The organism is Pseudomonas sp. FP2294, from assembly GCF_030687625.1.
Classification (GTDB): Bacteria; Pseudomonadota; Gammaproteobacteria; order Pseudomonadales; family Pseudomonadaceae; genus Aquipseudomonas; species Aquipseudomonas shahriarae.
The window spans coordinates 3891448-4347331 of record NZ_CP117441.1 but is presented as its reverse complement, the minus strand read 5'-3'; the positions used below and the strand labels follow the sequence as shown (position 1 = coordinate 4347331).

Genomic DNA, 455884 nt, shown 5'->3' with positions numbered 1-455884 from the left:
TTTTATCGTTCTTGGAGGTCATCAGGCGGCTTGCCAAACAAAAATCGAGGCACTAAGGTAGCGCTGTCTCCAAAAGCCTGCAAATACTTGCGCAAAGGGTTGCCTGATCCTGGTGCAAGCGGTGGCAGAGGATGCACGCGTCACTCCATAAAAATGACAATTAGGCGCGGGAAAAGCCTGTTTTTGCACTAGCCTTAGGGCGTGCAAAGGTAGCGCTATCTGCGTCCTGAGGTGTTTCATGAGTCAACCTGTTACTGCCCTGGTCATCATGGGTGTTTCCGGATGTGGCAAGTCCAGTGTCAGCGAGGCCCTGTGCCTGTTGAACGGCGCCACCGCCATTGAAGGCGACAGCTTTCACCCGGCTGCCAATATCGAAAAGATGAGCGCAGGCCATCCCCTGAACGACGACGACCGCGCCGGCTGGCTCGACATCCTCTGCGATGAGTTGCGTCGTGCGCTCAAGGCCGGCGAGCATCCGGTGCTCACCTGTTCGGCCTTGAAGAAAAAATACCGCGATCACCTGCGCGAAGCCGCGCCGGGCCTGGGGTTTGTCTTCCTCGAACTGACCCGCGAAGTGGCCGCCGACCGCGTATCCCATCGCCCCGGCCATTTCATGCCGGCCAGCCTGATCGACAGCCAGTTCGCCACCCTCGAATCGCCCATTGGCGAGCCGCTGACCCTGGCCCTCAACGCCAGTAAAGACAGCATCGAGGCGTTGGCCGCGCAGACCCACGCGTGGTGGCTGACCCACGGTTTTGAACCTTCCCGATGATTTTTTGCCCGAAAGATAGCGCTATCCGACGGCACGAAATTCAACACCCGCTTTAATAACAACAACAAACAGGAGACGACCCCCATGTTTGGCATGTCCCACGAGTCTTACCTGCTGCTTGATGCAGTGGTCACTATCATCGGGCTGATCGTGTTGATCACCCGGTTCAAGGTCCACCCCTTTATTGCGCTGATTATCGCCGCAGGCTTTCTCGGCCTGACCTCGGGCATGCCCGTGGACAAGATCATCAAGGCCTTTCAGGACGGTTTTGGCGGGGTGCTCGGGTTTGTCGGGATTATCCTGGCGCTGGGTACGATGCTCGGCAAGATGATGGCCGAATCCGGCGGTGCCGATCAGATCGCCCAGACCCTGATCCGCGCCTTCGGCAAGGAAAAGGTGCAGTGGGCGATGATGTTCGCGGCCTTCCTGGTGGGCATCCCACTGTTCTTCGAGATCGGTTTTGTATTGCTGATCCCGCTGGTGTTTATCGTTGCGCGGCGCACCGGTGTGTCGCTGATCAAGATCGGCATCCCGTTGCTCGCCGGCCTGTCGGCGGTGCACGGCCTGGTGCCGCCGCACCCGGGGCCGTTGCTGGCCATCGGCGTGTTTGGCGCGGATATCGGCAAGACCATTCTTTACGGCCTGATCGTCGCCTTGCCGACCGCCATCATTGCCGGGCCGATCTTCGGGACGTTCATTGCCAAGTACATCCCCGGCAACCCGTCCCAGGAACTGGTGGACCAACTGGCCCGCGAGTCCGACGCAAAAAACCTGCCGAGCTTCAGCATCACCCTGATCACCGTGCTGCTGCCGGTGTTCCTGATGCTGCTGAAAACCTTCGCTGACATTGCCCTGCCAGACGGGCACATCGTGCGTAACTGGATGGACATGATCGGCCACCCGATCAGTGCCTTGCTCCTGGCGTTGTTGCTGTCGCTGTACACCTTTGGCCATCGCCAGGGCATCCATTCCAAACAGATCCTCAAGCTGCTGGATGCGAGCCTTGCGCCGACCGCCGCGATCATCCTGATCATCGGTGCCGGTGGTGGCTTCAAGCAGATGCTGGTGACCAGCGGTGTGGGTGACGTGATCGGCCATATGGCGGTGACGGCGCAGATCAACCCGATCCTGCTGGCCTGGCTGGTAGCCGCGGTGATTCGGATTGCCACGGGTTCGGCGACCGTGGCCACCATTACGGGCGCAGGCATTGTGGTGCCGGTGGTGGGCATGGTGCCGGGGGTCAACCTGGAGTTGCTGGTGCTGGCGACGGGGGCGGGGTCGTTGATTCTGTCGCACGTCAACGATGCAGGGTTCTGGCTGGTCAAGCAGTACTTCAACATGACCGTGGCCGAGACGTTCAAGACGTGGACGGCGATGGAGACCATCCTGTCCATCGTGGCACTGGGCTTTATCATGTTGCTGTCGTTGGTGGTGTAACCCAACCAGGGGTGACTGATCGTTCCCACGCTCCGCGTGGGAATGCCCCTTGTGACGCTCTGCGTCACGCTTTGGGACGCAAAGCGTCCCGGACTACATTCCCACGCAGAGCGTGGGAACGATCACTCGGTCAGGCTTTGGTGACCAGGCCATCGGCCCGGAACATTGCCCGTATCCCGCGTACCGCCTGGCGAATGCGGTCCTGGTTCTCGATCAGCGCAAAGCGCACATGGTCATCGCCATACTCGCCAAAGCCGATCCCCGGCGAGACACACACCTTGGCTTCGAGCAGCAGCTTCTTGGCAAATTCCAGCGAGCCCATGGCGGCATACGCCTCGGGAATTTTTGCCCAGACATACATCGACGCCTTCGGATTCTCTACCATCCAGCCCAGTTCATGCAGGCCCTTGACCAGCACATTGCGGCGCTGGCGGTACTGCTCGGCAATGTCTTTCACACATTGCTGGTCGCCTTCCAGCGCGGCAATCGCCGCCACTTGCAGTGGGGTGAAGGTGCCGTAGTCGTGGTAGCTCTTGATGCGCGCCAGGGCGTTGACCAGTTCCGCGTTACCCACCATAAAACCGATGCGCCAGCCGGCCATGTTGTAGCTCTTGGACAGGGTGAAAAACTCCACCGCAATGTCCTTGGCTCCCGGTACCTGCATGATCGACGGGGCTTTCCAGCCGTCGTAGACGATATCGGCGTAGGCCAGGTCGTGGATCACCAGCACGTCGTACTGCTTGGCCAGGGCGATCACCCGTTCGAAGAAGTCCAGCTCCACGCACTGCGCGGTCGGGTTGGACGGGAAGCCGAGGATCATCATCTTCGGCTTGGGGATCGAACCGCGGATCGCCCGCTCCAGCTCGGCAAAGAAGTCCACGCCGGGAATCAGCGGCACCGAGCGCACCTGGGCGCCGGCAATCACCGCACCGTAGATGTGAATCGGGTAGCTGGGGTTGGGTACCAGAACGGTATCGCCCTGGTCCAGGGTGGCCAGCATCAGGTGCGCCAGGCCTTCCTTGGAGCCGATGGTCACGATGGCCTCGGTTTCCGGGTCGATATCCACCTCATAGCGGTCCTTGTACCAGCGCGAAATGGCGCGGCGCAGGCGCGGGATGCCTTTGGAGGTGGAGTAGCCGTGGGTGTCTTCGCGCTGGGCGACGGTCACCAGTTTCTCCACGATATGCGGTGGAGTCGGGCCGTCGGGGTTACCCATGCTCAAGTCGATGATGTCTTCGCCGCGCCGACGCGCAGCCATCTTCAGCTCGGCAGTGATATTGAAAACATAAGGGGGGAGTCGATCTATGCGCGCAAAGCGGCGCGGCGAACCTTGGTCTGCCATTGTTGCCTCGGAATACGTAAGCGCCCGGAACCGTCCGAGCGACGTCGGCCACTGCGGTGGCCTGCGGGGCAGACAATACGGGCGATGAGGGTAGGTTGTCCAGATGGCGCCGGAAAATTTTCGGCCTGGAGTGTTGGATGACTATGCCCCTATACTCAGTATGGTTTTGGTCATTTATCAATGGAGATTGTGCAGATGAACCAACAGGTAACGTTACCCCTGGAACCCCGCATGGAAGAGGGCAGGGCGATGGTCATTGCCGGGGTCGGCGGTCATTACGGCAAGGCCACGCTGGGGGACATTCCGAAGCTATGGGAGTTGTTCGACAGCTGCATCAAGGACATCACAAAGCGCATGGGCGGCGTGACCTACGGCGTTTGCTACAACGCCACCCAGGAAGAGTTTGATTACATCGCCGGGGTCGAAGTGCCAGCCAAAAGTGATGTGCCGGGCAACTTTCAATCCATTGAAGTGCCGGCCAATCATTATGCGGTCTTCGCGCACTACGGGCCGGTGTATGCGCTGTCGCAGACCTATGAACGGATTATGTACGAGTGGTTGCCGACCTCGGGGTACAAGGTCGCCGGGCCGGATTTCGAGCGCTACAGCGCCGACTTCGACGTGGATAAGGGCACCGGTACCGTGGAAATCTGGCTGCCTGTCGAAAAGTCCGCATAACCTGTACATCGCCTGATCCACCGCCATCGCAGGCAAGCCAGCTCCCACATTTGTATCGGGGGTTTACTCAAAGCCAGGTACGGCGCAATTACCTGTGGGAGCGGGCTTGCCCGCGATGGCGATCTCAAGGGCGCCCGAGCCGCCCAGGGCCTCAATACAACGTGGCCTTGACCCGCTCCGGCATTTCCCGGTCGTAGGCCTCGGCATCAAACTGCCCATCATTCAAACGCTTGTGAAAAGCCCCTGCTGACGGCAGCGTCGAACGCTCCACATGCTTGTCCGGGTTCCAGCAATCGGAGCGCACAAAAGCTTTCGAACAGTGGAAATACGCCGCCTCTACCTGCACCACAATCACCGACCGCGCCGGCTTGCCGTTGACCGCAAAGCTCTGCAGCAACTCAGGTTCGATGGAAATCTGCGCCCGCCCGTTGACCCGCAACGTTTCCCCGATCCCCGGAATAATGAACAGCAAGGCAATCCGTGGATCCACCAACAGGTTACGCAAGGTATCGAGGCGGTTATTGCCCGGCCGATCGGGGATCGCCAGCGTGCGCTCATCAATGATCCGCACAAACCCCGGCACATCGCCCCGAGGCGAGCCGTCGAGGCCATCGGCGCCTGAAGAACTGACAATCACCAGCGGCGAGGCTTTGACCATCGCCTGGTAATCCTCATTGAGAAACGCGATTTCCTTGCGTAGGGCACGCTCCTGGGGCAGGCCGTAGAGGGTTTCGAGTTGGTCCAGGGTGGTTAGCATGGGGGTCTCCTTGCCCAGGGAGCGCTGGCGATTATCCGCCAAAGCTGCGTTGGTAGCCCTGCGCTGATTGCCGGATGGCCTGAGCAACGTGGGGTGCTTGCCGACAATAATCGTCTTCACGTGCGAGTACCACTTCAAGGGTCTGCAGCAGAGCCCGGATGCGCTCCTCGGCGTTTTCTATGCTGCAGGTCTTGGCAAACTCAAGGATTCCCAAGCGTGACGCAAAGAATGAGCGGTTGCCGTCCAGGTCCAGAGCCAGGGCGTCTTCGGGAATATAGGCGGTGGTATTGGCGATGTCATAAGCGGGTGCAAGACGGGCGTCACGTTTGAGTGGATCGCTGTAGAGCAAGCCAAAATTTTTCAGATGGGCATCACCATTGCCGACGATACAGCTCAGCGCAACGCTATCGAACAACTGCTCCAGGGAGCTGCGTTCATGTTCGATTGCACAAAAGAGGCGAACAGCCTTGGCAATCATGTTGTAGCTCTTGCTGTATTTCTGCTCGGCGGAAAGGCCCATCAATGTGGTCATGTCTTCAAAGCCCAGGGGGTTGAGTTTTTCGTCCCGATCAAAGCGGCGCATGATGAAAAGCTTGTGGTTCTGTGACAAGTAGAAGGGTGGCACGGGGATACCTGCCTCCCTTGCAATCGACATACACAGGTATTCGTTGATCGCCAGGCCTGGAAACTCGTCACGCCCGCTCTTGATGATCAGATCGTTGGTTTTCGATGTGAATTTCTGTTCCGGTACCAGCGGGATTTCGGGTACCAATACCTTAGGCTGTACCCCGGAAATGCCGGCGCGAAGGATGTAGCGATCGACCAGATGGGTAAACAAATCCTCGGCACCATCCCAGGCGAGGATTTCATCCAGACGCTCACCGTACGACACGGGGCTGTTGCGCTCAATCAGTTGGTTGACTTGCGCGGACGAGGTGAAGACGCGGCCGATAGGTGCGCTGCTGCCTGACAGGGCCAACAACAGCATTGGATCTACCTTGACGGTCTTCGCCAGACGGTTTTTCAGTTGCTCCAGTACATAACCTTCGGGCAGGTTCATTTGAAAGATCGGGTGCAGTTCATGCCGTCGATACTCCTCGGCCCGCACTGGCATCAGCAGGCTGATTGCACTCTGCTCCAGGGCATCATCAGCGTAGCGAAAGTGGTAGTGCTCAGTGCCGACGAACACGCTGCCACTTGCGCCTTCGGGCGTACGGACCTGCAGTTTGTAGCTACTCATTGAACAAATCCTCCACTTCCTCCAGCGTTGGCATGGAAACGGGGACCAGTTTGACCTCACTGCCCAAGGCTGCAAAAACCCGTGCGTAGGCATTCATCGCCACCGACAAGCTGCCGTGCTCAATCTCGATCAGTTTTTGCCGCGTCGTACCGGCCAGCTGTGCCAGCTGTGCTTGTGTATGGCCACGGCTGAGGCGCATCGAGCGAACCTGGTTGCCGATTCTCTGGCTCAGAAGTGCAGGATCCATGTCGCGTTACCGTTACTTTGGTATTTTAAAGTTATATATACGTTACATTTTGGGGTTGTCAACGCTGATATCAACCGAGTGTCAGTGCCAACCGCCGTTCATAACCCACCCGCCCCTTATACGCCTCGCCCCGGTCTACCCAGCCCTGCTGCAAATACAAGCCCATTGCCGCCACATTGTCGCTGTCCACCGACAACTCCAACGCCGTGATCTGTGGCCAGGCCAGGCGGGCGGCAGCGGGCAGGGCTTGCAGGCAGGCTTTGCCCAAGCCGCGGCCCTGTTGGTGGCGATCGACTTGCAGGGCATGCAGTGTGGCGCTGTGTTCGTCGGCCCAATGGGGTAGGCAGGGCGGGCGCTTGAGCAGCAGGAAGGCCACGGGGATTTCGTCGGCCAGCAAGGCAAAGCCCTTGATGCCGGGGTTGGGGTTGACCAGCAGGCTGTTCAGCGCGCAGTCGATATCGCCGCTATAGGCCAGTTGCTCGGGGTGGACTTCGAGGCTGGCGAGTTGCTGTTGCTGTGCAGCGGTCAGCGTCTCATAGGGCGCGAGGCGGGTTTCCATCGAGCAGATATCCGAAGTCCTACAGGGAAGTCGCAAATTCTAGCGGCTTTGCCCTTGGCGAAATTATTTTTTGTAGGCTTGTCGATTGGCAGGCGGCCCATTCGACCAAGGGTGTCTTCTGTGATTTTCCACCCCGAGGAGTATCGCCATGAGCAACGCAATCAACACCCTGATCGAGCAATGGAAGCAAGCGGTGGTCGCCAAGGATGTCGAGCAGATTGTCAGCTTTTACGCCGAAGATATCGTCGCGTTCGACGCCGTCAATGCCCTGCAGTTCAAAGGCAAGGCGGCCTACCGTGCCCATTGGCAGGCCTGCATGGAGTTTTGCCCGGGCCCCGGTGTTTTCGACTTTCATGAACTGCATATCGTCGCCGCCGATGACAGCGCCTTTGCCCACTGGCTCGCCCACTGCGGCGGCACCGGGCCCGATGGCGTGCTGAAAACCTGCTGGATGCGGGTCAGCGCCGGCTACCAGCGAATCAACGGCCAGTGGAAGGTGGTGCACGAGCATTGGTCCGCACCGTTCGATATGGAAACCGGCGCCGGTCTGTTCGACCTGGAACCGTGAGTACCGCGAACTATAGTCATTAGTCCGAAAAACGGAGAACGCCATGAAATACCTGTGCCTGGTCTACAGCGCCGAAGCTTTGCTGCACAGCCTGCCCGACAGCCCCAAGGACCCGGAATGCCACGCCTACGCCGAGGCGGTCCACGGCAGTGGCCGCATGCTTGCGGCCGAGGCCCTGCAGCCGGTGAGCACGGCCACCACCGTGCGCATGCGTAACGGCAAGTTGTCGATCACCGATGGGCCGTTTGCCGAAACCAAGGAGCAGCTTGCCGGCTTCTACCTGATCGAAGCCAAGGACTTGAATGAGGCGCTGCAGGTGGCCGGCGGCATTCCGGCGGCGCGGGTCGGCAGCGTGGAAGTGCGCCCCGTGCGTGATTTGAATCTCTGACTCAACACTTATAAAACTCAGGAGGTTTAACCATGAACACTCAACCTGCTGCATTTGAACTGTCCATCAGCCGGGTGATCGACGCCCCGCCCAGCCGGGTGTTCCGCGCCTGGACCGAGCCTGCGCTCTTGCAACAATGGTGGGGCCCCCACGGCATGACCACGCCCGAGTGCGAAATGAACCTGTGGGTCGGTGGCCTGTTTCGCACCCTGATGCGCGCGCCGGACGGCAGTGAATATCCGACCCAGGGCGTGTTCCTGGAGATCGACGCGCCGCGCCGCCTGGTGTTTACCGATGCGTTCCTGCCGGGTTGGATCCCCTCGGGCAAGCCGTTTATGAGCGCCGAAGTGACCTTCGAGGAGGTGGCTGGCAAGACCCGCTACACCGCCCGCGCCATGCATTGGAGCGAAGCCGACAAACAAGCCCACGAAGCCATGGGTTTTCATCAGGGCTGGGGCGAGAGCCTGGACCGGCTGGTGACCCTGGTGACCACGGGCATGCCCGATTGACCGTCAAGGCCCAAGTCGAGGCGGTCTACCGCAGTGAGTCGCGGCGCATCCTGGCGACGTTGATTCGCCTGCTGGGGGATTTCGACCTCGCCGAAGAAGCCCTGCACGAGGCGTTCTTCGTCGCGGTCGAACGCTGGCAGCAGGACGGTGTGCCCGACAATCCCCGAGCGTGGCTGGTGTCTGCCGGGCGCTTCAAGGCCATCGACCGCTTGCGTCGCCAGGCCCGTTTCACCCCGTTGTTGCAGGAGCAGGCCGATGCGCTGGAAGCGGCTGACTGGAGTGCCGAAGACGTGGAAGACGACCGCCTGCGCCTGATCTTTACCTGCTGCCATCCGGCGCTGGCGGCGGATGCGCAAGTGCCGCTTACCCTGCGTGAGATTTGTGACCTCACCACCGAGGAAATTGCCCGGGCCTTCCTGGTCACGCCGGCCACCATCGCCCAGCGCATCGTGCGGGCCAAGGGCAAGATCCGCGAGGCCAGGATTCCCTACCAGGTGCCGTCCCTGGCGGAGTTGCCCGAGCGCCTGGACAGCGTATTGCGGGTGATTTACCTGGTGTTCAACGAGGGCTACTCGGCGTCCATGGGCGCTGACCTGACCCGTGACGACTTGACCCGCGAGGCCATCCGCCTGGGCCGCCTGCTCCTGGAGTTGCTGCCGGAGCCGGAAGTCATGGGCCTGCTGGCGTTGATGCTGCTCCATGAATCCCGGCGCCCGGCCCGGCTTTCTGCCGCCGCTGAGCTGGTGCTGCTGGATGAGCAGGACCGCACGCTGTGGGATGCAGCGCTGATTGCCCAGGGCTGTGGGTTGGTAGAACAGGCCCTGGCCACCCGGCGTTTCGGGCCTTACTGCCTGCAAGCGGCGATTGCCGCGGTACACGCCGAGGCCCCGAGTGCGGCGCAGACCGACTGGCCACAGATTGTCGGCCTGTATGACGTGCTGCTGCGGATGCTGCCGTCGCCCGTGATCGAGCTCAACCGCGCCGTTGCCCTGGCCATGCGCGATGGGCCGTTGGCGGGGTTGCAGCAAGTCGAGGGGATCCTGGTGCGTGGCGAGTTACGGGATTACCACCTGGCGCATTCGGCACGGGGGGAGTTCTGTCGGCAACTGGGGCGGATGAAAGAGGCGCGCCAGGCGTATGAAACAGCCCTGGGCCTGACCCAGCAGGCCCCGGAAAAACGCTTTATCGAACGACGCCTGGCAACCTGCACCGATAGCCCTTTGTAGGCGCCGGCTGAGGTTACTCAAGCATCTTTTGCAGCAACCAACTGCCGGCCGGGCCCGGCGGCTGTTGTCGTGACCACAAGGCATCCACCGCCACCGAACGTGGCCAGCCGCGCGCCTTGAGCTCCACCAGCTGGCCATTGGCAAAACGCTCCACCAGCCAGCGCGGCAAGGGGGCCCAGCCAAAACCGAGGATGGCCATTTCCATCAGCATCAAAAAGCTGGGGGCGGACCATACACGGCCGCTCGGCCGGTTTTCATTGGGGTTGATGATGCTTGCCAGGCGCAGCTCCCGGTGTTGTTCCAGGGTTTGCTGGTTGATGCCCTCAAGGCCGGCCAGTGCATGCAGCGGCGATACAAACAGCGCAAGTTGCGCGCGCTCTTCGACGGTGGCATGGGTCAGGTCTGGCGGGTAGACCTCCTGCGCCTCGATAAACGCGAGCTGCGCCCGCCCGCTTTGGACCAGGGCGATAAGGTCTTCACATTCGGCAATCAGCCACTCCAGCTCCAGGTCCGGATAACGCTGCTCAAGGGCGCTGAGCAGCGTTTCAAAACGTCCCGACTGATAGGTGTCGGACATGGCAATACTGAGCTTGGGTTCCAGCCCCTGGGACAACTGGCTGGCGGCAAGCTCCAGGCGGCTGCTGGCTTCCAGCACCTGCTCGGCGCGCTGCAACAGGACATGCCCGGCCGGGGTCAGGGTGGGTTTGCGGCTGCTGCGGTCGAACAGCACCACGTCCAGATCAATCTCCAGGCTGGCCACTGCGGCGCTGACGGTCGATTGGCTCTTGCCCAGCTTGCGTGCCGCTGCCGAAAACGAGCCTTGGGTCGCCGCTTGCACAAACGCTTGCAACACTTCATGAGAGGCCATCATCTATCGCCTTGGTCGATGGTTATTGATTATGAAGTATCGAGTGCGGGAGTGATGATGGCAACCCTCGACATTCACAGAGCAAGGCTTATGAACACCACCAAGTCCATCACTGAACGCGCTTTGCAGGCCCTGGGTTTCGAAGGCCTGGCCTTGTTGATCTGTACGCCGCTGCTGGTGTGGATCACTGGCCGGCCGGCCCTGGAAATGGGTGCTGTGACCCTGGCTATCAGCTTGTTGGCGCTGACCTGGAACATGATTTTCAACAGCCTTTTCGACCGCCTCAAAGTGCGCCTGCAGCTGGCCAATAGCGTCAAGACCCGGATCATGCACGCGCTGCTGTTCGAGGGCGGGCTGATTCTGTTCGCCGTGCCGCTGATTGCCGCGTGGCTGAACATCAGCCTGATGCAGGCGTTTATTCTGGATATCGGCGTGCTGCTGTTCTTCCTGCCGTACACCTATGTGTACCACTGGGGCTACGACGTGCTGCGGGGAAAATTCTTCAACAGCGAGCTTGCTCGCGAAGGACGTTAACGATGACGCGGGCATCCTGAATGTATGCGGCACTCTCGGGTTATTCACGAGCTACCGGCGTGACCTTGTCGGTCACGCCCGGGTGCCGGTGTTTCAGAAGATTTGAGTAAACAACCAGTACAAACTGCCCGACAGTACAATCGCCGCCGGCAACGTCAGCACCCAGGCCAACAGCAGATTGCGGATGGTCTTCATCTGCAAGCCGCCACCATTGGCCACCATGGTCCCGGCCACGCCCGACGACAGCACGTGGGTGGTCGATACCGGCAACCCGAACATGTCGGCGGCGCCAATGGTCAGCATGGCCACGGTTTCCGCCGAGGCGCCCTGGGCGTAGGTCAGGTGGGTCTTGCCGATTTTCTCGCCGACGGTCACCACAATGCGCTTCCAGCCGACCATGGTGCCCAGGCCCAGGGCGATGGCCACGGCGATCTTCACCCATAGCGGGATAAAGCGCGTGGCATTGTCGATCTGTTGCTTGAACAGTTGCAGCTTGCCCTCGGTGTCGGCGTCGAAATTTCCGACTTTGCCCTTGTCCATCAGGCGAATGGTTTCGCTGGTCAGGTACATGTCGTTACGCACGTTGCCCATGGCCTCGGCGGGCACCTTGGCCAGGGAGCCGTAGCCTTTGACTTGCTCGCCGATATGCCCGGTCAGGGCGGCGAGGGCGGGGATCAGCTCGGGCGTGACGTCCTTGGTGCGCACATAGGTCGACAGCGTCGGTCGTGGGTCCACCGGCGCCGGTTGCGGGGCGATTTTGACCAGGGCTTGCTGGGTGACTTCAGCCACGGCGGCAAATTGCAGGGATTGATCGGCCGGCATGGTGCGGTTCAACGCGTAGGCCATGGGCAAAGTGCCCACCAGGATCAACATGATCAGGCCCATGCCTTTCTGGCCATCGTTGGAGCCGTGGGCAAAAGATACGCCGGTGCAGGTCACGATCAGCAGGCTGCGAATCCACCACGGCGGCGGGGTGTTGCCCTTGGGCGCCTTGTACAGCGCGCGGTTTTTCACAAAGGCCCGCAGCGCCAGCAACAGCAGGGCGGCAAAGCCGAAACCGATCAGTGGTGACAGCAGCAGCGCATAGCCGATCTTGATCGCCTGTGCCCAGTCCACGCCACTGGTGCCATCCCGGCCATGCATCAGGGCATTGGCCACGCCCACCCCGATGATCGACCCGATCAGCGTATGGGAGGACGACGCTGGCAAACCCAGCCACCAGGTGCCCAGGTTCCACAGGATCGCCGCGATCAGCAGGGCGAAGATCATCGCAAAACCGGCGGAAGAGCCAACCTGCAAAATCAACTCCACCGGCAGCAAGGCAATGATGGCAAAGGCCACCGCGCCACTGGACAGCAGCACGCCGAGGAAATTGAAGAACCCCGACCAGACCACCGCGAATTGCGGCGGCAGCGAGTTGGTGTAGATCACTGTCGCCACGGCGTTGGCGGTGTCATGGAAACCGTTGACGAACTCGAACCCCAGGGCAATCAGCAGCGCCACGCCCAGCAGCAGGAATGGGGTCCAGGTGGTGACCACCGTGCCCAGTTCGTGCATGTCGCGCATCAGGCTGTAGGCGGTGAACAACAGGCCCATGGCGAGCACGGAAAAGAACACGATCACCGTGAGCAGGCTGGGTTTGGTGTCCAGTTGCGGTTTTGCGTCAGGGGCGGCTGCCTGGTGGGAGGCGGTCAGGGAAGGGGTGGCCATGCCGGAGCATCCAGAGTGGGGAGGATGTTTCCCATGGTCATTGCAGAATGTTACAGAGGTGCTGCCTCAAGTCAGTGTTTGGTGTCGTCAGCCGGCCGCTGGTCTAAAACTCGCCGCCGCTCCCATAGGTTGTTTGCATTTGAGCCTTAGTCATCCTGGCGCTTGCGAAACGCCCATCTGCCGGCAATCAAGGTGAACGTCGCCACCAATGCCACCCACGTTCATGCCAAAGAAGCCCGCGATGATATTGATCGGCAGCGCCAGTACCGTGACCACCGTCAGGGTAAACAGCGTGCGGTTGCTTTGTTCGTTGAGGTTGGCGGCGATTTCTTCCTGCAACAACTCGATCCGTTCGCCTATTTTTTGTCAGTCACAGGCCGCCGCTGCCCGGCCACTCATCCACTGGGCTCAAGAAGTGTCTAGTCCGGCCGATTCATGGTGCAAGCATGCCATTGGATTGGCCATGTGTTGGCTGACAGGGATGTTGCGGTGCAGGTCCCCATTTCCCTGTTTCGAGGCTTTTCCCCGATGAGTTTTTTGCGAAAGTCCTTGAGAGCACAGATCCTGTCGTTGCTCGGTGGCAGCCTGTTGGCAATGCTGTTGATTGCCCTGGCGTGTTTTCATTTTCTCTCCAACGGTGTGCAGAGTTACCGCAGTTTGCTGGAGGGGCCGTTGCAAACCTCACAGCTGATTGATGAAGCCAACCTGCAATTCAAGGTCCAGGTCCAGGAATGGAAAAACGTCCTGCTGCGTGGCAAGCAGCCCCAGGACATGAACAAGTACTGGGGGCAGTTCCAGGATCGGCAGCAAGACGTGCAGGGCATCCTGGCGCGCCTGGTGAGCAACACCCAGGGCGACCCAGCCTTGAGCCGTCGCCTGGAAACCTTGCGTCAAGAGCACCAGATGCTGGGTGTCGCCTACCAGAAGGGGCGAGATGCTTACTTGGCCGCCGGGGCTGATGCAGCGGCTGGGGATAACGCAGTCAAGGGCGTGGACCGCACGGTGAGCGAGCAGATGAGCGCGCTGGTCACCCTGCTGCGTGAGCAGGGCAAGCAGCAATCCCTGGCAATCAGCGCCTATGCCGAACGTACCGTGATGCTGGGTCTGGCGGTGATGGTGCTGTCTGGAGGGCTGATCGGTCTGTTCAGCCTGTGGTTGATCAACCGCAACCTGATTTTGCCGATCCGTGGCCTGATCGACTATGTGGCCCAATTGAGCCATGGCCGGTTTGCCGAGCGCGTTGCCAGCCAGCGCCAGGATGAACTGGGGCACTTGGCCCAAGCCGCCAATACGTTGCGCGACTTCCTCGCTGAAACCTTTGGCCGCCTACAGCGCAGTGCCAAGGACCTGGTGAGCGCCAGTGGCGAGTTGAACTCGATTGCCGGGCAGATGGCGACGGGCACCCAGGATCAGTTCAGCCGTACCGATCAAGTGGCGACGGCGATGACCGAAATGTCCGCCACCGCCCAGGAAGTCGCGCGCCACGCCGCCAGCGCTTCGCGGGCAGCAGACGAGGCCGATCATTCGGCCCGTGAGGGCGGCGAGGTGATGCAAGTGACCATTGCCACCATCGGCCAGATGCGCAACGAGATCCTCAACACCGGTGGCATCATCCGCCGCCTGGAAGCAGACAGCGTGCGCATCGGCACGGTGCTGGAAGTAATTCGCGGCATCGCCGAACAGACCAACCTGCTGGCCCTCAATGCGGCGATCGAGGCCGCGCGAGCAGGCGAAGCCGGACGTGGGTTTGCGGTGGTGGCCGATGAGGTGCGCAGCCTGGCGCAACGCACAGCGGCGTCGATCATCGAGATCAACCAGATTATCCAGGCAGTGCAGACCGGCGCCGTGGATGCCGCCGAGGCGATTGTCAGCGGCCAGTCATGCAGTGATGAGAGCGTCGAAAAGGTCACCCAGGCCGGGGCGATGCTCAGTCATATCACCCAGGCTGTAGAGGCGATCCGCGATATGAACCGGCAGATTGCCACAGCGGCCGAAGAGCAAACCTCGGTGGCCGAGGATATCTCGCGCAACATCACGCAAATCACCACGGTGGCCACTGCCAACCTGGACAACGTGCAGCGCACCGAAGCGGCCAGTCATAACCTGCGTGGGCTGTCTGCTGAGCTGAATGAGGTGACGGCGCGCCTTAGCGCCTGACCAGACACAACTGCGCCGCCCGAAGGCGGCGCGTTGTGTTGCCGGGGCAACTTAAGTGTCTTGCTTGTTTTCCAGCACTTCGCCGGTCTTGGCGTCGAGCTTCACATCCCACTTCTTGCCAGTGGTGTCGGTCAGGTCAACTTCGTAGACCAGGCGCCCGGCTTCGTTATCCAGCTCAGTGTCGTTGATGGTGGCGCCGGCATGTTTGGCCAGGGCGGCGGCATTCAGCTGTTCAAATGGCTTCACGGCGCCCGATTGCAGCAGGCTTGGAATCTGGTCCGGGCGAACATCGGCCTGGGCCAGGCCGGCAGTCAGAGTCAGGGCAGCAGCAGCGAACAGAGCGGTCAGGTTTTTCATGATGTGGTCCTTTGGGGTGAGCTGTTTAAGTGGGATCAGATTACCCCGCGCAACTTAATTCACCCTTAATTGTGTAGGACGTTTGCGTTGTTTGTTCAATCGCCCCGCGCCGGGGGATTTCATGCTGGTGTCTCACCCACGGGAGACACTTATGAAACAGATATTGGCTTGGCTGTACGCGCCCTTGTTCTGGGCAGGCTTTATTGGCGCGGGGCTCTGGTTGGTCATGTTAGGGGCATCGCAGTGGCTGCTGGCGGTGTTTGCGCTGGCCATCGGCGTGTCGTTTATCGCCGAGCTGTACTTGCCCTACGAGCCCCAGTGGAACCGCCCTCTGGGCGACCGACGCCGGGATGTCCTCCACGCGCTGGTCAATGAAAGCCTGAATGCCCTGGGGTTGCTGGCATTGCCGCTGCTCACGGCATGGCTGGCGATCGAGGGCGCCTGGCCGCGCGCCTGGCCGCTGTGGGCGCAATTGCTGTTGGCGATCATCATTGCTGATGCGGGCATCACCCTGATGCATTACGCCAGCCACCGCATCGCCGCACTCTGGCGTTTGCATGCGGTGCATCACAGCGTGCAGCGGCTCTATGGGTTCAATGGCTTGATGAAGCATCCCTTGCACCAGATGCTGGAGGCCACAGCCGGCTTGCTGCCGTTGATCCTGCTGGGCATTCCGCTGGAGGTGGCGATGCTGCTGGCGTTGGCCATTGCCATCCAACTGTTGCTGCAGCACTCCAATGTCGATATGCGCCTGGGGCCGTTGCGCTGGGTATTTGCCTGGGCGCCCGTGCATCGCTTCCACCATATGAAGTACGGGCGCGCAGGGGATGTGAATTTCGGTTTGTTTTTCAACCTGTGGGACTGGCTGTTGGGGACTGCGTTTTACACCGAGGACTATCGAATGGGCGAGGGCGACCTTGGGATTGGCAGCCGGCCGGATTTTCCGGTGGATTACGTCGAGCAGTTGCGTGATCCCTTCAGTGCGGCGCAACTGAGCAAGGAACCTGCGGTGCCAAGCGCACTACTGTAGGAGATGTACTTGAAGATGGCGCAAGGAGGCCCCGGCGGTCACGCCAAACAGTTGCTTCATGGTCCGCGAGAAGTGCGCCGAGTCGGCAAACCCCGCGCCATGGGCCGCTTGGGTCAGGGTGTGACCGTTCAGGGCCAGATCCAGGGCCCGGCGCAGGCGGCGCCACATCACCAGGCGCCGCACCGGCACGCCGAGCTGGCTGACAAACAGGCGCTCCAACTGGCTCAACGACAGGTGCGCCGCCTGCGCCAATGACTGCGCCGAGACCTTGCCGCTCAACTGTTGATCGAGGGTGTGCAGGGCGCGTTGCACGCGCTCATCGTCCGCCTGGCGACGTGGTAGCTGGCGCAATGTCTGCTCCAGGCGCTCATGGGAAAAGTCGGCGGTCTCCAGGGCGTGTTGCAACGACTCGCTTTCAAATGCACCGGGTTCCACATAAGCCATCAACACCGTACCGGGGGCATGCACGATGGCATGGGGCTGGCGAGAGGGGATGAACAGGCGGTAAGCCGTTTGCAGGTGCCCATCAAGGCTGACCGTGATGGGGCTCTCCGCGGACAGGATAAATTGATGGGCGTAATGCGCGTGGGGCGCCGTACGCCCCGTCTCACCGAGGATCAGGCCGTAATCAGGCCCCAGCCACAGTTGGCCTGACCACTCGCTCACTCAGTAACCGCTGTCCTGCAGCAGATCCTGCACGCTGGAAGACGGCCAGCGCTTGTAGAACTTCAGCAGTTCGGCGGCGCGGTTGGTGAAGATGCCATCGACCCCGGCGCTCATGACCTTCTCGAAATCCACCGGCTCGTCGACGGTATAGACGTGCACCAGCAGGCCCTTGTCGTGGGTCAGTTGGTTCATCTCGGGCTTGACCAGGTCCGAATAGCTCTGGTCGCCCAGGTTCGTCAGTTGTGCCGATGGGCCAGTGCCAATCGCCCCGAGGCTCTTGGCTTCATCGACCCACTTCTCGAATTCGGCCGCGTCCTTGGGTTCCTGCTTGGCATAGTAGGCCGCCTTGGTCGGTTCGCCGGATTCGGCGAAAGTCACCTTGGACTTGGGCTCGATGCCGCCTTCACCTACCCACAGCAGCAGGATCTTCGGGGTGTTGGGCATCTCTTTCTGCAGTTCCTTGAGGCTGGCCGTCTCGAACGTCTGCAACACCACGCGGCCCTTGCCCTGGCCGACCCCGGTGTTGCTCTTGCCCAGCTTGGAACCCACGGAACTCAGCCAACCCTTGTCCAACAGCTTGTCCTTCAGATCGGCTTCGATCCCCGGGAACTGCTTGGGCTCTTTGGTTTCGATGTACAGGCCGGGTTTATGCTGGGGGTTGCCTTCGGCGATCTTGATGATTTCGTCCAGGCTGAGGATTTTCAACCCGACGAAGCCCGGGCGCGCACGCTCTGGGTAGGCGGTGTTGAACCAACTGCCGGCATCCAGGGTTTGCAGCTCTTTCCAGGTGAACTCGTTGGCCGGGCTGTCCTTGCGCTCGGGGAACTTGGTGGCCACGTCGGTGGTGCGTTGCAGGTTATCGTCGTGCAGGGCGAACAATACGCCGTCCTTGCTGCGTTGCAGGTCCAGTTCCAGGTAGTCGGCACCCAGGTCGCGGGCGACCTTGTAGGCGGCGGCGGTGGACTCCGGTGCATCGTAGGACGCACCCCGGTGGGCGATCACGGCAGGGTGCGGAATGCCGTCCTTGGTCGCCAGTTCTACCGGGCTGATGGGGCTTGCAGCCTGTGCGTGGCCAAGGCCCATCATCAGTGCGAGCAGCAGGGCACTCTTGGTAAACGTAGCAGGCATGTGCGAGGTCCTTTCGTGGGGGGAGCTTCAAGAAGGCTTCCTTTTTAACAATTGCATGCAAATCGCGCTATCACCAAACCGACATTAACGTGCGCATGCGCTATTTTTCTGCGCTTTTGTGCCGTGCTATGCAGTATTCTTGGCCCGAGTTTCCCCGCCAGAGGGAAACCTGCATTGCCTTCTTTCGCCGCCTCGCGTGTAAACCATCGTTCACTTCCCCTGTGGGATTTTTCAGTGAGGTTTAGCATGCGCATCACTTCAGAACTCATCTGCCAGGCCGCCGACCAACTCAACGGCTTTGTCGGCCTGAACCGCAAGACCGGCCATTACATCGTGCGTTTCAGCGAAGACTCGTTCGGCATGGACGTCGCCGACGACGGCATCATCCCCACCAGCGAGTTTGTCTGGCAGCCGGCGGCCGACCAGGCCATGACCCTGTCCCGCGAGCACATCCAACTGCTGCTGGACCAGAACATCGACGACCGCATCAACATCACCGAGCCGCTGCGGGTGTATATGCGCCGGGTGGAGATCCCGCAGATCAGCGCGGTGCGCAGCCTGGTGGGTTGATCGCCATCACGCCAATCCCGTAGGCGCGGGGGTGGTGCCGTTTGCGGTGAAGGCATAAGCCCGTTCTACCTTGCATACCCGTGTCTGAAACGCGCCGTACCAGATGGCCCTGCCCTGTTCGCGGGTGTTGCGGTGCTCGGCGTGTTGTTTCCAGGCCAGGATGGCGGCCTCGTTGGTCCAGTAGGACACGGTAATCCCCAGGCCATCATCGCCGCGGGCTGATTCGACACCGAGAAACCCCGGTTGCTGGCGGGCCAGTTCGAGCATGCGGTCGGCGGCCTGTGCGTAGCCTTGGTCGGTCTCGGTGCGCAGGGAAGTGAAGATCACTGCGTAGTAGGGCGGGGAGGGTGTCTGGGCGATCATGCCGAGCGCTCCAGGCAGGCCTGGAGCCATGCGCTGACCAGCGGCACGCTGGCACCGGTAAGTGCCGCGCGTTCTGGCTGGAACAGAGTGGCGACAAAAAACGGATGGTCCAGCAGTTCTATCGCCCGCACCTCGCCCGCCGAATCATGGGCGCTGCCAATCAGATTGTCCTCCAGCAGTGCCTGTTTGAAGTCGGCATTGAGGCCATAGCGGCAACGATAACCCTCCTGGATTTCAAGGGTGCCGTAAGCCTCGGCGATACGGGTGAAGGCCATCAAGTGGATGGGCGCGATGGTTTCGATCAGAGCACACGACAAGGGGGCGATCACCGCCCGTGGCGCATCAGGTGCCAGCTCGCCATGTTCGGCATCGGCCCACCTCAGCACATTGCGTGCATATTCCAACACGGCATGTTGAAAACCGCCGCAGGTGCCGAGGAAAGGACGCCGCTGTTCGCGGGCAAAGCGGATCGCCCGCAACGCCCCGTCGGCATCGCGATAGGGGCTTGCAGGTACGCACCAGAACCCGTCGAAAGGCTGCAAGGTGTGGTTGTCCTTAAGGGTGTCGGTGGCCAGCCATTCAATCTGAAGTGTCAGCCCCAGGTGTGTACTCGCCTGTTGCAGGGCAAGGGGAATGGCTTGGTGGGCGGTGACTTGAGGATCGTAATCGCCGATCAGGGCGAGGTGCAGAGCAGTGAGGGTCATGGCGTGCGTCCAATGGCTTGTCGAGTCCTGAAGGGCACTATAGATTGGCGTTCGCGCAATCAATATTGGCGTTACCCCACATGTTCAATGCGGCCACGCACTATCAAATCGACTATTCCGACCTGGCGCTGATCCTTGCCCTGGTGCGTGGCGGCACTTTGGCGCGGGCTGCGGCCTTGCTGCGGGTGGATGTGTCTACGGTGTTTCGGGCCGTGCGGCGTCTTGAGTCGTCTTTGGGGCAGGCACTGTTCGAAAAAAGCCGCGCCGGTTACCTGCCGACCAGCTTGGCCACCACCTTGGCCCAGCAGGCCGAGCGTGCCGAACAGGCGCTGCAGGCAGCCCGCGTGGGGGTCGAGCAGGGCGGTGAAGTGATCAGCGGCACGGTGCGCCTGACCTGCACCGACTCAGTGTTGCAGGGCCTGTTATTGCCGGCCTTGGCGCAGTTCATGCCCGCTTACCCGGCACTGACCCTGGAATTGAGTACGTCCAATGATTTCGCCAACCTCAGCCGCCGCGACGCGGATATTGCCTTGCGCCTGACCAGGACGCCGCCGGAGCACCTGGTGGGACGGCGTTTGGGGACGGTGTCCTATCGGGTCTGCGCCAGTGCCGGTTACATAGAGCAACACGCTACTCAAGATTTGGCGGCCCTGGCGTGGATCGCCCCGGATGATTTCTTGCCCGACCATCCCACCGTGGCTTGGCGTCGCCAGCATTTACCCGGCGTAAGGCCCAGTTATCGGTGCAACAGCATGTTGTCTGTAACCCAATTGGTACGTGCCGGTCTGGGCGTGGCGGCGCTGCCGGATTTTCTGTTGGCGGATGGCCAGGGATTGCAGCCGTTGGGGCCGGCGCTTACGGGTTACGACACGGCCTTGTGGTTACTGACGCGCCCGGACAGTCGGGCGCTGCGTTCAGTGGTGACGTTGTTCGATGAGCTGGGCCGGCACCTGCGTCGCCCTTTATAGACATCGGCCAGCCGGCGCCTACAAGCCCAGCCGAGCATTGGCAAACATGCTCACCGCCCGCACGGCGTCGCTGGCTTCTACAGGGTGGACGAACATGCGGTCTGAATAATTAGCCCCTTCAGGCGGAGCGTGCGACCAGTGAATCGGCGACGGTCACCCGATTGCGCCCGGTGCCCTTGGCGGCGTACAGGGCTTGGTCCGCCGCGTTGAGCCACATATGCGCCTGGGTGAATTGCACCTGGTAGGCCGCCAGGCCAATGCTCAGGCTGACCCGTAGTTCTGGAACCTGCGGGTCGCGGTAGCGGCTGAACATTTCCCGCAGGCGTTCCATCACATAACTGGCTTGCTCCAGCGACACGTCCGGCAGGATCACGCAGAACTCGTCGCCACCGTAGCGGCCCGTCAGGTCATTTTCCCGCACATTGCGCTGCAATTCCTTACTCAGTTGCCGCAAGACCCGGTCGCCGACGATATGGCCATAGGCATCGTTGATCTGCTTGAAGTGGTCGACATCAATCAGTGCGATGGTGGCCTGGGATTGTTGCTGCTGGCACTTGTGAAACTTCAGTTGCAGCAAGTCCTTCCACGACCCGTGATTGAGCAGGCCGGTCAGGCTGTCGGTGCGGCTCAAGGCACTCAGGGCGCGCTTGTGTTCCGAGAGCTTGATGGCCAGGCGATAGCTGGCCATGCCGATGGCGACGGGGTAGAGAATCAGCATCGGCAGGCAGGCATACACCTGGATCAGGCCGACATTGGGGTTGAACGAAGGACCGAACACCAGCCAGGCCACTGCCACGCCCACCAGTTGCGCGAGCATGCCCTGGATCATCAGCTTTTTGCCGCCCGCCGCGACGTTATGCATGGTCATCATCGCGAGGATGGTCACTGCAGTCAGGGGCGTGAATTGTGTGGCTGCGGCCCAGAACCCGCCGGACACTGAGTCATACAGCAGATTGCGTCGCTCGGCCTGGTACGGAAACGCTGAATGGCTTGATAGCTGGTATGCCAGGTGCGGCCAGATAAACCCATTGAACAGCCACAGTGCCCAGACCCATCCGGGCATGGCCAGCGGGTATAGGGCGGCCAGCACGCAAAGGCTGCCGATGCCCAGCCCGAGAATGCGCGGCCGATAAATGCGCCGGGCAAACGACAGCCCTTTGCCTCGAAGGTTTTCCATAGATTCCTGCGTCAGGTTGTTCTTTTTTTAAGTTGCGAAGGCGTGCCTTGTCAAAAGGCCATTTACGCCAGATGACAGGTGATTATTGTCAGTGATTTACGCAGGAATAATCAGTGTCCTTCCAGGCCATTTGCGCGGGGATCCGCAGGATTCAGGCAAAAACGACCCGCCAGTGTCGTATTGACGACAGAGGGATTTATTGGGGGCGGGTGGCAATCTCGTAGCCGGCCAGAAACAGGTCCATCGCTGACTCGATCACGTTGGCCTGGGTAGCCGCATCCAGGGTGGGTTGGCCCAGGGTGATTTGCGGCCAGAAGGCGAAGGCCTTGAGCAGGCTTTGCACCTGATGGGCGGCAAAGCACGGGTCCACGGCCTTGAGGCGACCGTCTTCCTGCGCTGCGCGCACCCATAATGTGAACCCTTCTTCACGTTCGCTCAGACGATTGACGATGCCCTGGGCCCGCTCCGGGGAATGGATGGTCGCGGCAATTGCCACGCGGGCCAGGTCGAGGAAGTTGGCGTCTGACATCATCTTCATCTTCGCGTGCAGCAACACCCGCAATTGGTCGCGCAGGGGCTGGGCGCTGCTGTAGCTGACATCCAGTTGTGCAACGCTGCTGGCCCATAACTTATTCAGGATCTCGGTGAACAACTCCTCCTTGCTGGGGAAGTGGTTGTACACCGTGCGCTTGGATACGCCAGCGGTGGCGGCGATCTTGTCCATGCTGGTGACCTCGAAACCGTTATCGCGAAACTCGGCAATGGCCGCTGCCACAATGGCTTCGCGTTTACGGTCGGTGAGGCGTTGAGGTGCAGTCATGGGGCTTTCGGCTCTGGGAAGAAAATTACACTCGGTAGTTTACTTGGTCCGGGTTTTGTTGCAATCTTGAAACTACACTGTGCAGTGTAGTTGTTGACCTGCATCAGCAGAACGTACCGGAGTCACTCTGTAATGGCCACGATCTCTACCCGTGTCGATACCTCTTCCCCAGCGCTCAAATCGTCCGAGCAGCAGCAAGGTCAGTTCAATAATCATGCGCCGGTCAGCCGTGCAGGCTTTGGCAAAACGCTACAGATTTTCTGGAAGATGCTCTTTCATAAGCCCCGCAGCACGCGGCCGGTAGGTGAAATCCCGGTACAGCGCCTGACGCGTGAGCAGTTATTGAGCGCCCCGAATCACAGTGTCTACCGCCTGGGGCATTCCACCGTCCTGCTGAAAATGCGCGGCAAGTTCTGGCTGACCGATCCGGTGTTCGCCGAGCGGGCTTCGCCTTTCAATTGGGCCGGCCCCAAGCGCTTTCATCAGCCGCCTATCAGCCTTGAAGAACTGCCGCCGATTGAGGCGGTGATCTTGTCGCATGACCATTACGACCACCTGGACCGCCAAGCCGTTGTGCAATTGGCCGCCAAGACGCGCTATTTTCTCGCGCCATTGGGCGTGGGTGACACCTTGATCAAATGGGGTGTGGCGCCAGGCAAGGTGCGGCAGTTGGATTGGTGGCAGGGCACTGAAGTGGAGGGCATCCACTTTGTCGCCACCCCCGCCCAGCACTTTTCCGGCCGTGGCCTGTTTGATGGCAACCAGACGCTGTGGGCGTCCTGGGTGATGGTCGATGATGCCCGGCGTATCTTTTTCAGTGGCGACACCGGCTATTTCGAAGGTTTCAAGCGTATTGGCGAGCAATATGGGCCATTTGACCTGACGCTGATGGAAACCGGTGCTTACAACGTCGACTGGCCCGATATCCACATGCAGCCCGAACAAACTTTGCAGGCCCATATCGACCTGAAGGGGCGCTGGTTGCTGCCGATCCACAATGGCACCTTTGACCTGGCATTTCATGCCTGGCATGAGCCGTTTGACCGCATCATGGCCCTGGCCTGGGAGCGCAATGTGTCAATTGCCACACCCGCCATGGGCCAGGCTTTTATGCTGGCTGCCCCTGAACGTGGGCATGCCTGGTGGCTGGATGTCGAGGCCCAGGCGGCAGAACAGTTAGTGAGTTGAAAGGGGTTGCTAAAGCCACACGGTAAAAGGGCTTTCAAGGTATTTCTGCCCGGAGAATCGACTGGAAAAGGGTGCGATGATCTCGGAAAGCCATTTTCTGGGAGTGGGGCCTGATGGAGGACAAATGTAGGAAAACCTTGTCGCCCGGTGCACCCTGTTCCGTGGGGTTGCCTTTGGTGCTCAACGCCTTTAACGCAATGCCTTGTGGGCCTGCCGCTCCTTCCGGGTCGACAGACAATGTGTCAACGTCTCGCGGTGGCATTGAGTTTCAGCCTGCTGCTGCGCCTGTCGTCCAGGGCCCCAGGTTTGATATCCCTGGCCCGATGATGAAGACCGTACGTGATCCGTCGCTATCGCTTATTGCCTTGAGCGGCCTGGACCCTGTAGGCCAGGTCATGGTGGAAGTTCCGCCCATCATGGAAAACAACGCCGCCAAATCCGCTCCCGCCCTGGCCGATTGGCGTATCGGTTTTGCCGACGGATATTTGCGCAACGGTGTACGTGAAACGGTGGAGCATTCCAGCGGATTTCTCCAGGCTTTGGAGGTGTTAAAGGCTGCCGGCGCCCAAGTGGTGCCAGTGGAGGCACAGTTACCGGATGCCGCGTACTTCACCCTGGAGTCCAGCAACGAGATCGACAAGCGAACGAACGAGCATCGCCTCGACGCGTTGGTGTCAGACGGCCAAAGCCCAGCCTTCCACCTCTTCTGCAAAACCGGATACCCAGACGTATGCCAGATATTCAGCGACGGTCTCCAAGGCACGAGGGTCGTACTCTGGTTCTACGGTGCCCGTTGGGCACGGGACTCGCTGTCGGTCTTGGTGCGGGTCTATCAACAGGCGATGCAGGCTCACGCCGACATGCCCGTGAGGTGACCCTTTGCGCGGTCATCGGGCCTAAGCGCCGTTGGGTTGAGGCGTGTTCGAGGATGGCGAGCCCAGCAGCCGGGCGATAAGGCTCCGACGAGCCGGTTCGGCATCCGCCTGTGGCGCAGGGGAGCGCCGCCCGCTCATGCCCCATCCCGGCGCAAACCCTGGGAAAAACACCAGGCCTTCGTGCTCCAGACGAAATGCCAGGGCGATGCGGATGGCGTCATCCACCTCCTGATGGCTTTCAAAACGCTGGATAGCGTCCACCCCAACCCCGGCTTGTCGGGCCAGGTCTTCCCGGCTCCAGCCCAGCAGCGCGCGGGCCTGTACACTGTGCCGTGGGGTGAATTGATGAAGGACGATTTGCTGATCTACGGTGGTGCTCACTGCCAGAGAGGACATGGGGTTCTCCAGGAATCCAACGGGGGAGGGCAAACTATACTGTGTTTTTGTACAGTTGTTTTGACCGTTCATCAACTGGATTCTTTCTCGGCTGATCGGCCCGCGATTGGCGGGCGCTTCCGGTCACTTCTCCTCCAGCCCCGGCGCCTCGCGGATCAGCAGGTGGTCCAGGTTCTGGATATCGGCACTGAACACCCCGAACGTCTGCTCGGGGTTTTTCTTGCTTGGTACCTGTTTCAACTCCGGCGTCACACCATAAAAGAAGCAATACAGCGGGCGATCGCTGTTTACGGCGGCCCTGATCTGCTCCAGGAACGCCTTGCGCTTGCGGTAGTTCTCGATCAGCTTCTTGTTCAGGTAGACGTTGACGGAGTATGGCTTCTTGTCGAGCCACACTTTCTTTTCAAAGTCGATGCGAACGCTGCTGGTGTAGTCCTTGATCGCTTTGATCCGACCCCAGTAGATCAAGCCCTTGTTGTCTTGCAGGTATTCGATCTTCTTGAAAAACGCCCAATACGTCGCGGTGTGCTCGCCGATCTTCAACGGCATGCCCTTGAGCTTGTCCTTGTCGTCGATATTGGACACGTAGCATTCCACCGGGTGGGCGAAGACGCTGGTCTTGTCCGGCGTGGTTTCGCTGGCGCTGCGGGAAGTATTGGAGATTTTCGAAGGTGCTTTCGCCGGATCTTGTGGGATAGCGTCTGCGGAACCTTGGATGACTGTCTTGCGTTCGTACTGACGCCGAGTCAGCACAAACTCCGACGGGAAGTTCTCCTCGCGCTCGTCCGCAGCGTCTCCCGCAGCGGCCTTGTGGCTGGCATAGCGGCAGCCATCGATATGCCGGGTGCTGGGCAGGTTCTTGAAATGGGGGGTGCGCAGGTAGTTGACGTTCTTGCCATTGAACGTACCCAGCACATTGCCCGCCGCAAACGCTGCGCGGCAATCATCGTTGGGGCAGAGGAAGCTGTCCTTGTCGGAGTCGAAGGCGGCGGTTTCGTCGAAATTCAGGTCGCGCACGTCATAGATCGACAGCTTTTCGTCCAGGCTCAGGCAATAGGCTGTGTCGAATTTCATCGGGGCGGGTCCGTGGCAAGATTCGCTATTAATAGCGGGGTTGCGCAGGTAGCACAAATGTCCGCTATCGGGGCGCAGCCCTTTCAACGCGTCTGAAAGGGCTGGTTCCAAGCGGCTTACGGCTTCGGTTTGCCTCGGCGCTTGGCCGAATGAAAATGCCGCCAATGCGCATCTTGCGCCGCCGCCAGCAACTCGCGATCCCCGCGCGTGTCGCCCCAGGCCCTGAGCCGATACTCACCCAGGTCGCCATACACCGCCTCAAGCCGCAACACCTTGTTCTCGCAACGGCAGTTGTTGCCCGTAAGGCGCCCACTCAACACCCCATCGACCACCTCAAGCTCGGTCCCGATCAGTTTGATTCCCAGGCGATCGGCAAAAGGTTGCAACACGATTGCCGGCGAAGCCGAACACAACGTCACTTCGGCACCGGAGCCAATTTCATCGGCCACCGACTGCAAACCGGCAGGGCGCATCAGCTTGTTCCAATAAGCCTGGCAGTATTCTTCGGCTTTGCGCTGCACCCAGGCCTTTTCTACGCCGGTCATAAAGGTGCGAATCAACTGCGCCTTGAGCTCATCACGGCTCATCCGGCGCACCAGAAAACGCAAGCCCGGCAGCGCCAGTTTGAGCATCCGGCGATTGAATTCCTGCTTGCCGAAAGCAAACTTGAGAAACGGTACAAAACTGTCGTGGCGGGTCAGGGTGCCGTCGAAGTCGAACACTGAAAGTACCTTGGCGCCCACGGGGCCGGCTTCTAGCATGTCTGGGTTCACGGGGTGGCCTCGGTCCTATCTACTATTTTTTTGGAATGCATAAGCTGTGACCGCAGGAGTCTACTCCGGTATCAATCTGCTGATTCTCGAGTAAAACCCCGCAGTGAAATCATCCCGGTCGCTCGACCAGTGACAACGCTGATGGCAATTGGGGCACAAGGCTACAGCATTGGAGATGCGATCCGAACCCTTACGGGCCAGGTGCTTGAGGTGATGTACTTCAAGAAATGGCAAACCGGCGGCCATAAAAAAGCCCCGGGTGCGACCCCAGGGCTTTTTCACGCCGCGACTATGAGCTGATCAATCCCAGCTCAACGCCCCACCGGTCTGATACTCGATCACGCGGGTCTCAAAGAAGTTCTTCTCTTTCTTCAAGTCCATGATCTCGCTCATCCACGGGAACGGGTTAGTGGTCCCTGGGTATTCTTCCTTCAAGCCGATTTGCGACAGGCGACGGTTGGCGATGAACTTGAGGTAGTCCTCCATCATCGCCGCGTTCATGCCCAACACGCCGCGTGGCATGGTGTCGCGTGCGTATTCGATCTCCAGCTGGGTCCCTTGCAGGATCATCTGGGTCGCTTCTTCCTTCATGTCGGCATCCCACAGGTGTGGGTTTTCGATTTTGATCTGGTTGATCACGTCGATGCCGAAGTTCAGGTGCATCGACTCATCGCGCAGGATGTACTGGAACTGCTCGGCCACGCCGGTCATTTTGTTGCGGCGGCCCATGGACAGGATCTGGGTGAAACCGCAGTAGAAGAAGATGCCTTCCAGCACGCAGTAGTAAGCGACCAGGTTGCGCAGCAGTTCTTTGTCGGTGTCGACGGTGCCGGTTTCGAACTTCGGATCGGAGATCGAACGGGTGTATTTCAGGCCCCAGGCTGCCTTTTTGGCGACCGATGGAATCTCGTGGTACATGTTGAAGATCTCGCCTTCATCCATGGCCAGCGATTCGATGCAGTACTGGTAGGCGTGGGTGTGGATCGCCTCTTCGAAGGCCTGGCGCAGGATGTACTGGCGGCACTCCGGGTTGGTGATCAGGCGGTACACGGCCAGCACCAGGTTGTTCGCGACCAACGAGTCCGCAGTGGAGAAGAAACCCAGGTTGCGCATGACGATGCGACGTTCGTCGTCGGTCAGGCCTTCGGGGTTTTTCCACAGGGCGATGTCGGCGGTCATGTTGACCTCTTGCGGCATCCAGTGGTTGGCGCAGCCGTCGAGGTACTTCTGCCAGGCCCAGTCGTACTTGAAGGGTACGAGTTGGTTGAGGTCGGCGCGGCAGTTGATCATGCGCTTTTCGTCAACGGCGACACGGGCGGAAGCGCCTTCGAGTTCGGCGAGGCCTTCGGCGACGTCGAGTTTGTCCAGGGCAGCCTTGGCGCGCACGATGGCGGCGGAGTCGTTGGCGGTGACGGCGCGGGCTTCGATGGCGGCGGCAGCGCCGGCACCGTCGAGGCGGTCCATGTTGGCTTCGGTGGCGTGGCCGGCGTTGGCGCCTTTAGCGGCTACTTCGCCTTCTTCTTCTTTGTCGAATTCGTCCCAGCTCAGCATGACGTGTCGTCTCCTGCGTGTGGGCCAATGGTGCCCGTGTGAAACCGGATGGTTGGGTGTTCACACGGCCCAAGGGCCGCGGTGGATCTTTAAGGAATCGTTTGTTGCAACAGCTCGCGCAGGCACTAAACGGAATAGGGCTACGGGTGTTCTGCTTGAGGCCTGAGGGGCGGAGCGACAGTGTCGTACTCCTGCGGGGCCTCAGGTCTGGCTCGTTACCCCATGTAAAGGGATATTGCAGGCCCGATTTACCCGCGCATTATAGGGAAAAATTTGCCTTTGTGTTGCGGCGGATAGCCTCAGTCGAGGGGCAAAATGAGGGTATTTCCGGCCGGGGCACGGGTTTACAAGGGTTTGCCGGGGTAGGATTTTTTTGACGGGCGGTGAGGGATTTTTGAAGCAGGGGGCAAGGCGAGGATTTTGCGGGTGATTCTTTGCCGCAAGGACAATTCCTTGCGGCGAACATTGTCAGGTTAAGTTCTAACTAACTAAGTTATTAACCGTTAGAGCAACCATTGCCCATGACTTTGTAATTAAGAATATGACGCTGGCCCTGGTGGTCTTCATATTCCATGCGTGCTGGAACAACTTCGCAGACATTTGGGATGGCGCTCATGGACACCACTTTGGCGATATCCAGATCGGTGGAGTAGGTGTATTCCTCAACAATGGCGGTGTGCTGGCTGGCTACGTCAGTCGGGATCTCGTCGGCCAGGGCGGCGGTGGCGCACAAGCTGGCAAGGGCCATAACTAATAAAGCTTTCATTTCCAATTTACCTTTTTACAGTCGAAGGGGGTCACGGGGCCTTTGTGAGGCCACGTGTGTAACTTGAGTAGTGAGTTCGGATTAACGTGCCTTCGTGGGGGCTGCAACTTGGTTAATCACGGTGCCTTGTTGGCGAGGCTGATTTTAGGCGCCTGGGTTGCATTCATATACCCGTACTTTTGATAAACACTTTTGGCGGTTTTCGTAACAATCCACCACAGAGGTTTTTTTAGAGGCTGAGAAAAGCGCCACAAGCCCCGAACCAGAGCATTGCAAGGAGATATCAGGGTAATTTGTAGGGGCTTGTTACTACCATCGTCGAATGGTTCTATAGGCCTACCCCGGCTAAAACAGGGGCATACAACAACAACTATTGTCACCGAGGTAAGAAAGATGAGTGCGGCTTCCCTGTACCCCGTTCGCCCCGAAGTAGCAGCCAACACGCTGACCGACGAGGCGACCTACAAGGCCATGTACCAGCAGTCGGTGGTCAACCCCGACGGCTTCTGGCGCGAGCAAGCCAAGCGTCTTGACTGGATCAAGCCTTTCACCACGGTCAAGCAGACCTCGTTCGACGACCACCATGTCGATATCAAATGGTTCGCAGACGGCACCCTCAACGTTTCCTATAACTGCCTGGACCGTCACCTCGCCGAGCGTGGCGACCAGGCGGCAATCATCTGGGAGGGCGACGACCCTTCCGAGAGCCGTACCATCACCTATCGCGAATTGCATGAACAAGTCTGCAAGTTCGCCAACGCCCTGCGTGGCCAGGATGTGCACCGCGGCGACGTGGTGACCATCTATATGCCGATGATTCCCGAAGCCGTGGTCGCCATGCTGGCCTGTACCCGCATCGGTGCGATCCACTCGGTGGTGTTTGGCGGTTTCTCGCCTGAGGCCCTGGCCGGTCGCATCATCGACTGCAAATCCAAAGTGGTGATCACCGCTGACGAAGGCATCCGTGCCGGCAAGAAGGTGCCGCTCAAGGCCAACGTCGACGACGCGCTGACCAACCCGGAAACCAGCAGCATCCAGAAAGTCATCGTGTGCAAGCGCACCAATGGCCAGATCAAGTGGAACCAGCATCGCGACATCTGGTATGAAGACCTGATGAAAGTGGCGGGCACTGTCTGTGCGCCAAAAGAGATGGGTGCCGAAGAAGCGCTGTTCATCCTTTACACCTCCGGCTCCACTGGCAAGCCCAAGGGCGTGCAGCACACCACCGGCGGCTACCTGTTGTACGCGGCCCTGACCCACGAGCGTGTGTTCGACTACCGCCCGGGCGAAGTCTACTGGTGCACCGCCGACGTCGGTTGGGTCACTGGCCACACTTATATTGTCTACGGCCCGCTGGCCAATGGCGCGACCACGCTGCTGTTCGAAGGCGTGCCGAACTACCCGGATATCACCCGGGTCGGGAAAATCGTCGACAAGCACAAGGTCAATATCCTCTACACCGCGCCGACGGCGATCCGCGCAATGATGGCTTCCGGCACCGCCGCCTGCGAAGGCACTGACGGCAGCAGCCTGCGCCTGTTGGGTTCGGTGGGTGAGCCGATCAACCCGGAAGCGTGGGACTGGTACTACAAGAACGTCGGCCAATCCCGTTGCCCGATTGTCGATACCTGGTGGCAGACCGAAACCGGCGCGACCCTGATGAGCCCATTGCCGGGCGCTCACGCGCTCAAGCCGGGTTCGGCGGCACGCCCATTCTTTGGTGTGGTACCGGCGTTGGTGGACAACCTGGGTAACATCATCGAGGGCGCCGCCGAAGGCAACCTGGTGATCCTCGATTCGTGGCCAGGCCAGGCGCGTACCCTGTACGGCGACCATGACCGTTTCGTCGACACTTACTTCAAGACCTTCCGTGGCATGTACTTCACCGGCGACGGCGCGCGTCGCGATGAAGACGGCTACTGGTGGATCACCGGCCGTGTGGATGACGTGCTCAACGTTTCCGGGCACCGCATGGGTACCGCCGAGATCGAAAGCGCCATGGTTGCCCACCCGAAAGTCACGGAAGCAGCAGTGGTCGGTGTACCTCACGACATCAAGGGGCAGGGCATCTATGTGTATGTCACCCTGAAAAACGGCGAGGAGCCGACTGAAGCATTGCGCCTGGAGCTGAAGAACTGGGTACGCAAGGAAATTGGCCCGATTGCTTCGCCGGACGTGATCCAGTGGGCACCGGGTCTGCCGAAGACCCGTTCGGGGAAAATCATGCGTCGTATCCTGCGCAAGATTGCCACGGCCGAGTATGACGGGCTGGGCGATATCTCCACCCTGGCCGATCCAAGCGTGGTGCAGCATTTGATTGATACTCACAAGACCATGAACGTCGCGTAAGCGGGTTTATGGGACCAAGCCCCATTCGGTGTAGGCCGGGTGGGGCTTTTTTGTGGGAATTCACTTTGAAGCGCCATCAATGTGGGTGCTGGCGGCTGACAGACCGCTCTCAGTAGCAAGTCAATAAATATCGGTTTATCTCGTAGGGCGTTTCTGAATGTTACCCAGCGGTGCAAATGTGTAACCCTGCGCCCAAACATGAGGCAAAGTGCTACATCAGTGCCCCGAAAATGCCCGTTTTAGACACCCGGCAAAATAAGATCAAACGCTACACTTGCCGGGATAGAAGGGTTTGCGAATAATAGGCCCGCAATTTGCAGCGTTAATAGGTTTAATATCTTTTGCCTCTGCATAGATTTCAGGGGTTGTCAATGTATTGGAGTCGCTTTCTCGGTGCTTCTGTAAATTGTTGTCGCATTGAGGAAATATCGGCTTCCGGCCTGTCGTTAGAATGCCGATCACTCGCTCGTCGTCGCCGTGTTGAACTGGTGTAGGACGCAGCACCGCTATTCGGTTTCACTCAGTCGCATCGTGGGCCATGGCTCATACTGCTGTTTTTGTCCTATACCGATGGAGTCCCAAGATGAAGAAACTCGTGCTGTTGGGCGCCCTGGCGCTGTCCGTGCTGTCCATGCAAGCCTTCGCTGAAGAGAAGCCGCTGAAAATTGGTATCGAAGCAGCCTACCCTCCGTTTGCCTCGAAGGCGCCGGACGGCAACATCGTCGGTTTCGACTACGACATCGGCAACGCCCTGTGCGAAGAGATGAAGGTCAAGTGCACTTGGGTCGAGCAGGAATTCGACGGCCTGATTCCGGCGCTCAAAGTCCGCAAGATCGACGCGATTCTGTCGTCCATGTCCATCACTGACGACCGCAAGAAGTCCGTGGACTTCACCAACCGCTACTACCTGACCCCGGCGCGCCTGGTGATGAAGGACGGCGTTGCCGTCAGCGACAGCCTGGTTGAGCTCAAGGACAAGAAGATCGGCGTACAGCGCGGTTCGATCCACGACCGTTTCGCCAAGGAAGTCCTGGCGCCTAAAGGTGCGACCATCGTTCCTTACAGCACCCAGAACGAAATCTACCTGGACGTGGCTGCCGGTCGCCTTGATGGCACCGTGGCTGACGCGACCCTGCTCGAAGACGGTTTCCTGAAGACCGACGCGGGCAAAGGCTACGCGTTCGTAGGTCCTGCGTTCACCGACGCCAAGTACTTCGGCGACGGCATCGGTATTGCAGTGCGTAAAGGCGACAAGGCCAACCTGGAGCGCATCAATGCAGCCATCGCTGCGATCCGCGCCAATGGCAAGTACAAAGAAATCGAGAAAAAGTATTTCAACTTCGATATTTACGGCGCTGACGCCAAGTAAACCTTCGCAGTTGTCTGTCCAGAATGGCGCAAGCACCAGGGTCTCTGAAGTTTGCGCCATTTTTTCATCCGCCTTTTCGAGGACCTGAATCATGTTGAAAGGCTACGGGGCCGTTATCCTCGATGGCGCATGGTTGACGCTTCAGCTCGCCTTGTCGTCCATGGCCTTGGCCATTGTTCTGGGTCTGATCGGGGTTGCATTGCGCCTGTCGCCGGTCCGCTGGCTGGCGTGGCTGGGCGACCTGTATTCCACGGTGATCCGCGGGATCCCCGACCTGGTGCTGATCCTGCTGATTTTCTACGGTGGTCAGGACCTGCTCAACCGCGTCGCGCCGCTACTGGGCTACGACGACTATATTGACTTGAACCCCTTGGCCGCCGGTATCGGCACCCTGGGTTTCATCTTTGGCGCCTACCTCTCGGAAACCTTCCGTGGTGCCTTCATGGCCATCCCCAAGGGGCAGGCCGAGGCGGGCATGGCCTATGGCATGAGCCCGTTCCAGGTGTTTTTCCGGGTGATGGTGCCGCAGATGATCCGGCTGGCAATCCCCGGCTTTACCAACAACTGGCTGGTATTGACCAAGGCCACTGCGCTGATTTCGGTGGTGGGCCTGCAAGACATGATGTTCAAGGCCAAGCAGGCGGCGGATGCCACCCGCGAACCTTTTACCTTCTTCCTCGCGGTGGCGGCGATGTACCTGGTGATCACCAGCGTCTCGTTGCTGGCCCTGCGTTACCTTGAGAAGCGCTACTCGGTAGGCGTAAAGGCGGCTGATCTATGATCTTCGACTACAACGTCATCTGGGAGGCCATGCCGCTGTACCTTGGCGGCTTGCTGACCACCCTCAAACTGCTGCTGATCTCGCTGTTCTTCGGCCTGCTCGCCGCCGTGCCCCTGGGCCTGATGCGGGTGTCCAAGCAGCCGCTGGTCAATGGCGCGGCCTGGCTCTACACCTATGTGATCCGCGGCACGCCGATGCTGGTGCAGCTGTTCCTGATCTACTACGGCCTGGCCCAGTTCGAAGCGGTACGCGAGAGCTTCCTCTGGCCGTGGCTGTCCAGCGCAACCTTCTGCGCCTGCCTGGCCTTTGCCATCAACACCAGTGCCTACACCGCAGAAATCATCGCCGGCAGCCTCAAGGCCACGCCCCATGGCGAGATCGAAGCCGCCAAGGCCATGGGCATGTCGCGCTACAAGCTGTACCGCCGCATCCTGCTGCCCTCGGCCCTGCGCCGGGCACTGCCGCAGTACAGCAATGAAGTGATCATGATGTTGCAGACCACCAGCCTGGCCTCCATCGTTACCCTGATCGACATCACCGGTGCCGCGCGCACGGTGAACGCCCAGTACTACCTGCCGTTCGAAGCCTATATCACCGCGGGCCTGTTCTACCTGAGCCTGACGTTCATCCTGGTGCGCCTGTTCAAGCTGGCCGAGCGTCGCTGGTTGAGCTACCTGGCTCCGCGGAAGCACTGATATGGAACGCATCGACCACGTATTGCCCTGGGGGCACCTGGGCTGCGAGCGCCAACTGACGGTGTTCCGCTTCGGCCACGGCGAGCGCAAGGCGTACCTGCAGGCCAGCCTGCACGCCGATGAGTTGCCGGGGATGCGCGCGGCCTGGGAGCTGAAAAAGCGCCTGCTTGAGCTGGAGCAGCAGGGTGCGCTCAATGGGGTGATCGAACTGGTGCCGGTGGCCAACCCGATGGGCCTCGGGCAGTTGCTGCAAGGCAGCCACCAGGGGCGTTTCGAGATTGGCAGCGGCAAGAACTTCAACCGTGATTTCGTCGAGTTGAGCGCGCCGGTGGCGGCCCTGCTGGAAGGCCGGCTGGGCGACGATCCCCACGCCAACGTGCGCATGATCCGCCAGGCGATGAGCGATGCGCTCAATGCATTGCCCGAGCCGAGCAGCCAGTTGCAAGGCATGCAGCGGGTCTTGCTGAGCCATGCCTGCACCGCCGATGTGGTCCTCGACCTGCACTGCGACGCTGAAGCTGCGCTGCACATGTACGCGCTGCCCCAGCACTGGCCGCAGTGGCGTTCGTTGTCGGCGCATTTGAATGTGAAGGTCGGCCTGTTGGCGGAAGACTCCGGCGGCAGCTCGTTTGATGAAGCCTGCTCGTTGCCGTGGCTGCGTTTGTCGCGGATGTTTCCCGAGGCGCAGATCCCTCTGGCCTGCCTGGCAACCACCCTGGAGCTGGGCGGTCAGGCCGACACCGGTCGTGATGAGGCGATTTTTCACGCCGAAGGCATTCTCGCGTTCCTCGCCGAGCAGGGCCTGATCAAGGGTGAGTGGCCGGCGCCGCAACATGAGCCGTGTGAAGGGGTGCCCTTTGAAGGCACCGAATTGCTGTTCGCACCCCACGCCGGGGTGATCAGTTACCTGCGTAAAGCCGGTGACTGGGTGGAAACCGGCGAACCGATTTTTGAAGTGATTGATCCTTTGGCCGACCGCGTCAGCATTGTCTGTGCCGGTACGTCGGGGGTGTTGTTTGCCGTTGAACGGCTACGTTATGCCCAAGCGGGTTTCTGGCTGGCCAAGGTGGCGGGGCGCGAAGCGCTGCGTCACGGGCGCTTGCTCAACGACTGACCAACTGTTTTTGTGAGAACCGACCGCATGTACAAACTTGAAGTCCAAGACCTGCATAAACGCTATGGCAGTCATGAAGTGCTCAAAGGCGTGTCCCTGGCCGCCGCGGCCGGTGATGTGATCAGCATCATCGGGTCCAGTGGCTCGGGCAAAAGTACCTTTTTGCGCTGCATCAACCTGCTGGAGCAGCCTCACGCCGGCAAGATCCTGCTCAATAACGAAGAGCTGAAGCTGGTGGCCAACAAGGACGGCGCGATGAAGGCCGCCGACCCCAAGCAGTTGCAGCGCATGCGTTCGCGCCTGTCCATGGTGTTCCAGCATTTCAACCTGTGGTCGCACATGACCGCCCTGGAAAACGTCATGGAAGCCCCGGTACACGTGCTGGGCATGTCGAAAAAAGACGCCCGCGAAAAGGCCGAGCACTACCTGGCCAAAGTGGGTGTGGCCCACCGCAAGGACGCCTTCCCCGGCCATATGTCCGGTGGCGAGCAGCAGCGCGTGGCAATTGCCCGGGCGCTGGCGATGGAGCCTGAGGTGATGCTGTTTGACGAGCCGACGTCGGCCCTCGACCCGGAGCTGGTCGGCGAAGTCTTGAAAGTCATGCAGGACCTGGCCCTGGAAGGCCGGACCATGGTGGTGGTGACTCACGAAATGGGCTTTGCCCGTGAAGTGTCGAACCAGTTGGTGTTCCTGCACAAAGGCATTGTCGAAGAGCGCGGCAACCCGCGTGAAGTGCTGGTCAACCCGCAGTCCGAGCGGTTGCAGCAGTTCTTGTCCGGCAGCTTGAAGTAAACAGGGCTGCGTTTATGCACTGAAATAGTGCATGCTTCGCAGCCTTGAGGTTGGCCTCGATTCCCTGTGGGGGCGGGCTTGCCTGCGATGGCGAGGTGACTGGCCCGCCGCTGTCGCAGGCAAGCCAGCCCCTACATCAGATCTCTGTTTGTGTTGAGTTTTGTGTTTACTTACGGGCTAGCATTGGCCCATGCCTCTACTCCCGTTTTTCGTTTCGGATAGCATTCCATGACAGCCCATCGCATCGGTTTCCTGATTTGGCCCAGCACTAAAGCCCTGACGCTTGCGCTGGCTGAGGAGGCCTTGCGCGTTGCCCAGCGGGTGCATCCGGATGTGGTCTACGAGGTGTCATTCCTGCAGGCCGAGCCGCCGGTCGAGGGTGAGTGGAAATTGCCCGGCGAACCCTGGGCCGGCAAGCTGGAAGGTTTCCAGAAGCTGTTCCTGCTGGCCGATGAGCCGCCGACGGTGATCGCCTCGCAACTGGGCTCTGCGCTCAAGCAGCTGGTACGCGCCGGCTGCGTGATCGGTGGCTTGTCGGCAGGGGTGTATCCCCTGGCGCAACTGGGGTTGCTCGATGGCTATCGTGCTGCCGTGCACTGGCGCTGGCAGGACGACTTTGCCGAGCGTTTTCCCAAGGTCATTGCCACCAGCCATTTGTTCGATTGGGACCGCGATCGCCTGAGTGCCTGTGGCGGCATGTCGGTCCTCGACCTGATGCTGGCAGTGCTGGCCCGTGACCACGGCGCCGAACTGGCGGGCGCGGTCTCCGAAGAACTGGTGGTGGAGCGCATCCGTGAAGGCGGCGAGCGCCAGCGCATCCCTCTGCAAAACCGCCTGGGCTCCAGCCATCCGAAGCTGACCCAGGCGGTGTTGCTGATGGAGGCCAATATCGAAGAACCGCTGACCACCGACGAAATCGCCCAGCATGTGTGCGTGTCGCGACGACAACTGGAACGGATCTTCAAGCAATACCTCAACCGCGTTCCCAGCCAGTACTACCTGGAACTGCGCCTGAACAAGGCGCGCCAGATGTTGATGCAAACCAGCAAGTCGATCATCCAGATCGGCCTGTCCTGCGGCTTCTCCTCGGGGCCGCACTTCTCCAGCGCCTACCGCAACTTCTTCGGCGCCACCCCGCGTGAAGACCGCAACCAGCGTCGCAGCAGCAGCCCGTTCGAGTTGTCGTCGGTGCCGTCCGAGCGCGGCTGAGCAGCGTCTTGTCCGGCGCATGCAACTGAGCAAAATTCCCACGGCACTGCCGCAACCGCCTGTCTTCTGTTTAAACTGCGCCATTGCGAAGCTATTTGTCGCATTGGCGTAAACCCGCGTAAAACGGGGGTTGGCGCTATAAGAAGTTGTCGCTTGGCGGCAAGGCCGCGCTGAAAACTGTCCTTACAATCCCTGCATCGCCCGCCAGTTTCAGGCAGGCGTTCCTCTTCAGGAGACTCCGATGTCCGTTGAGCAAGCCCCGGTGCAACGTGCCGATTTCGACCAGGTCATGGTGCCCAACTATGCCCCTGCCGCCTTTATCCCTGTGCGTGGCGAAGGTTCCCGTGTGTGGGACCAGTCGGGTCGCGAGCTGATCGACTTTGCCGGCGGCATCGCAGTGAACGTGCTGGGCCATGCCCACCCGGCGCTGGTCGGTGCACTGACTGAACAGGCCAACAAGCTGTGGCACGTCTCCAACGTGTTCACCAATGAGCCGGCCCTGCGCCTGGCCCATAAGCTGATCGACGCCACCTTTGCCGAGCGTGTGTTCTTCTGCAACTCCGGCGCCGAAGCCAACGAGGCCGCCTTCAAGCTGGCCCGTCGCGTGGCGTTCGACCGTTTCGGCAGCGAGAAATACGAGATCATCGCCGCACTGAACAGCTTCCACGGCCGCACCCTGTTTACCGTCAACGTCGGTGGCCAGTCGAAGTACTCCGATGGTTTCGGTCCTAAAATCACCGGCATCACCCACGTTCCTTATAACGACCTGGACGCGCTGAAAGCTGCGGTGTCGGACAAGACCTGCGCCGTGGTGCTGGAGCCGATCCAGGGTGAAGGCGGCGTGCTGCCGGCCGAGCTGGCCTACCTGCAAGGTGCCCGCGACCTGTGTGACGCCAACAATGCACTGCTGGTGTTCGACGAAGTGCAGACCGGTATGGGCCGCAGCGGCCATCTGTTTGCCTACCAGCACTACGGCGTGGTGCCTGACATCCTTACCAGCGCCAAGAGCCTGGGCGGCGGTTTCCCGATTGCCGCGATGCTGACCCGTGAAGACCTGGCCAAGCACCTGGTGGTCGGCACCCACGGCACCACCTACGGCGGCAACCCGCTGGCATGCGCGGTGGCGGAAGCGGTGATCGACGTGATCAACACCCCTGAGGTGCTGGCCGGCGTGAATGCCAAGCACGACCTGTTCAAGGCCCGCCTGGAGCAGATCGGCCAGAAATACGGGATCTTTACCCAGGTGCGTGGCATGGGCCTGCTGCTCGGTTGCGTATTGAGCGACGCCTTCAAAGGCAAGGCCAAGGACGTGTTCAACGCGGCCGAGAAAGAGAACCTGATGATCCTGCAAGCCGGCCCGGACGTGGTGCGCTTTGCGCCGAGCCTGGTGGTGGAAGATGCGGATATCACCGAAGGGCTGGATCGTTTTGAGCGTGCTGTAAAAACACTGACGCAAGCCTGATAGATACACATTTATCTAACGAACCGGATCAAATGTGGGAGCGGGCTTGCCCGCGATAGCGATCTGTCAGTCGACGTTGTTGTGACTGGCCCACCGCAATCGCGGGCAAGCCCGCTGCCACATTGGAACCTGGGTGATTCCAGGTTCGGTGTCCGGCATTTTTTTATGAAGTTTTCGAGTTAAGGAGTGACACCATGCTGGTGATGCGCCCCGCGCAAATGGCTGATCTGGGCGAGGTACAGCGTCTGGCTGCGGACAGCCCGATTGGTGTCACCTCCCTGCCGGATGACGTTGAACGCCTGAGCGACAAAATCGCCGCCAGCGAAGCGTCCTTCGCCGCCGAAGTGAGTTTCAACGGCGAAGAAAGCTATTTCTTTGTTCTCGAAGACACCGTTGCCGGCAAGCTGGTGGGCTGTTCGGCCATCGTCGCCTCGGCCGGTTATTCCGAGCCGTTCTACAGCTTTCGCAACGAGACCTTCGTCCACGCCTCCCGTGAACTGAAGATCCACAACAAGATTCACGTCCTGTCCCAGTGCCACGACCTGACCGGCAACAGCTTGCTGACCAGCTTCTATGTGGTGCCGGAGCTGGTGGGGTCGGCCTGGTCGGAGCTCAACTCCCGTGGCCGCCTGTTGTTTGTCGCCAGCCATCCGGAGCGGTTTGCCGATTCTGTGGTGACCGAGATTGTCGGCTACAGCGATGAGAACGGTGACTCGCCGTTCTGGGACGCCATCGGCCGCAACTTCTTCGACCTCAACTATGCTGCCGCCGAGCGCCTGTGCGGGTTGAAGAGCCGCACCTTCCTCGCCGAACTGATGCCGCACTACCCAATCTACGTGCCGCTGTTGCCGGATGAAGCCCAGGAAGCCATGGGCCAGGTACACCCGCGTGCGCAGATCACCTTCGACATCCTGATGCGCGAAGGCTTTGAAACCGACCATTACATCGACATCTTCGACGGTGGCCCGACCCTGCATGCGCGGGTCTCGGGCATTCGTTCGATCGCCCAGAGCCGCGTGGTGCCGGTGAAGATCGGCGAGATGGTCAAGGGCGTCGGCCGCCAGTACCTGGTGAGCAACGCGCAGTTGCAGGATTACCGCGCGGTCATGCTCGAACTGGACTACGCGCCGGGCAAGCCCGTGACCCTGGACCTGGAAGCAGCCGAAGCCCTGGGCGTCGGCGAAGGCGCCAGCGTGCGTCTGGTCGCGGTTTAAAAGCAGAGTTTCGCGGGTGGCTGCAGCCAGCGGCCCGTTTGAGGAGATAGCATGATCGTTCGTCCCGTACGCAGCAGCGATTTACCGGCCCTGATTGAATTGGCGCGCAGCACTGGCACCGGTCTCACCACCTTGCCGGCCAACGAAGAGCGCCTGACCCACCGGGTGGGCTGGGCTGAAAAAACCTTTCGCGGCGAAGCCGGGCGCGGGGATGCCGACTACCTGTTTGTGCTGGAGAACGACGAAGGCCGCGTGGTGGGGATTTCCGCGATTGCCGGCGCCGTCGGCCTGCGCGAGCCGTGGTACAACTTCCGGGTCGGCCTGACGGTCAGCGCCTCCCAGGAGCTGAACATCTACCGCGAGATTCCTACGCTGTTCCTGGCCAACGACCTGACGGGCAACTCCGAGCTGTGCTCGCTGTTCCTGCATGCCGATTACCGCAACGGCCTCAACGGTCGCATGCTGGCCAAGGCGCGGATGCTGTTTATCGCCGAGTTCCCGCAGCTGTTTGGCAACAAGATCATCGCCGAGATGCGCGGGGTGTCCAATGACGCCGGGCGTTCGCCGTTCTGGGAAAGCCTGGGCCGGCACTTCTTCAAGATGGAGTTCAGCCAGGCCGACTACCTCACCGGCGTGGGCAACAAGGCGTTTATCGCCGAACTGATGCCCAAGTTCCCGCTGTACACCTGCTTTTTGTCCGAGGACGCCCGCAACGTGATCGGCAAGGTTCATCCCGACACCGAGCCGGCCTTGAGCATGCTCAAGAGCGAAGGCTTCAGCTACCAGGGTTACGTCGATATCTTCGACGCAGGTCCGGCGGTGGAGTGTGAGACCAGCAAGATCCGCGCGGTGCGCGACAGCCAGGCGCTGGTACTGGCCATCGGCACGCCGGGGGACGATGCCACGCCGTTCCTGATGCATAACCGTAAACGTGAAGAGTGCCGCATCACCGCCGCACCGGCGCGCCTGGCTGCCGGCACGCTGGTGGTCGATCCGCTGACCGCCAAGCGCCTGCAACTGGTGGCCGGTGATCAAGTGCGTGCGGTACCGTTGTCTGCTGCCCGGGAGTCGAAATAATGAATGCGTTGTATATCGCAGGGAGCTGGCTGGCTGGCCAGGGTGAACGCTTTGAGTCGCTGAACCCGGTGACCCAGCAAGTGGTCTGGGCCGGCAATGGCGCCAGCGTCGAGCAGGTCGAATCCGCGGTGCAGGCCGCACGCCAAGCGTTCCCGGCCTGGGCCAAGCGCCCGCTGCAAGAGCGCATCAGTGTGCTGGAAACCTTTGCCGCCACCCTGAAAAGCCGTGCCGATGAAATCGCCCGCTGCATTGGCGAGGAAACCGGCAAGCCTCTGTGGGAATCGGCCACCGAAGTCACCAGCATGGCCAATAAAATCGCGATCTCGGTGCAAAGCTACCGCGAGCGTACCGGCGAGAAGAGCGGCCCCCTGGGCGACGCCACCGCTGTATTGCGCCACAAGCCTCACGGTGTGGTCGCAGTATTCGGCCCTTACAACTTCCCTGGCCACTTGCCCAATGGGCATATCGTCCCGGCCTTGCTCGCGGGTAATACCGTATTGTTCAAACCGAGCGAGCTGACCCCTAAAGTGGCCGAGCTGACGGTGCAGTGCTGGGTCGAAGCCGGCCTGCCAGCGGGCGTGTTGAACCTGCTGCAAGGCGCGCGCGAGACCGGGATTGCCCTGGCCTCAAATCCAGGTATCGACGGGCTGTTCTTCACTGGCTCCAGCCGCACCGGCAACCACCTGCACCAGCAATTCGCCGGGCGCCCGGACAAGATCCTCGCGCTGGAAATGGGCGGCAACAACCCGCTGGTGGTGGACCAGGTGGCCGATGTGGACGCTGCGGTCTATACCATCATCCAGTCGGCCTTTATTTCCGCCGGCCAGCGCTGCACCTGCGCCCGGCGCCTGCTGGTACCGGAAGGCGCCTGGGGCGATGCACTGCTGGCGCGCCTGGTGGCGGTCAGCGCGACCATTGCCGTCGGTGCCTACGACCAGCAACCGCCGCCGTTCATGGGCTCGGTGATCTCCCTGGCGGCGGCCAAGGCCTTGATGGAGGCCCAGGAACTGATGCTGGCCAACGGCGCCGTGGCGCTGCTGGAAATGACTCAGCCCCAGGCGCAGGCAGCCTTGCTGACGCCAGGCATCATCGACGTCACGGCCGTGATCGAGCGCGAGGACGAAGAGCTGTTCGGCCCGTTGCTGCAAGTCATTCGCTATACGGATTTTGAAGCGGCGATCAGTGAAGCCAACAACACCCAGTACGGCCTGGCCGCCGGTCTGTTGTCGGACTCCGAGGCGCGTTACCAGCAGTTCTGGCTGGAGAGCCGGGCCGGTATCGTCAACTGGAACAAGCAACTGACCGGCGCCGCCAGCACCGCGCCCTTTGGCGGGGTAGGGGCATCGGGCAATCATCGCGCCAGTGCGTATTACGCGGCGGATTATTGCGCGTACCCGGTGGCGTCCCTGGAAACCCCGAGCCTGGTCTTGCCGGCCGCGCTGACTCCGGGTGTGACGCTGATCTAAATGTGGCAGCTGGCTTGTGTGGGAGCTGGCTTGCCTGCGATGCGGACACTTCGATCTTTCAGTCAGATTGAGGGGATGCCATCGCAGGCAAGCCAGCTCCTACACTCGCCGGCGCCTACAGTTGATCGGGTTTGCAGAGACAGATTTGTGGTGTGTTGAAGACCTTTGATGCCTATAAAAACAGATGTTCGTGGAGCCTCGCCGATGAAATCCTGTGAAGTCAATTTTGACGGTCTCGTGGGGCCGACCCATAACTACGGCGGTTTGTCCTACGGCAACGTCGCGTCCCAGAGCAACAGCCAGCAATCTTCCAACCCCAAGGAAGCGGCGTTGCAGGGCCTGGCGAAAATGAAAGCCCTGATGGACATGGGCTTTGTGCAAGGCGTGCTCGCCCCCCAGGAACGCCCGGATGTGGGCGCATTGCGCCGCCTTGGCTTTGCCGGTAGCGACGCCCAGGTGATCCAGCAGGCGGCCAAGCAGGCCATGCCGTTACTGGTGGCCAGTTGTTCCGCATCGAGCATGTGGGTGGCCAACGCCGCCACGGTCAGCCCGAGCGCCGACACGGCCGACGGCCGCGTGCATTTCACCGCCGCCAACCTCAACTGCAAATACCACCGCAGCATCGAACACCCGACCACCAGCCGCGTGCTGGGGGCCATGTTTGCTGACCATAAGCACTTCGCCCACCACGCCGCGTTGCCGGCCGTGGCGCAGTTCGGTGACGAAGGCGCGGCTAACCACACGCGTTTCTGCCGCGAATATGGTGAGGCGGGCGTGGAGTTTTTCGTGTTTGGGCGCAGTGCGTTCGACACCCGTTACCCGGCGCCGCAAAAGTACCCGGCACGCCAGACCCTCGAAGCGTCCCAGGCGGTTGCCCGTTTGCATGGCCTGCAGGATGACGGTGTGGTCTACGGCCAGCAGAACCCGGCCGTGATTGATGCCGGTGTGTTCCACAACGATGTGATCGCGGTGGGCAACGGCGAAGTGCTGTTCTATCACGAGGATGCGTTCCTCAATACCGAGCAAATGCTGGCTGAGCTGCAGGCCAAGCTGGGCAAGGTTGGCGGCAACTTCCAGGCGATCTGCGTGCCCCGCGCCCTGGTCAGCGTCGAAGACGCCGTGCGCTCTTACCTGTTCAACAGCCAGTTGCTGAGCCGCGCCGACGGTTCGATGCTGTTGATCGTGCCCGAAGAGTGCCACAACAACGAGCGCGTCTGGCACTACCTGCAAAGCCTGACCCGTTCCGGTGGGCCGATCGGCGAAGTGAAAGTCTTCGACCTCAAGCAGAGCATGCAGAACGGCGGCGGCCCGGCCTGCCTGCGTTTGCGCGTGGCGCTGAAGGAGGCTGAACTGGCGGCGGTCAACCCAGGGGTTATCATGACGGCACCGCTGTATGAAACGTTGACCCAATGGGTCGGCAAGCACTACCGCGACAGCCTGCGCGAAACCGACCTGGCTGACCCGCAGTTGCTGCTCGAATGTCGCACGGCATTGGATGAACTGACGCAAATCCTTAAACTGGGCTCGGTTTATCCTTTCCAGATCAATTAAAGCCCCACGGCTGAGACTTATTTATGACCACCGATACCCTGAAGCTGATCCTTGAAGACACCGACGGCACCCAGCTGGAAACCTCCTGCACCCGCCTCGCCGTGGTGTGGCAGGGCAAGGAAATCTGGATCCAGCACGACGGCCGTGGCCAACTGCTGATCGGCGTGGACGTGGAAGAGGGTGATGCCGAATACGCCAACCTGCTGATGCGCCCCCTGGCGACCAACCTGATGAGCCTGCAACTGGAAATGGAACCGGCCGACGTTGAAGGTGATGACGACGATCACGTCCACGGCCCAGGCTGCAACCACTAAGGAAGCTGCTCTATGCTCGCCCTCGGCAAACTGCTTGAACTGACCCTCGCCGGTCGTGAACCGGCGCAAAAAATTCAACTGACTGTCGACGGCGTGCAGATGCGCTGGCTCAGTGAGGGCGCCCTTGAAGTGCGGCCTCCCGAAGCCCGGGACAACGGCGCCGATGTGCTGCTGTCGTCCGGTATCCATGGCAACGAAACCGCGCCGATCGAATTGGCCGACCGCTTGTTGCATGGCATTGCCCGTGGGGAGATCAAGCCTCGCACCCGTATTCTGTTCCTGTTCGGCAACCCCGAGGCCATACGCCGCGGCGAGCGTTATCTCGAGCAGGACGTCAACCGGCTGTTCAACGGCCGTCACGAACAAAGCATAGGCCCTGAAGCCATGCGTGCCGCCGAGCTCGAGCAGTTGGCCCGCACCTTCTTCAGCGTGCCCGGCCGTAGCCGCTTGCACTACGACCTGCACACGGCCATCCGTGGCTCGAAGATCGAACAGTTCGCCCTGTACCCCTTCAAAGAAGGCCGTCAGCACTCACGCGCCGAACTGGCCCGTTTACGTGCGGCTGGCATGGAGGCGGTGCTGTTGCAGAACAAGACCTCCATCACCTTCACCGCGTTTACCTACGAGCAACTGGGCGCCGAGTCGTTCACCCTGGAGCTGGGCAAGGCCCGGCCATTTGGGCAGAACCAGGGGGTGGATGTGTCGCGCCTGGAAACCCGTCTCAAGCAGATCATCGAAGGTAACGAGCCGGCCACCGAGGGCCTGGACGGCCTGAAGTTGTTCAGCGTGGCGCGGGAAATCATCAAGCACAGTGACGCCTTCACTCTGCATTTGCCGGCGGACGTGGAGAACTTTTCAGAGCTGGAGAAGGGCTATCTGCTGGCCGAAGACATCGCCAAGACCCGCTGGGTGATCGAGGAGGAGGGCGCGCGCATCATCTTCCCCAACCCGAAGGTCAAGAATGGCTTGCGGGCGGGCATCCTGATTGTGCCGACCACAGATGTTGGCCTGGCCTGAACCCCGAGACTGACTCGGTCGAATGTGGGAGCGGGCTTGCTCGCGAAGGCGGAGTGTCAGTCAATACCTGTGTGACTGATCCAGCGCTTTCGCGAGCAAGCCCGCTCCCACATTTGCTTTGCAGTGTCGCTTAAACCGCTACAGCACGCGGCTCATTGCGACGGATCGCGCGGATCTTGTGCAGGGTGTCGGCGCAGGTCTGCGCGGCTTCCTTGCCCTTGTGCACAAAGTGCTCAAAGAAGAAGTTGTGGTGCTCGCTGCCCGCGTGGAAATGATGCGGCGTGAGGGACACCGAGAACACCGGCACTTCGGTTTCCAACTGCACCTGCATCAGGCCGCTGACCACCGATTGCGCGACGAACTCATGGCGATAGATCCCGCCGTCCACCACCAGGGCGGCAGCGACGATGCCGGCGTAACGGCCGGACTTGGCCAGCAGCTTGGCGTGCAGGGGCATTTCAAAGGCGCCGCCGACTTCAAAGAAGTCGATATCCGACTCCTGGTAGCCCTGGACGAGCATTTCGGCGAGGAAGCCTTTACGGCTTTGATCAACAATATCTTTGTGCCAGCAAGCCTGGATAAACGCGACGCGCTCACCGTGGTGGTTCTTGCTCTTGCTGTCGATTGCGGTGGGTTGCATGTTCTGACTCCTGTTTATGAAAAAAACAGGGCGTTATGAATCGAATGGGATTTAAGGGTGCGAGCGGCTGGGGCATGCAGGCATGCCATCAGCGTTCGGCCCTTAGGCGCCAATCCCGTTCTCTCTTCATCCGGACTATGACCGTCGGCCCCGGGATCACACCGGGTCTGCTGACCTTGCCGCCGTCCCGCGTGAGCAGTTCGAGGCGCCAAGCGCTCGCGGGCTATGCGCATTGCGCGCAATTACCGCCGGTGGGGAATTGCACCCCGCCCTGAGAACGTTGCCGCCAGAACCCTGGCGGCGGAGAGTTTTTACCATACATTTCGAAAAACTGCATAGGGTGCTTGTTAATATCGACTATCGACAGGTTTGCTGGCAGCTCCATCCAGGAGCCGGCTTGATATTTGCCGGTGATGCCCGCAGTAATCGGTTACAACAGGGGATTCCCCACTCGCAGAGGCAGATTTGATGTCGGTTATTGATCTTCGTAGTGACACCGTGACCCAACCCACCCCTGGCATGCGAGCTGCCATGGCCGACGCCCCCAGCGGCGATGATGTCTACGGTGAAGACCCCAGCGTCAACCTGCTGGAGGCCGAACTGGCCAAGCGCCTGGGCTTCGCTGCGGCGCTGTTCGTGCCTACCGGTACCATGAGCAACCTGTTGGCGCTGATGGCCCACTGCGAGCGGGGCGAGGAATACATCGTCGGCCAGCAGGCCCACACCTACAAATACGAAGGCGGCGGCGCGGCGGTGCTGGGTTCGATCCAGCCGCAGCCCCTGGAAGTCCAGGCCGACGGTTCGCTGGATCTGGCCCAGGTCGCAGAGGCGATCAAACCGGACGACTTCCACTTCGCCCGCACCCGGCTGTTGGCCCTGGAAAACACCATGCAGGGCAAAGTCTTGCCCATCAGCTACCTGGCCGCTGCCCGCGCATTTACCCGTGAGCACGGCCTGGCCCTGCACCTGGACGGCGCGCGCCTGTACAACGCGGCCGTCAAGCTGGGCGTGGATGCCCGGGAGATTACCCAGCACTTCGATTCGGTTTCGGTGTGCCTGTCCAAGGGCCTTGGCGCGCCGGTTGGCTCGGTGCTGTGTGGCTCCAGTGCGTTGATCGCCAAGGCCCGTCGTTTGCGCAAGATGGTCGGCGGCGGCATGCGCCAGGCCGGCTCGCTGGCGGCGGCCGGGCTGTATGCCCTGGACCATCAGGTGGCGCGCCTGGCCGACGACCATGCCAATGCCCACTGGCTGGGCGACGAGCTGCGCAAGGCCGGCTACAGCGTGGAGCCGGTGCAGACCAATATGGTCTACGTGCAGATCGGCGAGCAGGCCCAGGCCCTGAAGGCGTTTGCCGAGGCCCGTGGGATCAAGTTGAGCGCCGCGCCGCGCCTGCGCATGGTCACGCACCTGGACGTCAGCCGGGCGCAGATCGAGCAAGTGCTGGCGACATTTGTCGAGTTTTCCCGGAAATGACCGTGCAGACCGTCTAATTGACTGTTTCTATCGTATAAACACGCTGTACCACGGGCAAAGGGCCGATATAATGCGGCCCTTTGCCGTCGCTCCGTCTGATGACGTTTAGCACTGGCCTTTGGCCGCAGCCTCCGTGGAAGAACCTAATGAAAAGCGCAGAAATCCGTGAAGCCTTCCTTCGCTTCTTCGAAGAGCAAGGTCACACCCGTGTCGCCTCCAGCTCCTTGATCCCAGGCAATGACCCTACCCTGCTGTTCACTAACGCGGGGATGAACCAGTTCAAGGACTGCTTCCTGGGCCAGGAAAAGCGCGCCTACACCCGCGCCACCAGCAGCCAGAAGTGCGTGCGCGCCGGCGGCAAGAACAGCGACCTGGAGAATGTTGGCTACACCGCCCGTCACCACACCTTTTTCGAAATGCTCGGCAACTTCAGCTTTGGCGATTATTTCAAGCAAGACGCGATCAACTTCGCCTGGACCTTCCTCACTGGCGTGCTGAAGCTGCCGAAGGAAAAACTCTGGGTCACCGTCTACGCCACCGATGACGAAGCCTACGACATCTGGACCCAGCAGATCGGTGTGCCGGTCGAACGCATGATTCGCATCGGCGACAACAAGGGCGCGCCTTACGCCTCCGACAACTTCTGGACCATGGGCGATACCGGCCCGTGCGGCCCGTGCACCGAGATTTTCTACGATCATGGCGCCGACATCTGGGGTGGCCCGCCGGGCTCGCCGGAAGAAGACGGTGACCGTTACATCGAGATCTGGAACAACGTGTTCATGCAGTTCAACCGCACCGCCGATGGCGTGTTGCATCCGCTGCCTGCGCCGTCGGTCGATACCGGTATGGGCCTGGAGCGGATCAGCGCGGTGATGCAGCACGTTCACTCCAACTACGAAATCGACCTGTTCAAGAACCTGCTGAGCGCGTCGGCCGCGGCCATTGGCTGCGCCAACGACAACCAGTCTTCGCTCAAAGTGGTGTCGGACCATATCCGTTCTTGCGGTTTCCTGATTGCCGACGGCGTGCTGCCTTCCAACGAAGGCCGTGGCTATGTGCTGCGCCGCATCATCCGTCGTGCCTGCCGCCACGGTAACAAGTTGGGCGCCACGGGTAGCTTCTTCTACAAAATCGTTGCCGCGCTGGTGGCCGAGATGGGCGAAGCCTTCCCGGAACTCAAGCAGCAGCAAGCCAACATCGAGCGCGTGCTCAAGGCTGAAGAAGAGCAGTTCTCCAAGACTCTGGAGCACGGCCTGAAGATCCTGGAACAGGACCTGGCTGAGCTCAAAGGTACCGTGGTGCCGGGTGATGTGGTGTTCAAGCTGTATGACACCTATGGCTTCCCGATGGACCTGACGGCCGACATCGCCCGCGAGCGTGAACTGACGGTCGATGAGGTTGGTTTCGAGCGTGAGATGGAAGCCCAGCGTGTACGCGCTCGTTCCGCGAGCTCTTTTGGCCTGGACTACAACACCCTGGTCAAGGTTGACGTGGCGACCGAGTTCACCGGCTATCACGCTACCGTCGGCTCGGCCAAGATCGTGGCTATCTATAAAGATGGCAAGTCGGTCGATGTCTTGAGCGAAGGCGAAGAGGCGGTCGTGGTGCTCGATCAGACGCCGTTCTACGCCGAATCCGGCGGCCAGGTCGGTGACTGTGGTTTCTTGCGTTCGACATCCGGTCGTTTCGACGTGCGCGACACCACCAAGACCGGCGGTGCTTTCCTGCATCACGGTGTGTTGGTGCTGGGTAACCTGACGGTCGGCGCTCCGGTAGAAACTCAGGTTGATGCTGAGGTGCGGCATGCAACCGCCTTGAACCATTCGGCCACCCACTTGCTGCACGCCGCGCTGCGCCAGGTATTGGGCGAGCACGTCCAGCAGAAGGGTTCGTTGGTCGACAGCCAGCGCCTGCGCTTCGACTTCAGCCATTTTGAAGCGATCAAGCCTGAGCAATTGAAGGCACTGGAAGATATCGTCAACGCCGAGATTCGCAAGAACACCCCGGTAGAAACTGAAGAAACCGATATTGAAACCGCCAAGAAAAAAGGCGCCATGGCGCTGTTTGGCGAGAAGTACGGCGACGAAGTGCGCGTGCTGAGCATGGGCGGCAGCTTCTCCGTGGAGCTGTGTGGCGGTATCCACGCCGCGCGCACCGGCGACATCGGCCTGCTGAAAATCACCAGCGAAGGCGGTGTGGCTTCCGGTGTACGGCGTATCGAGGCAGTGACCGGCGCTGCGGCCCTGGCCTACCTGAATGCGGCCGAAGAACAACTCAAGGAAGCGGCGACCCTGGTCAAGGGCAGCCGTGACAACCTGATCGACAAGCTCTCTGCCGTACTGGAGCGCAACCGCCAGCTGGAAAAACAGCTGGAGCAGTTGCAGGCCAAGGCGGCCAGCGCCGCGGGCGACGATTTGTCGGCCTCGGCCCTGGACATCAAGGGCGTGAAGGTTCTGACTGCACGTCTGGACGGTCAAGATGGCAAGGCGCTGTTGGCCTTGGTCGATCAGTTGAAGAACAAGCTCGGTCGCGCAGTGATCCTGCTCGGCAGTGTCCATGAGGAAAAGGTCGTACTGGTTGCCGGTGTAACCAAAGACCTGACTGGCCAACTCAAAGCCGGTGATTTGATGAAGCAAGCCGCCGCGGCAGTGGGCGGGAAGGGCGGTGGTCGTCCGGACATGGCACAAGGCGGTGGTGTAGACGCCGGAGCCCTGGACGCGGCCCTGGCCCTGACCGTGCCGTTTGTCGAGGCCGGTATTTAAGGCGCTGTTAATGAGCCCATGGTCTAGTCATGGGCTCGCTTAGCTGCTGGAAGATTTGTTTATTGGGCGCTCCTTTACGGGCTGAGGCGGCTTAGAAATGGCTTTGATCGTACAGAAATTTGGAGGCACCTCGGTCGGCTCTGTCGAAAGAATCGAGCAGGTCGCCGACAAGGTTAAGAAATTCCGCGATGCCGGCGACGACCTGGTGGTGGTGCTGTCGGCCATGAGCGGCGAGACCAATCGCCTGATCGACCTGGCCAAGCAAATCAGTGGCGATCAGGCGCCGCTGGCGCGTGAGCTGGATGTGATCGTGTCCACCGGTGAGCAGGTGACCATTGCCCTGCTGGCCATGGCGCTGAACAAGCGTGGCGTGCCGGCGGTGTCCTACACGGGCACCCAGGTACGGATCCTGACGGACAGCGCGCATACCAAGGCGCGCATCCTGCAGATCGACGACCAGAAGATTCGTGGTGACCTGAAGGCTGGTCGCGTGGTGGTTGTCGCCGGTTTCCAGGGCGTCGACGAGCACGGCAATATCACGACCCTGGGCCGTGGCGGTTCCGACACCACCGGTGTGGCGCTGGCGGCAGCCTTGAAGGCTGACGAATGCCAGATCTATACCGATGTGGACGGCGTCTACACCACCGACCCGCGCGTCGTGTCCGTGGCCCAGCGCCTGGACAAGATCACCTTCGAAGAGATGCTGGAAATGGCCAGCCTCGGGTCCAAGGTGCTGCAGATCCGTGCGGTGGAGTTCGCTGGCAAGTACAACGTACCGCTGCGCGTATTGCACAGCTTTAAAGAGGGTCCGGGCACCCTCATTACTATTGATGAAGAGGAATCCATGGAACAGCCGATCATTTCCGGCATCGCTTTTAATCGCGATGAAGCCAAGCTGACCATCCGTGGCGTGCCAGACACCCCGGGCGTGGCGTTCAAGATTCTCGGGCCTATCAGCGGCGCGAACATTGAAGTCGACATGATCGTGCAGAACGTTGCGCACGATAACACCACCGACTTCACCTTCACTGTGCACCGCAACGAGTACGATGCGGCCGAACGTATCCTGCAGAACACTGCCAAGGAAATCGGTGCTCGTGAAGTGGTCGGCGACACCAAGATCGCCAAGGTCTCGATCGTCGGTGTGGGCATGCGCTCCCATGCGGGTGTTGCCAGCCGCATGTTCGAATCCCTGGCCAAGGAAACCATCAATATCCAGATGATCTCCACGTCGGAGATCAAGGTATCGGTGGTGATCGAAGAGAAGTACCTGGAACTGGCTGTGCGTGCACTGCACACCGCTTTCGAACTAGACGCGCCGGCCCGACAGGGCGAGTAACGCGTTGCCAGGAAGGCGCGGTTGATCCGCGCCTTTCTTTTTTGTCGGGTGAGGGCGCAAGCCTGTTCTTTTGCCCGTGCTCGACAATACTAAGGCGTGCAGGTCCATGGCCGTTTGGTCATAGGCCCAGGGCCTTTTTTTGCAGACTGTTGTTCCCGAAATGAAATGCGTGAGGAGAAAGGTATGCTGATTCTGACTCGTCGATGCGCAGAAAGCCTGATTATTGGTGATGGCGAAATCACCGTGACCGTGCTCGGCGTCAAAGGCAATCAAGTGCGGATTGGGGTCAATGCCCCCAAAGAGGTGGCCGTCCACCGTGAGGAAATCTACCTGCGGATCAAGAAAGAGAAGGACGACGAACCAAGCCATTAATTTTTATCGTTTTTTATGTTTGCAAACGGGGATGAAGCTGGTTAATATACGCCCCGTGTTGCGGAGAGCTGGCCGAGTGGCCGAAGGCGCTCCCCTGCTAAGGGAGTACACCTCAAAAGGGTGTCGGGGGTTCGAATCCCCCGTTCTCCGCCATTATTTGCTTAGTACGTTGCAATCTGGTTTTTTCGCTAAGTGCTTGAAACTAAACGAAAAAATAGCTTTACATAGAGATTGAACGGCCTATAATGCGCGGCAACAAATGCACTCGTAGCTCAGCTGGATAGAGTACTCGGCTACGAACCGAGCGGTCACAGGTTCGAATCCTGTCGAGTGCACCATTTAAGAGTTAGTTGCAGCAATGCAGATAACTTGGCTTCAACCAGTTGTGATCTGGTATAAAACCACAATCTGCACTCGTAGCTCAGCTGGATAGAGTACTCGGCTACGAACCGAGCGGTCACAGGTTCGAATCCTGTCGAGTGCACCATACAAACAAAAAGCCCGCCTAGTGCGGGCTTTTTGCCGTCTGGGGTTTTTATTTTCCCGTGGGGGTGTGCTTGTGTAGGAATCGTCTGCGGCCTGCATGTTTTTCTCTCGGCCATGTGTTTTCTTTTCTGTCAGCGTCGTCGCAGTTTCATACGTGTGGCCAACACTCAGCTTTGTTGCGCAAGCGCTTGTTCTTTCCAGTTTTTTAACGTTTAAAACGGCCGGGCGGTGTATCATTGCGCCCGTCAGCCCCGCCGGGGCTTGTGGAATACCTCCATGGACTTACCCAGTAGTTACTCAGTACCCCGTTTTACCAATCATGAATTGACTGATTGATCCTTCCGGCGTGCCCCGCTGCTGGGAGTGGAGTTCGCCTATGACCGAAGTAGAAGTAAAGAAAACACAAGAAAGCCTGCAGGATCGCCTGGCTCAAGTCGTTGAGCTGCTGCAGCGCCAGCGTGTGGTCGAAGATCTGACCCATCGCCAGGAAGGCCCTCATCAAGACCGGGTCGAGAACCTGGTCCATCGGCAGAATCTCGTCGAGTTGCAGCGCAAGCTCGATGACCTGCACTCTGCCGACGTTGCCTACATCCTTGAAGCCCTGCCGCTGGACGACCGTCTGACGCTTTGGCAGTTGGTCAAGGCGGATCGTGATGGCGACATCCTTCTCGAGGTATCCGATTCGGTTCGTGAAACCCTGATCGCCGACATGGACGATCACGAGCTCCTGGCCGCCGCCAAGGAGATGGACGCTGACGAACTGGCCGACCTGGCCCCTGAACTGCCCCGTGATGTTGTCCATGAGCTGATGGAGACCCTCGATGGTCAACAGCGTGAGCGTGTGCGCTCCGCGTTGTCCTATGACGAGGAACAGGTCGGCGCATTGATGGACTTCGAAATGGTCACCATCCGAGAGGATGTCAGCCTGGAAGTGGTCTTGCGTTACCTGCGGCGTCTCAAGGAGCTGCCAGGGCATACCGACAAGCTGTTTGTGGTGGACTACGACGGCATCCTCAAGGGCGTGCTGCCGATCAAGCGCCTGCTGGTCAACGACCCGGACAAACAAGTGGCTGAGGTCATGGCCAGCGACCCGGTGAGCTTTCATCCTGATGAAGACGCCTACGATGCCGCCCAGGCATTCGAGCGTTATGACTTGATTTCGGCCCCGGTGGTCGACAAGAACGGCAAGCTGATTGGCCGTTTGACCATCGACGAGATGGTCGACCTGATCCGTGAGGAAAGCGAAAACGAAGTCCTCAACATGGCGGGTCTGCGTGAAGAGGAAGATATTTTTGCGTCAGTCTGGCGCTCCCTGAGCAACCGTTGGGCGTGGCTGGCGGTCAACCTGGTCACTGCGTTCATTGCCTCGCGGGTGATTGGTCTGTTCGAGGGCTCTATCGAGAAGCTGGTGGCGTTGGCGGCACTGATGCCGATTGTCGCCGGTATTGGGGGTAACTCGGGTAACCAGACCATCACCATGATCGTGCGGGCGATGGCCCTGGATCAGGTAAGCACCGGCAACACCTCGCGCCTGATGCGCAAGGAGCTGGCTGTGGGCCTGATCAATGGTCTGGTATGGGGTGGCGTGATCGGCGTGGTGGCCTACCTGCTGTATGGCAGTTGGTCCCTGGGCGTGGTCATGACCGCGGCCATGACCCTTAACCTATTGCTGGCGGCACTGATGGGGGTATTGATCCCCATGACCCTGGCGCGCCTCGGGCGCGATCCTGCGATGGGGGCCAGTGTGATGATCACGGCCATGACCGACAGTGGCGGCTTCTTCATCTTCCTGGGGCTGGCGACGATCTTCCTGCTTTGAACCTATTGGGAGCCGGCACGCCGGCTCCTGCACAAAAGTAAAAATCCCGGGCAAAAAAAAGCCAGCGCAAGGCTGGCTTCAGCTTTCAGTTGCCGATTATTCGGCTTCTGCGGCTGCCTCAACGTCATGAGCAATCAGCGACACAAGCGCATTTTGCTGGCGGTGGGACAGTTGGCGAAACCGCTGTAGCAGCTCGCGTTCGTGCAGTGACAGCTCCGGGCTGTCCATACGCATGCTCGGCTCATCACCCAACGCGCCTTCCTGAATAAGGCTTTGCTCCATGCGCGCGATAATTTCAGAGTTCATGCTGCGATGATGATTGCGAGCCACCTCGGCAATGCGTTCCCGCATTCCGTCTGGCAGACGTACGACGAACTTGTCAGCCGTACGGCTGGAATAAATTGCCTGTTTCAATGGGCGCATATATTTAACCGGTTAGTTCAGGGGAGCGGTTTTTGGAATTGGCCGCAACATGTGTGTTAGGACAAGGCTTGCGGACAAATGTTCAACCCGAATTGCAAAGAGGCCGCATCATGCCTCAGTTTTGCCGGTTCCTTGGCGTCAATTCTGTGACAAATATTGAGCTTACTACAGGCTTTGTGCCAGTACTCATTTTCAAATTTGCGGACTGGTTGGAAAACTTTTCTGCGCAAGAACCGGGCCGCAGGCTCTCGCTCCGATGGGGTTTTCGGGCGCATATCCTATAGCAATGTGGCCTTTTGCCCTTAATTTTAAGACTAGTGGCAAATGGCCGATTTGCGAGCCGGGGCGACATAAGGTAGGGCGGTCAGGCGAGCAGGATTGAGACGGTATCAATCTCTCGTCACAGGCAGGGTCAGCGCAGGATCGGGTCGAACTTGAAGCGACGCCCGACGACCATGGCGATCACCAGCGCGACTGTGAATAGGGCACAGGCGCCCAGGCAAAGGGCTTGCCAGTCATTCGACGGAAGGTTGAGTCCCAGAATACCGGTGGCAAGGGCCAGGATCAGAAATAGCCAGACTGTCTTGGTCATGATGGGCTCGCTTAGAAAATCAGGTGTTCAGAAGAGCTGGCGGCCTGTGCACCCTGTGCCAGGTGCACCGATGATTGTCCATCGCCTGTCATCAGGGCCAGTTGAGGCCGTTGTTGAGCGTGGTGGCTGCCCGTTTGGCTGATCTGCGCTGAATCGCTGTCGTTGCCGGCCTGGAAGTGGAATGTCACCAGTACGGCCAAGGCCACGGCGTTCAGAAGCAGAAGGGTGCTGTTCATGGGTCTTTCCCCGTGTTCACGTGCAGGACAGTTTTATAAGTACATAGAGTGCAGTCATCATGCCAGCTATTATTTTGATTTAAATCCTTTTAAAACAATAACTTAAGTTGATCTCAAAAGTATGGCTCATTGCAATATGCAATGATGGCATTTCGCGCCAATGCATTTTGCACGATGGGCTCGGCAGGCCCGTGGGCAACGGCTTATCGCCGATTGGGTGGGATAAAGGCTTACGCCTAAAAAGCTGACGGACGACATGACAAAACCCACCCTGACCGTTAACATGCACGCCGTCCGTCGCAACGCCGTCTGGCCCAGCGCCTGTCATTAGTCCCAGTAGCTCAATTGGATAGAGCATCCCCCTCCTAAGGGGAAGGTTGGCCGTTCGAACCGGCCCTGGGACACCATATTTAGCCGGGTTTGAGCTTTTCTCGCACTTCACCCTCGGTTTGGGCTATAGCCGGGCCAGTGAAAGACATGCGCAAGGCATTTCAAAGCACATCCTCCCCGGCTCAGGATTCGTTCTGCGCTTTGTCACCTCGATTGGGTTAACTGGCTGGTGCAGCCTGCCTCGACTGTCGGGCTGATTGAAAACTGACCCTTCGTCGGAACTTTGTTGGAATGTTGGAGCATCATTTCCAAGTGATGACTTCAAGGCTACAGACGTTGAGTAGCATGGCGATTGCCTGACGCCATTAAGATTAGGGGCTTATCTCCACTTCCCGAACGTCCAGGCCGAGCGCTAGGGCGGGGCCCCCATTTTTCTCTCCCGCCCAGCCCCGCCAGCCCCACATCCCACCCTGCCTTCAAAGCAACTCCTGCGGAGAAATCACCCAAGCGCTGCAGGGCATCTTGTACAGCAGGTGTTCCACAGTGCTGCCGATTAATCGGTCCATGGCCCGATGGCCTATTCGGCCCATCACAATCACATCGGTCTCATAGGCACTCGCGTAGCTGGCAAGCACCTTGGCGGGGTTGCCCATGATCATGTGCTGGCGCTCCGGTGGAATACCGTTGCGCTCCGCCAGTTCGTGGAAGGCATCGGCCTGGGCATCAAACAGTGTCCGGGCTTTGCTGGAGGAGAAGAAGCTTGCGCCATTTTCGAAACCGAATTCATCGGCACTGATAGCTGAAAGGTCGTGGGCATAAATGACGTCTAGTTCTGCGTGACAGATGCTCGCTAGTTTCGCGGCCTCTTGCACAATGGTGTCGTTGAAATCTTTGTATTGCCCGTCGCGATGAAAAGGGTCTACTGCAGCGATGATCTTGCGGGGCAGGGCGTGGTGCATATGGCTGACGAAATGCAAGGGTACCGGGCATTCGCGCAACAGGTGGACATCCAGTGGCGTAAACATCAGGCGTGAAAGCAGCGATTCATGCTCCAGCGCCTTGATCAACACCGCCATGGGTTGTTCTTTGAGGTGGATGAGGATTTCCTGCAAGGGGTCGTTCACCCAGACCACTTCAGTGGTGACATGCACCCCGATTCTGCGCAACGGGCGGGCCTGGTCTTCCAACCATTGGCGATGGCGTTCGACATAGCCGATGCGCATTTGCTCCAGCGCTTGCTCGTTGACCAGCCCGGCCGTTGCCAGCCCCTCGAGATAGTCAAATGCCACGATGTGCAATGCCGCATCCGCAGCCTTGGCCAGGGCGGCGGCTCGATCAAAAGCGGGGCTGTTCTCCATCAAGGGTGGGACGACCAACATGAAGCGTGATTGATCAGACATGACATCTCTCCCGTAGGTAAATGCGCAGGTGCCCGCCCCAATCGCCGCGCAGCCATTGGAACCTGAAACCTCGCAATTAGAGTGTGGCGGACTGCGGGAGGTCGGGTTGATCTTTGTCAAACCCAGGGGGCAATCGGGTGGCAACCCGACGTGCGGTCGGTCAGCGACGAAATTGTTGACCATTATCAATCTTTCCAGTGTTTCCTCGGCGCAGTCTTATAGGCGTGCCGAACCTGGCGCACCCACAGTGGCGGAGGATCACCATGGCGACCATGAAAGCGGCTGTTTTCGTTGAAAAGAACCGGATCGTCCTGGAAGACAAACCCATCCCCACTGTGGGGCCTCTGGATGCTTTGATCCGGATTACCACGACGACCCTCTGCGGTACCGACGTGCACATCTTGCGCGGTGAGTATCCGGTGGCCAAAGGGCTGACGGTGGGGCATGAGCCCGTAGGGGTCATTGAGCAGTTGGGCTCGCAGGTGCGCGGCTTTGTCGAAGGGCAGCGGGTCATTGCCGGTGCCATCACTCCCAGCGGGCAAAGTTACGCTTGCCTCTGTGGCTGTGCTTCGCAGGATGGCCCGGACACCCGCCACGGTTTTCGCGCCACGGGTGGCTGGAAGTTCGGCAATAGTATTGACGGTTGCCAGGCGGAGTACGTGCTGGTGCCAGACGCCACCGCCAATTTATGCCCGATTCCGGACGGCCTCAGCGATGAGCAGGTGTTGATGTGCCCGGACATTATGTCCACCGGTTTTTCCGGGGCAGAGCGCGCCGAGGTCAGCATCGGCGATACCGTTGCGGTGTTCGCCCTCGGGCCAATCGGCCTCTGTGCAGTGGCCGGCGCGCGTCTCAAGGGCGCGACTACCATCATTGGCGTCGATGCCGTGCCTGCGCGGATGAGTGTTGCGCGGCGCCTGGGGGCCACCCATGTGGTCAACTTCAAGGACGGTAATGTCGTCGAGCAAATCATGGCCTTGACCGATGGGCGTGGGGTGGATGTGTCCATCGAGGCATTGGGCACGCAAGGCACGTTCGAGTCCGCTTTGCGGGTCTTGCGCCCCGGTGGTCGGTTATCCAGTCTCGGCGTTTATTCCAGTGACTTGCGCATACCCCTGGATGCCTTCGCCGCCGGGCTCGGGGACTACAGTATTGTCACGACCCTGTGCCCCGGCGGCAAAGAGCGTATGCGCCGGCTGATGGCGGTGGTTAACAGCGGCGGTGTGGACCTGTCACCCCTGGTAACCCATCGTTTCAAGCTCGACGACATTGAAGCGGCCTATGAGCTGTTTGCTCACCAGCAGGATGGTGTGATGAAGGTCGCGATTACGCCGTGAAGATGGGGTTAGAGGGGGTCTGGAGGTCGTCAATGCTAATTGATATCACGCAGGAGCAGGCAACCGCATGCTGGGTTGTGCACATGGAAGGTGTCGCAGTGGAGTTCAAAACCCTGGAAGGTGCGCAGGCATTCGTCAGGCGACTCCGGACGCGTATAGACGCGCCGCATGCCTGGCCGATCAATGTCGATCCGCCCCCTGTCCGGCGAGCGGCCCACGCAGCTCGATAGCCCAGCGACATGGTTGCAACGGTTCGGCCGACCTCGTGGAGTCACGAGTGGGTCGCAAGACAAGGCCAGCATCGATGACAAAACCATGAATGAAACCCTCGGCATGGCAGGCGCGGCAACCGCACTGGGGATCGGTATGCTCATTGGGCTGGAGCGCGAGCGGCACAAAGGGCAGGGACAAGGCCGCGCCTGTGCAGGACTGCGCACGTTTGCGATCACCGCGCTGTTGGGTTATGTGGCGATGCAGGTCGGCGCCGGTCTGCTGGTCGGGATCGTGGCGATAACCCTTGGGTTGCTGGTCACCGTGGCGTACTGGCGCAGCCTGAGCGATGACCCGGGCGTCACCAGTGAAGTGGCATTGATCACGGTTTTGCTGCTGGGGGCGATGTGCAGTACATCGCCCGAACTGGCCATCGCCATCGCCGTGGTGATGGCGGGCCTGCTGACCTATCGACAGAAGCTGCACTACTTTGCCCGTAACCAACTGACTGATGTGGAAGTGCGCGACGGCCTGGTACTGGCGACTGCCGCGCTGGTGGTGCTGCCGCTGGTCCCTGACCGCTTTATCGGCGCCTACGCCGCGATCAACCTGCGCACCATTTGCACGCTCACGGTATTGCTCATGGTAGTGGGGGCGGTGGGGCATATTGCTGTGCGCACCCTGGGCACCCGGTATGGGTATGCAATCAGTGCCATTGCTTCGGGATTTGCCTCCAGCACCGTGACCATTGCCACCATGGGGAATATCGCCGCCAGGGAGCCGGAGAACATCAAGGTCTTGAGTGCCGCCGCGATCTTCTCCAACCTGGCGACTGTCACCCAAGTCGGGCTGATCATGGGGGCGGTCGACAGCAGTCTGTTACGTCATATCTGGGGACCGCTGTTGTGCGGCGCCGCTGCTACAGCGCTGTATGGACTGTGCTTGATGTTTCCCCGGCCTGCGAATGACGTGGGGCAACCGATCAAGGTCGGCGGCGCGTTCAATCTCAAGCTGGCGCTGGTGGTCTCATTGACCATGACCGGCATCACTTTCCTGTCGTCGGTGATGCTCAATCACTTCGGTGAAATCGGAGTCATGCTCACGGCGACCCTGTCCGGCCTCGCCGATGCCCATTCCTCGACAGCATCAATTTCGACATTGGCCAAGTCCGGTCAGTTGCCACTTAGCGCCACCACTATTCCTATACTGATTGCAGTCAGCAGTAACACGCTGAGCAAATGCCTGGTGGCGTGGATCAGCGGCGGGCGACGGTTCGCCGCTTACGTTATCCCGGGCCAGGTCTTGCTGACGCTGGCCATGTGGGCCGGGATCTTGCTTCTTTGAAACACATTCAACCTGGTACCTGATGAAGATCAAGTTGGCTGAGTCGGGTGCGTTCACTCTATAGGTGTCAGCAACCAAAAGGCCACGTGCCGAGGTGTCCCATGTCGCAGGCTCAGCGTTTACTGTTAATTGCCCCCTCAACCCTGACCCGTACACCCGCGTTCGAGCGGGCCGGCGCGTTGGCCAAGGCGATGCAAATGCCTTTGCACATTGTCGCATTTGACTACTTGCAGGCCTTGGCGGTGGCCGGCCTGTTCGCCCCTGAACAAATGAACCGGGCCCGTGACGGTTATTTGCAAAACCACAGGCAGTGGCTCACGGAGCAGGCGGGGTTGATCAGCCAGCACGGGGTGCAGGTCACCAGCGAAGTGGTGTGGGTGCAACACCCTTACGAAGAAATCCTGCACTTTGTCAGTGAGATGCCACTGGCGTTGATCATCAAGGATGCGCAGGAAGAATCAGCCTTGCAGCGGATCTTTTTCGCACCCCTGGACTGGCAGTTACTGCGCGATTGTCCGGTACCTGTGCATTTGGTGACCAACGCGCTCAACCCTCGGCCGCGCAATATCCTGGCCATCGTCGATGTGCTGCGCAATGAGGAGCAGGACAATGTGTTCAACGACCAGATCATCAACGCAGCGGTAAAGCTGGCCAACGAGTGCGATGCCCACCTTGAGTTGATGCATGTGTATGACTGGGCGGCGATCTACGTCCAGGACATGGGCTTTGGTGCCTTGCCCCTGGCCACTGGGATTTATGAGGCGCTGGGCACGACTCAGCGGGAAGTGTTTGCCGCCATGGCTGAACGCCATGGTGTACCGCCAGAGTATCGCCACTTCATCGAGGGCAACCCGGTGTTGAGTATTTGTGAGTTCGCTGCCGAGCATCGCACGGACATCATTGTGATGGGCACGATTCAGCACAAGGGGTTGAACAAGTTGCTCGGGACCACCGCTGAACAACTCCTGCAGCGAGCGCCATGCAGTGTGCTGGCAATCAAGCCCGGGCGGGTATTGCAATCCTGAGCAGGCCACGGCCCCGCGCTGGAGCGTTGAGCGCAGCAGCGCGGGGCCGTAGCTCTACAGGTGACGGCTATGGATCACTTGGTGGGGGTCACGGGGATCAATGCATGACTCGAAGCCCAGGGCTCTGACCAGGTTACGCATGGGGATATTGCTCGCGGCATCCACCGAATACATCCGGCGGTAGCCATTCTTGCTGGCGGCGTTGATCAAATGTTTCATCAGTAGAGTGCCCAGGCCCAGGTGCGCCCATTCATCGGCTACTGTTACTGCGCACTCACAGTCATCCTTGCCGGTAGCGGCGTAACGGCTGATGCCGATCTCGATCAGATGACCGTTTTCGTGCGCCAGCGCGATATAGGCCACTCGATGTTGCTTATCGGTGTCCATCAACGTATTGAGCAGGCTGTCACTGGGCTCGTTGATCTGCGCCAGGAAGCGCATATGTCTCGATTCGGGGGACAAGCGTTTGATAAACGCATACTCACGCTCGCGATCCTTGTCCTCGAGCGGCCGTATCAGTACGTGGCGACCGTCCCTGAGCGCTTCGATCCAGTGTTCTGCGGTGACGGTGGCATAAACTGCCGCCGCCCGATCATTGTGGTCTTTGAAGGTGAGCATGGGTGAGCCTCCATCTGATGTAAAAGGCCGGCGCGCGCAGATAAATCTCGCGGTGCTTCCTTTCTACGTCGTTGAGGGCTTTGGGCGCTGATCTGGATCAGCTACTTGTGTTGGCATCCTTGATTTTCGGATGACTGAGGTGGATTACGCGGCGGCCCTGGGCGGATCAGCCATTTACGGAATTGGCGGCCCGTCACCCAGGCAGTTGATTGAAATCAACTGCACCTGCGTCATTAAGAGCGATCAATGGCACTTCCCTTGAGTATTCATGGAGACGGCTATGCATATGACATTTCTCGGTGCTGCGGGCACGGTCACCGGCAGTAAGTACCTGCTGCAGCACCACGACCATCATGTCCTGATCGACTGCGGCCTTTTCCAGGGCTATAAACAGCTGCGGCTGCACAATTGGGATGCGCTGCCGTTTCCGATCGGTGAACTCGATGCGATTGTGCTTACCCATGCCCACCTGGATCACAGTGGCTATCTACCGGTCCTGGTGCGCAATGGCTATCGCGGGCCGGTCTATGCCACGCCTGCGACCTGTGACCTGCTGAAGATCCTGCTGCTAGACAGTGGTCGCCTCCAGGAAGAAGAGGCTGAGTTTGCCAATCGGCATGGCTTTTCCAAGCACAGCCCGGCGGCGCCGCTGTATACCGAACAGGACGCCGAGCGAGCGCTGAAGCTGTTACGGCCGATCGAACTGCATAACAGGATTGAGATCGTCACCGGCATGACCCTCCAGCTGCGCGGCGCCGGGCATATATTGGGCGCGGCCACGGTCGAGGTGGTCGCCGATGGCGTTACGCTTGTGTGCTCGGGAGACTTGGGGCGACCCGACGACCCCTTGATGTTCGCTCCGGAGACCATCGAGCAGGCGGACTACCTGTTGGTGGAGTCGACCTACGGTGACCGCAAGCACCCGGCCGAGCTGCCAGAGGAGCAATTGGCCGACGTCATCACCCGCACCGCGCTGCGCCATGGCATTACCCTGGTACCTTCCTTCGCCGTCGGTCGGGCGCAGTTGCTGATGTACCACTTGTATCGGCTCAAGCAGCAACACTTGATTCCCGATGTGCCGATCTATCTCAATAGCCCCATGGCCACCGACGTCACCACGTTGTACCAGCGTTTTCGCAGCGAACACCGTTTGACCGCGCCGGAGTGCGAAGGCATGTGCCACGTCGCGAAGTTTGTGCGCACCACCGAAGATTCGATCCGCCTGGACCAGCAGCGCACGCCGGCGGTGATTATCGCTGCCAGCGGCATGGCTACCGGGGGGCGGGTGATCCACCACCTCAAGGCGTTGGCCCCCAACCCGATCAATACGCTGCTGGTTCCCGGCTTCCAGGCGGGCGGTACCCGCGGCGCGCAAATTGTCGCGGGGGCTCCTTCCGTGCGTATTCATGGCAAGGAGGTGCCCATCAGGGCCGAGGTGGTGCCGATGCAGTCCCTGTCGGCACATGCGGATGCCGATGAAATCATGCAATGGCTTCGCGGGTTCAAGCAGCCACCGAAACACACCTATGTGGTGCACGGCGAACCCAATGCCTCGGATGTGCTGCGCCGACGTATCAGCCTGGAGCTGGGCTGGTCGGTCTCGGTGCCGGAGTATCGCGATAGCGTCGAACTCAGCGCCACCGATCACCCTTCGAACATATCCGGCTGATAGCAAACAGTCCTTGCCGCTTTACGGCAGGCTCAAGACTGGCCAAGGGGTTGATGCAGCCAGCCGCTGACGCTCGGGTTTTTTCCAGAAGCAGGGCCTCGTTAGCCGTTTGGCCAGTGCCGTCTGGCTGGCGGGCGCGATATATTGTGCAGACCTTGTACCTTGCCCCCGGTCTGAGTGCGTCTGACACGTAACTCACAGAAGAAGGAACTGTTGGGTGTCGAGTTCATCGAAGGCTTCATGCTTCGATAAACCCGAAGTTGTCCCGCTTGTCGGATCAAAATATTCCCGGGTGCCTTAGGTGCCTGGGCTTAACGAGGCTTCGTCTTCAGGCTATCGTGTAAATAGCCTGACACCCACTGCAAGGAGCCGCTCGGAACGCCGATGCGCCAAATCTGGAAATCTTTTCGAGCCCTTTATTTCGCCTCCTTGATGATGCTGATCGGCTCCGGCCTGCTCAGTACTTACCTAGCCTTGCGCCTGGCGGCGGATAACGTCGACAGCCTGTGGGTCGGTGCGCTGATGGCGGCCAACTATTTTGGCCTGGTGCTGGGGGGCAAGATCGGGCATCGCCTGATCGCCCGGGTCGGGCATATCCGGGCCTATGCCACGTGTGCCGGGATCGTCGGTGCGGCGGTGTTGGGCCATGGCCTGGTGGATTGGCTGCCGGCCTGGATCGTGCTGCGGATAATCGTCGGCCTCGGCATGATGTGCCAGTACATGGTCATCGAGAGCTGGCTCAACGAGCAGGCCGACGCCAAGCAGCGGGGCGTGGTGTTCAGCGGTTATATGATCGCCTCCTACCTGGGCCTGGTGCTGGGCCAGCTGATTCTGGTCATGCACCCCCAATTGGGGCTTGAGCTGCTGATGTTGGTGGCGCTGTGTTTCGCCCTGTGCCTGGTGCCGGTGGCCATGACTCGGCGTATTCACCCGGCGCCCTTGCATCCGGCGCCCATGGAGCCACGCTTCTTTATCAAGCGCGTGCCGCAGTCCCTGAGTACGGTGTTGGGTGCCGGCCTGATCGTCGGCTCTTTCTACGGTCTGGCGCCGCTGTATGCGGCCCAGCAGGGGTTGAGCACCGAGCAGGTCGGTCTGTTCATGGGTAGCTGCATTTTTGCCGGCCTGCTGGTGCAGTGGCCGTTGGGCTGGCTGTCGGATCGTTATGACCGTGCGCTGCTGATCCGCTGCTTCGCCCTGTGCCTGGCGGTGGCGGCATTGCCGCTGGCGATCATGACTCAGGTGCCGTTGGAAGTGCTGTTTATAGCCGGCTTCCTGTGCTCGCTGGTGCAGTTCTGCCTGTATCCGCTGGCCGTGGCATTTTCCAATGACCATGTCGAAGGTGATCGCCGGGTCTCGCTCACGGCGATGTTGCTGGTGACCTACGGGGTGGGCGCCAGTGTCGGGCCGTTGCTGGCAGGCGTGGTCATGAAGCTGTTCGGCAACCAGATGCTGTATGCGTTCTTCAGCTTGTGCGCCTTGATCCTGGTCTGGCGCATCCGCCCCAAGGCGGTGACCAATCTGCATCAGGTGGACGATGCGCCGCTGCATCACGTGGCGATGCCCGACAGCATGTCCAGCTCGCCCCTGGTGGCTGCCCTCGATCCGCGTGTGGATGAGCAAGTGGTGCAGGACCAGATGCAAACCACCGCGCCGGAACCTGCGCCCGAAGCCGAACCTGAAGTGGAGCCACAACCTGAGCCCGAGCCGCCGGAGCATCCGGACCCGGAAGACCACCCGCATGACCTGAGCCGGGCCCGTCCCTGAAACGAAAAACGGGCAGTTCCCCAAGGAGCTGCCCGTTTTTTTGTGCCTGTGGTTCGGCGCTTACATATCGTCGTCTTTATCGAACCGGCGCGCCTCGCGCTGCAGTTGATAGACAAAACGCTCAACCTGACGCTGCACCAGGCCGCTCATGTTGTGGAAGCGCACACCGGCAAAGGTGGTGTTGATCCTTTCTTCAAAGTGCAGGTAACGCAACTCCACCGCCGTGGTCATGCTGCCGAAGGGCAGGGCGGCGATAAAGCGGTCGTAGACCTGGCCCAATTGCAGGCGCTCGGAGATATCACCTTCAAAGCGCAGCTTGCAGCCGGTGGCGGAGATGTCCAGCAACTTGCCGCTGAGAGGCGCCTTGAGTTTCTCGCCGCCCAATTCGATATTCACCAGTTGCGCCAGTTTCAATGCCGCACGAAAGGCATTGCGGCGCTGATGGTAGACCACTTCTTCAGGCAGGCTGCCCTTGTAGATGCGGTGGCCGTCTTTTGTGCCGATGGTCAGGCTGCCATTGCTGTCCCAGGCCACGCGCACGCCTTCGTGGAAACCTTCGATGCGAAATGCTTCGCCATTTTCCAGATAGCGCTCACCTTCGGGCGGGATCATTTCGTCCAGGCTCAGGGTCTTGCTGTCCTTGTCGACATCCACCAGGTAGCTCTGGAAGCGCTGGTTGCGTTCGTGGAAGGTGATGATCAGCGGGTCGTGGCTCTCTTGCAGCAGCCGCAGGGTGCCGGCAATTTCCAGAGGGGTGGTGAGGACCTTGGGTGGCTGCGGAGCATCTTCCGCGTTGAGGGTGTTGAACACGGTTCTTCCATCTCCAGACAAAATACGACTACACGCAAGAACCGGCATTTTGCCAGTATGTGGCGCGCCTTGATAGGGCGCGCGATAAACCGGCGTCAGGCTTGGCTGAGGGTGCTGGGCTTGACCAGCCGTGAGGTGGAGCCCTGGGCGTTATACAGTGCTGGAGGTTCGCCACCGTGGAGGATGCGCAACTGGTTGGCGGTGGTGGCTTGCTGCAGTTGGATCGACTGGCCATTGAGCACATTGGCCTCCTGGCAACTGATCAACAACTGATTGAGCGCTGCGCTCTGAGCCAGCAACTGGTCACCGACCGATGAATGGCTGGCGAGCTGTTCCAGGCCGCTGTGATCAGCGGGCAGGCCCAGGCTGAGCAGGATCTGGCTGCGTTTCTGGCCGTGTTGTTCAAGCAGGATGATCAGCGATTGCTTGCGTGCCAGGATGTCTTCCAGCACGCGCATGTCGCGGCCGCACAGGGCCACGAATTCGTCTTGAAGCAGCTCCAGCAACTGTTGCGCCGGAGCCAGGTCTTCATTGATCAGTTGCAGCAGATTTTCGTCGTGCATGGCTGGCCTTGGGGTTTAAGCGTCCAAAAGCCTGGCGCAGGCCTTGGCCTAGCGCTCGGCTTTGATGATTTTGCCGGCTAAACGGTCGTTGTCGATCTGATAGCTGCCATCGGCAATTGCCTGCTTCAATTCGGCCACACGGGCTTTATTGACCACCGGCTGATCGCGCAGCGAGTCTGTGATCTTCTGCAACTGTTGAGCCTCGTTGCTCAAATGCACCGATTCGCCACTTTGGGTCGAAGCGGTCTGTTCTGCCTTGGCAGGCAGTGCCGGGGCCTTGGCTTCAACGCTGTCCTTGGCCGCGTTGGTACGCGTGCCGCCGGGCGTTGCCTGGGCGCTGTTCAATCGGCTGAAATCAATGACCATGTTAAAAAAACCTCTGGGTAATTGGACGCTTGCCATGTTTTCGGCCATACCCGGACAAACTTTAGGCGCGATCGACAATAAACCTGTGCACCGCCAGATCATGCGCACAGTGTAGGAAAAGCCAGCGTCCCACGCCAGTGATCTATAGCGCCACCTCCACTTGGCCAGGGGCTGTTACCCGAGCCTTGATCACACGTTTGGAGTTGAGGTTCTTCACGCGAATCTGCTCGCTCATCCCGCCACTGGCCAGGGCTTCCCCCGGCATTTTCACGTTCAGCCCCCCGCTGCTGGCGGATATCACCACATGGTCGCCCTTGCGCACCACTTCTGCCTGTTCCAGGTGAACCAGGGTGATGACCTGGTCGGTGACCATTGGTCGGGTCAGTTTTTGCCCGACGGCCTGGTCCACGGAGGTGAGGTAACCCTGTCTGATCTGGCTGATGTCCCGTTCGCGCAGGGCCACGTCTTCAAAACCGATGATGCCGGTGCGCTTGAGCGGGCGGGTGACGGTCACCACGTCGCGATACAGGCGGACCTGGGCCGGCACGAACACGGTCCAGGGCGAACTGCCGTCGCAGCGCACGCGCACGGTCACGCGGCCAATGGGCTGGGCGGGGCTTTCCAGGGAGCCTGTCAATTCCTTGTCACACATGGGCATGCGCAAACGCGGGTCCAACTGGTTGACCTGGATTTCATAACGGCCCGGTGTCTGTGTGGTTGCCAGATAATCTTCTACAGTGAACTCAAGAAAGCCTTGAGTGACGCCGATAAGTAGATCAGGCAAGGTGACGTTGTCGGCACGGGCTGCAAGGCCGGTACCCAAGGCAAACAACGCCGTCCAGGCGCAGAGCAATCTGCGGTACTGTGGCGAGCGAAGGCGTCGGGAAACTGTCGTTTTGATGTCCATGGCCAATAAATAGCAAAGCGCGTGCCGTTTTGTGTTGGGTACGCGTCGTACCCGTAAGTTTTGTAGCGTAGGAGTCTGGGCATGGCGGGTGTAATGGATTCAGTGAACCAGCGCACACAGCTGGTAGGGCAGAATCGCCTGGAGTTGTTGCTGTTTCGTCTCGATGGCAAGCAGCTCTATGGCATTAACGTCTTTAAAGTGCGGGAGGTGCTGCAATGTCCCAAGCTCACCATAATGCCCAAGTCCAACCCGGTGGTGTGTGGCGTGGCCAACATCCGGGGTGCGACGATTCCGATTCTTGACCTAGCGATGGCCACCGGCTCTTCCGGCTTGCAGGATCGTGAGAGCCCGTTTGTGATCATCACCGAGTACAACACCAAGACCCAGGGTTTCCTGGTGCGCTCGGTGGAACGCATCGTCAACATGAACTGGGAAGAGATCCATCCACCACCCAAGGGCACCGGGCGCGATCACTACCTCACGGCAGTGACGCGGGTCGATAACCAGTTGGTGGAAATCATCGACGTCGAGAAGATCCTCGCGGAAGTGGCACCCACGTCGGAGCAGATTTCGGTGGGGGTCGTGGATGAGCAGACCCAGCAAAAGGCCGTTTCCCTGCGGGTGTTGACGGTGGATGACTCCTCGGTGGCGCGCAAGCAGGTGTCCCGTTGCCTGCAGACCGTGGGTGTCGAAGTGGTGGCGCTCAATGATGGCCGCCAGGCGCTGGATTATCTGCGTAAGCTGGTGGACGAAGGCAAGAAACCGGAAGAAGAATTCCTGATGATGATTTCCGACATCGAGATGCCGGAAATGGACGGCTACACCCTCACGGCCGAGATACGCAACGACCCACGCATGCAAAAATTGCATATCATCCTGCATACTTCATTGTCCGGTGTATTCAATCAGGCGATGGTCAAGAAGGTCGGTGCCGATGACTTCCTGGCCAAATTCCGTCCTGATGACCTGGCATCCCGGGTAGTCGACCGGATCAAATCTGCAGATCACGGCTAGGGGCTTTCTCCCTGGCGGTCACACGAGTTAAGAGGCGGTTTCATTGTCTACGGGTAATTTGGATTTCGAACAGTTCCGGGTATTCCTGGAAAAAGCCTGTGGCATATTGCTTGGTGAAAACAAGCAATACCTGGTATCAAGCCGTCTCAACAAATTGATGGAGCAGCAGGGCATCAAGTCCCTGGGCGAGCTGGTGCAGCGCATCCAGGGCCAACCGCGCAGCGGGCTCAAGGAGATGGTGGTCGATGCCATGACCACTAACGAAACCTTATGGTTTCGCGATACTTATCCCTTCGAGGTGCTCAAGAACAAGGTATTGCCCGAGGCGATCAAGGCCAGCCCTGGCCAGCGCCTGCGCATCTGGTCGGCGGCGTGTTCGTCGGGGCAGGAACCGTATTCGCTGTCGATGTCCATCGACGAGTTCGAGCGGACCAACATGGGCCAGTTGAAGGCAGGGGTGCAAATTGTCGCCACTGACTTGTCCGGCACCATGCTGACCAACTGCAAGACGGGCGAATACGACAGCCTGGCCCTGGGCCGCGGTCTGTCGCCGGAGCGCCTGCAGCGTTATTTCGACCCCAAGGGGGCCGGGCGCTGGGCGGTCAAGGCGCCGATCAAGAGCCGGGTGGAGTTCCGCTCGTTCAACCTGCTGGACAGCTACGCCAGCCTGGGCAAGTTCGACATCGTGTTTTGCCGCAACGTCTTGATCTACTTCTCGGCTGAAGTGAAGAAGGACATCCTGTTGCGCATCCATGGCACGCTCAAGCGTGGAGGCTATCTGTTTCTCGGTGCTTCCGAGGCGCTCAATGGCTTGCCGGATCATTACCAGATGGTGCAGTGCAGCCCCGGTATTATCTACCAGGCCAAGTGATGGTTTGAGCCCGTTCTTCAGGACGCGGCAAGCCGTGCAAACAAGGGAGACCCGCAAGGGTCTCCCTTTTTTTTGCGCGGGATGTTCCCCCTTCTGGAACTTATGTTTCTCAGCTCGCCACGGATGGGTGGGCAAGTTCCGTTCGTTCAAAACGTAAGCCGTGTTGACGAGGGCGCGAAGTCTTTATCGCCACGTTCACCGGAAGGAGGAGGGTATGGGAAACATTTCGACAGAGCATCGTCCGGGAGGTGCACGTTTTGCGTTCGATCCGGTTATTGAATCGCGGCGTGTGCAGGATCCCCCCGCAGGGGCGGCAAGGGGGTGGGCAGGTTCCAGCCCTATGCCTGGCACTCAGGCGTCCGGGGCGCCGAGCATCAGCTTTTCCCCGGTCAATAGTGGGGTTTCGAGACAGGCTTTTAGCTACGACTCTTTTGCCTCCAGTGACTCTCTACCGACAAACGATTTCTCTTCTTTTGGAGGGGGCGATTCAGTCCGTGCCGGACTCAAGGCCGGGAAAGATACCGGGGATGTTTTTGCAGGGTTTTTTCAAGGGCGAAATGGTAACTGCGCCACGGTTTCAGCCATCAAGGCAATGATGGAGCGCTATGGCAAGAAGGAGACCGACCTCTTCAAGGATGTGAAGGAAACCCAGAATGGCTACCACATCACGTTGAAGGACGGGAGTGAGGTGAATTTGACTCGCCAGGAGATGGAGGCGGCAGAGCGTCATGCCGGCTTTAAAGGTAATGATCCTGTGATGAAAAAGACCGCAGTCCTGGCCTATGCGACCAGTGCCAAGAAAGCACAGGAAGCCAACCATGAAAATTCGAAATATGACTTTTCCAAGGCCCTGGACTCCCTTGGCAATGGTGAGCACACCAAGGACGCCTTTATCCGGCTGGGCATGAAGGATCATATTCGGCAGGGAACCGTAAGCGATCTGCAGAATGGCCGGCTGGGCATCATAGAGAAGGACGTCGCGGGGCCCGGTACGGCCCATTCGATGGTGGTGGTTGGAGGGGTAGAGGATCACTGGGGGAGCAAGGGCGGCAGGGTCCAGAGGGGAACCATGACCGGAAACGGCGTCGTATTTAAGGAAAACGTAATCCTTTTGACTTGATGGCGCCTTTAAGGCGCTTGATGCCGATAGTGGAAACCTTGCAAGAAAAGACCTTTGGTTGCTCATCGTCAACCAAAGGTCCCGGCCGGCCATCGCTGGCGGCAACGCCATCGATTATCTCCCCGGCATAAAACGGCAACACCCATTGCCGCTTTCCTGACGTTTCGCGGTCAAGCGTTGCCGCTTTTCCGGCATTGCCACCGGCAATATCTCCCTAAGCCCTTGATTTATGGGCTCTGAAAAACCTGGCATGGCGCTTGCTATAACCCTGTTACAGAAAAGCAGGTCAGCCCCTAAAGGTTTCCGCCATGAGCATCAGCTTCGATAAAGCGCTCGGTATCCATGAACAGGCCCTGGGCTTCCGCGCCCAGCGTGCCGAAGTCCTGGCTAACAACATCGTCAACGCCGATACCCCGAACTACAAGGCTCGGGACCTGGACTTTGCCGCCGTGCTCGCCGCACAGAGCGACAAGACCAAGAACGGCTCCTTCGCCTTGAACATGACCAATAACCGTCATATCGAAGCGCAGGGCCTGAGCAGTGGCGATGAGTCGCTGATGTATCGCACGCCGATGCAGCCGTCGATCGACCAGAACACGGTCGACGCGCAGCTGGAACAATCGAACTACGCCGAGAACTCGGTGAACTTCCAGGCCAGCTTCACCCTGCTCAACAGCAAATTCAAAGGGCTGATGTCAGCCCTGCGCGGAGAATAAGCCATGTCTCTATCCAGTGTTTTCAATATTGCCGGTAGTGGCATGAGCGCCCAGACCACGCGTCTGAACACGGTCGCCAGTAACATTGCCAACGCCGAAACGGTGTCGTCGAGCATCGACCAGACCTATCGCGCCCGGCACCCAGTGTTCGCCACCATGTTCCAGGCCGGTCAGAACGGCGGCAGCGACTCGTTGTTCCAGAGCCAGGATGCTGCCGGCCAGGGCGTGCAGGTGCTGGGTGTGGTCGAAGACCAGAGCAACCTCGACGCCCGCTACGAACCCAATCATCCCGCTGCGAACGAAAAGGGCTACGTGTACTACCCCAACGTCAACGTGGTCGAGGAAATGGCTGACATGATTTCCGCCAGTCGCTCGTTCCAGACCAACGCGGAAATGATGAACACCGCCAAAGCCATGATGCAGAAGGTCCTGACCCTCGGTCAGTGATAAGGGGCGCTAAAGCATGTCCGTCACTAACGATGTGTCGAGTAACTCGACGGTCCAGAGTCTGTTCGACTCCAAGGTCAAGGATGCCAAGTCCACTCAGGGCAACCTGGCCGATACGGCCAAGGCGGCCTCGGGCAACCAGTCCCTGGGCAAGGATGCATTCCTGCAACTGCTGGTCACCCAGCTGAAGAACCAGAACCCGCTGTCGCCCCAGGACAACGGCGCGTTCGTGGCCCAACTGGCGCAGTTCAGCAGCCTGGAAGGCATCAACACCTTGAACGACTCGGTGAACACCATCACCGGCAACTATAAGTCGTCGCAAGCGCTGCAAGCGTCTTCGCTGGTAGGGCGCTCGGTGATTATTGAAACCGACAAGGCCCTGGTTGATACCAGCAAGAGCTTTACCGGCTCGGTTGCCGTGGGGGCGTCGGTGGGCAGTGTCACCGTCAAGGTCACCGACAAGGACGGCAAGCTGGTCAAGACCATCGAGCTGGGCGCCCAGAGCGCCGGCAAGTCGGACTTTATCTGGGACGGTAAAAACGAAGCGGGCGAGCAGCTTGATTCTGGCACCTACACCTTCGCAGCCAGCACCAAGAATGACGCCGGTGATTCGGTCTCCCTGAAAACCTCGCTGCCGGCCACGGTCACCAGCGTGACCTTGAGCCAGACCGGCGGCGAAATGCTGCTCAATCTTTCTGGCGGCATGGGCAGCATCAAGCTGTCGCAAATTCAGACTATCGGTACATAGAGCCGGCTAAATACGGCAAGAGGAGAGAAACATGTCTTTTAATATCGGCCTTAGCGGCCTCTATGCGGCCAACAAACAACTGGATGTGACCGGCAACAACATCGCCAACGTCGCGACCACCGGTTTCAAGTCGTCCCGCGCAGAATTCGGCGACATTTATGCCGCGTCCCGCCTGGGCACCGGCAATAAAACCATTGGCACCGGCGTGAACCTGGCGGCCGTTTCCCAGCAGTTCACCCAGGGTGAAGTCAACGGCAGCGGCGGCGTGCTGGACATGGGTATCCAGGGCGGCGGCTTCTTCGTGCAGAAGGGCAGCGACGGTTCGCTGGAATACACCCGTAATGGCTCGTTCCAGGCGAACAAGGACGGCTACATCACCAACAACACCGGCACCTCGCGCCTGCAGGGCTATGCTGCCGATGAAGATGGCAAGATTTCCAAGAGCGGCCTGACCGATCTGCGGATCAACCTGTCCAACCTGCCGCCTAAAGCGTCGACCAAGGTTGACTCCAGCAGCAACCTGAACTCCTCCAAACCGGTGATCGACCAGACGACCAACCCGTTTGACCCGACTGTAGCGAGCTCGTTTACCGAGCAGTACGGCACCACCTTGTATGACACTCAAGGCAACGCCCATGAGATGGTGCAGTACATGGTGAAAACCGGCTCCAATACCTGGAACTCCTACACCCTGATCGACGGACGTAACCCTGACGGTACGCCGCTCAAGGGAACCGGTGCGGTTGCTCCGGTGGCCTCCACGGTGACATTTGATACCTCAGGCACCTTGACGGGGATCATTACCCCGCCAAGCACCGTATCCAATACCACCCTGACCATCAGCGACTGGAAGCCGGGCGTCATGGAAAATGGCGTGTGGAACCCTGACAACGGGGCTGCTGCCAACCCGGGCGGTATCGCGATCAACATGTCCGACATCACTCAGTACAACTCGGCCAGCTACCGTAACCCGCCGATCACTGATGGCTATGCCACCGGCGAAATCACCGGGCTGAAAATCGACGGCAGCGGTGTGCTGTTCGCCACCTTCAGCAACCAGCAGAGCAAGGCCATTGGCCAGATCTCCCTGGCCAGCTTCAACAATGAGCAAGGCCTGCAGCCTGCCGGTGGCACCACCTGGAAAGAAACCTTTGCCTCGGGCCAGCCTGGCTACGATACACCGGAAGCCGGGACCCTGGGCTCGATCGTGGCCAACTCCCTGGAGAACTCCAACGTCAACCTGACCAATGAGCTGGTGGACCTGATCAAGGCCCAGAGCAACTACCAGGCGAACGCCAAGACGATCTCCACCCAGAGCACCATCATGCAGACCATCATTCAGATGACGTGATGCGCTAGCGCTGGACAAGAAGCCCCTCGGAAGAGGGGCTTTTTTGTGGGCGTTGGAAAATCCCCCGCGACGCGTCAGGTAACGCGGTGAAATCCTTAGGAAGGAACACGCCGCTTCTGCCTTGCCACTGATTGGTCCAGAGCCCTGCGGGCTCATCCATCAGGGGGGCTGAGAATGTGGAGTTCAGGGGTGTCTGCGCCAGGTGCTGGGCGCGCAATGTTTGTACCTGCAGCATCAAGTGTGCCATCGCCTGCCCAGTCCGTAAGCGCAGAGTCTACGGTCAAGACGTCGCTGCGCCAGATGTTCGATGCTGAGCAAGGCGCCAGGACCCAGACGGTTCAGGATCTACGCGACAAATTGAATGTTCTGCGCGAGAAGCTGGGTGACGAGAAATTCAAGGAAATTCTCAACAGTGGGATCAAAGACGCGGATGACAAGTTTCTTGAATTTCTCAAGCGGTTGCTGGAGGAATGGTTTCCCGAGGATGTAGCACCACCGACCCCGCCATCGCCAAGAGGTGGCGGCGGGGGGGGTGGTGGCGGCGGTGGCGGTAGAGTGAGTCCGGGTGGGTTTGGCCCCACCGAGTCCATGAGCAATAAGCCGATTACCGAAGGCTCAAAGTATTACAACTACAAACCGGACAATAGTAACCCCGGGAAAAAGCCGAGCAATATCTGGAGCGGCTTCAGCCAGGGCGATGATGGCAACTGCATTACCGTTTCGGCGATAAAGGCCGCCATGATGCGGTACGGCCAGAAACCTACGGACATCTTCAAGGAGGTGAAGGAGACGGCCAACGGCTATGAAGTGACCATGCGCGATGGGGTCAAGGTGTCTTTTACCAAGGACGAATTGAAGCAGGCGGCCACACACGCTCGTTTCAAGGGTGACGACCCTCAGATGTTGACCGATGCCAACTTCCTGTATGCCGCAAGTGCCAAGCGCGCGCAGATGGAAAACAACGACGGCACGGCCGGACGCAGTTTCACGGCTGCGATGGACAGCCTCAACGATGGTGAGTACTCCCGCGAGGGGTTGGATCGTTTGGGCCTGAAGGGGCTTTACCGGCCGGCGACCGATGCTGACTTGAGAAACAGCAAGGTGGGAACCGTGGAATATAATGGCCACTCAATGGCCGTGATTGATGGCCGCATCGAGTTGTGGGGGCGGCGAGGCGGTGTACCTCAGTCGGGTCTGGCGACTGTGTTGATCTAGCCTGGGCCGGGTTTTTTGCCAGGCAAAAAAAGCCCCCGATACACCACTGGGCATATCGAGGGCTTTTTAGCCTAGGGAGTTAAACCCAAGGCGGGCTCAGCTTATTGGCAAGCTTCGCAATCCGGCTCGTCAATCGCGCAGGCCTTTGGCACTGGTGCCGGGCCGGCTGGAGCAGCGAGTACCGAATCGTCACCGTGGTTGCCGCTGGATACAGCGTTCAGCTTACCGGTGTTGATGGTCGACTTCTCGGTGCTGGTCGCGGCCAGGGCACGGAGGTAGTACGTGGTTTTCAGGCCACGGTACCAAGCCATGCGGTAGGTCACGTCGAGTTTCTTGCCCGAAGCGCCGGCGATGTACAGGTTCAGGGACTGGGCCTGGTCGATCCACTTCTGACGACGGCTGGCGGCGTCAACGATCCACTTGGTGTCCACTTCGAAGGCGGTCGCGTAGAGCTCTTTGAGTTCTTGCGGGATGCGCTCGATCTGCTGCACGGAACCGTCGTAGTACTTCAGGTCGTTGATCATTACCGAGTCCCACAGGTCGCGGGCTTTCAGGTCGCGGACCAGGTACGGGTTGATCACGGTGAATTCGCCCGACAGGTTCGATTTCACATACAGGTTCTGGTAGGTCGGTTCGATCGACTGCGATACGCCGGTGATGTTGGCGATGGTCGCGGTCGGTGCGATGGCCATGATGTTGGAGTTACGAATGCCTTTCTGCACACGGGCACGTACCGGTGCCCAGTCCAGGGATTCGTTCAGGTCAACGTCGATGTACTTCTGGCCACGCTGCTCGATCAGGATCTGTTGCGAGTCCAGCGGCAGGATGCCCTTGGACCACAGCGAACCCTGGAACGTCTCGTAGGCGCCGCGCTCGTCGGCCAGGTCGCAGGAAGCCTGGATCGCGTAGTAGCTGACCGCTTCCATGGACTTGTCGGCGAACTCGACCGCAGCATCCGAACCGTAAGGAATGTGCTGCAGGTACAAAGCGTCCTGGAAGCCCATGATCCCCAGGCCGACCGGACGATGCTTGAAGTTGGAGTTCTGCGCCTGTGGCACCGAGTAGTAGTTGATGTCGATCACGTTATCGAGCATGCGTACGGCGGTGTTGACGGTGCGTTCCAGCTTGGCGGTGTCCAGCTTGCCGTTGACGATGTGGTTCGGCAGGTTGATCGAGCCCAGGTTGCAGACGGCGATCTCGTCCTTGTTGGTGTTCAGGGTGATCTCGGTGCACAGGTTCGAGCTGTGGACCACGCCCACGTGCTGCTGCGGGCTGCGCAGGTTGCACGGGTCTTTGAAGGTCAACCATGGGTGGCCGGTTTCGAACAGCATCGACAGCATCTTGCGCCACAGATCTTTGGCCTGGATGGTCTTGAACAGCTTGATCTTGCCTGGGTACTGGGACAGGGCTTCGTAGTACTCGTAACGCTCTTCGAAGGCCTTGCCGGTCAGGTCGTGCAGGTCCGGCACTTCGGATGGCGAGAACAGGGTCCACGGGCCGTCATCGAAGACGCGCTTCATGAACAGGTCAGGGATCCAGTTGGCGGTGTTCATGTCGTGGGTACGACGACGATCATCACCGGTGTTCTTGCGCAGCTCGATGAACTCTTCAATGTCCATGTGCCAGGTTTCCAGGTAGGCACATACCGCGCCTTTGCGCTTGCCACCCTGGTTCACTGCGACGGCGGTGTCGTTCACTACCTTGAGGAACGGCACGACGCCCTGGGACTTGCCGTTGGTGCCCTTGATGTACGAACCCAGTGCACGCACCGGCGTCCAGTCGTTGCCCAGGCCGCCAGCGAATTTGGACAGCATGGCGTTATCGTGGATCGCGTGGTAGATGCCCGACAGGTCATCCGGCACGGTGGTCAGGTAGCAGCTCGACAGCTGTGGACGCAGGGTACCGGCGTTGAACAGGGTCGGGGTCGACGACATGTAGTCGAAGGACGACAACAGGTTGTAGAACTCGATGGCACGGTCTTCTTTGTTCTTCTCTTCGATCGCCAGGCCCATGGCCACGCGCATGAAGAACACTTGCGGCAGTTCGAAGCGGATCCCGTCCTTGTGGATGAAGTAACGGTCGTACAGGGTTTGCAGGCCCAGGTAGGTGAACTGCTGGTCACGCTCGTGGTTGATCGCCTTGCCGAGTTTTTCCAGGTCGAAGGTGGCCAGGATCGGGTTGAGCAATTCGAACTCGATACCCTTGGCGATGTAGGCAGGCAGGGCCTTGGCGTACAGGTCGGCCATTTCGTGGTGGGTCGCGCTCTCGGCGACTTTCAGGAAGCCCAGGCCTTCGGCACGCAGGGTGTCCATCAGCAGGCGGGCGGTGACGAACGAGTAGTTCGGCTCACGCTCGACCAGGGTACGGGCGGTCATCACCAGGGCGGTGTTGACGTCGGTCAGGGCCACGCCGTCGTACAGGTTCTTCAGGGTTTCACGCTGGATCAGGTCGCCGTCGACTTCTTCCAGGCCTTCGCAGGCTTCGGTGATGATGGTGTTCAGGCGGCCCAGGTCCAGCGGCGCGAACGAACCATCAGCCAGGGTGATGCGGATCGACGGGTGAGCTTGCACGGCTTCGGCGGACGGCGCGTGTACGGCACGCTCCTTGGCGCGCGAATCACGGTAGATCACGTAGTCGCGGGCCACTTTCTGCTCGCCGGCACGCATCAGGGCCAGTTCGACCTGGTCCTGGATTTCTTCGATGTGGATGGTGCCGCCCGAGGGCATGCGACGCTTGAAGGTCGCGGTAACTTGTTCGGTCAGGCGGGCAACGGTGTCGTGGATACGCGACGAAGCGGCAGCGGTGCCGCCTTCAACTGCAAGAAACGCTTTGGTGATGGCGACGGTGATTTTGTCATCGGTATAAGGAACGACAGTGCCGTTACGCTTGATCACGCGCAATTGGCCGGGCGCGGTGGCGGACAGATCCATATTCGAATCAGCGGCCTGCGGCACGGAGCCTTGCGGGTTCTCGCGAGTTGTGTCGGTTTGCATGGGGGGGTGTCTCCACATTCTATATTTATTTGGGCACCATCACGGTGCCCACCGTTCCGTCCTGAAGCACTTACAACAGGCCTTGGCCTGGCATAACAACCTCGGGACAGGAGGAAGGGAGCTGTTCGCGCCGCTTCCATGCCGAAGTCTTCGGTTCCGAGCCTTAAGCTCTTTGCCGTATTCCTGAGTGGGTGTTGCTTGTATTGCAACACCCGTACCGCTTTCTCCCATTCGGGGTTGGAAAACAGCAGCCATCCGCGTGCGCGGTTTGGGCTTTCGAAAAAGGTTTAAGTTCCACCAAACAGGAGCAAGAAAGGGCTTGAGTTTCTTGTCTGATTTGTGTTTGGTCTTTTCGCTTGAAACCCTACATGTAGGGTTTTTTTAGCGACGAGGTACAAGATAATGCGTTTTGGAAGGCTTAGCAACGCACTGCCTGTGGATAACGCTGTGGGTAAAATGTGTATGAAAGGTGGAACCGCCGTGTAGGCCGCAGTACTGCTGCATCGCGCCGTTTGTCACCGAATATGCCAAGCCGAAAACACCCGCTTGGATTTTTGCGGGCGCGAACCCTATCACAAAAAAAGGCGATCACCGAATGCATTTCCTGGCTTGTGTTTGAGGGCGGGGCCATGGCTACAATCGGCCTTCATTCCTACACGATTATGCCCTTTGTGCATGACAAATTAGGTACGGCTGGCGAAGATCAAAATAGGGGAGCTGGCTTGCCCGCTGCCACATTTGAATCTGCGCAGTCCTGACAGATCGCTTATAAAAACGAGGACCACCCGTGGAGCAAGAAGCCTGGCAGGTATTGATTGTCGAGGATGACCAGCGTCTGGCTGAGTTGACCCGTGACTACCTGGAAAGCCACGGCCTGCGGGTCTCGATAGAGGGCGACGGGGCCCAGGCGGTGGCGCGGATCATTGCCGAGCAGCCGGACCTGGTGATCCTCGACCTGATGCTGCCCGGCGAAGACGGCCTGAGCATCTGCCGCAAGGTGCGCGAGCGCTACGACGGGGTGATCCTGATGCTTACCGCGCGTACCGACGACATGGATCAGGTCCTGGGCCTGGACATGGGCGCCGACGACTATGTGTGCAAGCCGGTGCGCCCGCGCCTGCTGCTGGCGCGGATCCAGGCCTTGCTGCGGCGCAGCGAAAGCTCCGAGCCCGCCGTCCCGGAAAAGCAGCGGCGCCTGCAGTTCGGCCCGCTGGTGGTGGACAACGCCCTGCGCGAAGCCTGGCTGCACGACGGCGGCATCGAGCTGACCAGCGCCGAATTCGACCTGCTGTGGTTATTGGTGGCCAATGCCGGACGTATCTTGTCCCGCGAAGAAATCTTCACCGCCCTGCGCGGCATCGGCTACGACGGCCAGGACCGCTCCATTGACGTGCGCATCTCGCGGATCCGCCCGAAAATCGGCGACGACCCCATCCACCCGCGCCTGATCAAGACCATTCGCAGCAAAGGCTACCTGTTCGTCCCCGAAGCTGCTGCCGATATGCTGTCGTGAACTCGATCTTCCTGCGCATCTACGGCGGCATGTGCGCGGCGCTGATCCTGGTGGCGCTGCTCGGCGTCCTGGCCCTGCACCTGCTCAATGAGGTGCGCAGCGGCCAGTATCGCGAACGCCTGGCCCACGGCACCTTTGCCCTTATGGGCGACAACCTGCAACCGATGAGCAGTATCGAGCGCCAGCGCGCCCTGGCGGTGTGGGAGCGGTTACTGGGGATTCCCTTGCAATTGCAGGCGGTGGCGGATGCCCAGCTGGACCTGAGCCAGCGCAATCGCCTGCAACGCGGCCAGGTCCTGGTGGAGCAGACCGGACCCCATGCGGCGCGGGTCTTGCGCCTGGTCAGTGAGAAAGAGGAACTGCTGCTCAGCGGCGAAGTGCAGCAGATCAGCGAGCAATTGGCCCGGGCCACCATTTATTTGCTGGCCGACGAACTGGTGCGGTTTCCGGTGGCCGAGCAGCCGCAACGCTTGGCTGACTTGAAAGAGGCCAAGGGCTTCGGCTTTGAAATGCACCTGCTGAAGCTGGACGAAGCCGACATGGACGAGGACCAGCGGCGTCGCGTGGCCGAAGGCGACACGGTGATGGCCCTGGGCAAGGGGGGGGACTCGATCCGCGTGTTTGCCGGCATGGTCGGCACGCCATGGGTTCTGGAAATCGGCCCGCTGTACCAAATGAACCCTTATCCGGCGCAATGGCTGGTGCTGATTGCCCTGATCGGCCTGACCCTGATCGGCCTGATCGTGTACTTGCTGGTGCGTCAACTGGAGCGCCGCCTGCGTGGCTTGGAGGCGGCCGCCACGCGCATCGCCAAAGGCAACCTGGAAGCCCGGGTGCCGGCGCGCGGGGCTGACTCGGTAGGGCGTCTGGCGGCGGCCTTCAATGGCATGGCCGAGCACTTGCAGCGCCTGCTGGCGATCCAGCGCGAACTGGTGCGCGCGGTGTCCCATGAACTGCGTACGCCGGTGGCGCGCCTGCGTTTTGGCCTGGAGATGATCGGCGACGCCGCCACGCCCGAAGCCCGGCGTAAATATATGGAAGGCATGGACAGCGATATCCAGGACCTCGACGGCCTGGTGGATGAGATGCTGACCTATGCGCGCCTGGAGCAGGGTTCGCCGGCCCTGAGTTTCCAGCGGGTCGACCTGAGTGCCTTGCTCGATCAGGTGATCGAGGAACTGGCGCCGCTGCGGCCGGGGATCGAAGTGGCGCGGGGGGTGTGCCTGTCATCGGCCCATCTGGACGCTGCCTGGGTCGATGCCGAGCCGCGCTACCTGCACCGCGCCCTGCAAAACCTGGTGAGCAATGCCATGCGCCATGCCCAGTCGCGGGTGCTGATCAGCTACCAGGTGGGCCAGGTGCGATGCCGTATCGACGTCGAAGACGATGGCCCGGGAGTTCCGGAAAGTGCCTGGGAACGGATCTTTACCCCCTTCCTGCGCCTGGATGACAGCCGCACCCGCGCCTCGGGCGGGCATGGCCTGGGCTTGTCGATTGTGCGGCGGATTATCTACTGGCACGGCGGGCGGGCGTTGATCAGCAAGAGCAACAACCTGGGTGGCGCCTGCTTCAGCCTGAGTTGGCCTCGGGACCAGGACAAAACTTGAGCCTGCGGTAGCTATCTATCAGGCGCCGATAGCCACCAAACTCAACAACTGCCCCTCGTGCACCACAAACTGCGCCTCCAGCTCCTTGCCATAACACCACTCACTGGACAGGTCCGTCAGCAACCGCAGGCGCAGCGAGCCTGCCTCAGACCACTCCAGCACCTCGGCATGTTCAAAATAGAAGCGCTTCTGCACGATCGGGTAGAGCGCCTTGAACAGGCTCTCCTTGGCCGAAAACGTCAGCGTCACCCATTGCGCAATCTGCTCTCGTGGCCCGGCGGCCATGCGTTGCAGTTCATCCGGGGTGAGGATTTCCCCGGCCAGGCGCTCGGCCCGTTCAAGGGACAGCAGGTTTTCCAGGTCCATGCCCAGCCCGCGCCATTGCGACTTATGCCCGACGATGGCCGCGGCGTGCCCGGTGCTGTGGGTGATCGAACCGCTGATATGGCCGGGCCATACCGGGGCGCGGTCCTCGCCGATGGCGGGGATGCAGTCCAGGCCTTCGAGCTGTTGCAAGGCGGCGCGGGCACACAGTCTGCCGGCGAGAAACTCGGCCTGGCGCTTGGCCACCGAGCGCTGGATACTGGCCGGTGGCGGCACGGCGCAGCGCTGGAAGTCGCCGGCCTCAAGCAATTTAGGCTCGAAGCGGGTGCTCAGGAACACCGTGCCGGGCAACGTGTCGGGCAGCGGCCAATGGTCATCAAGTGGGGTGCAGCAGGCGGGTATCGGGTTCATGGCGGCTATTCTGCACGGGGCGGCACACACCTGGGTAGCCCGCCGGTTCAGACTGTGTTCAGTTCAATGGCCGTAAACTGCGCAAGCATACCTGCAGGGCCGCTATGATGTTTCCCTGCAGGACAGTGGATTGGCCTTGGAGAGTGTTATGAAATTGCTGGTTGTCGAAGATGAGGCGTTGTTGCGCCATCACCTGTTGACCCGTCTTGGCGACAGCGGCCACGTGGTCGAAGCCGTGGCTAACGCCGAAGAAGCGCTGTACCAGACCGGGCAATTCAATCATGACCTGGCGATCATCGACCTGGGCCTGCCAGGCATGGGCGGCCTGGACCTGATCCGTCAATTGCGGGCCCAGGCCAAGACCTTCCCGATCCTGATTCTCACGGCACGCGGCAACTGGCAGGACAAGGTCGAAGGCCTGGCCGCCGGGGCTGACGACTATGTGGTCAAGCCGTTCCAGTTCGAAGAGCTGGAAGCGCGAATGAACGCACTGCTGCGCCGCTCCAGCGGTTTTACCCAATCGACCATCGTCGCCGGCCCGTTGCTGCTGGACCTCAACCGCAAGCAGGCGTCCCTCGACGAGCAGCCCCTGGCGCTGACGGCCTATGAGTACCGGATCCTCGAATACCTGATGCGCCACCACCAACAAGTGGTGGCCAAGGATCGGTTGATGGAACAGCTCTATCCCGATGACGACGAGCGCGATCCGAATGTGATCGAAGTGCTGGTCGGTCGCCTGCGTCGCAAGCTCGAGGCCCCGGCCGGGTTCAAGCCCATCGACACCGTGCGCGGCCTGGGCTACCTGTTTAACGAGCGCTGCCGTTGATCCGTTCGCTCCGTGTGCGCCTGATGCTGGCGGCCACCACCCTGGCCGTGTTGTTCATGCTGGGGCTGTTGCCGGCGATGCAGGGCGCGTTCAGCCTGGCGTTGCAGGATTCCATCGAGCAGCGCCTGGCGTCGGATGTGACCACGCTGATTTCTGCCGCGCGGGTCGATAACAACCGCTTGCTGATGCCGGCACAGTTGCCCGATGAGCGCTTCAACCTGACCGACAGCCGCCTGCTGGGCTACATCTATGACCGCGAAGGCCATCTGGTCTGGCGTTCGCGGGCCACCAGGGAAGAAAACATCAACTACCGCCCGCGCTACGACGGGCGCGGCAGCGAGTTTGCGAAGATTCGCGAGGCCAATGGCCAGGAATTCTTCGTGTATGACGTCGAGGTCAAGCTGCTGGGGGGCAAGAGCGCGGCGTTCAGTATCGTTGCCCTGCAACCGGTGCGCGAATACCAGGTGACCCTTGAGGGGCTGCGGGAAAACCTCTACCTGGGCTTCGGCGCCGCCTTGCTGGTGTTGTTGAGCCTGTTGTGGATCGGCCTGACCTGGGGCTTGCAAGCCTTGCGCCGGCTCAGCCAGGAGTTGGATGAAATCGAAGGCGGCACCCGCGAAAGCCTCAGCGAGCAACACCCACGGGAGCTGCTGCGCCTGACCGGCTCCCTCAACCGCCTGCTGCACAGCGAGCGCGAGCAGCGCACCCGTTACCGCGACTCCCTGGATGACCTGGCCCACAGCCTGAAAACCCCGCTGGCGGTATTGCAGGGCGTGAGTGAAGACATGGCCCAGCGCCCCCAGGACCTTGAGCAGGCGCGGGTGCTGCAGTCGCAGATCGAGCGCATGAGCCAGCAGATCAGCTACCAGTTACAGCGTGCCAGCCTGCGCAAAAGTGGCCTGGTGCGTCACCAGGTGCGCCTGCGCCCGGTGTTGCAGAGCCTGTGCGACACCCTGGACAAGGTCTACCGCGACAAGCGGGTGCGGGTGTCTTTTGCGTTGCCGGAGCAATGCGATGTGCCCATCGAGCAGGGCGCTTTGCTGGAATTGCTTGGCAACCTGCTGGAAAACGCCTACCGCCTGTGCCTGAGCGAGGTGCGCGTGACCCTGGATGAAAGTGCCGATGGCGTGCGCTTGTGCATCGAAGACGATGGCCCCGGCGTGCCACCCGACCAGCGCGCGCGGATCTTGCAGCGCGGCGAACGCCTGGATCGCCAGCATCCAGGGCAGGGGATCGGGTTGGCGGTGGTCAAGGACATTATTGAAAGCTATGGCGCGCGGTTGACCCTGGGGGACTCTCCTTTAGGGGGCGCGGCGTTCAGGATTCATTTTCCGGCGCTGTGACCTTTATTGATTCGCCGGCCCCATCGCAGGCAAGCCAGCTCCCACATTTAACTGTGTTCGCACATCAAAATGTAGGAGCTGGCTTGCCTGCGATGACGCCCGACCAAACACTGCATCTTCAACTCTCCTGCGCCCGATAAGCCCCCGGCGTCACCCCCGTCCACTTCTTGAACGCCCGATGAAACGCCGACGGCTCGGAAAACCCCAGTTGCTCGGCAATTTCCTGCAACGACAAATCCGCCCGCCCCAGATGAAAAATCGCAATATCGCGGCGCAATTCATCCTTGAGTGCCTGGAAACTGGTGCCTTCTTCCCGCAAATGCCGGCGCAGGGTCTGCGGGCTGATGTGCAGGTGCTGCGCCACGGCTTCCAGGTCTGGCCAGGGTGTGCGGTCGCGGCTTAGCAGGCGACGTAACTGGCTGCTCAGGCTGTCGCCTTCGTCTGGCCGGGACAACAGGTCGGCGGGGGAGCGTTCGAGGAAGTGTTTGAGGGTGCGTTCATCCTGCAACAGCGGCAGGTTCAGGTAGCGACTGGGGAACACCAGGCTGCTGCTGGCCGCGCTGAACACCAGGGGGCAAGGGAACAGCAGGTCGTATTCGCTGGCATGGGCCGGCATCGGGTAGCTGAAGGTCGCTTGCTCGAGGCGGATACGCTGGCCAATCAGCCAACTGCCGAGGCGATGCCAGATCACCAGCAGGGACTCGCTCAAAAAGTGATCCGGATCCCACAGGTGCGAGTCATCCAGGCTCAGGCGTGCCATATCGCCTTCACGGCTCAACCGCCAGCGCGGCCCCTGGGGGAACAGGCTGTAGAACAACAATCCGCGCTCCAGCGCCTTCTCCAGGGTGCGGCAATGAATCAATGCGTGGCACATCATGGCGAAAGTCCCGCGCTTGCTCGGTCCATCGGCAAAGCCCAGGTACTCGTCATCCAGCGCCTGCCACAACCGCTGCAACAGCTGCGTGAATTGCTCTGGCGCGATGCGCGCACGGGGTTCTGCCAGCAGTTCCGGGGCAATCCCCAGTTGCTGCAACAGGCTCGAGTAATCGTAGCCGGCCCGGCGCGCGCCGCCCAGGGCAGCGCGGGCGTAATGACTGGCGATGGTGCGTTCGCGCATGCAGGGGCCTCGTCCATTGAGTGGCCGATGGTAGCCATCGCGCCTGGGGCGGACAAGGCGGATATCCGCCAAATTGTAGGACGAGATTGGAATGATGGGCGGATATCCGCCACCTGACTCAACCAAGAATGCTGCCGGTGCACAGCCGACAGGCCCATGGTTTGTGGGCTCCAGGGCTTTTGCGGAAAGTGGCACGCCGTTTGCGATAAGGAATACAGATCTGCCAGCCAGCAGCTCGCCAAAACAAATCCCTCCAGTGCAGGAGGGTTCGCAATTCAAGTGTCGTGGGCAATGGCGGATATTTGCCCCACGGGACTCTTGAGGAAACTTTGCAATGACGACTCGTCAGCCGTTCTACAAAACCCTGTATTTCCAGGTAATCGTTGCCATCGTTATCGGTATCCTGCTCGGTCACTTCTACCCGCAGACCGGTGTGGCCCTCAAGCCATTGGGTGACGGCTTTATCAAGCTGATCAAAATGGTCATCGCCCCGATCATCTTCTGTACCGTTGTCAGCGGCATCGCCGGCATGCAGAGCATGAAGTCGGTGGGCAAGACCGGCGGCTACGCGCTGCTGTACTTCGAAATCGTCTCCACCATCGCCCTGCTGATCGGCCTGGTGGTGGTCAACGTGGTGCAGCCAGGCGCTGGCATGCACATCGACGTTGCGACCCTGGACGCTTCGAAAGTCGCAGCCTACGTCACTGCCGGTAAAGACCAGAGCATCGTCGGCTTTATCCTCAACGTGATCCCCAACACCATCGTCGGCGCCTTCGCCAACGGCGATATTCTGCAAGTGCTGATGTTCTCGGTGATCTTCGGTTTCGCCCTGCATCGCCTGGGTGCCTACGGCAAGCCAGTGCTGGACTTCATTGATCGCTTCGCCCACGTGATGTTCAACATCATCAACATGATCATGAAGCTCGCGCCGATCGGTGCCCTGGGCGCCATGGCGTTCACCATCGGTGCCTACGGTGTTGGCTCGCTGGTGCAACTGGGCCAGTTGATGATCTGCTTCTACATCACCTGCATCCTGTTCGTGCTGGTAGTCCTGGGTGGCATCTGCCGCGCCCACGGCTTCAGCGTCCTGAAACTGGTGCGCTACATCCGTGAAGAGCTGCTGATCGTACTCGGGACTTCCTCCTCCGAGTCCGCACTGCCACGCATGCTGATCAAGATGGAACGCCTGGGTGCGAAGAAGTCGGTGGTGGGCCTGGTTATCCCGACTGGCTACTCCTTCAACCTCGACGGTACTTCGATCTACCTGACCATGGCTGCCGTGTTCATCGCCCAGGCGACTGACACCCACATGGACATCACCCACCAGATCACCCTGCTGCTGGTGCTGCTGCTGTCCTCCAAAGGCGCTGCTGGCGTGACCGGTAGTGGTTTCATCGTACTGGCCGCAACCCTGTCGGCGGTTGGCCACTTGCCGGTTGCCGGCCTGGCGCTGATCCTCGGTATCGACCGCTTCATGTCCGAAGCCCGTGCCCTGACCAACCTGGTCGGTAACGCCGTAGCGACCATCGTTGTGGCCAAGTGGGTCAAGGAACTGGACACCGACAAGCTGCAAAGCGAGCTGGCTTCCGGCGGTACCGGTATCTCCGAAACCCGCGAACTGGATGACCTGGGCGTGGCCGAAGGCCCGGCACCAGCGCTTAAGTAAACGCTGACGCAGTACTGAAAAACCCATCTTCGGATGGGTTTTTTTATGGGCGTACGAGCACAACGGTCACTGTCGATGATGCTTACGGTGATTGCCGCTGCCGCGCAAGATTGCCTACTCTGTGTTCCATCGAATCGGAATCGGAGCTCCCATGTCAGGCCCCTTGGCGTCCCTCAAAGTGCTGGATTTCTCGACCTTGCTGCCGGGGCCTTTTGCTTCGCTGCTGTTGGCAGACATGGGCGCCGAGGTACTGCGCATCGAATCCCCCACGCGCATGGACCTGCTGCGGGTGTTGCCGCCCCACGACCGTGGCGTGTCGGCCAGCCATGCCTACCTCAACCGCAACAAGCGCAGCCTGGCCCTGGACCTCAAGCAGCCCGAGGCGCTGGAGATCGTGCGGCAACTGGTGGCGGAGTACGACATCGTGCTGGAGCAGTTCCGCCCTGGGGTCATGGAGCGCCTGGGGTTGGGGTATGAAGCGTTGAAGGCGATCAACCCGAAGCTGATCTATGTGTCCATCACCGGCTATGGCCAGACCGGCCCCTACAAGGACCGCGCCGGGCATGACATCAATTACCTGGCTTTGTCCGGCGTCGCCAGCTACACCGGGCGCCAGGACAGCGGCCCAGTGCCCCTGGGTGTGCAATTGGCGGATGTGGGCGGCGGCTCGTTGCATGCCGTGGTCGGCCTGCTCGCGGCGGTGATTGCGCGTCAGCACAGTGGGCTGGGGCAGTACCTGGATGTGAGCATGACCGACTGCGCCTTCAGCCTCAACGCCATGGCCGGCGCGGCTTACTTGGCGTGTGGGGTGGAGCCTGGGCGCGAAGACCAGGTGCTCAATGGCGGCAGCTTCTACGATTACTACCGCTCGCGGGACGGGCGCTGGCTGTCGGTGGGTAGCCTGGAGCCGGGGTTTATGCAGCAATTGTGTACTGCGCTGGGGCGCCCGGAGCTGGCGGCCCAGGGCTTGTCGCCCAAGCCCGAACAGCAAAAGGCCCTCAAGCAGGCGCTGCAAGTGGAGTTTGAGCGGCACAGCTTCGAGGAGCTGTGTGCGTTGTTTGCCGGGGTCGATGCTTGCGTCGAGCCGGTGCTCAGTCTGGGCGAAGCCCTGCAGCACCCGCAGTTGCAGGCCCGCGAGCTGGTGAGCCAGGTGCCCCGCGGGGATGGCTCGTTCCAGGCGCAGATGGCCTGCCCGCTGAAGTTTTCCGAAGGGGTGCCGGAGCCGAGGCATATCGGTGCTGCGGTGGGGGCGCACAGTGATGAGGTGCTGGGGGAGTTGGGTTTCAGTACTCAGCGGATAGCCGAGCTGCGGGGGGCCAAGGTGGTGGGGTAGTGGCTGTTCGGGCCCCATCGCGGGCATGGGTATCTAGACAACTCTTTTATCTAGTGCTGATTGGGTTTGTGTACATATCCGTTGCTGCGGTTACGGCGGCTCACTTTGGAGAAGCGCCAAAGTAAGCAAAGCGCTCTTGCCCCACCACTCGGTGTCTCGCCTAGGCTCGGCATGCCCGCAGTCAGGCATTGCTCCGTGGGCCCGCCGCGATCGGCCATCCCTGGCCGTGTCGCGGCTACCCCGGCATCCATGCCGGGGTGCCCACTGCGCAATACCTGCCTGCGGCCATCGTGGTTTAACGGGGCGCCTCAGATCAAGATCAAAAGCCAAATCAAAAGCAGAGCAACAGCAATGCCAGAGCGCGAAGCTGCATTCCCCCCTGTGGGAGCTGGCTTGTCGGGTCGCCGCATCGCTGCGATGGCGGTGTATCAGTCGATAAATGTATTGGCTGAGACACCGTCATCGCAGGCAAGCCAGCTCCCACAGGAATCCGCGCACGCTTCGACGATCAGGTCGGCTGTCAGGCCGCCTCGCTTTGCTTTTGATCTTGATCTCAGGCGCCCCGTTAAACCACGCTGGCCGTCATCCGATATTGATTTGGGGGGTAACCCGGCAGGACGCCGGGTTAGCCGCGCTGGGCCATGGATGGCCCATCGCGGCGGCCCCCCAAATCAATGTCGGATGACGGGCACACCGAGCCTGGGCGAGGTGCCGAGTGGTGGGGCAAGAGCCCTTTTGGTTACTTTTGGGGCTCTTTTCCAAAAGTGACCCGCCGTAAGGGCGGAACCAATAGCCGCCATGACCGCAGCAACGGATATGTACACAAACCTAAGAATCACTAAAAAGATGTGTAGATACCTATGCCGCGATGGGGCCAGTGAAACCACCCCAAAACCTCACTCCACCCGAGTCTCCCCGGTAAACACCAACGTCCCCCGACACTTGCGGCACAAATACCGCCGCCCCTGATTCACCAACCCATGGCGCTGGGCCGAGAACGGGAAGTCACTGTCGGCACACGGGCACCGATAGATATAGCGGGTCACCCGCCGACGCTGAATCTCATAGGTATGGCAGCGATCGGGCGGCAGTTCGTAGACCCCGCGCATGATCAACTGCCATTCCTCGCCATGGGGCTGGATGCGCTCGCCGAACAATTGGTGGGCGATCAGGTGCGCCACTTCGTGGGCCACCGTCTGTTTGAGGAAGTGTTGGCTGTTTTCCCGGTACAACTGGGGATTGAAGCGCAGCAGGTTCTCGTGCAAATGCGCGACACCGGCTTTCTGCCCACGCAGCTTGAGGCTGACCTGGGGGCGTTTGAAGCTTCGTTTGAAAAAGGATTCGGCTTGCAGGAAACAATCTTCGACGCGGGTATTGAGTTGCTCGGGCATGCTGTACATATCTCCAGAGATGTCCAGTATGCCGCATCCAGGGGTGTTTCCGAATCGGTCAGGCGCCGAATGGTCATGCATAACGCAAAAGCCACCTTGCGGTGGCTGTTCCTGCGCTGAAAAGACGGCTAGTTGGTGTAGATCGGACCGACGCCCAGGCCCCAGACAATCACGGTAAACGCCATGATCGCCACCAGGACCACCAGGCCTACCGCCAGTACCGAGCTGGAAAACAGGAAGCCTTCATCGGGGTCGATGCTCATAAAGGTCGGTAGCCCCACATAGAGCAGGTACACCGTGTAGCAGATGGCGGCCGTACCGACGATCATGCCCAGCCACATATGCGGATACAGCGCTGCCAGCCCGCCGATAAACAGGGGCGTGGCGGTATAGGTGGCGAACGCCACGCAGCGCGCCATGCTGGGGTTGGCGTCATAGGTGCGCGCCATCCAGTGGATGAAGGCGCCCATTACCGCAACGCCGCCGAGCATCGCCAGGTAGGACATGATGGTCATCCACAGCGCACTTTCCTGGGTCAGCATGACCGGGGAGCGATTGCCGATGACCCAGCCGACCTGGGTGGTGCCGATAAAAGCTGATACGGCGGGGATCGCCGCGAGAATCAGCGTATGGGTGAGGTACATGTGGCCGATGCTTTCTTCTTTATCGCCACGAATTTCCCGCCATTCCTGGTCGGGATGGGTGAAAAGCCCCACGACGTGATGGATCATGCCAGTCACTCCTGTCGTTATTGCCATCGCCCCCCAAGCGGAGCGCCCGCCGGCCAAGTGGCCTGAAAGGTCTGGATATGTGTGCGACCTTATGTCGCAGTATAGGAAGTCATGACCGGAAAAAGTGTGGGGCTTTAGAGCAAATTGCGCTGTAAACACTGGGCTTAATCGCGCCTGGGTCTGTGACGTGGAATGCAGCCCCCTGTGGGAGCTGGCTTGCCTGCGATGGCGGTGGGTCAGCCATGAATTTGTCGACTGACCTACCGCCATCGGGAGCAAGCCCCTCCCACATTGGAACTCGGTCGTTCATATCGTTAAAATACCCGGCTTTTCGTCCCACACCTTTTCGCGGATCCAAGCGCCATGGGCACCCTTACCGTCAATCAGAACAAACTGCAAAAACGCCTGCGGCGCCTGGCCGGTGAGGCTGTCGCTGACTTCAACATGATCGAAGAGGGCGACAAGGTCATGGTCTGCCTGTCCGGCGGCAAAGACAGCTACACCATGCTGGACGTGCTGCTGCACCTGCAAAAGGTCGCGCCGATCAAATTCGACATAGTGGCCGTCAACATGGACCAGAAGCAGCCCGGGTTCCCCGAGGACGTGCTGCCGGCCTACCTCAAGACCCTGGGCATCGAGTACCACATCGTCGAGAAAGACACCTATTCGGTGGTCAAGGAGCTGATTCCGGAAGGCAAGACCACCTGCTCGCTGTGTTCGCGCCTGCGCCGTGGCACGCTGTACACCTTTGCCGATGAAATTGGTGCAACCAAGATGGCCCTGGGTCATCACCGCGATGACATCGTCGAGACCTTCTTCCTCAATATGTTCTTCAACGGTTCCCTCAAGGCCATGCCGCCCAAGCTGCGCGCTGACGACGGGCGCAACGTGGTGATCCGCCCGCTGGCGTATTGCAACGAGAAGGACATCCAGGTCTACTCCGACTTCAAGCAATTCCCGATCATCCCCTGCAACCTCTGCGGTTCCCAGGAGAACCTGCAGCGCCAGGTGGTCAAGGACATGCTCCAGGAGTGGGAGCGCAAGACGCCGGGGCGTACCGAAAGCATCTTCCGCAGCCTGCAGAACGTGATCCCCTCGCAGTTGGCCGACCGCAACCTGTTTGACTTCACCAGCCTGCGCATCGACGAAACTGCGGCTTCGCGCTTCGTCAACATTGTGAACCTCTGAGCCTTTTCCAGGCTCTGACAGACGGCGCTGATGGGCGCCGTTTTCATTTCAACCCGTAGGAGAGGGCATGCGCGATTACAAATGGCTGCACGAATACTGTCTGAACCGCTTTGGTTCGGCAGCCGAGCTGGAAGCCCACCTGCCCGTGCCCAAGACCCCGGCGCAACTGCGCCAGATCAGCGACGACCGCTACCTGTCGACTCTGTCGCTGCGGGTGTTCCGCGCCGGGCTCAAGCACAGTGTGGTGGACGCCAAATGGCCGGCGTTCGAGCAGGTGTTCTTCGGCTTCGATCCTGAGAAAGTCGTGCTGATGGGCGCCGAGCACCTTGAGCGCCTGATGCAAGACACGCGGATCATCCGCCACCTGGGCAAGCTCAAGAGCGTGCCGCGCAATGCGCAGATGATTCTCGACGTCGAGCAGGAAAAGGGCAGCTTCGCGGCATTGATCGCCGACTGGCCGGTGACCGATATCGTCGGTTTGTGGAAATACCTGAGCAAGCACGGCCATCAACTGGGCGGGTTGTCGGCGCCACGCTTCTTGCGCATGGTCGGCAAGGACACGTTCGTGCCGAGTTATGACGTGGTTGCGGCATTGAATGCGCAGGAGATTGTCGACAAGGCCCCCACCAGCCTGCGGGACCTGGCGACGGTACAGGCGGCGTTCAACCAGTGGCATGCCGAGAGTGGGCGGCCGATGTGCCAGTTGTCGATGATGCTGGCGTTTACCGTCAACCATTGAGACCGCGATGGGGCCTGATCGGCCCCATATAACCCTCAGGCTGGCTGACCTTCCCCCGCCAACCGCCGATTCAACTGGAACCGCCAGCGCACATACAGCAGCGCTGTGCAGAACACCGCCAGGCTTGCCAGCATCTCCAGCACGCCAAACCACTGGCGGTTCGGGTCATAGGCCGCCAGGGCGCCTTTGATGAAATACAGGTTCACCACAAAGCACATCCACGAATGCCCGCGCGCACTGCCCATCAGCATGCCCGGCGCGAGGATCAGCAACGGCACCAGTTCGATCAGCAGGATGACCCAGGGCCGTGCGCCATGCAGGTCGGCGATCAGCAGGTAATACACGCAGAGCAACCCCACCAGGCCGAAAAACGCCAGCAGACTCAAGGCCCGTGCCACTTTGACCCGGGGTTCCAGCCAGGCCTGGGCCGGCAGGACTTTAGGCTTCTTGGCCACGGCCACTCTCCAGTTTCGCCGCAGTCTTCGCCAGGCGCAGGCCCAGGGCACGGCACAGGGCGATTTCATGGGGGTCCAGGGCACGTTTGCCGTCGGCGCCGGAATGGTGGCTGGCGCCGTAGGGCGTACCGCCGCCCTGGGTGTCGAGCAGGGCCTGTTCGCTGTAGGGCAGGCCGGTGATCAGCATGCCGTGGTGCAGCAACGGCAGCAGCATCGACATCAAGGTGGTTTCCTGGCCGCCGTGCAGGCTGGCGGTCGAGGTGAAGACCCCGGCCGGCTTGCCGACGAGGGCGCCGGTCAGCCACAGGTTGCTGGTGCCGTCGAGAAAGTACTTCAAGGGCGCGGCCATGTTGCCAAACCGCGTCGGGCTGCCCAGGGCCAGGCCCGAACAGTTCTTCAGGTCGTCGAGGCTGGCATACAGCGCGCCTTCGGCCGGGATGCTCGGGGCGACGGCTTCGCACTCGCTGGAGATCGCCGGCACGGTGCGCAGGCGCGCTTCCAGGCCGCCTTGCTCGATGCCTCGGGCAATCTGCCGGGCCATTTCGCTGACCGAGCCGTTGCGGCTGTAATACAGCACCAGGATGTAGGGCGCGCTCACGGCAGAAGCTCCAGGATGTTTTCTGGCGGCCGGCCAATCACGGCCTTGTCGGCAGTGGCCAGGATCGGCCGTTCCATCAGCTTGGGATGGGCGGCGATGGCGGCAATCAATTGCGCCTCGCTGAGGCTGGCGTCGGCCAGGTTGAGGGTCTTGTATTCGTCTTCGCCGGTGCGCAGCAATTGCCGGGCGCTGATCCCCAGCTTGCCGAGCAGGGCTTCAAGCTGCGTGGCGTCCAGCGGGGTTTCCAGGTAGCGCACCACGTTCGGCGTGAGGCCACGGGCCTGCAGCAGTTCGAGCGCACCGCGGGATTTCGAGCAGCGCGGGTTGTGATAAAGCGTCAGATCGGTCATGTGCGGGTCGCATCTTGCGTAAGGTGGCGGGTATTCTACCTGCGCTGCGGCGTGTCCTTAAACCGTAAGAGGCGATCGGCCGCAGCCCACGTTCATTTTTGCTAAGGATTACCCCATGACACGGCGACTGATAGGCGCACTGGCAGTTATCACCACACTCCTGCTCAGCGGCTGCGGCAATGATTATGGCGTTGACCAATACGGCCAGAAAGTCGCGTCCGAGCGCGTCGACAAACAATGGTTGGTGATCAATTACTGGGCCGAATGGTGTGGCCCGTGCCGCATCGAAATCCCCGAGCTCAACGCCCTGGCCGAGCAGCTCAAGGGCCAGCCGGTAAGCGTGTTCGGCGTCAACTTCGATAATGTGCAGGGCGAAGAGCTCAAGAGCGCCAGCGAGAAGCTGGGCATCAAGTTCACGGTACTGGCACAGAACCCCGAGGCGATTTTTGATATCCCGCGCAGCGAAGCGTTGCCGGTGACCTACATCATTGATGACAAGGGCAAGGTGCGGGCGCAGATGTTGGGCGAGCAGACGGCGGCGGGGGTATTGGCCAAGCTCAAGGAACTGCGCGGCTAAACGGTTGCTCGCTGGCGATTGCGGTATGCCCGGCACACCGCAATCGCCAACGGATCAGCCTTCTTCCAGCCACAAACGCAGTGGCTTGCCCTCGGCAGGCCAGAAACGGGTCTGCTCGATGGGCGAGATGTCCCAGCGTTGCACGGTTTCCAGGGCCTTGAAGAAGCGCTGTTCCTGCTCCATCAGGGCTTCGGCACACAGCCTGCGGGTGCTGCCGATCTTGCCGAAGCTGAGTTTGTCACCGTCCAGGCTGTACGGCGCGAACCAGTGGTTGCAGCCGCCATTGCCATAGGCCCGGCCATCGGCACCGAGGGTCACGGTCAGGTGGGCGTAATCCATCAGGGGCCGCTCGCCGATCCACTCCACGATGTAGCTGTGATCCTGCTTGAGCTTGACCTCGTCGCTGGCGCAGCCGGCAAGGCCTGCGCCCAGCGCTGCGACCATCAGCAGGCTCTTCATGGCGCGGCCTGCTGGCATTTCGGGCAACGGTGCGTGTCGCCGACGGTGGCCCAGCCCAACTCGGCAATGCGCGCAGTGGCGGCCGGTTGCAACGGTTCCTTGGTCAACTTGGTTTCCACTGCGAACTCAAACTCCAGCACGGCGTCGCAGCTGTCGCAATTGACCTTCCAGGTGTGAATCTCCAGCTCGCCGAACTTCGGCCCTTGCGCCATGGCAACCCATTGCCCGGCCGGGCGGATGGAGTAGCGCGCATCGCCTTCGACGGTCAGGCGCATCGACAGGGTCTTGCTGCCGCGCAAAGTGACGATCAGCACGTCGCCATGCTTGATCGAGCCACCATTGCCGGTGACTTGATAACGACCGGGCACCAGGGCGCGGCATTCGATCAGGGTGTGTTGTGGGCTCAGCAAACTGAAGCGGAAATCGTGTTCGGCCATGGATCCTCCAAATAGGCGCGGCATCCTATCACGCTCGCCTGTTCACCATGCGCGCGGTAGATGACCGTTGATCATCCCTGTACCAGGTTTTGCGCCTGGCCGTTGGCCCAGGCCTGGATATTGGCCAGGGTGGTCCCGGCAATCGCCGCCAGGGCCTCGCGTGTGAGGAATGCCTGGTGCGCGGTAATGATCACGTTGGGGAAGGTCAGCAGGCGTGCCAGCACATCGTCCTGCAAGGGCAGGTCCGAACGGTCTTCAAAAAACAGCTGGGCCTCTTCTTCGTACACATCCAGGCCCAGGTAGCCCAGCTGTCCATCCTTGAGCGCTTCGATCAATGCCGGGGTGTCCACCAGGCCGCCGCGCCCGGTGTTGATCAGCATCGCTCCCGGCTGCATATGGGCCAGGGATTGCGCATTGATCAGGTGCTTGCTGTCGGCGGTCAGCGGGCAGTGCAGGCTGATGATCTGTGCCTCGGCCAACAACTGGGGCAGGCTGACATAGCGCGCGCCAAGGGCTTCGACCTGCGGATTGGGGTAGGGATCGTATGCCAGCAAGCTGCAGCCAAAGCCGGCCATGATCTTGGCAAAGGTCGCGCCGATCTGCCCGGTCCCCACCACGCCCATGGTCTTGCCCACCAGGTCGAAGCCGGTCAGGCCGTGCAGGCTGAAGTCGCCGTCGCGGGTACGGTTGTAGGCGCGGTGCAGGCGGCGGTTGAGGGCCAGCACCAGGGCCACGGCATGTTCGGCCACTGCATGGGGCGAGTACGCGGGCACCCGCACGATGGTCAGGCCCAGGCGCTTGGCGGCGGCCAGGTCCACATGGTTGTAGCCGGCCGAGCGCAGGGCAATCAGTTGCGTGCCGCCGGCCGCGAGGTGTTCGAGCACCGGGGCGCTGAGGTCGTCGTTGATAAAGGCACAGACCACTTTGTGCTTATCGGCCAGGGCCACGGTGTCGAGGTTCAGGCGTGCCGGTTGGAACTGCAACTCCATGCCCGCGGGCAAGGGTTCGGCGAGAAAACTGTCGCGGTCATAGGTCTGGCTGCTGAAGAGGATGATGCGCATCAAGGGGCTCTCTGCAAAATAGCGTGTGGTGACACAAAACCTGTGGGCGCCGGCTTACCGGCGCCCACAGGAGATGTTGCCCGTCATTGGCGTTGGGCGTGTTGCTCTGCATCAGGCGTTGACCCGGGCCTCGCTGGCAAGGCGGGCGATGGCCATGTCCAGTTCATCCAGGGCAGCCATGGCCTTGGCGTCATCCTGCTTGAGCAAGGTTTCGGCGCGTTGGCAGGCTGCGCGCAATTGCGGCACGCCGCAGTAGCGGGTGGCGCCGTGCAGGCGGTGGACGCGTTCGATCAGGGCATTGTTGTCGTTGGCTTCGCGGGCGACGCAGACGGCCTCACGGTCAGCTTCCAGGGACGCCAGCAACATGGCCAGCATATCGGCGGCCAAGTCCGCCTTGCCGGCCGCCAGGCGCAAGCCCTCCTCATGGTCGAGTACCGGCAGTTGCGCGGCGGGGCCGTGGCCTTCGACTGCGCGTTCCGGGCCTTGATTGCGCAAGGCCAGGCCGGTCCATTTCAGCACCACCTGGGCCAGTTGCCGCTCGCTGATGGGCTTGGTCAGGTAGTCATCCATGCCGCTTTGCAGCAGGGCGCGTTTTTCATTGGCCATGGCGTGGGCCGTCAGGGCGACGATAGGCAGTGGCGTGCCGTGGCGCTCGCTTTCCCACTGACGAATCGCCTCGGTGCTCTGGCGCCCGTCCATGCCGGGCATCTGCACGTCCATCAGCACCAGGTCGAAGGCTTCTTTCTTCACCGCTTCGATGGCGCTGTAGCCACTTTCCACGGCCTGGACCTTGGCACCCATGTCTTCGAGCAGGGTCTGTACCAGCAGCAGGTTGGCCGGGTTGTCGTCGACACACAGCACCCGTGGCGCACGGCTGGACAACGGCTCGCCCGGTTCACTGCGCAAGGGGCGCGGGCTGATCAGGTCGGACAGCGCCCGGCGCAATTTACGGGTGCAGGCCGGCTTGGCCTGCAACTGGCTATTGGGGTTGGGCACCGACAGGTTGAACAGCATCTGCTCGGTGGTCGGGCACAGCACCAGCACTTTGCAGCCCAGGTGCTCAAGGTCCCACAGGTGTTGGTTGAGGCGCTCCGGCGGAATATCGTTGGCGGTGATGCCCAGTACCGCGAGGTCGATGGCCTGCTCGGTCTGGTGTGCGCTGGTGATGCCGTTGGTCAGGTTCTCCAGGCTGTTGAACGGCGTGACCTCCAGGCCGCAGTCTTCCAACTGGTGTTGCAGGGCCTGGCGCGCCAGTTCGTGGTTCTCCAGCACCGCCACACGCCGGCCCAACAACGGCGGGGCGGGCAAGTCTTCGATATCGTCGCGGGTTTTTGGCAGGTTGAGGCTGATCCAGAACTCCGAACCCTCGCCTGGCGTGCTGTCGACGCCGATTTCGCCGCCCATCTGCTCGATCAGGCGCTTGGAAATCACCAGCCCCAACCCGGTGCCACCGGGCTGACGGGACAAGGAGTTATCCGCCTGGCTAAAGGCCTGGAACAGGGCGCGCACATCCTGGTTCGACAGGCCGATGCCGGTGTCCTGCACGCTGATGCGCAGTTGCACGCTGTCTTCCTGCTCGTCTTCGAGCATGGCCCGGGCGACGATGGTGCCTTCGCGGGTGAATTTGATGGCGTTGCTGACCAGGTTGGTGAGGATCTGCTTGAGACGCAGCGGGTCGCCCACCAGGGACAGCGGAGTATCGCGGTAGACCAGGCTCACCAGCTCCAGCTGTTTGGCATGGGCGGCCGGGGCGAGGATGGTCAGGGTGTCTTGCAACAGGTCGCGCAGGTTGAACGGGATACTGTCGAGCACCAGCTTGCCGGCTTCGATTTTCGAGAAGTCGAGAATCTCGTTGATGATGCCCAGCAGGTTGTCGGCGGATTTTTCAATGGTGCCCAGGTAATCCAACTGACGGGGCGACAGTTCGCTTTTCTGCAACAGGTGGGTGAAACCGAGGATGCCATTGAGCGGTGTGCGGATTTCATGGCTCATATTGGCCAGGAACTCCGACTTGATGCGGCTGGCCTCCAGGGCCTCCTTGCGGGCCAGGTCCAGCTCGATGTTCTGGATCTCGATGGTTTCCAGGTTCTGGCGCACGTCTTCGGTGGCCTGGTCGATGCTGTGTTGCAGTTCTTCCTGGGCGTTTTGCAGGGTTTCGGCCATGCGGTTGATGCCGGACGCCAACTGATCCAGCTCCTGGCTGCCCAGGGGCGGCAAACGGGTTTCCAGGTTGCCGTCCTTGAGCTGCGCCACCGCTTGTTTGATCTGGCCGATAGGCGAGTTGATCGTGCGGCTGATGCGCAGGGCCAGGGCCGCCGTGCAGATCAGGCCGATGGCAATCAACAGCAGGCTGGCGAACAGGCTGCGATAGCCGCGCAGCAGCATGCCGTTGTGGGACAGTTCCAGTTCGACCCAGCCCAGCAGGCGATCGGCTTCGTCGGGAATCAGCTCGCCGGCGAGGTTGCGATGGCGGCCGAACACCGGCAGCAGGTAGCGGGTGGCGTCATTGCCGGTGCGTTGCAGCAGGTGTGAGCTGTTGCCGATGGGCGGCTGGTTGAGCATGGTCGGGCCGGCATGGGCCAGGGCCGAGCGGTCGGGCGCCAGGAAAGACACGGCCCGCACGTCGACTTGCTCCAGGGACTGGGTGGCGATGCGTTCCAGCAGGTCGGTGTTCTTGTTACCCAGTGCCGGTGCCACCAGCGGCGCTAGCTGTTCGGCGATCATCTCGCCGCGATTGAGCAGTTGGGTTTGCAGCTCCGAGAGCTGCATCCAGGTGAAATATCCGCCCAGGAGCAATGCCATCAGGCTGGTAGGCAACAAGGTCAGCAACAGTACGCGGCCTTTTATCCCCATTCTTCTTAGCACGCCACTCTCCTGCTACCACACTGATGTCGAGATTCTACGCAGGCATCCGGCCTGCGCTACCTGCGCAGTGTAGCCATATGAGGGGCTTGGAATCTTGCAAAAGATGCTTGAGGGGGATGATGGCGGGCTTATTGAGCCCATGTCCATTGCTGCGGTGCTCACCGGGACACCTCGGGTTGTCAGGCAGACAAACCAGCTCACAACAGGGGCGTTCGCCGACTACCGATTACGTTGCTGCCGTTTTTTCCACTGATGCCCCACCCACCACCGCCAATACACCATGGTCATGCAGTACGCCAGCGCGCCCAATACCAGGCCCATCACCACCGAGCCCAGGAGGAACGGCTGCCACATGGTCGACAGTTGCCCGCTGATCCATTCCCAGGTCAGTTCATCGGGCAGGGTGCGGGCGGGGATGTTCATCAGCCAGGTGCCGGTCATATAGGTGCAGAAGAACACCACGGGCATGGTAATCGGGTTGGTCAGCCACACCAGGCTCACGGCAATGGGCATATTGCCGCGCACGGAAATGGCGAGGAAGGCCGCCAGCAGCATCTGCATGGGTATGGGAATGAAGGCGGCAAACAGGCCGACAGCCATGGCCCGGGCAACTGAATGCCGATTGAGGTGCCAGAGGTTGGGGTCATGGAGCAGCGTTCCGAGAAAGCGTAAGGACTTGTGTTCCCGAATGCTGGTCGGATCGGGCATGTACCGTTTGAATAAGTGCCGTGGCATAAGGGGTCCAGATCAGTTCGAGGGTCAAGTATGCCCGTATTCTACGAACGGGAAATTCAGACTTTGTGACAAAAAATCATAGTTTGCCCTGAACCACTCGGCTAACACTCAATGGGTCACTCTCAAGGAATGATCCATGCGTACAGGGATGTTTGCGCTGGCGTTAGGGCTGCTGGCGTTGCGCCTGCTGCCCGTCTTGCCGCCGGTCGGTTGGTTGCTGGTGTTGCCGGTGGTGGCGTTGATGCTACTGCCGTTTCGTACTTATCCGCTGGCGTTTTTCCTGTTGGGCCTGGCGTGGGTCTGTTTCAGCGCGCAACGGGCGCTCGACGACCGGCTCGTACCCGCGCTGGACGGCCAGACCCGCTGGCTGGAAGGGCGCGTCAGCGGGCTGCCGCAGCAGAGTGGTGGGGTGGTGCGCTTCGAACTGAGCGACAGCCGGTCACGCCAGGACCGGCTACCCCAGCGCATCCGTGTGAGCTGGCAGGGCGGCCCGCCCGTGCGCAGTGGTGAGCGCTGGCGTTTGGCCGTGACCCTCAAGCGACCCTCCGGCCTGTTGAATTTCCAGGGCTTCGATCAAGAGGCCTGGCTGTTGGCCCAGCGTGTGGGGGCGACGGGGTCGGTCAAGGATGGCCAGCGCCTGGCGCCGGCCCGACATGCCTGGCGCGATGGGGTCCGCCAGCAGCTATTGGCGGTAGACGCCCGGGGGCGTGAAGCCGGGCTGGCCGCACTGGTGCTGGGCGATGGCTCCGGCTTGGCCGCCGAGGATTGGCGCATTTTGCAGGACACCGGCACCGTGCATCTATTGGTCATTTCCGGCCAGCATATCGGCCTGTTGTCGGGGTTGATCTATGCCTGGGTGGCCGGGCTGGCCCGCTACGGCTGCTGGCCCAGGCGTTTGCCCTGGCTGCCTTGGGCCTGCGGCCTGGCATTTGCCGCAGCGCTGGCCTATGGCTTGCTCGCCGGCTTTGCCGTGCCAGTGCAGCGGGCCTGTGTGATGGTGGGGCTGGTGTTGCTGTGGCGCCTGCGGTTTCGCCACCTGGGGATCTGGTGGCCACTGCTGCTGGCCCTGAATGCGGTGCTGCTCCTCGAACCCCTGGCCAGCCTGCAACCGGGTTTCTGGCTGTCATTTGCCGCCGTGGCCGTGTTGCTGCTGGCCTTTAGCGGCCGCCTGGGGCCCTGGCGGGCGTGGTGGGCCTGGACCCGTGCCCAATGGCTGATCGCGATAGGGCTGTTTCCGCTGCTACTGATCCTCGGTTTGCCGATCAGCTTGAGTGCGCCGCTGGCCAATCTGTTTGCGGTGCCGTGGATCAGCCTGTTGGTGTTGCCGCTGGCGCTGGCGGGCACGCTGTTGCTGACGGTGCCATGGCTGGGCAGTGGCCTGTTGTGGCTGGCGGGGGGCGCGCTGGATTGGCTGTTCAAGGCCCTGGCCTGGCTGGCCGGGCACGTGCCCGCCTGGATGCCGGCCGAGGTGCCTGTGGGCTACTGGTTGCTCAGTCTGCTGGGCGCGGTGCTGTTATTGATGCCCAAGGGCATTCCCTTTCGCCTGCTGGGTTGGCCCCTGTTGCTGCTGGCGGTGTTCCCGCCCCGTGAGTCGATCCCGTTGGGCCAGGTGGCGGTGGAGCAACTGGATGTCGGCCAGGGCTTGTCGATCGTGTTGCGCACCCGCAACCACGTGCTGTTGTATGACGCCGGGCCACGGGTGGGGGATTTCGATCTTGGCGAGCGCGTGGTATTGCCGGCGCTGCGCAAGCTGGGGGTTGGCCAGGTGGACTTGATGCTGCTCAGCCATGCCGACGCCGATCATGCCGGTGGCGCGGCGGCGGTGGCCCGTGGGTTACCCGTCCGGCGCGTGGTGGGCGGGGAAACCCAGGGGTTGCCGGCGTTCCTCGACACCCAGGCCTGCGTCAGCGGTGAGCAGTGGGAGTGGGACGGCGTGGTGTTCCAGCTGTGGCAATGGGCAGATGCCCGCAACGGTAACGCGAAGTCGTGCGTGCTGCAGGTCCAGGCCAATGGCGAGCGGTTGCTGCTGACCGGCGATATCGACCGCGAGGCCGAGCGGGCCTTGCTGGCCACGCCGCTGGCGGTCGCCACGGATTGGCTGCAAGTGCCCCATCATGGCAGTCGCAGTTCCTCGTCCTGGCCGTTTGTCCAGCAACTGGCACCCAAGGCGGTGCTGATCTCCCGTGGGCGAGGCAATGGTTTCGGTCATCCGCACCCGCAAGTGGTGGCGCGTTACCAGCATTTGCGCAGCACCCTTTATGACAGCGCCGAACAGGGCGCGGTGCGTCTGCGCCTGGGGGCTTTCGAGGCGCCGGTCATGGCACGCAGCCAGCGCCGTTTCTGGCGCGCGCCTGTCATCGACAGTTACCAAAGGCCGGTGCCTGCGACATGATGGCTGTCGGCCGGCAGGCCCTTCCTCGCCAGCCTATATGCTAAAGTGGCGCACTTTTTCGAGGGGACATTCACTGTGTGGGAATTGGTCAAATCCGGCGGCTGGATGATGTTGCCGATCATTCTGAGCTCCATCGCCGCACTCGGCATTGTTGCCGAACGCCTGTGGACCCTGCGCGCCAGCCGTGTAACCCCTGATCATCTGCTGGGGCAGGTCTGGCGCTGGATCAAGGACAAGCAACTGGACAAGGAAAAGCTCAAGGAACTGCGGGCCAATTCCCCTCTGGGCGAGATCCTCGCTGCGGGCCTGGCCAACTCCAAGCACGGTCGCGAGATCATGAAGGAGTGCATTGAAGAAGCCGCCGCCCGGGTAATCCACGAACTGGAGCGCTATATCAATGCCCTGGGCACCATCGCGGCAATGGCGCCATTGCTGGGCTTGCTTGGCACCGTGCTGGGCATGATTGATATCTTCAGTGCCTTCACCGGGTCCGGCATGACCACCAACGCCTCGGTATTGGCCGGGGGTATTTCCAAGGCCCTGATCACCACGGCGGCGGGCCTGATGGTGGGGATCCCAGCGGTGTTTTTCCACCGATTCCTGCAACGCCGCATCGACGAGCTGGTGGTGGGCATGGAGCAGGAAGCAATCAAGCTGGTGGAAGTGGTCCAGGGCGACCGTGATGTCGACCTGGTCGAGGGCAAAGCGTGAAATTTCGCCGCAAGCCCCGGGAAACGGTCGATATCAACCTGGCGTCGTTGATTGATGTGGTGTTCATCCTGCTGTTGTTTTTTGTCGTCACCACCACCTTTACCCGGGAAACCCAACTACGGGTCGAACTGCCGGAAGCCGTCAGCGGCTCGCCGGCCGAAGACCAGCAGCTCAAGCAACTGGAGATCACCATCAGCGCCGAAGGGGTGTTTTCGGTGAACAACCAGTTACTCGAGAAAAACGACGTGGCCAGCGTGATGGATGCGCTGCAGAAGGAGTCCGGCGGTGATACGCAAATGCCGCTGTCCATCAGCGCCGATGGCAAGACCCCGCACCAGGCTGTGATCACCGCGATGGATGCAGCCGGCAAGCTCGGTTTCAGCCATTTGCGCATGACCACCGTCGAGGCGGCGGGGCAACCCTGATGGCCTTGTCCGATCGTTTGCTCAAGGCCTGGTATGACGGCCACCCGGCGCTCAAGCTCCTGCAACCACTGGAGGCACTCTATCGCCGGGTGGTCAGGCGCAAGCGCGAGCGGTTCCTGGCGGGTGAGGGCACGATCTACCAAGCGCCGGTGCCTATAGTAGTGGTCGGCAATATCACTGTGGGTGGCACCGGCAAGACGCCGTTGATCCTGTGGTTGATCGAGCATTGCCAGCGCAGTGGCCTGCGGGTCGGTGTGGTCAGCCGTGGCTACGGGGCCAAGCCTGCGCAGTTGCCATGGCGGGTGCAGGCCAGCGACAGCGCGCAAGTGGCCGGCGACGAGCCCTTGTTGATCGTGCAGCGCAGCGGCGTCCCGCTGATGATCGACCCCGATCGCAGCCGGGCGGTGCAGGCGCTGTTGGCCAGTGAGCCCCTGGACCTGATCCTGTCCGACGATGGCTTGCAGCATTACCGTCTGGCCCGTGACCTTGAGTTGGTGCTGATCGACAACGCCCGTGGCCTGGGCAATCGCCGCTGCCTGCCTGCCGGGCCGTTGCGCGAGCCGGCCGAGCGCCTGCGCAGCGTCGATGCCCTGCTATATAACGGCGCCGGAGCTGATCGCGAGGATGGCTTTGCTTTCCGTCTGCTGCCGACCACGTTGGTCAACCTGCTGACCGGCGAGCGGCGGCCGCTGGACCATTTTCCCGTGGGGCAACGGGTGCATGCGGTCGCGGGCATCGGCAACCCGCAACGTTTCTTCAATACCCTCGAAACGCTACACTGGCTGCCGATACCCCATGCGTTTGCCGACCATGCGCCCTACAGCGCCGAGGTCCTGAATTTTACGCCGTCACTGCCGCTGGTCATGACCGAAAAGGACGCGGTGAAGTGCCGCGCCTTTGCCCAGGCACACTGGTGGTACCTTGCAGTCGATGCCGCACCGTCACCGGCGTTTATCGCCTGGTTCGACACGCAACTGATGCGTCTGCTGCCCGCTCGACTTTTGCCTTAAAACGTTTTTATCCAGGAAACCCCCATGGACACCAAACTGCTCGATATCCTCGCTTGCCCGATCTGCAAAGGCCCGCTCAAGCTCAGTGCCGACAAGACCGAGCTGATCAGCAAGGGCGCCGGCCTGGCGTACCCGATCCGCGACGGCATCCCGGTGATGCTGGAAAGCGAAGCCCGCACCCTGACGACCGACGAGCGCCTGGATAAATGACCACTGCCTTCACTGTTGTCATCCCCGCGCGCTACGCCTCCACCCGCCTGCCCGGCAAACCGCTGCAGATGATCGGCGCCAAGCCGATGATCCAGCTGGTCTGGGAGCAGGCCTGCAAAAGCAGCGCCCAACGCGTAGTGGTGGCCACTGATGATCTGCGGATCATCGAGGCCTGCAAGGGTTTTGGCGCCGAAGCGGTACTGACCCGTGAAGATCACAACTCCGGCACCGACCGCCTGGCCGAAGTGGCCACGCACCTGGGCCTGGCGCCGGACGCCATCGTGGTCAATGTGCAAGGCGACGAGCCGTTGATCCCGCCGTGTGTCATCGACCAGGTCGCGGCCAACCTGGCCGCCCACGCCGAAGCGCGCATGGCGACCCTGGCCGAGCCTATCGAAGACCTCGAGACCCTGTTCAACCCGAACGTGGTCAAGGTGGTCAGCGACATCAATGGCCTGGCCCTGACCTTCAGCCGTTCGACCCTGCCCTGGGCACGTGACGAATTCGCCAAACAGCGTGATGTGTTGCCGGCGGGCGTGCCGTATCGCCGCCATATCGGCATTTACGCCTACCGCGCCGGCTTCCTGCATGACTTCGTCACCTGGGGCCCGTGCTGGCTGGAAAACACCGAGGCCCTGGAGCAATTGCGGGCCCTGTGGCACGGCGTGCGCATTCATGTCGATGATGCGATAGAAGCGCCGCCGGCCGGTGTCGATACGCCGGAAGACCTCGAGCGCGTGCGTCGGTTGCTGGGGGCTTGATGGAAGTCCTGTTTGTCTGCCTGGGCAATATCTGCCGCTCGCCCACCGCCGAGGGCGTGCTGCGCCACAAACTGCGGGCCGCCGGGTTGGCGGACCAGGTCGAGGTGGCGTCTGCCGGTACCGGTGAATGGCATATCGGCAAGGCCCCGGACAAGCGCAGCCAGCAAGCAGCGCTGCGTCGTGGCTACGACTTGTCGGCCCAGCGCGCTCAGCAGGTGTCGCGCGCCGACTTTGCGCGCTACGACCTGATCCTGGCGATGGACCAGAGCAACCTGCGCAACCTCAAGGCCATGCAACCGGCCCAGGGCAAGGCCGAGCTGGACCTGTTCCTGCGCCGCTACGATGGGGCGGTGGATGAAGTGCCGGATCCGTACTACGACGGCGAGCAAGGTTTCGAGCAGGTCCTGGACCTGATCGAGGCCGCTTGTGATTTGCTGGTGATCGAATTGAAGGGGCGGTTATGAGTCTGGATGTGCAGCCCCAGGTTTCCCTGAAGGCCTTTAACAGTTTTGGCATTGATGTGCGTGCGCAATGGTTCGCCGAAGCCCATAGCGACGCCGATGTGCGCGAGGGCCTGGCCTATGCGGCCGCACAGCAGTTGCCGTTGCTGGTGATCGGGGGCGGCAGCAACCTGCTGCTGACCCAGGATATCCCGGGGTTGGTGTTGCGCATGGCAACCCAGGGGATCCGAGTACTGCACGACGACGGCCAGCAGGTGGTGGTGGAAGCCGAGGCGGGCGAGGCCTGGCATCCGTTTGTGCTATGGACCCTTGCACAAGGGTTCTCTGGCCTGGAAAACCTCAGCCTGATTCCCGGCACTGTCGGGGCGGCACCGATGCAGAACATTGGCGCCTACGGTGTCGAGATCAAGGATGTCTTCGCCGGGCTGACCGCCCTCGACCGCCAGACGGGCGAGTTGCGGGATTTCAGCCTGGAGGAATGCAACTTCGCCTACCGCGACAGCCTGTTCAAGCACGAAGTGGGGCGCTGGCTGATCCTGCGGGTGCGTTTTGCCCTGAACCGCGTCGCACACCTGAAACTCGGCTATGGCCCGGTGCAGCAGCGCCTGGCGGAGCAGGGCATTGCCCAGGCGACCCCGAGCGATGTCAGTCGGGCCATTTGCAGTATCCGCAGTGAAAAGCTGCCCGATCCTGCGGTCTTGGGCAACGCCGGCAGTTTCTTCAAGAACCCACTGGTCTCCCAGGAGCTGGCGGCGCAGTTGCAGCTGCAATATCCCGATCTGGTGGCCTATCCCCAGGCCGATGGGCAAGTGAAGCTGGCGGCCGGCTGGTTGATTGAAAAGGCCGGCTGGAAGGGCTTTCGCGAGGGGGATGCCGGCGTGCATCGCTTGCAGGCGCTGGTGCTGGTCAATTATGGCGCGGCCACCGGCCTGGATATTTCCAGCCTGGCCCAGCGCATCCAGCGCGATATCGCCGAGCGCTTCAAGGTCGACCTGGAAATGGAGCCCAATCGTTATTGAGCTACGCTTCTAGCGTGTTGAACCAAGCCCTGCATTGCAGGGCTTTTTTGTTAATGCTGGGTTAACTTAGCAGGCTAACGATGCCTGTTTATTGTTCGATAGACCCTGTTTATCAAAGGCCCGGTGAAGACCTGTCTTCACAAGAGAGCCCGATTAGCCTGAGCCATCTGCGTGTACCGACTCCGCTCCCTTGAAAGCGGCAGATAGCTCGACCCCATAATCCAATCACTATGCGGGCGTGCCCATGATTACTCTGAAACTCAACGGTCAAGATCATCCACTGGATGCCACCGAGGATATGCCTCTGCTGTGGGCGATCCGCGATGTAGCGGGTTACAACGGCACCAAGTTCGGTTGCGGCATGGGGCTGTGTGGCGCCTGCACCATCCATATCGACGGTGCGCCGGCGCGCAGTTGCATCACGCCCATCGGCTCGGTCAAAGGGCAGAACGTCAGCACTATCGACAACCTGCATAACGACCCGATTGGCCAGGTGGTGCAGCAGGCGTGGCTGGATACGGCGGTGGCGCAATGCGGTTACTGCCAGGGCGGGCAGATCATGTCGGCCACGGCCTTGCTGAAAACCAACCCCAACCCCAGCGATGCACAGATTGAAGAAGCCATGGTCGGCAATATCTGCCGCTGCGGCACCTATAACCGCATCAAGACGGCGATCCGCCAGGCCGCGACTCAGTTGCAGGGGGCCAAGGCATGAGCCAGTTACCGAGCAATTTCGCCCTGAGCAACCTTAGCCGGCGCGGTTTCCTCAAGGGCGTCGGCGCGACCGGCGCCCTGGTGGTGGCTGCCAGTTGGGGCTTGCCCCAGGCCTTTGCCGACGAAGTGAAGCAATACGGCGGGGCCGCGATGCCCAATGGCCTGGTCGATGATCCCAAGGTCTATGTCAGCATCGCCAGCGATGGCACCGTCACCGTGATCTGCAACCGCTCGGAGATGGGCCAGGGCGTGCGCACCAGCCTGACCATGGTGGTGGCCGATGAACTGGAGGCCGATTGGGCGCTGGTGAAGGTTGCGCAGGCGCCGGGTGACGAAGCGCGTTTTGGCAACCAGGATACCGACGGTTCGCGCAGCATGCGCCATTGGTTCGAACCGATGCGCCGGTGCGGCGCCGCCGTGCGAACCATGCTGGAACAGGCCGCTGCCGAGCAGTGGAAAGTCCCGCTGGGCGAATGCCGTGCACAGTTGCATAAAGTCATTCACCAGCCCAGCGGCCGCGAACTGGGCTATGGCGCCCTGGCCGCTGCCGCCAGCGCGTTGGCAGTGCCGGCGCGCGACAGCCTGCGGCTCAAGCAGCCCTCGGAGTTTCGCTATATCGGCAAGGAAGCCACCAAGGCCATCGACGGTGCCGATATCGTCAACGGCCGGGCGGTGTACGGCGCCGATGTGCATTTTGACGGCATGCTGTTCGCGACCATTGCGCGGCCCAAGGTATACGGCGGCAAGGTCAAGTCGTTCGATGCCAGCGCGGCGCTGAAAGTCCCCGGGGTGATCAAGGTCCTGCAAATCGAAAGCCGACCCATACCCTCGGAATTCCAGCCATTGGGTGGTGTGGCGGTGGTTGCTAGCAATACCTGGGCGGCGATCAAGGGCCGTGAGGCGTTGCAGATTGTCTGGGACGACGGCGCGAATGCTGGCTACAACTCCATCGACTATCGCAAGACCCTGGAGGCCGCGGCGCTCCAGCCCGGCAAAGTGGTGCGCAATACCGGCAGTATCGAGCAGGCCCTGAACGATGCCGACAGCACCCTCGAAGCCACGTATTACTTGCCACACCTGGCGCAGTCGCCGATGGAGCCGATGGTGGCCGTAGCCCGTTATCAAGACGGGCGATGCGAGGCCTGGGCTCCGAGCCAGGCGCCGCAGGTCACGCGGGAACGGGTGGCCGAGCGCCTGGGCTTGCCCTTCGATAACGTCACGATCCACGTCACCCTGTTGGGCGGCGGCTTTGGGCGCAAGTCGAAACCGGACTTCATCATCGAAGCTGCGCTGCTGGCCAAGGAATTCCCCGGCAAGGCCGTACGCGTGCAGTGGACCCGTGAAGACGATATTCATAACTCCTATTTCCATACCGTCTCCGCCGAGTACCTCAAGGCCGGCCTGAACAAGGACGGCCTGCCCTCTGGCTGGCTGCACCGCACCGTGGCACCCAGCATCACTGCGCTGTTTGCGCCGGGAATGAACCACGAGGCGGCGTTCGAGTTGGGCATGGGCTTTACCAACATGGCCTACGCCATTCCCAATGTGCGCCTGGAAAACCCCGAAGCGGCTGCCCACACCCGCGTGGGTTGGTACCGTTCGGTGTCGAACATCCCCCATGGGTTTGCCATTCAGAGCTTTGTCGATGAACTGGCCCATAAGGCCGGCCAGGATCCGCTGAAATATCAACTCAAGCTGCTGGGCCCGGATCGTCAGATTGATCCGCGAACCTTGAGTGAAGAGTGGAACTACGGCGAGTCCCCCGAGCGTTATCCGATTGATACCGCGCGCATGCGCGGCGTGCTGGAAACCGCCGCCAAGGCCGCCGGCTGGGGGCGCATGCTGCCCAAGGGGCGCGGCCTGGGGCTGGCGGTGCACTACAGCTTTGTGACCTATGTGGCGGCGGTGATCGAGGTGGAGGTCAAGGATGATGGCACGCTGATCGTGCATAAGGCTGATATTGCGGTGGACTGCGGGCCGCAGATCAACCCGGAGCGCATCCGTTCACAGTTCGAGGGCGCCTGCGTCATGGGCTTGGGCAATGCGGTCCTGGGAGAAATCAGCTTCAAGGATGGCAAGGTCCAGCAGGACAACTTCCATATGTATGAAGTGGCGCGCATGTCCCTGGCCCCCCGGGAAATCGCCATACATTTGGTCACGCCAGAAGGAGAGGTGCCCCTGGGTGGCGTCGGTGAGCCAGGCGTGCCACCGATTGCGCCGGCGCTGTGCAACGCGATATTTGCCGCCACCGGCAAGCGTATCCGCAGCTTGCCCGTGCGTTATCAACTGCAGGGCTGGCAGCAGGCGGCGAAAGCCTGATGGACAGCGTGGATCTGAACGTCCTGCGCAGCGTGCTGGAGTGGCGCCGCGCGGGGCAGCGGGTGTTGCTGTACAGCGTGGTCCAGACCTGGGGCAGCGCGCCACGGCCGCCGGGGGCGATGCTGGCCCTGCGCGGCGATGGGGTGGTGATCGGCTCGGTTTCCGGTGGCTGCATTGAAGATGACCTGATCGCTCGGCTTTACGATGGTCGCTTGCCTGACGAAGGGCCGCCGGTGCAACTGGTGACCTATGGCGTGACCCGGGATGAAGCGGCGCGCTTTGGCCTGCCCTGCGGCGGCACCTTGCGCCTGACGGAGGAGCGGGTAGGTGATCCTGCCTGGGTCGCCGAGTTGCTGGCGCGTTGTGAGGCCCATGAAATAGTGGCCCGGGAGTTGGACTTGGCGACGGGCACCGTGCGTCTGAGCGCGGCGAGCCAGTCCGACATTGTCAGTTTTGATGGTGAGCGCTTGCGGGCCATCTACGGCCCGCGCTGGCGCCTGTTACTGATCGGTGCGGGGCAGCTGTCGCGCTATGTGGCAGAAATGGCGCGGCTGTTGGATTTTGAAGTGCTGATCTGCGATCCACGCCAGGAGTTTGTCCATGGCTGGGAAGAACAACACGGGCGCTTTGTGCCGGGAATGCCCGATGAGGCCGTGCTCAATATCCAGACGGACGAGCGCACGGCCATTGTGGCCCTGACCCACGATCCGCGCCTGGACGACATGGCGCTGCTGACCGCGTTGAACTCCCGAGCGTTCTACATTGGTGCCCTGGGCTCGCGGGCCAATAGCCGCAAGCGTCGGGAGAACCTGGCGGTGTTGGGGCTGGGAGCCGAGGCGATTGCGCGGCTGCATGGTCCGATCGGTCTTCATATCGGCAGCCATACGCCGGCAGAGATTGCCTTGTCGCTGATGGCACACATCGTCGCGATCAAGAACGGTGTGGAACTGTTGCAAGCAAAACCGGTGCGGGAGGCGGTCAGTTGACGAGCGCCATTACCGCCATCGTCCTGGCGGCGGGGCAGGGCAGCCGCTTCCGCGCGCAAACCGGCCAAGACAAACTGCTGGCCCCTTGTAGGGGGCGAGATGGAGTGACACGGCCGGTCTTCGAGCAGGTGTTGGTCAATTTACCGGCCAGTATCACCCGGCGCTGGGTCATCACCGCGCCTGCGCGCAGCGAGGTCATTCGCCTGGCCAGGGCATACGGTTGCGAAGTGCTGCTTGTGGATTCGTCGGGCATGGGCGACAGCATTGCGGCTGCCGTGGCCGCCAGTGGCCCGGCGGCGGGTTGGCTGGTGGTGTTGGGGGATATGCCGTTTATCCAGGCGGCGAGTATTGAGCGGGTGATAGAGCGAGTGGAGGGTGTCAGTGTGCCGGTGCATGCCGGTCAGCAGGGCCATCCTGTTGCGTTTGGCCCTGAATTGGGGCCGGCCTTGATGGGGTTGACTGGGGATCGTGGGGCCAGGGCGGTGTTTGCCCTGGCTGAGGTGCGGGAAGTGCAGGTGGATGATCCTGGGGTGTTGTGGGATGTGGACGTGCCGCAATCACTGGAATTCAGGTAGGGGCTGGAAGAGCTGGTCGGGGTGTCAGGTATTTATCCGTCATCGTTAACGACCATCGCAGGCAAGCCAGCTCCCACATGTCGCATAAAAAAGCCCCGCCTGATTGCTCAGGCGGGGCTTTTTAATTGCCGTTGGAATTAAGCGAGGGGTTTAGGCTCGTGCTCTTCTTCCAGGGCTTTTGGGTTGTGCTCTACCACTTCTTCAACGGAACGCAGGTTCTCGTCGATGGTTGGGGCAGTGTGCTCAACTTCTGCTTCGATGGCCGGTGCTGGCGCAACCGCTTCGACGACGGCCGGGGCCGCCGCCGCTGCTGCTTCGGCTTCTTTCTGCAGACGCTCGGCTTCACGCTTGCGACGACGCACTTCACGCGGGTCGTTAGGCGCACGGCCGTTTTCGGTCAGGGCGCTGACAGGGGCTTCAACCACTGGGGCGACCACTTCGGCAACCACTGGGGTTTCCACAACCACCGGAGCAGGCTCGGCAACCACAACCGGTTCTGCAACCACCGCTGGTTCGGCGATAACCACTTCAGCAACCGGTGCTGGAGCTTCTTCTACCGGTGCCGGGGCAGGTGCTTCGGCGACGACGGCCGGCTCGGCAGTCCACTGGAAGGCGGTCTGTTCTTCGCGAACTTCACGCACTTCTGGGGTTGCTTCAGCGGCTGGCGCTTCGACAACAGCTTCGACCACAGGCTGGGGCTCAACCACGATTGCAGGTGCAGCCACTACTTCGGCTTCAGGCTGGGCTTCGCGGACCGGTGCAACTTCAACTTCTACAGCGGCAGGTGCTTCGACCACGGTGGTGGCTTCGACAACCGGTGCTTCAACTGCGGCAGTTTCCTGCACGGCAGCGGTGGCACGTTCGGCCTGCTGGTTGGCTTCGGCTTCGGCAGGTGCACTGATGACCGAGCTGGCAACTGCAGCGGTAACGGCCAGGCCAGCAGCCAGTTCGGTGCTGGTCGGTTCGTTGTTGGCGCTTTCTTCAGTGGCTTCGCCGGTCTCTTCCGAGCCTTCGATCACATTGCCGTTGGCGTCACGCTGACGCTCACGACGGTTGCTGCGGCGACGCTGGCCACGGGAGCGGCGGCGTGGACGATCGCCTTCGGCGTTGTCCTGGCCATCTTCCTGTGGCTGTTCGTCGTTGTTCAGCAGTTCTTCTTCGCTGGCTGCGGCAGCCTGCTCGGCGCGTGGTTGACGCTCTTCACGCGGTGGGCGTGGAGCGCGTTCTTCACGGGGCTGGCGGGCCGGGCGTTCTTCGGTCGCGGCATCAGTTGCTACGGCGGCAACAGCTGGGGCAGCGTCCAAAGGTTCACGCAGTTCACGTACACGCTCTTCACGCTCGCCACGTGGCTTGCGATCTTCACGCGGTGCGCGAGGGGCGCGCGGTGCGCGTTCTTCACGTGGTGCACGCTCTTCGCGCGGAGCACGTTCTTCACGGGCTACGGCCGGGGTTTCTTCACGGGCTTCGCGCGGCTGGCGCTCTTCACGGGGGGCGCGTTCTTCACGCGGTGCACGTTCTTCGCGAGGCTTGCGCTCTTCGTCACGGCGACCGTTGCGGTTACGGCTCTGCTGGCGACCGTTGCGACGCTCTTCGTTGCGGGCAGGGCGTTCAGCGGCTGGCTTCTCGACCACGGCTGGAGCAGCAGGCTCTTCCTTGGTGGCGAACAGGCTGACCAGCGACTTCACCAGGCCCTTGAACAGGCTTGGCTCCGGCAGGACGGCAGGCGCGGCCACCGGGGCGGCGACTTCAGTCGGTACCGGTGCGTTGGCACGGGCCGGTGCGGTCTTGACCGCGGCTTCCTGGCGCACCAGGGTGCGGGTTGCGGCGGCTGGCTGGACTTCTTCGACTTCGGCAGCGGCAGCGGCGATTTCGTAGCTGGACTGGCCGCTGTGGGCTTCCGGGCTGTCATCACGCAGGCGCTGGACTTCGAAGTGCGGCGTCTCGAGGTGATCGTTCGGCAGGATCACGATACGGGCACGGGTGCGCAGTTCGATCTTGGTGATCGAGTTGCGTTTTTCGTTGAGCAGGAAAGCTGCAACCGGGATCGGCACTTGTGCGCGGACTTCGGCGGTGCGGTCTTTCAGGGCTTCTTCTTCGATCAGGCGCAGGATCGCCAGGGACAGCGATTCAACGTCACGGATGATGCCGGTGCCGTTGCAACGCGGGCAGACGATGCCGCTGCTTTCGCCCAGGGATGGACGCAGGCGCTGACGGGACATTTCCAGCAGGCCGAAGCGCGAGATACGGCCAACTTGTACGCGGGCACGGTCGGCTTCCAGGCATTCGCGGACTTTTTCTTCCACGGCGCGCTGGTTCTTGGCCGGGGTCATGTCGATGAAGTCGATCACGATCAGGCCGCCGATATCACGCAGGCGCAGTTGGCGAGCGATTTCTTCGGCTGCTTCCAGGTTGGTCTGCAACGCGGTTTCTTCGATGTCGCTGCCTTTGGTGGCGCGCGCCGAGTTGATGTCGATGGACACCAGGGCTTCGGTCGGATCGATCACGATGGAGCCGCCGGACGGCAGTTCGACCACGCGCTGGAAGGCGGTTTCGATCTGGCTTTCGATCTGGAAGCGGTTGAACAGCGGTACGCTGTCTTCGTACAGCTTGATCTTGCTGGCGTACTGCGGCATCACCTGGCGGATGAAGGTCAGGGCTTCGTCCTGGGCTTCAACGCTGTCGATCAGCACTTCGCCGATGTCCTGGCGCAGGTAGTCGCGGATGGCGCGGATGATCACGTTGCTTTCCTGATAGATCAGGAATGGCGCGGAGCGGTCCAGGGATGCTTCTTTAATAGCGGTCCACAGTTGCAGCAGGTAATCGAGGTCCCACTGCATTTCTTCGCTGCTGCGGCCAAGGCCGGCAGTGCGCACGATCAGGCCCATGTCGGCCGGAGCGATCAAGCCGTTCAGCGCTTCACGCAGTTCGTTGCGCTCTTCGCCTTCGATGCGACGGGAGATGCCGCCGGCACGCGGGTTGTTCGGCATCAGGACCAGGTAACGGCCAGCCAGGCTGATGAAAGTGGTCAGGGCGGCGCCCTTGTTGCCACGTTCTTCTTTTTCGACCTGGACGATGACTTCCTGGCCTTCGCTCAGGACGTCCTTGATGTTCACGCGGCCTTCAGGGGCTTTCTTGAAGTATTCGCGGGAGATTTCTTTGAGGGGCAGGAAGCCGTGGCGCTCAGAGCCAAAATCGACAAAGGCAGCCTCAAGGCTTGGCTCGATGCGAGTAATCCGGCCTTTATAGATGTTGGCCTTCTTCTGCTCGCGTGCACCGGACTCGATGTCCAGGTCGTAGAGGCGTTGGCCATCTACCAGTGCAACACGCAACTCTTCGGGTTGAGTTGCGTTAATCAGCATTCTTTTCATGTTGTACCGTCGGTTTCCGGGCTGCCGGAAACGGCGTTCGGCACACACGACTTCTCACGGTCGGTGTCAGGTGCGTCAAGAGTGGTTGGCCACTCCAGTGTCCAGCAATACCGGCCAATTGGGCTGGTATCGCGACTTACGCGTCCTGCTTGCTGTGGTGACTTAATAAGCACTCAGTCAGGAGGAGGAATCAACCGGCGACTGTGGACGAGATGAAGCGTCTAAATATAAGCCTAGTGCTACACAGTCCGACGGTTGTGCATCTCCACCCTACACGTATCCCTGATAATTCGGGTGCTGCCGCGCGCAGAATCCGCAGCGGGTTGGCATTTACCGTGTTCTCCAATGGGGAGTTCACGCTCATGGCTAATAACAGGCGTTGTTTCCGAAGCATTCGCCGTGGTCTGGTACAAGACTGACTGCACTTTGTGAACTGGCCGTAAATATCGGCGCAAGAGACGAGTAATCACTCTGTTTCTTGCACTCGCTTCAGGCCTCATGTCACCTGCGCTTGTTACAATCTTGAGCCTTCCAGTGTGGCAAGAGCCCCGTAGGACGGCCTCGCGTCCTGATGAATTGCGATGGTCAGGGGCGGCAGTTTGCCGCGAGTCCTCTGTCCAGGCCGCTTTTGGCGGCGTTCGCGACTATAGCAGCAATGATTAAGTGCTTCAATTCCATAAAAAATTGTTATCATTCCCGACATGACGACTACCACCCCCCCGACCCCCAGCGTCCAGCTGCTTGAGGTCTCGCCGGAATATGCCGGCCAACGCATCGACAATTTTCTTCTGGCCAGGCTCAAGGGCGTGCCCAAGACCTTGATTTATCGCATTTTGCGTAAAGGCGAAGTGCGGGTGAACAAGGGCCGGATCAAGCCTGAGTACAAGCTGCAGGCGGGCGATATCGTCCGGGTGCCGCCGGTTCGCGTGCCTGAGCGTGACGAGCCTGTGCCGCTGGCCCAGGGCCTGTTGCAGCGCCTTGAAGCGTCGATTGTCTTCGAAGACAACAAGCTGATCGTGATCAACAAGCCGTGCGGCATTGCGGTGCACGGCGGTAGCGGCCTGAATTTCGGGGTGATCGAAGCCTTTCGTCAGTTGCGTCCGGATGCCAAGGAGCTGGAACTGGTCCATCGCCTGGACCGCGACACCTCCGGCCTGTTGATGATTGCCAAGAAGCGCAGCATGTTGCGTCACCTGCATACCGCCCTGCGCGGCGATGGCGTGGACAAGCGCTATATGGCCCTGGTGCGTGGCAACTGGGCGTCCTCGATCAAGAGCGTGCGGGCACCGTTGCAGAAGAGCAACCTGCGCTCCGGCGAGCGCATGGTCGAGGTAGACGAGGAGGGCAAGGAGGCGCTGACCCTGTTCAAGGTGCTGCGGCGCTTCGGTGACTTCGCAACCATGGTCGAGGCCAAGCCGGTGACCGGGCGTACCCACCAGATTCGTGTGCATACCCTGCATGCGGGTCACTGTATTGCGGGTGATACCAAGTACGGCGACGAGGGTTTCTCCAAGGAGATTCGTGACCTTGGCGGCAAACGCCTGTTCCTGCATGCCTACATGCTGACGGTGCCATTGCCCGATGGTGGCGAATTGAAATTGCAGGCCCCTGTGGATGAGATGTGGGCCAAGACCGTGGAGCGCCTGAGTGTCGCGCCCTGACTACAAGCTGCTGATTTTTGACTGGGATGGCACCCTGTGCGATTCCATTGGTCGGATTGTCGAGTCCATGCACGTGGCCTCGACCCGTTCCGGCTTCGAGCTGTGCAGTGATCTGGCGGTCAAGGGCATTATTGGCCTGGGATTGCCCGAAGCCATTCGCACCTTGTACCCGCAGATCGCTGACAGTGAGTTGGTAGCGTTTCGCGAGCATTACGCCGATCACTACATTGCCCTGGAGTCCGAGCCTTCGCCTTTGTTTGAAGGGGTGGTGCAGTCGTTGGCGGCATTGCGTGAGCAGGGCTATCACCTGGCCGTGGCCACCGGCAAAGCCCGGCGTGGCCTGGATCGGGTGCTCAAGGCCAATGGTTGGGAGGACTATTTCGACGTCACCCGCGCTGCCGATGAAACCGCGAGCAAGCCCCATCCATTGATGCTGGAGCAGATCATGGCCCATTGCGGCGTGTCTGCCCGTGAGTCGTTGATGGTCGGCGATGCTTCGTTCGATCTGTTGATGGCGCGCAATGCCGGCATGGACAGTGTCGCCGTCAGCTACGGCGCCCAGTCCCCCGAAGCCTTGCAGGCTTACGAGCCGCGACTGACGATTGATCGGTTTTCGCAATTGCACGCCTGGCTCAACCAGGCCCATTAAGTTTTTGCTGGGGTAGATGGCATGACCGATGAGTGGAAGGCACCGACCAAGTCCGGTGCTGACAATGGCGATGATAAAAGCTGGAAGTTGTTGGAAAAGACCCTTCTGGCGGGCGTCCAGGAACAGCGCCGCGCCCGGCGCTGGGGGATCTTCTTCAAACTCCTGACCTTCACCTACCTGATTGGCATGCTGGTGTTGTTCAGTCCTTTGGTCGATATGGAAAAAAGCGCCGCCCGCAGTGGTAGCTATACCGCGTTGATCGAGGTGAGCGGGGTGATTGCCGACAAGGAGTCGGCCAGTGCCGACAATATCGTCAGCAGCTTGCGCACGGCTTTCGAGGATCCCAAGGTCAAGGGCGTGGTGTTGCGCATCAATAGCCCTGGCGGCAGTCCGGTGCAGTCGGGTTACGTCTATGACGAGATTCGCCGGCTGCGTGCCTTGCATCCAGAGACCAAGCTGTACGCGGTAATCTCTGACCTGGGCGCCTCGGGTGCCTATTACATCGCCAGCGCCGCCGACCAGATCTACGCCGACAAGGCCAGTCTGGTGGGTTCCATTGGCGTGACGGCGGCCGGCTACGGTTTTGTCGGGGCAATGGAGAAGCTGGGGGTTGAGCGTCGTACCTACACCTCCGGGGAGCACAAGTCGTTCCTTGACCCGTTCCAGCCGCAAAAGGCTGACGAAACCCAGTTCTGGCAGAGCGTGCTCGACACCACTCATCGCCAGTTCATTGCCAGCGTCAAGCAGGGGCGCGGTGAGCGGCTCAAGGATAAAGAACATCCGGAGTTGTTCTCGGGCCTGATCTGGTCGGGTGAGCAGGCATTGCCGCTGGGCTTGATTGATGGTCTGGGCAGTGCCAGTTCAGTAGCACGGGATGTGATTGGCGAGAAGGAGTTGGTGGACTTTACCGTCCAGGAATCGCCGTTCGACCGTTTCTCCAAGAAGCTGGGGGCCAGTGTGGCGGAGAAGCTGGCGCTGTACATGGGCTTCCAGGGGCCGGCCTTGCGCTGATCTCGCGATTGGCATAGCTCAAAATGTGGGAGCGGGCTTGCCCGCGATTGCGGTGGGTCAGCCAACCAATGGGTTGCTGACAGGCCGTCATCGCGGGCAAGCCCGGCTCCCACATTGTTTTTTGTGGGGCTCTCAGGGGATTTGCACGCCTTCGGCCAGCAACATATCCACCAGGCGGATCAGCGGTAGGCCGATGAGGCTGGTGGCGTCTGGCCCTGCGGTGCTCTGAAACAGGCTCACCCCCAGTCCCTCGGCCTTGAAGCTGCCAGCGCAATCGTAGGGTTGCTCGATCCGCAGGTAGCGCTCGATCTGTGCCGGTGCCAATTGGCGCATTGTGACGGTGAAGGGGATGCAGTCCACCTGGCAGTGCCCGGTGTCGCTATTGAGCAGGGCCAGGCCGGTCAGGAAGCTGACCTGTCTGCCGCTGGCCGCCAGCAATTGCTCGCGGGCCCTTTCAAAGGTGTGGGGCTTGCCGATGATCTGGCCGTCCAGGGTCGCCACCTGGTCCGAACCGATGATCAGGTGCCCTGGATGGCTGCCGGCCAGGGCGCGGGCTTTCTCTTCGGCCAGGCGCTTGACCAGGTCGATCGCGGACTCATTTATGCGATGGCTTTCGTCGATATCCGGAGAGCTGCAGATGAACGGCAGATGCAGGCGGTTCAGCAGTTCCCGGCGATAAACCGAGCTGGAAGCGAGTAATAAAGGCAACATGTGGCTCTCCTCAAGGCAGTCGCGGATTCTAGCGAGCGGACAGTCTGGCGCACAGGGCTGAATTTCCTTTGACATGGGCGGGTGCATCCCTATAATGCTGCGCCTATGTTGAATGACCCGATTCCACCTCACGTTGACCCGCGCAAATTGGCTGATCGTGGCACCACCCTCCAAGGTGAAGTGTTGCTGGCCGATTTGGAGAGACTCTGCGACCCGCTTTCCGACACTGTCGGTACGGTGCAGGCTAAATTCGTTTTTGAGCGAGATGAACGTAAATCTGTGGTAATCCACAGCTTTATCGACACCGAGGTCAAAATGGTTTGCCAGCGTTGTCTTGAGCTGGTCACCCTGCCGATCCACAGCGAATGCAGTTATGCTGTGGTGAAAGAGGGTGCGAATACCCAGTCGTTGCCGAAAGGTTATGACGTGCTGGAACTGGGCGAAGATCCTTTGGATCTGCATGCACTGATCGAGGAGGAGCTTTTGCTCGCCTTGCCCATTGTGCCTGCTCATCATCCGGAAGAATGCCAGCAGCCGGCGGGGCTCGATGACGAGTCCGAACCGAGCGAGGACGAGGTAACGCGGTCCAACCCGTTCAGTGTATTGGCGCAGTTAAAGCGTGACCCAAACGTTTAGGAGTTAATCAATTATGGCTGTTCAGCAGAACAAAAAATCCCGCTCTGCCCGTGACATGCGTCGTTCGCACGATGCCCTGACGGCAAGCACTCTGTCTGTAGAAAAAACCACTGGTGAAGTTCACCTGCGTCACCACGTATCGCCAGAAGGCGTATACCGTGGCCGTAAAGTGATCGACAAGGGCGCTGACGAGTAATCACTTGTCTGCTCAAGTCATCGCGATTGACGCAATGGGCGGGGACTTCGGTCCCCGCAGCATTGTCCAGGCATGCATTGCCAGCCTGTCTGCTACGCCCTCGCTGCACCTGACCCTCGTCGGTCAACCTTCCCTTCTTGAAGAACTGATTGCCAGTCATCCGGCTGTGGATCGCGCGCGCCTGACAATAATGCCGGCCAGCGAAACCATCGGCATGGATGAAAAGCCGGCCCAGGCCCTGCGTGGCAAACCTGATTCGTCAATGCGCGTGGCGCTTGAGTTGCTGCGCGATGGCAAGGTCCAGGCCTGTGTCAGCGCTGGCAATACCGGGGCCTTGATGGCGCTGTCGCGGCATGTGCTGAAAACCCTGCCGGGTATTGATCGGCCGGCGATGGTCGCGGCGATTCCGACACAGGGTGGCTATTGCCAGTTGCTGGACCTGGGGGCAAATGTCGATTGCAGCGCCGAGCACCTGCTGCACTTTGCCCTGATGGGCTCGGTCGCGGCCGAGGCGCTGGGTGTGGTGCGGCCACGGGTGGCCTTGCTGAACATCGGCACCGAGGACATCAAGGGCAACCAGCAGGTCAAGTTGGCCGCTAGCCTGTTGCAGCAGGCGCGGGGCTTGAATTACATCGGGTTTGTCGAAGGCGATGGGTTATATCGTGGCGAGGCCGATGTGGTGGTTTGTGACGGGTTTGTCGGAAATATCCTGCTTAAGTCCAGCGAAGGCCTGGCTACGATGATTGCTGCGCGGATCGAGGCGTTGTTCAAGCGCAATCTGGCTTCGCGGCTGGTGGGTGCCTTGGCGTTGCCGTTGATGCGGCGCTTGCAGGCGGACCTGGCCCCGGCGCGGCATAACGGCGCAAGCTTCCTCGGTCTGCAGGGTATTGTGGTAAAAAGCCACGGTTCTGCAGGTGTCCAGGGCTTTCAGAGTGCTATTGCGCGCGCGCTGATCGAGATCCAGGAGAACCTGCCGCAACGCTTGCATGGCCGTCTTGAGGATCTGTTGCCTTAGGCGAATCGGGCCGGGAATGCTTAAATGTGACCGGCCAGTTCAATTGACCATCCAATCTGTCAGTTTCTTGCGCTCCCAGCTGTGGGGCGTCAATTCACCGACGACCAGATCATTAGGGGCTTGTTACATGTCTACATCCCTCGCATTCGTCTTTCCAGGGCAGGGTTCGCAGTCCCTCGGCATGTTGGCCGAGCTGGGCGCGCAATACCCGCTGATCCTGGAAACATTCAAGGAAGCTTCCGCGGCCTTGGGCTACGACCTCTGGGCATTGACCCAGGACGGTCCGGAAGAACTGCTCAATCAAACCGATAAAACCCAGCCGGCCATCCTGACGGCGTCCATCGCGCTGTGGCGCGTTTGGCTGGCCGAAGGCGGCGCACGCCCGGCTTTTGTTGCCGGTCACAGCCTGGGCGAGTACAGCGCCCTGGTTGCGGCAGGCAGTCTGACCCTCGCTGAAGCGGTCAAGCTGGTAGAGCGCCGTGGCCAACTGATGCAAGAGGCGGTTCCGGCCGGGCAGGGCGGCATGGCCGCGATCCTGGGCCTGGACGACGCGGTGGTGATCGAAGCCTGTGCCGAAGCGGCCCAGGGCGAAGTGGTCAGCGCGGTCAACTTCAACTCCCCTGGCCAGGTGGTGATCGCCGGTGCCAAGGCTGCAGTTGAGCGTGCCATCGAAGGCTGCAAGGCCCGTGGGGCCAAGCGTGCCTTGCCGCTGCCGGTCAGCGTACCGTCCCACTGCGAACTGATGCGCCCGGCGGCCGAGCGTTTTGCCGAGTCCGTCGCCGCCATCAACTGGCAGGCACCGCAGATCCCGCTGGTGCAAAACGTCAGCGCCGACGTGGCCCCGGACCTGGAAACCCTCAAGCGCGACCTGCTGGAGCAACTGTACAAGCCGGTGCGCTGGGTTGAATCCGTGCAGACCCTGGCTGCCAAGGGCGCGACCCAACTGGTTGAGTGTGGCCCGGGCAAAGTCCTGGCCGGTCTCAACAAGCGCTGCGCCGAAGGCGTGTCGACTTCCAATCTCAATACCCCGGATGGCTTCGCAGCCGCCCGCGCCGCACTGGCCTGAACTAAGGAGAAGCCTGCATGAGTCTGCAAGGTAAAGTTGCACTGGTTACCGGCGCAAGCCGTGGCATTGGCCAGGCGATTGCCCTGGAACTGGGCCGTCAGGGCGCGGTAGTGATTGGTACTGCCACCTCCGCCTCGGGCGCCGAGCGTATCGCCGCGACCCTCAAGGAAAACGGCGTGCAGGGCACCGGCCTGGAACTCAACGTGACCAGCGATGAGTCCGTGGCTGCCGTGCTTGCCGAGATCACCGCACAATTCGGTACGCCGGCTATTCTGGTGAACAACGCCGGTATCACCCGTGACAACCTGATGATGCGCATGAAAGACGACGAGTGGTACGACGTGGTCGATACCAACCTGAACAGTCTGTTTCGCCTGTCCAAGGGTGTTTTGCGCGGCATGACCAAGGCGCGTTGGGGGCGAATTATCAATATTGGCTCCGTAGTGGGTGCCATGGGCAACGCAGGCCAAGTAAACTACGCCTCTGCCAAGGCCGGCCTGGAAGGTTTCAGCCGTGCCCTGGCGCGTGAAGTCGGCTCGCGGTCGATTACGGTCAACTCGGTGGCTCCAGGGTTCATCGACACCGATATGACCCGCGAACTGCCAGAAGCGCAGCGTGAAGCGTTGCTGACGCAAATTCCGCTGGGTCGTCTGGGCCAGGCTCAAGAGATCGCCAATGTGGTCTCTTTCCTGGCATCTGACGGTGCGGCATACGTGACTGGGGCTACAATCCCGGTGAACGGCGGGATGTACATGAGTTAAATTGTGACGGATCGCTTCAAAAAAATGTCATACGAGCTGTCTAAAATCCGTTATAAAGCTGCAATCTATTTATAGACAGGTGGTCGGTAGGGTACGAGGGTGAAGCTTTCAGTTGAAAAGCTGAAAAGCCTTTCTATACACTTACCCACTGGCCAGCTGCCTGAATTTGTCCATTAGGAGTGAAAACAAGGTATGAGCACCATCGAAGAGCGCGTCAAGAAAATCGTTGCCGAGCAACTGGGCGTTAAAGAAGATGAAGTGAAAAACACTTCTTCCTTCGTTGAAGACCTGGGTGCCGACTCCCTTGACACCGTTGAGCTGGTGATGGCTCTGGAAGAGGAATTCGAGACCGAAATCCCGGACGAAGAAGCTGAAAAAATCACTACTGTTCAAGCTGCTATCGACTACGTTACTGCTCACAACGACAAGTAATTTGTAGTCGTCGCTTGCTGTTGGGAAAAACCGCACTGCTATAACGGCGTGCGGTTTTTTCTTTAGGTTTGATGCAAAGTGTCGTCATCAAGAAAAAGGAGAGTGCTGTGTCGCGTAGACGCGTCGTAGTCACCGGTATGGGTATGTTGTCGCCACTGGGCACGGATGTGCCGAGCAGTTGGCAGGGCATTCTGGCTGGCCACAGTGGTATTGGTCTGATTGAGCATACGGACCTTTCTGCCTATTCCACCCGTTTTGGCGGCTCGGTAAAGGGCTTCAATGTCGAGGAATATCTCTCGATCAAGGAATCCCGCAAACTCGACCTGTTCATTCAATACGGCCTGGCAGCCGGTTTTCAGGCAGTGCGTAATGCAGGCCTGGAAGTCACCGATGCCAACCGTGAGCGCATCGGCGTGGCCATGGGTTCGGGTATTGGCGGTTTGACCAATATCGAAGAAACCAGCCGCACGCTGCACGAATCCGGCCCTCGTCGAATTTCACCGTTCTTCGTCCCGGGCTCGATCATCAATATGATTTCCGGTTTCCTGTCCATCCATCTGGGTGCCCAGGGGCCTAACTACGCCATTTCCACGGCGTGCACCACGGGCACTCACTGCATCGGCATGGCGGCGCGCAATATCGCCTATGACGAGGCGGACGTGATGATTGCCGGTGGCGCCGAAATGGCCGCCTGTGGCCTGGGCATGGGCGGCTTCGGCGCGTCCCGTGCGCTGTCGACGCGCAATGACGAGCCAACCCGCGCCAGTCGTCCGTGGGACAAGGGCCGTGATGGCTTTGTACTGTCCGACGGTGCCGGTGCCCTGGTCCTCGAAGAGCTGGAGCACGCCAAAGCGCGCGGCGCAACGATCTATGCCGAGTTGATCGGTTTTGGCATGAGTGGCGACGCGTATCACATGACGTCGCCACCCGCCGACGGCGCAGGCGCTGCGCGCTGCATCAGCAATGCGTTGCGCGATGCGAAGATCAATGGCGATCAAGTGCAGTACATCAATGCCCACGGCACCTCGACACCCACTGGCGATCTGGCGGAAGCGCAGGCCATCAAGTCTGTGTTCGGTGAGCACGCCTACAAGCTGGCGGTCAGTTCCACCAAGTCCATGACCGGTCACCTGCTGGGTGCGGCAGGCGCGGTTGAGGCGATCTTCAGTGTGCTGGCGATCAAGGACCAGGTCGCACCGCCGACCATCAACCTGGATGAGCCGGATGAAGGCTGCGACCTGAACTTCGTACCTCACGAGGCGCAGAAAATGCCGATCGACGTGGTGCTGTCCAACTCGTTCGGCTTTGGCGGTACCAACGGTTCCCTGGTGTTCCGCCGGTTCGCCGAGTAATGCGCAGCTGGGTCGACGGTCAGCCAGCGGACGCAGTGCCGCTCAAAGATCGCGGCCTGGCCTACGGCGATGGTTTGTTTGAAACCCTCGCGGTCAAGGCCGGGCAGCCCGTGCTGCTCGACCGCCACCTGCAACGCCTCGACGAGGGTTGCAGGCGCCTGGCGCTCGTTGCGGATCAGGCACTGATCCGCAACGAGTTACTGGCCTATGCGGCGGCCCTCGGTGACGGCGTTCTCAAGTTGATCCTGACCCGAGGCGATAGCCTGCGGGGGTATGGCATCAACGCAGGCGCACCCGTGCGCCGTATCCTGCAAGGCAGCCCACCTGCTACCTATCCCCCGGCCCACGGTTCATCAGGTGTCCGCCTGTTCCCATGTGTCACGCGTTTGTCCGAGCAACCCTTGCTCGCCGGCCTCAAACACCTCAATCGCCTCGAACAGGTCCTGGCTCGCGCCGAGTGGCAGGATGCCGATCACGCGGAAGGATTGATGCTGGATATGTCCGGGCGCGTCATCGAAGGCGTGTTCAGCAACCTGTTCCTGGTGGATAACGGCCAGTTGCTGACCGCCGACCTGAGCCGCTGTGGTGTGGCTGGCGTCATGCGGGCCGAGCTGTTGGCCCGTGCCGAGGCGTTGGGGCTCGTCACGACCGTGACCGATATCAGCCTTGCGCAGCTGCAACGGGCTGACGAAGTGTTTGTCTGCAATAGCGTATATGGCATTTGGCCGGTGCTTGGATGTGGGCCAATGAGCTGGTCGGCCGGGCCGCTCACCCGTAAACTGCAAGGCATTGTTCGCGCGCTATTGGGTGTTTGATTTGAGACGTAAAATTGTATTGCTGCTGGAGATCGGTCTGGTCCTGGCGGGTTTGCTATTGGGCTTTTCCGCCTGGAAGCTGAACTCGGCCTTGAAGCAACCGCTGAATCTGCCCCAGGAGCAATTGCTGGATGTAGCTGCTGGCGCGACCCCTACGGGCACTTTCAATCGTCTGGAAAGTGACGGTGTGCTGGAGGATGCCTTTTGGCTGCGTCTCTACTGGCGCTTCAACCTTGACGGCCAACCGCTGCACAGTGGCGAATACCGCATGACGCCAGGCCTGACGGCCCAGGGCCTGATTGGCCTGTGGCAGCGTGGTGAAGTGGTGCAGTACAGCCTGACCCTGGTGGAGGGCTGGAACTTCCGTCAGGTACGCAGTGCCTTGGCCAAGCATGAAAAGATCGAGCAGACCCTGTCGGGCTTGAGTGACACTGAGGTGATGGAAAAAATCGGCCATCCCGACGTGTTCCCCGAAGGGCGGTTCTTCCCCGACACCTACCGTTTCGTGCGCGGCATGACCGATGTCGAATTCCTGAAGAAAGCCTATAACCGCCTGGACGACGTACTGGCCCAGGAATGGCAGCGACGTGCCCCGGATGCGCCCTATACCGACCCCTACCAGGCGCTGATCATGGCGTCGCTGGTCGAGAAGGAAACTGGCGTGCCTGAAGAGCGTGGGCAGATTGCCGGGGTGTTTGTGCGGCGCCTGAAGATTGGCATGCTGCTGCAAACCGATCCCACGGTGATCTACGGCATGGGCGAGCGCTACAACGGCAAGTTGACGCGCGCGCACCTGAAAGAAGCCACACCCTATAACACCTACATGATCAGCGGCCTGCCGCCGACGCCGATTGCCATGGTTGGCCGCGAGGCGATTCATGCCGCGTTGAATCCGGTACCGGGCAGCAGCCTGTATTTCGTGGCCCGGGGCGATGGCAGCCATATTTTTTCCGATAGCCTGGACGCCCATAACGCGGCGGTGCGCGAGTACCAACTCAAGCGCCGCGCCGATTACCGCTCCAGCCCGGCACCCGCGCCGACCACCGTTGAGCCTGCCGCGCCTGACGCTGCGCCCGCGCAAAGCCCGCAATGACTCTGACTAAGGACTGCCTGTGACTGGCTTGTTTATTACCCTGGAAGGCCCGGAAGGCGCTGGCAAGAGTACCAACCGTGAATACCTGGCCGAGCGCTTGCGGGCTGAAGGTATCGAGGTGCTGCTGACCCGCGAGCCTGGCGGCACGCCCCTGGCCGAGAAGATCCGTGAGGTGTTGCTGGCCACTGGCGACGAGGTCATGCACCCGGACACCGAGCTGTTGCTGGTGTTTGCCGCCCGTGCCCAGCACTTGGCCGAAGTGATTCGCCCGGCGCTGGCCCGGGGCGCGGTGGTGATCTGCGACCGCTTCACCGATTCCACCTACGCCTATCAGGGCGCTGGCCGCGGCCTGTCCCTGGAGCGCATTGCGACCCTGGAGACCTTCGTCCAAGGCGACCTGCGCCCGCACTTGACCCTGGTCTTCGACCTGCCGGTAGACATCGGCCTGGCCCGGGCCAGCGCCCGTGGGCGCCTGGATCGTTTCGAGCTGGAAGGCCGAGCCTTTTTCGAGGCGGTGCGTGCGGCCTATCTCAAGCGTGCCGAAGCCGCGCCGTCGCGCTACTGCCTGCTGGATGCCGCTCAGCCCCTGGAACAGGTGCAGCGGGCCATCGATGAGCTGCTCCCCAAACTGTTGGAGCTGTACCGTGGCTGAAGCCTATCCGTGGCAGGACAGCCTCTGGCAGCAATTGGCCGGGCGTGCCCAGCACGCCCATGCCTATCTGCTCCATGGGCCGGTAGGCATCGGCAAGCGTGCCCTGGCCGAGCGCTTGATGGCCCGCCTGCTCTGCCAGCAGCCGGCAGGGCTGGAGGCGTGCGGGCACTGTAAGTCGTGCCTGCTACTCAAGGCCGGCAGCCATCCGGACAACTACGTGCTGGAACCGGAGGAGGCGGACAAGGCGATCAAGGTCGACCAGGTGCGCGACCTGGTGAGCTTCGTGGTGCAGACCGCGCAGATGGGCGGGCGCAAGGTGGTATTGATCGAGCCGGTGGAGTCGATGAATATCAACGCCGCCAACGCCTTGCTCAAGAGCCTTGAGGAGCCTTCTGGTGATACGGTGTTGTTGCTGGTGAGTCACCAGTCCAGCCGTCTGCTGCCGACCATTCGCAGTCGCTGCGTGCAACAGGCCTGCCCACTGCCAAGCGAGGCCATGAGCTTGCAGTGGCTGGGCCAGGCCTTGCCCGAATGCACTGAGCAGGAGCGGGTCGAATTGCTGACCCTGGCAGCCGGCTCGCCCTTGGCAGCGGTCAGCCTGCAGGCCCAGGGCGTACGCGAGCAGCGTGCGCTGGTGGTCGACGGGGTGAAGAAGCTGCTCAAGCAGGAGCAGTCTGCCACGCAGTTGGCCGAAGGCTGGAAAGACGTGCCGCTGTTGCTGCTGTTTGACTGGTTCTGCGACTGGTCCAGCCTGATCCTGCGATACCAATTGACCCAGGACGAAAACGGCCTGGGCTTGATGGACATGCGCAAGGTGGTGCAATACCTGGCGCAGAAAAGTGCCCAGGACAAGGTATTGAACATCCAGGACTGGATCCTCGCCCAACGCCAGAAGGTGCTGGGCAAGGCCAACCTGAACCGGGTGCTGCTGCTTGAGGCCCTGCTGGTGCAGTGGGTCGGGCTGCTCGGTCGACGTTGATATTTTCGGGGCCGACGGATGTTTCGTCGGCCAGACACTTCCTGTGACGCAAGTTGTAACTTCTTATGCTCGTAGATTCCCATTGCCACCTTGATCGCCTCGACCTCGCCGCCCACAACGGCTCCCTGGACGCTGCCCTCGACGCTGCACGTCAGCGTGGCGTCGGGCACTTCCTGTGCATTGGCGTCAGCGCCGAGAACGCCGCCGACGTCAAGGCCCTGGCCGAACGCTATGCCGATGTGGATTGCTCGGTGGGCATCCACCCCCTGGACCTCAAGCCCGGTGAAGCCCCGGCCCTTGAGTGGCTGCTGGACGAACTCAATCACCCGCGGGTGGTGGCTATTGGCGAGACGGGCCTGGACTACCACTACGAGCCGGAAGCCGCCGAGTTGCAGCAAGCCTCGTTCCGCCTGCACCTGCAAGCGGCGCAGCAGACCGGCAAGCCGGTGATCGTGCATACCCGCGGCGCCCGCGCCGACACCCTGGCCTTGCTGCGCGAAGCCGCGCTGCCCCAGGCGGGTGTGTTGCACTGTTTTACCGAGGACTGGGAGATGGCCAAGGCGGCCCTCGACCTGGGGTTCTATATTTCCTTGTCGGGCATCGTCACCTTCCGCAACGCCGAGGCCCTGCGGGACGTGGCGCGCCAGGTGCCGGCCGATCGCTTGCTGGTCGAGACCGATTCACCCTACCTGGCGCCGATCCCCCATCGCGGCAAACCCAACCTGCCGGAATATGTGCGGGATGTGGCGGATTACCTGGCAATGCTGCGCGGCGAGTCGGTGGAGCGTTTTGCCGAGCAGACCACCGCCAACTTCAAGCGTCTGTTCCCGCTGGCCCACGTTCGCTGAATCCCAGGCAAAAAAAACCCGGGTTCTGGGGGGTGAATCCGGGCTAAGACCATTAGGAGTAAACAAGGATACGCGGTCCGTTGGTACCCATATCGGTGTGTCACTTGGGGGAGATGTCACACCGACAGATGAAGTATTGATCAGTATCCCGTGCAGTCCAGCCGCTTCTGGTCGTTTTTTAAACAGATTTGGAATACATCCGCTTCGCTTGAGTTCTCATGGGGCGGCAGTACATCGTGCGAATCTATGCTTTATTTCTGACCGATAGCGCCTGATTCGTTGGCGTGCTGTAAGTTTAGTGTATGGGTTGTTCATATAGACGTTGCCCAACGACCGTGCAGTCGGGATAATCCCTCGCACCGGGTAAAACGTTCCGTCATCGGCACGCTCATCCCTTCCAATACTGACCTCTGCAGACCTCTTTCTATGCACAAAGAACCCCGTAAGGTCCGTGAGTTTCGCCGCCGTGAGCAGGAAATTCTCGACACCGCGCTCAAATTGTTCCTCGAACAGGGTGAAGACAGCGTCACCGTCGAGATGATTGCGGATGCCGTGGGTATCGGCAAAGGCACGATCTATAAGCACTTCAAGTCCAAGGCCGAGATTTACTTGCGCCTGATGCTCGACTACGAGCGCGATTTGAACGAGTTGCTGCATTCGGCCGATGTCGACAAGGACAAGGAAGCCCTGTCCCGGGCGTACTTTGAGTTCCGCATGCGTGACCCGCAGCGTTACCGCCTGTTTGACCGCCTGGAAGAAAAAGTGGTCAAGGGCCACCAGGTGCCGGAAATGGTCGAGGAACTGCACAAGATCCGCGCCTCGAACTTCGAACGCCTGACCCTGCTGATCAAAGGCCGGATCAGCGAAGGCAAGCTGGAAGATGTGCCGCCTTATTTCCATTACTGCGCCGCGTGGGCGTTGGTGCATGGCGCCGTGGCGCTGTACCACTCGCCATTCTGGAGCAATGTGCTGGAAGATCAGGAAGGCTTCTTCCAATTCCTGATGGACATCGGCGTGCGCATGGGCAACAAGCGCAAGCACAGCAGCGACCAGCCTAACCCCGAGACGCCTGCCACCTAAGGCATTCATCCGGGCAATGGCCGGCTGATTTACTGCCGTATGTGATAACCCAGGAATATACTCAGGCAAGGATCTTGCTAAAATCTGATTTATGAGTCAGGTTTTAGCGCGCCCGAATTATCCTCTGCCGGAGTGATCCATGATCGTTGATCGTCAAGGCAGGCGTTTTCGCAATTTGCGGATCAGCCTGACCTCAGCCTGCAATTACGCCTGTACCTACTGCGTGCCCAACGGCAAGCGGCTGGTGGCTGCGCAGGACGAACTCTCGGCCGAGGCCATGGCGCGTGGCGTGGCCTACCTGATCGAGGCAGCGGGCATTGATCGCCTGCGGATCACCGGCGGCGAGCCGCTGGTCAGCCCCAAGCTCGAAACCTTTATGCAGGCCGTCGGGCAGATGGGCTTGAGTGATATCAGCCTGACCACCAATGGCCAGTTACTGGCGCGCAAGTTGCCACTGCTGGTGGATGCCGGCATTCGTCGTATCAACGTGTCCCTCGACACCCTGGATGCCGATGCCTTTCGCGGGATTGCCCGGGGCGGCGACCTGGCCACGGTGCTTGATGGCATGGACCAGGCACGTGCGGCGGGGATCAAGATCAAGGTCAATATGGTGCCGCTGCGCGGGCAGAACCTCGACCAGGTGATGCCGCTGCTGGAATATTGCCTGGCGCGCGGTTATGAACTGCGTTTTATCGAGTTGATGCGCATGGGCCACCTGGCCAGCGACTCCAACGCCTTCCTGCAGCAATTTGTCAGCCTGCAACAACTGTTGAGCCTGATTGGCGAACATCACGAATACCTGCAGGCCGACGCCCCGGTGGATGCCACGGCCGTGCGCTATGAAATTCCCGGCCAGGGCCACTTCGGCGTGATCGCCAATGAAAGCGTGCCGTTTTGCCGAACCTGTTCACGCCTGCGTCTGTCTTCCACAGGTTGGCTGCACGGCTGTCTGTCTTCGAGCAACCGCCACTATGTCGGCGACTTGTTGGACAAGCCGCGTCATCAGGCCTTGCCGGCGTTACAGGGCTTGCTGGTCAAGGCCTTGGGCGATAAGCAGGAAGTGGCGTTTTCGGGCGGGGCGACGGTGATGAAGATCATTGGCGGCTAGCCAGGCAAGCTGGCGCAAAATCTGCATCTCGTGCCCATTCGCCGGTTTTCCGTCACCGGCCTCTGGAGGATAGGATGCGTAGTCTGGTTTTGTTGCTGGCGTCGTTTGCGCTGGGTGGCTGCATGACAGTCAGCGATATGGCCGAAGGCACTCGCTATCAGATGAGCGATGCCGGTTTGCTGGACCACAGCGACACACGTCGTTCCAACTCGGTTCGCATTCAGCCCGATTCCTTTGTGTTTATCGCCCAGGGTGCGTTCACGCCGCCGGGCAGTGCCTACCCGCGACCCAATGTGGTGGCCGAAGAAGCCTTCAACGGTTTTATCGAATACTTCCCCATGGTCCGCCGCGCCCGCGCCCCGGAAGGTTTGGAGCAGGCCATGGCCGAAGCCCGTGAAGCAGGTGCCCATTACCTGTTGTACACGCGGTTCGCCAAGGCTGATGATCGCATTGGCAATGCAGATGAATGGGCCGACCAGGAAGCCCTGGACCGGCTGGGTGTCGACAGTGGCGTGATCCAGATTATGTTGATCGAGACCAGCACCCAGTATTTGATTGATACTGCACGGATCCGCAGTCGTGGCGGTTTACTGACGTTCCACGACAATAAACCCGAAGATTTGCTTGGCCCACCGTTGCGGCAGTACGCCCGCAGCCTGCTGGGCATGAGCGACCAGTAATTCAAAGGAGAACAGCATGACGGGTTCGGCCAAGGCCAATGATTTGTTGGCACAGTTGCCCAAGGGCAAGGGACCGGCTCCGGTTCATCTGTGGAACCCGGATTTCTGTGGCGATATCGACATGCGTATCGCCCGCGACGGCACCTGGTACTACCTGGGCACCCCCATCGGGCGTAAACCGATGGTCAAGCTGTTCTCCAATATCATCCGCCGCGATGGCGATGATTACTTTTTGATCACTCCGGTGGAAAAGGTCGGGATCAAGGTAGATGACGCGCCATTTGTGGCGGTGTCGATGGAGGTCGAGGGGCAGGGCGAAAGCCAACTCCTGCGGTTTACCTCCAATGTCGAAGACGTCATCGAAGCCGGCCCCGAACACCCGTTGCGGGTGGTGATTGATCCGCAGACCCAGGAACCGTCGCCCTACGTGCGGGTGCGCAACAACCTTGAAGCACTGGTTCATCGCAACGTGTTCTACCAGATGGTGGAGCTGGCGGTGACGCGCCTGATCGATGGCGAGAGTTGGCTGGGCATCTGGAGTGGCGGGGTGTTCTTTCCGATAGGCCTGGAACCCAGGGATTGATACCGGCGTGACGCAGAATATCTACGATACCCCAGCCTTTTTCGCGGGCTACAGTCAAATGGGCCGCTCCCTGCAAGGGTTGGCAGGTGCGCCGGAATGGCCCGCGTTGCAGGCGTTGTTGCCGCTGATGCAGGGATTGAAGGTGGTGGACCTGGGCTGTGGTTATGGCTGGTTCAGCCGCTGGGCCCAGGAACAGGGCGCCGAACAGGTGCTGGGGCTGGACGTCTCACAGAAGATGCTGGCGCGGGCGAAGGAAATGACTTCATCCTCGGCCATTACTTATGCCATTGCCGACCTCGAGCAGCTTGATCTGCCCGATGCGGCTTATGACCTGGCCTACAGCTCGCTGGCCTTTCACTACATCACCGATCTACCCGGGCTGTTTGCCCGTATTCATAAAGCCCTGAAGCCGGGAGGACGGCTGGTTTTCTCCATCGAGCACCCGATCTTCATGGCGCCCCGGCAACCGGGCTGGCAGGTCGATGAGCAAGGGCGTAAAAGCTGGCCGCTGGACAGTTATCAACTGGAAGGGCCACGGGTCACCGACTGGCTGGCGAAGGGTGTGATCAAGCAGCACCGTACCCTGGGCACGCTGCTCAACATGTTGATCAAAGCAGGCTTGAGCCTGAGCCATATTGAAGAATGGGGCCCGAGTGCCGCGGACCTTGTGGCCCGGCCAGAGTTGGCGGAGGAGCTGGAGCGGCCGATGATGTTGCTGGTGGCTGCGCAACGCCCAACGCTGTAGGTGATGCCTGGCGAAAGGGCGAGCACTGCGCACTCAAGCGCAGCCTCGCCAGGGCTCGACAGCCGCTACGGCTGGCTTTCCAGCTTGCGGGCGGCGTCCACGCCAGAGGCCGTCAGTTTGATCGGCAGGTGCAGCGCGTGTTCGCCGGCCTCGTTGCAGGTCACGTGGCCTTCCTTGATCAGTCCACGCTCCTGAAGAGTGGCCAGGGTGCTGGCCACGATTTTTTCGCCCCGGTAGTTATCCAGCACCTCCTTACCCAAACCGTTCGGGTGCGCGTGCAGCAGGCGGGTGAGGACTTCTTTCTCCAGGTTTTTATCGACGTTCATGCATACCTCTTCAGGGTCAGTGGTGGGGTAGTGTTCGTCTGTCGGTCAAGGGGTCAAGGTTGTTTCGGTGCGCCGGGCAGGTTGTCATCGTTACCGCTCGGAGCGGCGTTCTTGCCGGGGCCGATCTTGCCGTTCTCCACATCGGTACCCAGGCCCTGGCGGTTGCCGTCATTGCCTTGGGTGCGTGGGTCGGCACCGTTCTGGATGATGGCTCCGCCATTGGTATCCAGGCCGGTGCCCATGGAGTCTTTGCTCTCTTGGGTGGCAGGGTTGGGCGGGCTGCCAATCGGGTCGGTCTTGCCGGTGGAAGGGTCGGACGCGGCGAAGCTGCCTAGAGATACCGCAGACAGCAAACCGGCGAGGGCGAGGGCAGTCACTTTGGAAGTATTCATGGTGGAGCCTCCATAGGAATAAAGTCCTTACCTTAGGTTGGTCTGCCCGCCCTTATTGTTGGTGCCTGGATCACGACGAACGGTGTCAGCTCACCTGTAAGATTTTGTGTTTGGCAACCCGGCGCCAGATCAGGCGCGCCAGCGTAATCAGCCAGTTGAGCAAGGCGATGCCCAGTACGCTCGCCAGTAGGGTCGGTACGCCTTGCTCGACGATCAGCTTGCCGGCCAGCAGCGGGAAGCCGAAGACGCCTATAAAGTACGACAGGCTGAACAGCAGCAAGGCCTGAGACGTGCTGGCGCTCGGCGCTTCATTGGCGGCCAGGCCGTTGATCACCGAATAGGTCAGGCCGTAACCGACCCCCAAGGTAACGGCCGCCAGCAAGTAGCTGAAGCTGTCATGCACGCCGAAGCTCAACAGCAGGATCGACACCACCATCAACCCAGACAACACACAGGCCGACCAGTACGCATCGCGCCTGACCACAAAGCTGGCAATCAACAAACGACTGGTGATTGCCGCCCCCATGAAGCCCAGAAAGAACAGCGAATAATCCAGCCCATGGCGTGCCGCGTAGCTGGTCTGGAAACTCGACAGGCCGCCAAATACACAGCCGCCCAGGCCGACCATGATGATCGCGAACACCGCCTTGGACCCCAGCACACGCCGGGTGCTGGCCCAGGAGATTTTCGAGACGGCGCCGGCGCCCAGCGAGTTGGGTTGTTGCTGGAGATGGCTGCCCAGGCGCCAGAAGATCAGCACGCCCACGAGGCTTGCGAGGGCCGCGATATAAAACGCGGTTTCCAGGGGCAGGCCCAGGGCGCTGGCCGCCCGTCCCAACAAGGGGCCCGAACCGATGCCGGTCATCATGCTGCCCGACAGCCAGGCGAAATATTTGGCTCTTTGGCTGGGCTGCACCAGCATCGCCACGATGATCGGGCCCAGGGTATAGAACACGCCCCAGCCCAGCCCGAGGGCCAGGCCGAACAGCATCAGGCCCTGGCCAAAACCCGGCGTCAGGGCAAAACCCAGGCAGGCAGCCACCAGCAGGCTCCCCAGGCAGGCAATCGCGCGCGCGGCACCCAGGGCGTCGGCCAGGTGCCCGGACACAATCACCGCGATAAACGTACTGAGCATCGCCATGGAGATCACGCTGCCGGCGTCATGCTCATTGCCGCCTCTGGAATCAATCAGCAGCGATAACAAAAACGTCGAACCGTACGACAGTGACAGCAGGTAGCTGGCAAGGCACAACAAGGCGAAGAGCTTTCCGCCAACGGGAGCAGTGGGGTGCATGGGCGAACCTGGGCGTCTGTTGGATTTATGACGGACTTTTTACCATGCGCTACCGCCCGGTTTGTTCTGTGGTTACCGGTGCCAACATTGCTGCAGGGCGGAGTAATCACCTGCATAAAACCCTGCAAGCGGTCATCAAAGGGCCTTAGTATGTGTCCTTTCTTTTTTAGCCGCAGGCCTGTTCATGACCATCGAGATTCGTCCCGCCGTGCCCAGCGATGCTGCGCAGATCCTGACCTTCATCACTGAACTGGCCGAGTACGAAAAAGCCCGCCACGAAGTGATCGCCAGCGTGGTGGACATTGAGCGCAGCCTGTTCAGCGAAGGCGCTACTGCCCATGGCCTGATCTGCCTGCGTGATGGCTTGCCGATTGGTTTTGCGGTGTTTTTCTTTAGCTATTCCACCTGGCTGGGCAGCAACTGCCTGTACCTGGAAGACCTGTATATCAACCCGGAGCAGCGCGGCGGCGGGGCGGGCAAGAAGTTGCTGCGCCACCTGGCCAAGATCGCCTATGACAATGGTTGTGGGCGCTTTGAATGGAGCGTGCTGGACTGGAACGAGCCGGCCATTGCCTTCTATAAGTCCATCGGTGCCCAACCCCAGGAAGAATGGGTGCGGTACCGCATGGAAGGCGACGCATTGCGCGACTTTGCCCAGGGCTGAGATCGGCCCTGTCTTGGGGCCTGGCATTTGCCATAATGGCCGCCGCTTTCGCATTTCTAGATAGGCCCTACATGCAGGAAAACCCACCCATTCCCGCCAAAGACCCCGCGCCCACGGGCACCCAGACCCTGCTGCGCGGCCTGGGCGTGGTGCAGGCGGTGGCGGCCGGCGCGCGTGACCTCAAGGAAATCGCCCGGCGCATCGGCACCACCCGCAGCACCACCCACCGCCTGGCCAGTTGCCTGGTGGATGAGCGCTACCTGCGAGTGGTGCCGCAAGTCGGTTACCTGTTGGGGCCGAAGCTGATCGAACTGGGTTTCCAGGCGCGGGAAGAGCTGCCGCTGGTGACGCTGGCGATACCCTATCTGGACGAGCTGTCGGCGCTGACCGGCGACACCATCCACCTGGCGATCCGCGAGTTCGACGATGTGCTGTACCTGCACAAGAACCCCGGGCGCAATGGTCCGGAAATGCGTTCGCGGGTCGGTCACCGCATGCCCCTGGCACGTACCGGAATCGGCAAGGCCTTGTTGCTCGATGACTCGCAAGAGGAGTGGCAGCGCCTGTATCAGGTCAGCTTGCCGGTAGGCGGGAAAAACCTGCACTGGCCGCAGCACCCGGAGCAATCCTGGGAGCAGTTTGAGCAGCGCATGCGTGAATACGTGGCGGGTGGCTATGCATTCGACCTGGAAGACAACGAACCGTCGATCCGCTGCGTCGCCGCACCGGTGCGCGATGCCAGCCGGCGGATTGTCGCCGGCATCAGCATCGCCAGTACGGTGCCCTACATGCCGCTGGAAAAAATGGCCGAGCTGATCCCCCTGGTCAAGCAGGTCGCAGCGCGGCTGTCCGCAGAGTTGGGCGCGAAGGCCTGATCAGGCTTTCAAGGTGGTCATGTCGATCACGAAGCGGTACTTCACGTCGCCCGCAATCATGCGCGCATAGGCTTCGTTGATCTGGCGGATATCGAGCATTTCGATGTCGCAGGTAATGCCGTGCTCGGCGCAGAAATCCAGGACTTCCTGGGTTTCGGCAATGCCGCCGATCAGCGAGCCAGCCAGGACTTTACGGCCCAATACCAGCTTGGCGGCATTGACCGGCGGGTCGACCGGTTCGATCAAACCTACCAGGATATGCACGCCGTCAAAGCGCAGAACATCGAGGTAGGGGTTCAGATCGTGCTGCACCGGAATGGTGTCCAGCAGGAAGTCGAAGCTGCCGGCGGCGGCTTTCATCTGCTCGGCATCGGTGGACACGATCACATGATCGGCACCCTGGCGTCGGCCTTCTTCTGCCTTGTTCGCCGAGCGGGTGAACAGCGTCACTTCGGCGCCCATGGCCTTGGCGAACTTGATGCCCATATGGCCCAGGCCGCCCATGCCGAGAACCCCCACCTTGTCGCCGGCCTTGACCCCGTAGTGCTTGAGTGGCGAGTAAGTGGTGATGCCCGCGCAGAGGATCGGCGCGGCGCTGGCCAGGTCGAGCTTGGCCGGGATCTTCACCACAAAGTGCTCGCTGACCACGATGCTGTCGGAGTAGCCGCCCATGGTGTTGCTGCCGTCTACCCGGTCCGGGGTGGCGTAGGTCATGGTCGGGCCTTCGAGGCAGTATTGCTCCAGGTCCGATTTGCACGCTTCGCAGTGGCGGCACGAATCCACCATGCAGCCCACGCCGACCAGGTCGCCAACCTTATGGGCGGTGACGCTGGCGCCGACGGCAGTGACCTTGCCGACAATCTCGTGGCCCGGCATCAATGGGTACACGGCGATGCCCCATTCGTTGCGTGCCTGGTGGATGTCGGAGTGGCAGACGCCGCAGTACAGGATTTCGATCGCCACGTCATCGGCGCGTGGGCTACGGCGCTCGAAGGACATGGGGGCGAGGGGAGTGGTGGCCGACTGGGCGGCATAACCGATGGCAGTGTACATGGTGCAAACCTCGCAAAAGCGTGGACGGGAGAGGTGGCGAATTCTGCGCGTCGACCCTGTGGGCGAACATGGCAAATGCTCCGAGTCTCATGCCTATTCGTCCGGGAGTGCCCGTGGATTGGATTCATTGGCCGCCAGACCTGCGATGATGTTCCTATCCCTTTTTCGCGAAGTTTTTTGCCATGTTGTTGACCCGCCATCTTGATGCCAACGCCACGCTGGTTTCCTTGATTGAGGGGCTTACGCCCTGCGACGGTTTCTCCCCGACCCACCTGGCAGGCGTGCAGGTGCTGCGCGCCAGTTGCGACGTGGCGCGCGGGCCGCAGATCTATGAACCGAGCCTGATGTTCGTGGCCCAAGGCAGCAAGCTCGCCTACCTGGGCCCGCGCACCCTGGAGTACGGCGCCGGGCATTACCTGATCCAGGCGATGCCGGTGCCGTTCGAATGCGAGACGTTTGCCATGGCCGCCGATGCCCCGCTGTATGGCGTGACCGTAGGCATTGATCGGGTGGTGCTGGGCGAATTGGTGATGGCTATGGGCATGCAAGCCGGCCCGCCGCCGGCGGCGCAGACCTTGGAGTCGATGAGCTCGGTGGTGCTCGATGACGCGATGCGCGGTTGCGTCGAGCGGCTGTTGCAGTGCCTGCACGATCCACTGGAAGCCCGGATCATGGGACCGGCGAGGGTGCGGGAATTACTGTTCACCGCCTTGCGCGGGCCACAGGCCGATGTGCTGCGGGCGCTGGTGGAACAGCAGGGGCAGTTCTCGCGGATTGCCACCTCATTGAATCACCTGCATGCCCATTACGCCGAACCGCTGAACATCGAGACCCTGGCCGGTTATGCGCATATGAGTGCGTCGACGTTTCATGAGCATTTCAAGCGCTGCACCCTGTTGTCGCCGGTGCAGTACCTCAAGCGCTTGCGCCTGCTCAAGGCCCAGCAGTTGTTACTGGCAGAAGGCATGGGTGTGGCGCAGGCGGCGCATAACGTGGGGTATCAGAGTACGTCGCAGTTCAGTCGGGAATATAAGCGCTATTTCCTGCGCAACCCGGGTGAAGAGCGAGCGGCATAGATGATCGTTCCCACGCGGAGCGGGGGAACGAGCAGGCAAGCCCACATTGACTCGAGTCGCCCATAAAAAAGGCTCCCATTTGGGAGCCTCAGTTGGCTTACATATTCGGGTAAGTCGGCCCACCCGCGCCTTCCGGCGTCACCCAGGTGATGTTCTGCGAAGGGTCCTTGATGTCACAGGTCTTGCAGTGCACACAGTTCTGGGCGTTGATCTGGAAGCGCTTCTCGCCGTCTTCCTGGGTGATCACTTCGTACACGCCAGCCGGGCAGTAGCGTTGCGCCGGTTCATCGTAGAGCGGCAGGTTGGTGCCGATCGGGATGCTCGGGTCCTTGAGTTTCAAGTGGCACGGCTGTTCTTCTTCATGGTTGGTGCTGGAGAGGAACACCGAACTCAGCTTGTCGAAGCTCAGCTTACCGTCGGGTTTGGGGTAGTCGATCTTCTGGCTGTCCTTGGCCAGCTTGAGGCAGGCGTAGTCCGGCTTGGTGTCATGCAGGGTGAACGGCATTTTGCCGCCGAGGATGTTCTGGTCGAACCAGTTGAAGCCGGCACCGATGATCGGGCCGAACTTGTGCATCGCCGGGCCGAAGTTACGGGTGGCGAACAGTTCCTCATAGAGCCAGCTGGCTTTGAAGCTGTCGACGTAGGCCGTCAGTTCATCACCGCCTTCGGATTCGGCGAACAGACGGTCAGCCACGGCGTCTGCGGCGAGCATGCCGGACTTCATGGCGGTGTGGCTGCCCTTGATCTTGGCCACGTTCATGGTGCCCAGGTCGCAACCGATCAGGGCGCCGCCCTTGAATACCATCTTCGGCAGCGAGTTGATGCCGCCCTTGGCCAGGGCGCGGGCGCCGTAGCTGATGCGCTTGCCGCCTTCCAGGTACTGGGCCAGCACCGGGTGATGCTTGAGGCGCTGGAACTCATCGAACGGCGACAGGAAGGTGTTGCTGTAGGACAGGTCGACGATCAGGCCTACGACCACCTGGTTGTTTTCCAGGTGATAGAGGAACGAACCACCGGTGTTCTCGTTGCGCATGATGTCCAGCGGCCAGCCGGCGGTGTGGACCACCAGGCCTGGTTGGTGCTTGGCCGGGTCGATTTCCCAGATTTCCTTGAGGCCGATGCCGTAGTGCTGTACGTCGGCATCGCTGTCCAGGTTGAAGCGCTGGATCAGTTGTTTGCCCAGGTGCCCACGGCAGCCTTCGGCGAACAGCGTGTACTTGCCGCGCAGTTCCATGCCTGGGGTGTACAGGCCTTCTTTGGGATGACCTTCACGGTCGACGCCGAGGTCGCCGGTGATGATCCCGCGCACTACGCCGTTTTCGTCGAACAGTACTTCCTGGGCCGCGAAACCTGGGTAGATTTCCACGCCCAGGTTCTCGGCCTGCTGGGCCAGCCAGCGGCACAGGTTGCCCAGGGAGATGATGTAGTTGCCTTCGTTGTGCATGGTCTTGGGCACAAAGAAGTCAGGCACCTTGGTGGAGGTGTCGCTGCTGCGCAGTACATAGATGTCGTCGCGCACCACCGGGGTGTTGAGTGGAGCGCCCAGTTCTTTCCAGTCCGGGAACAATTCGTTCAGGGCGCGTGGTTCAAATACGGCGCCGGACAGGATATGTGCGCCGACTTCCGAGCCTTTTTCGACCACGCAGACGCTGATTTCCTTACCGGCTTCGGCGGCCTTCTGCTTCAGTCGGCAGGCGGCAGACAGGCCCGACGGCCCTGCGCCGACGATGACCACGTCGAATTCCATGTATTCGCGTTCCACAGGCTATCTCCTACTCAAGGCTCAACAGTTTTTTTTCTAATGGGTGGAGGTTCGGTGTTTTATCTGCCGTCTTCTGCGCCAATTTCTTACAAAAGGGCAGGGGACGACCCACCTTTCTCTCTAGGTGGCGCATTATATCTACACCACTCTCAGCGTCCAATACAAACGTTTGTTTGAATTGCCCGCGAGCTAGGTAAATCAAAGCAACGCGGCTTATATCTGACCATTTTGCTGTATTGACCGGAAAAGGTGTTCCGGTCAATATACGGTCGGTTTTGCGCTTCTCGTAGGCGGACTGCCGGTTTCAAGGCCACGTCCAAAGACAAGGCACTGCTCATGCAGGTTGACGCGCACGTAATGCTGGCGCGCAGTTTACACGTTGCAACGATGAATGACTTGTCAGTCACCCCTGACGAACGGTCTTTATTATTGAGTACGTGCAACGTTACCTGTCATGAAGGCCTGCGTTTTTAGAGGTGCCCTTGTGCGCCGTTGAGCATCTACCGCCAGGTTTATCCGGGCGGCTTCCTTTTCACCGGAGAGTAACGAGGAATCCATGAAGGTTCTTGTAGCTGTCAAACGCGTTGTCGATTACAACGTGAAAGTTCGCGTCAAGGCGGACAATTCCGGCGTCGATCTGGCTAACGTCAAAATGTCGATGAACCCCTTCTGCGAAATCGCCGTGGAAGAAGCCGTACGCCTGAAAGAAAAAGGTGTCGTGACTGAAATCGTCGTCGTTTCCATCGGTCCGACCACTGCTCAAGAGCAGCTGCGTACCGCCCTGGCCCTGGGTGCCGATCGCGCGGTTCTCGTCGAATCCGCTGAAGAGCTGACCTCGCTGGCCGTGGCCAAGCTGTTGAAAGCCGTTGTCGACAAGGAACAGCCGCAACTGGTGATCCTCGGCAAACAGGCCATCGACAGCGACAACAACCAGACTGGCCAGATGCTGGCTGCACTGACCGGTTACGGCCAGGGTACCTTTGCCTCGAAAGTCGAAGTCAGTGGCGACAGCGTTGCCGTGACCCGCGAAATCGACGGCGGCGCGCAGACCGTTTCCCTGAAACTGCCGGCCATCGTCACCACCGACCTGCGTTTGAACGAGCCGCGTTATGCGTCCCTGCCAAACATCATGAAAGCCAAGAAGAAGCCGCTTGAAGTGCTGACTCCGGATGCTTTGGGCGTTTCCACCGCCTCTACCAACAAGACCGTCAAAGTCGAAGCGCCAGCTGCACGCAGCGCGGGTATCAAGGTCAAGTCGGTGGCTGAACTGGTCGAGAAACTGAAAAACGAAGCGAAGGTGATCTGATCATGACTATCCTCGTAATCGCCGAACACGATAACAAGGTGCTGGCCCCGGCCACCCTGAACACCGTGGCTGCCGCTGCGAAAATCGGTGGTGATATCCACGTGCTGGTCGCTGGCCAGAATGTGGGTGCCGTGGCTGAAGCCGCCGCGAAAATCGCCGGTGTGAGCAAAGTACTGGCCGCCGACAACGCTGCCTACGCTCACCAGTTGCCGGAAAACGTTGCCCCTCTGGTTGCAGAGCTGGGCGCTGGCTACAGCCACATCCTGGCTGCCGCCACTTCCAACGGCAAAAACATCCTGCCGCGCGTTGCTGCGCAACTGGACGTTGACCAGATCTCCGAGATCGTTTCGGTCGAAAGCGCCGACACGTTCAAGCGCCCGATCTACGCCGGTAACGCCATTGCCACCGTGCAGTCCACTGCTGCGGTCAAAGTGATCACCGTCCGTGCCACCGGTTTCGACCCGGTTGCCGCTGAAGGTGGTTCGGCTGCCGTTGAAGCGGTGGCTGCCGCGCACGACGCTGGTACTTCCAGCTTTGTTGGCGAAGAGCTGGCCAAGTCCGATCGTCCTGAACTGACCGCTGCCAAGATCGTCGTTTCCGGCGGGCGTGGCATGCAGAACGGTGACAACTTCAAACACCTGTACGCCCTGGCCGACAAGCTGGGCGCTGCGGTCGGCGCTTCCCGCGCGGCTGTTGACGCAGGTTTCGTACCCAACGACATGCAGGTCGGCCAGACCGGCAAGATCGTTGCGCCACAGCTGTACATCGCGGTCGGTATCTCCGGCGCGATCCAGCACTTGGCCGGTATGAAAGACTCCAAGGTGATCGTTGCGATCAACAAGGACGAAGAAGCACCGATCTTCCAGGTGGCGGATTACGGCCTGGTTGCGGACTTGTTCGAAGCTGTACCTGAGTTGGAGAAGCTGGTCTAAACCAGCCGCTTCACTTATAAAGAGCCCGGTCTTATGACCGGGTTTTTTTTTGCACGCCACTCTTGATCGGGAAACACGCCATGGAACTGCGTCGCTGGACTGTACTGCTGGGCCTGTCACTGCTGCCGACCGTGTCTATCGCGGCTGGCAAATGCGAGCGCCTGGTGGTGACCGGCAGCCCGGATGCGCCGCCCTACCTGTGGCGTGACCCCCAAGCCCCCACCCACCTGATCGGCGCGAATGCCGATGTGTTGCAACAAGTGGCCAAGGAACTGGGGCTGAAAATCGACCTGCTGTACGGCGGCAAGCGTTCCCTGGCCCTTGAAGAAGTGCGCAGCGGGCGCATGGACATGCTGCTCGACGCGCCGCTGAACGTCAGCGAGCTGGAGACCCTGGACTACATCCACCCGGCGCTGATGCAGGCCGATTACCGGGTGTGGACCCGCGTCGACTCGCCCCTGGTCTACGCCAGCGCGGCCGATTTGCATGGCCACAAGGGTGCGGTCTCGGAGCGGGCGCGCCTGTCCCCTGAGTTTGAAACCTTTGTCAGCGAGCACCTGACCCTGGAACGCGTGCCAACCCTGACCCCGGCCTTGCAGAAACTGTTGCTGGGTGAAGTGGACTACGTGCTGGCGGGACGTTACTCCGGCATGGCCATGGCCCAGACCCTGGGGATGAGCAAAGACTTGCTGGCCCGTGAGCTGCCGATTGATCAGCCGGGGCTGTTCCTGGCGATTTCCCACAACTCTGCCTGCAATGATCCGTGGTTGCGCGGACAGCTCGCGAAAAAGATGACAGAATTGGCCGCGTCCGGTCTGACGGAAGCCGCGTTGCAGCGCAATATCGAACGCTGGAAGACGCAGTTGCAGCAACCCGTCGGTACCTCAACAAAGTAGGGATTTTTAGTGACTATTCGACCTCTTTTCGCCGCCCTCGCCGTAGTAACGCTGGCGGGCTGTGCCGCAGATCCTGCGCCGAATGAGCAAATGCGCCTGACCCAGCAAGCCCTGGAGCAAGCCGCCGCCGTGGGGGCCGTTGCTGACGACGTGCCCGAGTTGAAACTCGCCGAAACGAAGCTGGCCCAGGCCAAGGCCGATATGGCGGATGAATCCTACAAGGATGCCCGCATGCTGGCTGAACAGGCCGAACTGGATGCCCGCTTGGCAGAGGCACGGGTGCTGACGCAAAAAAGCCAGGAACAGTTGAATGTCCTCGACACCCGTATCACCCGCCTGCGCAAACAGCTGGGAGATGCTCAATGAACCGTCTGACCTGTGGGCTGCTATTGAGCAGCTTGGTGCTCGGCGGCTGTGCCAGCCACCCCAATAGCGACACTGCGTTGCAACAGGCCGGCAGCGACTTCCAGAAGGTCAAGGAAGACTCCAATGTATTGCGCATCGCGCCCAAGGACGTGATCCGCGCCGGTGAGTCCCTGGCCCGCGCCGACCGTCTGTCCAGCTACTGGGGCAGTGGTGGCGACGTGGTGCATTACGCCTACCTGAGCCAGCGCTACAGCGCGATTGCCCGGGAACATACGCAACTGGTGCTCAACGAAGAACGTGCCGCCAAACGCGAACTGGAGCGCCAACGCCTGCAACTGGCGCTGCGCGAGGCCAAATTGTTGAGCGTGCAACAACAGGGCAAGTGGCTCGAAGAGCAGATCGCCAGCCTGACCACCACCCAGACCGATCGTGGCCTAGTGATGACCCTGGGTGATGTGCTGTTCGACACCGGCCAGGCTGAACTGAAAAACTCCGCCAACCGTACAGTGCTGAAGATCGTGCAATTCCTGCAACTGAACCCCAAGCGCGTAGTGCGGATCGAGGGCTATACCGACAGTACCGGCGGCGAGCAGGAAAACCTCAAACTGTCCCGTGACCGGGCACAGGCCGTTGCGGATGTACTGGTTGACCTGGGCATTGATGACAAACGCATCCAGGTGGAAGGTTATGGCGATCAGTTCCCGGTGGAAGTGAATGCTTCCGAACGGGGGCGGGCGCAGAACCGGCGTGTGGAGATTGTCTTCTCCGATGACAAGGGCCAGCTCGGCGCCGCGCGCTGAACCTCAGTTCTTGTGGGCGCCGACTTGCCTGCGATACAGGCGACGCGGACTTTCAACTGAACCGCAGCGATGCCATTGCAGGCAAGCCAGCTCCCACAGGGAATAGGCTGTGTGTCTCGCCCCGTAACCCGATCCTCGATCGGGTTTTTCATGCCCGCCATTGCGTGCTCAACCCCTACAGTTTTTTCTATCACTGCCGCCCGTCCTCGACTATTGTGGCAACTGTCCCCGTACACTTCTAAACTGTGCCGGTATGTTTCACACAAAAATAAAATACCCGTGAAATCGAGTGCTGCGTCATGACCAATCTCTTGCTTTACCAACGTATCGCCCAGCAATTGGCTGAGGATATCCGGCGCGGTGTCTATCAACCGGGTGAGCGCGTGCCTTCGGTGCGCAAGATGAGCTCCCAGCTCAATGTCAGTCATGCCACGGTGTTGCAGGCCTACGCCAATCTTGAGGATCAGGGGTTGATCCGCGCGCGGCCGCAGTCCGGGTATTACGTGCACCAGACCCCGGCCCTGACCGCACCGACGCCGGATATTGCGCGGGTCGAGCGCCCGGGCCTGGTCACACGCAGCAGTATCATTCAACAGGTCTTGGTCGAGTCCCGTCGTGAAGGGGTGTTCCCGCTCGGCGCCGCCGTGCCCAGTGTCGATTACCTGCCGGTACGCGCGCTGCACCAGCAACTGGCCAAGGTCACGCGCTTTCAGAGCCCACGGGCGTTCAGCTATATGTTCAGCCCGGGCTTTGAGCCGTTGCGGCGCCAGGTTGCGATTCGCATGCGCGATGCCGGCGTGGTGGTCGACCCGTCCGAAGTGGTGATCACCCACGGGTGTGTCGATGCGTTGCAGATGTCCTTGCGCGTGCTGACCCGTCCCGGCGACCTGATCGCTGCCGAGTCCCCCACCTATTACGGCCTGTTGCAACTGGCGGATTTGCTCGGCCTCAAGGTCATCGAGATCCCCAGCGACCCGGCCACCGGCATGAGCCTGGAGGCTCTGCAACTGGCGGCCAACCAATGGTCGATCAAGGCCCTGGTGCTGACCACGCGCCTGAGCAATCCCCTGGGCGGCACCATGCCCGAAGAGCGGCAGAAACAGTTGCTGCGCCTGGCCTCGGATTTCGATATCCAGATTGTTGAAGATGATATCTACGGCGAATTGATGTTCGAATTGGGGCGCACCAAGGCCCTCAAGGCGTATGACCGCCTGGACCGGGTGATCTACTGCTCAAGTTTTTCCAAGACCCTGTCCCCCGGCGTGCGCATCGGCTGGATGATTGCCGGCAAATACCAGCAGGAGATCCAGCGCCTGCAGATGTTCAGCACCCACTCGGCGTGCAGTGTCACGCAGATGGGGGTGGCGGCGTACCTGGAGAACGGCGGTTACGACCGGCACCTGCGCTACATTCGCCAGGAATACCGCAAGAACCTCAGCGCCTTCCAGTTGGCGGTGCAGCAGTATTTCCCCGAAGGCACGCAGATGAGCCGACCGACCGGCGGTTTTATCCTGTGGGTCAGCCTGCCGGGCAGGGTCAACACCCAGGAACTGCATGTGCGCGCCCTGCAGCAGGGCATCAGCATTGCGCCGGGGCTGATCTTCAGTAATACAGAACAGTTCAACCACTGTATCCGGCTTAATTGCGGTACCCCGTGGAACCGTGAAGCCGAGCGCGCCTTGATGACCCTGGGCATGCTGGCCAACCAGTTGTGCCAGGAGGCGGCGAGCGGGTTTTGAAGGGCCAAAGACGGGCATGAACGGTAGGTGGCTAATCACCGCGCTTGTCATGCCGCGCTCAACAAGCGAGCATATGGCCTTCTGCCGTTAATGCTGTAGGCGATATGACTTATATTTTTCCTGCCGCGCTGTTGATCTGTCTGGCGGGCCTGTGCAACGCCACGCCTGTACTGGCAGCACCTGCCAGTGCGCCGATCGTGCTGGCAGCCGCTGAACAAAAGCCGGCCCCGGCTAAAAAAACGGTCCAGGCGAAAAAGCCCGCCCCGGTTAAAAAAGCCGCCAAGGTGAAAAAGCGCGCACCTACCGCCAGCAAATCCAAGTCGGCCCGTGAAGTGGCCCAGACCAAGCTGGCGCCTGCACAACTGGACCTCAGTCTGCCCCAGGAAATGGTCCGCCATCTGCAGCCCCTTGGCACCATGCCGCAACCTAGAAACGTACCGTTGTTGCCGCCGATGTTTGATGAGAAGCCGGTCGATAACAGTGCATTCCAGATCAACGGGCGTTTGCTCAGCAATGAAATGCAGTTGCAAATGCGCAATGAAGAGCGACGCGACGTTGAAGGCGCGGCTCTGGATTTTGAATTCAAGAATTAATCTTCCCCGCAAAGTGACCTGATCCACTGACCTTCTGTCGCAGACTGGTCGGTCACTTTTGTTTTCTGCGAAAAACCCCTGTTAGACCATTTTAAAACGGATGTTTTAGGGCGTACTCTAGCCCGGCCATCAACACTATGTCGTCGAGGACCTGTTGGTCATGAAATGCCGTGAAGGCTGTGGCGCCTGCTGTATAGCCCCCTCCATCAGTTCGCCGTTGCCCGGTATGCCTAATGGCAAACCCGCAGGCGAACGCTGCCTGCATCTGTCGGTCGAACAGCTGTGCCAATTGTTTGGCCAGCCGGAGCGGCCTGCGGTGTGCGGTGCCTTTGCGGCAGATCTTGAGGTCTGTGGTAGTAGCCAGGAAGAAGCGATCAGGTTGATCGGCTGGTGGGAGCAGATGACGGCGGCTTAGTGGGCTTTAATGTCAGAACTTCAACAATAAGGAATACACCAATGGGTTCGCTGAAACGAATGGCTGTGTTGTGCGGTTTTACGGTGTTGTTTGCGGCTGCTGCACAGGCAGAAGAGTGGCAGGTTGCCAAGGATGAAGAAGGCATCAAAGTTGCCTTGAGTGAAGTGGCTGGCTCCAAGTACAAGGCTTATCGCGGCGTTACTGTGATCAAGGCGCCATTGGCCAAGGTCCAGGCCCTGCAGGACGACGTCGTCGGTGCCTGTAAGTGGATTCACGAATGCAAGTCGCAGAAGTTGCTCAAGAAGGAAGGCGACAAGAGCTGGACCTACACCCAGTTCAAGGCGCCGTTCCCGGTGACCGATCGTGACTCGATCCTGGAAATCACCACCACCCAGGCTGCCGATGGCAGCGTGACCCGCAAGCTGCTGGAAGTACCCACCTATCTGCCGGAAGAGAAGGGTTATGTGCGTGTGGCCCAGGTAGAAGGCTTCTGGAAACTGGTGCCCAAAGGTGCCGACCAGACCGAAGTGACCTACCAGGTCCACACCGAGCCAGGCGGCAGCGTGCCTTCCTGGTTGGCCAACAAGTTTGTGGTTGAAGCCCCCTTCAACACCTTGAAAGCCCTCAAGGCAGCGGCCGAGAAGCCGTAAGCCCAACCGATCAGGTGCCTCCTGCCTTGAGTGGAACGATCGCCGCGCCCTCAAGGTCCAGATAGGTATAAGCCCATCCATGGGCTTTATCGAGGAGGCACTGATGCAAAACTGGCAAGTTACCTTCGTTGATGATCACGGCGTGCAGTCCGTGGAGCAGTTCAGCTGCGCGCAAAAGCCCAGCCTCGAAGTCGCCGCACAGATGATTCGCGCCAAATTACTGCCCATCCCCGCCAAACTGGACCTCAATGACCTGGACGGTCGCATCGCCGAACCGACGGTGAAAAGCCTGAAGGATCAGAACAGTATCCAGATCCTCGACATCTCTCCCGCCCCCTGAATATTCCCTGTACGTTGTTAAAGCGCTGCTGGTGGAGCTGATAGCTTCGCGCTACTCTGCAAGGGAGATCAGCGAATGAATCGCTAAGGTCTGGTCTTGTCAGCTACATGCTTGTTTTCCTGCGGCGATGTCATTGCCGTCCACCTGCGCTGTTCACGCGCAGGCCCTGGGAAGCACGGAAAGTCTATCCATCGGTTCAGGAGGACGTTTCATGAGCACAGCCTATCAAGAAGACATCAGCACCCACGTGTTACGCCGCATGAAAGAGGGCGGCTTTGACTTTTCACGTTTCCACCCCATCGAGTTCTACGCCATTTTCCCGGACGAGGAACGTGCGCGCCGGGCTGCGGGTCGGTTTCGTGGCGAGTCGATCAATGCCCAGGTCAGTGCGCGGGATGATGGCGCCTGGTTCCTGGAATTAAGCAAAGTCATGTTCGCCACCTATGACGGTATAGGTGATTTCGAGCAGGACTTTGAGGCGGTAGTCGAGCCCTTGGGCGGGATTATCGAAGGATGGGGTGTGAAGCACGAGGTTCGTGGGTTACCCATGTAGTCGCATGATCAATAAAGCAGCGTATCGGCTGACCCTTGGGTCGGCCGATTTTGTTTGTGGCGCGGCAAAGTACTGGGAACTTATTGCGAAAAATCCTCCACAAAAAAAAGGCCACCCGAGCAGGGTGGCCAAAAGGGAAGACCGGAAAGAAGGGGAACCGGTCGGTACTTGCACGAGCAAATTACCGGCGGTGCTGTGGGGATGCTGTAGGACGAATCCTGTTCAGCGAATGTGGGTGATTATCCGCAGGCTTTCCCGGGCAGTGAAATCAACTCTGACTATGCTGGTGATAGGCAATGCCTGCGTCGCTTTGAAGCGCGCGTGGCAACGCGCGGGCGTTAACTGCACCAGGACGGTGCGTAGCAGCCTTTTACTGTATCCAACTGATTGATACTTAAGTGTTTATGCCGCTGGCACGGGCCTTGCGACAGTCCGTTGCGTCCGGGTGACAAGGAGTTCGGCATGATCCGCACTTATTACGATGAAATGTACGATGAGGTCGGCCAGGTCCGGCCTCACTATCGCGAGTTTGCCCGCTGGCTGGCTGAAACCCCGACCGAACTGCTGGCCCAGCGCCGCCGTGAAGCGGATCTGCTGTTTCACCGCGCCGGTATCACCTTCACCCTGTACGGCGACGAACAGGGCACCGAGCGCCTGATTCCCTTCGATACCATCCCGCGCAGCATTCCCGCCAGTGAGTGGCGGGTGGTCGAACGTGGCTGTATTCAGCGGGTCAAGGCATTGAACCTGTTCCTCGCCGACCTGTATCACGACCAACGCATTATCAAGGCCGGGATTATTCCTGCCGAGCAAGTGTTGGCCAATGAGCAATACCAACTGGCGATGCAGTGCCTGGACCTGCACCGTGGTCTCTATTCCCACGTCTCTGGGGTCGATCTGGTACGGGATGGCGACGGCACGTACTACGTGCTGGAAGACAACCTGCGCACCCCCAGCGGTGTGAGCTACATGCTCGAAGACCGTAAGATGATGATGCGCCTGTTCCCTGAACTGTTCGCCGCCCAACGCATCGCGCCGATCGACCATTACCCCAACCTGCTGCTCGACACCCTGAAAAGTTCCAGCCCGCTGGACAACCCCAGTGTGGTGGTACTGACGCCAGGGCGGTTCAACAGTGCGTTTTTCGAACATGCGTTTCTCGCCCGGGAAATGGGCGTGGAACTGGTGGAGGGCGCCGACCTGTTCGTGCGTGACGACCGGGTATTCATGCGCACCACCGACGGGCCCAAGGCGGTGGACGTGATCTACCGGCGTCTCGACGATGCCTACCTCGACCCGTTGGCCTTCAACCCGGAGTCGATGCTCGGCGTGCCGGGCCTGCTGGCCGCCTATCGCTCGGGCAATGTGGTGCTGGCCAATGCCATTGGCACCGGGGTGGCGGATGACAAATCGGTGTATCCCTTCGTCACCGACATGATCCGCTTTTACCTGGATGAAGAACCCATTCTGAAGAACGTTCCGACGTTCCAGTGCCGCAAGCCTGACGAGCTGTCCCATGTACTGGCCAATTTGCCAGAGCTGGTGGTCAAGGAAACCCAGGGCTCCGGTGGCTACGGCATGCTGGTCGGGCCAGCCGCCACGGCCGCCGAGATCGAAGCCTTTCGCGCACGGATCAAGGCCAAGCCCCATGCCTACATTGCCCAGCCGACCCTGTGCCTGTCGACGTGCCCGACCTTTGTCGAAAACGGCATCGCACCGCGGCATATCGACCTGCGGCCGTTCGTCCTGTCGGGCAAGGAAACCCGCGTGGTGCCGGGCGGGCTGACCCGTGTCGCGCTGCGTGAAGGCTCGCTGGTGGTCAACTCGTCCCAGGGTGGCGGCACCAAAGACACCTGGGTGGTGGAGGATTGAAGCCATGTTGAGCAGAACTGCCTCGGATTTATATTGGATGTCGCGCTATCTGGAGCGCGCGGAAAACCTCGCGCGCATGCTGGATGTCAGCTATTCGCTGTCGCTGATGCCCCAGGATGGACGCGGCGATGGCCTGCACGAACTGGCCATGCCCCTGCTGATCACCGGCACCCTGGACGACTATCACGCGCGTCACGGCGAATTGCATGCCGAGCGTTTGTTGCACTTCTTTGCCCTGGACGCCGCCAATCCGGCGAGCATCTACAGTTGCCTGGGTGCCGCCCGCGCCAGTGCCCATGCCGTGCGTGGGCGAATCACCGCCGACATGTGGGAAAACATCAACGCCACCTGGCTGGATATTCGCGTCATCGCCCAGGAAGGCCTGAGCCGTTATGGCATGAGCCGTTTCTGCGAATGGGTCAAGGAACGCTCCCACCTGTTTCGCGGCGCCACCTACGGCACCATCATGCGCAACGACGCTTTTCGCTTTATTCGCCTGGGCACCTTTATCGAACGGGCGGACAACACTTTGCGCCTGTTGGATGCCCGCTACGAGATGGCCGGTGACCAGGCCGAAGTGGTGATTGATGGCACCGCCCACGCCTACTACCAATGGAGTGCGCTATTGCGGGCCTTGTCGTCGTTCGAGGCCTACACCGAAATCTACCGTGATGCCCCTGGCGCTCGTCAGGTGGCCGAACTGTTGCTGCTGCGTGCCGATGTGCCGCGCTCTTTGCGCGCGTGCAGCGAAGAAATCGACCAGATCCTCGCCAGCCTGCCCGGCCTCAACGGCCGCCCGGCGCAGCGCCTGGCCGCCGAGATGGACGCGCGCCTGCGCTTTACCGCGATTGACGAAATCCTCGAGGAAGGCCTGCACGCCTGGCTGACCGACTTCATCCCCCTGGTGCGCCAGTTGGGTAACGCCATTCACCATTCCTACCTGGAGGCGGCATGAGACTTTCCATCAGCCACGAAACCACCTACCGCTATGAAGACCAGGTGCGCGCAAGCATCCAGTACCTGCGCCTGACCCCTCACGACAGCGAGCGCCAGCATGTGCTCAGTTGGCAGCTGGATCTGCCGCGTCCGGTACGGGCCCAGTTGGACCCGTTCGGCAATATCCTGCATGTGCTGACCCTGGATGAGCCCCATGAATCAATCATCATCGGCGCCAGGGGCCAGGTGGATATCGACGAGTGGCGCGAGGCCGAGCATGACAGCCAGTCGCCATTTCCTTTCCAGCGTTGCACGCGCCTGACCGAGCCGGACGAGGCCCTGCGCGCCTTTGCCGAGCAGCACTGCGGCAAGCGCCGGGATCGCACTGCCCTGATTGACCTGATGCACGCCCTCAACCAGCACATAGCCTATGTGCCGGGCGCCACCCAAGTGGAGACCAGCGCGGCCGAGGCGTTCGCCGGGCGGGCCGGGGTTTGTCAGGATCATGCCCATGCCTTCCTGGCCTGCGCGCGCAGCCTGGGGATCGCCACGCGTTATGTGTCGGGGTATTTGTACAGCGAGGACAGTGAACACCTGGCCAGCCACGCCTGGGCCGAAGCCTGGCTGGATGACGCTTGGTATAGCTTCGATGTGACCAACCAGTTGGCGCGCCCGGAGCGGCATTTGAAACTGGCAGTGGGCCTGGATTACCTCGATGCATGCCCGGTGCGCGGCATGCGCCGTGGCGGCGGGCACGAGCAGATGCATGCCAGGGTATTTGTGGCACCGAGCCCGGTGATTCTGGTGCAGCAGCAATAATCCCCGCCGCATCCTGCTGAAGCCGGCTAGCCGGCTCTATCAGTGCGCGTCGGTTTTGCGCGTGGCCATATGCTTCAAATACCCTACCAGCAACTCCAGGTCGGCATCCGGCAACACGCTGGCGGCAAACGCTGGCATTTTGGCTTGCGGCCAATGCCTCAGGCTCTGGGGATCACGGATATAACGCTTGAGGAAGTCGCCGCCGAAATACTCGGTCGGGCTGTAGGGCAGATTCAGATCCGGCCCTACCTGCGCGTCACCCGCGCCGTTCAGACGATGACAGGCCAGGCAGTTTTTCTGAAACAGGGCAAACCCCTGGTTGATCGGGTCATTCACCGCCAGCGCCGGGTCCGGCAGCAGCGCCGGGAAGCGTTCGGCAACGGTTCTCAGCTGTTTGATCGTCGAGATCTGAAATGGCCATTGTTCCGGGTTGATCCCGCTCGCCTGGGGCCGGGTCCATACCAGATAGAACGGCCCGGCACTGGGTTTGCCAGTGGCCAGTGGCGGCCAAGGATGAACCGGATCTTCCACCGCCAGCCACGCCTGGGCGCCGCTTTGCTGAAGCAGCGGTGCGGCGGCCAGTTCGGCGGCAAAACCATCCAGCGCCACCGCCTGCACATGGTTATGCGCCAGCAGGCCCGGTAAGAGTGCGGCCAGCGGCACCGCGCGATAGGTCATAGTGCGCTTGTAGGAAACGTCATCGACGATCTGCACGGTCTGCGCAGCCGGGTGCTTGAGCAGGTCTGCGGTTTGCCACGTGGTGCGGCTGTGATCCAGCTCGATGGTCAACGAGGCGGCGTTGGCGGGGTAGGCCAGGATCAGCAGCAACAGAACGATAAGGTGTTTCAAGGCAGGGCCCATCCGGCAATGGCGATAGGGTCTCAGGATACCGGACAACCACCACCAAACCGCAGGCAAAAAAGGCAGCCCCGGTTACGGGAACGCTCTAGGCGGTTTCCCGGACGGTGCTGCCAAAAGCTTGAGTATTCAGGTGTGATCGGCCCGCTCAACCAATGATCTTGGTCAGGTTGGGCAAAATCAGAATCAGTGTGGTGGCGAAGAGAATAAGCCCCGCCTGGCGAACTTTCGATTGTTTGAACATGGCTGACTGCCTTTTGTTGTTATTCCTGAGCCAAGCACCATCATTGACTACATTAAGCCGGCTAGATGGCATTTTTCTTACAGCTGCTCCAGCAAGACCCGGCAGCAGCGTCATACACTTCTTACTGATTCAACCTTAGAGCCCTTGTCGGGCTTGACTTAGAACGCTTTCGTATCAAGTTATATTGAAAGCCGTTTAAAAAAGCATGAGGCATATAGCCATCTCCGCCCCAGCCCCTTGGCTAGACAGCTAAAACGATTAACCCGGTGTTTCCGATAGTCTCCTACCGTTCGTCTGAGCGTGGTCGTCAAGGTCAATGAGCGCATCGGTCATTGAATCTGCCCTCGCGGCGCTTAAGGTAAGGGCACGGTCGGCTCTCCCCTTGAGAGCTCCATTGCACAGTGGTTCGAGGACGTCATGACCCAAGCTTTGATCTTTGATGCGATACGTACGCCCCGGGGCAAAGGCAAGGCTGATGGCGCCTTGCACAGCGTCAAGCCGGTGAACCTGCTGGCCGGCTTGCTCACCGCCCTGCAACAGCGCAACGACCTGGACACGCGCCAGGTGGATGACATTGTGCTCGGTTGCGTCACGCCGGTCGGGGATCAGGGTGCGGACATCGCCAAGACCGCCGCGCTGGTGGCCGACTGGGACGTCAGCGTCGCCGGTGTGCAGGTCAACCGCTTTTGTGCGTCGGGCCTGGAAGCGGTCAACCTCGGTGCGATGAAAGTACGGTCCGGCTTCGAGGACCTGGTGGTGGTGGGCGGTGTCGAGTCCATGTCCCGCGTGCCCATGGGCAGTGACGGCGGTGCCTGGGTGCTGGACCCGCAGACCAATATGCACAGCCACTTCACGCCCCAGGGGATTGGCGCCGACCTGATTGCCACCCTGGAAGGCTTCTCCCGCGAAGATGTCGATGCCTTCGCCTTACACTCCCAGCAGAAAGCAGCGCGGGCCAGGTCAGAGGGTTCCTTCAAGAAATCCCTGATCCCGGTGCAGGACCAGAACGGGATCGTGTTGCTCGATCACGACGAATTTATCCGTGGCGACTCAACGCTCGAGGGCCTGGGCAAGCTCAAGCCGAGCTTCGAAATGATGGGGCAGATGGGCTTTGATGCCACGGCGTTGCGGGTCTACAGCCATGTCGAGCGCATCCAGCATGTGCATACACCGGGTAACAGCTCCGGGATTGTCGATGGCGCGGCCTTGATGCTGATCGGCTCCGAGGCCCGTGGTCGTGAACTGGGGCTGCATGCGCGTGCGCGCATCGTTGCCACGGCGGTGACCAGCACCGACCCGACCATCATGCTTACCGGCCCCGCGCCCGCCACTCGCAAGGCCCTGGCCAAGGCCGGCCTGCGGGTCGAGGACATCGACCTGTTTGAGGTCAACGAAGCCTTTGCCTCGGTGGTGCTCAAGTTCATCAAGGACATGGGCATCGACGCTGCCCGGGTCAACGTCAATGGCGGCTCGATTGCCATGGGCCACCCGCTGGGGGCCACGGGGTGCGCGATCCTCGGCACCTTGCTCGACGAACTGGAGGCGCGCCAGCAGCGCTACGGCCTGGCCACACTCTGTGTGGGCGGCGGCATGGGTATCGCCACCATTATCGAACGCCTCTGAGCCTAAGGAATTTGTCATGACCGACGCCATTCGTTACGAAAAAGGCCAGGACCAGATCGTGGTGCTGACCCTCGACATGCCCGGCCAGAGTGCCAACACCATGAACGCAGCCTACCGCGAGGCCATGGCCGCCACCGTCGCGCGCCTGGACGCGGACAAGGACGCGATTGCCGGGGTCATTATTACCTCGGCGAAAAAAACCTTCTTTGCCGGCGGCGACCTCAATGAACTGATCAAAGTCGACACGCCCCACGCCAAGGCGTTCTACGACATGGTCCTGGGCCTGAAGGCGCAACTGCGCAGCCTGGAAACCCTGGGTAAACCGGTGGTGGCCGCGATCAACGGCGCGGCCCTCGGCGGTGGCTGGGAGTTATGCCTGGCGTGCCAGCACCGTGTGGCGCTGGATCACCCGGCCGTGCAGGTCGGCTTGCCGGAAGTCACCCTCGGCCTGCTGCCGGGCGGCGGCGGGGTGGTGCGCATGGTGCGCATGCTGGGCCTGGAGAAGGCTTTGCCGTACCTGCTGGAAGGCAAGAAGATCAGCGCGCAAAAGGCTCTGCAGGCCGGGTTGATCGACGAATTGGCGGCAGATCGCGACGAACTGCTGGCCAAGTCCCGGGCCTGGATCCTGGCCAATCCAACGGCCAGGCAGCCTTGGGATATCAAGGGTCATCAGATCCCCGGTGGCACACCGTCCAACCCCAAAGTCGCACAAATGCTCGCCATTGCGCCGTCGATCCTGCGCAGCAAAACCAATGGCTGCTTCCCCGCGCCGGAGAAAATCCTCTGTGCCGCGGTGGAAGGCGCCCAAGTGGACTTCGACACCGCACACCTGATCGAGACCCGCTATTTCACCGAACTCACCACCGGCCAGGTGGCGAAGAACATGATCGGCACCTTCTGGTTCCAGCTTAACGAAATCAATGCCGGTGGCTCACGCCCTGGGGGATTTGCGCCGTATGTCACACGCAAGGTCGGCATCCTCGGCGCCGGCATGATGGGTGCGGGGATTGCCTATACCAGCGCATCGGCGGGCGTGGAGGTGGTGCTCAAGGACGTCACGCTGGCGGCGGCAGAGAAGGGCAAGGCCCACTCGGCAGCGTTGCTGGACAAGAAGGTCAGCCGTGGGCAACTGACCCCTGAGCAGCGCGAAAGCACCCTGGCGCGGATCCATCCTACCGATAGCGATGCCGACCTGGCCGGTTGCGACCTGATCATCGAAGCCGTATTCGAAGACCGCGACCTCAAGGCCAAGGTCTCGGCCGCCGCCCAGCAGGTGGTAGGCGCTGACGCCGTGATCGCTTCCAACACGTCCACCTTGCCCATCAGCGGCCTGGCGAGCGCGGTGCCTGATCAAGGCAAGTTTATCGGCCTGCACTTCTTCAGCCCGGTGGAAAAAATGCCCCTGGTGGAAATCATCAAGGGCGCCAACACCAGCGACGAAACCCTGGCTCGTGGTTTTGATTTCGTACTGCAAATCAAGAAGACCCCGATTGTGGTGAATGACAGTCGCGGCTTCTTCACCTCGCGGGTGTTCGGCACCTTCACCAATGAAGGCATTACCCTGCTCGGCGAAGGCGTGGCCGCGCCGATGATCGAGACCGAGGCGCGCAAGGCCGGGATGCCGATTGGCCCGCTGGCGATCTCTGACGAAGTTTCCCTCAGCCTGATGAGCCATATCCGCCAGCAGACAGCCAAGGATCTGCATGCCGAAGGCAAGGCACTGCCCGAGCATCCGGCGTTTGCAGTGATTGACCTGCTGCTCAATGAGTACAAGCGCCCAGGCAAGGCGGCGGGCGGTGGTTTCTACGAGTACCCCAATGGTGGCCAGAAATACCTGTGGCCAGAACTCAAGGTGCGTTTTGAAAAGCCGGGCCAACAGATTTGCGCCCAGGACGTGCGCGACCGCCTGCTGTTTATCCAGGCCATCGAAACGGTACGGTGTGTGGAGGAGGGCGTGTTGATGTCCACTGCCGATGCCAATATCGGCTCGATCTTCGGCATCGGCTTTGCGGCCTGGACCGGCGGGGCGCTGCAGTTTATCAACCAGTATGGGCTGAACGACTTTGTGGCCCGGGCGCGTTACCTGGCCGAGCAGTATGGCGAGCGCTTCAGCCCGCCAGCGCTGTTGCTGGAAAAAGCCGCCCAGGGCACGACGTTCTAACCTCCCGACCGGGCATGGGTGGGGCTTGCCTTGAAAGGGTATTTCAAGGCAGGCTGGTGGGTGTGCGTTATTCCCATCACCGTGTCAGGTATTTTTTATGTCGCTACGCGTCTGCATTCTGGAAACCGATATCCTGCGTCCGGAACTGGTCGATCAATATCAAGGTTACGGGCAGATGTTCCAGCGCCTGTTTTCGCAGCAGCCGATTGCCGCCGAATTCGTCGTCTACAACGTCATGGAAGGTCACTATCCGGCGGACAGCGAAGTGTTCGACGCCTACCTGGTCACGGGCAGCAAGGCCGACTCCTTCGCTACCGACCCGTGGATCGAAACCCTCAAGGCCTACCTGTTGAACCGCTATGAGCGGGGCGACAAGCTGCTTGGCATCTGTTTCGGCCATCAACTGCTGGCGCTGCTGCTGGGCGGCAAGAGCGAGCGTGCGAGCCAGGGCTGGGGCGTGGGCACCCACAACTATCAATTGGCCGCCAAGGCACCGTGGATGAGCCCGGTGGTGGAAGAATTGACCCTGTTGATCAGCCATCAGGATCAGGTCACGGCATTGCCGGAAAACGCCACGGTGATCGCTTCCAGCGACTTTTGCCCGTTTGCTGCCTACCACATCAATGACCAGGTGCTGTGCTTCCAGGGCCACCCGGAATTTATCCACGACTACTCCCGGGCCTTGCTCGATATCCGCCAGCTCAACCTGGGCGAGCAGATCTATCAGCAAGGTGTCGCCAGCCTTGCACGCGACCACCACGGCGTGACCGTGGCGGAATGGATGATGCGTTTTGTGGCCCACAAGCCGCAGGTTGCCTGACTGTGAGCGGTCGGGGTGGGCAGGCTACAGCCACCCCGAGCGCTTGAAGCTGGCCCACAACCCCGTGCACCCCGTCGCGATAAACCCCAGCACCGCAAAATAGCCGTAGTGCCATTGCAGCTCCGGCATATTCTGGAAGTTCATCCCGTAGATCCCGGCCACCGCCGTGGGGAAGGCGAGGATCGCCGCCCAGGCTGCAAACTTGCGCTGCACCACGCTCTGGCGCGAGGCTTCCAGCAGCACGCCGATCTCGATGGTCTGGCTGGCGATGTCGCGCAGGGTCGAAAGGTCTTCCATCTGCCGCGTGACGTGGATCTCCACATCGCGGAAGTACGGGCGCATGTTCTTGTCGATAAACGGGAAGTCCAGCTTCTGCAGTTCCTCGCTGATTTCCACCATCGGCGCCACATGCCGGCGCAGCCGCAGTACGTCGCGGCGCAGGCCATGCAGGTTCTGGATATCGCGCTCATTCAGGGAGTTGCACAACACGTTGTGCTCCAGCGCGTCGATCTCGGCATGAATCGCCTCGCTCACCGGCTGGTAGTTTTCGGTGACAAAATCCAGCAGCGCATAGAGTACGAAATCCTCCCCGTGCTCCAGCAACAGCGGCCGCGCCTCACAGCGCTGGCGCACATAGCCGTAGGACGCCGAGTGGCCGTTGCGCGCGGTGATGATATAGCCTTTGCCGGCGAAGATATGGGTCTCGATAAACTCCAGCTTGCCCTCATGGCGCACCGGCGAGTAGGTCACGATAAACAGTGCGTCGCCAAAGGTTTCCAGCTTGGGGCGGCTGTGTTTTTCCAGGGCGTCTTCGATGGCCAGTTCATGCAGGTTGAACTGGCGTTGCAGGTTGGCCAGCTCCTGGGCGTCGGGCTCTTCCAGGCCGATCCACACAAAGTGACCGGGCTTGGCTGCCCAGGCGGCGCCTTCATCGAGGGTGATATTCTGGATTTTTTTCCCGGCGCTATAGACGGCCGCCGCAACAACTCTACCCATAATGCTGATCGCTTCTTTACAAGTGGCAGTAACCGGCCAGCTTAGCCTGAAACGCCACCTTGTAGGAGCCGGCTGGCCTTCAGGGTTGTTGCAGTGCTTGATCCATGGCTTCAATACACTCGACCATCTGCCCCCGGCATTTCTCCATCAACTCGGGCATGTCATCCATCGTCAATCCTGCTGTAGGAATTGGCGCTAATGACCGGATCAAAATATCGCCACTGTTCCAGCGATTGAGTTTCATATGGGTCACATAGGTACTGACGCACACCGGCACAATCGGCACCCCGGCGGCAATCGCCATCTGGAACGCGCCCTTCTTGAACGGCAACAACGATTCGCCCAGGTTGCGCGTGCCTTCCGGAAACACCCAGATCGAAGTTTCTTCGTGTTGCAGGGTATGGGTGGTGGTCAACATCGAGCGCCGCGCCTTCTGCGCATTGCCCCGGTCAATCAGCACATTGCCCGCCAGCCAGAACAGCTGGCCGAAAAGTGGCACCCACTTCAGGCTCTTCTTACCGATGCATACGGTGCGATAGGGCACTACGTTGCCGAATACGAACAAATCATAGTTGGACTGGTGATTGGCAATAATCACGCAACTGTTCGGCTTGTCGCGCAGCGAATCCACTTGTGCCTTGACCTGCAGGCGTAGGATCCACATGGCGGGCAGGGCATACAGGCGTGCGCACAGGCGACTGTTATCCGGGTTGAACGGCCGGCACACACCCAGCAATACTCCGAGCACACCGGCGATCAGAAAATGCAGGCCCATCAATAACATGCGTAAACAATAAAGCATCGACACGGCCCATCGGGACAAAAGGTGGCGCAGTGTACGGACGTGCACTGTATTCGGCAATTACCCCAGTAGAGGTAGGAGATGGGCGATGTTTAAGGACATGTTTCAGCAGATGGAGACAGATGCCATCTAGAGCGGCTGCAAGGCGATTAACACTAGGCCGTAAGAAGAATCCCTGTGGCGAGCGGGCTTGCCCGCGTAGGGCTGCGAAGCAGCCCCAAAACTACCTGTAGGATCTGACTGGATAATTGCGGTGGCTTTAAAGGGGCTGCTCTGCAGCCCTACGCGGGCAAGCCCGCTCGCCACGGGCTTTGATTGAGGCCGGTGTGGGTGATTAGCCCAAATGTTCCTGGTCCTGGATGATCGCGTTATCCAGCAACTCCAGCAGGGCCTTCCGCACCTTCAGCTTGGTGTGCTTGTGGGCATTCATATTGATCTTCTTCAACTGCCGCGCCGCTTCCAGGGCCGCGGCTTGCAGCTCTTCGGGTGCCACCACCTTATCGAGGAAACCGGCGCTCAGGGCGTCCTGCGGGGTGAACATCTCGGCATTGATCACCGAACGATGAAACGCCGACTTGCGCAAGCGATCCCGCGCCAGCTCAATCCCGGCATGGTGCATGGTCATGCCGATCATCACTTCATTCAGGCCAATGCTAAAGGGCCCCTCGACACCAATCCGGTAATCGGCCGACAACAACAGGAACGCCCCCTTGGCCACTGCATGCCCAGGGCACGCCACAATCACCGGGAACGGGTGCGACAACAGCCGGCGCGCCAGGGTCGAACCCGACGTCACCAGGCTGACCGCCTCTTTAGGGCCAGCCGTCATCACTTTCAAATCATAACCACCCGACAGAATCCCCGGCGTACCGGTGATAATCACCACCGCACGATCCTTCTCGGCCTGGTCCAGCGCTTCATTAAACGCACTGACCACGGCAGGGGAAATGGCATTGACCTTACCGTTGCTCAAGGTCAGGGTCGCGATACCGTCTTCGAGGTGGTAGGCAATCAACTCACTCATGACGCGATTCCTTGTAATACGTTTAATAGAAGGGCAGGCCGCAGACGTTACCCAGCATGACCGCCCCGGTAAAGCGCCATGACTGACTGGCCAGTCAGACTTTCCCCAACCACCGGGCCTGCAGCAGCCTACGACAGCGCTCGCCAGCCCCTGCGCACGCCTGCCGACAAGCCTTGAAAATGGCACAATCGCCACCCTTCACCCCGCGCCGCAGAGAAGGGAGCCGAGATAACCGTCTAAGCGCATGAAAATTCTGAAAAAAACCTTTGCCATCGGAAAAGCTTTCGACTACATTAGCGCGCCTCGACAGACTGAATCAGTTTGACGAGATACGGTGAAGTGTCCGAGTGGCTTAAGGAGCACGCCTGGAAAGTGTGTATACAGGAAACTGTATCGAGAGTTCGAATCTCTCCTTCACCGCCACATTAAGTAAACACAAACCCCCGGTTTTCCTAGAGAAAGTCGGGGGTTTGTGGTTTTTGGCATCCCAAAAATGGCTCCATGGGACCGCCGTGGGCCTGGCGCTCTATTTGGTGCGAAAATGTTAGGCTTGCTGCTCCTGCTTGAGTGATCATTGGACTGCCGTTTCGGCTCAGCTCCTGGTGATCTGCGGTCAACGAATCTATGTCTTATGTGGGGGGGCAGACCTTCCTAGTCCACTGCTTAGTCGCAAGCCATCACGCGCGTTTAATCCCATCAACATTAGATTGGCTGCACCAGCAATCAGCTCTATTACCTGCACCGTGTAAAAACGCGCGTCAAAGGTTCCCGCTGATGCCCATATATTGAGTGCAAGCGCGCATGGCACAAGTACTAATAAGCCGTTAGCGGCAATGAACGGCATTCGCTTCTTCTTCGCATCCACTATGCGCCCCCGCCGTACTCGGCTGAGAAACGTTCCACTTGCCCCAGCCAGAATCATCGCGGGGATAAGTACCCATAGCCCAGGGCTCACTATTAAATGCTTGATCTGAGCTACTGAACTTTTGGTTCCCATTGTTTCGGAAAGAAGGGTTGATAAAAAGAATGTGGCAATGCACAGCAAAGCCAATAGGCTGGCTGTCACGTGGAGTCTTTTGAGCATTGATCAAATACCTGAGTTTTTAGGCGTTATTTCAAGCCGTGCAAATGTTCGGCACCGCTATTTTGGTGAATAGATGTGGCATGCCCGATGCACTTGAGGGGTATCGCCTTAGAGCGTTGGTGAAGTCCGGATGACTGAAGGCTTCCCGGAACCGCTCGACCGATTCCCATATGGCGTAATTCATGAACATATTGCTTCCACCGATGGCCTGATGGAGCTGAGTCGAAATGAAGCCGGCGCGCTGCTTCATCCAATTTGCATCTAGCTCCCATGCACGGAGGAGGTCAGATATGTCGTTTTCATCGACAGTAAAGAGGTTGACCAGTACCACGGGGGACTCGGTGCACCGGAGCTGTTTACTGATAGGTACAACTGGATCAAGCGGGCGAATAGAAAGCATGACGATCTCCAACATGTAAACATGATGACAGTTTGGTGCTATGAGCTTAAAAGCTAGCTCAATTGACATCATGGTGTCAATGTGGAAGAGTTTTCACCATGAATAAGCCCAATTACACTCCCGCTGGACGCGCCATGACCGATTTGGTCCTTGAGATCTTTCGAGCAAGTGCGCGAATGATCACCGCAGGTGATCGACTCGTTGCTGATATAGGTCTCACAAGTGCTCGTTGGCAGCTTCTTGGAACGATCATCAATGCTGATCGTCCGCAACCCGTGTCATGGATCGCCCGAGATATGGGGGCCAATCGTCAAAACGTACAGCGAATCGTCAATGATCTCGTGAAGGATGGCTTGTTGGAGTTTCAGCCGAATCCTCACCATCTCAGGGCACAGCTTGTTGTGCTTACAGACGCTGGAAAAGAGGCGTTCAATCGCGCAATGAGTCTTCAAACTCCATGGATTAACGAGCTTGCTAAGGGGATGGACGTGGCTGAAATTCAGACGACTCATCAGGTTTTGAGCCAGCTTCGCAGCCGTCTTGAGGCTGACTAAAAGAGTTAGCGCCTCGCTACCAATAACGCCGCTTATGTAAAAAAGGCCCCCATACCTCAGCCAGGTCTGGGGGCCTTTTTGTGTGGGCATGGAAACCAGGCCCCGTAGGACTGGTATATCAGTCCCCTCGCCAAAGATATTGGTGTCGCTGACGCGCCTGCCGGGGCCGGGATCTGCGACGACTTCCGGCCCCGCTTTACCGTGGATGTGCAGTTGTGGGCGAAGACGACGAACGGGTAGTTTCGAATATCTTCTTCACCGCCACATTCTGAAGCCACAACCCTCCAGTTTTCCTAGAGAAAAACGGGGGGCTATGATTTCTGCTGCATGGAAAACAGCAATATGGGAATAATGTGGAAACACGCAGAGCCCCTGCGTGTACTCGCTCCCCTCAAGGAAGATCCCATTGAAAGCAGCCCTAGTCGCTCTGCTCTTCACCTGCGCCACCACCACGGCCCTTGCCACTAACAACCCTGTCGGCTTCCAAACCTCGACCCTGGCAGACCCAAACAAAGAACGCCCGCTGGAGATGGTGGTCTGGTACCCCAGCTCCACCACTGCCACGCCAAAGGTGATTGACGACAACCCGGTGTTTTTCAGTGCCCTGGCTGTGCGTGATGCGCCTGCGGCGGTGGGGGAGTACCCGTTGGTGGTGCTTTCCCATGGTTTCGGCGGCAGTTGGGGCAACCAGGTGTGGTTGGCCAGTGCGATGGCCCAGCGGGGGTTTATCGTGGTGGCGGTCAATCATCCTGGCACTACCAGTAAGGACCGCAGTGCTCAAGCCGCCGCGCAGTTATGGCAGCGGCCGGTGGATATTCGTCGCGCTATCGACGCGGTGCTGGCGCAGCCAAAGCAATTTGGCAAGGTACAGCCCGATCGAATTGCGGTGGTGGGTCATTCGCTGGGCGGTTGGACGGCGCTGGAAGTCGCCGGTGCCCGTTTCGACCCCGAGCGTTTTGCCCAGGACTGCAAGGTTCACCTGCAGTTGGCCCCTTGCGCGGTCTACCAGCAGATGAACCCAGTGCAGGCGCCGTTGGCAGCGGATTTGAGTGACAAGCGGGTCACTGCCATTGTTTCACTGGACCTGGGCCTGTCCCGTGGCTTTACCGATCAAAGCCTGGCGGCGTTGCCGGTGCCGACGTTGGTGATTGCTGCGGGCGTGCCCTCAACGGAGCTTCCCGCCGAGTTGGAATCCGCTGACTTGGCCAAGCGCCTGCCAGCGGCAGCGACGCGCTATGTCGAAATCAGCGACGCCACTCACTTCAGCTTTATGGCCGTGTGCAAGCCGGGCGGGGAGGCGTTGATTGAAGAGAGTTCGCCGGGCGATGGCATGATCTGCCGTGATGGCGCAGGCGCCCGGCCCCGTGAGGTGATTCAGCAGCAGGTCACGTCACTGATTGTTGAGTTTCTGGCGCAGCCAAAAGGCTAGGCCAACACGTTCAGTTCCCCGCCCGTGGCCCTCGCCTGATCAGGCGTGCGTACACCGCAATGTTAATCAGCAAGACCAGGGCGCCCAGGCCCAGTTGGATCTGTGGCGTCAGCCCCGCGGGGTAGATCAGGGCAATGATGTAGTGCTCGATAAATCCTGCGCCATAACCCTCTTGCCCGGCGAGGTGGCGCAGCAGGTTTTCCCAGCGGGTCAGGGGGCAGGGCAGGTGGAAGACTTCTACGGCAACGCCCCAGGCCGCGGCGGGCAGGTGCAGCCACATGACCGGTCGCCACTTGAGGGCAAGCAGGCCGCCGAACAATACGAACAGGATGAAGCCAAGGTGAAACAACACCAGGGAGTCGGCAGCGAGTCGCAAGAGCATAGAAGGGGTCGCGTCAGGTGAGGCTGCCAAGTGTGCTGGATAGAGCCGCTTGAAACCAGAGGCGGGCGGTTGCGGTTGCTTGTAGGCCCGAGGCCCCGTTATTGTGCTGAATCCTTTTAGTCATCTGCCACGGATCTGTTGTGATGAACGCACCGCGTACTGCTGTTGGCCCGATCAAGGCCGTGATTTTCGATATGGACGGGTTGTTGCTGGATACCGAGGGTATCTACACCGAAGTCACGCAGATCATCGCCGAGCGCTACGGCCGTACCTACGACTGGGGCATCAAGCAGCACATCATTGGCCGTGGCGCCCAGGACCTGGCCGAGTATGTGGTCAAGGCGCTGGACTTGCCGATCACGCCTGAGGAGTTCCTGCGTATCCGTGAGCCCTTGATGAGCGAGCGTTTCCCCAAGGCGCTGGGCATGCCGGGCGCCGAGGCGTTGGTGCGGCATTTAAGTGCGCACAACATCCCGATAGCCGTGGGCACCAGTTCGTCGCGCAATTCGTTTGGGCACAAGACCACGTTGCACCGCGAATGGTTTGGCTTGTTCGGTACGATTGTCACCGCCGACGACCCTGAAGTTGGCGCAGCCAAGCCTGCGCCGGACATCTTCCTTACCGCTGCCCGCCGCCTGGGCGTTGCGCCCGAGGATTGCCTGGTGTTTGAAGACTCACCGTTTGGCGTGACCGCTGCCAAGGCCGCGAACATGACTGCCATCGCGGTGCCCGACGAAGCCATGGCCGACAGCAAGTACGCTCACGCTGACCAGATCATCCGCAAGCTCGCGGAGTTCGATCTGGCTGCGTATGGCCTGCCGCCAATGCGCTGAGCGTTGCAAGAGCCGGCAAGCCGGCTCTTATAGGGTGTTCAGGCGCTGAAACCGCCATCAATGGTCAGGCTGGCGCCGGTGATGTAACCGGCTTCCGGCCCTACCAGATAGGCGACAAAGCTGGCCACTTCCTCGACGTGCCCATAACGACCCACCGCCATAAAGCCAATCAGGCTCTCGGCAAATTCACTGTCGGCCGGGTTCATATCGGTGTCCACCGGGCCCGGTTGTACGTTGTTGATGGTAATCCCCCGTGGCCCCAGGTCGCGCGCCAGGCCTTTGGTCAAACCCACCAGCGCGGCTTTGCTCATGGCATAGGGGCCGCCACCGGCGAAAGGCATGCGCTCGGCGTTGGTGCTGCCGATATTGATGATGCGACCCCCTTCGCCCATGTGCCGGGCAGCTTCCTGGGTGGCAATAAACACGCTGCGCACGTTAATGGCCAGGGTCTGGTCAAAGTCTTCCAGTTTGAAATCCTCCAGCGGGCCGACCGCCAGCACCCCGGCGTTGTTCACCAGGATATCCAGGCGCCCGAACGCGTCGACAGTGGCATTGACCGCATTGCGAATGGCCACGGCATCGGCGCTGTCGGCGTGAATCGCCAGGGCCTTGCCGCCGTCGCTGATCACGCTGTTCTGCAGGGCCTCGGCCTTGGCCGCAGAGCTGACGTAAGTAAAGGCAACGGCTGCACCTTGCGCGGCCAGGCGCTTGACGATGGCGGCGCCGATGCCGCGGGAACCGCCCTGGATCAAGGCAACTTTGCCGCTGAGGTTTTGCGTGGTCATGTCGATCTCCCAATGATGCAAGGCGCAGGTGCCTTGTTGTTGGCACCGAGTATTGCCCTCGCGGGCATCCCTCGGTAGACCGTGATTGCTATAGTCTGTGTAAACCAAAAGTTTAGAGTGGTGCGATATGGAAAGCTTCGGCAGTATCGAATGCTTCGTGCGCAGTGCCGAAGGCGGCAGCTTTGCCGAAGCGGCCCGGCACCTGAGCCTGACGCCGGCCGCCGTCGGCAAAAGCGTGGCCAAGCTTGAAGCGCGCCTGGGGGTGCGGCTGTTCCAGCGCAGCACCCGGCGCCTCACATTGACCGAAGCCGGCAAGCTGTTTCTGGAGCAGGTCAGCGCCAGCCTCACCACCATCCAGAATGCCGTGGCCAACCTGGCCAGCGCCGAAGGCCGGCCGGTGGGCACGCTCAAGGTGAGTATGGGCACGGTGTTCGGCAACCGTTATGTGGTGCCGTTGCTGGCGGAGTTTCTGCGGCGTTTTCCCGATATCAGTCCGGATTGGCATTTTGATAATCGCCAGGTCGACCTGATCGGCCAGGGCTTTGACGCGGCCATTGGCGGCGGGTTCGAGCTGCCCCAGGGGGTGGTCGCCCGCAAGTTGACCCCGGCCCACCGGATTCTGGTGGCCTCGCCCGATTACCTGGCCAAGCGCCTGCCCGTGCGCGTCCCCGAAGATTTGGGGCTGTGCAATGGGATCCTGATCCGCTCGCCGCAAACCGGCCGCGTGCGCACCTGGCAACTGACCAACCGCGCCCGCGAACAGCGGCCGTTGATGCTCAAGCCACGCATGACCATGGGCGACTCCGAAGCCGCGTGCTGCGCCTGCACTCAAGGTTTGGGTATTGCCCTGGTCAGCATGCCGATGGCCGTGCCGTTCCTCGACAGTGGCGCGGTGGTGCGGGTGCTGCCGGACTGGTACGTCGATGACGGCAACATCTCCCTGTACTACGCCGAACACAAGTTGCTGCCGGGCAAGACCCGGGTATTTGTCGACTTCATCCTCGAGCAGTTTGCCGAGCAACGCCTGGCGCAGCGGTTCAGCGCGGTATAGCACTCACTGCTGAACTTGCTGCCCGCCAGTGTTCTAAGCTGATACGGGCCAATGGGGCTTGCGACTGTCGAGACCGATCATGTCCATATCACGCGCTTTACTCGTATTTACCAGCCTGGCGTTGATTGCAGGCTCCCCGGCGCTGCTGGCCGATCCCGGCAACGGCAACGGCAACGGCAACGGCAACGGCAAGGACAAAGGCAGTGCCCATGGCAATAAGGGTGGTGGCCAGGGTAATCAGGGCCAGGGTGGTGGCAAGAAGGGTGCAGGCGCCCATTACAGCGGCCCGCAAATTGATATCGGGGGTGTGCGGGTAATCCTTGGTGACAACCGCGACTACTGGCGCGGTGGTTCGTCCCTGCCGCCGGGCATCCAGAAAAACCTGGCCCGTGGCAAACCCCTGCCACCGGGAATCGCCAAGAAACTTGATGGGCGCCTGTTGGGGCGGCTGCCCCATTACGACGGCTACGAATGGCAACAGGCTGGCACCGACCTGATCCTGGTGACGATTGCCACCGGGATCATTTATGAAGTGCTCAATGACGTCTTGAACTGATCGAGATCGGCGATTCAGCGTGCGAACCTGCCCGGCCAACCGATGATGTTCTTTGGCCGGGGTGTCCCATAGGTGCGCACCTTCGACGTCGACAACCCCAGCCTCACCAAGGATTCGGCCAGGGTTACCGCTGCAGTCACGCCATCCACCACCGGCACGCCGGTGCGTTGGCGGATCTGTTCATCCAGCCCGGCCATGCCGCCGCAACCCAGGCAGATCACTTCAGCCTTGTCTGCGCTGATGGCCAGTTCGGCTTGGCGCACAATCGCTTCCATGGCCCGCAGCGGGTGCTCCTCCAACTCCAGTACCGCCATGCCGCTGGCCCGTACGGAGGCACAGCGTTCATACAGCCCGGAGAGCTTGAGCCGGTCTTCGATCAGCGGCACCGTGCGATCGAGGGTGGTGACCACTGAGTAAGCATGGCCGAGGAACATCGCGGTGCTGGCGGCAGCATCGGTGATATCCACCACTGGCACGTCCAGCAACTCCTGCAGGCCTTCGCGGCCATGTTCGCCATAACCTGCCTGGATCACCGCATCGAAGGGCTGATCGTAGGCCATTACTCGGTCCATCACCGCAATGGCCGCCAGATAACTTTCGAAATTGCCTTCCACTGATTCGGCACCAAAAAACGGCGTCAGCCCGACAATTTCGGTGCCCGCTGCCGCCACGCTGCGAGCCTGTTGGGCAATGGCTTGGGTAATGGATTCGGTGGTGTTGACGTTGACGACGAGAATGCGCATGGGATGACCTCCTGATCAATGACTGACGTTGTCGACAGCGATGCTCTCGCCGCTGATATCGGCATAAAACGGCTGACGCTTGGCGATCAGCAGATACAGCACCCCGGCAATGCCAGCGCCAAACAGCCAGGAGAACGGCGAGACGCTGGCAAACCCCGGCAACAGCGCCAGGACAATGGCAATCACCGCAGCCGGGACAAACGCCGCCACTGCCCGCAGGTTCACCCCGTGGCTGTAGTAGTAAGCGCCGTTGGGGTCTTCGCTATACAACTGCGGCACGTCGATCCGGCCCTTACGGATCAGCCAGTAATCCACCATGATCACGCCATACAGTGGGCCCAGCAGCGCGCCCAGGCCGGAGAGGAAATACACAATCACCAGCGGGCTGTTGTAGAGGTTCCACGGCAGGATGAGCACCGCGAGGAACGCGCTGATCAGCCCGGCGCGCCGGAAGTTCAGGTACTTGGGGGCCAGGTTGCTCAGCACAAAGGCCGGGGCAACGAAGTTGGCCATGATGTTCACCGCCACGGTGACGATCAGGAATGCCAGGCAACCCAGCACCAGGAACAAGGTATTGGGAATGGCCGCGATGATCTGCGTGGGGCTTTCGATTACCTGGCCATTGAGTTGGAACTGCCCGCCGCACAGCAGCACGGTGATGATTGCGAACACCAGGATGTTCACCGGCAGGCCCCAGAAGTTGCCGACCTTGATGGTCTTGCGGCAAGGCGATGAGCGGGCGAAGTCGCAGAAATTGAGGATCAGGGTGCCGTAGATCGCCAGCCACAAGGCGCCGCCGGCAAAGATATTGCGCCACATCTCGCCACCGCTCAGGGGCTCGCGGATCGACCAGGCGATTTGGCCGTCGGCCTGGAAGTACATCCAGCCGGCCAGCGCCGCGACGGTCAGTAGGATAACGGGGCCGGCAAAGCCTTCGTAGCGTCGGACCATTTCCATGCCGTAGGCCAGAATCACCAGTTGCACAAACCAGATCATCACAAAACATGCCCAGCCCAAGGTGGACAGGCCGAGGATCGTGTTGTGGTCGTAGTCGGCAAATCCTGGATTAATCGCCACCAGCAGTACGCGAAAGACGACGGATGCGAGGTAGGTTTGAATCCCGAACCAGGCGATGGCAATCACGGCGCGGATCAACGCAGGAATTTGCGCGCCATGTATACCGAAACTTATCCGGCTGATCACCGGAAACGGCACACCGGTTTTCTGGCCCATGTAGCCGGACAGGTTCATAAAGAAATACACCAACGCCGCGCCGATCCCTAGCGACAACAGAATCTGCCAGGCACCGAGGCCCAGGGCGTACAAGCCGATGGCAAAGGAGTAGTTGGCGATGTTGTGCACATCGTTGGTCCACAGGGCGAAGATGCTGTAGCCACCCCAGCGTCGACCTTCGACTTTGGTGGGCGCCAGGTCCTTGTTGTGCAGGCGTGGGCTCAGCACCAGCGGGCCGGAGTTTGCCGCCGTGGGGTTGGCTGTGGAGGAGGGCAGATCCAGTGCAAGGTTATTTGAGAGACTTGTAGGCATGCCGGCAGGCTCCTGGCATCTGCAGCGAGCGCGAGGGTTAGGCGCGGCTAGCGTGCGGACACGAAGTGTATGTGGGTTGTTGTTTAAGTTGTATACAAAAACTCCAACTCCATAAGCCACTTGTGTGCCAGGTTTATATCTAACAAAACTGTCACTAATTTCGTTTTTATAGGTCGATTGAGTAACCGGCTGAATTTGAAGAAATATAAATTGACCGATTGAACAGGAATTTATTTTTTGGCGGGGATATGGGAATCAAGAATGTAGGAAGTTAGCAGAAATGGGGTGTAACGTTTCGGTGCGTAATGATTAAAGTGCACACAAAAATGGCACTGTTGGTTACGTTTGTGTGTACAGGTTTAATGGTCGCTGGAAACAAATGTGGGAGCTGGCTGGCCTGCAATGGCGCCCGGTATTCAATTACACCGAGGTGATGCCATTGCAAGCCAGCCAGCTCCCACACGCGCTTGTTGCGAGATTTTTCGCAGGCGAGGCTTTTCAGGCCTTGCTGATGATATTTCCCGCGTGCAGCCCACATTCCTTCTGGGTTGCTTCTTCCCACCACCAGCGGCCTTCACGCTCGTGCTGGTTCGGCAATACCGGACGGGTGCAGGGTTCGCAGCCGATGCTGATAAAACCGCGCTCATGCAGGCTGTTGTACGGCAACTCGAGCATGCGGATATAACCCCAGATCTCTTCACTGGTCATTTGCGCCAGCGGGTTGAACTTGTAGAGGGTGCGCTCGGGGGTGGAGAAGGCGCTATCGACTTCCAGGGCCGCCACCTGGCTACGGGTGCCGGGGCTCTGGTCGCGGCGCTGGCCGGTGGCCCAGGCACGTACGCCGGAGAGTTTGCGGCGCAGCGGTTCGATCTTGCGCACGCCGCAGCATTCGCCATGGCCGTCCTTGTAGAAGCTGAACAGGCCCTTTTCCTTGACGAAGGGTTCCAGCTTGCTCTGGTCCGGCGAGATCAATTCGATATCGATCTTGTAGAAGTCCCGCACCTGCTCGATAAACCGGTAGGTCTCCGGGTGCAGGCGGCCGGTGTCGAGGCTGAAGACCTTGACGTTTTTGTTCAGCTTCCAGGCCATATCCACCAGCACCACATCCTCGGCACCGCTGAAGGAAATCCACAGGTCATCGCCGAACTGGCTGAACGCCAGCTTGAGGATGTCCTGGGCGGACTTGTTGGCATAGGTCGCGGCGAGTTCAGCGACGTCGAAGGCTTGGTTCATCAGGACGGTTCCTACAGGTCAGTGGCGCTGAGCGCTCTATAGGAGTGGGATGTTAACAAAATCCGCTCTGCGTTGCGGTGGCCAGCGCGAATCGCTAGAGTTCGGCAGTCCTTTTGCTCGCTCAACTGAAAAAAAATCCAAATGGGAGTGTCTTGTGGAAATTGCCTGTCTCGACTTGGAAGGGGTGCTGGTTCCGGAAATCTGGATCGCCTTCGCTGAAAAAACCGGTATTGAATCCTTGCGGGCCACCACCCGGGACATTCCCGACTACGACGTCCTGATGAAGCAACGCCTGCGCATTCTCGACGAGCACGGCTTGAAGCTGTCGGACATTCAGGAAGTGATTGCCACCCTCAAACCGCTGGAAGGTGCGATCGAGTTCGTCGACTGGCTGCGCGAGCGCTTCCAGGTGGTGATCCTGTCGGACACCTTCTATGAATTTTCCCAGCCGTTGATGCGTCAACTGGGCTTCCCGACCCTGCTTTGCCACCGCTTGATCACCGATGAAAATGACCGGGTGGTGAGCTATCAACTGCGCCAGAAAGATCCTAAGCGTCAGTCGGTGCTGGCCTTCAAGACCCTGTACTACCGGGTAATCGCTGCAGGCGATTCCTACAACGACACCACCATGTTGGGTGAGGCGGATCGTGGGATTCTGTTCCATGCACCGGAAAATGTGATTCGCGAGTTCCCGCAATTCCCGGCGGTGCATACTTTTGAGGACTTGAAGAAAGAGTTCATCAAGGCGTCGAACCGTTCGTTGAGCCTGTAAGTTATTGAGCGAGGCTGGTTGCCTCATCGCGAGCAAGCCCGCTCCCACATTCGGCCGCGTTTATCCTTTGGGAGCACGGTCGAATGAGGGAGCGGGCTTGTTTGCGATGAGGCCCTCGAAAACGCCAAAGATCAAACTCCCGCAAGCAACTGCTCATAAGGAATGCGCAAACCCTCGTGCAGGCGCTTGATCATGGCCAGGCTCAACTTGCGCTTGTGGTTCAGCACTTCCGACACGCGTCCGCTGGAGCCGATAAAGGGTTCCAGGTCACGGGCCGTCAGGCCCAGTTGGTCCACGCGCGCCAGCGCAGCGGCCAGGTCTTGCGGCGTGTAAAAGGTGGACTTCTCCCTATGGCGATACCCTTCAACCAGGGGTGTTTGGGAGTCGGTGTAAGCCGGATGATTCCCAGAACTCCCTTAAGGCGGCTCTTGCGATTAGTCGCATAAGTCAATCCTCCCAGTTTGGGAGATGTTGGGTGTCGCTTCCTGGATTTGTAACTCTTCACAGGGAGCGCGATGTGTAGGAAAAGGGCTTTGTTTTAACGGTGCAAACGATAAAGCGACAGAAGCAATAAGCAGTCGATCCATGTGATCCCGTCACAGACGGCCAGGTGGAATGCCAGAGCCAGACGCTATCCCTGCGCCCTGATACTGACCACGGTGGTTCTGATTCAGGTTCTTTCCCTTACAGCCCTTCCAGTGTTTCCAGCAACACCCGCACCTTGGTCATCGACTCCTGGTACTCCGCCTGCCACTCGGAATCGGCGACGATCCCGCCGCCGCCCCAGCAACAGACCTGGCCATCCTTGACCAGCAGGCTGCGAATGGCGATGGAGCTGTCCATCTCGCCACGCACGTCCAGGTACAACAATGAACCGCAGTACAAGCCGCGCCGGGTCGGTTCCAGTTCGTCGATGATCTGCATCGCACGGATCTTCGGGGCGCCGGTGATCGAGCCGCCGGGGAAGCTGCCGGCGATCAGGTCCAGGGCGTCTTTGTCGTCGGCCAGTTCGCCGGTGACGCTGCTGACCAGGTGATGCACGTTGGGGTAGCTTTCCAGGCTGAACAGCTCCGGGACCTTGACCGAGCCGGTGCGGCAGGTGCGGCCCAGGTCATTGCGCAGCAGATCGACGATCATCAGGTTCTCTGCACGATCCTTGGGGCTGGCTAGGAGTTCGGCGGCGTTGGCCGCATCCTCTTGCGGAGTCAGCCCGCGGGGGCGGGTGCCCTTGATCGGACGGGTTTCCACCTGGCGCTGGTTGACCCGCACGAAACGCTCCGGTGACAGGCTGACTACCGCGCCATCATCCGGCAGGCTCTGAAAGCCCGAGAACGGCGTCGGGCAGGCGGCGCGCAAGGCGCAGTAGGCGACCCATGGATCGCCGTTGCAGGCCGCGCGAAAGCGTTGGGCGAAGTTGACCTGGTAGCAGTCGCCGGCCTGGATGTAATCCTGGATCCGCGCCAGGGCCTGTTCATAGGCTGCGGCGCTCAGGTCTGGGGTCATCCGGGTATGCAGCTTGAAGCTGGCCGGGGTGTCGGCGGCCGGTTGGCTGAACAGGGCCAGCAGGCGCTGGCGTTCGCTTTCCGGAAGTTTGGGGTGGAACACCAATTGGCTGGTGCGCGCCTGATGGTCGCTGACCAGTGCCCAGGCGTACAGGCCAAAACGGGCATCGGGCAGGCCGATATCGTCGATAGCCTGATGCGGCAGTTGCTCCAGGTGGCGGCCAAAATCGTAGCTCAGGTAGCCGATCAAGCCGCCGGCGAACGGTAGTTCATAGGGCGCGGGCAGGCTAGCCTCACCCAGCATCTTCAGATTTTCCCGCAGCCGTTGTAAGAAATCGCTACCGCTTTCGTCCGGCCATACCGCCAGGGTTGCTTCCGGCCAGGCGCTGAGCAAGTCATAGCGACCACGCTCGGCTGCCGGTCGGCCGCTGTCCAGCAGCACGGCGCCGGGTGCATGGCGGATCGCCGCAAAATACTCGGCGGGGTTTGCCCGATAGGGCAGGGGATGTACAGAGCAGGTCGACATGCGGGGTGAATCAGCCATGGGGCGGGGAGGGGATTGTAGTCCCCTGTAGGATTTGCTCCTAGAGGGGATGTCGGGGATGGTTGGATAGAGGGCGCAGCCGCGGGGCGCTGTCAGCCTTCTACGGGTGGAATATGCCCAAACATTTCCTGGGCAAACTTCACCCGTTCTTCCGCCGTTTCTGTCACGCCCGCCGCCTTCAGCTCTTCCAGTCGAGCTTCTACGGCATGGGTACGCAAGGTCAGGCCGCAATCGTTGGCAATCTGGATATTCAACCCGGGGCGCGCATTGAGTTCGAGGATCAGCGGGCCTTTTTCCTGGTCCAGCACCATGTCTACACCGATGTAACCCAGTCCGCACAGCTCGTAGCAGCCGGCGGCGAGTTTCATGAAACCGTCCCAGTTGGGCAGTTGCACACCGTCCACCGCGTTGGTGGTGTCGGGGTGCTTGGTAATGATGTTGTTCAGCCAGGTGCCGCGCAGGGTCAGGCCGGTGGCCAGGTCCACGCCCACGCCAATCGCGCCCTGGTGCAGGTTGGCCTTGCCGCCGGACTGACGGGTCGGCAAGCGCAGCATGGCCATCACCGGGTAGCCCATCAACACGATGATGCGGATATCCGGCACGCCTTCGTAGCTGATGCTCTTGAAGATCTGGTCGGGCACCACCCGGTATTCGATCAATGCGCGGTCACGGTGACCGCCCAGGGAATACAGGCCGGTGAGGATGCTGGAAATCTGGTGCTCGATTTCCTCGTGGCTGATGATCTTGCCGGACACCGTGCGATAGCGTCCTTCAAAACGGTCGGCGATCACCAGGATGCCGTCGCCGCCGGCGCCCTGGGCCGGCTTGATCACGAAGTCGCTACGGCCACCGATGATTTCGTCGAGCTTGTCGATTTCTTTCTCGGTGGAAATGATCCCGTACATCTCCGGCACATGGATGCCGGCCTGGATCGCCCGTTCCTTGGTGATGATTTTGTCATCGACAATCGGATACAGGCTGCGCTTGTTGTACTTGAGCACGTAGTCGGCATTACGCCGGTTGATGCCCATGATGCCCCGCGCTTCCAGGGCCTTCCAGGTCTTCCAGAACCCGAACATTACGAATCAGCCTTGAGGAAGGCTTTGAAACGCACCAGCTCGGTCAGGCGGTAGCCACGGTAGCGACCCATGGCCAGCATGAAGCCCACCAGGATCAACAGGATCGCCGGGAAGGTGAACACGAAGTAGATCAACTCCGGCACGCTCATGATCAGGTGGGCCAGGGAGGCAGCGAACAGGGTGCCAATCGCGACTTTCATCGCATGGCCGCCGCCGCGCTCTTCCCAGGTAATGGACAGGCGTTCGATGGTCATGGTCAGGATCACCATCGGGAACAGCGCCACCGACAGGCCGCGCTCCAGGCCCAGCTTGTGGCTGAACAGGCTGATGGCAGCAATCAACACCACGACAAAGGTCAGTACCACCGAGAGCCTCGGCAGCATCTGCAGTTTCAAATGCTCCAGGTACGACCGCAGGGACAGCCCCAGTGCCGTAATCACCGTAAACAGCACGATGCCAAAGCCCAGCTGGGTCTCGCGGAACGCCAGGGCAATCAGCACCGGGGTGAAGGTGCCCAGGGTCTGCAGGCCGATCAGGTTACGCAGGATCAGGATCACCAGCACGCCAATCGGGATCATCACCATGATCATGAAGGTCTGCTGGGTTTGCAGCGGCAGGCCGTAGAGCGAGTATTCGAGGAAGTTGGCGTCGGTGTTCTCGTCCGTCAGCTTGGCCAGGCGGATCGCGTTCATCTCGCTGTTGTTCAGGCTGAAGGTCACGGCGGCTTTCTTGCCGCCGTCGACGGTGATCAGGTTTTCATCGCCGGTCCACCACAGAAGGCGATCGGAGGGCAGGCCCTGTTCGCCGGTTTCCGGGTTGAAGTACAGCCAGTCGTTGCCATTGAAGCTGCGCAGCCACAGTTCCGGGGTTTGCGGTTGGTCGGCTACCAGGCGGATGGTGTGGACCTTTTCCACCGGCACGTGGGCGATGGACAGCAGCAACTCGATGATCTTGGCCTTGTGCGGCGTCGACGGATCGCCCGCCAGCAGCAGCTTGACGTTGTCATCGTTGAGGTTGTTGGTGCGCTTGATGGCTTCGCTGATAAAGGTCTCGACATCGGCCGAGTGCTGGCGGATCGGTGCCAGCAGGGCCTCGGCGGCGATTTTTTCCGGGCCTTCCACGGCGATGCTGTCGCGGAAGGTCGGGCCCTTGACCTTGACCTTTTCGCCGCTGTAGCGCTTGGTCAGCACCAGGCGGTAGTAGAGGGTCTGGTTGCCCTTGGCGCGCCGGGCCGACCAGGTGACCTTGCGGTTGCCGTCGATGCGGTTGACGCTCACCCCATAGTTATTGGAGATGAAGCTCTCATTGAGGCTGACGAAGTCGCGGCTCAGGGGCGGCACGAACATCTGGACCTTGACCGGATCCTTGGCGTTGGCCACGAACTCGACCTTGGCGTCGATGTTCCACAGGTCGTCAGTGGCGTCCTCGGTCACCGGGATGCCGAGAACCAGGATCTGATAGGCCGTGACCGAAATGCCCAGTACCACCAGGATGGCGATCAGAATCTTCAAGTGCATATTAAGAGAGCGCATTGGAATTACTCGGCGGTATGAGCGTCGGCGGCGCAGGCAGGTTTGCCTGCTGCGTATTTAAGACTGGGGTCGACCAGCGCATCAAAGCGTTTCAAGGCTTCGGAGCCAATCAGCAGCGGATATTGGAAGGCGCTGCGGTCAGTCAAGTTCACTTCGATGCTGCGTAAAGCAGTGCCCATGCAGATGTCCAGGGCAATCACCGGACGGGCGGTGTAGTTCTTGTCCTCATCGGGGTCGTAGTCGCCGGCGCGGCGCTTGATCTTGCTGACGCGGGCCAGGGGACGCTCGATGGGGTGCGAATGGGCGGTGTCGATGGCCAGGTAGAAGCGGACCCAGGACTCACCGTTGCGCTTGAAGCGCTTGATGTCCCGGGCACTCAACGACGCAGTCTTGGCGCCGGTGTCGAGCTTGGCGGCGACTTCCAGGTCAATACCCGCCAGCTTGGCGTATTCATTGAGGCCATAGACGGTCTTCTCGGCAGCGATGCCAAGGCCCGGAAACATCAGTAGGCAAAACAATAGGGGGAAGGGCTTGAGTCTCATAGATCCTGAGGCGGTGCAGTGCGATGTTTGATTCAAGGCGACTGGCATTGCTGCGCAAGCTCCCTCGTGCGCCTTTTCATCCGGGGATGTCAGGCAAATGCGGCGGGCATTCTAACATGAAGGTTTTCTGGCGCCAGCGCTGGCAGCCGGCCATGCCCTTGTAGGATGCAAGGCAGGTTATTAGACGATTGTCGACAATGTGCATTTATTCTTTGACTATCAGGGGCTGATTGGCTAGTTTTTGCGACATTGCTTTTAAAGGTGTCGACAATCATGCTGGATCAGCTGGAAATTCCGGTAGTAGGGCAGGACGATTCCCAAACGATGTCTGAGAACGTCTTCCGTCGCATCCAGGCCGCCATCGTCAAGGGCGAGATTGCCCCCGGCAGCAAGATCTCCGAGCCTGAGCTGGCGCGCACCTACGGCATCAGCCGTGGCCCGCTGCGTGAGGCGATCCACCGCCTGGAGGGCCAGCGCCTGCTGGTGCGCGTGCCCCATGTCGGCGCTCGGGTGGTGTCCCTGAGCGAGGCTGAGCTGGTGGAACTCTACGAAATCCGCGAATCCCTCGAAGGCATGGCCTGCCGCCTGGCCGCCGAGCGCATGACCGACGAAGAAATCGAGGAACTGCGCCAAGTCCTGCACACCCACGAGCGCGATGCTGCATTCCAGGCCGGTGTGGGCTACTACCAGCAGGAAGGCGACTTCGACTTTCATTACCGGATCATTCAAGGCGCGCGTAACCGCACCCTGACTCAAATGTTGTGCGGCGAGCTGTATCAACTGGTGCGCATGTACCGCATCCAGTTCTCCGCCACCCCCAATCGTCCACGCCAGGCATTTGCCGAGCATCACCGCATTCTTGACGCGATTGCCGATCGCGACGGTGAACTGGCCGAGTTGTTGATGCGCCGTCATATCGGCGCCTCCAAACGCAATATCGCCCGTCACTTCCCCGACGGCGCCCCCTCGAGAGGTGAGTCATGAGTTCCTATAAAAACAGCACCCCCGGCCAGCGTTTCCGTGATGCGGTCGCCAGCGAACACCCCCTGCAAGTGGTCGGCGCGATCAATGCCAACCACGCGCTGCTGGCCAAGCGCGCCGGTTTCAAGGCCATTTACCTGTCTGGTGGCGGGGTCGCCGCGGGCTCCCTGGGCGTGCCGGACTTGGGCATCACCGGCCTGGATGATGTGCTGACCGATGTGCGCCGTATCACCGATGTCTGCGACCTGCCGCTGTTGGTGGACGTGGACACCGGTTTCGGCTCCTCGGCGTTCAACGTGGCGCGCACCGTCAAGTCGATGATCAAGTTCGGCGCCGCCGCGATTCATATCGAGGACCAGGTGGGGGCCAAGCGTTGCGGCCATCGCCCGAACAAAGAGATCGTGTCCCAGCAGGAAATGGTCGACCGTATCAAGGCCGCCGTGGATGCCCGGACCGATGACAGCTTCGTGATCATGGCGCGTACCGACGCCCTGGCCGTGGAAGGCCTGGAGTCCGCCCTGGAACGTGCCGCCGCGTGCATCGAGGCCGGTGCCGACATGGTGTTCCCGGAAGCCATCACCGAGCTTGAGATGTACAAGCTGTTCGCTTCGCGGGTCAAAGCCCCGATCCTGGCCAACATCACGGAATTCGGCGCGACCCCGCTGTACACCACCGAACAGTTGAAATCTGCCGATGTTTCCATCGTGCTGTACCCGCTGTCGGCTTTCCGCGCCATGAACAAGGCCGCCGAGAACGTCTACACCGCGATCCGTCGCGACGGCACCCAACAGAACGTGATCGACACCATGCAAACCCGCATGGAGCTTTACGATCGCATCGACTACCACACCTTCGAGCAGAAGCTCGACGCGCTGTTCGCCGCCAAGAAGTAAGCGCAGCGCCTCCCAGATAACTACAAAATTGGAGAAGAACCATGGCTGAAGCAAAAGTACTGAGTGGCGCCGGCCTGCGTGGCCAGGTGGCCGGGCAGACGGCACTGTCCACCGTGGGCCAGGCCGGTGCCGGCCTGACCTATCGCGGCTACGACGTGCGTGAACTGGCCGCCGACGCGCAGTTTGAAGAAGTCGCCTACCTGCTGTTGTACGGCGAATTGCCGAGCAAGGCCGAGCTGGCGGCCTACAGCGCCAAGCTGAGCAAGCTGCGTGACCTGCCCCAGGCGCTCAAGGAAGTGCTGGAACGCATCCCTGCCGACGCCCACCCGATGGACGTGATGCGCACCGGTTGCTCGTTCCTCGGCAATATCGAACCGGAAAAAGACTTCAGCGTGCAGCGCGATGTCACTGACCGCCTGCTGGCCGCGTTCCCGGCGATCATGTGCTACTGGTACCGCTTCAGCCACGACGGCAAGCGCATCGACTGCGTGACCGACGAGCCGAGCATCGGCGGGCATTTCCTGCACCTGCTGCATGGCAAGAAGCCGAGCGAGCTGCATGAAAAAGTCATGAACGTGTCGCTGATCCTCTACGCCGAGCACGAATTCAACGCCTCGACCTTCACCGCTCGTGTGTGTGCCTCGACCCTGTCCGACCTGTATTCCTGCGTCACCGCCGCCATCGGTTCCCTGCGCGGCCCGCTGCATGGCGGTGCCAACGAAGCGGCGATGGAAATGATCGAGCGTTTCTCCTCGGCCGAAGACGCCGTGAAAGGCACCCTCGGCATGCTGGAACGCAAGGACAAGATCATGGGCTTTGGCCACGCGATCTATAAAGACAACGACCCGCGCAATGAGGTGATCAAGGGCTGGTCGAAAAAACTCGCCGATGAAGTGGGCGACAAGGTGCTGTTCCCGGTCTCCGAAGCCATCGACAAGACCATGTGGGAACAGAAGAAACTGTTCCCCAACGCCGACTTCTACCATGCCTCGGCGTACCACTTCATGGGCATCCCGACCAAGCTGTTCACCCCGATCTTCGTCTGCTCACGCCTGACCGGCTGGGCGGCGCATGTGTTTGAGCAGCGCGCCAACAACCGCATCATCCGTCCAAGCGCCGAGTACATCGGCGTCGAGCAGCGCAAGTTCGTGCCAATCGAACGTCGCTGAGTGGGGAGACCGACAATCCGGAATTGGTAGCCGAATCAAAAGTGTGGGAGCGGGCTTGCTCGCGAATACGGGGTAACAGTCACTGAATGTGTTGAATGACACACCACATTCGCGAGCAAGCCCGCTCCCACATTTTGACCTTATTCCAATTCTGGGGCGGCACAGGTCTTCCTTTTGTAACTACCGTGACCGAGTCCTGACGATGAACACTGAATTTCGCAAACCGCTCCCCGGCAGCCGCCTGGATTACTTCGACGCCCGTGCGGCTGTCGAGGCCATCACCCCCGGTGCCTACGCCACGCTGCCTTACACCTCCCGCGTGCTCGCCGAAAACCTGGTGCGTCGCTGCGACCCGGCGACCCTCAACGCTTCCCTGAGCCAACTGATCGAGCGCAAGCGCGACCTCGACTTCCCCTGGTTCCCGGCCCGGGTGGTGTGCCATGACATCCTCGGCCAGACCGCCCTGGTAGACCTCGCCGGTCTGCGTGACGCCATTGCCCTGCAAGGCGGCGACCCGGCCCAGGTCAACCCGGTGGTGCCGACCCAACTGATCGTCGACCACTCCCTGGCCGTCGAGGCCGGAGGTTTTGACCCGCAGGCCTTCGAGAAAAACCGCGCCATTGAAGACCGCCGCAATGAAGACCGTTTCCACTTTATCGAGTGGACCAAAAAGGCTTTCAAAAACGTCGATGTGATCCCGCCGGGCAACGGCATCATGCACCAGATCAACCTGGAGAAAATGTCCCCGGTGATCCAGGTGCGTGACGGCGTGGCCTTCCCGGATACCTGCGTCGGCACCGACAGCCACACCCCCCACGTTGACGCCCTGGGCGTAATCGCCATCGGCGTCGGCGGCCTGGAAGCCGAGAGTGTGATGCTTGGCCGCGCGTCGTGGATGCGCCTGCCGGAAAGCGTTGGCGTCGAACTGACGGGCAAGCTGCAACCGGGCATCACCGCCACCGACATGGTGCTGGCCCTGACCGAGTTCCTGCGCCAGCAGAAAGTTGTCGGTGCCTGGCTGGAGTTCTTCGGCGAAGGCGCCTCGGCCCTGACCCTGGGCGACCGGGCCACCATCTCCAACATGGCTCCGGAATACGGCGCCACGGCGGCGATGTTCTACATCGACGCGCAGACCATCGCTTACCTCAAGCTCACCGGGCGTGAAGACGAACAAGTCGCCCTGGTCGAGCAGTATGCGCGGCACACCGGCCTGTGGGCCGATGACCTCAAGGGCGCGCAATACGAGCGTGGCCTGAGCTTCGACCTGTCCAGCGTCGTGCGCAATATGGCCGGCCCGAGCAACCCGCACGCCCGCGTGGCCACCAGCGACCTGGCGGCCAAGGGCATTTCCGGGCAATGGGATGACGTGCCGGGGCAAATGCCCGACGGCGCGGTGATCATCGCCGCCATCACCAGTTGCACCAACACCAGCAACCCACGCAACGTGATCGCCGCCGGCCTGCTGGCGCGCAATGCCAACAAGCTTGGGTTGGCCCGCAAGCCGTGGGTCAAGTCGTCCCTGGCGCCGGGTTCGAAAACCGTGGCCATGTACCTCGACGAAGCCGGGCTGACCAGCGAGTTGGAGCAGCTGGGTTTTGGCGTCGTGGCCTTCGCTTGCACCACTTGCAATGGCATGTCCGGTGCACTCGATCCGGTGATCCAGCAAGAAATCATCGACCGCGACCTGTACGCCACCGCCGTGCTCTCGGGTAACCGCAACTTCGACGGGCGCATCCACCCGTACGCCAAGCAGGCATTCCTGGCTTCGCCACCGCTGGTGGTGGCCTATGCGATTGCCGGTACCATCCGCTTCGATATCGAGAAGGACGTGCTGGGCCTGGACGCCACCGGCAAGGAAATCCGCCTGCAGGACATCTGGCCGAGCGATGAAGAAATCGACGCAGTGGTCAAGGCCTCGGTCAAGCCGGAGCAGTTCCGCCAGGTCTACATCCCGATGTTTGCGATCCACGAGGACACCGGCCCGAAAGTCACGCCGCTGTACGACTGGCGCCCGCAGAGCACCTACATCCGCCGCCCGCCGTACTGGGAAGGCGCCCTGGCCGGTGCGCGTCCGCTCAAGGGCATGCGCCCGCTGGCGGTGCTGCCGGACAACATCACCACTGACCACCTGTCGCCGTCCAACGCGATCATGCTCGACAGCGCCGCCGGCGAATACCTGGCGAAAATGGGCCTGCCGGAAGTCGACTTCAACTCGTATGCAACGCACCGCGGCGACCACCTGACCGCCCAGCGCGCGACCTTTGCCAACCCCAAGCTGTTCAATGAAATGGTCCAGGAAAACGGCAAGGTCAAGCAGGGTTCCCTGGCGCGCATCGAGCCGGAAGGCAAGGTCACACGGATGTGGGAAGCCATCGAAACCTACATGGAGCGCAAGCAGCCGCTGATCATCATTGCCGGCGCCGACTACGGCCAGGGTTCGTCCCGCGACTGGGCGGCCAAGGGCGTGCGCCTGGCGGGTGTGGAAGCGATTGCCGCCGAAGGCTTCGAACGCATCCACCGCACCAACCTGGTGGGCATGGGCGTGCTGCCCCTGGAATTTTTGCCGGGTACTGACCGCAAGACCCTGCAGATTGATGGCAGCGAAACCTATGACGTGATCGGCGAGCGCACCCCGCGTGCGCAGTTGACCCTGGTGATCAACCGCAAGAATGGCGAGCGTGTCGAAGTGCCGGTGACCTGCCGCCTGGACACCGCTGAAGAAGTGTCGATCTACGAGGCGGGCGGCGTGTTGCAGCGTTTTGCCCAGGACTTCCTGGAATCGGCGGCGACCGCCTGAAGAGGATAACCATGACACACGTAGCGCAAATCAAGATCGCCGCCACCTACATGCGTGGCGGCACCAGCAAGGGCGTGTTTTTCAACCTCAAGGACCTGCCCGAATCGGCCCAGGTCCCGGGTGCGGCGCGCGATGCCTTGCTGCTGCGGGTGATCGGCAGCCCCGATCCCTATGACAAACAGATCGACGGCATGGGCGGTGCCACCTCGAGTACCAGCAAAACCGTGATCCTCGCCAAGAGCACCCGCGCCGAGCATGACGTGGACTACCTGTTTGGCCAGGTCTCCATCGACAAGCCGTTCGTAGACTGGAGCGGCAACTGCGGCAACCTGTCAGCGGCGGTCGGCTCGTTTGCCATCAGCAGCGGCCTGGTGGATGCGGCCCGCATTCCCCACAACGGCGTGGCCGTGGTGCGGGTCTGGCAGGCGAATATCGGCAAGACCATCATCGCCCATGTGCCCGTCACCAACGGCGCGGTGCAGGAAACCGGCGACTTCGAGCTGGATGGTGTGACCTTCCCGGCGGCGGAAGTGCAACTGGAGTTCATGGACCCGGCAGCGGAAGAAGAGGGCGGCGGCGGTTCGATGTTCCCTACCGGCAACCTGGTCGACGACTTGGAAGTACCGGGTGTCGGCACCTTCAAGGCGACGCTGATCAACGCCGGGATCCCGACGATTTTTATCAACGCCGAAGACCTCGGCTACACCGGCACCGAGCTGCAAGGCGCGATCAATAGCGATCCCAAAGCCCTGGCCATGTTCGAGCAGGTACGGGCCTATGGTGCATTGCGCATGGGCCTGATCAAGCACCTGGACGAAGCGGCCCAGCGCCAGCACACGCCGAAGGTGGCGTTTGTGGCCAAGCCTGCGGATTACCTGGCCTCCAGTGGCAAGGCGATCAAGGCCGGCGATGTGGATCTGCTGGTGCGCGCGCTGTCCATGGGCAAGCTGCACCACGCGATGATGGGGACGGCGGCGGTGGCGATTGGCACGGCGGCGGCGATTTCCGGAACCCTGGTCAACCTCGCGGCGGGCGGTGTGGAACGCAACGCCGTGCGCTTCGGGCATCCGTCCGGCACCTTGCGCGTGGGCGCCGAAGCCAGCCAGGTCAACGGCGAATGGGTGGTAAAGAAAGCCATCATGAGCCGCAGTGCGCGGGTCTTGATGGAAGGCTACGTGCGCGTGCCCGGCGACGCATTCTAAAGCTCTGCGCCGGCCCCGATATGTGAGCGGGCTTGTGTGGGAGCGGGCTTGCCCGCGAGAGCGGCGTGTCAGTCACGCAGATACCAACTGATCCAGCGCTATCGCGGGCAAGCCCGCTCCCACAAGGGGGCGGCGGCCTCTGGATTTATGTACGAGAGCAGGCATTCAGACCTGCCACAAACCACCCACCCTGAGCCTGAGGAAGGAACACACCCAACCCATTTTGGAGTACTGCCATGAGCGCCAACGTCGACCAGAACAACCGCCCCGACTACGACCCGGTTTTGCAGGACATTGCCGATTACGTCCTCAACTACCGCATCGACTCCCCGGATGCCCTGGACACCGCCCGCAACTGCCTGATGGACACCCTCGGTTGTGGCCTGCTGGCCCTGCGTTTTCCCGAGTGCACCAAGCATTTGGGACCGATCGTCGAAGGCACAGTGGTGCCGTTCGGTGCGCGGGTGCCGGGTACGTCCTATCGCCTGGACCCGGTCAAGGCCGCGTGGGACATCGGCTGCATCGTGCGTTGGCTCGATTACAACGACACCTGGCTCGCCGCCGAATGGGGCCATCCTTCGGATAACCTCGGTGGCATTCTCGCCGTCGCTGATCACCTGTCGCAAAAACGCGTGGCCCATGGCGAGGCGCCGCTGACCGTGCGCGCGGTGCTGGAAGCGATGATCATGGCCCACGAAATCCAGGGTGTGATTGCCCTGGAAAACTCCTTCAACCGCGTCGGTCTTGACCATGTGCTGTTGGTGAAAGTGGCCTCCACTGCGGTCTGTGCCAAGTTGATGGGGGCCAACCGCGAACAGATGCTGTCGGCACTGTCTCATGCCTTTGTCGATGGTCAGGCCTTGCGGACCTACCGGCATGCGCCAAACGCCGGGTCACGCAAATCCTGGGCGGCGGGGGATGCATCCAGTCGTGGTGTACGTCTGGCGGATATCGCTCTGCGTGGCGAGATGGGCATCCCCGGCGTGCTGAGCGCACCGCAGTGGGGCTTCTACGACGTGTTGTTCAGTCACACCAACAAGGACCTGGCCCTCAAGCCTGAGGACAAGCGCGCATTCAGTTTGCCCCAGCCCTATGGCACTTATGTGATGGAAAACGTGCTGTTCAAGATCAGCTTTCCTGCAGAGTTCCACGCCCAGACCGCCTGTGAAGCTGCTGTCACCTTGCACCCGCAGGTCAGGCACCGCTTGCACGAGATCGAGCGCATCGTGATCACCACCCACGAGTCGGCCATTCGCATCATTTCCAAGGTCGGCCCACTGGCCAATGCGGCCGACCGCGACCATTGCCTGCAATACATGACAGCCGTGCCCCTGGCGTTTGGCAACCTGGTCGCCGAGCAGTACGAAGATGAGTTCCATACAGCGCACCCGATCATTGATGAGTTGCGCGGCAAAATGGAAATCGTCGAAGATCCACGCTACAGCCGCGAGTACCTGGAAGCGGACAAGCGTTCCATTGCCAACGCGGTGCAGGTGTTCTTCACCGATGGTTCGAGCACCGAGCAGGTCGCGGTGGAATACCCGATTGGCCATCGTCGGCGCCGGGCGGATGGCATTCCTTTGCTGGAAGACAAGTTCAAGGCCAACCTGGGGACACGCTTCCCCGCGCAGCGCAGCGCCGAGATTTTTGCACTGTGCAAGGATCAGGCACGGCTTGAAGCGACGCCGGTGAACCGGTTTGTGGATTTGTGGGTGATATGAGGGCGTCGGGCGGCGAGTTGTGAAGTGGACATACTTTGCTATTCGTACGCCCGACATCGCCGGAACCTTATTCCGATAATGACCAATCAGATAGCCAGATGACCTGTTTTTGCCGGGGCATCCGGGATGCAATGCCCGTGAATCAACTACCTGAATCTGAGAGGTCCACTATGACGAGCGTAAGTCATTCGCAGTACGCACCCAGCCAGCCCTATGAAATGCCTCCCAAACCAGCGTCCGTGCAGAACGAAGGCCGTGCTGAAACGGATGCCCCGCCCGGCGCGCAAGCAGATTCAACTCCACCCCGCCCACCGATGACTGCGCAGCAGCGTGGGCAGTTTGCGGCACATAAAGGCCTGGTCAATGCACCGTCATCCAATGCCAGTACTAACTCGCCTCAACTGGCGCAGCTCTCCCAGGAAAACAACCAGCTGCGTGACAGTCTTAACCAGTTGGTTGCCCACTTCACGCCGATAATCACTGAGCTTGAACAGCAGATAGCAAACCTGGGGCAGCAAGCCGGCATGATGGAGAGCCCTGCAAAAGGGGGCGCCCCATCGAAACAAGATGCCAGTGGCCGCGCAGAAGCAGGGCAGGGCAAAGTGCCGCCTGAAGCCAGTGCTCGCGCAGACAACAACACGCCGGTGTCGGGGTCGGAGGCACCTCGTAGCCTCGAGCAGCTGACTGCTGAAAATGACCAACTGCGCGAGACGATTGAGCGCCTGCAAACCCAGTTCACGGCGGTGGTAACTAAGCTGCAAGAGCAGATCCAGGCGTTGACCCAGAAAATGGGGGGGGCAGATGCCTCCGCAAACGAAGCCCCTGCCGCAGGTCCGAAGACTGACAGCAATGCCCCGTCGGCCCCCACATCGGCTGAGCAAGCGCCCGGTGCCAAGGACGCTCCAGCAGCGGCTCAGCCCCATGAGCCAACGCCACCGGCGAACCGCAGCGCTGACGATCTCATGCGCGACAACCAGCAACTGCGCGCACGTATAGATCAAATGATGACTGAGTTCACCCAGGTGATTACCCAACTGCAACAGCAAGTCCAGCAATTGAGTGCCCAGATCAAAGCCCAGGCGAAGTAAAGGCAAGCGTGCCAATGGGGGCGTTTACCCCCCCCCGTTGGCAGCTTGACGCTTCACTCGAACCGCAAGATCACCCGCCGGTTGTGCTTGCTTTTTTTCTCGATTTTCTCGCAGAACACCCGGCCGATTTCTTCGGTGTTGACCACATGGGTGCCGCCACACGGCTGGATATCAATGCCGGCAATTTCAATCACCCGCACCGCGCCCTGGATCACCGGGGGCGCGACCGCCTGGGTGCGGGTGATCTGCAACAGGGTGGAGTATTCGGACGCCGGCATCGACAGCGACTTGACCTCATGGGCCTGCTCGATCAAGGCATTGAGGTCGCGGGTGATGCTCTCCTTGTCCAGGGTCATTTCCGGTAGGTCGAAATCCAGGCGGCCCTTGTCGGCGCTGATGCTGCAACCGGTCACCGGCGCGTCGATGATCGAGCACAGCAGATGCAGGCAGGTGTGCATCTTCATGTGCTGGTAGCGCCGTTCCCAGTCCAGGCCGGCGTCTACCTGTGCGCCTGCGCGCAATGACTCGGGGCAGTGGTCCACTTGATGCCAGATGATCGAGCGCAGTACCGGGTCGCGCACAGTCCCGGTCACGTTGACTCGGCTGCCGTCCGCCAGAGTGAAGTAACCGGTGTCTCCGGGCTGGCCACCCCCGGTGGGGTAGAACAGGGTGTGCTCCAGGGCCACGCCCTGTTCGCTGACGGCAATCACGCGGGCGCTGAAGGCGTTCTGGTAAGGCGCGCTGTCAAACAGCGCCAGGGTTTCCATAGTGTGTACGGACATGTTCATCCTCCAACGATCAGTGGGCTGGTTTGCAGCAGGCGCCGCACCATTGCGCTCAACCCGGGTGGGGAGAGCAGGGTGACTTCGAACTTCGCCCCGCACACCTTCAGGTTCAGGGGCAGGCGCGGGGGATAGGTGGGGGCCTGCAGCGTACGCAGGCGAAACTGCAGGTGATGACGCTCCTTGACCGTGGGCTCCAGCACCACGCCGGACAATGGATGGAAGTCGGCATCCAGCAGCGTGACCCGGTGGCTGATGTCGACTTCACCGACCACATGCAGGCGCTCGTCGAGGGCAAAGGCTCCGAGGTAGTTGCTGGCGTCCGATTCGTCGTTTTTCTGCAACTGGATCTGGTTGACCACCTTGACCTTGGTGCCTGCGGGCACGTCCTGGGTGATGACACAGGAGGGGCTGATAAACACGTTGTCGCCGATCAGCACATACCCGAGCACCCTGGCGCCTGCGCCGACTTCCACGTTATTGCCCAGGCGCGGGTGGCGCTTGCCGTCCGGGTTGTTGGCGATGCCCCGGGCGCCCAGGGTCACGCCACACAGGATGTAGCAGTCATTGCCGATCTCGCAGGTTTCGCCGATTACCGTGCCAAAGCCATGATCCAGCACAAAGCGCCGGCCAATGCGGGCGGCCGGGTGGATTTCGGCGCCGGACAGGAGCTTGCCCTGGTTGCTCAAAGTCAGCGCAATGGCGCAGAACTGGCCGTGGGCCGGGTCGGGAAGGTTCCAGACACAATGCGCCAGCCGGTAATACAGCACGGCCTTGAACGAGGCGTAGGACTCCAGGATCAGTTCACCCCGGCCGCGGGACGCCGGATCGCGCCAGGCGTAGGCGATCAGGTCCTCGGCCACTTCCTGCGCCGCTGGCTGGATCAACTCCGCCAGGTGTGGCTGCAACTGTGCCATCTGCGCTGGCGACAGGGTGGCGATGAGGTGGGTCAGCAACTCATCGTGCAGCTGTTGCATGTCGATAAAGCCTCCCATGGAAGGCACCCCCGTAATTGTCGTTATTCGAAACAGGGCAGATAACTGTCGGCGCTGTCGTACACCATGGTCAGGACGACGGTGTCGGTGGGCAGTTCCGGGGCGAGCTTGGCGATGGCCACCATATTGGCGGCCGACGACAGTCCCAGGCTGATGGCGTCGGTACGCATGATGCGCTTCATCATTTCCAGGCAGTCGAGGCGCGAGACCTTGAGCATGCCGTCCAGCACATTCAGGTTGAGAATGCTCGGGATCAAGCCGATGGACAGGCCCTGGATATGGTGCGGCGCATGGCGGTCGCTGAGCAGGTCGCACTCCTCGGGTTCTACACCCATCACGCGGATCTGCGGCCAGGCGGCCTTGAGGGTTTCACCGATCCCGGTGATATGGCCCCCGGTGCCGATACCGCTGACGAAGTAGTCGACCTGGCGCTCGCCAAAGGCGCGGATGATTTCCGGGGCGGTGGTGTCGCGATGGGTCTGGGGGTTGGCGCCGTTGCGTTGCTGGTTGAGCATGACGAAGCTGGGGTTTTCCAGCTGCAGCTCCATGCACTTTTCGCCATGGGAGTTATTGCCCAGGCGGCTGTCCGACAGCACCACCTTGGCCCCATACAGGCGCAGCAGCTTTTGCTTTTCGGGGCTGTAGTTGTCGGGAATCACCAGCACCACTTTGTAGCCCAGCACATTGCCGGCCATCACCAGGCCGATGCCAGTGTTGCCCCCGCTGGGTTCGATGATGGTTTGCCCTGAGTTACGAATCAGGATGCCCCGGCGCTCGGCGTCGAGGATCATGCCCAGGGCAATCCGTGCCTTGTGGCTACCGCCCGGGTTCAGGGATTCAAGCTTGGCGAAGACCTCGATGCCGAGGTCTTCGGAGAATTGTTCCAGGCGCACGATGGGCGTTTGGCCGATGGCGTCGAGTATGGAGTTGTGCAGCATCAGATAAGTACCCCCAGGCCTGTGATCAGTACAAAGGCATGTCGGGTTCGACGTCGCGCACCCAATGTTTCATGCCGCCTTCAAGCACCCGGGTGTTGGCAAAGCCAGCGGCTAGCAAGGTGCTGGCGGCCTGCTCGGCGCGGATGCCGGCGTAGCAGATCAGGTAGTGGGTGTTGTCACGGCTGAGCGTGTCGAGGTGCTCGTCGAGCTGGGCCAGGGGGATGTGCACCACGCCGGGCAGTTGGCATACCTCCAGCTCGCTGGCGTCGCGCACATCCAGCAGGATGTCGGCGCTGCTGCGCTGCTCCAGCAACTGCTTGAGCATCTGGGGCTTGATGTAGTGCTCTGCGGCCAGGCTTGGAGCGCTGCGGATGGCATCGGCACAGACGGTGGCTGGGGGCTGATGTTCTTCACGCAGGTCGGAGCAGCACGGGCAGTCGGCGCGGCGCTTGAAACGGATTTCACTGAACTTCATGGCCAGGGCATCAAAGCGCATCAACCGGCCGGACAAGGATTCGCCCAGGCCAATCAATAGCTTGATCGCCTCGGTGGCCTGGATCATCCCGACCACGCCGGGCAGTACACCGATGACCCCGCCAGCACTGCAATTGGGCGCCAGTTCCGCCGGCGGGGCGTGGGGGTACAGGCAGCGGTAGCAGGGCCCGCCCTGGTAATTGAACACGCTGATCTGGCCGTCGAAACGGTAGATCGCGCCATACACCAGCGGCTTGCCCAATTGTACGCAGGCATCATTGACCCGGTAGCGGGTCTCGAAGTTGTCCGTGCCGTCGATCACCAGATCGTAGTCGCCGACCAGTTCCAGGGCATTGTCGGCGTTCAGCGCGGTGTCGTAGGTGTTGATCCGGATGTGCGCGTTGAGGTCCTGCAGCCGGCGCTTGGCGGATTCGACCTTGGGCAGGCCCAGGGTGCTGTTGCCATGCACCACCTGGCGTTGCAGGTTGCTGCTTTCCACCACATCGAAGTCCACCAGCCCCAGGGTGCCGATGCCGGCAGCGGCCAGGTACAGGCTGATGGGCGAGCCCAGGCCGCCGGTGCCGATGATCAGCACCCTGGCTTTCTTCAGGCTCAGCTGCCCTTCGCGGCCGACACCGGGCAGGGTGATATGGCGCACATAGCGCTGCACTTCCTCGTTGCTCAAGGACTCGATGTCCATGCCGCCGGAGGTGGCGAGCAATACTTCGATTTTTGCTTTTTCGGGCAGCGGCTCGTCGGGGCCGATCAGTTCTTCCCCGGCCGTGAACAGGAAGTGTTCCTTGAGCCGGCCGTTGTTCTCGTGGAACAGGTGCGCCCGCAGCTGCGGGTAGCGGGCACAGAGGCCTTCAATGACTTCGCGCAATGTCGATCCGGCACCCTCGAGGGTCGATTCTGGCAACTTGGCCACACGGGCCAGGATGTCGGGGAAAGAGACAGCGTTCATGTACAACTCCGTTTGCAGGTCGTTGAAGGGGTTGAGGGCGAAGTGCGTGCCATCCCAGGCAAACAGCTTCGACCCAAGGGCCTTGCCCTGGCGGACATCCACCACCAGGTAACTGACGGGGTAGATCGGTTCCCCCATGTAGAGGGCCTTGTCCTGATCCTCGTCGCTGAAGTAGGCACCGACATCCGGGTGGGAGTGGTAAATCACCACCACCGGGTTGTCCGTGCGAAAGGCCTTGTTCATCAGCAGCGTGTCGGTCACCGAGAAGGTGTAGCCGTTGGCCGCGCTGCGGGGGTAGGCCTCGGGGTTCTTGCGGTGCAACTCGTTCTGGATATTGCTGCCCAGGTACACGCTGCCGTCGGCAAAGACAAAGCCGCAGCACTCTTCGGGATAGGTGCGGCAGGCGTGGGCGTAGATCTGCTCCAGGGCGGTTTGGCGGAGGACTTCCATGTTTCTCTCGCGTGGTGGGGAAAGGGTCAATTGGATTTTGCCAGCAGCTTTTCGATCGGCAGCTTGGTGATTGCAAAGCCGGCCAGCAGGATCGCCGAGTACAGCATCAGGTCCCGGGACAGTTCCAGGCCTTCGTACCAGGCACCGATGATCACGGCGAACACCGGGAAAATAATGAAGACGAACGACAGGATGATCGGGCTCAGGCGCTTGAGCAGCATGAAGTACACGATAAAACCGCCCACCGACGCTACCAGGCCCAGGTAGAACAGGGCGCTCCAGGACCGCAGGGTGATGGCCTCGAAGGTCGGCGATTCAAACCAGAGGCCGGCGACGAACAGCATCAGCCCGGCAATCCCGATGGGCAGGGTGTTGTAGGTGATCACGCTGATGGCGCTGCCTTTTTGCTTGGTAATGACATAGCACAAGGCATGCATGATCGCGGCGGTCAGAATCGCCAGTACGCCGAAGAACTCGGCATGGTCAAGGTGCAGTCCCTGACTCTTGAGGATCATGTACAGGCTGCCGAAACCGATGCCGATCCCGATGACCTGGGAAAAGTAGATGCGCTCGCGTAGGAACAATGCCGAGAAGATCAGGATAAACACTGGCATACAGCTGAACAGCAGGGCGGTCAGGCCGGACGAGACGTGCATCTCGCCGTAGTTGAGCAGGTAGTACGGCACGCTGAAATAGCACAGGGTCACGAACACAAAGAACCAGCGGCTCTCCCGTGGAAACAGGATTGGTTCGCGCCGCACCAGGGCAAAGCACAGGAACAGCGGAAAGGCGATGAGGAAGCGCAGGCCCGCCGAGGTCAGTGGCGGCACGCTTTCCACCGCGATCTTGATCCCCAGCCAGGTGGTGCCCCAGCTCAGGCAGACAATCAGAAACATCACACTGGTGATCAGGCCAGCCAGCCATTGTTTGTGGTTTTTGGTTTTTTCGGCATTTTCGATGACGGCGGACATTGGCATTGTTTATTGCTTCCCTGAGCCGGAATTGAACTCTATATTGAACTTGTAATTAGAGGTTTCACCCGGTGAATGAACCCGTAAAAGCACACTATTAGGGCGAATGATGGCTGTCAAAACAAATATTGACATGGTGTCAATCATGCGAGAGGGACTGTCCAATGGGCAGGGTGTGAAGTACAAGCGCCTGTCAGATGTCATGGAGCGGGGCATCCTCGAAGGCTTGATCGAACCGGGGCGCAAACTGCCCCCTCATCGGGTGCTTTCCGACAATCTGGGGGTGACCATCGGGACCATCAGCCGTGCCTACGGTGAACTGGAGCGCCTGGGCCTGGTGGTGGCACGGGTGGGCGACGGAACATTCGTGCGCAAGCGTGGGATGGAGCGCCAGCGTGACGAAGGCTTTCGCAACGTCAGCGAGGAGCCGCGCCAGTACTTCGATATGAGCCGCAATATGCATATCCCCGGGCAGGAGACCACGTTTCTGGCCCAGAGCTTTGAAACCCTGGCCACCAATGCCAAGTTCCTGCAGGACATCAGCGCCTACACCCCGGACGCCGGTTTGCCCCGCTACCGCGCGGCAGGTGCGCAATGGTTGGTGCAGCGCGACTTTCATCCGATTCCCGAACAGGTCATTTGTGTCAATGGAGGCCAGCATGGGTTGCTGTGCGCCTTGATGGCGTTGGTGCGCGCGGGCGACACGGTGGTGACCGAGCAGTTGACCTACCCTGGCCTGATCACCGCCGCGCGGATGCTGGGGATTCGCCTGATCGGCCTGGAAATGGATGAGGAAGGCGTGTTGCCAGCGGCCCTGGAGGAAGTCTGTCGCAATCACCGGGTGGCCGCCCTGTACTGCACGCCGACCATCCAGAACCCGACGACGGCGGTGTTGTCGGTCGCCCGCCGTGAGGCACTGGTCAGGGTGTGTCGCGAGCACAACCTGCTGATCCTCGAAGACGAGGCCCACGGTGTGCTGGTGCAAGATCGCCCACCACCCCTGAGTCACTTTGCCCCGGAGCGCACGATTCTGATCAGCAGCCTGAGCAAGGCCGTGTCGGCCGGCTTGCGGGTGGGGTATGTGCATGCGCCACCGGCGCTGGTCAGCCGTATTTCTGCGGCCCTGCGTTCAACCTGCTGGATGGCCACGCCGGTGACCCTGGAGCTGGCCACGCAGTGGATTGAAAACGGCACGGCAGAGCATCTGCTGCGTCAACAGGTCAGTGAAATCAGCCGCCGCAAGGCGTTGGTCGAAGACCTGCTGAGCGGCCTGGAGTACCGGACTCACCTCAACAGCCCGCACTTCTGGATTGAAGTCCCGGAGCCTTGGCGGGCGTCGGAAATCGAGGCTGAACTCAAGCAGAACAATTACCTGATCGCCACGGCAGAAGCGTTTGCCGTAGGGCAGACGGCGGTGCCGCAGTTTATTCGGGCGAGTATCTGCAATACGTCTGAGGATGATCAGTTGCTGAGGGCCGGATTTGATGCGCTGGCTACGGCGCTGGGGCAGGGGGGGGACCGGTTCCACCTGTAAATGTTGTGGCGAGCGGGCTTGCCCGCGTTGGGCTGCGCAGCAGCCCCAAAACCAGGCCCCGATGAGTGTCTGGTGTACCGTGTTCTTCTCTATTTAGGGCTGCTTCGCAGCCCAACGCGGGCAAGCCCGCTCGCCACAGGTTATTTGAAGCGCCGCTCAACACCCTTTTCCACAAGGATCTTTGCCGAAATCTCTTCCACCGAAAAGTGCGTGGAATTGATGTGCGCAATGTTTTCCCGGCGGAACAGATTTTCCACTTCCCGCACCTCGAACTCGCACTGGGCATAGCTCGAATAACGGCTGTTGGGCTTGCGTTCGTTACGGATCGCCGTCAGCCGGTCCGGGTCGATGGTCAGGCCAAACAGCTTGTGCTGATGGGTGCGCAGCACCGCCGGCAGTTGCAGGCGTTCCATATCGTCTTCGGTCAGCGGGTAGTTGGCCGCACGGATGCCGAATTGCATGGCCATGTACAGGCAGGTCGGGGTCTTGCCGCAGCGCGACACGCCGACCAGGATCAGGTCGGCCTTGTCGTAGTAGTGGGTGCGGGCGCCGTCGTCGTTGTCCAGGGCGAAGTTGACCGCCTCGATCCGCTCCATGTAGTTGGAGTTATGGCCAATGGAATGGGACTTGCCCACGGAGTATGAGGAATGTTCACTCAGCTCCTGTTCCAGGGGCGCGAGGAAGGTCGAGAAGATGTCGATCATGAAACCATTGGAGGTCGCGAGGATCTCACGGATGTCCTGATTGACGATGGTGTCGAAAATGATCGGGCGCATACCGTCTTTTTCGGCGGCCAGATTGATTTGTTGTACCATGGCCCGCGCTTTATCCACGTTATCGATATAAGGCCGGGTGAATTTGGCGAAGGTGATGCTTTCGAACTGCGCGAGCAGGCTTTGACCCAGGGTTTCGGCGGTAATGCCGGTGCCGTCGGAGATAAAGAAAGCAGATCGTTTCATTTGAGCCTTGGGCCTTAAGCTGATGACGAATCTTGGATATGATAGGCGCGGTTTTGCCGCCCCACATTGGGCTGCATTCTCACTTATTTTCCAGGTCCAGGCCACAAACGCCGGTAAATGCTCCTACTGAGCCACCGGCGCCCTGAGCTTTTCCAACACAGTTAGTGGAGAGATCACCTTGGTAGAGTACGTAGTTTCCCTCGATAAGCTCGGCGTCCATGATGTAGAGCATGTGGGGGGCAAGAACGCATCCCTCGGCGAGATGATCAGTAATCTTGCGGGCGCTGGTGTTTCGGTGCCCGGTGGTTTCGCCACCACCGCCCAGGCATACCGCGATTTCCTCGAACTGAGCGGCCTCAACGACCAGATCCACGCTGCCCTGGACGCGCTCGACGTCGATGACGTCAACGCCCTGGCCAAGACCGGCGCACAGATCCGTCAGTGGATCATGGAAGCCGAGTTCCCCGAGAAGCTCAACGCAGAAATTCGCACCGCCTTCGCTACCCTGTCGGCCGGCAACCCGGACATGGCTGTCGCCGTGCGCTCCTCGGCCACCGCCGAAGACTTGCCCGACGCCTCCTTCGCCGGCCAGCAGGAAACCTTCCTGAATATCCGTGGCGTGGAAAACGTCATCCGTGCAGCCAAGGAAGTATTTGCCTCGCTGTTCAACGACCGCGCCATTTCCTACCGTGTGCACCAGGGTTTCGACCACAAACTGGTGGCCCTGTCTGCCGGCGTGCAGCGCATGGTGCGTTCGGAAACCGGGACTGCCGGCGTGATGTTCACCCTGGACACCGAATCGGGCTTCCGTGACGTGGTATTTATTACCGGCGCCTACGGCCTGGGCGAAACCGTCGTACAAGGCGCGGTCAACCCGGACGAGTTCTACGTGCACAAGCACACCCTTGAAGCCGGCCGCCCGGCGATCCTGCGCCGCAACCTGGGCAGCAAGGCTATCAAGATGATCTACGGCGACGAGGCCAAGGCCGGTCGCTCGGTGAAAACCGTTGATGTCGACAAGGCCGAGCGCGCGCGTTTCTGCCTCAGCGATGCCGAAGTCAGCGAATTGGCCAAGCAGGCGATGATCATCGAGAAGCACTACAAGTGCCCGATGGACATCGAATGGGCCAAGGATGGCGACGACGGCAAGCTGTACATCGTCCAGGCCCGCCCGGAAACCGTGAAAAGCCGTACTTCGGCCAATGTCATGGAACGCTACCTGTTGAAAGAAACCGGCACCGTGCTGGTGGAAGGCCGTGCCATCGGCCAGCGCATCGGCGCGGGCAAGGTGCGGATCATCAAGGACGTGTCCGAGATGGACAAGGTCCAGCCAGGTGACGTGCTGGTCTCCGACATGACCGACCCGGACTGGGAACCGGTGATGAAGCGCGCCAGCGCCATCGTCACCAACCGTGGCGGGCGTACCTGCCACGCGGCGATCATCGCCCGTGAACTGGGGATCCCAGCGGTTGTCGGTTGTGGCAACGCCACCCAATTGCTCAAGGACGGCCAGGGCGTTACCGTTTCCTGCGCCGAAGGCGATACCGGCTTCATCTTTGAAGGTGAGCTGGGCTTCGATATCAAGCAAAACTCCATCGACGCCATGCCCGACCTGCCGTTCAAGATCATGATGAACGTCGGCAACCCCGACCGCGCCTTTGATTTTGCGCAGTTGCCGAACGCCGGTGTGGGCCTGGCCCGCCTGGAATTCATCATCAACCGCATGATCGGCGTGCACCCCAAGGCCCTGTTGAACTACGACGGCCTGCCGGTGGAAATCAAGGACAGCGTCGACAAGCGCATTGCCGGCTACAACGATCCGGTAGGTTTCTACGTCGAGAAGCTGGTGGAAGGCATCAGCACCCTGGCGGCGGCGTTCTGGCCGAAGAAAGTCATCGTGCGCCTGTCGGACTTCAAGTCCAACGAATACGCGAACCTGATCGGCGGCAAGCTTTACGAGCCGGAAGAAGAGAACCCGATGCTGGGCTTCCGTGGCGCCTCGCGTTATATCAGCGAAGCATTCCGCGATTGCTTCGAGCTTGAGTGCCGCGCCCTCAAGCGTGTGCGCAACGAGATGGGCCTGACCAACGTCGAGATAATGGTGCCCTTTGTGCGCACCCTGGGCGAAGCGAGCCAGGTCGTTGACCTGCTGGCCGAGAACGGTCTGACCCGTGGTGAAAACGGCCTGCGCGTGATCATGATGTGCGAGCTGCCGTCCAACGCCATCCTCGCCGAAGAGTTCCTGGAGTTCTTCGACGGTTTCTCCATCGGCTCCAACGACCTGACCCAGTTGACCCTGGGCCTGGATCGCGACTCCGGGATCATCGCGCACCTGTTTGACGAGCGTAACCCTGCGGTCAAGAAGCTGCTGGCCAACGCCATCCAGGCCTGTAACAAGGCCGGCAAGTACATCGGGATCTGCGGCCAAGGCCCTTCCGATCACCCGGACCTGGCCAAATGGCTGATGGAACAGGGCATCGAAAGCGTCTCGCTGAACCCCGATTCCGTGCTGGAAACCTGGTTCTTCCTGGCTGAAGGTCAAGCCTCGGCGTAATTGCCATTTGCCGGCCAGCCAGTGTGGCAGGCCGGCATTTCTCATTCTGTACAGGGCGGAACTCCTACCGGACGCCGCCCTTTTTTGTGCAAGAACATTATGCAAAGCAGCAGCAACCTGTTTCCCGTCGCCTTGATCAGCGCTGAGCGTCGTGGCGACCTGAGTGAAGATGTCTATCGCCTCAAGCCTGGCAACAGCCCGGATGGCACCGTAGAACTGGCGGTGACACGCCTGGGCCTGGCCGATGTCGCGCAAAGCCGTGGCATACCGGTGGTGTTGGTGCATGGCAGCTTTTCCAATCGGCGGTTCTGGTATTCGCCCAAAGGTATTGGCCTGGGGGCGTACCTGGCGCGCCAGGGCTTTGATGTGTGGATCCCGGAGATGCGCGGCCACGGGCTTTCCCGACGTAACCACGACTACGCCAAGAATCGCGTCGCCGACTATGCTCGTTACGACTTGCCAGCCATCGCTGCTTTTGTGCGTGAGCAAAGCGCGCAGATTCCGCACTGGATCGGCCACTCGCTGGGTGGTACGACTTTGGCGGCAGCCTTGGGTGGCCAGTATCTGGGCGCGCCGGCTGTCGCGTCGGTGGCGCTGTTTGGCTGCCAGGTCAGTCGTACTTACTGGCCGTTGAAAATTCCGCCGGTGGAGTGGGGAGGGCGCTTGATTTTGAAGCGTTTTGCCCAACTCTCCGGTTCGCGGCTCAAGCGCGGGCCGGAAGATGAGCCCATCGGCCTGGCCTTGGAAAGCATGCGCTGGCACGGTTTGTTCGGGCGTTTTGGCGATGCCGAGCGCGACTGGTGGAAAGGCCTGGCTGAGGTCGATGTGCCGCTGCTGGCCGTGAGTGCCGCAGGCGATCATCAAGACCCGGACTGGGCCTGCCGCAAGCTGTTTGATCAGGTCGGCAGCGAGCACCGCCAATACCTGTGCCTGGGGCGCAAGCAGGGGTTCAGCGGTGATTTCGGGCATGTCGAAATGCTGGTCAGCAAAGCCGCCCAGGCCGAAGTATGGCCATTGGTGCAGCGTTGGTTGAATGATCCACTGACACCTTTGGTCGGCTCGCAGGCGCCTGTGCTCGGGAGCATCTGAGAAAAGGCTCTGCCAAGGGCGTTTCACTCGCGGTGGCTTGCGGCTAAGATATGACGCTTCGGGATGTTTTGGTCATATTCAGTCGCGCAGTGGCTATTGCGTTACGGTCTGGTGGGTCTGATCATGGTCGCCCGCGCAGTGGCAGGGCTTAAAGAATGCCCCTTGCGATGCGTTTTCCTGATGTAGCTGTGGATGTTCGACACCTTCTTTCACCGACAGGAGCTTCTCGATGAACCATTACGTTACCCCCGACCTGTGTGACGCCTACCCGGACCTGGTGCAGGTGCTGGAGCCGATGTTCGCCAACTTTGGTGGCCGGGACTCCTTCGGCGGCCAGATCGTGACCGTCAAGTGTTTTGAAGACAACTCACGGGTCAAGGAACAGGCTGAGCTGGACGGCACCGGCAAAGTGCTGGTGGTCGACGGTGGTGGTTCGCTGCGCTGCGCCTTGCTCGGCGACATGATTGCTGATCGAGCGGCGAAAAATGGCTGGGAAGGCTTGGTGATCTACGGTTGTGTGCGTGACGTTGACGTGTTGGCGCAGACCGACCTGGGCGTGCAGGCCCTGGCCAGCCACCCGAAAAAGAGTCATCGCCAGGGTGTGGGCGACCTGGGCGGGGCCGTGACTTTTGCTGGCGTGACATTCCGTCCGGGCGAATATGTCTACGCCGACAATAACGGCGTGATTGTTTCGCCCAGCCCGCTGAAAATGCCGGAATAACCGCAGTAGTCGATGGGGTGAGGATGTTCGAGGAAGAAAACGCGCAGTGGGGGCTGGTGCATGCCCTGGTGCTGGACGGTAAAGGTGGTGCGCGTTCGATTGCCCGGACCGAGCTTGACGACCTGCAACTGCAGCCCCAGGAAAGCCTTTGGCTGCATTGGGACCGCAGTCATCCCCAGACCCAGACCTGGTTGCGCAAATCCAGTGGCCTGAGCGAGTTCGCCTGTGACCTGCTGCTGGAGGAGAACACCCGCCCGCGGCTGTTGCCGTTGCCGGACGACGAATTGCTGCTGTTTCTGCGCGGGATCAACCTCAATCCGGGGGCTGAGCCGGAAGACATGGTGTCGGTGCGTATCTTCGCCGCGGCTGAACGGGTCATCTCCCTGCGTCTACGACCCTTGCGCGCCACCGACGAGTTGCTGGTGCAGTTGGCGGATGGAAAAGGCCCCAAGAGCGCTTCCGAGCTGATCTTGTACATGGCGCAGTACCTGACTCATAAAGTGCAGGATCTGGTCAGCGACCTGTCTGAAATCGTCGATATTGAAGAAGAAAAACTGGATGCCGACGAACGGTATACACCGGAACATGGCAACGTCCTGCAGATCCGTCGGCGTGCTGCTGCGCTCAAGCGTTTTCTGGCTCCGCAGCGGGATATTTTTGCGCAACTGACACGTATAAAATTGCCCTGGTTTGTCGATGACGATGCCGACTATTGGAATGAATTGAATAACAGCCTGACCCGTTACCTGGAAGAGCTGGAACTGAGCCGGGAGCGCGTGGGGCTGGTGCTGGAGGCCGAGGATCGGCGTTTGAGCGTGCGTATGAACCGCACCATGTACCGCTTCGGGATCATCACCGGGATCTTTTTGCCGATGAGTTTCCTGACCGGTTTGCTGGGGATCAACGTCGGGGGGATTCCGTTCTCCGAGAGTCCTTATGGATTCGTGGTGGCCTGCCTGTTGATGCTGTCGGTGGCCCTTGGACAATGGTGGTTGTTTCGACGTTTACGCTGGGTTTGACCTGAACGTGACCTGAACGGTCGGAGGGGTCATGTGACCCGACGAATTTTGCCCTCGTCTTTTAATTCACTTGCGAGAGGTCCCTATGCACGATCCGTTTGAACAGTCTTTGCGTGACATGCTTAACGCTTCGCCGTCCAACCGTGACGACGATGCTTGCCTGGGCCGCGTGCTGAAAACCGCCAACCGCCAGGTAGGCGCGGGCGACCTGTTTGGTCTGCTCGGCCGCTGGGTGCCGGCACTGATGATGGCGCTGAACAATGGTTCGGCCCATGTATCACCTGTTTCTCGTCGTAAACCTATTGCTCGCACTGCTGATAAGGCTGATTGAATATGGAACTTGATCTCTGGACACAGAGTCTGGTCACTGCAATGACTGCGTTGTGGACCAAGGTGGCGAATTTCATTCCCAACCTGTTTGGTGCGCTGGTGCTGGTATTGCTGGGTTTTGTCGTGGCCAAGCTGCTCGACACCCTGCTCTCCAAATTACTCGCCAAGCTGGGCCTCGATCGCCTGATGGCTGGGACCGGGTTGACCAAGCTGCTGGGGCGCGCCGGGCTGCAAGTGCCGATCTCGACGCTGATCGGCAAGATCGTCTATTGGTTTGTTTTGCTGATTTTTCTGGTTTCTGCGGCGCAATCACTTGGACTTGAGCGAGTTTCAGCTACGCTCGACATGCTTGCGCTGTATTTGCCGAAAGTATTCGGCGGCGCGCTGGTGTTGCTGGTGGGTGTGTTGCTGGCGCAACTGGCCAATGGGCTGGTGCGCGGCGCTGCCGAGGGTGTAGGCCTGGACTATGCCGGCGGCCTGGGGCGAATTGCCCAGGGCCTGGTGATCATCATCAGTATTTCGGTGGCGATCAGCCAGCTGGAGGTCAAGACTGACCTGCTTAACCATGTGATTGTGATCGTTTTGATTACCGTTGGTCTGGCCGTTGCGCTGGCCATGGGGTTGGGAAGCCGGGGAATTGCCGGGCAGATTCTTGCGGGAATTTATGTGCGTGAGTTGTATCAGGTGGGGCAACACGTGCGTGTTGGCGAGGTCGAAGGGCAGATTGAAGAGATCGGTACGGTGAAAACCACGGTGCTGACCGATGATGGCGAACTAGTGTCGCTGTCCAATCGGGTTCTGCTGGAACAGCAGGTCAATAGCCGCTAACCCGGTAACCCTGCTAATGTACGCCGCCGCAAACCTGGGTATCCAGGCTGTGGCGGACATTGACCTGACTGTCGGCACGACTTGTTTTGAATAAAGCCCAAACGCTGTCCACGCGCTATGACCCCCGTGAGCTCTCTGATGAGGAGTTGGTCGCGCGCGCGCACACGGAGCTGTTTCACGTAACACGCGCGTACGAAGAATTGATGCGCAGGTATCAACGCACTCTGTTCAACGTTTGTTCAAGGTATTTAGGGAACGATCGTGATGCGGATGATGTCTGTCAGGAAGTGATGCTCAAGGTGTTGTATGGCCTGAAGAACTTCGAGGGTAAATCGAAGTTCAAAACCTGGCTCTACAGCATCACGTACAACGAGTGCATCACGCAGTATCGTAAGGAACGGCGAAAGCGTCGCTTGATGGACGCGTTGAGCCTTGACCCCCTTGAGGAGGCGTCTGAAGAAAAGACGCCGGCACCCGAGGAGAAGGGCGGGCTTGATCGCTGGTTGGTGCATGTGAACCCAATTGACCGGGAAATTCTGGTGCTACGATTTGTCGCAGAACTGGAATTTCAGGAAATTGCTGACATTATGCATATGGGTTTGAGTGCTACAAAAATGCGTTACAAACGTGCTCTTGATAAATTACGTGAGAAATTTGCGGACAGTACTGAAACTTAGTTCGGTGCAAATATCTCTTACGTGTAGGCAAGTTCTGTTAGACTTGTCGCCGAGTTGTCCCCCGGTATGTGGGACTGCTTTACAATCACCAGATGGGGATTTAACGGATGAAACTGAAAAACACCTTGGGCTTGGCCATTGGTTCTCTTATTGCCGCTACTTCTTTCGGCGTTCTGGCACAAGGCCAAGGCGCAGTTGAAGGCGAGCTGTTCTACAAGAAGCAGTACAACGATAGCGTCAAGCACATCGAAGACGGCTTCAATCCTGGCGCTCGCATCGGTTACTTCCTGACCGACGACCTGTCCTTGAACTTGTCCTACGACAAGACCAACCACACCCGTTCGACTGACGGTACTGGCAACCAGAAGATCAAAGGTGATACCGGCAGCCTCGTTGCTCAGTACCACTTCGGTCAAGCTGGCGTCGACTCCCTGCGTCCATACGTAGAAGGTGGTTTCGGTCACCAGAGCCGTGGCAACGTACGTGCTGACGGCCACACCGGTCGCGATCAGACTACTTTCGCTACCGTTGGTACCGGCGTTAAGTACTACTTCACCAACAACCTGTACGCTCGTGCCGGTGTTGAAGCTGACTACGGTCTGGACAACGGCAAGTGGGACTACTCCGCACTGGTCGGCCTGGGCGTAAACTTCGGCGGTAACGCTGGCGCAGCTGCTCCAGCTCCTACCCCAGCACCAGCTCCAGAGCCAGTTCCAGAGCCAGAAGCTCCGGTTGCTCAGGTTGTTCGTGTTGAGCTGGACGTGAAGTTCGACTTCGACAAGGCCGTTGTTAAGCCTAACAGCTACGGCGACGTGAAAAACCTGGCCGACTTCATGGCTCAGTACCCAGCTACCAACGTAGAAGTTGCTGGTCACACTGACTCCGTCGGTCCAGACGCCTACAACCAGAAGCTGTCCCAGCGTCGTGCTGACGCTGTTAAGCAAGTCCTGGTTAAAGATGGCGTAGCTCCTAGCCGTATCACTTCGGTTGGTTACGGCGAATCCCGCCCAGTTGCTGACAACGCAACTGAAGCTGGTCGCGCTGTTAACCGTCGTGTAGAAGCGTCGGTTGAAGCTCAAGCTCAGTAATTACTGAGTGCTAGAAAAAAGCCCGGCTTAGGCCGGGCTTTTTTTCGCCTGCCATTTGCTTCAGGCGCTTGCCAGCAAGGCGGCTTCCACGGCTGTGGCTGCTACCGCGCCGATCACCAGGATGGCTGGGCTCTTCAAGGCAAACCCCTGGGCATCCTCCTGCATGCGCGCCAGGGAACTGCGGCATTCGCGCTGCTGGGGCATCGAGGCGTTCTCGATCATGGCCACCGGCATATCTGCGGCCATGCCTCCTTCCAGTAACTGCTGGGCAATCTCTGCAAGCTTCGCCACACCCATGTAGACCACCAGTGTCGTGCCACCCTCGGCCAGTGCCCGCCAATTAAGGCTGCTGTCGTCCTGGGTATGGGCGGTGACAAGCGTCACGCCACGACTGATTCCCCGCAGTGTCAGCGGTATGTCACAGTTTGTTGCACCCGCCAGCCCGGCCGTGATGCCATTGACCAACTCCACGCTGACTCCTCGCTCCTTCAGCCAACTGGCCTCTTCGCCGCCGCGTCCGAAAATGCACGGATCGCCGCCCTTCAGGCGCACCACGCATTTACCCTGGCGCGCATAACGCAGCATCAAGCGATGAATGAAATCCTGGGGTGTGGAACGGCACCCCCCGCGTTTGCCGACGGTAATCACCCGCGTACCGGGGCAATGCTCAAGTACCGCCGGGTTGACCAGATCATCAATCAGCACCACATCGGCCTCGTGCAGGGCCCGTACTGCCTTGAGGGTCAACAACTCCGGATCACCCGGGCCTGCGCCCACCAGCCAGACTTTTGCATTCATAGGTATTGCCCTCACACACTGATAGCGATTGGCTGCGAGGTGCTTGCCAATAGCCGTTTGATTTCGGGGACGCAGGAGCCACATTGCGTGCCGCAGCCCAATGCTTGTTTCAGCCCGTCCAGGTTCAGGCCGCGGCCGATGCCGGCGCATATCGCGCTTTCACTGACGTTTTTGCAGTTGCAGAGAATTCTATTGCTGGTCGTTCCACCACCGGGCGGCGCGCTTAGCGGTGCCAGCAGCCAGCGGCGTAACTGTTCGTCGGCGCGGCCTTCCAGCCACAGGCTTTGCAGCCAGTGGCGGGCGAGGGTTTCGCCGGCCAGGCGGATCGCGGTGATCCGGCCTTTCTCGATCCTTACCCGTTTACCGATGGAACGGCGCGGGTCGTCATAGGCCATGACCGGGCCGTCATTGAGGCCCAGCAATCGGTCGATGCTGTTGAGCAGTTGCAGATCCGGTGCTTCGGTATGGGCAGCCCGCACCAGCAGGGCCGGCCGCTCACGCCCGGTCAGGCTCAGGCTGACGTAGGCAAACTGCTCACAAAGGGGGCGCAAGGCTTCGAAGTGTTGCTGCACATCGCCCTCGATCAGCGCGAACAAGTGCCAGGGCAATTGCACGGCTTCCAGGCGTACGCCGCTGTGTTTGAGTTCCGGCTGTTTCGACAGTGGGTCGAACGCCGGCTGGGTCAGCGCATTGACGCCACCCTTAAGGAAGCGATCGCCCCAATGCATCGGCAGGAATGCCTGGCCGGGTCGCACGCTGTCATCACTGGTCACCGCCACAATCACGTTGCCGCGACGGCTTTTGAGATTGACCAGGTCGCCTTCTTTGAAACGGTGCCGGCGCAGTTCGTCCGGGTGCAGGCTGAGCGATGCTTCGCTGACATGGCCAAAGAGTTGCGCCGCCGTGCCAGTACGGCTCATGCCGTGCCATTGGTCACGCAGGCGGCCGGTGATCAGGGTCAGTGGAAAGCGCGCGTCCCGCTGCTCTTTGGCGGCGCGATAAGGATCAGCGACAAACTGCGCACGACCACTGGCGGTCGGGAAGACGCCATCGGTGTACAGCCGTGGCGTGCCGGCCTGGGCCTTTGCGGGAAACGGCCATTGCTGCGGGCCGATGCGGTCGAGCAGGGCGTGGCTGAGGCCCGACAGGTCCAGGTCCTGACCACGGGTCAGCTGTTTGTATTCATCAAACACCTGCGCGGGCGTTTCAAAGGCAAACAGGCCGGTTTTTTGAGGACGCAAGCGGCGCTCCAGGCGCTGTGCGAAATCCACGGTAATCGCCCAGTCTGGTCGCGCTTCACCCGGTGGGGCGATGGCCTGGCGCACGTGGGAAATGCGCCGTTCGGAGTTGGTCACGGTGCCTTCTTTCTCGCCCCAACTGGCGGCGGGCAACAACAGGTCGGCAAAGGCGGCGGTTTCTGTGGTGCGGAAGGCCTCCTGCAACACCACGAACGGGCACGCGGCCAGGGCCTGGCGCACGTTGTTCTGGTCTGGCAACGATTGCGCGGGGTTGGTGCAAGCGATCCACAACGCTTTGATCTTGCCAGCCTGTACCTGCTCGAACAGTTCAATGGCAGTCAAGCCGGTGCTGCAGGGCAGTTGTTCAACCCCCCAGTAGGCGGCCACTTCGGCGCGATGCTCAGCGTTGCCGGCGTCGCGATGGCCTGGCAGCAGGTTCGACAGGCTGCCGGTCTCCCGGCCGCCCATGGCGTTAGGCTGGCCGGTCAGGGAAAAGGGCCCGCAACCCGGGCGGCCAATGGTGCCGGTGGCCAGGTGCAGGTTGATCAGCGCACTGTTTTTAGCGCTGCCGGCGGTGGACTGGTTCAACCCCATGCACCACAGCGACAGGAAGCTGGGCGAGGTGCCCACCCACTGCGCGCACTGGCGCAGTTGTTCGACACTGATCCCACACAATTGCGTGACCATCTGTGGCGTGTAGTCATGGACCAGCCGCTTCAACTCGACCAGACCCTCGGTATGGGCCTGGATAAAGTCGCGGTCGATCCAGTCTTCCCACAGCAACAGATGCAAAATCCCATGGAACAACGCCACATCAGTACCGGGTAGGATTGCCAGGTGCATATCCGCCAAGTCGCAGGTGTCGGTGCGCCGGGGGTCGATGACCAGCACTTTCATCTCGGGTCGGCGTGCCTTGGCCTCTTCCAGCCGGCGAAACAGTACGGGGTGGGCGTAGGCCATGTTACTGCCGACGATCATCACGCAATCGCTGGCCTCCAGGTCCTCATAGCTGCACGGCGGCGCATCGGCGCCCAGGCTGCGCTTGTAGCCGACCACTGCCGAAGACATGCACAGTCGGGAATTGCTGTCGATATTGTTGGTGCCCACCAGGGCCCGCGCGAGTTTGTTGAAACTGTAGTAGTCCTCGGTCAACAGTTGCCCGGAGATATAGAACGCCACGCTGTCGGGGCCATGCTCGGCGATGGTGTCGGCGAATACATTGGCCGCGTGTTCCAGGGCCGTGTCCCAATCGGTGCGGCCGCGGGCCAGTTCTTTGCCCAGGCGCAGCTGCGGGTACAACGCCCGCGCCGTCAGATCGCCGGTCCGGTGCAGGCTGGAACCCTTGCTGCACAACTTGCCGAAGTTGGCCGGGTGTGCCGGATCGCCGCTGACCCCGAAGATCTGCGTGCCATCGTGCTCGATCAGCACGCCGCAGCCGACCCCGCAGTAGCAGCAGGTCGATGCCGTGACCTGGCGGTTCATCAACCGGCGTCCCGCAGGGCCAGCATCACCCGGCCGTTTTCCACCCGGGCGTGGTGATGGTGGGCGCAGCCGATATCCGGTGCCTGGGCTTCGCCGGACGCCAGGTCGATCTGCCAGTTGTGCAGCGGGCAGGCCACGCGTTTGCCATAGATCAGCCCCTGGGACAGCGGCCCGCCCTTGTGCGGGCAGCGGTCATCGAGGGCGAACACTTCATCGTCACTGGTGCGAAAAATCGCGATTTCCCCTCTCGGGCCACTGACAATGCGCGAGCCCAGGGAGTTGATTTCTTCGAGGGCGCAGATATCCAGCCAGTTCATAGCACTACCTCCAGCTGTTTGACGGCGATGGTGTCGAATTCCTTCTTCAACAGCGGCTGCTCCAGGCGCTCTTTCCACGGGTCTTGTTCAAACGACAGGGAGAATTGCAGGCGCTCATTGAGGGCCTGGCGCCGCGCCGGGTCTTCCAGCACGGCCTTCTTGATGTGGTCCATGCCCACCCGTTGCAGGTAGTGCACGGTGCGCTCCAGGTAGAAGGCTTCTTCGCGGTACAGCTGTAGGAAAGCGCCGTTGTACTCACGTACTTCTTCGGCGGTCTTGAGCTTGACGAAAAACTCCGCGACCTCAGTCTTGATCCCGCCATTGCCGCCGATGTACATCTCCCAGCCCGAGTCGACGCCGATAATGCCCACATCCTTGATCCCTGCTTCCGAGCAATTGCGCGGGCACCCGGACACCGCCAGCTTGACCTTGTGGGGCGACCACATATTGAACAGGTCATGTTCCAGCTCAATGCCCAGTTGCGTGGAGTTCTGCGTGCCAAACCGGCAGAACTCGCTGCCAACACAGGTCTTCACGGTGCGGATGGATTTGCCGTAGGCATGCCCGGACGGCATATCGAGGTCTTTCCACACCCCGGGTAGGTCCTGTTTCTTGATGCCCAGCAAGTCGATGCGCTGGCCGCCGGTGACCTTGACCATCGGCACGTTGTACTTGTCGGCCACATCGGCAATCCGGCGCAGCTCGGAAGGATTGGTCACACCGCCCCACATCCGTGGGACTACCGAGTAGGTGCCGTCTTTCTGAATATTGGCGTGGGCCCGTTCGTTGATCAGGCGCGATTGCGGGTCGTCCTTGGCTTCGCCCGGCCAGGTGGAAATCAGGTAGTAGTTGAGTGCCGGGCGGCAGGTGGCGCAACCGTTGGGCGTACGCCAGTTCAGGTAGCTCATGGTGTCGGCGATGGTCAGCAAGTGCTGGTCGCGAATGGCCTGGCGGATTTGCCCGTGATTGAGGTCGCTGCAGCCGCAGATGGCTTTTTCGCTTTTGGGTTTGACGTCGGCGGCGCCGCCCACAGTGTTGATCAGGATCTGCTCCACCAGCCCGGCACAGGAGCCGCAGGAGCTGGCGGCCTTGGTGTGTTTTTTCACCTCATCGACACTGAACAGGCCCTGTTCCTGGATCGCCTTGACGATGGTGCCCTTGCACACCCCGTTGCAGCCGCAGACTTCGGCGTTGTCGGCCATGCTCATGGCTTTGTCCTGGCCTTGGTGGCCTACATCGCCCAGGGCGTTTTCGCCGAACATCAGGTGATCGCGGATCTCACTAATGCCATGGTTCTCACGGATCTGCCGGAAATACCAACCGCCGTCAGCGGTATCGCCGTACAGGCAGGCGCCGACCAGTATGTCGTCCTTGATCACCAGCTTCTTATAGACGCCACCGATAGGGTCGGAAAGGGTGATGGTCTCGGTGCCTTCGCCGCCCATGAAGTCGCCAGCAGAAAACAGGTCGATGCCGGTGACTTTCAGCTTGGTCGAGGTCACCGAGCCTTTGTAAGTGGCGAAGCCCAACTGCGCCAGGTGGTTGGCACACACCTTGGCCTGCTCGAACAGCGGCGCCACCAGGCCGTAGGCAATCCCACGATGGCTGGCGCACTCGCCGATGGCATAGATGCGCGGGTCGTAGGTTTGCATCGTGTCGTTGACCAGAATCCCACGGTTGCACGGGATGCCGGACTGTTCCGCCAGCTCGGTGTTGGGGCGGATACCGGCAGCCATCACCACCAGGTCAGCCGGAATCACCTCGCCATTTTTGAACTGCACCGAGCCCACGCGACCATTGCCGGCGTCATGCAGGGCCTGGGTCTGCTCGCACAGGCGAAACACCAGGCCCCGGCTTTCCAGTTCGGTTTGCAGCAACTGGCCGCTGGTCTTGTCCAACTGGCGTTCCAGCAGCCATTCGCCGATATGCACCACGGTCACGTGCATGCCGCGCAACATCAGGCCATTGGCCGCTTCCAGGCCCAGCAAGCCGCCACCGATGACCACCGCGTGCTTGTGGGTGCGGGCGGTGTCGATCATGGCCTGGGTGTCGGCGATATCGCGGTAGCCAATTACACCCTGCAAGGTATTGCCGGGGATCGGCAGGATAAACGGGGTCGAGCCGGTGGCGATCAGCAGGCGATCGTATTCGGCTTCCGTGCCGTCTTCGGCGATGACTTTGCGCTTGACCCGGTCGATCTGCACCACCTTGCGGTTGAGCAGCAGCTTGATGTTGTTTTGCAGGTACCAGTCCAGGTCGTTGAGCACGATCTCTTCGAACGTCTGCTCACCGGCCAGCACCGGCGACAGCAGGATGCGGTTGTAGTTGGTATGGGGCTCGGCACCAAAGACCGTAATGTCATACAGCTCGGTGCTCAGCTTCAGCAGTTCTTCAAGGGTGCGAACCCCGGCCATGCCGTTGCCGATCATCACCAGTTTGAGTTTCTTCATGTCGTTCTCCGCAGTGGCTCGACAAATCACGCGCAAACAAAAAAGGCGTCCCGCTAGTTGCCTAGCGAGGACGCCTTTGTCCTGGTCCCGTTCTCTCGGGAAAGCCCCACCTTCGTCGTTGAAGGGGGGCTGTATGTGGGGGTGTTGCAGAAGCTAATGCAGTGGTTGTGCCAAGTCGCGCAACGCCGGGTTTACTGGGGTTTTAGTGGATGCTCCAAGGTCTTTACGCACCATTTGAAGGCGGGATGCCCACAACTGGCGCACCTGCCTCCTATAGGGATAACAGATACAGCAACAGCAGATTGATCAGCAACGACACCAACGCCAGGGTTTGCCAGACCTTCAGCGGCTCGCGCTCCAGCAGTGGCCGCGGGCGCAGGCTCAGTTCGCGGCGGTCGGCCTGTTCCAGCACCAGCAGCCATTCCTCGGCGGTTTCGTAACGTTGGGCCGCTTGTGCCGCCACCGAGCGCTCCAGGCTCTGCTGCAACCAGTCGGGCAGGTCGGGTCGATAACGGCTGGCACTGACTGGTGTGTTGAAGCGGGGGCGCTGGAACGCTTCGATTTCACCGTAGGGATAATGCCCGGTCAGCAGGTAATACAGGCTCACGCCGACGCTGTACAAATCCTGCTGCGGTGTCGGACGTTCGCCGCTGAAGGCTTCGGGCGCGATAAAGCTGGGGGTGCCCGGCAACAGGTGAGCGCGGTCTTCGGATAAGCCGGGGCAATAGGCCAGGCCAAAATCCAGCACCCGCAGTTCGCCGTCTTCCCCCAACAGCAGGTTTTCCGGCTTGATGTCACGGTGCAGGATTTGCCGGCGATGCAGCATGCCCACCGCCCGCAGCAAGCGCTCGGCGATGGACTGCCATTGCGCCAGCGGCAAGGGGCCTTGCTGCTGGAACAGTTCGGCCAGGGTCTGCCCGCTGTATTCACGCATCACATAGTACAAATGCTGACGCCCGCTGCCCGGATGGACTTCAGGAAATGCCCGTCCCGCCACCCGGCGCAAAAACCATTCTTCCGCGAGCAGGGCCTGGGCCGCATCGTTGTCATCGTCGCGACCCGGGGCCAGGGTTTTCAGCAGCCAGGCTTGCTGCTGGGTATCACGTACCCTATACAGCAACGACTGCCGACTGTGCGCCAGCACGCGCTCCACCTGCCAGCCTTCAAAGGCTTGCCCGGCCTTCAACGGCGGCGGCAGTGGCCACTGCTGCAACTGCACCAGCGCATCACCCAGGGTCGCGGCGCCAAGCTGGTCGATGCGCACCAGCAGGGCGCTGGCATTGTCCTGGCTACCCGCCAGGTGCGCCGCATTGACCAGGGTGTTCACGGCCAGATCCAGGTCGGCCTGTTCGCGCAGGATCGCGCGGATGCTGTGATCGGCCAGGGTCGCCCATACCCCATCGCTGAGCAGCAGGAAGCACTCGCCCTGGCGCAGTTCACCGTCGAGAAAATCCACCACCAGATGCTGGTCCAGGCCCAGGGCGCGCTTGAGCACATGCTGCATGCCCGGTTGCTCCCAGACATGTTCTTCAGTGATGCGCTGCAACTCGCCCGCGAACCAGCGATACACCCGGCAGTCACCGACATGCGCCAAGGTAAAACGCTGGCCGCGAAACACCAGGGCGCTGAGGGTGGTCAGCAACGGCTGGCCGCCGCCATTGGCCTGCAGCCAGCGATTTTGTGCGAGCAACAGGCGATCCAGGGCCTGGGCCACGCCCCAGGTTTGCGGCGTGGCGTAGTAGTCCAGGGCCAGGGCCTGCAAGGTCGAGCGCGCGGCCAGGCCGCCGTCGGCGCATTGGCTGACACCATCGGCGATGGCACACAGATAGCCCTTGCTCGCGGCCAGCTCCGGGGCCGGGGTGACCAGGCGCAGGGCATCCTGGTTTTCCGCGCGAGGCCCAATGGCGCTGGCCTGGGCCACGCTCAGTTGCAGGCTCATCAGACCCGCGCTGCGGTGACGGCAGCCGAACCCCAGGTGGTCCTCCAGCGCCGCTTCACGCCATACAGGCCGAACCACGCCAGCACGCCCAGGCTGGCGAATAGCCACAACGCCAACTGATAGCTGCCGGTGCTTTGCTTGATTGCACCCATACCCGCCGCCAGGGCGAAACCGCCGATACCGCCGGCCATGCCGATCAACCCGGTCATCACGCCGATCTCCCGGCGAAAGCGCTGGGGCACCAACTGGAAGACCGCGCCGTTACCGGCCCCCAGGCCGAGCATGGTGCATACGAACAGGGCCAGTGCAGCGTAGGAACTCGGTAGGTTGAAGCCCACTGCCGCGATGCACACCACCGCCACGCCGTACATACCCAGCAGGGTGCGGATCCCGCCGAAGCGGTCGGCCAGGGCGCCGCCCAGGGGCCGCATCAGGCTGCCGCCGAACACACAGGCTGCGGTGTAGTAGCCGGCAGTGACCGGGCTCAAGCCATATTGGTCGTTGAAGTAGCCGGGCAGGGCGCTGGCCAGGCCGATAAAGCCACCGAAGGTCACGCTGTAGAAGAACATGAACCACCAACTGTCGCGGTCGCCCAGGGCCTTGAAGTAGTCGGCCATGGATTTGGCTTTCGGTCGTTCAGGCGCATTGCGCGCCAACCAGGCGAATACGATCAAGGTCAGGACCAGCGGGATCAGGGCAAAGCCAAACACGTTGCTCCAGCCAAAGGCGGCGGCGATCAGCGGCGCCAGCAGTGCGGCGAACACCGTGCCGGAATTGCCCGCGCCGGCGATGCCCATGGCCTTGCCCTGGTGCTCGGCGGGGTACCACTGGGAGGCCAACGGCAGGGCCACGGCAAACGACGCCCCGGCCATGCCGAGAAACAGCCCCAGCAGCAGCGCCTGTTCATAGCTGTGGATCCCCAGTTTCCAGGCACAGAACAGCGCCACAATCACGATCACCTGGCCGATCAGGCCGGCGGTCTTGGGCGACAACTTGTCTGCCAGCATGCCCATCAAGAAGCGCAGGATCGCGCCCGCCAGGATCGGTGTGGCAACCATCAGCCCGCGTTGCTGGGTGGTCAGTTGCAGGTCGGCGGCGATCTGCACCGCCAGCGGGCCCAATAGATACCAGACCATGAAACTCAGGTCGAAATACAGGAACGCGGCAAACAAGGTCGGGGTGTGCCCGGATTTCCAGAAGCTTGATTTCATCACGCACCTCAGATTGGGGATCTTGTAGAAGGCCTGGTGATGGAACGGCCAGCGAAGGCCGCCCCACCCAAACGAAAAAACGCCGCCACCGGGTTCGCCTGGGCAAACCGGATGTGCGACGTCTTTGTCGTGGAGGGGCAACCGCCGTTGGTTACCTGGGATGTTTGGTTTGCAAGTCTTGCGCCAATCGGGACACTGCCATCGCGGGCAAGCCCGTTTCCACAGTGGGCGAGGGTAGTTGTGTGTCTCAGCCTAACAATTCACTCATGGCAATAATCTGCTCGGCCACCTGGATCAACTTCTGCTGGCGGCTCATGGCTTGGCGGCGCATCAGGGTGTAGGCCTGTTCTTCATTGCAGTCCTTCATTTTCATCAGCAAACCCTTGGCCAGCTCGATGCGCTTGCGTTCCGCCAGTTGCTGGTCGCGGGCCTGCAGCTGCGCACGCAGGGCCTGATCGCTCTCGAAGCGTGCCATGGCCACATCGAGGATCGGCTGCAGGCGCTGGGCCTGGATGCCCTCGACGATGTAGGCACTGACCCCGGACTTGATTGCCTGGCGCATCACGTCGGGGTCATGTTCGTCGGTAAACATCACGATGGGGCGGGGCTGGTCACGGCTGACCAGCACCACTTGCTCCATCACATCGCGGCCGGGTGACTCGGTATCGATCAGAATCACATCCGGGCGCACTGTTTCGACGCGCGCCGGCAGGTCGATGGTCAGGCCGGACTCGTCGATCACCTCAAAACCGGCCTCGGTCAGTGCACTTTTAAGGCGCCCGACTTTGCGTGGGGTGTCATTGATCAGCAGGATTCGCAACATGGGTGGCCTCCCATCAGCGCAAGGCGTGGCGGACGACATCGTCGGCCAGGGCATGCAGGCGGAAGCTACGGGCGTAGGCGGCCGGGTCCGAGCCATCCCAGACCTTGCCGTCGATCAATTGGCTGCTGCGCATATCCGCGCTCCAGGCTGCCACACCCACCGCCGTCGCGGCCTGGCGGTAGAGGTCCAGTTGCTGCACCTGCCGGGCAACGGCGAGGTAGTCAGGGTCGTCACGCAGCAGGCCCCAGCGGCGGAACTGGGTCATGAACCACATGCCGTCAGACAGGTACGGCAGGTTGACCTCGCCACCGCCATGGAAGCGCAGCGCGTGCACGTCTTGCCAGTGGTTGCCCAGGCCATCGTCATAAGCCCCGAGCAGGCGCGGTTCGATGCAGTCGAGTGGGGCGTCCAGATATTCCCTGGCGCTGAGCAGTTGCGCGGTGGAGCGGCGGTTCTCCAGGCTGTCGTCGATAAAACGGCTGGCCTCCAGGATCGCCATTACCAGCACGCGGGCGGTGTTGGGGTATTGCTCGACAAACGCCTGGGTGCAGCCCAGGACTTTTTCCGGGTGATCCGGCCAGATCGCCTGGCTGGTGGCCAGGGTAAAGCCCTGGTTCTGCTGCACCGCGCTGGCGCACCAGGGTTCGCCCACACACAGGCCGTCAATCCGCCCGGCCTGCAAGTGCGCGACCATCTGCGGCGGCGGCACCACCACACTCTCGACATCGCGCAGCGGATGAATGCCTTGGCTGGCCAGCCAGTAATACAACCACATGGCGTGGGTGCCGGTGGGAAACGTCTGGGCGAAGGTGAGTTTTGTCCGGCTTTGGTGCACCTTGCGCGCCAGTGCCTCAGGACTGGTCACGCCCTGGTGCTGCAGGCCCTGGGACAAGTTGATGCCCTGGCCGTTCTGGTTCAGGCCCATCAGCACCGCCATGTCGGTTGGCGCCACGCCGCCGATGCCCAGGTGCACCGCATAGATCAGGCCATACAGGCTGTGGGCGGCGTCCAGTTCGCCGCTGACCAGCTTGTCGCGCAGGCCGGCCCAGGATGACTGGCGCTTGAGGTTCAGCGTCAGCCCGTACGGCTGGGCAAACCCCTGGGTCGCCGCGACCACCAGCGAGGCGCAATCGCTCAAGGCCATGAAGCCCAGGTCGAGGCTGCTCTTTTCCGGGGCATCGCTGCCGTTGACCCAGGCCAGGGGGTTATTGGCCTGGCTGTTGCCCACCTGATCACTCATCAACACCTACCTTCTGTGTGAAAAAAGGCGTCGTTCCGTAGGGCGGCTTGCAAGCCTCCTGCAGGTAACGACGCCTTTGTGCTTGAGCCCGTTCCGTCGTTGGTGCGGGCCGCGATACACAAGACAAAGCAAGGCACATGCCACGGCGCAGGGCGTTCCGTGGTTGATCAGGTTTTCATCAAGATTGCATTGCGCGGGCCTTTCACTATGGCGCTCCTTCGGGCAACACCCTTCAGGAAACCCCGCGTGCTTCTTGATCAATCTATCGCAGCGACCTGCGCTGCCTTTTTGCAGCGCTGGCTGCTGGGCGGGCTGTTGATGCTCGCTGCCCTGCCAGCCATGGGCGCGACCTACCTGGCGTTGGATGAAAGCCTTTCGGGCTTCTTCGCCCGGCTTGCGGTGCCCTTGGGGCAGCCCATCGTGGTCAGCAAGCGGGCGGCGGGCAAGCGCATCACCGGGCAATTTGATTTTGCCGACGCGCAAGCGGTCCTCGAGACGGTAGCGTTGCAGCACGAATTGATCTGGTACAGCGACGGCCAGGTGCTACATCTCTACGACGCCAGCGAGGCCAAGAGTTCCGGGGTGATTCTGCGGCACATGAGCGTCGACAGATTGCGTGTGGTCATGCGGCGCGCGGGGCTCGACGAGGCGCGCTACCCGCTGCGCAAGGCCGGTGCGCGATTGTTTTATGTGTCCGGGCCCGCCAATTATGTTGATCACGTATTGCGCCTGGCCCAACTGATGGACCGCCAACGCCCGGCACGGCGCCAGGCGTTACCGGAAGTCGGTGTCGTGCAGGTGCTGAATCATGACGTGGCAGACCACCAGTACGACATGGGGCCGCAAAAAATCACCGTGCCCGGCATGGCAACGCTGGTCGAGCGTCGGCTTGCCGAGCTTGGGCGCAAGACCGGCACTGGCGCAGCGGTAATCGCCTACCCACAGGTCAACAGCCTGTTGATCAAGGGAAGCGCGCAGCAGTTGCGGTTTATCAAAGAACTGGTGGCTGAATTGGATACACCCACGGCTCCCGTGATGGGCTCTGTTTCGACCCCCCTGAGCTCTGATCAATACGAGCGCGTCCGGCGTGCATTTGCTCGCATCGCCGAGCAATGAAAGCAGGCATTACCTATGGCGAACGGGGGCTGTTGACCTCGAAAGTTCCTACGAAACACTCCCGGAAAACTTCGAAGCACAGGGTTTTTTCCTAACGTGCAATTGGCTGCGGGTTTCTATAGTCGCGATATCTCCAGGCGGTGCGATATCAATATTCAAGGCGCCGCGTATGTCAGACAGGAACAGAGGTTTGCATGGTTGCTGCAGTTGAGGGCTTGGTCAGGGGCTCCCTCGCCTTTGGTCATTGGAAGTTGCAGGGTGATGGCCGGCTGACCGCCGAAGGTCGCGACATTCAGTTACCCCCCAAGGAATGTCATGTGTTGCGCTTGTTGCTGGCCACGCCCGGCGTATTGGTGACCAAGGACTACCTGCTGGAGCAGGTCTGGCCCCATATCGACATCGCCGAAGAGTCCCTGACCCGTTGTATCTACTCATTGCGCAAGCAATTGGAGGGCGACAGGCGGTTGATCGCGACAGTGTATGGCCGCGGTTATCGCTTCAATGGCCGGGTAAGGGTGCTCGAGCGGCCTGGCCAGGCAGCGCAAGGTGCGGGTGCTCCACGGCGTGCTTGCCCGGCCTGTGGCTGGTACGCCGAAGCGGCTGTCGAGCAGGCATGAAACGAGCCTGCAGGCTGGGGCTGCTGTTACTTACCCTGGGCAAGGCGAGTGAGGCCGGGGCTTATTGTTGGGCCGAGGCCGCCCGCCAATACGATATCGAGCCGGAGTTACTGCAAGCCATTGCCGCCGTGGAGTCGGGCTATCGCGCCGAGGCCATGAACTACAGCAATAACAATGGCAGCCGTGACATCGGCCTGATGCAGATCAACAGCATTCATCTGCCGCGCCTGCTCAAGCAGGGGATTACCGAGCAGCGTCTGTTGGATGAGCCGTGCCTGTCGGTGGAGGTGGGGGCGTCGATTCTGGCCGACTTCATCAAGCAGTTTGGTTACAACTGGACCGCCGTGGGCGCCTACAACGTCGGGCCTGGGGCAGGGGGCGAGCGTGATGCGCTGCGCCTGCGTTATGCGCAGAAGATCTGGGCGCGCTACGAAGAGTTGATGCAGCATCGAAACGGATGATCGACCGGCGGTGTGCCATGCCTCGCACGTACCCGCCACCCCGGCTATAATCGCCGCCACCTTTCGCCGCCATCCGAGTCAAGCCCGCCCATGTATACCCTGGCCCGCCAGCTGTTGTTCAAACTCTCCCCGGAAACTTCCCACGATCTGTCCCTGGACCTGATCGGCGCGGGTGGCCGCCTGGGGCTCAATGGCCTGGTGTGCAAGGCGCCGGCAAAGATGCCGGTCTCGGTGATGGGGCTCGATTTCCCCAACCCGGTGGGCCTGGCAGCTGGCCTGGACAAGAACGGTGCTGCCATCGACGGCTTTGCGCAGTTGGGCTTCGGTTTTGTCGAGATCGGCACCGTCACGCCGCGTCCGCAGCCGGGCAATCCCAAGCCGCGCATTTTCCGCCTGCCGGAGGCCGAGGCGATCATCAATCGCATGGGGTTCAACAACCTGGGCGTCGATCACCTGCTGGCGCGGGTCCAGGCCGCCAAGTACAAGGGCATCCTCGGGATCAATATCGGCAAGAACTTCGACACCCCGGTGGAACGTGCGGTAGATGACTACCTGCTCTGCCTGGACAAGGTCTACGCCCATGCCAGCTATGTGACCGTCAACGTCAGCTCGCCCAACACCCCGGGCCTGCGCAGCCTGCAGTTTGGCGACTCGCTCAAGCAACTGCTCGAAGCCCTGCGCCAGCGCCAGGAAGACCTGGCGGTACGCCATGGCAAGCGCGTGCCCTTGGCGATCAAGATCGCCCCGGACATGAACGACGAAGAAACCGTGCTGGTGGCCCAGGCCCTGGTGGATGCGGGGATGGATGCGGTGATTGCCACCAACACCACCCTCAGCCGTGCCGGCGTTGAAGGCCTGGCTTTCGGTGACGAGGCGGGTGGGCTTTCCGGCGCGCCGGTGCGTGACCAGAGCACCCATATCGTCAAGGTGCTGGCGGCCGAGTTGGCCGGGCGTTTGCCGATCATCGCCGTGGGCGGTATCACCGAAGGCAAGCACGCCGCCGAGAAAATCGCCGCGGGTGCCAGCCTGGTGCAGTTGTATTCCGGGTTTATCTACAAGGGTCCAGCGTTGATTCGCCAATCGGTGGACGCCATTGCGGCGAGCGGGCTTGCCCCGCGTGGGACTGCAAAGCAGCCCTGAAGCTGCTGCTGCGCAGGGGTTTCAAGCCCATAAAAAAGGGCTCCTCGAAGGAGCCCCTGGGCCGAAGCCCGCCGCCCGGATGGGGCGTGCGTGGTTAAGTTGTTACATTCTTCAAGGTGGTTGTCGGAATTACGTGCCCTGATTAGCCGACGGCGTGAAGTTCGTTGAGTCTGTGGATCCCCGCAGTGCCGGTCATACCGTCCCAGTTGTCGCCGCGTCCTTCGCGCCAGCCGTTAATCCAGGCTTGGCGTACTGACGGTAGAGTAAATGGGCAAAGCTCACGGGATTTGCCATGAACGCCATACTGATATCCGCGTAAAAATGCTCTTTCCAACGGATCACGCTTAAGTCTTCTCATAGGGTGTTTCCCTCACTTGTTGACTGTCTTGATATCCTTCGGCCTCGTCCGAGGCCGGGCAGAGTTTTTCTGCCGTTGGTGTGGCTCGCTGCCGGCGTGGCGAGCCTCTGTGTCAGCGTCGTTGTGGCGCTAACCTGTGTTGAGTTCTAACCAATAGGTCACATGGTTTCAATGATCGTTTTGTCATAAGCACGTAACGATAACGATGCTATAGCCATAAGCTGGGATGGCTTTTCGCCCCATTTATTGGGCAAAGCCAGCTATGATGTGCCCTGTATAGAGGATGGGTTTAATCCTTTAGTGAGAATACCCGCCGCTTGCAGTCGGTTATTATTCGACGAAGGGTCAGAGTATTTCCTTTTGTTGCACAAATTATCTCTCTGCCCCGGCAATCAAGGCCCTGCAGGTCTGGACACCGGGGTGGAACGGCACACATTCGTGCCACGCGAGCGCTCTTCAAGAAAAGCGCTTGATTGAAAACCGAACGCGCGATGCGTCGCCCGTTCACTTATTGCTGAAAAGCCTGGAATCCCCATGTCGGACCGTTACGAACTCTTCCTCACTTGCCCCAAGGGCCTCGAAGGCCTGCTGATCGAGGAAGCCGTCGGGCTTGGCCTTGAAGACGCCCGCGAGCACACCTCGGCTGTGCGCGGCATGGCCGACATGGAAACCGCCTACCGCCTGTGCCTCTGGTCGCGTCTGGCCAACCGTGTACTGCTGGTGCTCAAGCGCTTCCCGATGAAGGATGCCGAAGACCTGTACCACGGGGTGCTGGATATCGAATGGCAAGACCATATGGTCCCTGACGGCACCCTGGCGGTGGAGTTCAGCGGCCACGGTTCGGGCATCGACAACACCCACTTCGGCGCGCTGAAGGTCAAGGATGCGATTGTCGACAAGCTGCGCACCCCGACCGGCGAACGCCCGTCCATCGACAAGATCAACCCCGACCTGCGCATTCACCTGCGCCTGGACCGTGGCGAAGCGATCCTCTCCCTCGACCTGTCCGGCCACAGCCTGCACCAGCGCGGTTACCGCCTGCAGCAGGGCGCGGCACCGTTGAAGGAAAACCTCGCGGCGGCAATTTTGATTCGTGCCGGCTGGCCGCGCATTGCTGCTGAAAACGGCGCGTTGACTGACCCGATGTGCGGCGTCGGTACCTTCCTGGTGGAAGGCGCGATGATCGCCGCCGACATGGCCCCCAACCTTAATCGCGAGCAGTGGGGCTTCACCGCCTGGCTCGGCCACGTGCCGGCCCTGTGGAAAAAACTCCACACCGAGGCCAGCGAGCGTGCGGCCATCGGCATGAACAAGCCGCCATTGTGGATCCGCGGTTACGAAGCCGATCCGCGCCTGATCCAGCCTGCGCGCAACAACATCGAGCGTGCCGGCCTGAGCCACTGGATCAAGATTTACCAGGGCGAAGTCGGCACCTTCGAGCCGCGCCCGGACCAGAACCAGAAAGGCCTGGTGATCTGCAACCCGCCGTACGGCGAGCGCCTGGGTGACGAAGCCAGCCTGTTGTACCTCTACCAGAATCTCGGTGAGCGTCTGCGCCAGGCGTGCATGGGCTGGGAGGCGGCGGTGTTCACCGGCGCCCCGGACCTGGGCAAGCGCATGGGCATTCGTAGCCACAAGCAGTATTCGTTCTGGAACGGCGCGTTGCCGTGCAAGCTGCTGCTGATCAAGGTCAACCCGGACCAGTTCGTCACCGGCGAGCGCCGCACCCCGGAGCAGCGCCAGGCCGAACGTGAGCAAGCCGCTTACGACCAGGCCCCGACCGAGCCGCAAGAGCGCCAATACAACAAGAACGGTAACCCGATCAAACCTGCGCCTGCACCGGCGCCAGTGGTTGAGCAGGCGCGCTTGAGCGAAGGCGGGCAGATGTTTGCCAACCGCCTGCAAAAGAATCTCAAGCTGCTGGGCAAGTGGGCCAAGCGCGAGGGTGTCGATTGCTACCGCGTGTACGATGCCGATATGCCGGAATACTCCATGGCCATCGACCTGTACCACGATTGGGTGCACGTCCAGGAATACGTGGCACCGAAGTCCATCGACCCGGAAAAAGCCTCGGCGCGCATGTTCGATGCCCTGGCCGCCATTCCCCAGGCGCTGAACATCGACAAGAGCCGTGTGGTGGTCAAGCGCCGCGAGCGTCAGAGCGGCACCAAGCAGTACGAGCGCCAGAGCGCCCAGGGCAAGTTCACCGAAGTCAGCGAAGGCGGGGTGAAGCTGCTGGTCAACCTCACTGACTACCTGGACACCGGTCTGTTTCTCGACCACCGCCCGATGCGCATGCGCATCCAGAAGGAAGCAGCCGGCAAGCGCTTCCTCAACCTGTATTGCTACACCGCCACCGCCAGCGTGCACGCGGCCAAGGGCGGCGCGCGCAGCACCACCAGCGTCGACCTGTCGAAAACCTATCTGGACTGGGCGCGCCGCAACCTGTCCCTCAATGGCTTCTCCGACAAGAACCGCCTGGAGCAGGGCGATGTGATGGCGTGGCTGGAAGCCAGCCGTGATGAGTTCGACCTGATCTTCATCGACCCGCCGACCTTCTCCAACTCCAAGCGCATGGAAGGTGTGTTCGACGTCCAGCGTGACCACGTGCAATTGCTCGACCTGGCCATGGCCCGCCTGGCGCCGGGCGGGGTGCTGTATTTCTCCAACAACTTCCGCAAGTTCCAGTTGGAAGACAACCTGGGCGAGCGCTATGCCGTCGAGGAAATCAGCGATAAAACCATTGATCCGGATTTTGCCCGTAACCCGAAAATCCATCGTGCCTGGAAAATCACCGCACGCTGATCGACCTTGAAGCCGCAAGCCTGGATTTTTCCGGGCTCGCGGTTTTTTTACGCTGGTCAAAAGAGGGCTCGATGGCTATAACTAACCTCTTAGCCGAAGTAGCGCTCCTGCACGCTGGTGTTTCGAGTTTTGCCTATGCCGTTGCAAGCCGTCCGCCCGAAAATACTGGGATTTATCAGCGAGCAGGCATCCGCTTGGCTGGTGGCATTGGTGGTCTTGCTGGTGGGGGTGGCGCTCACCGCCGTGCTGGCGCTGACCACGGCCGATCGGCATCACCAGCAGGTCCGCCAGCGTTTCCAGTTATTGGTCAACGAGCGCTATAGCCGCCTGGAAGAGCGTTTCGAAGACCAGGAGCAGCGCCTGGGCAGCCTGCAGCGTTTTTTCGTCAACTCCCATGATGTTTCCCGCGAAGATTTCGATGGGTTCGCCCAGCCGTTGCTGTTGCGCGCCCGTGCCTATGCCTGGGCGCCCCGGGTAGCGCGTGATCAGCGCCGGGCGTTCGAACAACAGGTGTCACGCCAGCGTGGCGCGCCTTTCTCCATTCGTGAGTTGAATGAAGCCGGGGCGCTGGTACCGGCGCACGAGCGTGACGAGTACGTGCCGGTGTTGTACAGCCAGACCCAGAGCATCCTCGGCTCGCCCTTGGGGTTTGACCTGCTGGCCCAGCCGTTGCGCCGCTCGACGATCGAGCGGGCGTACCGTTCCGCAACCATTGCCGTATCCCAACCGATGTCGCTGGTGGGGGTGGAGCCGGCGTATACCATGGGCGTGTTGCTGGTAGCACCGGTCACTCGGCCGCCCACCGCGCAAATGCCCTACAACGAACCCTACGGTTTCGTCATGGCGGTGATCAGCATGCGCCAATTGGTAGCCGACGGTTTGCCCAAGCCCGCGCGGGATAACCTGGTGATGCAGATTGTCGACACCTCCGATACTCAACAGCAGGTGCTGTATGAGTCGGACAATCCCGTGGGCGATAGCAGCCTGGAGTCGATCCGCCGGCTGACCCTGGGCGATCATGTCTACGCCTTGAGCCTGCGTCCCAGCCAGGTGTTCGTGCAGGCCAATCACTCTTCGACGAGCAGTATCCTGGCCATGGGCGGTTTGCTCAGCCTGTTGCTCAGTGCCTTGCTCTATGTGCTGGTCAGCCAGCGGCAGCGGGCGCTGAGGCTGGTCCAGCAGCGTACGGGGCAATTGCACCAGCGCGAGTATGAGTTGCGTGGCGCCCATGGCCAGTTGCGCAGCGTGCTCAACGCCGCGACCCAGGTGGCGATCATTGCCACGGACTTGCGGGGCGTGATCAGCACGTTCAATGCCGGCGCCGAGAAGATGCTGGGTTATCAGGCCGACCAGGTGCTCGGTCACATGACCCTCGAAAGCCTGCACCTGGCGCCCGAACTGGAAGCCCGTGCGGTGCAGTTGAGCCAGGCGCTGGGCAAACGGATCATGCCCGGCCAGGCGATGCTGGTGGAGGGCAGCGACAGCCTGCATGAGGCCCGGGAGTGGACGTTGGTGCGCCAGGACGGCAGCCAGTTGACCGTGAATATGCTGGCCACGGCATTGCTTGACGAGCATGGCTTGTGGATCGGGCACCTGGCGATCTGCCTGGATGTCACCGAGCAGAAACGCGCGTATGAGGCCCTGGCGGCGCGGGATCGTTTGCTGAAAAAACTCAGTGCCCACGTGCCGGGCGGGATCTTCCAGTTCACCCTCGAACCCAATGACAACTGGCGGTTTATCTACGCCAGCGATGGTATTCGCGATATCTACGAAATCGACCCGGGGTTGCTGCAACAGGATGCCAAGCAAGTCTTCGAGCGTATTCATCCCCAGGACGCAGAGCGCATCCGCGCCTCTATCCGCCTGTCCGCGCTGCAGTTGAGTCACTGGCGCGAAGAATATCGGGTACAACTGCCGGGCCGGGGCCTGCGTTGGATCCGTGGCGAGGCGACGCCGGAAGAGTTACCCGGTGGCGGTACGCTATGGCATGGCTATGTGTCGGATATCTCCGATCTCAAGCGGGTGGAAGAAGAGTTGCGGGCACTGTCCATCACCGATTCGTTGACGGGTATCCATAACCGTCGCTACTTCCAGGATCGGCTGAAGGCCGAGATGAGTCGGGTGCGGCGTACGTCGGGGTCGCTGGCGGTGATCATGCTGGATATTGATCACTTCAAGCGCATCAATGACCAGCATGGGCACGCGGCGGGGGATGGTGTGCTGCAGGAGCTGTGCCGGCGTATCAGCCTGCGCCTGCGCCGCAGCGATGTGTTCTGCCGCCTCGGCGGCGAGGAATTCATGGTGCTGTGTCCCAATACCGATGGTGTCCAGGCCTACAGCCTGGCCGTTGAGTTGTGGGAAGTGCTGCGCAGTACGCCAATGGACGGCGTCGGCACGGTGACGGCGAGTTTTGGCGTAGCCAGTTGGCGGGTCGATGAGGGCGTGGATGGCTTGTTGCTGCGCGCGGATTCGGCGGTGTATGCGGCCAAGCAGGCGGGCAGGGATCGGGTCGAGGCGCAGCGGTTGCCTGCCTGAGCACCGTATACCTAATGTGGGAGCGGGCTTGCTCGCGATGACGGTGTATCAGTCGCCAGATGTATTGACTGACACACCGTCATCGCGAGCAAGCCCGCTCCCACATTTAGTCCGCAGTGGTTGCAAAAGGTTGGTAAGCCAACCGCTCTATAGGCCCGGCGCAGCCGCCGCCAGCTTCGGCTGGCGATACAGATCCAGCAGCACCTGGTCCAGCACCGACGATGCACCCCACGGCTTCGGATCGTTGAGAATCGCCACCACCGCCCAGGTATTGCCATTGTTGTCACGGCTGAAGCCGGCAATCGCACGTACTGTGTTCAGGGTGCCGGTCTTGACGTGGGCTTCGCCGCGCAGGGCTGTGGTTCTCAGGCGCTTGCGCATGGTGCCGTCACTGCCGGCAATCGGCATCGAGCTGATGAACTCGGCCGCATACGGGCTTCTCCAGGCGGCCTGCAGCATAGTCGCCATTTCCCGGGCGCTGACCCGTTCGGCACGGGACAGGCCGGAACCGTTCTCCATTACCAAGTGCGGAGCCGTGATGCCTTTTTTCGCCAGCCACTGGCGGATCACGCGCTGTGCTGCCCTGGCGTCGTCGCCGTCGGCATCGGTGCGGTATTGCGCGCCGAGGCTGAGGAACAGCTGCTGGGCCATGGTGTTGTTACTGTATTTATTGATGTCGCGGATGATCTCGGCCAAGTCCGGGGAGAACGTCCGGGCCAGGACCTTGGCGGTTTTCGGCACCGGGGCCAGCACATCGCGGCCCTGGATCGTGCCGCCCAACTCTTTCCAGATCGCGCGCACGGCGCCGGCGGTGTAGGTGGCATGGTCGAGCAGCGACAGATACGTCTGCGAGCTGCAGCCATCGCCCAACTGGCCGCTGACGGTCACGGTGACACTGCCGTCGGCGGCGGTGACCGGGTTGTAGCGCACATCACCGGTGCACTGCTTGGCGTTGCTGGCCTTGACCTGATTGTCGATCTGGATGCTGGCAATCGGCGGTTCCACCGAGACCAACACCTTTCCCGAATCATTGCGGGTCACAAAGCGCAGGGCCTTGAGGTTGACCAGCAGGGCGTCCGGCTTGACCAGGAACGGCTTGTTGGCATCGTTGCCGTCGTCGTTGAACTCCGGCAGTTGGGGCTGGATAAAGAAGCCGCGGTCCAGCACCAGGTCGCCGGTGACTTGCTGTACGCCATTGGCGCGCAGGTCGCGCATCAGCAGCCAGAGCTTTTCCATGTTCAGCTTGGGATCGCCGCCGCCCTTGAGGTAAAGGTTGCCCCGCAGGACGCCGCCACTGAGGGTGCCGTCGGTGTAGAACTCGGTTTTCCACTGATGGTTGGGGCCGAGCATTTCCAGGGCTGCGTAGGTGGTGACCAGTTTCATGGTCGACGCCGGATTGACCGACACGTCAGCGTTGAACACCGTGGCGCTGCCGGGGCCATTGAGCGGAATCATTACCAGGGACAGGGCATCGTTCTGCAGTTTGGCTTTCTTCAGGGCTTCCTGGACTTTGGGTGGCAGGGTGGTATTGATCGGGGCGGCGGTGACCGAGAGCGCCAGGGGCAAAAGGAAACTGGCGAGTAATAATGGACGCAAGGATTTGATCATAAGAAGTAAGACCCTACTGCAGAGGAGGGTGAATATAGCGGGGGCTATGTAAGAAAATCCCCCAGTGGTCATGAAAGTGTCGGCATTATGCCCCAAGGTGGGGCTACTTGTGCCTCAACCATAGCTGCAAATGATGGATTTTTTTCGCGCTATCGTGCCACCCGTCTTGGATTGCCGGGCAATTCGCGCCTTAAACTGGTAGAGTGCCGGCCGTTAATACTTAAGAGGATTGTTCCAATGGCGACTAACCGTTCCCGGCGTCTGCGCAAAAAACTGTGCGTTGATGAATTTCAAGAGCTGGGTTTCGAACTGAACCTGGACTTCAAAGAAGGTTTGGACGATGAGGCGGTTGACGCTTTCCTCGAAGCATTCCTGACTGAAGCGATGGACGGCAATGGCCTGGACTACGTGGGCGGCGATGACTTCGGTCTGGTCTGCAAAGCCACCCGTGGTTCGGTCAACGAAGAACAGCGTGCCGCTGTTGAAGCGTGGCTCAAGGCTCGCCCAGAGCTGACCCGCGTTGAAGTCAGCGAACTGCTGGACGCCTGGCATCCAGAGACACCGGTTAACCCGGCTGTCTGATGTCATGAAAAAGCGACCCGCCCGGGTCGCTTTTTCGTTTCAAGGTATTAAATTCAGGCCTTGCGCCAGTTCAGAATCACCAGCGTCAACACCCCCGCAACAATTCCCCAGAATGCCGAACCGATGGAAAACAGCGTCAACCCCGACGCCGTAACCATAAAGGTGATCAGTGCTGCTTCCCGCTCCTTGGGCTCATTCATGGCAATGCTCAGGCCATTGATGATCGAGCCGAACAACGCCAATGCGGCAATCGACAGCACCAATTCCTTGGGCAATGCGGCGAACAACGCCGCCAAGGTCGCGCCAAATACCCCGGCAACCCCGTAGAAAATCCCGCACCACACGGCGGCGGTGTAGCGCTTGTTGCGGTCCTCATGGGCATGGGGGCCGGTGCAGATGGCCGCGCTGATGGCGGCCAGGTTGATGCCGTGGGAGCCAAACGGCGCCAGCACCAGTGAGGCCAGGCCGGTGGCGGTGATCAGCGGTGAGGCGGGCACGTCGTAGCCATCGGCGCGCAATACCGCGACCCCGGGCATGTTCTGCGAGGTCATCGCCACCACAAACAACGGAATGCCGATGCTGATGGTCGCCGCCAGGGAAAAGTGCGGCGTGGTCCACACCGGCGTCGCCACTTCCAGGCTGAACCCGCTGAAGTCCAGGAGCCCCATCAACCCGGACAAGGCAGTACCGATCAGCAGCGCCGCCAGCACGGCATATCGAGGCGACAGGCGCTTGATGATCAGGTAGGTAAAGAACATGCCCAATACCAGGGCGGTACGGTGCTGCGCGGCGACGAAAATCTCGCTGCCGATCTTGAACAGGATCCCGGCCAGCAGCGCGGCGGCCAGTGAGGCAGGGATTTTCTTCACCAGTTTTTCAAAGCTGCCGGTGAGGCCACAGATCGTCACCAGTACCGCGCAGGTGATGTAGGCGCCAATGGCCTCGCCATAGCTGACCCCGCCCAGGCTGGTAATCAACAGCGCCGCGCCGGGGGTCGACCAGGCAATGGTGATGGGCGTGCGGTAGCGCAGGGACAGGCCGATGCTGCACACCGCCATGCCGATGGAAATCGCCCAGATCCACGAGGAAATTTGCCCGGTGGTCAGGCCGGCAGCCTGGCCGGCCTGGAACATCAGCACCAGGGAGCTGGTGTAACCGGTCATCATGGCGATAAAGCCGGCGACAATGGCCGAAGGCGAAGTGTCGGCCAGTGGGCGCAGCGGCGCCTGGGTCGCGTCGGTCATGGGGCGGTGTTCCTTGTACCTGGGAAATCGTGGAATCAAGCCTAAACTCAAACGTAACTGACTGTTGCAATACAGCCGGTGGCGCAAACAGCCGTACAGTGTGTTGGCGCAACGGGTTGTGTACAATGTGCGCTGTTTTTACGCGATACTTGCCAGCGACCGCTGTACTCTTATTACAGTCAACGTCAATTCGCCGCCGTTCTCCCGACCCGAGTGCCCATGAACGAACAGTTGCAGCCCCTCAAGAAACAGCCGCGAGCCGGTAAGGCCGGTCGCAGTGGAACCCAGGACGATATCGTCTACGCGCATATCTTCGAGGCCATCCTCGAGCAACGCCTGGCGCCCGGTACCAAATTGAGTGAAGAAGCACTGGGCGAGATCTTTGGCGTCAGCCGCACCATCATCCGTCGCGCACTGTCGCGCCTGGCCCATGAAGGCGTGGTGTTGTTGCGCCCCAATCGGGGTGCGGTGGTGGCCAGCCCAAGTGTCGAGGAAGCCCGCCAGGTGTTCCTGGCCCGGCGCCTGGTCGAGCGGGCGATCACCGAATTGGCGGTGCAGCATGCCTCGACCGAAGAGCTGGCCGAACTGCGGCAGATGGTCAATGACGAGCGCGACAGCTTCTCCCGTGGCGATCGCGGCGCGGGTATCCGGCTCTCTGGCGAGTTCCACCTGAAACTGGCCGAAGCGGCAAAAAATGCCCCGCTGATCAGCTTCCAGCGCAGCCTGGTGTCCCAGACCTCGCTGATCATCGCCCAGTATGAAAGCGGCAACCGCTCACACTGTTCCTATGACGAGCACACCCAGTTGATCGATGCCATCGAGGCTCGGGATGTGGGGTTGGCGGTGAACCTGATGATGCACCACATGGATCACATCGACAGCAAGCTCAACCTCGATGAGGAAAGTGCGTCGGATGATCTGCATGCGGTGTTCTCACATTTGCTGCAGACCAAGAAGCCGGGTCGCTCCTCTATAAAACTGTAAACCCCGATCAAACTGTGGGAGCTGGCTTGCCTTAATGCCAGTCAGTCAAGCGCAGATCCCCTGTGGGAGCGGGCTTGCTCGCGAAAGCAGTGGGTCATGGACCGACGTCTTCGCGAGCAAGCCCGCTCCCACATTTGATTTTCACTGCTTTGAGCATTGCGTTCGCTTAACTGATCGGCATTATGGCTTGCCTGCTCCCACATTGGTTTGTGATGCCCTTCAAAATCAGCGTTGATGCACCAGTTGGCCGGCTGCATACGTCTGCATCACCGCCCGATCATCCCCCAGCGTCATCAACACAAACAACGTCTCGGCAATGTCCTTGGCCTGCTTCAAGCGATAGCTGAGCAGTGGCGTGGCGTTGTAGTCCAGTACCAGGAAGTCGGCATCGGTGCCCGGCTGCAGGGTGCCGATCTTGTCTTCCAGGCGCAGCGCTTTGGCGCCGCCCAGGGTCGCCAGGTACAGCGATTTGAACGGGCTCAGACGTGCGCCCTGCAATTGCATGACCTTGTAGGCCTCGTTCAGCGTCTGCAGCAGCGAGAAACTGGTACCGCCCCCCACATCCGTGCCCAGGCCCACATTGAGCTGGTGCTTCTCGGCCATCGGCAGGTTGAACAAGCCGCTGCCGAGGAAGAAGTTCGATGTCGGGCAGAACGCGACCGCTGAACCGGCTTCGGCCAGGCGCGCGCATTCGTCGTCGCACAGGTGTACGCCATGGGCGAATACCGAACGTTCCCCCAGCAGCTTGTAGTGGTCGTACACGTCCAGGTAGCCGCTGCGCTCCGGGAACAGCTCCTTGACCCATTGCACTTCCTGCAGGTTTTCACTGATGTGCGTCTGCATGTACAGGTCCGGGTATTCCCCCAGCAACTGCCCGGCGAGGGTCAACTGTTCCGGTGTGCTGGTAGGCGCGAAGCGCGGCGTAACGGCGTAGTGCAAACGGCCTTTGCCGTGCCAGCGTTCGATCAGCGCCTTGCTCTCCTGGTAGCCGGATTCGGCGGTGTCGGTCAGGTAGTCCGGCGCATTGCGGTCCATCATCACCTTGCCGGCGATCATGCGCAGGTCGAGCTTCTCGGCAGCCTCAAAAAATGAGTTCACCGATTGCGGGTGCACACTGCCGAACACCAGGGCGGTGGTGGTGCCATTGCGCAGCAGTTCCTTGATAAAGATATCCGCCACTTCTTCGGCGTGGGCCTTGTCGGCGAACTGGCTTTCACAAGGGAAGGTGTAGGTGTTGAGCCAATCCAGCAGTTGTTCGCCGTAGGCCCCGACCATGCCGGTTTGCGGCAGGTGGATATGAGTGTCGATCAGGCCGGGGGTGATCAGCGCGTCCTGGTAATGGGTGATTTCGATATCGGCCGCCAGCGTCGGCAGCAATTCGCTGGCATGCCCGAGGGCGCTGATCTGGCCGTTGTCGATCACCAGCAGGCCGTCCTCGAAATACTCATAGGAGGCGTCAATCCCGACGATGGCGGGGTCGGCGAGGCTGTGCAGAATGGCGGCACGGTAGGCTTTACGAGTCAAAGGCATGGTCGTCTCAATTCATAGCTTGGCTGCGGCGAGATACCGGCAGCAGTTTGGCAATGGGTTCGGCGCTCGCGGTGTGCTGGCCGAAGTTGGCGTTATAGGTGGCGATGATCTCGCCGGCGATGGAGATGGCGATTTCCACCGGCAATTTGCCCTTCACCTCGGTGAGGCCCATGGGGCAGCGCATGCGTTGCAACTGCGCAGCCTCGAAGCCGCGCTCACGCAGGCGGTGTTCAAACTTGACGCGTTTGGTCTGCGAGCCGATCAGGCCGAAGTAGGCAAAGTCATTGCGCTTGAGCAGGGCGGCGGTCAGTTCCAGATCCAGTGGGTGATTATGGGTCATGACGATGCAGTAACTGCCCGCAGGCAGGTCGGCAATTTCATCGACCGGCTCTTCGCTGACGATTTTACGCACGCCCTGGGGGATATGCTCCGGGAATTCCTGTTCCCGCGAGTCGATCCAGCGCACCCGGCACGGCAGGCTGGCCAGCAGCGGCACCAGGGCGCGACCGACATGGCCGGCGCCGAACACGGCAATCTGCGCCTGCACCTGGCCCATGGGTTCGAACAGCAGCACGGTGACGCCGCCACAGCACTGGCCGAGGCTGGCACCGAGGCTGAAGCGCTCCAGATGGGTGTTGTGCTGACCGCTGGCGAGCATGTCGCGGGCGATCTGCATGGCCTTGTATTCCAGGTGGCCGCCGCCGATGGTGTCGAAGGTTTGCGCGGCGCTGACTACCATCTTCGAACCGGCATTGCGCGGCGTGGAGCCGAGCTCTTCGATAATGGTCACCAGCACGCAGGGTTCACCCTGGTGTTGCAGGTCGGCGAGGGCGCTGATCCAGTTGTTCATGTCTACCTCAACATTGCTGTTGTCAGTCAGGCCGTCATCGCGGGCAAGCCCGCTCCCACAAGGGAATGCATTCCAAATGTGGGAGCGGGCTTGCCCGCGATGGCAGCACCTCGGTCTAGAGCGAAGCCATCTCGGTCTCAGCCTCAACCACCGTCGCCGCCTGCAATTGACGCATCTGCTCACAGCCCCACAACACCCGCTCCGGGGTCGCCGGCGCATCAATCTTCGGTTGATGGCGATAGTCACCCAGGCTCGCCACCGCATCCTTGATCGCGCACCACGAAGCAATCCCGAGCATAAATGGCGGTTCGCCCACGGCCTTGGAATGGAACACCGTGTCCTCCGGGTTCTTGCGGTTTTCTACCAGTTTGACCCGCAAATCCAGGGGCATGTCCGCCACGGCCGGAATCTTGTAGCTGGCCGGGCCATTGGTCATCAGCTTGCCCTTGTTGTTCCACACCAGCTCTTCCATGGTCAGCCAGCCCATGCCCTGGATAAAGCCGCCTTCGACCTGGCCAATGTCGATGGCCGGGTTCAGCGAGGCGCCCACGTCGTGGAGGATGTCGGTGCGCAGCATCTTGTACTCGCCGGTCAGGGTGTCGACGATCACTTCGCAGCAGGCCGCGCCGAAGGCGAAGTAGTAGAACGGCCGGCCCCGCGCCTGGCTGCGGTCGTAGAAAATTTTCGGGGTCTTGTAGAAGCCGGTACTCGACAGCGACACCTGGGCGAAATACGCCTGCTGGATCAGCTCCTCGAACGTCAGGATCAGCTCACGCACCCGCACATGGCCGTTGTGGAATTCCACATCCGCCTCGCTGACGTCGTACTTGCGCGCAGCGAACTCCACCAGGCGTTGCTTGATGGTTTCGGCGGCGTTCTGCGCGGCCTTGCCGTTCAGGTCGGCGCCGCTGGAGGCGGCGGTCGGCGAGGTGTTGGGCACCTTGTCGGTGTTGGTCGCGGTGATCTGCACCCGGTCGATTTCCACCTGGAAGATCTCGGCCACCACTTGCGCGACCTTAATGTTCAGGCCCTGGCCCATCTCGGTGCCGCCATGGTTCAAGTGGATGCTGCCGTCGGTGTAGATATGGATCAACGCGCCGGCCTGGTTGAGGAAGCTGGCGGTAAACGAAATACCGAACTTCACCGGCGTCAGCGCCAGGCCCTTTTTCAGGATCGGGCTGTGGGCGTTGTACAGGCGGATCGCTTCGCGGCGTTCGGCGTACTGGCTGCTGGCCTCAAGCTCGGCGGTCATTTCTTCGAGCATGTTGTGCTCGACGGTCTGGTAGTAGTGGGTGACGTTGCGCTCGGTCTTGCCATAGTAGTTGGCCTTGCGCACGGCCAGCGGGTCCAGGGCCAGATGGCGGGCGATGGCGTCCATCACTTCCTCGATGGCGACCATGCCTTGCGGGCCGCCGAAACCACGGTAGGCGGTGTTGGAGGCGGTGTTGGTCTTGCAGCGATGACCGTTGACGGTGGCATCGCCCAGGTAATACGCGTTGTCGGAGTGGAACATCGCCCGGTCGACAATCGAGTTCGACAGGTCCGGCGAGCAGCCGCAGTTACCCGCCAGGTCCAGATTGATCCCGTGCAGGCGGCCGTTGTCGTCGAAGCCCACGTCGTATTCGATGTAGAACGGGTGGCGCTTGCCGGTCATCAGCATGTCTTCGACCCGTGGCAGACGCATCTTGGTCGGCTGGCCGGTCAGGCGCGCCACCACTGCGCACAGGCATGCCGGGCTGGCGGCCTGGGTTTCCTTGCCGCCAAAACCACCGCCCATGCGGCGCATATCCACCACGATTTTGTTCATCGACACGTCCAGTACTTCGGCCACCAGTTTCTGCACTTCGGTGGGGTTCTGGGTGGAGCAGTAGACGATCATGCCGCCGTCTTCGGTGGGCATCACCGAGGAGATCTGGGTCTCCAGGTAGAAGTGTTCCTGGCCGCCGATATGCAGGGTGCCCTGGATACGGTTTTTCGCGCTCGCCAGGGCGCTCGCCGAATCACCGCGCTGGTGGGTGTGGCTGTCCAGCACGAAATGTTTATTGCGGAAGGCCTCGACCACATCCAGCACCGGCTCCAGGTCTTCGTATTCGATCACCGCGGCCATGGCCGCCTTGCGTGCGGTTTCCAGGTCGCGGGCGGCGACGGCCAGGACTACCTGGCCGACGAACTGCACGGTGTCGATGGCCAGCAACGGGTCGCCGGGCATCAGCGGGCCGATGTCTTTCAGGCCCGGTACGTCTTCGTGGGTGATGACAATGCGCACACCGTCAAAGGCGTAGCAGGGTGCGGTGTCGATACTGAGGATTCGGGCGTGGGCGCGGTCGGACATGCGCGCATACAGGTGCAACTGGTTGGGGAATTCCAGGCGATCATCAATGTACTGCGCTTCGCCCGACACATGCTTGGCGGCGCTGTCATGCTTGACGCTACGCCCGACCCCGGACGTCAGGTCCTGGGCAAACAGCGCGGCCATTTCGGCTTGGGTTTTTACCACGGCGTGATGGTTAGACATAAGCGGTCACCCGAGTCTCGATGTGCGGCGTTTGCAGTTCGATGAAGTATTTGCGCAGCAGGTTCTGGGCGCTGAGCAGGCGGTATTCCTTGCTCGCACGGAAGTCCGACAGCGGGGTGAAATCCTCGGCCAGGGCCGCGCAGGCTTTCTCCACGGTGGCGCTGTTCCAGGTGGCGCCGATCAGCAGGGCCTCGCAGTGTTGTGCGCGTTTGGGGGTGGCGGCCATGCCACCGAAGGCGACGCGGGCATCGCTGATCACCCCATTGTCGAACTTCAGATTGAAGGCTGCGCAGACTGCCGAGATGTCATCGTCCAGGCGCTTGGAAACCTTGTAGGCGCGAAACAGCGCGTGGCCCTTGGGCACGATGATCTTCTCGATGAACTCACTGTCCTGACGGGCAGTGACGCGGTAGTCGATAAAGTAGTCTTCCAGGGCCAGGGTGCGGCGCACGTTGCCCTTGCACAGCACGATCTGCGCGCCGAGGGCGATCAGCAGCGGCGGCGAGTCACCGATGGGCGAGGCGTTGCCGATATTGCCGCCGAGGGTGCCCTGGTTGCGGATTTGCAGGGAGGCGAAGCGGTGCAGCAGGTCGCCGAAGTCCGGGTACTCGTGGTGCAGCGCGCTGTAGCAGTCGGAGAGGGCGGTAGCGGCGCCGATTTCCAGGCGGTCGTCAAAGGTCTCGATGCGCTTCATGGCTTCAATGTTGCCGACGTAGATCATCACCGGCAGCACGCGGTGGAACTGGGTGACCTCCAGCGCCAGGTCGGTACCGCCGGCCAGCAGCCGGGCTTGGGGGTAGGCGTCGTAGAGGTCGGCCAGGTCGGCGACGGTCAGGGGCACCAGGCAGCGTTTGTCGCCGCTGTTCAGTTCGCCGGTTTGCGTCGGCGCGATGGCCTTGAGGCGGGCGATGGTCTGCGCCTCGCGGCTGTCGAACTGGTCCTGGGGCTTGTTGCAGCAGGCTTGCTCGGCAGCGGCCAGGATCGGCCGGTAGCCGGTGCAGCGGCACAGGTTGCCGGCCAGGGCTTCGTGGGCCTTGGCGCTGTCGGGGGCGTCGCTGTTTTTTTGCAGGGCGAACAGCGACATTACAAAACCGGGGGTGCAGAAACCGCATTGGGAACCATGGCACTCGACCATGGCCTGTTGCACGCTGTGCAGTTGGCCCTGGTGCTTGAGGTCTTCCACGGTGATCAGTTGTTTGCCGTGCAGGGATGAGACAAACGTCAGGCACGAATTGAGGCTGCGATAGCGAATCTGCTCGGCACCTTGCTCGTCGGTATGCAGCTCGCCGACTACCACGGTGCAGGCACCACAGTCGCCGCTGGCGCAGCCTTCCTTGGTTCCGGATTTGCCCAGGTGCTCACGCAGGTAGTTGAGCACAGTCAGGTTCGGGTCCAGGTCATGCTCGCTACGGAGCTCCTGGTTGATTAAAAACTGGATCACGGAAGGCCTCGCAGACTCATTATTGTTGTTAACCGCTTTGCGCCGAATCTAGTCATGTCTGACTTTTCGGTCAACGATTTTCTGACCAGAAGGTCAAGAAAATGCGATTGCAACACCTTTGATTATGGTTCAGATCCCTGTAACCGCCGTTTTCAGGGGCGCCTGGGCTTTATCGTCTGCTTATTTCATGCCAAATTCGGCGTTGCTGGCTCAGTGATTGCGCTACACTGCCGCCCTTGTACCGATAGCAGATTTTGAAGGGAAAACATGACGTTCAAGGCGCCGGATAGTCTTGCCGAGCAAATCGCTCACCACCTCGCCGAACGCATCATTCGCGGCGATCTCAAGCCTGGGGAGCGGATCCAGGAACAGAAAGTCACGCTGGCGCTGAATGTCAGCCGTGGCTCCGTGCGCGAAGCCTTGCTGATCCTCGAGCGACGGCACCTGATCGCCATCCTGCCGCGCCGTGGCGCCCACGTCACGGAGCTCACCGCGCACAAGGTGCAGAGCCTGTGCACGCTGATGAGCGAGCTGTACATCCTGCTGGGCAATGCGGTCGCCGAAGGCTGGCAGACCCAGGCCGACATGGCGCCCTTCGTGCAGATCCAGCAACGGCTGGTGAGCAATTTCGAGCGCCAGGACATCCGCGCTTTTGTCGAAGAATGCTTCAATGTCATGCGCGCCGCATACCCCTTTGCCAATAACCCGTACCTGCAGGAAACCGTCGAAAATCTGCAACCGGCGATGAACCGCGCCTATTACCTGGCCCTGGATCAACGCAAGGCGTCGATGAGCGAGTACCTGGCGCTGTTCGAGCAACTGCTCGCCGCTGTACTGGCCCGTGATCTGCCGCAGATCCGCCAAGTGCTCTCGGCCTATGGCCAGCGCAGTTGTTCACTGGTTATCGCAGCCCTGGCGGACGCCTAAGCGTGCGGCTCAAATGCATCAAACTGGCGGGGTTCAAATCCTTCGTCGACCCGACCACGGTGAACTTCCCCAGTAACATGGCGGCAGTGGTCGGGCCCAATGGCTGCGGCAAGTCGAACATCATCGACGCCGTGCGCTGGGTGATGGGCGAGAGCTCGGCGAAAAACCTGCGTGGCGAGTCGATGACCGACGTCATCTTCAATGGCTCCACCAGCCGCAAGCCGGTCAGTCAGGCCAGCATCGAACTGGTGTTCGACAACTCCGACGGTACCCTGGTGGGTGAATACGCCGCCTACGCGGAAATCTCCATCCGCCGCAAAGTGACGCGCGACAGCCAGAACAGTTACTTCCTCAACGGCACCAAGTGCCGGCGCCGCGACATTACCGACATCTTCCTCGGCACCGGCCTGGGCCCGCGCAGCTACTCGATTATCGAGCAGGGCATGATCTCCAAGCTGATCGAAGCCAAGCCCGAGGACCTGCGCAACTTTATCGAGGAAGCGGCCGGTATCTCCAAGTACAAGGAGCGCCGCCGCGAGACCGAAAACCGCATCCGCCGCACCCACGAAAACCTCGCGCGCCTGACCGACCTGCGTGAAGAGCTGGAGCGCCAGCTGGAGCGCCTGCACCGCCAGGCCCAGGCCGCCGAGAAATACCAGGAATACAAAGGCGAAGAACGCCAGCTCAAGGCGCAACTCTCGGCGCTGCGCTGGCAGGCCTTGAATGACCAGGTGGGCCAGCGCGAAGCGATTATCGGCACCCAGGAAATCAGCTTCGAAGCCCTGGTGGCTGAGCAGCGCAATGCCGACGCCAGCATCGAACGCCTGCGTGACGGTCACCATGACTTGTCCGAGCGCTTCAACCTGGTGCAGGGCCGCTTCTATTCGGTGGGCGGCGATATTGCGCGGGTCGAGCAGAGCATCCAGCACGGCCAGCAGCGCTTGCGCCAGTTGCAGGATGACCTGAAGGAAGCGGAGCGAGCGCGCCTGGAAACCGAGTCGCACCTGGGCCACGACCGCACCTTGCTGCTGACCCTCGGCGAAGAGCTGGACATGCTCATCCCCGAGCAGGAAATCACCAGCGCCGCCGCCGAAGAGGCCGCCGCCGCCCTGGAAGAATCCGAAACCACCATGCACGGTTGGCAGGAACAGTGGGATGCGTTCAACCTGCGCTCCGCCGAGCCGCGGCGCCAGGCTGAGGTGCAGCAGTCGCGCATCCAGCAACTGGAAACCAGTATGGAACGCCTGGCCGAGCGCCAGCGCCGGGTCCTGGAGGAGCGCGCCTTGCTGGCCGCTGCCCCGGAAGACGCGGCGATCATGGCGCTGAGCGAGCAGTTGGCCGAAAGCGAAATGACGCTCGAAGAGCTGGAAGCCAGCGAAGAACAGCAAGTGGAGCGCCTGGAGCAATTGCGCCAGGAACTGCAGCAGGCGACCCAGGCGCAGCAGCAGGCCCAGGGTGATTTGCAGCGCCTCAACGGGCGCCTGGCCTCCCTTGAAGCCTTGCAGCAGGCGGCACTGGATCCCGGCACGGGCACCGCAGAATGGCTGCGTGACCAGCACCTGGCCGAGCGTCCGCGCCTGGCCGAAGGCTTGAAGGTCGAAGCCGGTTGGGAACTGGCCGTGGAGACCGTGCTTGGCGCGGATCTGCAGGCGGTGCTGGTGGATGACTTTGGCGGGTTTGACCTGGCCGGTTTCACCCAGGGCGACTTGCGTCTGCTCAGCCCGGCAGCCGATGGCACCCGCGTGCCGGGCAGCCTGTTGGATAAAGTCGAGGCGCCGATTGATCTGTCGCCCTGGCTGGGCCAGGTCAAGCCGGTGGAATCCCTGGAACAGGCCCTGGCGTTGCGTGGCCAATTGGCCTCTGGCGAAAGCCTGATCAGCCGCGACGGCTACTGGGTCGGCCGGCACTTTTTGCGGGTGCGCCGCGCCAGTGAAGCCGAAAGCGGCGTATTGGCCCGTGGCCAGGAAATCGTCAACCTGAGTGCCGAGCGCGAAGAGCGCGAGGCGACCCTGGAGTCCCTGGAAACCCAACTGCAAACCCTGCGCGCCACCCAGCGCCAGCAAGAGACCGGCCGCGAACATTTGCGCCGCCTGTTGCAGGACGAAGCGCGCCAGCAGGGCGAACTGAAAGCCCAGCTCTCGGCCAGCAAGGCCAAGGCCGAGCAGTTGACCCTGCGCCGTACCCGTCTCGATGAAGAAGTGGCCGAGATGGGCGAACAGCGCGCCCTCGAACATGAACAAGTCGGCGAAGCGCGCCTGCAGTTGCAGGACGCCCTCGACAGCATGGCCCTCGACACCGAGCAGCGTGAACTGCTGCTGGCCCAGCGTGACAGCCTGCGCGAACGCCTCGATCGGGTACGCCAGGAAGCGCGCCAGCACAAGGATCACGCCCACCAGTTGGCGGTGCGCCTGGGCTCGTTGCGCGCTCAGCACGATTCCACGCGCCAAGCCCTGGAGCGCTTGGAGATGCAGTCCGAGCGCCTGACGGAAAAGCGCGAGCAACTGAGTCTCAACCTGGAGGAGGGCGAGGCGCCCCTGGAAGAGCTGCGCTTGAAGCTCGAAGAGTTGCTCGATAAACGCATGAGCGTCGACGAAGAACTCAAGACCGCGCAGATCGCTCTGGAAGACGCCGACCGCGAACTGCGCGACGCAGAAAAGCGCCGGACTCAGGCCGAGCAGCAATCACAATTGATCCGCAGCCAGCTCGAACAGCAGCGCATGGAATGGCAGGCCCTGACGGTGCGCCGCAAAACCTTGCAGGATCAGTTGCTGGAAGATGGCTACGACCTGCACGGCGTGCTCAATACCTTGACCGCCGAAGCCAACGAGAAAGAAGCCGAAGAAGAACTTGAGCGCATTGCCGCGCGCATTCAGCGACTCGGCGCGATCAACCTCGCCGCCATCGACGAATACCAGCAGCAGTCCGAGCGTAAACGTTACCTGGATGCCCAGAACGCCGATCTGGTGGAAGCCCTGGACACCCTGGAAAACGTCATTCGCAAGATCGACAAGGAAACCCGTAACCGCTTCAAAGATACCTTTGATCAGATTAATGGCGGTTTACAGGCCTTATTCCCAAAAGTTTTCGGCGGTGGCAGCGCTTACTTGGAACTGACGGGCGAAGATCTACTCGATACAGGGGTAACGATCATGGCGCGGCCTCCGGGCAAGAAGAACAGCACCATCCATTTGTTGTCCGGCGGCGAGAAGGCCCTGACCGCATTGGCCCTGGTGTTTGCCATCTTCAAGTTGAACCCGGCGCCGTTCTGCATGCTCGATGAAGTTGACGCGCCGCTGGATGACGCTAACGTTGGACGCTATGCCCGCCTGGTTAAAGAGATGTCCCAGACGGTGCAGTTCATCTATATCACCCACAACAAGATCGCCATGGAAATGGCGGATCAATTGATGGGGGTGACCATGCATGAACCGGGCTGTTCGCGACTGGTGGCGGTGGATGTGGAAGAGGCGATGGCGATGGTGGAAAGTTAGCGCCAAGTTGCTAGCTTCAAGGGGCATGAGTGTCGGCTTGAAGCTTATGATTTGTAGCTTAATTCCTGCGTCAGCCGACACATTTTGCGCCAACTGTGTAAAGTTATCTTTGGTCGTGCTAGTTTAATGTCAATTTTTCGTATGCGTGGGCAAAACGTCAGTCAGAACATAGAGTTGGCGCCACGTTTTAAAGCGGTTTGCACGGTGCTAAACCCCTTATTTTTCAGCATTTTTTATAGAGGCAAGGGATTACATGGAAATCGGTCTGCGCGAGTGGCTGATCGTCATCGGCATTATTGTAATAGCCGGTATTCTTTTTGATGGCTGGCGCCGTATGCGCGGCGGCAAGGGCAAGCTGAAATTCCGTCTGGACCGTAACCTGTCCAATCTGCCCGACGACGACGGCGCTGCCGAGCTGCTGGGGCCGCCCCGTGTCCTGGACACCCATAAAGAGCCGCAGCTGGACGAGCACGACCTGCCGTCGATGAGCGCCCCGGTGCGTGAAGCCCGCGAACCGTCGTCCAAACGTGGCAAGCGCGGCAGCGCTGCTGTGGCCGAGCCGCATCAGGGCGACCTGAACCTCGACGTGGACGAAGGCCCGAGCTTCAGCAGTCGCGATGGTGATTTCCCGGATGAAAGCCCGGCCAAGAGCGCGCCACGTGAGTCCACCAAGGACCAGCCGGCAGCTGAAGAAGTGCTGGTGATCAGCGTGATCTGCCGTGACGCGGCCGGCTTCAAGGGCCCGGCGCTGTTGCAGAACATCCTGGAAAGCGGCCTGCGTTTCGGCGAGATGGATATTTTCCACCGTCACGAAAGCATGGCCGGCAACGGTGAAGTACTGTTCTCCATGGCCAACGCGGTCAAGCCGGGCACCTTCGATCTGGACGATATCGACCTGTTCAGCACCCCGGCCGTGAGCTTCTTCCTCGGTCTGCCAGGCCCGCGTCACCCGAAACAGGCGTTCGACGTCATGGTGGCCGCAGCCCGCAAGCTGTCCCAGGAGCTCAATGGCGAGCTCAAGGACGACCAGCGCAGCGTGCTAACCGCCCAGACCATCGAACACTACCGTCAGCGCATCGTCGAGTTCGAGCGTCGCGCCCTGACACAGAAACGCTGAGGACGGGTCTTCAGCGTTGTCAGTAGAATTAAGCGCACTAACATATTGAGCAGCTTCGGCTGCTCTTTTGCTTTATGAGAGAACACCCATGACCGCCGCCCACACCCGCATACTCGAGCTGCGCGCTGAACTGGATCAGCACAACTACCGTTACCACGTACTCGACGAGCCGAGCATTCCGGACGCCGAATACGACCGGCTGTTCCACGAACTCAAGGCGCTGGAAGCCGAGCACCCGGACCTGGTGACTCGCGACTCACCGACGCAGCGGGTTGGCAGTGCGGCGCTGTCGGCCTTTACCCAGGTGCGTCACGAGATCCCGATGCTCAGCCTGGGCAACGCCTTTGATGAAACCACCATGCTGGAGTTTGATCGTCGCGTTACCGAGGGCCTCGACCTGCCGGTGGGCGATCTGTTTGGCGGTGGTGCGGCGGTGGAGTACAGCTGCGAACCCAAGCTCGATGGCCTGGCGGTCAGCCTGCTGTATCAGGATGGCGAGTTGGTACGCGGCGCGACCCGTGGCGACGGCACCACCGGCGAAGACATCAGCGTGAATGTGCGCACCGTGCGCAATATCCCGCTGAAACTGCAGGGCACGGGCTGGCCGGCAACGCTGGAAGTGCGCGGTGAAGTGTTCATGTCCAAGGCCGGTTTCGAGCGTTTGAACGCCACGCAACTGGAAGTCGGCGGCAAGACCTTCGCCAACCCGCGTAACGCGGCGGCGGGCAGCCTGCGCCAACTCGACTCGAAGATCACCGCCAGTCGCCCCCTGGAGTTCTGCTGCTACGGCGTGACCACGGACATCAGCGACACCCATATCGGCAACCTCCAGCAGTTGCAGAAGTGGGGTATGCCCATCAGCCACGAGTTGAAGCTGGCCAAGGGGATTGAGGATTGCCTGGCGTACTACCGCGACATCGGTGAGCGGCGTAACAGCCTGCCCTATGAAATCGACGGTGTGGTGTTCAAGGTCAACAGCATCGCCTACCAGCGCGAATTGGGCTTTCGCGCCCGCGAGCCGCGCTGGGCCATCGCCCATAAGTTTCCGGCGATGGAAGAACTGACTGAATTGCTCGACGTTGAATTCCAGGTCGGCCGCACCGGCGCGGTGACGCCGGTGGCGCGCTTGAAGCCGGTCAAGGTGGCGGGAGTCACCGTATCCAATGCGACATTGCACAACATGGACGAAGTGGCGCGCCTGGGCTTGATGATCGGTGACACCGTGATCATCCGCCGTGCCGGTGATGTGATCCCACAGGTCGTGTCGGTGGTTACCGAGCGTCGCCCGGAAAATGCCCGCGCCGTGCAGATCCCGGAAAGCTGCCCGGTGTGCGGTTCCCATGTGGAGCGCACGCAACTGGTCAAGCGCAGCAAGGGCAAGGAAACCGTCAGCGAAGGCGCGGTGTATCGCTGTGTCGGGCGCCTGGCCTGTGGTGCGCAGCTCAAGCAGGCGATTATCCATTTTGTCTCGCGCCGGGCCATGGATATCGACGGCCTGGGCGACAAGACCATCGAGCAGTTGGTCGATGAGAAACTCATCGGCTCGCCGGCGGACCTGTACAAGCTCAAGTACGAACAGATCATCGACCTGGAAGGCTTCGCCGATGTCTCCAGCAAAAAACTGATCGCCGCCATCGAAAACAGCAAGACCCCAACCCTGGCGCGGTTCATCTACGCCCTGGGTATTCCCGATGTGGGCGAGGAAACCGCCAAGGTCCTGGCGCGTTCCCTGGCGTCCCTGGAGCGTGTGCAGCGGGCGTTGCCGGAAGTGCTGACGTACTTGCCGGATGTGGGCCTGGAAGTGGCGCACGAGATCCACAGCTTCTTTGAAGACGGGCACAACCAGCAGGTGATCGGCGCGCTGCTGTCGCCGGACGAGTGCGCGCTGGTCTTGCAGGACCAGGGTGAGCTGAGTGCCGAGTTCGCTGCCAGTACCACCCTGGGCGGCCTGCTCGACAAGTTGCATGTACCTTCCGTGGGGCCGGGAGCCGCGCAGAAGCTGGCGGACAAGTTTGGCTCCCTCGAGGGTGTTATCCAGGCCGATTGGCTGGACATGCGCCAAGCGCTGCCGGAGAAGCAGGCCAAGGCCGTGCGTGAGTTCTTCGATAACCCGGACAATGCCCATCATGCGCTGGCCATCGAGCAGCAGCTCAAGGACTTCGGCATGCACTGGCAGAGTGAGAAGAAGGTGGTTGAAGGCTTGCCCGAGGCGGGGCATACCTGGGTGCTGACCGGCTCCCTGGAACTGATGAGTCGCGACGTGGCCAAGGCAAAGCTCGAAAGCCTGGGGGCCAAGGTGGCGGGTTCGGTCTCGGCGAAGACCCATTGCGTGGTCGCCGGGCCGGGTGCCGGCTCGAAACTGGCCAAGGCCAGCGAGCTGGGGCTGAAGGTCCTGGACGAAGAGGCTTTTGTCGCATTCCTGGCCAGCCACAACATTCCCCTCTGATGATCGTTCCCACGCTCTGCGTGGGAATGCATTCCAGCACGTTCCGCGACCCAACAGCGGACGCAGAGGCCCATGGCGTCATTGCCAGGCAGAACGTGGGAACGATCTTGCGCGGTAAATGATCTAGTCTTGGGCACGCCCCTGGAGAGATCGCCATGTACCGCTTCTTCGAACAGCTCAGTTCGCGCATCGCCGCGCCATTCATGGGCGGGGGTTCGCGCAACAGCAAGGTCTGGCAGTGCCGTTGCGGGCAATCCCTGTTTTTTCGCAACAGCCAATGCCTGGCCTGTTCGGCGCTGTTGGGTTACCTGCCCGAGCAAAGCCGGCTGGCGTCCCTGCAACCGGGGCCGGTGGTCGATACCTGGCTGCAGGACGACAACCTCGACGCCGGCGCCTGGCGCCGCTGCGCCAACCTCGATACCCCAGCGGCCTGCAACTGGCTGATCCCGGCCTACAGCACCGCGCCGCTGTGTGTGGCGTGCAGCCTTAATCGCACCATTCCCGACCTGTCGATTCCGGAAAACCCCGAGCGCTGGCGCAAGGTGGAAACCGCCAAACGCCGGCTGGTGGCGCAATTGATCAGCCTGGGGCTGCAGGTGATCCCCAAAACAGTCGACGAGACCAATGGCCTGGCTTTTGACTTCGTGGGTATCGACCTGGCAGGCAAGGCCCCCACCACGGGCCATGCCAATGGCTTGATCACCCTGGATATCAAGGAGGCCGACGACGAGCACCGCGAGAAAATCCGCGTGCAGATGCGCGAGCCGTACCGCACCTTGCTCGGTCACTTCCGCCATGAGGTCGGCCACTACTATTGGGATCGCCTGATCGCCGGCAGTCATTGGTTGCAGCCGTTTCGCAACCTGTTCGGCGACGAACGCGCCAGTTATACCGACGCCCTCGACCAGCACTACCAGAACGGCCCGCGCCCGGACTGGCAGCAAACCTGCGTCAGCGCTTACGCCACCATGCACCCCTGGGAGGACTGGGCAGAAACCTGGGCCCATTACCTGCACATGATGGACGCGGTCGACACCGCCCTGGGGTTTGGCATGAGCGCACGGGAGATGGACCTGGACTACCAGCCATTTCCCCTCACCACCCTCTATGACCCGCAGCACCCTGGCGGCCCGGCGTTCCTGTCGTTCGTCAACGCCTGGATCGAGCTGGCCGGCATGCTCAACGAACTGTCCCGCAGCATGGGGCAGCCGGATTTCTATCCCTTCGTGCTACCGCTGGCGGTGATTGCCAAGTTGCACTTCATCCACTTGGTGATCCAGGAAGAGGGCGGCCGTGCGGATGAGGTATTGAAAGCCCAATGATCAAAAGGTGCGAGGGTGTTCTTGAGGGCTATGGCAAGTACTTGAACCTCTTGGCTTTTTAATCCTGCGCCAACGGTTGTAACTTCCGATGAGATCGGTACAATGGCCCCGCTTGCCGAGAGGCCAGCGTCGTTATGGTGACCCCATCGGTCCCCCCGCAACGATTACCCGTGAACCTGGTCAGATCCGGAAGGAAGCAGCCACAGCGGGAACATTGTGTGCCGGGGTGTGGCTGGTGGGGTTGCCTCCATAACGCCCCCTCGCAACAACCCTCTTGTTTATTCCGCTATCCAATTCATCAGAATTTTTCACTTGCCCAGGCCTGATTGCGCCCGAGGCCAAGCTATTTGTACGCCGCGATTGCTCGCGGCGTTTTCGTGTGTGGCGATCAGCCTTTGTTGCGGTTGAAGAACTTGCGTGCGCCTGCCAGCAACGCCACCACGCCAATCACCAGAAACTTCTTGGCGGCCAGCAGGAAGATGCCGATCTTGGCAAATAGCCCGGCCTTGCCGGCAATCCCGCCAGCGACCAGTGCGGCCAGGCCATAAGAGGCCAGCTTGTCGGTGCTCGGGTTGTAGTCGGTGTAGAGGTTGCCGTCGGTGAAGTTGGTGAAGGCCAGGACCTTGGGCAGTTCCTGCTTGATGGTGGGCAGGTCGGCCATGGCGGCGACGGCGTTGAGTTCCAGCACGCCCTCGCGGCCCAGCACGCGGATGCTGTAGTTGAGGGTGTTCTGCTCGGCGTCGTCGGCTTTCAGTTCCCGGGCCCAGTACATCTTGTGGGACGGTTGATCGTAGTGCGGCGGTTCGGCCCAGCCCAGCAGGTGCAGGCCGGCATAGCCTTGCTTCTGGCGTTCCTTGTTGTCCTCGGCATCGTCTTCCTGCATTTGCTTGAGCAGTTCGGTGTAGTCGATTTTTGCCGCATCTTCGTCGGAAATATGCCCGTCGTCCTTGTAGCTGACAATCACGCCCCAGCCGCGTGCCGACAGTGGGCTGACGGCCTTGGGCACGATCATGCCCAGGGTGTTGAAGCCCGGCGGGTTGCCCCAGCCGTCGGTGAGCAGACGTTCGGTGTCGTTGGGATCCAGATAGTAGAACTCGTCGTTGAGCTTGAGCGTAGCGATGCCGCCGGGCAGGGTGACGGTGCCGGTTTGCTGCTTGAGGGAGGCGAGGAAGTGCTCGGCGGTTTCGGCGGGTGCGCTGGCTTCGACTGGCGCCGGGGCTGCGGTGGCATAGACCGGTGCGGCAGGCAGGCTCAAGGCGGCTGCCGCCACCAGCAGGCGGAGGTAGTTCATGGTAGTCCCTTACATTTTGAAATAACTTCGCGAGAGGATACCGAATCTGCCTGGGCCGCGCGAGTATGCTGGCAAAAGGCGTGGCCCAGCGCCTGCCAGGAGAGGGGCTGTCCGGTCGGATCATGTCAGTAGGCAAAGAGCAAAGAACAGGCGACGTCAGTGGCCTGCTCTTTTTTATGTCGTACGAGCTCTAAGGCTTGGACAAGGCCTGGTCTACCGCCGCTATCAGCTTTCCCAGATCCTTCGGGGTGGCTTTATGAATGACACCGAACAGATAAGCGCGCTGTTCTTCCTCATCGCCCAGATCGGCAAAAAAGACTTTCAGCTTCACTCCCAAGGCCTCCGCAAACAAGAACAGAGCGTCAACGCTGGGTGTATAGGTGCCGGTTTCGAAGCGGCTAATGGTTTTAGGGTCAAAACCGGTTTTCTCACCTAGTTCAGCCTGAGTAAGCCCCGCTACCTTTCGGTAGCGTCTGATGGCTGGACCCAAACTTGAAATTTGCATCGCTCAATTCCCATTTAGAATCAAGAACTTAACGATAAATATTGGCATTAGACAACGGCACGCACCATCACCTTTTCTTGCAAAATGTGATGTAATTCGTAGAATCGGCGTTTAGGACAAGTATTTGGCGGTGTCGTTTCACAGGGCACCTTTATGAAACAGGAAATCATTGCTTTCTCCTCACTTTCATAAAGGTAGTTGCAAAACAGTTGCTTGGCCGCAGCGCCAAGCTCGCTCTTGCGCGCCCACGCAACCCTCGCCTTTCACACCAGACGCTCGAATTAAAGCCTAGTTGATCTTCGCTAAACCGAAGGTCAGGTGCTGGGCAAAACCTGGTTTGGCTGCCCAATGGCGCCAGCCAGCCCATTGACGGTTTACCCGTCTGGAAATACCCCTCCATCTGCAGGATCTATCCGATCCTGAGCAGGTGGATCGAATGCTGTCCATGGAGCTTTAAAGTGCGCGTCAATTTGCCGGTCACCACAGTTGAACAGACTTTCGGGGAGCAGCAACGGCTCATTTCCGCAACTGACATCAATAGCCACATTACTTACTGCAACGACGAGTTTGCCGCCATGAGCGGCTTCACCCAGGCTGAACTGATAGGCAGTACCCACAATCTGGTGCGCCACCCGGACATGCCGCCCGCGGTCTTTGAGCTGATGTGGCGCTACCTCAAGGCCGGCCAGAGCTGGATGGGCGTGGTCAAGAACCGCTGCAAAAACGGCAACTTCTATTGGGTCAGCGCCTATGTGACGCCGATCCTCGAAGACGGTCGCCTGGTAGGTTATGAGTCGGTGCGGGTCAAGCCGACGCGCGAGCAGGTGCGGCGTGCCGAAGCGCTCTACGCACGTTTGCGTGCCGGGCGTTCGGCGGTTTCGCCGTTGCAGCGCCTGGGCCAGGTCGGCAATGCCCTGGCCGTTCCCGCCCTGGCGGCAGTGCTCGCTGGCGGGGCGATGCAATGGTTGCCGGGCGGGTGGGCGCAGGCCTCTGTCGCGCTGCTGTTTCTTGGCCTCGGCGCCTGGGCGCACCTGCGTCTGGGGCAGCAGCTCAAGCAGATTGTCGAGCACACGCCCAATACCTTTTCCGACCCTATCAGCGCCATGACCTACAGCGATGCGCTGGGCCCGGCTGCGCAACTGGAAATGATCCTGATCAGCGAAGAGGCGCGCTTGAAAACCGCGCTCACGCGTCTGAGCGACCTGGCCACCCAGATGGCCGAGGCTGCTGCTCATTCCAGCATGTTATCGGGCACCACCGAGTCGGCGCTGCTGGAGCAACGCGCGGAAACCGATATGACCGCCGCCGCCATGACCGAAATGGCCGCCTCCATCGCTGAAGTGGCAACCCACGTCCAGCAGACCGCCAGCGAAGCCCGCACCGCCAATGACCTGGCTGAGCAGGGCAGTCATGTTGTCGGCACCACACGCGAGGCGATTCAGCTACTGGCTAGCACTGTCACCCAGATCAACCAGGCGGTGGGCCATCTGGCCGACCAGACCCAGGAAATCCGCGTGGCCGCTAGCATGATCCAGGCCATCGCCGACCAGACCAACCTGCTGGCCCTGAATGCCGCTATCGAAGCGGCGCGGGCCGGCGAGCAAGGCCGTGGCTTTGCCGTGGTGGCCGATGAAGTGCGGGCGCTGGCGGGCAAGACCCGGCAGTCGACCGAACAGATCCAGGGCATCATCCAGAGCTTGCGTGCCGGGGCCGATCAGGCGGTGGACATTGCCAGCACCGGTATTCAAGAGGCCGAGCAAGGCGTGCAGCAGGTACTGCAAGCGCAACAGGCACTGCTGGGCATTCGTCAGGCGGTGGAACGCATTACCGGCATGAGTCAGCAAATGGCTGCAGCCTCACAGGAACAATCCCACGTCGCAGAGGATGTTTCACAACAGATCAATAACGTCGCGGCCACGGTACAAAAGACAGCGGGCAACGCCAACGCTGCAGTCACCCGGGGCCGGGAACTTGAAAGCATCTCTTCCGGGTTGCGTGCCCTGGTCGAGCGGTTCAACCGCTAGCCACCTAGAGCCACATTCATGGATGAGAAATACCGCAGGGCCGTGGATGCCGCCGCCATTTTCTCCGAGACAGACCTCACCGGCCGCATCACCTACGTCAACGACCAATTCTGCGACATGTCCGGCTACAGCCGCGACGAGTTGCTGGGGCGTAACCACCGGATCCTCAGCTCCGGATTGCACCCTGCCGGGTTTTTCCAGGGCATGTGGCGCACCATCACTGAAGGCCGGGTCTGGCGCGGGGAAATCTGTAACCGCGCCAAGGATGGCTCGTTGTACTGGGTCGATAGCACCATGGTGCCGCTGGTCGATCAGCGTACCGGGAAGGTGCAGAAGTACGTGTCGATTCGTTTTGACGTCAGCGAAAAGCGTCAGTTGCTGCAGACCCTGCAATGGCGGGTCGGTCACGATGTGCTGACCGGGCTGCCCAATCGCGCTTACCTCTCCGAATTGCTCGTGCAGTCCCTGGAGTTTTCCCGCAACGAGCAAATCCCCCTGGCGGTGTGCATGCTCGACCTGGATGGCTTCAAGGCCGTCAACGACGGCTATGGGCATGCCAGTGGCGACTTGTTGCTGGTGGAGGTTGCGCGCCGTCTGCGTGAGATTATTCGTGGCGAAGATGTGGTCGCCAGGCTGGCCGGTGACGAGTTTGTACTGATCCTGCGCTACGTGCGCGATGCCGATGAGCTTAACGGCGCGCTGCGGCGGATCCTCACGGCCATCTCCGAGCCGTATTCGATCCAGGGCGCGCAGATCAACGTGTTTGCCAGTATCGGCGTGACCTTGTTCCCCCTGGACGATGAAGACGCCGATACGTTGCTGCGCCATGCCGACCAGGCCATGTATGTGGCCAAGCAAAGTGGCCGCAACCGCTACCAGCTGTTTGACGTGTCCCTGGAGCAGGAGGTCAAGGCCACCCACCAGACGGTCCAGCAGATTCGCCAGGCTCTGGCGGCGGGGGAGTTGTGCCTGCACTTCCACCCCAAGATCAACCTGCGCCACGGCCAGGTGGTGGGGTTTGAAGCGTTGCTGCGCTGGCAGCATCCGATGCGCGGGTTGGTGGCGCCCAAGGATTTCCTGTCGTTGATCGAGCAGACCGACCTGATCGTGGATGTCGGCGAGTGGGTGATGGATCAGGTGCTGGCGCAGATGCGTCAGTGGCAGGAGGCTGGGCACTGCTGGCCGGTCAGCGTGAACATCGCGGCCCGGCATTTCCAGCGTGCGGATTTTGTCGAGCGCCTGCAGCAACTGCTGGCCCAGCATCCCGATGTCGCGCCACACATGCTTGATCTGGAAATTGCCGAATCGGTGGCCATCGACCATATCCAACGGGTCACCGAGCACCTGGCGGCGTGCCAGGCGCTGGGGGTGCGGTTTTCCCTGGATGATTTCGGCACCGGCTATTCCTCCCTCAGCTACCTCAAGCGCCTGCCGACCCAGACCATCAAGATCGACAAGTCGTTTGTGCGTGACATCCTGCACGACAAGGACGACCTGGCCTTGACCCAGGCGGTGATCGGCCTGGCCCGGGCATTTGGCCGCGAAGTGATCGCCGAGGGCCTGGAAACTCTTGAACATGGCCAGTTGCTGCTGCGCATGGGCTGCGAAGTGGCCCAGGGTTATTACTTCGCCCAGCCCATGCCGGCTGACGAGGTGCCGGCCTGGGCCGCCGGGTTTGACCTGCTCAACTATGGTGCGGGCGACGATTGAGGCGGGCGCTCGCGGTCACCGGTGTAGAGCCTGATGATGCCGTCAATCTCCCCCGACATCTTCATGCGCAGCAATGTGCGCAAAATGTGCTGCACGGGCAGGGCTGGGTCGTTACGCACGTAGCAGCCCAGGCTCTGCTCCTCGATCACGGCCACTACGTGCAGCCTGCGGTCCACGGGTAGCCGCTGATTGAAGCGCTCCAGGGCCCATTCGTTGGTGACGGCATACCTGAAGCGTCCCGCCACCAGCTTGTGCAGCACTTGCTCTTCGCTGCGGGCGTCGTCGCGCTGCAGCTGGCCGTTGGCGAACAGCGGCTCGAGAGTCGGGTAGCTGTAGTTGAGCACGGTGCCGATATTCTGCGCAGCCAGCTTCGCCACATTCACCGACAACGGCGGGGCGTGGACGCTGACCAGCACATTACGCTGCACCAGCAAGGGGATGCTCCAGACATAATCGCCGGACAGGTTGCTCAGCCACGCCTGTGCGACGTAGCAGCGCACATCAATTTCGCCATGCTCCATGGCTGGGGCGATGCGGGCTCGGGCCAATACCTGGAACTGCGCCGGATGGCCAACCTGGGTGGCCAGGCTTAACATCAGGTCATACAAAATGCCCTGGGTCGGCTGGCCGGCCTCGATCTGCACCAGGGGCATGGCCCAGCTGTCGGAAATGGCGAAGCGCAACGGGGCGGGTGCCGCCAGGCTCAGTGTGGTGATCATCCATAAAGCGCCCAGGACTACGCGCATAAACTCTCCGAGATCAGCCCTTGGGAGGGGAGGCCACTACCAGCTTAGTCAGATTAGGCGAGCGTGCCGGATGCAATTTCGCCCCTGCTCCGCTAGCATTACCGGCTTCCGCTTCCCAGTTGCGACGGTTTTCGATGAGTTATCAGGTTCTTGCACGTAAATGGCGTCCGCGCTCGTTCCGCGAAATGGTCGGCCAGACCCATGTGCTCAAGGCTCTGATCAATGCCTTGGACAGCCAGCGGCTGCACCACGCCTACCTGTTCACCGGCACTCGCGGGGTGGGCAAGACCACCATTGCGCGGATCATTGCCAAGTGCCTGAACTGTGAGACAGGCATCACCTCCACCCCCTGCGGCACCTGCTCGGTGTGCCGGGAGATCGACGAGGGGCGCTTTGTCGACCTGATCGAGATCGACGCCGCGAGCCGCACCAAGGTCGAGGACACCCGCGAACTGCTCGACAACGTGCAGTACGCCCCCAGCCGTGGCCGCTTCAAGGTCTACCTGATCGACGAAGTGCACATGCTTTCCAGCCACTCCTTCAACGCCCTGTTGAAAACCCTGGAGGAGCCGCCGCCCTACGTTAAATTCATCCTGGCCACCACCGACCCGCAGAAACTTCCTGCAACGATTTTGTCGCGGTGCCTGCAGTTCTCCCTGAAGAACATGACCCCCGAGCGGGTGGTCGAGCATTTGACCCACGTGCTGGGGGTGGAGAACGTGCCGTTCGAAGACGACGCGCTGTGGCTGCTGGGCCGCGCCGCCGATGGTTCGATGCGCGACGCCATGAGCCTGACCGACCAGGCCATTGCCTTCGGTGAAGGCAAAGTGATGGCCGCTGATGTGCGCGCCATGCTCGGCACCCTCGATCACGGGCAAGTGTTTGACGTACTGCATGCGTTGATCGAAGGCGATGCCAAGGCGCTGCTCGAAGCCGTGCGCCATTTGTCGGAGCAAGGCCCGGACTGGAATGGCGTGCTCTCGGAAATTCTCAACGTGCTGCACCGCGTCGCTATCGCCCAGGCGCTGCCTGAAGGGGTCGATAACGGCCACGGCGACCGCGACCGCGTGTTGGCCCTGGCCCAGGCGTTGCCGGCCGAAGATGTGCAGTTCTACTACCAGATGGGCCTGATCGGGCGCCGAGACCTGCCCTTGGCCCCGGACCCGCGCGGCGGCTTTGAAATGGTCATGCTGCGCATGCTGGCGTTCCGCCCGGCGGACACCGCCGATGCGCCGAGACAGCCGCTAAAGCCAGTGGGGATCAGCCAGGCCACAGTTGATTCCGCCAAACCAGTGGCTGGCGCGGCGGTCGTCGCGCCAGTGATCGCGCCGGAACCTGTGGCAGTCACTGCCGCCCCGGTCGCGGTTGAGCCGGTGGCGCCTGTAGCGGTGCCGGAGCCGGTTGCCGAGCCTGAGCCCGCGCCTGTGGTCGATCTGCCCTGGAACGACCCGGTAGAGGCCGTGGCCGAGCAGGAGCCTGCAGTCGAGGCCGTGCTGGAAACCACCAGCGAGCAGCCCGAGCTCACGCCCATGCCCACGCCGACCCCCGACAGCGCAGTGCCGGACGCGCCGGAATGGGTCGCCGCCCCCGTGCCCGAGCCGACCATCGCCGAAGTGGACGCCGCTACCCCCGGCATCGACCTGGATGACGAACCGCCGCTGGACGAAGATTACATCGAGCCGGACATGGATTCGGCCTACAGCTACCTGGACGACCTGGCCAGCGAACACACCGCCGAGCCCGCGCCGGAGCCCGAGGCAGAACCTGCCGCGATGCCGGCCACCGGCCTCGCCCTGCAATGGCTGGAGCTGTTCCCGAAATTGCCGATCTCCGGCATGACCGGGAGCATCGCCGCCAACTGCACGCTGATTGCCGTCGATGGCGATCACTGGCTGTTGCACCTGGACCCGGCCCACAGTGCCCTGTTCAACGCGACCCAGCAGCGCCGCCTCAACGACGCCCTGAATCAGTTCCACGAACGCACCCTGACGGTGACCATCGAGCTGATCAAGCCCGAGCAGGAAACCCCGGCCCAGGCCGCCACCCGTCGCCGGCTCAACCGCCAGCGCGAGGCCGAGGAGTCGATCCAGGCCGATCCGCTGATCCAGCAGATGATGGAGCAGTTTGGCGCGGTGGTGCGACACGATACTATTGAACCTGTCGAAGCCCAGGCTGCAGCGGGCTGATAATTGCAGGCGCCGTGCCTTGAGGCTCGGCGCCGTATTGATCCACGTACTTTTGAGGTGATTCCCATGATGAAAGGTGGCATGGCCGGCCTGATGAAGCAGGCGCAGCAGATGCAGGAAAAAATGGCCAAGATGCAGGAAGAACTGGCCAACGCCGAAGTCACCGGTAAAGCCGGTGGCGATATGGTCAGCGTGGTGATGACCGGTCGTCACGACATCAAGCGTGTGAGCATCGACCCAAGCGTATTGCCGGGCATTGGCGAAGACGACCTGGAAATGCTCGAAGCCTTGTTCGCTGCGGCCGTCAACGACGCCGTGCGCAAGATCGAAGCCAACAGCCAGGACAAAATGTCCGGCGTGACCGCGGGCATGCAACTGCCGCCGGGCATGAAGCTGCCGTTCTGATCGACTCGCGCGACTGCAAAAATGCCAGGCATCGTGCCTGGCATTTTTGTTTGTGTCGGGCACAATCGAACGTCAGCCTTGCAATGGCTGTCTGCACTCTATACCGCTGAATTCAATCACCGATATAAAGGAGCCCCGCTGATGACCGAAGCCATGACCCTTAACCAGCGCATCGTCCTGGTATCCCGCCCGCAGGGTGCGCCCGTGCCGGAAAACTTCCGCCTGGAGCGCGTGGCGCTGCCAGACCTGGCAGACGGCCAGGTTCTGCTCAAGACCCTGTTCCTGTCCCTTGACCCCTATATGCGTGGGCGCATGAGTGACGCGCCGTCCTACGCCGCGCCGGTAGAAATCGGCGAGGTGATGACTGGCGGTGCTGTGAGCCGCATCGAGCAGTCGCGCAACCCCAAGTTCGAGGTGGGCGACGTGGTGGTCGGCGCCACCGGCTGGCAAAGCCATAGCATCAGCGACGGACGCAACCTGATGCCGGTGCCCAAGGGCTTGCCGAGCCCGTCCATGGCCCTGGGTGTGCTGGGCATGCCCGGCATGACGGCCTACATGGGCCTGATGGATATCGGCCAACCCAAGGCCGGGGAAACCCTGGTGGTGGCGGCGGCCTCCGGTGCGGTGGGCTCGGTGGTCGGCCAGGTGGCCAAGCTCAAGGGCCTGCGGGTGGTCGGCGTGGCCGGCGGTGCGGACAAGTGCCGTTATGTGGTGGAGGAGCTGGGGTTTGACGCGTGCATCGACCACAAGAGCGCGGACTTTGCCGAAGAGCTGGCCCAGGCCTGCGACAAAGGGGTGGATATCTATTATGAAAACGTCGGCGGCAAGGTCTTCGACGCTGTGCTGCCCTTGCTCAATCCCAAGGCACGGATCCCCCTGTGTGGCCTGATTGCCGGCTACAACGCCCATGAGGCGCCCACCGGCCCTGATCGCCTGCCAGCGCTGCAACGCACCCTGTTGACCAAGCGCGTGCGTATCCAGGGGTTTATCGTGTTCGACGACTATGGCGACCGCCACCCGGAATTTATCAGCGCCATGGCGCCCTGGGTGCGGGACGGCAAGGTCAAGTTCCGCGAAGACGTGGTCGATGGTCTGGAGCAGGCTCCCGAGGCCTTTATCGGCCTGTTGGAAGGGCGCAACTTCGGCAAGTTGGTCGTGCGTATTTGACGCTTATCCGAGGCGCGGGTATAAACCGCGTCTCGTTGTTTTGTCGGACCTTTGCCCCATGAGCTTCAGCCCTCTGATTCGTCAACTGATCGACGCCCTGCGCACCTTGCCGGGCGTGGGCCAGAAAACCGCCCAGCGCATGGCGCTGCAACTGCTGGAGCGTGACCGCAGCGGTGGCTCGCGACTGGCCCAGGCCTTGAGCCAGGCCATGGACGGTGTGGGCCATTGCCGCCAGTGCCGCACCCTCACCGAAGAAGAACTGTGCCCGCAATGCGCCGACCCCCGTCGCGACGACACGCTGCTGTGCGTGGTCGAAGGGCCGATGGACGTCTACGCGGTGGAGCAGACCGGCTATCGCGGGCGCTACTTCGTGCTCAAGGGCCACCTGTCGCCGCTCGACGGCCTGGGGCCGGAAGCCATTGGTATCCCGCAGTTGGTGGCGCGCATTGAAGGGCAGGGCACCTTTACCGAGGTGATTCTGGCCACCAACCCGACGGTGGAAGGGGAAGCCACGGCGCATTACATCGCCCAACTGCTGACCAACAAAGGCTTGATCACCTCGCGCATCGCCCATGGCGTGCCGTTGGGTGGCGAGCTGGAACTGGTGGACGGCGGCACCCTGGCGCACTCGTTTGCCGGGCGTAAACCTATCGCGCTCTAAGCCCAATATCCTCTGGCACGCTGGCTTGTGTGGGAGCTGGCTTGCCTGTGATGGCATCGCCTCGGTCCTCCTGATACACCGCAGTGCCTGCATCGCAGGCAAGCCAGCTCCTGCATGGGTTCTGCGTTCGGCTTGATAACCAAGCAAGCGCTTGGTAAGTTCGCTCCATCTCTGCATGGAGCTTGCCGATGTCTGCCTACCAGGAATATTTCGACCCCAGTCACCAATTGGTCCGCGACAGCGTGCGCCGTTTTGTCGAGCGCGAGATTCTGCCGGGCATCGAGCAATGGGAGGAGGCCGAACACTTCCCCCGCGAGCTGTACCTCAAGGCCGGCGCGGCGGGGATTCTCGGCATTGGCTACCCTGAAGCCCTGGGCGGCAGCCATGAGGGCGACCTGTTCGCCAAGGTCGCCGCCAGCGAAGAGCTGATGCGTTGTGGCTCCGGTGGTGTAGTGGCGGGGCTGGGCTCGCTGGATATCGGCCTGCCGCCCGTCGTCAAATGGGCGCGCCCCGCAGTGCGCGAGCGCGTGGCCCCGCAGGTGCTGTCCGGTGAGAAGATCATGGCCCTGGCCGTCACCGAGCCCGGTGGCGGCTCCGACGTGGCCAGCCTGCAAACCCGTGCGGTGCGCGATGGCGATTGTTATCGGGTCAGTGGCAGCAAGACTTTTATCACCAGTGGCGCACGCGCCGACTACTACACCGTCGCCGTGCGTACCGGCGGGCCTGGCTTTGCCGGCATCAGCCTGTTATTGATCGAGAAAGACACGCCTGGCTTCACCGTCGGCCAGCCGCTGAAGAAGATGGGCTGGTGGGCGTCGGACACTGCCGAGCTGTTCTTCGATGATTGTCAGGTGCCGGTGGGTAATCTGATCGGCGGCGAAAACATGGGCTTTGCCTGCATCATGGGCAACTTCCAGAGCGAGCGCCTGGCCCTGGCATTAATGGCCAATATGACCGCGCAGATGGCCCTGGAAGAGAGCCTGAAGTGGGCTGCGCAGCGGCAGGCCTTTGGCAAGCCGATTGGCAAGTTCCAGGTGCTCAAGCACCGCCTGGCGGAGATGGCCACGGCGGTCGAGGTTTCCCGCGAGTTCACTTACCGCCAGGCGGCGAAGATGGCGGCGGGCAAGAGCGTGATCAAGGAGATCTCCATGGCCAAGAACCTGGCCACCGACACCGCCGACCGCGTGACGTATGACGCGGTGCAGATCCTGGGTGGCCTGGGCTATATGCGCGGCAGCCTGGTGGAGCGGCTATACCGCGACAATCGGATTTTGTCGATTGGCGGCGGGACCCGGGAGGTGATGAATGAAATCATCAGTAAGCAGATGGGCTTGTGATTGAGGGGGCTCCCACCTTTGAATGGGTTCGCAAATCAAAATGTGGGCTTGCCCGCGATGAAGCCCACAAGACCCGCGCAAATTACCGCTCAGTCAACCCAAACTGCGTCAAACAGAACGTAGGGATCCCCATATCCTCCAGACGCTGCGAGCCGCCCAACTCCGGCAGGTCAATAATCGCCGCCGCCTCAAAAATCCGCGCGCCCATGCGCCGCGTCAGGTTTGCTGCAGCAATCAAGGTGCCACCGGTGGCGATCAAGTCATCGAACATCAACACCGAATCCCCTTCACACAGGCTGTCGGCGTGCACTTCGAGGAAGGCTTCGCCATATTCGGTCTGATAGCCCTCGGACAGCACGTCCGCTGGCAGCTTGCCTTGCTTGCGGAACAGGATCAGCGGCTTGTTCAGTTGGTAGGCAATCACCGAACCGATCAAAAAGCCTCGGGCGTCCATCGCGCCGATATGGCTGAACTCGGCTTCGACGTAGCGGTGGATAAAGGTGTCGGCCACCAGGCGCATGGCCTTGGGCGACTGGAACAGCGGCGTGATATCACGAAAGATCACCCCAGGCTTGGGGAAGTCGATGACGGGGCGAATCAGGGATTTGATGTCGAAGGCGTCGAAAGTCATCGTCGGGAGTCCTGGGCGCAAAGACCCAGCAGTATACCTGCGGCCTCGCCGGTTGGCTTGGCCACAAGTGTCGCGCCCCTCGTGCGCCGATCAGCCGTCGAGGGAGCCGCCGGCCAGCGCGCAGAGCTGGATCGGGTCGAGGATGTGCACTTCCTTGCCCTCGGCGGCAATCAGTTCATTCTGCTGGAAGCGCGTGAACACCCGGGACACGGTTTCTACCGCCAGGCCCAGGTAATTGCCGATTTCGTTGCGCGACATGCTCAGGCGGAACTGATTGGCCGAGAAACCACGGGCGCGGAAGCGCGCCGACAGGTTGACCAGGAAGGTGGCAATCCGTTCGTCGGCGGTTTTCTTCGACAGCAACAGCATCATTTGCTGGTCGTCCCGGATTTCCCGGCTCATCACTCGCATCAACTGGCGGCGCAACTGCGGCAATTGCAGGGCCAGTTCATCCAGGCGTTCGAAGGGAATCTCGCACACCGACGTGGTTTCCAGGGCCTGGGCCGACACCGGGTGGATCTCGGTGTCCATGCCCGATAGGCCGACCAGCTCGCTGGGCAGGTGGAAACCGGTGATTTGCTCTTCGCCACTATCGCTCAGGCTGAACGTCTTCAAGGCGCCCGAGCGTACTGCATAGACGGAATCGAACTTGTCGCCCTGGCGAAACAGAAACTCGCCTTTCTTCAGTGGGCGACCACGTTTAACGATTTCGTCCAGCGCATCCATGTCTTCCAGATTCAGCGAAAGTGGCAAGCAGAGGGGAGCCAGGCTGCAATCCTTGCAGTGAGCCTGGCTATGAGCGCGCAGTTTAACTGGCTCGGACATTTCTTAAATCCTTGTGGGAAAACACACATAAGACGTAAGGGTACCGCACTGAGGGACTATCAAGCCAGCCTGTACAAAAAACCGGCAGAGATATAAAGATTTTTACCCGGTGGCCGATGAACTGCTAACGACCAAGAGCTTGGAGGCTCACGATATGCTTTCCATCGACGGCAATCTTCCGTCCCGCACCACTGTGCCGACGCTGCTTGAACCGAAAAAAACCAGCACCGTGGGCGCCGGTACCGAATCAACGGCGCTGGGTGAAACCCAGCCTGCCGAAGGCGTGAGCGTGACCTTTTCCGGTGCGTCGCTGAAGGCTGCCAGCGCCGAGAAGACGGCCAACGATGATATCGAAGAAAGCGGGCTGGACGAGAACGTGCAGAAACTGCTGAAAATGATTCGCCAGTTGAAGCAGCAGATCGCGGAAAAGATGGCAGAGATGTCGGCGATCATGTCCGACAAGCGCCTCAGCCCGGAGCAGGTCCTGGCGAAACTGAGCGGCGTGCAATCGGCGCTGGGCGGCTTGCAAGCCTCGCTGACCGGCGCCTATGCGTCGTTGAGCGAAGCGATGAAGAACCTGAGCGCCGAAGACGCGGTGAAGGCCGCCTCGTTGATGGCCAAGTAACCCGGCTCAGATCACCCGTGAAAAGCGCTGCCTATTCTGTTGCTCCAGATAGGCATCGAACACCATGCACACCGAGCGCACCAACAGGCGCCCGGCTGGCAGCACCCGGATTCCCTTGGCGTTGAGTTCGATCAGGCCGTCTCCGGCCATTACTTCGAGTTGCGGCCAGAGCTCGGCGAAATAACCGCGAAAATCCACGGTGAAGGCCTGCTCGATGCTGTCGAAGTCCAGGCTGAAGTGACAGATCAGCTGTTGGATCACCGCCCCTCGTAAACGATCGTCCGCCTTGCACAGCAGGCCGCGACTGGTGGCCAGTTGCGCGCCGGCCAGGGCATTCTGGTAATGACTCAGGTCGCTGCTGTTCTGGCAGTACAAGTCACCAATCTGACTGATGGCCGAAACGCCGAGCCCGATCAAATCGCAATGACCGTGGGTGGTGTAGCCCTGGAAATTGCGTTGCAGGGTGCCCTCTTCCTGGGCGATGGCCAGTTCGTCGTCGGGCAGGGCGAAGTGGTCCATGCCGATGTAGGTGTAGCCGGCGGCTGTCAGCTGCTCGATGGTTTCCTGCAGCATCTGCAACTTGACGGCGGGAGCCGGCAGGTCTTCGCTGTTGATCCGTCGCTGGGGCAGGAAGCGTTCCGGCAGGTGGGCATAGTTGAATACGGACAGGCGGTCGGGTTGCAGGCTGATGACTTCGGCCACCGTGTGGGCGAAATGCTCGGGGGTCTGCTTGGGCAGGCCGTAGATCAGGTCAATGTTGATCGAGCGAAACTGCAGGGTGCGCGCGGCGTCAATCACCGCGCGGGTCTCTTCCAGGCTTTGCAGGCGATTGACCGCCCGTTGCACCTCGGGGTCCAGGTCCTGCACGCCGATGCTCACACGGTTAAAGCCCAGTTCACGCAACAGGCCCATGGTGGCCCAGTCGGCTTCCCGTGGGTCGATCTCAATGCCGTAGTCGCCGGAATCGTCATCCAGCAGGTTGAAGTGTTGGCGCAGTTGCGCCATCAGTTGGCGCAATTCGTCGTGGCTGAGAAAGGTCGGGGTGCCGCCGCCAAAATGCAGCTGTTGCACCTGTTGGTGGGGGTCCAGGTGGCAGGCCACCAGTTGAATCTCTTGCTCCAGGCGCTGCAGGTAGGCCTGGGCGCGACCGCGGTCCTTGGTAATGACTTTGTTGCAGGCGCAGTAGTAGCAGATGTTCGCGCAGAACGGCACGTGCACATACAGCGACAGCGGGCGCACGGCCTTGCGGCTGTCGCGCAGGGCGTGCAGCAGGTCAAAGGTGCCGACCTGGCTGGTGAATTGTACGGCGGTGGGGTAGGAGGTGTAGCGCGGTCCTGCCAGGTCGTAGCGATGAATCAGATCAGTGTCCCAACGAATGGCGTCGAGCATGCGGGCGTTCCCCGGATTGGCTAGTGGGCCGAGTCTAGGGGCATGGCTGGGCGGTCATCTTGATTTGTATCAACGGGGAGCGGCGCTATGCCACATGGCCTTTTAGTGGCCCATCAGCCAGTGCTGATGGGGCCCGGGTAGGGTCCAGATACCGAACACAATCACCAGCAGGCCGCCGGCCATGCGCACACTGCGCTTGCGTAACAGCGCGGTGACGCGCTCCGCCGCCAGCCCGGTGGCGAGCAGTACCGGCCAGGTGCCGAGGCCAAAAGCGAGCATCAGCAACCCGCTGTCCACGGCGTTGCCCTGGCTGGCCGCCCACAACAAGGTGCTGTAGACCAGGCCGCACGGCAACCAGCCCCACAGCGCGCCCAGCAGCAGGGCGCGAGGCAGGCTGGACACCGGTAGCAAACGGTTGGCAAACGGCTGGATATGCCGCCACAGGCCGCGCCCGAGGCTTTCGATACGGGTCAGGCCGCTCCACCAGCCGGCCAGGTACAAGCCCATGCTGATCAGTAGCAGGCCGGCCAGGATGCGCATGAACATCGCCGCCGGGCTGTTGGCCACGGCCCAGCCGGCCAGGCCGATCAATACGCCGGCGGCGGCATAGCTGAGGATGCGTCCCAGGTTGTACGCCAGCAGCAGGCGAAACCGCCGGCTGCGCTGTTCCGGGGGGATGGCCAGGGTCAATGCGCCCATCAGGCCACCGCACATCCCCAGGCAATGGCCGCCGCCCAGCAGGCCGAGGATCAGCGCGGAAACCAGCAGCGGCGCGAGGTCAAGCATGGGGCGGCGCCGGCTCGTCAGGCTTGGCCGGTGGCTGCGGGTGGCTGCTGGCCTCGTCGACAGCGGCCAGGTGCTTGGGATCCTGGTCGTCGAACAGCACGCTGTGGGCCGGCCCGTCGAGGTCGTCATACTGGCCGCTGTCCACCGCCCAGAAGAAGATGTAGATGGCGATGGCGACGATCAGCAGCGCCGCAGGAATCATTACGTAAAGAGCTGGCATCGCTACTCCATGCCCGCGCGGCTCAAGCCGGCAGCGGACGGGGCTGTGGGGTGGTGCTCGCGGCACTGGCGCGCGGCAGGCGCGTCAGGCGCAGGGCGTTGAGCACCACGGTCAACGAACTGAGGGACATGCCGATCGCGGCCCAGATCGGCGTGATCCAACCGAGGGCGGCGAACGGCAACATCAGGCCATTGTACAGCCCGGCCCACAGCAGGTTTTCAATGATTACCCGGCGCGTACGCCGCGCCAGGCTGAACGCTTGCACCAGGGCATCCAGGCGGTTGGACAGCAGCACCGCGTCGGCGCTGGTTTTTGCCAGGTCAGTGGCCGAGCCCATGGCCACGCTGATATCCGCCGCGGCCAATACCGGCACGTCATTCACGCCGTCACCGAGCATCAACACCTTGCGGCCTTCCTTGTGCAACTGTTGCAGCACTTGCAGCTTGTCATCCGGGCGCAGGCCGCCACGGGCTTCATCAATCCCCAATTCGGCGGCGACGCTGGCGACCATCGGCGAGCTGTCGCCCGATAGCAGCAAGGTGCGCCAGCCCCGCGCCTTGCACGCGGCCAGCAGTGCCGGCGCATCGCTGCGCAGGCGATCATCCAGGACAAACCAGGCCAGGGCGCCGCCAGTATCGCCCAGCAGCAGCCATTGGCCAGCGTCTTGCGGCGAATCGGGTATCGCGCAGCCGCTTAATTCACAGACGAAACCGGGCTGGCCGATCCGCAGCAGGCGTTCACCGACCCGACCTTCGAGCCCCAGGCCGGGGGTGCTGAGCACTTCATCAGCCGCCAGCGGGGCGCGGCCGAAGGCCCGGGCAATCGGGTGTTCGGAGCGGTTTTCGAGGGCGGCGGCCAGGGCCAGGGCCAAGTCGCTGCTTATGCTGCCCAGTGGCCGGATGGCGCGCAGGGCCAGGCGGCCCTCGGTGAGGGTGCCGGTCTTGTCGAAAATCACTGTGTCGATCTGGTTCAAGCCTTCCAGCACATGGCCTCGGGTCAGCAACAGGCCGAGTTTGTGCAGGGTGCCGGTGGCGGCAGTCAAGGCGGTGGGGGTTGCCAGGGACAAGGCGCATGGGCAAGTCGCCACCAGCATTGCCAGGACAATCCAGAACGCCCGCGAGGGGTCCAGTTCCCACCACAGCAGGCCAATCACGGCGGCGGCGATCAGCGAGCAAAGCAGGAACCATTGCGCGGCGCGGTCGGCGATCTCGGCCAGGCGTGGCTTTTCGGCCTGGGCCCGCTCCAGCAGGCGCACGATGGCCGACAAGCGGGTGTCATGGCCCAGGGCGCGCACTTCCACGGTCAGCGCGCCTTCGACGTTGAGAGTGCCGGCGGTGACGCTATCGCCGGCTTGTCGCGGTTGTGGCAGGTATTCGCCGGTGAGCAGGGATTCATCAATGCTCGACTGGCCCTCCAGGATCACCCCGTCAGCCGGCAGGATCGCACCCGGATGCACCAGCACCCGGTCGCCCAGGGCCAATTCGGTGAGCAGGATGCGTTCGCTCTGGCCATCGCCTTTGAGGCGCAGGCACGAGGCCGGCAGCAGGTTGACCAGTTGGGCAGTGGCGGCGGCGGTGCGTTCTCGGGCGCGGCGCTCCAGGTAGCGCCCGGCCAGCAGGAACAGGGCGAACATGCCTACGGCATCGAAATACAACTCGCCCACCCCCGTGATGGCGGTCCAGATGCCCGCCAGGTAAGCGCCGCCAATGGCCAATGACACCGAGACATCCATGGTCAGGTGGCGGGTGCGCAGGTCGCGCATGGCGCCCTTGAAAAACGGTGCGCAGCTGTAGAACACAATGGGGGTGGTCAGAAACAGCGCGACCCAGCGCAGGATCACGTGCAGCTCGGGGCTCAGGTCGATATTGAATTCCGGCCAGGTGGCCATGGTCGCCATCATCGCCTGGAACCACAGCAAGCCGGCGACCCCGAGTTGGCGCAGGGCCAGGCGGTTTTCGCTGGCCAGTTGTTCGGCGGCGCGGTCGGCCTGATACGGGTGAGCGGCGTAGCCAATCTGGCGCAGCTCGCTGAGCACCTGGCTCAACGGCAATTGCGCGTCGGCCCAGCGCACATGCAGGCGATGGTTGGACAGGTTCAGCCGCGCCTCGGCCACGGCCGGCAGGCTGCGCAGGTGTTTTTCGATCAGCCAGCCACAGGCGGCGCAACTGATGCCTTCCATCAACAGGGTGGCTTCGGCCAGGTCGCCGTCGTGGCGCACGAAGGGCTTTTGCACATCGGCGCGGTCGTACAGCGCCAATTCGTCGACCAGTTGCACCGGCAAGGCTTCGGGGTTGGCCGAGGCTTCACTGCGGTGCTGGTAGTAGCTTTCCAGCCCGCCCGCGACAATTGCCTCGGCCACCGCCTGGCAACCCGGGCAGCAGAGCTCGCGGGGCTCGCCGAGGATCACCGCGGTGAAGCGGCTGCCGGGCGGGACGGGGAGGGCGCAGTGGTAGCAGGGGGTTGGGGTGGTCATGGCTTTGGATCTGTGTGGGCAGGGAGGGCCTCATCGCGGGCAAGCCTGCTCCATCTGTAGGAGCAGGCTTGTCCGCGATGCGCGAAGAGCAGGTTTTCAGTTCTTCAGGTCTTCAGCACCCTGCAACGGCTCGTCACCCAACTTCAAGTCGGTGCCATGGCTGACTTCTTCCTCTTCAAACATACGCCAGGTACGGTCGCCTTCGACCCCCAGCAGTTCGACGAAGCGGCGGCCTTCGACCTTGTCAGTCACCTGGCCGATATAACGCCCCGGCTCGCTCTGGCTGCGGGTGAGCACGACCTTGCGGTCTTTCTCCGGCTGGGTCGGCGAAATCAGGTTCAGTTCCAGAGTGGTCGGCCCGCTGTTGCCCGTGAGAAACAGCTCCACTTCCCCGGTCAGTTCATCCAGGTGCAGGGTGGCGCGCATTTGCAGGGTCTGGGCCAGCAATTCGCGGTCCAGGGAGCGGTTGATGCCTTTGCCGGCCTCGTAGTAGTTGTCGTTGACCAGGTTGTCCGGGTTGTTCACCGCGATGGTCACCATGGACAAGGTCAACGTCACCGAGCAGGCCAGGATGGCAATGATGATCCAGGGCCAGAGGTGCTTGTACCAGGGGCTTGCGGCAGTTGCTACGGGCATTGTTCTGCTCTCTTTTAACGAATTTGTGGGCCGATGAATCGGCTCTTGGCTTCAACGTGGACGCTGTCATCGTCAGCATCCTTGAGGATGAATTTCACCTCGTTGGTGCTCGATGGCATTTGTTCCGGCGCGCTCGACAGCTCCACCGGCATGGTGAAGATTTCCCCGGCGGCGACCTTGATTTCGCGCTTGCCTTGTAGCTTGAGGTCCGGCAGGCCGCTGGCGTCCAGCACGTAGGTGTGATCGCGCTGGTCCTTGTTCATGATTTTCAGGCTGTAGACGTTCTCGATCCGCCCTTCGGCGTTTTCGCGGTACAGCACGCGGTCCTTGCTGACGTCGAAACCCACCAGCGAACGCATGAAGAACGCCGTGGCCAGCAGGGTGATCATCGCCAGCAGCACCAGCGCATAGCCGATCAGGCGCGGACGCAACTTGTGGGTCTTTTGCCCCGACAGGTTATGTTCGGTGGTGTAGCTGATCAACCCACGAGGGTAGTCCATCTTGTCCATGATGGTGTCGCAAGCGTCGATACAGGCCGCGCAGCCAATGCACTCAATCTGCAGGCCGTCACGGATGTCGATCCCGGTGGGGCAGACCTGTACGCACATGGTGCAGTCGATGCAATCCCCCAGGCCCAGGGCCTTGTAGTCCACGCCTTTCTTGCGCGGGCCTCGGGCTTCGCCGCGACGCGGGTCATAGGAAACGATCAGGGTGTCTTTGTCGAACATCACGCTCTGGAAGCGCGCATACGGACACATGTAGATGCACACTTGCTCACGCAGCCAGCCGGCGTTGCCGTAAGTGGCGAGGGTGAAGAAGCCAACCCAGAAGTACGACCAGCCATCGGCCTGGCCGGTGAAGAACTCGAAGACCAGTTCGCGAATCGGCGAGAAGTAGCCGACAAAGGTCATGCCGGTGACAAAACCGATCAGCAGCCACAGCGTGTGCTTGCTGAGTTTACGCAGGAACTTGTTGGCGCTCATCGGCGCCTTGTCCAGCTTGATCCGCTGGTTGCGGTCGCCTTCGGTGACCTTTTCGCACCACATGTAGATCCAGGTCCACACGCTTTGCGGGCAGGTGTAGCCGCACCAGATACGCCCGGCGTACACGGTGATAAAGAACAGGCCGAACGCCGAGATGATCAGGATGCCCGACAGCAGGATGAAGTCCTGGGGCCAGAATGTCGCACCGAAAATGAAGAACTTGCGCTCTGGCAGGTTCCACCAGACGGCCTGGTGTCCGCCCCAGTTCAGCCATACCGTACCGAAGTACAGCAGGAACAGGCCGGCACCGCCGAGCATCCGCAGATTGCGGAACATCCCGGTGAAGGCTCGAGTGTAGATTTTCTCCCGCGAGGCGTAGAGATCGACAGTGTTGCTGGTTTTTTTGGCAGGCGGGGTAACGTCGTGTACCGGAATCTGATCGCTCATCATTGCATCCCACGGCAGTGGAGATTTGCCTCGGCCAGTACGTGCCAACCGGGGTCAAAATAGGGGTCTAGCAGTGGCGCAATGATACGCCTGTAGTACGGGTGAACGGGTGCGACCTTTGGTCGCGTTGGGGGAAATCAATTGATGGTGTACGTGACTTGAATCAATTGACAGGAGGAGTATGGACGGTTTTTCAGGGCTCGAAGGTCATTCGTCCCACGGGTTGATCAGTTTCACGCCGCTGCTTTGGAAGTCGGCGACATTGCGGGTGACCACGGTCAGGCCATGAACCAGAGCGGTTGCGGCGATCAGCGCATCACCTTCGTTAGCGCGATCTGGCACATGCAGGCTGGCGCAGCGCAAGGCCACGGCAGCGTCAATTGGCAGGATCCTGGCATCGAAGGCCGGCATGACATGGCGTTTGAGCCAGGTGCGCAAGACCTTGCCCTGCGCGGGGTCACGGCGTTCCATTCGCAGCACCCCAGTCTCCAGTTCCTTCAAGGTAATCGCCGAAATATACAGGCGTGGCGCAGCGACGGTTTTGGCCCACGCCACCACATTTTTGTCGGCTTGGGGTTTGCGTAACTCGGAAATGACATTGGTATCGAGCAGATACATCAAGAGAGGTCCACGGGTCGATGGATAATCACGGCACGTTCGGTTTCAAACTCGATATCCGCCGCTTCGGGCATCACCAACAGGTCAACAATATCGGCGTTGATGCCTGTCAATTTTTGGTAGTCCTCAATACTTAGCAGCACATGAGCAGGCTTGCCTCGGTCGGTAATAAAAACCGGTCCTTGGCGCGCGGCTTTTTTGGCACCGCTTGTGTCTTGGTTGAATTCGCGGCTGGAGATTGTCGTGATAGTCATGGGGCGCCTCCCAGCGGGATGGGGGAATGTAGTTACGTTACTACGGCGCAGTTGCAAGCTACAAGCGGTCGATGCGCTTCACTGGAAACAAAAAAGCCCCGTCAGCATGCGCTATACGGGGCTTTCTCTTGCGGCTTGCAGCTTACTTCTGTTCTTGCTGCTCTTGCTGCTCTTTGTGCGACAGGCTGTAAACATACGCCGCCAGCAAGTGCACCTTGTCGTTACCTTGCAGTTGCTCCTGCGCAGGCATCTGGCCCTGGCGGCCGTAACGGATGGTCTGCTGCAGTTGGGCGAAGCTGGAACCGTAGATGAACGCGCCCGGGTGGGTCAGGTCAGGTGCGCCCATCGCTGGCGTACCTTTACCGGCCGGGCCGTGGCAGGCCACGCAGTTGGCGGCGAAGAGTTTCTCGCCGTTGGCCACGTCGGCCTTGGCGCCTTCCGGCAGCTTGCGGCCATCGAGGTTGGTCAGCACAAAGCCGGCCACGTCGGCCACGCCTTGTTCGCCGATGACTTCAGACCAGCCCGGCATCACCGCATGGCGGCCGGCCATGATGCTGGCCTTGATGGTCTCCGGCTCGCCGCCCCAGCGCCAGTCGGCGTCGGTCAGGTTGGGGAAGCCGTAGGCACCCTTGGCGTCGGAGCCGTGGCAGACCGAGCAGTTGGAGGCGAACAGGCGGCCCCCCATCTTCAGGGCTTGCGGGTCCTTGGCTACTTCCTCAATGGGCATGGCCGCAAATTTGGCGAAGATCGGCCCAAACTTGGCGTCCGAGCGTGCCATTTCCTTTTCCCACTCGTGCACGCCGGTCCAGCCGGTCTGGCCGTTGGCGAATGGGGTTTGCTTGTCATTATCGAGGTAGGCATAGCCCGGCAGCAGGCCTTTCCAGTTGCCCAGGCCCGGGTACAGCACCAGGTAACCCAGGGCAAACACGATGGTGCCGACGAACAGCATGAACCACCACTTTGGCAGTGGGTTGTCGTATTCCTCGATGCCATCGAACGAGTGACCAACTGTCTCGTCCGTTTGCTCGGCGCGCTGGCCCTTGCGGGTCGACAGCAGCAGCCAGGTCAGGGCAAAAATGGTACCCAGACTGAGGACTGTGACGTACAGACTCCAGAACGTAGTCATTCTTTGTTACTCCTAGAAGCTTGCTCGACGTGCTTGATGGCTTCGGGATCATCCGCAAAAGGCAGCAAGGTCGCGTCTTCAAACTCTGACTTGCGCTTGGGGCTGAATACCCACAACGCCAGACCGATAAAGGCCACCATCACGACAACGGTGCCCAGGCCTCGAATCATCCCGATATCCATTCAGATCACCGTTTGCTTTTGATGATGGTGCCCAGGCCTTGCAGGTAGGCCACCAGCGCGTCCATTTCGGTCTTGCCCTTGACGGCTGCCTGGGCACCGGCGATGTCTTCGTCGGTGTAGGGCACGCCGAGGGTGCGCAAGACTTCCATTTTCTTGGCGGTGTCTTTGCCGTCGAGCTTGTTTTCCACGAGGAACGGGTACGCCGGCATTTTCGATTCGGGCACTACGTTGCGCGGGTTGTACAAGTGCGCACGCTGCCAGTCATCGGAGTAACGACCGCCAACACGGGCCAGGTCCGGACCAGTACGCTTGGAACCCCACAGGAACGGGTGGTCCCACACGCTTTCACCGGCGACCGAGTAGTGGCCGTAGCGTTCGGTTTCAGCACGGAACGGGCGGATCATCTGCGAGTGGCAGCCGACGCAGCCATTGGCGATGTAGACATCGCGGCCTTCCAGTTCAAGGGCGGTACGCGGCTTCATGCCTTCGACCGGCTTGTTGGTCACGTCCTGGAAAAACAGCGGAACGATCTGGGTCAGGCCGCCGATACTCACGGCGATGACCATGAAGAAGGCCAGCAGGCCGATATTCTTCTCGACTACTTCGTGCTTCATCAGTGAGCTCCCACGGCGGCGATCTTGGTGGCGGCTTCAGCCTCTACAGGGTTGGAAGCACGCACGGTGCGCCATACGTTGTAGGCCATGAACAGCATGCCGCTGGCAAAGAACGCACCACCGAGGGCGCGGACGATGAAACCAGGATGGCTGGCTTGCAGCGCTTCGACGAAGGAATAGGTGAGGGTGCCGTCGTCGTTGATCGCACGCCACATCAGGCCCTGGGTGATGCCGTTGACCCACATCGAGGCGATGTAGAGCACGGTGCCGATAGTGGCCAGCCAGAAGTGGGTGTTGATCAGGCTGGTGCTGTGCATCTGCGCCCGGCCATACAGCTTGGGAATCATGTGGTACAGCGCGCCGATGGAAATCATCGCTACCCAGCCGAGAGCGCCGGCGTGTACGTGGCCGATGGTCCAGTCGGTGTAGTGGGACAGCGAGTTGACGGTCTTGATGGCCATCATCGGGCCTTCGAAGGTCGACATGCCGTAGAACGCCAGCGACACCACCAGAAAGCGCAGGATCGGGTCGGTGCGCAGCTTATGCCAGGCGCCCGACAGGGTCATCATGCCGTTGATCATGCCGCCCCAGCTCGGAGCCAGCAGGATGATCGACATGGCCATGCCCAGGGACTGTGCCCAATCCGGCAGTGCGGTGTAGTGCAGGTGGTGCGGACCGGCCCAGATATACAGGGTGATCAGTGCCCAGAAGTGCACGATGGACAGGCGATAGGAGTAGATCGGACGCTCGGCCTGTTTCGGCACGAAGTAGTACATCATCCCCAGAAAGCCCGTGGTCAGGAAGAACCCTACGGCGTTGTGGCCGTACCACCACTGGATCATCGCATCGGTCGCACCGGCGTAGGCCGAGTAGGACTTGAAGAAACTCACCGGCAACGAGGCGTGGTTGACGATGTGCAGCATCGCCGTCACGACGATGAATGCGCCGTAGAACCAGTTGCCAACGTAGATGTGCTTGGTCTTGCGCTTGACGATGGTGCCAAAGAACACGATGCCGTAGGTCACCCAGACGATCGCCAGAAGGATGGCAAGGGGCCATTCCAATTCCGCGTATTCCTTGGTGGTGGTGAAGCCCATTGGCAGGGTGATGATGGCGCCCACGATAACCGCTTGCCAGCCCCAGAAGGTGAAGGCGGCGAGACCGTCGGAAATCAGTCGCGTCTGGCAGGTTCGCTGCACGACATAGTAGGAAGTGGCAAACAGTGCACATCCGCCGAAGGCGAAGATCACCAGGTTGGTGTGCAGCGGGCGTAGGCGTCCAAACGTCGTCCATGGCAGGTCGAAGTTCAACTCCGGCCAGACCAGTTGCGAGGCGATGAAGACACCGAGCCCCATGCCAAGGATCCCCCAGACCACCGTCATGATGGCGAACTGGCGGACTACCTTATAGTTATAAGCAGTCGGACTGATTGCTGTGCTCATTCTAAGGTTCCACGGTTTAGGTGTTTTATTAGGATAAAAATCGGTCGCAAGTATGGAGAAAGCGGGGTGCCATTGCAACGTAACGCTGACCTGCGTCAATGCTTTACAAACCAGATTCTGCGCCCTTTCCATGTTTGGCGTAAGGACAAAATCAAAAATGAAAAGCTGACGGGTTGGACAGGAATTTTGCAGGGGTGCAGGCACTTGCGCGCAGGTCTGGGCAAACAAGCTGGCGCAGTGACGAATGGTCAATGGCGTGACAGCCGGTAACTGTCAGCCTTTGCGCCTGTCACCTTGCTTGAATGTCAGACTCATCGCGTGCAAGTCGGTCTGCGACCGCTCAACACCGGTCTACTGTCGGAACAAGCGTAGACCCGAATGGCGGGAGGGGAAAGGTGTGCTTTAGAAGGGTGCGACAATGGGGCGCAGGGGGCAGCGGTGAGTGGCAAGTCTGGAGCGGGAGAGGGGGAGGGCTGCAAGAGCCGAGTTGAGAACTCTTCTCTTGCAGCTTGTAGCGTGAAGCTTACTTCTGCTCTTTTTGCGACAGGCTGTAGACGTAGGCCGCCAGCAGGTGGACCTTGTCGTTGCCTTGCAGTGCTTCCTGCGCCGGCATCTGGCCTTGGCGACCGTGACGGATGGTCTGTTGCAACTGCGCCAGGCTGGTGCCGTAGATGAAGCCGGCAGGTTGCGTCAGGTTCGGCGCGCCCATGGCTTCTACACCGTGGCCCTCTGGGCCGTGGCAGGCCACGCAAGTGGTGCTGAACGCTTGCTGGCCGGCGACCAGGTCAACCTTGCTGTCAGCCGGCAGCGGCAACTTGGCCAGGTCGTGGCGTACATAGGCAGCGACGTTTTTCACACCGTCTTCGCCCAGCACTTCACCCCAGGCCGGCATTGCAGCGTGGCGACCGTTCATGATGGTCAGCTTGATTGCGTCCGCCGAACCACCCCAGCGCCAGTTGTCGTCCGCCAGGTTCGGGAAGCCATAGGCGCCCTTGGCATCGGAGCCGTGGCACACCGCGCAGTTGGAGGCAAACAGGCGACCGCCCATTTTCAGCGCTTGTGGGTCTTTGGCGACCTCTTCCACGGGCATGGCTGCGAATTTGGCGAAGATCGGCCCGAACTTGGCGTCGGCCCTGGCCATTTCCTTGTCCCATTCCTTGGTCTGGGTCCAGCCGTCTTCATAGCCCGGCAAGACACCTTTCCAGTTGCCCAGGCCCGGATAGAGGATCAGGTAGCCGACGGCAAATACCAGGGTGCCGGCGAACAACATGAACCACCATTGGGGCAGAGGGTTGTCGTACTCCTCAATCCCGTCGAAGGCGTGGCCCATGGTCTGGTCGACGCTGCCTTTGGTCTCGCCCTTGCGGGTGCCGAACAACAGCCAGGTCAGGCCGATCAGGCTGCCGAGGGTCAGTACACAGATCCATGTACTCCAAAAGGTAGTCATGGCCGAATGCTCCTTGTTACAGGCTCTTCTTGAGCGTCGGATGGGGTGCCGGTGGCGTCAGGCTTAGGCTCATCGGCAAATGGCAGCAGGCAGGCCTCGGCGAACTCCGGGTTGCGCTTGGAGTTGAACACCCACAGCGACAGGCCGATGAAGGCAATTGCCACCACCAGCGTGCCGAGGCCGCGGATCATTCCGGTATCCAGTTCAAAACCCATGGTTCACCTCTTGCTCTTGATTGCAGTGCCGAGCACTTGCAGGTAAGAGACCAGAGCGTCCATTTCGGTCTTGCCCTTGAGGCTGTCCACGGCGGCGGTGATGTCCGCGTCGGTGTACGGCACGCCGAGGGTGCGCATGACCTTGAGCTTGGTTTCGGTGTGGCTGCTGTCGACCTGGGCGGTGACCAGCCATGGATAGGCCGGCATCTTCGACTCAGGCACGACGTTGCGCGGGTTGTACAAGTGCGCGCGGTGCCAGTCGTCGGAGTAGCGTGCACCTACCCGGGCCAGGTCCGGACCGGTACGCTTGGAGCCCCACAGGAACGGGTGGTCCCACACGCTTTCGCCGGCGACCGAGTAGTGGCCGTAGCGTTCGGTCTCGGCGCGGAACGGCCGGATCATTTGCGAGTGGCACTGTACGCAGCCTTCGCGGATGTAGATGTCACGGCCTTCCAGTTGCAGCGCGGTGTAGGGCTTCATGCCTTCGACCGGCTTGTTGGTGACGTCCTGGAAGAACAGCGGGACGATCTGCGTCAGGCCACCGATACTCACGGCGAGCACCATCAGCAGCATCAGCAGGCCGACGTTCTTTTCAATCGTTTCGTGTTTCATCATCGACTCCTCAGGCCATCCGCGCCGCAGCGGCTACTTCGGCAGGTTGTGCCGAACGCACGGTGCGCCAAGTGTTGTAAGCCATCAGGAACATGCCGCTGAGGAAGATCGCACCACCCACCAACCGCACGATGAAGCCTGGGTGGCTGGCCACCAGGGTTTCGACGAAGGAGTAGGTCAAGGTGCCGTCTTCGTTGACTGCACGCCACATCAGGCCCTGGGCAATGCCGTTGACCCACATCGAAGCGATGTAGAGCACGGTGCCGATAGTGGCCAGCCAGAAGTGCGCGTTGATCAGGCCGAGGCTGTACATCTGCTCGCGACCGAAGACTTTCGGGATCATGTGGTACAGCGCGCCGATGGAAATCATCGCCACCCAACCCAGAGCGCCGGCGTGTACGTGGCCGATGGTCCAGTCGGTGTAGTGGGACAGGGCGTTGACCGTCTTGATCGCCATCATCGGACCTTCAAAGGTCGACATGCCGTAGAACGCCAGCGATACAACGAGGAAGCGCAGGATCGGGTCGCTGCGCAGCTTATGCCAGGCGCCCGAGAGGGTCATCATGCCGTTGATCATGCCGCCCCAGCTTGGCGCCAGCAGAACCAGCGACATCACCATGCCCAGGGACTGTGCCCAGTCCGGCAGCGCGGTGTAGTGCAAGTGGTGCGGACCGGCCCAGATGTACAGGGTGATCAGTGCCCAGAAGTGCACGATGGACAAGCGATAGGAGTAAACCGGACGCTCGGCCTGTTTCGGCACGAAGTAGTACATCATCCCCAGGAAGCCTGCAGTGAGGAAGAAACCTACGGCGTTATGGCCGTACCACCACTGCACCATGGCATCCGTCGCACCGCCGTACAGCGAGTAGGACTTGGTCAGGCTGACCGGGATTTCCAGGTTGTTGACGATATGCAGGATCGCTACGGTGATGATGAACGCACCGAAGAACCAGTTACCGACGTAGATGTGCTTGGTGTTGCGCTTGGCCACGGTGCCGAAGAACACGATGGCATAGGCGACCCAGACAATGGTGATCAGGATGTCGATCGGCCATTCCAGCTCGGCGTATTCCTTGGAACTGGTATAGCCCAGTGGCAAGCTGATTGCCGCCAGCAGGATCACCAATTGCCAGCCCCAGAAGCAGAACGCGGCGACTTTCGGCGCGAACAGCTGGGTCTGGCAGGTGCGTTGCACCGCGTAGAAGGAGCTGGCAAACAGCGCGCAGCCACCAAACGCGAAAATCACCGCGTTGGTGTGCAGTGGGCGCAATCGACCGAAACTGGTCCAAGGCAGGTTGAAGTTGAGTTCGGGCCATACCAACTGGGCAGCGAGAAAAACCCCGAGCCCCATGCCGACGATGCCCCACACCACCGTCATAATGGCGAATTGGCGGACCACCTTGTAGTTATAGGCGGTACTTAAAGTAGTGTTCATGGTTCCCCATCCACGGTTCAACCCAAGCAGATGCAGCACTTGGGCTGGAGTTATAGGCAGACTAAAAAGCGAGGCAAGCATGGGCAAAGAGCACAAGGCCAGTATTGACGGGGATCAATGGGCGCAGTGTGTGGGTGAATACGGTTGGTTGTGGAATGCAGCCACGCGCGAGGGCGCTGGCCCATCACCCACGCTGATCCTGGCCCACGGTGCTGGCGCGCCGATGGACTCCGGCTTTATGGACGACATGGCTGCACGCCTTGCCGGGCATGGCGTGAACGTATTGCGCTTCGAGTTTCCCTACATGGCCCAGCGCCGTGTGGACGGGGGCAGGCGCCCACCGAATCCGGCTCCAAAGCTGCTGGAATGCTGGCGCGAGGTATATGCCCAGGTGCGACGTCATGTCGCTGGGCCTTTGGCTATTGGCGGCAAGTCCATGGGCGGGCGGATGGCCAGTTTATTGGCCGATGAATTGGCGGCTGATGCACTGGTGTGTCTGGGGTATCCGTTCTACGCGGTGGGCAAGCCAGAGAAGCCACGGGTCGAGCATCTGGCTGGGCTGAAGACCCCGACCTTGATTGTGCAGGGCGAACGCGATGCGCTGGGCAATCGGGCGGCGGTGGAGGGGTATGTGCTGTCGCCGAGCATCGAGGTGATGTGGCTGGTGGCGGGGGATCATGATTTGAAGCCGTTGAAGGCTTCGGGGTTTAGTCATGCGCAGCATTTGGAGGCAGCGGCGGGGAAGGTGGCAGGGTTTCTCGGCGCCTGTTAGCGCGCTATCGACGGCAAGCCAGCTTATAGAATGGATCACTTAAATCCCCTAGGAGTCAGCCTGCCGGCGATAGCTACCTATTAATTGGGTGTGCTGGTCAGAGGTGTGCGTCAGCCCCGGAGACTTTCATACCCATTTTTGCAGGCGTTTTCTGTCAGGCTGACGCAACAACTTGGCTGAAAGCGCTGATCGCGGATGATCATCAAATACTAGGGTTCGTATGCGAATGTGTAAGGGTTATTTTAATCCCTTAAATTTTGAGGTTTAGGATTATGTCCGTGGGGCAGTCAAGAGGGTGAATTGATAAGTAAGCCAGTCGGATTCGTTTTCAATGCCAGCTTTTATGGCTTGTAAGTTTTGTCATGGTTTATCTCAAAGCAATGATTCATGTTGTGTCGGTTATTTTTCATGCTGGCTTACTATGCTTGACAGTTTGCAAGCTTAATATGATAATAATAAAATTGTTTGTTTTTTTGTATAAAATCGTATTGTGGTGGTGTGATGATAAGTTTATTTTTAGGTAAGTCTGTTGCAGGTGTCAGTGTAAATGTCTTGGAAGATGTATTGGTTTGTGACTCAAGGCTTGCAGAGGGAGTGCATGCTTATGTTTACTCTGATCTGATTTCTGTTGAGTCACTAGAGTGTGATGCTGATGAGTGTTTTATTTTTTTAAGAGGGCAGTCAAATATATCTTTGATTGCAGTGTTGGTTTTTTTTGGGTCGAGTGGTGAAAAGTTATCAGGCGGCTCATCTCCGGCCAATCAAGTTGGAAGAATTGAAATTCCTAAAAATGCTACTCACTTTAAAGTTGCGTTGAGATTGATGCAGATTGGAGTTGCTGAGATATATTCGTTTGACGTTGGGCGGATGGATAAGATAAAAAAAGTTGTTGCTGAAAGTAATAGCTTTAACTATAAAGAATCTTTAATGCTGCCGCGAGACTATAAGTCAAAAGTCAGTTTGAAAATTCCATTGATTGTGGTTGAGACGGTGTTTTGTGATACTGAGACTGATCCTCATGTCATGTCTCGCTATTTAAGCTATTTTGTCGGTCTCATTCATTGTGTTGGTACGCAGAAATATAATAACTTTATATGGTTTATTCATGTCTCTGATGACAAGGGAAGGGCCGTGGATGTTATTAGAAGTGCGATAGAGCGTTTTGGGTTATCTCATAAAGTCTACCTAAATATTTATTCTCATCCTAAAGAAGGCTATGGGAATGAGGCCGAGGTCCACATCGATCGGATTAGAAGGCCTAATTCAACTTATCCTGAGCGGCGAGATAATTTGTTCTCAGGTGCGGTTCAAAAGTCAGGCTTTTACAAGGAGTCGGAGCTAGAAGGGTGTGTTGTCATTCGTGTAGCTCTTGATGATGATGATTTTATTACAGCTTCGCATTTTGAGCTGCTTCAAAGTCTTGGGTCGAAGTATTCTGCTGAAATTGATAATACGCTTCTGACCGTATTGATTAGTATTAATCGACTTTTTGTATCTTATTTTTTGCCCAACGGTAATGTTGATGTTTGTGATGTTGAGTTTTCTAGGGCAATGACTGGTTGTAAGTTTTCTGTTTCGAAAGGCGCGTATCCTCGTAGCCCATTCAGTATAACTGAACGTTTCGATGAGGTGGATAGAAGCAGGCCTGAAGTACTCTATGTCGAGCATTCACAGAATTTGCCTAGTTTTTCTTATAATAGGCATGGAGACAATTTGTCAGCGCAAAATAAAAGCTTATATTATAAGGATGAGCATGCGGTTGTGACTTTCGCTTCGCATGCTAAAATGCTGGAAGAATTTGCTAGGATGTAATTTGTGTTGGCTGTAGTTGTTATGGCTTGACTTTCAAAGCTCAATGATCGCTTTGGGGATATCTCTATTGCTAGAGCATGCCTACATATTGAAAAGGTAGGCATGCTCGGTTGAGGTTATCGGTTAAACCGCTCCACCAACGAATACTGCGTATTCGCCGTATGCGTCAGCTCTTCACTCAACTGCGCCGAGTTCAACGCCTGCTCCGAAGTCTGGTCCGCCAACAGCGCAATGGTGCTGATATTGCGGCTGATCTCTTCGGCCACTGAGCTTTGCTCCTCGGTCGCGGCGGCGATCTGGGTGGTCATGTCGGTAATATGGGCCACCGCCTCGCTGATCCCCACCAGCGCCGCATCAGCCTCCATCACCCGTGCCACGCCTTCTTCAGCCTGGCGATGCCCGGCATCCATGGTCTGCACGGCGGTGCTGGCGGTCTGTTGCAGCTTGGCGATCAGGGCATGGATCTGCCCGGTGGATTCGCTGGTGCGTTGCGCCAGTTGCCGCACTTCATCGGCCACCACCGCAAACCCACGGCCCATCTCACCGGCACGCGCCGCTTCGATGGCGGCGTTGAGGGCCAGCAGGTTGGTCTGGTCGGCAATGCCTTTGATCACATCCACCACGCCGCCGATTTCGTCGCTGTCCTTGGCCAGTTGGGTCACGGTTGTCCCGGTCTCTCCAACCACCACCGACAGGCGCTGGATGGCTTCGCGGGTTTCCCCGGCAATGTCCCGGCCACGGCTGGTCAGGCGATTGGCTTCCTGGGTCGCATCGGCCGTGCGCTGTACATGGCTGGCGACTTCCTGGGTGGTGGCGGCCATCTGATTGACGGCGGTGGCCACCTGCTCGGTCTCGACGCGCTGGCGTTCCAGGCCGGTTGAACTGTTGTGGGCCAGGGTGTTGGACTGGCGCGCCTGGTCGTTGAGGTGCTCGGCGGTGTCCTGCAAACGGGTCAGGCAGGTCTTCAGGCGGGCTTCCTGGCTGAGGATCGACATCTCCAGTCGCGCCTGCGCGCCACGGCTGTCGGTGTACATCTGCGCAATCAGCGGGTCGGAGGTGGTCTGTTCGGCCAGGCGCAGCAGGCGCTTGAGGCCGCGCTGCTGCCAGCTCAGGCCGAGCAGGCCCAGGGGCACCGACAAGGCGGCGGCCAGGGCAAAACCCCAGTGGGAGTCGAACCAGACGCCGATCAGGAAGCTCAATTGGCTGACCAGGATAAACGGCAGCCAGTCCTGCAGTACCGGCAACCATTTATCGCTGCGCGGGATGGCCGACTTGCCCTGGTTGATTCGTTGGTACAGCGCTTCGGCACGGCGGATCTGCTCGGCGGTCGGCTTGACCCGCACCGATTCGTAGCCGATCACCTGTTCGCCGTCGAACACCGGGGTCACGTAGGCGTTGACCCAGTAGTGATCGCCGGTCTTGCAGCGGTTCTTAACGATGCCCATCCATGGCAAGCCTTGTTTGAGCGTCGTCCACATATGCGCGAACACGGCCGCCGGCACATCCGGGTGGCGAACCAGGTTGTGCGGGGCGCGCATCAGTTCATCCCGGGAAAACCCACTGATCTCGACAAACGCATCGTTGCAGTAAGTGATCACGCCTTTGGCATCGGTCGTGGAGATCAACCGTTGTTGAGCGGGGAAGGTACGTTCGCGCTGGGTAACGGGCTGGTTGTTACGCATATTGATTCAATCCGCAAGGCTTTGTCAGGTTGTCGGCAGGCTGAGGCAATGGTTGAAGGGAATCTTTACTGAAATGTAAATAATGGCGGGAACCGCTCTATACCCGGTAGCTCTCAGCCCAGAAAGGACGCTGTCAATACTTCGGCAACAACCGGGTAGCGCGAGCCCGCACCGATCCAGTCGATCTGGATGAAGATCCAGCGTTTGAGGCGCAGATACCTGGTTGAGGGGCCATTGCTCAATTCCGGTGTGCCCAATACGTCCAACGCCATGCGCTGCTGAATAGCGACGCGGGAGTAATCCTCGACAAAAACCGAACGGTTTATTGATGTCAGTTCCAGGCGATTCAGTGCTTCCATCGCACCGTTGAGGTCGCCGGGTTCGAACACCGTGGCATTGGCAATTTTCGACTTGGTGAACTGTCTTGCATAACCCCCCAAACCCGCCAGGATGGGTTTGCCAGTCGCTGCATATTCAAACAGCTTGGAAGGCAAAACCCGTCGAAAGGATTTGAAGGTGTTGAGGTGCAGGAAAAGTATGTCAGCTTCCCGGTAATGATCGATCAGGTTTGAGCGTTTGGTCGGCGCTATCAGTTTCACATTGGAGATGTTTTTACTGGCCAGCGCTTGCCGAAGCTTATCGGCAGCTCCACCGTCACCAATGATGTAGAACTGCGCGAGACCTTCAAGCTGTTCAGCCATCGCCGGAATGATTCTATCCAGCCCCTGGCCAGCGCCGATATTGCCCGCGTACACGATTTTCAGCTCGGTCGAGGGCGCGCGTAGTTTTTCCAGATTGGTCAACGGTTGCAGGAAAAGGTCATCCACACCATTGGTATGGGTGGAAAAACACCTGTGGGGGTAGCGTTCGTTGAAGTACCCCAGAAAACCCGGCGAAATCAGGTTGACCTGAGTTGCCTGGCGAATGGTCAGGCGTTCCACCCACGAAAAGAAATACGTCATGGTCCGGCCGACCATACCGGGATACAGCTCTGGTAGCGTCTCTACGAAGATGTCGCGTATATCGAGGTATAGCGGCGTTTTGCTCTGGAACGAAATCGACGCGCCCAAGGCAGCAGTCATCAATCTTGAAGAGGACGCCACCACCAAATCGTAGTCTTTACCACGAGCGGCTTTACGGGCCCCCAAGGCGTAGGAGAGGAATGCCTTGGCCTGGTCAACGACGCCATTTTTATGGGGCGGCAAGTCAATGCGCGTGATCGACAGTCGCGAGAAGCCTTGAGTGCTTTCAGCCGGCGCTTTGTAGGAGTGATAGCGATTCGGTTGCGTGGTGATCAGGTCAATGTGCAATTTGCAGTTATTTTGCTCAAGCAGCGCCCTTACCAAGGCTTCGACCCTGAACGAACCCGCCGCCAGATCAGGCGGGTAATAGAAGCTCAAGAGAAGAATGCGGACGGTCATTGGCGAGCGTCAGCGCAGTAAGTCTGGCCCTTGAGAACGCGGCCATACAGGTTGACCAACAGTTCTTCCTGTTGCTCCCAGTTCAATTGGGCCGCGGCATTTACGGCATTGGCCGCCAGGGTGCGGCGCAGTTGCGGATCGCTTACCAGGCGATTGAGTGCATCGATCAACTGCTGGTCGTCGCTTTCGCGTACCAGCAAACCGATGTCGAACGCTCTGATGATACGGCGAATCTCCGGCAGGTCAGTCGCGACGACGGGCAGGCCGGCAATCAGGTACTCGAATAATTTGTTGGAGTCGGTGGTGAAGTGGTTCAGGCAGGTGTTTTCAATGGGCTGCACGCCAATGTCTGCAGAGGCGGTGTAGCTGGGCAGATCGGCCAACGAGACGGTTGGAATGAAATGCACACGCTCCGTCAGTCCGAGTTCCTGGCTCAACGCGGTCAATGGCGCCGTCAGCCTGCCGCCACCAATGAACACGAAATAGGCGTCCTTGACTGAGGCCGAGATCCGTACCAAGCGCTCCAGGCCTCGGCCCTGCTGCAACCCACCCTGATAAATGATGATTGGCCATGGCTGCTGCAACTGCAGCTCCTGGCGAATCCGCTGACTGGCGGGGCTGACCGTCAAGCGCGGTCGGTTCTGCAACACCACCGGGCGTGGCACGCCATAGGCCCGAGCAAAAAACTTGGCCCGCGCATCTGTAGTGGTAATGCTGCCCTGCACTCGGGGCATCAACACGCCTTCGACCCGCGCGACCAGGCCGCGAAAGCTGTTATAGCCTTCGCGGCTGGTGCTGATTTCATGGGCGTCATACACCACGCGGGCGCCACTGAGTTTCGCCGCCAACCATGCCGTTGGCAGTGTATTGACGTCATGGGCGTGCACCACTGCGGCGCGATGCCAGGCGATCCGCGCCAGCAAGCCTGCATGGGTCCACAACCGCGCGACAATCCGCAGCGCTTGCCTGGTCGGGCTCAAGCGACCGATAGGGCCGCTGGCTGAGGCCGGTGCAGAAGCTGCGCCGCCAGTTTTGGTTTTGCGCAGTTTCCACAATGGACTGCGTGCAACACGCACCACGTTGATACCGCCCGGCAGTGTCTCTTTCTCTTGGGTGACGCCCGGTGTGTGCAGGGCGAACACGGTTACGGCGTAGCCGGCAGCTTGAAGCGTCTGCGCCTCTTTTAATACACGGGCGTCGTTGCGGAATTCATTCCAGACGATCATTGCTATGCGGGTCACGGTAGATCAACTCTGATTAAAGTGGAGGTTTCATTGGATTCGAGTTGCTCGAGCAGGTCGGGCAGTAGGGCTATTGCGTCTGCATAATTTGCGCGGGAACACAAACGTTCAAATGTATAGGCCAGTGCGCATACCTTAAAAGCTGCTGAGGTGATTTCTTTAAAATCAGCTCGGATTGTTCGCGCCTCTGTTACCGCATTCTTCAGTTCATTAAGGTGAGTGATGGGCCAGTTTGCACCCACCGGCTCCATCTTCCAATTTGCCCAATGACTAACTCGAATATCCTTGTTCTCAGAGATAAGTAACGTATCTGGACCCAGGTCCAGGCATATTATTTGTCTTGGTAATGTTGAAAGCAATTCAATGATATAACTATGCTTTTCAATGATTTTTTCAATGGTGTACAGTTGCTCAGGTAAGGCAATAATTCTAACCTGCTCAAACAGCTCTAAGCGTAATCTCTGTTCCAGATATAAGTGTGATCGGCCGAATTTCAAGACCAATGCTTCCGGAGGATTGATGCTTACGAGTTTTTTATTGGTGAGCAAGGCATTTGCTTGAGCGGTATGTCGCTCAATCTTTTTGAAATCATCCAGTACGAAAATATGACATTTTAGGCCTTCTACTTCTGTGTGACCAAAGAATTTCAGTGATGGAATGGCTGGTTTAGCAAGCATCAACGCAGCTTCTTGGTCTGCAGCAATTGAAATATTTTCGCTAAATAGTTTGACTAGGAAACGACTTTCAAGAGCGGGTTCTGTAGAGTGGGTTGTTACTTCAAATGCATAAATTTCAGGATTGCCTAATTGGTGCCAAGAACTCGATTTTACTACCTGGTGGTGAGGTGAAAATGAGTTTATTGCATCTCGGAGCCATATGTTTCTCGTGCTCTCATCAAGTAAGTTTCTTATCTTATTTGTAGGGAGGTTTAGTTCGGTTGAAAATTGTTGTCTGTAAAAAAACAGAGCGTTGACTTGACGGTGCTGTGTGCGTAACGAAATGACATCCTGAATCATTAGTGTAAGTCGCGATAGTGCTTGTCGCACCAGTAGCAATGATATAAGTGCCGCAAAAACTTTCGGCGGGTCATAGTAAAGGAAATTCAAGACCATAAAGAAGAAAACTATCAAGAAGCCGATAGCTGCTAATGTGTTTAACGCCACTGTGTAATGTGTTGTAAGTAAGTTGCGAATCGATTGGCTTATATTGAAAAGCTTGATGGTTAGCAGTGTAATTAATAAAAGATATATTGTGATGGCTAAGAAAAAAAGCGGATAGATATAAAGCAGGATTGACAAGGCTATAAGCGAAAAGCTACCTGCGGAAAGTCCTCTATTGAATTTAGAGTATATTTGAACGGATATTTTTTTTTGATTGCTAAATAAGTTTAATTTTTTGCTCTTGTTAGTAAGCTTTTCTGCACCAACTTTCGAGAGGTGGAAAATTATCAGTTCGGATGAAATGTATAGGATGTAGCATAGGAATGTGAGCGCACTCAAGCCCGCAATTAGATGTGTTTTTTCAATGTTTTTCAAGTATAGCGGGAAATAGTCAGGTATGGAGTCTGAACCCAATAAGATTAATATCTTGAGGGGTAAAAAAAATGTTAGCAGTAGTAGTATTTGCGCTGTGAAGCTAGCTAATTGAATTGTTACAGTGGCGAGCGGCGTGACACTGATAATTTTTGTTCCTAGTGATATGCACCATCCCGCCGTGGCTCGAAATACAGATTGGAGATTGTGCATTATCAATAAGCTGTGAAGTTTGTAATGGTATTCATGGTTTTTCCTGCTTGTCTGGAAAAGAGGCTTTGAATACCAAAGCCTCCGTAGTGCTTACTTTATTTCCCAGTATATGGAAGCGTTGGTGGTAAGTTCATTTTGCTCTTGAGCAAATTCTTGATAGACGCTACCGATCGTAGGTTGATCTTTTTTATAATAGTGAACCTTAAAGGTATCGCCATTGCTGTCAATGACTGCTCTAGTGTATCCGAGTTTAGCAAGTTGGGCGTAAAGTGAGTTTTCGGCTATTTTTGCCCCGGACTTCACAGTGATTTTGTTTAGTCGTGAATTGCCCTTTTCCCCATTGCGAACTACTGAGTAGAGCAGTTTTCCATCATAACTCAACGTCGATCCATCACTGAGGGTAAGTGTCGCGCGTTCAGTTGTTGCAGTAATAGCGGGCGAGCTTTCGGTCTTCGACTCACCACAAGCCCCAAGAAGAAAGAGTAAGCTTAAGATAACTATCGTTTTTTTCATGAAATTGCCCTATAAAACACTGATCGTTGCGTTTGAGATTTTAATGTTGAAAATTTTTCAGATTTTTAACGTTTTGCATTTTTTATTAAGGTTGCTTCTTGATTGACGATTACTTTCAGGTCTGTCTGGTTTTCAACTCGTATCCGTGCAGCCAAAGACATCGAACTGAACAAGCCTGGTTCTTCGATCACTCGAGCTATGCCCTCGGCCAATGTGGCGGCATCGTTTTCACCTCCCAAAATAGCGCATGCCTCATCGACAAACTCTGGAATGGCAGTGACCCCGTTAGTTACAGGAATCAACCCCGATGCCATAGCCTCATCCCGCGACACCCCCTGAGCGTCCATCCGGGTAGGGCAGAGGAAGAGGCCATACTCTTTGTGCAAGGCTGCAATCTCTGCGTGCTTCATGAACCGCCTTTCGATTTTCACGTTCGGGAACTTGCGCAGTGGTGCCAGAGTTTCTTCAAACAGGACTCCATCCCCAATCATGTGGAACTCTAGTTCGGAGAAGTAGGGCTTTTCGGAGAGCAACTCGATGGCTGTAACGCTGAGGTCGTTCGCGTATTTTGCTGACGCGTACGGCCGAATCGACAAGATCTTCTTACGCTGTTCAACCGGCTTTTCCACATAAGAAAACAGCTCGGTGTTGATCGGGTTATGAATGATCTCGTACTGGTTTTCTGGCAGGCGGAAGCCGAGGTCTTCCATCACTTCTTCGGCGAAGTAGCGGGATACAAACACCAGTTTCAGGTTGGCCGGCATGGGTTGCAGCAGGTTGCGCCAGAAGCTCATGCGCTTGTCGCTGTCGAGTTTGCCCAGGGCCAGTTGTTCATCGGTGGTGAAGTTGTATTCGCGGCGCCACCACGGTTGGATCTCGGCGCCGTGGACCCATACGATGACCTTGGTGGTGTTCAGGTGTCGGCGCAGGACTTCCCACATGTCTGGGTCGAGGAAGTGAACCAGGATGGTCTTGTAGGCACCCGACTCCAGCATCTTCGCCAGGGTGGCCTGGGAGCCGGTCATGACGTCGACGTTTTCAAACTCGTGATAGCTGACCGCTTCGTTCTTGCGCAGGCGGAATACGTCCACGTTGACGCCACGTTCCTGATAGGCGGTGACGCGGGTGTGGACGAAACCGTTGCGGTACAGGTCGTCATAGGCCGGGTAATGGTTGGTCAACAGCAGGTATTCGGATTTGGCGAGCATTTCCGATGGCTGCAGATCGCGGTGCCCCAGGACCAGTGCCTTGATACCGGCGCTGCCATTGGCATAGGCACGGATGCCCAGGCGAATGAAGGCGGCCTCTGGCGGGATATCGCTGGTCTGGTTGCGGTTGGCGTGTTGCATGACATGACTGATGCGTTGTTTCTGGGCATCGAGGAACAGCACGACCAACTGGATGTTCAGGCCAGGGGTGGCGTCAAGGAACAGTTTGAGTTGTTCACCCGACGCCAATTCGGCGACAGGCAAATCCGTCTTGGCGTACTGGTACTCATGCTTGCCATCGGCGAGCGAAGAGCTGATCTGCCAGGTATCTACGTCAATGTGTTCTTCCAGATGCTTGCTACGAATCGGTCCGAACATTGCGGCCAGGTCACGCCCGCAGATCTCTGCGCTGGTGTGGCTGACCTTGAGCGGTTCAATGGCTTCGGCACGGCGTTGCAGCTCGTCAATGCCGATGCCGGTGTACAGATTGAGGTCGTCTACGACCTCCGTCACGTCTTGCCCGCGGGCACCCGCGGCGTTTCGGCAGTAGTTGAACGCATCGATCGCCAGTGATTGCTCGAACTCGTAGTTCAACTTCGGCAGGGTTTTGAGCCACTCGCTGGTTTGTTGCTCGGCAATCAGTGCGGTTTTGATCAGTGCGGCGCGCGCAGCAATGCTGGCCGGGCGACGATAAGCCTGACCTGGGTTCTGCAAATGGATGCCGTCATCCTTGCGCACATAGTGGGCAACTTTACCGATGACTTCAGCCTGGTTGTAGCGCGTCGCCAGGACCATATCGAGCAGGTAGTTCGGGCCGTAGTAGTCCTCGCTGGCCATGGCCGCGAACCACGGCGCATCACCGGCCAGTTCACCAAGGCTGGTTTTTTTCAGCTGTTTGCGCGAGATCAGTTTTATCCGTGGGTCTTTGACTGCAGTTTTGCCGACGGTGTCGTTGACGACGACATGCATGCTCACGTTGGTGTAGCGCTGACGAAGCAGGTGCTGGGTCAGGGCTTCGACTTCGGCGCTGTTGGCGGCATCGGCGATAATGCAAATGCGCGGCTGGCTTTCTTCCTGGGCCTTGCCGGTCACTTTGCTCATCACATAGTTGAGGCGGTGCCCATAGGTGTGTTCTTGCATCACTTTGCGCAGGGCAGCCAGGCGCAGCTTGTCACTGTCGCGTTCGTTACCTGCCAGTGTGTTCAGGCGGCGCAGCATTTCCGGGCCGCTGTCGGTGGTGATCACCAGGTCGCCAAACAACAGGCGCACACCGCGGGAGAAGTTGCTGACTGTCACGGTGTTGGAGCCAAGCAATTCAAACACTCGGCGGGCGAACATTGACTGCGACTGCTTGATCGAGTTGAGGTTGATCGCGTAACGGTAGCCTTTGTAGGCGCGGTCGATCTGCTCGAAGCTCAACGTACCAACGATGTACGGCTGGTATTGCTCGGGGAACTGGTAGTTGGGGTCGTTCTTGCCAAAGTTGCGGTCGAAAATTTCCAGCGGACGGAAGTTCGGCAGTTCGCTGACAAAATTACCCAGGTCGCGGGTACGGTCGGGGTAACGGGTGTAGTAGGCGCCAGCGAAGCAAAACGCATCTTTACGCTCGTACAGTTCAACCGGGTTGTGCACCGCCGGTTGGCAGGCGAACGGCAACAGATACACCCGATCATGTCCGAGCGCACCCTTGTAGCGATGAATGCAGTCGATGTCGGTAGTGAACACGAAGTCGAACTGTTTGGCGGTAGACAAGAAGGTCTCGAAGTGGACCGGATCCTCTTTGTTCCAGAAAACCGAGGGTACCTTGTGGTCTTTGCACCATTTAAGGATGTCTTGCAGTTCGTGGCTGTTATGGCCGACTTTGCTGCCCCACAAGTCATCTTTGCCGCGCCAGGCTGATTCGATAAACACCAGTTCGGGCTGGAATTGCTGCAGTTGCTCCTGCCAATCCGCAGGGGTCAGTTGCAGCAGGTTGCATTCATGGCGGTATGAGCCGTAGGTGAATTCGTCCATCACACAGGCGACTTTCAAGGATGCGGCATTGCCCTGCTCGTGGTTGAGCAAGCAGTTGCGCACATACTCGGTGTCGGCGAGTGCTGCGGGCAAGGCGACGTCTGTTTTGGCGATGTGTTGTGGCGCAGGCAGCAGCGCTGACGGGCCGTCAAAACCAATGGCTTTCTGGGCTGTGTCTTTGCGGGTTTTGCTGGCCTGGCGGTACAGGTTGAACAAGGTGCCTGGCAAGCGAATGATGCCGCCCAGCGAGCTGCCGCTGGCCTTTAGTTGATAACCCAGCTGGTAGGTAAGGCTTGAGCGGGTTTTGATCAGGCGCTGCTCTGCCAGATGGCGTTTGGCATTGGCACGATGCAGGTTGTCGTTGAGCTCTTCGATTTTTTGCTGCTGGGCGGCGGTTTGTCCAAGCAGTTTTTCAAGATTGCTTTTCAGATGAGGGATCTGCGTACCCGTGGCTTCGCGATACTTTTGATTGGCGGCCTCAAGCCAGCCTTTTGAAGACTGCAGCTCGCTTTCCATGCGCAGGCGAGCGTCATCCCATTGCTCCTGCGTGGTGGCAAGCAGTTGCTCGGCAGCCTCGCGACTGGACAACTCCAGTTGCACCTGTTCTTGCAGGTCGGCATTTTGCTGGCGAAGCTCTTCCAGGGCGCAGGTCTGTTGCTGCAGGGCCGTCGTGAGCTTGTCTCGTTGCAGCAGAGCCTCCTGGGATTGATGCTCAAGTTGGTTGAGGCTCAACTCCAGGTTTTGTCGGGTTGCGCGTTCGGCTTCAAGCTGGTTGGTGATAATTAGATGCTGGTCGGTCTTGATCTGCAGCTCTCTGTCCAACTGCGCCACATGGGCTTCGCAGGTGGCCAGTTCGTTCTCCAGCAGTGGGCGGATGGCGCGCTCTTGTTCAAGGTGGCCGGACAGCTCGGTAATGCGTGCGCGGCACTCCTTGAGCTGGCTGTTCAGCTCCTGCATTTCCTGTGCGTGGAGATTTGTCAGGTCATCGACTTGCAGTAGCAGCGTGTCGATATCTTCTTCCAGCCGTGCCTGGATGGCTTCGTGGGCGTGCAGCTGTTGTTCGGCATCATGGTTGATGCTGATGAGTGCTGTCTCTGCCTGATGGCGCCCCGATTGTTCTTCGGTCACCAACTCCTGCAGCCGAGCGTTCTGGGAGGCAAGGGTCTGCAATTGCTGGGTGAGCGCATGCAGCTCTATCAGTTGCTGGTCTTGTTGTTCGACCGCTGACTGGTTTTCTGTTTGCAAGGCTGCTACTTGTGCCTTGAGCAACTCGTGCTGGGTTTGGGTGTGCTGCAATTGTTCCTGGGTGTTTTCAAGTCGGGCATGCAGGTCTGTGAGCTCTTTATCATTCTGCTCAAGACGGGCCTTTTTGGTGTTTTCCAGTTCAGTTAATTGTGACTTGAGCTGTTGCACCTGCTCGGTGGCCACGCGGTATTTTTTGTTCGCCTCGTCCAGGCGCAGCTTGATATCAGCCTGCTCGGCAAGCATTGCTTCCTGGGCAAGATTTTTTTTCGTGAGTTCTTCCACCTGTTGTGCCTTGGGCTTGAGCTGGGCAATTTGTTCGGTGGCCGCACGGTATTTCTTGTTGGCTTCGGTCAGGTTCTTGCTGGTGTTGGACAGGCTGTTCTGCAGGTTGCGCTCGATCGCTTCGAAGGCTTTTTCCAGGTTTTGTACCTGGGCCATATCCAACTGCACGGGGGAAGGGGCGGTGGCGTCGGTTTTTTTGACCGCCACCATGCCCAGCCACTTGCCCAGTACTTTGATCTGGGTGATGTGCAGGTATTCGTTCAGCAGGCGGAAGGGCTCAAGCAGGTAGAACGTGTGCTTGTGGTCGATGAAATCATTTACCCCGAATGGCACGGTGATGATCAGTCGCCCGTCGGGCTTGAGCAGCGACGCAGCTTTCTCGACAAACATTTCCGGACGTACGAGGTGTTCGAGTACTTCGCTGATGACGATGGTGTCGGGTTCAGCATCCTCGACGTTCAGGGACAGGAAATCCGCGTTCACGTAGGAGACTTTGGCCTGTACATGGGACGGCTCGGCCGCCATGTACGATTTGGCTTCTTCAATAGCCTGGGGGCTGGTGTCGACACCGATCACGTCGCAGCCCTCGCGGGCCAGCAATAGCGGCACGATGCCCTGTGAGCAACCTACATCGAGTACCTTCTTGCCCGAAACCTGTGCACAGATCCAATGGATACGTGCCTGGGTTTCGCGCATGAAATGCTCGCCCAACTTCCCGTAGTAGGCCTCCATTACACGGTCGTGAATGTCTGCCAGGGCTGTAGGGGCTTCCGGCGGCGTGGGGAGTTGGACGCTAGTCATCTTTAATTCTCTTCTCAGGCAGCAAACACGCCAGCAGCATCGATTACAACGGCGCCATCTCGCATTTTTGCCATCTCTTTGAATTCACGGTGCTTGACCAGCAATACGTGAATGTGCGCGCTGTCCAGGGCATAGTCAGTGTCTACCAACTGATGCGCGGCCAACTTTTCAGGCAGCTCCTGAATGTTGGGTTCGATGAGCTGTAGCGTCACGCCCAGTTCATCGCTCAACTGTCGGGCGATGTTGAGGGCTGGGCTTTCACGCAAGTCATCGATGTCTGGCTTGAAAGCCAAGCCATAGCACGCGATCTGCACGGTGCTGGCGGACTGTTCCGGATGGCTCAGCAAATAGTCGGCCACGGCCAGTTTCACTTGTTGAACGACCCACTGCGGCTTCTGGTCATTGACTTCGCGGGCACTACGGATCAAGCGGGCCAGCTCTGGGGTTTTGCTGACGATGAACCAGGGGTCGACCGCGATACAGTGACCACCGACGCCGGGGCCGGGCTGCAGGATATTGACCCGAGGGTGGTGGTTGGCCAGGCGGATCAACTCCCACGGGTTGATTTCCAGTTCGGCGCAAATCATTGACAGTTCGTTGGCGAACGCGATGTTGACGTCACGAAAGCTGTTCTCGGTGAGCTTGCACATCTCGGCCGTGCGGGTGTCGGTGATAATGCACTCGCCCTCGACAAACGCGCGGTAAAGACTCACGGCGGCGTTGGAGCACTTGGGGGTCATACCGCCAATGATGCGATCGTTGGCAACCAGTTCCCGCAAGACATGGCCTGGCAACACACGCTCAGGACAGTGCGCGATACGGATGTCGGAATCTTCGCCATGGGTGGCCGGGAAGGTCAGGTCCGGGCGAGCTTGGGCAAGCCACTCGGCCATGCACTCCGTCGCTCCGACAGGGGAGGTCGACTCCAGGATAACCAAGTCATTCTTTTTCAAGACGCTGGCAATCGACTTGCTTGCCGCCTCGATGTAGCCCAGGTCCGGCTCGTGGTTTTCCTTGAAGGGTGTTGGAACCGCAATCAGGAACGCATCGGCCGGTTCGGGTACCGTCGTTGCCCGCAGGTAACCTTCGGTGACGGCGGCATGAACCAACATATCAAGATCGGGCTCGACGATATGAATCTCGCCACGATTGATGATGTCTACAGCGCGCTGATTGACATCAACGCCAATGACTTGCTTCTTGCGTGAGGCGAAAATGGCTGCTGTGGGCAGGCCGATGTAACCAAGTCCAATGACCGAAATGCGGGAGAAACTCATGCTGCTGCCTCGTTTCGTTGAGCGACCAAAACCATCAGCGCCTCACGGATGTGTGCACAAGCCTTACCGTCGCCATAAGGGTTATGGGCAAAACTCATTTTTTGATAAGCCACTTCGTCGCTCAGCAATTCGCTGAGGTGGTGGGTGATGGAGTCCACTTCTGTGCCAACCAGCTTCACTGTGCCGGCTTCGACGGCTTCGGGGCGTTCAGTCGTGTCACGCATCACCAGGACAGGTTTGCCCAAGGCAGGTGCTTCTTCCTGGATACCGCCGGAGTCGGTAAGGATCACGTAAGAGCGCGTCATCAGGTAAACGAACGGCAGATAATCCAGTGGTTCGATCAGATGCACGTTGTTGATACCAGCTAGCAGGCGTTTTACGGGTTCACGAACGTTCGGGTTCAGGTGCACCGGGTATACGAACTCAACATCGGGGAATTGCTGGGCAGTGTTGACCAGCGCTTGGCAAATACGCTCGAAACCGCCACCGAAGTTTTCGCGCCGATGGCCGGTGATCAACACCATGCGCTTGTCACGAGGCAAGAATGCAAACTGCTCCTCGAATTGCGCTTGGAGTGGCGAAGCTGGACTACTTAAACGATCGACCACGCTGAGCAGGGCATCAATCACGGTGTTGCCGGTAACGTGAATGGCCGAGGAGGCGACTCCTTCTTTCAGCAGGTTCTGCCGCGATGTTTCAGTGGGCGCAAAATGGAGGGCAGCAAGAGTACCTGTTAACCGCCGGTTGCCTTCTTCGGGCCATGGCGAATAGAGGTCGTTGGTACGCAGGCCTGCCTCGACATGGGCAATCGGGACTTGTTGGTAATAGGCGGCCAGGCTGGCGGCGAAGGTAGTGGCGGTGTCGCCATGAACAAGGATCACATCGGGCTTGAAGTCTTCAAGGATGGGTTTGAGCCCTTGAATAATCGCCGTCGTCACGTCTGTCAGTGTTTGCCCGGCTTTCATGATGTTCAAGTCGAAGTCGGGCGTCAGCTCGAATAGTTCAAGCACTTGGTCGAGCATCTCACGGTGCTGCGCGGTGACGCACACCCTCGACTCAAAACGAGGGTCGCTTGCCAGTTCCAGAACCAAAGGGGCCATTTTTATGGCTTCGGGCCGGGTCCCGAAAATGGACAGCGTCTTGAGGGGCATATATGAACACTTCTTCACAGATTTAGCGGTGAGCCAATGTCAGGACGCGACGCGCTTGCTGGCACGTCACTAGAATCCATTCCAATGGTAAAAAACGTCTGCAGCAGACCGCAGATGCGGTTTTGCGCAACTGAAAATGCATAGGTGGGAGGGCAAGAGGCGTAGCTTTTGGGCACTCCGTGCTCGTGACAACTCCATAACTGGCGCATGAAGATTTTTTTATATCTTTTCACTGGCAATTTTGCTGGAACCGCCTACGCAGCACGGAAGATATCATTTTGAATTTGTTGTGCCACTAACAAATTCACAAACTTTTCACTTTACAAGCTCTGCTTTGACTGCTAACAAATGTTGTCCTTTTGCTAGTGAAAAACGTGCACATTCGGGCAAAAGTCTCGATAGATGTGCGATTTTTCTGATGTTATTGAAGATTTTACGTAGCTGGCGTTTTCAATTTCTCTTGGTAAAGCTCAGACAAAAAAAATTACAAAAAAATGAATTGTCTGACCAATATCGAGTCTGGGAGTGCGGCAGGCGGGTATGGCTTTTCAATACTGAAAGGCTATGGCTCTGGCAGCGGGCGCTTTCAACCATCCTAGTGGAGGTCCTGCTTTCCTTCTGTATGAGGCGATAGCAGGGTTTTGGCGTGGTATTTCCCTTCACGGGACAACTGCTCATACAGCCACATACCTTGGGCTGGACAACAGTGGGCGGAGTCTGTTGTCCAGCCCTCAGGTCAGGCGCGATTGTGGTTTTGATCGAAGATCAACCCGCCAGCATCGGGTAGCTAAACAACCCGAAATGCAGCAGATTCAAACCAAAGTGTGTGGCAATCGCTGCGCCCAGGCCGCCGAAGCGGTAGGCCAGGCCGTACCCCGCGCCGGCGATACTGGCCAGCAGCACCCATTGCCAACCCGCGCCCACATGCACCAGGCCAAACAGCAGCGAGGCCAGCAGCAAGGCGAGGTTTTCGCCATAAGGCAGTTGCTTGAAGCGCCGGCTCAGGCCGCCCTGGATATAGCCGCGAAACAGTGCCTCCTCAACCAGGGTCACCAGTAACAGGTTGTTCAACACCCAGAGCCAGGCCTGGTCCGGCCATTTGGGCGCCCAACTGATAATGCCCAGAAGCACCGCCCCGCCGAGGGCGGCGATGGTGGTCAGGGTCAAGGCCAGGGCCGTGGCATAGATCGACAGGCGCAACGGGCGGCGAGCGACGATCCACGGGCAGACCAGCAGCAGCCAGAAACCGATCAGCGGTTTGTCCTGGTTCAGGTACATCGAGAAGGGCACGGCATCGGCGCTGAAGCGCTGCGGGTCGATGCCGCGACCGTTGTAGAAACCGGGCAGCCAGTGCATCGCCAGGCCGAGGGCCAATACAATGAACAGGCCATGGCCGAGGTAGCGGGCCCATGGGATGTGTTGTTGGCGCACGGCGTAACCTGCCACCAGCAAGAGGCCGATGGACACCAGGGCCAGTAAACCCAGTTGCCCGTAGGCCAGGGCCAGTGCATAGCCGATGGATAGAAGTGCCAGGTACAGCCAGGGTAAAGCGGGCATTGAAAATCCTTGTGACGTAAAAATGACGCAATTGCTTTTGCAGGAACCGGCAAGCCGGTTCCTGCAACGGGTGCGTATTATAGCGGCGGGACCTGGAGGCAAAAATGAAAACACCGCCCGTAGGCGGTGTTTTGTCTGGCTTGACGCGTTATGAAGCAATCAACTGACGCAGTACATAGTGCAGAATCCCGCCCGCCTTGAAGTACTCAACTTCATTGAGGGTGTCGATCCGGCACAGCACCTCGACTTTCTCGCTGCGGCCATCTTCGCGGGTAATCACCAGCGTCAGGTTCATGCGTGGCTCGATCTCGGCATGGGTCAGGCCGAGGATGTCGATCTTCTCCTTGCCGGTCAGCTGCAGGGCCTTGCGGTTCTGGTCCAGCTTGAACTGCAACGGCAGCACGCCCATGCCCACCAGGTTGGAGCGGTGGATGCGCTCGAAGCTCTCGGCGATCACCGCCTTGACCCCCAGCAAGTTGGTGCCCTTGGCGGCCCAGTCGCGGCTGGAGCCGGTGCCGTATTCCTGGCCGGCGATCACCACCAATGGCGTGCCGGATGCCTGGTATTTCATGGCCGCATCGTAGATCGGCATCTTCTCGCCGGTAGGAATGTAGAGGGTGTTGCCCCCTTCTTCGCCGCCGAGCATTTCGTTGCGGATGCGGATGTTGGCGAAGGTGCCGCGCATCATCACTTCATGGTTGCCGCGGCGCGAGCCGTAGGAGTTGAAGTCCCGCGGTTCCACACCCTGTTCGCGCAGGTAGCGTCCGGCAGGACTGTCGGCCTTGATATTGCCGGCAGGGGAGATGTGGTCGGTGGTCACCGAGTCGCCAAGCAGCGCCAGGATATTGGCGCCCTGCACATCCTTGATCACCGGCAGCGGACCGGCGATGTCATCGAAAAACGGTGGATGCTGGATATAGGTGGAGTCTTCTTGCCACACATAGGTTGCGGCCTGCGGCACTTCAATGGCTTGCCACTGTGCGTCACCGGCAAACACCTCGGCGTATTCCTTGTGGAACATGCCGGTGCTGACCTGGGCCACCGCGTCGGCGATCTCCTGGCTGCTGGGCCAGATATCGCGCAGGTAGACCGGCTGGCCATCCTTGCCGGTACCCAGGGGCTCGCTGCTGATATCAATGCGCACGGTCCCGGCCAGGGCATAGGCCACCACCAGCGGTGGCGAGGCCAGCCAGTTGGTTTTCACCAGCGGGTGCACGCGGCCTTCGAAGTTTCGGTTGCCGGACAGCACCGACGCTACCGTCAGGTCGGCTTGCTGAATGGCTTTCTCGATAGGCTCAGGCAGCGGCCCGGAGTTGCCGATGCAGGTGGTGCAGCCATAGCCCACCAGGTCGAAGCCCAGTTGGTCCAGGTAGGGGGTCAGGCCGGCGGCGTTGTAGTAGTCGGTGACCACCTTGGAGCCGGGCGCCAGCGAGCTTTTTACCCAGGGCTTGCGGCTCAGGCCCTTTTCCACGGCTTTTTTCGCGACCAGGCCGGCGGCCATCATCACGCTCGGGTTGGAGGTGTTGGTGCACGAAGTAATCGCCGCAATCACCACCGCGCCGTTTTTCAGGCGATAGGTCTGGCCTTCGAAGTCGTAGTCGGCTTCACCCACCAGGTCGGCATTGCCCACCGCAACACCGCCACCGCCTTCACTTTCCAGGCGACCTTCTTCCTTGCTGGCAGGCTTGAACTGCAAGTCGAGGAAGTCGCTGAAGGCCTGGCTCACATCCGGCAGTGAGACCCGGTCCTGTGGGCGTTTCGGCCCGGCCAGGCTGGCCTCGACAGTGCCCATGTCGAGGGCCAGGCTGTCGGTGAACACTGGTTCTTCACCGGCGTTGCGCCACAGGCCCTGGGCCTTGGTATAGGCCTCGACCAGCTTGACGGTGGCGGTAGGCCGGCCCGACAGGCGCAGGTAGTCCAGGGTCACGTCATCCACTGGGAAAAAGCCGCAGGTGGCGCCGTATTCCGGGGCCATGTTGGCGATGGTGGCGCGGTCGGCCAGGGGCAGGTCGGCGAGGCCGTCGCCATAGAACTCGACGAACTTGCCCACTACGCCTTTTTTACGCAGCATCTGCGTGACCGTCAGCACCAGGTCGGTGGCGGTGATGCCTTCTTTCAATTTGCCGGTGAGCTTGAAGCCGATCACTTCCGGGATCAGCATCGACACCGGCTGGCCGAGCATCGCCGCTTCTGCCTCGATACCGCCCACGCCCCAGCCCAGCACGCCGAGACCGTTGATCATGGTGGTGTGGGAGTCGGTGCCCACCAGGGTGTCGGGGAAGGCGTAGGTGCGGCCATCTTCGTCCTTGGTCCACACGGTGCGGCCCAGGTATTCCAGGTTGACCTGGTGACAGATGCCGGTACCCGGCGGCACGACGCTGAAATTATCAAAGGCGCTCTGGCCCCAGCGCAGGAACGCATAACGTTCGCCGTTGCGCTGCATTTCGATATCGACGTTTTGCTCGAAGGCGTCGGCATTGCCGAACTTGTCGACCATCACCGAGTGGTCAATCACCAGGTCCACCGGCGACAGCGGGTTGATGCGCTGCGGATCGCCACCGGCCTTGGCCACGGCGGCGCGCATGGCGGCCAGGTCGACCACGGCGGGTACGCCGGTAAAGTCCTGCATCAATACCCGGGCCGGGCGGTACTGGATTTCGCGATCGGAGCGGCGCTCCTTGAGCCAGGCGGCAAGGGCCTTGAGGTCGGCGCCGGTGACGGTTTTGTCGTCCTCCCAGCGCAGCAGGTTTTCCAGCAGCACCTTGAGGGACATCGGCAACTTGTCCAGGTCTCCCAGGCTCTTGGCGGCTTCGGGCAGGCTGAAGTAGTGGTAGGTCTTGCTGTCGATCTGCAGGGTCTTAAGGGTTCTCAGGCTATCAACGGATGACATTACATGACTCCTTATGGTCCGCACGGCTACGGACCTGACGGGACGAACAGAGCTTATAAGCTAGCCCGGTTTTCAGTAGCAGGCTAATTACTGGACTCTATGGGCAAGTCCAAGGTTCCGAACTCAGCTATCATGCGCGCGTTTTCATGACAGGCATTGCGATAGAGCAAGCCAGTTGCCAGGAGATTCAATGAACACCCTTTTTATGCACTGCCGCCCGGGTTTTGAAGGCGAAGTCTGTTCCGAGATCGCGGAACACGCCGCGCGCCTGAACGTTTCCGGCTATGCCAAGGCCAAGACCGGCAGCGCCTGCGCCGAATTTGTCTGCACCGAAGAAGACGGCGCCCAGCGCCTGATGCGCGGCCAACGCTTTGCCGAGCTGATCTTCCCAAGGCAGTGGGCGCGTGGGGTGTTCATCGACTTGCCGGAAACCGACCGCATCAGCGTGATCCTCGCGCACCTGCGGGATTTCCCGGTGTGCGGCAGCCTGTGGCTGGAGATGGTCGATACCAACGACGGCAAGGAACTGTCGAACTTCTGCAAGAAATTCGAAGTGCATCTGCGCAAGGCCCTGCTGGCCGCCGACAAACTGGTCGAAGACCCGAGCAAGCCGCGCCTGCTGCTGACCTTCAAGAGCGGTCGCGAAGTGTTTATGGGCCTGGCCGAGTCAAACAACTCGGCGATGTGGCCGATGGGCATCCCGCGCCTGAAATTCCCTCGTGACGCGCCCAGCCGCTCGACCTTGAAGCTGGAGGAGGCCTGGCACCACTTTATCCCCCGCGACCAGTGGGACGAGCGCCTGCACGGCGACATGACCGGGGTAGACCTCGGCGCAGCACCAGGCGGCTGGACCTGGCAGTTGGTCAATCGCGGCATGCTGGTGACGGCGATTGATAACGGCCCCATGGCCGAAAGCCTGATGGACACCGGCCTGGTGCAACACTTGATGGCGGATGGTTTTACCTTCACCCCCAAGCAGCCGGTGGACTGGATGGTCTGCGATATCGTCGAGAAACCGGCGCGTAACGCGGCCCTGCTGGAAACCTGGATTGGCGAGGGGCATTGCCGCGAAGCGGTGGTCAACCTCAAGTTGCCGATGAAACAGCGCTACGCCGAAGTAAAACGCCTGCTGGAGCGCATCGAAGAAGGCTTCAAGGCGCGGGGCATCCGGGTAGAAATCGGTTGCAAGCAGCTGTACCACGACCGTGAGGAAGTGACCTGCCACCTGCGCCGCCTGGACGTAAAGAAACCCAAGGCCCGCTAAAGACGACCTTGTAGGAGTGAGTGATGAGCGACATTTTTGACCCTGCCGTCGACGGCACCCTCGACGCCACCGGCCTCAACTGCCCGGAGCCGGTAATGATGCTGCACCAGCACATCCGCGACCTGGCGCCCGGCGGCCTGCTCAAGGTGATCGCGACCGATCCCTCGACCCGCCGCGATATCCCCAAGTTCTGTGTGTTCCTGGACCATGAACTGGTGGAACAGCGCGAAGAGGCGGGGACTTACCTGTACTGGATCCGCAAGAAGCTCGCTTAAACCGCCGTGCGGATGCGCTTGCGCGCACTGCGTGCCAGGCGCACCACCAGCATCGCCGCCGCGCAACTGAGGCCGACGATCAGGCCCTGCCACAAGCCGCTCGGGCCGCTGGGCTGGCCCAGCCAGTCGGTCAGCCCCAGCAAGTAACCCACCGGCAGGCCCAAGCCCCAATAGGCGAACAGGGTCAGGACCATGGTCACCCGGGTGTCCTGGTAGCCACGCAACGCGCCGGCGGCCGTCACCTGGATCGCATCCGAGAACTGGAACAGCGCCGCAAACACAATCAGCATCGCCGCCACCTGGACCACCTGCGGGTCGGCGGTGTAGATCGTGGCGATCTGCTCGCGAAACAACAGCATCAGGCTGCACGATAGGCAGGCATAGGCCAGTGCGGTGCCCATCCCCACGCCAGCGGCGAAGCGCGCTTCACGGGGTTCGCCACGGCCCAGGGCCTGGCCGACCCGCACGGTCACGGCCATGCTCAGGGAGTAGGGGATCATGAACACCAGGGAACTGAAGTTCAGGGCGATCTGATGCCCGGCGACCACGGTTGCGCCCAGGCTGCCGATCAGCAGGGCGATCACCGCAAAGATGCTCGACTCGGCAAATACGGCGATGCCAATCGGCAGGCCGATGCTCAGGATACGCTTGATCACCGACCATTTCGGCCAGTCGAAGCGTTTGAACAGCTCGCTGGCGTGATAGGCCGGGGCCCAGCGGGTCCACCCGACGAAGCCCAGCATCATTGCCCACATCACAATCCCGGTGGCCCAGCCGCAGCCCACGCCGCCCATGGCCGGCACACCGAAATGGCCATAGATGAACACGTAGTTCAACGGAATATTCAACGCCAGCCCGCCCAGGCCGAGGAGCATGCTTGGGCGCGTGCGGCCCAGGCCGTCACTGAAGCAGCGCAGCACGTAGTACAGCGCCACCGCCGGCATGCCCGCCGCGATGCCGTGCAGGTAGCCCATGCAGGGGGCGATCAGCTCGGGATCGACGTTCATCGCATGCAGGATCGGTTCGGCACTGATCAGCAGCAATGACGCGGTGCCTCCCACCACCAGCGCCAACCACAACGCCTGGCGCACCAGCGGGCCGATCTCGGCGTGGCTGCCGGCGCCAAAGCGCTGCGCGACTTTGGGGGTGGTGGCCAGCAAGGTGCCGGTCATCAACAGATACACCGGAATCCAGATGGAGTTGCCCAGGGCCACTGCCGCCAGGTCTCGCGCACTGACGCGCCCGGCCATCACCGCATCGACAAAACCCATGGCGGTGGTTGCCAGTTGCCCGATCATGATCGGCAGGGCCAGCGCCAGCAGGCTGTGGACTTCCCGGCGAACGCGGGCAGGGCGGGAGAGGGTTGTGGTGGCAGTGTTCACGTACAGATGTCCGATAAGGGAGAACTCAGGACGGCGCATTCTACGCCTTGACGGATGGGTCAGGAAAATACCTGTGTAGCGGATTTGTAAACGCGCCACAGGCTGGTGCCTGTACACTGCGGGTCCGCCAAAGGAGCCTGCCATGCTGATTGTTGCCGACGAAAATATCCCGCTGCTCGATGCGTTCTTCGAAGGGTTTGGCGAGATCCGCCGCGTGCCCGGTCGGGCCATTGACCGCGCCGCCATTGAACAGGCCGATGTGCTGCTGGTGCGCTCGGTGACCAACGTCAACCGCGCGCTGCTGGAAGGCACGCCGGTACGGTTCGTCGGCACCTGCACCATCGGCACCGATCACCTGGACCTCGATTACTTTCAGCGGGCCGGTATCCAATGGTCCAGCGCGCCGGGTTGCAACGCCCGGGGGGTGGTGGATTATGTGCTGGGGAGCCTGTTGACCCTGGCTGAAATCGAGGGCGCAGACCTGAACCAGCGGACGTATGGCATCGTCGGTGCCGGTGAAGTGGGCGGGCGCCTGGTCAAGGTGCTCAAGGGCCTGGGTTGGAAAGTGCTGGTCTGCGATCCGCCACGCCAGGTCGCCGAAGACGGTGATTACGTCAGCCTGGAACAGATCATCGAGCAATGTGATGTGATCAGCCTGCATACCCCGCTGAAAAAATCCGGCAGTGGCTCGACCTGGCACCTGCTGGATCGCCAGCGCCTGGAGCAGTTGCAGCCGGGTACCTGGCTGATCAACGCCAGCCGCGGCCCGGTGGTGGATAATGCGGCGCTGCGCGAGGTGTTGCTGGACCGCGAAGACCTGCAGGCGGTGCTGGATGTGTGGGAAGGCGAGCCCGAAGTGGATGTCGAGTTGGCCGAGTTGTGCGTGCTGGCGACCCCGCATATCGCCGGCTACAGCCTGGACGGCAAGCAGCGCGGCACGGCGCAGATCTACCAGGCGCTGTGCGCGCACCTTGGGCAGCCGGCGGGCATTCAGTTGAGTGACTTGCTGCCTGAGCCTTGGCTGGCGGAGGTTAACCTCAATGCCAGCACCGACCCGGCCTGGGCCCTGGCGACGCTGTGCCGCAGCGTCTACGACCCGCGGCGCGATGATGCAGATTTCCGCCGCAGCCTCGTGGGCACTGTGGAGGAGCAGCGCAAGGCGTTCGACCTGCTGCGCAAGCACTATCCGGACCGCCGCGAGATTGACGGCTTGAAGGTGCGGATCAGCGGTGAGTCGGCAGCCTTGCAGGCCCTCGTCACCAGCTTGGGCGCAAGCCTTTGCTGATCGACATAGCGCAGGCATAAAAAACCCGGCCACCTGGGCCGGGTCTGAAAGAGCTGGGGCGTATCAGCCTTGCTGGGCAGGCTTGACCAGTTTCTGCTCCAGTTCGGCGCAGGCGCCCTGGATCATCTCTTCGGTAATCTGCACTTCACGGCCCTGTGCATCGATGTACGAGCAAGGCAACTGCTGTGGCTGGCGGATTACTTCAACTTTGTCAGTGCTGCTGGTTTGCAAGGACATGGCCTGTCTCCTCATCAGGTTGTGTACCTACTCTAATTCCCCCGCGTGACCGAGCTGTTACAACTCCATGGCCCGTCGACGGATCGAATGCCCACTCCAGCAGAAATCACGCTGGATTTCCAGCCGGAGTTTAGACCGATAGCCTCTAGGGCTTAGTCTTGCCGGGCATAATTAACCTGACTCATTGTGATTTGCCCAAGTTCAATCCGATTGCAGTGTAGGCTTGGGGGTGTCTTCCTCAGGTGATGCTCTCCATGCTTTCAGCCCGTCAACGCCGCGCCATTCGCCTGGCCACCCGCTTTATTGCCCCCTATCGCTGGCAGGCTGTCGGCGCCTTGCTCGCGCTGATCGTCACCGCAGGCATTACCTTGTCCATGGGCCAGGGCATTCGGCTGTTGGTGGACCAGGGCTTTATGACCCAATCGCCGCACCTGCTCAACCAGTCCATCGGCCTGTTCATGATCCTCGTGCTGGGCCTGGCGGTGGGCACGTTTGCGCGCTTTTACCTGGTGTCGTGGATCGGCGAGCGGGTGGTGGCGGACATTCGTCGGCTGGTGTTCAACCACCTGATCTACCTGCATCCGGGGTTCTACGAGCACAACCGCAGCTCGGAAATCCAGTCGCGCTTGACCGCCGACACTACATTGCTGCAATCGGTGATCGGCTCATCCTTGTCGCTGTTCCTGCGCAACGCGTTGATGGTGATCGGCGGGATTGTGTTGCTGTTTATCACCAACCCCAAGCTCACCAGCATTGTGGTGGTGGCGCTGCCGCTGGTGCTGGCGCCGATCCTGATCTTCGGTCGCCGCGTGCGCAGCTTGTCGCGCCAGAGCCAGGACCGGATTGCCGACGTCGGCAGCTACGTGTCCGAGACCCTGGGCCAGATCAAGACCGTGCAGGCCTACAACCATCAGGTGCAGGATGAGCAGCGCTTCGCGCGGACGGTGGAGGAGGCGTTCACCACGGCGCGCAAACGCATCGTCCAGCGTGCCTGGCTGATCACCCTGGTGATTGTGCTGGTGCTGGGTGCCGTCGGCGTGATGCTGTGGGTGGGCGGCATGGATGTGATTGCCGGGCGCATCTCCGGCGGTGAGCTGGCGGCCTTTGTGTTCTACAGCCTGATCGTCGGCAGCGCCTTTGGCACCTTGAGCGAAGTGATCGGCGAGTTGCAACGGGCAGCCGGCGCGGCAGAGCGGATCGCCGAGCTGTTGCAGTCGAGCAATGACATCCAGGCGCCGGCGACTGGCGCGATCAAGTTGCCGCAACGGGTCAGTGGCCGTCTGGAGCTGCAAGACCTGTATTTCTCCTACCCCTCGCGTCCCGACCGCTATGCCATCGAAGGCCTGAACCTGAGCGTCAAGGCCGGCGAAACCCTGGCCCTGGTCGGCCCGTCCGGGGCGGGCAAGTCCACCCTGTTCGACTTGCTGTTGCGTTTCTATGACCCGCAGCAGGGGCAGGTGCTGCTCGAAGGCCAGCCGCTGACCCATCTCGACCCGCTGGACCTGCGCCGCTGCTTTGCCTTGGTGTCCCAGAGCCCGGCGCTGTTTTTTGGCAGCGTCGAAGACAACATCCGCTACGGAAACCCGCAGGCCAGTTTTGCCCAGGTCGAAGAAGCGGCGCGCATTGCCCATGCCCACGATTTCATCCTGCAAATGCCTGACGGATACCAGACCCATCTGGGGGATGGCGGCCTGGGCCTTTCCGGCGGTCAGCGCCAACGTCTGGCCATTGCCCGGGCCTTGCTGGTGGATGCGCCCATTCTGTTGCTGGACGAGGCCACCAGCGCCCTGGACGCGCAGAGCGAGCATCTGATCCAGCAGGCGTTGCCGCAACTGATGCAGGGGCGTACCACCCTGGTGATCGCCCACCGCCTGGCCACGGTAAAAAACGCCGACCGGATTGCGGTGATGGATCAAGGGAAATTGGTCGCAGTGGGCACCCATCAGCAGCTGATTGCCAGCAACCCGCTGTATGCGCGGCTGGCGGCCCTGCAATTCAGCGATGGCCACGACGAACCCTAAAAAAATGCCCGCGTCTCACAACGCGGGCACTTGCAGCTTCAGGCGGGCAGCATCTACCGGCTGTTACTGGTCATCAAAATAACGTTCGTGCCAGTCCACCAGCGGCTGTGGCGAGTTGAGCTTCTGCCCGTAGATCACCGAATAAGACAGCACGTTCTGCACATACTGGCGGGTTTCGTCGAACGGGATGCTTTCCACCCACACGTCGAAACTCAGGTGGTCGGCGCCGCGCAGCCATTGGCGTACGCGGCCAGGGCCGGCGTTGTAGGCCGCGGAGGCGAGCACGCGGTTGCCGTTGAACTGGCTGTGCACCTGGCTCAGGTAGGCGGCGCCGAGTTGGATATTCTTGTCCGGGTCCAGCACCTGCTGCGGTGACGCCAGCGGGATGCTGAACTTGCGCGCGGTTTCCTTGGCGGTGGCGGGCATCAGTTGCATCAGGCCGCTGGCGCCGACGCCGGAGCGGGCGTCATCCATAAACGCGCTTTCCTGACGGGTAATGGCAAACACCCAGCTCGAATGCAGGCCACGGACCTTGGCTTCACGCACCAGAGTGTCGCGGTGGGCCATGGGGAAGCGGATATCCAGGTCGTCCCAGTACTTGGCCTGGCTGATGGTGCGGATCGCTGGGAAGTACCACTTCATGTCGTAGGCGAGCTTGGCCTGGGCAACCATTTCGTCACGGTTGAAGTGGCGGCTGACGTGATACCACTCGCGGCGGCCGTCGACGATCTGGCCACGGGCATAAAACTCCAGGGCGCGGCGTACACCCGGGGTATTGCGCACCTTGTTGACCAGCGCCTGGCTCATGACCAGCGGCTGATTATTGAGTTGATATGGGGCCTGGGAGCGATCCGCGGCAAGGAAACCATAAAAATCCCGCTCCTTTGCCAGGCCCTTGTACAGCACCAGTGCATGGGGGTTCTTCGGCTCGGCCAGTTCCAGGGCGCGGGCCTGCCAGTAGCGCCAGCGGTTGGTGGTGGCCAGGTCCTGGGGCAGCTTGCGGGTCAACTGGTAGGCATCTTCCCAGCGGGCCAGGCGCAGCAGCAGGCGCAGGCGCCATTCGGAGACGGTGTTGTCACGCAGTTCCGGGTCGTATTTGGTCATCACATCCAGGGCGCGCGGGTCGTAGCGGCGCGCCAGGGTCAGGCCGATTTCCCGGGCGATGGAGACTTTTTCGTCACGGGAGAAGTGCATGCTGCTGGCATACCCATCCAGCAGGGCCATGGCTTGTTCCGGATCCTGGCGCGCCAGGCGGCGCAAGCCCAGGCCAACGGCGTCGGACATGGCCGCGGTGGCCGGCAGGAAGCGTGATGGGTCGCTGAGCATGGCGGGCTTTTGCGCCACATCCACCATCAAGCGGCCCTGGGCGCCGAGGGTGGGCAAGGTTTTCACCAGGCTGTTGGCCAGCGCATAGTTACGGGCTTCGGCGGCCAGCTTGGTGCGGTCCCAGATTTTCTGTTCGGTCAATTGCCCGGCGGCGGCCCATTGGCCAAAGGTGGCATCGCAGGCGGCGGGTTGGGATTTACCGGTCATCCACAGGGCTTCGGCGGTCTTGTAGCCTTCGGCCTTGAGGTTGTGGCTCAACTGGTATTGGCCGTGGAGGCAGTCCAGTTCGGTGAAATTGAGCTTGGCGTCGTAGTACTTTTCAAAGGTCTGCCAATCGCCACGCTCGGCCAGCCAGCGCAACCAGCGCAGTTTCATCCAGTTGGCCTGGGGCAGGTCGCCATGTTTGGCCAGGAACTGTTCGATTTCCTGGTTGCTCGCGGACTTCAGGCGGGCGGTCAGTTCGTCATAGGCCAGGTAAGGCGTCAGTGGATAGTCGGCCAGGGCCTGGCTGTATTGCATGTACGGCCCGGTGTCACCTTTGGCCAGGGCGCGCTTGGCTTGGTCGTAATATTGGCGTTGGGTGGTCAGGTCCACGGCCTGGGCGGTCTGGACGGCGGTGGAGGAAAGAAGCAGGCAAGATAAAAAGCTGAAAAGGCGACTGCGCATGAGACGTCCGTGCAAAGAAATCAGGACTAGTGCCGGCGCCGCCGACACTGATTGCCCCTAGCTTAGCCTTTTGCCTACAGCCGGTGAAAGCTTTGCTGGCTGCTTCGCTGAAGTTCTCAAGAAATGTCCTACAGAACGTGTCGGGCACGAAAATGCCGGCCGCTTCACCCCCCAACTCAGGTAGAATGCGCGCCCAGTTTTTGGAGAAGCGTATGACCCTGCTCAAATTCAGCGATGTGTCCCTTGCTTTCGGCGCTATGCCGTTGTTGGACAAGGTGTCCTGGCAGATCGCCCGTGGTGAGCGGGTGTGCATCATCGGCCGCAACGGCACCGGCAAGTCCAGCATGATGAAGCTGGTAAAAGGCGACCAGAAGCCCGATGACGGCTCCGTGTGGCGCGCCCCGGGCCTGAAGATCGGCGAATTGCCGCAAGAATTGCCGGTGGCCGACGAACGGACCGTGTTCGACGTGGTTGCCGAAGGCCTCGACGGTGTGGGCGCATTGCTTGCCGAATACCATCACCTGGCGCAGAACTGCGTCACCGATGCCGACCTGGACAAACTGATGCACGTCCAGCAAGACCTCGAAGCCCGTGATGGCTGGCGCTTGCAGCAATTGGTCGACAGCACCCTGAGCCGCCTGCAACTGCCGGCCGACAAGACCCTCGCCGAGTTGTCCGGCGGCTGGCGTCGCCGTGTGCTGCTGGCCCAGGCTCTGGTTTCCGAGCCGGATCTGCTGCTGCTCGACGAACCAACCAACCACCTGGATATCGGCGCGATTGCCTGGCTTGAAGAGGCCCTCAAAGACTTCCAGGGCGCCGTGCTGTTCATCACGCACGACCGTTCTTTCCTGCAGAACCTCGCCACGCGCATCCTCGAGCTGGATCGCGGCGGCCTGATCGACTGGAACGGCGACTACGCCAGCTTCCTGGTGCACAAGGAAGCCACCCTGGCCGCTGAAGAAACCGCCAACGCGCTGTTCGACAAGAAGCTGGCCCAGGAAGAAGTGTGGATCCGCCAGGGCATCAAGGCCCGCCGCACCCGTAACGAAGGCCGTGTACGGGCCCTGAAAGCCTTGCGTGTGGAACGCAGCGAACGTCGCGAGCGCACCGGCAAGGCCAATATCCAGCTCGATACCGCCGACAAGTCGGGCAAGCAGGTGATGGTCCTGGAGAACGTCAGCTTCCATCACCCGGATGGCCCGTTCCTGATCAAAGACTTCTCCATGGTCCTGCAGCGCGGCGACCGCATCGGCCTGCTGGGTGCCAACGGTACCGGCAAGACCACCCTGCTCAAGCTGATGCTCAGCGGTCTGCAACCGACCAGCGGCACCGTGGAAGAGGGGACGCGCATCGACGTGGCCTACTTCGACCAGTTGCGCCACCAGTTGGACCTGGAAAAGACCGTGATCGACAACGTCGCCGAAGGCCGCGACTTTATCGACATCGACGGCCAGAGCCGCCACGTGTTGAGCTACCTGGGCGACTTCCTGTTCAGCCCGCAACGTGCGCGCACGCCGGTCAAGGCGTTGTCTGGCGGCGAGCGTGCGCGTCTGCTGCTGGCCAAGTTGTTCAGCAAACCGGCCAACCTGCTGGTGCTCGACGAACCAACCAACGACCTCGACGTGGAAACGCTGGAGTTGCTGGAAGAGGTCCTGCTGACCTTCAACGGTACCGTACTGATGGTCAGCCACGACCGGGCATTCCTCGACAACGTGGTCACCAGCACTCTGGTCTTCGAAGGTGAAGGCAAGGTGCGCGAATACGTCGGTGGTTACCAGGACTGGCTGCGCCAGGGCGGCTCGCCGCGCCTGCTGGGCGTGACCGAGAGCAAGTCTGGCAAGGCCGACTTGAACTCTGCTGTGGTTGCACCGGCTGCTGTTGCGCCGGTTCAGGAAGCCGCGCCGGCTGCCAAGAAGAAGCTCAGCTACAAGCTGCAGCGTGAGCTCGAAGCCCTGCCGGGTGAGATCGAAGCCAAGGAAAAGCAGATTGCTGCAGTGGAGGCCGACATGGCTGACGCGGGCTTCTACCTGCGTCCGGCGGCAGAAACGGCCAAGGTCATCGAGTCCCTGGAGAAGCTGAACCAGGAGCTGGAAGTCTTGGTTGAGCGTTGGGCCGAGCTGGATGCCTGATTGATTCAGCGGCAATAAAAAACCGGTGCTCTTACGAGTACCGGTTTTTTTATATGAAATGCACTTCAACAGGTAGGAGCTGGCTTGCCGGCGATAGCGGTCTGCCAGCCACCCGATGTATCAGCTGACAGGCTGCTATCGCAGGTAAGCCAGCTCCTACATCTGATGTGCAGTGCTCTTACGAGCTTTTTACCAGCTTCACTGCCAGTACGTCGCACGGTGCGCCGTGCAATACGTCGTTGGCGGTCGAGCCCAGCAGCAACGCCAAGCCGTGGCGACCATGGCTGCCGACCACGATCAGGTCGCAGTTCTGTTCCTTGGCCAGATGATGGATTTCCTGGCGTGGCTGGCCGTAAGTCAGGTGGCTTTGGTCTTTTTTCAGTGCGGGATATTTGGCAATCAGTCGGTCCAGGCGCTCCTTGGCCTGGTCGAACTGCTGCTGTTGCAGTTGCGAAAGGTCCATCGGTACGTCGCCGCCAAAGGCCATGGCCATGGGTTCGACGATATGCACCAGCGACAGCTTCACGGTATCGCCGGCAATGGCCACGGCGCGCTTGATCACCGGATCGCACTCTTCGGTCAGATCCACGGCGACCAGAATATGTTGGTAAGTCATGAGGCGTTCCTCCAGGGGACTGCAATAAGTTCAGTATGGCTGCTTTCAAGCGGATGGGGTCAAATCCGCTCATCTAGAAATTCGGGAGTACACATATGACGGTCTGGATAGTGGTGTCAATCCTTCTAGTGGTCTTGAGCCCTCTGGCATGGCTGCGGCCCTCGCGCCACCAGAGCGGGCGCATGGCCCTGCGCATGGAGGCGCGACGCATCGGCCTGGCGATGCAACTGTCGCCCCAGGAATGGCCGCACTGGCTCAAGCAGGAGCCGCCCAGCCCCTGTGCGCAGTACTGTCGGCCACGGCGCGGCAGCAAACCCGCGCTGTGGGTTTACTGGCAGCAGGAGCCAGGTGTGTGGGTCAACCAATGGCAGGAAATCTGCGTGGACGAGAAGTTGTTGCCGCATTTTGCAACGCTGCCGGCCAATGTCTTCAAAGTGGAGGCGGACAAGCAGATGATCGCCCTGTACTGGGGCGAGAAGGGCGAGTCCAGTGACTTGCAGGCCATCAGTGCGTTACTCAAGGCCCTGGCCTGAGGCAATAAAAAGCCCGACATCATCATCGGGCTGGAGTTGGCCAGGCAGGCCGGTCATTCTGCGTTTCATCGCGCCGCGCATTCGCGCCGGCGTTCCCACATGCGGCTAGCCTAGCCGGATATCCGCCGCTGTACAGGCCTTTGCTGGCTCTTTTGGATTATTGATCAGGTGAATACCTGCGCATTGATTCGCCTTGGCGGTTATGAAATGACTGAAAAGTCGCGTTTTTACAGCGCTTTCGGGCGATTGACAATTGTCGGAATTTGGCTGAAGGTGGCGTACCCAAATCAAACGGGCGTATGAATTGAGTGTTTGTCTGTCAGGCATCTCATACATAATCCCGACTATCGCATTGGCGGGTGTGCCTGGCGCGTTGGCGTGAGCATTGACGAAATGATCAATGCCCGACCAGGGGCCAGCGTCCGATGTGTACTGTTCAGCTTCCATATCGTGGAGATCAGTTGATGATTTACGAAGGTAAAGCCATCACGGTTAAGGCTCTTGAAAGTGGCATCGTCGAATTGAAATTCGACCTCAAGGGTGAGTCCGTCAACAAGTTCAACCGTCTAACCCTGAACGAACTGCGTCAGGCCGTAGACACCATCAAGGCTGATGCATCGATCAAAGGTGTGATCGTCTCCAGCGGCAAGGACGTGTTTATCGTCGGCGCTGACATCACCGAATTCGTCGACAACTTCAAGCTGCCCGATGCCGAGCTTGTGGCTGGCAACCTCGAAGCCAACAAGATTTTCAGCGATTTCGAAGACCTCAACGTGCCGACCGTTGCCGCGATCAATGGCATCGCTCTGGGCGGCGGTCTGGAAATGTGCCTGGCTGCGGACTTCCGCGTCATGGCTTCCAGCGCGAAAATCGGCCTGCCGGAAGTCAAGCTGGGTATCTACCCGGGTTTCGGCGGTACCGTGCGCCTGCCGCGTATCATTGGTGCCGACAACGCCATCGAGTGGATCGCCGCCGGCAAGGAAAACCGTGCTGAAGACGCGCTGAAAGTCGGCGCCGTCGATGCTGTGGTTGCTCCGGAAAAACTCGCAGAAGCGGCACTGAACCTGATCAAGGGCGCCATCAGCGGCGAATTTGACTACAAGGCCAAGCGTCAGCCTAAGCTGGAAAAACTCAAGCTCAACGCCATCGAACAAATGATGTCGTTCGAAACCGCCAAGGGTTTCGTGGCCGGTCAAGCGGGCCCTAACTACCCGGCGCCGGTCGAAGCGATCAAGACCATCCAGAAAGCCGCGAACTTCGGTCGCGACAAGGCCCTGGAAATCGAAGCTGCCGGCTTCGTCAAGCTGGCCAAGACTTCTGCTGCGCAGAGCTTGATCGGCCTGTTCCTGAACGATCAGGAACTGAAGAAAAAAGCCAAGGCCTACGACGAAATCGCCAAAGACGTGAAACAGGCTGCCGTACTCGGCGCCGGGATCATGGGCGGTGGTATTGCCTATCAGTCGGCGTCCAAAGGCACGCCGATCCTGATGAAAGACATCAACGAGCACGGTATCGAGCAAGGCCTGGCGGAAGCTGCCAAGCTGCTGGTCGGCCGCGTTGATAAAGGTCGCATGACCGCTGCGAAAATGGCTGAAGTGCTTAACGGCATTCGTCCTACGCTGTCCTACGGTGATTTCGGCCACGTCGACCTGGTGGTCGAAGCGGTTGTCGAGAACCCGAAGGTCAAGCAGGCGGTACTGGCTGAAGTCGAAGCCCAGGTCAAAGAAGACACGATCCTGGCGTCCAACACCTCGACCATTTCCATCACCTTGCTGGCCAAGGCCCTCAAGCGTCCGGAAAACTTCGTCGGCATGCACTTCTTCAACCCGGTGCACATGATGCCGCTGGTAGAAGTGATCCGTGGCGAGAAGTCCAGCGAGCTGGCTGTTGCCACCACCGTTGCCTACGCCAAGAAAATGGGCAAGAACCCGATCGTGGTCAACGACTGCCCGGGCTTCTTGGTCAACCGCGTGCTGTTCCCGTACTTCGGCGGTTTCGCCAAGCTGGTCAGCGCTGGCGTGGACTTTGTGCGTATCGACAAGGTCATGGAAAAATTCGGCTGGCCCATGGGCCCGGCGTACCTGATGGACGTGGTCGGCATCGACACCGGCCACCACGGTCGCGACGTCATGGCTGAAGGCTTCCCGGACCGCATGAAGGACGACCGTCGTTCGGCTGTCGATGCACTCTACGAAGCCAAGCGCCTGGGCCAGAAGAATGGCAAGGGCTTCTACGCCTACGAGACCGACAAGAAGGGCAAGCAGAAGAAAGTTGCCGACCCATCGGTTCACGAAGTGCTGGCACCCATCGTCTACGAGCAGCGTGAGGTGTCTGACGAAGACATCATCAACTGGATGATGATCGCCCTGTGCCTGGAAACCGTACGTTGCCTGGAAGACGGCATCGTCGAAACCGCCGCCGAAGCCGATATGGGCCTGGTGTACGGTATTGGTTTCCCTCCATTCCGTGGCGGTGCGCTGCGTTACATCGACTCGATCGGTGTGGCCGAGTTCGTTGCCCTGGCTGATCAGTACGCTGATCTGGGCCCGCTGTACCACCCGACTGCGAAGCTGCGCGAGATGGCCAAGAATGGCCAGAGCTTCTTCGGTTAAGTGCCCAGACGACTAGAGCGAGAATATTTATGAGCTTGAATCCAAGAGACGTCGTGATTGTCGACTTCGGTCGTACTCCGATGGGCCGCTCCAAGGGCGGCATGCACCGCAACACCCGTGCCGAAGATATGTCGGCGCACCTGATCAGCAAGTTGCTGGAGCGTAACGTCAAGGTCGACCCGAACGAGGTCGAGGACGTGATCTGGGGCTGCGTCAACCAGACCCTGGAGCAGGGCTGGAACATCGCGCGCATGGCCTCCTTGATGACGCAGATCCCGCACACTGCGGCCGGCCAGACCGTCAGCCGCCTGTGTGGCTCGTCGATGAGCGCGCTGCACACGGCTGCCCAGGCGATCATGACCGGCAACGGTGATGTGTTCGTGGTCGGTGGCGTGGAGCACATGGGTCACGTCAGCATGATGCACGGTGTCGATCCTAACCCGCACATGTCGCTGTACGCGGCGAAAGCCTCGGGCATGATGGGCCTGACTGCGGAAATGCTCGGCAAGATGCATGGCATCACCCGTGAAGCCCAGGACGCCTTTGGCTTGCGCTCCCACCAGTTGGCCCACAAGGCGACTGTGGAAGGCAAGTTCAAGGATGAAATCATCCCGATGAACGGCTACGACGAGAACGGTTTCCTGAAACTGTTCGACTACGACGAAACCATTCGTCCGGACACCACCCTGGAAAGCCTGGCGGCCTTGAAGCCGGCGTTCAATCCAAAGGGCGGCACCGTGACAGCCGGTACGTCGTCGCAGATCACTGATGGTGCTTCGTGCATGATCGTGATGTCGGCTCAGCGTGCCCAGGACCTGGGGATCCAGCCTCTGGCGGTGATCCGTTCCATGGCCGTAGCGGGTGTGGACCCGGCGATCATGGGCTATGGTCCAGTACCGGCCACACAAAAAGCCTTGAAGCGCGCAGGTCTGAGCATCTCCGACATCGACTTCTTCGAGCTCAACGAAGCTTTCGCCGCACAGGCCTTGCCAGTGCTGAAAGATTTGAAAGTACTCGACAAGATGAACGAGAAGGTTAACCTGCACGGCGGTGCGATTGCCCTGGGCCACCCATTCGGTTGCTCCGGTGCACGTATCTCCGGCACCTTGCTTAACGTGATGAAGCAAAATGGCGGCAACCTGGGGGTTGCAACCATGTGCATTGGTCTCGGACAAGGCATTTCCACCGTCTTCGAACGCGTCTAAGCGTTGGGTTGACGGAAGCCGGGGCCCAGTGCCCCGGTTTTTGTTTTTTGGAATTTTTAATTTTTTTTTAATAAATTTTGTAAGAGGGTCAGAGCATGAAAGTCGAACCAGGGCTCTACCAGCATTATAAAGGTCCCAAGTACCGCGTTTTTAATGTGGCACGGCACTCCGAGACCGAGGAAGAAGTGGTGTTCTACCAAGCACTGTATGGCGATTACGGCTTTTGGGTGCGTCCCTTGAGCATGTTCCTGGAGACCGTCGAGGTTGACGGCAAGCAGGTCCCGCGCTTTGCTTTGGTGCAGGTCGAACCCAGTCTTTTTTCAGGGCAATAACGGCGGGTTGCGCGCAATGCTGCGCTTGACCTCACTGTGTTGCCACTATATATAGCGTTGCCGCGTCAGGCGCCAACCGCCTTTCTCTTCTCGAATTCAGGAATTTTCCGATCCATGGGCAAATCGCTGGTCATTGTGGAATCCCCGGCTAAGGCCAAGACCATCAACAAGTACTTGGGTAACGAGTACGTGGTGAAGTCGAGTATCGGCCATATCCGAGACCTGCCCACCAGCGGTTCGGCTAGCGCCAGCAAGGAGCCTGCTGCCAAGCGCGGCAAGGCGGCTGCGGGCGAAGGTCCGGTGCTCTCGCCTAAAGAGAAGGCGCGCAAGCAGCTGGTCTCGCGCATGGGTGTGGACCCGGATCATGGCTGGAAGGCCAAGTACGAAATCCTTCCGGGCAAGGAAAAGGTGATCGAGGAGCTGCGCCGGCTCGCCAAGGATGCTGACACCATCTATCTCGCGACGGACTTGGACCGCGAAGGGGAAGCCATTGCCTGGCACCTGCGCGAAGCCATCGGTGGGGATGACAGCCGCTATAAGCGCGTGGTGTTCAACGAAATCACCAAGAAGGCGATCCAGGAAGCCTTCTCCAAGCCGGGCGAGTTGGACATTGACCGCGTCAATGCCCAACAGGCGCGGCGCTTCCTCGACCGCGTCGTCGGCTACATGGTCTCGCCACTGCTGTGGGCGAAGATCGCCCGCGGCCTGTCCGCTGGCCGTGTGCAATCGGTAGCGGTCAAGCTGGTGGTGGAGCGTGAGCGCGAGATTCGTGCGTTCAACCCTGAAGAGTACTGGGAAGTCCACGCGGACCTCGGTACCGCCAAGGGCAATAACGTGCGCTTTGAAGTGGCCCGCGAGAAAGGCGAGGCCTTCAAGCCGCTCAACGAAGCCCAGGCCATGGCCGCGCTGGACAAGCTCAAGACTTCCAGCTACAGCATCGTCAAGCGTGAAGACAAGCCCACCAGCAGCAAGCCGTCGGCGCCGTTCATCACCTCCACCCTGCAACAGGCCGCGAGCAACCGCCTGGGCTTTGGCGTGAAGAAGACGATGATGATGGCCCAGCGTCTGTACGAAGCGGGCTACATCACTTATATGCGTACTGACTCCACCAACCTGTCGGTGGACGCGGTGGCGATGGCGCGTACTTATATTGAAAGCGAGTTCGGCAAGAAGTACCTGCCGGAGAAGCCAAACGTCTACAGCAGCAAGGAAGGCGCACAAGAGGCTCACGAAGCGATTCGTCCGTCCGACGCCAATACCGAGCCAAGCAAGCTGACCGGTATGGAGCGCGACGCTGAGCGCCTCTACGAGCTGATCTGGCGCCAGTTCCTGGCGTGCCAGATGCTGCCGGCGCAATACCTGTCCACCACCGTCACAGTGGGTGCCGGGGACTTCGAGCTGCGTGCCAAGGGCCGGATCCTCAAGTTCGACGGCTATACCCGCGTGATGCCGCAAATCGCCAAGCCGGGTGATGACGATGTGCTGCCAGACATGGCCCAGGGCGATGCGCTGAAGCTGATCAAACTCGATCCGAGCCAGCACTTCACCAAGCCACCACCCCGTTATTCGGAAGCCAGCCTGGTCAAGGAAATGGAAAAACGCGGTATCGGTCGTCCTTCGACCTATGCGGCGATCATTTCCACGATCCAGGACCGTGGCTACGTTGCCTTGCACAACCGTCGTTTCTATTCGGAAAAGATGGGCGATATCGTTACTGAGCGTCTGTCCGAGAGCTTCTCCAACCTGATGGACTACGGCTTTACTGCCGGCATGGAAGAGAATCTCGATGACGTGGCCCAGGGCGAGCGCGACTGGAAAAATGTACTCGACGAGTTCTATGGCGACTTCAAGAAAAAACTCGAAGTAGCCGAGAGCCCGGAAAACGGCATGCGTGCCAACCAGCCGGTGATGACGGATATTCCGTGCACCACCTGCGGTCGTCCAATGCAGATCCGTACCGCGTCGACCGGTGTGTTCCTGGGTTGCTCGGGCTACAGCCTGCCGCCCAAAGAGCGCTGCAAGGCCACCGTCAACCTGGTGCCAGGTGATGAAATCGCTGCCGATGACGAGGGTGAATCCGAGTCGCTGGTGCTGCGTGGCAAGCACCGTTGCCCGATCTGCAGCACGGCTATGGACGCCTACCTGCTGGACGAGAAGCACAAGCTGCACATCTGCGGTAACAACCCCGATTGCAACGGCTACGAGATCGAAGAAGGCACCTATCGCATCAAGGGCTATGAAGGCCCGAGCCTGGAATGCGACAAGTGCGGCAGCGAGATGCAGCTCAAGACCGGTCGTTTCGGCAAGTTCTTCGGTTGCACCAACCCGACCTGCAAGAACACCCGCAAACTGCTGAAAAGCGGTGACGCGGCGCCGCCGAAGATGGACCCGGTGAAGATGCCCGAGCTCAAATGCGAGAAGGTCAACGACACCTATATCCTGCGTGACGGCGCTTCGGGCTTGTTCCTGGCCGCCAGCCAGTTCCCGAAAAACCGCGAGACCCGTGCGCCGCTGGTGCTGGAGATCGTGCCGCACAAGGATGAAATCGATCCGAAGTACCACTTCCTGTGCGAAGCGCCGAAGAAGGATCCCGACGGTCGCCCGGCCGTGATCCGCTACAGCCGCAAGACCAAGGAGCAGTACGTGCAGACCGAAGTGGACGGCAAGCCTACGGGCTGGAAAGCCTTCTACGACGGTGGCAAGTGGAAGGTCGAGGATAAGCGCCAGGGCGCTTGATCCAGCACCTGCGTTGAAGTAAAGGCCGCCTTCACAGGCGGCCTTTTGGTTTGCGCTTGCAGTGGACTTGTCTCATCCTTGACACTGTTCAGCCAGCATCACATCTATGTCGTTGTGGAGACTGCCGTCATGGCCAACGAACTCTATACCCGTACCAACCAGAAAATTTACTTCGCGGGTTTGTCCCTGGAAGCCCTTGGCCGCGCCGAGGAAGGAAAGGAGATGAACGCTATCGCGCTGGTCCAGGCGGGGCGAGAGTCGGCGTTGTTTCACCTGTACGGGGCCTTGCTGGGCCTGTGTCATGAAATTGCCGGCTTCTATCGTTTGCCCCAGGCGAATGCGCCACGGGCCGAGGATATCCTGACCCGTGAGGTGCAGGAGTCGCTGGCTATTCCTGAGTTGGCTGAATTGGTGGAAATGGCCCGCAGCCCCGACAGTTGGCTGGCACGCTTGTTGGCTGCGCATTCGGCGATGTTCCAGCCGCCGCGTGTGCCGCACAAGCCCAAGGGCGATGTGACCCAGCCGCTGATCGTTGCGGTCAGCCTGGAAGAAGAAGGGCCGGAGCCACTGAGCCGGGCCGAACTGGAGAGTTGGCGCCAGGAGCTGAAGAAGCTGGCGATCCGCTTTCGGGATGGATTGAACGAGTGCTGAGCCGGGTGTACTCGGCAGGCCTTTGACCATTCATCAAGCCGCACGGCAAGCTGCCTCAGATACCGAGCGATGCAGCCCTCATGCCTGATATAATGCCGGGCTATCCTGGAGAACAGATTTTTATGCCAACGTCCTTTCTGGAAATTGTTGAATTGCCCGACGGCCGAATTGAGCTGCGCAGGGCTGAGGACGAGGGTTCTCTGGTGACTTTGGATTTTTCCGAGGACGCCAAGGCGTTCCTGCAAGGCCAGCATGTGGAAGTGGCAAAAGCCATGTTGAGCGTGGGTGTGCAGATGGCGGGGCGCCTGGCTGAAGGCGAACCTGAAAAAGACGACGGTCCACGGGTTCTTCACTGAGTCCGTTTGGCGTTTTTTAAGATTCAAATGTTCAATCGGCTTCTCAATTCTGTAGAAGCCTTGCGTCCATCGCAGGCACTGACCTGACGTCAGGCTGCAATCGGACGACCTGTGCCACTCCCGAGAACGCGTTGCGCGCCAGTCTCGGGTTTATCCCAATCGAATATTCAAACTTTGTGCATCGCCTGTGCGCGCTGCGCTGATCAACTGCTGCTTGGCCGAAGCGCCCAGCGGGTTCAGCCAGCTGACGACGGTGTGGCTACGCCCCAGGCGCAATGCCTCGCAGGTCAGTTGCTGGGCGCTCTGGGCACCGCGTGGTTGCAGCAGCAGGATGCGCTCGCGGTTCAGGCCTGCATCCCGCAGCCAGGCTTGGGTCAGGCTGGAGGGTGGGGCGATCAGGGTCAGCCAGCGGGCGTCCTGTTCCTCGCTCAGTTCACGCAGGATCGGCGCCAGCAAGCTCAGGCAGTTCCCGGCAGCGCCGCGCAACGACAATTCACTGAAGACCTCCGGTTCGGCGGGGGCGGTCCATGGGGACTCCACCGCCTCGCTGAGGATAGGTGCAAGTGGCTGGGCCAGAAAGGCCTCAAACAGCGGCAGTTGTGTATGTTGTTGCGCGTGTGGGAACTGCATGATGCCTCCGTTAGCGGCGAATTACGCCGACACTCAAGCCTTCGATCACCAGGTCCTGATCCTTCAGGTTGACTTCAATCGGCGAAAACTCAGGGTTTTCTGCCAGCAGCCAGACTTTGCTGCCTTCGCGCTTGAAGCGCTTGACCGTTACTTCATCGCCAATGCGGGCCACGACGATCTGGCCGTTACGCGCTTCGCGGGTGGTGTGCACGGCCAGCAGGTCGCCGTCGAAGATGCCCACGTCCTTCATGCTCATGCCATGGACCCGCAACAGATAGTCGGCGCGAGGATGGAAGAAGGTCGGGTTGATGTTGCAGGACTCTTCGACGTGCTGTTGTGCCAGAATCGGCGCACCGGCAGCGACCCGGCCGATGATCGGCAGTGTCGATTCGTCAGCCTTGGCTTCGAAGCCAGGGATACGAATACCGCGGGACGCACCCGGGGTCATTTCGATCGCACCCTTGCGGGCAAGGGCCTTCAGGTGTTCTTCGGCAGCATTGGGGGATTTGAACCCCAGCTCCAGGGCGATTTCTGCCCGGGTCGGCGGATAGCCGTTGTCGTCGAGGCAGCGCTTGATAAAAGCGAGAATCTCAGCTTGGCGTGGCGTCAGTTTTAGCATGTTGATCGCTCTGTCTTTTTATACAGTGACTGGGATTATATACAGTGAACTGCGCTTGGCAATCATCGTTTTTGCCGACTCCGCCGGACGGTCATCCGTCGGGCCCTGCAAAGCCTGGAGACAGCGCTGCCTACAGGCGATGGAAGATGTGATTAAATAGGTGCGAATCGGGTGACTGACCGGCCGGAAAACGGACCTGCAGGCTTGACATTGCACAAGGTGAAACGTATGTTTCAAACAAGTGTTTGTCAGGCGGAGTAGCCATGGCCCAGTCGGAAACCGTTGAACGCATTCTCGATGCTGCCGAGCAGTTGTTCGCGGAAAAAGGATTTGCTGAAACTTCATTGCGGCTTATCACCAGCAAGGCCGGGGTCAACCTGGCAGCAGTGAACTATCATTTCGGCTCGAAAAAAGCCCTGATTCAGGCGGTCTTCTCGCGCTTCCTGGGGCCATTCTGCATCAGCCTCGACCGTGAGCTGGAGCGGCGCCAGGCCAAGCCTGAGAATAAGCCGAGCCTGGAAGACCTGCTGGAAATCCTCGTCGAGCAAGCCCTGGTGGTACAGCCGCGCAGCGGCAACGACCTGTCGATCTTCATGCGCCTGCTGGGCCTGGCGTTCAGTCAGAGCCAGGGCCATTTGCGACGTTACCTCGAAGATATGTACGGCAAAGTATTCCGTCGCTACATGTTGCTGGTGAACGAGGCGGCCCCGCGTATTCCCCCTATCGAATTGTTCTGGCGCGTGCACTTCATGCTCGGTGCTGCTGCGTTCAGCATGTCCGGGATCAAAGCCTTGCGCGCCATCGCCGAGACCGATTTCGGCGTCAACACCTCCATCGAGCAGGTGATGCGCCTGATGGTGCCGTTCCTGGCCGCTGGCATGCGCGCGGAAAGCGGCGTCACCGACCCGGCCATGGCCGCCGCTCAACTGCGCCCGCGCAGCAAGTCCGTCCCGGTGGCGGCCAAGGTTTAGCCACTGGCGTCTGGGCGCAACCGCTTGCATCCGCTAAGCTAGCCGCCCATGCCGATTTCAACTATTTATCCGCACTCCACCGCCTTGCCTGGCTTGACCTGGCGAGGCGGTGAAGTGCGCGCGTCATTCAAGGAAAATTTATGACTGCTGCCCTGCAAGGCTCTTTGATGGTGGACGTCGCCGGCACCTGGCTGACGGCTGAAGATCGCCACTTGTTGCGCCAGCCTGAAGTGGGCGGCCTGATCATTTTTGCGCGCAACATCGAGCATCCGCGCCAGGTGCGGGAATTGAGCGCCGCCATTCGCGCAGTGCGCCCGGACCTGTTGCTGGCTGTGGATCAGGAAGGCGGTCGGGTCCAGCGCCTGCGCCAGGGATTTGTACGCCTGCCGGCCATGCGGGCGTTGGCGGACAATGCCAATGCCGAATACCTGGCCGAGCAGTGCGGTTGGGTCATGGCCACGGAAGTACTGGCCGTCGGCCTGGACCTGAGCTTCGCCCCCGTGCTGGACCTCGACTACCAGCGCAGCGCCGTTGTAGGCACGCGCTCGTTCGAAGGTGATCCCGAGCGTGCCGCGTTGCTGGCCGGCGCCTTTATCCGGGGCATGAACAGCGCTGGCATGGCCGCCACCGGCAAGCACTTCCCGGGTCATGGCTGGGCCGAGGCAGATTCCCACGTCGCCATTCCCGTTGATGAGCGCAGCCTGGAACAACTGCGCACCCATGACCTGGTGCCGTTCGCGCGCCTGAGCAAGCAATTGGCCGCGGTCATGCCGGCCCACGTTATTTACCCTCAGGTGGATAACCAGCCGGCCGGCTTCTCGCGTCGCTGGTTGCAGGACATCCTGCGCGGCGAATTGCAGTTCGAAGGGGTGATTTTCAGTGATGACCTGTCCATGGCCGGTGCCCACGTGGTGGGGGATGCGGCGAGCCGGATCGAGGCTGCTTTAAGTGCTGGCTGCGACATGGGCCTGGTGTGCAATGACCGCGCAGCGGCCGAACTGGCCCTGAGTGCCGCCCAGCGCATGAAGGTCACGCCATCGGCACGTATTGCCCGTATGCGTGGGCAGGCGATTGCGTCGACTGACTATAAGCAGGATCCGCGTTGGTTGGCGGCGCTTGGCGCGCTTCGGGATGCACAGTTGATCGAATGAGATTGAGGTACGCCCATCGCAGGCAAGCCAGCTCCCACATTTGATTTGTGGCGGTAGCAAAAATCTCTGCCCCAGTGAGCCCCCCCCTGTGGGAGCGGGCTTGCCCGCGATGGCGGCAGCCCAGTCACTCTTTCTGGCGGCTGACCCACCGCTATCGCAGGCAAGCCAGCTCCCACATTTGATTTGTGGCGGTACCAAAAATCTCTGCCCCAGTGAGCCCCCCCTGTGGGAGCGGGCTTGCCCGCGATGGCGGCAGCCCAGTCACTCTTTCTGGCGGCTGACCCACCGCGATCGCAGGCAAGCCAGCTCCCACATTTGATTTGTGGCGGTACCAAAAATCTCTGCCCCAGTGAGATCCCCTGTGGGAGTGGGCTTGCCCGCGATCGCGGTAACCCAGTCACTCTTTCTGGCGGCTGACCCACCGCTATCGCAGGCAAGCCAGCTCCCACATTTGATTTGTGGTGGTACCAAAAATCTCTGCCCCAGTGAGCCCCCTGTGGGAGCGGGCGTGCCCGCGATAGCTATCTAGCTATCAACGCTTCTCTAGCTTTTGGGGTAACGGCGCAAACAGCGCCTCGATATCCTCGTTGCCCAGCTTCCAGTCGCCCGTGGTGCGGCCATCCAGCACCCCCGCTGCCAGGTCTGACTTTTCTTGCTGCAGCGCCTGGATCTTCTCTTCCACGGTGCCCCGGGCAATCATCTTGTACACAAACACTGGCTTTTCCTGGCCGATGCGATACGCACGGTCAGTCGCCTGGTTTTCCGTGGCCGGGTTCCACCAGGGGTCGTAGTGGATCACGGTATCGGCCTCGGTCAGGTTAAGCCCCACGCCGCCCGCCTTGAGGCTGATCAGGAAGATCTGCAGCTTGCCACTCTGGAAGTCCTTGACCGGCGTGCGCCGGTCGCGGGTCTGGCCGGTCAGCAAGGCGTAGGCGACCCCGCGTTTTTTCAGCTCGAGCTCAATCAGGCTGAGCATCGAGGTGAACTGCGAGAACAGCAGGATCCTGCGCCCTTCGGCAAACAGTTCCTCGAGCATCTCCATCAGGCTGTCGAGCTTGCCGGAACTGCTGCCGCGTGCGGGCAGGGTGGCGTCGTTTACCAGGCGCAGATCGCAACAGACCTGGCGCAGCTTGAGCAGCGCTTCCAGAATGATGATCTGGCTGCGGGCCACGCCCTTGCGGGTGATCTCGTCGCGCACCTTCTTGTCCATGGCCAGGCGCATGGTTTCGTACACATCGCGCTGGGCTTCATTGAGATCGACCCAGTGAATGATCTCGGTCTTGGGCGGCAATTCAGTAGCCACCTGTTCCTTGGTACGGCGCAGCAGGAACGGCTTGATCCGACCGTTGAGGTGTTGCAATCGCACGTCGCTGCCGCGTTTTTCGATGGGCACGCGGTAGTCACGGTTGAAGCTTTTTACATCGCCCAACCAACCCGGCAGCAGGAAGTGGAACAGCGACCACAGCTCGCCCAGGTGGTTTTCCAGGGGCGTGCCGCTCAGGCACAGGCGCTGGCGTGCATTCAGCTCGCGGGCGGCCTGGGCGGCCTTGCTGGTGGGGTTCTTGATGTACTGGGCTTCGTCGAGGATCAGCACATGCAGTGGCTGCACGGCCAGTTGTTCGATGTCTTTGGGCAGCAGGGCGTAGGTGGTCAGCAGCAGGTCGTAATCCTGCAACTGGGCGAAGTGTTTCTTGCGCCCGGCACCGTACAGCGCCAGCACCTTGAGCTGCGGGGTGAAGTGCGCCGCTTCGTCGAGCCAGTTGGGGATCAGGCTGGTAGGCATCACCACCATGCACGGCCGGTCCAGGCGCCCGGCGATTTTTTCGCTGAGAATATGCGCCAGGGTCTGCAGGGTTTTGCCCAGGCCCATGTCATCCGCGAGAATCCCGCCCACTTCCAGTTGGCGCAGGGACTGCATCCAGCTCAGGCCTTCGAGCTGGTAGGGGCGCAACGTGGCGTTGAGGCCCTCGGGGGCGGCGCAGGTGAAGTCCTTGATGTCGCGCAGGCGCTGGGCAAAGTTGCGGATCTGCTCGCCACCTTCCCATTGCAGCGGCAGGTCTTCCAGCGGGTTGAGGCGAATCGCGTCGGCCTTGGCCAGGCGCAAGGCGGTGGTGCCAGGCTCCTGCAGGTAGAACTCACCGAGGGTCGCCAGCACCGGTTTGAGCCGGCCGTAGGGCAGGGCGACTTGCAGCGGGCCGTGGCCACCGTTGGGCAGGCCGGGGATGTTCACCAGGATCAGTTCGTCGTCGCGGCGGCGCGCGAGCTTTTCCGGGTTGAGGATTTCGGTGTGGGAGCGCATCAGGTTCAGCAGGATCGGCAGCAGGCTCAGCCGTTCGCCATTGACGATAATCCCCAACTCCAGGTCGAACCAGTCGCGCTCCGGCACTTCATCGACGCTGGCGTACCAGTCCTCGACCGGGCTCAGGTCGAAGCCGAAATCCTCGTCGATCTGCAGTTCCCAGCCGGCAGCCCGCAGGCTTGGGGAGGCGTTGAGGGTGAAGTTCAGCCAGGCGCTGTCATTGACCATCTCAAACAGCTCGCCGGCGCTTTCCGGCAGGGCCTTGCTCTGGCGGGTGGCGATCTTGAAGCCCAGCAGGCGCAGGTGCTCGCGAAAGCCTTGCTCCACCTCGGGATGGCGCTTGATCCGCAGGCTCTGGGTTTCCTGGCGGACAATGATGTCGGCGTTTTTCTGGCCGCTGACATAGTTGCCCTGGTAATTGAATGACAGCGCCGCCCGGTGCTGGATATAGCGCTGCATCTTGCCGTTGCGTGGCTCAAAGGCGCTGAACTCGATGCTGGCCAGCCACAGCCGGGGAATCGGCTGCACATCCTCGAGCACCACTTGCGGCAGGACCACGCGGTTATCCAGCACGGCCTGCAGTTTCTCCAGCAGCTCGGCATCCTTGGCCGCCGCCGGGTAGGCCAGGGTTTCCTGGACCTGCAGCAGCACGGCCGCGATGTGTTTGCAATTGGTGTGCACGGGGCAGGTGCAACGGCTGTCCACCAGGATCAGGGTGCCTTTGGCCGATTCGCGCAGGGAGATGGTCTGGCGATACACATTGCCGCCCGAGCCTTCGCAACTGGCGATGATGGTGCTGTCGCCGGACTCGACAATCCTTACGCGGTTTTCCAGGGCGTAGCGCCGGCCGCGCTCCAGGCTTTGTTCCTTGAAGCGGTTGGCCCAGGACGGAGCCAGGGGTTTGGTCAGCGACGACGTCAGGGGCATGGCGCTGGATCAGTCCGCCAGGCCGGGCGGCGGCGCGCTCGGTGGCTTGGCGGTAAGGGAGGTGATCTTGATCAGCAGGGCCAGGTGGCCGGCGTCCAGGTAATTGAGCTGGTTGTTCTTGGTGCGCACGTCCGGCTGGCTCAAGTGTTCGCTGGCAATCACGCTGCCGTTGTTGTCGAACTGGTTGAGCCAGAAGCTGGCGTCAATACGGGTAAAACGCCCCAATTGCAGGTCCAGTGTGCCCTGGATGGGGTATTGGCCAAACTGTTCCTGGCCGTCGGTGATTTTCACCTTCACCGGCTGCTCGCCCAGGTTCTGCTCCCAGGCTTTGTGCAGCAGCACGGTGTAGTCGCCATTGGCCTGGAGTTTCTCGACGATATTGTTCAGGCGCGGCGGGCTGATTTTCTCGATCCCTTGGCGTGGCGCCCCGGCGGCCCAGTCTTCCGGGGCTGGCCGGCTATTGATCAGCGGCTCTGCATTCTGGCGGATCAGGATCATTTCCACCTGGTAGAGGCTGTCGGCAAACGCCGAAGGTGCGACTACCACCAACAACAGGCTCAGGATACGAAGCAGGCGCATGGGGCGTCCTTCAAGCAGGTTTCGGGATGAGGCGCTCAAACAGCGCCTCCAATGTATTAAAGCGCTCTTCTGCACGTTCCATCGGCACCATGAACTTGAACAGCGTAGCGCCTTCGAATTTGTAGCGGTTGGGCTGGCCCTGGATCAACTTGATCAGTACCAGCGGGTCTACCGGCGTCTGCGCTTCGAACTCGATACGCCCGCCCTGCGGCCCGGCGTCGACCTTCTTGATCCCCAGTTGCTCGGCCTGCAATTTGAGCAGGGTCAGGCGCACCAGGTTCTTGGTCGGCTCCGGCAACAGGCCGAAGCGGTCGATCATCTCCACTTGCAGGTCCTTGAGACCTTCTTCGTCAGTGGCCGAGGCGATGCGCTTGTACAGGATCAGGCGTGCATGCACATCCGGCAGGTAGTCCTCGGGAATCAATGCTGGCAGACGCAGGTTGATTTCCGGCCCGCCGCCCAGGGGCTGGTCGAGGTTCGGTTGTTCGCCTTTGCGGATGGCCTTCACCGCGCGCTCCAGCATCTCCATGTAGAGGGTAAAGCCCACGGCCTGGATCTGCCCGCTCTGGCCGTCGCCCAGCAGTTCGCCGGCGCCACGGATTTCCAGGTCGTTGGTGGCCAGCACAAAGCCCGCACCCAGGTCCTGGGTGTTGGCGATGGCTTCCAGGCGCTTTTCCGCATCGCCGGTAATTTGCTGGCGCGGTGGCGTCAGCAGGTAGGCGTAGGCCTGGTGGTGACTGCGGCCGACCCGGCCACGCAACTGGTGCAGCTGCGCCAGGCCGAACTTGTCGGCGCGCTCGATGATAATGGTGTTGGCGCTCGGCACGTCGATGCCGGTCTCGATAATGGTCGAGGCGATCAGCACGTTGAAGCGCTTGTGGTAGAAGTCGCTCATCACCTGTTCGAGTTCGCGTTCGCGCATCTGCCCGTGGCCGATGCCGATCCGCGCTTCCGGCACCAGTTCGGCGAGGTCGGCGGCGCATTTCTCGATGGTTTTCACATCGTTGTGCAGGTAGTAGACCTGGCCGCCGCGCAGCAACTCGCGCAGCAGGGCTTCCTTGATCGTGCTGTTGTTCTGCTCCATGACAAAGGTGCGCACCGACAGGCGTCGTGCCGGCGGCGTGGCGATGATCGACAGGTCGCGCATGCCCGACACCGCCATGTTCAGCGTGCGCGGGATCGGTGTGGCGGTCAGGGTCAGGATATCGACCTCGCTGCGCAGGGCCTTGAGCTGCTCCTTCTGGCGTACGCCAAAGCGGTGCTCTTCGTCGATGATCACCAGGCCCAGGTTCTTGATCTTCACATCGTCCGACAGCAGCTTGTGCGTACCGATCACGATGTCGATCTTGCCTTCGGCCAGGTCGGCCACGGCTGCGTTGACTTCCTTGGCGGACTTGAAGCGGCTCATCACCTCCACGGTCACCGGCCAATCGGCAAAGCGGTCGCGGAAGCTGTTGTAGTGCTGCTGGGCGAGCAGGGTGGTCGGCACCAGGATTGCCACCTGGCGGCCGCCATGCACCGCGATAAACGCGGCGCGCATCGCCACTTCGGTCTTGCCAAAGCCCACGTCACCGCAGACCAGGCGGTCCATGGGCTTGGGCGCGAGCATATCGGCGCGCACGGCGTCGATGGTGGTTTGCTGGTCCGGGGTTTCTTCGAAGGCGAAGCCTGCGCTGAACGTGGCGTAGTCGGCCTTCGGGTCGGCGAACGCATAGCCTTCGCGGGCCGCGCGGCGAGCATAGATGTCCAGCAGTTCGGCGGCTACGTCGCGCACCTGCTCGGCGGCCTTGCGCTTGGCCTTCTGCCAGGTCTCGGAACCCAGGCGGTGCAACGGCGCCAGGGCGTCGTCGCTGCCGGTGTAGCGCGCGATCAGGTGCAGGTTGGCCACCGGCACATAGAGCTTGGCGCCCTCGGCGTATTCCATGGTGAGGAATTCGGCGGCCTGGTTGTCGATCTCCAGGGTCTGCAGGCCCAGGTAGCGCCCCACGCCGTGGTCGATATGCACCACCGGCGCGCCTTCGCGCAGTTCGGTGAGGTTCTTGATCACCGCGTCGTTGTTGGCGTCGGCACGTTTTTCCCGGCGTCGGCGCTGCATCACGCGTTGGCCGAACAGCGGGCTCTCGGCAATCAGCGCCAGGGCCGGATCATCCAGTTGCAGGCCTTCGTTCAGCGGCGCAATGGTGATCGCCAGGCGGTCCTTGCCGGCGACAAAGTCCGGCCAGCTGTCGACGGTTTTTGGTCGCAGCTTCAGACGTTCCAGCAACTCCAGCAGCACTTCGCGGCGCCCGGCGGATTCGGCGGTAAACAGCACGCGGCCGGGGAAATCGCCGAGGAAGTCGGACAACGCTTGCAGCGGCTGGCTGGCCTTGGCCTCGATGGCCAGGTTGGGCAGGGTTTGGGCCGGGAAGCGTTCGCGGCCGACGCCAGCTTCCACATCCTGTTGGCTGGCGACCACCCGTGGCCAGTTCTTCAGGCGGGCGAAGCAGTCCTCTACCGGCAGGAACAGCTCGGCAGGCGGCAATAAAGGCCGGGATGGATCGACGCGGCGTTCTTCATAACGGTTGCGTACGTCGTTCCAGAAGTTTTCCGCCGCCTGTTCGATGCCCGGCAGCGAGAACACCTGAGTGTCCTGGGGCAGGTAATCGAACAGGGTCGAGGTTTCGTCGAAGAACAGCGGCAGGTAGTACTCGATACCGGCGGGGGTAATCCCGCTGCTCAAGTCCTGGAAGATCGGGCAACGACGGAAGTCCACGTCAAAGCGTTCGCGAAAGCGCGCCTTGAAGCGTGTGACGGCGTCTTTTTGCAGGGGGAATTCCCTGGCCGGCAGCAGCTTGATCGACTGTACTTTGTCGATGGAGCGTTGGTTTTCCGGGTCGAAAGTGCGCAGGGTCTCGATTTCGTCGTCGAACAGGTCGATGCGGTAGGGCAGTTTGCTGCCCATCGGGAACAGGTCGATCAACGCGCCACGCACGGCGAACTCGCCATGCTCGTACACCGTATCGACGCAGCGGTAGCCGCTGGCTTCCAAGCGCGTGCGCATCTGTTCCACGTCGAGTTTCTGGCCGATATCCAGCACCAGGCTGCTGCCCAGCAGGAACTTGGTCGGCGCCAGGCGGTGCAGGGCCGTGGTGATCGGCACCACCAGTACGCCGTGGGCCAGTTCCGGCAAGCGGTACAGGCTGGCGATGCGCTGGGAGATGATGTCCTGGTGCGGCGAGAACAAGTCGTAGGGCAGGGTTTCCCAGTCCGGGAAATGCAGCACCGGCAAATCGGGGGCAAAGAAACTCAGCTCCTGCTCCAACCGTTCGGCGCTTTGGCTGTCGGCAGTCAATAGCAGGGTAAAGCGCTTGGCTGCACTGGCAGCCTCGGCAATGGCCAGGCTCAGGGCGGCACCGGGCAGATTGCCCCAATGCTGTTTACCTGCCTCGGCAGGGAGTAGCGGTAGACGCAGGACGGGCACGGACGTTTGAGCTCCAGCGTTGCGACAAAGTCGGTAATTGTAACGGCCCGGAGTGCCGCCTGTCAGTTGCTGACTGTGCCTATTACGGTTTGTAGGAAATGTAGTGGCTAAGACAAACAATGCGCGGTTTTGACTCAAAATGTAGTGCCAAAATGCATGTATGTTTCGGAGGGTTACGGACAAGTGGCCCGAGGCTTTCACCAGGGGGTGCGCTGGAAGCCGCGTATTTACTGGCCTGTAGCGCGGCGAAAATTATGTGCAAGGGCTTTTGTTGCGTGGCGCGCATTGCTCCGGGGGCGGTCGGGCGGCATAATGTAGCCCCTTTTTTCAGCCCCTACATGTGGAAGGTTCCCGTGACTCAGAAGCCCGACCAGTGTCTTGGTGAATGGATCGACCGTGAAGCACTCGCAGAAGCGATGATCCCGCTTATCGGTCAGCTGTACCGCAATAACAATGTGGTGAGCTCGATCTATGGCCGCAGCCTGATCAACCAATCAGTCATCGCGATTCTCAAGGCTCATCGCTTTGCTCGCCATCGTTCTTCGGACGATAGCGAACTCTCCGTCCACGAAACATTCCCTCTGCTTAAAGCCATGAGCGAGCTCAAGCTCGGCGCGGCTTCGGTGGACCTGGGCAAGTTGGCGTTCAAATTCCGCGCTCAAGGCAATGGCCGCAGCGCCGAGCAGTTCGTGCGTGAAGAACTGGCCGACGTGGTTGGCCAGCAAAACGCCGCATCCCGTAAAGGCACCGACGTGGTGTTGTACGGCTTCGGTCGTATCGGCCGTCTGCTGGCACGCATCCTGATCGAAAAAACCGGCGGTGGCGACGGCCTGCGCCTGCGGGCCATTGTCGTGCGCAAAGGCGCCGAAAATGACCTGACCAAGCGCGCCAGCCTCTTGCGCCGCGACTCGGTACACGGTTCGTTCAATGGCACCATCACCGTTGACGAAGAAAACAACACCATCACCGCCAACGGTAACCTGATCCAGGTGATCTACGCGAAGAACCCGACCGAGGTGGATTACACCCAGTACGGCATCCAGAACGCCTTGCTGGTGGACAACACCGGCGTATGGCGTGATGCCGACGGCCTGGGCCAGCACCTGGCCTGCCCGGGTATCGACCGCGTTGTGCTGACGGCGCCTGGCAAGGGCAAGCTGAAGAACATCGTTCACGGCATCAACCACAACGAAATCACCGCTGACGACAAGATCGTGTCCGCCGCTTCCTGCACCACCAACGCCATCGTGCCGGTGCTCAAGGCTGTGAATGACAAGTTCGGCATCATCAACGGTCACGTCGAAACCGTTCACTCGTACACCAACGACCAGAACCTGATCGACAACTTCCACAAGGGCGATCGCCGTGGCCGTAGTGCCGCGCTGAACATGGTGATCACCGAGACCGGTGCTGCCACCGCTGCTGCCAAGGCCCTGCCTGAGCTGGCCGGCAAGCTGACCGGTAACGCGATCCGTGTACCCACGCCGAACGTGTCGATGGCCATTCTCAACCTCAACCTTGAGAAAGCCGCCACCCGTGAAGAGATGAACGAGTACCTGCGCTACATGGCGCTGCACTCCGATCTGCATAAGCAAATCGACTTCGTCAATTCCCAGGAAGTGGTGTCCACCGACTTCGTTGGCTCGCGCCACGCCGGTGTGGTCGATGCTGAAGCGACCATCACCCAGGATAACCGCGTTGTACTGTACGTCTGGTACGACAACGAGTTCGGTTACAGCTGTCAGGTGGTGCGCGTGATGGAAGACATGGCTGGGGTCAACCCGCCAGCGTTTCCGCGCTAAGCGTTAGCGGTAAATGAAAAAGCCCCGACTGGTTCGGGGCTTTTTTGTGGCTGGGGGGGGGGTTGTGTTGGGTGTGAAGGCCTCATCGCGGGCAAGCCCGCTCCCACAGTTTGATTTGCGAATACATTCAAATGTGTGGGCGGGCTTGTCGGGCCGCCGCATCGCCGCGATAGCGATCTATCAGGCCCCACCGACTACCGAAGCCTGCGCAGTGCGCAGTTCGTGCCGATTCCCCTTGAACAGCACCAGGGTCGCCACCAGCCCCAGCACCGCCGCCCCACTGAGCCAGATCCCCGGCGCAGCCTTGTTATCCAGTACATGGATCAGGTAGGTACAGGCGGCCGGGGTAAAGCCGCCAAAGGTTGCGGTCGCCAGGCTGTAGGCCAATGAAAAGCCTGTGGTGCGTACTTCCACTGGCATGATTTCGGTCAGCGCGACGACCATGGCGCCGTTGTACGAGCCATACAGGAACGACAGCCATAACTCGACGAGCAGCAGGTGGCTGAAGCTCGGATTGGCCACCAGCCATGACAGGGCCGGGTATGCCGTGAGGATTGCCAGAATAGTCGCCCCCAGCAGCAAGGGTTTGCGACCCACCTTGTCAGATACCGCGCCCATCACGGGTAGCCAAAAGAAGTTCGACAGCCCGATGCACACGGTGACCAGCAACGCATCCAGGTCCGACAGGTGCAGCTCGGCCTTGCCGAAGGTCGGTGTGTAGGCGGTGATCAGGTAGAACGACACGGTCGTCATCACCACCAGCGCCATGCCTGCCAGGACGATGCCGAAATTCTGGCCGATGGAGCGGATGATTTCCTGCAGGGTAGGGCGATGTTTACGTGCCTGGAATTCCGGGGTTTCCTCCAGGGAGCGGCGAATCACGAAGATCACCGGCACGATCAGGCAGCCGATCAGGAACGGCACGCGCCAGCCCCATTCACCCATTTCCTCGGGGCTCAGCCAGTGGTTCAGGCCCACGCCCAGCAGGCCGGCGAAGACCACGGCGGCTTGTTGGCTGGCGGACTGCCAACTGACGAAGAAACCTTTACGTCCCGGCGTGGCGATCTCCGCCAGGTACACCGAGACCCCGCCCAGTTCGACACCTGCGGAGAAGCCTTGCAGCAATCGACCAAACAGCACGATCAGCGGCGCGGCCACCCCGAGGGTGGCGTAGCCGGGCACGCAGGCGATCAGCACGGTACCGGCGGCCATCATGGCCAGGGTGATCACCAGGCCTTTTTTACGGCCATGGCGGTCGATGTAGGCACCGAGGAAAATTGCCCCCAACGGACGCATCAGGAACCCGGCACCGAAGGTCGCCAGGGACAACATCAGGGACGCGAAGGCGCTGTCGGCAGGGAAGAAGGTCTTGGCAATGGCCGTGGCGTAGAAGCCGTAGACCATGAAGTCGAACATTTCGAGAAAGTTACCGCTGACAACGCGAAAGATCGCCTTGCCTTTGCCCGTGGTGTTGGACATGTCATTTACTCAACTGGCTATCTTGTTGGAAATCCCTGGTCGTCGTTCTTCCTTGCTGCAAGGTCTGGGCGCTGGCTGGCGCCCAAGAGTTTTGTAACCATATGTGTATCCGTGTGGGCGAGCAACAAAAACCGTTAGCAAGCTGGCTATTTGTCATGAAACAACCCGCGTCAGGCGACGACATGCCGCATAATGGCCAGCCCCGGAAATGTGCTTGAGTGCGGCTTCATTGGGTTTTCAGCAGCGATAAGGTTGTGTGGCTTATGGGCGGTTTGCGATGCGCGATGGTGGGCGCTGTGTTGGCGATCTTGACGGGCTGCGGCGGCGATGAGCCCCTGGAGGCGTTTGGCGGCCCGACCATGGGCAGCACTTATTCAATCAAATATGTCCGTACCCCCGGTACGCCGGCGGCCAATGATGTGCAGCCGCAGGTCGAGCGCATCCTTGCCGAGGTCGACCGACAGCTGTCGACCTATCGCAGCGATTCCGATATCGAGCGCTTCAATGACTTGCCGGCCAACCGCTGCCAGCCGATGCCCGAGTCGATCCTGCAGTTGGTACGCACGGGCGAGCAGCTGTCCCAGGCCAGTGGCGGCGCTTTTGACCTGACCGTCGAGCCACTGCTCAACCTGTGGGGCTTCGGACCCCAGGCGCGGCAGGTAAAAGTCCCGGATCCCATGACGCTGGCCTTGGCGCGCCAGCGCGTCGGTCATCAGCACTTGCGCATCGACGGTCACCAGCTGTGCAAGGACGCGGCGGTGCAAGTGGACTTCAACAGCATCGCCGCCGGCTACACGGTGGACCGGATCGCCGAGCGGCTAGGGCAGTTGGGCATTCAGCGGTATCTGGTCGAAGTGACTGGCGAGCTCAAGGCTGCCGGGCGCAAACCCGATGGCACGCCCTGGCGTGTGGCCCTGGAGGAGCCCCGCGATGACCAGCAGGTGGCTGAGCGCGTGATCGTGGTGGACGGCTTCGGCGTGTCTACTTCAGGTGACTATCGCAATTATTTCCAGCAGGATGGTCGCCGCTATTCCCACACCCTCGATGCCCGTAGCGGGGCGCCGATCACCCATCACCTGGCGTCGGTCACGGTACTGGAGCCTTCGGCGCTTATGGCGGACGGCTTGTCGACCTTGCTCCTGGTACTGGGGCCCGACGAGGGCTGGGACTATGCAGAAAAACAGCGGATCGCGGCATTTTTTGTGATGCGTGAGGGGGATGCTTTCGTCACACGCAGCAACAAAGCGTTCGAACAACTGACGGCGGTCAAGCCGTAATCAATACTGTGTAGTAAAGGCAAAACTGGCCTACGACGCGACCAAGGGTTAATGTGCGCGGCGTTGAGCCTTATATAGACTGTGCCCCGGCTCACACACCTGAGCCTATTTGATCCTTCATGACCGCTGGCCGCGGCATGATTTAGCCAGGCGCCCAACCGTGCGTCCTGGCCTGTTCTGAGGAGTACGCATGGCTGTCTACAACTACGACGTGGTGGTACTGGGTTCCGGCCCAGCTGGAGAAGGTGCGGCGATGAACGCCGCCAAAGCAGGACGCAAGGTGGCGATGGTCGATAGCCGTCGTCAGGTCGGCGGTAACTGCACCCACCTGGGCACCATCCCGTCCAAGGCCTTGCGTCACTCGGTGCGCCAGATCATGCAGTTCAACACCAACCCGATGTTCCGGGCCATTGGTGAGCCGCGCTGGTTCTCGTTCCCGGATGTACTGAAAAGCGCCGAGAAAGTCATTTCCAAACAAGTCGCCTCGCGTACCGGCTACTACGCCCGTAACCGCGTCGACCTGTTCTTCGGCACCGGCAGCTTCGCCGACGAGCAAACCGTCGAAGTGGTCTGCGCCAATGGCGTGGTCGAGAAGCTGGTGGCCAAGCACATCATCATCGCCACCGGTTCGCGTCCGTATCGCCCGGCCGATATCGACTTCCACCACCCGCGTATCTACGATAGCGACACGATCCTCAGCCTGGGCCACACCCCGCGCAAACTGATCATATACGGCGCCGGCGTGATCGGCTGTGAATACGCCTCGATCTTCAGCGGCCTGGGTGTGCTGGTGGAGCTGGTGGACAACCGTGACCAGTTGCTGAGCTTCCTCGACTCGGAAATTTCCCAGGCGTTGAGCTATCACTTCAGCAACAACAACATCACCGTGCGCCACAACGAGGAATACGACCGCGTTGAAGGCCTGGACAACGGTGTGATCCTGCACCTCAAGTCCGGCAAGAAGATCAAGGCCGATGCCTTGCTCTGGTGCAACGGCCGTACGGGCAACACCGACAAGCTGGGCATGGAAAACATCGGGGTCAAGGTCAACAGCCGTGGCCAGATCGAGGTGGATGAGAACTACCGCACCTGCGTCACCAATATCTATGGTGCCGGCGATGTGATCGGCTGGCCGAGCCTGGCCAGTGCCGCCCACGACCAAGGGCGTTCGGCGGCTGGCAGCATTGTCGACAATGGCAGCTGGCGCTACGTCAACGATGTGCCGACCGGGATCTACACCATTCCCGAGATCAGCTCCATCGGCAAGAACGAGCACGAGCTGACCAAGGCCAAGGTGCCTTACGAAGTGGGCAAGGCGTTCTTCAAGAGCATGGCGCGTGCGCAGATCGCCGGCGAGCCGCAAGGCATGCTGAAGATCCTGTTCCACCGCGAGACCCTGGAAGTGCTCGGCGTGCATTGCTTCGGCTACCAGGCCTCGGAGATCGTGCACATCGGCCAGGCGATCATGAGCCAGCCGGGTGATCTCAATACCCTTAAGTATTTTGTGAACACCACGTTCAACTACCCGACCATGGCTGAAGCCTATCGGGTAGCGGCCTACGACGGCCTCAACCGGCTTTTTTGAGCGGCTCCGGCCGGTGGCCTGAGCCGGCCGGGGAGACCGATTTCAGTAATTCCCGAGAGTGGCAGTGGCCAAACCGGGAAAGTCTGTAATCAGGCTATCTACGCCGAAGTCGGCGAGCCTGCGCATCAGCGCGGGTTCGTTGACTGTCCACACGGACACGTGCAAGCCCTGGCGCTGGGCTTTCTCCAGTCGCTCGGGAGTGCACAACGTCCAGTTCAACGCCAAATACTCACAGCCATAGTTCTGCGCGACCTTCAGCGGGTCGAGCCAGGCGTATTCGGCCACCAGTCCACGGGACAGGTCCGGCGTCAGCTCCAGGGCGGCTTTCAACACTTCCCGCGAGCTTGAAGTCACGGTGACCTTGTCCAGCAGGCCAAAGCGCTGGGCCATTTCCCGGATCGCCAGTACGGTGGTCGCGGCGCGGGTGCGCGAGGCGCTTTTGACTTCCAGTTGCCAGTGGTCGAAGTCGCACTGCTCAAACAGCTCTTCCAGGCGCGGGATCGGGCAAGGGGTGACCCAGCCTGGGCCGCCTTTGCGTGCGTCCATCTTCACCAGGTCGGCGGCGACGTACTCCACCACCTTGCCGCGTCGGTCTGCGGTGCGCTTCAAGGTCGGGTCGTGGATCACCATCAACTCGCCGTCCATGGACAGGTGCAAGTCCAGTTCGCAACGGCGCACGCCGTGCTTGAGGCATTGCTGGAAGCTGGTCAGGGTGTTTTCCGGTGCTTCGCCTTTAGCGCCGCGGTGGCCATAAATCAGGGTCACAGTTGCTCCTTTTCGCCAGGTATATGGCTGGATAAATACGAAATCAGGTGTCTTGGCCGTCGCTTTGTTCCCGAGCCAGGCGCCGTTCCTGGGCCTGTTTTTGCAAAATATAGCGAGCCAGTAACTGGCGCTGGGCGTCAGTCATGGATTCGAATTCGGTACCGATGTCAAAACTGTCGCCCTTGGGATCGCAATGGGTGACCTTGGCCCGCAGCAGCAGGCCCAGCGCCTGGGGCATCAGCACCAGCTTGACCGCCAGGTGGCTGCCGGGTGCGAGTGCCGTAGGGTGTTGGAAGTCGATGCCGCCTTCGGAAATGATCACCGGCTGCGGCGCGCCGATGTCGCCCAGCAGGCTTTGCGCCATGACCTGGCTGAGCAAATCCATGCGTTTGTTCTGCACTTTGAGGAAGGCGGCGAGGGTGCGGTCGCGCTCGCCGAGCTGGCGCAGCAGGTGTTGGGACTCGAATTCGCTCAGGTGCAGTTCACTGAGCAGGTTGAACAGCGGGGAATCATCCAGCAACACTTCCTTGCTCGCCGCTTGCGGGGCCGACAGGCTTTTGATTTGGAGTGCGATCATGTCGTCGATACGGTAGTATTCGCGGCGATCTTCTTCATCTAATGTCGTCATGGCGAACCCCAGGTAACGGTAATGGTCTGAGTGTAAAGCTGCTTACCAGACCCCGCCACCGGGACGTCTTCTTTTCCTCCGAACAAGCCCCGACATGTTCAGACCTCTCTTCGTATTTATCGGCACGCGTTATACCCGTGCAAAGCGTCGCAATCATTTTGTGTCGTTCATTTCCCTGACCTCCATGATCGGACTCGCCCTGGGCGTCGTCGTAATGATCGTGGTGCTATCGGTGATGAATGGCTTCGATCATGAGATGCGCACCCGCGTGCTGGGCATGGTGCCCCACGCGACCATCGAGTCCGGCGAGCCCCTGGGCGACTGGCAAGGCCTGGCCGACAAGGTCAAGCAGAACCCCAAGGTGCTGGCCGTCGCGCCATTTACCCAGATGCAGGGGCTGTTGACCAACAATGGCAAGGTGCAGAAAGTCCTGCTCAACGCCATCGACCCGGCACAGGAGCGCAAGGTCTCGATCATTGATCAGTTCATGCAGCAGGGCCAGCTCGATGCCCTGTCGCCTGGCAGCTTCGGCATCGTGATCGGCGACCGTGCGGCGGCCAAGCTCGGCGTGGCCATTGGCGACAAGCTGACCTTCGTCGCCCCGGAAGTCACCGTAACCCCGGCGGGCATGTTCCCGCGCATGAAGCGCTTTACCGTAGTCGGCATCTTTCATGTCGGCGCCGGCGAAATCGACGGCTTCCTCGGCCTGACCAACCTTACCGACCTGGCCCGCCTGCATCGCTGGAAGCCGGACCAGGTGCAGGGCCTGCGCCTGAAGTTCAACGACCTGTTCGAGGCGCCACGCGGGGCCTGGGAAATCGCCCAGCATCTGGGTGAAAGCCAGTACTACGCCCGTGACTGGACCCGTACCCACGGCAACCTGTACCAGGCGATCCGCATGGAAAAGGCCATGATTGGCCTGTTGCTGTTGCTGATTGTCGCCGTGGCCGCCTTCAACATCATCTCCACCCTGGTGATGGTGGTGAACGACAAGAAGGGCGACATCGCCATCCTGCGCACCCTGGGCGCCACGCCGGGGCAGATCATGGCGATCTTTATGGTCCAGGGCACGGTGATCGGTGTGGTCGGTACCTTGATCGGTACGGCCGTGGGGATCTTCGCCGCGCTGAACGTCAGTGCTGCCATCGCCGGCGTCGAAACCCTGATCGGCCACAAGTTTCTCAACGCCGACGTCTACTTCATCGACTATTTGCCATCCCAGGTGCAGAGCCAGGATGTGTTGATGGTCGGCGGCGCCGCGTTGGTCCTGAGTTTCCTTGCCACCCTATATCCAGCCTGGCGCGCGGCACGTACCCAGCCGGCGCAGGCTTTACGCTATGAGTGAATCGGGCATGAGTGAAAAAGCAATCCTGAGCTGCCGCAACCTGGGCAAATCCTACGAGGAAGGCCCGGAATCGGTAGTGGTGCTGTCCAACCTGCAACTGGAACTGCATCCGGGCGAGCGCGTGGCGATCGTCGGCAGTTCCGGCTCCGGCAAAAGTACCTTGCTCAACCTGTTGGGCGGCCTTGATACGCCGTCCCAGGGCAGCGTGTGGCTGGCCGGTGAAGAACTCTCGGCGTTGAACGAGAAGGCCCGTGGCCAGTTGCGCAACCGCTCCCTGGGCTTTGTGTACCAGTTCCACCACTTGCTGCCAGAGTTCACGGCCCTGGAAAACGTGTGCATGCCCCTGTTGATCGGCAAGACCGCGATCCCGGAGGCGCGTCAGCGTGCTACGGCGCTGCTGGAGCGCGTCGGCCTGGGGCATCGCCTGGAGCACAAGCCGGCAGAGCTGTCTGGTGGCGAGCGCCAGCGTGTGGCGATTGCCCGTGCCCTGGTCAACAACCCAGGGCTGGTGATGCTCGATGAGCCGACCGGCAACCTCGATTCCCACACTGCCCAGGGCATCAAGGACTTGATGCTGGAGCTGAGCACCCAGATGCGCACCGCGTTCCTGGTGGTGACCCATGACATGAGCATGGCCCGGCAGATGGACCGCGTGTTGCACCTGCAGGAAGGTCATCTGGTCGCCATCTGACCTGTTTCAGCCCGGGCATTCGTGCCTGGGTTTTCTATTTTTTCAACGGTGCCCGCGAATGTTCAGACCGTTATCGATTTTTATCGGCACGCGCTATACCCGCGCCAAGCGCCGCAACCGTTTTGTCTCGTTTATCTCGATGACCTCGATGATCGGCCTCGCCCTGGGCGTGCTGGCGATGATCGTGGTGTTGTCGGTGATGAATGGCTTCCAGCGGGAAATGAGCTCGCGCATTCTGGGCATGGTGCCGCATGCCACCATCGTCGGCGTCAACCCGATCAGCGACTGGCAGCCCGTGGCCGCCGCCGCTCTGAAAAACCCCGAAGTGACCGCCGCTGTGCCGTTTACCGAGATGGAAGGCATGCTGTCCTATAAGGGCTCGATGCAGCCGATCCAGATCAGCGGGATCGACCCGGCCCAGGAAGGCAAGGTGTCGATCGTCACCCAGCATATCGTCCAGGGCAATCTGGAAAACCTGCAGCCGGGTGAGTTCGGCGTGGTGATCGGTGAAATCACCGCGCGCCGTTTCCGCTTGAATGTGGGGGACAAGCTGACCTTGATCGTCCCGGAAATCAGCACTGCGCCCGGCGGCATCACCCCGCGTATGCAGCGTTTGAACGTGGTGGGGGTGTTCAAGGTGGGTGCCGAGCTGGATGGCTCGATGGCGCTGATCCACGTCGCCGATGCCGCGCAAATGCTGCATTGGCAGCCGAACCAGGTGCAAAGCGTGCGCCTGGCGGTCAAGGATCTGTACGCGGCGCCGAAAGTGTCGGCGGACATTGCCGGCAGCCTGGGCGCCGCCTACAAGGCCGATGACTGGACCCACACCCAGGGCAGCCTGTTCAGTGCAATGAAGATGGAAAAGACCATGATCGGCCTGCTGTTGCTGATGATCGTCGCCGTCGCCGCGTTCAATATCATCGCCACGCTGATCATGGTGGTGAACGACAAGGGCGCGGACATCGCGATCCTGCGCACCATCGGCGCCACGCCACGGCAGATCATGGCGATCTTCATGGTCCAGGGCACGGTGATCGGTATCGTCGGCACCCTGATTGGCGGCGTGCTGGGAGTGATTGCCGCGCTCAACGTCAGTGAGCTGGTGGGCTGGATGGAGCGCGTGACCGGGCAGCATATCTTCAGTTCGGACGTGTACTTTGTCAGCAACCTGCCTTCGGAGCTGCAAGGTGGCGATGTGTTGCTGATTTGCAGCGCGGGGTTTGTGTTGAGCTTTCTGGCGACGATCTACCCGGCGTATCGGGCGGCGAAAATTGAGCCGGCGCATGCCCTGAGATATTCGTAGGTCTTGAGATCGCTATCGCAGGCAAGCCAGCTCCCACATTTGACGGTGTTCGCAAATCAACATGTGGGAGCGGGCTTGCCCGCGATGAGGCCCGCCCAGCTTGCCTCAAACCCCCTGCGGCAGCTCAATCACAAACCGCGTCCACCCCGGTTGTGACTCACAGAAAATCTTCCCCCCGTGTGCCTGCACAATCGACTGGGTAATCGCCAGCCCCAGCCCTGCATGCTCACTGCTGCCTTCATGGCGTGCCGGATCCACGCGGTAGAACCGGTCAAACAGCTTGGGCAGTAACCCCTGGGGAATCCCGGTGCCGGTGTTTTCCACGCTCAGCGTCACGCCCTGGGCGTTTTCGCTGATCCTCACCCGTACTTCGCCGCCCGGCGGGGTAAAGCGCACAGCGTTGTCCAATAGATTGGAACAAGCACGGCGCAGCATGCTGCGGTCACCGACGGTACTGGCGCTGCCGTCGCGCAGCAGGTTGACCTGGGCGTCCTCGGCCAACGGCGCGAAGAACTCCAGCAAGGCATCCACCTCGTCGGCCAGGGCCAGGGGCTCGCGCCTGGGGTTCAGCAAGCCGTGATCGGCCTTGGCCAGGTACAGCATGTCATTGACCAGTTGGGCCATCCATTGCAGCTCTTCCAGATTGCTGTGCAGCGCTTCGCGGTAGTCCTCCAGCGGCCGGGGCTGGGTGAGGATCACCTGGGTCTGGGTCAGCAGGTTGGATAGCGGCGTGCGCAGCTCGTGGGCGATATCGGCAGAGAACGCCGACAGCCGCTGGAACGCGTCGTCGAGGCGGCTGAACATGGCGTTGAAGGCCTGGGCCAGTTCCGCCAGTTCGGCGGGCATCTGTTCTTCGGGCAGGCGCTGGGTCAGGGAGTGGGCGCGTACGCGGCTGGCCACTTCAGTCATTCGCCGCAACGGACGCAACCCGCTGCGTGCGGCCCAGGCGCCGAGAAGCGCGGTGGCCAGGGCGGACAGGCCGACCGTCAGCCAGATCAGGTGCTGCATGCGCTGCAGAAAGTGTTGGTGATGGGTGATGTCCAGCATCAGGACCAACTGCGCGGAGCCGGGCTGCTCGGGATTCAACGGCGCGTTGTACACCCGGTAGCTGGTGCCGGCGCTTTGCAGGCTGTGCAGGCCGGGCGCGGTAGGCAGGTCATTGGGGATGCGCAGCGCGCTGTCAAACCAGCGCTGGCCGTCGGCGGCATTGATGCGCACCGACAGGTCGGGTTGATGGCTCAGCTCGTCTTTCAGTGCGGCGATGCGTGAAGCGAACAGCGCCGGGGTGTCGGCGCCTTGCAGGGCGCTGCGCAGGGTCATCAGCTTGCTGTCGAGCAATTGCTGGTCCAGCTCGATGAAGTGTTTCTCGCTGGCCTGGTTGAACAACACGCCCGCCAGCAGCGAGACCACGGCGGTGCAGCCGGCAAACAACAGGGCCAGGCGGCTGGCCAGGGACAGGCGCTTGATCAACTGAACCGCTCCTCCAGCACATAACCCATGCCACGCACGGTGTGTATCAGCTTGTTGGGAAAGCTGTCATCTATCTTCAGGCGCAGGCGGCGGATAGCCACTTCGATGATATTGGTGTCGCTGTCGAAGTTCATGTCCCAGACCTGGGAGGCAATCAGCGACTTGGGCAGCACTTCGCCCTGGCGACGCAGGAGCAGCTCCAGCAGGGCGAACTCCTTGGCGGTCAGGTCGATGCGCTGGCCGCTGCGATCCACGCGGCGGCGGATCAGGTCCAGGCGCAGGTCGGCCAGGTGCAGGCTGGTTTCCTGGGGGGTGCTGCTGCCTCGGCGCAACAGGCTGCGCACCCGGGCCAACAGCTCGGAGAACGCGAATGGCTTGACCAGATAGTCGTCGGCCCCCAGCTCGAGGCCGTGGACCCGATCTTCGACCGCATCCCGCGCAGTCAGGAATAACACCGGAATCTCCAGGCCGGCGCTGCGCACCGCCTGCAGGATCTGCCAGCCGGTGCGGCCAGGGAGCATCACGTCGAGGATCAGCAAATCGTAGTCGCCCGTCAGCGCCAGGTGCTGGCCGGTGGTGCCGTCGGCCACCAGTTCGGTATTGAACCCGGCTTCGGCCAGGCCCTGGCGCAGGTAGTGGCCGGTTTTGGGTTGGTCTTCGACGATCAGCAGTTTCATAGGCAACTCATGGCAACGGGTAGCAGCAGGCTTTATACCGTGTGCGCCGTGGTGCTGGCGCAACCTGACAAAGTTGTAATCTAACAGTCAGCTGGCTGGCAGCGACGCATTATTAGAGTGTCCCACAAGCGGATCCCGTACCTTTGGAGAATGAACATGTTATCGCGCAAAGCCTGGTGGTTGGTGGGTTGTCTGATGATGCTGAGCGCTGCGGCGCTGGCCGATGGTGCGCACACTTTCGCCTTTGGCGAGGCTGCCCCGGCGACCAAGGCCACGCGGACTGTAGAAGTGCTGCTGCAGGATATTTCCTTTGCTCCTACATCCCTGGATGTAAAAGCCGGCGAGACGGTGCGCTTTGTGCTGGTCAACAAGGGCCAGTTGCTGCATGAGTTCAACCTGGGGGACGCGGCCATGCATGCCGATCACCAGAAGGAAATGCTCAAAATGCAGGCCAGCGGCATGTTGACCAGCACCGGCATGGGCCAGATGGATCACGCGGCAATGGGTCATGGTGACATGGGCAGCATGAAGCACGACGATCCCAACAGCGTGCTGGTGGAGCCGGGCAAGACCGCCGAATTGACCTGGACCTTCAGCAAGGCTGGGGCCCTGGAGTTTGCCTGCAACCTCCCCGGGCATTACCAGGCGGGGATGGTCGGCAAGCTGAACGTCAGCCAGTAAACCTCGGGCTCAAAGGCGGGTGCAAAGGCTGGTAGACTGGCGGGGTTTATTTAGCCAGGTTTCCGCCATGCATCCCGCAGCCGAACATTCGCCGCTGGGCAAGTCCAGTGAATACATCTCCACTTACACCCCTTCATTGCTGTTTCCCATTCCTCGCGCCGCCAAATGGGCCGAGCTGGGCCTCACCGCCGAGACGCTGCCCTACAAGGGCGTGGACTTCTGGAACTGCTTTGAATTGTCTTGGCTGCTGCCGTCTGGCAAGCCGGTGGTGGCCATCGGTGAGTTCAGCATCCCGGCCGACTCGCCGAACATCATCGAATCGAAATCCTTCAAGCTCTACCTCAACTCGCTGAACCAGACGCCGTTTGCCGATGGGCCAAGCCTTGAGGCGACCCTGCGTGCCGATCTGAGCGCGGCGGCCGGTAAGCCGGTGGGCGTGCGCATCCGTAGCCTGGCCGAAGTGGAAGATGAAGGCGTGGTGCGCCTGCCGGGCGTGTGCATTGATGACTTGGATATCAGTGTCAGCAACTACGAGCATCCGCGCCCGGAACTGCTGCGCTGTGATGATTCCCGTGTGGTGGAGGAGAGCGTGCACAGCCATCTGCTCAAATCCAACTGCCCGGTGACCAGTCAGCCGGACTGGGGCAGCGTTGCGGTGGAATATCGCGGCGCGGCGCTGGACCATGCGAGCCTGTTGGCCTACCTGGTGAGCTTCCGCCAGCACTCGGACTTTCATGAGCAGTGCGTGGAGCGGATCTTTCTCGACCTGCAACGGTTGCTCAAGCCTGAGAAGTTGACGGTTTATGCGCGGTATGTGCGACGGGGTGGGTTGGATATCAACCCGTATCGCAGCACTGAGGATGTACAGTTCCAGAACCTGCGCCTGGCCCGACAGTAAGCTTCACACCCGGCAAATGTGGGAGCGGGCTTGCTCGCGATCGCGGTGTTTCAGTCAATATCTTCGGTGACTGATACTCCGTTATCGCGAGCAAGCCCGCTCCCACATTGGGTTTTGTACCTGGCTCGGGTTGGGATTAAATCCCCATATTGCCCAAGGCCACCACAATATTGCGCAATGTCCCGGCAATGCCCGGGTGGTCCAATTCGAAACGTTCGACTGCCAGGTTCACATCATCGGAGATGCTCGGCGGCTGGGTCGCAGGTTCCAGTTCCAGTTGCACTTCAAATTTGGCAATCAATGCTTCCAGCGCTTCGCGTTTTTCCAGCGGCAGAGGCGGCTCCTGGTTCAATTGCTCGCGCAGGATGTTGACCTGTTCTTGCAGTTTTTCGCGGGCAGGCATGGCGTTCTTCCTTTTATCAATAGGCACTGGCATAGACCACGGCACGCCGAGAAAGGTCTACGGTATGACCTGTAGATTAATCCACTGGCGGCGACTGTGCATGATCTTGATCAGGGCTTCTCGCCTTTGAGCCGGCGCAGGCTGATGTCCGCCAGGCAGGTGCCCAGCTCACCCAGATGATCAATCACCGAGTGCACGCCGAGGCCGTACAGCGCGACGGTAGCTTTGGCGCGTTTGTGTTCGCGCTCCTGTTCGCTCAGGGCTTGCCATTGGCTGGGGGGCAGCCCGCACAGTGAGCCGCAGGACGCCAGGCCAATGGTCCAGAGCCCGGCGTTGAGCCCTGCTTGCAGCAGCCGGGGCTCGCCGCTGACCAGTACGCAGCCATCCAGGCGCTGGATGTTCAGGTCCATCAAGGCTTGCCAGCAGGCATGGGGCGCCGGCCAGGGTGCGGTCGCAGGGAGGGTGCCTTGGATCCAGTCCGGCAGGGCTGCGGCCAACGGCGTGGTGACGGTGGGGGGCAGCTCATCCAGCCAGGCGCAGGGGGTGCCTTGACTGTTGAGCCATTGCAGGATGTTCAGGGCGCCAGGGGTGGTCAGGGCTTCGCCGGTGGGGATGGTGTCGGCGTGGGCCATGGAACCGAAGTCCACCAGGCAGCCACTGAGGCCAAAGAGTACGGCGGTCAAGGACGGGGCGTTGTCTGCAGCGATCTGGGGGTGGGGCATTGGGACGTCCCTGAAAATAGCTGTGACGCTATCGGAAGCCCATGACAAGCAGATGACACCTGATCTTGGATGTAGGAGTTTTGTATATTTGCTGAATGACAATTCCGTCAAGCTGCCTAATCTTACACTTCCGTCATATACTGCCGTCTTATTCAGGGCATAGCGCCCATGACAGATCATTCAAGGAGTTCAAGCTATGCGCTGGAGCCAGTGTCTTGCTCAACTATCGGTATGTGCCAGTGTGTTGCTGGTGCCTTTCGCCGCCCAGGCTGCGGAAGACGATCCATGGGAAAGCATCAACCGCCCGATTTTCACCTTCAACGACACCGTTGATACCTACGCCCTCAAGCCATTGGCCCAAGGCTATCAGTTCATCACCCCGCAATTTGTCGAAGACGGTATCCACAACTTCTTCCGCAACATTGGTGATGTGGGTAACCTGGCCAACAACGTCCTGCAACTCAAGCCATACCAGGCGGGTGTCGATACTGCACGTTTGCTGGTCAATACCACGTTTGGCGTGCTCGGCGTCATCGACGTAGGCACCAAAATGGGGCTGCAACGCAGCGACGAAGACTTCGGCCAGACCCTCGGCTACTGGGGCGTGGGCAGCGGTCCGTACGTGATGCTGCCGCTGTTGGGCCCAAGCACCTTGCGTGATGCGCCGTCCAAGTACGTCGACAGCTACACCGAACCGTACCGCTACATGAGCGATATCCCTACACGCAACAGCGCCCTGGGCCTGGATATCGTCGATACCCGTGCGAGTCTGCTGTCGGCTGAAAAGCTGATCAATGGCGACAAATACACCTTTATCCGCAATGCCTACCTGCAGAACCGTGAGTTCAAGGTCAAAGATGGCAATGTAGTGGATGACTTTTAAGGTTAACCCTTGAATGAAAAAGGCGGCCTTCGAGGCCGCCTTTTTTGTGTGCATTAATTTCAGTACATCTTGAGGATTTTCAGGCCCAGGTGTTGGTCGTCACCTTCTTTCCTGGCCCAGACCACCTCGGTGTCCGCCTCCAGGCCTTTAAGTGCAGCGTGCTCTGAGTCAATACGCACCTTCAGTTGGTCGCCCACGTTGAACGGGTGCTGGGCCTGGACCTGCATGCCAGAGCTGGAGAGGTCCAGGCAGACGCCGGCAATCTCTTGCCCGGCATGGATCAACGACACGCCGGCATCCACACGCATGCGGATGAAATCGCGCTTTTCTGCATAGTCACGTTCATTTGCGCTCATAGCTTTCATCCTTCCATTGCGTTGTGGTTTTGCCTGTTCTTATAACTCCCGGTGATTTGCGATGTAAAGACGTCCAGCGACCATCGGCATGAGCTTGAAACCCCTGGCGGATGGGAGTACCGTCTGCGCCTTAGAAGGGCACCTCTGCTTTACCTTTGTGCGTGAGCCAAAAGCTCACCTTTTGTAGGACAGAGAGGCTAGAAAGCGAATCCAGTAGTGCGAGCCGGGCCATTGCCTGACTGCCTACGCCAACCTAATTCTGGCGCCGTTTGCCCACATGCAAAAAACCAGTGCCACGCTGCTGATAATCGATGACGACGAAGTAGTGCGCGCGAGCCTCGCGGCCTATTTGGAAGACAGTGGCTTCAGCGTCCTGCAGGCCGGCAATGGTCTTCAGGGTCTCCAGGTGTTCGAGCGCGACCAGCCCGACCTGGTGATCTGCGACCTGCGTATGCCCCAGATGGGCGGCCTTGAGCTGATCCGCCAGGTAACCGAGCTTGCTCCGCAGACGCCGGTGATTGTCGTGTCCGGTGCCGGGGTGATGAACGACGCCGTGGAAGCCTTGCGCCTGGGCGCTGCCGATTACCTGATCAAGCCCCTGGAAGATCTGGCCGTACTGGAGCACTCGGTGCGCCGGGCACTGGATCGTGCCCGCCTGCTGCTGGAAAACCAGCGCTACCGCGAGAAGCTCGAAACCGCCAACCGTGAACTCGAAGCCAGCCTCAACCTGCTCCAGGAAGACCAGAACGCCGGTCGCCAGGTGCAGATGAACATGCTGCCGGTGAGCCCCTGGAGCATCGACGAGTTCCAGTTCGCCCACCAGATCATCCCGTCGCTGTACCTGTCGGGGGATTTTGTCGACTACTTCCGCGTGGATGAGCGCCGGGTCGCGTTCTACCTGGCCGATGTCTCCGGGCACGGCGCATCCTCTGCATTCGTGACCGTGTTGTTGAAGTTCATGACCACACGGCTGTTGTTCGAATCCAAGCGCAACGGCACCTTGCCGGAGTTCACTCCCTCGCAAGTGCTGGGCCACATCAACCGGGGCCTGATCAGCTGCAAGCTGGGCAAGCACGTGACGATGGTGGGCGGCGTGATTGATGAAGAAACCGGTCTGTTGACCTACAGCATTGGCGGTCACCTGCCATTGCCGGTTTTATACACTCCAGACAGTGTGCGTTATCTGGAAGGGCGCGGTCTGCCGGTTGGCTTGTTCAATGAAGCCACCTATGAAGACCACGTCCTGGAGCTGCCACCGGCCTTCAGCCTGACGCTGATGTCCGATGGCATCCTGGACCTTCTTCCAGAGCCTACACTCAAAGAGAAAGAAGCCGCCTTGCCCCAACGGGTCAGGTCGGCGGGCGGCAGCCTGGATGGCCTGCGGCAGGTTTTTGGATTGGCCACGCTAGGGGAGATGCCGGATGATATCGCCCTATTGGTGTTGAGCAGGAATCTTTGATGAGTACCGGAAGAATCCAATTCGCCGAGCAAGATGGGACCTTCGTCCTGAAGTTTGTCGGTGAAGTGCGCCTGACCCTGTGTTCGGCGCTGGATGCAACGATTGAGCGGATTTTCACAGCCTTGAATTTCTCGGCGATCGTGATCGATCTGACCGAAACCCGCAGCATCGATAGCACCACCCTTGGGCTGTTGGCCAAGTTGTCCATTCTGTCGCGGCAGAAGGTCGGACTGCTGCCGACCGTGGTCACCACCCACGAAGACATCACCCGGCTCTTGCAGTCGATGGGTTTCGACCAGGTGTTCAACATCGTTGACCGCCCGATCCCCTGCCCGGAATGCCTGACCGACTTGCCTTCCCAGGACCAGTCCGAGGAAGTGGTGCGGCTCAAGGTGCTGGAGGCGCACAAGATCCTGATGGGCCTGAACGAGTCCAACCGCGAAGCGTTTCACGACCTGGTCAACGCCCTGGAGCGTCACTGATCTCGCTGTGAGCACGGTCAACATGTGGGAGCTGGCTAGCCTGCGATAGCGCCAGCCCAACCAACACAAATTGAGCTACAAAAAAGGGCGGCATCCGTTAGGATGCCGCCCTTTTTGCCGCCCTCGCTTTTTACAGCTTGGCGCTCAACAACGCTTCCAGCTTCTCCTGGTCCCGAGCAAACTGACGAATGCCCTCTGCCAGCTTCTCAGTGGCCATCGCGTCCTCGTTGGACTCCCAGCGGAACTGCGCCTCTGTCATATGCACACGGGGTTCACCGGCATGGCCTGGCGCTAACTTGCGCTCCAGCTTGCCATTGTCGGCCGCCAGCTTCTCCAGCAAGTCCGGGCTGATGGTCAGGCGATCGCAACCGGCCAACTCTTCGATCTGGCTCAGGTTGCGGAAGCTCGCGCCCATCACCACCGTTTTGTAGTCATTGGCCTTGTAGTAGTTGTAGATGCGGGTTACCGACTGCACACCAGGATCATCGGCACCGGTGTAGTCGTTGCCATTGGCCTTTTTGTACCAGTCGTAGATACGACCGACAAACGGCGAAATCAGGAACACCCCGGCTTCAGCGCAGGCTACGGCCTGGGCGAAGGAGAACAACAGGGTCAGGTTGGTCTGGATGCCTTCTTTCTCCAGTTGCTCGGCGGCACGAATACCTTCCCAGGTGGATGCGATCTTGATCAGCACGCGGTCGCGGCCGATACCTGCCTTTTCGTACAGGTCGATCAGGCGATGCGCACGCTTGAGTACCGCGTCCGTGTCGAACGACAGCCGCGCATCCACCTCGGTGGAGATGCGCCCTGGCACCACCTTGAGGATCTCCTGGCCCACAGCCACCGCAAAGCGGTCACTGGCCAGGCCGACATCGCCGTTGCAATCCTGCACGCAGGCGTCCAGCAGCTTGGCGTAAGCCGGAATGGATGCGGCTTTGAGCAAAAGGGAAGGGTTGGTGGTGGCATCCTGCGGCTTGACGCGAGCGATAGCTTCAAAATCGCCAGTGTCGGCAACTACAGTGGTGAATTGCTTGAGTTGTTCCAGTTTGGAAGTCATGGGCGTGCTCTGTCCTATGGGTCTGATGACATTACCCGAGGGCCGATAGCCGCTCAAGGGCGCAAACGCGTTCGATCGTTTGCGAGGGCAATAACCTGAAAACAGTCGTTTGAATGACCGACCGTGCTGCTAGATAGGAGGGCAAAATCGCTATCAGGTTCAACCAGCAACGCGATCAGAATGTGGGAGCGAGCTTGCCCACGATAGCGATGGACCCGTCGCCGCTCCGTCAACGGCCTTCCAGCAACGCTCCGGCCTGATCCAACAACGCCAACGGATCCGCGGCCTTGTGAATATCCACCGACAACAACTGCCGAAACCTGCGCGCCCCCGGAAACCCGGTGCCCAACCCCAACACGTGCCGCGTAATGTGATGCATCGCGCCACCGGTGGCCAGGTGCTCGGCGATATACGGCCGCAACTGCGCCAACGCCTCGGCCCGACTGATCACCGGCGCCGTACTGCCAAACAACTGCTGATCCACCTCTGCCAGCAAATACGGATTGTGATAAGCCTCACGCCCGAGCATCACCCCATCAAACACCTGCAGATGCTCTGCGCATTGCTCCAGCGTCTTGATCCCGCCATTGAGAATAATCTCCAGCTCGGCAAAGTCGCGCTTCAACTGCGCCGCCACGTCATAACGCAGCGGCGGAATGTCCCGATTCTCCTTGGGCGACAACCCCTCCAGAATCGCAATCCGCGCATGCACGGTAAAACTGGTGCACCCCGCGTCCTTCACCTGCCCGACGAAATCACACAACTGAGCATAACTGTCCCGGCCATTGATCCCGATGCGATGCTTCACCGTCACCGGAATCGACACCGCATCCCGCATCGCCTTGACACAATCCGCCACCAGGGCAGGGTGCCCCATCAGGCACGCGCCGATCATATTATTCTGCACCCGGTCGCTGGGGCAGCCGACGTTCAGGTTCACTTCGTCGTAACCGGCGGCCTCAGCCATGCGCGCGCACGCGGCCAGGTCGGCTGGAACGCAGCCGCCCAGTTGGAGGGCGAGAGGATGCTCGGCTTCATTGTGACGCAGGAAGCGTTCGTGGTCGCCGTGGAGAATAGCGCCGGTGGTGACCATTTCGGTGTAGAGCAGGGCGTGCTTGGAGAGCAGGCGTAGGAAGTATCTGCAGTGACGGTCAGTCCAATCCATCATCGGGGCGACGGAGAAGCGACGGGAGAAAGCTTGTGGTGGAGCTGTGTGCTGGGGCATGAGGATCTGAGGTGAGCTTTGCGAAGGGGAGGCAGTTTAACAGGAATGGGTTGGTGGGGATGGGGGAGCTTCTTTGGGAGGGATTGTTGTGTTAAATAAATCTGTCCCCTTTCCAGAAGTCGTCGATACAACTACCACCGCCTCCACCACGCCTTCTGAGCAACCACCTCAGGCTCCAGCGAGGCGATCTTAGAGCCTGCAATCTTTATCGGTGCGACGTCCATACCATCGAATCTACCTAGACCCAGAGGGGGGCTTTCTGCTTGTAGAAAACGAGTGGTTTCTGCTGAAGCCACCGCATGCAGTAACGACGAAGGCGATATATTCCGACTCAAGACGTGAATGCCGCTCTCTGGATCATGCAGACTACTTGCGTCGGTGCCTTCTACGCCATCTATCAGAAGCGGCTGGATCATGACCATCCCAAGCTCATAGGTGATATCCAGATCACCGCAAACGCAACGCAGCCTTTGCAGTTCACCATTCGACGATACGCATACAAAATCCAGCCCGTCGTCATCCGTGCAAAAGCTGCAAACGTGTAATTGAAGGTTTTTGCTTAGCGCTAAATTCACATTCAGGAAAGCTCTCTTGAAGTAGTCGGCTAGCTGAGCATCCTTAAGCACTTTGTATATCCGCGATAGCGCTGCCAATTCTTGAGGGAGCTCAAGCGGTACATCCTTGATGGGTGGCATAGACGTAAAGGGCCATTTCCGTTCTTCGCCAGCCTTGAACGTGTCTAAGTAGAACGACGTGGCGTTTTCATCCTGGTGTAATGACCAACCAATGCTCATCGGCAAAGTAGAAAGTGGTTCTAACTCCGGCTTCACATTCATCGCGTGAGCAACGACAAGGGACCCCATTTTTTAGATCCTTCAGGTACAGGGCTGAATCGCTCCAAGCATAGTCGATACTTGAGAGTGTGCTATCGGCCGATTGCCGCCAGTCATGAGGGGCTGGGCGTCAATGATTGGAAGTAGTGCTGGTACCCAAGTGGTACGCAGCTTTCAGATCGGCACTGTAGGGCAAGGAATACGTAGCCTACAGAATTAGCAGTTCCAATCCATCACCGAAAAGGCTGATGTTTTGCGCTCGTGACCGGCAGCACTCTGGGCCCAAAGCTGCCTATCAGGAAAGCCACTGAACCGATTCCGAAATGCCAATAATTCAACAAAAAGTTGATAGATCAACGAGTGGTTGATATTTTCGTCGCCTTCGATAATCACTTGAAGGCACCCATGAAGGTCTCTGAAGCCTCACCAGCCGAGCGACAGCTGATTCTTGACGTGCTTCATAGCACCCTCAAAATGCTCAGTAATGCGCTAGGACTTCATACGGAAATTGTGTTGCATGACCTGACCAACCCCGAGCGATCCATTCTTGCTATCGCCAATGGTCATGTTACTGGAAGAAGGGAGGGCGGTTCATTGTTGGGAGGCCCGCGCCAGGACGCGGGGTTTATCGCCGTCAGGCGTGCGATGGAGGATCACTCAGGCACCGATCCTGTATTGGTAGAGAATTACCCTACAGTTGCGCCTGACGGTCGCCCGCTGCGCAGTTCCACTGTGGTGTATCGCGACAGCAGCGGGCAACCTTTTGCCAGTCTTTGCATCAATGCCGACTTGAGCGGTATTGCTGCTGCCCACGCCTTGCTCGGAGGGCTTCTGGGCCTGGAAGGCGCTCCAGAGTCACGTGGCGATGAGCCGAGAGATATGGAGCAGATGATGGCGGAAATCATACAGGTTGCTTGTCCCGGCGGTGCCGTACGGATGAAAAAACTTCAAAAACTTGAAGCGGTGCGGCAGATGCAAGATCGCGGGATATTCATTGTCAAAGGCGGGATTGAGAAAGCCGCTGCCGCGCTCGGCGTTACCCGATACACCATCTACAACTACCTGGAGCAGATCCGGGCTACAGAAAATGTTGGCAGGCAGGAATGACCAGAATGCAATTCGATATTTTCCAGGTGGACGCTTTTTCCTCTGAGACTTTCGGCGGCAACCCGGCGGCGGTCTGTCCGCTGGAGGTCTGGCTGCCTGATGCGACGCTGCAACAGATCGCAGCAGAGAACAACTTGTCCGAAACCGCGTATTTGGTGCGCAACGGTGAGGTGTTCGAGCTGCGCTGGTTCACCCCCACGGTGGAAGTCGACCTTTGCGGCCACGCCACCCTGGCGGCGGCCTGGGTACTATTTGAACAGCTTGGGGAAAGCAGGGATATGCTGCGCTTTTCCACCCGCAGCGGTGAATTGCGAGTGCGCCGCGAAGGCGGGCGCCTGGCCATGGACTTCCCGGCCAAACAGCCGGAAGCCGTAGCTGTCCCGCCAGGCCTGCTGCAAGCCTTGGGCCTGAAACAGGTCGATGCGCTTTATCGAACAGACGATTACCTAGTGGTGGTCGAGGATGAAGCCATCGTTGCAGGCCTCAATCCCGATTTCGTAGCTCTGTCTGCGTTCGACGTGCGGGGTGTCGCTGTAACCGCGCCGAGTCGTAACTTCGACTTTGTCTCTCGCTGGTTCGGGCCTCGGGTTGGGGTGAACGAAGACCCGGTCACCGGCTCGGCCCACACCTCACTAGCGCCATACTGGGCCAAGCGCTTAGGTAAGCGCAGTCTGAGAGCCGAGCAAGGTGGGGCACGCAAGGGCCAGTTGCACTGCGAAGTCCTGGACAGCGACCGAGTCATTATCAGCGGCCACGGGGCGCTCTACCTGCGGGGCACGATCTATATTTAACGCCAGCTCATTCGGGCGAACTTGCTCAACAGAGGAGTGAGCGCCCCTGCGGCGCTCATACTTCTGCGACCACACTTCGAAAGTGTCTTCTGTAAATTTAACAGAGCAGCAAAGGTCAACGAACGGCCGAAAAACCACTCGCTGTGGTGAGTAGGTTCTCCGGTGGCGATCGTGCGTGAGTTCAGGCGAAGGGAAACTCCGACTTTTTCAACACAATCGACCCATAACAGCCCTTCGCAAAGCGCAGCTTTCGCCATTACTTTTCGTGCAGAGCCTAGGGCTCTATACGGGCAAGGACCGTGCAGGGCTACTCGCAAAGGCCCGAGAGATTGGTCTGTTGAGGTACGCGCGGCCCTGAAGGAGGGACGGTGCGCCCGAAGCTCAGGCAGGCAGGAGAAATCACTGAGAATCCATATAGCTGCATTGAAAAGCACTATAGGCAGATTAATTTATTAATCGGTAATCGCGACACTAACACAGGATTTTCTCGCCTGATTATCAGATAGAAATGTTTGAAACGCCTATACATCTAGCGCGCCGCCGAGATTCTCGCCTCTGATGAATATGCCGCTGAAGTTCGTGAGCAGGAGCAACTGTGGATATCTCGTGGCGTGAGTTCGGTGCCGACCATCGTGTTCAACGATCAGTATGCAGTCAGTAGTGGGCAGCCGATGGAGGCGCCTGTTCACGCGATTCGGCAGATCATCCGTGAGACTCAGGCTGACCGCTGATCGTTATCTGCGGGTTTTTTCCCACTCAGTGGGAATCTGGTTTCAGTTAATGGAAAACTCGGTGCACCATGCCCGAAAGAGCATGAGGCCGATATGAACTACAACACGCCCACTGATCGCTTGCTGCAAATCCTCGTCACTCTGGGGCAATCCAGCGAGGCGATCTCCGCCAAAGAACTGTCCGAGCAACTGGCACAGCCGCTCAGCAGCACTTATCGCCATCTCAAGACCTTACTGCGCTGGGGGCTTGCCGAAGAGAACGGTCAGGGTCGCTATTTGCCAGGGCCAACCTGTTTGCAACTGGCCAAGAAATTCGACCGCGAAGCCGTGCTGGTGACCCTCGCCAAGCCGGAACTCAAGCGCCTGGCCGAGCAAAGCCAGGAAAGCGTGGCGTTAATGGTGCCCAGCAATGGCCAGGCGATTTGCATCGAGCTGGTCGATAGCCCACAACCGCTGCGTTGCTGCTACCAAAAAGGGCTGGCCCAGCCGCTGTTGGTCGGTGCATCGGCGAGAGTGCTGTTGGCCTATATGGATGAGGCGCAAAGCCTGTCGGCTCTGTTGGCGCAAGGCGTCGAAAGCGAGGAAGTCGCCACGTACCAGCGCAGTTTTGCCGATATCCGCGCTGCCGGTTATGCCGTGAGTGTGAGTGAAATCGACGACGGCATTTGGGGTATCAGCGCGCCGTTGCTCGACAGCCGCAATCGCCTGCTAGGCGCCATCAGCCTCATGGCTCCTGCCTCCCGGGCGCACACCCGCAGTGAACGCCTGATCCGCTGGACCCAGGACGCGGCCCTGCGCCTGAGCGCTCGGCTCGACTGAATTTGACTGGAGTTTCAAGCATGACTGCTGTTTCTGACATACCCCTGTGGACAGGTCGTATCGACGCTGGCGAAGGGCAGGCTGCGCTGCGCTGGCATCAATGGGTCAAGCCCTTCTGCGAGGGTCAGTCTGCGGGTGCCGCACTGATTGGGCTGGCCTGTGATGAAGGAGTCAGACGGAATCAAGGACGCACCGGCGCCCGTCTTGGCCCGTCAGCACTGCGCAAGGCGCTGGCCAACCTGGCGTGGCACGGCCGGGCGCCGCTGTATGACGCGGGCGATGTGAGTTGCACCGACAGCAACCTCGAAGGCGCGCAGCAGATTTACGCTCACCACGTCAGCTATCTGCTCAACCAGGGGCATTTGCCGTTGGGGTTGGGTGGCGGCCATGAAATCGCCTTTGCCAGCTTTAGCGGCCTGGCCGATCACCTGCGCCAGGCCACCCCGCATGCGCGGATCGGCGTTCTCAACTTTGATGCCCACTTCGATCTGCGCCATGGGGAACAAAGCAGTTCGGGTACCCCTTTCCGCCAGATAGCCGAGTACTGCCAGCGTGCACGGATGCCGTTCACCTATTGCTGCCTGGGTGTCAGCCAGTTGAACAACACCCAGGCGCTGTTTGAGCAGGCGCAGCGACTGAATGTGCGTTACCGCCTCGACCGGCAAATGAACAGCTGGGACATACCCGCCTGCGAAGCGATGATCGATGAGTTCTTGCAAGACGTCGATCACCTCTACCTGACCATCTGCCTTGATGTCCTGCCCGCCAGCCAGGCGCCCGGTGTCAGTGCGCCGTCTGCCCATGGCGTGGACATGCAGATCGTCGAGCACCTGATACGCCATGCCAAGGCCAGCGGCAAATTGCGCATGGCCGATATCGCCGAACTCAACCCGGGCCTGGATATCGACAATCGAACCGCCCGCATTGGTGCGCGTCTGCTTGCCAGCCTGATCGATTAAGTTTTTCCGTAAATCCCTGAAACCGCTTGTTGAATCATAAGAAAAAGAGAAATTCGCCATGCTGACATTCGAACTGGATGCGCTGAGCACCCTTGCTCTCGCGCTGCTCCTGCTGGGCCTGGGTGCCCAACTGAAAAAACGTAGCTACTGGCTGCGTCACCTGTGTGTACCTGCACCGGTGATTGGTGGTTTTGGTTTTGCCTTGGTGATCTGGCTGTTACGTGATCAACAACTGCTCAACCTGACCCTCGACACCAGCCTGCAAACCCCGCTGATGGTGGCGTTTTTCACCACTGTCGGTTTGGGGGGTAGCCTGGGTTTGCTGCGCAAGGGGGGCAAATTGCTGTTTATCTACCTGGGTGCGTGCTGGGGCCTGGCGCTGGTGCAAAACGTGGTGGGTGCCAGTGTTGCCAAGCTGCTGGGCATCGATCCGTTGCTGGGCATCATGGCCGGCGCGGTGTCACTGGAAGGCGGTTTTGGTGCGGCGGCAGCTTTCGGGCCGATTGCTGAAAACCTCGGTGCGGTCGGTGCGACCACTGCAGCGCTGGCAGCTGCAACTTTTGGCATGGTGGCAGGCGGCTTGCTGGGTAGCCCGCTGGCGCGCTGGTTGATCGAGCGCAACAAACTCGTGGTCAAGGCCGAAGCCGTTGGTAGCCTCAAGGCGTTCGAAGAAGTGGTCCATACCCCGCCGCCCGCGCTGGATGCTGCCACCTTGTTGCGCTTGTTGACCTGCATTGTGGTGATCATGGTGCTGGGATTCTGGCTGGGCTCCAGCTTGCAACAGCATCTGGGTATCGTGCTGCCGAGCTATGTGGGCGCCATGTTCGTCGCGATCATCCTGCGCAACCTCAATGACCGTGCTCAGGTTATCGAGATGCCCGACCAGGCCGTCAGCACCATCGGCGATGTGTGCCTGGGCATGTTCCTGACCATGGCAATGATGAGTCTGAAGTTTTGGGAGCTGGAGAAGCTCGGTTTGCCGCTGCTGGTGATTCTGGTGGTGCAGGTGGTGATCATGATTTTGCTGTGCGTGTTCGTCCTGTTCCGCCTGTTTGGCCGCAACTACGACGCGGCAGTCTTGTGCGCGGGCTTCATGGGGCATGGGCTGGGCGCGACGCCCAATGCAGTGGCCAACATGGGCGCCATTTGTGACCATTACAAAGTGTTCTCGTACAAAGCCTTCATCATCGTGCCGCTGTGCGGTGCCGTGCTGATCGACATTGTGGCTATCCCGATGATCACCTGGTTTATCAACGCATACAGTTGAGAATCACCTGGTTGCTTCATTGCTAAATCGCGCCGAAGCCATCGCCGGCAAGGCGGCTTCTGTGTTGTGGGAGCCGACTTGCCGGTCAGGCGCCGATTGCCCGGCGTTTGGCCAGCGGCCATGCCATGCGCATAGACATGCTGGACCCGAGCCCCGGGCCCCGGGCCCGAAGCTGCGCCGGTGGTCCACCGAAAAAACCTGGAAGCGCTTCACCCAACGCCTGGCGCAACGGCCCCTGCCAACCAATGGGCGCCCGGAAATTTTCCTGCTGACGCCCGTACAAGGCTCTGAATATGGCCAAGCCGACGCGCTGATCGAAGGCTTACAAGGTTATGACTCAGATGCCTTCGTGGAGTTGATACAGCGCAATGGGGCTGAAGCCGTCATCCCCTCAAGAGGGAATCGTCTGACGCCCCGAAAGCTGGATCGACCTACCTACAAGGCACGTAATCTGGTGGAGCTTTTTTCTGAGGAGAGTACGGTTCCGGTGCCTTCCCACATCACTCGACGCGCCCCGGCAACATCCCCGCCAGTACCTTGTCCTTATCAACAAAATGATGCTTCAGCGCCACCATCACATGCCCACCTACCAGAGCGCCGCATAACCACGCGCTGTAGGTGTGAATCGCTTTTGCCAGGTCATAGAGGCTTTTATCCGGCTCCACCAGCGGCGGCAGCAGGAATAGGCCCGCAACCAGAATGGGTTTGTCAGCCACCGAGCTCCAGTACCACCCGGATATCGGCAATCCGAGCAGTGCCACGATGTACAGCAACAGGTGGCCAATAAACGCTGCACGCTTGAGCCGTGGTGTCATCGTATCGGGCATCGCCGGTGCTGCATGGGTCAGGCGCCAGGCGATGCGCAGGACGATAAGCAATAGCAGGGTGCTAGCCATCGCCTTGTGTAAAAACGTGAGTTGATGCTGCGGGTTGAATTCATCGCGCCAGTGAACGGCGACAATTCCCACCAGCCAGGCGGCAATCCAGATGAGTGCCATGCCCCAGTGCAGCCATTTTGCCGTGGCCGTATAGCTTTTTGTCTGTGTCATCTGGATGCGCGCCTGTGTTTTGGGTAGGCGCGATTATCGACAATTGGGCAGGGCGGAAAACCGTAAAAACTCGATGATTCCCATCGGCTTTTCTGATTTTCAGCATTTCTCTCCATCCTGCCGGGACTACAAGCGCCGGGTCACAGGATGCCCTATTCCTCAGGTGGCGCTGAACCTGTCGCGAAGACGACCACCAAGTCCAGAACAGACGCCCGATCCCGCCGGAGCATGATATTCTGCGCGCCATCTTGGTCTATCCTTTCTCTGGTACGCACTCCCGAATGCGTACCGGCAGAGAGCTGTCGCCGAGGTAGCTGAAGCCAATAATGATAAAAAGTCAGCGCAGAAGGGACATAAAAGTGAGGTCGATACGTCGGCCTTGTGTGCCCACCCTGCAGTTCTTGCGAGTACGGGACCCGGCCAGACATTGCCTGATGTTTGGCGTACTACGGTTGCCGGAAGGTCAAGGACGGTAGGGCGGAAGGCGTTTTATCATAGGTGCTACGATGTTTAAAAAAGTGAACACTGCCCTGCTGGGGCTGGCTTTGTCGATAGGGATTACTTCCGTCCAGGCGGAAGAGGCAAAGAAAGTTGATGTGCTATTGATCGGCGGCGGCATCATGAGCGCGACCCTGGGTGTGTGGCTCAATGAGCTGCAGCCGGATTGGTCGATGGAGATGGTTGAGCGCCTGGACGGTGTCGCCGAAGAAAGCTCCAACGGTTGGAACAATGCCGGTACCGGTCACTCGGCCCTGGCTGAGCTGAACTACACCCCGGAAAACAAGGACGGCACCGTTGAGATCCCGAAAGCGGTCGAGATCAACGAAGCGTTCCAGATCTCCCGCCAGTTCTGGTCGTGGCAGGTTCAGCAAGGCGTTCTGAAGAACCCGCGCTCGTTCATCAACTCCACTCCGCACATGAGCTTTGTGTGGGGCGATGACAACATCAAGTTCCTGAAAAAGCGTTACGAAGCGCTGCAGGCGAGCCCGCTGTTTGCTGGCATGGAATACTCCGAAGATCCGGTACAGATCAAGAAGTGGGTTCCGCTGATGATGGAAGGGCGTGACCCGAACCAGAAAATCGCTGCGACCTGGTCTCCGATCGGCACTGACGTGAACTTCGGCGAAATTACCCGCCAGTTCGTCGCTCACTTGCAGACCACGCCCAAGTTCGACCTGAAACTGTCGAGCGAAGTGCAGGACATCACCAAGAACGCCGACGGTTCGTGGCGCGTCAGCTACAAAAACCTGAAAGACGGTACCAAGACCGAGACCGACGCCAAGTTCGTGTTTATCGGCGCGGGCGGCGGTGCCCTGCACCTGCTGCAAAAGTCGGGCATTCCTGAAGCCAAGGAATACGCCGGCTTCCCGGTGGGTGGTTCGTTCCTGGTGACCGAGAACCCAACGATTGCCGAGCAGCACCTGGCCAAGGCCTACGGCAAGGCATCGGTCGGCGCGCCACCGATGTCGGTTCCGCACCTGGACACTCGCGTGCTGGATGGCAAGCGCGTGATCCTGTTTGGCCCATTCGCGACCTTCTCCACCAAGTTCCTCAAAGAAGGCTCGTACCTGGACCTGCTGACCAGCACCACCACCCACAACATCTGGCCAATGACCAAAGTCGGTATTCGTGAATACCCACTGGTCGAGTACCTCGCCGGCCAGCTGATGCAGTCGGATGACGACCGCTTCAAGGCGCTGCAAGAGTACTTCCCGAACGCCAAGAAAGAAGACTGGCGCCTGTGGCAAGCCGGTCAGCGTGTGCAGATCATCAAGCGTGATGAAGAGTTGGGCGGCGTCCTGAAACTCGGTACCGAAGTGGTCAGCTCCGCCGACAACACCATCGCCGGCCTGTTGGGTGCGTCGCCAGGTGCGTCCACCGCAGCGCCGATCATGCTGACGGTGCTGGAAAAAGTGTTCAAGGACAAGGTTGCTACCCCGGCCTGGCAGGAGAAGCTGAAGCAGATCGTGCCGAGCTATGGCACCAAGCTGAACGGCAGCCCTGAGCGCGTTGCGCAAGAATGGGCCTACACCGCCAAGGTGTTGCAACTGACGCCTCCGCCAGCCATGCCGCAAATGGCTGCTCCACAGGCGACCGAGGCTGCCAAGCCTGCGGCCGAGCCGAGCAAGCCGGCGGCTGACATTGCGCTGTAAGCGGTTGACGCAGTCCTGAGACAGGATTGAATCGACAGTTAAAAACCCGCTGAACCGGTAACGGTCAGCGGGTTTTTTGATTGTGGCTATTCGGTCTGCTTGTACGGACCGGACACATGGTTGACGGGTGTGCGGGGACATGGTGGACACTTTTGGCGAGCCAACTTCGCCGGAAAGCCATCATGCCCTGGGACACGAGAGATACCATGAGCCTGAAAGAAGAGTTCATTGCCTTAGCACGGCAACCCGGCAGCAATAAACGAGAGCTGTGTCGACGGTTCGGCATCAGTCCGCAAACGGCCTATAAGTGGTTGAAACGCTATGAAATGCAGGGGCAGTCTGGACTGCAAGAGAAGTCCCGAAAACCTGCGACTAGCCCAAAGCTAACCGCGCCAGCTCTGGAAGCGGAAGTCATAGCGCTTAGGCGAGCACATCCCGCTTGGGGCGGACGTACAATCAGCAGCCTTTTGAAAAAGCAGATTGCTCCTAGCACTGTCACCAATGTTCTGCACCGATGCGGGCTGATTCAGCCTGTTCAGAAGGAACAAGAAGCAAAGCTGAGATTTGAACACGATGCACCTAACGATCTTTGGCAGATGGATTTCAAAGGGCACTTCCCGACGCAAGAAGGCCGATGCCATCCGCTGACGTTGTTGGACGATCACTCACGATTCAATTTGGCGATTCAAGCTTGTGATAACGAGCGTGGAATCACAGTGAAGGAAAAGATGATCGAGGTATTCCAGCGCTTTGGTTTACCGGCTCGCATCAACGTTGACAATGGGCCGCCATGGGGCTCGCCACGCAACCCTGGGGAAATCACAGAATTAAGTATCTGGTTGATTCGCTTGGGGATCAGGATCAGCTTCAGTCGTCCTTATCACCCTCAAACCAATGGAAAGATTGAGCGCTTCCATCGTTCACTCAAAGCCGAGGTGCTTGATGGGCGTCAATTCTCCACGATCAAGGATGCTCAAACAGCGTTTGATCAATGGCGTGAGGTCTATAACTTAAAACGCCCTCACCAAGCACTGGACTACAAGGTGCCTATGGACCGGTATCGAGCAAGCCCCTGGGCTTATCCGCAGCAGCTATCGGAGTTTGAATATGGGCCGGATGATGTGCTGGCCAAGGTTTATCACAGCCGATTTCGCTTTCAGAAACGTTACTTCAGCATTGCCAAGGGGCTGGTTGGGCAGCACATCGCAGTTCGGCCTAACCCTGAAAGTGACGGGCTCTTTGACGTCTACTTCTGCCACCATTTCCTACGAACGATCGACGTGAGCAAACCGGACTATGGTTCATAATGTGTCAACTATGTCCCCGCACATGTGTCCACTATGTGTCCGGTCCGTACAGTCTGCTCAAAAGGGCCGAATACTGAACCCTTTTTTGATCTGCTCATGTAGGTGCAATGCCAGATGATTAGCGCTATCAGAAAGTAAATAAAGCTGATGCGGCGGCAGCCCAGGTAACTGTATTCCGGGGATGAGTTTGGTCAGCCCGGTGGTCATGCGCTCCTCCTCAATCATCCCGACCGCCAGCCCACACATGATGGCCGCCTCCACAGCCGTCGAGCTGGCACTCTCCAGCAGGACTCGGTAATAAACCCCATGCTCTTTCAGGGCCTGTAAGGCCGATGCCCGGTATGGGCACCCGGTCAGCTGCACTGCAATGGGCAGCGGTGCCTGCTCGGATCTCTGGAAATTCTCGGCAACTACCCAGACGGGTTGGATCGTGCCGAGACGTTCACCCTGTTCCAGCGGTTGTGAGCTGACAATCAGTGCCAAGTCAATTTGTTCGCGACTGAACATTGTGAACAGCTCACCACTGGACCTGGCTTCCACCTCCAGTTCAAGCAGCGGATTGTCTGCAATTAGCAACGGTAGGAAGTCACGCATAAATGCCGGAGCGTATGAGTCAGGCAAGCCCAGGCGGATTTTGCCCTGCATGCGTTGTGGCGTGAGTGATGCGAGCAGGCGGTCATGGCTTTTCAGAAAGTCAGTGGTTTCACTCAGCAACTTCTTGCCATACATCGTGAGTTCGACGCCCTGGTTGTTGCGGCTGAACAACCGTTGACCCACCAGTTGCTCCAGCTTGTGGATTTGAGTGGTGACAGTCGATGCACTGCGATGGACATGGTTGGCTGCTTCATTGAAACGCCGAAAGCGGGCAACCGCATGAAAGGTGCGTAGAAGGTCGATGTTCAGTTGTTTGTTCATGATTCCTCTTTTGAGGATTAGTGGTGCGGATTATTCAAATATACAAAATCATGACCCCACTTTAGTCTTTTGGTCAAACAAGAGCGCACCTGCATACCTAATAAGAAAGAGTTGGAGCGTATATGGATATCAACACGCTGGTTGTAGCGTCCTTGCAGAACAATCATGACCTGGAAGGAAGAATCTGGACTATTGAAAACGCTGAGAAATATTCGACCTTGTCTGAGCATCGGACGGAGCTTTCGCAGCAAGTCAGCGCAGAAATACTAGCGCTGATGACCGCCTTGAATAGCCAGGGGATAAGCGACGAAGGCGTATGCGCCGCGCCTTGCGGAACGGGCTCCCTGGGTGACCTGCTGCAATCAGTCGCTGGAGATCTGGTCGATCTCCTGGGGCAGGGCAGCGTTCATTACGTCGAACTGGGTCCAGAACCAGTGAAAACATCCGCCCTGATGGGGTATTTGCTTGAGTGTGGCATTGAGCTTGAGTATTACACCGCGGTCGATATCAACTGTGCTTCGCAGGGCATCATGCGTCGTGCGATTGAGCCGATGCTGGCCACTCCTCAGGGGTTTTCCTATCTGGCCACTGATTTCCGGGACTTGTCCAGGCACCAGCTTGAACGCGGTCAGGATGTGACGCTAATTACAATGCTGGGCTTTCAAGAGGGCAATGAGTTGCCCGATACCGTAGGCGAGATCATCCGCCGGGTGGGCGGCATGCGAACGTACGTCTTGTCAGAAATGCAGTTGTCCACGGTTGAGGATGACGCTCATATCCATCGTTTTTATAACCACGATTGCATGATTCGGTTTTCTGATCTGATCGGGTTGAAACTGGGTTTGGAGAAAACGGATAGCCATCGGGTCATCATCTCCGAAATCGAGCACCACGATGAGCGCTACCGTGTAGCTGCAACGTTGTTGCCCGTCCATGACGGTCACGATGATGGCTATCTCTTGACGAATGTCTGCCTGAAATACACCCGCGAGCAATTCATCCGTGTGCGCCAGGAGTACGGCAGTTGCCGAGTAATTGGTGAGTATTGCAGCGGAGATGGCAGTGTTATGTATCAACTGTCCGAGTATTGCCTGGACCACGATTGCACTGACAGATAGAGGTGGATAGCCATGAGACGAGACGGTGACCTTCCGGTATTTGTACAGGGAGCAGGACGGCTGAAACTGGCGTTGCAGGCGTCGCTTTCTCCAGCATCGTTACGATGCAAGCATCCAGGGGCATTGCTCGATACCTTTAAGCATTGGAGTGACAGCTACTTACGCAACAGTGTTCCAGCATTCGGGCATCGCCAAAGTCTTGCCGAGCTTGGTTATGTGAACTCGCCGTTGGGCGTCGCTTCGGCTGAGCAACTAACAGCCGTGGCACAGGTTGCGGGACTATTCACCGAAGAGGGCGTCACGCAACTACGTCGAGCTTGTTATCAGTTGGAGGCGGGCTCTACCACCAGCGACTGGATTATTTCCAATCGCACCCGCGCCGCCACTGAGTCCTCGACCCTTATTCGGGAGATGATGGGTAGTCGCGCTTTTTTGTTGGCGGTGTCGCAGATTGCAGGTGTCCCTTTGGTGCCCCACCCATTTTTACGGGCGCGTTCACAGGTCAACTATTTCTACCCGCGCCAGGCCCCTGAGGATAAAGCCCAGATTGGCATGTGGCATACCGACGGCACCAGTTTCGTGTTGAATATCCTGCTATCGGACCCTGGTGAGTATGAAGGTGGAGAGTTCGTTTTTTTTGACCAGCGGAACGAGCTTTTTGATGTGAGTAACCTGGATGGACACGTATGTACCAGCGTAGTCAGGGCCAGTGGCGATGCGGTCTACCTTTACGGTAGCCGTGTGTTTCATGGTGTTCGCCCGGTCACGGCCGGCAGGCGTATGTCGTTGGTCCTTTCATTTCATTGTCCTTACAGCTCAGTCGATGTGAACAAGTTCTGGCACCTGGCATCCGACGACGGTGTACTGAGGACTATCCGGCCATGGTTCCAGCTTAGGCGCGACTTGGCATTGCCCGCTGACGAGCAATACCGTCGACTGGGCATTGAGCCTATTACCTTTACCGAACTGGCGATATTCAGGGGTAATAATGATGTCGCCTAAGAGCACGACTTTGGGAACGCTGAAGTTACTGTTATTGCAGATAGTGTTTGTCTTGTCCTGGAGCTCCGGTTTTATTGGAGCGAAGATGGGGGCCGAGGATGCGGGAGCGTTCAACTTGCTGTTCTGGCGTTTTTTGCTGGTCTCAGTCTGTCTGGCGCTGTTTTTGAATATCGCGCTGCTGAAGGTTTCCTGGGAGCAAATTCGCCACCATGCGGTGATCGGTTTTTTGTCGCAGTTTCTCTATTTGAGTTGTGTCTATGTGGCGATCCAAAATGGTTTGCCGCCAGGTATTGCGGCGATCATCGCTGCGCTTCAGCCGCTGATGACCGCTGCACTTTCATCGGGCAGTACGACAGAGCGCAGCGGAGCGTGGCAATGGCTGGGTTTGCTGGTTGGTTTTTGCGGGGTGTCGATTGTGATCGCGGGGCAGTACCGCAATAGTGCTGCCGAGCTCGGACTGGGTATGTATTTACTGCCGCTTGTCTCTGCACTGGGGCTGACGATGGCGACGTTATATGAACGGCGCTCAACGCTTAGACAAACTCATCGCAGCCCCTTGAGCCTGTCACTGTTTATCCAGTCGCTGATTACCTTGATGGGCTTCACTGCGGCCGTGCTCTACACCGATACGTTCAGCATTCCCCGGGACAGCGCCGTACTGGTCTCGATCGTTTGGCTGACGGTGTTTTCTACGTTTGTCGCGTATCTGAGCCTCTGGATGTTGTTACGGGTCATGACCGCCACCCACGTCGCAGCGCTGGTGTATCTGGAACCCCCCGTGACGTTGGTCTGGGCGGCAGTCATGTTTGGCGATGTGATTTATACGTCGACGTATGTGGGAATTGCGGTGGTGGTGGTTGGGCTGATTCTGGTCCGTTTGAAGAGGCAGGCGATGGTGCGTGCGTCGTAAACATCATGCCCAGGTCGCCTGGATAGGGTTCTTCAGGTTGGCTTTTTGGTTCCCAGCAGCCGCACTTCCTTGAGCAACGCCGCGCCCAATTGCTCCGTTCCCAGTTCCTTGTACCCAACCGCCTTGATCTCACCGTTCTCTTCCGCCTGGATGATGATCACCGGCGTTTCCTTGCCTGTGCCCGCTTCGACGTGCATGGCGTATTGGGGGATCTCCAGCTTGATGGGCGTGCCTGCCGCCTTGCCTTTCACATTGATCAGAAACGCCGCACAGCCATTGTCGACATCGTCGTTGGTGGCCGACCGGCCGCTGACGAAACAGGTCTCTGGAAGGTCCGGCCAGGCGATGGTTTCTGCCAGGGCGAGGGTGGGTGTCAGGAGCAGGGCTGCGAGCAGAAGCGTGCGCACGTTGGGCGGTCTCTCAAGGGCAGTGGAATACAGGTTTTACCAAAGCAGGTCCGTTGCAGCAACGCCAGGATTCAGCCCAGGCGACGCATGCCGACGGCTTTCGCGGCATCGATATCAAAGGTGGCGGTGTATTCGCACCCGGCAGCGTGGGCACAGCGTTCGATCAAACAGTCGGCGAAGTCAGCCTTGGTCGTGGTAAATCGGCGCACGGCCTGCCAGATGAGTTCGGCATCTTCGATGATCAGTTCACGGGTGCGCAGCAGGGTTTCCAGAACCGCCACCAGTTGCGTCTTGGTGCATTGGTAGCAGCTCTGTAATACCCATACCAGCTCCACGACCGAGACCAGGCTGACGAAGCCCGGTGAAACAACGGTCAGGGATTCGATCAGGTTCGAGGCCTTGGCCGATTGAACCGGATCGTCCTGAGTGACATAGCGCACCAGCACATTGGTATCCAGGCCAATCATCCCGCTTTCGCTCCCTGCGCGGCGATGGCCTGGTTCATTTGTTCAATGCTGACGGCCTTGGCGGGCTTGCGGATCAGGCCCTTGAGGTCCTGGATGCTGTGGTTGGCAGCGATAATGGCAAACTTGCCATCTTCCATTTCGACAAACTCCACCCGGTCTCCGGTGTCCAGGCCCAGCGCGCTGCGGACTTGAACGGGGATGGTGATTTGCCCTTTTGAGGTGAGTGTGGCGGTGGCCATAATGAAGATCTCCATCGGGATATTCCTTACCTTAGGGTAAGGAATAATGGAGGACAAGATCCGTTGGTCCATAGGTCGCTCTGCTGGTAGGTGTCGGTGGTCGGAATAGATAAAACCCTAGTCCGCTTTCGCTCCCTCGACACCCCTCAGATGGCTCTAAAGCAATACAACCTATGACCTGGCAATCTGCCTTATTGCACCACGCGATAGCACGGCACATACGCCGCGCCGCCAGGCAGTTTCATCCGGTGTTGCTCCACAAACGCCTTCAACAGCTCATCCAGCGGCTTCATGATGGTCGGGTCGCCGTGGATCTCGTACGGGCCGTTCTGTTCGATCATGCGGATGCCCTTGTCCTTGACGTTACCCGCCACGATCCCCGAGAACGCCCGGCGCAGGTTGGCCGCCAGTTCATGGGGTGGCAGGGCATGGTTCAACTGCAGGCTGGCCATGTTGGCATGGGTCGGATCGAACGGACGCTGGAAGCCTTCGTCGATCTTCAGCAGCCAGTTGAAGTGGAAGGCGTCGTTGCGCTCGCGGCGGAACTGTTTGACGTCCTTCAGGCCCGCGGTCATCTGCCGGGCGACTTCGGCGGGGTCATCAATAATGATCTGGTAGTGGGCCTTGGCCGCTTCCCCCAGGGTCGCGCCGACAAACGCATGCAGCTGTTGCAGGTACGGCGCCGCCTGTTTGGGCCCGGTGAGGATGACCGGGAAGGGCACGTCACGGTTGTCCGGGTGCATCAGGATACCCAGCAGGTACAGGAACTCTTCAGCCGTACCGGCGCCGCCGGGGAAGATGATGATGCCGTGCCCGACACGCACGAAGGCTTCCAGGCGTTTTTCGATATCCGGCAGGATCACCAGTTCGTTGACGATCGGGTTTGGCGCTTCGGCGGCGATGATGCCCGGCTCGGTGAGGCCCAGGTAGCGCCCGCCGGTGATGCGTTGCTTGGCGTGGGAAATGGTCGCGCCCTTCATCGGGCCTTTCATCACGCCCGGGCCGCAACCGGTGCACACGTCGAGGCTGCGCAGGCCCAGTTCGTGCCCGACTTTCTTGGTGTATTTGTATTCTTCGGTATTGATCGAGTGCCCGCCCCAGCACACCACGATCTTCGGCTCGACACCCGGGCGCAAGGTACGCGCGTTGCGCAACAGGTGGAACACGTAGTCGGTGATGCCCTGGGAGGTGCTCAGGTCGATGCGTTGGCTATCGAGTTCGTTTTCGGTGTAGACAATGTCGCGCAGGGCGCTGAACAGCATTTCCCGGGTGCTGGCGATCATTTCGCCATCTACGAACGCGTCGGCTGGCGCGTTCAACAGCTCCAGGCGCACGCCGCGATCCTGTTGATGGATGCGGACTTCGAAGTCCTTGTAGGCGTCGAGGATGGTCTTGGCGTTGTCGATATGGGCGCCGGTATTGAGGATGGCCAGGGCGCACTGGCGGAAAAGCGTATAGATGCTGCCGGAGCCGGCTTCGCTCAGTTGCTGGACTTCACGTTGTGACAGCGTTTCGAGACTGCCCTTGGGGCTGACGGAGGCATTGATGACTTGGCGTTGAGGCATTCTTATTCCCTGAAAGCGCAGCCACCGGGCGATGGACAGCCAGTGGCTTGAGGATGACGAGCGCCGAATACGGTCGCACAGGACGGGCATTTTCCCTGCCCTGAAGGCAGGACGCAAACTCTGTCCTGCCTCATCATGCCGCAGAACTTGCTGAATTCGCGCCCTTGTCGGAAAAATATAGTGCCTTTGGCCGGTGTGGATTGGATTTTGCGAACAGAAGAATTGCGACTATCGTGACGCTTCGGTTTTTCGGACGTCATAGACCAGTACGATTGACGCCGTAATGGCCACCATTGGCCATCGGCACCTTGGAAGAGGCAGAAATTTTATGATCATCAAACCGCGGGTTCGTGGCTTTATCTGTGTGACCGCCCACCCTGTTGGCTGCGAAGCGAACGTCAAAGAGCAGATCGACTATGTGACCGAACACGGTGCCATCGAAGGCGGCCCGAAGAAAGTCCTGGTGCTCGGTGCGTCCACCGGTTACGGCCTGGCTGCGCGTATCAGTGCCGCGTTTGGTTGTGGCGCCGACACCCTTGGGGTGTTTTTTGAAAAAGAAGGCGAAGAAGGCAAGCTCAGCTCTGCCGGCTGGTACAACAGCGCCGCTTTCCACAAGTTTGCCGCCGAAAAAGGCCTGTACGCCAAGAGCATCAATGGCGATGCGTTCTCTGACGAGATCAAGCGCCTGACCATCGAAACCATCAAGAAAGACCTGGGCAAGATCGACCTGGTGGTCTACAGCCTGGCCGCGCCGCGCCGTACTGATCCGCAGGGCGTGGTGCACAACTCCACCCTCAAGCCGATCGGCAAGGCTGTGACCCTGCGCGGGATCAACACCGACAAGGGCGTTGTGGTCGACACCACCCTGGAGCCGGCGACCCAGGAAGAAATCGACGGCACCGTCAAAGTGATGGGCGGCGAAGACTGGCAGCTGTGGATCGACGCCCTGCGTGACGCCGACGTGCTGGCCGAAGGCGCCAAGACCACCGCGTTCACCTACCTGGGCGAAAAACTGACCCAGGATATTTACTGGAACGGCTCCATCGGCGAGGCCAAGAAAGACCTCGACAAGAAAGTCCTGACCCTGCGCGACAACCTCGCCGCACTTAAGGGCGATGCCCGCGTCTCGGTGCTCAAGGCCGTGGTTACCCAGGCCAGTTCGGCGATCCCGATCATGCCGTTGTACCTGTCGCTGCTGTTCAAGGTGATGAAAGAGCAGGGCACCCACGAAGGCTGCATCGAGCAGGTCTATGGTCTGTTCAAGGACAGCCTGTACGGCAGCGAGCCGAAGCTTGACGCCGATGGCCGCCTGCGTGCCGACCTGGCGGAGCTGGAACCGAAAGTCCAGGACGCCGTGGCGGCGCTGTGGAACCAGGTGACCGATGACAACGTCAACGAAATCAGCGATTTTGCCGGCTACAAGGCAGAGTTCCTGCGCCTGTTCGGTTTCGAGATTGGTGGCGTGGATTACGACGCGGACGTCAATCCGACCGTGAAGATTGAAGGTCTGGTTCAGGCTTAAGCTCTAACAAACTAAGCGAAACCCTTGTGGGAGCTGTCGAGCCCCGGCGAGGCTGCGATAGCGGTGGTTCAGGCAACATAATGTTGCAGTGCCGCCGCTATCGCAGCCTCGCCGGGGCTCGACAGCTCCCACATTTGCTTCATGCTGGGTGTTCCAGTGACCACACTCGGCTAACGGAGGATCTTCATGACGATTCGTGCAGTAGTTTTTGATTTCGGCGGTGTTCTGTTTGATTGGAGCCCGCAGCATCTGTACCGTAAACTGATTACCGGTGACGAGGAGCGCCAATGGTTCCTCGAGAACATCTGTACCCAGGCCTGGAACACCGAACAGGACGCTGGGCGCACCCTGGCTGAAGCCACCCACAGCCTGATCGCCGAGCACCCGCAACATGAGGCCCTGATCCGGGCCTACTACGACCGCTGGCATGAAATGCTGCGCGGCCCGCTCGCCGACGGCGTAGCGATTCTTGAAGACCTGCATGAGGCTAAAGTGCCGCTGTTCGGCTTGACCAACTGGTCCGCTGAAACCTTCCCCTATGCTCGCGCCAACTACCCCTTCCTGAAGTACTTTCGCAATATCGTGGTGTCCGGCGAGGTAAAGCTGATCAAGCCCGACCCTGCGATCTACCGCGCCAGCCTTGACCAGGTGCGCGCCCATTTGCCGGATATCCGCCCCGAAGAACTGGTGTTTATCGACGATGTGGCTGAAAACGCCCACGCTGCCAGTGCTGTGGGCTGGCGGGGTATTCATCATGTATCACCCGAGCAGACCCGCGGTGAGCTGAAGGCCCTGGGGGTGAATTTCTAACGCGCCCATTGTTCGATCACGAAGTCGACGAAGGCCCGCAGCTTGGGCAGGCGGTAGCGGTCCTGTGCATAAAGAAGGTGCATGGAGCGCGAAGGTGACTGATAGCTTGGCAGTAGCGCCACCAGTCGGCCCGCCAGCAGGTCGGCGGCCACCAGGGCGTCGGGTAGCATCACGATGCCCATGCCTTCGACGGCCGCGCGCTGCAGGGCCTGGGAGCTGTTGATGGTCATGGGCCCGGACACGGCGACTTCGACTTCACCCTCGGCCCCCCGTAGGCGCCAGAGCTTGTCGGCGTTGCGCCAGTCATCGGTCGATGGGTAGGCGAACGCCAGGCAGTCGTGGTTCTGCAAGTCCATGGGTTGCTGGGGTGTACCCCGGCGCGCCAGATAATCCGGCGATGCGCACAGGGTCATGGTGTAGTCCTGCAAGGGCCGGGCGATCAGGCTTGAAGGTTGCAGCTCACCCAGGCGGATCGCGACGTCGAAGCCACTGTCGATCAGGTCCATCGTTTGATTGCTCAACACCACGTACAGCTGGATCAGCGGGTAGCGGCGGGAAAACTCACTGAGCGCCGGTGCCAGGCGCTCGGCCCCGAACGCGGGCGGTGCGGTGATGCGCAGCAACCCTTGGGGCGCCTCGCGGTGGACCTGTTCCGCCAATTGCTCGGAGTTGGCCACCAGCCCCAGGACTTCCAGGCAGCGCTGGTAATACAGGCCACCGAACTCGGTCAGGCTTTGCTTGCGGGTCGTGCGCTTGAGCAGGCTGACGCCGAGGCGTTGTTCCAGGGCGCGCAAGTGGTTGCCGACCATGGTCGTAGACAGGCCGCAGACCTGGGCCGCTGCGGTCATGCTGCCGGTTTCTACCACTTTGACGTAGACGCTCATTGCCTGGAACAAGTCCATTATCAAGTCCTGATTTAAAGTCATTGCAGGTATGCGCAGTTTATCCAGCTTGAGTGGCTAACGATACTAAGGCCATGACCTTGATGGAGCCCGATGCCATGACCGCCGCTTGCCTGATGACCACCTATCAACCCCTGGCACTGAGCTTTGCCCGTGGCTTGGGCACCCGCCTCTGGGACCAGCAAGGCCGTGAATACCTTGACGCGGTGGCCGGGGTTGCCGTGACCAATGTCGGTCACTCCCACCCGCGGCTGGTGACGGCAATCAGCGAGCAAGCCGGGTTGCTGTTGCATACCTCCAACTTGTACGGCATCGACTGGCAGCAAAGGCTGGCCCAACGTTTGGCCCGGCTATCCGGCCTGGATCAGGCGTTCTTCAACAATTCTGGCGCCGAGGCCAATGAAACCGCGTTGAAACTGGCGCGCCTGCACGGTTGGAAAAAAGGCATCGAGCAGCCGCTGGTGGTGGTCATGGAGAACGCCTTCCACGGCCGCACCCTGGGCACCATGGCCGCCAGTGACGGGCCATCGGTACGCCTGGGGTTCCAGCGTTTGCCGGGGGATTTCATCAAGGTCGGCTTTGGCGACCTGACGGCATTGGACACGGTGACCCGTGAGTTTGGCGCCCGGATAGTCGCGGTATTGCTGGAGCCGATCCAGGGTGAAAGTGGCGTGCAACCGGCCCCGCCGGGCTATCTGAAAGCCTTGCGCGCCCACTGCAGCCAGCGCGGTTGGTTATTGATGCTCGATGAGATCCAGACCGGCATTGGCCGTACCGGCACCTGGTTTGCCTTCCAGCAGGAGGGGATTGTCCCGGACGTCATGACCCTGGCCAAAGGCTTGGGCAACGGCATTCCGATTGGCGCCTGCCTGGCCCGAACCTCGGTGGCCAAGCTCTTCACCCCAGGCAGCCATGGCAGCACCTTTGGCGGTAACCCGCTGGCGTGCCGGGTGGGCTGCACGGTGCTGGATATCATCGAGGAACAAGGTTTGCTGGAGAACGCCGCACGCCAGGGCGAGCGGCTGCTGGCACGGCTGCGAGTGGAATTGAGTGAGCATCCGCAGGTGCTGGCGATCCGTGGTCGTGGCCTGATGATCGGCATTGAACTGGCCACGCCGCAGCGCGACCTGGCCGAACGGGCCGCCCGCGAGCAGGGGGTGTTGCTCAACGTTACGCGGGGCAAGGTCATTCGCCTGCTGCCGCCCCTGACCCTGGACAGCAAGGAAGTGGAGATGATTGTGCGGGCCATCGCTCGGTTACTGTGAAGCGGGTCCGTTCAGCCACTCCTGGTTCAGCGTCTGGCTATCCCCCAGGTAGTCCAGGAGCCAGGCCATGGCGGGTGACAGTTTGTTCTGCGCCCAGGCCACGCAGGACGGGCTGGCCGGGAAGGGCCGGGACAGTTGCAGGGCCGCCAGTTCACCGCTGTCGATCAATGGCTGCACCAGGTGCGCCGGCACCATGCCGACGCACAACCCGTCCTGCAGGCAATCCATGGCCGATGCCCAGCTGGGGACCACCAGGCGCCGCTGGTTATCCAGGGTCCAGGTGTCGCGCTTGGGCAGGTTGCGCGAAGTGTCGGTCATGCACAGCGACGCAAAGGGCCGCAGTTGATCGTCACTGAGCAAACCGTCGAGCTGGGCCAGCGGATGCCGGGCGCTGACCACGCACAGCCAGTTCAACAAGCCCATATCACGAAACGTGAAGTGGCTGGCCACCGGCACCGCGCTGGTGGCGCCGATCACGATATCGGTGCGCTCGTCCGCCAGGGCGTCCCACACCCCGTTGTACACCTCGTACTCCAGCAGCAGCTCCACTTCCGGGAACTGGCGATAGAAGTCCAGCACCAGTTGCCGGCAACGCTGCTGTTTGACGATGGAGTCCACCGCCACCTTCAGCTGGCCGCTCCAGCCATTGGCCACCTGCTGGCACAGCCGGCGGGTACCGAGCATGGTTTTCATCACGCCACGGGCTTCGTCGATAAACAGGCGACCGGCGGGAGTCAGTTCTACATCGCGGTGGCGGCGGATAAACAGCGGCACTGCCAGCCATTCCTCGATTTGCCGCACGGTGTAGCTGATGGCCGAGGGTACGCGGTGCAGTTCCTGGGCGGCAGCGCTGAAGCTACCGTGACGGGCCACGGCATCCACCACATCCAGGGAGTATTCGGACCACATGAGGGTTGCCTTCAAAAATATTGATAAGAGCGTCCAATTATTATCGCTTCACAGGGCAACTGCCAGCTTCATAATAGGTGCCAGTCAGCAAATTGTTTGATGGCAGTACTTACAAGGCTTCAATGAAAAACTCTTTTGGTTTTACCTGGTACCTGGCGGGGCTGAGCATGCTCGGCTATCTGGCCATGGATATGTACTTGCCCGCGTTCGGCGCCATGGGCGAACACCTGCAAATTTCCCCCGGTGCGGTGGGGGCCAGCTTGAGTATCTTCCTCGCCGGTTTTGCCGTGGGGCAACTGCTCTGGGGGCCGCTGTCGGACCGCCTGGGGCGCAAGCCGATCCTGCTGGCCGGCCTGAGCCTGTTTGTGCTCGGCTGCCTGGGGATGTTTTGGGTCGAGACCGCGCCGCAACTGCTGGCGTTGCGTTTTGTACAGTCGATTGGGGTGTGCAGCGCCGCAGTCAGTTGGCAGGCGCTGGTGATTGACCGGTACCCGGCCGACAAGGCGCACCGAGTGTTTGCCAGTATCATGCCGCTAATGTCCCTGTCACCGGCTCTGGCACCGTTGTTGGGGGCGGTGGTGTTGAATCACTGGGGCTGGCAGGCGATCTTTGCCGTGTTGCTGGTCGTCTCGCTGTTACTGCTGTTGCCGACTCTGTTCCTCAAACCGATGCCCAAGCGCCTGGCCACTGATGGCGAACAGTCGCGGCTGGGTTACGGGCAATTGTTCAAGTCGCGGGTGTTTACCGGCAATGTGATGATCTTCGCCGCGTGCTCCGCCAGCTTCTTCGCCTGGCTCACCGCCTCGCCATTTATTCTCGGTGGCATGGGCTACAGCCCCAATGACATCGGCCTGAGTTATGTGCTGCCGACCCTGGCGTTTCTGGTGGGCGGCTACAGCTGCCGCAGTGCCCTGCAACGGTTCCAGGGCAAACTCCTGTTGCCGTGGTTGCTGGTGGCCTATTGCGTGAGCATGGTGGCGTTGTATCTGGTCGCGACCTTGACGGTGCCGACGTTGACCACCTTGCTGATTCCGTTCTGCCTGATGGCCCTGGTCAACGGCGCCAGCTATCCGATTGTGGTGGCGAATGCGCTGATGCCGTTTTCGGAAAACTCCGGCAAGGCCGCCGCCCTGCAAAACACCCTGCAACTGGGCTTGTGCTTTGTCGCCAGCCTGCTGGTGTCATCCTTGCTGGAGCAGCCGTTGCTGGTCACGGTGATCGTGATGCTGGCGACCGCGCCGCTGGCGGTGCTGGGTTACTGGCTGGCGCGGACCAAGGCGGATGAGTCGCAGATGGCGCCGGCCTAGCCTAGAAGGTCACTTCCATATTCAATGTCGGTGTCGAGGTGCGGCTGCCACGGCCGCCATCGACCCCGAACTTGTTATGCCAGTATTCGTAGCCTACCCCCAGGTACAGGTTGGGCTTGACGCTTTTGCCCGGCCGTACCGCGACCATCAGCGCGGTACGCATCAGGGTTTCTGCGGCGGTGTCGCGACTGTTGTAGTCATGGCCTTTGTCACCGACATGGTTGATAAAGCCCTGGAACTTCGCGCCATGGTTGCCGAGTTCGAATGGGCGCATCCAGGTCAGGTTGAGCATGTAGGTGTCGTCGAAGGTGTGGTTCGGATCCTTCGCACCGGGGATGCCGGAATGGTTGTTTTCCTTGTAGTACATCAGGCTCAGGTCCAGCACCCCGACCGTATTGAACTTCACGGTCGGCCCGATCACCAGGGCGCGTTTTTTCGCGGATGCCAGGTTGTTGTTGCGGTTGGCATCGAACCCCAGGGTCAGCGCGTAATCCTTGATCAGCCCGGTGCCCAGCGGCCTGTCGAAGACCCGTGACGCATACAACTGATGGCGGTAGACCGCATACACCTCGCTGCCGCCGTGATCGGTGCCCTTGCGCGGGTCACGGCTGTCGGACAGGAAGACGTCGAGGTTGAGGAAGTTGCTGCCGTACTGGTAACCACTGGCATGGGTGAAGCTGTAGATGCGCTTGCTGAATTCGTCGGGGTTGTTCGGATTGGTGAACTGTTGTCCGTAGCGAAATCCTACGCTGTTGTTCATCCATTCCACCGCGACAGCCTCCCCGCCGCCGAGGAGTGTGAGTAATACGGTTGCGCCGTGCAGTGCCTTTTTCATTGTTTTAGTTCCTTTGGCGTTTGGCTCGTGGCAGCCGTGCAGGGGCCGCCGGGCGCAGTATCGACACAACCGCCGTGATGCTCAAAGAACAGAATATCGACTGGGCTGCTGCCGAATCGGCAGCACTGAAGCTGGCCTGAAGGTCAGGAAATACGCGGTGTACAGGGCAATTCTTCGCGTTCACGCAAAGCGATTTCCTCGCTGATCAGGTGGGCCATCGACTCGACCGCCGTGGGCAAATCCCGACCTTTGCGCGCATACAGCCCCAGGTCGCTGAACATCCCGCCCTGGTCGCTCAAGGGAATGTGCAGCAACTCACCCCTGGCCAAATCGGCCTCGATCCCAATGCGCGTCTGGAACGCCACCCCCAACTGCTGGCGCGCCAACTGCCGCGCCAGTTCCATGGAATTGCTTTGCAGCAAGGGCTTGTGCGCGGCCGACGAGCGCTTGTGCAGCGGGGCGATCAGGTGATGGATCGACAGCTCGCTGTTGGCCTGGATCACCCCGTGCTCGGCGCACAGGGTGTAGCTGACGCTGGCATGGGAAGCCAGTGGATGCCCCGGCGCTACCAATGCCCCGAGGCGGAAATGGCCGACACACAGTTGCGTGGTTTCCGCGCTGCGCGGCAGGGCAAAGGCCAGCCCTAGGTCTGCCTGGCCATTGATCACCGCCGCCGGAATGGATTGTGAGCCCTGCACGGTCACACCGATGGTCACCGCCGGGTAGCGCTGGCGCATGCGTTTGAGCACGGCGGGCAGCAACTCCACTGTCGCGCCTTCTACCGTGGCGATCTCTACATGCCCGGTCTGTACCTGGTTCAGGCCTTCCAGTTCGCCGCGCACCCGTTCCACATCCTGCAACACCAGGGTCACATGGCGGGTCAGGATTTCCCCGGCCGCAGTCAGGCGCAGCCCACCGGGCAGGCGCTCGAACAGGACCGCGCCGACTTCGTCTTCGAGTTTGAGAATCTGCCGGTTCACTGCCGACGAGGCCACGTTCAGCCGGCGCGCGGCTTCGCGGATCGAATGGCAGCGGCGGACCATATCGAAGTAGCAAATGGCCGCAGAGTGGATGCGCAGCGTGCGGTTGAGCATTTTTTTCAGGTCCTTGTGGGTACGGCTTGAGGCCTTTGGGCAGGGCGGCTGAATGGATTTTTGTAACGTCGATAGCGGGCATCTTGTGGAAATGATTGTATACAACTCTATGGACATCCAATCTTTCTATTGCATACAGTGAGCGCACAACAAAAACAGAGAACCCCTCACCATGACTATCCCGAAGGCGTCACCGCAACGGCCAGAAGATGAGAATCTTGGCGTCGCTGCCAACATGGCTTACGGCCTGCAGCATGTACTGACCATGTATGGCGGCATCGTGGCCGTGCCGTTGATCGTCGGCCAGGCAGCCGGGTTATCCCCCGCCGATATTGGCCTGTTGATCGCCGCGTCGCTGTTTGCCGGTGGCCTGGCCACGCTGTTGCAAACCCTGGGCCTGCCGTTTTTTGGCTGTCAGTTGCCCTTGGTGCAAGGGGTGTCGTTTGCCGGTGTGGCGACCATGGTGGCGATTGTCGGCAGCGACGGCGCGGGCGGTGTGCCGGCGATCCTGGGCGCGGTGATGGCCGCGTCGCTGATCGGGTTGCTGATCACCCCTATATTCTCGCGAATTACCAAGTTCTTCCCGCCGTTGGTGACCGGAATCGTGATTACCACCATCGGCCTGACGCTGATGCCGGTCGCCGCCCGTTGGGCCATGGGCGGTAACAGTCGCGCCGCTGACTTTGGCAGCATGCCGAACATCGGCCTGGCGGCCATCACCCTGGTGCTGGTGCTGTTGCTGAGCAAGGTGGGCAGCGCCACCATCTCGCGCCTGTCGATCCTGCTGGCGATGGTGTTTGGCACATTGATCGCGGTATTCCTCGGCATGGCGGACTTCTCCACCGTGACCCAGGGCCCGATGATCGGCTTCCCCACGCCGTTCCACTTCGGCATGCCGACCTTCCATGTAGCCGCGATCCTGTCCATGTGCATCGTGGTCATGGTGACCCTGGTGGAAACCTCGGCGGATATTCTGGCGGTGGGCGAGATCATCGACACCAAGGTTGACTCCAAACGCCTGGGCAACGGCCTGCGTGCCGACATGCTGTCGAGCATGTTTGCGCCGATCTTCGGTTCGTTCACCCAAAGCGCCTTCGCGCAGAACGTCGGCCTGGTGGCGGTGACCGGGGTCAAGAGCCGCTATGTGGTGGCCACGGGTGGTCTGTTCCTGGTGATCCTTGGCCTGCTGCCCTTTATGGGCCGAGTGATTGCGGCAGTGCCCACTTCGGTGCTGGGCGGCGCCGGGATCGTATTGTTCGGCACCGTGGCGGCCAGTGGGATCCGCACGCTGTCCAAGGTCGATTACCGTAACAACATGAACCTGATCATTGTTGCCACCTCCATCGGTTTCGGCATGATCCCCATCGCTGCGCCGAGCTTCTACGATCAGTTCCCCAGTTGGTTCGCGACCATCTTCCACTCGGGGATCAGCTCCTCGGCGATCATGGCGATCCTGTTGAACCTGGCGTTCAACCACTTCACAGCCGGCAACTCGGACCAGCAATCGGTGTTCGTCGCCGGCACCGAGCGCAGCCTGTGCTTCCAGGATGTGGCGGCACTGCGGGACGGGGATTATTTCAGCAAGGGCAAATTGTTTGATGCCGAGGGCAAGGAGATCCCGGTGGTGGATGCATCACCGCAGAAAGCGACGGTGGCGGGGCGGGCTGAAACCAGCGAGGTGTAACGCCACAAAAAGCTGAATGTGGCGAGCTTGTGTGGGAGCGGGCTTGCCCGCGATAGCGGTGGGTCAGTTGATCACTATTTGACTGACACTCCGCCATCGCGGGCAAGCCCGCTCCCACATTGGATTTGTGGTGTTTAGAAGACCGTTGGCGAGCACACCTCATCCAAAAATTTCACCACCGTGCCCATGCACGGCTGGCGCTCCTCCACATGGGGCATATGGCTGGAGTCTTCAAACAGCGCTCCGCGCACATCGCCGATTTCATCGAGGAACGCTTTGAATTCCAGGGAAGCGGCCTGGTCGTGGCGCCCGGAAATCACCAGGGTCGGCACCTTGATCTGCGACAACCGGCCAATGTCGAGGGGGCCATGCAAGGCGTTGTACACCGTAGGGTCGGCCGCCATCTGCGCGAAGGTGCGTGCCACTTCTTCGGGCCACGGGTTGATCCGGCACAGGGGCTGGTCATCGAAGCCGGCCGCCAGGTTGGCAGCGATAAAGGCGCACAGGCCCCGGGGTTGGCGAATCGCGTGTTCACTGCCGAGTCTGCCGCCCCAGGCGTGCCCGAGAATCGCGTAATGGTTGTGGATGTGCAGATGGTCGAGCAGGTTGTCCAGCTCTTCGAGAAACAGCTCAAGCGTCCAGAAATCTGCGGGCTGGTGGGGCAGGTGGGTGGAGTGGCCATTGCCCAGTTGGTCATAGTGAATCACCGCATGCCCACTGGCTGCCACGTCCTTGAAGGCGTCCAGATAGTCATGGGTACCGCCGGGGCCGCCGTGGAGGATGATCAGTGGGGCCTTGCCGCTGTCGAGGTTGCCGGTCACGCGATACCACGTCTGGTAACCGCGAAAGGCTGCATAGCCTTGGCGGGTCTGTTCGATGAATTCCATTTCCGGCCCTGCCATCAAAAATTGGTCGGGTACACGATAGTTTGAACAAAACGTTTAAGTAACTGGCAAAACGGCTAGGTTTTCGTGGCGAGTCGGCAAGGCCCTGGCGGGTGTTCATCGACAGGCCCGCTAACAGTGCTGTCAGTCGGACAGCAGTTTGCTCAGGGCGCCTATATCCATCGCTTCATTGATCGTCACACGGGCCGAAAAGGTAAAGCGCTCCTTGTAGAGCGATTCATATTCCATATCGGCAAACACTTCATTCTCTTGCAGGAAAAGACTGAGTTGAAACAGGCAATAGCCCCCAAATTGTGTGCTCTTGGTCGGCGATAGGATGGCTATCTCATTGCCGGGCCTGACAGCCGCACCCTCGGTGGGCCAGCCTTTGGAGAAGCACTCGGGTTTTAGCCGGGCTTTTTTCAACACGGCTGGCCAACGACTGTCACCCAGACCGTCGAATTGTTCGCCACCCACCCGGATTTTGAATGAGGTGATGATGCCTGGCCCGATACCTTCGTTGGAAAGATACAGGCCTGCTTTTTCTGCGGTCAGGTGGGGGGTGACCATCAGATACGGCCTGACAGACAGCCGGTTGTGCTCACGCATCAGGTCCAACTGCCAGAAGGAAATCGACGCGGCGGCAATGGAAATCACCACGGCCGCCAGCGAGAGGACTGTGCCGGAGGAGAACCGGGGCTTTTTCGGTGTCAGGGTAGCGGTGGGGCGACGGGGTTTGAAAAGGGGATGGTCATGCTTCTTTTTCACGGGGCGACGTCCTGTCGGGAGGGTTGCAAGATAAATCTCGGGCAAGAAAACCTGCATGTCTGCAGGCTGCTGCTGGCGTGGGGCTCACGACCTGAACTCGAATATACAGACAGGGCATTGATGCCCCACCGGAGGATGAGGTCACAAGCGTTTTTATACCGGCCGGGCCACGGCCGGATCCTTCCCTGGATCTGGCGACAAACGGCTGTTTAGAAGCTGTAGCGGGCGGTCAGTTTCACATTACGGGGGTCGCCGTAGATGTCGTACGGGGTATAGCCGCCATTGGCTACGCTGCTGTAGTAGGTGCGGTCAAACAGGTTGTTGAGGTTGAGTTGCAGGTCCAGTTGCTCACTGGCCTTGTACCCTGCCACCAGGCCGACCACCGTGTACGAGCCCTGCTGGTTTTTCCAGGCAGTGGCGCCGGTGCCGCCCGAGGTGCGGATGCGGCTCTGCTGGTAGACATCACCGCCAACGCGCCAGCGCTGCAGCTCACCGGGCAGGCTGTAGATTGTCGACAGCTTGAACAGTTGGCGCGGTTTAGCGCGGTCGAAGTCCTCGCCCTCGCGGGCGGCGTTGGCGTCGTTGACGTATTTCGTCTGGGTGTAGGTGTAACCGGCGGACAATTGCAAGTCGTCGGTCAGGGCGCCCTGGATTTCCAGGTCAATGCCCTTGCTGCGCACCAGGCCGGCAGCCTCAGAGCATTCACTGGCGGGGCCCGAACCGCAGCCTTTGAAATCGGGCAGGTCCTGGGCGCGATTCTTCTGATCGACCTGGAAAACCGCCATGCTGGCGTTCAGCGCGCCATCAAAATATTCGCCCTTGATGCCCACTTCGTAGTTCTCGCCCACTATCGGTGCGATCACTTTTCGGTCGAGGCCTTTGTTGCTCTGGGGCTTGAAGATATCGGTGTAGCTGACATAGACCGAGTGATTGGCGTCCAGATCGTAGACCAGGCCGGCGTAGCGGGTCAGATTACGCGTAACCTTGTAATTGCCTTCACTGTTGGCGCTGTCTTCGAACGCGTACCAGTCCAGGCGGCTGCCGAGAATCAGCGACAGTGGCTCGGTCAAACGCAGGCGGGTGCTGGCATAGAAACTGTCTTGAGTGGTGGTCTCTGGCAGGCCGTTGTCGCCCCTGACGTAATCGGGTTTGGCGTGACCCCGAGGGTCCCACTCGAAGGGATTGCTGCCCGTGTCGATGAACGCGCTCCAGGCCTTACCGGAACGATAATCCAGCTCGCGCCGACTGAGGCCGACCGTCAGGTCATGCTCTTGGCCGAGCATCTGGAAGGGGCCGCTGAGTGCCAGGTCGTAGCCGGTCTCCTTCTGCTCCATGGCTTCTGTCCATAGATAGTGGCGATCGTAATCCCACACCGAAGAGGCCAGCACGTCGGTGTCGGTCTTGGACTGCATGGCTGCCAGGCGCAGCTTCCAGTCGTTGGCCAAGCCTTGCTCCAGGGTCGCGAAATAGCCAGTGGTGCGATTGTCCGAGTATTCCCAGTCATGCCCCAGGAAGGTGTCGCGTGGCAGCCCCAGATGACCGCCGCCACGTGCCATGGGCAATCCGCCCCAAATGTAGTTGGTGTGGTTCTTCTGCCGGTAAGCCCCGAGTGTCAGGGTGGAGTCATCGCTCAGGTCGGCGTCGACCACGCCGTAGAACAGATCGGCATCACTCTCCACCGAGTCTCGGAAGCTTTTGGCGTCTTGCCGCGAGACCACGGTGCGGGCGCGCAGTGTGCCGTTTTCATTGAGTGGGCCGCCGACATCCAGGGTGCCGGAGTAATCATCCCAACTGCCGGCACTGCCGGTGAGCGTGGCCTGGAATTTATGGGTCGGGCGCTTGCGCACCAGGTTGATGGCGCCAGCAGGGTTGCCCGCGCCCTGGGCCAGTCCGCTGGCGCCACGAACGATCTCGACCCGGTCATACATGGCCAGGTTGGCTTCCCCGCTGGGCAGGTAGGTCAGGAAGCTGGTGGGAAAACCGTCGTACATGATGTTGTCGATGTCGAAGCCGCGCGCACTGAACGTCGGCCGGCCAGCCCCGCCGGAGTTATTGAGAAAAATCCCCGGCGCACTTTTGGCGACATCGCTGATGCTGGTCATGGCCTTGTCGTCCATGCGCTTGCGCGTGACCACGCTGACCGACTGCGGTGTTTCGCGCAAGGTCAAGGGCAGCTTGGTGGCAGTCTGCATGGCCCCGGTGGTGTAGGAACCGGTGTTCTCGGTCATTTCGCCCAGTTCCTGACCGACGATTGCCGTTGCCCCCAATTGCAGGGGGCCGCTCGATTCAGGGGCTTTCTCCAGCATCACGCTATTCCCACCGGTAGCCCGCCAGGTCAAGCCGCTGCCTTGCAGCAGTTCAGCCAATGCGGCCTCCGGTTCTTTGGAACCGACGACCCCAGGGCTGTGCTTGCCCAATACCAACGTGCCATCGAATATCACCTGTAAACCGCTTTGAGCGGCCAGGCGGTTCAGTGCGCCTGCCAGGGGTTGCGGTGCGATATCGAATGAGTGGGGGTCGGCAACCGCCAGGCCGGATATCAGCATGCACAGCATTGTCAGTGGGGTTACGGACAAAGATTTGACTCGCAAACCTTTAGGTAACGGATGGTGCATCGGAGCTCTCCCTAATACGAATCATTATCGCTATAGGGAGGGAAGACGGGCGACACGCCCATAACCGTAAAAATAGTTAAGTTTTGGGTGAAACCACCAGCAGGTAGTTCGTGTAGCGCTCGATTCTGAGTGGGAAGACCTTCTCCAACGTGGCCAAGCCTTCGTCCAAATGATCGAGTTGAAAGGTGCCGCTGACCTTGAGCGCGCCCAGACGCGGGTCTCGTATTATGAAAATTCCCGGCCGATAGCGTTCGACCTGCTCCAACACCTGCGCCAGTGGTGTCAGCTCAAATACCAAGCGACCCTGCTCCCACGCCAGACTCTTGTCGACATCCACACGCTGCTTGGCGCCCAGGCCGTCGGCACGTCCGGCAACGGTCTCGCCAACGCCCAGCGTCAGCGTGTCAGGTCCGTCGGTGACGGCCACACGGCCGCGGCGCACCGTGACATCAACGTGTTCGCCCTCACGGCGCACTGCGTAGATCGTACCCAGGGCCGTTGCGTTGAAGGCACCAGCCTGCACACTGAAGGGGCGCTGCGGGTCCGGCGTTACATTGAACAGGGCCTCGCCCTTGCGCAGGGTAATGCGCCGCCCATTGCCCGTGAGATTCACATCGACAGCGCTGTTGGCATTCAGGGTGATGTGCGAGCCATCAGCAAGGACGACCTGTCGACGCTCACCGGTGCCAGTGTAATAGTCCGCATCCAATGCCATGCGTTGCATCCACGCCACACCAAGACCGAGCACCAACGACGCCGCGATGCCCATCGCCCACATTCGCCGCGAAGATGGCCGTACTGCAGCGGGAGGCTCGGCCAGATACGCACTTAAACACCACACCCGCCGCGCCTCGACAAAAGCCCGCTGATGCTCCGGTGCCTGCTCGCACCACGCCCGTGCCTCTGCCCGATCAGAGGGCAGCGCCGAACCCGAGGTGAGGCGAATCACCCATGCATGGGCAGTGCGCTGAACCTCGGTAACGGACGGGGTGGTGTCGGGTTGATCGTGCATACCGGCTATCGTTGTAGGCATTGGCTGAGAAAGCCGAGCGCAATGGCTAATTGTTTTTCAACCGTACTGGTCGAGACTTGCAGTTGCAAAGCCACTTCTTTGTGGGGCAGGTTTTGCAGCCGACACAACGTAAATATTTGCTGGCACTGGGCAGGTAAACGGTGCAGGGCGTGGGCCATTGCCGCGAGATCTTGTTGTGCAACCACGACATCGAACAGCGCCGGGCTTTCACCTGTCACTTCGTAAAGATAGCCCATGCCTTCGTCGAGGTGCTCTCGGGTTTGCCTGCTGCGTGCATGATCAATGGCCAAGTTTCGAGCAATCTTAAAGATAAAACCGCGAAGATTGAGCACCGGCTTGCGCGGCGGCTGACGGAGCAGGCGGAGGTAGGTTTCCTGAGTCAGATCGGCCGCAGCCTCAGGATTTCGCAACTGGCGATGAAGAAACGAACGCAACTCGCTGGCATGGGCCCGGAAGGCCAGCTCAAGCTCGTCGGTGGTCATGCTCGACATTGGCAGGGGTCACGCAGCGGAAAGTCATGCACTTTAATGATAATGTTTCGTATTAACAATGTTTTTTTGGGGCTGCCATTTGAGTGGCCGGCTACTGAGAGTGGTGGCTTGGGAATGCAGGTGAGGCAGATGATCGGGCTGCGTTGGCGATCAGTTCGTAAGCGCCGCCAGATACCTCATGCGTTAAGGTATAAAACGACGACTGAATCGTGCGGCTCTTAATTTTAGTCCCACTCCTATTTGTTTCTTTTTTTACCCTGATAAGATTTTTCCTGAGATGGCCTTCGCAAGTTTTCAGCATGATCATGAATGCCGCCGCGTTCAACGAGCTCAGTGCGTTACGTTTAATTACGTTGGCGTCCGATGCTGCGTGCGCACATCGGCTTGCTTCTAGGGGGGCAGTGCTTTGGAGTCCCGTACCTGGCTGGCATGGACGGCAGGAGGGTGGCCAGTCATTCGTGATTGAATGCGCGGTGCCAGGACAGTAGTGTAAATACTTTATTGTGGGGGGCGTCGGCTGGGAAAGTCTCTGTATATTTTCGATGGTTCAGCGGCGGCTTGATCATGTTAAAGATTTTTGTGAGCATTTTAATTAGAGGCCATCACGGCTCTCGTGTTTTGTTTGGTGTCTTTGTCAAAGAGGAAATATCTTCAGAGTTACGACCACTATCGGTACCACGCATCCAATCAGGTACTGCTTTCTTGAGTTGGATTGGATTCTTTAACTACGAATTAAAGCTTTAGGTCACCACCTTCTTGTGGTGGGTCTTTGGAGATTGGATTTTGTTGGTTTGGAAAGCCAGTGGAGGGGTTAGAGATTGCGCGCTCCTTCCACGTTATTGGCCAAGCTTGAAACATGAATGATAGTAGAATCGACGAGGGTGTCCTGGCGCAGCGACAGGTCTTTTCTTGCAAGTAGCCGGTGATGGCTACAAGGGTTGCAGGGGCGAGCCTATACTTCTTCAGTAAGCGCTGAACGCTTATGATCGTCGGTTTCGTAAAGAGCTTCTTCCATGGCTGGATCACTCAGGAATAACCAGTTCTGTGACGGATGAATAAATGCATGGTCTCAATTTTATGCCGCCGCCGGCCTTGGGCTAGAAAGTCTCGATCAGCCCCAATAGGTCTGCCTAGGGCGTAACTATATCCATCTCGGCGAGGAAACATTTGCGCCGTGTTTACTTGAGTTTATCGGCGTACTCACAATCAGAAAAGCTTATCTGGTTCATGGCTGACTCGGATCAGTTAGTTGTGCGTATTTCGGCATGTCCTCGAACTTGATCGGGGATTTTACAGGGGGGGTGTCACACTATTAGTTGAGGGAGGAAGGGGTGGGTGAGTGTTTGCACTAGAATGAAATTTCGCTGTAAAAAAGGTGAATTTTCTACATTTCTTTTTCTTAGTTGTTAGGTAATATTTTTGAACTTGCTCGGTTTATCTCGCAAGTGCAGATTCATTTTGATTTTCCAAGTGTTTAAGCACTAATAACTATCCAGGAGCTAAAAAGCATGCGTATTAATTCTTCTGTACAGACTCTTGTGGCGGCGTCTTTGCTGATGTCCAGCATTGGTGTTATGGCCGCCCCGGTTCTGTCGAACGGTGGGACCGTACATTTTAAAGGTGAAATTGTTAATGCTGCCTGCTCGGTCAGTGCCGACTCAGCGGACCAGACAGTAACATTGGGGCAGTACCGATCTGCGAAGTTCAAAGCGGTAGGCGACAAAACTGGATTGGTTCCTTTCACTATCAAGTTGCAGGATTGTGACAGTACAGTTTCTTCCAAGGCTTCTGTGGCCTTCACTGGTACCGTTGATGCTGCTGACCCTAGCGTGCTTGCTGTCAGCAATATCGGTGGCGGTTCGTCCGGTGCAGCCGGCGGTGTGGGTATTGAAATATCCGATAGTCAGGGGGCAGTGTTAGTGCCCAATAGCGGGATGTTCTCTGCGTCTCACCAGCTGAAAGATGGCGACAACGTGTTGGCACTCAATGCGCGTTATAAGTCAACGCTTGCGGCAGTGACGCCGGGTGCGGCAGACGCAGACGCAACCTTTACCATGCAATACGAGTAATGCTTCTGTAGCACACGGATACTAAGGACGACAGTGCTGCCAGGGAAGGTGGCAGGGCTAATCGCATCTGGGGGTTGTTTTTGAGTGCTAAACACCGCTATGCGCGGCTCTGTTCTGTCGTTCTTTGACTGCTGTTGCTAGCAACAAATACAACGTACTGATCAATGGTGGGGTTGTTCATATCTGTGGTGCAATTACGGCGCAAGCCTGCGGTGTTTCGGCTGAGCGCGTTGTGCAAATTTCAGTATAGAGAGTGGTAAAAACTCTGCTGCCAGCGTCGGGCTGGCTAATTTTTGTAATGCCGGAAACGGCGTTGTGCCTAACGCTGCATCCGAGTCACTGGTTCTTCTGCGTGAGGGTGCGATGTTGTTTCGTTTTTCTGCTCGTGAGATGAACGGCGGTAACGCGAATACCTGTACCTGGTTTGCTGTTTCGTACCAATGATCGCTACCGGGCAGGCGTTGTACTTGTTAATTTAAAGGGGTTTTTGTGTTGATAAAGTACGCTTTACGCTTTCGCAATGTAACAGCTGGCTTAATTGTTATATTCAGCTCCTTTTACACCTTAACGGCACAGGCTGGTGGTGTTGCGCTGGGCGCAACGCGAGTTGTTTATCCGGCCGGCGCCAAACAAGTATCGCTGGCGGTGAACAACAGCGACAAAAAAAATCGTTTCCTGATTCAATCGTGGGTTGATGACGTTGCTGAGAAGAAGTCGTCTGATTTTGTGGTGACGCCACCATTGTTTGTCAGTAAACCCAAAAGTGAGAATACCTTGCGCATCATGTATGTCGGCGCTGATTTGCCGAAAGACCGCGAAAGTGTATTTTGGCTAAACAGCAAGGCCATTCCTGCTGTTGAGCGTGACGATGTACAGGATAAGAACGTACTGCAGATTGCTATCTTGTCGCGGGTCAAGTTGTTTGTGCGGCCTGCCAATTTGCCTTCAACTGCTGCTGACGCACCTGGGCAATTGAAGTTCTCGCGTCAGGGCGAAGTGCTGAAGATTGAGAACCCATCGCCCTATTATGTTTCGCTCGTCAGTCTGGCGATCGGTACGCGTAACTTGCCAAATACTATGGTTCCGCCGATGAGCAACAGTAGTGTGTCGATTCCAGACAGTGCTTCAGGAGCTGTCAGTTACCAAACAGTAAATGATTACGGCGCCATCACGCCTGTCACAACGGTGCCATTGAAGTAATAAGTTTGAATTACATTGCCGCTCAATATTCTCACATGCTCAAGTAAATGATTTTCCATCGCTGCATGGAAACGTTTGAAAAGCGTCATGTTGCGCCGTGCTTTCAGGTGCTGGTAGGGGCTTATGCTAACGATTAATCTTAATAAATCTAAGTCTGCTGGCAGTGTTTTTTTTACGGTCAGCTTTTGCATGGCTTGCATTGTCAGTACCGCCACGAAGGCAGAGGAGTTCTTTAACCCGGCCTTTCTGTCTGGTGACCCAAATGCGGTCGCCGACCTTTCGCGTTTCGAAAAAGGTGAAGGGCAGGCTCCGGGCAACTACCGCGTTGAAATCTATTTGAATGATGAATATATGTCCACCCAGAACCTTTCGTTTGGAGCGCGCCATCGTGCATCAGAAGGCGAAGCGCAGTTGGATGACTCCGGGTTGAGTGCCTGCATTACCCGTGAGCATTTGGAGCGTGTGGGTGTGAAAGTTGAATCATTGACCTTGCTGCAAGGCGCTCTGCCGGATAAGTGCATCGATCTGGCGGCAGCCATACCCCAGGCTGGGGCGCGGTTCGACTTTGAAGGTCAGCGTCTGTACATCAGCATCCCACAGGCTGCTCTGAAAAGTAATGCACGGGGCTACGTTTCACCCGATGAGTGGGATCATGGCATTAACGCATTGTTGCTGAACTACAACTTTACCGGCAGCAACACCCGTAACAGTATGGGTGGGGGCAGCGCCAACTACGGTTTTCTGGGGCTGGATAGCGGTGTTAACTTGGGTGCCTGGCGTTTCCGTAACACGTCCAGCTTGATCTACAGCAACGGCTATGGACGCGGCACTAACGAATGGCAGAGCATCAGTACCTATGCGCAACGCACGATTGCACCCCTGAAGTCAGAACTGACGTTAGGTGATAGCTCTACCCCGAGTGACGTTTTCAACAGCTTGGGGTTTCGCGGCGCGCAATTGGCTTCAGATGACAACATGCTGGCGGACAGTTTGCGCGGGTTTGCACCTACCGTGAGAGGGATTGCCAACAGTAATGCCAAAATCACCATCAAACAAAATGGCTATGTCATTTATCAAACCTACGTCGCGCCAGGACCTTTTGAAATTAGTGATCTTTACCCTACCTCCAGCAGCGGGGACTTGAAAGTTACGGTGACCGAAGCTGATAGCTCGGAAAATACTTTCACTGTGGCTTACTCGGGAGTGCCAGTGCTGCAACGTGAAGGGCGGGTAAAGTATGCGCTGACGGTGGGGCAGTATCGCAGTAACACGATAGAACAGGGTAAACCAGGTTTTGGCCAAGGTACTGTTATCTGGGGCGGCCCGCATGGCATCACGCTTTATGGTGGCTCGCAACTCGCCAACAATTACACTGCCTTCGCCGTTGGGTCGGGGGTTAACCTGGGGACATGGGGTGCAGTGTCGGCAGATTTGACCCAGGCGAATAGCGTACTCGCCGATGACAGCCGGCATCAGGGGCAATCGTTGCGCTTTTTGTATGCCAAGTCGCTAAACCAGTTGGGCACAAACTTTCAATTGCTGGGCTATCGCTTTTCAACCCAAGGTTTTTATACGCTGGATGATACCAGTTACCGCCAAATGAGCGGGTACAAGGTGAATGCTCAAGATGGGCCGGTGGAGATAAAACCGACCTACCAGGATTACTTCAACCTCAATTACACCCGCAAAGGCCATACGCAAGTGAGCGTCACCCAGCAATTGGGGAATAAAGGCTCGGTATTCCTGAGCGGCAGCCGTCAGTCCTACTGGAACAGCGACAAAACCGATGATCTATGGCAGTTGGGATATAGCGGCTTTTGGCGCGATATCAATTACAACGTGACGTATAGCTACAATAAAAGCGCGAGCATGGGCGGTTCGGATAACCAGTTATCGTTGAACTTGTCTTTTCCGTTGGGTGACTGGCTGTCCAAGGGCGGCAAGAGCACCGACATTACCAGCTCCCGAAACACGATGTACGGCACTTATTCGGCTAATACCGATACACACGGTCAGATGACCCAGCGTGCAGGTGTAAGTGGTACTGCAACGGCGGATAACAACCTGAATTACAGCGTACAACAAGGTTACGGTCACCAGGGGGGCGCAAGCGGAAGTGCGAATCTGCGCTATCAGGGCGGCTATGGCAACGGCTCTGCCGGTTACAGCTACAACCGAAACTACCAGCAAGTCACCGTTGGGCTGAGCGGCGGTTTAGTGGGCCACGCCAACGGCGTGACCTTCAGCCAGCCATTGGGGGATACCAACGTGTTGATCAAGGCGCCAGGCGCCACTGGAGTCAAGATTGAAAACGCGACCGGCGTCAGGACCGACTGGCGCGGCTACGCGGTGATGCCTTATGCAACCACCTATCACACCAATCGAATCGCACTGGACACCACCTCGCTCAAAGACAATGCCGATCTGGACGAACCCGTCATGAACGTAGTGCCTACCCGCGGTGCACTGGTAAGGGCCGAGTTCATCACGCGCGTCGGTGTAAGAGCACTGGTGACTCTGGTGCAAACCAACGGCCAACCTGTGCCGTTCGGTTCTACCGTTGAACGGCAGGACGGCAAAGGCGGCAGCATCGTCGGTGAAAACGGTCAGGTTTATCTGGCGGGCTTGCCGCTCACGGGAGACTTGTCTGTGAGCTGGGGGCCGGGAACACGTCAGGCGTGTCACGCCCGCTATCAGTTACCCAAAAGCAGCGAAGGCAACGTCGTCAGTTACGCCAAAGTAGAGTGCCAGTGATGGTGGGGAGTAGGGTGGTAATCATGTTAAGCAGAGCGATTGGACTGTTGCTAATACTCAGTAGCGTCCCGGCAATGGCCGATTGTACTGGCTGCAATCAAGCAATCAATTTGACGCTGACTGAAACATTGGACAGCCATGCCAATGAGCCAGGGCAAACGAAGATCTCGTCAAACTTTACTGTGAACTCTTTTCAAATGGGCATGGGGGAGGGGCTAAAGAGCATCTCTTTCACAAGATTTAATAATTCTATGCCGCCTTACAACACCGCCCCTGATAACTGGGTTTATCAGCCGGTGGATGATTATCTTGCCGTTGCTGTTCGATTTCGCGGGGTTTGCGGATATTCTTACGCTCCCTTCAATCGGCCAGTTCTTGACACGAGTACCTGTCGGCCTGGTAAGACAGGCGATAAATTCGTAGATACGACTTGGGAAAGCTCAATAAAAATTACGCAAAAGATGGTAGGAGGGGTTTACCGGAAGAATTTGTTATTAGGTACTTGGGGAGCATGTGAGGGGGTATGCAGTGTTCAAAATGTTATTTTTGCAAAAGTGTATTTGAACTATAGCATTACCGTCCCTGAAAATTGCGTGCTCGATACGAATGACCTCGTGACGGTGGATTTTCCCAACAGCATCTCCACTGGAGCGTTCAAAACGGCCGGTGCCAAGGCAGAGGGGGTTAGTCCCGAGGTTCGATCCATTGCCCTGCAGTGCAGCAATATCAAGCAGCAGGCCAGCCTGACGATGCGTGTTCAAGCTGATGACGTCAGTGGCGATGCCATTGTCTCGACTAATCCGGACGTCGGCTTCGTGGTCACCGACAAGAGCGAAAAGCACCTGAGACCGAACTCGTTCAACAGCTTGATTCCATTTAAGCTGGACAACAACGGTAGCGCTAACGTCACCATCAAAGTCTTTCCGGTCAGTGTTACCGGGAAACCACCTGCGGAGGGGCCTGTTACCTCGCGGGCGTATCTTCGGGTTGACTATCAATAACAGGAGGCTGCTATGCGAACATTAAATCGGCAGCTGGGCTTGGGGCTTCTATTGTTGTCCGGCTTTTCGAGCGTGACACAAGCAGAGTTGGCCAGGATTAACTTACTTATAACCGCAAAGTTAGTGGCCGCGAGCTGTGAGGTGAGTGTCGGTTCAGACAATCAGTATGTGTATATGGGCACTTGGGCTGTGCGGCAATCCACCAGTACATTGCCAACAATGCCTGCGGCACGCTTTGTGATTAACCTGGAAAATTGCAACGGTCTGAAGAAGGGTATCTCAGTCACCTTTAGTGGCGTCGCAAACCCGACTGACCCGAGCCTGCTGGCTCTCAGCGGGAACGGCTCGGCGAAAAATGTCGCGATTGCCCTGTTGGATCAGAACCGCACACTCCTGCCACTCGGGCAAACCATCTTAGCGGCGACTGCGCCTGTAAACGGGAGCCGCACTGCCGCGCTGGTATTCTTCAGTCAGTATCGCGCAACCGGCGCGGTGACGCCGGGGAAGGGAGATGCCGACGCAACCTTTAAGTTGACTTATGAGTAGTCGCGGGCGCGTACTGGGGGTGTTGCCTGCGTCGCACTTCTTTTCACGTTTGACGGAGTATGGAGTGCTGGAAGACCTGCTGTTTCAGCCGTTTCATGAACGTGCGGCTCCTGTAGGATCAGGGGTATTGCTTCAATCTTTCACTCAACATTCTTCCCGAGCAACTAGGCCACGAACAGCATAGTAGGGCCATTACTGTCTACACCCTGGCTATATGACGTGCGCGCCAGATAGGTCGACACGGTCGTTGCGCATCCTGATCGTCGACAACTACGCCACGCACAAATATCCATAAGTGAAGGCCAGGCTTGAGAAGCAGAAACGCTTTCACACGGATCTCCAGTTCGTGGATGAGCATGGTTGAACGCTTCTTTCGCTCGCTATGTCTGGATTTCCAAAGAGGAAGATGTTTTGTGCGAGATGCTGCGGGTTCGTGAGGCAATAGTGTTCCAAACATAAAAAATGTTGTTTTTGAGTTCATTTAATTACTGCAGGTGGGCGTAATTGTGCGCTTTTGCTTTAAGTAAGTTGTAAGTTCTTTGTATGGCTTTATAATTCATATGCATTTAATTTGTGGTGCTAGACATTAAAGATGTGTGAGTTTTACTTTTGCATTTGCTATGGCGCAAACAGCTGAGGCATCTCGGGTGATCACGGTGCTGGAGCAAATCAACGAAAAGATAGGGCCGTGGCACGCTGTATTCAGTCGGTGGGTCGGTGGAAGCTAAGCAGGGTATGCGCCGTGAGAGAATGAGTCGGAGCATCGCAGTGCGATTCATTTTTTCAGAGTGTTCCTATATGAAAATCGCGGCAACGACCAGATAATTATTGCTGAAAAAGACAGGAGCCCTCTTATTCGGAGTATTAAAAACTTCACAATTGCAACTGTTCGATGCCACCAATGACAACGTCATCTCGTTGCAGATTACCAACATGACCATGGGCCGGCTTAGCCTGAGCGTTCTTGAACTGGTCAAGATTAGTGATATTGTTGGCAGCGATGTGACTTCGGATAATTCTTTCCCGGCCTACGAGTAATTTGTTGTTCAGGCTGGAGCCCGCTATCCCTATCTTCGATCAACTTTTAGCGGCAGCATCCGTGTGGTATCGCGCACCTGCCAAACTCCGAATGTCGAGTCGGTACGGATGAGCCACGCCAATGGTATATCCACGAATGATGGGTTCTTATCCGTTTAAATCTTTCATACCTATATCGAATAAAATGTCTTAGGAGTACGGATGTATACAGCCTTGGTGGTAGATGATCACCCGTTTATACGCACGGCCGTGGTGATGCTGTTGTCGCAAGAACGGTTTGAGACGGTAGCCGAAACGAATAATGGTGCAGATGCCGTGCAACTGGCTCGCCAGCATCAACCGGATTTAATCGTGCTGGACATTGGCCTTCCAAAACTCGACGGCCTGGAAGTTATCCGCCGCATCAAAGCGTTGAAATTGCCCAGCAAAATCCTGGTACTCACTTCCCAACTGCCGACGTTTTATGCGTCGCGCTGCCGAAGCATGGGGGCCGACGGTTACATCTGTAAAGTGGATGAGCCGCAAAAGTTCCGTGAAGCACTGACGACCGTCATGTCCGGCTATACGGTATTCCCCAGTCTGGAAACGGATTCGGTTCGTCGCGGTGACCAGGACGCCTCCGACCAGCACCTGATCAGTGCATTGTCAAACCGTGAGTTGGTGGTCCTGCAGCAACTGGCCAGAGGCATGAGCAATCTGCAAATCGGCGAGCTCATGCTGTTGAGCAACAAGAATATCAGCGCCTACAAAAAACGTTTGTTAAGCAAGCTCAAACTAACCTCGCAAGTAGGCTTGGCTGACTTCGCCAAACGAAATGCCCTTATCTGAATGAACGCATCTGTTCGTATGGGCATCCGTTCGGCTGTTTACTGATGGCCTGCCTTTGCTGGAGAACCCAGACCGGCAATAGCCCCCGGCTGCTTTCCTGCAGGGCCGTTCCGAGTTGCGAGGCTACCCAGTGAGTTTGTCTGGCAAAGACGGGCAGTGGCTCAGGGAAAACCCTCAACAGGTGTTAGGGGGGCCGTCCAGTGCAAGTTGGCTACTGTAGTCTGAGTGGTTGTGTCACCGCCCCCAGAGCGGCTAGAGGTTGAAGGTCGCGGTAAAGCTGAAGCATGCCGCGATGAAACTCTCTAGCGGTCAGCATATCTGGAGTGATGGGGGAGATCGCCATGTCGGCACCTAAAAGGGCCATTTCCAGGATGATGGATCGTGCGCCTTGTGTGTCGACCAGTACGAGGTCGAAATCTGGTTCAAACGTCGAGATGAGGTTTTTGAGTCGAAGGCGTCCGTCGGCGGCGTGGAGTAACAGAGTGCCTAGCTGGTTGAAGGGATCATTTGAATGAATCAGGGAAAGGTTGGGTATGCAGGTTTGGGAGATGATCTGATCGCGTCGGGTCTCATTGTTGGCAATCAGCTCGTAAGCGCCGCCAGGTGCTTCATGCGTTAATGCATAAAACGACGATAGCGAGGGCTGATTATCTAGATCAATGAGCAGGGTGCGAAGACCGGAGTCGGCGCAGAACGCGCCTAGACTGGCTGTGACCGTGGTTTTCCCCGGTCCGCCTTTTGTTGAGAGTACTGCAGCGATTTTCATGGCAATGGTCTCTAAAGTGAAGAATCAGAGACGACGCGTAGATTATGCTATGCCTGGATCACCAGCTTGGGTGATCCGATTGAGATATGGCTCCACGACCTGGACTCGAACCAGGGACCCAATGATTAACAGTCATTTGCTCTACCAACTGAGCTATCGCGGAATGCGGCGTATCTTACTGATTGAAAAGGATAAGTCAATCATTTTGTATGATTTTTCAACCTGTGCGTGGCAGGGTGTGGAAACGTTTTACTCTTCGCCGAAATGCTATGGATATTGGGCGTTTAAGGAAAAACCATGAATATCAGCTGGTTGGATTTAGCCTTCGGCGCGGTGGTGGTTATCGGCCAGGGGCTGTCGTTTTGGTTCATGTACTGGCTGTTCAAGAAGCTGCGCAAACCCAAGTCGGTAGCTCCTGCCTATGCCCCCGGTACTGGCATTGATGGCAAGGCGATTCCGGTATTGGCCAGTTTTGTCGGGTTGCGCAGGGTGCCTTGGGTGGCGTTGGCCACCAACAGCCTCAACCCGGTATTTCGTCTTGATGGCCAGCAGATGATTTACCGGGTTTTACGTCAGAAGCAACGGCCGTTGTGCGATGTGTCGCGGGTGGATGTGCGCAGTGCTTATGGCACTTTTAATCTGGTGTTTGAGTTCAGCGACTCGCCGTTCACATTGATCGTGAACCTGGGGAGTGCGTCGCGCATGGCTTATGTGCTGTCGTTGCTGCCACCCAGCATGCCGCTATCTGAACGGGCGCAAGCAGCGCGGCTTCCAGGGAATGCTGCCAAATAGAGCTGCCCATACGCCTGCACCAATTGCTCCAACGTAAATGCCAGATTCCGCCCGCTGGGATTGGGCAGTACCCACACGGCAGCATCCCCCAGTGTCTGCGGTTGCAGCCCCCACGCCACCTCGCGCAGCCCCGACAGCGCGCAATAACCCGCCTTGCCCAGGAACGCCACATGGCGCGGTGCATAACGGCGGATCTTGTGTTCAAACCCGTTGGCCGCCGCCTTGAATTCATCCCGCGACAATTGATCGGCCCGCGCCGTTGGCCGTTCCACGACGGTCGTCAGCCCGCAGTGGTACTGCAGCAGCGTCCGGTCATCCTCAGGTAGCACTTGATGCGCAGTGAACCCGGCCAGGTGCAAGGTGCGCCAGAAGCGGTTGCCACGCCCGGCAAAGTGATGGCCCTGCGCGGCCGCCAGCAGGCCCGGATTGATCCCGCAAAAAATCACCGCCAGGCGCTCGGCCAGGATGTCCTCCAGTCCTTCACTCATGTGCGGCACCCTGTGCCAGGTTGTCCAGTAACCACTGGCTGAAGCTGCGCGCCAGTGGGTCGCTTTCGCTGTCGCGGTGGGTCAGCAAGGCCCAGTTGGGGCCGCGAATGGTGGCGTCGACCAAGGGGTGCAGCAGGCCATTTTCGCGTGCGTGCTGGCTCAGTAACTGGCTGACCAGTGCGATCCCCAGGCCACCGCAGGCCGCGTCCAGCAGCAGGCCGGGGTCGGAAAAATTCAGCCCCTGGTCCTGCTGGCCGACATCAATCCCGGCTTCCACCGCCCAATGGCTCCAATCCATTTCCCGCTCGCCATGCAGGGTGGTGCGTTGCTCGCGGGGCAGGGCCAGTACGCTGGGGTGGGCGGCGGGATACAGGCGGTCGGTATGCAGCACTTTGAAGCTGCACTCGGCCTGGGCGCTGATGTCATCGCGCACGGCGAGGTCGATGGTCTGGGTGGCCATGTCGGGTACTTCGTCGGTGCTGAACAGCCACAAATCCACGTCCGGGTGGTGCCGGCGGAAGTCGGCCAGACGCGGCAGCAGCCAGTGGCGAGCAAAGGCTGGGGTGGTGTTGAGCACCAGTTGATTGGCCTTGCGGTACTGCCCCAGCCGGCGCACACCCACGGACAACTGCTGTAACAGGGCCTGGGTGGTGCTGAGGAAATCATGGCCGGCATCGGTCAGGGCGACGCTGCGCCCGTTGCGAAAGAACAGCGGCTGTTCCAGGTACGCTTCCAGGCTACGGATCTGCTGGCTGATGGCCGATTGGGTCAGGTGCAGTTCGTTGGCAGCCTTGTGAAAACTGCCCAGCCGCGCCGCCGCTTCAAAGCCGCGCAGTGCCCCAAGGGGCGGCCAGTGTTTAAGCATGCTGATAAGTTTTTCTAATCATTTATCTGCAAAATCCATCGTTTGTTTGGCGGTTTGGCCAAACGTAGCATGGATCCCCATAGCGTGTACGCCGTTTTTGGTGAACACAAAGGCTTAACTCAGAAGGGGGTTGTCATGCTGCAGAACGAGATGCCACACAGCGGCTGGAGGATGCCGGCGGAATGGGCCAGGCATGCTGCGACCTGGATGGTCTGGCCCCATAACCAGGCGCTCTGGGAGTCGGGATGGCGCGTAACGCTGGCCCAGGTGCAGGCGGATTTTGCCCGGGTCGCCAATGCCATCGCGCGGTTCGAGCCGGTGAAGCTGGTGGTTGACCCTTCTGCACTCGACACGGCCAAAGCCCTGTGCGGCCCCAACATTGAACTGATCACGCTGGCGGTCAACGACAGTTGGTGCCGCGACTCCGGCCCCAGCTTTATTGGCCACCCGCAATTGGGCTTGGCCGGTGTGAGCTGGCGTTTTAACGCGTGGGGCGGCAAGTCAGCCTATGACCTGGATGAAAGCCTCGCTCGGCGCACCCTCAACCACTTGGGCCTGCCGTGCTTTGGCACGCCGTTGAGCAATGAAGGCGGGGCGATTCATGTGGACGGTGAGGGCACGTTGATCACCACCGAGTCGGTGTTGCTCAACCCCAATCGCAACCCGGGCATGAGCAAGGCCGAAATGGAGGCGATCTTTGCGCGCTGGCTTGGGGTGACAAAAACCATCTGGTTGCCAGGCGACCCGCAGCATGTCACCGGGGATGTGACCGATGGCCATGTCGATGGCGTGTGCGCCTTTGCCCGCCCCGGCGTGCTGCTGGTAGATGCCACGCACGACCAGGGTTCGGTGTACGCCGAGGTCGCACGGGAAAACCGCCGCGCCCTGGAATTGGCCACCGATGCCAAGGGCCGCCGGTTCGAGTTGATCGAACTCTTTGAGGCCAGCGAGGCGGTGGATACCGACGCCGAGGTGTTTTGCGCCTCCTACACCAACTTCTATATTGCCAACGGCGCGATCATCATGCCCGCCTATGGCATCGCGGCGGACCAGGTGGCTGCCGATGTGCTGGCCCAGGTATTCCCGGATCGTGTGGTGGTGCCGGTGCGCATCAACCACCTGGCCCATGGCGGCGGCGGTGTGCATTGCATCACCCAGCAGCAGCCAGCCTGGCCGGTAAAGGAGTGATGCCATGCGCCAGCTGACCATTGCCACCACCCAGATGCCCTGCACCTGGAACCTGCAACACAACCTTGATCAGGCCGAACAACGGGTGCGTGAAGCGGCGGCCCAGGGCGCGCAGGTCATCCTGCTGCAAGAGCTGTTCGCCACGCCGTATTTTTGCATCGAACAACAACACAAGCACCTGGCCTTGGCTGAAGAGTACCGCCACAGCGCGGTGCTCAAGCGCTTCGCCGCGCTGGCCAGGGAGTTGGGGGTAGTGCTGCCGCTGAGCTGGTTCGAAAAGGCCGGCAACGCCTACTTCAATTCACTGAGTGTGGCCGATGCCGACGGGCAACTGCTGGGGGTATATCGCAAGACCCATATCCCCAACGCTATTGGCTATCAAGAGAAGGAATACTTCAGCCCCGGCGACACCGGCTTCAAGGTCTGGGACACCGCGTTCGGCCGCCTCGGCGTGGGCATCTGCTGGGACCAGTGGTTCCCCGAGACCGCGCGTTGCCTGGCGTTGCTGGGCGCCGAGGTGTTGCTGTTTCCCACTGCCATCGGCTCCGAACCGGGTTGTGCCAGCCTGGACTCCCGTGATCACTGGCAGATGACCATGCGCGGGCATGCCGCCGCCAATCTGCTGCCGGTGGTGGCGGCCAATCGTGTCGGTCGGGAAGTGGCGAGCAGCGACTCAACCTTGCAGATGGAGTTCTACGGCTCGTCATTTATCTGCAACCACAAAGGCGCGCTGCTGGCCGAGGCCGACCGCGCCGGCAGCGGTGTGCTGCTCCAGTGCCTGGACCTGGCGGCCATGGCCGAAGAACGCCTGACCTGGGGCATCTACCGCGACCGCCGCCCTGACATGTATGGCGGTTTACTGACCCAGGACGGTCGCCACCTGCATCCACGCTGGCAGACCCAAGGGGTATGACATGAAGCTGATCCACTGCACCCTGGCCCTGAGCATCGTCATCCCGACGGTACAGGCCGATGAAAAGATCCTGCGCCTGTACAACTGGGCCGACTATTTTGCCGAGGACACCCTGGCGCGCTTTACTGCCGAAACCGGGATCCAGGTGATCTATGACGTGATGGATGGCAGCGAAACGCTGGAGGCCAAGCTGATGGCCGGTGGCAGTGGTTATGACCTGATCTTCCCGGGCGATACGGTGGGCGAGCGCTTGATGCGCGCCGGCAGCCTGCAGCCACTGGATCCGGCAAAACTTGAGGCGCTGGAGGATATCGAGCCGGGCCTGCAACAACTGCGCAGCCATTACCGCACGTCCAATCAGGCCACAGTGCCCTATACCTGGGGCACGATTGGCCTGACCTATAACACCGAGCAAATCCTACAGCGCTTGCCGAATGCGCCGGTCAATAGCCTGGACCTGTTATTCAAGCCGGAACTGGCTCGCCAATTTGCCGATTGCGGCATCTCGCTGATCGACTCGCCCGACGAAGTACTGGCCGTGGCGCTGATCTACCTGGGGCGCGAACCGCGCAGTGCCAAGCCTGAGGACCTGGCTGCGGCCAGCGCCCTGTTGCTCAAACTGCGGCCGTATATCCGCAAGTTTCAGTCGCAACCGGTGACTGACCTGGTCAATGGCAACCTGTGCCTGTCCCTGGGCTACAGCGGCGACATGACCCAGGCGCAGCGGGCGGCGGATGCGGCGGGTAAAAAGGCGCGCTTCCAATACCACATCCCCCGCGAGGGCACGACGGTGTGGATGGACACCATGGCCATCCCCGTGGATGCTCGGCATCCGGAATACGCCTACGCGTTTATCAACTTTGTCATGCGCCCAGAGAACATGGCGGCCATCAGCAATTTCACCGGCTACCCCACGGCCAATGCCAAGGCCCGCGCCAGCGTCGATCTCGCCATGGGCAACAACCCGGACATTTACCCGGACGACGCCACCTTCAAACGACTGGTGGCCGGGCAGGATATTCCCCAGGCCGATATGCGCGCACGCATGCGGGTTTGGACTAAGTTCAAGACGGCTATCGGTCAATGACGGTCAACCCAGAGGTACACATGAGCACACGTCGCCAATTCATCCAACAGGCCGCGGTGGTGGCCGGCCTGGGCGCCGCCGCGTCCATGGGGCTGCCCGTCTACGCGGCGGTCCAAGGCCGCTGGTTCATGCCCGATGAGGGCGAGAAACACCAGCGCGCCTTTATCGCCTTTGGCGCCCAGGAGGCGATTCACCAGGACTTCACCCCCGCTGTGCAGGACGCCCTGGGCCGTATCGCTCGTACGATTGCCGAGTACGAACCGGTCACGGTGTTCTGCCGCGAAGATGAGCGTGAGCTGGCCGAAGAAAAATGCGGCACCCGTAACATCACCTTCGTACACGCCGAGCTGGATGACATCTGGATGCGTGACACCAGCGCCAACTTTGTCGTGGATGACAATGGCCAGTTGGGCGCAGTGGACTTCAACTTCAACGGCTGGGGTAACAAGCAGCAGCACGCCGACGATGCCGAACTGGCGGCTCACGTTGCCGAGCTGGCAGGCGCAACTTACATCCGCAGCGAACTGGTGGGCGAGGGCGGTGCCATCGAAGTGGATGGCCATGGCACCGGGATCATGACCGAAAGTAGCTGGATCAATGCCAACCGCAACCCCGGCTGGAGCAAGGCCGACGTCGAGGCTGAGCTGAAGAGCCGACTGGGCTTGCGCAAGATCATCTGGTTGCCGGGTATCAAGGGCAAGGACATTACCGACGCCCATGTCGACTTTTACGCACGCTTTGTCTCGCCGGGCGTGGTCATCGCCAACCTGGACACCGACCCTGAATCCTACGACCACCAGGTGACCTTGGCCCACTTGGACATGCTCAAGCAGGCTAGCGATGCCGATGGCCGGCCGTTGCAAATACACACGGTCTCGCCACCGCTGAACCCGCGTCGCAACCGGTTCAGTCGGGATAACCCGGACTATGCCGCCGGCTACATCAACTACTTCGTGATCAACGGCGCGGTGATTGCGCCGCAGTTTGGCGACAAGGCCGCTGACCGCAAGGCCTTTGACTTACTGTCCCGGCTCTATCCGGGACGCAAGGTGGTGCAACTGGATATCGACGCGATTGCAGCCGGCGGTGGTGGCATTCACTGCGTGACCAGTCACCAGCCGGCATGACCTTGGGAGTTACAGCGTCTGCACGATGATCTGGCTCTTCAGGTCGTGACCATGCTTTCGATCACCGGCTTCATCGCCTTGAAGTCCTCGGGGCTGCACACGGTATTGGCATGGGCGAACTTGAAGTGGCGGGTGATCAGCACCGTGTTGCCTTCCTTGGCGTAGGTGGCCTGGTAGTCAAAACCGGCCTGTTGCAGGGACTGTGGCTTGGGCACGGCGAGGACGGTGACTTCCTTGGGGAACTCGAAACGGGCCTGCTCCTGGGTTTCTCCCGAGAGGCAACCGAACTCTTGGGTGCGGTCTTTTTCCGAGGCGAAGGCAAACACGTTCTGCGCAATGCCGCCGACCAGGCTGCTGAGCGCCGGCACGCCGGTCGGGCCTGGCAGGTTGACCAGGTTGTCGGTGCGCCCTTCAAGGGTGTTCTTGAACGGGTTGACTTCATCCTGCAAGGAGTCGCTTTTAAACGTGCCCTGGCCCGTTTGCCCGTACCAGCCGAGGACGTTGCGGATCATCGAGTCGCGGTCAGCCGGTTTCATCGCATTGAGCAGGTAGCGATTGAACTCTGAGCCCCAGCCTTCCACGGTGGTGGCATGCACAAAGTCCGCCGCGCCGTTGCTGTCGACCTTGAACAGTAGGTCGTTGGTGACCTTGCCGGTTTGCGCGGCCGGGGTCTTGGCCATTTCGCCGGACTGCGTCAACAGTACTGGCTTGCCCAGCACCGGGATCGGCAGGTAGCCCGCGGCAATGGCTGTGGCGGTGGAGTCCAGATACAGATCCAGGGCCGGCACATAAGTGATCGCATGGTTGAGCACACCCAGGGTGGGCACTTTGGCCAGGGTGTAGCTGTTACCCAGGTTGACCAGCACCGGCGAACTCTCGATCGCTACCGCGCGCAGCATGGCTTCCAGCAGGGCCACATGGTCCTTGCAGTCGCCATAGCGGTTGTCCAGCACGGCCTGGGCTGGGTGCGGTACTACGCCGCCCGCGCCGACATACACCGCTACATAACGAATGTTCTTACGAACCCAGTCGCTCAGGGCCAGGGCTTTGCTGCGCGGGGTGCTCAGGTTGGCCGTAAGTTGCTTGGCCAGGGCGGCAATGGCCGGCGTCACTTCGACCTGGGCCCTGGCCTCATAGGCCTGGGCAAAGTCCTTGTAGCTGGCGAACGTCGAGACCGCGAGGAATTGGCCGTAATCGACGTAGGACACGGCGCCGGTTTCCATGCGCGCCTTTTCCTGTGGTACGTAGTCCCAACGGTACACCTTGCGCCCGGCAGCCGCGGCCGGGGTGCTGGCCTTGAAGCCCCGGGCATCGACGAACAGCGGCTTGTCGGCTGGCAAGTCGTAGCTCAGGCTCAACTGCTCGGCATCGTAGAAGTCCGGCACGTAGAAGTCTTCGAACTGCTGCGGGAACAGGGCAGTGGTGCGCTGGCGCTGGTAGCGCAGGACCAGCCGGTCACCGACCGCTACCTCTGGAAATATCACCACTTTGACCCGCGAGTCCTGGAACATCGGCGCCTCGGACGAGGCGGTCTCCTGTTGTTCCTTGATCTGCTCGGCGCCCACCTTCACCTGCGGCCGTCGGGCTTTTGGGTGAAGGCTTCAAGCACCTCGAGGTTTTCCAGGGAGCGGTTGTAGCTCAGCGAACGCTGTGCGTTGTCTTTGATCGCTCGCTCTTCATTGATCCGCGTGACCAACTCAACCATCTGGACAAAGCTGCCATCGGCATTGATCACGTACGACTGGTGGTTTTTTTCGAAGGTGGCCGAATGGTCGGTTTCATCGGTGGCGGCTTGGGCACTTAGCGTACAGGCAAGCAAAAAAAGTGCGCCCAGCAGGCGCATCGAGTGCAGGTAAAAGCTTTGCATAGAGATCCTTCTGATTAATGCGACGCTCACTCTGCGGGGAAGAGCGCACTGTGATAAACGAAATGTTTAATGCGACTCATTATTATCTATATGCTCGAAACATGCAGGCTTTTTAATGGCCCCTGCGAACATCCCCCAACGAATCCCGCTGCATCGACTGCAGGTTTTTCTCGATGGTTTCGCAGATGGCCTCTGTCTGGATCTGGTGCTCGCTGGAGCGAAACGGGCTTTGCAGGTCGGTGCCGATGCGTTCGATGGCCAGCAGCATAAAACCCACCACCGTGGATGCCAGTGGGGTGAACCAGCCCAGGGACTCCACCAGCCCCACTGGTACGATCAGGCAGAACAGCGAAATAAACAGCCGGGGGAAATACACATAGGGGTAGGGCAGTGGTGTGTTGGCGATGCGCTCCATGCCGCCCTGGCTGTTGGACAGATCGACCATGGTTGATTCCAGCCGCGCCAGGCGAATGCTGTCCAGGCGCCCGGCCTTGTATTCGTGGGCCAGCAGGGCCGCGGAGCCGGTGAGGATATCGTTGGCAAAGTTGTTGGTAGCGCCGTTGCGCGCGAACTCATCCCCAGGAATAAATGCTCGCACTTCCTCCGGGCACGGCTCGCCTCGCAGGTGCGACGCCAGGCAATTCACATAGGCCACGTGGCGGCGCAGCAAGGTCGACTTGATCGGATTGACCTCGTTGTCGGGGTCATCCAGCAGCGTCAGCACCTGCCGCGCAAAGCTGCGTGAGTTATTGACCATCGCGCCCCACAGCGTGCGCGCCTCCCACCAGCGGTTATAGGCGCTGGTGTTACGAAAGCTGATCAGCACCACCAGCGCCGAGCCGAGCAGCGTCAGGGGCATCAGCGGCAGGTTGATCTTGGCGTTGAGGAACAGCATGAAGTCCACGGTGACCGCAATATCCCACAGCAGCAGCCAGAACAGTGCCCAGCCGACATAGCCCATGGTCTTGATAATCAGGCGGTACTTTTTGACGATGGCAGCTTTCAAACACAAACCTCCGAGCGGGCGAAAAGCATCGATGCCCTAGCTCGGACGGTGTTTGCGCAAGAAAGGTTCGCGCCTTACGCGTCGTGCAGGGAAATGCGCGAGGTCTCCGGCAAGGCCAGGCCGCCGGCCAGCGCGAGCAAGGCCACGGCAATCAGGTAAAACGCCGGTGACAGGTTGCTACCGGTGGTGCTGATCAACCAGGTCGCCACGAGCGGCGCGGTGCCGCCGAAGATCGTGTAGGCCATGTTGTAGGTGATCGCCGAGGCGGTGTAGCGCGTGCGGGTCGGGAAGGTCTCCGAGAGCAGGGCGGCCGTGACCACGCCGCACAATACCGCGCCCACCGCCAGCAGCATCACGCCGATGATGGACGCGGCGAACGAGCCGGAACTGGCCATCAGGAACGAGGGGTATACCACCCCCATCAACAGCCCGCAGGCGGTCATTACTGTGACGCGCCGCCCGACCCGGTCGGAATACCAGCCGGCCAGCGGGCATATCGCCGCAGCGAAGATCAGCGCAATCAGCGACACCAGCAACGCCGTCGCCCGGCTCAAACCACCGGCCACCTGCAAGTACGTGGCAAAGTAGGTGGTGAACATATAAAACGACAGCGCCGTCAGCGACACAAAAGCGCCCAGGCAGCAGATTGCCGCGCCATGGTTGCGCAGGGTTTCCTTGAGCGGCGAGTGGGCCACCGCGTGCTCCTGCTCGACCGCCTGGAACGCCGGGGTTTCATCCAGCCGCCAGCGCAGGTACAGGCCCACCAGGCCCAGCGGTGCAGCGATCAGGAATGGCAGGCGCCAGCCCCAGCTGCCCATGGCTTCGGCCGACAGCGAAGCCTCCAATGCATAGGCCACCACCGCCGCTGAGGCAAAGGCGGCAAAGGTCGATACCGGGATAAAGCTGCCATACCACGCCCGTTTATCGCTGGGCGCGTGCTCCATCAGGTAGGCGCAGGCGCCGGCGTATTCACCGCCGGCGGAGAAGCCCTGGGCGCAACGGATCAGCGACAACAGGATCGGCGCCGTGACGCCAATCGCGGCATACGTGGGCAGCAGGCCGATCAGGGTCGTGGCCCCGGCCATCAGCAAAATCGTCATCGCCAGGGTGCGCTTGCGGCCGATGCGATCACCCAGCATGCCAAAGAAAATTCCGCCCAGAGGCCGAAAGGCAAAGGCCACGGCAAACACCGCGAAGGTCTTGAGCAACGCCGCACTGGCATCGCCACTGGGGAAAAACTGCTGGGCGATGGTGGTGGCGAGAAAGCCATACACGGCGAAGTCGAACCACTCGACAAAGTTGCCGATACCGGCGGCGACGATGACTTTTCTCAGGGTTTGCGGCGGGACCTGTTCGGTGGATGCACGCGTCATGGCGGGGCCTCGGCATTTCGTCAGTAATCGTTCGATTATCAGGAAAGTGCCCGGGGCGGCTTACTTCAAAAGTGTCATCGGCGTAGTCAGCACCGACCTGCCAAGGCAATGAAGATCCAATGTGGGGGCTTGCCAGCGATAGCGGCGGGTCAGCCGACATCAATCCCAGCAATGCCGCCGCCATCGCAGCCTCGCTGGGGCTCGACAGCTCCCACCTCGATCTTCAGGGGGTGGAGGATTGCATTTCACTACCACCGCAGGATGCATCCGGTACTCAATGTACTGAGGAACCAAGGTGGGAGCTGGCTTGCCTGCGATAGCGGTGGGTCAGCCAACATCAACCCCAGCAATGCCGCCGCCATCGCAGCCTCGCCGGGGCTCGACAGCTCCCACCTCGATCTTCAGGGTTTGGAAGATTGCATTTCAGCTGCCACCGCAGGATGCATACGGTACTCAATGTACTGAAGAACCAAGGTGGGAGCTGGCTTGCCTGCGATAGCGGTGGGTCAGCCAACATCAATCCCAGCAATACCGCCGCCATCGCAGCCTCGCTGGGGCTCGACAGCTCCCACCTCGATCTTCAGGGGTTGGAAGATTGCATTTCACTACCACCGCAGGATGCATACGGTACTCAATGTACTGAGGATCCAATGTGGGAGCTGGCTTGCCAGCGAGAGCGGCGGGTCAGCCGACATCAATCCCAGCAATACCGCCGCCATCGCAGCCTCGCTGGGGCTCGACAGCTCCCACCTCGATCTTCAGGGGGGGAGGATTGCATTTCACTGCTACCGCAGGATGCATACGGTACTCAATGTGCTGAAGATCCAAGGTGGGAGCTGGCTTGCCTGCGATAGCGGTAGTTCAGCCAACATCAACCCCAGCAATACCGCCGCCATCGCAGCCTCGCCAAGGCTCGACAGTTTCCACCTTGATCTTCAGGGTTTGGAGGATTGCATTTCAGATGCGGTAGCGGCGCGTTCGAGGATTCTCGGCCCCGGTCCTTCCTGGCTCAAGGTATCGCCGGGGTTGCGCAACGGGCAGTCGTTGAGCGACAGGCAGCCGCAGCCAATGCAGTTGTCCAGGCTGTCGCGCAGGGCTTCCAGGGTTCGGATGCGTTCGTTGAGGTTGTCGCGCCAGGCCGAGGACATTTCTCCCCATTGCGCGGCCGTCAATTTGCTGTTCGGCGGATAGCGGCCCATGGCGCGTTTGATCTCTTCCAGCGGAATGCCGGTGCGTTGCGCCACTTTGATAATCGCAATGCTGCGCAGCACCAGCGACGGGAAGCGCCGCTGGTTGCCGGCGTTGCGGGTGCTGGCGATCAAGCCCTTGGACTCGTAGAAGTGCAGGGTGGAGATGGGTACGCCACTGCGCCTGGCCACCTCGCCGATGGTGAGGGAGCGCACACCGTCCGGGTTCTTTTCTGCTGCCATGGGGGTTGCCCTAAAGTTAGGTTGAGGTTTTATAGTCCTGCCCGATCTTTGCTGCAACCGCTTTCTGCGCGAGCTGCTCAGCCTGCGCCAGGCCATTGCCCAGGCGCAGGCCGTGTCCTATGGCAATGCCGTGGACCTGTACAAGGCGCTCGCCTGGCGGGCGCCGACGGCGGTGCTTTACCCTGCGGCGCGCACCGCGCATCATGCGCGCCCGCACTGAGGGCAAAAGTGCCGCGAAAAGGAACAGCAGTTGAACCACAACACATTGTCCAAGCGCCTGGAGCGCGTGGCGGCCCAGGTACCGGCCGGCGCGCGCCTGGCTGATATCGGCTCGGATCACGCCTACCTGCCGGTGGCGTTGATGAACCGTGGCGCGATTGTCGCGGCAGTGGCCGGCGAGGTGGCGTTGACGCCGTTCCGCGCCGCCCAGCGCACGGTGTGCGACAACAGCCACGAACTGCACATCCACGTGCGCCTGGCCGATGGCCTGGCGGCTATCGAACCGGCCGACCTGCTCGACGCGGTCAGCATCTGCGGCATGGGCGGCGAGACCATCCGCGATATCCTCGAGCGCGGCAAGGCGCATCTCAGTGGCCGGGAACGCCTGATCCTGCAACCCAACGGCGGCGAACAACCGCTGCGCCTGTGGCTGATGGACAACGGCTATCGCATCCTCTGCGAGGAACTGCTCCGGGAAAACCGCTTCGACTACGAAATCATCGTCGCCGAGCGCAGCGGGCCGGTGAGCTACAGCGCCGAGCAGCTGTACTTCGGGCCCCTGCAGATGCAGGCCCGCAGCCCGGCGTTCCTGGCCAAATGGCAACGCCTGCTGCGCTACAAGCAACGTACCCTGGATCAGTTGGCCCAGGCCCGACAAGCGTTGCCCGAACAGAAAGTGCAGGAACTGGCGCAAGAGGTGCGCTGGATCACACAGTTGCTGGAGGCGACGAACTCGGTCTAGGGTCTTGCCTGCCGCAAATGTTTCAATGACTCATTTATCCAACCCAGGTGTTCCACCATGCCAGACGCTACCGACCAAGCCTTCTACGACCGCGCCGACGCGCATATCGAACTGTCGAACGAGCAACTGAAAACCCTCGAGAACCTGGGCCAGGTCAGTGCCTCGATGATGTTCGGCACCACCCGTTTCAACGCCTGGGCCAGTGCGCGCAACTTCAAGTCCGGCGCGGAAATGGCCGAGGCGCGGGAAGCGATGTTGAAGTACTTCTGTGAGCAGTACCGGATGATGCTGGAAGACAATCTGGATGATCACATCAACAACTTCAGCCAGTACATGACGGCCCCGAAGCCGCAGTGATCCAGGGGCTCGACAGCGCCCACCTTGATCTTCGTCGAAGCCCTGACTAGCGTTTGCTCAATGCCAGGCGGGCCGCGAACAGCACAAAAAGCAGGCCGGTGCTGCGGTCCATCCAGGTGATCACCTTGCCCCGGCGCAGCACTGCGGCCAGTGGCTGGGTGGCGCCGATCAGGGTCAACGACCACGCCATGCCGAGCACCACATGGATGCTCACCAGGCCGAATGTCCAGGCGATCAACGAATGGCCCTGGGGAATGAACTGCGGCAGGAACGACACATAGAAAATCCCGATCTTGGGATTGAGCACATTGCCCAGCATGCCTTTCAAGAACCAGCGGGTGCCGGGTTGGGCATGAGCCTCACCGACCGTCAGGGAGGTGCGTGGGCGCAGCAGCATATTCAGGCCCAGCCAGGCCAGATAAGCGGCGCCGCAGTACTTCAAGAGGTTGAAGGCCACCTCCGACACCGCGATCAACGCACCCAAACCAAAGGCCACCGCCGCGCCCCATAAGAAACAGCCCGCATTGATACCCAATGCCGCACGCAATGCCTGCTGCTTGCCTTCCACCGTCGCGGTACGCAACACCAGCGTGGTGTCGAGCCCGGGAGTGAGGGTCAGGAGGGTGGCGGCGAGGGTAAAGGCGAGCAGATTATCGGCGATGGACATGGGGCACGTGCCTGCACGGTGGGCCTGGGCGCACGTTATCACACGCCGATGGCAAGGCCGGGCAAGCGGTCGAGAAAATCTGCCACCTGCCGGTTACCGCGCAAATGCACTGTCGGAACATCCGGCCCCACTGCCAGGCGCATCGCCTCGATACCCGGCCGATAGCCGCGATCAAAATTCCATACAAAACTCAAAAAGGTCAGAAACTCCCGGTCGAGCTTGTCGGTACACCCCACGGGCCGATCCGCGCGAGGGCGTTTCATGGCGCTGCGTATCAGTACCCGGGTGAAACAGGTGAGTCGCGGTGTATCCAGCCAGATGATCAGGTCGGCACGGGGCAGGCGCAGGTCGAAGGTGCGTCGGGCGTAGTTGCCTTCACACACCCAGGTGTCCGACGCAACGGCTTCGCGTACCCGCGTGCGGAATTGTTCGGCGTCGGTCTCGACCCAGTTGGGTTCCCAGAACAGGGTGTCCAGGTGCACCACGGGCAGGCCGAGACGCTGGCCAAGGGCGCGGGCGAGGGTGGATTTGCCGCTGCCGGCGTTGCCCAGAATTACAATCCGTTGCATGGAGACGTCCCGAAAAAAGCCGGCAATTATGCCGGCTTTGGAAGGGCAGTCAAACGCCCGATGATTCACTGGGCAAACGCGTATTCCCCACCCTGTTCCAGCGCCTTGCGATAGGCCGGCCGGGCCTGGAACCGCTGGACCCACGCCGCGAGGTTCGGGTACGCCGGCAGCTTGCCCTGGGCCTTGGCGATTTCGCCAATGAAGCTCATCTGGATATCCGCACCGCTCAGTTCCTCACCCAGCAGGTACGGTGACTGCGCCAGGGCGTCGTTCAGGTAACCCAGGTAGTTGGCCAGTTCCGACTCGATCCGCGGATGCAACGGCGCACCGGCATCACCCAGGCGACCGACGTACAGGTTGAGCATCAGCGGCAGCATGGCCGAGCCTTCGGCAAAGTGCAGCCATTGCACGTAGGTGTCGTAGGCGGCCGTGGCCGGGTCGGGTTGCAGGCGACCCTGGCCGTGGCGGCGGATCAGGTAGTCGACAATGGCGCCGGACTCGATCACCACGCGGCTGCCATCTTCAAGCACCGGCGATTTGCCCAGTGCGTTGATCGCCTTGAGCTCTGGTGGTGCGAGGTTGGTTTTTGGGTCGCGCTGGTAGCGCTTGAGCGCGTAGGGCAGGCCGAGTTCTTCGAGCAGCCAGAGAATGCGCTGCGAGCGTGAGTTGTTGAGGTGGTGAACAATCATCATGGGAAGCTCCGCCGGGCGAGTGTGGGTGTCTGATAGCAGACTGTTGCGCCGGCGTAGAGTGCCCTGAATCAGTTGGGCGTGTCAGGGGAAGTTGTCGGGTCCTGAGGCGGCTGCGCTTCCAGCTTCAAGCGGTCGGCCTTGCTGATGTACTTGTCTTTGCTTTTGGGGGCCAGTTTGGCACTGGCCTTTTTGGCGTTGGCTTTTAATAACTGATTGATCTTTTTACGACGGTTCATGCGGTTTACTCGGCGCGTTGATCTTTCGATGATATCAGCTCAGCAGTCGGGCGAGTGGGCTTGGCCAAATGCTTTTACGGGCATGCACCGACCTAAAGCCGGGCAAACTCAAAGGTTGCCCGTAAACCACCCGATGGCCGGTTTTCCAAGCGGACCTGTCCACCCAGGCGATTTGCGATGGATTGCACGATGGTCAGGCCCAGGCCTGCGCCGTGGTCATTGCCACGGCTGTAGAAGCGCTCAAACAGTCGATCACGTTCTGCTTCATCAATGCCCGGCCCCTGGTCTTCGACACTCAACTCGTAGTGATCGTGGTGTTTGGCCAGCCCGACGGTGATGAGCCCTCCAGGCGGGGAAAAGTTTGCCGCATTGCTCACCAAATTGTTCAAGGCAATCTGGATGATCCCGGTGTCGACTTTGACCAGGCCGACTTCTTCGACAGGGTCGAACACCAGCTCAAGTTCCTTGCTCAAGAGCCAGGGTGTCATCTGCACCAGACTGTCCCGGACTGTCGCCACCAGATCTGTTTTTGGCGCCTCAAGGGCGGAGGTGCGGGGTTCAATACGGGCCATCGTCAGTAGTTGATTGACCAGTCGGGTAGTACGGTCGACACCTGCCATGAGGTGCTCAAGGGACGCGCGTCGATCATCCTCGCTAGCGGCGTCCTTCAGGTTTTCTGCGTGAACTTTAAGCACCGCCAACGGTGTGCGCATCTCATGGGCGGCGTCGGCGATAAAACGCCGCTCGCGTCCCATGACCTCCTGGATTTGTGCGAGCACGCGGTTAAGGGCCGCCTGCATGGGCTCCAGTTCAGTGGGCAATGGATTCAAGTGCAAGGGTTCAAGCGAGCCTGGATGCCGCGCACGCAGGGTTTGCGCCATGTTGACCAGGGGTTTCAAGCCCCAGCCAATCGCCAGCCAGATCACTGCGGCAAGCAGCACGCAGCCAATCAGATTGGGCAACACCGTATGGCGGACAATCCGATTCACCAGATCGTCACGCACGTCGTCACGCTCGCCCACCCAAATCTTCAAATTATATTGCGCATCCTCCAAGACAAACGCGCGCCATGCTCGGTTGTTGACGTCCGTGATGGCGCTGAAACCGGCCTTGCTCGGTGGTGAGGTAAACGCGGGTGCGCTGGCGGTGTGAACCAGCAACGTGCCGTCCGAGTTCCAGACCTGGAACGCGATCTTGCTTTCATACGGATGGCCATCGACCTTAGGCACGGCAAGCCCCAGCGCTTGATTGAACGCCTGGTACAGCTCTGCTTGCTCCTTACTGGCCATTGGCATGCGCATCACGCCTTGCAACAGACGCGCGTTTTGCGCCAGTTGGGCGTCGTAGACCTCGTCAATTTCATGATTGCTGTCATGCAGGTTGACGGCGGTCATGATCAGTAGACCGAGGAACAGCAGGCCAAGAATCAAGGTGAGCGTGCGCTGGCGAATGGAGGTCATGGGCGTTCGTCCACCAGATAGCCGACACCACGGATGGTTCGGATCAACTGGCTGGAAAACTTCTTGCGCAGGTGATGGATATGCACCTCCAGCGTGTTGCTTTCCGCCTCCTCGCTCCAGCCGTAGAGTATCTGCATCAGTTGATCGCGGGTCATGACCCGGCCAGGAGGGGAAAGCAGTTCATGGAGTAACTGATACTCCTTGGGGGTCAAGGCCACGGGCTCGCCCAGATAGCTGACTTGCTGGGTACCGGGGTTCAGGCTGATGCCCGCGTGCTCAATCACCATCTGGGCCCGGCCAGCGCTGCGTCGCAACAAGGCCCGTATCCGGGCTTTGAGTTCTGCGAGGGCGAACGGTTTTATCAGGTAGTCATCCGCTCCGGCATCCAGGCCGGCGATACGGTCCTCGGTGGCGTCCCGGGCCGTGAGGATCAGGACCGGCAGGTTGGAGCCACTGTCACGCAGGCGACGCAGGACGTCGAGCCCGTCCATTCGTGGCAGACCGAGGTCGAGCACGGCCAGATCAAACGTTTCGCTGAGCAGTGCGTGCAAACCGCTGCTGCCGTCCTGCAACCAGTCGACGGTGTAGCCCTCGCGCGTAAGGGCCTGGTGAATACCTTCGCCCAGGCCCATGTCATCCTCGATCAGTAGTAAGCGCACACGGACTCCTGTCAGTCGAGTTTCTGGTTCACGTGCTGCAGTAACGCTTCGATTTCCGTGCGGCGCCCGGCGTCAGCGGTTTCACGGCCTGGCCTCGGGGCTGCCTGCAGGGCTTTTTGTAGCGCCTGTCTGGCTTGGGGGTAGCGTTTTTGACGGTAAAGGTGATCGCCCCAGAAGTACAGACTATCAATGCCGTCTGGGTTCAGTTGCAATGCTTGCTCGAGCAATTGTTGTGCTTTGTCCGAATCGCCGAAACCAATAGGCCAGCCCGGTACCCGATCATACAGCGCGGCGAGGCTGGTGTAGGCCGAGCCTTGCAAGGCTTTGGGGTCCAGGGAGAGGGCTTTTTCCAGGTCGATCTTCGCCTCCTTGACCTTGCTCAACGCGCCGAGCCCACCCTGGGCGCCAGCCCAACTGCTGGTGACGATACCGGACCAGATCCAGGCCTCGGCGACGGATTGGCGATCCTGGGTAAACGCGCTGGCTTGGGTGGCGAGTTGCTCGAACTTCGCCGCGCGCTGGTCGGCGGGTAATTCGTATTGAATATGCGCCCAGCGCTGCTGGATGTCGTTGAGGCGTTGCTGGTCAGCGGCGTCCAGGGCCCAGACGGCCGGGCTCAACGCGCCGAGTAATAGCAAGCAGAGGGTGTTTTTCATGGATTGAGGTCCTCGTTGTCAGTCTTTTGGCTCAGGCGACGGATCAGGGGTAGGTGCTTGCGCAAGCTTCGGTCAATCAGGTTGGGCAGCAGGCTGTTGAGGCGTACAAAAAACCGTTCCGGCCAGCCCAGGTACAACTCGCGATGGTCACCGGCAATGGCGCGGATCACGGCCGAGGCCACGGTTTGAGGGTCGTCGACATTCGCGTTGAGGGCGTCGTTGAGCGCCTGCGCGGCCGGACTGTTCATGGGGGTGCTGGTGGCGCGTGGCGCGACATACAACACACCCACGCGGGTGTCTGACAGCTCACGGCGCAAGGCTTCGGAAAATCCACGCAAGGCAAATTTGCTTGCGCAGTAGCTGGCGTAGCCGGGGTAGCCAATCGAGCCATAGGTGGAGCCAACGTTGACGACCATCGCGCTGCTGGCCTGCTTGAGCAGTGGCAGGAGGATTTTCGTCAGGCAGATAGGCGCGCTGATGTTGACTGCCAGCATGGCGTTGATATCGCTGTCCTCGAGCTGCTCCAGCATGGCGAAGTGATTGACCCCGGCGGCGTTGATCAGCAGGTTGATACCGCCCATTGCCTGCGCAGCGGTCAGCACCTTGCGACGGTCTGCCAGGAACGTCAGGTCGGCGCCAATCCAGAACACCTGCTGTGGATAGCGCTCGAGCACCGGCGCCAACGACTCGCGGTGGCGGGCGACGGCCAGCACCTGGGCGCCGTTGGCGCACAGTGCGTCAGCAATCGCCGCGCCAATGCCGCCGCTGGCGCCGGTCAAGACCACGCGAGCCTCAGACAGGCGCATGCAGGCTCTCCCCGTCACGCGGCAAGCCACGGAACATGTCGGTGTAGAGTTTGTAGACCACTTTGGAGGCATGAATGACCGCCGCCTGATCACTCGGGTCCTGCAGTTTGTCCATCAGTCGGCGGTAAGTCTGCATGTGCCCGATATCCAGGGAACCGTGGGAGCTGAGGTAGCTGAAGGCGGTTTCCGGCAGCTCAAGGCGATCGCGAATGGCCCCGGCGGCGTGGGTGGCAAGGGCGATGCTGGTGCCTTCGAGGACGTTGACCATGCCAAACAGACCTACCGGGTTATCCCGGGCGATCAGGTCGTAGAGGAAACTGGTCATCAACTCGATGGGCAGGGACGGATGACCGTCGCGTACCGCCTCTTTGTCGCCGCCACAGGCCTGGATGTCGTTGAGCACCCATTTTTCATGGCCGTATTCTTCTTCGATGTACTCACAGACTGCTTCACGCAGCCATTCCAGGCGCGTCGGCAGGCGCGCGCCACAGGCCATCATCAACGGCACAGTGTGGCGTACGTGGTAGTACGCCTGGGTCAGAAACGCCCGATAGCTCTCCAGGCTGACCTTGCCCTCAAGGGCATCGCGGATGACCGGTAGGGTGAACAGCTCGTTGCGTTCTGCTTGAGTGGCGATTTGCAGGGTGTCGAAAAAACTCATGATGCGGATACCTCGGAAGGGGTCGATACAGTCAATTGCGCCTGGTAACGCTCAACAATGGCGTCGCGGCGCGGCCTGCCATTGGCGGTCAGCAGACCATTCGCGGGCGTGAACGGTTGAGGCAGCCGGGTCCAGTGATGGACCTGGGCGTATTGGGGCAGGGCCTCGTTGGCCTGGGCCACCGCGGCCGCCAGTTCGTCATCGGTGCAATCGGGGCGATGGGGCCACAGCAGCGCATGGTTGCTTGGCATGGCTTCGCCGTAGACGAAGGCCTGGGCAATATGCCGGCGTTGGGTCAGTTCGGCCTCGACCCATTCCGGATTCACGTTGCGCCCGAAGCTGGTGACAAATTGATGCTTTTTGCGCCCCTTGAGATAGAGGAAACCGTCGGCGTCAAATTCGCCCAGATCGCCGCTGGACCACCATTGATCGACGCCAGCGGGCTCGCCCAAATAACCGAGCAAGGTAGAACCCTTGATCAGCACTTCACCATCTTCAGCCAGACGTACCTCTACGTGAGGCAGGGGTTTGCCGACACTGCCGGGACGATGGGCCTCGGGGTGGTTGAGGCACACCACCGACGCACACTCCGACAGGCCGTAGCCTTCGTAGACACGCATGCCGAGGGTGTGCGCACGGTGCAGCAGTTCTTCTGAAACCCGCGCACCGCCCACGGCGGCAAAACGCAGGGTTTGAGGATTGAAGGCTTTTTGTTCGCCAGCGTTGACCAGCAGCAGGAGAAGCTGCGGCACCAGAATCAGGCTTTCGGGGGCGCGAGCGGCCAGGCAGCCGAGCAATTGCGGGACGTCGACGCCGCTGGCCCCTTGAATCCCCAACACGCTCTGGCTTGGCAGGCTCAGGGTGACGCCGGCATAAAGGGCGGCATAACAACCGATATTTTCCAACAGGATTGCCAGGGGCAGCACCGCGAGGTGGTGCCGTGGATCGTTGGGTTGGCTGGCCTGATACAGCTCGCGGGCAACCCTCAAAATACTCTCGGCGCTCAGGCACACGCCTTTGGGGGTACCGGTGGTTCCCGAGGTAAACGTCAGTTTGGCGGTGTGTTCGGGTAAGCCGGACGCACCGCTGAGGTTTTTGCGCCAGAACTCGCCGGTTTTCTCGAAACCGGCGGTTTGCAGTTCTGCCTCCAGTTGCGGTTCGGCAATCACCAGCTCTGCCTGGCTTTGTTCCAGGCAATGCTTGCGTTGAGCCGGGGTGAAAAACGGCGGCAGCGTCAGGCACGTCAACCCTTCGAACAGCGTGGCCAGATCCCAGAGCATCGCTTCGACGCCATTGTCCAGCGCCAGCGCGACCACCTTGATGCCCTCATCGCGCAGTCGCTGTTGGCGATAGTTAAGCTCGGCGTACAGGGTGGCGTAGTCCAGCTTCAACTGATCGCCCCACAGGGCGGTGGTGTGTGGCGTGCATTCAGCGTGGCTGCGCAGGATCTCCTTGAAACGCTCCATTTCAGGCGACATAAGTGGCCTCCTCAAGCGATGTGGGCAACCCCAGGCGGTTGAACACGCCGATATTGCGTAGATGGACAAAGCCTGCGCGGATGTTGCCTACATGCACCCAGGGCTTGCTGTCGTAATAGCTGCCCCAACTGTGGCGGTCAGCGCCCAGCCGCTCGGGGTCGGCGGCGCAAAGCGTCAGCGGTTTTAATCCCAGGCGATGGAAGCTGTTGACCAGCCCGATATTGCCGGTAAAGGCCACCCATTCCAGGCCGCCCGTGGCCAGCAGATAAGTGAGGGTAATGATGCTCAGGCGTGCGCTGCCGTTGTCACTGGCCGCCAGATTGCCCACCTCGACGATGCCGGTGCGCTCGACGGTGCGCTCGGCTGCCGTGCCGATCAGCGCTTCAATCGACGCGTCCAGATACCGCTCCAGAAACAAGGGTTCAGTCTTGGCCAGACGCACACCGGCGACGGCGCAAAGTTCGCCAGACGCGCTACTTACGCCAAACAGTTCCGGCATGAAATGACGAATGTCAGCACCATGTGCCTGGCGAAAACGTTGCTGGACAAAGGTTTCGAACACCGCGCGCAGCGTGTCGCCGGGCAAGGCCCTGAGCAGATTCATCTGCGAGGACTCGGCTTGGCCGAAGTGAAGCGGTAAAGAGAGGTGCCAGTCGAAATGGGCCATTGGATAACGTCTCCCCAGTAGGTTTGGGCAGAGTATCGAGGGCATTTCTTAACGGAGTCTGAAGGTCGCAACAGACGGGCTGGCGCTTCTTCAGATTGTATTAAGGCTGGGCGGGCAGGGTGGCGTGGTTCGATCAGGCGTTAAACCGGATCGAGGTCGGGCGAATGACTCGCTCGCCAGAATGACTGCAGAGGCCCAGCATGACCCGAGACTCATCCACCCAACGTTATGGAAAACTGTCGATTGCATTGCACTGGCTGATGCTGGGGCTGTTTGTCGGTGTCTATGCCAGCATCGAAATCAAAGGCCTGCTACCCCGTGGGGGCACCATGAGAAGCCTATTCCTGGGGCTGCACGGGCTTTTGGGGGCAAGCATTTTTCTTCTGGTCTGGGTGCGTCTGCTTGGGCGCCTGACTCCCCGGCCACCCATAACGCCTGCCTTGCCTGCGTGGCAGACCGGCGCTTCGCACCTGATGCATCTGGCATTGTATGGGCTGATGATTGCGACCCCGCTGCTGGCCTGGCTGATGTTGTCGGCGGCAGGCAAACCGATGCCTTACTTCGGGTTTTTTCTGCCGTCACTTGTGTCGGTCGATCCGGACCTGGCAAAGCAGTTCAAGCATTGGCACGAGTTGCTTGGCAGTAGCGGTTACTGGCTGATCGGTTTGCATGCGGCGGCAGGTTTGTTCCATCACTACTGGGTTCGGGAAAACACCCTGGCGCGGATCCTGCCTAAACGCTTCTGAATGGAGCTTGAGAGTCGAGCGAGCCGTCGAGCCCGGGTTCGGCGGCGTTCCCTCTTGTTCTCAGAGGCTGGGATGGCAAGTGCTGCACCGATGTGGTCGCGAAATCAGCCCTTTTTTGCCCATCCCGGTCTACCATGCCCCTCCGGCAGTGGTTCCTCGCGCTATCGGCCCCCAGCCATCAAGGTATCGCACATGACCTCGTTAACCCGCAACACACCGTCCCCAGCCTCATTCGAGGTGCCGCAATGAGCATTGACCAGATCAGCCTGCCCAAAGGCGTAGGCCCACATGCCATCAAGTTGCTGGAAGCGATCACTGGCGCCAGCACGCCTGAAGACCTGAATCGCGCAGGCGGCAAAGCCGAAGGTTTTGTCCTAGGCCTGGAGTCCACCAAAGCCATCAAAAGCCAAATCGCCGAGTCGTTGTATGTGGCTTACGACGACGCTGCCAGCCATCGTGCGGCTGAGTTGAAGGGCTAGTAGCTGCACGCCCCGGCTGTCGAGCAGGGCGTGGTGGCTGGGTTGTCTACACGATCAGACTCAATAACCAGCCCGCTGCGCCGCTGCCTGCAACCACGAGCCATGGCGGCAGTTTGCAGAACATCAGCGCCACCAGGGCGATCAGTGCCAGGCCGAAGTCTTGTGCGGTGAATATCGCGTTGGTCCACACCGGTTGGTACAGCGCCGCCAGTAATAAACCCACCACCGCGGCGTTCACGCCGGCCAGTGCGGCCTGTGCGCGTGTGTTTTGGCGCAGGCTTTGCCAAAAGGGCAGGGCGGCGAAGATCAAGAGAAACGACGGCGTGAAGATAGCCAGCAGGCAGATCACGCCGCCGAGCCAGCCGGTGGGGGCTGGGTTCATTGCGGCGCCGAGGAACGCGGCGAAGGTAAACAAGGGCCCGGGCACGGCTTGGGCCGCGCCGTAGCCGGCGAGGAACACGTCGTTGCTCACCCATTGCGGCGGCACTACTTCGGCTTGCAGTAGGGGCAGTACCACGTGGCCGCCGCCGAACACCAGCGAGCCGCTGCGGTAGAACGCGTCTAGCAGCGCCAGGCTCTGGTTGGGCAGCGTCTGGGCGAGGAGCGGCAGGCCCACCAGCAGGATCAAGAACAGCGCCAACCACATCACTCCCGCGCGGCGGCGGATGGGGATGGCGAGTGCTTCGTGGGTGGCGTTGGGGACGGGGCTGAACAGCAGCAGGCCGACGACGCCTGCGCCGGCAATCACCGCGACCTGGCCCCAGGCCGACGGTATCAACAGGGTAATGACGGCGGCCATCAGCATCAGGAGCATGCGCCCCCCGCTATGGCACAGGTTGCGCGCCATGCCCCACACGGCTTGGGCGACGACCGCCACGGCGACGACTTTGAGGCCATGCAGCGCGCCGTTCGGTATGGCCGAGCTATGCTGGGTCAGGCCCAGGGCGAACAGGATCAAGAGCACGGCGGACGGCAAGGTAAACCCGGCCCAGGCCGCCAGTGCGCCGCTGTAGCCTGCCCGTGACAAACCCAGGGCGATGCCCACCTGGCTGCTGGCCGGGCCGGGGAGAAACTGGCAGAGCGCGACCAGGTCTGCATAGCTGCGCTCGCTCAGCCAGCGCCGCCGCGTGACGAATTCATCGCGAAAGTAGCCGAGGTGGGCGACAGGTCCGCCGAAGGAGGTCAGACCCAGGCGCAGGAAAATCAGGAAAACCGACCAGGGACTGCTGCGGTGATCAGCGGGGACGTTGGCCAAGCGCTCGATTCTCTAAGGAATGGGAAGAATCAACGCACCCTAAACCTTTTATATGACGTGAAAAAGGTGCGGGCTACGCGAAAATCGGTCAATCAAGCGGATTCGTTTCGGCGCCGATTGAATTTATGGCCGCAAGGTTGGGTCATTTGAGACGTTACGGTGCCAACTGCGTGCGCCATCCATATAGGGACCGACCATGACGTTCTTCATCTTCCTGCTCGCCTGCGCCACCGCTGCCAGCACCGGCATCATGTTCAAGCCCGGCGCCTGGTATCAATCCCTGGTCAAACCGCGCTTCATCCCACCCAATTGGTTGTTTCCGGTGGCCTGGACGATCATCTACCTGCTACTCGCCTGGGCCGGTTACCGCCTGAGCCTGATCCCCGGCAGTCAGACAGTGCTGGCCCTGTGGGCGGCGCAGATTGCCTTGAATACGCTGTGGACCCCGGTGTCCTTCGGCGCGCATCGGATTCTTGCGGGGATGCTGATTATCACGCTGCTCTGGCTCACCGTGGCGGCGATGGTGGTGCTGGCGGTGCGCCTGGACCTGATCACCGGGTTGATCCTGTTCCCGTACCTGGCGTGGCTGAGTGTCGCGGCGGCGTTGAATTTCTCGATCCTGCGCAATAACCGTTGATGGCCTACACGCGTTGGCCTGCCAGTAAGCCCGAACCGGCACAACTGCGCCGCTTCAACAAATAGCTCGCTTGGCGGCCGCGCGGTGGAGTTTCTTCAGCCGGTACATATCACCATCGGCATGGCTGAGCAGCGTATCGGCATTGTCCCCGTCAGCCGGGTAACGGGCTACGCCGATGCTGCACGATGGCATTGTCACCGGGCCAAACTCAGGGCCCAGCGGTTCGGCCATGATGGCAAGGATCTGCTGTACCTTCTCGGCCACCGCCTCTTCTGAATGAAGATCGGTCAACAGCACGGTGAATTCATCCCCACCCATACGCGCTACTGTGTCGGTGTCCCGCACACAGCCTTCCAGGCGTCGTGCAATGGCACACAGCACGCGGTCGCCGGCGGCATGCCCATGCACATCGTTGATGCCCTTGAAATCATTGATATCCAGGAACAGCAGCGCCAGTGTGCTGTTCTGGCGGCGCGCGTTGCGCAACGCGGAGTCCAGCCGATCATTGAACAACGAGCGATTGGTCAGGGCGGTCAGTGGGTCGTGGTGGGCGAGAAAGCGCAGTTCCTCCTCGGCCTGGGTGAGGGCGGTGATGTCCCGCGCCACGCCGATCCGGGCGCCCACATCCTCGGACCAGAATGCCGCCCACAGGATATGCACGACACTGCCATCCTTGCGCAGATAGCGGTTGCGGAAATCGACGTGGGGCTGGCCGTTCATCACCCGGATGATCGAGGCTCGGGTGGCCGCCAGGTCTTCAGGGTGCATATAGTCGGTGATCAAGTTGCCGGTCAACTCGTCGGCACGGTAGCCGAGCAGCGTCTCGCAGGCATCGCTGACAAATGCGATCTGATTGTCCCTGTCGACCACGAAAACCGTATCCAGCATCAGATGGATCAGTTTGGGGTAGAGCGCTTGCAGGTCAACGGGCATAGGTCAGTGCAGTCCGGTTCAAATATCGGCCTGATCATATCCCGAACCTGCAGGCTGGCAATGAGCAATCTTGACTATCGGCCTACCGCCGATCTATCCATACCGTCTGCGCATTGCAGAATTCCCGCACGCCGAAATGTGACAGTTCGCGGCCAAACCCACTCTTTTTCACCCCGCCAAACGCCACCCGAGGATCGGACACGCTGTAGGCGTTGATAAAGACCCCGCCGGTTTCCAGCTGGTTGGCGATCTCGCGTGCCTTGGCTGGGTCGCGGGTGAAGAGGCTGGCAGTGAGGCCGAACTCGCTGTCGTTGGCCAGGGCCACGGCATGCTCGGCGTCGCGGGCGCTGATGATCGAGGCGACGGGGCCGAACAGTTCCTGTCTGAACGAGGTCATCTGGTCGGTGACGTTGGCCAGGACGGTGGGGGCGTAATAGTTGCCCGCGCCTTCAATAGGATGGCCGCCCAGCAGCAGGGTGGCGCCTTCGGCCAGGGTCGCCTGGACTTGTGCGTGCAGCTCGTCACGCAGGTCGAAGCGGGCCATGGGGCCAATGTAGGTGTCGCTCGACGTCGGGTCGCCCATCACCAGTTGGCGGCTGGCTTCAAGGAATCTGGCGGTGAACGCCTCGACCACGCCTTGCTCGATGATCAGGCGCTTGGCGGCGGCGCAGACCTGGCCGGAGTTCTGGAAGCGGCCGATCACCGCCGCTTGCACGGCGGCGTCGAGGTCGGCGTCGTTGAGCACGATAAAGGGGTCGGAGCCGCCCAGTTCCAGTACGCACTTTTTCAGCGCGGCGCCGGCTTGCGAGCCGATGGCGATGCCCGCGCGCACGCTGCCGGTCAGGGTCACGGCGGCGATGCGTGGGTCGGCGATGGCCTTGGACACGCCGTCGGGGGTGACGTTGATCACTTCGAACAGGCCATCGGCGAAGCCGGCTTTGTGGAAGGCCTGTTGCATCAGGTAGGCGCTGCCCATCACGTTGGGCGCGTGCTTGAGCACGTAGGTATTGCCGCTGAGCATGGTCGGCACGGCGCCGCGCAGCACTTGCCACACCGGGAAATTCCACGGCATTACCGCGAGGATCGGGCCCAAGGGGCGATATTCGATCTGGGCGCTGCCGTTGTCCACCAGGGTCGGTTCCGGGGCGAGCATGGCCGGGCCGTGGACGGCGTACCACTCGGCCAGCAAGGCGCATTTCTCGATTTCGCCACGGGCCTGGGCGATGGGCTTGCCCATTTCCAGGGTGATCATTTGCGCCATTTCTTCGGCTTGTTCACGCAGGGCGCCGGCCAGGGCCAGGAGCATTTCGGCGCGCTGTGCCACTGGCGTATGGCGACCCTTGTGAAAGGCGGTGCTGGCGCGAGTGAGGGCGGCATCCAGTTGCGCGGCGGATTCGTACGGGTAGCTGCCGACGGTTTCGCCATTGGCGGGGTTGATCGACAAGGCATGGGTCTGGTGAGTGATAGCGTTCATGGCACCGTCCTGCGCAGTGTTGGAGAAGGTGCCCAGCGTACGGGGCTGTATCTTTTCCGGGAACTGAATAATATTAAGCAATACGTTCACGATTGGAGAATGACTTGGATCTGGTGCAGTTGGAGATTTTCAAGGCCGTGGCCGAGCAAGGCAGCATCAGCGCCGCCGCACAGCTGATTCATCGGGTGCCATCGAACCTGACCACCCGTATCAAGCAATTGGAGCAGGACCTGGGTGTCGAGCTGTTTATCCGTGAGAAAAGTCGACTGCGCCTGTCGCCTGCCGGCTGGAATTTCCTCGGTTATGCACGGCGCATCCTTGACCTGGTGCAAGAGGCCCGCGCCACCGTGGCGGGTGAGGAGCCCCAGGGCCCCTTCGCCCTGGGCTCGCTGGAAAGCACCGCCGCCGTGCGAATCCCGGCATTGCTGGCGGCCTACAACCAGAAACACGCCAAGGTCGAACTGGACCTGACCACTGGGCCCTCGGGCACGATGATCGAAGGCGTGTTATCGGGGCGACTGGCGGCGGCGTTTGTCGATGGCCCGGTGTTGCACCCGACCCTGGAGGGAGTGGCGGTGTTTGAGGAGGAGATGGTGGTGATTGCGCCCTTGCATCACGCGCCGATCAGCCGTGGGCAGGATGTGAACGGTGAGAACATCTATACCTTTCGCTCCAACTGCTCATACCGGCACCACTTTGAGCGCTGGTTTTCCCAGGACGGCGCTATGCCGGGGAAGATTTTCGAGATGGAGTCGTACCACGGCATGCTCGCCTGTGTCAGCGCCGGCGCCGGGCTGGCGCTGATGCCGCGCAGCATGTTGGAGAGCATGCCGGGGTTTACCACGGTCAGCGTATGGCCGTTGGCCGATGAGTTCCGCCTGCTCAACACCTGGCTGATCTGGCGTCGGGGCACGGTGTCGCAGAGTTTGGACAGCTTTGTGCAACTGCTACAGGAACGCATTCCCCTGTAGGAATCGGCAAGCTAGCCACCAAACTGCAGGGTGCCCATCGCCAGTTTCGCCATCAGCGCCGTGGCCCCCAGTTGTACCAGCCACAGGGCCAGGCCGCCGAGGAAGACGCCCAGGGCCACTTGCAGCACCAGGCTTTTTTGCCGCTTGGCTGGGGGCGTGCGCGGGGTGAAGTGATCCAGTTCGTCGCGGTCGGCACGCAGGTCCAGGTCGTCGTTTCTCATAAGGCTCTCGCAGCAAAGGGGCAGTCGGTGTTCAGTCTAGGGGTTGGGCGCCGCAAGTGGTGAACTTGTTGTGGCGAGCGAGCTTGCTCGCGTTGGGGCGCATAGCGGCCCCTTGTTCAGGCACCGTGGTGGTCCAGTAAGTTCAGGGTGGCAGGTATTGGGGCTGCTGCGCAGCCCAACGCGAGCAAGCTCGCTCGCCACGGGGGGGCACAAATGGAAAGGGGAAGCCACTGGCTTCCCCTTCGTACCCCGCGATCAGGCTTACAGCACCTGCACAATCGCCTTGGTCACGGCAGCGATATTCGCCTGGTTCAACGCCGCCACGCAGATGCGACCGGTGTCGAGGGCGTAGATACCGAATTCGCTGCGCAGGCGGGTGACTTGCTCTACGGTCAGGCCGGAGTAGGAGAACATCCCGCGCTGGCGACCGACGAAGCTGAAGTCGTGGCCCGGAGCAGCTTTGGCCAGGTCGCTGACCATCTGCTCGCGCATGCCGCGGATGCGCAAACGCATTTCGGCCAGTTCTGCTTCCCACTGGGCGCGCAGCTCTGGGTTGTTGAGCACTGCCGCCACAATCGCCGCGCCGTGGGTCGGCGGGTTGGAGTAGTTGGTGCGGATCACGCGTTTGACCTGGGACAGGATGCGCGCGCTTTCTTCTTTCGATTCGCTGACGATGGACAGTGCGCCCACGCGCTCGCCGTACAGCGAGAACGATTTGGAGAACGAACTGGACACAAAGAAGGTCAGGCCCGACTCGGCGAACAGGCGCACGGCGGCGGCATCTTCGTCGATACCGTCGCCAAAGCCCTGGTAGGCCATGTCGAGGAACGGCACCAGGTTCTTGGCCTTGACCACTTCCAGCACGTCTTTCCAGTCGGCTGGGCTCAGGTCGACGCCGGTCGGGTTGTGGCAGCAGGCGTGCAGCACGACGATGGACTGGGCGGGCAGGGCGTTGAGGTCTTCCAGCAGGCCGGCGCGGTTCACATCGTGGGTGGCCGCGTCGTAATAACGATAGGTCTGTACCGGGAAGCCGGCTTTTTCGAACAGCGCCTGGTGGTTTTCCCAGCTTGGGTCGCTGATGGCAACTACGGCATTGGGCAGCAGTTGCTTGAGGAAGTCAGCGCCGATTTTCAGTGCGCCGGTGCCGCCAACGGCCTGGGCAGTGATCACCCGACCAGCGCTCAACAGCGGCGACTCAGTGCCGAACAGCAGCTTTTGCACGGCCAGGTCGTAGGCGGCAATGCCATCAATCGGCAAGTAGCCACGGGCGGCGTGTTGCGCCACGCGAATGGCTTCCGCTTCGGCAACGGCACGCAGGAGTGGAATCTTCCCCTCCTCGTTGCAGTAAACGCCCACGCCAAGGTTGACCTTGTCAGTACGGGTATCGGCGTTGAATGCTTCGTTGAGGCCCAGGATAGGATCGCGTGGTGCCATTTCGACAGCGGAGAACAGGCTCATTTTTGCGGCAGCTCTATGGGGGAATGGAGGGACGTGTCGCGCTCCAGCCGAATGCACTAGAGCGGTGCACAAACGGGGAGCTAGTATAGAGGCCAACACCGCTCGCGGCGACAGCCGAAATGGCTTTTCGGCCAAGTTTTTCGGTTTATTTATCGACCGTTAGTCTTATTGCAACATTGATGGCCGCAGGCATGCAGGACGATTGCCTTGAAACCCGTCACATTCGCCTCCACTTCTACAGCTATCATGGTTTTTTCCTACGGCTCGCTCTGATATTTAGCAGGCTGTGGTCTTTTTCGTCCCCGACGGGTTTACAGTCTGGGGTGACTTCAAGAGGTACGTTATGTCGGATTTCCAACTAGTCACCCGCTTTGAACCTGCTGGCGACCAGCCCGAGGCCATCCGCCTGATGGTCGAAGGCATCGAGGCTGGCCTGTCCCACCAGACCTTGCTTGGGGTGACCGGCTCCGGCAAGACCTTCAGCATTGCCAACGTGATCGCGCAGATCAACCGCCCGACCCTGGTGCTGGCACCGAACAAGACCCTCGCCGCGCAGTTGTACGGTGAATTCAAGGCGTTCTTCCCGAACAACGCGGTGGAGTACTTCGTCTCCTACTACGACTACTACCAGCCCGAAGCCTATGTGCCGTCCTCCGATACCTTTATCGAGAAGGATGCGTCGATCAACGACCATATCGAGCAGATGCGGCTGTCGGCGACCAAGGCGCTGCTGGAACGCAAGGACGCGATCATCGTCACCACCGTTTCTTGCATCTACGGCCTGGGCAGCCCGGAAACCTATTTGAAGATGGTGCTGCACGTCGATCGCGGCGACAAACTCGACCAGCGCGCCTTGCTGCGGCGCCTGGCGGATTTGCAATACACCCGCAACGATATGGACTTCGCCCGCGCGACCTTCCGCGTGCGTGGCGACGTGATCGACATCTACCCGGCAGAGTCGGACCTGGAGGCGATCCGGATCGAGCTGTTCGACGATGAAGTCGAGAGTTTGTCGGCCTTCGATCCATTGACTGGCGAAGTGATCCGCAAACTGCCGCGTTTCACGTTCTATCCAAAAAGCCACTATGTGACACCCCGTGAAACCCTTTTGGATGCCATGGAGGGGATCAAGGCCGAGCTGGCCGAGCGCCTCGAATACCTGCGCGCCAACAATAAGCTGGTGGAAGCCCAGCGTCTGGAGCAGCGCACGCGTTTTGACCTGGAGATGATCCTCGAGCTGGGCTACTGCAACGGCATCGAAAACTACTCGCGCTACCTGTCGGGGCGCGAATCCGGCGCGCCACCACCGACCCTCTACGACTACCTGCCGGCAGACGCCTTGCTGGTGATCGACGAATCCCACGTCAGCGTGCCGCAAGTCGGCGCCATGTATAAAGGCGACCGTTCGCGCAAGGAAACCCTGGTGGAGTATGGCTTCCGCCTGCCTTCGGCGCTGGATAACCGGCCGATGCGCTTTGACGAATGGGAAAGCATCAGCCCGCAGACCATCTTTGTGTCGGCCACGCCGGGCAACTACGAGGCCGAGCATGCTGGCCGGGTGATCGAGCAACTGGTGCGTCCCACCGGCCTGGTCGACCCGCAAATCGAGATCCGCCCGGCCCTGACCCAGGTCGATGACTTGCTGTCGGAGATCACCAAGCGCGTGGCCCTGGAAGAACGGGTGCTGGTCACCACGCTGACCAAGCGCATGTCCGAAGACCTTACCGATTACCTCGCCGACCACGGCGTGCGCGTGCGTTACCTGCACTCGGACATCGACACGGTGGAGCGCGTGGAGATCATCCGCGACCTGCGCCTGGGCACGTTCGATGTGCTGGTGGGCATCAACCTGCTGCGTGAAGGCCTGGACATGCCCGAGGTGTCGCTGGTGGCGATCCTGGACGCGGACAAGGAGGGTTTCCTGCGCTCCGAACGCTCGCTGATCCAGACCATTGGCCGTGCGGCACGTAACCTCAATGGCCGGGCGATTTTGTATGCCGACCGCATCACCGGCTCCATGGAGCGGGCCATCGGCGAGACCGAGCGCCGCCGCGACAAGCAGATTGCGTTCAACCTGGCCAATGGCATCACCCCCAAGGGCGTGTTCAAGGACGTGGCCGACATTATGGAAGGCGCCACCGTACCGGGCTCGCGCAGCAAGAAGCGCAAAGGCATGGCCAAGGCTGCCGAGGAAAACGCCAAGTACGAAAACGAACTGCGCTCGCCGAGCGAAATCACCAAGCGTATCCGCCAACTGGAAGAGAAGATGTACCAGCTGGCGCGGGACCTGGAGTTTGAAGCGGCGGCGCAGATGCGCGATGAGATTGGCAAGTTGCGCGAGCGGTTGCTGACGGTCTGAAGTTGCGTTGATGGGGCGGGCCTCATCGCAGGCAAGCCAGCTCCCACATGTGCAATGCATTTCAACATGTGGGTGGCTTGCCTGCGATGGCGGCGCAGTGTCGGTTACGAAAGGCAATGGAATATAGCCAGCTAACGATCTGCCAAATAGCTATCTCGCGGTTGCAGCCCCAACCTTGGTTTATATGCCCTTTGTTGATCGGCCCACGCTGGAGCCGGGGGGCTTGGGGCTGTTACCATTCGCCCCTTGTTTTATTTTCAGCTTTATTGCCCATTCGAGACCCGCCATGACCACCGTCCGCACGCGCATCGCGCCATCGCCTACTGGGGATCCCCACGTCGGTACTGCCTACATCGCCTTGTTCAACTACTGCTTTGCCAAGCAGCACGGCGGTGAATTCATCTTGCGGATCGAAGACACGGACCAAGTGCGTTCGACCCGTGAGTCGGAACAGCAGATTTTCGATGCCCTGCGCTGGTTGGGCATTACCTGGGCTGAAGGCCCGGATGTCGGCGGCCCACATGGCCCGTATCGCCAGAGCGAGCGCAGCGACATCTATAAAAAGTACACCCAGCAACTGGTCGACATGGGCCATGCCTTCCCGTGCTTCTGCACCGCCGAAGAACTGGACCAGATGCGCGCCGAGCAACAGGCTCGCGGCGAAACCCCGCGCTACGATGGCCGCGCACTGCTGCTGTCGAAAGAAGAAGTGGCCCAGCGCCTGGCTGCCGGTGAACCTCACGTCATCCGTATGAAAGTGCCGAGCGAAGGCGTGTGCGTGGTGCCAGACATGTTGCGCGGCGATGTGGAGATCCCGTGGGACCGCATGGACATGCAGGTGCTGATGAAGACCGACGGCCTGCCGACGTACTTCCTGGCCAATGTGGTCGATGACCACCTGATGGGCATCACCCACGTGCTGCGTGGCGAAGAGTGGCTGCCATCGGCGCCCAAGTTGATCCTGCTTTACGAATACTTCGGCTGGGAACAGCCGCAGCTGTGCTACATGCCGCTGCTGCGTAACCCGGACAAGAGCAAGCTGTCCAAACGCAAGAACCCGACCTCGGTGACCTTCTACGAGCGCATGGGCTTTATGCCTGAAGCGATGCTCAACTATCTGGGCCGCATGGGCTGGTCGATGCCGGACGAGCGCGAGAAGTTCTCGCTGCAGGAAATGGTCGATAACTTCGACCTGTCCCGCGTCTCCCTGGGCGGGCCGATCTTCGATATCGAGAAGCTGTCGTGGCTCAATGGCCAATGGCTGCGTGACCTGCCGGTGGAAGAATTCGCCAGCCGTGTGCAGCAGTGGGCGTTGAACCCCGAGTACATGATGAAGATTGCCCCGCTGGTGCAGGGCAGGGTGGAGACGTTCAGCCAGGTCGCTCCGCTGGCCAGTTTCTTCTTTGCCGGGGGCGTGAACCCGGATGCCAAGCTGTTCGAGTCGAAGAAGCTCTCGGCCGACCAGGTTCGTCAGTTGATGCAGTTGATCCTGTGGAAGCTTGAAAGCCTGCGCCAGTGGGAGAAGGACGCCATCACCGCAACCATCCAGGCGGTGGTCGAGTCCCTGGAGTTGAAACTGCGCGATGCCATGCCGCTGATGTTTGCCGCGATTACCGGGCAGGCCAGTTCGGTGTCGGTACTTGATGCGATGGAAATCCTCGGTCCTGACCTGACCCGCTTCCGTCTGCGCCAAGCCCTTGATTTGCTGGGCGGTGTGTCGAAGAAAGAAAACAAGGAATGGGAAAAGCTGCTGGGTGCTATCGCCTAGTTAAGCGCTGGTAAGGTCAAAACCCCGGCTTTCCGGGGTTTTGACGGTAAGTGATTGTTATCCCGGCAAAAAACTTTGAAAATTGTTGAAAATAAATTTGACAGCCTTTCAAAGCGCCATTAAGATTCGCCCCGTCCTCACCGATGAGGGGCTATAGCTCAGCTGGGAGAGCGCTTGCATGGCATGCAAGAGGTCAACGGTTCGATCCCGTTTAGCTCCACCAATTTACAGGTTCAAGGTCTGGCCACACCGTCCTTGAATTGATCAGGCCTAGCTTGATCAGGTTGTACAGAAGGTTTTGTCCCCTTCGTCTAGTGGCCTAGGACACCGCCCTTTCACGGCGGTAACAGGGGTTCGAGTCCCCTAGGGGACGCCAGTTTCAACAAGCAGCTCGCAAGGTCTGCTGCGCCGCGAGGCGAAAAATCCGGGGCTATAGCTCAGCTGGGAGAGCGCTTGCATGGCATGCAAGAGGTCAACGGTTCGATCCCGTTTAGCTCCACCAATTTACAGGTTCAAGGTCTGGCCACACCGTCCTTGAACTGATCAGTCTCAGCCTGATCATGTTGTATAGAAGGTTTGTGTCCCCTTCGTCTAGTGGCCTAGGACACCGCCCTTTCACGGCGGTAACAGGGGTTCGAGTCCCCTAGGGGACGCCACGATTACCCGCTCTGCGGGATTTATAAGGGTCATTCGATTATTGAATGGCCCTTTTGTTTGTCTGGCGTTTGGGTTTTCTCCCTCCCTCTACAAAAATCTCTTCTGACCAGCGGTCGAATTCAGCGCTTGCTAAAAAGTATTATGAAGATAATATTTTAACCGTAATATTCGGAGGCCGTCATGAGCGATAAAAAAGCGCAAACCCGTGAACGTATTCTGCAAGCCGCCAGCTCCGCGCTGATTCAGCGTGGCCCGGCCGAACCGAGTGTGGGTGAGGTCATGGGGGCCGCGGGCCTGACCGTTGGCGGCTTCTACGCCCACTTTGAAAGCAAGGACGCCTTGATGCTGGAGGCGTTCGAGCAACTGCTGGCGCGGCGCCGGGCGTCTATCGAAGATATGGACCCCAGCCTGACAGGCGAAGAGCGCCGCGCCCTGGTGGCGGCGTTCTACCTGTCGCGCAAGCACCGTGATTCTACCGCCCAGGCCTGCCCGATCCCGGCCACGGTGGGCGAGATGAGCCGCTTGCCGGATGAGTTTCGCGATGTGCTGAGCCAGCACGTCGAGCTGATGGCTGCGCAACTGGCTGCCAGCCCGGAAGACACCGACAAAGCCCTGGCCGACATGGCCTTGATGATTGGCGGCCTGGCATTGGCCCGGGCCCTGGGGCCGGGCGAATTGTCGGATCGTGTATTGCGCGCCTCCAAGTCGGCAGTGCGCTGAACAAGGCTTGTGAGCCTGGGGAGTGAAGGGATGAGCACCTTGAACTGGATTCGCCGTGTCAACGGCACCGTGGGCAGGCTGGCGCCGCAAACCATCGCCAACCAGATGCGTCGCGCCTTCATGACGCCTCGGGATCTGCCGCCCCGTGCGTGGGAATTGCCGCTGCTGGCGCAGGCCGAGCGCATCACCTTGCGTTTTGGCCTGTCGGCGCTGCGTTGGGGTCAGGGCCCGGCGGTGCTGATGATGCACGGCTGGGAAGGGCGCCCAACCCAGTTCGCCAGCTTGATCGACGCATTGGTGGGCGCCGGTTATTCGGTGATTGCCCTCGACGGCCCGGCCCATGGTCGCTCGCCAGGCCGTGAGGCCCACGTGGTGCTGTTTGCCCGGGCGATGCTGGAAGCGGCCGCTGAGTTACCGCCGCTGCACGCGGTGGTCGGTCACTCCATGGGTGGCGCCAGTGCGATGCTGGCCATCCAATTGGGCCTGCGCACCAATGCGTTGGTGAGCATTGCGGCCCCTTCCCGTTTGCTCGATGTATTGCGCGGCTTTGCCTCGGTGGTCGGCATGCCGGAGCGGGCGCGTGCAGCGTTTATCCAGGAGGTCGAGTACGCCCTGGGCATCCCGCTCAAACACCTGGATGTGGCCCACTATCAAATGAATATCCCAGGGCTGATCGTGCATGCCGAAGACGACACCTTCGTCCCGGTCAAGGCCTCACAGATGATCCACGAGGCCTGGTTCGACAGCCGCCTGTTGCGCCTGGAGCAAGGCGGGCATCAGAAGGTCCTGGCCGACCCGCGAGTGGTCGAAGGCGTGCTGGCGCTGCTGGCCGGCTGCCGTGAACCGGCGCGGCAAACCGCTTGAGCCAAGCGATGGGTTACACTGCTGCCCGCCGACATTAATCGACCGGGAGCTGGGCATGGGCTGGGACTTGGCAAAGCCGTTTATCATTGATCTGCAGGTGGCCGCTGAGGACATCGACGGCCTGGGGCATGCCAATAATGCCGTTTACGTCTCCTGGTTGGAGCGTTGCGCCTGGCGCCACTCCCAGCGTCTGGGCCTGGATCTTGCCGAGTACCGGCGCCTGGATCGGGCCATGGCGGTGGTGCGCCATGAAATCGACTATCTGGCAGCCGGCTACGAAGGCGATGAGTTGCAACTGGCGACCTGGATCGTCGATTGGGACCAGCGCCTGAAGATGACCCGGCGCTTCCAACTGATGCGCCCCAGTGATGGCGCCACCTTGTTGCGTGCGCAAACCACCTTTGTCTGTATCGAACTCTCCAGCGGCAAGCCCAAGCGCATGCCGGCGGAGTTTATCGAAGGCTATGGCGTGGCGATCCACATCTGACAAGGGGGTTAACGGTTGCTGTGGGAAACCCAGTAAACTGCGCCACGTTTTTCGTTGAGTGTTTTCCATGCAAATTGCCTTGGCGCCCATGGAGGGGTTGGTCGACAACATCCTGCGGGACGTGCTGACCCAGGTGGGCGGTATTGATTGGTGCGTGACCGAATTTATCCGGGTCAACGACCGCCTGCTGACCCCAGCCTATTTCCACAAGCTTGCTCCTGAACTGCTGCACGGTGCCAAAACCGCTGCGGGCGTGCCTTTGCGTGTGCAGTTGCTGGGCTCTGATCCCGTGTGCCTGGCGGAAAACGCCGCGCTGGCCTGTGAGTTGGGGTCTGAGGTGATCGACCTGAACTTTGGCTGCCCGGCCAAGACGGTCAACAAGTCCCGCGGCGGCGCGGTGCTGCTCAAGGAACCGGAACTGCTCAACCAGATCGTCGAGCACGTACGTCGTGCGGTGCCGGCGCATATCCCGGTGACCGCCAAGATGCGCCTGGGCTTCGACAGTCCGGACGGTGCGCTGGTGTGTGCCACTGCTCTGGCGGAAGGTGGTGCGGCACATATCGTGGTGCATGCGCGGACCAAGGCCGATGGCTACAAGCCGCCAGCCCATTGGGAGTGGATCCCGCGTGTGCAGGACGTGGTCAAGGTGCCGGTGTTCGCCAACGGTGATATCTGGAGTGTCGAAGACTGGCGACGCTGCCGCGAGATCAGCGGTGTCGAGGACATCATGCTCGGTCGCGGCCTGGTGGCGCGTCCCGACCTGGCCCGGCAAATCGCCGCCGCACGTGCCGGTGAAGACGTGGTGGAGATGAGTTGGGAGGAGATGCAGCCCATGCTTCGGGAGTTCTGGACGCAGTCTGTAGCGCAACTGACTGAGCGCCAGGCACCAGGTCGTCTGAAGCAGTGGCTGGCGATGCTGACGCGCAACTACCCGCAAGCTGTAGAGCTGTTTACCGCGCTGCGCCGGGAAACCGACCTTCAGCAGGTCAGCCGTTTGCTCGGAATGCCTCACCCCCAAGGGGTCTGAAAATTTTCTTACGGCCTCTCTTGAAATGTACTTGGCGGTCCTTATCTAGGGATTACACGATGCCGAATTCGGGTCGTGGAGATAAAGAACCTTGCTGATTATTTCAGGAGATTTGACCATGAGTACCGCATTTTCCCTGGCACCGCTGTTCCGCTCTTCCGTGGGTTTCGACCGTTTCAACGACCTGTTCGAAACCGCGCTGCGCAACGAGCCGGGCAGCAGCTACCCACCCTATAACGTCGAGAAACACGCTGAAGACCAATACCGCATCGTGATCGCGGCGGCCGGTTTCCAGGAAGACGATTTGGAGTTGCAGGTAGAGAAAGGCGTCTTGACCGTCAGTGGTGGCAAGCGTGACACCAAGGCCGAGAACGTCACCTATCTACATCAAGGCATTGCCCAGCGCGCCTTCAAGTTGTCGTTCCGCTTGGCGGACCATATTGAGATCAAGGCCGCAGACCTGAGCAATGGATTGTTGAGCATTGACCTGCTGCGAGTAGTGCCGGAAGAGGCAAAGGCCAAGCGCATCCCGATCAATGGGGGGCAGAAGCCGGCCCTGCAACACTGAGTCTATATTTTTAAGTTTTTCATCTCTTCAAGAAAGGGCGCCTCTGGCGCCCTTTTTTTGTTTAAGGCGCTAAGGGCGGGAGTAAGTGATTTAACCAGTAGCGCTACGGTTGTTGTTTAGTTGAAAAGTGCCGATTGGTTTTTTGTACTAGTGAGTGTGTGTAACTTGTTTTTAGTTTTGCCCAAGTTTGGAAGGTGTAAAGCGGATTGTGTTTTTTGGTTTTACTGTGCGTGACCACTGTATTTTTCGCGCGGGAAATATCACGGGCCGTCCTGTGAAAGATTGAGGAATCATGACGTTTTTTTTCATCGAGGCAGTTTATTAACGGGTATGACGTTGTTTTCCCCAGGAAAAGCGCTGGGAAGCTGATTTTCTGCAGAAGTCCATAGGTAAAAGTCTGAAGTTCTCTATTAGTGTCCTTATGTTTTCAGGGATTTCTGGAACCCGAACGCTTTTTGCTCCACGAAATCATGGACTTTGATTCGGTTGCTACCGTTTCAAGTCATCAGTAAATCGTGTTCGTTATGGGTATTTGAATGCCCTGGTGCTTTTCTGAAAAGAGGGATGACTAATGTCTTATCTATCTGTTAATAATCCTCCGAGCGTTAATGTCGGTAATCATCAGCTTGATCGGGCCGCGCCGGTAGCTGCTCAGGTTGGAAGTGTTGACGCAAGTAAGCCGCTGGGGGCTAAGCCGAGTGTTTTGCCAGATTATAACCGTACCGTTGCGAATGGGCGGGAAAGTACAGTCGTCAGTACCGACGCACTTTCAAAACTGCTTGATATGTTTGAACTTCTCTTTAAGGCGATGCGAGATGTGCTGTCTGGCAAAAAACACTCTCCTGATGTTTTGCCGACAATGGACAAGCCGACTGAAGTGAAATCCCAGCCTGGGGATAACCCGGCCCTCCCAGGCAAGGAATTGAAAGCACCGGTTGACGCGGGTAAGCCGGTAATTTCAGGCAAAGATTTAAAAAACCAGCTCGATAGGGACAAACCGGCCGAGAAGAAGCCGCAAGCCGAGAGCCAGCCGGCGGTTCCGGGCAAGGACACCAAAGTGCCGCTCGAGACGGACAAACCGGTCGAGAAGAAGCCGCAAGCCGAGAGCCAGCCGGCGGTTCCGGGCAAGGACACCAAAGTGCCGCTCGAGACGGACAAACCGGCCGAGAAGAAGCCGCAAGCCGAAAGCCAGCCGGCTGTTCCGGGCAAGGACGCCAAAGTGCTGGTCGAGGCGGACAAGCAGGCCGAGAGCAAGCCCTTAATCCCGGGCAAGCAACCCGCAGTGTCGCCGGATATCAAGGTCTTGCCCCGGGTTCCAGATACAGACTCCAAAGTGTCCTCCGACTCAGTGGTGCGGGTGAACGTCAATATCAACAACTGCCATTGCCCGGCGGACGCTCATTCGGCGATTGACGTTCGTACGAAGCCTGGTTCGGTACCTGCGTCACTGGTACCCGTGATCACGACGAATGTGACACCCGAGTTGGAGCCCCAGCGGCCCGTGCCCATGATCAGCAGTCGCGTGAACCCCGGCGTGGTCCCCCAACCGGCGCCGCCAGCGGTCGATAGTCGCGTGAAGTCTGGCCCGGAACCCAGGGTGGTAGTACCCCAGACCGACGCCCGTGTAGAACCTGATGCCTTGCCACTGCCAACCCCAGCAGTACAGCCGGACAAGCCGCTGCCAGGGACTGACCTCACCTCCCCGGGCCCAGACTGCGGTCCGGATGAAATGGGGTGGGCTACGGCCTTCTCTCGTCGGCCCTAGTACCTCTTCAGAGCCTGTAAACCTTTAAATTCAACCAGTTGCTTCTCCGGTCAGTGACCGGCCGGAGGGGCACTTAGTGGGGGGCAGAATCATGTCCGTGTTAAACGTTAACAGCGCTGTACACCTCATGTGTGATTGTTCGGGACGGCAGGGGGAGGCGTTTCATGGCGCCACCCAGAGGCCCTCGATACAGCGTTTGGGGGGCAGCACGGCTTCCCGTCAGCACTCGGTAAATAACCACTTCAAGCGGGCGACGGGTGAGGTGAAGAAGCCTGCGGTGGACTTGCAGGCCATTATTTCGATGTTCAGCGCTTTCTTGAGCCAGCTTTCAGCATTGCTGTCAGGCCGTAACGAACAAGACACCGTCAAGGTTGTTCCCGAGCCGGTCAGACCGGAGGTTAAGCCAACACCGGTAGTGCCAGAACCGGAGACGGCACCTACACCTCTTCCTGACCTATCGAGTAAGCGCAATGGGGCCAAGTGTGACGATATCTGGGGCGGTTTCCGCCAAGGGCCCGATGGCAATTGCGTGACTGTTTCGGCGATCAAGGCAGCCATGCATAAGTTTGGGCAAAGCCCTACCGATGTTTATAAACGCGTTCGTAAAACCGCCCAGGGCTATGAGGTCACGATGCGCGATGGCTATTACTTGACCGTGAGCCACCAGGAGTTGAAGCAGGCGGCTGCAGGGGCACGGTTTTTTGGACGAGACAAAGGCGCACTCAAGGATGCTGAGTTCATGTTTGCTTGCAGTGTCAAGCGTGCGCATTTGGATAATAACGATGGCAGGGCTGCGAGAAGTTTTAGCGCGGCGATACGCAGTCTCAATAATGGCGAAGATGAAAATGGTCCCGGTGAAGGTTTTCAGCGGCTGGGCTTAATACATTATATGAAACGTGTCCCTGTAAGCGCCCTGGCCCGGGGGCAGGTAGGGATGGTCAATCGGGCCATGCATTCGGTTGCAGTGATTGATGGTCGGGAGGAGTTGTGGGGCCGAAAAGGCAGGGCGCCAACGTACGGGGATGCAGTGGCTTTAATCGGTTGAGTAAAGTTGTAGAGGGTCTGTTGAGTAAGCTTTAAAAATAAGAGTCGTTGTAGTTATCCTGCGCAGGTTTTTGTTATTCATTTTTCTGGCTTTTCAATATCTGGCATTTGTTGTTTTTTAACAATGCGTTTTTGTCGTGTCTTTAATATTGTTGTGGGTAGGGGGTGTCATGAATGTAAGTATGTTTAATCCGTTATTTACTGATGGTTATAGGGCAGCTCTTGAGCCGGCCAATAGTTTTTCCTCAGGTGAGTTGTCGATAAAACATGGCAAGAAACCCGATGATATCTTGAATGCTTTTACCGCCACCCCGCGTGGTTTTGGTGAGTGCTTTGATAGCAGCACCCATGCGGCGGTTATTAAAATGATGATGATGACATTTGGTCAAAACCCACGGGATATGTTTGAGGAAGTGAAAGTCGCGGGGGATGGTTATGACATCACGATGAAAGATGAGTTTAAGGTGCATATTTCCAAAGAGGAACTAAAACTGACGGCGAAGGCATCGCGATTTGCTGGCAATGACAGTTCGGCCATTGCCGATGCCAATGTTGTGCTGGCGGCGTTTGCCAAGCGTAAACAACAAACCGGGGAATATGGCAGTTTCGAGCAGACCTTACGCAAGAGCCTTGAAGGCGAAACCACGCAGAACTGCCTGCGGGGCATGGGAATGATTGGTTTTGCCCAGTTTGTGCCCACTACTGATATGGCCGCCAGCGGCGCGTTGGGTGTGGTGGAGACACATAATTTTGGCTCGGCCTTTGTCATGGATAACACCCAGCATAACTACGGACACAAGCAAAGAGTTGATCGAAGTTACGGGTATATGTTGTTCAATGACACGCAGGCGCCGGAGGCATCGCCCGCAAGTCTCGAGACAGGTGCGCTGAAGTTATCCCGTGCGCCCGTGGGTGTCCCCCCCGCTGATATCTGGAGTGGCTTTTATCAAGGGGTAGAAGGCAACTGTGTCACCGTATCAGCGATCAAGGCGGCGATGATGAGGTTTGGGCAACGCCCGCAAGACATCTTTAAAAAGGTCACGGTCACCGCTGAAGGCTATGAAGTGGTCATGAGAGATTCTTATAAGTTGACCCTGACCCATGATGAGCTGAGAAAGGCCCAGGCAGCCTCCAACTTGAAGGGCACCAATCCGTCATTGCTGGCCGATGCCAATTTCTTGTACGCCGCGAGTGCAAAGCGCGCGCAGTGGGAGAACAACGACGGCCGTGCTCGTCAGAGTTTTGAGATGGCCATGGAAACCCTGAACGACGGTGAGTATCCGGGAGCGGCGCTGCGCAGGCTTGGGCTGTCGGCCTATGTCCGTGAAAGCACGGTAAAAGAACTGATAAATGGGGCGATTGGTACCCTGGCCAACTCCCACCACTCGGTGGTGGTCATTGGCGGGATGCTGGATATGTATGGGCAAAAGTGCAATTTGGTCCAATCGCAATGGCAGGACTACTTCCTGCGTGCGTTGAAGTTGGTGTAAGGCAGGTGCAGGGCTGAGGGTATTTGGCGCTCTCCCTGCGCTTACCTCAATAGCAGCGTAAATGCCTCCAGGGGCAATGGCCGGCTGTGCAAATAGCCTTGATACAAATGGCAGCCCAGGCCTTGCAGGAACGCCAGTTGCTCAGGGGTTTCCACACCTTCGGCAATCACCTCCAGGTTCAGGCTGCGCGCCATGGCCACGATCGCGCGGATGATCTCGGCGTCGTTGGGGTCGTGGGGGGCGTCGCGCACAAATGACTGATCGATTTTCAACGCATCGACCGGCAGGCGCTTGAGGTAGGTCAAGGATGAATAACCGGTGCCGAAATCGTCCATGGCAAAGCTGACCCCGAGCTTTTTCAGGCGGCGCATTTTGCTGATGGTGTCGTCCAGATTCTGAATCACAATGCCTTCGGTGATTTCCAGTTTCAGCAAGCTGAACGGCAAGTGATGCTGCGTCAGGCTGCGCTCCACCCGTTCGACAAAGTCGTTCTGGCGAAACTGCCGGGGGCTGATATTCACGCACAGGCTGAAGCCTTCCGGCTCCACCAGGCCTTCGGCGATCAGGCGGGCAAACGCGGCGCAGGCTTCGTCGAGGATCCAGGTGCCGACCTCAAGGATCAGTCCGCTGTCCTCCAGAACCTTGATGAACTCTGTGGGTGACTGTGCGCCCAGTTGCGGATGCTGCCAGCGCACCAGGGCCTCGGCGCCGACAATGCGATTGTCCCGGGCATCCACCTGGGGCTGGTAATGCACGCTGAACTCGCCCCGTGATAACGCCAGGCGCAGATCCGTCTCCATGCGCAGGCGCTCGCTGGCAGTGCGTTGCATGCTGTTATGGAACATCTGCGTGGTGTTGCGCCCCGAGTCCTTGGCCCGATACAGGGCGATATCCGCGCGCTTGAGCAGGTCTGCCGGCGTCGAGCCGTGATCGGGGATCAGCGCCACGCCGATACTGGGGGTGACCTGCAAGCGCTGGCCATCGAGAAACATCGGCTCAGACAGCAACTCGCGCAGGGTGTTGGACAGCAATTGCACCTGTTTACTGACCTCAGTTCGCGAACCCTCCAGGCCGCTGAGCAGCACCACGAACTCATCGCCGCCCAGGCGCGCCACCGTGTCCTCCATGCGCACGCTGGCTTCCAGGCGTGCGGTGACGATTTTCAGCACGGTGTCGCCCACCGGGTGGCCGAGGGAATCGTTGATGTGCTTGAAGTGATCCAGGTCCAGAAACAGCAGCGCGCCCCGCAGGTTGTGGCGTTTGAGCAAGGCGATCTGCTGGCTCAGGCGGTCCATCAGCAGGGCGCGGTTGGGCAGGTTGGTCAGGGGGTCGTGATAAGCCAGGTGACGGATCTGCGCCTGCGCACTTTTCAGCAGGCTCACATCCCGTGCGGTCAGCAGCAGGCACGGCGTTTCATTGAGGGTAATCGGCTCGACCGACACCTCCACCGCCAGCAACTCGCCGCGTTTGTTGTGCCAGAGCATGTCCATGTGATGGATGCGGCCTTTGACCTGTAATTCGGCCAACAACGTGGTGCGCTGGTTTTCGTCGGCCCAGATACCGATCTGGTAGAGGGTTAGGCCGATCGCTTCCTCGGCGCGGTAGCCGGTCAGGCGGCAGAAACCGTCATTGACCTCCACGTAGCGCCCGGTGTCGCGCTCGGTAATGGACACGGCGTCGGGGCTGGAATGGAAGGCCTTGGCGAACTTTTCTTCGCTGGCCTTGAGCGCCGCCTCCGAGCGCTGTTGCTGGGTGATATCGCGCAGGGTGGTGACCACGCAGCGCTGGTGGCCGACCTTGATCAACCGGCTGGAAATCATGCAGGTCAGGCGCTGGCCATTTTTGTGATGGACGATGATGGCCACATTGTTCAGCGCCTGTTCGCGAATCACTTGCTCGATGCGCTGCAGGCGTTGGGTCGGCTCATCCCACAAGCCGATCTGCTCGGCGGTGTGGTTGATGACTTCGGCGGCGCTCCAGCCAAAGGTCTGGGTAAAGCTGGGGTTGATTTCAACGAATTCGCCGCTGGCCAGAGTGGTTACGCAAATCGGGTCGGGGCTGGCGAGGAACAGGCTGGCGAACTTTTCTTCGGAGGCGCTCAGGCGCTGTTCACGTTCGACCTGGTCGGTGATATCCAGCAAGGTGCCCGCCATGCGCAGCGGCGCGCCCTGGGCGTCGCGATACAGGCGGGCGCGGCTTTCCAGGTAGCGCGAGCTGCCGTCTCCCAGTTGCACGCGGTAGGTCAGCTGGTAGTTGCCGGCTGGCCCTTCACGCAGGGTGCGATAGGCATCGCGCATGCTGGCGCGCTCTTCATCGGGCATGCCTTCAAAAAAAGCATCGAAGGACTCATGGAACGGGTGCGGATCCAGGCCGTGCAACTGTGCGGCCCGCGCCGAGCCATAAAGCATGCCGCTGGGGATATGCCAGTCCCAGGTGCCCAGTTGGGCCGAGTCCAGGGCCAGGTCCAGGCGCTCCTGACTGTCCTTGAGAGCCTGCTCGGCGTTCTTGCGCTCGGTGGTGTCGAGGAAGGTGCTGATGAGGTAGGCCTGGCCGTCGAGTTCGACCTTTTGCGCACTGAGGGTGCCGTCATGGATTTGCCCATTGCTGGCGCGAAATTGCACCTCCATGGTGATCGGTTCGCCTTTGCGCTGGGTCGCCCTGACCAACAGGGCCCGTTGCTCGGGGTGGACCCACAGCCCCAGGTCGAGGGTGGTGCGACCAATGGCATCGTTGACCGGCCAGCCGAACAGGCTTTCGAAATACTGGTTGGCCTCGCTGATCAGGCCGTCTTCCTGGCGGGTCAGCAGGACCATGTTCGGGCACAGGTGGAACAGCGTGGCGAAGCGTTTTTCCGAGTGGCCCAGGGCATGTTCGCGCTCGCGCTGCTGGGTGGTTTCACGGATCACCCCGATCATCCGGCGGCGCCCCGAGGCATCCGGCTGCAGGCTGCCGTTGATTTCCAGCCAGTGCAGGCTGCCGTCCGGCCACTGGATGCGGTGATGCATGGCTTGCTCGAAGGGCGCGCCGGCCAGGACCGCGTGAAACGCGCGGATCACGCGGCCGCGGTCTTCGGCGGCCAGCAAGTCGAGGTAGTCCAGGTCCTTGGGCAACGGCTGCCGGGGGTCGAAACCGAACAGCGCCTGGGTGCCGCGCGACCAACTGATCCGCCCGCAGTCGATATCCCAGCTCCAGGCACCGAGCCGTGCGGCATTGAGCGCCGCCAACAGCTGCGGGGCATTTTCCCAGCTTTGTTCCGCCTGCTGGGGGTCCAGGGCGTGGATGCGGGGCAGCGGCGGCACGGGATCGACGGGGTTGGGCATTATCAAGGGGCCTTGGCTCGATGGGCATTCGGCGCGGGAACAGGGTCTACAGGCCGCACGGCCTCATGCCGGCGTCGCGGCCGGATCAACCTGTGCATCCAATAGGCTCATGAAAGCCCGCGCAGCGTTCGACAGCGTCCTTTCGGTGTGCACGATATAGCCTAGCTGGCGACTGAGCTGTATGCCCGGTAAAGCGATACTGGCCACTTGATCATCAAGCATGGTGCGTGGCAAGACACTCCAGGCCAGGCCGATGGAGACCATCATCTTGATGGTTTCCAGGTAGTTAGTGCTCATGGCGATGTTCGGCGTCAGGCCCTGGGCCTCGAACAGGCGGTGCACGATATGGTGGGTAAAGGTGTTGCCGCCGGGGAATACCGCCGGGTGCCGGGCAATGTCGGTCAGGCTGATGGTGCCGTTACTGGCCAGGCTGTGTTCGGGCGCCACCACGAAATCCAGGGGGTCGTCCCACACCGGGGTGGCCCGCACCAGGCTGTGGGGCTCCGGGGCCAGGGTAATGACCGCCACTTCGGCGCGGCCGTGGAGGATTTCCTCGTAGGCCACTTCCGAGTCCAGGAACTGAATATCCAGGGCCACATTCGGGTATTCCCGGGTAAAAGTGCGCAATACCGGTGGCAGGCGGTGCAGGCCGATGTGATGGCTGGTCGCCAGAGTCAGGCGCCCGCTGACTTCGCCGGTCAGGTTGGTCAGGGCGCGGCGAGTGTCGTCCAGCACATTGAGGATCTGATAGGCACGGGGCAGCAGGGCGCGTCCGGCCTCTGTCAGGCCGACCTCACGGCCCAGCCGATCGAACAAGCGCACCTTCAATTGCTGCTCAAGGCCGGCAATGCGCTTGCTGATCGCTGGTTGCGTCAGGTGCAGGCGCTCTCCGGCCCCGGAGAAGCTGCCGGTTTCGGCGATGGCAATAAAGGCATTGAGGTTGGCCAGGTCCATAGTGGTATTCCAGTTGGTTATCCAAAGCATAAAAAATATGAATTTGAGTTATTTAATGTAACGCCATAGCATCAGCCTCACAAGCCAAAGGGTTATTGAATCGTTCAACGCCCAGGGCATAGAAAGACGCTGATGAGGACCGACTGATGGCCGGCAAAACGCTTTACGACAAACTCTGGGATTCCCATGAAGTGAAACGGCGCGATGATGGGTCGTCGCTGATCTACATCGACCGTCACATCATCCACGAAGTGACCTCGCCCCAAGCGTTCGAAGGCCTGCGACTGGCCGGGCGCAAGCCTTGGCGCGTCGACTCGATCATCGCCACCCCGGACCACAACGTGCCAACCACCCCGGAGCGCAAGGGCGGCATCGAAGCCATTGCCGACCAGGTCTCGCGCTTGCAGGTCCAGACTCTCGACGACTATTGCGACGAGTACGGCATCACCGAATTCAAGATGAACGACGTGCGCCAGGGCATCGTCCACGTGATCGGCCCGGAGCAGGGCGCGACCTTGCCGGGCATGACCGTGGTCTGCGGCGACTCCCACACCTCGACCCACGGTGCATTCGGTGCCCTGGCCCACGGCATTGGCACCTCCGAGGTAGAACATGTGTTCGCCACCCAGTGCCTGGTCGCCAAAAAAATGAAGAACATGCTGGTGCGCGTCGAAGGCAAGTTGCCGTTCGGTGTGACCGCCAAGGACATCGTGCTGGCCGTGATCGGCAAGATCGGTACCGCTGGCGGTAACGGGCATGCCATCGAGTTTGCCGGCAGCGCGATTCGCGACCTGTCCATCGAAGGCCGCATGACCATCTGCAACATGTCCATCGAAGCCGGTGCCCGGGTGGGCATGGTCGCGGCGGATGAAAAAACCGTGGAATACGTCAAAGGCCGACCTTTCGCACCGGCTGGCGCCGAGTGGGAGGCTGCCGTCGAGGCCTGGAAAGACCTGGTGTCCGACGCCGACGCGGTGTTCGATACCGTGGTCGAGCTCGACGCGGCCCAGATCAAGCCACAGGTCAGCTGGGGCACCTCGCCGGAAATGGTCCTGGCCGTTGATCAGAACGTGCCGGACCCGGCCCAGGAAGCCGATCTGGTCAAGCGCGGCTCCATCGAGCGCGCCTTGAAGTACATGGGCTTGAAAGCCAACCAGGCGATCACCGACATCCAGTTGGACCGCGTGTTTATCGGTTCCTGCACCAACTCGCGGATCGAAGACTTGCGCGCCGCGGCGGTGATCGCCAAGGGCCGCAAAGTGGCCTCGACCATCAAGCAAGCCATTGTGGTGCCAGGTTCGGGCCTGGTGAAGGCCCAGGCTGAGGCCGAAGGGCTGGACAAGATCTTCCTCGAAGCCGGTTTTGAATGGCGTGAGCCGGGCTGCTCGATGTGCCTGGCGATGAACCCGGACCGTTTGGAGTCGGGGGAGCATTGCGCGTCCACCTCCAACCGTAACTTCGAAGGGCGTCAGGGCGCCGGTGGCCGTACCCACCTGGTCAGCCCGGCCATGGCCGCCGCCGCTGCCGTCAACGGTCGTTTCATCGACGTTCGCGAATTGATCTGAGGAATACCCGATGAGAGCTTTTACCCAACACACCGGTCTTGTCGCGCCGTTGGACCGTGCCAACGTGGACACCGACCAGATCATCCCCAAGCAGTTCTTGAAGTCGATCAAGCGCACCGGTTTCGGCCCGAACCTGTTCGATGAGTGGCGCTACCTGGACGTGGGCTACGCCTACCAGGACAACTCCAAGCGCCCGTTGAACAAGGATTTTGTGCTCAACGCCGAGCGCTATCAGGGCGCCAGCGTGTTGTTGGCCCGGGAAAACTTCGGTTGCGGCTCCAGCCGTGAACACGCGCCGTGGGCCCTGGAAGAATATGGCTTTCGCAGCATTATTGCGCCGAGCTACGCCGACATCTTCTTCAACAACAGCTTCAAGAACGGCTTGCTGCCGATCATCTTGAGCGATGCCGAAGTGGACGAGTTGTTCCAGCAAGTGGAAGCCAATGTCGGCTACCAGTTGATCGTCGACCTCGCCGCGCAGACCGTGACCCGTCCGGATGGCAAGGTGTACCACTTTGAAGTGGATGCCTTCCGCAAACACTGCCTGATCAATGGCCTGGACGATATCGGCCTGACCTTGCAGGACGGCGAGGCGATTGCCGCGTTTGAAGCCAAGCACCGGGCCAGCCAGCCTTGGTTGTTTCGTGATGCGTAATTCTATGTAGGTTGGACTGGCCCCTTCGCGAGCAAGCCCGCTCTCGCATTCGACCGAGCTCCTTCAGTTGAAATGCGCTCAAATGTGGGAGCGGGCTTGCTCGCGAAAGGGCCTGTATGAACACCACAAAAGCCAGGAACATCACCATGACCAGCACCGCCCACACCCAAGTCGTGCAAAAACAATTCGGCGAACAGGCCTCGGCCTACCTGAGCAGTGCCGTGCACGCCCAGGGCACCGAGTTCGCACTGCTGCAGGCCGAACTGGCCGGGCAGGGCGCGGCACGCCTGCTGGACCTGGGCTGTGGCGCCGGTCACGTGAGTTTCCATGTAGCACCGCTGGTCAAGGAAGTGGTGGCCTACGACCTGTCCCAGCAGATGCTCGACGTGGTCGCGGCGGCGGCCGTGGAGCGCGGTCTGGACAACATCCGCACCCTGCACGGCGCCGCCGAGCGCCTGCCATTCGCCGATGGCGAGTTCGACTTCGTGTTCAGCCGCTACTCGGCCCATCACTGGAGCGACCTCGGCCTGGCCCTGCGCGAAGTGCGCCGGGTGCTCAAGCCGGGCGGCGTGGCGGCGTTTGTCGATGTCTTGTCACCGGGCAGCCCGCTGTTGGACACTTACCTGCAAACCGTCGAAGTGCTGCGCGACACCAGCCATGTGCGCGATTATTGCGCCGGCGAGTGGATGCGCCAGCTCAACGAAGCCGGCCTGCATGTGCGCAACAGCAGTCGACAGCGCCTGCGCCTGGAATACACCTCGTGGGTCGAGCGCATGCGCACCCCGCCCGTATTGCGCGCAGCAATCCTGGCGTTGCAGCAGGCGATGGGCCAGGAAGTGCGCGATTACTATGAAATTCAAGCCGACGGCACCTTCAGCACCGACGTGCTGGTGGTGTTCGCTGAGCGCTGATTAATTTTTCCCGACCTGCCCACGGGCGGGTCGCTTGATGAAATGAGGAACTCATGAGCAAGCAGATTCTGATTCTCCCTGGCGACGGTATTGGCCCGGAAATCATGGCCGAAGCGGTCAAGGTCCTGGAATTGGCCAACAGCAAGTACAGCCTGGGCTTTGAATTGAGCCACGACGTGATCGGCGGCGCCGCCATCGACAAGCACGGCGTGCCCCTGGCCGATGAAACCCTCGACCGCGCCCGAGCTGCCGACGCCGTGCTACTCGGCGCCGTGGGCGGGCCGAAATGGGACAAGATCGAACGCGACATCCGCCCAGAACGCGGCCTGCTGAAGATCCGTGCGCAACTGGGCCTGTTCGGTAACCTGCGCCCGGCGATCCTCTATCCGCAACTGGCCGACGCGTCGAGCCTCAAGCCGGAAGTGGTGGCAGGCCTGGATATCCTGATCGTGCGTGAGCTGACCGGTGGCATCTACTTCGGCTCGCCACGGGGCGTGCGTGAGCTGGAGAATGGCGAGCGCCAGGCCTACGACACCCTGCCGTACAGCGAGAGCGAAATCCGCCGCATCGCCCGTGTCGGTTTCGACATGGCCCGTGTGCGTGGCAAGAAGGTCTGCTCGGTGGACAAGGCCAATGTCCTGGCGTCCAGCCAACTGTGGCGCGAAATCGTCGAAGAAGTGGCCAAGGATTACCCGGACGTCGAGCTGAGCCACATGTATGTGGATAACGCCGCCATGCAACTGGTGCGTGCGCCCAAGCAGTTCGACGTGATCGTCACCGACAACCTGTTTGGCGACATCCTGTCTGACCAGGCTTCGATGCTCACCGGTTCCATCGGCATGCTGCCGTCGGCGTCCCTGGACACCAACAACAAGGGCATGTACGAGCCGTGCCACGGTTCGGCGCCGGACATCGCGGGCCAGGGCATTGCCAACCCGTTGGCGACCATTTTGTCGGTGTCGATGATGTTGCGCTACAGCTTCAACCTGAGCGCAGCGGCGGATGCCATCGAGCAGGCGGTGAGCCTGGTGCTGGACCAGGGCCTGCGTACCGGCGACATCTGGTCACAGGGTTGCACCAAGGTCGGGACGCAGGAAATGGGCGACGCAGTAGTCGCCGCGCTGCGGAATCTGTAATCTCTCTGGCCCGCTTGCAGTTGTTGCTGCAAGGCGGCCCACTTTTTAACAAGGTGTAGTTGCGATGAAACGTGTAGGTCTGATCGGTTGGCGCGGTATGGTCGGTTCCGTGCTCATGCAGCGGATGCTGGAAGAGCAGGATTTCGATCTTATTGAGCCGGTGTTTTTCACCACTTCGAATGTCGGTGGCCAAGGGCCGTCCGTGGGCAAGGATATCGCCCCGCTCAAGGACGCCTACAACATTGAAGAGCTGAAGACCCTCGACGTCATTCTGACCTGCCAGGGTGGCGACTACACCAGTGAAGTCTTCCCCAAGCTGCGCGAAGCCGGCTGGCAGGGCTACTGGATCGACGCCGCGTCCAGCCTGCGTATGCAGGACGACGCGGTGATCATCCTCGACCCGGTCAACCGCAAGGTCATCGACCAGCAGCTCGACGCCGGCACCAAGAACTATGTCGGCGGCAACTGCACCGTCAGCCTGATGCTGATGGGCCTGGGTGGCCTGTTCGAAGCCGGGCTGGTGGAGTGGATGAGCGCCATGACCTATCAGGCGGCCTCCGGTGCCGGCGCGCAGAACATGCGTGAGCTGATCAAGCAGATGGGCGCGACCCACGCGGCCGTCGCCGATCAACTGGCCGACCCGGCCAGCGCGATCCTCGACATCGACCGCCGTGTGGCCGAGGCCATGCGCAGCGACGCCTACCCGACCGAGAACTTCGGCGTGCCCTTGGCCGGCAGCCTGATCCCGTGGATCGACAAGGAACTGCCGAACGGCCAGAGCCGCGAAGAGTGGAAGGCCCAGGCCGAGACCAACAAGATCCTCGGGCGCTTCAAGAACCCGATCCCGGTGGACGGTATCTGTGTGCGGATCGGCGCCATGCGCTGCCATAGCCAGGCGCTGACCATCAAGCTCAACAAAGACGTGCCGATCGCCGACATCGAAGGGCTGATCAGCCAGCACAACCCGTGGGTCAAGCTGGTGCCGAACAGCCGCGAAATCAGCATGCAGGAGCTGAGCCCGACCAAGGTCACAGGCACCCTGAATGTACCGGTGGGCCGTCTGCGCAAGCTGAACATGGGCACCCAGTACCTGGGCGCCTTCACTGTAGGTGACCAGCTGCTGTGGGGCGCGGCCGAGCCGCTGCGCCGGATGTTGCGGATCCTGCTGGAGCGTTGATCGCTTTGTGGTGTTGAAGAAACCCGCGTTCTGGTGACAGGCGCGGGTTTTTTATGCCTGATCGTTCCCACGCTCCGCGTGGGAATGCCTCCCCTGACGCTCCGCGTCACAGCCTCAGGAATGGACGCGGAGCGTCCACGGCAGCGTTCCCACGCAGAGCATGGGAACGATCATTGCCTCACTCCCCACCACCCGGTAAAGTGCCGCTCCCCCCGCAATGCCCGAGGCAGCCTCCATGACCCAGACCTTTGATATCGCCGTGATCGGCGCCACCGGTACGGTTGGCGAAACCCTGGTGCAGATCCTCGAAGAGCTGGACTTCCCGGTAGGCACCTTGCACCTGCTGGCCAGTAGCGAGTCGGCCGGCGCGTCGGTGCCGTTTCGCGGCAAAAATGTGCGGGTGCGGGAAGTCGATGAATTTGATTTCAGCAAGGTGCAACTGGCTTTCTTCGCCGCAGGCCCGGCGGTCACCTTGAGTTTCGCCCCCCGCGCCACTGCGGCGGGTTGCTCGTTGATCGACCTGTCCGGCGCCTTGCCGGCCGAACAGGCGCCCCAGGTGGTGCCGGAAGCCAATGCCCAGATGCTGGACGGTTTGAAAAAGCCATTCCAGCTCGGTAGCCCAAGCCCTTGCGCCACCCATCTGGCAGTGGTCCTCGCGCCGCTGCGGGGGCTGTTGGATATCCAGCGCGTCAGCGTCACCGCTAACCTGGCGGTGTCCGCCCAGGGCCGTGAAGCCGTCAGCGAACTGGCCCGGCAAACCGCCGAGCTGCTGAATGTACGGCCCCTGGAACCCAAATTCTTTGACCGGCAGATGGCTTTCAACCTGTTGGCCCAGGTCGGCACGCCGGATGCGCAGGGCCACACTGCCCTGGAAAAGCGCCTGGTCCACGAACTGCGCGCCCTGCTTGAACTACCGTTACTGAAAATTTCCGCGACCTGCGTTCAAGCTCCGGTGTTTTTTGGCGATAGCCTGAGCGTGTCCCTGCAACTGGCGGGCGCTGTGGACCTGGGCGCAGTGAATCGCGCGTTGGAAGCGGCGCCGGGCATCGAACTGGTGGAAGAGGGCGATTACCCTACAGCCGTTGGGGATGCGGTCGGTCAGGACGTGGTCTACGTGGGGCGGGTGCGTGCCGGCATCGACGACCCGGCGGAACTAAACTTGTGGCTGACGTCAGATAACGTACGCAAAGGCGCGGCGCTTAACGCCGTGCAACTGGCACAGTTGTTGATAAAACACCTTGTGTAAAAGATACTTGGCGGCAATTTGTAGATTGATTCTAGCCAAGCGCTATGCTTGGCCCCATGCAGGAAAAGTTGCGCGTCGGTGAACTATCGGCTCGCCATGCCGAATGGCAGCGGTACCCAACCTTCTCGCCGGCCGAGGAGTGTTCAAACAAAGGATGAGGCTATGGTTCAAGTTCGCAAACTGGTGTTAGCAATAGCGGCCGCCTCGGCGCTGTCCTCCGGTATGGCGCAAGCGCTGCAACTTGGGGAGATGACCCTCAAGTCGAAGTTGAACCAGCCTCTGTCGGTGGAGATCGAGCTGCTCGACGTGGGCGGGCTGACAGCCTCCGATATCGTGCCCAGCCTCGCGTCTTCCCAGGCCTTTGTGGATGCGGGGGTCGATCGCCAGGCGTTCCTCGATGAGCTGACCTTTACCCCGGTGCTCAACCCCAGCGGTCGCAGTGTGGTTCGTGTCACCTCGAGCAAGCCATTGCCTGATTCCTATGTACGCTTCCTGTTGCAGGTGCAATGGCCGAATGGTCGGTTGATGCGTGACTACAGCGTCTTGCTGGACCCGGCCAAGTTCGAGCAAAAAGCCCCTGAGGCCAGCGCCCCGGCACCCCGTCTTGCCCCGCCTGCTGCTGCCAGTGTGACCAAGGCGGCGGAATACACCACGACTTCTCGCGACACCCTGTGGGAAATCGCCGCAAAAAATCGCAATGGCGGCTCGATCCAGCAGACCATGCTGGCGATCCAGGCGTTGAACCCGGGAGCCTTTGTCGACGGCAACATCAACCGTATGAAGACCGGCCAGGTATTGCGCATGCCGGACCCGGTACAAAGCACCAGTCTGCCGCAGCCCGAGGCGATCGCCGAAGTGACCGCGCAGAATGCGGCCTGGCGCCAGGGGCGCCGTGGCGCTAACAATCAGGCAGCGGGGCGCCAGCAACTGGATGCGACCAAACGTACCCAGGCCGGCGCAGCGCCGTCGCAGACGGCAGCGAAGGACAACCTGAGCCTGGTCTCGGCCGAAGCCGCCAAGGCGGGCGTCAAGGGCGCGGCGGGTGATAGCAAGGCTTTGAACAACAAGCTGGCGGTGACCCAGGAAAGCCTGGATTCGACCCGCCGCGAAAATGAAGAACTGAAAAGCCGCATGACTGACCTGCAAAGTCAGTTGGACAAGCTGCAGCGGCTGATTGAGTTGAAAAACAACCAACTGGCCAAGTTGCAGGCTGAAGGCGGCGCCCCGGCGCAGCCGGCTGTAATCCCTGCCGAACTGGCTGCGGCGCCGACCGCGCCTGCTGCCCCTGCTCCGGCTGCCGAAGCGCCGGTGGTCGCGCCAGTGGAAACCCCGGCTGAGCCCGCGCCAGTGGCCAGCACCGAAGGCAAGTTCAATGACCTGCTGACCAACCCTATCGTCCTCGGGGTGATCGGTGGTGCCGCCGGCCTCCTGGTGTTGTTGCTCCTGCTGCTATGGGCGCGCCATCGCAATGCGCGCCTGGAAGAGGAAAAACACCTGCGCATGGCGCGGGCGCTGGCCGAAGAGCCGGAATTTTCCTCGAATATTGAGCAGGACCTGTCTCTGGACAGTTTCGAGGGCCTTGAAGTCCCGGCGGCAAGCGTCAAGCTGGCTCCAGCTCCAGCTCCAGCTCCAGCTCCAGCTCCAGCTCCAGCTCCGGTTGCCGTGGCGCCGGTGCCTGCCCCGGCGACCAGCATGGCGCCGCCAAGCAAACTGATCATCGAACCCGGTTCCTCCGATGCCCTGGCCCAGGCCCAGTCCCATCTGGACCGTGGTCACTTGAACCAGGCGGCGGCCGTGCTGGAAGAGGCGATCAAGCTGGAGCCCGCGCGCAGTGACCTGCGCCTCAAGCTCCTGGAAGTCTACGGCCAGCAGGGCGACAAGGACGGTTTCGTGACCCAGGAGCGCCAGTTGGTCGCCAATGGCGAGAACCACGCCCAGGTCGAGCTGTTGAAAAATCGCTACCCGGCCATGGCCGTGCTCGCGGCGGGCGTCAGTGCTGCGGTCGCCGCCGCCGCGCTTGATGCGCAGTACGTCAAGGATCTGCTCCAGGAAGAACCGGCGCCTGCTCCCGCGCCTGAAACCGATGCTTTCGACAATGATTTCGACCTGAGCCTGGATGACCTGGAAGCCGCGTCGCCGGCAGTGGTCGCGCCGGAGCCCGAGGTCGATGACCTGAGCTTTGAGTCGGTGCTGCAGCAGCAAACCGAGGCCAAGGCCAGCCCGGACGATCTGTCCGACTTTGACCTCGACTTGCAGCTGGATGCGCCAGCCTCCCAGTCCGACGATGACTTCCTCTCGGGCCTGGAAGAAGAGATGAAGGACCTGCCGCCGGTCGAGCCGCCCACCCTGACGCCAGCTGCGCTGGATGACTTTGACCTGCCGGAAGACTTCGACCTGTCCCTGGCCGACGAGCCTGCATCATCGAGCAAGCCGGACGCATTCGCCTCGGAGCTTGACGACGTCAACGCCGAGCTGGAACGTCTGTCGCAGAGCCTGGAAAGCCCGTCGATCGAACCGAGCTTCACCGCTGAAGATGCGGCAAAGGGCGACGATGAGCCGGAATTCGATTTCCTGTCGGGTACCGACGAAGTTGCCACCAAACTCGACCTGGCCCAGGCTTACATCGACATGGGCGATGAGGGCGGTGCGCGTGACATCCTGGCCGAAGTCCTCACTGAGGGTGACGACGGCCAGCGTAGCGAAGCCAAGGAAATGCTCAGCCGCCTGGTGTGATTACCGGCAATTAACGCAGCGGCGGCCTTCGGGTCGCCGTTTTGCATTTAAATGGGGGAGTCGGGCTTGCCCGCGATAGAGGCGACTCGGTCCCTCAGTAAAAACGAGGCGCGGCTATCGCAGGCAAGCCAGCGCCCACAAAATGCCCCAGGCCCAGGCCTGGCACTTTATAATGGCCGCCTTTGCGCAACTATCAGGCTCTCAGCTCTTGGCAAATATAGATAACGCGGCCGCCGAAATGGCGGCCGCCGGCTTTTTCAGAATCGCCCTGGGCGTGGAATACAAAGGCTCGCGCTATCGCGGCTGGCAGCGCCAGGCCTCTGGCGTGCCGACCGTGCAGGAAACCCTGGAGAAGGCCCTGTCGAAGGTCGCCGACTCGCCGGTTTCATTGATGTGCGCCGGGCGCACCGACGCGGGCGTACATGCCTGCGGGCAAGTGGTGCATTTTGACACCCAGGCCGAGCGTTCGATGAAGGCGTGGGTCATGGGCGCCAATATCAATCTGCCCCACGATGTCAGTGTCAGCTGGGCCAAGGTTATGCCGGCGCACTTCCATGCGCGGTTCAAGGCGATTGCCCGGCGTTACCGCTATGTGATCTACAACGATCAGATCCGTCCGGCGCACTTGAACGAAGAAATCACCTGGAACCACCGTCCGCTGGACGCCGAGCGCATGGCTGAAGCGGCCCAGCATCTGGTGGGGATCCACGATTTCAGCGCCTTTCGCGCCGGCCAGTGCCAGGCCAAGTCGCCGATCAAGGAAGTCCACCACCTGCGGGTGACCCGTCACGGCAAGATGATTGTCCTGGATATCCGCGCCGGGGCGTTCCTGCACCATATGGTGCGCAATATCGCCGGGGTGCTGATGACCATCGGCACCGGCGAGCGCCCGGTGGAGTGGGCCAGGGAGGTGCTGGAGAGCCGGGTGCGGCGTACCGGCGGGGTTACGGCGCACCCGTTCGGCCTGTACCTGGTGGAGGTGGAGTACCGCGACGAGTTCGAGTTGCCGCAGCGTTTCATCGGGCCACACTTCCTCACTGGTTTCACTGAACTTGGCGGCTGACGCCCGGAAAAGCATTTGTTACCATCCGGGACTTTCCTGGACAGCCCCCTGAGGTTCCGACGATATGTCAGGCGTTCGCAGCAAGATTTGCGGGATTACCCGCATGGAAGACGCGCTGGCGGCAGTCGAGGCGGGGGCTGACGCCATTGGCTTTGTGTTTTATGCCAAGAGCCCGCGGGCGGTAACGGTGCAACAGGCCCGGGCGATCATTGCCGGCTTGCCGCCGTTCGTGACCACTGTGGGGCTGTTCGTCAACGCCAGCGCCTGCGAGCTCAATGAAACCCTGGATGCGGTGCCCCTGGACCTGTTGCAGTTCCATGGCGACGAAACCCCGGAGGAGTGCGCCGGCTACCATCGCCCGTATATCAAGGCGCTGCGGGTCAAGGCCGGGGACGATATCGCCGCCAGTTGTGCCGCCTACGCCGGGGCCAGCGGGATTTTGCTCGATGCCTATGTCGAGGGCATTCCTGGCGGTACCGGCGAGGCCTTCGATTGGTCGCTGATCCCCCAGGGCTTGAGCAAGCCGATCATCCTGGCGGGTGGCTTGTGCGCTGACAATGTGGCGCAGGCCATTGCCCAGGTTCGCCCGTATGCCGTCGACGTCAGTGGCGGGGTGGAGCAGGCCAAGGGCATCAAGGACTCTGGCAAGATTCACGCATTCATGCAGGCAGTGCGCAGCAGCAGTGGCGCGATGTGACGGCTGGCAGTCTGCCGCCGTCAGTAACTACCACTGTGTAAAACAGGCCGGCGTTGCCCTCGGGCGGCGCCAATGAAGTGGCAACCACGCACTGGCGGGTTGTCTGGAAGGCTGAGGGCAGGTGCAGGAAATGGCTGGTCGAACGTCTGACCCCGTCCTGCAGTTGTTATCGCCACATCAATGAATTTAGCTCAAGGGCATACGCGGGGCTGTGTTCAAGCCACCGGTACTGGAGAAAGAAAGCATGAGCAACTGGTTAGTAGACAAACTGATCCCCTCGATCATGCGTTCCGAGGTGAAGAAAAGCTCGGTCCCTGAAGGTCTGTGGCACAAGTGCCCCTCCTGCGACGCGGTGTTGTACCGCCCGGAGCTGGAAAAGACCCTGGACGTTTGCCCCAAGTGCAATCACCACATGCGTATCGGCGCCCGCGCCCGTATCGACATTTTCCTCGACGCCGATGGCCGTGCCGAGCTGGGCGCTGACCTGGAACCGGTGGACCGCCTCAAGTTCCGCGACGGCAAGAAGTACAAGGACCGCCTGACCGCTGCGCAAAAGCAGACGGGCGAGAAAGACGCGCTGATCTCCGTCAGCGGCAAGCTGCTGGGCATGCCAGTGGTGGTGTCGGCGTTTGAGTTCTCCTTCATGGGTGGCTCGATGGGCGCCATTGTCGGTGAGCGTTTTGTACGCGCCGCCAACTACGCCCTGGAAAACCGTTGCCCGATGATCTGCTTCGCCGCCTCCGGTGGTGCGCGGATGCAGGAAGCGCTGATTTCGCTGATGCAAATGGCCAAGACCTCTGCGGTACTGGCGCGTCTGCGTGAAGAAGGCATCCCGTTCATCTCGGTCCTGACCGACCCGGTCTACGGCGGCGTTTCCGCCAGCCTGGCGATGCTGGGCGACGTGATTGTCGGCGAGCCCAAGGCGCTGATCGGCTTTGCCGGCCCACGCGTGATCGAGCAGACCGTACGTGAAAAACTGCCGGAAGGCTTCCAGCGCAGCGAGTTCCTGCTGGAGCACGGCGCCATCGACATGATCATTGCCCGTTCCGAACTGCGTCCGCGCCTGGGCAACCTGCTGGCACAGATGATGGGTTTGCCGACCCCGGTGTACGTCGCGCCTAAGGTCGAGCCCATCGTTGTGCCGCCGGTGCCTGCAAACCTATGACCCAACGAACCCTGGGCGAATGGCTCGCCTACCTCGAGCAGTTGCATCCGTCAGCCATCGACATGGGGCTGGAGCGCTCGCAACAGGTAGCGGCCCGCCTTGGGTTGGGGCGGCCGGCGCCACGGGTGATCACGGTCACTGGCACCAACGGCAAGGGTTCTACCTGCGCTTTCGTCGCCGCGTTGCTGCAGGCCCAGGGCCTGAAGGTGGGCGTCTACAGCTCGCCGCACTTGCTGCGTTACAACGAGCGTGTGCAGCTCAATGGCGTCGAAGCCACTGACGAGCAGTTATGCGAAGCCTTTGCGGCGCTGGATGCTGGACGTGGCGAAACCTCCCTGACCTATTTCGAGATGGGCACCCTGGCCGCGTTCTGGCTGTTCGAGCGTGAACAACTGGATGCGGTGGTGCTGGAAGTCGGTCTGGGCGGTCGTCTGGATACCGTCAATGTGGTGGATGCCGACCTCGCGTTGGTGACCAGCATTGGTGTGGATCATGCTGACTACCTGGGCGATACCCGCGAATCCGTGGCCTATGAAAAGGCCGGGATCTTCCGCCAGGGCAAGCCGGCGCTGTGCGGTGATGTGGACCCGCCCCATACCTTGCTGGATAAGGTGCGCGAGCTGGATTGCCCGTTTTTCCTGCGGGGCCGGGACTTCGGCCTGGAAGTGGCAGGCGATCGCTGGTCGTGGCACGGTGTCGATGCGCGGGGCCAGGGGGTCGAGCTGCACGACCTGCCGCTGCTGAACCTGCCCATGGAAAACGCCGCGCTCGCCCTGCAGGCCTACCTGTTGCTGGATCTGCCGTGGAATGCCGGGCAGATTGCCGATACCTTGCAGCGTACGCAGGTGGTCGGGCGCCTGGATCGTCGCTCGTTCGAGTGGCAAGGCAAGCGCTTGAACCTGTTGCTGGATGTCGGGCATAACCCCCATGCTGCGCAGTACCTGGCGCGTCGTTTGTCGCTCCAGGCGCCGGCGGGTCGGCGTCTGGCGGTGTTCGGCCTGCTGGCGGACAAGGATCTGGACGGTGTGGTCGCGCCTTTGCTGGGCAGTGTGCAGTCCTGGGCCGTCGCCCCGCTGGATACGCCGCGCACCCGTACGGCGGATGATGTGCAGGCGGTGTTGCAGAACCTTGGCGCGACGGTGACGTCCCATGCAAGCGTAACCGCTGCATTGGAGGCTCAATGCGCGGTGGCAACGGCCGAGGACGAGATTCTGTTGTTCGGATCATTTTATTGTGTTGCCGAGGCGCTTGAGTGGTTGGCCCGGCGCTCCACGGAGGAAGCTGCACATGGCATTACTGGATAGCGCATACAAGCAGCGAATGGTCGGAGCCCTGGTGCTGGTGGCATTGGCGGTGATTTTCCTGCCGATGCTGTTTTCTCGCCAGGACGAGCAGCGCCAGGTTACGGTCGAAGCACCGGCGGCGCCCCAGGCGCCGGTGATGCCGCAGGTCCAGGTCGAGCCGGTAGTGGTGCCTGAGCCGCAGGCGCTGCCCGAGGAAGAACCGGTGCCGACCGATGCGGAAATTGCCGAACAGCAAGCACCTTCGGCGCCGATCCAGCCGAGTGTGCCGGTGGTAAAACCTGCTCCTGCGCCTGTGGTTGCCGCCAAGCCGGCTGCACCTGCTCCTGCGCCGAAACCGGTCGCACCGCAGCCCGCAGCCCCGGGCAAGCCTGATGTGGGGCAAAGCCGTATTGATCCGAATGGCCTGCCGATCAGTTGGTCGGTGCAACTCGCCAGCCTGTCCAATCGCGAAAGCGCCGAAGCCTTGCAGAAAACCCTGCGCAGCCAGGGTTATAACGCGTATATCCGAACTGCCAATGGCAAGAATCGGGTATTTGTCGGTCCGCTGATCGAGCGTGCCGAGGCTGACCGCCTGCGGGACTTGCTGGGTCGCCAGCAGAACCTGAAGGGCTTTGTGGTGCGCTTCCAGCCAGAGCGCGGCTGAAACATCCAAATGTGTATGCAGGCTTGTGTGGGAGCGGGCTTGCCCGCGATGACGGTGGACCAGTCGATAGTTTAGTTGACTGGCACGCCGCTATCGCGGGCAAGCCCGCTCCCACATTGGTTTTTGCCTGACTTGAGATGGCCATGGCTTGCCACAACCCATTGATTTGCAATGGACTGCCAAACACCGCTTACCGATAGCCCAGCGCTCTGCTAAAATGCGCCGCCTTATCCGTCTGTAGGCTGCACTGTGCCATTTACCTGGGTTGATTGGGCGATCGTAGCCATCATCGCCATCTCCGCATTGATCAGTCTAAGCCGCGGCTTCGTCAAAGAAGCATTGTCGCTGCTGACCTGGATCGTTGCAGGAGTCGTCGCCTGGATGTTCGGCGGATCCCTGGCCGTTTATCTGGCCGGTTATATCGAAACACCTTCGGCTCGCGTCATCGCGGGCTGCGCCATCATGTTCATCGCCACGCTGCTGGTGGGAGCAATGGTCAATTATCTTATCGGCGAATTGATACGTGTCACCGGCCTCTCCGGGACCGATCGATTTCTCGGCATGGCCTTCGGTGCCGCGCGTGGCGCGTTGCTGGTGGTCGTTGCGGTCGGGCTGTTGAGCCTGGGTCCGGTACAGCAGGATGCATGGTGGCAGGAGTCGAGTCTCGTGCCAAAATTTCTATTGGTTGCAGATTGGTCCAAGAACCTCATATTGGGGTGGAGCAGTCAGTGGCTGGCCAGCGGTATCAGCGTACCCGCTGATCTTCCGTTCAAGGAACATCTCTTGCCCGGCAACGCGCCGCAGTAAGTAGTGTTCAGTCAAGATTCATTAAGTAGGGGTTGCGTCGCATGTGTGGCATCGTCGGTATCGTCGGTAAGTCGAACGTCAATCAGGCGCTGTATGACGCGCTAACCGTCCTCCAGCACCGCGGCCAGGACGCTGCCGGTATTGTGACCAGCCATGACGGCCGGTTATTCCTGCGCAAGGACAATGGCCTGGTACGTGACGTGTTCCATCAGCGTCACATGCAGCGCCTGGTCGGGCATATGGGCATTGGTCATGTGCGTTATCCGACTGCCGGTAGCTCGACTTCGGCCGAAGCTCAACCGTTTTACGTCAACTCGCCGTACGGCATTACCTTGGCGCACAACGGCAACCTGACCAACGTTGAGCAACTGGCCAAGGAGATTTACGAATCTGACCTGCGCCATGTCAACACCAACTCCGACTCGGAAGTGCTGCTCAACGTGTTCGCCCACGAACTGGCCCAGCGCGGCAAGTTGCAGCCTACCGAAGAAGATGTGTTCGCTGCCGTGACTGACGTGCATAACCGCTGCGTTGGCGGCTACGCGGTCGTGGCAATGATCACCGGCTACGGTATTGTTGGTTTCCGCGACCCGCACGGCATTCGTCCTATCGTGTTCGGCCAGCGTCACACCGACGAAGGCGTCGAGTACATGATCGCCTCCGAAAGCGTATCCCTGGATGTACTGGGCTTCACCCTGGTGCGCGACCTGGCGCCGGGCGAAGCGGTGTACATCACCGAAGACGGCAAGCTGCATACCCGTCAGTGCGCGATCAACCCGAAACTCACCCCATGCATCTTCGAACACGTCTACCTGGCGCGTCCGGATTCGATCATTGATGGTGTTTCGGTGTACAAGGCGCGTCTGCGCATGGGTGAGAAGCTCGCCGAGAAGATCCTGCGCGAACGCCCTGAGCATGACATCGACGTGGTGATCCCGATCCCGGACACCAGTCGCACCGCCGCGCTGGAGCTGGCTACCCGCCTGGGCGTCAAGTTCCGCGAAGGTTTCGTCAAGAACCGCTACATCGGCCGCACCTTCATCATGCCGGGCCAGGCGGCTCGCAAGAAGTCGGTACGCCAGAAGCTCAATGCCATCGAGCTGGAATTCCGCGGCAAGAACGTGATGCTGGTGGATGACTCCATTGTGCGTGGCACCACGTGCAAGCAGATCATCCAGATGGCCCGCGAAGCCGGGGCGAAGAACGTGTACTTCTGTTCTGCTGCGCCTGCCGTGCGGTACCCGAACGTGTACGGTATCGACATGCCGAGCGCCCACGAACTGATTGCGCACAATCGTTCGACCCAGGATGTAGCCGACCTGATCGGTGCCGATTGGCTGATTTACCAGGACCTTCCTGACCTGATCGAAGCGGTTGGCGGCGGCAAGATCAAGATCGAGCAGTTCGATTGCGCGGTCTTCGATGGCAAGTACGTGACGGGTGATGTCGACGAGGCGTACCTGAACAAGATTGAGCAGGCGCGTAACGACTCATCGAAGATCAAGACCCAGGCGGTCAGCGCGATCATCGATCTGTACAACAACTGAGTAACTACCGGCCCTGAGGGGCCGGTTTTGTATGTTAAATAAAGAATTTGAGTGAAGGAGTGGCAGCATGAGTCAGGAATGGGATGCCGGTCGGTTGGACAGCGACCTCGATGGTGTGGCTTTCGATACCCTGGCTGTGCGCGCCGGCCAGCACCGCACGCCGGAAGGTGAACACGGTGACCCGATGTTCTTCACCTCCAGCTACGTGTTCCGCACCGCGGCGGACGCGGCGGCGCGCTTTGCTGGCGAAGTGCCGGGTAACGTTTACTCCCGCTATACCAACCCGACGGTGCGCGCCTTCGAAGAGCGCATCGCGGCGCTGGAAGGGGCAGAGCAGGCCGTCGCCACAGCTACCGGCATGGCGGCGATCCTCGCCGTGGTGATGAGCCTGTGCAGCGCCGGTGATCACGTATTGGTGTCGCGCAGTGTGTTTGGTTCGACCATCAGCTTGTTCGAAAAGTACTTCAAGCGCTTTGGCATTGAAGTCGACTACGTGCCGCTGGCGGACCTTTCTGGCTGGAATGCGGCCATCAAGGCCAATACCAAATTGCTGTTTGTCGAGTCGCCGTCCAACCCGCTGGCAGAGCTGGTGGACATCGCCGCTCTCGCCGAAGTGGCCCACGCCAAGGGCGCGATGCTGGTAGTGGATAACTGCTTCTGCACGCCGGCCCTGCAGCAGCCACTGAAGCTCGGCGCAGATATCGTGGTGCATTCGGCCACCAAGTTCATCGACGGCCAGGGTCGTTGCATGGGCGGCGTGGTGGCCGGCCGCGGCGAGCAGATGAAGGAAGTGGTGGGCTTCTTGCGCACCGCTGGCCCGACCCTGAGCCCGTTCAATGCGTGGATTTTCCTCAAGGGCCTGGAAACCCTCAGCCTGCGGATGAAGGCCCATTGCGCCAATGCCCAGGCCCTGGCCGAGTGGCTGGAGCAGCAGGA

Annotated in this window: 414 protein-coding genes, 10 tRNA genes, 1 other RNA gene, 9 pseudogenes and 1 riboswitch (2 of these 435 running past the window's edge); of the genes and pseudogenes, 250 read left to right on the top strand and 184 right to left on the bottom strand. The window is 60.2% G+C overall.

The window, feature by feature from the left end; translation table 11 throughout:
- Positions 1–25: the start of a LacI family DNA-binding transcriptional regulator gene (locus PSH73_RS19440; RefSeq protein ID WP_162947806.1), read on the bottom strand. Its footprint begins 1007 nt before the window's first position; 25 of the gene's 1032 nt are visible here — the first part of the coding sequence; it begins with the start codon at positions 23–25; its stop codon lies off the left edge, out of view.
- A 213-nt stretch (positions 26–238) separates the two neighbouring features.
- On the opposite strand from PSH73_RS19440, the gene PSH73_RS19435 reads away from it, so the two are divergent.
- Together PSH73_RS19435 and PSH73_RS19430 are read left to right on the top strand one after the other, a co-directional pair.
- Positions 239–772: a gluconokinase gene (locus PSH73_RS19435; protein ID WP_057441958.1), complete on the top strand. Its 534-nt coding sequence runs from the start codon at positions 239–241 to the stop codon at positions 770–772.
- 84 nt (positions 773–856) lie between these two features.
- Complete coding sequence (locus PSH73_RS19430) at positions 857–2209, top strand: GntP family permease (protein ID WP_057960476.1); 1353 nt, start codon at positions 857–859, stop codon at positions 2207–2209.
- 130 nt (positions 2210–2339) lie between these two features.
- On the opposite strand, the gene alaC is transcribed toward PSH73_RS19430, so the two are convergent.
- Complete coding sequence (alaC, locus tag PSH73_RS19425) at positions 2340–3551, bottom strand: alanine transaminase (RefSeq protein ID WP_029296464.1); 1212 nt, start codon at positions 3549–3551, stop codon at positions 2340–2342.
- A 195-nt stretch (positions 3552–3746) separates the two neighbouring features.
- On the opposite strand from alaC, the gene PSH73_RS19420 reads away from it, so the two are divergent.
- On the top strand, positions 3747–4229 hold the full coding sequence (locus PSH73_RS19420; protein ID WP_120733974.1) for a GyrI-like domain-containing protein: 483 nt from the start codon (positions 3747–3749) through the stop codon (positions 4227–4229).
- Between the two features lie 151 nt (positions 4230–4380).
- Here PSH73_RS19420 and PSH73_RS19415 read toward each other — a convergent pair whose 3' ends face one another.
- The 4 genes from PSH73_RS19415 to PSH73_RS19400 all read right to left on the bottom strand — a co-directional run bounded on the left by PSH73_RS19415 (position 4381) and on the right by PSH73_RS19400 (position 7032).
- Positions 4381–4986 carry a pyridoxamine 5'-phosphate oxidase family protein gene (locus tag PSH73_RS19415; protein WP_057960474.1) on the bottom strand — a complete coding sequence of 202 codons (606 nt, stop codon included), beginning with the start codon at positions 4984–4986 and terminating at the stop codon, positions 4381–4383.
- A 31-nt stretch (positions 4987–5017) separates the two neighbouring features.
- Positions 5018–6226, bottom strand: coding sequence for a type II toxin-antitoxin system HipA family toxin (locus tag PSH73_RS19410; RefSeq protein ID WP_057960473.1), 1209 nt, complete (start codon positions 6224–6226; stop codon positions 5018–5020).
- Entirely contained in the window at positions 6219–6473 is a 255-nt protein-coding gene (locus tag PSH73_RS19405) for a helix-turn-helix domain-containing protein (RefSeq protein WP_057960472.1), read from the bottom strand. Before PSH73_RS19405 ends, PSH73_RS19410 begins: the two co-directional genes overlap by 8 nt.
- Before the next feature lie 70 nt (positions 6474–6543).
- Positions 6544–7032, bottom strand: coding sequence for an N-acetyltransferase (locus PSH73_RS19400; protein WP_057960471.1), 489 nt, complete (start codon positions 7030–7032; stop codon positions 6544–6546).
- Positions 7033–7180: 148 nt separating this feature from the next.
- Here PSH73_RS19400 and PSH73_RS19395 point away from each other — a divergent pair, with 148 nt between their 5' ends.
- The 4 genes from PSH73_RS19395 to PSH73_RS19380 are packed head-to-tail and all read left to right on the top strand — an operon-like array spanning position 7181 to position 9723.
- Complete coding sequence (locus PSH73_RS19395) at positions 7181–7600, top strand: nuclear transport factor 2 family protein (RefSeq protein ID WP_128593818.1); 420 nt, start codon at positions 7181–7183, stop codon at positions 7598–7600.
- A gap of 43 nt (positions 7601–7643) precedes the next feature.
- The gene (locus PSH73_RS19390) at positions 7644–7988 is read left to right on the top strand and encodes a YciI family protein (RefSeq protein ID WP_057441944.1); all 345 of its coding nucleotides are present in this window, start codon (positions 7644–7646) and stop codon (positions 7986–7988) included.
- Between the two features lie 32 nt (positions 7989–8020).
- On the top strand, positions 8021–8497 hold the full coding sequence (locus tag PSH73_RS19385) for an SRPBCC family protein (RefSeq protein WP_057441942.1): 477 nt from the start codon (positions 8021–8023) through the stop codon (positions 8495–8497).
- Positions 8494–9723, top strand: a complete 1230-nt coding sequence (locus PSH73_RS19380) for an RNA polymerase sigma factor (RefSeq protein WP_057960469.1) — start codon at positions 8494–8496, stop codon at positions 9721–9723. The genes PSH73_RS19385 and PSH73_RS19380 overlap by 4 nt, the downstream gene beginning before the upstream one ends.
- A gap of 13 nt (positions 9724–9736) precedes the next feature.
- Here the strand turns inward: PSH73_RS19380 and PSH73_RS19375 are convergent, their stop codons facing one another.
- Complete coding sequence (locus tag PSH73_RS19375) at positions 9737–10591, bottom strand: LysR family transcriptional regulator (protein ID WP_057960468.1); 855 nt, start codon at positions 10589–10591, stop codon at positions 9737–9739.
- Positions 10592–10681: 90 nt separating this feature from the next.
- Between PSH73_RS19375 and PSH73_RS19370 the strand changes: the two genes are divergently transcribed.
- Positions 10682–11125 carry a multidrug/biocide efflux PACE transporter gene (locus PSH73_RS19370; RefSeq protein ID WP_057960467.1) on the top strand — a complete coding sequence of 148 codons (444 nt, stop codon included), beginning with the start codon at positions 10682–10684 and terminating at the stop codon, positions 11123–11125.
- A gap of 93 nt (positions 11126–11218) precedes the next feature.
- On the opposite strand, the gene PSH73_RS19365 is transcribed toward PSH73_RS19370, so the two are convergent.
- Together PSH73_RS19365 and PSH73_RS19360 are read right to left on the bottom strand one after the other, a co-directional pair.
- The gene (locus PSH73_RS19365; RefSeq protein ID WP_057960466.1) at positions 11219–12835 is read right to left on the bottom strand and encodes an inorganic phosphate transporter; all 1617 of its coding nucleotides are present in this window, start codon (positions 12833–12835) and stop codon (positions 11219–11221) included.
- A gap of 146 nt (positions 12836–12981) precedes the next feature.
- Positions 12982–13195 (bottom strand): annotated as a pseudogene (locus PSH73_RS19360) (CorA family divalent cation transporter); the annotation flags it as partial.
- A 75-nt stretch (positions 13196–13270) separates the two neighbouring features.
- On the opposite strand from PSH73_RS19360, the pseudogene PSH73_RS27075 reads away from it, so the two are divergent.
- Positions 13271–14059 (top strand): annotated as a pseudogene (locus PSH73_RS27075) (hypothetical protein); the annotation flags it as partial.
- 165 nt (positions 14060–14224) lie between these two features.
- Complete coding sequence (locus tag PSH73_RS27070; RefSeq protein ID WP_370693747.1) at positions 14225–14992, top strand: methyl-accepting chemotaxis protein; 768 nt, start codon at positions 14225–14227, stop codon at positions 14990–14992.
- 51 nt (positions 14993–15043) lie between these two features.
- Here the strand turns inward: PSH73_RS27070 and PSH73_RS19350 are convergent, their stop codons facing one another.
- The gene (locus PSH73_RS19350; protein WP_038442689.1) at positions 15044–15349 is read right to left on the bottom strand and encodes a PepSY domain-containing protein; all 306 of its coding nucleotides are present in this window, start codon (positions 15347–15349) and stop codon (positions 15044–15046) included.
- A 151-nt stretch (positions 15350–15500) separates the two neighbouring features.
- Between PSH73_RS19350 and PSH73_RS19345 the strand changes: the two genes are divergently transcribed.
- Positions 15501–16379: a sterol desaturase family protein gene (locus tag PSH73_RS19345; RefSeq protein WP_057960464.1), complete on the top strand. Its 879-nt coding sequence runs from the start codon at positions 15501–15503 to the stop codon at positions 16377–16379.
- Here PSH73_RS19345 and PSH73_RS19340 read toward each other — a convergent pair.
- The gene (locus PSH73_RS19340; RefSeq protein ID WP_057960463.1) at positions 16371–17045 is read right to left on the bottom strand and encodes a helix-turn-helix domain-containing protein; all 675 of its coding nucleotides are present in this window, start codon (positions 17043–17045) and stop codon (positions 16371–16373) included. The two genes, PSH73_RS19345 and PSH73_RS19340, sit on opposite strands and share 9 nt — an antisense overlap.
- On the bottom strand, positions 17046–18173 hold the full coding sequence (locus PSH73_RS19335; RefSeq protein WP_057960462.1) for a glycerophosphodiester phosphodiesterase: 1128 nt from the start codon (positions 18171–18173) through the stop codon (positions 17046–17048).
- Positions 18174–18419: 246 nt separating this feature from the next.
- Here PSH73_RS19335 and PSH73_RS19330 point away from each other — a divergent pair, with 246 nt between their 5' ends.
- On the top strand, positions 18420–18743 hold the full coding sequence (locus tag PSH73_RS19330; protein WP_057960461.1) for a DUF2025 family protein: 324 nt from the start codon (positions 18420–18422) through the stop codon (positions 18741–18743).
- Between the two features lie 6 nt (positions 18744–18749).
- Here PSH73_RS19330 and PSH73_RS19325 read toward each other — a convergent pair whose 3' ends face one another.
- Together PSH73_RS19325 and PSH73_RS19320 are read right to left on the bottom strand one after the other, a co-directional pair.
- On the bottom strand, positions 18750–19106 hold the full coding sequence (locus tag PSH73_RS19325; RefSeq protein ID WP_057960460.1) for an antibiotic biosynthesis monooxygenase: 357 nt from the start codon (positions 19104–19106) through the stop codon (positions 18750–18752).
- On the bottom strand, positions 19103–19810 hold the full coding sequence (locus PSH73_RS19320; protein WP_057441921.1) for a CTP synthase: 708 nt from the start codon (positions 19808–19810) through the stop codon (positions 19103–19105). The genes PSH73_RS19325 and PSH73_RS19320 overlap by 4 nt, the downstream gene beginning before the upstream one ends.
- Positions 19811–19890: 80 nt before the next feature.
- Here PSH73_RS19320 and PSH73_RS19315 point away from each other — a divergent pair, with 80 nt between their 5' ends.
- Positions 19891–20778: a LysR family transcriptional regulator gene (locus PSH73_RS19315; RefSeq protein ID WP_120733961.1), complete on the top strand. Its 888-nt coding sequence runs from the start codon at positions 19891–19893 to the stop codon at positions 20776–20778.
- A gap of 118 nt (positions 20779–20896) precedes the next feature.
- On the opposite strand, the gene PSH73_RS19310 is transcribed toward PSH73_RS19315, so the two are convergent.
- Positions 20897–21955: a diguanylate cyclase gene (locus PSH73_RS19310; RefSeq protein WP_057441917.1), complete on the bottom strand. Its 1059-nt coding sequence runs from the start codon at positions 21953–21955 to the stop codon at positions 20897–20899.
- A gap of 196 nt (positions 21956–22151) precedes the next feature.
- Positions 22152–22775, bottom strand: coding sequence for a TetR/AcrR family transcriptional regulator (locus PSH73_RS19305; RefSeq protein WP_057960457.1), 624 nt, complete (start codon positions 22773–22775; stop codon positions 22152–22154).
- 132 nt (positions 22776–22907) lie between these two features.
- On the opposite strand from PSH73_RS19305, the gene PSH73_RS19300 reads away from it, so the two are divergent.
- Both PSH73_RS19300 and PSH73_RS19295 read left to right on the top strand, forming a co-directional pair.
- Complete coding sequence (locus PSH73_RS19300) at positions 22908–23963, top strand: MBL fold metallo-hydrolase (RefSeq protein ID WP_057960456.1); 1056 nt, start codon at positions 22908–22910, stop codon at positions 23961–23963.
- Between the two features lie 326 nt (positions 23964–24289).
- On the top strand, positions 24290–24838 hold the full coding sequence (locus PSH73_RS19295) for a hypothetical protein (protein ID WP_305461209.1): 549 nt from the start codon (positions 24290–24292) through the stop codon (positions 24836–24838).
- 21 nt (positions 24839–24859) lie between these two features.
- Here the strand turns inward: PSH73_RS19295 and PSH73_RS19290 are convergent, their stop codons facing one another.
- The 6 genes and pseudogenes from PSH73_RS19290 to PSH73_RS19265 all read right to left on the bottom strand — a co-directional run bounded on the left by PSH73_RS19290 (position 24860) and on the right by PSH73_RS19265 (position 29398).
- Complete coding sequence (locus tag PSH73_RS19290; protein ID WP_057441910.1) at positions 24860–25234, bottom strand: helix-turn-helix transcriptional regulator; 375 nt, start codon at positions 25232–25234, stop codon at positions 24860–24862.
- Positions 25235–25357: 123 nt separating this feature from the next.
- Positions 25358–26308 carry a hypothetical protein gene (locus tag PSH73_RS19285; protein WP_305461206.1) on the bottom strand — a complete coding sequence of 317 codons (951 nt, stop codon included), beginning with the start codon at positions 26306–26308 and terminating at the stop codon, positions 25358–25360.
- A 116-nt stretch (positions 26309–26424) separates the two neighbouring features.
- Complete coding sequence (locus tag PSH73_RS19280; protein ID WP_057960453.1) at positions 26425–27069, bottom strand: HAD family hydrolase; 645 nt, start codon at positions 27067–27069, stop codon at positions 26425–26427.
- Positions 27070–27141: 72 nt separating this feature from the next.
- Positions 27142–27330 (bottom strand): annotated as a pseudogene (locus PSH73_RS19275) (HNH endonuclease); the annotation flags it as partial.
- Between the two features lie 51 nt (positions 27331–27381).
- A complete protein-coding gene (locus PSH73_RS19270) occupies positions 27382–28632 on the bottom strand; it encodes a ribonucleotide-diphosphate reductase subunit beta (protein WP_090291778.1) in 1251 nt (416 codons plus the stop codon).
- Between the two features lie 496 nt (positions 28633–29128).
- Positions 29129–29398: a DUF2790 domain-containing protein gene (locus PSH73_RS19265; protein WP_057444078.1), complete on the bottom strand. Its 270-nt coding sequence runs from the start codon at positions 29396–29398 to the stop codon at positions 29129–29131.
- A 393-nt stretch (positions 29399–29791) separates the two neighbouring features.
- Between PSH73_RS19265 and acs the strand changes: the two genes are divergently transcribed.
- The 14 genes from acs (at position 29792) to astE (ending at position 45808) form a co-directional block, all read left to right on the top strand.
- Positions 29792–31747 (top strand): acetate--CoA ligase, encoded by a 1956-nt coding sequence (gene acs, locus PSH73_RS19260; protein ID WP_029294430.1) that lies wholly within the window; start codon positions 29792–29794, stop codon positions 31745–31747.
- Between the two features lie 583 nt (positions 31748–32330).
- Positions 32331–33116: an ABC transporter substrate-binding protein gene (locus tag PSH73_RS19255; RefSeq protein ID WP_057439716.1), complete on the top strand. Its 786-nt coding sequence runs from the start codon at positions 32331–32333 to the stop codon at positions 33114–33116.
- A 91-nt stretch (positions 33117–33207) separates the two neighbouring features.
- Positions 33208–33897: an ABC transporter permease gene (locus tag PSH73_RS19250; protein WP_029294434.1), complete on the top strand. Its 690-nt coding sequence runs from the start codon at positions 33208–33210 to the stop codon at positions 33895–33897.
- Positions 33894–34592, top strand: coding sequence for an ABC transporter permease (locus PSH73_RS19245; RefSeq protein WP_057960451.1), 699 nt, complete (start codon positions 33894–33896; stop codon positions 34590–34592). Before PSH73_RS19250 ends, PSH73_RS19245 begins: the two co-directional genes overlap by 4 nt.
- Before the next feature lies 1 nt (position 34593).
- Positions 34594–35706: a succinylglutamate desuccinylase/aspartoacylase family protein gene (locus PSH73_RS19240; RefSeq protein ID WP_057960450.1), complete on the top strand. Its 1113-nt coding sequence runs from the start codon at positions 34594–34596 to the stop codon at positions 35704–35706.
- 27 nt (positions 35707–35733) lie between these two features.
- Positions 35734–36498, top strand: a complete 765-nt coding sequence (locus PSH73_RS19235) for an ABC transporter ATP-binding protein (protein WP_029294441.1) — start codon at positions 35734–35736, stop codon at positions 36496–36498.
- 228 nt (positions 36499–36726) lie between these two features.
- Positions 36727–37707 carry a GlxA family transcriptional regulator gene (locus PSH73_RS19230; protein WP_057439714.1) on the top strand — a complete coding sequence of 327 codons (981 nt, stop codon included), beginning with the start codon at positions 36727–36729 and terminating at the stop codon, positions 37705–37707.
- Positions 37708–37948: 241 nt separating this feature from the next.
- Complete coding sequence (locus tag PSH73_RS19225) at positions 37949–39169, top strand: aspartate aminotransferase family protein (protein WP_057439713.1); 1221 nt, start codon at positions 37949–37951, stop codon at positions 39167–39169.
- Positions 39170–39363: 194 nt separating this feature from the next.
- A complete protein-coding gene (gene aruF, locus PSH73_RS19220) occupies positions 39364–40383 on the top strand; it encodes an arginine/ornithine succinyltransferase subunit alpha (RefSeq protein ID WP_032861580.1) in 1020 nt (339 codons plus the stop codon).
- Between the two features lie 51 nt (positions 40384–40434).
- A complete protein-coding gene (astA, locus tag PSH73_RS19215; RefSeq protein WP_057960449.1) occupies positions 40435–41460 on the top strand; it encodes an arginine N-succinyltransferase in 1026 nt (341 codons plus the stop codon).
- Positions 41457–42926: a succinylglutamate-semialdehyde dehydrogenase gene (gene astD / locus PSH73_RS19210; protein ID WP_169961313.1), complete on the top strand. Its 1470-nt coding sequence runs from the start codon at positions 41457–41459 to the stop codon at positions 42924–42926. The genes astA and astD overlap by 4 nt, the downstream gene beginning before the upstream one ends.
- 204 nt (positions 42927–43130) lie before the next feature.
- On the top strand, positions 43131–44477 hold the full coding sequence (gene astB, locus PSH73_RS19205) for an N-succinylarginine dihydrolase (RefSeq protein WP_305461203.1): 1347 nt from the start codon (positions 43131–43133) through the stop codon (positions 44475–44477).
- A 23-nt stretch (positions 44478–44500) separates the two neighbouring features.
- On the top strand, positions 44501–44791 hold the full coding sequence (locus PSH73_RS19200; RefSeq protein ID WP_029294458.1) for a hypothetical protein: 291 nt from the start codon (positions 44501–44503) through the stop codon (positions 44789–44791).
- A 12-nt stretch (positions 44792–44803) separates the two neighbouring features.
- Positions 44804–45808, top strand: a complete 1005-nt coding sequence (astE, locus tag PSH73_RS19195) for a succinylglutamate desuccinylase (protein ID WP_115128778.1) — start codon at positions 44804–44806, stop codon at positions 45806–45808.
- Between the two features lie 130 nt (positions 45809–45938).
- On the opposite strand, the gene PSH73_RS19190 is transcribed toward astE, so the two are convergent.
- Positions 45939–46448, bottom strand: a complete 510-nt coding sequence (locus tag PSH73_RS19190; RefSeq protein ID WP_057960446.1) for a 6,7-dimethyl-8-ribityllumazine synthase — start codon at positions 46446–46448, stop codon at positions 45939–45941.
- 113 nt (positions 46449–46561) lie between these two features.
- Positions 46562–46731: riboswitch (FMN riboswitch) on the bottom strand.
- A gap of 185 nt (positions 46732–46916) precedes the next feature.
- On the opposite strand from PSH73_RS19190, the gene ltaE reads away from it, so the two are divergent.
- The 8 genes from ltaE (at position 46917) to mgtE (ending at position 54702) form a co-directional block, all read left to right on the top strand.
- The gene (ltaE, locus tag PSH73_RS19185; RefSeq protein ID WP_057439708.1) at positions 46917–47921 is read left to right on the top strand and encodes a low-specificity L-threonine aldolase; all 1005 of its coding nucleotides are present in this window, start codon (positions 46917–46919) and stop codon (positions 47919–47921) included.
- A gap of 146 nt (positions 47922–48067) precedes the next feature.
- A complete protein-coding gene (gene alaS, locus PSH73_RS19180; RefSeq protein WP_057960444.1) occupies positions 48068–50686 on the top strand; it encodes an alanine--tRNA ligase in 2619 nt (872 codons plus the stop codon).
- 97 nt (positions 50687–50783) lie between these two features.
- Positions 50784–52025, top strand: a complete 1242-nt coding sequence (locus PSH73_RS19175) for an aspartate kinase (RefSeq protein WP_057439706.1) — start codon at positions 50784–50786, stop codon at positions 52023–52025.
- Positions 52026–52208: 183 nt separating this feature from the next.
- Positions 52209–52397: a carbon storage regulator CsrA gene (gene csrA, locus PSH73_RS19170; protein ID WP_003178872.1), complete on the top strand. Its 189-nt coding sequence runs from the start codon at positions 52209–52211 to the stop codon at positions 52395–52397.
- Between the two features lie 62 nt (positions 52398–52459).
- Positions 52460–52550 (top strand) — tRNA-Ser (locus tag PSH73_RS19165).
- A gap of 108 nt (positions 52551–52658) precedes the next feature.
- Positions 52659–52735: transfer RNA gene (locus tag PSH73_RS19160), tRNA-Arg, on the top strand.
- Positions 52736–52807: 72 nt separating this feature from the next.
- Positions 52808–52884 (top strand) — tRNA-Arg (locus PSH73_RS19155).
- Between the two features lie 375 nt (positions 52885–53259).
- Positions 53260–54702: a magnesium transporter gene (mgtE, locus tag PSH73_RS19150; protein ID WP_057960442.1), complete on the top strand. Its 1443-nt coding sequence runs from the start codon at positions 53260–53262 to the stop codon at positions 54700–54702.
- Between the two features lie 96 nt (positions 54703–54798).
- Here mgtE and PSH73_RS19145 read toward each other — a convergent pair whose 3' ends face one another.
- From PSH73_RS19145 to PSH73_RS19135, 3 genes are all read right to left on the bottom strand, one after another.
- The gene (locus PSH73_RS19145; RefSeq protein ID WP_057439705.1) at positions 54799–55125 is read right to left on the bottom strand and encodes an Arc family DNA-binding protein; all 327 of its coding nucleotides are present in this window, start codon (positions 55123–55125) and stop codon (positions 54799–54801) included.
- A gap of 412 nt (positions 55126–55537) precedes the next feature.
- Positions 55538–55717 carry a PA3371 family protein gene (locus PSH73_RS19140; RefSeq protein ID WP_057960441.1) on the bottom strand — a complete coding sequence of 60 codons (180 nt, stop codon included), beginning with the start codon at positions 55715–55717 and terminating at the stop codon, positions 55538–55540.
- Positions 55718–55728: 11 nt separating this feature from the next.
- Positions 55729–55953, bottom strand: a complete 225-nt coding sequence (locus PSH73_RS19135) for a hypothetical protein (RefSeq protein ID WP_305461199.1) — start codon at positions 55951–55953, stop codon at positions 55729–55731.
- 330 nt (positions 55954–56283) lie between these two features.
- Between PSH73_RS19135 and PSH73_RS19130 the strand changes: the two genes are divergently transcribed.
- A tRNA-Arg gene (locus PSH73_RS19130) sits at positions 56284–56360 on the top strand.
- A gap of 399 nt (positions 56361–56759) precedes the next feature.
- Here the strand turns inward: PSH73_RS19130 and PSH73_RS19125 are convergent.
- Positions 56760–57683 (bottom strand): universal stress protein, encoded by a 924-nt coding sequence (locus tag PSH73_RS19125; protein WP_057960439.1) that lies wholly within the window; start codon positions 57681–57683, stop codon positions 56760–56762.
- A 263-nt stretch (positions 57684–57946) separates the two neighbouring features.
- Between PSH73_RS19125 and PSH73_RS19120 the strand changes: the two genes are divergently transcribed.
- From PSH73_RS19120 to PSH73_RS19110, 3 genes are all read left to right on the top strand, one after another.
- Positions 57947–59020: an NAD(P)-dependent alcohol dehydrogenase gene (locus PSH73_RS19120; protein WP_057444072.1), complete on the top strand. Its 1074-nt coding sequence runs from the start codon at positions 57947–57949 to the stop codon at positions 59018–59020.
- A 315-nt stretch (positions 59021–59335) separates the two neighbouring features.
- Positions 59336–60574 (top strand): DUF4010 domain-containing protein, encoded by a 1239-nt coding sequence (locus tag PSH73_RS19115; RefSeq protein ID WP_120733940.1) that lies wholly within the window; start codon positions 59336–59338, stop codon positions 60572–60574.
- 101 nt (positions 60575–60675) lie between these two features.
- Positions 60676–61599, top strand: coding sequence for a universal stress protein (locus PSH73_RS19110; protein WP_120733938.1), 924 nt, complete (start codon positions 60676–60678; stop codon positions 61597–61599).
- 54 nt (positions 61600–61653) lie between these two features.
- Here the strand turns inward: PSH73_RS19110 and PSH73_RS19105 are convergent, their stop codons facing one another.
- Positions 61654–62217 carry a GNAT family N-acetyltransferase gene (locus PSH73_RS19105; RefSeq protein ID WP_120733936.1) on the bottom strand — a complete coding sequence of 188 codons (564 nt, stop codon included), beginning with the start codon at positions 62215–62217 and terminating at the stop codon, positions 61654–61656.
- Between the two features lie 280 nt (positions 62218–62497).
- Between PSH73_RS19105 and PSH73_RS19100 the strand changes: the two genes are divergently transcribed.
- Positions 62498–63886 (top strand): MBL fold metallo-hydrolase RNA specificity domain-containing protein, encoded by a 1389-nt coding sequence (locus PSH73_RS19100; protein WP_120733934.1) that lies wholly within the window; start codon positions 62498–62500, stop codon positions 63884–63886.
- Between the two features lie 384 nt (positions 63887–64270).
- Positions 64271–65650 (top strand): MFS transporter, encoded by a 1380-nt coding sequence (locus PSH73_RS19095; protein ID WP_057960434.1) that lies wholly within the window; start codon positions 64271–64273, stop codon positions 65648–65650.
- 60 nt (positions 65651–65710) lie between these two features.
- Here PSH73_RS19095 and PSH73_RS19090 read toward each other — a convergent pair whose 3' ends face one another.
- From PSH73_RS19090 to flgA, 4 genes are all read right to left on the bottom strand, one after another.
- Positions 65711–66460, bottom strand: a complete 750-nt coding sequence (locus tag PSH73_RS19090) for a flagellar brake protein (RefSeq protein WP_120733932.1) — start codon at positions 66458–66460, stop codon at positions 65711–65713.
- A 95-nt stretch (positions 66461–66555) separates the two neighbouring features.
- Positions 66556–67023: a flagella synthesis protein FlgN gene (locus PSH73_RS19085; protein ID WP_057439691.1), complete on the bottom strand. Its 468-nt coding sequence runs from the start codon at positions 67021–67023 to the stop codon at positions 66556–66558.
- Between the two features lie 48 nt (positions 67024–67071).
- A complete protein-coding gene (flgM, locus tag PSH73_RS19080; protein ID WP_057960432.1) occupies positions 67072–67389 on the bottom strand; it encodes a flagellar biosynthesis anti-sigma factor FlgM in 318 nt (105 codons plus the stop codon).
- Positions 67390–67531: 142 nt separating this feature from the next.
- Positions 67532–68296, bottom strand: coding sequence for a flagellar basal body P-ring formation chaperone FlgA (gene flgA / locus PSH73_RS19075; protein ID WP_057960431.1), 765 nt, complete (start codon positions 68294–68296; stop codon positions 67532–67534).
- 81 nt (positions 68297–68377) lie between these two features.
- Here flgA and PSH73_RS19070 point away from each other — a divergent pair, with 81 nt between their 5' ends.
- From PSH73_RS19070 to PSH73_RS19035, 8 genes are all read left to right on the top strand, one after another.
- Positions 68378–69310, top strand: coding sequence for a chemotaxis protein CheV (locus tag PSH73_RS19070; RefSeq protein ID WP_057439688.1), 933 nt, complete (start codon positions 68378–68380; stop codon positions 69308–69310).
- 43 nt (positions 69311–69353) lie between these two features.
- Positions 69354–70181: a protein-glutamate O-methyltransferase CheR gene (gene cheR / locus PSH73_RS19065; protein WP_057439687.1), complete on the top strand. Its 828-nt coding sequence runs from the start codon at positions 69354–69356 to the stop codon at positions 70179–70181.
- A 214-nt stretch (positions 70182–70395) separates the two neighbouring features.
- Positions 70396–71301 carry a hypothetical protein gene (locus PSH73_RS19060; protein ID WP_128593708.1) on the top strand — a complete coding sequence of 302 codons (906 nt, stop codon included), beginning with the start codon at positions 70396–70398 and terminating at the stop codon, positions 71299–71301.
- Between the two features lie 308 nt (positions 71302–71609).
- Entirely contained in the window at positions 71610–72017 is a 408-nt protein-coding gene (gene flgB, locus PSH73_RS19055) for a flagellar basal body rod protein FlgB (RefSeq protein ID WP_305461196.1), read from the top strand.
- A gap of 3 nt (positions 72018–72020) precedes the next feature.
- Complete coding sequence (gene flgC, locus PSH73_RS19050) at positions 72021–72464, top strand: flagellar basal body rod protein FlgC (protein WP_029294486.1); 444 nt, start codon at positions 72021–72023, stop codon at positions 72462–72464.
- Positions 72465–72480: 16 nt separating this feature from the next.
- Complete coding sequence (gene flgD, locus PSH73_RS19045; protein ID WP_057960429.1) at positions 72481–73212, top strand: flagellar hook assembly protein FlgD; 732 nt, start codon at positions 72481–72483, stop codon at positions 73210–73212.
- Between the two features lie 31 nt (positions 73213–73243).
- Positions 73244–74563: a flagellar hook protein FlgE gene (gene flgE, locus PSH73_RS19040; RefSeq protein ID WP_057960428.1), complete on the top strand. Its 1320-nt coding sequence runs from the start codon at positions 73244–73246 to the stop codon at positions 74561–74563.
- A 216-nt stretch (positions 74564–74779) separates the two neighbouring features.
- Positions 74780–75778, top strand: a complete 999-nt coding sequence (locus PSH73_RS19035) for a hypothetical protein (RefSeq protein WP_305461194.1) — start codon at positions 74780–74782, stop codon at positions 75776–75778.
- A 101-nt stretch (positions 75779–75879) separates the two neighbouring features.
- On the opposite strand, the gene PSH73_RS19030 is transcribed toward PSH73_RS19035, so the two are convergent.
- Positions 75880–78771 (bottom strand): ribonucleoside-diphosphate reductase subunit alpha, encoded by a 2892-nt coding sequence (locus PSH73_RS19030; RefSeq protein ID WP_057960426.1) that lies wholly within the window; start codon positions 78769–78771, stop codon positions 75880–75882.
- A 787-nt stretch (positions 78772–79558) separates the two neighbouring features.
- On the opposite strand from PSH73_RS19030, the gene PSH73_RS19025 reads away from it, so the two are divergent.
- Positions 79559–80284 carry a response regulator gene (locus PSH73_RS19025; RefSeq protein WP_057439682.1) on the top strand — a complete coding sequence of 242 codons (726 nt, stop codon included), beginning with the start codon at positions 79559–79561 and terminating at the stop codon, positions 80282–80284.
- Entirely contained in the window at positions 80281–81891 is a 1611-nt protein-coding gene (locus PSH73_RS19020; RefSeq protein ID WP_198831479.1) for an ATP-binding protein, read from the top strand. Before PSH73_RS19025 ends, PSH73_RS19020 begins: the two co-directional genes overlap by 4 nt.
- A gap of 18 nt (positions 81892–81909) precedes the next feature.
- On the opposite strand, the gene PSH73_RS19015 is transcribed toward PSH73_RS19020, so the two are convergent.
- Positions 81910–82626 carry a 4'-phosphopantetheinyl transferase gene (locus PSH73_RS19015; protein ID WP_057439681.1) on the bottom strand — a complete coding sequence of 239 codons (717 nt, stop codon included), beginning with the start codon at positions 82624–82626 and terminating at the stop codon, positions 81910–81912.
- A 148-nt stretch (positions 82627–82774) separates the two neighbouring features.
- On the opposite strand from PSH73_RS19015, the gene PSH73_RS19010 reads away from it, so the two are divergent.
- Positions 82775–83452, top strand: a complete 678-nt coding sequence (locus PSH73_RS19010; RefSeq protein WP_057960423.1) for a response regulator transcription factor — start codon at positions 82775–82777, stop codon at positions 83450–83452.
- Positions 83449–84795 (top strand): ATP-binding protein, encoded by a 1347-nt coding sequence (locus PSH73_RS19005; protein ID WP_120733926.1) that lies wholly within the window; start codon positions 83449–83451, stop codon positions 84793–84795. The genes PSH73_RS19010 and PSH73_RS19005 overlap by 4 nt, the downstream gene beginning before the upstream one ends.
- 118 nt (positions 84796–84913) lie before the next feature.
- On the opposite strand, the gene PSH73_RS19000 is transcribed toward PSH73_RS19005, so the two are convergent.
- Positions 84914–85912, bottom strand: a complete 999-nt coding sequence (locus tag PSH73_RS19000) for an AraC family transcriptional regulator (RefSeq protein WP_057960421.1) — start codon at positions 85910–85912, stop codon at positions 84914–84916.
- 334 nt (positions 85913–86246) lie between these two features.
- On the opposite strand from PSH73_RS19000, the gene PSH73_RS18995 reads away from it, so the two are divergent.
- Positions 86247–87578 (top strand): dicarboxylate/amino acid:cation symporter, encoded by a 1332-nt coding sequence (locus tag PSH73_RS18995; protein ID WP_057439678.1) that lies wholly within the window; start codon positions 86247–86249, stop codon positions 87576–87578.
- A 151-nt stretch (positions 87579–87729) separates the two neighbouring features.
- Positions 87730–88911: a CaiB/BaiF CoA-transferase family protein gene (locus PSH73_RS18990; protein ID WP_305461190.1), complete on the top strand. Its 1182-nt coding sequence runs from the start codon at positions 87730–87732 to the stop codon at positions 88909–88911.
- An 896-nt stretch (positions 88912–89807) separates the two neighbouring features.
- Here PSH73_RS18990 and PSH73_RS18985 read toward each other — a convergent pair.
- Positions 89808–90302, bottom strand: coding sequence for a SprT family zinc-dependent metalloprotease (locus PSH73_RS18985; RefSeq protein ID WP_057960419.1), 495 nt, complete (start codon positions 90300–90302; stop codon positions 89808–89810).
- A gap of 128 nt (positions 90303–90430) precedes the next feature.
- Positions 90431–91033 carry a Yip1 family protein gene (locus PSH73_RS18980; RefSeq protein ID WP_057960416.1) on the bottom strand — a complete coding sequence of 201 codons (603 nt, stop codon included), beginning with the start codon at positions 91031–91033 and terminating at the stop codon, positions 90431–90433.
- A gap of 363 nt (positions 91034–91396) precedes the next feature.
- Between PSH73_RS18980 and ttcA the strand changes: the two genes are divergently transcribed.
- Both ttcA and PSH73_RS18970 read left to right on the top strand, forming a co-directional pair.
- Positions 91397–92221, top strand: coding sequence for a tRNA 2-thiocytidine(32) synthetase TtcA (ttcA, locus tag PSH73_RS18975; protein WP_198818472.1), 825 nt, complete (start codon positions 91397–91399; stop codon positions 92219–92221).
- A gap of 67 nt (positions 92222–92288) precedes the next feature.
- Positions 92289–92960 (top strand): DNA-3-methyladenine glycosylase I, encoded by a 672-nt coding sequence (locus PSH73_RS18970; RefSeq protein WP_057960415.1) that lies wholly within the window; start codon positions 92289–92291, stop codon positions 92958–92960.
- A 35-nt stretch (positions 92961–92995) separates the two neighbouring features.
- Here the strand turns inward: PSH73_RS18970 and PSH73_RS18965 are convergent, their stop codons facing one another.
- From PSH73_RS18965 to arsC, 3 genes are read right to left on the bottom strand one after another with little or no spacing between them, the layout of a single operon-like run.
- Positions 92996–93415: a DUF2069 domain-containing protein gene (locus PSH73_RS18965; RefSeq protein ID WP_057439625.1), complete on the bottom strand. Its 420-nt coding sequence runs from the start codon at positions 93413–93415 to the stop codon at positions 92996–92998.
- Positions 93399–94013: an NAD(P)H:quinone oxidoreductase gene (gene wrbA, locus PSH73_RS18960; RefSeq protein ID WP_057960414.1), complete on the bottom strand. Its 615-nt coding sequence runs from the start codon at positions 94011–94013 to the stop codon at positions 93399–93401. Before wrbA ends, PSH73_RS18965 begins: the two co-directional genes overlap by 17 nt.
- Entirely contained in the window at positions 94010–94363 is a 354-nt protein-coding gene (gene arsC / locus PSH73_RS18955; protein WP_057439623.1) for an arsenate reductase (glutaredoxin), read from the bottom strand. The genes wrbA and arsC overlap by 4 nt, the downstream gene beginning before the upstream one ends.
- A gap of 115 nt (positions 94364–94478) precedes the next feature.
- Between arsC and PSH73_RS18950 the strand changes: the two genes are divergently transcribed.
- Entirely contained in the window at positions 94479–94940 is a 462-nt protein-coding gene (locus tag PSH73_RS18950; RefSeq protein ID WP_057439622.1) for a TlpA disulfide reductase family protein, read from the top strand.
- Positions 94941–94994: 54 nt separating this feature from the next.
- On the opposite strand, the gene PSH73_RS18945 is transcribed toward PSH73_RS18950, so the two are convergent.
- From PSH73_RS18945 to PSH73_RS18925, 5 genes are all read right to left on the bottom strand, one after another.
- Positions 94995–95399 (bottom strand): META domain-containing protein, encoded by a 405-nt coding sequence (locus PSH73_RS18945; RefSeq protein ID WP_057960413.1) that lies wholly within the window; start codon positions 95397–95399, stop codon positions 94995–94997.
- On the bottom strand, positions 95396–95836 hold the full coding sequence (locus PSH73_RS18940) for a hypothetical protein (RefSeq protein WP_057960412.1): 441 nt from the start codon (positions 95834–95836) through the stop codon (positions 95396–95398). Before PSH73_RS18940 ends, PSH73_RS18945 begins: the two co-directional genes overlap by 4 nt.
- Positions 95837–95907: 71 nt before the next feature.
- The gene (locus PSH73_RS18935; protein ID WP_057960411.1) at positions 95908–96897 is read right to left on the bottom strand and encodes a 2-hydroxyacid dehydrogenase; all 990 of its coding nucleotides are present in this window, start codon (positions 96895–96897) and stop codon (positions 95908–95910) included.
- A gap of 111 nt (positions 96898–97008) precedes the next feature.
- Positions 97009–99762, bottom strand: a complete 2754-nt coding sequence (locus PSH73_RS18930) for a response regulator (RefSeq protein WP_057960410.1) — start codon at positions 99760–99762, stop codon at positions 97009–97011.
- Between the two features lie 219 nt (positions 99763–99981).
- Positions 99982–100497, bottom strand: a complete 516-nt coding sequence (locus PSH73_RS18925; protein WP_057960409.1) for a DUF2062 domain-containing protein — start codon at positions 100495–100497, stop codon at positions 99982–99984.
- Between the two features lie 136 nt (positions 100498–100633).
- On the opposite strand from PSH73_RS18925, the gene PSH73_RS18920 reads away from it, so the two are divergent.
- The 12 genes from PSH73_RS18920 to PSH73_RS18865 all read left to right on the top strand — a co-directional run bounded on the left by PSH73_RS18920 (position 100634) and on the right by PSH73_RS18865 (position 112080).
- On the top strand, positions 100634–102889 hold the full coding sequence (locus PSH73_RS18920; RefSeq protein WP_282405821.1) for a DNA internalization-related competence protein ComEC/Rec2: 2256 nt from the start codon (positions 100634–100636) through the stop codon (positions 102887–102889).
- 75 nt (positions 102890–102964) lie between these two features.
- Positions 102965–103600, top strand: coding sequence for a MotA/TolQ/ExbB proton channel family protein (locus PSH73_RS18915; RefSeq protein ID WP_029299724.1), 636 nt, complete (start codon positions 102965–102967; stop codon positions 103598–103600).
- Positions 103597–104025 (top strand): biopolymer transporter ExbD, encoded by a 429-nt coding sequence (locus tag PSH73_RS18910; RefSeq protein ID WP_029299722.1) that lies wholly within the window; start codon positions 103597–103599, stop codon positions 104023–104025. Before PSH73_RS18915 ends, PSH73_RS18910 begins: the two co-directional genes overlap by 4 nt.
- A complete protein-coding gene (lpxK, locus tag PSH73_RS18905; protein WP_169990641.1) occupies positions 104025–105035 on the top strand; it encodes a tetraacyldisaccharide 4'-kinase in 1011 nt (336 codons plus the stop codon). Before PSH73_RS18910 ends, lpxK begins: the two co-directional genes overlap by 1 nt.
- Before the next feature lie 24 nt (positions 105036–105059).
- A complete protein-coding gene (locus PSH73_RS18900; protein ID WP_003174668.1) occupies positions 105060–105245 on the top strand; it encodes a Trm112 family protein in 186 nt (61 codons plus the stop codon).
- Positions 105242–106006 carry a 3-deoxy-manno-octulosonate cytidylyltransferase gene (kdsB, locus tag PSH73_RS18895; RefSeq protein WP_057960406.1) on the top strand — a complete coding sequence of 255 codons (765 nt, stop codon included), beginning with the start codon at positions 105242–105244 and terminating at the stop codon, positions 106004–106006. Before PSH73_RS18900 ends, kdsB begins: the two co-directional genes overlap by 4 nt.
- On the top strand, positions 106006–106470 hold the full coding sequence (locus tag PSH73_RS18890) for a low molecular weight protein-tyrosine-phosphatase (RefSeq protein ID WP_057439613.1): 465 nt from the start codon (positions 106006–106008) through the stop codon (positions 106468–106470). Before kdsB ends, PSH73_RS18890 begins: the two co-directional genes overlap by 1 nt.
- Entirely contained in the window at positions 106467–107486 is a 1020-nt protein-coding gene (murB, locus tag PSH73_RS18885; RefSeq protein WP_200659463.1) for a UDP-N-acetylmuramate dehydrogenase, read from the top strand. The genes PSH73_RS18890 and murB overlap by 4 nt, the downstream gene beginning before the upstream one ends.
- A gap of 244 nt (positions 107487–107730) precedes the next feature.
- Positions 107731–108201: a (2Fe-2S)-binding protein gene (locus PSH73_RS18880; RefSeq protein WP_057960403.1), complete on the top strand. Its 471-nt coding sequence runs from the start codon at positions 107731–107733 to the stop codon at positions 108199–108201.
- Complete coding sequence (locus PSH73_RS18875; RefSeq protein ID WP_198792203.1) at positions 108198–110519, top strand: xanthine dehydrogenase family protein molybdopterin-binding subunit; 2322 nt, start codon at positions 108198–108200, stop codon at positions 110517–110519. Before PSH73_RS18880 ends, PSH73_RS18875 begins: the two co-directional genes overlap by 4 nt.
- The gene (locus tag PSH73_RS18870) at positions 110519–111505 is read left to right on the top strand and encodes an XdhC family protein (protein ID WP_169990637.1); all 987 of its coding nucleotides are present in this window, start codon (positions 110519–110521) and stop codon (positions 111503–111505) included. Before PSH73_RS18875 ends, PSH73_RS18870 begins: the two co-directional genes overlap by 1 nt.
- Complete coding sequence (locus tag PSH73_RS18865) at positions 111502–112080, top strand: NTP transferase domain-containing protein (protein ID WP_178118177.1); 579 nt, start codon at positions 111502–111504, stop codon at positions 112078–112080. Before PSH73_RS18870 ends, PSH73_RS18865 begins: the two co-directional genes overlap by 4 nt.
- Before the next feature lie 137 nt (positions 112081–112217).
- Here the strand turns inward: PSH73_RS18865 and rne are convergent, their stop codons facing one another.
- Positions 112218–115448 carry a ribonuclease E gene (gene rne / locus PSH73_RS18860; protein WP_169989591.1) on the bottom strand — a complete coding sequence of 1077 codons (3231 nt, stop codon included), beginning with the start codon at positions 115446–115448 and terminating at the stop codon, positions 112218–112220.
- A gap of 701 nt (positions 115449–116149) precedes the next feature.
- Here rne and rluC point away from each other — a divergent pair.
- From rluC to sppA, 3 genes are read left to right on the top strand one after another with little or no spacing between them, the layout of a single operon-like run.
- Positions 116150–117109 carry a 23S rRNA pseudouridine(955/2504/2580) synthase RluC gene (gene rluC / locus PSH73_RS18855; protein ID WP_005790558.1) on the top strand — a complete coding sequence of 320 codons (960 nt, stop codon included), beginning with the start codon at positions 116150–116152 and terminating at the stop codon, positions 117107–117109.
- Positions 117096–117758: an HAD-IIIA family hydrolase gene (locus PSH73_RS18850; protein ID WP_057439607.1), complete on the top strand. Its 663-nt coding sequence runs from the start codon at positions 117096–117098 to the stop codon at positions 117756–117758. The genes rluC and PSH73_RS18850 overlap by 14 nt, the downstream gene beginning before the upstream one ends.
- A 21-nt stretch (positions 117759–117779) precedes the next feature.
- Positions 117780–118769: a signal peptide peptidase SppA gene (gene sppA, locus PSH73_RS18845; RefSeq protein WP_057439606.1), complete on the top strand. Its 990-nt coding sequence runs from the start codon at positions 117780–117782 to the stop codon at positions 118767–118769.
- 132 nt (positions 118770–118901) lie between these two features.
- On the opposite strand, the gene PSH73_RS18840 is transcribed toward sppA, so the two are convergent.
- Entirely contained in the window at positions 118902–119480 is a 579-nt protein-coding gene (locus tag PSH73_RS18840) for a nucleoside triphosphate pyrophosphatase (RefSeq protein ID WP_057960397.1), read from the bottom strand.
- Between the two features lie 105 nt (positions 119481–119585).
- Here PSH73_RS18840 and PSH73_RS18835 point away from each other — a divergent pair, with 105 nt between their 5' ends.
- The 17 genes from PSH73_RS18835 to PSH73_RS18755 all read left to right on the top strand — a co-directional run bounded on the left by PSH73_RS18835 (position 119586) and on the right by PSH73_RS18755 (position 133521).
- Entirely contained in the window at positions 119586–120116 is a 531-nt protein-coding gene (locus tag PSH73_RS18835) for a YceD family protein (RefSeq protein ID WP_057960396.1), read from the top strand.
- 13 nt (positions 120117–120129) lie between these two features.
- Entirely contained in the window at positions 120130–120312 is a 183-nt protein-coding gene (rpmF, locus tag PSH73_RS18830) for a 50S ribosomal protein L32 (RefSeq protein WP_004371305.1), read from the top strand.
- Between the two features lie 4 nt (positions 120313–120316).
- A complete protein-coding gene (gene plsX / locus PSH73_RS18825; RefSeq protein ID WP_081044296.1) occupies positions 120317–121327 on the top strand; it encodes a phosphate acyltransferase PlsX in 1011 nt (336 codons plus the stop codon).
- Between the two features lie 127 nt (positions 121328–121454).
- A complete protein-coding gene (gene fabD, locus PSH73_RS18820) occupies positions 121455–122393 on the top strand; it encodes an ACP S-malonyltransferase (protein ID WP_057960394.1) in 939 nt (312 codons plus the stop codon).
- Positions 122394–122410: 17 nt separating this feature from the next.
- Positions 122411–123154, top strand: coding sequence for a 3-oxoacyl-ACP reductase FabG (gene fabG / locus PSH73_RS18815; protein WP_057439602.1), 744 nt, complete (start codon positions 122411–122413; stop codon positions 123152–123154).
- Positions 123155–123346: 192 nt separating this feature from the next.
- A complete protein-coding gene (gene acpP, locus PSH73_RS18810; RefSeq protein ID WP_057439601.1) occupies positions 123347–123586 on the top strand; it encodes an acyl carrier protein in 240 nt (79 codons plus the stop codon).
- 107 nt (positions 123587–123693) lie between these two features.
- A complete protein-coding gene (gene fabF / locus PSH73_RS18805) occupies positions 123694–124938 on the top strand; it encodes a beta-ketoacyl-ACP synthase II (RefSeq protein WP_057960393.1) in 1245 nt (414 codons plus the stop codon).
- On the top strand, positions 124938–125753 hold the full coding sequence (gene pabC, locus PSH73_RS18800) for an aminodeoxychorismate lyase (protein WP_057960392.1): 816 nt from the start codon (positions 124938–124940) through the stop codon (positions 125751–125753). Before fabF ends, pabC begins: the two co-directional genes overlap by 1 nt.
- A gap of 1 nt (position 125754) precedes the next feature.
- Entirely contained in the window at positions 125755–126846 is a 1092-nt protein-coding gene (gene mltG, locus PSH73_RS18795) for an endolytic transglycosylase MltG (RefSeq protein WP_057960418.1), read from the top strand.
- Positions 126847–126865: 19 nt separating this feature from the next.
- Entirely contained in the window at positions 126866–127498 is a 633-nt protein-coding gene (tmk, locus tag PSH73_RS18790; RefSeq protein WP_057960391.1) for a dTMP kinase, read from the top strand.
- Entirely contained in the window at positions 127491–128477 is a 987-nt protein-coding gene (locus tag PSH73_RS18785) for a DNA polymerase III subunit delta' (RefSeq protein ID WP_057439598.1), read from the top strand. Before tmk ends, PSH73_RS18785 begins: the two co-directional genes overlap by 8 nt.
- Positions 128478–128542: 65 nt before the next feature.
- Positions 128543–129325 (top strand): TatD family hydrolase, encoded by a 783-nt coding sequence (locus tag PSH73_RS18780; protein ID WP_120733904.1) that lies wholly within the window; start codon positions 128543–128545, stop codon positions 129323–129325.
- 426 nt (positions 129326–129751) lie between these two features.
- Complete coding sequence (locus tag PSH73_RS18775) at positions 129752–130405, top strand: TetR/AcrR family transcriptional regulator (RefSeq protein ID WP_057439597.1); 654 nt, start codon at positions 129752–129754, stop codon at positions 130403–130405.
- A gap of 139 nt (positions 130406–130544) precedes the next feature.
- A complete protein-coding gene (locus tag PSH73_RS18770) occupies positions 130545–131513 on the top strand; it encodes a GTP 3',8-cyclase MoaA (protein ID WP_057960389.1) in 969 nt (322 codons plus the stop codon).
- Positions 131514–131587: 74 nt separating this feature from the next.
- Complete coding sequence (locus PSH73_RS18765; RefSeq protein ID WP_057439595.1) at positions 131588–132193, top strand: DUF4823 domain-containing protein; 606 nt, start codon at positions 131588–131590, stop codon at positions 132191–132193.
- 16 nt (positions 132194–132209) lie between these two features.
- Positions 132210–132776 (top strand): DUF1285 domain-containing protein, encoded by a 567-nt coding sequence (locus tag PSH73_RS18760; RefSeq protein WP_057439594.1) that lies wholly within the window; start codon positions 132210–132212, stop codon positions 132774–132776.
- A 7-nt stretch (positions 132777–132783) separates the two neighbouring features.
- Positions 132784–133521: a bifunctional 2-polyprenyl-6-hydroxyphenol methylase/3-demethylubiquinol 3-O-methyltransferase UbiG gene (locus PSH73_RS18755; RefSeq protein ID WP_057960388.1), complete on the top strand. Its 738-nt coding sequence runs from the start codon at positions 132784–132786 to the stop codon at positions 133519–133521.
- A 65-nt stretch (positions 133522–133586) separates the two neighbouring features.
- Here the strand turns inward: PSH73_RS18755 and PSH73_RS18750 are convergent, their stop codons facing one another.
- From PSH73_RS18750 to PSH73_RS18740, 3 genes are all read right to left on the bottom strand, one after another.
- Positions 133587–133847: a hypothetical protein gene (locus PSH73_RS18750; protein ID WP_057960387.1), complete on the bottom strand. Its 261-nt coding sequence runs from the start codon at positions 133845–133847 to the stop codon at positions 133587–133589.
- 53 nt (positions 133848–133900) lie between these two features.
- Complete coding sequence (locus PSH73_RS18745; RefSeq protein WP_057439593.1) at positions 133901–134239, bottom strand: hypothetical protein; 339 nt, start codon at positions 134237–134239, stop codon at positions 133901–133903.
- 85 nt (positions 134240–134324) lie between these two features.
- Positions 134325–135533, bottom strand: a complete 1209-nt coding sequence (locus PSH73_RS18740; protein ID WP_057960386.1) for an MFS transporter — start codon at positions 135531–135533, stop codon at positions 134325–134327.
- A 184-nt stretch (positions 135534–135717) separates the two neighbouring features.
- On the opposite strand from PSH73_RS18740, the gene PSH73_RS18735 reads away from it, so the two are divergent.
- Positions 135718–136197, top strand: coding sequence for a GNAT family N-acetyltransferase (locus PSH73_RS18735; protein WP_057439591.1), 480 nt, complete (start codon positions 135718–135720; stop codon positions 136195–136197).
- Between the two features lie 71 nt (positions 136198–136268).
- Entirely contained in the window at positions 136269–137072 is an 804-nt protein-coding gene (locus PSH73_RS18730; RefSeq protein ID WP_057960385.1) for an IclR family transcriptional regulator, read from the top strand.
- On the opposite strand, the gene PSH73_RS18725 is transcribed toward PSH73_RS18730, so the two are convergent.
- Positions 137073–138125 (bottom strand): NAD(P)-dependent alcohol dehydrogenase, encoded by a 1053-nt coding sequence (locus tag PSH73_RS18725; RefSeq protein ID WP_057960384.1) that lies wholly within the window; start codon positions 138123–138125, stop codon positions 137073–137075.
- 182 nt (positions 138126–138307) lie between these two features.
- Here PSH73_RS18725 and PSH73_RS18720 point away from each other — a divergent pair, with 182 nt between their 5' ends.
- Complete coding sequence (locus tag PSH73_RS18720; RefSeq protein ID WP_057439589.1) at positions 138308–139201, top strand: AraC family transcriptional regulator; 894 nt, start codon at positions 138308–138310, stop codon at positions 139199–139201.
- A 97-nt stretch (positions 139202–139298) separates the two neighbouring features.
- Here the strand turns inward: PSH73_RS18720 and PSH73_RS18715 are convergent, their stop codons facing one another.
- Complete coding sequence (locus tag PSH73_RS18715) at positions 139299–140963, bottom strand: electron transfer flavoprotein-ubiquinone oxidoreductase (RefSeq protein WP_115128743.1); 1665 nt, start codon at positions 140961–140963, stop codon at positions 139299–139301.
- 556 nt (positions 140964–141519) lie between these two features.
- On the opposite strand from PSH73_RS18715, the gene PSH73_RS18710 reads away from it, so the two are divergent.
- The 15 genes from PSH73_RS18710 (at position 141520) to PSH73_RS18640 (ending at position 153180) form a co-directional block, all read left to right on the top strand.
- Entirely contained in the window at positions 141520–142269 is a 750-nt protein-coding gene (locus PSH73_RS18710) for an electron transfer flavoprotein subunit beta/FixA family protein (RefSeq protein ID WP_057960382.1), read from the top strand.
- A 2-nt stretch (positions 142270–142271) separates the two neighbouring features.
- Positions 142272–143201, top strand: a complete 930-nt coding sequence (locus tag PSH73_RS18705) for an electron transfer flavoprotein subunit alpha/FixB family protein (RefSeq protein ID WP_057960381.1) — start codon at positions 142272–142274, stop codon at positions 143199–143201.
- 80 nt (positions 143202–143281) lie between these two features.
- Positions 143282–144097, top strand: a complete 816-nt coding sequence (locus tag PSH73_RS18700; protein ID WP_120733900.1) for an ABC transporter substrate-binding protein — start codon at positions 143282–143284, stop codon at positions 144095–144097.
- Positions 144098–144106: 9 nt separating this feature from the next.
- Entirely contained in the window at positions 144107–144463 is a 357-nt protein-coding gene (locus PSH73_RS18695; protein WP_057439585.1) for a DUF4398 domain-containing protein, read from the top strand.
- Positions 144460–145263, top strand: a complete 804-nt coding sequence (locus PSH73_RS18690; RefSeq protein ID WP_057439584.1) for an OmpA family protein — start codon at positions 144460–144462, stop codon at positions 145261–145263. Before PSH73_RS18695 ends, PSH73_RS18690 begins: the two co-directional genes overlap by 4 nt.
- Positions 145264–145562: 299 nt before the next feature.
- A complete protein-coding gene (locus PSH73_RS18685; protein ID WP_057960378.1) occupies positions 145563–147002 on the top strand; it encodes a PLP-dependent aminotransferase family protein in 1440 nt (479 codons plus the stop codon).
- Positions 147003–147106: 104 nt separating this feature from the next.
- Positions 147107–147595: a translation initiation factor 2 gene (locus PSH73_RS18680; RefSeq protein ID WP_115128740.1), complete on the top strand. Its 489-nt coding sequence runs from the start codon at positions 147107–147109 to the stop codon at positions 147593–147595.
- A gap of 160 nt (positions 147596–147755) precedes the next feature.
- Positions 147756–148010, top strand: a complete 255-nt coding sequence (locus PSH73_RS18675; RefSeq protein ID WP_076961156.1) for a YkgJ family cysteine cluster protein — start codon at positions 147756–147758, stop codon at positions 148008–148010.
- 41 nt (positions 148011–148051) lie between these two features.
- Positions 148052–148660, top strand: a complete 609-nt coding sequence (locus tag PSH73_RS18670; protein ID WP_057439582.1) for an START domain-containing protein — start codon at positions 148052–148054, stop codon at positions 148658–148660.
- A 103-nt stretch (positions 148661–148763) separates the two neighbouring features.
- On the top strand, positions 148764–149000 hold the full coding sequence (locus PSH73_RS18665; RefSeq protein ID WP_225923814.1) for a hypothetical protein: 237 nt from the start codon (positions 148764–148766) through the stop codon (positions 148998–149000).
- Between the two features lie 211 nt (positions 149001–149211).
- A complete protein-coding gene (locus PSH73_RS18660) occupies positions 149212–149553 on the top strand; it encodes a ribonuclease E inhibitor RraB (RefSeq protein ID WP_029299641.1) in 342 nt (113 codons plus the stop codon).
- 4 nt (positions 149554–149557) lie between these two features.
- Positions 149558–149944 (top strand): hypothetical protein, encoded by a 387-nt coding sequence (locus tag PSH73_RS18655; protein WP_162947763.1) that lies wholly within the window; start codon positions 149558–149560, stop codon positions 149942–149944.
- Between the two features lie 71 nt (positions 149945–150015).
- Positions 150016–151425: a circularly permuted type 2 ATP-grasp protein gene (locus tag PSH73_RS18650; protein ID WP_305461175.1), complete on the top strand. Its 1410-nt coding sequence runs from the start codon at positions 150016–150018 to the stop codon at positions 151423–151425.
- A gap of 4 nt (positions 151426–151429) precedes the next feature.
- Positions 151430–152380 carry an alpha-E domain-containing protein gene (locus tag PSH73_RS18645; RefSeq protein WP_057439581.1) on the top strand — a complete coding sequence of 317 codons (951 nt, stop codon included), beginning with the start codon at positions 151430–151432 and terminating at the stop codon, positions 152378–152380.
- Entirely contained in the window at positions 152377–153180 is an 804-nt protein-coding gene (locus PSH73_RS18640; RefSeq protein ID WP_057960372.1) for a transglutaminase family protein, read from the top strand. The genes PSH73_RS18645 and PSH73_RS18640 overlap by 4 nt, the downstream gene beginning before the upstream one ends.
- Positions 153181–153219: 39 nt before the next feature.
- On the opposite strand, the gene PSH73_RS18635 is transcribed toward PSH73_RS18640, so the two are convergent.
- Together PSH73_RS18635 and PSH73_RS18630 are read right to left on the bottom strand one after the other, a co-directional pair.
- On the bottom strand, positions 153220–154041 hold the full coding sequence (locus PSH73_RS18635; protein ID WP_370694589.1) for a cytochrome c: 822 nt from the start codon (positions 154039–154041) through the stop codon (positions 153220–153222).
- A 145-nt stretch (positions 154042–154186) separates the two neighbouring features.
- On the bottom strand, positions 154187–154396 hold the full coding sequence (locus tag PSH73_RS18630) for a hypothetical protein (RefSeq protein WP_128592835.1): 210 nt from the start codon (positions 154394–154396) through the stop codon (positions 154187–154189).
- A 303-nt stretch (positions 154397–154699) separates the two neighbouring features.
- On the opposite strand from PSH73_RS18630, the gene PSH73_RS18625 reads away from it, so the two are divergent.
- From PSH73_RS18625 to PSH73_RS18615, 3 genes are all read left to right on the top strand, one after another.
- Positions 154700–155905 (top strand): acetyl-CoA C-acetyltransferase, encoded by a 1206-nt coding sequence (locus tag PSH73_RS18625; RefSeq protein WP_057960371.1) that lies wholly within the window; start codon positions 154700–154702, stop codon positions 155903–155905.
- Positions 155906–155921: 16 nt separating this feature from the next.
- A complete protein-coding gene (locus PSH73_RS18620) occupies positions 155922–158066 on the top strand; it encodes a 3-hydroxyacyl-CoA dehydrogenase NAD-binding domain-containing protein (RefSeq protein WP_305461172.1) in 2145 nt (714 codons plus the stop codon).
- Between the two features lie 97 nt (positions 158067–158163).
- Complete coding sequence (locus tag PSH73_RS18615; RefSeq protein ID WP_057439578.1) at positions 158164–158886, top strand: amidotransferase; 723 nt, start codon at positions 158164–158166, stop codon at positions 158884–158886.
- Positions 158887–158910: 24 nt separating this feature from the next.
- On the opposite strand, the gene PSH73_RS18610 is transcribed toward PSH73_RS18615, so the two are convergent.
- The 3 genes from PSH73_RS18610 to PSH73_RS18600 form a co-directional block, all read right to left on the bottom strand.
- Positions 158911–159882 carry a magnesium and cobalt transport protein CorA gene (locus tag PSH73_RS18610; protein WP_115128735.1) on the bottom strand — a complete coding sequence of 324 codons (972 nt, stop codon included), beginning with the start codon at positions 159880–159882 and terminating at the stop codon, positions 158911–158913.
- Positions 159883–159961: 79 nt separating this feature from the next.
- Positions 159962–160684 carry a 1-acylglycerol-3-phosphate O-acyltransferase gene (locus PSH73_RS18605; RefSeq protein WP_057439577.1) on the bottom strand — a complete coding sequence of 241 codons (723 nt, stop codon included), beginning with the start codon at positions 160682–160684 and terminating at the stop codon, positions 159962–159964.
- Between the two features lie 334 nt (positions 160685–161018).
- Positions 161019–161708 carry a crotonase/enoyl-CoA hydratase family protein gene (locus PSH73_RS18600; RefSeq protein ID WP_057960362.1) on the bottom strand — a complete coding sequence of 230 codons (690 nt, stop codon included), beginning with the start codon at positions 161706–161708 and terminating at the stop codon, positions 161019–161021.
- A gap of 333 nt (positions 161709–162041) precedes the next feature.
- Between PSH73_RS18600 and PSH73_RS18595 the strand changes: the two genes are divergently transcribed.
- Positions 162042–162131, top strand: a tRNA-Ser gene (locus tag PSH73_RS18595).
- Between the two features lie 692 nt (positions 162132–162823).
- Here the strand turns inward: PSH73_RS18595 and PSH73_RS18590 are convergent.
- Positions 162824–163192 (bottom strand): antibiotic biosynthesis monooxygenase, encoded by a 369-nt coding sequence (locus tag PSH73_RS18590; protein WP_169989627.1) that lies wholly within the window; start codon positions 163190–163192, stop codon positions 162824–162826.
- 98 nt (positions 163193–163290) lie between these two features.
- Here PSH73_RS18590 and PSH73_RS18585 point away from each other — a divergent pair, with 98 nt between their 5' ends.
- Positions 163291–163746: a MarR family winged helix-turn-helix transcriptional regulator gene (locus PSH73_RS18585; protein WP_169989628.1), complete on the top strand. Its 456-nt coding sequence runs from the start codon at positions 163291–163293 to the stop codon at positions 163744–163746.
- Between the two features lie 406 nt (positions 163747–164152).
- Positions 164153–165175 (top strand): alpha/beta fold hydrolase, encoded by a 1023-nt coding sequence (locus PSH73_RS18580; protein ID WP_305461168.1) that lies wholly within the window; start codon positions 164153–164155, stop codon positions 165173–165175.
- A 10-nt stretch (positions 165176–165185) separates the two neighbouring features.
- Here PSH73_RS18580 and PSH73_RS18575 read toward each other — a convergent pair whose 3' ends face one another.
- Positions 165186–165557: a DUF2784 domain-containing protein gene (locus PSH73_RS18575; RefSeq protein ID WP_057439546.1), complete on the bottom strand. Its 372-nt coding sequence runs from the start codon at positions 165555–165557 to the stop codon at positions 165186–165188.
- A gap of 143 nt (positions 165558–165700) precedes the next feature.
- On the opposite strand from PSH73_RS18575, the gene PSH73_RS18570 reads away from it, so the two are divergent.
- Positions 165701–166390: an HAD-IA family hydrolase gene (locus PSH73_RS18570; protein WP_057439545.1), complete on the top strand. Its 690-nt coding sequence runs from the start codon at positions 165701–165703 to the stop codon at positions 166388–166390.
- A 38-nt stretch (positions 166391–166428) separates the two neighbouring features.
- Here the strand turns inward: PSH73_RS18570 and PSH73_RS18565 are convergent, their stop codons facing one another.
- Complete coding sequence (locus PSH73_RS18565; RefSeq protein ID WP_057444986.1) at positions 166429–167175, bottom strand: 3-oxoacyl-ACP reductase family protein; 747 nt, start codon at positions 167173–167175, stop codon at positions 166429–166431.
- Positions 167176–167302: 127 nt separating this feature from the next.
- On the opposite strand from PSH73_RS18565, the gene PSH73_RS18560 reads away from it, so the two are divergent.
- Both PSH73_RS18560 and PSH73_RS18555 read left to right on the top strand, forming a co-directional pair.
- Positions 167303–168226 (top strand): LysR family transcriptional regulator, encoded by a 924-nt coding sequence (locus PSH73_RS18560; protein WP_057960359.1) that lies wholly within the window; start codon positions 167303–167305, stop codon positions 168224–168226.
- Between the two features lie 76 nt (positions 168227–168302).
- Positions 168303–168782 carry an anti-virulence regulator CigR family protein gene (locus PSH73_RS18555; protein WP_370694605.1) on the top strand — a complete coding sequence of 160 codons (480 nt, stop codon included), beginning with the start codon at positions 168303–168305 and terminating at the stop codon, positions 168780–168782.
- A 14-nt stretch (positions 168783–168796) separates the two neighbouring features.
- Here PSH73_RS18555 and PSH73_RS18550 read toward each other — a convergent pair whose 3' ends face one another.
- The 3 genes from PSH73_RS18550 to PSH73_RS18540 all read right to left on the bottom strand — a co-directional run bounded on the left by PSH73_RS18550 (position 168797) and on the right by PSH73_RS18540 (position 172303).
- Entirely contained in the window at positions 168797–169525 is a 729-nt protein-coding gene (locus tag PSH73_RS18550; RefSeq protein ID WP_057439543.1) for an aspartate/glutamate racemase family protein, read from the bottom strand.
- A gap of 15 nt (positions 169526–169540) precedes the next feature.
- Complete coding sequence (locus PSH73_RS18545) at positions 169541–171070, bottom strand: NCS1 family nucleobase:cation symporter-1 (RefSeq protein WP_115128728.1); 1530 nt, start codon at positions 171068–171070, stop codon at positions 169541–169543.
- A 498-nt stretch (positions 171071–171568) separates the two neighbouring features.
- Entirely contained in the window at positions 171569–172303 is a 735-nt protein-coding gene (locus PSH73_RS18540) for a phosphoadenylyl-sulfate reductase (RefSeq protein ID WP_057960355.1), read from the bottom strand.
- Between the two features lie 154 nt (positions 172304–172457).
- On the opposite strand from PSH73_RS18540, the gene thrH reads away from it, so the two are divergent.
- Positions 172458–173075: a bifunctional phosphoserine phosphatase/homoserine phosphotransferase ThrH gene (gene thrH / locus PSH73_RS18535; protein ID WP_057439541.1), complete on the top strand. Its 618-nt coding sequence runs from the start codon at positions 172458–172460 to the stop codon at positions 173073–173075.
- A 131-nt stretch (positions 173076–173206) separates the two neighbouring features.
- Here thrH and PSH73_RS18530 read toward each other — a convergent pair.
- The 5 genes and pseudogenes from PSH73_RS18530 to PSH73_RS18510 all read right to left on the bottom strand — a co-directional run.
- Positions 173207–173374, bottom strand: a pseudogene (locus PSH73_RS18530) (type II toxin-antitoxin system HigA family antitoxin); the annotation flags it as partial.
- 385 nt (positions 173375–173759) lie between these two features.
- Entirely contained in the window at positions 173760–175103 is a 1344-nt protein-coding gene (gene pabB, locus PSH73_RS18525) for an aminodeoxychorismate synthase component I (protein ID WP_289139838.1), read from the bottom strand.
- A 110-nt stretch (positions 175104–175213) separates the two neighbouring features.
- The gene (locus PSH73_RS18520) at positions 175214–176200 is read right to left on the bottom strand and encodes an alpha-L-glutamate ligase-like protein (RefSeq protein ID WP_057960353.1); all 987 of its coding nucleotides are present in this window, start codon (positions 176198–176200) and stop codon (positions 175214–175216) included.
- Entirely contained in the window at positions 176200–177732 is a 1533-nt protein-coding gene (locus tag PSH73_RS18515; protein WP_198799615.1) for an inactive transglutaminase family protein, read from the bottom strand. The genes PSH73_RS18520 and PSH73_RS18515 overlap by 1 nt, the downstream gene beginning before the upstream one ends.
- Before the next feature lie 5 nt (positions 177733–177737).
- The gene (locus PSH73_RS18510) at positions 177738–178274 is read right to left on the bottom strand and encodes an ATP-dependent zinc protease (protein ID WP_057960351.1); all 537 of its coding nucleotides are present in this window, start codon (positions 178272–178274) and stop codon (positions 177738–177740) included.
- A gap of 273 nt (positions 178275–178547) precedes the next feature.
- Here PSH73_RS18510 and PSH73_RS18505 point away from each other — a divergent pair, with 273 nt between their 5' ends.
- From PSH73_RS18505 to PSH73_RS18475, 7 genes are all read left to right on the top strand, one after another.
- Positions 178548–179258 carry a GntR family transcriptional regulator gene (locus tag PSH73_RS18505; RefSeq protein ID WP_057439536.1) on the top strand — a complete coding sequence of 237 codons (711 nt, stop codon included), beginning with the start codon at positions 178548–178550 and terminating at the stop codon, positions 179256–179258.
- Complete coding sequence (prpB, locus tag PSH73_RS18500; RefSeq protein ID WP_029298299.1) at positions 179255–180148, top strand: methylisocitrate lyase; 894 nt, start codon at positions 179255–179257, stop codon at positions 180146–180148. Before PSH73_RS18505 ends, prpB begins: the two co-directional genes overlap by 4 nt.
- Positions 180149–180189: 41 nt before the next feature.
- Entirely contained in the window at positions 180190–181317 is a 1128-nt protein-coding gene (gene prpC / locus PSH73_RS18495; RefSeq protein WP_057439535.1) for a 2-methylcitrate synthase, read from the top strand.
- A 202-nt stretch (positions 181318–181519) separates the two neighbouring features.
- A complete protein-coding gene (gene acnD / locus PSH73_RS18490) occupies positions 181520–184114 on the top strand; it encodes a Fe/S-dependent 2-methylisocitrate dehydratase AcnD (protein ID WP_057960350.1) in 2595 nt (864 codons plus the stop codon).
- 11 nt (positions 184115–184125) lie between these two features.
- Positions 184126–185316 (top strand): 2-methylaconitate cis-trans isomerase PrpF, encoded by a 1191-nt coding sequence (prpF, locus tag PSH73_RS18485; RefSeq protein ID WP_057960349.1) that lies wholly within the window; start codon positions 184126–184128, stop codon positions 185314–185316.
- A gap of 236 nt (positions 185317–185552) precedes the next feature.
- Positions 185553–187037 carry a 2-methylcitrate dehydratase gene (gene prpD, locus PSH73_RS18480; RefSeq protein WP_169989633.1) on the top strand — a complete coding sequence of 495 codons (1485 nt, stop codon included), beginning with the start codon at positions 185553–185555 and terminating at the stop codon, positions 187035–187037.
- A 239-nt stretch (positions 187038–187276) separates the two neighbouring features.
- Complete coding sequence (locus PSH73_RS18475) at positions 187277–188125, top strand: hypothetical protein (protein ID WP_128592852.1); 849 nt, start codon at positions 187277–187279, stop codon at positions 188123–188125.
- Positions 188126–188178: 53 nt separating this feature from the next.
- On the opposite strand, the gene PSH73_RS18470 is transcribed toward PSH73_RS18475, so the two are convergent.
- The 5 genes from PSH73_RS18470 to PSH73_RS18450 are packed head-to-tail and all read right to left on the bottom strand — an operon-like array spanning position 188179 to position 193648.
- Complete coding sequence (locus PSH73_RS18470) at positions 188179–188907, bottom strand: alanyl-tRNA editing protein (RefSeq protein ID WP_057960346.1); 729 nt, start codon at positions 188905–188907, stop codon at positions 188179–188181.
- A gap of 2 nt (positions 188908–188909) precedes the next feature.
- Positions 188910–189902: a serine O-acetyltransferase gene (locus tag PSH73_RS18465; protein WP_120733866.1), complete on the bottom strand. Its 993-nt coding sequence runs from the start codon at positions 189900–189902 to the stop codon at positions 188910–188912.
- 23 nt (positions 189903–189925) lie between these two features.
- A complete protein-coding gene (locus PSH73_RS18460) occupies positions 189926–190840 on the bottom strand; it encodes a PLP-dependent cysteine synthase family protein (RefSeq protein ID WP_057439531.1) in 915 nt (304 codons plus the stop codon).
- 25 nt (positions 190841–190865) lie between these two features.
- Positions 190866–192728 carry a molybdopterin-synthase adenylyltransferase MoeB gene (gene moeB / locus PSH73_RS18455; protein ID WP_305417918.1) on the bottom strand — a complete coding sequence of 621 codons (1863 nt, stop codon included), beginning with the start codon at positions 192726–192728 and terminating at the stop codon, positions 190866–190868.
- Positions 192729–192754: 26 nt separating this feature from the next.
- Complete coding sequence (locus tag PSH73_RS18450; protein WP_200657066.1) at positions 192755–193648, bottom strand: DMT family transporter; 894 nt, start codon at positions 193646–193648, stop codon at positions 192755–192757.
- A 160-nt stretch (positions 193649–193808) separates the two neighbouring features.
- Between PSH73_RS18450 and PSH73_RS18445 the strand changes: the two genes are divergently transcribed.
- Complete coding sequence (locus PSH73_RS18445) at positions 193809–195233, top strand: PLP-dependent aminotransferase family protein (protein WP_115129428.1); 1425 nt, start codon at positions 193809–193811, stop codon at positions 195231–195233.
- 140 nt (positions 195234–195373) lie between these two features.
- On the opposite strand, the gene PSH73_RS18440 is transcribed toward PSH73_RS18445, so the two are convergent.
- The gene (locus tag PSH73_RS18440; RefSeq protein ID WP_032863389.1) at positions 195374–196192 is read right to left on the bottom strand and encodes a pyruvate, water dikinase regulatory protein; all 819 of its coding nucleotides are present in this window, start codon (positions 196190–196192) and stop codon (positions 195374–195376) included.
- Positions 196193–196370: 178 nt separating this feature from the next.
- Between PSH73_RS18440 and ppsA the strand changes: the two genes are divergently transcribed.
- From ppsA to PSH73_RS18400, 8 genes are all read left to right on the top strand, one after another.
- On the top strand, positions 196371–198746 hold the full coding sequence (gene ppsA / locus PSH73_RS18435; RefSeq protein WP_029298284.1) for a phosphoenolpyruvate synthase: 2376 nt from the start codon (positions 196371–196373) through the stop codon (positions 198744–198746).
- A gap of 99 nt (positions 198747–198845) precedes the next feature.
- A complete protein-coding gene (locus tag PSH73_RS18430; RefSeq protein ID WP_120733862.1) occupies positions 198846–199835 on the top strand; it encodes an alpha/beta fold hydrolase in 990 nt (329 codons plus the stop codon).
- A gap of 229 nt (positions 199836–200064) precedes the next feature.
- Positions 200065–200556, top strand: coding sequence for a ribonuclease E activity regulator RraA (gene rraA, locus PSH73_RS18425; RefSeq protein WP_029298280.1), 492 nt, complete (start codon positions 200065–200067; stop codon positions 200554–200556).
- Positions 200557–200579: 23 nt separating this feature from the next.
- Positions 200580–201575, top strand: a complete 996-nt coding sequence (locus PSH73_RS18420) for a zinc transporter ZntB (protein ID WP_057439526.1) — start codon at positions 200580–200582, stop codon at positions 201573–201575.
- Between the two features lie 85 nt (positions 201576–201660).
- Entirely contained in the window at positions 201661–201906 is a 246-nt protein-coding gene (locus PSH73_RS18415) for a hypothetical protein (protein WP_038442312.1), read from the top strand.
- Between the two features lie 2 nt (positions 201907–201908).
- Complete coding sequence (locus PSH73_RS18410) at positions 201909–202733, top strand: mechanosensitive ion channel domain-containing protein (protein WP_057439525.1); 825 nt, start codon at positions 201909–201911, stop codon at positions 202731–202733.
- Between the two features lie 86 nt (positions 202734–202819).
- A complete protein-coding gene (sigX, locus tag PSH73_RS18405) occupies positions 202820–203410 on the top strand; it encodes an RNA polymerase sigma factor SigX (protein WP_057439524.1) in 591 nt (196 codons plus the stop codon).
- A 107-nt stretch (positions 203411–203517) separates the two neighbouring features.
- Positions 203518–204498 (top strand): OmpA family protein, encoded by a 981-nt coding sequence (locus tag PSH73_RS18400; RefSeq protein ID WP_057444927.1) that lies wholly within the window; start codon positions 203518–203520, stop codon positions 204496–204498.
- A 60-nt stretch (positions 204499–204558) separates the two neighbouring features.
- Here the strand turns inward: PSH73_RS18400 and cobA are convergent, their stop codons facing one another.
- From cobA to PSH73_RS18360, 8 genes are all read right to left on the bottom strand, one after another.
- A complete protein-coding gene (cobA, locus tag PSH73_RS18395; RefSeq protein ID WP_057960343.1) occupies positions 204559–205296 on the bottom strand; it encodes a uroporphyrinogen-III C-methyltransferase in 738 nt (245 codons plus the stop codon).
- An 11-nt stretch (positions 205297–205307) separates the two neighbouring features.
- Positions 205308–208016 carry a nitrate reductase gene (locus tag PSH73_RS18390; protein WP_198799612.1) on the bottom strand — a complete coding sequence of 903 codons (2709 nt, stop codon included), beginning with the start codon at positions 208014–208016 and terminating at the stop codon, positions 205308–205310.
- The gene (gene nirD, locus PSH73_RS18385) at positions 208016–208333 is read right to left on the bottom strand and encodes a nitrite reductase small subunit NirD (RefSeq protein ID WP_115128711.1); all 318 of its coding nucleotides are present in this window, start codon (positions 208331–208333) and stop codon (positions 208016–208018) included. The genes PSH73_RS18390 and nirD overlap by 1 nt, the downstream gene beginning before the upstream one ends.
- Positions 208330–210783, bottom strand: a complete 2454-nt coding sequence (nirB, locus tag PSH73_RS18380) for a nitrite reductase large subunit NirB (protein WP_115128710.1) — start codon at positions 210781–210783, stop codon at positions 208330–208332. Before nirB ends, nirD begins: the two co-directional genes overlap by 4 nt.
- A gap of 271 nt (positions 210784–211054) precedes the next feature.
- Positions 211055–212722, bottom strand: a complete 1668-nt coding sequence (locus PSH73_RS18375; protein WP_198799611.1) for a bifunctional protein-serine/threonine kinase/phosphatase — start codon at positions 212720–212722, stop codon at positions 211055–211057.
- Positions 212722–213933 carry a NarK/NasA family nitrate transporter gene (locus tag PSH73_RS18370; RefSeq protein WP_057960340.1) on the bottom strand — a complete coding sequence of 404 codons (1212 nt, stop codon included), beginning with the start codon at positions 213931–213933 and terminating at the stop codon, positions 212722–212724. The genes PSH73_RS18375 and PSH73_RS18370 overlap by 1 nt, the downstream gene beginning before the upstream one ends.
- A gap of 247 nt (positions 213934–214180) precedes the next feature.
- A complete protein-coding gene (locus PSH73_RS18365) occupies positions 214181–214756 on the bottom strand; it encodes an ANTAR domain-containing response regulator (RefSeq protein ID WP_170044411.1) in 576 nt (191 codons plus the stop codon).
- Positions 214757–214769: 13 nt separating this feature from the next.
- Positions 214770–215996: a CmpA/NrtA family ABC transporter substrate-binding protein gene (locus PSH73_RS18360; protein ID WP_289139817.1), complete on the bottom strand. Its 1227-nt coding sequence runs from the start codon at positions 215994–215996 to the stop codon at positions 214770–214772.
- A 246-nt stretch (positions 215997–216242) separates the two neighbouring features.
- Here PSH73_RS18360 and PSH73_RS18355 point away from each other — a divergent pair, with 246 nt between their 5' ends.
- From PSH73_RS18355 to PSH73_RS18340, 4 genes are all read left to right on the top strand, one after another.
- Positions 216243–217112, top strand: a complete 870-nt coding sequence (locus PSH73_RS18355) for a secretin N-terminal domain-containing protein (protein ID WP_305461157.1) — start codon at positions 216243–216245, stop codon at positions 217110–217112.
- 194 nt (positions 217113–217306) lie between these two features.
- Entirely contained in the window at positions 217307–217729 is a 423-nt protein-coding gene (locus tag PSH73_RS18350) for a winged helix-turn-helix domain-containing protein (RefSeq protein ID WP_081044293.1), read from the top strand.
- Positions 217726–218190 (top strand): transglycosylase SLT domain-containing protein, encoded by a 465-nt coding sequence (locus PSH73_RS18345; protein WP_128592856.1) that lies wholly within the window; start codon positions 217726–217728, stop codon positions 218188–218190. The genes PSH73_RS18350 and PSH73_RS18345 overlap by 4 nt, the downstream gene beginning before the upstream one ends.
- 90 nt (positions 218191–218280) lie before the next feature.
- Positions 218281–219330: a quinone-dependent dihydroorotate dehydrogenase gene (locus tag PSH73_RS18340; protein WP_057960337.1), complete on the top strand. Its 1050-nt coding sequence runs from the start codon at positions 218281–218283 to the stop codon at positions 219328–219330.
- A 142-nt stretch (positions 219331–219472) separates the two neighbouring features.
- On the opposite strand, the gene rmf is transcribed toward PSH73_RS18340, so the two are convergent.
- The gene (gene rmf / locus PSH73_RS18335; protein ID WP_002553055.1) at positions 219473–219688 is read right to left on the bottom strand and encodes a ribosome modulation factor; all 216 of its coding nucleotides are present in this window, start codon (positions 219686–219688) and stop codon (positions 219473–219475) included.
- Positions 219689–220222: 534 nt separating this feature from the next.
- Here rmf and rlmKL point away from each other — a divergent pair.
- Complete coding sequence (gene rlmKL, locus PSH73_RS18330; protein ID WP_057439518.1) at positions 220223–222493, top strand: bifunctional 23S rRNA (guanine(2069)-N(7))-methyltransferase RlmK/23S rRNA (guanine(2445)-N(2))-methyltransferase RlmL; 2271 nt, start codon at positions 220223–220225, stop codon at positions 222491–222493.
- Positions 222494–222628: 135 nt separating this feature from the next.
- A complete protein-coding gene (locus PSH73_RS18325) occupies positions 222629–225028 on the top strand; it encodes a GGDEF domain-containing protein (protein WP_057960335.1) in 2400 nt (799 codons plus the stop codon).
- Positions 225029–225175: 147 nt separating this feature from the next.
- On the opposite strand, the gene dacB is transcribed toward PSH73_RS18325, so the two are convergent.
- A complete protein-coding gene (gene dacB / locus PSH73_RS18320) occupies positions 225176–226636 on the bottom strand; it encodes a D-alanyl-D-alanine carboxypeptidase/D-alanyl-D-alanine-endopeptidase (RefSeq protein WP_057960334.1) in 1461 nt (486 codons plus the stop codon).
- 237 nt (positions 226637–226873) lie between these two features.
- Here dacB and PSH73_RS18315 point away from each other — a divergent pair, with 237 nt between their 5' ends.
- Entirely contained in the window at positions 226874–227218 is a 345-nt protein-coding gene (locus PSH73_RS18315) for a YggL family protein (protein WP_057444922.1), read from the top strand.
- A 53-nt stretch (positions 227219–227271) separates the two neighbouring features.
- On the opposite strand, the gene PSH73_RS18310 is transcribed toward PSH73_RS18315, so the two are convergent.
- A complete protein-coding gene (locus PSH73_RS18310; protein WP_057439514.1) occupies positions 227272–228462 on the bottom strand; it encodes a benzoate/H(+) symporter BenE family transporter in 1191 nt (396 codons plus the stop codon).
- Between the two features lie 219 nt (positions 228463–228681).
- On the opposite strand from PSH73_RS18310, the gene PSH73_RS18305 reads away from it, so the two are divergent.
- Positions 228682–229446: a GntR family transcriptional regulator gene (locus tag PSH73_RS18305; protein WP_057439513.1), complete on the top strand. Its 765-nt coding sequence runs from the start codon at positions 228682–228684 to the stop codon at positions 229444–229446.
- A 225-nt stretch (positions 229447–229671) separates the two neighbouring features.
- Here PSH73_RS18305 and guaD read toward each other — a convergent pair whose 3' ends face one another.
- The 4 genes from guaD to xdhA form a co-directional block, all read right to left on the bottom strand.
- Complete coding sequence (gene guaD / locus PSH73_RS18300; protein WP_057439512.1) at positions 229672–230976, bottom strand: guanine deaminase; 1305 nt, start codon at positions 230974–230976, stop codon at positions 229672–229674.
- 7 nt (positions 230977–230983) lie between these two features.
- On the bottom strand, positions 230984–231826 hold the full coding sequence (gene xdhC, locus PSH73_RS18295) for a xanthine dehydrogenase accessory protein XdhC (RefSeq protein ID WP_057960333.1): 843 nt from the start codon (positions 231824–231826) through the stop codon (positions 230984–230986).
- Positions 231827–231941: 115 nt separating this feature from the next.
- Positions 231942–234341 (bottom strand): xanthine dehydrogenase molybdopterin binding subunit, encoded by a 2400-nt coding sequence (gene xdhB / locus PSH73_RS18290; protein WP_057439510.1) that lies wholly within the window; start codon positions 234339–234341, stop codon positions 231942–231944.
- Positions 234334–235782 (bottom strand): xanthine dehydrogenase small subunit, encoded by a 1449-nt coding sequence (gene xdhA, locus PSH73_RS18285; protein ID WP_186625619.1) that lies wholly within the window; start codon positions 235780–235782, stop codon positions 234334–234336. Before xdhA ends, xdhB begins: the two co-directional genes overlap by 8 nt.
- Positions 235783–236049: 267 nt before the next feature.
- Here xdhA and PSH73_RS18280 point away from each other — a divergent pair, with 267 nt between their 5' ends.
- From PSH73_RS18280 to ffs, 6 genes are all read left to right on the top strand, one after another.
- Complete coding sequence (locus PSH73_RS18280; protein WP_057439508.1) at positions 236050–236709, top strand: GntR family transcriptional regulator; 660 nt, start codon at positions 236050–236052, stop codon at positions 236707–236709.
- A gap of 2 nt (positions 236710–236711) precedes the next feature.
- The gene (gene smc, locus PSH73_RS18275; RefSeq protein WP_305461151.1) at positions 236712–240200 is read left to right on the top strand and encodes a chromosome segregation protein SMC; all 3489 of its coding nucleotides are present in this window, start codon (positions 236712–236714) and stop codon (positions 240198–240200) included.
- A 253-nt stretch (positions 240201–240453) separates the two neighbouring features.
- Positions 240454–241317, top strand: a complete 864-nt coding sequence (zipA, locus tag PSH73_RS18270; RefSeq protein WP_057444921.1) for a cell division protein ZipA — start codon at positions 240454–240456, stop codon at positions 241315–241317.
- A gap of 88 nt (positions 241318–241405) precedes the next feature.
- Positions 241406–243763, top strand: coding sequence for an NAD-dependent DNA ligase LigA (gene ligA / locus PSH73_RS18265; protein WP_305461149.1), 2358 nt, complete (start codon positions 241406–241408; stop codon positions 243761–243763).
- Between the two features lie 155 nt (positions 243764–243918).
- A complete protein-coding gene (locus PSH73_RS18260) occupies positions 243919–245085 on the top strand; it encodes a putative zinc-binding metallopeptidase (RefSeq protein ID WP_305461147.1) in 1167 nt (388 codons plus the stop codon).
- Between the two features lie 144 nt (positions 245086–245229).
- An RNA gene (ffs, locus tag PSH73_RS18255) (signal recognition particle sRNA small type) lies at positions 245230–245326 on the top strand.
- Positions 245327–245473: 147 nt separating this feature from the next.
- Here ffs and PSH73_RS18250 read toward each other — a convergent pair.
- Positions 245474–246376, bottom strand: coding sequence for a DUF2167 domain-containing protein (locus PSH73_RS18250; protein WP_057960327.1), 903 nt, complete (start codon positions 246374–246376; stop codon positions 245474–245476).
- 190 nt (positions 246377–246566) lie between these two features.
- Positions 246567–246881, bottom strand: a complete 315-nt coding sequence (locus PSH73_RS18245; RefSeq protein ID WP_029298195.1) for a helix-turn-helix domain-containing protein — start codon at positions 246879–246881, stop codon at positions 246567–246569.
- A gap of 458 nt (positions 246882–247339) precedes the next feature.
- Here PSH73_RS18245 and PSH73_RS27065 point away from each other — a divergent pair.
- From PSH73_RS27065 to PSH73_RS18235, 3 genes and pseudogenes are all read left to right on the top strand, one after another.
- Positions 247340–247621: pseudogene (locus PSH73_RS27065) on the top strand (PAS domain-containing protein); the annotation flags it as partial.
- A 216-nt stretch (positions 247622–247837) separates the two neighbouring features.
- Positions 247838–248905, top strand: a complete 1068-nt coding sequence (locus PSH73_RS18240) for a methyl-accepting chemotaxis protein (protein ID WP_370693745.1) — start codon at positions 247838–247840, stop codon at positions 248903–248905.
- An 18-nt stretch (positions 248906–248923) separates the two neighbouring features.
- On the top strand, positions 248924–250615 hold the full coding sequence (locus tag PSH73_RS18235; RefSeq protein WP_128592860.1) for a bifunctional diguanylate cyclase/phosphodiesterase: 1692 nt from the start codon (positions 248924–248926) through the stop codon (positions 250613–250615).
- Here the strand turns inward: PSH73_RS18235 and PSH73_RS18230 are convergent.
- Positions 250594–251361, bottom strand: a complete 768-nt coding sequence (locus PSH73_RS18230) for an ABC transporter substrate-binding protein (protein WP_057960324.1) — start codon at positions 251359–251361, stop codon at positions 250594–250596. The two genes, PSH73_RS18235 and PSH73_RS18230, sit on opposite strands and share 22 nt — an antisense overlap.
- A 134-nt stretch (positions 251362–251495) precedes the next feature.
- On the opposite strand from PSH73_RS18230, the gene dnaX reads away from it, so the two are divergent.
- The 5 genes from dnaX (at position 251496) to PSH73_RS18205 (ending at position 257117) form a co-directional block, all read left to right on the top strand.
- Positions 251496–253547 carry a DNA polymerase III subunit gamma/tau gene (gene dnaX / locus PSH73_RS18225; protein ID WP_198799607.1) on the top strand — a complete coding sequence of 684 codons (2052 nt, stop codon included), beginning with the start codon at positions 251496–251498 and terminating at the stop codon, positions 253545–253547.
- A 66-nt stretch (positions 253548–253613) separates the two neighbouring features.
- The gene (locus tag PSH73_RS18220) at positions 253614–253952 is read left to right on the top strand and encodes a YbaB/EbfC family nucleoid-associated protein (RefSeq protein ID WP_057439500.1); all 339 of its coding nucleotides are present in this window, start codon (positions 253614–253616) and stop codon (positions 253950–253952) included.
- Between the two features lie 141 nt (positions 253953–254093).
- Positions 254094–255119: an NADP-dependent oxidoreductase gene (locus tag PSH73_RS18215; protein ID WP_271043570.1), complete on the top strand. Its 1026-nt coding sequence runs from the start codon at positions 254094–254096 to the stop codon at positions 255117–255119.
- A gap of 58 nt (positions 255120–255177) precedes the next feature.
- Entirely contained in the window at positions 255178–255780 is a 603-nt protein-coding gene (gene recR / locus PSH73_RS18210; RefSeq protein WP_057439498.1) for a recombination mediator RecR, read from the top strand.
- 188 nt (positions 255781–255968) lie between these two features.
- Positions 255969–257117 (top strand): acyl-CoA dehydrogenase family protein, encoded by a 1149-nt coding sequence (locus PSH73_RS18205; RefSeq protein WP_057439497.1) that lies wholly within the window; start codon positions 255969–255971, stop codon positions 257115–257117.
- An 82-nt stretch (positions 257118–257199) separates the two neighbouring features.
- Here the strand turns inward: PSH73_RS18205 and PSH73_RS18200 are convergent, their stop codons facing one another.
- Together PSH73_RS18200 and fnr are read right to left on the bottom strand one after the other, a co-directional pair.
- Positions 257200–257748 carry an adenine phosphoribosyltransferase gene (locus tag PSH73_RS18200; protein ID WP_057439496.1) on the bottom strand — a complete coding sequence of 183 codons (549 nt, stop codon included), beginning with the start codon at positions 257746–257748 and terminating at the stop codon, positions 257200–257202.
- 90 nt (positions 257749–257838) lie between these two features.
- Positions 257839–258573, bottom strand: coding sequence for a fumarate/nitrate reduction transcriptional regulator Fnr (fnr, locus tag PSH73_RS18195; protein ID WP_032863348.1), 735 nt, complete (start codon positions 258571–258573; stop codon positions 257839–257841).
- Positions 258574–258727: 154 nt separating this feature from the next.
- Between fnr and PSH73_RS18190 the strand changes: the two genes are divergently transcribed.
- Positions 258728–259198: a hypothetical protein gene (locus PSH73_RS18190; protein WP_057960322.1), complete on the top strand. Its 471-nt coding sequence runs from the start codon at positions 258728–258730 to the stop codon at positions 259196–259198.
- Between the two features lie 6 nt (positions 259199–259204).
- Here the strand turns inward: PSH73_RS18190 and hemN are convergent, their stop codons facing one another.
- The 16 genes from hemN to ccoN (PSH73_RS18110) all read right to left on the bottom strand — a co-directional run bounded on the left by hemN (position 259205) and on the right by ccoN (PSH73_RS18110) (position 274077).
- Entirely contained in the window at positions 259205–260587 is a 1383-nt protein-coding gene (gene hemN, locus PSH73_RS18185; RefSeq protein ID WP_057960321.1) for an oxygen-independent coproporphyrinogen III oxidase, read from the bottom strand.
- A gap of 102 nt (positions 260588–260689) precedes the next feature.
- On the bottom strand, positions 260690–261373 hold the full coding sequence (locus PSH73_RS18180; RefSeq protein ID WP_057439492.1) for a sulfite exporter TauE/SafE family protein: 684 nt from the start codon (positions 261371–261373) through the stop codon (positions 260690–260692).
- The gene (gene ccoS, locus PSH73_RS18175) at positions 261366–261593 is read right to left on the bottom strand and encodes a cbb3-type cytochrome oxidase assembly protein CcoS (RefSeq protein WP_057960320.1); all 228 of its coding nucleotides are present in this window, start codon (positions 261591–261593) and stop codon (positions 261366–261368) included. The genes PSH73_RS18180 and ccoS overlap by 8 nt, the downstream gene beginning before the upstream one ends.
- Positions 261594–261615: 22 nt before the next feature.
- Positions 261616–264066, bottom strand: a complete 2451-nt coding sequence (locus tag PSH73_RS18170; RefSeq protein WP_120733826.1) for a heavy metal translocating P-type ATPase — start codon at positions 264064–264066, stop codon at positions 261616–261618.
- A 96-nt stretch (positions 264067–264162) separates the two neighbouring features.
- Positions 264163–264702: a FixH family protein gene (locus PSH73_RS18165; protein WP_057960318.1), complete on the bottom strand. Its 540-nt coding sequence runs from the start codon at positions 264700–264702 to the stop codon at positions 264163–264165.
- Between the two features lie 14 nt (positions 264703–264716).
- Positions 264717–266132, bottom strand: coding sequence for a cytochrome c oxidase accessory protein CcoG (gene ccoG / locus PSH73_RS18160; protein ID WP_057960317.1), 1416 nt, complete (start codon positions 266130–266132; stop codon positions 264717–264719).
- 207 nt (positions 266133–266339) lie between these two features.
- Positions 266340–266750, bottom strand: coding sequence for a type II toxin-antitoxin system VapC family toxin (locus tag PSH73_RS18155; RefSeq protein WP_057960316.1), 411 nt, complete (start codon positions 266748–266750; stop codon positions 266340–266342).
- A complete protein-coding gene (locus PSH73_RS18150; RefSeq protein ID WP_029300038.1) occupies positions 266750–267004 on the bottom strand; it encodes a type II toxin-antitoxin system Phd/YefM family antitoxin in 255 nt (84 codons plus the stop codon). The genes PSH73_RS18155 and PSH73_RS18150 overlap by 1 nt, the downstream gene beginning before the upstream one ends.
- Positions 267005–267146: 142 nt before the next feature.
- Positions 267147–268130, bottom strand: coding sequence for a cytochrome-c oxidase, cbb3-type subunit III (gene ccoP / locus PSH73_RS18145; protein WP_186625609.1), 984 nt, complete (start codon positions 268128–268130; stop codon positions 267147–267149).
- On the bottom strand, positions 268127–268312 hold the full coding sequence (locus PSH73_RS18140) for a CcoQ/FixQ family Cbb3-type cytochrome c oxidase assembly chaperone (protein ID WP_003175465.1): 186 nt from the start codon (positions 268310–268312) through the stop codon (positions 268127–268129). The genes ccoP (PSH73_RS18145) and PSH73_RS18140 overlap by 4 nt, the downstream gene beginning before the upstream one ends.
- A 5-nt stretch (positions 268313–268317) precedes the next feature.
- Entirely contained in the window at positions 268318–268926 is a 609-nt protein-coding gene (gene ccoO, locus PSH73_RS18135; RefSeq protein ID WP_029300047.1) for a cytochrome-c oxidase, cbb3-type subunit II, read from the bottom strand.
- Positions 268926–270368 (bottom strand): cytochrome-c oxidase, cbb3-type subunit I, encoded by a 1443-nt coding sequence (gene ccoN / locus PSH73_RS18130; RefSeq protein ID WP_057960314.1) that lies wholly within the window; start codon positions 270366–270368, stop codon positions 268926–268928. The genes ccoO (PSH73_RS18135) and ccoN (PSH73_RS18130) overlap by 1 nt, the downstream gene beginning before the upstream one ends.
- A 523-nt stretch (positions 270369–270891) precedes the next feature.
- Entirely contained in the window at positions 270892–271815 is a 924-nt protein-coding gene (ccoP, locus tag PSH73_RS18125) for a cytochrome-c oxidase, cbb3-type subunit III (RefSeq protein ID WP_128592861.1), read from the bottom strand.
- Complete coding sequence (locus tag PSH73_RS18120) at positions 271812–272030, bottom strand: cbb3-type cytochrome c oxidase subunit 3 (RefSeq protein WP_057439484.1); 219 nt, start codon at positions 272028–272030, stop codon at positions 271812–271814. The genes ccoP (PSH73_RS18125) and PSH73_RS18120 overlap by 4 nt, the downstream gene beginning before the upstream one ends.
- 3 nt (positions 272031–272033) lie before the next feature.
- Positions 272034–272642, bottom strand: coding sequence for a cytochrome-c oxidase, cbb3-type subunit II (gene ccoO, locus PSH73_RS18115; RefSeq protein ID WP_029300055.1), 609 nt, complete (start codon positions 272640–272642; stop codon positions 272034–272036).
- A gap of 10 nt (positions 272643–272652) precedes the next feature.
- Positions 272653–274077 carry a cytochrome-c oxidase, cbb3-type subunit I gene (gene ccoN / locus PSH73_RS18110; RefSeq protein ID WP_070994710.1) on the bottom strand — a complete coding sequence of 475 codons (1425 nt, stop codon included), beginning with the start codon at positions 274075–274077 and terminating at the stop codon, positions 272653–272655.
- A 79-nt stretch (positions 274078–274156) separates the two neighbouring features.
- Between ccoN (PSH73_RS18110) and PSH73_RS18105 the strand changes: the two genes are divergently transcribed.
- Both PSH73_RS18105 and PSH73_RS18100 read left to right on the top strand, forming a co-directional pair.
- Positions 274157–274849 carry an alpha/beta family hydrolase gene (locus PSH73_RS18105; protein WP_057439483.1) on the top strand — a complete coding sequence of 231 codons (693 nt, stop codon included), beginning with the start codon at positions 274157–274159 and terminating at the stop codon, positions 274847–274849.
- 501 nt (positions 274850–275350) lie between these two features.
- On the top strand, positions 275351–276661 hold the full coding sequence (locus PSH73_RS18100; protein ID WP_305461141.1) for a hypothetical protein: 1311 nt from the start codon (positions 275351–275353) through the stop codon (positions 276659–276661).
- Positions 276662–276777: 116 nt separating this feature from the next.
- On the opposite strand, the gene PSH73_RS18095 is transcribed toward PSH73_RS18100, so the two are convergent.
- The 10 genes from PSH73_RS18095 to acnA all read right to left on the bottom strand — a co-directional run bounded on the left by PSH73_RS18095 (position 276778) and on the right by acnA (position 295687).
- A complete protein-coding gene (locus PSH73_RS18095) occupies positions 276778–278343 on the bottom strand; it encodes a PAS domain-containing methyl-accepting chemotaxis protein (RefSeq protein WP_057960312.1) in 1566 nt (521 codons plus the stop codon).
- A gap of 113 nt (positions 278344–278456) precedes the next feature.
- Complete coding sequence (locus PSH73_RS18090) at positions 278457–279764, bottom strand: glycosyltransferase family 4 protein (RefSeq protein WP_120733816.1); 1308 nt, start codon at positions 279762–279764, stop codon at positions 278457–278459.
- Positions 279761–281005, bottom strand: coding sequence for a glycosyltransferase family 4 protein (locus tag PSH73_RS18085; protein ID WP_120733814.1), 1245 nt, complete (start codon positions 281003–281005; stop codon positions 279761–279763). Before PSH73_RS18085 ends, PSH73_RS18090 begins: the two co-directional genes overlap by 4 nt.
- Positions 281002–282750, bottom strand: coding sequence for a hypothetical protein (locus PSH73_RS18080; RefSeq protein WP_169989646.1), 1749 nt, complete (start codon positions 282748–282750; stop codon positions 281002–281004). Before PSH73_RS18080 ends, PSH73_RS18085 begins: the two co-directional genes overlap by 4 nt.
- 90 nt (positions 282751–282840) lie before the next feature.
- A complete protein-coding gene (locus PSH73_RS18075; RefSeq protein WP_162947760.1) occupies positions 282841–283263 on the bottom strand; it encodes a hypothetical protein in 423 nt (140 codons plus the stop codon).
- A 65-nt stretch (positions 283264–283328) separates the two neighbouring features.
- Positions 283329–288812 carry a methyltransferase domain-containing protein gene (locus PSH73_RS18070; RefSeq protein ID WP_305461137.1) on the bottom strand — a complete coding sequence of 1828 codons (5484 nt, stop codon included), beginning with the start codon at positions 288810–288812 and terminating at the stop codon, positions 283329–283331.
- Positions 288813–288826: 14 nt separating this feature from the next.
- Positions 288827–290089 carry a UDP-N-acetyl-D-mannosamine dehydrogenase gene (gene wecC / locus PSH73_RS18065; protein WP_120733808.1) on the bottom strand — a complete coding sequence of 421 codons (1263 nt, stop codon included), beginning with the start codon at positions 290087–290089 and terminating at the stop codon, positions 288827–288829.
- Complete coding sequence (gene wecB / locus PSH73_RS18060) at positions 290086–291240, bottom strand: non-hydrolyzing UDP-N-acetylglucosamine 2-epimerase (protein ID WP_120733806.1); 1155 nt, start codon at positions 291238–291240, stop codon at positions 290086–290088. The genes wecC and wecB overlap by 4 nt, the downstream gene beginning before the upstream one ends.
- 765 nt (positions 291241–292005) lie before the next feature.
- Positions 292006–292797, bottom strand: a complete 792-nt coding sequence (locus PSH73_RS18055; RefSeq protein WP_057960306.1) for a CPBP family intramembrane glutamic endopeptidase — start codon at positions 292795–292797, stop codon at positions 292006–292008.
- Positions 292798–292945: 148 nt separating this feature from the next.
- A complete protein-coding gene (gene acnA, locus PSH73_RS18050; protein WP_120733803.1) occupies positions 292946–295687 on the bottom strand; it encodes an aconitate hydratase AcnA in 2742 nt (913 codons plus the stop codon).
- 190 nt (positions 295688–295877) lie between these two features.
- Here acnA and rlmM point away from each other — a divergent pair, with 190 nt between their 5' ends.
- Positions 295878–296951: a 23S rRNA (cytidine(2498)-2'-O)-methyltransferase RlmM gene (gene rlmM / locus PSH73_RS18045; RefSeq protein ID WP_057960304.1), complete on the top strand. Its 1074-nt coding sequence runs from the start codon at positions 295878–295880 to the stop codon at positions 296949–296951.
- Positions 296952–296974: 23 nt separating this feature from the next.
- Entirely contained in the window at positions 296975–297226 is a 252-nt protein-coding gene (gene tusA / locus PSH73_RS18040; RefSeq protein WP_057438513.1) for a sulfurtransferase TusA, read from the top strand.
- Here tusA and PSH73_RS18035 read toward each other — a convergent pair.
- Entirely contained in the window at positions 297223–298608 is a 1386-nt protein-coding gene (locus PSH73_RS18035) for an MATE family efflux transporter (protein WP_057438638.1), read from the bottom strand. The genes tusA and PSH73_RS18035 overlap by 4 nt on opposite strands.
- A gap of 142 nt (positions 298609–298750) precedes the next feature.
- Between PSH73_RS18035 and pdxB the strand changes: the two genes are divergently transcribed.
- Positions 298751–299893 (top strand): 4-phosphoerythronate dehydrogenase PdxB, encoded by a 1143-nt coding sequence (pdxB, locus tag PSH73_RS18030; RefSeq protein ID WP_305461132.1) that lies wholly within the window; start codon positions 298751–298753, stop codon positions 299891–299893.
- Between the two features lie 63 nt (positions 299894–299956).
- On the opposite strand, the gene PSH73_RS18025 is transcribed toward pdxB, so the two are convergent.
- The gene (locus PSH73_RS18025) at positions 299957–300130 is read right to left on the bottom strand and encodes a PA1571 family protein (RefSeq protein ID WP_032863322.1); all 174 of its coding nucleotides are present in this window, start codon (positions 300128–300130) and stop codon (positions 299957–299959) included.
- A 245-nt stretch (positions 300131–300375) separates the two neighbouring features.
- On the opposite strand from PSH73_RS18025, the gene PSH73_RS18020 reads away from it, so the two are divergent.
- Positions 300376–302151 carry an ABC transporter transmembrane domain-containing protein gene (locus PSH73_RS18020; protein ID WP_289138987.1) on the top strand — a complete coding sequence of 592 codons (1776 nt, stop codon included), beginning with the start codon at positions 300376–300378 and terminating at the stop codon, positions 302149–302151.
- 63 nt (positions 302152–302214) lie between these two features.
- Here the strand turns inward: PSH73_RS18020 and PSH73_RS18015 are convergent, their stop codons facing one another.
- On the bottom strand, positions 302215–304143 hold the full coding sequence (locus tag PSH73_RS18015) for a transglycosylase SLT domain-containing protein (protein ID WP_198799599.1): 1929 nt from the start codon (positions 304141–304143) through the stop codon (positions 302215–302217).
- Between the two features lie 212 nt (positions 304144–304355).
- On the opposite strand from PSH73_RS18015, the gene PSH73_RS18010 reads away from it, so the two are divergent.
- Entirely contained in the window at positions 304356–306272 is a 1917-nt protein-coding gene (locus PSH73_RS18010) for an ATP-binding cassette domain-containing protein (RefSeq protein WP_057960300.1), read from the top strand.
- Between the two features lie 178 nt (positions 306273–306450).
- Here PSH73_RS18010 and PSH73_RS18005 read toward each other — a convergent pair whose 3' ends face one another.
- Positions 306451–306888 (bottom strand): universal stress protein, encoded by a 438-nt coding sequence (locus PSH73_RS18005; protein ID WP_057438517.1) that lies wholly within the window; start codon positions 306886–306888, stop codon positions 306451–306453.
- Between the two features lie 95 nt (positions 306889–306983).
- On the opposite strand from PSH73_RS18005, the gene PSH73_RS18000 reads away from it, so the two are divergent.
- Complete coding sequence (locus PSH73_RS18000) at positions 306984–307421, top strand: hypothetical protein (RefSeq protein ID WP_057438518.1); 438 nt, start codon at positions 306984–306986, stop codon at positions 307419–307421.
- Positions 307422–307526: 105 nt separating this feature from the next.
- On the opposite strand, the gene PSH73_RS17995 is transcribed toward PSH73_RS18000, so the two are convergent.
- Complete coding sequence (locus PSH73_RS17995) at positions 307527–307868, bottom strand: hypothetical protein (RefSeq protein WP_157717225.1); 342 nt, start codon at positions 307866–307868, stop codon at positions 307527–307529.
- A gap of 17 nt (positions 307869–307885) precedes the next feature.
- On the opposite strand from PSH73_RS17995, the gene fadB reads away from it, so the two are divergent.
- The 6 genes from fadB (at position 307886) to PSH73_RS17965 (ending at position 315313) form a co-directional block, all read left to right on the top strand.
- The gene (fadB, locus tag PSH73_RS17990; protein WP_057438519.1) at positions 307886–310033 is read left to right on the top strand and encodes a fatty acid oxidation complex subunit alpha FadB; all 2148 of its coding nucleotides are present in this window, start codon (positions 307886–307888) and stop codon (positions 310031–310033) included.
- Positions 310034–310062: 29 nt separating this feature from the next.
- Positions 310063–311238, top strand: coding sequence for an acetyl-CoA C-acyltransferase FadA (gene fadA / locus PSH73_RS17985; RefSeq protein ID WP_005786153.1), 1176 nt, complete (start codon positions 310063–310065; stop codon positions 311236–311238).
- 95 nt (positions 311239–311333) lie between these two features.
- Positions 311334–311570, top strand: coding sequence for a DUF1653 domain-containing protein (locus PSH73_RS17980; RefSeq protein WP_029300088.1), 237 nt, complete (start codon positions 311334–311336; stop codon positions 311568–311570).
- Positions 311571–311684: 114 nt separating this feature from the next.
- Positions 311685–314306, top strand: a complete 2622-nt coding sequence (gene topA / locus PSH73_RS17975) for a type I DNA topoisomerase (RefSeq protein WP_057960299.1) — start codon at positions 311685–311687, stop codon at positions 314304–314306.
- A 129-nt stretch (positions 314307–314435) separates the two neighbouring features.
- Complete coding sequence (locus PSH73_RS17970; protein WP_057438522.1) at positions 314436–314957, top strand: DUF6586 family protein; 522 nt, start codon at positions 314436–314438, stop codon at positions 314955–314957.
- A gap of 122 nt (positions 314958–315079) precedes the next feature.
- Complete coding sequence (locus PSH73_RS17965) at positions 315080–315313, top strand: hypothetical protein (RefSeq protein WP_026136850.1); 234 nt, start codon at positions 315080–315082, stop codon at positions 315311–315313.
- Between the two features lie 150 nt (positions 315314–315463).
- On the opposite strand, the gene sulA is transcribed toward PSH73_RS17965, so the two are convergent.
- Complete coding sequence (gene sulA, locus PSH73_RS17960; protein WP_057438523.1) at positions 315464–315943, bottom strand: SOS-induced cell division inhibitor SulA; 480 nt, start codon at positions 315941–315943, stop codon at positions 315464–315466.
- 10 nt (positions 315944–315953) lie between these two features.
- Positions 315954–316562: a transcriptional repressor LexA gene (gene lexA, locus PSH73_RS17955; RefSeq protein WP_029300096.1), complete on the bottom strand. Its 609-nt coding sequence runs from the start codon at positions 316560–316562 to the stop codon at positions 315954–315956.
- 263 nt (positions 316563–316825) lie between these two features.
- Here lexA and PSH73_RS17950 point away from each other — a divergent pair, with 263 nt between their 5' ends.
- Positions 316826–317533: a TetR/AcrR family transcriptional regulator gene (locus PSH73_RS17950; RefSeq protein WP_057438524.1), complete on the top strand. Its 708-nt coding sequence runs from the start codon at positions 316826–316828 to the stop codon at positions 317531–317533.
- Positions 317534–317673: 140 nt separating this feature from the next.
- On the top strand, positions 317674–318684 hold the full coding sequence (gene nagZ / locus PSH73_RS17945) for a beta-N-acetylhexosaminidase (RefSeq protein ID WP_198817791.1): 1011 nt from the start codon (positions 317674–317676) through the stop codon (positions 318682–318684).
- A 532-nt stretch (positions 318685–319216) separates the two neighbouring features.
- On the opposite strand, the gene PSH73_RS17940 is transcribed toward nagZ, so the two are convergent.
- From PSH73_RS17940 to mfd, 3 genes are read right to left on the bottom strand one after another with little or no spacing between them, the layout of a single operon-like run.
- Positions 319217–321910: a DEAD/DEAH box helicase gene (locus PSH73_RS17940; RefSeq protein WP_169960504.1), complete on the bottom strand. Its 2694-nt coding sequence runs from the start codon at positions 321908–321910 to the stop codon at positions 319217–319219.
- A gap of 9 nt (positions 321911–321919) precedes the next feature.
- Complete coding sequence (locus tag PSH73_RS17935; RefSeq protein ID WP_057438527.1) at positions 321920–322489, bottom strand: CsiV family protein; 570 nt, start codon at positions 322487–322489, stop codon at positions 321920–321922.
- A gap of 10 nt (positions 322490–322499) precedes the next feature.
- On the bottom strand, positions 322500–325949 hold the full coding sequence (gene mfd, locus PSH73_RS17930) for a transcription-repair coupling factor (RefSeq protein ID WP_057960297.1): 3450 nt from the start codon (positions 325947–325949) through the stop codon (positions 322500–322502).
- Between the two features lie 338 nt (positions 325950–326287).
- On the opposite strand from mfd, the gene PSH73_RS17925 reads away from it, so the two are divergent.
- Positions 326288–327751: a glyceraldehyde-3-phosphate dehydrogenase gene (locus tag PSH73_RS17925; protein ID WP_057960296.1), complete on the top strand. Its 1464-nt coding sequence runs from the start codon at positions 326288–326290 to the stop codon at positions 327749–327751.
- Positions 327752–327931: 180 nt separating this feature from the next.
- On the opposite strand, the gene PSH73_RS17920 is transcribed toward PSH73_RS17925, so the two are convergent.
- On the bottom strand, positions 327932–329230 hold the full coding sequence (locus PSH73_RS17920; RefSeq protein ID WP_057960295.1) for an MFS transporter: 1299 nt from the start codon (positions 329228–329230) through the stop codon (positions 327932–327934).
- Between the two features lie 263 nt (positions 329231–329493).
- Here PSH73_RS17920 and PSH73_RS17915 point away from each other — a divergent pair, with 263 nt between their 5' ends.
- Complete coding sequence (locus tag PSH73_RS17915) at positions 329494–330507, top strand: FAD:protein FMN transferase (RefSeq protein ID WP_186625594.1); 1014 nt, start codon at positions 329494–329496, stop codon at positions 330505–330507.
- A 190-nt stretch (positions 330508–330697) separates the two neighbouring features.
- Positions 330698–332092 carry a Si-specific NAD(P)(+) transhydrogenase gene (sthA, locus tag PSH73_RS17910; RefSeq protein ID WP_057438530.1) on the top strand — a complete coding sequence of 465 codons (1395 nt, stop codon included), beginning with the start codon at positions 330698–330700 and terminating at the stop codon, positions 332090–332092.
- A 42-nt stretch (positions 332093–332134) separates the two neighbouring features.
- Here the strand turns inward: sthA and PSH73_RS17905 are convergent, their stop codons facing one another.
- Positions 332135–332857 carry a glycerophosphodiester phosphodiesterase gene (locus PSH73_RS17905; protein ID WP_057438531.1) on the bottom strand — a complete coding sequence of 241 codons (723 nt, stop codon included), beginning with the start codon at positions 332855–332857 and terminating at the stop codon, positions 332135–332137.
- A 43-nt stretch (positions 332858–332900) separates the two neighbouring features.
- Entirely contained in the window at positions 332901–333485 is a 585-nt protein-coding gene (locus PSH73_RS17900; RefSeq protein ID WP_057960293.1) for a PilZ domain-containing protein, read from the bottom strand.
- A gap of 94 nt (positions 333486–333579) precedes the next feature.
- Between PSH73_RS17900 and PSH73_RS17895 the strand changes: the two genes are divergently transcribed.
- Genes PSH73_RS17895 through PSH73_RS17885 form a run of 3 tightly spaced genes read left to right on the top strand, consistent with a single transcriptional unit; the run spans position 333580 to position 336824 of the window.
- Positions 333580–334830 carry a lipoprotein-releasing ABC transporter permease subunit gene (locus PSH73_RS17895; protein ID WP_057438533.1) on the top strand — a complete coding sequence of 417 codons (1251 nt, stop codon included), beginning with the start codon at positions 333580–333582 and terminating at the stop codon, positions 334828–334830.
- Between the two features lie 7 nt (positions 334831–334837).
- Positions 334838–335521, top strand: coding sequence for a lipoprotein-releasing ABC transporter ATP-binding protein LolD (gene lolD / locus PSH73_RS17890; protein WP_019818240.1), 684 nt, complete (start codon positions 334838–334840; stop codon positions 335519–335521).
- A 58-nt stretch (positions 335522–335579) separates the two neighbouring features.
- Entirely contained in the window at positions 335580–336824 is a 1245-nt protein-coding gene (locus PSH73_RS17885; protein ID WP_057438534.1) for a lipoprotein-releasing ABC transporter permease subunit, read from the top strand.
- A gap of 105 nt (positions 336825–336929) precedes the next feature.
- On the opposite strand, the gene PSH73_RS17880 is transcribed toward PSH73_RS17885, so the two are convergent.
- Together PSH73_RS17880 and PSH73_RS17875 are read right to left on the bottom strand one after the other, a co-directional pair.
- Positions 336930–338294, bottom strand: a complete 1365-nt coding sequence (locus PSH73_RS17880; protein ID WP_057960292.1) for a heavy metal sensor histidine kinase — start codon at positions 338292–338294, stop codon at positions 336930–336932.
- Entirely contained in the window at positions 338291–338971 is a 681-nt protein-coding gene (locus tag PSH73_RS17875) for a heavy metal response regulator transcription factor (RefSeq protein ID WP_057438535.1), read from the bottom strand. The genes PSH73_RS17880 and PSH73_RS17875 overlap by 4 nt, the downstream gene beginning before the upstream one ends.
- A gap of 156 nt (positions 338972–339127) precedes the next feature.
- Between PSH73_RS17875 and PSH73_RS17870 the strand changes: the two genes are divergently transcribed.
- On the top strand, positions 339128–339652 hold the full coding sequence (locus PSH73_RS17870; RefSeq protein ID WP_057960290.1) for a plastocyanin/azurin family copper-binding protein: 525 nt from the start codon (positions 339128–339130) through the stop codon (positions 339650–339652).
- Positions 339653–339719: 67 nt separating this feature from the next.
- Positions 339720–340550, top strand: a complete 831-nt coding sequence (queF, locus tag PSH73_RS17865) for an NADPH-dependent 7-cyano-7-deazaguanine reductase QueF (protein WP_057438537.1) — start codon at positions 339720–339722, stop codon at positions 340548–340550.
- Positions 340551–340686: 136 nt separating this feature from the next.
- Here the strand turns inward: queF and PSH73_RS17860 are convergent, their stop codons facing one another.
- Together PSH73_RS17860 and PSH73_RS17855 are read right to left on the bottom strand one after the other, a co-directional pair.
- A complete protein-coding gene (locus tag PSH73_RS17860) occupies positions 340687–340953 on the bottom strand; it encodes a DUF4404 family protein (protein WP_057438538.1) in 267 nt (88 codons plus the stop codon).
- A gap of 110 nt (positions 340954–341063) precedes the next feature.
- Entirely contained in the window at positions 341064–341675 is a 612-nt protein-coding gene (locus PSH73_RS17855) for an HAD family phosphatase (protein ID WP_198817780.1), read from the bottom strand.
- A 196-nt stretch (positions 341676–341871) separates the two neighbouring features.
- Here PSH73_RS17855 and PSH73_RS17850 point away from each other — a divergent pair, with 196 nt between their 5' ends.
- Positions 341872–342558, top strand: coding sequence for a VacJ family lipoprotein (locus PSH73_RS17850; RefSeq protein WP_120733785.1), 687 nt, complete (start codon positions 341872–341874; stop codon positions 342556–342558).
- Between the two features lie 59 nt (positions 342559–342617).
- On the opposite strand, the gene PSH73_RS17845 is transcribed toward PSH73_RS17850, so the two are convergent.
- On the bottom strand, positions 342618–342914 hold the full coding sequence (locus PSH73_RS17845) for a PilZ domain-containing protein (RefSeq protein WP_032863288.1): 297 nt from the start codon (positions 342912–342914) through the stop codon (positions 342618–342620).
- 277 nt (positions 342915–343191) lie between these two features.
- On the opposite strand from PSH73_RS17845, the gene rssB reads away from it, so the two are divergent.
- Together rssB and rssC are read left to right on the top strand one after the other, a co-directional pair.
- Positions 343192–344373, top strand: a complete 1182-nt coding sequence (rssB, locus tag PSH73_RS17840) for a two-component system response regulator RssB (protein WP_120733783.1) — start codon at positions 343192–343194, stop codon at positions 344371–344373.
- Positions 344373–344855: an anti-sigma factor antagonist RssC gene (gene rssC / locus PSH73_RS17835; RefSeq protein ID WP_029293846.1), complete on the top strand. Its 483-nt coding sequence runs from the start codon at positions 344373–344375 to the stop codon at positions 344853–344855. The genes rssB and rssC overlap by 1 nt, the downstream gene beginning before the upstream one ends.
- Before the next feature lie 130 nt (positions 344856–344985).
- On the opposite strand, the gene tal is transcribed toward rssC, so the two are convergent.
- The 3 genes from tal to PSH73_RS17820 form a co-directional block, all read right to left on the bottom strand.
- Positions 344986–345912: a transaldolase gene (gene tal, locus PSH73_RS17830; protein WP_057438541.1), complete on the bottom strand. Its 927-nt coding sequence runs from the start codon at positions 345910–345912 to the stop codon at positions 344986–344988.
- A 229-nt stretch (positions 345913–346141) separates the two neighbouring features.
- Entirely contained in the window at positions 346142–347137 is a 996-nt protein-coding gene (dusA, locus tag PSH73_RS17825; protein WP_057960288.1) for a tRNA dihydrouridine(20/20a) synthase DusA, read from the bottom strand.
- Positions 347138–347268: 131 nt separating this feature from the next.
- On the bottom strand, positions 347269–348000 hold the full coding sequence (locus tag PSH73_RS17820; RefSeq protein WP_305461123.1) for a hypothetical protein: 732 nt from the start codon (positions 347998–348000) through the stop codon (positions 347269–347271).
- 375 nt (positions 348001–348375) lie between these two features.
- Between PSH73_RS17820 and PSH73_RS17815 the strand changes: the two genes are divergently transcribed.
- The 7 genes and pseudogenes from PSH73_RS17815 to PSH73_RS27060 form a co-directional block, all read left to right on the top strand.
- Positions 348376–349077, top strand: coding sequence for a transcriptional regulator (locus PSH73_RS17815; protein WP_057960365.1), 702 nt, complete (start codon positions 348376–348378; stop codon positions 349075–349077).
- Between the two features lie 5 nt (positions 349078–349082).
- Positions 349083–349868, top strand: a complete 786-nt coding sequence (locus tag PSH73_RS17810) for a PhzF family phenazine biosynthesis protein (protein ID WP_057960286.1) — start codon at positions 349083–349085, stop codon at positions 349866–349868.
- A gap of 533 nt (positions 349869–350401) precedes the next feature.
- Positions 350402–350599: pseudogene (locus PSH73_RS17805) on the top strand (DsbA family protein); the annotation flags it as partial.
- 93 nt (positions 350600–350692) lie between these two features.
- Complete coding sequence (locus PSH73_RS17800) at positions 350693–351418, top strand: IclR family transcriptional regulator (protein ID WP_057438547.1); 726 nt, start codon at positions 350693–350695, stop codon at positions 351416–351418.
- Between the two features lie 20 nt (positions 351419–351438).
- The gene (hutG, locus tag PSH73_RS17795) at positions 351439–352377 is read left to right on the top strand and encodes a formimidoylglutamase (RefSeq protein ID WP_128592902.1); all 939 of its coding nucleotides are present in this window, start codon (positions 351439–351441) and stop codon (positions 352375–352377) included.
- Positions 352378–352435: 58 nt separating this feature from the next.
- On the top strand, positions 352436–353644 hold the full coding sequence (gltS, locus tag PSH73_RS17790) for a sodium/glutamate symporter (RefSeq protein ID WP_057960284.1): 1209 nt from the start codon (positions 352436–352438) through the stop codon (positions 353642–353644).
- 59 nt (positions 353645–353703) lie between these two features.
- A pseudogene (locus PSH73_RS27060) lies at positions 353704–353915 on the top strand (hypothetical protein); the annotation flags it as partial.
- Positions 353916–354144: 229 nt separating this feature from the next.
- Here the strand turns inward: PSH73_RS27060 and PSH73_RS17785 are convergent.
- Positions 354145–354693, bottom strand: a complete 549-nt coding sequence (locus tag PSH73_RS17785) for a cytochrome b (protein WP_115128669.1) — start codon at positions 354691–354693, stop codon at positions 354145–354147.
- A 506-nt stretch (positions 354694–355199) separates the two neighbouring features.
- Between PSH73_RS17785 and mqo the strand changes: the two genes are divergently transcribed.
- Both mqo and PSH73_RS17775 read left to right on the top strand, forming a co-directional pair.
- Positions 355200–356846, top strand: a complete 1647-nt coding sequence (gene mqo, locus PSH73_RS17780) for a malate dehydrogenase (quinone) (protein ID WP_057960282.1) — start codon at positions 355200–355202, stop codon at positions 356844–356846.
- Positions 356847–357028: 182 nt separating this feature from the next.
- Positions 357029–358153 (top strand): IS481 family transposase, encoded by a 1125-nt coding sequence (locus tag PSH73_RS17775; protein ID WP_057961168.1) that lies wholly within the window; start codon positions 357029–357031, stop codon positions 358151–358153.
- A 57-nt stretch (positions 358154–358210) separates the two neighbouring features.
- Here PSH73_RS17775 and PSH73_RS17770 read toward each other — a convergent pair whose 3' ends face one another.
- Positions 358211–359068 carry a LysR family transcriptional regulator gene (locus tag PSH73_RS17770; RefSeq protein ID WP_057960281.1) on the bottom strand — a complete coding sequence of 286 codons (858 nt, stop codon included), beginning with the start codon at positions 359066–359068 and terminating at the stop codon, positions 358211–358213.
- Positions 359069–359190: 122 nt separating this feature from the next.
- Here PSH73_RS17770 and PSH73_RS17765 point away from each other — a divergent pair, with 122 nt between their 5' ends.
- From PSH73_RS17765 to PSH73_RS17755, 3 genes are read left to right on the top strand one after another with little or no spacing between them, the layout of a single operon-like run.
- Positions 359191–360186, top strand: a complete 996-nt coding sequence (locus PSH73_RS17765; RefSeq protein WP_057960280.1) for a hypothetical protein — start codon at positions 359191–359193, stop codon at positions 360184–360186.
- Between the two features lie 12 nt (positions 360187–360198).
- Positions 360199–361188, top strand: a complete 990-nt coding sequence (locus tag PSH73_RS17760; protein WP_198792158.1) for a 2OG-Fe(II) oxygenase — start codon at positions 360199–360201, stop codon at positions 361186–361188.
- A complete protein-coding gene (locus PSH73_RS17755) occupies positions 361178–362098 on the top strand; it encodes a DMT family transporter (RefSeq protein WP_057960364.1) in 921 nt (306 codons plus the stop codon). The genes PSH73_RS17760 and PSH73_RS17755 overlap by 11 nt, the downstream gene beginning before the upstream one ends.
- A 32-nt stretch (positions 362099–362130) precedes the next feature.
- On the opposite strand, the gene PSH73_RS17750 is transcribed toward PSH73_RS17755, so the two are convergent.
- From PSH73_RS17750 to ppnN, 4 genes are all read right to left on the bottom strand, one after another.
- Positions 362131–362505, bottom strand: a complete 375-nt coding sequence (locus PSH73_RS17750; RefSeq protein ID WP_057960278.1) for a hypothetical protein — start codon at positions 362503–362505, stop codon at positions 362131–362133.
- Positions 362506–362576: 71 nt separating this feature from the next.
- On the bottom strand, positions 362577–362972 hold the full coding sequence (locus PSH73_RS17745; protein ID WP_057960277.1) for a PIN domain-containing protein: 396 nt from the start codon (positions 362970–362972) through the stop codon (positions 362577–362579).
- The gene (locus PSH73_RS17740; RefSeq protein WP_128592932.1) at positions 362969–363226 is read right to left on the bottom strand and encodes an AbrB/MazE/SpoVT family DNA-binding domain-containing protein; all 258 of its coding nucleotides are present in this window, start codon (positions 363224–363226) and stop codon (positions 362969–362971) included. Before PSH73_RS17740 ends, PSH73_RS17745 begins: the two co-directional genes overlap by 4 nt.
- A gap of 176 nt (positions 363227–363402) precedes the next feature.
- The gene (ppnN, locus tag PSH73_RS17735) at positions 363403–364776 is read right to left on the bottom strand and encodes a nucleotide 5'-monophosphate nucleosidase PpnN (RefSeq protein WP_305461119.1); all 1374 of its coding nucleotides are present in this window, start codon (positions 364774–364776) and stop codon (positions 363403–363405) included.
- 328 nt (positions 364777–365104) lie between these two features.
- On the opposite strand from ppnN, the gene fabV reads away from it, so the two are divergent.
- Both fabV and PSH73_RS17725 read left to right on the top strand, forming a co-directional pair.
- Positions 365105–366298: an enoyl-ACP reductase FabV gene (gene fabV / locus PSH73_RS17730; protein ID WP_115128665.1), complete on the top strand. Its 1194-nt coding sequence runs from the start codon at positions 365105–365107 to the stop codon at positions 366296–366298.
- A 186-nt stretch (positions 366299–366484) separates the two neighbouring features.
- Positions 366485–367108, top strand: a complete 624-nt coding sequence (locus PSH73_RS17725) for an HAD family phosphatase (RefSeq protein ID WP_169960247.1) — start codon at positions 366485–366487, stop codon at positions 367106–367108.
- Here the strand turns inward: PSH73_RS17725 and PSH73_RS17720 are convergent.
- Positions 367105–368010, bottom strand: coding sequence for a LysR family transcriptional regulator (locus PSH73_RS17720; RefSeq protein WP_186626192.1), 906 nt, complete (start codon positions 368008–368010; stop codon positions 367105–367107). The genes PSH73_RS17725 and PSH73_RS17720 overlap by 4 nt on opposite strands.
- A gap of 98 nt (positions 368011–368108) precedes the next feature.
- On the opposite strand from PSH73_RS17720, the gene PSH73_RS17715 reads away from it, so the two are divergent.
- Positions 368109–369275, top strand: a complete 1167-nt coding sequence (locus PSH73_RS17715; RefSeq protein ID WP_120734460.1) for an aspartate aminotransferase family protein — start codon at positions 368109–368111, stop codon at positions 369273–369275.
- Here the strand turns inward: PSH73_RS17715 and punR are convergent.
- Entirely contained in the window at positions 369267–370184 is a 918-nt protein-coding gene (punR, locus tag PSH73_RS17710) for a DNA-binding transcriptional activator PunR (protein WP_305461116.1), read from the bottom strand. The genes PSH73_RS17715 and punR overlap by 9 nt on opposite strands.
- Positions 370185–370306: 122 nt before the next feature.
- On the opposite strand from punR, the gene punC reads away from it, so the two are divergent.
- Positions 370307–371491: a purine nucleoside transporter PunC gene (gene punC, locus PSH73_RS17705; protein WP_115128661.1), complete on the top strand. Its 1185-nt coding sequence runs from the start codon at positions 370307–370309 to the stop codon at positions 371489–371491.
- 1 nt (position 371492) lies between these two features.
- On the opposite strand, the gene PSH73_RS17700 is transcribed toward punC, so the two are convergent.
- Both PSH73_RS17700 and PSH73_RS17695 read right to left on the bottom strand, forming a co-directional pair.
- The gene (locus PSH73_RS17700; protein WP_120733672.1) at positions 371493–372326 is read right to left on the bottom strand and encodes a nucleoside-binding protein; all 834 of its coding nucleotides are present in this window, start codon (positions 372324–372326) and stop codon (positions 371493–371495) included.
- A gap of 143 nt (positions 372327–372469) precedes the next feature.
- On the bottom strand, positions 372470–373420 hold the full coding sequence (locus PSH73_RS17695; protein WP_057438560.1) for a LysR family transcriptional regulator: 951 nt from the start codon (positions 373418–373420) through the stop codon (positions 372470–372472).
- A 172-nt stretch (positions 373421–373592) separates the two neighbouring features.
- On the opposite strand from PSH73_RS17695, the gene PSH73_RS17690 reads away from it, so the two are divergent.
- Positions 373593–375104, top strand: coding sequence for a nucleobase:cation symporter-2 family protein (locus PSH73_RS17690; RefSeq protein WP_057438561.1), 1512 nt, complete (start codon positions 373593–373595; stop codon positions 375102–375104).
- 134 nt (positions 375105–375238) lie between these two features.
- Here the strand turns inward: PSH73_RS17690 and PSH73_RS17685 are convergent, their stop codons facing one another.
- The 6 genes and pseudogenes from PSH73_RS17685 to PSH73_RS17660 form a co-directional block, all read right to left on the bottom strand.
- Positions 375239–375991 carry an alpha/beta fold hydrolase gene (locus PSH73_RS17685; RefSeq protein WP_198817678.1) on the bottom strand — a complete coding sequence of 251 codons (753 nt, stop codon included), beginning with the start codon at positions 375989–375991 and terminating at the stop codon, positions 375239–375241.
- 141 nt (positions 375992–376132) lie between these two features.
- Complete coding sequence (locus PSH73_RS17680; protein WP_198817676.1) at positions 376133–376756, bottom strand: hypothetical protein; 624 nt, start codon at positions 376754–376756, stop codon at positions 376133–376135.
- A gap of 209 nt (positions 376757–376965) precedes the next feature.
- The gene (locus PSH73_RS17675) at positions 376966–379302 is read right to left on the bottom strand and encodes a TonB-dependent receptor (protein WP_233098365.1); all 2337 of its coding nucleotides are present in this window, start codon (positions 379300–379302) and stop codon (positions 376966–376968) included.
- Positions 379303–379447: 145 nt separating this feature from the next.
- Positions 379448–380383: a FecR family protein gene (locus PSH73_RS17670; protein WP_305461111.1), complete on the bottom strand. Its 936-nt coding sequence runs from the start codon at positions 380381–380383 to the stop codon at positions 379448–379450.
- A gap of 5 nt (positions 380384–380388) precedes the next feature.
- Entirely contained in the window at positions 380389–380886 is a 498-nt protein-coding gene (locus PSH73_RS17665) for an RNA polymerase sigma factor (RefSeq protein WP_225923810.1), read from the bottom strand.
- An 826-nt stretch (positions 380887–381712) separates the two neighbouring features.
- Positions 381713–382124 (bottom strand): annotated as a pseudogene (locus PSH73_RS17660) (IS5/IS1182 family transposase); the annotation flags it as partial.
- Between the two features lie 279 nt (positions 382125–382403).
- Here PSH73_RS17660 and fimA point away from each other — a divergent pair.
- From fimA to PSH73_RS17625, 7 genes are all read left to right on the top strand, one after another.
- The gene (gene fimA, locus PSH73_RS17655) at positions 382404–382964 is read left to right on the top strand and encodes a type 1 fimbrial major subunit FimA (RefSeq protein WP_057960263.1); all 561 of its coding nucleotides are present in this window, start codon (positions 382404–382406) and stop codon (positions 382962–382964) included.
- A gap of 489 nt (positions 382965–383453) precedes the next feature.
- Positions 383454–384164 carry a fimbria/pilus periplasmic chaperone gene (locus PSH73_RS17650; RefSeq protein WP_239688440.1) on the top strand — a complete coding sequence of 237 codons (711 nt, stop codon included), beginning with the start codon at positions 383454–383456 and terminating at the stop codon, positions 384162–384164.
- Between the two features lie 123 nt (positions 384165–384287).
- The gene (locus PSH73_RS17645) at positions 384288–386918 is read left to right on the top strand and encodes a fimbrial biogenesis usher protein (protein WP_305461109.1); all 2631 of its coding nucleotides are present in this window, start codon (positions 384288–384290) and stop codon (positions 386916–386918) included.
- Between the two features lie 23 nt (positions 386919–386941).
- Positions 386942–387919 carry a fimbrial protein gene (locus tag PSH73_RS17640; RefSeq protein ID WP_169989658.1) on the top strand — a complete coding sequence of 326 codons (978 nt, stop codon included), beginning with the start codon at positions 386942–386944 and terminating at the stop codon, positions 387917–387919.
- Between the two features lie 12 nt (positions 387920–387931).
- Positions 387932–388465: a fimbrial protein gene (locus tag PSH73_RS17635; RefSeq protein ID WP_305461106.1), complete on the top strand. Its 534-nt coding sequence runs from the start codon at positions 387932–387934 to the stop codon at positions 388463–388465.
- Positions 388466–389344: 879 nt separating this feature from the next.
- Entirely contained in the window at positions 389345–389503 is a 159-nt protein-coding gene (locus PSH73_RS17630; RefSeq protein ID WP_162947751.1) for a hypothetical protein, read from the top strand.
- A 201-nt stretch (positions 389504–389704) separates the two neighbouring features.
- Positions 389705–390331, top strand: a complete 627-nt coding sequence (locus PSH73_RS17625) for a response regulator transcription factor (protein WP_057960259.1) — start codon at positions 389705–389707, stop codon at positions 390329–390331.
- 211 nt (positions 390332–390542) lie between these two features.
- Here the strand turns inward: PSH73_RS17625 and PSH73_RS17620 are convergent, their stop codons facing one another.
- Together PSH73_RS17620 and PSH73_RS17615 are read right to left on the bottom strand one after the other, a co-directional pair.
- The gene (locus PSH73_RS17620; protein ID WP_081044290.1) at positions 390543–391097 is read right to left on the bottom strand and encodes a ParA family protein; all 555 of its coding nucleotides are present in this window, start codon (positions 391095–391097) and stop codon (positions 390543–390545) included.
- Positions 391098–391184: 87 nt separating this feature from the next.
- A tRNA-Asn gene (locus PSH73_RS17615) sits at positions 391185–391260 on the bottom strand.
- Between the two features lie 134 nt (positions 391261–391394).
- Here PSH73_RS17615 and PSH73_RS17610 point away from each other — a divergent pair.
- A complete protein-coding gene (locus PSH73_RS17610; protein ID WP_169960227.1) occupies positions 391395–391889 on the top strand; it encodes a hypothetical protein in 495 nt (164 codons plus the stop codon).
- Here PSH73_RS17610 and mug read toward each other — a convergent pair.
- Together mug and PSH73_RS17600 are read right to left on the bottom strand one after the other, a co-directional pair.
- Positions 391805–392377 carry a G/U mismatch-specific DNA glycosylase gene (mug, locus tag PSH73_RS17605; protein WP_169989660.1) on the bottom strand — a complete coding sequence of 191 codons (573 nt, stop codon included), beginning with the start codon at positions 392375–392377 and terminating at the stop codon, positions 391805–391807. The genes PSH73_RS17610 and mug overlap by 85 nt on opposite strands.
- Positions 392370–393242: a LysR substrate-binding domain-containing protein gene (locus PSH73_RS17600; RefSeq protein ID WP_057438570.1), complete on the bottom strand. Its 873-nt coding sequence runs from the start codon at positions 393240–393242 to the stop codon at positions 392370–392372. The genes mug and PSH73_RS17600 overlap by 8 nt, the downstream gene beginning before the upstream one ends.
- A 135-nt stretch (positions 393243–393377) precedes the next feature.
- Between PSH73_RS17600 and PSH73_RS17595 the strand changes: the two genes are divergently transcribed.
- The 4 genes from PSH73_RS17595 to PSH73_RS17580 are packed head-to-tail and all read left to right on the top strand — an operon-like array spanning position 393378 to position 397557.
- Entirely contained in the window at positions 393378–394430 is a 1053-nt protein-coding gene (locus PSH73_RS17595; RefSeq protein WP_057960257.1) for an agmatine/peptidylarginine deiminase, read from the top strand.
- Between the two features lie 4 nt (positions 394431–394434).
- Entirely contained in the window at positions 394435–395343 is a 909-nt protein-coding gene (gene aguB / locus PSH73_RS17590) for an N-carbamoylputrescine amidase (protein WP_057960256.1), read from the top strand.
- A gap of 1 nt (position 395344) precedes the next feature.
- A complete protein-coding gene (locus PSH73_RS17585) occupies positions 395345–396430 on the top strand; it encodes an extracellular solute-binding protein (RefSeq protein WP_057960255.1) in 1086 nt (361 codons plus the stop codon).
- Positions 396431–396450: 20 nt separating this feature from the next.
- Positions 396451–397557 (top strand): agmatine/peptidylarginine deiminase, encoded by a 1107-nt coding sequence (locus PSH73_RS17580; protein WP_305461102.1) that lies wholly within the window; start codon positions 396451–396453, stop codon positions 397555–397557.
- 9 nt (positions 397558–397566) lie between these two features.
- On the opposite strand, the pseudogene PSH73_RS17575 reads toward PSH73_RS17580, so the two are convergent.
- From PSH73_RS17575 to PSH73_RS17555, 5 genes and pseudogenes are all read right to left on the bottom strand, one after another.
- Positions 397567–399424: pseudogene (locus tag PSH73_RS17575) on the bottom strand (DUF3857 domain-containing transglutaminase family protein).
- A 112-nt stretch (positions 399425–399536) separates the two neighbouring features.
- Positions 399537–400430: a bestrophin family protein gene (locus PSH73_RS17570; protein ID WP_128592910.1), complete on the bottom strand. Its 894-nt coding sequence runs from the start codon at positions 400428–400430 to the stop codon at positions 399537–399539.
- A 74-nt stretch (positions 400431–400504) separates the two neighbouring features.
- Positions 400505–401803, bottom strand: a complete 1299-nt coding sequence (locus PSH73_RS17565; protein WP_057438575.1) for an MFS transporter — start codon at positions 401801–401803, stop codon at positions 400505–400507.
- Between the two features lie 935 nt (positions 401804–402738).
- The gene (soxR, locus tag PSH73_RS17560) at positions 402739–403233 is read right to left on the bottom strand and encodes a redox-sensitive transcriptional activator SoxR (RefSeq protein WP_170059675.1); all 495 of its coding nucleotides are present in this window, start codon (positions 403231–403233) and stop codon (positions 402739–402741) included.
- A gap of 16 nt (positions 403234–403249) precedes the next feature.
- The gene (locus tag PSH73_RS17555; protein ID WP_305461097.1) at positions 403250–403492 is read right to left on the bottom strand and encodes a hypothetical protein; all 243 of its coding nucleotides are present in this window, start codon (positions 403490–403492) and stop codon (positions 403250–403252) included.
- Between PSH73_RS17555 and PSH73_RS17550 the strand changes: the two genes are divergently transcribed.
- Together PSH73_RS17550 and PSH73_RS17545 are read left to right on the top strand one after the other, a co-directional pair.
- Complete coding sequence (locus PSH73_RS17550; RefSeq protein WP_115128651.1) at positions 403484–404194, top strand: tRNA (adenine(22)-N(1))-methyltransferase TrmK; 711 nt, start codon at positions 403484–403486, stop codon at positions 404192–404194. The genes PSH73_RS17555 and PSH73_RS17550 overlap by 9 nt on opposite strands.
- Before the next feature lie 57 nt (positions 404195–404251).
- Complete coding sequence (locus tag PSH73_RS17545) at positions 404252–404551, top strand: DUF3144 domain-containing protein (protein WP_057438578.1); 300 nt, start codon at positions 404252–404254, stop codon at positions 404549–404551.
- Positions 404552–404597: 46 nt separating this feature from the next.
- Here PSH73_RS17545 and PSH73_RS17540 read toward each other — a convergent pair whose 3' ends face one another.
- From PSH73_RS17540 to PSH73_RS17490, 11 genes are all read right to left on the bottom strand, one after another.
- A complete protein-coding gene (locus tag PSH73_RS17540; RefSeq protein ID WP_198830868.1) occupies positions 404598–405218 on the bottom strand; it encodes a LysE family translocator in 621 nt (206 codons plus the stop codon).
- A 38-nt stretch (positions 405219–405256) separates the two neighbouring features.
- A complete protein-coding gene (locus PSH73_RS17535) occupies positions 405257–405787 on the bottom strand; it encodes an AAA family ATPase (protein ID WP_057438580.1) in 531 nt (176 codons plus the stop codon).
- Between the two features lie 65 nt (positions 405788–405852).
- Positions 405853–406479: a glutathione S-transferase family protein gene (locus PSH73_RS17530; protein WP_057438581.1), complete on the bottom strand. Its 627-nt coding sequence runs from the start codon at positions 406477–406479 to the stop codon at positions 405853–405855.
- 68 nt (positions 406480–406547) lie between these two features.
- The gene (locus PSH73_RS17525; protein WP_081044286.1) at positions 406548–406715 is read right to left on the bottom strand and encodes a DUF2986 domain-containing protein; all 168 of its coding nucleotides are present in this window, start codon (positions 406713–406715) and stop codon (positions 406548–406550) included.
- Positions 406716–406807: 92 nt separating this feature from the next.
- The gene (locus PSH73_RS17520; RefSeq protein ID WP_169990199.1) at positions 406808–408175 is read right to left on the bottom strand and encodes an ATP-binding protein; all 1368 of its coding nucleotides are present in this window, start codon (positions 408173–408175) and stop codon (positions 406808–406810) included.
- Positions 408172–408834 carry a response regulator gene (locus PSH73_RS17515; protein WP_057438583.1) on the bottom strand — a complete coding sequence of 221 codons (663 nt, stop codon included), beginning with the start codon at positions 408832–408834 and terminating at the stop codon, positions 408172–408174. Before PSH73_RS17515 ends, PSH73_RS17520 begins: the two co-directional genes overlap by 4 nt.
- Positions 408835–408845: 11 nt before the next feature.
- Positions 408846–409490 carry a tetratricopeptide repeat protein gene (locus PSH73_RS17510; protein ID WP_057960197.1) on the bottom strand — a complete coding sequence of 215 codons (645 nt, stop codon included), beginning with the start codon at positions 409488–409490 and terminating at the stop codon, positions 408846–408848.
- Positions 409487–410296, bottom strand: a complete 810-nt coding sequence (locus PSH73_RS17505) for an SDR family oxidoreductase (RefSeq protein ID WP_120733639.1) — start codon at positions 410294–410296, stop codon at positions 409487–409489. The genes PSH73_RS17510 and PSH73_RS17505 overlap by 4 nt, the downstream gene beginning before the upstream one ends.
- Entirely contained in the window at positions 410283–410957 is a 675-nt protein-coding gene (locus PSH73_RS17500; RefSeq protein WP_057438586.1) for a TenA family transcriptional regulator, read from the bottom strand. Before PSH73_RS17500 ends, PSH73_RS17505 begins: the two co-directional genes overlap by 14 nt.
- A complete protein-coding gene (locus PSH73_RS17495; RefSeq protein ID WP_305461093.1) occupies positions 410954–412435 on the bottom strand; it encodes an AMP-binding protein in 1482 nt (493 codons plus the stop codon). Before PSH73_RS17495 ends, PSH73_RS17500 begins: the two co-directional genes overlap by 4 nt.
- The gene (locus tag PSH73_RS17490; RefSeq protein ID WP_305461091.1) at positions 412425–413102 is read right to left on the bottom strand and encodes a thermostable hemolysin; all 678 of its coding nucleotides are present in this window, start codon (positions 413100–413102) and stop codon (positions 412425–412427) included. The genes PSH73_RS17495 and PSH73_RS17490 overlap by 11 nt, the downstream gene beginning before the upstream one ends.
- Positions 413103–413302: 200 nt before the next feature.
- Between PSH73_RS17490 and PSH73_RS17485 the strand changes: the two genes are divergently transcribed.
- Positions 413303–413848, top strand: a complete 546-nt coding sequence (locus PSH73_RS17485) for a cytochrome b (protein WP_305461089.1) — start codon at positions 413303–413305, stop codon at positions 413846–413848.
- Positions 413849–414093: 245 nt separating this feature from the next.
- Positions 414094–414327 (top strand): hypothetical protein, encoded by a 234-nt coding sequence (locus PSH73_RS17480; protein ID WP_057438590.1) that lies wholly within the window; start codon positions 414094–414096, stop codon positions 414325–414327.
- Between the two features lie 46 nt (positions 414328–414373).
- On the opposite strand, the gene chrA is transcribed toward PSH73_RS17480, so the two are convergent.
- Positions 414374–415582, bottom strand: a complete 1209-nt coding sequence (gene chrA, locus PSH73_RS17475) for a chromate efflux transporter (RefSeq protein WP_169960213.1) — start codon at positions 415580–415582, stop codon at positions 414374–414376.
- Between the two features lie 196 nt (positions 415583–415778).
- Between chrA and PSH73_RS17470 the strand changes: the two genes are divergently transcribed.
- Entirely contained in the window at positions 415779–416219 is a 441-nt protein-coding gene (locus PSH73_RS17470) for a TspO/MBR family protein (protein WP_305461086.1), read from the top strand.
- Positions 416220–416273: 54 nt separating this feature from the next.
- On the opposite strand, the gene PSH73_RS17465 is transcribed toward PSH73_RS17470, so the two are convergent.
- The gene (locus PSH73_RS17465) at positions 416274–417152 is read right to left on the bottom strand and encodes a sensor domain-containing diguanylate cyclase (protein ID WP_198818276.1); all 879 of its coding nucleotides are present in this window, start codon (positions 417150–417152) and stop codon (positions 416274–416276) included.
- 82 nt (positions 417153–417234) lie between these two features.
- The gene (locus PSH73_RS17460) at positions 417235–418626 is read right to left on the bottom strand and encodes an aldehyde dehydrogenase family protein (protein WP_305461084.1); all 1392 of its coding nucleotides are present in this window, start codon (positions 418624–418626) and stop codon (positions 417235–417237) included.
- Between the two features lie 104 nt (positions 418627–418730).
- Here PSH73_RS17460 and PSH73_RS17455 point away from each other — a divergent pair, with 104 nt between their 5' ends.
- Positions 418731–419597 carry a LysR family transcriptional regulator gene (locus PSH73_RS17455; RefSeq protein ID WP_057438593.1) on the top strand — a complete coding sequence of 289 codons (867 nt, stop codon included), beginning with the start codon at positions 418731–418733 and terminating at the stop codon, positions 419595–419597.
- Positions 419598–419608: 11 nt separating this feature from the next.
- Here the strand turns inward: PSH73_RS17455 and PSH73_RS17450 are convergent, their stop codons facing one another.
- Both PSH73_RS17450 and PSH73_RS17445 read right to left on the bottom strand, forming a co-directional pair.
- Complete coding sequence (locus PSH73_RS17450; protein ID WP_057438594.1) at positions 419609–419818, bottom strand: hypothetical protein; 210 nt, start codon at positions 419816–419818, stop codon at positions 419609–419611.
- Positions 419819–420079: 261 nt separating this feature from the next.
- A complete protein-coding gene (locus PSH73_RS17445; RefSeq protein ID WP_057960189.1) occupies positions 420080–421276 on the bottom strand; it encodes an amino acid aminotransferase in 1197 nt (398 codons plus the stop codon).
- Between the two features lie 343 nt (positions 421277–421619).
- On the opposite strand from PSH73_RS17445, the gene uvrB reads away from it, so the two are divergent.
- From uvrB to PSH73_RS17375, 14 genes are all read left to right on the top strand, one after another.
- On the top strand, positions 421620–423635 hold the full coding sequence (gene uvrB, locus PSH73_RS17440; RefSeq protein WP_057960188.1) for an excinuclease ABC subunit UvrB: 2016 nt from the start codon (positions 421620–421622) through the stop codon (positions 423633–423635).
- A 286-nt stretch (positions 423636–423921) separates the two neighbouring features.
- Entirely contained in the window at positions 423922–425403 is a 1482-nt protein-coding gene (gene gltX / locus PSH73_RS17435; RefSeq protein WP_057960187.1) for a glutamate--tRNA ligase, read from the top strand.
- A gap of 147 nt (positions 425404–425550) precedes the next feature.
- Positions 425551–425626 (top strand) — tRNA-Ala (locus PSH73_RS17430).
- Between the two features lie 77 nt (positions 425627–425703).
- Positions 425704–425779, top strand: a tRNA-Glu gene (locus tag PSH73_RS17425).
- Between the two features lie 50 nt (positions 425780–425829).
- Positions 425830–425905 (top strand) — tRNA-Ala (locus tag PSH73_RS17420).
- Between the two features lie 78 nt (positions 425906–425983).
- Positions 425984–426059, top strand: a tRNA-Glu gene (locus PSH73_RS17415).
- Positions 426060–426240: 181 nt separating this feature from the next.
- A complete protein-coding gene (locus PSH73_RS17410) occupies positions 426241–426780 on the top strand; it encodes a TetR/AcrR family transcriptional regulator (protein ID WP_057438596.1) in 540 nt (179 codons plus the stop codon).
- A gap of 30 nt (positions 426781–426810) precedes the next feature.
- Positions 426811–427644 (top strand): alpha/beta hydrolase, encoded by an 834-nt coding sequence (locus PSH73_RS17405; RefSeq protein WP_115128640.1) that lies wholly within the window; start codon positions 426811–426813, stop codon positions 427642–427644.
- A gap of 55 nt (positions 427645–427699) precedes the next feature.
- The gene (locus PSH73_RS17400) at positions 427700–428131 is read left to right on the top strand and encodes a thioesterase family protein (RefSeq protein ID WP_057438598.1); all 432 of its coding nucleotides are present in this window, start codon (positions 427700–427702) and stop codon (positions 428129–428131) included.
- A gap of 67 nt (positions 428132–428198) precedes the next feature.
- Entirely contained in the window at positions 428199–429158 is a 960-nt protein-coding gene (locus PSH73_RS17395) for a tRNA-dihydrouridine synthase (RefSeq protein WP_057438599.1), read from the top strand.
- Positions 429159–429276: 118 nt separating this feature from the next.
- Complete coding sequence (locus PSH73_RS17390) at positions 429277–429726, top strand: Hsp20 family protein (RefSeq protein ID WP_057438600.1); 450 nt, start codon at positions 429277–429279, stop codon at positions 429724–429726.
- Between the two features lie 571 nt (positions 429727–430297).
- Positions 430298–431491 (top strand): hypothetical protein, encoded by a 1194-nt coding sequence (locus tag PSH73_RS17385; RefSeq protein ID WP_305461080.1) that lies wholly within the window; start codon positions 430298–430300, stop codon positions 431489–431491.
- A 262-nt stretch (positions 431492–431753) separates the two neighbouring features.
- Complete coding sequence (locus tag PSH73_RS17380) at positions 431754–432536, top strand: hypothetical protein (protein WP_273878894.1); 783 nt, start codon at positions 431754–431756, stop codon at positions 432534–432536.
- A gap of 169 nt (positions 432537–432705) precedes the next feature.
- Positions 432706–434025 (top strand): hypothetical protein, encoded by a 1320-nt coding sequence (locus PSH73_RS17375; protein ID WP_305461076.1) that lies wholly within the window; start codon positions 432706–432708, stop codon positions 434023–434025.
- 41 nt (positions 434026–434066) lie between these two features.
- On the opposite strand, the gene PSH73_RS17370 is transcribed toward PSH73_RS17375, so the two are convergent.
- Together PSH73_RS17370 and PSH73_RS17365 are read right to left on the bottom strand one after the other, a co-directional pair.
- A complete protein-coding gene (locus PSH73_RS17370; protein ID WP_305461074.1) occupies positions 434067–437345 on the bottom strand; it encodes an EAL domain-containing protein in 3279 nt (1092 codons plus the stop codon).
- A gap of 63 nt (positions 437346–437408) precedes the next feature.
- Positions 437409–438299 carry a LysR family transcriptional regulator gene (locus tag PSH73_RS17365; RefSeq protein ID WP_057438603.1) on the bottom strand — a complete coding sequence of 297 codons (891 nt, stop codon included), beginning with the start codon at positions 438297–438299 and terminating at the stop codon, positions 437409–437411.
- A 146-nt stretch (positions 438300–438445) separates the two neighbouring features.
- On the opposite strand from PSH73_RS17365, the gene leuC reads away from it, so the two are divergent.
- The 15 genes from leuC to PSH73_RS17290 all read left to right on the top strand — a co-directional run.
- A complete protein-coding gene (gene leuC / locus PSH73_RS17360) occupies positions 438446–439864 on the top strand; it encodes a 3-isopropylmalate dehydratase large subunit (RefSeq protein WP_057438604.1) in 1419 nt (472 codons plus the stop codon).
- Positions 439865–439874: 10 nt separating this feature from the next.
- Entirely contained in the window at positions 439875–440519 is a 645-nt protein-coding gene (gene leuD / locus PSH73_RS17355; RefSeq protein WP_057960180.1) for a 3-isopropylmalate dehydratase small subunit, read from the top strand.
- Between the two features lie 146 nt (positions 440520–440665).
- Positions 440666–441430 (top strand): class I SAM-dependent methyltransferase, encoded by a 765-nt coding sequence (locus PSH73_RS17350; RefSeq protein WP_057960179.1) that lies wholly within the window; start codon positions 440666–440668, stop codon positions 441428–441430.
- A 53-nt stretch (positions 441431–441483) separates the two neighbouring features.
- Positions 441484–442566 carry a 3-isopropylmalate dehydrogenase gene (gene leuB / locus PSH73_RS17345; RefSeq protein ID WP_057438607.1) on the top strand — a complete coding sequence of 361 codons (1083 nt, stop codon included), beginning with the start codon at positions 441484–441486 and terminating at the stop codon, positions 442564–442566.
- Between the two features lie 64 nt (positions 442567–442630).
- Positions 442631–443743, top strand: coding sequence for an aspartate-semialdehyde dehydrogenase (asd, locus tag PSH73_RS17340; protein WP_057444111.1), 1113 nt, complete (start codon positions 442631–442633; stop codon positions 443741–443743).
- Positions 443744–443978: 235 nt separating this feature from the next.
- Entirely contained in the window at positions 443979–444989 is a 1011-nt protein-coding gene (locus PSH73_RS17335) for an aspartate-semialdehyde dehydrogenase (protein WP_057960178.1), read from the top strand.
- Between the two features lie 162 nt (positions 444990–445151).
- Complete coding sequence (locus tag PSH73_RS17330) at positions 445152–447722, top strand: FimV/HubP family polar landmark protein (RefSeq protein WP_305461071.1); 2571 nt, start codon at positions 445152–445154, stop codon at positions 447720–447722.
- Positions 447723–447960: 238 nt separating this feature from the next.
- On the top strand, positions 447961–448785 hold the full coding sequence (gene truA / locus PSH73_RS17325) for a tRNA pseudouridine(38-40) synthase TruA (RefSeq protein WP_057438609.1): 825 nt from the start codon (positions 447961–447963) through the stop codon (positions 448783–448785).
- A gap of 64 nt (positions 448786–448849) precedes the next feature.
- Positions 448850–449482, top strand: a complete 633-nt coding sequence (locus PSH73_RS17320) for a phosphoribosylanthranilate isomerase (protein ID WP_057438610.1) — start codon at positions 448850–448852, stop codon at positions 449480–449482.
- A 244-nt stretch (positions 449483–449726) separates the two neighbouring features.
- Positions 449727–450647 carry an acetyl-CoA carboxylase, carboxyltransferase subunit beta gene (gene accD / locus PSH73_RS17315; protein WP_038442050.1) on the top strand — a complete coding sequence of 307 codons (921 nt, stop codon included), beginning with the start codon at positions 449727–449729 and terminating at the stop codon, positions 450645–450647.
- Positions 450644–451951, top strand: coding sequence for a bifunctional tetrahydrofolate synthase/dihydrofolate synthase (gene folC, locus PSH73_RS17310; RefSeq protein WP_057438611.1), 1308 nt, complete (start codon positions 450644–450646; stop codon positions 451949–451951). Before accD ends, folC begins: the two co-directional genes overlap by 4 nt.
- Positions 451935–452594: an SPOR domain-containing protein gene (locus PSH73_RS17305; RefSeq protein WP_057960176.1), complete on the top strand. Its 660-nt coding sequence runs from the start codon at positions 451935–451937 to the stop codon at positions 452592–452594. The genes folC and PSH73_RS17305 overlap by 17 nt, the downstream gene beginning before the upstream one ends.
- 249 nt (positions 452595–452843) lie before the next feature.
- Positions 452844–453401 (top strand): CvpA family protein, encoded by a 558-nt coding sequence (locus tag PSH73_RS17300; RefSeq protein WP_057438613.1) that lies wholly within the window; start codon positions 452844–452846, stop codon positions 453399–453401.
- A 41-nt stretch (positions 453402–453442) separates the two neighbouring features.
- Positions 453443–454948 (top strand): amidophosphoribosyltransferase, encoded by a 1506-nt coding sequence (gene purF / locus PSH73_RS17295; protein WP_057438614.1) that lies wholly within the window; start codon positions 453443–453445, stop codon positions 454946–454948.
- Between the two features lie 67 nt (positions 454949–455015).
- Positions 455016–455884: the 5' portion of an O-succinylhomoserine sulfhydrylase gene (locus tag PSH73_RS17290; RefSeq protein WP_057438615.1), read on the top strand. It continues 343 nt past the right edge of the window; the window shows 869 of its 1212 coding nt (coding positions 1–869); its start codon is at positions 455016–455018; its stop codon lies off the right edge, out of view.

What these genes read in the sequence shown, in the direction of transcription:
- ccoO (WP_029300047.1), bottom strand. Translation starts at nt 268,926, where the DNA reads ATGAAGCACGAAGTAGTCGAGAAGAATATCGGCCTGCTGGCCTTCTTC.
- PSH73_RS17925 (WP_057960296.1), top strand. Translation starts at nt 326,288, where the DNA reads ATGTGGAAGGTTCCCGTGACTCAGAAGCCCGACCAGTGTCTTGGTGAA.
- leuC (WP_057438604.1), top strand. Translation starts at nt 438,446, where the DNA reads ATGGCCGGCAAAACGCTTTACGACAAACTCTGGGATTCCCATGAAGTG.
- pabB (WP_289139838.1), bottom strand. Translation starts at nt 175,103, where the DNA reads ATGTCGACCTGCTCTGTACATCCCCTGCCCTATCGGGCAAACCCCGCC.
- PSH73_RS18630 (WP_128592835.1), bottom strand. Translation starts at nt 154,396, where the DNA reads ATGACGCTGCTGCCGGGTCTTGCTGGAGCAGCTGTAAGAAAAATGCCA.
- sulA (WP_057438523.1), bottom strand. Translation starts at nt 315,943, where the DNA reads ATGCAGTTCCCACACGCGCAACAACATACACAACTGCCGCTGTTTGAG.
- PSH73_RS17480 (WP_057438590.1), top strand. Translation starts at nt 414,094, where the DNA reads ATGAGCATTGACCAGATCAGCCTGCCCAAAGGCGTAGGCCCACATGCC.
- leuB (WP_057438607.1), top strand. Translation starts at nt 441,484, where the DNA reads ATGAGCAAGCAGATTCTGATTCTCCCTGGCGACGGTATTGGCCCGGAA.
- PSH73_RS18565 (WP_057444986.1), bottom strand. Translation starts at nt 167,175, where the DNA reads ATGACCACGCAAAACCTCAGCGGCAAAGTTGCCTTGATCCAGGGCGGT.
- PSH73_RS17935 (WP_057438527.1), bottom strand. Translation starts at nt 322,489, where the DNA reads ATGCGCCTGCTTCGTATCCTGAGCCTGTTGTTGGTGGTAGTCGCACCT.
- csrA (WP_003178872.1), top strand. Translation starts at nt 52,209, where the DNA reads ATGCTGATTCTGACTCGTCGATGCGCAGAAAGCCTGATTATTGGTGAT.
- dusA (WP_057960288.1), bottom strand. Translation starts at nt 347,137, where the DNA reads ATGCCCCAGCACACAGCTCCACCACAAGCTTTCTCCCGTCGCTTCTCC.
- PSH73_RS17365 (WP_057438603.1), bottom strand. Translation starts at nt 438,299, where the DNA reads ATGGACCTGGCCAACCTCAATGCCTTTATTGCCATCGCCGAAACCGGC.
- PSH73_RS19145 (WP_057439705.1), bottom strand. Translation starts at nt 55,125, where the DNA reads ATGCGCCCATTGAAACAGGCAATTTATTCCAGCCGTACGGCTGACAAG.
- flgD (WP_057960429.1), top strand. Translation starts at nt 72,481, where the DNA reads ATGTCCGTCACTAACGATGTGTCGAGTAACTCGACGGTCCAGAGTCTG.
- sthA (WP_057438530.1), top strand. Translation starts at nt 330,698, where the DNA reads ATGGCTGTCTACAACTACGACGTGGTGGTACTGGGTTCCGGCCCAGCT.
- PSH73_RS18325 (WP_057960335.1), top strand. Translation starts at nt 222,629, where the DNA reads ATGCCGTTGCAAGCCGTCCGCCCGAAAATACTGGGATTTATCAGCGAG.
- mug (WP_169989660.1), bottom strand. Translation starts at nt 392,377, where the DNA reads ATGAGTGAAGGACTGGAGGACATCCTGGCCGAGCGCCTGGCGGTGATT.
- flgM (WP_057960432.1), bottom strand. Translation starts at nt 67,389, where the DNA reads ATGGTCATTGATTTCAGCCGATTGAACAGCGCCCAGGCAACGCCCGGC.
- PSH73_RS19100 (WP_120733934.1), top strand. Translation starts at nt 62,498, where the DNA reads ATGCATATGACATTTCTCGGTGCTGCGGGCACGGTCACCGGCAGTAAG.
- PSH73_RS18520 (WP_057960353.1), bottom strand. Translation starts at nt 176,200, where the DNA reads ATGTTCGGGTTCTGGAAGACCTGGAAGGCCCTGGAAGCGCGGGGCATC.
- ppnN (WP_305461119.1), bottom strand. Translation starts at nt 364,776, where the DNA reads ATGCCTCAACGCCAAGTCATCAATGCCTCCGTCAGCCCCAAGGGCAGT.
- fabD (WP_057960394.1), top strand. Translation starts at nt 121,455, where the DNA reads ATGTCTACATCCCTCGCATTCGTCTTTCCAGGGCAGGGTTCGCAGTCC.
- PSH73_RS18725 (WP_057960384.1), bottom strand. Translation starts at nt 138,125, where the DNA reads ATGTACACTGCCATCGGTTATGCCGCCCAGTCGGCCACCACTCCCCTC.
- PSH73_RS17900 (WP_057960293.1), bottom strand. Translation starts at nt 333,485, where the DNA reads ATGACGACATTAGATGAAGAAGATCGCCGCGAATACTACCGTATCGAC.
- PSH73_RS19125 (WP_057960439.1), bottom strand. Translation starts at nt 57,683, where the DNA reads ATGTCTGATCAATCACGCTTCATGTTGGTCGTCCCACCCTTGATGGAG.
- PSH73_RS18840 (WP_057960397.1), bottom strand. Translation starts at nt 119,480, where the DNA reads ATGTTGCCTTTATTACTCGCTTCCAGCTCGGTTTATCGCCGGGAACTG.
- PSH73_RS19255 (WP_057439716.1), top strand. Translation starts at nt 32,331, where the DNA reads ATGAAGAAACTCGTGCTGTTGGGCGCCCTGGCGCTGTCCGTGCTGTCC.
- PSH73_RS19335 (WP_057960462.1), bottom strand. Translation starts at nt 18,173, where the DNA reads ATGCCTGCTACGTTTACCAAGAGTGCCCTGCTGCTCGCACTGATGATG.
- nirD (WP_115128711.1), bottom strand. Translation starts at nt 208,333, where the DNA reads ATGAACTGGCTGGATATCTGCGCCCTCGAAGAAATCAACTCCCTGGGC.
- PSH73_RS18190 (WP_057960322.1), top strand. Translation starts at nt 258,728, where the DNA reads ATGCTTTCCATCGACGGCAATCTTCCGTCCCGCACCACTGTGCCGACG.
- PSH73_RS18680 (WP_115128740.1), top strand. Translation starts at nt 147,107, where the DNA reads ATGACTTATATTTTTCCTGCCGCGCTGTTGATCTGTCTGGCGGGCCTG.
- moeB (WP_305417918.1), bottom strand. Translation starts at nt 192,728, where the DNA reads ATGGAAGTCCTCCGCCAAACCGCCCTGGAGCAGATCTACGCCCACGCC.
- pabC (WP_057960392.1), top strand. Translation starts at nt 124,938, where the DNA reads ATGCGCAGCTGGGTCGACGGTCAGCCAGCGGACGCAGTGCCGCTCAAA.
- PSH73_RS18875 (WP_198792203.1), top strand. Translation starts at nt 108,198, where the DNA reads ATGAGCCAGTTACCGAGCAATTTCGCCCTGAGCAACCTTAGCCGGCGC.
- PSH73_RS19410 (WP_057960473.1), bottom strand. Translation starts at nt 6,226, where the DNA reads ATGAGTAGCTACAAACTGCAGGTCCGTACGCCCGAAGGCGCAAGTGGC.
- PSH73_RS18585 (WP_169989628.1), top strand. Translation starts at nt 163,291, where the DNA reads ATGAATAAGCCCAATTACACTCCCGCTGGACGCGCCATGACCGATTTG.
- PSH73_RS19010 (WP_057960423.1), top strand. Translation starts at nt 82,775, where the DNA reads ATGAAATTGCTGGTTGTCGAAGATGAGGCGTTGTTGCGCCATCACCTG.
- PSH73_RS19115 (WP_120733940.1), top strand. Translation starts at nt 59,336, where the DNA reads ATGAATGAAACCCTCGGCATGGCAGGCGCGGCAACCGCACTGGGGATC.
- PSH73_RS17800 (WP_057438547.1), top strand. Translation starts at nt 350,693, where the DNA reads ATGAACTACAACACGCCCACTGATCGCTTGCTGCAAATCCTCGTCACT.
- prpC (WP_057439535.1), top strand. Translation starts at nt 180,190, where the DNA reads ATGGCTGAAGCAAAAGTACTGAGTGGCGCCGGCCTGCGTGGCCAGGTG.
- PSH73_RS18560 (WP_057960359.1), top strand. Translation starts at nt 167,303, where the DNA reads ATGGAAAGCTTCGGCAGTATCGAATGCTTCGTGCGCAGTGCCGAAGGC.
- ccoN (WP_070994710.1), bottom strand. Translation starts at nt 274,077, where the DNA reads ATGAACACTACTTTAAGTACCGCCTATAACTACAAGGTGGTCCGCCAA.
- PSH73_RS19375 (WP_057960468.1), bottom strand. Translation starts at nt 10,591, where the DNA reads ATGGCCTCTCATGAAGTGTTGCAAGCGTTTGTGCAAGCGGCGACCCAA.
- PSH73_RS17495 (WP_305461093.1), bottom strand. Translation starts at nt 412,435, where the DNA reads ATGTCGCCTGAAATGGAGCGTTTCAAGGAGATCCTGCGCAGCCACGCT.
- ccoP (WP_128592861.1), bottom strand. Translation starts at nt 271,815, where the DNA reads ATGACTACCTTTTGGAGTACATGGATCTGTGTACTGACCCTCGGCAGC.
- PSH73_RS19000 (WP_057960421.1), bottom strand. Translation starts at nt 85,912, where the DNA reads ATGCGCGAACGCACCATCGCCAGTCATTACGCCCGCGCTGCCCTGGGC.
- PSH73_RS19345 (WP_057960464.1), top strand. Translation starts at nt 15,501, where the DNA reads ATGAAACAGATATTGGCTTGGCTGTACGCGCCCTTGTTCTGGGCAGGC.
- PSH73_RS18935 (WP_057960411.1), bottom strand. Translation starts at nt 96,897, where the DNA reads ATGCGCATCATCCTCTTCAGCAGCCAGACCTATGACCGCGACAGTTTT.
- PSH73_RS17405 (WP_115128640.1), top strand. Translation starts at nt 426,811, where the DNA reads ATGAGCACCTTGAACTGGATTCGCCGTGTCAACGGCACCGTGGGCAGG.
- PSH73_RS19290 (WP_057441910.1), bottom strand. Translation starts at nt 25,234, where the DNA reads ATGTCCTCTCTGGCAGTGAGCACCACCGTAGATCAGCAAATCGTCCTT.
- PSH73_RS18205 (WP_057439497.1), top strand. Translation starts at nt 255,969, where the DNA reads ATGTCTGCCTACCAGGAATATTTCGACCCCAGTCACCAATTGGTCCGC.
- PSH73_RS17645 (WP_305461109.1), top strand. Translation starts at nt 384,288, where the DNA reads ATGCTAACGATTAATCTTAATAAATCTAAGTCTGCTGGCAGTGTTTTT.
- alaS (WP_057960444.1), top strand. Translation starts at nt 48,068, where the DNA reads ATGAAAAGCGCAGAAATCCGTGAAGCCTTCCTTCGCTTCTTCGAAGAG.
- hutG (WP_128592902.1), top strand. Translation starts at nt 351,439, where the DNA reads ATGACTGCTGTTTCTGACATACCCCTGTGGACAGGTCGTATCGACGCT.
- PSH73_RS18700 (WP_120733900.1), top strand. Translation starts at nt 143,282, where the DNA reads ATGGAACTGCGTCGCTGGACTGTACTGCTGGGCCTGTCACTGCTGCCG.
- PSH73_RS19365 (WP_057960466.1), bottom strand. Translation starts at nt 12,835, where the DNA reads ATGGCCACCCCTTCCCTGACCGCCTCCCACCAGGCAGCCGCCCCTGAC.
- PSH73_RS18310 (WP_057439514.1), bottom strand. Translation starts at nt 228,462, where the DNA reads ATGACCGACGCGACCCAGGCGCCGCTGCGCCCACTGGCCGACACTTCG.
- tal (WP_057438541.1), bottom strand. Translation starts at nt 345,912, where the DNA reads ATGACTTCCAAACTGGAACAACTCAAGCAATTCACCACTGTAGTTGCC.
- PSH73_RS19315 (WP_120733961.1), top strand. Translation starts at nt 19,891, where the DNA reads ATGTTCAATGCGGCCACGCACTATCAAATCGACTATTCCGACCTGGCG.
- PSH73_RS17760 (WP_198792158.1), top strand. Translation starts at nt 360,199, where the DNA reads ATGAGACGAGACGGTGACCTTCCGGTATTTGTACAGGGAGCAGGACGG.
- PSH73_RS18740 (WP_057960386.1), bottom strand. Translation starts at nt 135,533, where the DNA reads ATGCACCCCACTGCTCCCGTTGGCGGAAAGCTCTTCGCCTTGTTGTGC.
- PSH73_RS19370 (WP_057960467.1), top strand. Translation starts at nt 10,682, where the DNA reads ATGAACACCACCAAGTCCATCACTGAACGCGCTTTGCAGGCCCTGGGT.
- PSH73_RS19225 (WP_057439713.1), top strand. Translation starts at nt 37,949, where the DNA reads ATGTCCGTTGAGCAAGCCCCGGTGCAACGTGCCGATTTCGACCAGGTC.
- PSH73_RS17540 (WP_198830868.1), bottom strand. Translation starts at nt 405,218, where the DNA reads ATGTCCATCGCCGATAATCTGCTCGCCTTTACCCTCGCCGCCACCCTC.
- PSH73_RS18070 (WP_305461137.1), bottom strand. Translation starts at nt 288,812, where the DNA reads ATGACTAGCGTCCAACTCCCCACGCCGCCGGAAGCCCCTACAGCCCTG.
- PSH73_RS19325 (WP_057960460.1), bottom strand. Translation starts at nt 19,106, where the DNA reads ATGATCGCCCAGACACCCTCCCCGCCCTACTACGCAGTGATCTTCACT.
- PSH73_RS17740 (WP_128592932.1), bottom strand. Translation starts at nt 363,226, where the DNA reads ATGGAGATCTTCATTATGGCCACCGCCACACTCACCTCAAAAGGGCAA.
- PSH73_RS17870 (WP_057960290.1), top strand. Translation starts at nt 339,128, where the DNA reads ATGTTATCGCGCAAAGCCTGGTGGTTGGTGGGTTGTCTGATGATGCTG.
- PSH73_RS17765 (WP_057960280.1), top strand. Translation starts at nt 359,191, where the DNA reads ATGGATATCAACACGCTGGTTGTAGCGTCCTTGCAGAACAATCATGAC.
- ligA (WP_305461149.1), top strand. Translation starts at nt 241,406, where the DNA reads ATGACCGCCGCCCACACCCGCATACTCGAGCTGCGCGCTGAACTGGAT.
- PSH73_RS19035 (WP_305461194.1), top strand. Translation starts at nt 74,780, where the DNA reads ATGTTTGTACCTGCAGCATCAAGTGTGCCATCGCCTGCCCAGTCCGTA.
- PSH73_RS17545 (WP_057438578.1), top strand. Translation starts at nt 404,252, where the DNA reads ATGCCAGACGCTACCGACCAAGCCTTCTACGACCGCGCCGACGCGCAT.
- PSH73_RS17715 (WP_120734460.1), top strand. Translation starts at nt 368,109, where the DNA reads ATGACCGCCGCTTGCCTGATGACCACCTATCAACCCCTGGCACTGAGC.
- asd (WP_057444111.1), top strand. Translation starts at nt 442,631, where the DNA reads ATGAAACGTGTAGGTCTGATCGGTTGGCGCGGTATGGTCGGTTCCGTG.
- ttcA (WP_198818472.1), top strand. Translation starts at nt 91,397, where the DNA reads ATGGGCACCCTTACCGTCAATCAGAACAAACTGCAAAAACGCCTGCGG.
- PSH73_RS17610 (WP_169960227.1), top strand. Translation starts at nt 391,395, where the DNA reads ATGAATATCAGCTGGTTGGATTTAGCCTTCGGCGCGGTGGTGGTTATC.
- fabG (WP_057439602.1), top strand. Translation starts at nt 122,411, where the DNA reads ATGAGTCTGCAAGGTAAAGTTGCACTGGTTACCGGCGCAAGCCGTGGC.
- PSH73_RS17995 (WP_157717225.1), bottom strand. Translation starts at nt 307,868, where the DNA reads ATGGAAGCTGAACAGTACACATCGGACGCTGGCCCCTGGTCGGGCATT.
- PSH73_RS18970 (WP_057960415.1), top strand. Translation starts at nt 92,289, where the DNA reads ATGCGCGATTACAAATGGCTGCACGAATACTGTCTGAACCGCTTTGGT.
- PSH73_RS17845 (WP_032863288.1), bottom strand. Translation starts at nt 342,914, where the DNA reads ATGAGCGCAAATGAACGTGACTATGCAGAAAAGCGCGATTTCATCCGC.
- PSH73_RS19400 (WP_057960471.1), bottom strand. Translation starts at nt 7,032, where the DNA reads ATGGAAACCCGCCTCGCGCCCTATGAGACGCTGACCGCTGCACAGCAA.
- PSH73_RS18420 (WP_057439526.1), top strand. Translation starts at nt 200,580, where the DNA reads ATGTTCGAGGAAGAAAACGCGCAGTGGGGGCTGGTGCATGCCCTGGTG.
- PSH73_RS17625 (WP_057960259.1), top strand. Translation starts at nt 389,705, where the DNA reads ATGTATACAGCCTTGGTGGTAGATGATCACCCGTTTATACGCACGGCC.
- PSH73_RS18640 (WP_057960372.1), top strand. Translation starts at nt 152,377, where the DNA reads ATGAGACTTTCCATCAGCCACGAAACCACCTACCGCTATGAAGACCAG.
- PSH73_RS19285 (WP_305461206.1), bottom strand. Translation starts at nt 26,308, where the DNA reads ATGAAATTCGACACAGCCTATTGCCTGAGCCTGGACGAAAAGCTGTCG.
- PSH73_RS19310 (WP_057441917.1), bottom strand. Translation starts at nt 21,955, where the DNA reads ATGGAAAACCTTCGAGGCAAAGGGCTGTCGTTTGCCCGGCGCATTTAT.
- purF (WP_057438614.1), top strand. Translation starts at nt 453,443, where the DNA reads ATGTGTGGCATCGTCGGTATCGTCGGTAAGTCGAACGTCAATCAGGCG.
- PSH73_RS18440 (WP_032863389.1), bottom strand. Translation starts at nt 196,192, where the DNA reads ATGAAACGATCTGCTTTCTTTATCTCCGACGGCACCGGCATTACCGCC.
- PSH73_RS17775 (WP_057961168.1), top strand. Translation starts at nt 357,029, where the DNA reads ATGCCCTGGGACACGAGAGATACCATGAGCCTGAAAGAAGAGTTCATT.
- PSH73_RS19105 (WP_120733936.1), bottom strand. Translation starts at nt 62,217, where the DNA reads ATGCTCACCTTCAAAGACCACAATGATCGGGCGGCGGCAGTTTATGCC.
- PSH73_RS19135 (WP_305461199.1), bottom strand. Translation starts at nt 55,953, where the DNA reads ATGAACAGCACCCTTCTGCTTCTGAACGCCGTGGCCTTGGCCGTACTG.
- astB (WP_305461203.1), top strand. Translation starts at nt 43,131, where the DNA reads ATGAAATCCTGTGAAGTCAATTTTGACGGTCTCGTGGGGCCGACCCAT.
- PSH73_RS17820 (WP_305461123.1), bottom strand. Translation starts at nt 348,000, where the DNA reads ATGGGGTCCCTTGTCGTTGCTCACGCGATGAATGTGAAGCCGGAGTTA.
- PSH73_RS17505 (WP_120733639.1), bottom strand. Translation starts at nt 410,296, where the DNA reads ATGCGCCTGTCTGAGGCTCGCGTGGTCTTGACCGGCGCCAGCGGCGGC.
- PSH73_RS18550 (WP_057439543.1), bottom strand. Translation starts at nt 169,525, where the DNA reads ATGCGCATTCTCGTCGTCAACGTCAACACCACCGAATCCATTACCCAA.
- PSH73_RS18615 (WP_057439578.1), top strand. Translation starts at nt 158,164, where the DNA reads ATGTCGCTACGCGTCTGCATTCTGGAAACCGATATCCTGCGTCCGGAA.
- ccoP (WP_186625609.1), bottom strand. Translation starts at nt 268,130, where the DNA reads ATGACTACGTTCTGGAGTCTGTACGTCACAGTCCTCAGTCTGGGTACC.
- PSH73_RS18055 (WP_057960306.1), bottom strand. Translation starts at nt 292,797, where the DNA reads ATGCCCGCTTTACCCTGGCTGTACCTGGCACTTCTATCCATCGGCTAT.
- PSH73_RS17390 (WP_057438600.1), top strand. Translation starts at nt 429,277, where the DNA reads ATGAGTACCGCATTTTCCCTGGCACCGCTGTTCCGCTCTTCCGTGGGT.
- PSH73_RS18105 (WP_057439483.1), top strand. Translation starts at nt 274,157, where the DNA reads ATGGGCAAAGAGCACAAGGCCAGTATTGACGGGGATCAATGGGCGCAG.
- PSH73_RS19300 (WP_057960456.1), top strand. Translation starts at nt 22,908, where the DNA reads ATGGCCACGATCTCTACCCGTGTCGATACCTCTTCCCCAGCGCTCAAA.
- murB (WP_200659463.1), top strand. Translation starts at nt 106,467, where the DNA reads ATGAGTCTGGATGTGCAGCCCCAGGTTTCCCTGAAGGCCTTTAACAGT.
- PSH73_RS18750 (WP_057960387.1), bottom strand. Translation starts at nt 133,847, where the DNA reads ATGAACGTCGATAAAAACCTGGAGAAAGAAGTCCTCACCCGCCTGCTG.
- PSH73_RS18005 (WP_057438517.1), bottom strand. Translation starts at nt 306,888, where the DNA reads ATGACTTACCAACATATTCTGGTCGCCGTGGATCTGACCGAAGAGTGC.
- PSH73_RS18390 (WP_198799612.1), bottom strand. Translation starts at nt 208,016, where the DNA reads ATGAACCGCCAGGTCACGGCATCGACCTGCTGCTACTGCGGGGTCGGC.
- nirB (WP_115128710.1), bottom strand. Translation starts at nt 210,783, where the DNA reads ATGAAGAAACTCAAACTGGTGATGATCGGCAACGGCATGGCCGGGGTT.
- PSH73_RS18990 (WP_305461190.1), top strand. Translation starts at nt 87,730, where the DNA reads ATGTCAGGCCCCTTGGCGTCCCTCAAAGTGCTGGATTTCTCGACCTTG.
- PSH73_RS18460 (WP_057439531.1), bottom strand. Translation starts at nt 190,840, where the DNA reads ATGCTGCACAACTCCATACTCGACGCCATCGGCCAAACGCCCATCGTG.
- PSH73_RS17675 (WP_233098365.1), bottom strand. Translation starts at nt 379,302, where the DNA reads ATGCTGATATCCGGCCTGGCGGTTGCCGACCCCCACTCATTCGATATC.
- ccoG (WP_057960317.1), bottom strand. Translation starts at nt 266,132, where the DNA reads ATGAGCGATCAGATTCCGGTACACGACGTTACCCCGCCTGCCAAAAAA.
- ccoN (WP_057960314.1), bottom strand. Translation starts at nt 270,368, where the DNA reads ATGAGCACAGCAATCAGTCCGACTGCTTATAACTATAAGGTAGTCCGC.
- PSH73_RS18465 (WP_120733866.1), bottom strand. Translation starts at nt 189,902, where the DNA reads ATGGGAGGCTTTATCGACATGCAACAGCTGCACGATGAGTTGCTGACC.
- PSH73_RS18100 (WP_305461141.1), top strand. Translation starts at nt 275,351, where the DNA reads ATGATAAGTTTATTTTTAGGTAAGTCTGTTGCAGGTGTCAGTGTAAAT.
- PSH73_RS18920 (WP_282405821.1), top strand. Translation starts at nt 100,634, where the DNA reads ATGCGTACAGGGATGTTTGCGCTGGCGTTAGGGCTGCTGGCGTTGCGC.
- PSH73_RS17770 (WP_057960281.1), bottom strand. Translation starts at nt 359,068, where the DNA reads ATGAACAAACAACTGAACATCGACCTTCTACGCACCTTTCATGCGGTT.
- PSH73_RS17370 (WP_305461074.1), bottom strand. Translation starts at nt 437,345, where the DNA reads ATGCCCAACCCCGTCGATCCCGTGCCGCCGCTGCCCCGCATCCACGCC.
- astE (WP_115128778.1), top strand. Translation starts at nt 44,804, where the DNA reads ATGCTCGCCCTCGGCAAACTGCTTGAACTGACCCTCGCCGGTCGTGAA.
- PSH73_RS19070 (WP_057439688.1), top strand. Translation starts at nt 68,378, where the DNA reads ATGGCGGGTGTAATGGATTCAGTGAACCAGCGCACACAGCTGGTAGGG.
- PSH73_RS17965 (WP_026136850.1), top strand. Translation starts at nt 315,080, where the DNA reads ATGCCAACGTCCTTTCTGGAAATTGTTGAATTGCCCGACGGCCGAATT.
- cobA (WP_057960343.1), bottom strand. Translation starts at nt 205,296, where the DNA reads ATGAATGCAAAAGTCTGGCTGGTGGGCGCAGGCCCGGGTGATCCGGAG.
- flgC (WP_029294486.1), top strand. Translation starts at nt 72,021, where the DNA reads ATGTCTCTATCCAGTGTTTTCAATATTGCCGGTAGTGGCATGAGCGCC.
- PSH73_RS18510 (WP_057960351.1), bottom strand. Translation starts at nt 178,274, where the DNA reads ATGAGACTCAAGCCCTTCCCCCTATTGTTTTGCCTACTGATGTTTCCG.
- PSH73_RS18415 (WP_038442312.1), top strand. Translation starts at nt 201,661, where the DNA reads ATGCACGATCCGTTTGAACAGTCTTTGCGTGACATGCTTAACGCTTCG.
- PSH73_RS17695 (WP_057438560.1), bottom strand. Translation starts at nt 373,420, where the DNA reads ATGCTCAACCGCACGCTGCGCATCCACTCTGCGGCCATTTGCTACTTC.
- PSH73_RS18745 (WP_057439593.1), bottom strand. Translation starts at nt 134,239, where the DNA reads ATGAATACTTCCAAAGTGACTGCCCTCGCCCTCGCCGGTTTGCTGTCT.
- PSH73_RS18095 (WP_057960312.1), bottom strand. Translation starts at nt 278,343, where the DNA reads ATGCGTAACAACCAGCCCGTTACCCAGCGCGAACGTACCTTCCCCGCT.
- PSH73_RS18880 (WP_057960403.1), top strand. Translation starts at nt 107,731, where the DNA reads ATGATTACTCTGAAACTCAACGGTCAAGATCATCCACTGGATGCCACC.
- PSH73_RS18675 (WP_076961156.1), top strand. Translation starts at nt 147,756, where the DNA reads ATGAAATGCCGTGAAGGCTGTGGCGCCTGCTGTATAGCCCCCTCCATC.
- PSH73_RS27070 (WP_370693747.1), top strand. Translation starts at nt 14,225, where the DNA reads ATGGCGACGGGCACCCAGGATCAGTTCAGCCGTACCGATCAAGTGGCG.
- PSH73_RS17785 (WP_115128669.1), bottom strand. Translation starts at nt 354,693, where the DNA reads ATGACACAGACAAAAAGCTATACGGCCACGGCAAAATGGCTGCACTGG.
- PSH73_RS19190 (WP_057960446.1), bottom strand. Translation starts at nt 46,448, where the DNA reads ATGCAACCCACCGCAATCGACAGCAAGAGCAAGAACCACCACGGTGAG.
- PSH73_RS18650 (WP_305461175.1), top strand. Translation starts at nt 150,016, where the DNA reads ATGATCCGCACTTATTACGATGAAATGTACGATGAGGTCGGCCAGGTC.
- PSH73_RS18545 (WP_115128728.1), bottom strand. Translation starts at nt 171,070, where the DNA reads ATGCCTACAAGTCTCTCAAATAACCTTGCACTGGATCTGCCCTCCTCC.
- PSH73_RS17950 (WP_057438524.1), top strand. Translation starts at nt 316,826, where the DNA reads ATGGCCCAGTCGGAAACCGTTGAACGCATTCTCGATGCTGCCGAGCAG.
- PSH73_RS18120 (WP_057439484.1), bottom strand. Translation starts at nt 272,030, where the DNA reads ATGGGTTTTGAACTGGATACCGGAATGATCCGCGGCCTCGGCACGCTG.
- tusA (WP_057438513.1), top strand. Translation starts at nt 296,975, where the DNA reads ATGAGCGACATTTTTGACCCTGCCGTCGACGGCACCCTCGACGCCACC.
- PSH73_RS17385 (WP_305461080.1), top strand. Translation starts at nt 430,298, where the DNA reads ATGTCTTATCTATCTGTTAATAATCCTCCGAGCGTTAATGTCGGTAAT.
- flgA (WP_057960431.1), bottom strand. Translation starts at nt 68,296, where the DNA reads ATGGACATCAAAACGACAGTTTCCCGACGCCTTCGCTCGCCACAGTAC.
- PSH73_RS18665 (WP_225923814.1), top strand. Translation starts at nt 148,764, where the DNA reads ATGCAAAACTGGCAAGTTACCTTCGTTGATGATCACGGCGTGCAGTCC.
- PSH73_RS19140 (WP_057960441.1), bottom strand. Translation starts at nt 55,717, where the DNA reads ATGACCAAGACAGTCTGGCTATTTCTGATCCTGGCCCTTGCCACCGGT.
- rssC (WP_029293846.1), top strand. Translation starts at nt 344,373, where the DNA reads ATGAGTACCGGAAGAATCCAATTCGCCGAGCAAGATGGGACCTTCGTC.
- PSH73_RS17395 (WP_057438599.1), top strand. Translation starts at nt 428,199, where the DNA reads ATGCAAATTGCCTTGGCGCCCATGGAGGGGTTGGTCGACAACATCCTG.
- PSH73_RS19230 (WP_057439714.1), top strand. Translation starts at nt 36,727, where the DNA reads ATGACAGCCCATCGCATCGGTTTCCTGATTTGGCCCAGCACTAAAGCC.
- PSH73_RS17940 (WP_169960504.1), bottom strand. Translation starts at nt 321,910, where the DNA reads ATGCCCCTGACGTCGTCGCTGACCAAACCCCTGGCTCCGTCCTGGGCC.
- PSH73_RS18570 (WP_057439545.1), top strand. Translation starts at nt 165,701, where the DNA reads ATGAACGCACCGCGTACTGCTGTTGGCCCGATCAAGGCCGTGATTTTC.
- mgtE (WP_057960442.1), top strand. Translation starts at nt 53,260, where the DNA reads ATGACCGAAGTAGAAGTAAAGAAAACACAAGAAAGCCTGCAGGATCGC.
- rssB (WP_120733783.1), top strand. Translation starts at nt 343,192, where the DNA reads ATGCAAAAAACCAGTGCCACGCTGCTGATAATCGATGACGACGAAGTA.
- PSH73_RS19265 (WP_057444078.1), bottom strand. Translation starts at nt 29,398, where the DNA reads ATGAAAGCTTTATTAGTTATGGCCCTTGCCAGCTTGTGCGCCACCGCC.
- PSH73_RS18360 (WP_289139817.1), bottom strand. Translation starts at nt 215,996, where the DNA reads ATGAGTGATCAGGTGGGCAACAGCCAGGCCAATAACCCCCTGGCCTGG.
- PSH73_RS17810 (WP_057960286.1), top strand. Translation starts at nt 349,083, where the DNA reads ATGCAATTCGATATTTTCCAGGTGGACGCTTTTTCCTCTGAGACTTTC.
- PSH73_RS18705 (WP_057960381.1), top strand. Translation starts at nt 142,272, where the DNA reads ATGACTATCCTCGTAATCGCCGAACACGATAACAAGGTGCTGGCCCCG.
- PSH73_RS19385 (WP_057441942.1), top strand. Translation starts at nt 8,021, where the DNA reads ATGAACACTCAACCTGCTGCATTTGAACTGTCCATCAGCCGGGTGATC.
- queF (WP_057438537.1), top strand. Translation starts at nt 339,720, where the DNA reads ATGCATCCCGCAGCCGAACATTCGCCGCTGGGCAAGTCCAGTGAATAC.
- PSH73_RS17895 (WP_057438533.1), top strand. Translation starts at nt 333,580, where the DNA reads ATGTTCAGACCTCTCTTCGTATTTATCGGCACGCGTTATACCCGTGCA.
- PSH73_RS17320 (WP_057438610.1), top strand. Translation starts at nt 448,850, where the DNA reads ATGTCAGGCGTTCGCAGCAAGATTTGCGGGATTACCCGCATGGAAGAC.
- PSH73_RS18870 (WP_169990637.1), top strand. Translation starts at nt 110,519, where the DNA reads ATGGACAGCGTGGATCTGAACGTCCTGCGCAGCGTGCTGGAGTGGCGC.
- PSH73_RS18575 (WP_057439546.1), bottom strand. Translation starts at nt 165,557, where the DNA reads ATGCTCTTGCGACTCGCTGCCGACTCCCTGGTGTTGTTTCACCTTGGC.
- PSH73_RS19245 (WP_057960451.1), top strand. Translation starts at nt 33,894, where the DNA reads ATGATCTTCGACTACAACGTCATCTGGGAGGCCATGCCGCTGTACCTT.
- fabV (WP_115128665.1), top strand. Translation starts at nt 365,105, where the DNA reads ATGATCATCAAACCGCGGGTTCGTGGCTTTATCTGTGTGACCGCCCAC.
- PSH73_RS19320 (WP_057441921.1), bottom strand. Translation starts at nt 19,810, where the DNA reads ATGACCCTCACTGCTCTGCACCTCGCCCTGATCGGCGATTACGATCCT.
- PSH73_RS17520 (WP_169990199.1), bottom strand. Translation starts at nt 408,175, where the DNA reads ATGACCTCCATTCGCCAGCGCACGCTCACCTTGATTCTTGGCCTGCTG.
- xdhB (WP_057439510.1), bottom strand. Translation starts at nt 234,341, where the DNA reads ATGTCTAACCATCACGCCGTGGTAAAAACCCAAGCCGAAATGGCCGCG.
- PSH73_RS18540 (WP_057960355.1), bottom strand. Translation starts at nt 172,303, where the DNA reads ATGAACCAAGCCTTCGACGTCGCTGAACTCGCCGCGACCTATGCCAAC.
- PSH73_RS17530 (WP_057438581.1), bottom strand. Translation starts at nt 406,479, where the DNA reads ATGATGATTGTTCACCACCTCAACAACTCACGCTCGCAGCGCATTCTC.
- PSH73_RS18075 (WP_162947760.1), bottom strand. Translation starts at nt 283,263, where the DNA reads ATGAAAAAAACGATAGTTATCTTAAGCTTACTCTTTCTTCTTGGGGCT.
- PSH73_RS18165 (WP_057960318.1), bottom strand. Translation starts at nt 264,702, where the DNA reads ATGCCCGTAGCAACTGCCGCAAGCCCCTGGTACAAGCACCTCTGGCCC.
- PSH73_RS18470 (WP_057960346.1), bottom strand. Translation starts at nt 188,907, where the DNA reads ATGTCCGTACACACTATGGAAACCCTGGCGCTGTTTGACAGCGCGCCT.
- guaD (WP_057439512.1), bottom strand. Translation starts at nt 230,976, where the DNA reads ATGCCTTTGACTCGTAAAGCCTACCGTGCCGCCATTCTGCACAGCCTC.
- ltaE (WP_057439708.1), top strand. Translation starts at nt 46,917, where the DNA reads ATGTCGGTTATTGATCTTCGTAGTGACACCGTGACCCAACCCACCCCT.
- PSH73_RS17815 (WP_057960365.1), top strand. Translation starts at nt 348,376, where the DNA reads ATGAAGGTCTCTGAAGCCTCACCAGCCGAGCGACAGCTGATTCTTGAC.
- folC (WP_057438611.1), top strand. Translation starts at nt 450,644, where the DNA reads ATGACCCAACGAACCCTGGGCGAATGGCTCGCCTACCTCGAGCAGTTG.
- PSH73_RS19015 (WP_057439681.1), bottom strand. Translation starts at nt 82,626, where the DNA reads ATGAACCCGATACCCGCCTGCTGCACCCCACTTGATGACCATTGGCCG.
- prpB (WP_029298299.1), top strand. Translation starts at nt 179,255, where the DNA reads ATGAGTTCCTATAAAAACAGCACCCCCGGCCAGCGTTTCCGTGATGCG.
- PSH73_RS18590 (WP_169989627.1), bottom strand. Translation starts at nt 163,192, where the DNA reads ATGCTTTCTATTCGCCCGCTTGATCCAGTTGTACCTATCAGTAAACAG.
- PSH73_RS19395 (WP_128593818.1), top strand. Translation starts at nt 7,181, where the DNA reads ATGAGCAACGCAATCAACACCCTGATCGAGCAATGGAAGCAAGCGGTG.
- PSH73_RS17600 (WP_057438570.1), bottom strand. Translation starts at nt 393,242, where the DNA reads ATGCTTAAACACTGGCCGCCCCTTGGGGCACTGCGCGGCTTTGAAGCG.
- PSH73_RS19430 (WP_057960476.1), top strand. Translation starts at nt 857, where the DNA reads ATGTTTGGCATGTCCCACGAGTCTTACCTGCTGCTTGATGCAGTGGTC.
- aruF (WP_032861580.1), top strand. Translation starts at nt 39,364, where the DNA reads ATGCTGGTGATGCGCCCCGCGCAAATGGCTGATCTGGGCGAGGTACAG.
- PSH73_RS19095 (WP_057960434.1), top strand. Translation starts at nt 64,271, where the DNA reads ATGCGCCAAATCTGGAAATCTTTTCGAGCCCTTTATTTCGCCTCCTTG.
- PSH73_RS18720 (WP_057439589.1), top strand. Translation starts at nt 138,308, where the DNA reads ATGTTGTTGACCCGCCATCTTGATGCCAACGCCACGCTGGTTTCCTTG.
- PSH73_RS17470 (WP_305461086.1), top strand. Translation starts at nt 415,779, where the DNA reads ATGACGTTCTTCATCTTCCTGCTCGCCTGCGCCACCGCTGCCAGCACC.
- alaC (WP_029296464.1), bottom strand. Translation starts at nt 3,551, where the DNA reads ATGGCAGACCAAGGTTCGCCGCGCCGCTTTGCGCGCATAGATCGACTC.
- recR (WP_057439498.1), top strand. Translation starts at nt 255,178, where the DNA reads ATGAGCTTCAGCCCTCTGATTCGTCAACTGATCGACGCCCTGCGCACC.
- PSH73_RS17460 (WP_305461084.1), bottom strand. Translation starts at nt 418,626, where the DNA reads ATGAACGCTATCACTCACCAGACCCATGCCTTGTCGATCAACCCCGCC.
- zipA (WP_057444921.1), top strand. Translation starts at nt 240,454, where the DNA reads ATGGAAATCGGTCTGCGCGAGTGGCTGATCGTCATCGGCATTATTGTA.
- PSH73_RS18660 (WP_029299641.1), top strand. Translation starts at nt 149,212, where the DNA reads ATGAGCACAGCCTATCAAGAAGACATCAGCACCCACGTGTTACGCCGC.
- PSH73_RS18710 (WP_057960382.1), top strand. Translation starts at nt 141,520, where the DNA reads ATGAAGGTTCTTGTAGCTGTCAAACGCGTTGTCGATTACAACGTGAAA.
- PSH73_RS18410 (WP_057439525.1), top strand. Translation starts at nt 201,909, where the DNA reads ATGGAACTTGATCTCTGGACACAGAGTCTGGTCACTGCAATGACTGCG.
- PSH73_RS18515 (WP_198799615.1), bottom strand. Translation starts at nt 177,732, where the DNA reads ATGCGCTCTCTTAATATGCACTTGAAGATTCTGATCGCCATCCTGGTG.
- PSH73_RS18995 (WP_057439678.1), top strand. Translation starts at nt 86,247, where the DNA reads ATGACGACTCGTCAGCCGTTCTACAAAACCCTGTATTTCCAGGTAATC.
- punR (WP_305461116.1), bottom strand. Translation starts at nt 370,184, where the DNA reads ATGTGGTCCGAATACTCCCTGGATGTGGTGGATGCCGTGGCCCGTCAC.
- PSH73_RS18925 (WP_057960409.1), bottom strand. Translation starts at nt 100,497, where the DNA reads ATGCCACGGCACTTATTCAAACGGTACATGCCCGATCCGACCAGCATT.
- PSH73_RS19420 (WP_120733974.1), top strand. Translation starts at nt 3,747, where the DNA reads ATGAACCAACAGGTAACGTTACCCCTGGAACCCCGCATGGAAGAGGGC.
- PSH73_RS18250 (WP_057960327.1), bottom strand. Translation starts at nt 246,376, where the DNA reads ATGAACTACCTCCGCCTGCTGGTGGCGGCAGCCGCCTTGAGCCTGCCT.
- gltX (WP_057960187.1), top strand. Translation starts at nt 423,922, where the DNA reads ATGACCACCGTCCGCACGCGCATCGCGCCATCGCCTACTGGGGATCCC.
- fadA (WP_005786153.1), top strand. Translation starts at nt 310,063, where the DNA reads ATGAGCTTGAATCCAAGAGACGTCGTGATTGTCGACTTCGGTCGTACT.
- PSH73_RS18230 (WP_057960324.1), bottom strand. Translation starts at nt 251,361, where the DNA reads ATGCGCGTAGTCCTGGGCGCTTTATGGATGATCACCACACTGAGCCTG.
- PSH73_RS18945 (WP_057960413.1), bottom strand. Translation starts at nt 95,399, where the DNA reads ATGAAGAGCCTGCTGATGGTCGCAGCGCTGGGCGCAGGCCTTGCCGGC.
- PSH73_RS19295 (WP_305461209.1), top strand. Translation starts at nt 24,290, where the DNA reads ATGAAGACCGTACGTGATCCGTCGCTATCGCTTATTGCCTTGAGCGGC.
- PSH73_RS17400 (WP_057438598.1), top strand. Translation starts at nt 427,700, where the DNA reads ATGGGCTGGGACTTGGCAAAGCCGTTTATCATTGATCTGCAGGTGGCC.
- prpF (WP_057960349.1), top strand. Translation starts at nt 184,126, where the DNA reads ATGACACACGTAGCGCAAATCAAGATCGCCGCCACCTACATGCGTGGC.
- ccoS (WP_057960320.1), bottom strand. Translation starts at nt 261,593, where the DNA reads ATGCCAGCTCTTTACGTAATGATTCCTGCGGCGCTGCTGATCGTCGCC.
- PSH73_RS17335 (WP_057960178.1), top strand. Translation starts at nt 443,979, where the DNA reads ATGACCCAGACCTTTGATATCGCCGTGATCGGCGCCACCGGTACGGTT.
- accD (WP_038442050.1), top strand. Translation starts at nt 449,727, where the DNA reads ATGAGCAACTGGTTAGTAGACAAACTGATCCCCTCGATCATGCGTTCC.
- uvrB (WP_057960188.1), top strand. Translation starts at nt 421,620, where the DNA reads ATGTCGGATTTCCAACTAGTCACCCGCTTTGAACCTGCTGGCGACCAG.
- acpP (WP_057439601.1), top strand. Translation starts at nt 123,347, where the DNA reads ATGAGCACCATCGAAGAGCGCGTCAAGAAAATCGTTGCCGAGCAACTG.
- PSH73_RS17970 (WP_057438522.1), top strand. Translation starts at nt 314,436, where the DNA reads ATGGCCAACGAACTCTATACCCGTACCAACCAGAAAATTTACTTCGCG.
- topA (WP_057960299.1), top strand. Translation starts at nt 311,685, where the DNA reads ATGGGCAAATCGCTGGTCATTGTGGAATCCCCGGCTAAGGCCAAGACC.
- ccoO (WP_029300055.1), bottom strand. Translation starts at nt 272,642, where the DNA reads ATGAAACACGAAACGATTGAAAAGAACGTCGGCCTGCTGATGCTGCTG.
- PSH73_RS17305 (WP_057960176.1), top strand. Translation starts at nt 451,935, where the DNA reads ATGGCATTACTGGATAGCGCATACAAGCAGCGAATGGTCGGAGCCCTG.
- lolD (WP_019818240.1), top strand. Translation starts at nt 334,838, where the DNA reads ATGAGTGAAAAAGCAATCCTGAGCTGCCGCAACCTGGGCAAATCCTAC.
- PSH73_RS17535 (WP_057438580.1), bottom strand. Translation starts at nt 405,787, where the DNA reads ATGCAACGGATTGTAATTCTGGGCAACGCCGGCAGCGGCAAATCCACC.
- PSH73_RS17500 (WP_057438586.1), bottom strand. Translation starts at nt 410,957, where the DNA reads ATGAGTTTTTTCGACACCCTGCAAATCGCCACTCAAGCAGAACGCAAC.
- PSH73_RS19435 (WP_057441958.1), top strand. Translation starts at nt 239, where the DNA reads ATGAGTCAACCTGTTACTGCCCTGGTCATCATGGGTGTTTCCGGATGT.
- PSH73_RS18200 (WP_057439496.1), bottom strand. Translation starts at nt 257,748, where the DNA reads ATGACTTTCGACGCCTTCGACATCAAATCCCTGATTCGCCCCGTCATC.
- PSH73_RS17485 (WP_305461089.1), top strand. Translation starts at nt 413,303, where the DNA reads ATGACCCGAGACTCATCCACCCAACGTTATGGAAAACTGTCGATTGCA.
- PSH73_RS17490 (WP_305461091.1), bottom strand. Translation starts at nt 413,102, where the DNA reads ATGGCCCATTTCGACTGGCACCTCTCTTTACCGCTTCACTTCGGCCAA.
- PSH73_RS18150 (WP_029300038.1), bottom strand. Translation starts at nt 267,004, where the DNA reads ATGACTATCACGACAATCTCCAGCCGCGAATTCAACCAAGACACAAGC.
- PSH73_RS18215 (WP_271043570.1), top strand. Translation starts at nt 254,094, where the DNA reads ATGACCGAAGCCATGACCCTTAACCAGCGCATCGTCCTGGTATCCCGC.
- PSH73_RS18340 (WP_057960337.1), top strand. Translation starts at nt 218,281, where the DNA reads ATGTATACCCTGGCCCGCCAGCTGTTGTTCAAACTCTCCCCGGAAACT.
- astA (WP_057960449.1), top strand. Translation starts at nt 40,435, where the DNA reads ATGATCGTTCGTCCCGTACGCAGCAGCGATTTACCGGCCCTGATTGAA.
- acnD (WP_057960350.1), top strand. Translation starts at nt 181,520, where the DNA reads ATGAACACTGAATTTCGCAAACCGCTCCCCGGCAGCCGCCTGGATTAC.
- punC (WP_115128661.1), top strand. Translation starts at nt 370,307, where the DNA reads ATGAAAAACTCTTTTGGTTTTACCTGGTACCTGGCGGGGCTGAGCATG.
- PSH73_RS18760 (WP_057439594.1), top strand. Translation starts at nt 132,210, where the DNA reads ATGACGGGTTCGGCCAAGGCCAATGATTTGTTGGCACAGTTGCCCAAG.
- PSH73_RS18685 (WP_057960378.1), top strand. Translation starts at nt 145,563, where the DNA reads ATGACCAATCTCTTGCTTTACCAACGTATCGCCCAGCAATTGGCTGAG.
- PSH73_RS17565 (WP_057438575.1), bottom strand. Translation starts at nt 401,803, where the DNA reads ATGACGCGTGCATCCACCGAACAGGTCCCGCCGCAAACCCTGAGAAAA.
- PSH73_RS18315 (WP_057444922.1), top strand. Translation starts at nt 226,874, where the DNA reads ATGGCGACTAACCGTTCCCGGCGTCTGCGCAAAAAACTGTGCGTTGAT.
- sppA (WP_057439606.1), top strand. Translation starts at nt 117,780, where the DNA reads ATGACCGATGAGTGGAAGGCACCGACCAAGTCCGGTGCTGACAATGGC.
- PSH73_RS17635 (WP_305461106.1), top strand. Translation starts at nt 387,932, where the DNA reads ATGCGAACATTAAATCGGCAGCTGGGCTTGGGGCTTCTATTGTTGTCC.
- PSH73_RS18375 (WP_198799611.1), bottom strand. Translation starts at nt 212,722, where the DNA reads ATGAGCCTGCAACTGAGCGTGGCCCAGGCCAGCGCCATTGGGCCTCGC.
- PSH73_RS17350 (WP_057960179.1), top strand. Translation starts at nt 440,666, where the DNA reads ATGACCAGCACCGCCCACACCCAAGTCGTGCAAAAACAATTCGGCGAA.
- gltS (WP_057960284.1), top strand. Translation starts at nt 352,436, where the DNA reads ATGCTGACATTCGAACTGGATGCGCTGAGCACCCTTGCTCTCGCGCTG.
- soxR (WP_170059675.1), bottom strand. Translation starts at nt 403,233, where the DNA reads ATGGCAGCAGAAAAGAACCCGGACGGTGTGCGCTCCCTCACCATCGGC.
- PSH73_RS18900 (WP_003174668.1), top strand. Translation starts at nt 105,060, where the DNA reads ATGGACACCAAACTGCTCGATATCCTCGCTTGCCCGATCTGCAAAGGC.
- PSH73_RS18260 (WP_305461147.1), top strand. Translation starts at nt 243,919, where the DNA reads ATGTACCGCTTCTTCGAACAGCTCAGTTCGCGCATCGCCGCGCCATTC.
- rpmF (WP_004371305.1), top strand. Translation starts at nt 120,130, where the DNA reads ATGGCTGTTCAGCAGAACAAAAAATCCCGCTCTGCCCGTGACATGCGT.
- PSH73_RS17745 (WP_057960277.1), bottom strand. Translation starts at nt 362,972, where the DNA reads ATGATTGGCCTGGATACCAATGTGCTGGTGCGCTATGTCACTCAGGAC.
- PSH73_RS17685 (WP_198817678.1), bottom strand. Translation starts at nt 375,991, where the DNA reads ATGGAATTCATCGAACAGACCCGCCAAGGCTATGCAGCCTTTCGCGGT.
- PSH73_RS18370 (WP_057960340.1), bottom strand. Translation starts at nt 213,933, where the DNA reads ATGAAATCAAGCTTCTGGAAATCCGGGCACACCCCGACCTTGTTTGCC.
- PSH73_RS19415 (WP_057960474.1), bottom strand. Translation starts at nt 4,986, where the DNA reads ATGCTAACCACCCTGGACCAACTCGAAACCCTCTACGGCCTGCCCCAG.
- PSH73_RS18985 (WP_057960419.1), bottom strand. Translation starts at nt 90,302, where the DNA reads ATGCCCGAGCAACTCAATACCCGCGTCGAAGATTGTTTCCTGCAAGCC.
- fadB (WP_057438519.1), top strand. Translation starts at nt 307,886, where the DNA reads ATGATTTACGAAGGTAAAGCCATCACGGTTAAGGCTCTTGAAAGTGGC.
- PSH73_RS17875 (WP_057438535.1), bottom strand. Translation starts at nt 338,971, where the DNA reads ATGAAACTGCTGATCGTCGAAGACCAACCCAAAACCGGCCACTACCTG.
- PSH73_RS18000 (WP_057438518.1), top strand. Translation starts at nt 306,984, where the DNA reads ATGACGGTCTGGATAGTGGTGTCAATCCTTCTAGTGGTCTTGAGCCCT.
- PSH73_RS17850 (WP_120733785.1), top strand. Translation starts at nt 341,872, where the DNA reads ATGCGCTGGAGCCAGTGTCTTGCTCAACTATCGGTATGTGCCAGTGTG.
- PSH73_RS17640 (WP_169989658.1), top strand. Translation starts at nt 386,942, where the DNA reads ATGTTAAGCAGAGCGATTGGACTGTTGCTAATACTCAGTAGCGTCCCG.
- PSH73_RS18015 (WP_198799599.1), bottom strand. Translation starts at nt 304,143, where the DNA reads ATGCGCAGTCGCCTTTTCAGCTTTTTATCTTGCCTGCTTCTTTCCTCC.
- PSH73_RS19235 (WP_029294441.1), top strand. Translation starts at nt 35,734, where the DNA reads ATGTACAAACTTGAAGTCCAAGACCTGCATAAACGCTATGGCAGTCAT.
- PSH73_RS18605 (WP_057439577.1), bottom strand. Translation starts at nt 160,684, where the DNA reads ATGCTTTATTGTTTACGCATGTTATTGATGGGCCTGCATTTTCTGATC.
- PSH73_RS17445 (WP_057960189.1), bottom strand. Translation starts at nt 421,276, where the DNA reads ATGAGCCTGTTCTCCGCTGTCGAAATGGCACCACGCGATCCTATCCTG.
- flgB (WP_305461196.1), top strand. Translation starts at nt 71,610, where the DNA reads ATGAGCATCAGCTTCGATAAAGCGCTCGGTATCCATGAACAGGCCCTG.
- PSH73_RS18505 (WP_057439536.1), top strand. Translation starts at nt 178,548, where the DNA reads ATGCTGGATCAGCTGGAAATTCCGGTAGTAGGGCAGGACGATTCCCAA.
- PSH73_RS19330 (WP_057960461.1), top strand. Translation starts at nt 18,420, where the DNA reads ATGCGCATCACTTCAGAACTCATCTGCCAGGCCGCCGACCAACTCAAC.
- rlmM (WP_057960304.1), top strand. Translation starts at nt 295,878, where the DNA reads ATGAACACCCTTTTTATGCACTGCCGCCCGGGTTTTGAAGGCGAAGTC.
- PSH73_RS17690 (WP_057438561.1), top strand. Translation starts at nt 373,593, where the DNA reads ATGACTATCCCGAAGGCGTCACCGCAACGGCCAGAAGATGAGAATCTT.
- PSH73_RS18980 (WP_057960416.1), bottom strand. Translation starts at nt 91,033, where the DNA reads ATGATCCATCACGTCGTGGGGCTTTTCACCCATCCCGACCAGGAATGG.
- PSH73_RS18770 (WP_057960389.1), top strand. Translation starts at nt 130,545, where the DNA reads ATGATCGTTGATCGTCAAGGCAGGCGTTTTCGCAATTTGCGGATCAGC.
- PSH73_RS18350 (WP_081044293.1), top strand. Translation starts at nt 217,307, where the DNA reads ATGGTTGCTGCAGTTGAGGGCTTGGTCAGGGGCTCCCTCGCCTTTGGT.
- rlmKL (WP_057439518.1), top strand. Translation starts at nt 220,223, where the DNA reads ATGTCGGACCGTTACGAACTCTTCCTCACTTGCCCCAAGGGCCTCGAA.
- PSH73_RS17700 (WP_120733672.1), bottom strand. Translation starts at nt 372,326, where the DNA reads ATGAAAAAGGCACTGCACGGCGCAACCGTATTACTCACACTCCTCGGC.
- PSH73_RS17980 (WP_029300088.1), top strand. Translation starts at nt 311,334, where the DNA reads ATGAAAGTCGAACCAGGGCTCTACCAGCATTATAAAGGTCCCAAGTAC.
- PSH73_RS17920 (WP_057960295.1), bottom strand. Translation starts at nt 329,230, where the DNA reads ATGTCCAACACCACGGGCAAAGGCAAGGCGATCTTTCGCGTTGTCAGC.
- PSH73_RS17410 (WP_057438596.1), top strand. Translation starts at nt 426,241, where the DNA reads ATGAGCGATAAAAAAGCGCAAACCCGTGAACGTATTCTGCAAGCCGCC.
- PSH73_RS18220 (WP_057439500.1), top strand. Translation starts at nt 253,614, where the DNA reads ATGATGAAAGGTGGCATGGCCGGCCTGATGAAGCAGGCGCAGCAGATG.
- PSH73_RS17595 (WP_057960257.1), top strand. Translation starts at nt 393,378, where the DNA reads ATGCTGCAGAACGAGATGCCACACAGCGGCTGGAGGATGCCGGCGGAA.
- hemN (WP_057960321.1), bottom strand. Translation starts at nt 260,587, where the DNA reads ATGCTCGACGCCATTCGTTGGGACACTGATCTGATTCATCGCTACGAC.
- PSH73_RS18730 (WP_057960385.1), top strand. Translation starts at nt 136,269, where the DNA reads ATGCAGGAAAACCCACCCATTCCCGCCAAAGACCCCGCGCCCACGGGC.
- fimA (WP_057960263.1), top strand. Translation starts at nt 382,404, where the DNA reads ATGCGTATTAATTCTTCTGTACAGACTCTTGTGGCGGCGTCTTTGCTG.
- PSH73_RS18180 (WP_057439492.1), bottom strand. Translation starts at nt 261,373, where the DNA reads ATGCTTGACCTCGCGCCGCTGCTGGTTTCCGCGCTGATCCTCGGCCTG.
- PSH73_RS19060 (WP_128593708.1), top strand. Translation starts at nt 70,396, where the DNA reads ATGGGAAACATTTCGACAGAGCATCGTCCGGGAGGTGCACGTTTTGCG.
- PSH73_RS18010 (WP_057960300.1), top strand. Translation starts at nt 304,356, where the DNA reads ATGACCCTGCTCAAATTCAGCGATGTGTCCCTTGCTTTCGGCGCTATG.
- PSH73_RS18670 (WP_057439582.1), top strand. Translation starts at nt 148,052, where the DNA reads ATGGGTTCGCTGAAACGAATGGCTGTGTTGTGCGGTTTTACGGTGTTG.
- wecB (WP_120733806.1), bottom strand. Translation starts at nt 291,240, where the DNA reads ATGCCCCTCAAGACGCTGTCCATTTTCGGGACCCGGCCCGAAGCCATA.
- PSH73_RS18625 (WP_057960371.1), top strand. Translation starts at nt 154,700, where the DNA reads ATGACCCAAGCTTTGATCTTTGATGCGATACGTACGCCCCGGGGCAAA.
- lpxK (WP_169990641.1), top strand. Translation starts at nt 104,025, where the DNA reads ATGGCCTTGTCCGATCGTTTGCTCAAGGCCTGGTATGACGGCCACCCG.
- rluC (WP_005790558.1), top strand. Translation starts at nt 116,150, where the DNA reads ATGACGACTACCACCCCCCCGACCCCCAGCGTCCAGCTGCTTGAGGTC.
- PSH73_RS17670 (WP_305461111.1), bottom strand. Translation starts at nt 380,383, where the DNA reads ATGCACGATCAACCCGACACCACCCCGTCCGTTACCGAGGTTCAGCGC.
- PSH73_RS19120 (WP_057444072.1), top strand. Translation starts at nt 57,947, where the DNA reads ATGGCGACCATGAAAGCGGCTGTTTTCGTTGAAAAGAACCGGATCGTC.
- PSH73_RS19085 (WP_057439691.1), bottom strand. Translation starts at nt 67,023, where the DNA reads ATGCACGACGAAAATCTGCTGCAACTGATCAATGAAGACCTGGCTCCG.
- PSH73_RS18775 (WP_057439597.1), top strand. Translation starts at nt 129,752, where the DNA reads ATGCACAAAGAACCCCGTAAGGTCCGTGAGTTTCGCCGCCGTGAGCAG.
- PSH73_RS19270 (WP_090291778.1), bottom strand. Translation starts at nt 28,632, where the DNA reads ATGCTGAGCTGGGACGAATTCGACAAAGAAGAAGAAGGCGAAGTAGCC.
- PSH73_RS19405 (WP_057960472.1), bottom strand. Translation starts at nt 6,473, where the DNA reads ATGGATCCTGCACTTCTGAGCCAGAGAATCGGCAACCAGGTTCGCTCG.
- PSH73_RS17585 (WP_057960255.1), top strand. Translation starts at nt 395,345, where the DNA reads ATGAAGCTGATCCACTGCACCCTGGCCCTGAGCATCGTCATCCCGACG.
- PSH73_RS18235 (WP_128592860.1), top strand. Translation starts at nt 248,924, where the DNA reads ATGGATGAGAAATACCGCAGGGCCGTGGATGCCGCCGCCATTTTCTCC.
- PSH73_RS18950 (WP_057439622.1), top strand. Translation starts at nt 94,479, where the DNA reads ATGACACGGCGACTGATAGGCGCACTGGCAGTTATCACCACACTCCTG.
- flgE (WP_057960428.1), top strand. Translation starts at nt 73,244, where the DNA reads ATGTCTTTTAATATCGGCCTTAGCGGCCTCTATGCGGCCAACAAACAA.
- PSH73_RS17375 (WP_305461076.1), top strand. Translation starts at nt 432,706, where the DNA reads ATGAATGTAAGTATGTTTAATCCGTTATTTACTGATGGTTATAGGGCA.
- PSH73_RS19280 (WP_057960453.1), bottom strand. Translation starts at nt 27,069, where the DNA reads ATGCTAGAAGCCGGCCCCGTGGGCGCCAAGGTACTTTCAGTGTTCGAC.
- acnA (WP_120733803.1), bottom strand. Translation starts at nt 295,687, where the DNA reads ATGTCATCCGTTGATAGCCTGAGAACCCTTAAGACCCTGCAGATCGAC.
- PSH73_RS17620 (WP_081044290.1), bottom strand. Translation starts at nt 391,097, where the DNA reads ATGAAAATCGCTGCAGTACTCTCAACAAAAGGCGGACCGGGGAAAACC.
- PSH73_RS17860 (WP_057438538.1), bottom strand. Translation starts at nt 340,953, where the DNA reads ATGCCTGCCCGCGAAAAACTGCAAGAACAGGTCAACATCCTGCGCGAG.
- PSH73_RS18780 (WP_120733904.1), top strand. Translation starts at nt 128,543, where the DNA reads ATGCTCGTAGATTCCCATTGCCACCTTGATCGCCTCGACCTCGCCGCC.
- PSH73_RS19240 (WP_057960450.1), top strand. Translation starts at nt 34,594, where the DNA reads ATGGAACGCATCGACCACGTATTGCCCTGGGGGCACCTGGGCTGCGAG.
- fnr (WP_032863348.1), bottom strand. Translation starts at nt 258,573, where the DNA reads ATGTCCGAGCCAGTTAAACTGCGCGCTCATAGCCAGGCTCACTGCAAG.
- PSH73_RS18940 (WP_057960412.1), bottom strand. Translation starts at nt 95,836, where the DNA reads ATGGCCGAACACGATTTCCGCTTCAGTTTGCTGAGCCCACAACACACC.
- PSH73_RS18080 (WP_169989646.1), bottom strand. Translation starts at nt 282,750, where the DNA reads ATGCACAATCTCCAATCTGTATTTCGAGCCACGGCGGGATGGTGCATA.
- PSH73_RS18600 (WP_057960362.1), bottom strand. Translation starts at nt 161,708, where the DNA reads ATGAGTGAGTTGATTGCCTACCACCTCGAAGACGGTATCGCGACCCTG.
- PSH73_RS17665 (WP_225923810.1), bottom strand. Translation starts at nt 380,886, where the DNA reads ATGACCACCGACGAGCTTGAGCTGGCCTTCCGGGCCCATGCCAGCGAG.
- PSH73_RS17720 (WP_186626192.1), bottom strand. Translation starts at nt 368,010, where the DNA reads ATGGACTTGTTCCAGGCAATGAGCGTCTACGTCAAAGTGGTAGAAACC.
- dnaX (WP_198799607.1), top strand. Translation starts at nt 251,496, where the DNA reads ATGAGTTATCAGGTTCTTGCACGTAAATGGCGTCCGCGCTCGTTCCGC.
- PSH73_RS18620 (WP_305461172.1), top strand. Translation starts at nt 155,922, where the DNA reads ATGACCGACGCCATTCGTTACGAAAAAGGCCAGGACCAGATCGTGGTG.
- PSH73_RS17330 (WP_305461071.1), top strand. Translation starts at nt 445,152, where the DNA reads ATGGTTCAAGTTCGCAAACTGGTGTTAGCAATAGCGGCCGCCTCGGCG.
- PSH73_RS18890 (WP_057439613.1), top strand. Translation starts at nt 106,006, where the DNA reads ATGGAAGTCCTGTTTGTCTGCCTGGGCAATATCTGCCGCTCGCCCACC.
- PSH73_RS17855 (WP_198817780.1), bottom strand. Translation starts at nt 341,675, where the DNA reads ATGCCCCACCCCCAGATCGCTGCAGACAACGCCCCGTCCTTGACCGCC.
- PSH73_RS18430 (WP_120733862.1), top strand. Translation starts at nt 198,846, where the DNA reads ATGCAAAGCAGCAGCAACCTGTTTCCCGTCGCCTTGATCAGCGCTGAG.
- PSH73_RS19200 (WP_029294458.1), top strand. Translation starts at nt 44,501, where the DNA reads ATGACCACCGATACCCTGAAGCTGATCCTTGAAGACACCGACGGCACC.
- PSH73_RS17465 (WP_198818276.1), bottom strand. Translation starts at nt 417,152, where the DNA reads ATGCCCGTTGACCTGCAAGCGCTCTACCCCAAACTGATCCATCTGATG.
- wecC (WP_120733808.1), bottom strand. Translation starts at nt 290,089, where the DNA reads ATGAGTTTCTCCCGCATTTCGGTCATTGGACTTGGTTACATCGGCCTG.
- kdsB (WP_057960406.1), top strand. Translation starts at nt 105,242, where the DNA reads ATGACCACTGCCTTCACTGTTGTCATCCCCGCGCGCTACGCCTCCACC.
- PSH73_RS17580 (WP_305461102.1), top strand. Translation starts at nt 396,451, where the DNA reads ATGAGCACACGTCGCCAATTCATCCAACAGGCCGCGGTGGTGGCCGGC.
- arsC (WP_057439623.1), bottom strand. Translation starts at nt 94,363, where the DNA reads ATGACCGATCTGACGCTTTATCACAACCCGCGCTGCTCGAAATCCCGC.
- PSH73_RS18280 (WP_057439508.1), top strand. Translation starts at nt 236,050, where the DNA reads ATGACGTTCAAGGCGCCGGATAGTCTTGCCGAGCAAATCGCTCACCAC.
- PSH73_RS18025 (WP_032863322.1), bottom strand. Translation starts at nt 300,130, where the DNA reads ATGTCCTTGCAAACCAGCAGCACTGACAAAGTTGAAGTAATCCGCCAG.
- PSH73_RS19250 (WP_029294434.1), top strand. Translation starts at nt 33,208, where the DNA reads ATGTTGAAAGGCTACGGGGCCGTTATCCTCGATGGCGCATGGTTGACG.
- nagZ (WP_198817791.1), top strand. Translation starts at nt 317,674, where the DNA reads ATGACTGCTGCCCTGCAAGGCTCTTTGATGGTGGACGTCGCCGGCACC.
- PSH73_RS19305 (WP_057960457.1), bottom strand. Translation starts at nt 22,775, where the DNA reads ATGACTGCACCTCAACGCCTCACCGACCGTAAACGCGAAGCCATTGTG.
- PSH73_RS18765 (WP_057439595.1), top strand. Translation starts at nt 131,588, where the DNA reads ATGCGTAGTCTGGTTTTGTTGCTGGCGTCGTTTGCGCTGGGTGGCTGC.
- PSH73_RS19390 (WP_057441944.1), top strand. Translation starts at nt 7,644, where the DNA reads ATGAAATACCTGTGCCTGGTCTACAGCGCCGAAGCTTTGCTGCACAGC.
- pdxB (WP_305461132.1), top strand. Translation starts at nt 298,751, where the DNA reads ATGCTGATTGTTGCCGACGAAAATATCCCGCTGCTCGATGCGTTCTTC.
- PSH73_RS19175 (WP_057439706.1), top strand. Translation starts at nt 50,784, where the DNA reads ATGGCTTTGATCGTACAGAAATTTGGAGGCACCTCGGTCGGCTCTGTC.
- leuD (WP_057960180.1), top strand. Translation starts at nt 439,875, where the DNA reads ATGAGAGCTTTTACCCAACACACCGGTCTTGTCGCGCCGTTGGACCGT.
- PSH73_RS18365 (WP_170044411.1), bottom strand. Translation starts at nt 214,756, where the DNA reads ATGTTGCGAATCCTGCTGATCAATGACACCCCACGCAAAGTCGGGCGC.
- truA (WP_057438609.1), top strand. Translation starts at nt 447,961, where the DNA reads ATGGCGGCCGCCGGCTTTTTCAGAATCGCCCTGGGCGTGGAATACAAA.
- PSH73_RS18155 (WP_057960316.1), bottom strand. Translation starts at nt 266,750, where the DNA reads ATGTATCTGCTCGATACCAATGTCATTTCCGAGTTACGCAAACCCCAA.
- PSH73_RS17725 (WP_169960247.1), top strand. Translation starts at nt 366,485, where the DNA reads ATGACGATTCGTGCAGTAGTTTTTGATTTCGGCGGTGTTCTGTTTGAT.
- dacB (WP_057960334.1), bottom strand. Translation starts at nt 226,636, where the DNA reads ATGATCAAATCCTTGCGTCCATTATTACTCGCCAGTTTCCTTTTGCCC.
- PSH73_RS19030 (WP_057960426.1), bottom strand. Translation starts at nt 78,771, where the DNA reads ATGCAAACCGACACAACTCGCGAGAACCCGCAAGGCTCCGTGCCGCAG.
- PSH73_RS17525 (WP_081044286.1), bottom strand. Translation starts at nt 406,715, where the DNA reads ATGAACCGTCGTAAAAAGATCAATCAGTTATTAAAAGCCAACGCCAAA.
- PSH73_RS18020 (WP_289138987.1), top strand. Translation starts at nt 300,376, where the DNA reads ATGCTCTCCATGCTTTCAGCCCGTCAACGCCGCGCCATTCGCCTGGCC.
- mqo (WP_057960282.1), top strand. Translation starts at nt 355,200, where the DNA reads ATGTTTAAAAAAGTGAACACTGCCCTGCTGGGGCTGGCTTTGTCGATA.
- prpD (WP_169989633.1), top strand. Translation starts at nt 185,553, where the DNA reads ATGAGCGCCAACGTCGACCAGAACAACCGCCCCGACTACGACCCGGTT.
- PSH73_RS18140 (WP_003175465.1), bottom strand. Translation starts at nt 268,312, where the DNA reads ATGGATATCGGGATGATTCGAGGCCTGGGCACCGTTGTCGTGATGGTG.
- PSH73_RS18735 (WP_057439591.1), top strand. Translation starts at nt 135,718, where the DNA reads ATGACCATCGAGATTCGTCCCGCCGTGCCCAGCGATGCTGCGCAGATC.
- PSH73_RS18245 (WP_029298195.1), bottom strand. Translation starts at nt 246,881, where the DNA reads ATGCAAATTTCAAGTTTGGGTCCAGCCATCAGACGCTACCGAAAGGTA.
- PSH73_RS17755 (WP_057960364.1), top strand. Translation starts at nt 361,178, where the DNA reads ATGTCGCCTAAGAGCACGACTTTGGGAACGCTGAAGTTACTGTTATTG.
- PSH73_RS18655 (WP_162947763.1), top strand. Translation starts at nt 149,558, where the DNA reads ATGATCAATAAAGCAGCGTATCGGCTGACCCTTGGGTCGGCCGATTTT.
- PSH73_RS18305 (WP_057439513.1), top strand. Translation starts at nt 228,682, where the DNA reads ATGAACGAACAGTTGCAGCCCCTCAAGAAACAGCCGCGAGCCGGTAAG.
- rmf (WP_002553055.1), bottom strand. Translation starts at nt 219,688, where the DNA reads ATGAGAAGACTTAAGCGTGATCCGTTGGAAAGAGCATTTTTACGCGGA.
- lexA (WP_029300096.1), bottom strand. Translation starts at nt 316,562, where the DNA reads ATGCTAAAACTGACGCCACGCCAAGCTGAGATTCTCGCTTTTATCAAG.
- PSH73_RS18240 (WP_370693745.1), top strand. Translation starts at nt 247,838, where the DNA reads ATGCAATGGTTGCCGGGCGGGTGGGCGCAGGCCTCTGTCGCGCTGCTG.
- PSH73_RS17885 (WP_057438534.1), top strand. Translation starts at nt 335,580, where the DNA reads ATGTTCAGACCGTTATCGATTTTTATCGGCACGCGCTATACCCGCGCC.
- PSH73_RS18690 (WP_057439584.1), top strand. Translation starts at nt 144,460, where the DNA reads ATGAACCGTCTGACCTGTGGGCTGCTATTGAGCAGCTTGGTGCTCGGC.
- PSH73_RS17450 (WP_057438594.1), bottom strand. Translation starts at nt 419,818, where the DNA reads ATGAGAAACGACGACCTGGACCTGCGTGCCGACCGCGACGAACTGGAT.
- PSH73_RS18635 (WP_370694589.1), bottom strand. Translation starts at nt 154,041, where the DNA reads ATGGGCCCTGCCTTGAAACACCTTATCGTTCTGTTGCTGCTGATCCTG.
- acs (WP_029294430.1), top strand. Translation starts at nt 29,792, where the DNA reads ATGAGTGCGGCTTCCCTGTACCCCGTTCGCCCCGAAGTAGCAGCCAAC.
- PSH73_RS18400 (WP_057444927.1), top strand. Translation starts at nt 203,518, where the DNA reads ATGAAACTGAAAAACACCTTGGGCTTGGCCATTGGTTCTCTTATTGCC.
- PSH73_RS19110 (WP_120733938.1), top strand. Translation starts at nt 60,676, where the DNA reads ATGTCGCAGGCTCAGCGTTTACTGTTAATTGCCCCCTCAACCCTGACC.
- PSH73_RS17510 (WP_057960197.1), bottom strand. Translation starts at nt 409,490, where the DNA reads ATGAAAAACACCCTCTGCTTGCTATTACTCGGCGCGTTGAGCCCGGCC.
- PSH73_RS18610 (WP_115128735.1), bottom strand. Translation starts at nt 159,882, where the DNA reads ATGGGTAGAGTTGTTGCGGCGGCCGTCTATAGCGCCGGGAAAAAAATC.
- PSH73_RS19350 (WP_038442689.1), bottom strand. Translation starts at nt 15,349, where the DNA reads ATGAAAAACCTGACCGCTCTGTTCGCTGCTGCTGCCCTGACTCTGACT.
- aguB (WP_057960256.1), top strand. Translation starts at nt 394,435, where the DNA reads ATGCGCCAGCTGACCATTGCCACCACCCAGATGCCCTGCACCTGGAAC.
- PSH73_RS17915 (WP_186625594.1), top strand. Translation starts at nt 329,494, where the DNA reads ATGGGCGGTTTGCGATGCGCGATGGTGGGCGCTGTGTTGGCGATCTTG.
- xdhC (WP_057960333.1), bottom strand. Translation starts at nt 231,826, where the DNA reads ATGAACAACTGGATCAGCGCCCTCGCCGACCTGCAACACCAGGGTGAA.
- PSH73_RS18170 (WP_120733826.1), bottom strand. Translation starts at nt 264,066, where the DNA reads ATGACCACCCCAACCCCCTGCTACCACTGCGCCCTCCCCGTCCCGCCC.
- rne (WP_169989591.1), bottom strand. Translation starts at nt 115,448, where the DNA reads ATGAAAAGAATGCTGATTAACGCAACTCAACCCGAAGAGTTGCGTGTT.
- PSH73_RS18345 (WP_128592856.1), top strand. Translation starts at nt 217,726, where the DNA reads ATGAAACGAGCCTGCAGGCTGGGGCTGCTGTTACTTACCCTGGGCAAG.
- PSH73_RS18090 (WP_120733816.1), bottom strand. Translation starts at nt 279,764, where the DNA reads ATGACCGTCCGCATTCTTCTCTTGAGCTTCTATTACCCGCCTGATCTG.
- PSH73_RS18835 (WP_057960396.1), top strand. Translation starts at nt 119,586, where the DNA reads ATGTTGAATGACCCGATTCCACCTCACGTTGACCCGCGCAAATTGGCT.
- PSH73_RS18645 (WP_057439581.1), top strand. Translation starts at nt 151,430, where the DNA reads ATGTTGAGCAGAACTGCCTCGGATTTATATTGGATGTCGCGCTATCTG.
- rraA (WP_029298280.1), top strand. Translation starts at nt 200,065, where the DNA reads ATGAACCATTACGTTACCCCCGACCTGTGTGACGCCTACCCGGACCTG.
- PSH73_RS18445 (WP_115129428.1), top strand. Translation starts at nt 193,809, where the DNA reads ATGGCTGTCAAAACAAATATTGACATGGTGTCAATCATGCGAGAGGGA.